The following is a 455,581-nucleotide window of genomic DNA, read 5'->3' on the forward strand; positions in this document are numbered from 1 at the left end:
CAACAGGGTGAGGATCTTCTTGGCACTGACCGTGATACGGCACGTGGTCATACAAGCGGCTCCAGGACGTCGGCGAACGACGCCGACAGACAACGTCAATGTGTCCCGAACCTACCCCTCGCATGGTTAATAAATGCTGATTTGCCGTGCCATTATGATTTGCGCCACAATCGCCATGCTCAGAGCGCGGCCGTACTAAACCGATGCGGCGCTTAAAGCTTTGGTTACGGCAATCTGGGCTTATTGCTAATGATTTGTTGATTCCAAGAACGAGTTTTGAACCGTGACGAATTCCTCAAGCGTGCCGCCTGCAGACGACATCGACCTGGGAAGTCTTGGGTCCGCGCTATGGCGCGCGAAGGGGCGGATTATTGCGCTGTCGCTGCTGGCCGGGGCGATCACGTTCATCGCCCTGTCGATGATGCGTCCGCTCTACACGTCCGAAGCGCGCATCCTCGTTCAGAATGAGGAAACGGCGTTCACGCGCCCGACGAACGAACAGTCGGCGGCGAACTATCGCGTAACCCTCGATGAACAGGCGGTCCAAAGCCAAGTCCAGGTTCTGAATTCGCGCGATCTTATTCTGCAGGTCGTGAGAGATCTCGATCTCACACAGAACGCCGCCTTTCTCCGTGACGCAGGGGGCTCGCCGATCGGCCGGCTGCTCAGAGCCATAGGCCTCGGCGGCTCGACGCAGGAATCGCTGGAAGAACGGGCCGCGAATGCCGTGGCGGAACATCTGGATGTGTTTCAGCTATCGAACTCGTCCGTGATCGCGATCGAGTACAGCTCCGGCGATCCGCAGCTCGCCGCGCAGATCGCCAACAAATTGGCGGATGTCTACATCGGCTGGCAGCGCGATGCGAAAATCGAGCAGACCAAGGATGCGACCGCCTGGCTCGACGCGCAGATCAAGGCCCTGCGCAAGGCGACGGCCGAATCCGAGGCCGCGGTGGAGACGTTCAAGGCTTCGGAGGGGCTGTACGCCGGAAGCAACAACATTACCCTGAACGCTCAGCAGCTCTCCGAGCTCAATAGCCAGTTGATCCTGGCGGAAGCGCAAGAATCGGAGGCTCAGGCCCGCGCCAAGCTGATCAAGCAGATGCTGGCGACCAGCGGCGACATCGACGCGACCCCCGAAGTGCTGAACTCGCAGTTGGTGATCAATCTGATCGAGCAACGGGTTTTGGTGCAGCGCCAACTCGCGGAACTGTCGGCAACGTTGCTGCCGTCCCACCCGCGCATTCAACAGCTGAGATCGGAACTGGCCGATGTGCGCGCGCAGATCCGCTCGGAAGCAAAGAAAGTGGTCCAAAGCCTGGAGAATCTGGCGCAGATCGCTGCGGCCCGTGAGGCCTCCTTGCGGGCAAGCCTCGACGCCGCGAAGAGCCGGACCTCGGGTCAATCCGAGGCGGAGGTCAAGCTTCGCGCCCTCGAGCGTGAGGCGAAGGCGAACCGGGACCTGCTGGAATCGTATCTCGCACGCTATCGCGACGCGTCGGCGCGTCACGACGTCGGCGCCGTGCCCGCGCAAGCGGCGATCGTCTCGCGTGCCCACGCCTCTGTCTTGCCGTCCTTCCCGCGGCGCGGACCGATCACGCTTTTGGTCATAGCCGCGACCGCGCTGCTGTCCATCGGGACGGTGCTTGCGAAGACGATCATCGTCAGTGGCGCGCCCCAACGGCGGGAAAGACCGTCGGACTTCTATGGGGAAGAGGAAGAGGAACTCGTCCCCAGCGAACCCGAGTATATGTCACGCGCCGAAATGCTGGCCCTCAGCAGAATGAATGCGCCGCGGCAAAAGCCGGCTCAGCCGCAGCCCGCGCGACCTAAGCCCTCGCAAGGAAAACCTGCGGCCACCGGTGCCAAGCCGATCATCGAGAATCGGCGGTTGTCCGAAACACGCGGGAAACCCAAAGCAAAGCATCGGCCCTCCCAGCCGCCGCACGGCTCCTCAAAACCAGAGACAACGAGCGGCCCGCAAACGGCCGCAAAGCCTGCCGAGGCGGTCGCGCCCAAACAGCCTGAGCCTGCAAGCGAGGTTGCACCGGCGTCGGCGAAGGCAGACGTCGAGACTAAAGCGGCCACACCCGAGAAAACCGCAGAGACGCCGAAGCCGGACGTGACCCAGAAAAAACGTCAGAGATCCGTATGGCGCGCTACGAAGCCCGCCAAGCGGCCGTCATGGCTCGCGGTCAGCGAACCTCGAAGCGCTACGCTCGACACCCCGGAGGAAGCCCCGCCAGAAGCAACAAAGCCCGACACGCTGTCTGCCGATGCGCAGGTGCAGCCCCCAGAGACAGCGCCTGCTGAAAAGACCGAATTGCAGACGGCATCCGCCGACGAAACGCCGGAACGCGCAGAGGCGCCGACGGAAGGAGGCACGAGCGCGGGCGTTCTCGCAGCCCTAGCGGCGCCCGCCGCAGCCATTGCCGCCAAAGCTGCGATGTCCGAATCGGAGAAGAGATCGAGCCCCGACAAGGGACCCGCAGGCGACAAACCGGCTGGCGAAGGAGCGGAAAACAATGCTGCTTCGAAGCCCGAGCAACCGGCTTCGCCGTCGACGGATTTCGTTCAACGGATGCGTCGAGACGCGATCAAGCGGAGCGAAGCGGAAGAGGCGACCACATCCGCCAAACGCCGGGCCGCTGGATTGTTCGGCCGCTTGCGCGGGAAACCGACCAAAGAAAAGACGACAGGGGCCGCTGAAGAGTCAGCGCTTACCGCGAAAGCGGCGCAAGACGCCAGTGCACCACAATATGAAAACGAGAGTGAGATGGCAGCCCTCAGTCCCAACGACCTGCGCCATTACCTGACGCAACGGATCGCGGCATCCGATGAGAATGAAGAACTGGAGACGCAGGCTGTCGTCGAGCCGGATGTCGAGGCCCTGGGGCCCGTCATGGGATCGCTCCACGAAGTCGTGGGCACGGTACTGAAGAGTTCGACCGGCGGTCTTCCCCGTGCGTTGCTTGTCGCCGGAACATCTGTGCGTTCGCCGTCACCACAGGCGGCCATCGGTATCGCGCGGGATCTCGCGAGCCGTAATGAGCAGGTCGCGCTCGTGGATCTTGCGAAGGGTGCGGCCGTTGTTTCCGGGCGCCTGAATATGCCGCGGGTACCCGGCTTTTCCGATCTTGCGGTAGGCGCAGTGGATTTTGCCGATGTCGTGAATCTCGACGACGGATCGACGCTGCAGGTCATTCCCGCGGGCAATCCGACCCTCAATGACGGATACGACGCCCCGGACAAGTTCATGCGCGTTTTCGAGGCGCTGACGCAGACCTATGACTGCGTGGTCTTGCATGCCGACATGGCGGCGATCGACAGCCTGATGCCGGCGCTCAAGTTCGAACTTCCCGTCGCTGTCGCGGTCCTGCCGCCACGGGCGACGCCGGAAGAGGAACGCGACCCGCTCGCGATCATTCAGCGTCTGGGATGTCCGATCGTCGTTCACGGCACGCCCATGAAGCACAGGCAGCGACGCTTCTCACTGTTCGGCCGTAAGGTCGCGGTCTAGCGAACGCATGCCGCGCAGCGCAGAACGCCATTATCTTTTCGAGATCTGGAGAGTGACCCGGGTGGCCAGCGCGTCTTAGGTGTGGCTGCCCTTGATCGTTTTGCGCACCGTTTGAGCCAAGGCCCAGAGCCGCGGATTGGACTTGATCTTGCGCTTCAGGGCGCTCTTGACCGTAAAGGGCAAGGTCACGGCAAGTCCCTGAGGCTTCAGCGCGAGATAGCTGTCGAACAGAGAATAGATCTCGTTGCTCCATTCCGATTTGTGCCGCGCCGCCCCCACACCCAGGTCGAAATAGGCGAGGCCGTCATTGCATGCCTCTTCGATTTCGTGACGCAGAAGCTGTGCACCCGGCGACTGGCGCTGGAAGGGGCTGTCCGCCAACGAGGACAAGAGAACGTTCACTCGGTTGTGGACGACCGTGCCTGAGAAGGTGGCGAGGATCTCGTCGTTCAACGCGACATAACCGAGCCGCAAGCGGCTTGGACTGTCTTCGGGGAGCATGACCAGGGCCGCGTAAAAGGCGCGCGCCTCTTGTGTGAAGATGTCCGTCACCCCCATGGCGGCAAACTGGATCGCCTTTTGGGCAAAGAACGTCTCGAGCACGTCGCGCTTTTCCTGCTTGCTCTCGGCCCAGCCATACTTGAGGGTGCCGGCTTCCCAGAGCCGCCGTTCCTTACGTAGAAGGCCCTGTCGGGCTCGCTTCTTGAACCGCTCGCGATAGAGCGTCTCGAAGTCACCGAGCCGAATCGCGAAGCCGCTGTTGGGCGCAGGCTGGTGCGAGAGCAGAGCAAATGGATTGGCGATGCCGTCCCAAGAAAAAGGCTGTGCCTCAAACGCCGCAACCGACGCCCCCGACCACCGGCCGACTTCATTGAGGATGCGGGATATGTCCGTCTTCGTCAGCGCTGCCGCGAACGCGGGACGAAACACACCGAACAGGTAGTTGGCGTGCTCCTGACTAAGCCAACTCAGTACCGTCAGCCCGCCGACCTTCTTGGCCTCGAACGGCAGTAGAAATTGGACTTGTCCGTCGGCATCATATCCCACCGCAATAACGGGGGCCCGGCCTTGCGCGGCGAGCATATGCACCGACCAGGCACGCGCCCAGTCGAAGGTCTGCGCGCTGGTGCAAGTCACCGCGGTCTCGATTTCGCGCCACTCCGAAGCGACGGTTTGAAGATCGGAGGTGATCTTCATGGAGACCGGCCCTGCGGACGTGCTGAAAGAGATCTCGCCGCCCCCAGCCGCGTCCATGCCCGAAATGTCTGCGCTGGACCGAGTCAAAGTCATCGAACCCATCGATTGAATCCCATCGTGCCAGTCTAGTAGATAGCGGAGAACAAGCCTTGCCCCCCGGCAATTCTTTCTCAAGGAACCAGCGTCAGACTGGCCGAGACGATGCGCGGACAATGGCAGGGCGAGGTTAACGGTTGATGCTCGGAAAAGGTGGAAAAAACCATGGCCAAGGGTAAAGCCGCCGTCATGCGGGCCGCGCTCACCGGCCTCCATCGTACGGGAGCCGGCCGTTTGCTTGCGCCTTTCACCCAAGGCCAAGGCCTCATCTTCATGCTCCATCGGGTCAAACCCGAAACAGGTGTCCCACGGGAGTTCGCGCCCAATCGCATTCTGGAAGTCAGCCCGGAGTTTCTGGGCGACGTACTAGACCAGGTTCTGGAAGCGGGGCTCGACATCGTCACGCTCGATGAGGCGGCCGAACGTCTCACGCATGGGGAAGGAGGCCGCTTTGCCTGCTTCACGTTCGACGACGGGTACCGGGACAACAAGGAATATGCCTTGCCGCTATTCCAGGCCCGCAACGTGCCGTTTACGCTCTACATTCCAACAGCCTATCCAAGCGGCCATGGCGAACTGTGGTGGGTCGCGCTGGAAGAAGCCATCGACAGGGCGCCCGACGAGGTCTCGATCGACCGCGACGGCGACACTTGGCGGCTTCCCACCGGGACGGACGCGGACAAGATCCGCACGTATGAAAAGATCTACTGGTGGCTGCGCGCACTGCCGGAAGAGACCATGCGCGCCAAGATTCGCGAGCTTGCCGAACGGCACGGCGTCGACCTCTCGAAACAATGCCGCGATCTCATCATGACGTGGGACGAGTTACGCGACATGGCGTCGGATCCTCTGGTCACGATGGGCGCTCATACCAAGGATCATTTGGCACTCGCGAAGCTCCCGGAGAAAGAAGCGCTGGCGCAGATCGTGGAAAGCGCCGACCGCATTGAAGCCGAGCTCGGGGAGCGGCCGGTGCATTTCGCCTATCCCTACGGCGATCCGGGCAGCGCGGGCCCACGGGATTTCGCGCTCACCGAAGGCGCCGGCTTCCGCACGGCGGTGACCACGCGCAAAGGCATGCTCTTCCCCGCCCACAAGGATCATCTGACGGCGCTGCCGCGGGTGTCGCTGAACGGCGAATTCCAGGACCTGTCCTACACGGCCCTGTATCTGACCGGCGCACCCTTCGCCATCTGGAACGGGTTTCAGCAGGTGGACGCCGCTTAGCGGAGGCGGTTCTCGACGCCCTTAGTCGGGACGGGCCATCCACCGGATGAGCAGCGCCGCGGGGGCGACCCATAGAAGCCCCGCAACCAGGAAATAGAGGAACTGGAAGACGCTGTTCGCCTCGGCAATGCGCCCGGATCCGATTGCCGCCGCAACCGCGATATAGACGAGCAGAAAGACCAACAGCACGACCGTGCCGACGAGCTTGCGCACGTGCCCGCTCATGACGTCGCACCCCGCAGCGCCGGTGCGGCCCGGCCATTGAGTTCCTGCCGAGAGCCCGCTATCACCGCGTCCATGAGTATTTCCGGCACGCAGCCCAGCACGCAGTCCATGGCAGCAGCATTCGAGACCGAAGAAATGCCGCCGCGGCATGTCCGGGCGCTGCGCTTGTGGCTGTCGTTCGTTGCGCTGCTCATCGTCGCCATGATCCTCGTTGGGGGCGCCACGCGCCTCACCGATTCCGGCCTGTCCATCACCGAATGGCAGCCGATCGTCGGCGCCATACCGCCTTTATCCGACGCCGATTGGCAAGAGGCATTCGACGCCTACAAACAGATCCCCGAATATTCCCAGGTCAATCAGGGCATGGACCTGCAAGGGTTCAAGTCGATCTACTGGTGGGAGTGGGCGCATCGCTTTCTGGGCCGCTTTATCGGGCTCGTCTTCTTCGTGCCGTTCGTCGCCTTCTGGCTCGCGGGCTATATCCCGCGGCCCTTGCTGCCGCGTCTGCTCGGTCTCTTCGTCCTCGGAGGACTGCAGGGCGCCCTCGGCTGGTACATGGTCAAGAGCGGGCTCGTGGACCGGATCGACGTGAGCCAATACCGGCTGGCGGCTCATTTCGGCGTCGCCGTCCTGATTTTCGGCTACACGCTGTGGCTCATCCTCGGGCTCGGACGGACTGAGCGACAAGGAGCCGTCGCGAGAACGCCGGCGATCGTTGCAGGCATTATCCTGCTCCTGGTGTTTCTGCAGCTTCTGGCCGGCGCTCTCGTCGCCGGCATCGACGGCGGCATGGGCTTCAACACCTGGCCGCTGATGAACGGAGCCGTCATTCCGGCGGGGCTCGGCGCCGCGGAGCCGTGGTACCTCAATCTCTTCGAGAACCCGCTGACGGTGCAATTCGACCATCGCATCCTGGGGTACGCAGTGGTTCTTACAGCCGTGCTCCAAGCCCTGTGGCTGGCGCGTAAACCCGATGCCGCCGGCCTGCGGGCGAGCGCAACGGCGCTCGCACTTCTGTCGCTGCTGCAGGTCGTGCTCGGAATCTGGACCTTGCTCAGCTTCGTGCCGATTGAACTCGGCCTTGCCCACCAGGCAGGCGCGATCGCGGTCTTTGCGGCCGCGCTCTACCATTTCTGGCGGTGTGTGGCGGGCGAGGCGGCGGCACGCCGTCAGACGGCCGCGAGCGCCTGATCCAGATCGGCAATGATGTCGTCGACGTCCTCGAGCCCGATCGACAACCGCACCACATCGGCACCCGCACCGGCACGCTCGCGTGCTTCGTCCCCGAGCTGACGATGGGTCGTCGAGGCCGGATGGATGATGAGACTGCGCGTATCGCCGATATTGGCGAGATGGCTAAACATCTCCACCTTGCCGACGAGGGCGATGCCGGCCTCATAGCCGCCCTTGAGCCCGAACGTGAACACGGCGCCGGCGCCTTTCGGCGCGTAGCGCTGGGCAAGAGCATGGAAGTTGTTGCCGGGAAGGCCGGCGTAGTTCACCCAGGCCACCTTGTCGTGACCAGCTAGCCATTCCGCCACCTGCTTGGCGTTGTCGCAGTGCCGCTGCATCCGCAAGGGCAATGTCTCGATCCCGTTGAGAATGAGGAAGGCGTTCATGGGCGAGATCGCAGGGCCAAGATCGCGTAGCCCGAGCACCCGGCAAGCGATCGCGAATGCAAAGTTCCCGAACGTCTCGCCGAGCGTCATGCCGTGATAGCTGGCGCACGGCGCCGAGAGCGACGGATAGCGGTCGCTCGCCATCCAGTCGAACGTGCCGCAGTCGACGATGACGCCGCCGACGGAATTGCCGTGGCCGCCGAGAAACTTGGTGAGCGAGTGCACGACGATGTCGGCGCCGTACTCTTTCGGCTGCGTGAGGTAGGGCGTTGCAAGCGTATTGTCGACGATGAACGGAATGCCGGCCTCTTTGGCCACGGCCGAAACCGCTTCGAGATCGGTGACGATACCGCCCGGATTTGCGATCGACTCCACGAAGATCGCCCGGGTCTTAGGGGTGATGGCCGCGCGGAAAGACTCCGCGTCCGTGGTGTCGGCCCATTTGACGTGCCAACCGAACTTCTTGAAGGCCTCGCCGAATTGATTCATCGAGCCGCCATAGAGTTGACGCGCGGCCACGAACTCGGCGCCCGGCTCCATGAGCGTGTGGAAGACGATGGCTTGCGCGGCGTGACCGGACGCGACAGCGAGGGCGGCCGTGCCCGCCTCGAGGGCCGCCACGCGCTCTTCGAGAACCGCCTGGGTGGGGTTCATGATCCGGGAGTAGATATTGCCGAAGGTCTCGAGATTGAACAGCGCGGCGGCATGATCCGCATCGTCGAAGACATAGGAGGTCGTCTGATAGATGGGCGTCACGCGTGCGCCCGTCGAAGCGTCCGGGTGTGCACCGGCGTGAATGGCGAGTGTGTTGAATCCAGGGGTACGCTCTTCGGACATTGTTTCCTCCCACGATCTGCCGATCTAACCGTCGAACTTTTGCGAGCCTGGCGACCTTAGGGGATCAAGCCACGCGCGTCTTGTGTTTTACAGCGACGAACGCATTCGCGTGTCGCGCTAGTTGTCATCGCGCAAAGCTCTCTGCTGTCCGCCTTTCGCCGACAGGACAGGCCGCTTGCTCGACAACGTGCGGGAGTTAACCCCGGCCCAACCGATCTCGCCGGACAGCCGGCCGTATTCGATCTTCGGGCAGCGATCCATGACCACCTTGAGACCGGCATCCTCGGCAAGTCGCGCGGCCGCGTCGTTGCGCACGCCGATTTGCATCCAGACCACTTTGGCGCCGATGCGAATGGCGTCTTCGGTGATGCCAAGCGCCGCTTCGGAGTTGCGGAAGATGTCGACCACGTCCACGGGCCTGTCGATATCTCCGAGCGATGCGCTGACGGTTCGGTCCACGACTGACTGTCCGCCGAGACCCGGATTCACCGGGATCACCTCGTAACCCTTGGACAAAAGATACTTCATCACGAAGTAGCTCGGCCGCGTCGTTTTCGCACTCGCGCCGACCACGGCGAATGTCCGGTGGTTCAGGAGAATGTCGCGAATGTAGGTGTCCGGATAGCTGTCGTGGTTCATTACTATTGCGCGTGTATATTGCCTATACACCCGTATGGAGTGTATACAGTCTCTTGGGGGATGAGAGCATGAAACTCTATTCCATTACCAAGAACACAGTACGCGCCTACGTCATCGCTTATTTCGCGCGTGGGCGCCGCATGCCCACGCCGGGCATGAACGCGAGACGGGCCTACGGCTATTCGGATAGAGCGTGGGCAGAAGTCGCAAACGACATAAACAAATACGGCTGGATGGACCAGCTCGGCGTCTTGTTGGATGCCCATGAGATGGCGCCGCTAAAGACGGTCGAAGAGATCGCGGATCTCATTTGGTCGAAACGCTCTGCCAAGACGAAGAGTGGCGGCACGCGAACCCGAAAAGCAGTTCGATCGACGCAAACGGCAAAGCGAACGTCACGCGCCGCCAAATCGCGGCGCAAGCGGCCCACCCATCGCAAAACGATCACGCGCAATGCAGCGGCCCGCAAGAAAACCGTGCGGACGCGCCGTAAGCAGAGCTGACGAGGGAGAACGCGGCAACGAGGGGCACGACGATCGAGTTCGCCGGTCTGCCAATAGGGGGGTGGGACAATGGCAAGAGGACTGTTTGGCGCCATTCTGAGCGCCGCAATCGGTTTCATGGGCATTGGAGGCGCCGCCGCTCAAAGCACGGGGACAGAACCGCTGCACCTGTCGGATGCACCGGATGACGTGGGACAGTCACTGAGTACCGGAGCGCTCGCGTCCTGGTTTGGGGGAGACTGCGCAGGAACGATCCTGCTCCGGCGATCCAAGGACGCGATCGGTAGCATCATCTCGCCGACGTGTTTCGAGGATGCCCAGGGCGCGCAGTTCGCATGGGCAGACGACGCGATATCGAACTCCGAGGTTTGGTCCGCGCAAGGAATCGTCGCGGCGCGGCTGATGCATCGCGGTCAGACGCAGCGATACAGCCCTTACGTCCAGAACCTCGCGTTCGCGCCTTACGCTTACTTCGACCGGGTCGCGAGCGGGGGCAGTGTGGTCGACGGCATCGACAATCTCGCTTACGGGGCCGTGTTTGAACTCTCCGTTGCGAACGTCTTGGGGGCGACGCACTACTTCGACATCGATGCCGAAGTGGTTTCCAGCTTCGACGGCGCCGCGAAGAACTGGTCCGTGGGCGCCGAATGGCAACCCATCGGCTATCTGCGCCATGGCCGGACGTTCCTCCGCTATTTCGGTCAGCCAATGGCCTTGGGGCGCAATTTCCTATGGACGATCACCCCGAAGGTTTACGGGGAGTACGTCTCGGAAATGTCGGATGCCGCCGAGCAGCCGATCTTCGCGGACCGGGACGAGGCCTTGCGGATAGGCCCGACTGTCACTGTCAATCTCTACGGCCTCAAGGAGTTCGAGGACGTTCCGTGGTGGGCCCAACGGTTCAGCCTGGAAGTCACCTATGGCTGGCTCTACGACACACTTTCCGAACTGGACTACGAGCTGTTGGACTCGTCGGTCACGATGGCTCTCGACGAAAAAGGGCATCTCGGTCTCACGCTGAGCTACCGCAAGGGCCAACTTATCGAGACAGGACAGGACGTGGACTTGGCGAAGCTAGGACTGTCGCTCAGCTACTAGTAGCGGCTAGCGGGGCCAGTTCGGCGTACGCTTCTCGAGGAACGCGCCGATGCCTTCTTCGGCTTCGGCATCGAGCATGTTCTCGACCATCACCGAGGCGGTGTAGCGGTAGGCTTCGTCGAGCGGCATCTCGGCCTGGCGGTAGAACGCTTCCTTGCCCGTCTTCAGCGTACGGCCGGGCTTGCTTGCGATCGTGCGGCCGAAGGCGACGGCCTCGTTCACAACCCGGTCCGCGGCGACCACACGGTTCAAGAGCCCGAGCCGCATGGCATCCTCAGCGCCGACCATCTCGCCCAGAAGCAGCATCTCCATGGCCGCCTTGCGCGAAAGATTGCGGCTCAGCGCCACCATGGGTGTCGAGCAGAACAGGCCGATATTCACGCCGGGCGTTGCGAAGCGGGCATCGATGGCGGCGACGGCAAGGTCGCAGGTCGCTACGAGCTGGCAGCCGGCCGCGGTCGCAATCCCGGTCACCGCGGCGATGACGGGCTTCGGCAGGCGCACGATGGCCAGCAGCATCTCAGCGCAAGTCCGCATGGTCTCTTCGTAGAAGGCCCGGCCCTTGTCAGGGTCGTTGCGGTGGGCGGTGAGCTCTTTGAGGTCGTGGCCGGACGAGAAGGCGGGTCCAGCGCCCGTCAGCACGACAGCGCGGACGCTATCGGTCTCTGCTGCCTCGGCGAGGCCCCCGCGCACAGCCGTCATGAGATCCATCGACAGGCAATTACGGGCCTTAGGCCGATTGAGCGTCAGCACCCGAACCGCGTCCTGGTCTTCGCTCAATAGGATGTTCTCGTCGTCGCTCATCGGGACCCCGGATCGCTCTTTGGATTTGTCGCCAACTCGCTTACACCAACTGGCCGAAAACACACGTAAATTCAGTCGTCTTCGTCACGGTAGTTAAATACCACACAACTACTATATTGATTTTGCGTAGATAATTTAATCCGCTTGACCGCTCTGAATCCACCCGTTAGAAGCGCCAATCTTTCGGTTGAGACGCAAGAGTGACGCGAACCATGAAAACCTTTTCCGCCACGCCCACGGACATTGAAAAGTCCTGGGTCCTGATCGACGCCAGCGGCCTTGTGGTGGGCCGACTCGCGGCGCTTATCGCGACGCGGCTGCGCGGCAAGCATAAGCCCGGCTACACGCCTCATATGGACGATGGCGACAACATCATCGTCATCAACGCCGGCGACGTGATCTTCTCGGGCAACAAGCGCGCCGACAAGACCTATTACTGGCACACCGGCTACCCGGGCGGCATCAAGAGCCGCACCGCCGAGAAGGTCCTGGACGGAAAGCATCCGGAGCGCGTGCTGCACAAGGCCGTCGAGCGCATGCTCCCGCGCGGCCCGCTGGCCCGCCAGCAGCTCAAGAACCTCAAAGTCTATGCGGGCCCCGAGCATCCCCACGAGGCGCAGAACCCCGTGCCGCTGGATGTCGCCGCCCTGAACACGAAGAACGCAAGGAGCGTCTAGGAGCCATGAGCGAAACCAACACGCTAGAAGATCTGGCTCAGCTGCAGACCGAAGGCGACGCCCCGGCTGCCGAGCGCGTCTATGAGCGCAAGGTCGATTCCCTCGGCCGCGCCTACGCCACCGGCAAGCGCAAAGACGCCGTCGCTCGTGTCTGGGTGAAGCAGGGCCCCGGCAACATCACCGTGAACGGCAAGGACCACACGGCCTATTTTGCCCGCCCGGTGCTTCAGATGATCCTGAAGCAGCCTCTGGTGACGGCTGCCCGCGACGGACAGATCGACGTGGTCTGCACGGTTTCCGGCGGCGGTCTCTCGGGCCAGGCCGGTGCGGTGCGTCACGGCATTTCCAAGGCGCTCACCCATTTCGAGCCGGAGCTGCGTTCCGTTCTCAAGAGGGCCGGCTTCCTGACCCGGGATGCCCGTACGGTCGAGCGTAAGAAGTACGGTAAGGCCAAGGCCCGCCGCAGCTTCCAGTTCTCCAAGCGCTAGTAACTCTCACGCTTGTTCTGAATTGTTGCGGGAGAGGGGCGCTGCCTCTCTCCCGTTTTTCGTTTTGAGCCGTCGAATCCCGCCCGAGGCGGGTCAACATTTCCGGGGTCGGACATGACCAGCACACAGACGATCCGGGCCGCCGTGCTCGGCGCTTCCGGGTATACCGGCGCCGATCTGATCCGGCTCGCGGCCAGACATCCCAGTATCGAAATCACAGCCTTGATCGCGAAGGCCCATGCGGGCCAGCCGCTCGCCAAGGTCTATCCGCACTTCGCGAGCCTCGACCTGCCGGCACTCGTGACGGCGGACGAAGTCGACTGGGATAACGTGGACGTGGCCTTTTGCGGGCTGCCCCACGGTACGGCCCATAACGAGATCGCCAAGCTCCCCGACAGCGTCAAAGTCGTCGACATGTCCGCCGATTTCCGTCTGCGGGATCTCGGCACCTACGCCGAGTGGTACGGTGCCGAGCATGGCGCCCCCGAGTTGGCGGAGGGCGCGGTCTACGGGCTGACCGAACACTATCGCGACGCCATCGCAGAGGCCCGTCTCGTCGCCTGTCCGGGCTGCTATCCCACGGCGGTACTCCTGGCGCTTCTGCCTTTGTCCAAGTCCGGTCTCATCGCGGCCGACGGCATCATCATCGATGCCAAGTCGGGCGTCTCCGGCGCGGGCCGCTCATTGAAACAGAACATTCTGTTCTCCGAGGCGGGAGAGGGGCTGTCGCCTTACGGCGTCGGCACGCATCGCCATGTCCCGGAGATCGAGCAGGAACTCGGCGCCGCAGCCGGTAAGTCCGTGACCGTGAACTTCACGCCCCATCTCGTCCCCATGACGCGAGGCGAGCTGTGCACCTGCTACGTCCAGCTTGCAGACGGCACCTCCGCGGACGATGTCCGGGAGGGCTTGGCGAAGGCCTATGCGGAAAGCCCATTCGTGCGCGTGGTCGAGGAGGGCGTCATTCCGGCGACACAACACGTGCGCGGTTCGAACTACTGCCACATCGGCGTCTTCGCCGACCGCATTCCGGGGCGGGCGATCGTGATTTCGACGATCGACAATCTGGTGAAGGGATCGGCCGGCCAGGCGCTTCAGAACTTCAATCTGATGTACGGCCTGGACGAAACGACCGCGCTGGAACAGTTGCCTCTGTTCCCGTAGACGCGACAACGACGGGCACGGCTAGTCCTGGGACTTCACGTAGCTGCCGGGCGCATCCTCGATCGGCGGGAACGGCCCGCTCGAGGGGTCGCGCGCCGGCACCTTTTCGCCCGAGAGGTCCTGAAGCCAAACCGCCCAGTCCGGCCACCAGGAGCCGGGGATCTCGGTAGCGCTCTCGACCCACTGCTCGAACGTCTCGCGCGGTGCGCCCGTCCAATATTGGTACTTCTTCTTGGCCGGAGGATTCACGACTCCGGCGATATGGCCGGACCCCGCCATCACATGGCGGACGTCGCCGCCATAGAGCCTGCTGCCCCGATAGACCGACGAAGCGGGCGCGATGTGGTCCTCCCGCGTGAAAAGCTCGTAGATCGGGATCTTGATCTTGGAGAGATCGAGCTTCACGCCGCCGAGCTCCATCTCTCCCTTGCCGAGGCGGTTCTCGTGGTAGAACTCGCGCAGATAGAACACGTGGTTCGCCGCCGGCATCCGCGTGGAATCGGCGTTCCAGAACAACAGATCGAAGGGGAAGGGCTTCTTGCCCAGAAGGTAGTTGTTCACGACATAGGGCCAGATCAGGTCCTTCGGCCGCAGCATGTTGAACACCGCCGCCATGCGCGACCCATCGAGATAGCCGCGCTCGGCCATCATCTCTTCCATCGACTTCAACTGCGCGTCGTCGATGAACATCAGGAGGTCGCCGGCCTCGGTGAAATCGACCTGCGCCGTGAGGAAGGTCGCTGCTGCGATCCTGTCGTCTCCCTTCGCCGCGCAATAAGCCAGTGCCGAAGCGAGCAGGGTGCCCCCGACGCAATAGCCCATGAGGTTCACATGATGAACCCCCAGCTGCCGGTTCACGATCTCGACGGCCTTGAGAATGCCGTCGCGCATATAGTCTTCGAACGTCTTCTGCGCGAGCGTCGAGTCGGGGTTCACCCAGGAGATCATGAAGACCGTGAAGCCCTGATCCACCGCATACTTGACCAGTGACTTCTCCGGCTTGAGATCGAGAATGTAGTACTTGTTGATCCACGGTGGCGCGATGATCAGCGGCGTCTTCGAGACTTCTTCCGTGGTCGGCTCATATTGAATCAGCTGGATCAGCTCATTCTGGAAAATGACCTTGCCCGGCGTGATTGCCAAATCCCGTCCGACCTCGAAGGCCGACAGGTCGGTCTGGCTGACGCGCAGAAGGTCTTTGGACTGACCGATGTCCTCGGCCAGGAGCGCCATGCCCTGAACGAGATTCTCCGCATTGGTCGCCAGCGTCGTTCGGACCACCTCGGGATTGGTGAAAGGGTTGTTGGAGGGCGACATCGCCGACAGGACTTGTCCCAGATAGAACATGGCTTTGCGCCGGGTCTTGTCATCGACGCCTTCCGTGTTCTTGGTGACGTCCTCGGCCCAACGCGACGTGATCAGGTAAGCCTGTTTCCAAAAATCGAAGTACTGATTCTCCGACCAGCCCGGGTCGTTGAAACGGTTGTCGCCGGGGTCGGGCTCGGCCACCGGCTCCACCTCCTCACCCAGAAACTTGCGGACGGAGCGTCCCCAAAGATTTGCGTAGCTGTTGAAGAGTTCGCTCTGGGCGGCGGCCAACTTGCTGGGATTCGAAACCATGGCTTGCGCCACCGAGCCGAAGGTCTTGGCGGCTTCGCCGACCTCGGAGGCCACGCTGTAGGGGCTTTTGCCGCTCGACGCATTACGCTCGGCCAGGGAGGAGGCGACCTTCGCACCCTGATCGAACAGGCGCACCATGTTCCGCGCGAACTCGTCGAAGTTCATCGTGTCCTGCGCTTCGCCTTCGATCTTGTCGCCGCCCGTGGGACCCCCTGCACCTGCTTTTCCATCCCGGCCGTCGTCACGCATTGGAATGCCTCGATCTCTCTCCCCAGGACCACATTTCCGCCGCCTTGTCGGAGCGTGGTTGCGCCAGCTTCCGCCGAACTCGTCATTGTGCTATGCAATATAGCGATTTGGCGGCTGGGTTCGCCAGGGGAAACTCCACTAGAGCAAAAACGTAGTGTTTTTTTTACAGTCAGCTTACCGGCTGGCGGCAGTCCTGTCCGTCATCCTTTTGTCTGGATGTGCGAGCAGCCTGCCGGATCAGGGCCCTCTGCAGCGTTTCAGCGACGCGATCCGCGGCTATGACGACACGCTGACGAAGTCGGAGCGTGAAGCGGCGATCTCGGATCTCAAGCAGGAGAAGGACCGGCAAGACGCTCAGGTCAAACAGGTGAAGAGCACCCCGAAAACGAACTAAAATCAAAGCAAACCGACCGAAGGTCTTAAGTCCGAGATGCTTGCCGGGCGGGGCCTTTTCGTGGTTCAACTTCAGACTCCCAATTTCAGAAAGATCGGGTGGGGATAACCGTCCGTGCAGAACGAATTTCATAGGATCAAGCGGCTGCCGCCGTATGTCTTTGAGCAGGTGAACAAGCTCAAGGCGGAAGCGCGCGCCCGCGGCGACGACATCATCGACTTCGGGATGGGCAATCCCGACATGCCGACACCGCCGCATATCATCGACAAGCTGGTGGAAACGGTCCGCGACCCCAAGGCCACCCGCTATTCGGCGTCGAAGGGCATCCAGGGCCTGCGCAAGGCGCAAGCCGCTTACTACGACCGTCGCTTCGGCGTGAAGCTCAACCCCGATACCCAGGTCGTCGCGACGCTCGGTTCGAAAGAAGGCTTCGCCAACATGGCCCAGGCGATCACCGCCCCGGGCGATGTGATCCTGGTCCCGAACCCCACCTATCCGATCCATGAGTTCGGCTTCATCATGTCCGGCGGCGTGATCCGGCATCTGCCGGCCAGCACCGATTCCCAGTTCATGGTCTCGCTCGACAAGGCCATGCGCCACAGCGTGCCGAAGCCGTCGGTTCTGGTGCTCAATTATCCGGCCAACCCGACCGCGGTCGTCGCGAACCGCGACTTCTATGCGGAGGTCGTCGCCTACGCCAAGAAGCACGACCTGATCGTGCTATCCGATCTCGCCTATGCGGAAATCTATTTCGAGGGCGAGCCGCCGGGTTCGTTCCTCGAGATCCCCGGCGCCATGGATATCGCGGTCGAGTTCACATCCGTATCCAAGACCTATTCCATGCCGGGCTGGCGCATCGGCTTTGCCGTCGGCAACGAACGTCTCATCCAGGCTCTGACCCGGGTGAAGTCTTATCTCGACTATGGCGCCTTCACCCCGATCCAGGTGGCGGCAGCGGCTGCGCTGAACGGCCCGCAAGATTGCGTCGACGAGATCCGGGGCGTGTACAAGCGCCGGCGCGATACGCTCGTCGATGCCATCACCCGCGCGGGCTGGCCCATTCCGTCTCCGCCGGCGACGATGTTCGCGTGGGCGCCGATTCCGGACATGTTCGCTCATATCGGTTCGCTCGAATTCTCGAAGCTCCTCCTTGAGAGAGCCTCCGTCGCCGTGGCGCCGGGCGTTGGCTTCGGCGAGTACGGCGAGGGCTATGTGCGCATCGCGCTCGTGGAGAACGAGCAGCGCATCCGCCAGGCTGCGCGGAATATCCGCAAGTTCCTCACCGAGTCGGCCAACGAGCTGCACAACGTCATTCCTCTGGCCTCCAAGGCCCAGCGGACGCTATAGCTCCTTCCATGGCAGACCCCTTGAAGCTTGGACTGGCCGGAATCGGCACTGTCGGCACTGGCCTCGTGCAGTTGATCGCCGCGCGCGCGGACACGCTTGCCGCCAGGACCGGCCGGCCCATCGAGATCGTCGCCGTCTCGGCGCGGAACAGGCGCAAGAAGCGCGGCGCCGATGTGTCGAAGATGCGCTTCGTCTCCGATCCGGTGGCGCTGGCCAACGACCCCGAGATCGACGTCTTTGTCGAGCTCATCGGCGGTGAAGAGGGCGCAGCGAAAGAGGCCGTCGAGGCCGCGCTGCAGGCAGGCAAGCATGTGGTCACCGCGAACAAGGCGCTTCTGGCACACCATGGACCGGCGCTCGCCGCGCTAGCGGAGAAGAACGGTGTCGCCCTGAACTTCGAGGGTGCCGTGGCCGGCGGCATACCGGTGGTCAAGGCCATGCGCGAGGGCCTCCAGGGCAACGACATCACCCGCGTGTTCGGCATCCTCAACGGCACCTGCAACTACATCCTGACCAAGATGGAACGGGAAGGCCGTGACTTCGCCGATGTCCTCAAAGAGGCGCAGGAACAGGGTTACGCGGAAGCGGATCCCACCTTTGATGTCGGCGGTTTCGACACCGCGCATAAACTCTCACTGCTCACGAGCCTCGCCTTCGGCACGAGACCCGGTTCGACGGCCGTCTATGTCGAGGGCATCGAAACGATCACGCCGACCGACATCGAGGCGGCAACCGATCTCGGCTATCGCATCAAGTTGCTGGGCGTCGCGCTCAGGACCGACAGCGGCATCGAACAACGCGTGCATCCGACCATGGTGCCCAAGGATACGGCCATCGCGAATGTGGACGGCGTCTCCAACTGCGTGGCCATCGATGGCGACTTCATCGGCGACGTGATGCTGATCGGCCCCGGCGCGGGCGGGGGCCCGACGGCGTCCGCGGTGATGAGCGACATCATCGATATCGCCCGCGGCATCGTTCTGCGGCCCTTCGGCGTCAAGGCCACGAACCTCAAGGCCTACAAGAAGGCGGCCATGCGCACGCATGAGGGCGGCTATTACATTCGCCTCTCGGTCTACGACCGGACCGGGGCCTTCGCCGCCATCGCCCAGCGCATGGCGATGCAGAACATTTCGCTCGAGAGTATCGTCCAGCGCCGTCCGAGCGACGAGCGTCCCGGCCAAGGCAAGACGCCCCGCAAAAAGGGGGCGCCGCAGGCTAGTATCGTCATGGTGACCCATGAGACCACGGAGGCCGCCGTGCGAAAGGCGCTCGCAGCCATCCAAAAGGATGGACATGTCGACTCCAAGCCACAAATGATCCGTATCGAAAAGCTTTGACGGCCACCGCGCCGGCGGAAGATCGCGCGCGTTGAAACGAGGGAGGTTTTGACGTGTCACAGGCAGTTGAGAAGGCAGAACTCGACCGCGCCCTGGCGCTGGATATCGTTCGGGTGACCGAAGCGACCGCGGTGGCGGCGGCTCAATGGCTCGGGCGCGGGGACGAAGCCTCCGCGGACGAGGCGGCAGCGGCGGCGATGCATCGCGAGATCGCCCGCTTGCCCTTCGATGGCATCGTCGTCGTCGGCGAGGGCGAAGAGGGCGATTGCCCCTTCTTCTACATGGGCGAGAGGATCGGCCAGGGCTCACCCTCAGGCACGACCGTGGATGTGGCCGTCGATCCTATCGAGGGCTCGACATTGTGCGCCAAGGCGCTCCCGAATGCCATGTCGGTGCTGGCCGTGGCCGAGCGCGGCAGTCTGCTCAAGGTGCCGCCCATCTACATGGAGAAGGTCGCCATCGGGCCTGGTTACCCCGAGGGGACCATCAGCGTTGCCGCGACCCCCTCGGAGAACCTCGGCGCGCTAGCCGAAGCAAAAGGCGTCGGCGTACAGGATCTGACCGTGTGCGTGCTCGACAGGCCGCGCCACGGTGACCTCATCGAAGAGATCCGCTCGGCCGGCGCCGCACTGCGCCTAATTGGCGACGGCGACATCGCGGGCGTGATCCACGTCACCGATCCCGTGCAGACCGGTATCGACATGTATCTCGGCATTGGCGGCGCGGCGGAAGGCGTGCTGGCGGCCGCAGCTCTGACCTGCCTCGGGGGCCAGATGGAAGGGCGCCTCGTGGCGCTCAACAAGGAGCATCGCGCCTGGGCCAAGCTGGCCGGCATCACGAACCTGTCCAAGACCTATGCGCTGAAGGATATGGTCATGGGCGATCTCAGCTTCGCCGCGACGGGCATCACCGATGGATCGATGATGGCGGGCGTCCACCATGCGCGGAACGCGATCATCACGGAGAGCGTGGTCATGCGCGCCTCCACGCGCACCAGGCGCTGGATCAAGACCGAACACGCCGACCCGAACAAATTCGCCTGATCCGGGGGGCGGGTGCGAATCGGCTACTCTCCAGACCCAAAGCAAATCCAAGCTCATATCTTGCAGAGCCGACCGTGACCGCAGCCTTGAAACGCCAGGACGATAACACCGCGAACCCGCCCACACCGGCCATGCTGGGCGTGGAACGGTCGGCGCGGAGCCAGCGCTGGGTGGAACGTCTCGAACCGGCCCGCGCGCATACCGCGACGGCCATTGCCCAGGCGCACGGTCTGCCCGACCTGCTCGGGCGGGTGCTCGCGGCGCGCGGCGCCGACGTCCAAACCACCGAACGTTTTCTCGATCCGTCCCTCAAGACACTGATGCCGGACCCCGCCAGCCTCCAGGACATGACGAAGGCTGCGGAGCGCATGGCCGACGCGATCACCCGTGGCGAAACCATCGGCATCTTCGGCGACTACGATGTGGACGGGGCCTCCTGTGTGGCGCTGATCGAGCGTTTCTTAAGGGCGCACGGACAGAGCTGCCTGACCTACATCCCGGATCGCCTCACCGAAGGCTATGGCCCGTCGCCCGAGGCTCTTCGCGGGCTGGTCGAGGAGGGTGCTCGGCTGATCCTCACCGTGGACTGCGGCACCGCCGGGGACGCGGCCATCGTTGCCGCCAACGAGGCTGGCGCCGAGGTGATCGTGCTGGACCATCACCAGGCCGGCGAGGCTCTGCCGGACGCCTTCGCCGTCGTGAACCCGAACCGTCAGGACGACCTATCCGGCCAGGGGCATCTGGCGGCCGCGGGTGTCGTGTTCCTGTTTCTGGTCGCAACGATGGGCGCTCTGCGTCGCCTGGGTGCCTACGACACACGCCCGGCACCGGACCTGCTCGGACTGCTGGACCTGGTTGCGCTGGCCACGGTCTGCGATGTGGTGCCCTTCAAGGACGCCAACCGCGCCTTCATCGCCAAGGGGCTCCAGGTTCTGCGGCTCCGGCACAATACAGGCCTGCGGGCGCTGGCCGACGAGGCCCGGCTCACCGAAGCGCCTTCCACCTACAGCCTTGGCTTTGTCCTCGGTCCACGGATCAATGCCGGGGGACGCGTGGGCGCGTCGGGCCTAGGCGCGCGCCTTCTCGCAACGGAAGACGAAAGCGAAGCCGGCACGATCGCGGCACGGCTCGAGAGCCTGAACGCCCAGCGCAAGGCGATCGAGCAGGGCATGCTCGAAGGAGCCGTCTCCATGGCGCAGCAGGCCCTGGACGAAGGCCCGGACGCACCGCTCCTGTTTCTCGGCGATGCCGATTGGCACAAAGGGCTCGTCGGTCTCGTGGCAGGCCGCCTCACGGAACGCTTCATGCGTCCGTCTTTCGTGATGACCCTCGACGGCAACGGCATCGCCACCGGCTCCGCCCGCTCGATCCCCTCGGTCGATCTAGGTGCAGTCGTGCGCGACGCAGTGGAGGAGGGGCTCTTCCTCAAAGGCGGCGGGCACGCGATGGCTGCTGGCTTTACCCTAGATTGGGCCAAGCGAGAGAAGGCGACCGCGTTCCTCGCCGCGCGTCTCTCGGAGTCTGTCGCGCAGTCATCGGCGACCCGCACCCTCGGCCTCGACGGCGCCCTCTCGGCCAGCGCCGTCACCCCGGAACTCATCGATCTTCTCGAGCGCGCCGGTCCCTACGGTCCGGGTCATCCCCGGCCGCGCTTCGTGTTTCCCGCGCATCGGATGACGTGGCTGCGCGGCTTGAACGGCGGTCATGTCCGCTGCACGCTGCAAGCTGCGGATGGAGGGCGTATCGATGCGGTCGCATTCCGGGTCGAAGGCTCGCCGCTGGGCGACATCCTCATGGGCGCTGAAGGCCAACAACTCCACGTAGCGGGCCACCTGCGCCGGTCGGTCTGGCAGGGGCGGGAACGCATCGAGTTGATGATCGAAGATGCCGCAGAAAAGCAAGATTCTGCCCGCTAGGGGCTTGCCCAGAGTGGGTGCGGCGTCTTAAACAGCGGACTTGCGAGACGCCGCGAAGCTATCTATATCAGCGGGCTCGTGACCGGCCTGCTCCCTTCGTCTATCGGTTAGGACGCCAGGTTTTCAACCTGGAAAGAGGGGTTCGACTCCCCTAGGGAGTGCCACACCCGCACACCCCGCGCGGGCCGGTCTTCAGCCTCTCTCCGCTACCATTTGCCCGTATTCGGCATGGACGCCCAGGGCTCCTGCTCGGGCAGGCGCTTGCCCTTCTGCAAGAGCTCGATCGAGATGTTGTCGGGCGAGCGGATGAAGGCCATCCAGCCGTCGCGCGGCGGACGGTTGATCGTCACGCCCGCCTTCATGAGCCGGTCGCAGGTCTCGTAGATGTTGTCGACCTCGTAGGCGAGGTGACCGAAATTGCGTCCCTCGCCGTAGGCTTCCGGATCCCAGTTATAGGTGAGCTCGAGTTCGGTTTCTTCGTCGCCCGGCGCGGCGAGATAGATGAGCGTGAAGCGGCCTTGCTCGCTTTCCATGCGCCGGGTCTCTTTGAGCCCCAGCTTGTTGCAGTAGAAGTCGAGCGACTTGTCGACATCCGCGACGCGAACCATGGTGTGAAGATACTTCATCGGTAACGTCCTCCCGAGGGTTCCAACGGTGGTTGGACTGACTTTGGGCCCGACCCTAAAGCGCCGAACGGCATGATGGCAAGATGACGAATCTTCCTTCAAACACGGGCTGAATGAAATTTTTATTTCAAATGTTGCCGCACGCCCACAGCTCTCGCTCCAATGTGACGGAACGCCAAATTTACTCGACGCCAGAGAAGTTTGAGTGCGCTTCATCGAGATTTGGCGTCTTGAGCACCTGCGAACCTCACGATGTGCGAAGGCCGACGGTTTCTCTTGCCGATCAGATGCTTGCGAACGCACCCGTCTCGTGATGACACGTTCGCACCCGCACTGTGGAGAAGCTCGCATCGGAAGCAAAAATAATCTGGTCGTTGAAACAGCCGATGCTATCCTCTGAGACACGCACTATTTGATTCGTATATCGCGGCATCGAGTCGATACTTAGTACAGCGGGGGAATGCGGCATGGCGGCGAAAGCATCGCCACTTCAGGAGGAACTTATCCATCGTACCGAAGAGGCCGCCATCGACGACGCCACCGTCGATGTCTTCGAGGTCTCCGGTTCCATCAAATGGTTCGATGCGTCGAAGGGCTACGGCTTCATCGTCCCCGACGACGACCTTCCCGATGTTCTGCTGCATGTCACCTGCCTGCGCCGCGACGGTCATCAGACCGCTTATGAGGGCGCGCGGGTCGTCTGCGAAGTCCTCCGCCGTCCAAAAGGCTTGCAAGCTTCCCGCATCCTCGAGATGGATGATACGACCGCCGTCCACCCGTCCCAATTGCCGCAGCGCACGCACGTCGTGGTTGTTCCCGAAAGCGACTGGGAACGGGTTATGGTCAAGTGGTTCAATCGTATCCGCGGCTTCGGCTTCCTGACCCGGGGGCCCTCGACGCTGGACATTTTCGTGCACATGGAGACCCTGCGGCGGTGCGGCTTTACAGAACTTCGTCCGGGACAGTCACTCCTCGTTCGCTTCGGGAGGGGTCCCAAGGGTCTGATGGCGGCCGAGATCAAACCGGACGGCGCCAACGGTCTGGCCTCCCACTGATCCCCAATCCAGTTCAGCTTCGCGCGTTATCGGCGTGGCTCGCCGCCGTGCTCGTCCTTGCGGCTTTGCCTCCGGCAACCGCCGAAGAAGACACCGCGCCGCTGGTGCTGAAGACGGACAGCGGCGATCACACCTATAGCGTCGAGGTCGCCGACAGCCCTGGCGAGAAGGCGCGCGGGCTCATGTTCCGCCGCTCGCTCCCGCAGGACCACGGCATGATCTTCCTCTACGATCCGCCGCAGGCCGCGAGCATGTGGATGCAGAACACGTACATCCCGCTCGACATGATCTTCATCACCGAGCAGGGAACGGTCCTGCGGATCGAGGCCAATACCGAACCCTTCTCGAAGACTGTCATCGACTCGGGTGGCATCGCGGAAGCTGTCCTGGAACTCAACGCCGGGGAGGCGGCCCGGATCGGCCTCAAGCCAGGCGACCAGGTGGTCTTCCCGGGGCTCGGCTCCGAACCGGCCCGGGAGCTGGAAAAGTCCGGCACCTGGTGAGAGGGTCTTAACGTCGCGGGGCTAGCCTCCCGCATCGGTTCTCAGTATGAATGAGCCTTCTGAACGTTCGTTGTATTCAGAGGTCTTGTTGTTCTAAAGGCTCTTGCCTGCGCCGGATTTGGCTGTCATGTCCGTGCCGCGTGGTCATATCGGGGCATAGCGCAGTCTGGTAGCGCACTGCTTTGGGAGCAGGGGGTCGCAAGTTCGAATCTTGCTGCCCCGACCACTTGCTGGTCTGATGAATTGGATCTGAGTCCGCTCGAGGGGAACACTTGATGACGGCCCGAATTTACAAACCCGCTCAGAACGTCATGCAGCAGGGCACGGCTGCGACTAAGGACTGGGTCTTGGAATATCTGCCGGACCAGCCGCGGCTCATCGAGCCCCTGATGGGCTGGACGAGTTCGTCGGACACCAAGCGCCAGATCAGACTGAGCTTCGCCACCAAGGACGAAGCGATCGCCTACGCCAAGGAAAACGGCATCGCCTACCGGCTGGAAGAGCCGCCGGCCACGAAGATCCGGCCGAAATCCTATGCCGAGAACTTCAAGTACGGCCGCCCGGACAGCTGGACCCACTGAATCGCAGGCGAGTCGCGCTATACTCCGCGCCTGTGTGGTCCCGTAGCTCAACCGGATAGAGCACCTGCCTTCTAAGCAGGGGGTTGCAGGTTCGAGTCCTGCCGGGATCGCCAGCCCTTTAAAGCCACCCTTCAAAATTGCTTGCGGCTACTTCTCAACGGAGTCGCGGAAGCGGTACCAGCGCTCGATGAAGGGCACGGCAAGCTGCGCCACGTCGCGCATGGGGAAGGCGGGGAAGGTGAGATCGTCGAACGCCGTCGCGCCGTCCGGATCGTCCGTCATCTGCAATGCGATCTTGTGCCCGAAATAGGTCGCCCGCGAAACGCCGGTGCCGCAATACCCGGCCGCGAAATGAATGCCCTCCCGGCTGCGGCCGAGATGGGGGAGCTCGTCGTAGGTATAGCCGATCGTGCCGTCCCACACATGGGACACGCCCACGTGGCCGAGGTCCGGGAACACGCTGAGCAAATCCTCCGCCAGGTGACGATAGGCCTTGAGGCCGCCGAAGCGCGCGGCGCGTCCGCCCCAGACCAGCCGGTCCTGATCGGGCGCCGCCCGGAAATAGTAGAACACCCGGTTGGTGTTGCCGTAGACGCGGCCTCCCGGCAGGAGTTGCTCGATCATTCCCGGCTGAAGCTGCTCCGTCGCGATCAGACCGGACCGAATACTGACGATACGCCGACGCAAGTGCCCGAACAGGGTGTCTGTGTAGCCGTTGGTGGCCACGAGGACCTGCCGGCAATCGATCAGCCCGACTTCCGTCGACACGCGGTAGCCCGCGCTCTCGCGGTTGATGGCCTTGGCCCCCGCTAGGCCCACAACGGCCCCACCGCGCTCCGCTACGCGCGCCATGAGCCCTGCGTGATACAGCCCTGGATGCAACGATGCGTCCTGAGGCAACACCGATCCGCCGTGGAAGAGGTCGGTGCGTATTTCAGCATGCTGCTCAGACCGCGGCACCATGAAACTCTCGACGCCCGCGACCCGCTTCAGGTCCTCCATGTCGCGTGCCATCGCTTCGTAGTGAGCGGGCCGCATGGCGCCACGGAACCGCCCGCAACGACGGAAGTGGCAATCGATGTTCTCACGCGCGATCAGGTCCTCGATATAGTCGAGCATGCGCGTCCCCTCGCGGAGCAGTGCGACCGCTTTGGCCTCACCCCGGAGCGAAACGAGCGTTTTCACGCGGAATTTTTGATTGCCGCTTCCGATCTGCCCGCCATTGCGCGTGCTCGCCCCGAAGCCCGGCACGCCCTTGTCGAGGACAACGACGCTGCGGCCCTTGTCGAGCAGGGTCAGCGCCGCCGACAGGCCCGTGAAGCCTGAACCGATGATCACCACGTCGGCCTTCATGGGCAGGGTGGGGCGCTCGGTCTTCTGACGCGGCGCGGCGGCCCACCAATAGGGCTCATGGATAGGCGGCGTCCCGGTATCGAGACGCCCGGCCGCAAGGTCGGCAAGAGTGAGAGTGTTCGCTGTTGTTTCCGTCATTGTTCCGCGGGCAACCCTGTTGGACATGCGGGGCCGATCCCTACGCCCCAATCTTTACCCATATGAATATATTTTGCATGCAATGCAAGTGCGCGACGGACTATGCCCGCGCGACCTGTCTAACTTGCGCCCTCCCGCGACAACGAGGCCGTCGTTCGGTCGAAGCGGCCGGCTCGGATCGGCTGCCGGCTATTCGTCGTAGACGATGACGGCGATGAACTTCACATAGTCGGCCAACATACGTTCGGGCCCGTGCACGACGTTTCCCGCAAACGTCAGCGTGTCGCCTGGCTCCAGAAGATAGATCTTGTCGCCGAAGCGGTATTCCAGTTTGCCCTCCAGCATGAAGATGAACTCCGTGCCCGGATGCGAGAAACGCGGCCATGCCTCGCTCTGCTTGTTCATCTCCACGAGAAACGGTTCGAAGGTCTTTCGCGGCCCCCGGTTGTAGGACAGGAGCGCGTAACGATAGCCGTACTGGGTTCCGACCCTGACGACTTCCATCTGTTCGTCGGTCTTGAGCAGCTGCGCCTCGCCGGTCTTCTGATCCACTTCTTGGAACAGATTGGCCATGCCGATGCCGAGCGCCGAGCAAATCCGTTCGAGAGAATCGAGGCTGGCCGACGCCATGCCGTTCTCGATACGGCTCAACATTGCGCTGGAGATGCCGCAACCCTGGCCCAACGATGCAAGTGTGATGTTCGCCGCCACGCGCTGCTGCCGGATGACCTCCCCGATGCGTGTCTCCAACGGCGCGGTCGCTGTATCAGTTCGCCCGGCAGAAGCGTCACGAGTTATCGCGCGCGTCTTCCTGGCGGATTTTTTGACAGGTGATTTCTTTATGGACGAGCCAGTGGCCGTACTCGCCGATTTGGCTTTGGTCGTTTTCTTTGCGGCTGCCTTGCGCCGTGTCGTTGCGGCCATGTCTTCCGATCCGAAGAGGTCACCCATGCGATACGCTTATAGGTGGCAGACTAGCACGCTTTCGCCCTGACACATCGATTACGGCGCACGCAGTCTGACCGATTTCCGTCGATTTGCATATGATGCAAAAGTACTACATTTGCTGCAATGCAAGTATTTTGCATGTCGTGCAATTTATGGCACTCTTTGCGCATCGGCCCCGGTAGAGGGTCATGTTCCTGGGGAGGAATGCAAAGATGTCATCAATCGACTGTGCGGAGGCGGCAGATGCCAAATCCGATGAAACTGGCGGACTCCAACGCGCCATCGACTGGAAAGGCGCTTTTTGGATTGCAAGCGGGGTCCCCGCACTTGTTCTCATTTCGATCGGGGGAATTGGCGCGACAGCGGGAAAGCTCGCCTTTCTCGTTTGGACCATCTCCGTCCTGATCGGCTTTTCACAATCCTACAGCTACGCCGAGATTGCCGGCTTGTTTAAGAACAAATCGGGAGGCGCTGCGGTCTATGGAGCCGCCGCTTGGCTGCGTTACAGCAAGCTGATCGCGCCGCTTTCGGTTTGGTGTAACTGGTACGCCTGGACGCCGGTGTTGTCGCTCGGCTGTGCCGTGGCCGCCGGCTACATTCTGAATGCGATCGCGCCGATTCCCGTCTTTACCGCGGAATCGCCACAGGTCGCCGCGTGGTTGGCCGATGCTGTGAATGCTGCAGCCATTACCGGTCAGTCGGCGGATCAAGCCACCGCGACGGCCATTGCCGCGCTCACGGAGGCGGGGACGCCGGCATTGCGCACGATGACGCTCGCGAGCTTCTCGTTCTTAGGGCTGGCGCAGATCGAAATCGGGCCAACGTTCTTTATCGGCGCGATTCTGATGCTCGCAGCTTTTGCGATCCAGCACCGCGGTATTCTCGGGACAGCCCGCGTGCAAATGTGGATCGGGCTCCTGGTCGTGATCCCCATGCTCATCGTGGGCATCGTGCCGTTCCTGAACGGGGGCGTCGATTACGCCAACTACACGCCGCTGACACCGCCAAACGGAGAGTGGAATATCGGCGGCTGGACGCTGTTTCTGGGTGCGCTGTTCATCGCCGGCTGGTCGACCTACGCCTTCGAGACGGCGGTCTGCTACACGCGCGAGTTCAAGAACCCCGCCACCGATACGAAGAAGGCCATCGTCTACGCGGGTCTCCTTTGCGTGGTGATTTACACGCTCGTCGCGGCAACCTTCCAAGGTTATCTCGGCGTCGAAGGCATGACGGAACCGGGCATCGTTGAGGGCACCGGCGTCGCGGCGGCCATGGGCAATATGGTCGGTTCGGGTTCCAAGTTCGTCACGCATCTTCTCGAGATGATGATGATCCTGGCACTCATGCTCGCCATCATGATGGCCATGGCCGGATCGTCGCGGACCCTCTATCAGGGCGGCGTCGACGGCTGGTTGCCGAAGTATCTGTCCCACACCAATGAACACGGCGCACCGACCCGTGCGATGTGGACGGATCTCATCTTCAATCTGGGGCTTCTGACATTCGCGGCCTCCGATGCAACGGCCTACTACCTCATCCTGTCGATCTCCAATGTCGGCTACATGCTCTTCATCTTCCTGAACCTGCAGGCGACCTGGATTCACCGCATCGACAGCCCCAATGCCCCGCGGCCTTACCGGGCACCGAATTGGCTCATCGCCGTCAATGCCGGTCTGGGCTTCTTCAATCTCTTCCTGATGGGTGTGGGGGCGAAGGTGTGGGGTAATCCGAACGCTCTTTGGTACGGCCTGCTGTTCGGGGCGCTCATCATCCCCGTGTTCCTGTACCGGCACTACGTCCAGGACAAGGGACGATTCCCCGACCACATGCTGATCGATCTCGATCTCAAGAGTCAGGATCTCGGTGAGAGGAAGGCTGGGTTCTTGCCCTACCTCGCTCTCCTTGCCGGAGCGCTCATCGTTCTCTTCGGCAACTACTACTTCCAGCTCCCTCCCTCCTAGGAGCTGCTGCCCGCTCGCGCCGGCAGTCGGCGTGAGCGGGCCTTTTTCTTTCGAGGGACATTGCTGAAACGAGATCATCCAGAAGGGTCATGACAATGACGAACAAGATTCTTTGTGCGGTCGATGGATCGGAGCATTCCATGCGCGCCGTCACCAAAGCCGCCGAACTGTCACGCGCGGGCGATACGCAGATCATTCTGATCCTGGTCGATCAGGTGTTCTTCGAACCGCGGATGGCACCAGTCCATGCGCTTGGGGAAGCGAAGGCCGAGAGCATTCTCAAGGCTGCCGACGAGGCGGCGCGCAAGGCAGGGGCCGCCAACGTATCGACGGTCGTGGTCGCAAGCCGCGACGTTGGACGTGCGATTCTGAACTACGCCGAAGAGCATCACATCGATCACATCGTCGTCGGGACCGGCGAGAAGAGTGCAGGGACGCGCCTGGTCCTGGGGTCCGTATCCCACGATCTCATCGCCCGGGCTCACTGCACCGTAACCATCGCGCGTTAGCGCCTGCGCAACGCGGGCTCGACGTCACTGCCAAGAAGAAAGCAGAAATCAGATGAGCAAGAGCAAACGCCTCAACGTGTCCTCCGGCGGCGCGTACGAATCCGTTTTCGGCTATAGCCGCGCCGTGCGGCTGATAGACGATATTCACGTCTCGGGGACCTGTGCCCCCGCCGACCACGAACATAGCGACGCCTATACTCAGGCGAAGGCTGTCCTCGATGTCATCGAGAAGGTTCTCAAGGAGGCTGGTGCATCGACGCAGGATGTTGTCCGTACCGTGGTGTATCTTCGCGATATCGACGATGCCGAGGGAGTCGCCAAAGCTCACCTCGAGCGATTCGACAAGGTGCGCCCGGCGAGCACCCTTATCCAGGTGACGTCGATGCTGCGCCCCTGGCAACGGGTCGAGATCGAAGCGTACGCCAAGGTCTCCTGAGAATTCCTAGCCAAACGTGGGGCTTGGCTTCTCACCGCCTGTTCATTTGCCTGCGGATTCTCACTGCCGTAGTGTTTGCGGCAATCTGCTAGCAGTGGCGGTATGGGAGTCTTGCTTGATGTTCACGAGGAAACCAAGAAAACGCGCGGCCGGGCTTATGTTCTGGCGACAGAATGTCATGAGCGGCAACGAGCGCACCGGGAGGGCGAGGGCGCCCCGGCCGGTCCTGAATGTTTTTACTGGTCTCGTGATGCTGCTGGCGTGCGCCGAAACGGCGTCCGCTGAGACGCCCGTCCTTGCCTGGGAAGCCAAAGGCCTCGCGCAGCCCGAGTCCGTCCTGCACGATCCTGTCACGGATGTGTTGTTCGTGACCAATATCAACGGTCCCGTCATGGCCAAGGACGGCAACGGCTTCATCTCCCGTATCAAGCCGGACGGCACGATCCTCGAACGGGACTGGGCCAAGGGCTTCAACTCGCCCACCGGCATGGGTCTGCATGACCGGACCCTGTACGTGGCCGACGTGGACACGCTGGTGGCGGTCGGTGCCGCTTCGGGAAGCATCAAGAAGAAATACAAGGCCGACGGCGCCATCTTCCTCAACGACGTGGTCGTCGCCGACGACGGGACCGTCTATGTCTCAGACACGCCGATGAACACGATCTGGCGGCTCAAGGACGGGGTGTTCGAGCCCTGGCTGACCGACGACTCGCTTAACGGTCCCAACGGCCTCCTGCTGGAAGACGGCAAGCTGATCAACGCCTCGCTGGGACGGCTCAAGAGCGTGGGCCAGAAGCAGGAAATCGCCGGCCTCTTCGCAATCGACATCGAAGACAAGTCCATCACGCCGCTCGGCAAGCCCATCGGAAACCTCGACGGCATCGACGAACTCAAGGCCGGAACCTACCTCGTCAGCGACTGGGCCGATGGCGCACTCTACAAGGTCGATGTGAAAGGCAAGACGGCCAAGGCCGATCAGCTGCTCGACCTCAACCAGGGCAGCGCCGATCTCATCTTTTTGGCGGATAAGCAGCTCATTCTCATTCCGATGATGTTGGACAACACTTTGGCTGCCTATAAGCTCGGCGGCGCAAAGCCCAACTAGGCCTCACGGACCCAAGAGCCAGACGACACCAATCGGAACGCAACACCGACCAGATGAGCCGGAGCAGGGGAGCGTGAGCCAATCCCGCCCGGTTATCCAAGCAACAACGAGAACAACCGCTTGATCCTCGCCCTCGCGCAGTTGCCGATGCCCTTCACGTTCGCGGTCTTCATTGCCGCGGCGATCGGCGTCTGGCTGGCAGGCACGCGCCTGGCCATCTATGCCGACGCCATTGCCGCCCGCAAACGGATCGGCCAGGCCTTCATGGGCCTCATCTTCGTCGCGGCCGCCACGTCGCTCCCCGAACTAGTGACGACGCTGTACGGCGCCTATGCCGGCGAGGCTCAACTCGTTCTCGGCAACATGTTCGGCGGTATCACCATGCAGACGGCGATCCTCGCGGTGGTGGATCTGCTGTTCGTCACCTATGCCCTGACGTCGTACCCGAGCGGCCCCACATCGGCCCTCGAGGCGACGCTCCTCATCGCGCTTCTGGCGATGCTCCTTGGACTGCACTCGGTCGGAGAACTGGCGCTGCCGTTCGGCGTCGGCCTGGGGACCGTTCTCCTGGGGCTCGCCTATGTGGGGATCGTGATGATGCTGCGCCACTATGACGGCGTACAATCCTGGATCCCCGTCGAGAGCATCGACGCCGCACTGCCGCACATCGCCCAAGAACAGAACGGCACCGATAGCTTCGAAGGGAAGGGCACCGGCGGGCTGATCGTTGGCTTCGCGCTGATGGGCGCGGCGATCCTCATGTGCGGTCTCGCACTGATCGCCACGTCCGCCGCTATCGCTGAGCAGACCGGGCTCGGGTCGAGCTTCATCGGCATGACGCTGCTCGCGACGGCGACGTCGCTCCCGGAGGTAAGCACCACGATCTCGGCGGTGCGGATCGGCGCCTACAGCATGGCGATCTCGAACATCTTCGGCAGCAATCTGCTGATGGTGGCCATGGTCCTGCCAGCCGACCTCGTCTATCACGCGCGCCGATTCTCGGTGCCATCGACAAGGGAACGGCGTTCGCGATCATTTCGGGTATTCTCGTCACGTCGATCTACCTTGCGGGCCTGATCATCCGATCACGCCGCACCTTCTTGCGGATGGGGATCGACTCGGCCCTGGTGCTGTTGATCTACGCGATCACTTTGGCCGTGTTCTATCACTTCAGCTAGACGATGCTCCGCACGACGCCGCCGTCGACCCTGAGGGAGGCGCCGGTCACCGCGGAGGCCCCTTCGCCGCAGAGAAACACCACGAGATTGGCGACCTCTTCGGACTCAGCGAAACGCCCGATCAGCGACGAGGGACGCATGGTTTTCACGAAGTCGCGTTCGAACGCCTCCTTGTCGACCTGCTGATCCTCGGCCAGCTTCTCGACGAACTCCACCACACCCTCGGAGCGCGTCGGGCCGGGAAGCACGGCATTCGACGTGACGCCGGTGCCTGCGACGCTTTCGGCAATGCCGCGCGAGAGCGCAAGCTGCGCCGTTTTGGAGAGGCCGTAATGCACCATCTCCGCGGGGATCTGAATGCCGGACTCGCTGGAGATGAAGATGATCCGGCCCCATCGCCGCTCGACCATGCCAAGCACGAGCGCGCGGCTGAGGCGGACGCCGCTCATGACATTGACGTCGAAGATTTCCTGCCAGGCCTCGTCGGAGATTTCCGCGAAGGGAACCGGCTCGAAAATGCCGACATTGTTGACGAGGATGTCGACATCGCCGGCCTCGCTTAGGAGCTTGGCAGCACCGGCCGCCGACCCGAGATCGGCGGCGATGCCGATTGCCGACCCGCCGGTCTCTTTCGTGATGGCCTCGGCGGCCTCGCTCACGCGGTCCTTGTTGCGTCCATTGACGATCACCGTGGCGCCTTCCTGCGCAAGGCCCTTGGCGATGGCATAGCCGATGCCCGCGGTCGACCCCGTCACGAGCGCGCGCTTGCCCTCGAGTTTCAAATCCATGATTGCCTCGAACGTGTGTGTCTGTTGCGCCGTCAGGCGGAGGCGAGCCGGGCAAAGCCTGCGTCGAGATCCGCCTTGAGATCTTCGATGTCCTCAAGACCCACATGGAGACGCAGAGCCGGGCCTGCCACCTGCCACTTGGTCGCAGTCCGGTAGGTGGTGGGGTCGAAGGGGAGGATAAGGCTTTCATAGCCGCCCCAGGAATAACCCATGCCGAAGAGCTCGAGTTCGTCGAGCATCGCAGCCAGGGCTTTGTGCGAGGCCGGATGGAGCACGATGGCGAAGAGACCGGACGACCCGATGAAATCCCGTTTCCACAGCGCGTGACCGGGGTGGTCGGGCCGGGCAGGGTGGATCACCTGCGCGACCTCGGGGCGTTGCGCGAGCCAATCGGCCAGCGCGAGAGCAGACTCCTGATGCCGCTGGAGACGCACCTGCATGGTCCGCAACCCGCGCAAGCCCAGATACACATCCTCAGGCCCCGGGCACAGGCCCAGTATGTCGTGCGTCTTGGCTACAGGTGCCGTCGCGGACTCGCTCGTCGTGATCACGCCGAGCATCGCATCGGCGTGGCCGACGATGTACTTCGTGGCGGCGTGTACGACCACGTCGACACCGTGATCGAAGGGCCGGAAGAAGAGAGGCGTCGCCCAGGTGTTGTCCAGGATCACCTCGGCGCCGGCATCATGAGCCGCCGCGGCAATGGCCGGGATGTCCTGCACTTCGAAGGTCTGCGATCCGGGCGACTCGGCGAACACAAGCTTCGTTCGCTCGGTCAGGAGGTCCGTGATGCCGCCGCCAATCACCGGATCGTAGTAGGTCGTGGTGACGCCAAGGCGCTTCAGAACCGTATCGCAGAACCGGCGCGTCGGCCGGTAGACGCTGTCGGACACCAGAATATGGTCGCCGCTCGACACGAAACTCTGAATCGCCGTCGCGATCGCCGACAGCCCCGACGGCGTCAATAGCGTCGCGTGCCCGCCTTCCAGTTCGGCAAGGGCCTCTTGCAGCGCTCGCACGGTGGGCGTGCCCAGCCGGCCGTAGCTGTATTCCTGGTCGTCGGCGAGAAGCGTGTCGAGCGTGGGATACAGAACCGTCGAACCGCGATAGATCGGCGTGTTGACGAATCCGTGGAACCGAGCCGGATCGCGACCCGCATGCGACAACCGCGTTGCATGCTTGCCGGGCTTTTTCGTCTTGCTCATGAAGACCTCTTAGCGCGACGAGGCGAGCCGAACGCCACTTAGCCCGTCTCGATCGGCAGGCGGTCGTCCGCGCCCCATTCGGCCCAGGAGCCGTCATAGACCGACGTCCGCAGATACCCGGCTTCACCGAGCGCCAAGGCCAGGACGCACGCCGTGATTCCCGACCCGCACGTCGTCACCACAGGCTTGTGGTGGTCGAGACCCGCGGAGGCAAAGACCTCCTGCAGTTCGGGCACGGACTTGAAGGTACCGTCGTCGTTCAGCACTTGCTTGTACGGCACGTTGATCGCACCCGGCATGTGGCCGGCCCGCAGACCAAGGCGAGGCTCCGGAGCGGTGCCGGCGAAGCGTTCCGCCGAACGGGCGTCCACGATGTCGGACGACTTGTCGTCGACGGCCTTCTTCACGTCGTCGACGTCGCGCACAAGGTCGAGATTGCGGCGGGCAGTAAAGTGGCGGGGTGTCCGCGGCGTCGGCTCGCCCATCATGAGCGGCCGGCCCTCGGCCTTCCACTTCATGAGGCCGCCATTCAGCACACTGACGTCCTGAGCGCCCATGACCCGGAACATCCACCACGCGCGCGGCGCACTGAATGTGCCCTGGCGGTCGTAAACGACGACGCGCTGACCGTCGCCAATGCCCATCTTGCGCATCCGCGATGAGAACTTCTCGGGCGGCGGCAGCATGTGCCCCGTCTTCGCCTTGTCGTCCGCAATCTCGTCGATGTCGAAAAACACCGCGCCGGGAATGTGCTCGGCGAGGTAGTCCTCGCGCGCGTTCTTGGCCTCCCCGGGCAGATACCAGGTCGCGTCGATGACGACGATATCCGGCGCCTCCAATTCCCGCTCAAGCTCGTCGGTTTCAATCAGCCATGTCTTCGGCGTCATAAAGTTCCGGTCTCCAATTCTCGTCTAAACAAATACGCTCGGTGCCGACGGTCCCGGCTCGGCGAGCCAGGAGGGCACCGGAAGTCCCTTTTCCCGCAGGAAGTCCGGATTGAACAGCCTGCTTTGATACCTTGTGCCGTAATCGCAGAGCACCGTGACGATGGTGTGGCCCGGACCAAGCTCCTTGGCAAGACGAATAGCGCCGGCGACGTTGATGCCGCTGGAGCCGCCGAGGCAGAGGCCTTCTTCGCTCAGAAGACCGAACACCACATCGAGCGCTTCCGCGTCGGGAATCTGGAACGCCTTGTCGATCTTTGCGCCTTCGAGATTGGCCGTGATGCGCCCCTGACCGATCCCTTCGGTGATGGAGCTCCCTTCGGACTTCAACTCCCCGTGCTTGTAGTAATTGTACAGGGCGGCGCCCATCGGATCGGCGATCCCTATCGTGATCTCGGGATTATGCGTCTTCAGGCCCATGGAAACGCCGGCGAGGGTGCCACCGGTGCCGACCGCGCAGATGAACCCGTCGACCTTGCCGTCCGTGTCGCGCCAAATCTCTTCGGCCGTCGTTTCGATATGTCCCTGGCGATTAGCCACGTTGTCGAACTGGTTGGCCCAGATCGCCCCATTGGGCTCGGTCTTGGCGAGCGCCTCGGCGAGGCGGCCGGAGTACTTTACGTAGTTGTTGTCGTTCCGGTACGGGACCGCGGGGACTTCGATGAGCTGGGCGCCCGCCAGCCGCAGCATGTCCTTTTTCTCGTCCGACTGGGTCTCAGGGATAACGATGACCGTCTTTGAGCCCGAGGCATTGCCGACGAGGGTCAGCCCGATACCCGTATTACCGGCCGTCCCTTCGACCACCGTTCCGCCGGGCTTGAGCCGGCCGGCATCCAAGGCGTCGCGAACGATGAAGAGCGCCGCACGGTCCTTGACCGACTGCCCCGGGTTCATGAACTCGGCCTTGCCGAGAATGGTGCAGCCCGTCTCTTCGGACGCGCGTTTGAGCTTGATGAGCGGCGTGTTGCCGATCGCCTCGAGAATGCCGTTGCGGTAGGTCACGGAAGAGCCTTTGGGGGAATTCAGTCTATTCCGCAACCTAATGAGCGCCGGAGCGTGCCGCAAGTCGCGGAAATCCCATGAATCCGGACCCGCCTGGCATCCCGTTCCATGCGATCGCCGCAAGCGAGCATGGACGGACCGCGCGCGGCCCCGCGGCCGGTGGCGGGCCCGCTCGAATACGGCCACTTTGGGGCCTAGCAGCCGGGGAGGGCCTGTGTATATAAAGCCGCGAATGGGACTCGCGCGCGTTCATCCGCCGCAAGTTTTCCTTAAGCGGGCGTGGTGGAATTGGTAGACACGCCAGATTTAGGTTCTGGTGGCTTTGGCCGTGGGGGTTCAAGTCCCTCCGCCCGCACCAACCAACGCGTTGACTCAACAACTTCGTTGGACAGCATGACACAAAAGAGGGCGCTGCCTTGGCGCCGCAGGAATGGTGGATTGACGGTATGAACGTCACGGAGACGAATGCAGAGGGCCTGCGCCGCGAGCTGAAAGTCGTGGTCGGAGCCGACGAACTCGAGGAGAAACTCTCCTCGCGCCTTGAGGAACTGAAGTCCAAGGCGCGTATCAAGGGCTTCCGCCCGGGCCACGTGCCGAAAGAGCATTTGCGCAAGGTCTATGGCCGCTCGGTCATGGCGGAGGTCGTGCAGCAGGCCGTCCAGGAGACGAGCCAGAAGGCGATTTCGGAGCGGGAAGAGCGCCCGGCGTTCCAGCCGCAGGTCAAGCTCCCCGAGGACGAGGCGGAGATCAATCAGATCTTCGACGGTAAGGGCGACCTGGCCTACACGATGACGTTCGAGGTCCTGCCGACGGTCGAGATCATGGATCTCGGCACCATCGAGCTTGAGCGGCCCACCGCGCCGGTGTCCGACAAGGAGATCGACGAGGCCATCGACCGCATCATTGCGACCAACCCGACGTTCACGCCGAAAGACGGCCCGTCGGAGAAGGGCGATCGCGTCACGATCGACTTCGTCGGCAAGCTCGACGGCGAGGCGTTCGAAGGCGGCACCGCGACGGACGCACCGATCACGCTTGGCGCGGGCGGCTTCATCCCCGGCTTCGAAGAAGGCCTGGAAGGCGTTTCGAAGGGCGAAGAGAAGGTCATCGACGCGACTTTCCCAGACGCCTATGGCGAGCCCAAGCTTGCGGGAAAGACCGTGCAGTTCGAAGTGACGGTCAAGGAAGTGGCCGCGCCGCAGGCGCCGACCCTCGACGATGAGTTCGCCAAGAGCCTAGGAGCGGAGTCCGTCGCTCAAATGCGCGAGACCGTGAAGGGCCGCTTGGAATTCGACCGCAACATGGCCTCCCGCCTCAAGGTGAAGCGGGCGCTGCTGGACGCGCTCAACGAGGGGCACAGCTTCGAGCTGCCGCCGACCCTCGTCGAGAACGAGTTCAAGGCCATCTGGGATCAGGTGCTCCACGATCAGGAGCATTCGAAGAAGACTTTCGAGGACGAGGGCACCACCGAGGAGAAGGCCAAGGAAGAGTATCAGACATTGCCGGCGCGGCGCGTCCGGCTCGGTCTCCTGCTATCGGAGATCGGATCGCGCAACGAGATCACGGTCTCGGACGACGAGGTCAACAAGGCCCTCATCGAACGCATCCGTCAGTTCCCCGGCCAGGAGCGGCAGGTCTACGACTTCTACCGCAACACGCCGGAGGCTCTCGCCGAGCTGCGGGCCCCGATTTTCGAAGACAAGGTCGTGGACTACATCCTTGAGCTGGCGAAGGTGAGCGACAAGGACGTGAGCCTCGAGGAGCTCTACAAAGACCTGGACGACGGCCAAGGCCATGATCACGACCACGAGCATGATCACGACCATGACCATGATCACGACCACTAACGCTCGGGGTAGCTGACACCGGCCTTAACGAAGAGGTGTCCGGCCTCTTCCGTTTCGGCCTCCGAGCACATATTTATGGAACTCTCTAGAAGGACGAATCGGGGACCGGCACCAGGTTCGTCCGATAGCCCCCGACAAACAGGACATTCATGCAAAATCCGGTCGATACATATATGAGCACGCTCGTTCCCATGGTGGTCGAGCAGACCAATCGCGGCGAGCGCGCGTACGACATCTACTCGCGCCTGCTCAAAGAACGGATCATCTTCGTCACGGGCGTGATCGAGGACCACATGGCCTCGCTCATCACCGCGCAGCTTCTCTTCTTGGAGGCCGAGAACCCCAAGAAGGAGATCTCGATGTACATCAACTCGCCGGGCGGGGTGGTGACGTCGGGAATGGCGATCTACGACACGATGCAGTTCATCCGCCCGCCGGTTTCGACGCTGTGCATCGGCCAGGCCGCCTCCATGGGATCGCTGCTGCTCTGTGCCGGCGAGAAAGGCATGCGCTATGCCGTGCCGAACGCACGGGTCATGCTGCATCAGCCCTCCGGTGGCTTCCAAGGTCAGGCGAGCGACATCGAGCGCCATGCCGAGGACATCATCAAGCTCAAGCGCCGCTTGAACGAGATCTACGTCCAGCACACCGGGCAGGACTACGCCACTGTCGAACAGACACTCGATCGCGATTTCTTCTTCACGGCCGAAGAGGCCAAGAAGTTCGGGCTGATCGACGAGGTGGTCAGCAAGCGTCAAGGCGACGCACCATCTGACGAAGAACCGGCACCGGCATCCTAGTTTCGGCCCGGATCGGGACCGAAGCCTTCTGTGGCCAAGGGGCCGGTTTCCGGCCCTAGGCCTTGGCTGTGCGGTATACTTCGTGGCACCATGGCGATTCTAGACACGCGAACAGCGTGTCTAGACCGGATGCCAGAGCGACGATGTGCGGGATTAATCAATCCTTGATCAGTGCCACCTCAACATGGTCAGATTGTGTAGCTTCGACCTCTTCTTTCGAGGAGGCGCCGGCACTTTGCAGGGCAGACAACGGCTATTTCGGTGCGTTCGGAGCGCCGCACGCACGCAACAGCAACGAAGAACAATTGGATATTAAGGAATGAGCAAGGTGAGCGGAACGGATTCCAAAAATACCCTCTACTGCTCTTTCTGCGGTAAGAGCCAGCACGAGGTCCGCAAGCTAATCGCGGGGCCGACCGTGTTCATCTGCGATGAATGCGTCGAGCTTTGCATGGACATTATTCGCGAGGAGAACAAGAGCTCCCTCGTGAAGTCTCGCGATGGCGTTCCGACGCCCCAGGAAATCTGTCAGGTCCTCGACGATTACGTCATCGGTCAGGATTACGCGAAGCGCGTGCTTTCCGTTGCGGTCCACAACCACTACAAGCGGTTGAACCACTCCGGAAAGAACTCCGACGTTGAACTGGCAAAGTCGAACATCCTTCTGATCGGCCCGACCGGCTGCGGCAAGACGCTGCTGGCGCAGACGCTTGCCCGCATTCTCGACGTGCCGTTCACCATGGCGGACGCGACCACGCTCACCGAAGCGGGTTATGTCGGCGAGGACGTCGAGAACATCATTTTGAAGCTGCTCCAGGCGGCCGACTACAACGTCGAACGGGCCCAGCGCGGCATCGTCTATATCGACGAGGTCGACAAGATCAGCCGGAAGTCCGACAACCCGTCGATCACACGCGACGTGTCGGGCGAGGGCGTGCAGCAGGCCCTTCTGAAGATCATGGAAGGCACGGTTGCATCCGTACCGCCGCAGGGCGGCCGGAAACATCCGCAGCAGGAATTCCTGCAAGTCGACACGACGAACATCCTGTTCGTGTGCGGCGGCGCGTTCGCGGGTCTCGAAAAGATCATTTCCGCGCGCGGCCGGTCCACGTCGATCGGCTTCGGCGCGAAAGTCGAGATGGTCGACGAGCGGCGCACGGGCGACATCCTGCGTAAGATCGAGCCGGAGGATCTGCTGCGGTTCGGCCTCATTCCGGAATTCATCGGCCGTGTGCCTGTGATCGCGACGCTCGACGATCTCGACGAGAATGCCTTGATCCGGATCCTGACGGAGCCGAAGAATGCGCTCGTGCGCCAATATCAGCGCCTGTTCGAGATGGAAGACGTGCAGCTTTCGTTCGCCGACGAGGCCTTGCTGGCAATCGCCAAGAAGGCCATCGAGCGGAAGACAGGCGCGCGCGGACTCCGGTCGATCATGGAAGGCATTCTTCTCGACACCATGTTTGAGCTGCCCAGCATGCGCGGGGTGGAGGAAGTCGTGATCAGCGCCGAGGTGGTTGACGGGAAGGCCCGGCCGCTGCGGATCTATTCCGAGCGGCAGGACGAGGTCGGAACCAGCGCCTGATCTTTTTCCACATGATTGTCGGCTTGAAGGGCTCTGCGAATCCCACTCTGATTGTGGCAGGCCGCATGCGGTCTTGGTGCCCGTGCGGGCCCTTGACGGCGCGCCCGTCGAAAGCCACTTTCCGGGGTGGGCGAGCCAAAGTGACGCACTGCCCCCTGGCGTAGGCCAGGAGCATATAATCTGGACGGCGAATTGAACGGAATTGGGGGGCTGAGACCGGTTTCGCGAAGCGACTTTTGGCCAGAAACGAAGCTGGCCGGCCATAAAAGGAAGGCGACGGAAAGAATATGACTGAAACAACCCCGTCCGTAAGCATGGAAGGCGGCCCGGAACTTTACCCGGTGCTCCCACTTCGCGACATTGTGGTCTTTCCCTACATGATCGTGCCGCTCTTCGTCGGCCGCGAGAAATCCATCGCCGCGCTCGAAGAAGTGATGCGGACCGACAAGCAGATTCTGCTGGTCGCCCAAAAGAACGCTTCCGATGACGAGCCGACGGCGGAAGGCATCTACGAGATGGGCACGCTTGCCTCCGTGCTGCAGCTCCTGAAGCTGCCCGACGGCACCGTGAAGGTGCTGGTCGAAGGCTCGCGCCGCGCCATCATCAAGAACTACACCGACAACGAGAACTATTTCGAAGCCGAGATCGAACCCGTCGAGGAGCAGACCGGCGAAGACAACGAGATCGAAGCGCTCGCGCGCTCGGTCGTGTCTCAGTTCGAAAGCTATGTGAAGCTCAACAAAAAGATCTCGCCCGAAGTGCTCGGCACGACGAGTCACATCGAGGACTACTCGAAGCTCTCCGACACGATCGCTTCGCATCTCGCCATCAAGATCGGCGAGAAGCAGCAGATCCTCGAGATCACCTCCGTCTCCGAGCGGCTGGAGCGTGTGTTCACGCTGATGGAAAGCGAGATTTCCGTCCTCCAGGTCGAGCGCAAGATCAGGAGCCGCGTGAAGCGTCAGATGGAGAAGACGCAACGCGAGTACTACCTGAACGAGCAGATGAAGGCGATCCAGAAGGAACTCGGCGACAGCGAAGAGGGACGGGACGATCTGGCCGAGCTCGAGCAGAAGATCGAGAAGACCAAGCTGACCCGCGAAGCCCGCGAAAAGGCCATGGGCGAGCTCAAGAAGCTGCGCCAGATGAGCCCGATGTCCGCCGAGGCCACAGTTGTCCGCAACTACCTGGATTGGCTGCTGTCGATCCCGTGGGGCTCGAAGGGCAAGGTCAAGCGCGACCTGGACGATGCGCAGAAGGTGCTGGACCACGACCACTACGGTCTTGAGAAGGTCAAGGACCGCATTGTCGAGTATCTCGCCGTTCAGAACCGGACCAACATGCTCAAAGGCCCGATCCTGTGCCTCGTCGGCCCGCCCGGCGTCGGCAAGACCTCGCTCGGCAAGTCGATCGCCAAGTCGACGGGCCGTGAGTTCGTGCGCATGAGCCTTGGCGGCGTGCGGGACGAGGCGGAGATCCGCGGCCACCGCCGGACCTATATCGGTTCGATGCCCGGCAAGGTCATCCAGTCCATGCGGAAGGCAAAGAAGGTCAATCCGCTGTTCCTCTTGGACGAGATCGACAAGATGGGCGCCGATTTCCGCGGCGACCCGGCCTCGGCCTTGCTCGAAGTGCTGGACCCCGAGCAGAACAACACGTTCAACGATCACTATTTGGAAGTGGACTACGATCTGTCGAACGTCATGTTCGTCACGACCGCGAACACGCTGAACATCCCGCCGGCCCTGATGGACCGGATGGAGATCATCCGCATCGCCGGTTACACCGAGGACGAGAAGGTCGAGATCGCTCGGCGCCACCTCATCCCCGTGCAGATCAAGAACCACGGCCTCGAGACGGAGGAGTTCGCGCTCGACGACGACGCCTTGCAGGAACTCATTCGCCGCTACACGCGCGAAGCGGGTGTCCGGAGCCTGGAACGCGAGCTTGCCAAGCTGTCCCGTAAGGCGGTGAAGGAACTCCTGACCACGGACCACACCAAGGTGACGGTCACGATGGACAACCTCGCCGACTACCTCGGCGTGCCGAAATACCGCTACGGCGAGGCCGAGTTGGAAGACCAGGTCGGTGTCGTGACGGGGCTCGCCTGGACCGAGGTCGGCGGCGAGATTCTCACAGTCGAGGCGGTCATGATGCCGGGCAAGGGCAAGATGACGGTCACCGGCAATTTGCGCGATGTCATGAAAGAATCGATTCAGGCCGCGAACGCCTATGTGCGCTCCAGGGCCGTCGATTTCGGAATTGAGCCGCCGCTGTTCGAACGCCGGGATATCCACGTGCACGTTCCGGAGGGTGCAACCCCCAAGGACGGGCCGTCCGCGGGCGTGCCAATGGCCACCGCGATCATCTCGCTGATGACCGGGATTCCGGTGCGGCGCGACGTGGCGATGACCGGCGAAATCACCCTGCGTGGCCGGGTTTTGCCCATTGGCGGCCTCAAGGAGAAGATGCTCGCGGCCTTACGCGCCGGCATCAAGACGGTGATTATCCCTGAGGAAAACGTCAAGGATCTCGCAGAGATACCGGATAAGCTTAAGAATCAACTTGAGATTATGCCGGTCTCGCGGGTCGACGAGGTCTTGAAGATCGCCTTCACCCGGACACCTCAACCCATCGTCTGGGAAGAGGAAGGCGAGGGTGCCTCACAGGTCGTTCCCAACAAGGACGACACCGGCACCGGCGTCACCGCTCACTGACCGCCAAACAGCGCTTCAACCGCAGCGCCGTTAAAACGCCCCATTCGTCTGGTCGCGCGTTATGCACCGATTCGGCTAAGAATGTTGATTTTCTGCGCTTTTTGCGCGACTCATACACGACTTGTTTGTGAATCGATGCGTACCCCTAGAGGGCCCAAGGGTTCATAACAAGCGCCCCACAACGGGGCCGAGCGAAAGGATAACATCGTGAACAAAGCAGAGCTTGTCGCCCAAGTGGCGAAGGAATCCGATTTGTCGAAGGATGCTGCCGAGAAGGCCGTCGACGCGACGTTCAAGAATATCGAGAAGGCTTTGAGCGGTGGCGACACGGTGCGCATTGTCGGCTTTGGTAATTTCCAGGTCGCGCAGCGCAAGGCCTCGGTTGGCCGCAACCCACGCACAGGCGCCGAAGTTCAGATCCCGGCCTCCCGTGTTCCGAAGTTCCGTGCCGGTAAGGCTCTGAAGGAAGCGGTCAACGGCTAAGCGGCCGACTGACTCTTCAGCGACTTCTAGGCGAAGCCTCGCGCAAGCGGGGCTTCGTCTTTTCTGTTTTCGGTTCCGCTGCCCATCCGGATGGGGCACGCGGACCGAACCCGCTCTTGGCAGGGGAACTCTTGCCAGGAGAGTTCTTGGCAGGACGGACGACTTGGTCTAACGCTTCGGACCGGACGTTCCCGGCCTGGCGGGCGGTTAGCTCAGTTGGTAGAGCGCCACGTTTACACCGTGGATGTCGGCAGTTCGAGCCTGTCACCGCCCACCATTCATGCACGCGATCCGGGTGCGTTGTGACCGGAGGCAACGGCGACAAGAAGCCCTGTCTCCGAACTTTTATCCGGCGGGGATAAACGAGCGGCATCTCGCCGCAATTCGTCCTCCGCTCTTTACCCAGCTTGCCTTGACACCCAAAATCCAAGGCCGTACATGCTGGGGATCGCCTCCGGCCGTGGTTACGGCCCGGTAGGGGGTTGTAGCTCAGTTGGTTAGAGCGCCGGCCTGTCACGCCGGAGGCCGCGGGTTCGAGTCCCGTCACTCCCGCCACTTTGGCCCGTCGACGCGCAGTAGACGTTGGAAGAAGGCTTAGAACGAGCCATGGGCCAGTTGCTTCTCGACTATCTTCCTCTCGTCATCTTCATCGCGATCGCCTTCGTCATCTGCACCGTTCTGCTGTTGATCCCGAACGTCATCGCGGTGCGCAATCCGGACCCCGAGAAAGTCTCGGCCTATGAGTGCGGGTTCGACGCCTTCGACGATTCGCGCATGAAGTTCGACGTGCGGTTCTATCTCGTGTCGCTGCTCTTCATCATCTTCGACCTCGAAGTGGCATTCCTGTTTCCGTGGGCCGTCGCGTTCGATGGACTGCCGGCCTTGGGCTTCTGGGCCATGATCGTTTTCCTCGGCGTGCTCACCGTCGGGTTCATCTATGAGTGGCGGAAAGGCGCGCTCGAATGGAATTGATGCCGAAAGTCACCTTCGAGACCGAGGGGAAGGGCGGCGGCCTCATCACTGCCGGCGCGACATCGTTCGGCACGTTCTCCGACGAGCTCGCCGACAAGGGCTTTCTTCTCACGACGGCCGACGATCTCATCAACTGGTCCCGCACCGGTTCGCTGATGTGGATGACCTTCGGGCTCGCCTGCTGCGCCGTCGAGATGATGCAGGCGTCCATGCCGCGCTACGATCTGGAGCGCTTCGGCTTCGCCCCGCGCGGCAGCCCGCGCCAGTCCGACGTCATGATCGTCGCCGGTACGCTGTGCAACAAGATGGCGCCCGCTCTGCGTAAGGTCTACGACCAGATGCCCGAGCCGCGCTACGTCATTTCCATGGGCTCCTGCGCCAATGGCGGGGGCTACTACCACTATTCCTATTCCGTTGTTCGCGGCTGTGATCGCATCGTGCCCGTGGACATCTATGTACCCGGTTGCCCGCCGACGGCCGAAGCCTTGGTTTACGGCGTGCTCCTCCTTCAGAAGAAAATACGGCGGACAGGGACCATTACCCGCTAAACCGCCCAGGTCCTCGGGGGCTTGATGGACGACGAACTGAACAAACTGGGCAGCGACCTCTCGGGGAAGCTAGGGCCGGCGCTCGTCGGCTTTACGGTGGCTCACGGCGAGCTGACGCTGGAAGTTGCGCGCGACAGCATTTGCGATGTCGTCACGCTGCTGCGCGACGACCAGGACTACCGCTTCGGCTCTCTGATCGACGTGTGCGGGGTCGACTATCCCGAGCGCGAAGAGCGTTTCGACATCGTCTACCACCTGCTCAGTCCTTGGAAGAATTTGCGCATCCGCGTGAAGGTCAGGACCGATGCCGAGACGCCGGTCCCGAGCATCGTCGGCATCTTCCCGGCCGCCAACTGGTTCGAGCGCGAGGCCTTCGATCTCTATGGCGTCGTCTTTGACGGGCATCCGGACTTGCGCCGCATCCTGACGGACTACGGCTTCGAGGGCCATCCGCTGCGGAAGGACTTCCCGCTCACCGGATTCGTCGAACTGCGTTACGACGACGAGCAGAAGCGCGTGGTCTACGAGCCCGTGCAACTCATGCAGGACTATCGCGACTTCGACTATCTCAGCCCTTGGGAGGCCATGGAGACGGCCATCCCGGGCGACGAAAAAGCCAGCGTAGTCGAGGAAGGGGAGGACAAGTCGTGAAAGACACGCTCACTCCCGGCCTCAAGCACAGCTTCTCCTACACGGTGCCCCCGACAAAAACGGTCCCGCATCTTTACAAGGAGTCGCCCGAGCTCCAGGCCATGCCCGAAGTGTTCGCCACGGCCTTCATGATCGGGCTGATGGAATGGACTTGCGTGCAGCTTCTCGCCCCGCATTTGGACGAAGGCGAGGGCAGCGTCGGTGTCCATGTGGACGTGTCGCATACAGCCGCGACGCCGCCGGGCCTGACCGTGACCGTCGAGGCCGAGTGCATAGAAGTCAAAGGTCCGCGCGCCAAGTTCCGCGTGGCCGCGCATGATAGCGTCGACGAGATCGGCGCCGGCATCCATGACCGCTTCATCGTCGCCTGGAACCGGTTCGAACGCGGCGTTGCGCCCAAGCGCGACAAGGTTCCAGATCAGCCCCTTGAGGAGGCGCCTGCGTAATGGCCGACACCGACGTCGACAGTCACAAGGAAATCGTTCCCGATTTCGATCATAAGCCCGTCGGCGGCAACCCGGACGCGGGGATTCCGCAGGACGGCGATCGGACCTTCACGATCAATTTCGGCCCGCAGCATCCGGCCGCGCATGGCGTCCTGCGTCTCGTTCTCGAGCTGGACGGCGAGGTGGTCGAGCGCGTGGACCCGCATATCGGTCTGCTCCACCGCGGCACCGAGAAGCTGATCGAGCACAAGACCTATCTCCAGGCGCTGCCGTATTTCGACCGGCTCGACTACGTCGCGCCCATGAACCAGGAGCACGCCTTCTCGCTCGCCGTCGAGAAGCTGCTCGGCCTGACCGTGCCCAAGCGCAGTCAACTCATCCGCGTTTTGTATTCGGAGATCGGGCGGCTCCTGTCGCACCTGCTCAACATCACCACGCAGGCGCTCGACGTGGGCGCGCTCACCCCGCCGCTATGGGGCTTCGAGGAACGCGAAAAGCTGATGGTCTTCTACGAGCGGGCCAGCGGCAGCCGCATGCATGCGGCCTATGTGCGCCCCGGCGGCGTGCACCAGGATCTTCCGCCGGAACTTGTGGACGACATTTACGCGTTCTGCGATCCGTTCCTCAAAGTCTGTGACGACATCGAGGGGCTGCTTACCGACAACCGCATCTTCAAGCAGCGCAATGTCGACATCGGTGCCATCAGCCAGGAAGACGCCTGGGCCTGGGGCATGAGCGGTGTGATGATCCGTAGCACCGGCGCGGCCTGGGACCTGCGCAAGAGCCAGCCCTACGAGTGCTACGAGGAACTCGAATTCGACGTGCCGATCGGAAAGAACGGCGACTGCTACGACCGCTATCTCATCCGCATGGAAGAGATGCGTCAGTCCATCCATCTGATGAAACAGTGCTGCGAGCTTCTGACGGAGACGCCGGGCCCGGTGACGGTCGACAATCACAAGATGGTCCCGCCCAAGCGCGCGCAGATGAAGGGTTCGATGGAAGCCCTGATCCATCACTTCAAGCTCTACACCGAGGGCTATCACGTGCCGCCCGGCGAGGCCTATGCAGCCGTCGAGGCGCCGAAGGGCGAGTTCGGGGTCTATCTCGTCTCCGACGGCACCAACAAACCGTATCGCTGCAAGATCAGAGCGCCCAGTTTCGTGCATTTGTCGGCGCTCGAGTTCCTGACGCGCGGACATATGCTGGCCGATGTCTCGGCCGTTCTGGGTTCGATCGATGTTGTCTTTGGAGAGTGCGACCGATGACACATTGTGCAGTTGCGAAATGCGCCTAGATCGGCAAGACTCTGGGGGCTGGGGGAGTCAACTCGACGCGGGATGTCTGCTGGTTCGGCACGACGACCGCATCCAAACAAGTAAGCTGAGATGAGCGTCCGACGCCTTGCTGTTGAACAGCCCGAAGGCTTTGTCTTCACGCCCGAAAATCTCGAATGGGCACAGGCTGTTATCAAGAAATATCCGGAGGGGCGTCAGGCTTCAGCGGTGATTTCGCTTCTCTGCCGCGCCCAGGAGCAGAACGGCGGCTGGGTGTCCGAGCCGGCCCTGCGCTACATCGCCGAGATGCTGGATATGGCCTATATCCGCGTCTACGAAGTCGTCACCTTCTACACCATGTTCAACTTGGCGCCGGTGGGCCGCTACTACCTGCAGGTCTGCGGTACGACGCCGTGCATGCTGAACGGCGCGCAGGACCTCACGGAAGCCTGCCGCAAGCATATCGGCCCCAAGGACACGGTCAGCGATGACGGCATGTTCTCGTGGACCGAGGTGGAGTGCCTCGGCGCCTGCGTGAACGCGCCGATGGTGCAGATCAACAAGTACTATTACGAGGACCTCACGCCGGAATCGCTGGGTGACATCATCGAGCGGCTCCGCAAGGGCGAGGACGTGCCGCCCGGACCTCAGGACGGACGCCAAGGCTGCGCACCCAAGAGCGGCCCCAATACGCTCATCGATGCCGGGATCTACGGCTCCGACGATTCCGGTCCGGAACCGGGCTATGCGGGAACGTCCGATCCCAAATCGAAGATGCCGGGGCCGTACTAATGCTTCAGGACAAAGACCGCATCTTCAAGAACCTCTACGGGCTGCATAGCTGGCAGTTGCCGGCGGCCCGTGCGCGCGGCGCCTGGGACGGCACCAAGGACATGATCGCCCGCGGCCACGATGCCGTGATCGAAGAGGTCAAGGCGTCGGGCTTGCGCGGACGCGGCGGTGCGGGTTTCCCCACCGGGCTGAAATGGTCCTTCATGCCGAAGGACGATCCGCGCCCGAGCTATCTCGCCGTCAACGCGGACGAGTCCGAACCAGGCACCTGCAAGGACCGCGAGATCATGCGGCACGATCCGCACCTTCTCATCGAAGGTGCCATGATCGCGTCCTTCGCCATGCGGGCGCATGTGGCGTACATCTACATCCGCGGCGAGTTCATCGCCGAACGCGAGATCCTCGAAGCCGCCATTGCCGAGGCTTACGATGCCAAGCTCGTGGGCAAGAACAACGTCAATGGCTGGGACTTCGACATCTACGTCCATCACGGGGCAGGGGCCTATATCTGCGGCGAGGAAACCGCGCTCCTCGAAAGCCTCGAAGGCAAGAAGGGCCAGCCGCGCCTCAAGCCGCCGTTCCCGGCTAATTGCGGCCTCTACGGCGCGCCCACGACCGTCAACAATGTCGAGACCATCGCCTCGGTCCCGGACATCATGCGGCGCGGCGCGACCTGGTTCGCGGCGCTCGGCAAGCCCAACAATACCGGCACGAAGCTCTATTGCATCTCCGGTCACGTGAACGAGCCGTGCACCGTCGAAGAGGAGATGGGCATCTCGTTGCGTGAGCTCATCGAGAAATATGCAGGCGGCGTGCGCGGCGGCTGGGACAATCTCCTGGCCATCATTCCGGGAGGATCGTCCGTACCCTGCCTAACAGCGGAAGAATCCAGCGACGTCACCATGGACTTCGATGCGCTGAAGGCGCTGGGTTCCGGCCTCGGCACCGCGGGCATCATCGTCATGGACAAGTCCACGGACATCATCCGCGCGATCGCCCGGCTTTCGTATTTCTACAAGCACGAATCCTGCGGGCAATGCACGCCGTGCCGCGAGGGCACGGGGTGGATGTGGCGCGTGCTGGAGCGCATGGCCGAGGGCAATGCGCAGAAGCACGAGATCGACATGCTCTTCGAAGTCACGAAGCAGGTCGAGGGTCACACGATCTGCGCGCTCGGCGATGCCGCTGCCTGGCCGATCCAGGGTCTGATCAAGAATTTCCGCCACGTCATCGAAGAACGCATCGATGCACGGGCTACCGAACCGTTGTCACCGTCCGTACCGGAAGCGGCGGAGTAGGAACGTCATGCCGAAACTCATCATCGACGGTATCGAGCACGACGTCCCGGACGGCATCACGCTGATCCAGGCCTGCGGGCTCGTCGGCGTCGAGATCCCGCGCTTCTGTTTCCACGAGCGCCTGTCGATCGCCGGCAATTGCCGCATGTGTCTTGTGGAAGTCGTCGGCATGCCGAAGCCCGTCGCCTCCTGCGCCATGTCGGTCAACGATCTGCGCCCCGGCCGCGACGGCACGCCGCCGACGATCAACACGAAGTCGGAAGTCACGCGCCGTGCCCAGGAAGGCACGATGGAGTTTCTGCTGGTCAACCATCCGCTGGACTGCCCGATCTGCGATCAGGGCGGGGAGTGCGACCTGCAGGATCAGGCCATGGCCTACGGCTTCAACGAAGGCCGCTTCAAGGACAACAAGCGCGCCGTAGACAACAAATATCTCGGGCCGCTCATCAGCTCCATGACCCGCTGCATTCACTGCACGCGCTGCGTCCGCTTCATGACCGAAGTTGCCGGCGTTCCCGAACTCGGCCTGATCGGCCGTGGCGAGGACGCGGAGATCACCACCTATCTCGAGCATGGTCTCCATTCGAACCTGTCCGCGAACGTCGTGGACCTGTGTCCCGTCGGCGCGCTGACCTCGAAGCCCTATGCGTTTCAGGCGCGGCCGTGGGAACTTTCCAAGACACCCTCCATCGACGTGATGGACGCGGTAGGGTCTTCAATCCGCGTCGACGCGCGCGGCAAGGAGGTCTTGCGCATCCTGCCGCGGATCAACGACGCGGTGAACGAGGAGTGGATATCCGACAAGGCGCGCCATGTTTGGGACGGGCTGCGCACGCAGCGTCTGGACCGGCCCTATCTGCGCAAGGACGGCAAGCTCGCGCCCTGCACCTGGGACGAAGCGTTCGCGGCAATTGCCGAACGCATCCAATCCTCGAGCGGCGCGAAGTTCGGCGCGATTGCCGGCGATCTCGCCGCGGCCGAGGAGATGTTCGCGCTCAAGACATTGGCCGAGCAGATCGGCTCGCCGAATATCGACTGCCGTCAGGCCGGAGCGAAATTCGATCCGACTCTCGGACGCGCCACCTACCTCTTCAATGCGGGGATCGAAGGCATTGAGGATGCGGATGCCGTTCTTCTCGTCGGCTGCGATCCGCGCGTCGAGGCGCCGGTGTTGAACGCGCGCATCCGCAAGCGCTGGAAGCAGATGGAGGGCAAGTTGCCCGTCGGCCTGATCGGCACGGATGTCGACCTGACCTATCCTTATCAGCGCATCGGGGCCGGCCCAGACACGTTGATGGATATCGCGGGCGGCAAGCACGAGTTCGCGCAAGTCCTCAAGGACGCCGAAAAGCCCATGGTGATCCTGGGGCAGGCGGCCTTCGCACGGCCCGACGGCTACGAGATCCTCGCCGTTGGCGCGAAGATCGTGACCGAGTCGGGCGCGATCGCCGAGGGCTGGAACGGCTTCAATGTTCTGCATACGGCGGCCGCGCGGGTTGCGGGCCTCGATCTCGGCTTCGTACCCGGAGAGAAGGGGCTCGGCACCGGCGGCATGATCACCGCAGCCGGCAAGGGCGATCTCGACGTCTGTATCTGCTGGCGCCGACGAATCGACATGTCGGCGCTTGGAGAGACCTTCGTCATCTATCAGGGCAGCCACGGCGACAAGGGCGCCCACCGCGCCGACGTGATCCTGCCGGGCGCGGCCTACACGGAAAAAGAGGGCACCTACGCCAACACCGAAGGGCGCGTGCAGATGACGGCCCGCGCGATCTTCCCGCCGGGGGATGCCCGCGAGGACTGGACCATTGTCAAAGCCTTGTCCGCCGCACTCGGCAAGCCGCTCCCGTTCGAAACGCTGCAGGAACTGCGCAGCAAGATGTACGCGGTCGCGCCCCAGTTGGCCCAGCTCGACATCCTCGAAAAGGCCGACTCCGGTCCCATCGTCAAATTTGCCAGCCACACAGCCAAGCCGGGCAGCGAGCCGTTTGGGCTCTCGATGGACGACTACTACTTGTCCAACCCCATTGCGCGGGCCTCCGCCCTCATGGCGAGCCTGAGCGCGATGCGCGCGGACGCCGAGAAAGCGACGGGCACCGATGGCTGAGTTCTGGACCAGCTATGGGTGGCCCACCACCCTGATCGTCCTGCACAGCGTCGCCATGATGGTCGTGCTGCTGGTGTTCATCGCCTTCGTGCTGCTGGCTGACCGGAAGATCTGGGCCGCGGTGCAGATGCGGCGCGGACCCAACGTGGTGGGACCGTTCGGCCTGTGGCAATCCTTCGCCGATTTGCTGAAGTTCGCCTTCAAGGAATTCATCGTTCCGGCCGGCTCGAACAAGGGGCTGTTCATCGTCGCGCCCATTATCACGGCGGGGCTGGCGATTTCCGCCTGGGCCGTGATCCCGGTCGCCAAAGGCTGGGCCGTGGCCGACATCAATGTCGGCATCCTCTACGTCTTTGCCATTTCGAGCCTGGAAGTGTACGGCGTCATCATCGCCGGCTGGGCCTCCAACTCGAAATACGCGTTTCTGTCGGCGCTCCGGTCCGCCGCGCAGATGGTCTCTTATGAAGTCTCCATCGGCTTCGTGATCGTCACCGTGCTTCTGTGCGCGGGCTCGCTGAACCTGACGGACATCGTCCTTGCGCAGGACAGGGGCCTCGGCCTGTTCGGCTGGTACTGGCTGCCGCTGTTCCCGATGTTCGTGATCTTCTTCATCTCGCTTCTGGCCGAGACGAACCGTCCGCCCTTCGACCTGCTCGAGGCGGAATCCGAACTCGTGGCGGGCTACATGGTCGAGTACTCCTCGACGCCGTATATGCTGTTCATGCTCGGCGAGTACGTCGCCATCATCCTGCTGTGCAGCCTCGGCACGATCCTCTTCCTCGGTGGATGGCTACCGCCGGTGTCCATCCCACCGTTCACCTGGATCCCAGGCGTTATCTGGTTCGTCCTGAAGGTCTGCGCCCTGTTCTTCCTGGTCTCCATGGTGAAGGCCTTCGTTCCGCGCTATCGCTACGACCAGCTGATGCGGCTTGGCTGGAAGGTCTTCCTTCCGATCTCGCTCGCGGCCGTCGTCATCGTTGCGGTGGTCTTGCGGGTCTGGCAGCACGGTATCTAAAGGAGAAGACGCGTGACACGGTTCGCACAAGCTGCCAAATCGCTCCTGCTCCTGGAGTTCGTGTCGGCCTTTTGGCTCGCGATGAAGTACTTCGTCGCGCCGAAGGCGACGCTGAACTACCCTTACGAGAAGGGCCCGCTGAGCCCGCGCTTCCGCGGTCAGCATGCCTTGCGCCGCTATCCCAACGGGGAGGAGCGCTGCATCGCCTGCAAGCTCTGCGAGGCGATCTGCCCGGCACAGGCGATCACCATCGAAGCTGGCCCGCGCCGCAACGACGGCACGCGGCGCACCACGCGCTACGATATCGACATGGTGAAATGCATCTACTGCGGCTTCTGCCAGGAAGCCTGCCCGGTGGAGGCGATCGTCGAAGGTCCGAATTTCGAATTCGCGACGGAAACGCGTGAAGAGTTGTACTACGACAAGGCGCGCCTGCTCTCCAACGGGGACCGTTGGGAGCGGGAGATCGCCAAAAATATCGAACTCGACTCGGCCTATCGGTAGGCGGGTTTCGGGAACAGGCTGGCTGCAAGGCCGGACATTGGGGTTACGTTTTGGGGGCTGAGTTTTTGAATAGGCACGTCGAACGCGCAGGACCGTTTTCGGGCTGTCGCTCCGGTTTGGGAGTGACCGTCCGATGCTGAGCGCGCTGTTCTTCTATCTCTTCGCGTTCGTTCTTATCGCCTCGGCCCTCATGGTCGTGTCGGCGAAGAATCCCGTGCACGCCGTGCTGTTCCTGATCCTCGCTTTCTTCAACGCGGCCGGACTGTTCATCCTGCTCGGGGCAGAGTTCCTCGCGATGATCCTCGTGGTCGTCTATGTGGGCGCCGTCATGGTGCTGTTCCTGTTCGTGGTGATGATGCTCGACGTCAGCTTCGCGGAGCTGCGCTCGGGCGCTGTGAAGGTTCTGCCCATTGGACTCCTCGTCGGCTTCATCTTCCTGTTCGAGCTGCTCTTCGTCGTCGGCGCCTGGGTCGCGGCGCCGAAGCTCGTGAGCGATGCGCCCATGCCGCCGCCTTCCGAGGTGAGCAACACGCGCGCTTTGGGCGAACTGCTCTACACCGACTACGTCTATCTGTTCCAAGCCGCCGGTCTGATCCTGCTCGTCGCCATGATCGGCGCGATCGTCCTGACGCTGCACCACCGCCGCGACGTCAAGCGCCAGAACATCAGCGACCAGGTCGCGCGCAACCCGGAGACGGCAATCGAGGTCGTCAAAGTCGAATCGGGGAGGGGCCTGCAATGACCGTCGGTCTGTCGCATTACCTGACCCTGGCCGCGTTGCTCTTCACGATCGGCGTGTTCGGCATCTTTTTGAACCGCAAGAACGTCATCGTCATTCTGATGTCGATCGAACTCATTCTGCTCGCGGTCAACATCAACCTCGTGTCGTTCTCCTCGTTCCATGGCGATCTCGTCGGCCAGGTCTTCACCCTGATCGTCCTGACCGTCGCGGCGGCGGAAGCGGCCATCGGCCTCGCCATTGTCGTCGTGTATTTCCGCAATCGCGGCACGATCGACGTGGCCGACATCGATCATCTGAAAGGCTGAGGGCGGCACACGATGTATCACGCAATCCTCTTCCTTCCCCTGATCGGCGCGCTGTTCGCCGGGCTGTTCGGCCGCCTTGTCGGGTACCGCGCGTGCGAAATCGTGACCATCTCGCTGATGTTCGTGGCGGCGTTCCTGTCGTGGATCGCCTTCTACCAGGTGGCCATTCAGGGCGAGGACGTGCGTATCTCGCTCATCGGGTTCATGCACTCCGGCGCTTTCGAGACCTACTGGTCGATCCGGATCGACACGCTCACGGCCGTGATGCTTGTCGTCGTGAATACGGTGTCGTCGGTCGTGCACCTCTATTCCGTCGGCTACATGGACGAGGACCCGCACAAGGAGCGCTTCTTCGCCTATCTGTCCTTATTCACCTTCGCGATGCTCGCGCTCGTGACCTCGGACGATCTCGTCCAGCTCTTTTTCGGCTGGGAAGGCGTCGGCCTCGCGTCCTATCTCCTGATCGGATTCTGGTACAAGAAGCCCTCCGCCAATGCCGCCGCCATCAAGGCCTTCGTCGTCAACCGCGTCGGCGATTTCGGCTTCCTGCTCGGCATCTTCACGATCTTCTATGTGTTCGGCGCGGTCCAATACGACACGATCTTCGCGGCGGCGCCCGACCAGGTCGGCAAGACCATAACGTTCTTGTCGTGGGAGGTGCCGGCCCTCGAGTTGATGTGCTTCCTGCTCTTCATGGGCGCCATGGGCAAGTCGGCCCAATTCCTGCTCCACACCTGGTTGCCGGACGCCATGGAGGGCCCGACACCGGTCTCCGCACTCATCCATGCCGCTACGATGGTCACGGCGGGCGTGTTCATGGTGGCGCGCATGTCGCCGCTGTTCGATCTCGCCCCGTATGCGCTCGCCTTCGTGGCGTTCATCGGCGCGACGAGTGCCTTCTTCGCCGCCACCGCCGCCGTGGTGCAGACCGACATCAAACGCGTGATCGCGTACTCCACCTGCTCGCAGCTCGGCTATATGTTCGCCGCCGAAGGGGTAGGGGCGTATGGCGCGGGCATCTTCCACCTGTTCACCCATGCCTGCTTCAAGGCGCTGCTGTTCCTGTGCGCCGGCGCCGTCATTCATACGCTGGCCGACAATCAGGACATGCGCCGCATGGGCGGCTTGCGGAAGATCATCCCCTTTACCTGGGTGATGATGCTGATCGGGTCGCTGGCGCTGACCGCATTCCCGCTAACGTCGGGCTTCGTCTCGAAGGACTTCATCATCGAGACGACCTGGTTCGATCACACGGCCGTCGGCCAATACACCTATTGGATGGTCCTCATCGCCGCCTTCCTGACCTCGCTCTACACCTGGCGGCTAATGTTCATGACCTTCGAGGGTAATTTCCGCGGGCCGAAGGACGTCAAGGCGCACGCGCACGAACCGCCCTGGACCATGGGTGTACCGCTGATGGTGCTGGCGGCCGGTGCCCTGTTCGCCGGGCTTGGCTTCCGCCACCTCTTCATCGGCGCAGACCAGGCAAGCTTCTGGCGCGAGAGCATCGTCCTGCCCCATGGCGGCCATCACGACGTGCCGTTCTGGCTGGTCCTGTCGCCGACCATCGCCATGACGCTCGGCTTCCTGATCGCTTGGTACTGCTACATGTGGCGGCCACTTGTTCCGTTCGGCCTGCTCAAGCGCTTCCCGGCGACCAACCAGTTCTTCTTCCATGCCTGGTACTTCGACGCGCTCTATGACCGCATCTTCGTGCGTCCTGCCAAATGGCTCGGCAATTTCCTTTGGAAGGTGGGCGACGGCAAGATCATCGACGGGATCGGCCCGAACGGCGTTGCCGCCCGCGTGCTGGACATCACAAGAGGCGTCGTGAAGCTTCAGACCGGCTACATCTACCACTACGCATTCATCATGCTGATCGGCGTCGCGCTTCTGATCACTTATTTCATCGTGACGGGAGGCGCGCTGAAGCCATGAGTTATGGGTGGCCCATTCTCTCCACGGTGACGTTCCTGCCGCTGGTCGGCGCGCTGCTGATCTTTGCGCTGCGGGGTAACGACGAGAGCACCGCCCGCAACGCGCGCTATATCGCGTTGTGGACGACGCTGATCACCTTCGCCATCTCGCTGCTACTGTGGATCGACTTCGATCCGACGACGGCCAAGTTCCAGTTCGTGGAGGAGCGCGCCTGGCTGGGACCGATCCGGTTCCATATGGGCGTCGACGGCATCTCGATGCTGTTCGTGATTCTCACGACGTTCCTGATGCCGCTCACGGTTCTGTCGACCTACGGCGCCATCAAGACGCGGGTGCGCGAATTCATGATCGCGTTCCTGATCCTCGAAACGCTGATGCTCGGCGTGTTCTGTTCCCTCGATCTGGTGATGTTCTATCTGTTCTTCGAGGGCGGCCTCATTCCGATGTTCCTCATCATCGGTATCTGGGGTGGATCGAACCGCGTCTATGCCAGCTTCAAGTTCTTCCTCTACACGCTGGCGGGCTCGCTTCTGATGCTCATCGCGATCCTCGCCATGTATTGGGAGGCGGGGACCACGAACATTCCGGAGCTCCTCGCGCACGACTTCCCGCCGGAAATGCAAACCTGGCTATGGCTGGCGTTCTTCGCATCCTTCGCGGTGAAGCTGCCCATGTGGCCGGTGCATACCTGGCTGCCGGACGCGCACGTGCAGGCGCCGACCGCGGGCTCCGTCGTGCTGGCAGGCATCCTCTTGAGCCTCGGCGGATACGGCTTCTTACGGTTCTCCATTCCCATGTTCCCGCTCGCCTCGGTCGACTTTGCGCCGCTCATCTACGCGCTGTCCGTGATCGCGGTGATCTACACCTCGCTCGTTGCGTACGCGCAGGAAGATATGAAGAAGCTGATCGCCTATTCGTCCATTGCTCATATGGGCTTCGTGACGATCGGCATCTTCACGCTGACCATGCAGGGCCTTCAGGGCGGCATCTTCCTGATGCTCTCCCACGGCATTGTTTCGGCTGGCATGTTCCTCTGCGTCGGCGTCTCTTACGACCGCATGCATACCCATGAGATTTCCGTATTCGGCGGTCTCGTGAACCGGATGCCGCTCTATGCCGCCGTGTTCATGATATTCACCATGGCCAATGTGGGCTTGCCGGGCACGTCCGGCTTTGTCGGCGAGTTCCTGAGCCTCCTGGGCGTCTACCAGGTGAACACCTGGGTCGCCGCGCTCGCGGCGACGGGCGTCATTCTATCGGCCGTCTATTCTCTTTGGCTCTATCGCCGTGTCATTTTCGGCGAGATCACCAATCCGGCGTTGAAGTTGATCCAGGATCTCTCGTGGCGGGAAATCGCCGTCATGGCGCCGCTGATCCTGCTCACGATTTACTTCGGGTTTCATCCCAACCCGGTTCTCGACGTCACGGCGACGTCTGTCGAGGCCCTGATGGCCGACTTCAAAGCGAACCTGGCCGCTGCCGAGCAGGCGCGGCTGGCGCTGGTGCCGTGAGTGAGGGCCCTATGACCGAACAGCTCAATCTTCTGCCGCTTCTTCCAGAACTCACCTTGGCCATCGGCGCCATGGCGCTGCTCATGGTGGGCGTGGGTGGCCGTGACGGCGAGCGCAGTGAACTCGTGTTGTGGCTCTCGGTAGCCGTGCTGATCCTTGCCGGCGTGTTCGTCGCCATGGGCGAGGGCACGGTGACCGTGTTCGGCAACAGCTTCATCGTCGATCCCTTCGCGCGCATGCTGAAGCTGCTCGCCCTGACCGGCGCGGGCGTCGCGCTGATCATGTCGCGGGACTTCTGGCGTGACGAAGGCGGCCTGAAATTCGAGTACCCGGTGCTGTTGCTGCTCGCGACCACCGGCATGCTGATGATGATCTCGGCCAACGATCTCATCGCGCTCTATGTCGGCCTCGAACTGCAGAGCCTCGCGCTCTACGTGGTCGCCGCCTTCAAGCGGGATTCGACGCGCTCATCCGAAGCCGGCATGAAGTATTTCGTCCTCGGCGCGCTGTCGTCGGGCATGCTGCTCTATGGCGCCTCGCTGATCTACGGTTTCACCGGATCCACTGTCTTTTCCGAAATCGCGAACGCGGCTCAGCCGTCCGGCGACAATCTCGGCCTGATCTTCGGCCTTGTGTTCCTGCTGACCGGGTTCGCCTTCAAGATCTCGGCGGTGCCGTTCCATATGTGGACACCGGACGTCTATGAGGGCGCACCGACTCCGGTGACTGCCTTCTTCGCCGCCGCCCCGAAGATCGCTGCCATGGCACTCTTCATCCGGGTCGTGGTTTCGGCCTTTCCGGCAATTACCGACCAGTGGCAGCAGATCGTCGTCTTCCTGTCGCTCGCCTCCATGGGACTCGGCGCCTTCGCCGCGATCGGCCAGCGCAACATCAAGCGCCTGATGGCTTACAGCTCCATCGGCCATATGGGTTTCGCGCTGGTGGGACTTGCGGCCGGCACGGAGCAGGGCGTCCAGGGCGTGATCATCTATCTCGCGATCTATCTCGTGATGACGCTCGGCACCTTTGCCGTCATCCTGTCGCTCCGCCGCGACGGCGAAATGGTCGAGGAAATCGATCAGCTCGCGGGGCTCTCCCGGACAAGCCCGCTCATGGCCCTTGCGCTGGCGGTGCTGCTTTTCTCGCTGGCCGGCATCCCGCCGCTCGCCGGCTTCTTCGCAAAGTTCTACGTGTTCCTCGCGGCCGTCGAGGCGGGGCTCTACGCGCTTGCGATCATCGGTGTCCTGCTCAGTGTCGTAGGCGCCTTCTACTATTTGCGCATCGTGAAGCTCATGTATTTCGACGAACCCGTGAAAGGCTTCGAGCCGATGCCGCGCCCCTTGGCCATCGTGCTGGGAGCGGCCGGGCTTTTGATCGCGCTCTTCTTCGTTTATCCGTCTCCGCTTGTCGCGGCGGCCGGAACTGCTGCAAAATCGCTCTTTTGAACTCAGCAGTCGTCTGACGAAACGGGGCGCATCCGTCCCGCCGCTTTTATTGAACCGCTAGCCGGATCCGCCTATCTGCATGAACCAATTCGCGCGCACCACACCGAAGCTTCCCGCGGGCTATCGCCTCGTCCAGCTGGACACGGTCGATTCGACCAACGACGAAGCCAAGCGCCGCGCGGATATGGGTGAGCCGGGGCCCTTGTGGATCTGGTCGGCACGCCAATCCATGGGGCGGGGACGGGCAGGGCGGCAATGGACTTCGCAAGTCGGCAATCTCTTCGCCAGTCTCCTGGTCCGCCTCAACTGCCCGCTCCAGACCGCGAGCCAGCTCGCCCTCGTGGCCGGCATCATTACCTACGAGACGATCTCGAAATTGATCGCCTATGAAGGCCGTTCGAAGCTGCTCCTCAAATGGCCCAACGATGTGCTGCTGGACGAAGAGAAGATCGCCGGCATGCTGCTCGAGAATCTCGGCGCGCCGGGCGACAGGCGCTCGGCGGTCGTGATCGGCACCGGCATCAATTTGGCGAGCCATCCCGAGGGGCTGCCGCAGCCTGCCGTGAGCTTGGATGCCTACGGCCTGAGCGTCCCACCGGCAAAGGCACTCGAAGTGCTCGCAGCCACGACCCATGAATGGCTGAAACGCTGGGACGAAGGCGCAACCTTCCCGTCCGTTCGCCGCGCCTGGCTCGACCGTGCGGGCCCCACGGGACGAAAGCTTGTCGTGCAGATCGGCAGCGAACGTATCGAAGGCACCTACGAGGGCCTCGATTTGGAGGGGGCGCTACGCCTCAAGACCGACAGCGGCAAGCGCACCATCGCGGCCGGCGATGTCTTCTTCGCGTCCTGACGCCATGGCTGCAAAGGAATCCAAAAACAAGAACCGGTTCGTCTTCGTCCCCATCGGCGGTGTGGGCGAGATCGGCATGAACCTGTACCTCTACGGGTACGGTCAGAAGAACGCCTATACCTGGCTCATCGTCGATATGGGCGTGACCTTCGGCGGCGAGTACGAGCCGGGCATCGACGTCATCTTGCCCGACATTCGTTTCCTGGAAGAAGAACGCCACAACATCGCGGGGCTGGTGCTGACCCATGCCCATGAAGATCATTACGGCGCCATCCCCGATCTTTGGCCCTTGATTGGGCGGGTTCCGATCTATGCCACGCCATTCACGGCGGCAATGCTGCGCGGAAAGCTGAGCGAGGCGCGCATGGACGACGACGACCTGCCGCTCGAAATCGTGCCGCTGGGCGCACGGCGCAAGATCGGTCCGTTCGATGTCGAACTCATCTCGATGTCCCATTCGATTCCCGAGCCTACGGCGCTGGCCATCCGCACGCCGCTCGGAACGGCGCTCCACACGGGCGACTGGAAGCTCGACGAGACGCCGCTGACGAGCCCGCCGACGGATGAGAACCGCCTGCGCGAGATCGGCCGCGACGGTGTCGATGCGCTGATCTGCGATTCGACAAACGCCATTCGTGAAGGCGTCTCGCCTTCGGAAGCCGAGGTCGCGGAGAACCTGATCACGCTGATCAAGAAAGCCCCGGCTTGCGTCGCCGTCACGACTTTCGCCTCCAATGTCGCCCGGCTGGGCTCGGTGGCAAAGGCGGCCCAAGCCGCGGGGCGCGAACTCGTCGTCGTCGGACGCGCCATGTACCGGGTGATCGAAGCGGCCCAGGCGACCGGCTATCTCGATCCGGAACTGAGCTTTCATCAGGAAACGGCCTTCCGGCAATTCCCAGGCGACAAGGTCGTGGCGCTGTGCACGGGAAGCCAGGGCGAGCCACGCGCGGCGTTGTCGCGTATCGCGGCGGGAGAGCATCCGCATGTCTCTCTCAGGAAAGGCGACTGGGTGATCTTCTCGTCGCGCACAATCCCGGGGAACGAGAAATCCGTCGGGCGGATACAGAATGCGCTGTCCGACAACGCCGTCGAGATCCTCACCGACCAGGACGCGCTTGTGCACGTGTCCGGCCATCCGCGTCGCGGGGAATTGGAGCAGCTTTATTCCTGGGTGAAGCCGGCCATCGCGGTGCCGATGCACGGTGAGGGACGCCATCTGGAAGCGCACGCCGAACTGGCAGAGGACCTCGGCGTCCCGGAAGTCGTCCGGGCTCGCAACGGCACGCTGGTGCAGCTTCTGCCGAAGCCGGCGGGCATCGTCGATGACGTGCCCGTGGGCCGGCTCTATCGCGACGGCTACATACTGACGTCATCCGACGAGGGCCAGGTCCGGGATCGCCGCAAGCTCAGCTTTGCCGGCATCGCCGCCGTGTCCCTTGTCTTGACCACGAAAGGCGAACTGGTCGCCGACCCCGAAGTGACGCTGACGGGGCTGCCCGAGGAAGACAATGACGGCGTTCCGCTCGAGGAGATTGCCCGCGACGCCGCCATTGGAACGGTCGAGAGCATCCCGCGCCCGCGCCGCAAGGACCCGCAGCTTGTCTCCGAAGCGGTACGCCGCGCCGTTCGGGCGGCACTCGGGCAGGCCTGGGGCAAGAAGCCCATCTGTACCGTGTTGACGACCGTGCTCTAACCGCCGCAGAAAGAGGCCTTGAACGCCGCAATTGCCGTTTAGACTGAGGTCGAGATCCCTATGCGAACCTGGAGCAGAGATACATGATTGGCCGTTTGAACCATGTGGCGATCGTCGTGCCGGACCTGGCGGCCGCGACCGCCGTCTATCGCGACACGCTCGGTGCGACAGTCTCTCCGGAGGAAGATCAGCCGGAGCACGGTGTACGGACGGTTTTCATCGAGTTGCCGAACACGAAGGTCGAACTCCTGGGCGTCCTTGGCGACAACTCACCGATCGCGGCCTTTCTTGAGCGCAACCCGAGCGGCGGCATCCATCACATCTGCTACGAGGTGCCGGATATCATGGAAGCGCGCGATCAGCTCACCAAGGAGGGCGCGCGTGTGCTTGGCGACGGCGAACCGAAGATCGGCGCCCACGGCAAGCCGGTTCTGTTCCTTCACCCCAAGGATTTCTGCGGCACCTTGGTCGAACTCGAAGAGGCTTAGGCCATGAGTCTCGCCTTCGGCGTCGCCATCTACTTCGTGATCTGGTGGGTTGTGCTCTTCGCCATCTTGCCCTGGGGCGTGCGCACGTCCGAGGAAGCGGGCGAAGCCAGCAATCCGGGTTTCGCCGACAGTGCGCCCCACAAGCCTAGATTGCTGCCGAAGATCGTCGCCACGACCATCGTGTCCGGCATCGTCTTCGCCTTCATCTACGCCATCATGGTGCATCACATCATCAGCTCGACGACATTCCGTTCTTCCCACGGTACGAGCGGGTTCAGGAAGCGCCTCGAGCAAATTGAGATGTGAATGGAAGGCTGGCGCGCGGGTGGGCCTAAAAAAAAGCAAGGTCCCTAAGGACCCTGCTTTCTTAGTATTTACTCCTTTTCTTCACTACCGGGACAGCTCTCGAGGAGCGGGGCGGTGAAGCGGCTGCGCTTATCCATCGGGTGGATGCGCGCCAGGAGTCTTTCCTCCCAAGACTTGGACCCAAATAGTCTTTGCCACTAAGTGGTCGTTGACATTGTCCAATCTCTAAACGCTTCACGTCACAACCTACGGGGGCTGAGCGCTCTTGCGTTGTGGGCGGACCCTAGCTTGGCCGCGCCAAATTGTCACCATGATTGTGACCGGTCGACGCAGATTTATTCGAAAAATCGATCACTTCATTTGCGAACCAAAAGAAAGTCGGCCTTCTGACTGCTCAAACCGGAAAAAACTGCCTTAAAGAGCGGCACACGCCCTAACTGACCAAAACCATAGCGCGCTTTCAGCCACAATTTCGACCGCAAGCACCGGGCGCGCGCGTGTACCAACGTCGAGGAGGAGTCGACTGGGGGAATCATCGCGGCAAACCGGCAAAGGTTGCGCGGCTCGATTGCCACCATGGGCGAACTTGTCTATTAGCCGCATCTAGGGTGCGTCATGGTGCCATCGCCGCCGCTTGCAGCCCCGAGATCAAACGCGGCCGGCCCTCCATGGCCTCGGCCACATCAACGCCTTCAGAGCTTCACGATGCGCCTCAGCCGTTTCTTTATGCCCATCCTGCGTGACGACCCCAAAGAGGCGGAAATCGTCTCCCACCGGCTCATGCTCCGCGCAGGCATGATCCGCCAGTCGAGCGCTGGCATCTACACTTGGCTCCCTCTGGGTTACCGGGTTCTGAGCAAGATCGAGCAGATCGTGCGTGAGGAGCAGGACCGGGCAGGGGCGCTCGAACTCCTGATGCCGACGATCCAATCCGCCGATCTGTGGCGCGAGAGCGGACGCTACGACGACTACGGCAAGGAGATGTTGCGCATCCAGGACCGGCATGAGCGCGACATGCTCTACGGTCCGACCAACGAGGAGCTGATCACGGCGATCTTCCGCGACGGCGTGAAGTCCTACAAGGATCTGCCGCGCATCCTCTACCACATCCAATGGAAGTTCCGGGACGAGATCAGACCGCGGTTCGGCGTCATGCGCGGCCGCGAATTCCTGATGAAGGACTCCTACTCCTTCGACCTCACCCAGGACGACGCCCGCAAGTCCTACAACAGAATGTTCGTCTCTTACCTGCGCACCTTCGCCCGCATGGGGCTGAAGTCGATCCCCATGGCGGCCGAAACCGGCCCGATCGGCGGCGACCTCTCACACGAGTTCATCATCTTGGCTGAAACAGGCGAAAGCGAAGTCTATTGCCACAAAGACTATCTCGCGATGGAGCCGCCTGGCGCCGACCTCGACTACGACGGCGACCTCGCGCCGCTCGTCCAAGACTGGACCGGCCGATACGCGGCCACCTCTGAGATGCACGATGCCGCGCAGTTCGAATCCGACGTCCCCGAGGCGGACCGCGTCACCGCGCGCGGTATCGAAGTCGGCCACATCTTCTTCTTCGGGACGAAATACTCCGAAGCGATGGGCGCCAAGGTACAAGGCCCCGACGGGGACTTGATCACCGTCGAGATGGGCTCTTACGGCATCGGCGTATCCCGCCTTGTCGGAGCGATCATCGAAGCCTCTCACGACGAGGCAGGCATCATCTGGCCGCAATCAGTGGCGCCGTTCGACCTCGGTCTCATCAACCTGAAGGTTGGCGATGCGGACACGGATGCCGCGTGCGAGGGCTTCTACGCACGGCTGCAAAATGCGGGCTTCGACGTGCTATACGACGACCGCGACGATCGCGCCGGCGCGAAATTCGCCGCCATGGACTTGATCGGTCTCCCTTGGCAGTTGATCGTTGGGCCGAAAAGCCTGAAAGCCGGCGAGGTCGAACTCAAGGAACGTGCGACCGGCGCTCGCCATAGTCTCACCTTCGACTCGGCGTTGACTATGCTGACCGATGCAATGACAGGCCGCACGAGGGAAGGCGCATGAGCGCGAGTGACACCGTAGCCGGACAAGTCGAAAGCCCGGCGGCACCGACCACGCGCCCCTTTGCGCCCTTCGAATGGCTGGTGGCGCTGCGGTACCTGCGCGCGCGCCGCAAGGAAGGCTTCATCTCCGTCATCGCCGGCTTTTCCTTCATCGGCATCATGCTCGGCGTGGCGACACTGATCATCGTCATGGCGGTCATGAACGGCTTTCGACAGGAGCTGTTCGACAAGATGCTGGGGCTGAACGGCCATGTGGTCGTGCATAGCGTCGGGCAGTTCAAGGACTATGACGAGGTCTCCAAGCGCATTGCGAACGTGCCCGATGTGAAGCACGCGCTCCCGCTTGTCGAAGGCCAGGTGCTCGCATCGACGCCGCTCGGCTCTACCGGAGCCCTGGTGCGCGGCCTGCGCGAAGACGATCTCAAGAGCCTCAAGGCGATTTCGAGCAAGGTTCATTTCGGCACGCTCGACGGCTTCGACGACAATCCCGGCATCGCCATCGGCAGCCGCATGGCGAACACGCTCAACGTCAAGGTCGGAGACAGCGTCTCGATCCTGACACCGCGCGGTGCGTCAACCCCGCTCGGCACGGCGCCGCGCATCAAACGCTATCCCGTCGTAGCGATCTTCGAGATCGGTATGTCCGAATACGATGCGAGCATCATGTTCATGCCGCTGAACGAGGCGCAGATCTATTTCAATCAGCCTGACTCGGTGACGGTTCTCGAAGTGGTCCTGAAATCACCGGACGAAGTTGCCGAACTCGCGCCCGCTATCCTCCAGGCCGGCGGACCGTCCATCTATGTCACCGACTGGCGCCAGCGCAACGCGACCTTCTTTTCGGCCCTTCAGGTCGAACGCAACGTGATGTTCTTGATCCTGACACTGATCGTTCTGGTGGCGGCACTCAATATCATTTCAGGCCTGAAGATGCTCGTGAAGGACAAGGCGCGCGACATCGCGATCCTTCGAACCATGGGAGCCACGCGCGGCTCCGTGATGCGCATCTTTCTGATCGCGGGCGCCACGATCGGCGTCGCCGGGACGCTGGCCGGGCTTGCCCTCGGCGTGCTCGTCTGCCTGAACATCGACCACATCCGCTGGTTCGTCTCCTGGCTTACGGACACCGAACTCTTCCCGGCCGAGCTCTACTACCTCTCCGAGCTGCCGGCGGAGATGGATTCGGGTGAGACGACCTCGGTCGTGATCATGGCGCTGACGCTCTCCGTTCTGGCCTCGGTCTATCCGGCCTGGCGCGCCTCCCGGCTCGATCCGGTTGAAGCGCTGCGCTACGAGTAGGGGGAACCGTGGACGCGATCGAAAGAACGCCGGCATTGCAACTCGTCGATCTCGAGCGGGGCTTCACGCAAGGTGACCGCCGCATCGATGTCCTGAAGCTGGCCAACGCGAGCTTCTATCCGGGTGAGACCGTGGCGCTGCTCGGCCCTTCGGGCGCCGGCAAATCGACCCTGCTGCATATTGCGGGCCTCTCGGAGAAGCCGGACGCAGGCAGCGTGATCATCAACGGCCGCGACTGCGTCACATCGGGAGACAACGAGCGGACGCGCATCCGCCGGATGGAAGTGGGATTCGTCTACCAGTTCCACCACCTGTTGCCTGAGTTCTCGGCGCTGGAGAACGTGATGCTGCCACAGCTCGTGCTCGGCCGCTCCAAGAACGATGCCGAAGCCCGGGCCAAAGCGCTTTTGGACCCGCTCGGTCTCAAGGACCGCTGGACACACCGGCCGGCAGAACTCTCCGGCGGCGAGCAGCAACGCGTCGCCATCGCGCGCGCCGTGGCAAACCAGCCCAAGGTACTTCTTGCCGACGAGCCGACGGGGAACCTCGATCCAACCACCGCCGACAAGGTCTTCGACCAGATGATGCACCTCGTCCGGGACGAGGGGGTCGCGGCCGTGATTGCGACCCACAATCTCGATCTGGCCGCGCGCATGGATCGGGTCCTGCGCCTGACCGACGGCTTGCTTGTGGAGGAAAAGGTCGCCGTCGTGGAAGCGGTCGGCTAGGCACCTTGCCATACGGGCTCAAGGGTCCACAATTCCGTCGAGCAGCCCGGTGAGTCTCTGACCGCCCCCAAGACGGAACATCATGAGCGAAAACAAACCCTTCGTGCACCTTCGCGTGCATTCCGCCTATTCCTTGCTGGAAGGCGCGCTCAAGATTCCGAAGCTCGTCGAGCTGGCCAAGGCCGACGCGGCGCCCGCCCTGGCGCTGACCGACTCCAACAATCTATTCGGCGCGCTCGAATTCTCCGAGGCCGTGTCCGGCGCCGGCATCCAGCCCATTGTCGGCTGCACGCTGAACCTGACCTTTGAGAAGGCCGGCAAGAAGGGAGCGGCCCCGGAGCCGTTGAACCAGACGCCGGATGGCCGCATAGCGCTCCTTGCCAAGGACGAGGCCGGCTACGGCAATCTGATGGAGCTGACGAGCCGCGCTTATTTCACGGCGGCGGAGACGGGGGAGGCCTTCGTCACCATCGATGAACTGGCGGAACATTCGCAAGGCTTGATCGCACTCAGCGGTGGGCCCGAGGGCCTCATCGACACGGCCTTCGCGGACGGGAACGCGGAGCTTGCTCGTGCCCGCGTCGAGGCGCTTCATTCCATCTTCGGAGACCGCTTCTATATTGAACTCCAACGCCATGGTCTCGCAAAGGAAAGGGCCGTCGAGCCCCACCTGGTGCAGCTGGCCTATGAGCGGTCGATCCCGCTCGTGGCGACCAATGAGCCGTTCTTCGCCACCACGGACGATTTCGAGGCCCATGACGCCCTGATCTGCATCGCGCAAGGCAGCTACGTCGCCGTTGACGAGCGCCGGCGCCTCAGCCCCGAGCACTATTTCAAGTCCGCGGCCGAGATGCGGGCTCTATTTGCCGACCTGCCCGAGGCCATCGAGAACACGGCCGAGATCGCCCAGCGTTGCGCCTACCGGCCGCAAAAGCGCAGTCCGATCCTGCCGGCGTTTCTCTCCGGTGGCGAGGCAAGCGCCGCCCTTGCGGAGACCGAGGCCGAAGAACTGAAACGGCAAGCAGAAGAAGGACTTACCGCGCGTATTGCACAACACGGAACAGCCCCGGGGTCGGACGAGGCGGCCTATCGCGAGCGGCTCGCCTTCGAGCTCGAAATCATCACCCGCATGAACTATCAGGGCTACTTCCTGATCGTTTCGGACTTCATCAAATGGACCAAGGGGCAGGGCATCCCCGTGGGGCCGGGGCGCGGCTCCGGCGCGGGCTCGCTCGTCGCCTATGCGCTCACGATCACCGATCTGGACCCCATCCGTTTCGGGCTCCTGTTCGAACGCTTCCTCAACCCGGAACGCGTGTCCATGCCGGACTTCGATATCGACTTCTGCCAGGACCGCCGCGACGAGGTGATCGCCTATGTGCGCGACCGGTACGGGGCCGACCGGGTCGCGCAGATCATCACCTTCGGTAAGCTCCAGGCCAGGGCCGTGCTGCGCGACGTGGGGCGCGTGCTGCAGATGCCCTATGGGCAGGTGGACCGGCTCTGCAAGCTCGTCCCCATGAACCCGGCCAACCCTGTCACGCTGCCTCAGGCCATTGCCGGCGAACCGCGCCTGCAAGAGGAGCGCGACAAGGAGCCGATCGTCGCCAAGCTGCTCGACATCGGGCAACGGCTCGAAGGCCTCTACCGGCACGCCTCGACCCATGCGGCGGGCGTGGTGATCGCGGACCGGCCCCTGACCGAGCTGGTGCCGCTCTATCGGGACGCGCGCGCGCAGCTCCCGGCAACCCAGTTCAACATGAAATGGGCAGAAGCAGCCGGGCTGGTGAAGTTTGACTTTCTGGGGCTCAAGACGCTCACGGTCCTCGACATGGCGCGAAAGCTGATTGCCCGCGACGGCCCCGATATCGATCCGTCGAAGATCCCGCTCGACGACACCAAGACGTACGAGATGATCCAGCGGGCCGAGACGGTCGGCGTGTTCCAGCTGGAAAGCCAGGGCATGCGCGATGCCTTGCGCAAGCTGAAGCCCGACCGGTTCGAAGACATCATCGCCATGGTCGCCCTGTACCGGCCGGGCCCGATGGACAACATCGAGACTTTCGTGAACCGGAAGCACGGCAAGGAGAAGATCGAGAGCCTTCATCCCATGATCGAGCCAATCCTGGCGGAGACCTACGGCGTCATCATCTACCAGGAGCAGGTGATGCAGATCGCTCAGGTCCTGTCGGGCTACTCGCTGGGCGAAGCCGACCTGCTGCGCCGGGCCATGGGCAAGAAGATCAAGGCCGAGATGGATAAGCAGCGGAAGCGCTTCGTCGACGGTGCCGTGGCAAACGGCGTCGAGAAGGGCCGGGCGGAATACATCTTCGAACTGGTGGCAAAGTTCGCCGGCTACGGCTTCAACAAGTCCCACGCAGCGGCCTATGCGCTGATCGCCTACCAGACGGCCTATCTCAAGGCGAACTACCCACCCGAATTCGTGGCGGCGTCCATGACGCTGGACATGGGCAACGCGGACAAGCTCAACAGCTTCGCGCAGGAGGCGCGGCGGCTCGGCATCAAGCTCGAACAGCCGTCTGTAAACTACTCGGAAGTCGGCTTCATCCCGAATGGGAAGGCAATTCGCTATTCCCTTGCAGCACTTAAGAATGTCGGTCAACCAGCCGTCGAGTCCATCGTGGCGGAGCGGAACGCCAACGGGCTGTTCGCCGACATCTCCGACTTCGCACGCCGCTTGAACCCGCGCCACGTAAACAAGCGTGCCTTGGAGACTCTCGCGACCGCCGGACCCTCGACGAGCTCGGCATCGACCGGGCCACGGCGCTCGAGAACGTGGACCGGATGGTCCTCGCCGGGAACAGCGCGCAAGAAGCTCGCGCCGGCGGCCAGAACGACCTGTTCTTCTCCGGGCGGCAATCAGGCGCCGCCACCCATCGAACTGCGCAAGGCGGAGCCCTGGCTGCCGACGGACAGGCTTGCCAAAGAGTTCGAGGCTGTGGGCTTCTTCCTGACCGGGCACCCGCTCGACGAATACAGCGAGGTCCTCAAGTCTCTGGGCGTCGAGACCTGGACCGAATTCGCGGCCAAGGCCCAGACTAAGCGGGTGGTCGGTAGGCTCGCCGGCACGGTCCTGTCTTCGCGCGAGCGCAAAGGCAAGACCGGCAACCCCTATGCGTTTGTTGCCTTTTCCGACGCCACCGGCCAGTTCGAGGCGGTGATCTTCTCCGAAGCGCTGATTGCGGGCCGGGACCTTCTGGAAGCCGGATCGGTGGTGCTCCTCGACGTGGAAGCGGAAGCGGATGGCGAAACCGTGCGGGTCCGCGTTCAAGGGCTCTCATCCCTGGACAACACCGCCGAAGAGCGCTCTTCGGGCATGAAAGTCACCATGGACGATCCACAGGCCCTATCGCTGCTCGCCGCGCAGATCGACGCTGAAGGCGGGCAGGGACGGTTTCTCCTCCGTCTCCTCATCGACGGCAAGGAGGTCGAGTTCGACCTGCCGCAAGGCATCGATTCCACACCCCGCCAGCGCAGTGCGCTGAAGCTTCTGGACGGGGTCCTGGACGTCAGCGCGATCTAGGGCCTGCCGAAGTCCTCTGAGCCCTTGTTTTGGTGGCGCTTCCAGACTTGCCAAGCACGGGCGTGCCCCCTATAAGGCGCACCATCTCACACGCGGGGACAAAGCGTCACAAAGGGCCTCTATAACCTTTGCGCTCGCTCCGGTGACCGGTCTTTTGGCCGGTCTCTCACGCCCCGCGGCGGAAAAACCGGAAAAAGGAGTCTGCAGTCCCATGGCACTGCCCGATCTATCTATGCGCCAGCTCTTGGAAGCTGGTGTTCACTTCGGCCACCAGACGCATCGCTGGAACCCGAAAATGGCGCCGTTCATCTTCGGCTCCCGTAACAACATCCACATCATCGACCTGACCCAGACGGTGCCGCTGCTGCACCAGGCTCTGGTCGCTGTCTCCGACGTGGTGGCCAAGGGCGGACGCGTGCTCTTCGTGGGCACCAAGCGTCAGGCCACGGAAGCAATTGCCGAGGGCGCGCGCTCGTCGGCACAGTACTTCATCAATCACCGCTGGCTCGGCGGTACGCTGACGAACTGGCGCACCATCTCGCACTCCATCAAGCGCCTGAAGGCACTAGAGGAGTTGCTCGACGGCGAGCATCGCGGCCTCACCAAGAAAGAGCTGCTGCAACTGACCCGCGAAAGGGACAAGCTGGAGATCTCGCTCGGCGGCATCAAGGACATGGGTGCTCCGCCGGACCTCATCTTCGTGATCGACACCAACAAGGAGTCCATCGCGATCGCCGAGGCCCGCAAGCTGAATATCCCAGTCGTCGCAATCGTCGATTCCAACTGCGACCCGGACGGCATCAACTATCCCATTCCCGGCAACGACGACGCCGGCCGCGCGATCACGCTTTACTGCGACCTGATTGCCCGTGCCGCCATTGACGGCATCGAGCGCGGCCAGGGATCGGTTGGCGTCGATCTGGGCGAGGCCGAGGAGCCCATGGCCGAACCGGCCATCGAAGAGGCCCCGGCAACGGAAGCAGCCCCGGCCGAAGCCGGCAAAGCTGAGTCCACGGCAAGCGCGTAATTGAAAAGCCGAGCCCTGTCGGCCCGGAACAAGTGAAGAGGAACTGATGGCGACGATTACTGCGGCCATGGTCAAGGAGCTCCGCGAGAAGACCGGCGCGGGCATGATGGATTGTAAGTCGGCCCTGAACGAGAACGACGGCGACATGGAAGCCGCCGTCGATTGGCTTCGTGCCAAAGGCCTCGCCAAGGCGGCGAAGAAGGCCGGCCGTGTCGCCGCAGAAGCCCTGATCGGCATCGCGGAGACAGATACGGAAGCGGCCCTCGTTGAAGTCAATTCCGAGACCGACTTCGTGGCCCGGAACCCGACCTTCCAGGAAATGGTCACCGCCATCTCCAACTCGGCTGTGAAAGCAAAGGGCGACATCGAGAAGCTCGGCGCGGAAGCCTACAATGGCGGCAGCTCGGTCGCCGAAACGCTGAAAGAAATGGTCGGCTCGATCGGCGAGAACATGACCCTGCGCCGGACGGCCTATTTGGACGCCGGCAAGGGCGTGGTTGCGAGCTACATGCATAACCAGGCCGCGCCGGGTCTCGGCAAGATCGGCGTAATCGTCGCTCTGGAGTCGACCGGCGATGCGGAGACCGTGAGGGGCTTCGGCAAGCAGGTCGCCATGCACATCGCGGCGACGAACCCGCAAGCCATCGACACGGACAGCCTGGACCAGGATCTGGTCGAGCGCGAGCGTACCGTCCTCACCGAGCAGGCAAAAGAATCCGGCAAGCCGGACAACGTCATCGAGAAGATGGTCGAGGGCCGCTTGCGGAAGTTCTACGAGGAAGTGGTCCTGCTCAAGCAGCCCTTCGTGCACGATCCGGACAACACGGTTGCCAAGGCCATGGAGGCCGTCGGCAAGGATGCGGGCGCACCCGTCAAGATCGTCGGATTCTACCGGTTTGCCCTGGGCGAAGGCATCGAGAAGGATGAAGGCGACTTCGCCGCGGAGGTTGCCGCCGCTGCCTCGGGCGCATAGGGTTCAGGCGGTGCTCGGTATCGAGTCGCGCCTATCCAGCCTGGGTGGGCCGGGGTCATTTTCACCCGGCCAGTTTTCGGGTTAATCCCGCCATATTGCCGCCGGAGCCATGCGTTGATGGACACACCGTCTGCCGCGAAGTCGCGCTACAGGCGCGTACTCGTCAAACTCTCCGGGGAAGCTCTCGCCGGCGATAAGGGCTTCGGAATCGACCTCGATGTCATCGATCCGATCGCGAAGGACATCGCCGCCGCAGCGGCGATCGGCGTCGAGATCTGCGTCGTCGTCGGCGGCGGCAATATCTTCCGCGGCATGATGGCAGCCGAGGGCGGCATCGACCGCGCCCGCGCCGATTACATGGGCATGTTGGCGACAGTCATGAACGCGCTCGCGCTTCAGACGGCCATCGAACGGGCAGGGCAGACGGCCCGCGTCCTTTCCGCGATCCCGATGCCGACAGTCTGCGAGCCGTATATCCGGGACAAAGCGCTCGACCACCTTGCCAAGGGACGCGTCCTGGTGTTCGCCGGCGGGACCGGCAATCCATTCTTCACGACCGATACGGCCGCCGCTTTGCGGGCCGCCGAGATGGAATGCGAGGCGCTGTACAAGCACGCAGGTCGACGGAGTCTATTCCGCCGACCCAAAGAAGGTGCCGGATGCAAAGCGTTATGACCGGCTGAGCTATGCTGATGTCCTCAAGCAGGATCTGAGGATCATGGACGGGGCCGCAATCGCCCTTGCCCGCGACAACCGGATTCCGATAATTGTGTTCTCGATCAAGAACCAAGGCAGCTTGGCTCTTGAACTCCAAGGGCAAGGGGCCTCGACGACCATCGACGGCGGTTAAGCCGTCCCACACATTCGGAAACGCCAACACAACGCGCCAAAGCCGGCTCGGAACGCCGGAACGATGGCTGCTAGGGAAGACAAGATGTCCGACTTTGACTTGGATGAAATCGAACGGAGAATGCGCGGCGCGCTGAGCTCTCTAAAACACGAGTTCAGCGGGCTGCGCACCGGCCGCGCCAGCGCCAGCCTGTTGGATCCGGTGATGGTGTCCGCCTATGGAAACCCGATGCCGCTGAACCAGGTGGCGACCGTCAACGTTCCTGAAGCACGGATGATCACCGTGCAGGTCTGGGACAAGGGACAGGTACCAGCGGTTGAAAAAGCCATCCGCGAATCCGATTTGGGATTGAACCCGGTTGTCGAAGGCCAGCTCTTGCGCCTGCCGATCCCCGAGCTCAACGAGGAGCGGCGGCAGGAACTGGCGAAGGTCGCTCACAAATATGCGGAGCAAGGACGGATTGCCGTGCGCAACGTGCGCCGGGACGGCATGGAGCATTTGAAGAAGGCCGAGAAGGACGGCGACATGGGCAAGGACGAACACCATGCGCTGGCCAACAAGGTTCAGGATTTGACCGACAAGGTCATCAAGGAGATCGACGAGTCGCTCGCCACGAAGGAAGCGGAGATCATGCAGGTCTGACCAGGACCCGCATGCGGACGCTCGGTGGCCGGTTTCGGAGAAGCACGCAGTGACGCTCGTAGTGGACAACAAATGGGACAGTGAGACCCAGCCGGGTCCGCGCCATGTCGCCATCATCATGGACGGCAATGGCCGCTGGGCCTCGGAACGGCGCCTGCCGCGCGTTGAAGGTCACCGCCGCGGCGTCGAGGCCGTGCGCCGGGTTGTCGAGGCGTCGCGCGATCTCGGCATCACGCATCTCACCCTGTTCAGCTTCTCCTCGGAGAATTGGTCGCGACCCGCCGAGGAGATCAAAGACCTCTTCGGACTGTTGCGGCGCTTCATTCGGCGTGACCTCGCCGACCTCCACAAGAACGGCGTGCGCATTCGCATCATCGGATCCCGCACCAACCTCGACGACGATATTCAGCGCATGCTGGACGACGCGGTGGAGCTGACCAAAGAGAACACGGCACTAAATCTCACGATCGCGTTCAACTACGGCTCGCGCAACGAGATCACACGGGCGGCAACGCGCATCGCCGAAGACGTCAAGGCGGGAGCGCTCGCGCCGGACGATGTGACGGAGGAGCTTTTCGGGTCCTATCTCGACACGGACGGTCTGCCCGATCCGGACCTGCTCATTCGCACCTCCGGAGAATTGCGCCTTTCGAACTTCCTGCTGTGGCAGCTGGCGTATGCCGAGTTCGTATTCGTCGACACCTATTGGCCCGACTTCAACAAGACCCATTTCGAAGAAGCGATTGCCGAGTTCCAGCGGCGGAACCGCCGCTTTGGCGGCCGCACCGTGAGATCGACGGCGTGACGTCACCGTCGCCTTCCGAAGACAACTCCTCGCAGTCTCAGCGCAAACCGTTGCCGGAACTGTGGCGCCGGATCGGTTCCGCCGTGTTCCTGGCAGCACTGACGCTCGCCGCGCTCGTCCTCAGCCCCTGGACCTTCCTCGTCCTCGTCATCGCCTCGGCCATGGTCCTGACCTGGGAGTGGGGCTCGGCAACGCGGGCGACAGGCGGCGACGCCACCTCGATCATCCATATCGCTTGCGCAACCGCCGTCGTCATTTTTGTTGCGGTCCATAAGTACGAGTACGCAGCGATCATCTTTGCCGCCGCGATGGTGACGCTCCTCGTTTCCGGCTACCAGAAGAAGACGCCGAAGGAAGCGAAACTCGACGCGGGCGGCCTGGCCTATGTCGTGCTGCCCGCCGCCGCGCTTATTTGGCTGCGCAGCGACCCGAACCACGGGCTGACAGCCATCCTGTTTGTTCTCGTTGTCAGCTGGACCACGGACACGGCGTCGTATGTCGGTGGCCGGACATTCGGCGGCCCGAAATTCGCCCCGACGATCTCGCCGAAGAAAACCTGGAGCGGCTTCGTCATCGGCACCGCGACACCCATGCTGGTGGGCGTGCTCTTCGCGTACTATCTCGGCAACAGCTCGCCGGTGGCTCTGGCGCTGGTGGCATTAGTGCTTGCCTTCGCCTGCCAGATGGGTGACTTGCTTGAGAGCGCCGTGAAACGGAGCCTGGGCATCAAGGATATGAGCCAGCTTATTCCGGGCCATGGCGGCTTCTTCGACCGGATCGACAGCCTACTGATGGCGGCGGTCGTGGCCGCGTTGATCGCCCTGCGGAACCCTGAATTTCCGGCCGCCGGGCTCTTGATATGGTGAGGCGCGTACCCTGTTTCCCGTAAGAGAAAACGCCGACTCCGAGCCCCGTTCGAGCGCCAAGCAACCGAAGAGGATCAGCGTGCTCGGCGCCACCGGATCGATCGGCGAAAGCACGCTCGATCTCGTCGGGCGCAATCCCGACGACTACGAAGTCATCGCGCTGACCGGCAACAAGAACATCGCACGGCTCGCCGAACTTGCCGTGCAGCATGGCGCGAAGCTGGCCGTGACGGCGGATGCGGGAAGCTACAAGGACCTCCTGCTAGCGCTGGCGGGTACGGGCATCGAAGTGGCGGCCGGCCCGAAGGCTCTCTTGGATGCCGCGTCCCGTCCCGCGGATTGGATCATGGCCGCCATCGTCGGCGTCGCGGGACTCAGACCCACCTTGCGCGCCGTGAAGCAGGGAACGGCCGTCGCGCTCGCCAACAAGGAATGTCTCGTCTCCGGCGGGGAGATCTTCATGCGCGAGGTCGCCCGGCACGGCGCAACCCTGCTGCCCGTGGACTCCGAACACTCGGCTGCCCGCCAGGCCATGACCGGCACCGAACCCGACAAGATCGAGTCCGTCTGCCTCACGGCATCGGGCGGTCCCTTCCGGACCTGGAGTGTCGAGCAAATGGCGGAGGCCGGCCCCGAACAGGCCCTGAAACATCCGAACTGGTCGATGGGCGCGAAAGTCACGATCGATTCCGCGTCCCTCATGAACAAGGGGCTGGAGCTCATCGAGGCGCATCATCTCTTCGCGCTGCCGCCCGAGAAGCTGTGCGTGCTGGTGCATCCCCAATCCATCGTGCACTGCCTTGTGCAAATGACCGATGGGGCGGTGCTGGCTCAACTGAGCTGCCCGGATATGCGCACGCCGATTGCCTACAGCCTGGCCTGGCCGGAGCGCATGCATGTGCCCAATGAGCGCATCGATCTCGCCACGCTCGGCTCCCTGACCTTCGAAGCGCCGGACCCCGAACGATTCCCGGCCCTGCGTCTGGCCAAAGAGGTTCTGGACACCGGCGGCGGCGCCGGCGCCGTTCTGAACGCGGCCAACGAAGTCGCCGTTGCGGCGTTCCTCGAGAAGCGGCTAGGGTTCCTCGGAATCGCGGGGCTGGTGGAGACCACGCTGGTCGACTGTGCCGACCTGATCGCTCTCACCGCGGAAACCGCCGAGGATGTCTACGAGATCGACGAAGAAGCGCGCCGCCGGGCGAGGGATCGGCTGCCCCGTTGGCCGGGGGCAGACGCGGCGAACTAGAAACACAGCGCACCGGGCCGGTACCGGCATGCCGGGATGTGCCAAAATAGGCCTGCGCCGACAAACTGACTAAGAAGGGCCCAATTCTCTAGGTAACCGGACTTATGGACATATTCACTTCGCTCGCCGGTTTCGGCGGCAACTTTCTCAGCTATCTCATCCCGTTCCTGTTCGTTCTGACCGTCGTGGTCTTCGTCCACGAGATGGGGCACTTCCTCGTGGCTCGCTGGTGCGGCGTGGGAATCAAGGCGTTTTCCATTGGCTTCGGCCCCGAGATTTTCGGGTTCAACGACAAATACGGCACCCGCTGGCGCGTTGCCTGGATCCCGCTTGGCGGCTACGTGAAATTCATCGACGACGAGAATGCCGCAAGCGCCGGACAGAAGTCCCTCGAGTCGCTACCTGAAGCCGACCGCGAGAAGACTTTCCAGGGAAAGACCCTCGGTCAGCGCGCCGCCATCGTCGCCGCAGGCCCGATCGCGAACTTCATCTTCGCGATTCTGATTTTCACGACCATTTTCAGCATTTTCGGCGAACGCATCACCGCCCCGAAAGTGGACGCGATCAACCCGGACAGCGCCGCGGAGCGGGCCGGTTTCCAGCCCGGCGACCTCATCACGAGCATCGACGGGACGAAAATCACGAACTTTTCCGATATGCAGCGGATCGTCGCCACCAGCCCCGACCGGGAGCTCCATTTCGAGGTCGACCGGGACGGCAAAACCGTGGACCTGACGGCAGTTCCGGAGCGGAAGGAAATCACCGACCGCTTTGGAAACACGTTCAAAATTGGGCTGTTGGGAATTCAACGCAGTGCCTCGCCGGACGACTGGACGCTGAAGCGCCATGATCCCGCCACGGCCTTCGTGATGGGCGTCAAGGAATGCTACTTTGTCGTGTCCCGCTCCCTCGGGTACCTCTATGACGTGATCAAGGGCCGTGAAGATGCCGATCAACTCGGCGGTCCGCTGAGAATTGCTCAAGTATCCGGGCAGGTTGCGACCGCAGGCTTTCTTGCGCTCCTCAACCTCGCTGCCATCATCTCGGTCAGTATTGGGCTCATCAATCTGTTCCCAATACCTATGCTCGATGGTGGCCATCTGCTGTTTTACGGAATCGAAGCCGTGAGGGGTAAACCGTTAAGCGAAACCACACAGGAAATCGGTTTTCGCATTGGCCTTGCGTTCGTCCTCATGCTAATGATCTTTGCGACCTGGAACGATCTGATTCATTTGAAGTTTCTGTGATGGTGGGATTGACGGGCAGGGGACGAAAATAACCGCTCAAATTCACCTGAAAAGAGACAGAACGTATCTAAAATCGGCCACAAACAGATGGCCAGCTTGGTCCATAGGCCCATAGCCTATGGGGGGTTTGGGTTAACGGGGGATTACACCAGAAATGGTGCGGTGGACGTTGGAAAGAGGGCTCGCAGCAGTCCTCCTGGTGTTGTGTAGCGTCCCGCTCTCGCTGGGTATCAGCGCGGGCTTTGGCGATCTCACTGCCCTTGCCCAAAATGCCACCATCAGCTCCGTCGTCGTCCAAGGTAATCAGCGCGTCGAAGCCGAAACGATCCGCTCCTACCTCACGTTTTCCGCTGGCGACCCCTACGACCCCGGCGAGATCAATCAATCCCTGAAGACCCTTTTCGCGACCGGCCTTTTCAAGGATGTCCGCATTCGGCGCCAATACTCCACGGTCGTCGTGGTCGTGGTAGAGAATCCCGTCGTTGCGCGCGTGCGGTTCGAAGGCAACAAGGACGTCGAAAGCGACACGCTGAGCTCCGAAGTTCAGGTCAAGCCGCGGTCCGTCTATACCCAAGCCCGCGTTCAGGCCGACGAGCAGCGAATCCGCGATGTACTTGCCCGCCAGGGCCATTACGACGCGCAAGTCAGCGCCCAGGTCATTCCGCTCGGCGGCAACCGTGTGGAAGTCGTCTATCAGATCGGCGAGGGCGTTAAGACCAAGGTCAAAGCGATCAAGTTTGTGGGCAACGAGGCGTTCAGCGCCTCCCAGCTGCGCTTCGTGGTTTCGACGAAACGGACAAGCTGGCTGAGCTTTCTGAAGAACGACAACATCTACGATCCGGACCGGCTCGCTCTGGACCGCGAATTGCTGCGCCAGTTCTATTTGAAGAACGGTACGCGGATGTACGCATCCTCTCCTCGACGCCGATATGTTGCCGGGCGAGGGCGGCGGCGGTTGCTGAACCGGAACGAGGGCGGCTTCGTAATCACGTTCGAGATCTACGAAGGACCGCGCTACGACTTCGGATATATCGATATCGAGAGTGCCTTGCCGTCGTTGGATGTGAACGCGCTCAGTGGCGCTCTCCTGACGAGGCCCAGCAAACGCTACAACGTCGAAAAGGTCGAGAAGACCGTCGAAGCCCTGACCGTCAAGGTGTCAGAACAAGGCTACGCCTTCGGTCAGGTCCGGCCCCGTTTCGATCGCGATCCGACAACTCAAACGATCAACATCACCTACGTGATCGACGAAGGTCCGCGGGTCTACATCGAGCGGATCAACATCGTCGGCAATTACCGAACCGAAGATCAGGTCATTCGCCGGCAGTTTCGTCTGGCAGAAGGCGACGCCTATAACCGTCTGCTGATCGAGGCTGCCCGAAAGCGCTTGCGCTCGCTCGGCTTCTTCAAAACGGTCGACATTCAGACATCACCTGGCAGTGCACCGGATCGCGTCGTCATCGATGTCGTCGTCGTCGAACAGCCGACGGGCGAATTCTCGTTCGGTGTCGGTTACTCCACGACGGAAGGCGTCATCGGCGACGTGAGCGTCACCGAGAGAAACCTGATGGGCCGCGGTCAGTATGTCCGTTTGGGTCTGTCGGGCAGCCTTGAACGTTTCCAGGTGGACTTCAGCTTCACCGAGCCGGCCTTCCTCGGCCGGAACATCGCCGCCGGTTTCGACCTCTTTCACAAAGAAGTCGACCTGACCAACGTCGCCTCGTTCAAGCAGCGCGATACGGGTGGAAACTTGCGTATCGGTTTCCCGGTCGCGAACAACACCCAGCTTGGCCTGCGCTACCGGCTGCAGCGCGAAGAAATCTACGACGCCACGCGGGACGCCTCGCTTGCGATCAAGCAGGCTGCTGACGAAGGCGCCGTCCTCGTCTCGAGCCTTGGCTATACGCTGGCCTACGACACTCGGAACCTGCCGCAGTCGCCGACCAGCGGTATCTTCGCCTCGATCTCGCAAGACTTCGCGGGCGTCGGCGGCGATGTGCAGTACAACCGCTTCATCCTCGACACCCGGGGCTACTACCCAATCACCAACAAGATCACGCTCGTGGGACGCGTCCAGGGCGGTGTCATCGAACCCTGGGGCGGCGAGGATTTGCGTCTGACCGACCTGTTCTTCAAGGGCGGCGAGACGATCCGCGGCTTCGACCGCGCCGGTTATGGCCCGCGTGACGCCTGTCGCGACCCGACAACCGGAAAGCGCGTCCCGGACTGCAGCCAGGACTCCCTGGGCGGCAAGTATTTCTGGGCCACGACGGCCGAAGTACGCTTCCCGCTGCCTCTTATTCCGGAGAACCTCGGCATGCAGGGCGCAGTGTTCGTCGATGCGGGCTCTCTCTGGGGTCCGGGTGAGGCGGCCATCCAGGCGGTCGATATCGACGAAGGCAGCTACATCGAGGACACCGCGGACATCCGCCTCTCGACCGGTGTCAGCCTGATCTGGCAGTCTCCGCTCGGTCCGCTCCGCGCCGATCTTGCCGAGGCCCTGTTGAAGGCCGACTTCGACAGGACCGAGCTGTTCCGCTTCGGCGCCTCAACCGCTTTCTAAAGGTTGCTGCCGTGGGACGACGCGGCGTCCCATCGTCGCGAGCGCTTGAGCGCGGCTCGTAAGGAGGCCCAATGGAACATCCGGGATTTTTCAAACGCGCCGGTCCGTTCACTTTGGGTCTCGTTGCTGAGACTGTCGGGGCAGAACTCGCACCTGACGCTAACCCCAACCTTGAGATCGTCGACGTCCTGCCGCTCGAGATGCGGGTGAGGGGCACTTGTCCTTCGTAGACAATCCCAAATATCTACCCGCGCTGGAGACGACGAAGGCGTCCGCATGCATTGTCGCGCCGAAATTCGTCCGCAAGGTGCCTTCCGGCACCGCTGCTCTCAGGATGCGCGAACCCTATCGTGCTTCGCCAAAGCAATCGCCTTGTTCTATCCGGAATCGGTTCGTCCGAAGACGGCCGGACCGGGCAGGGAGGGGGATTCGGCCCCCGGCGTCCATCCGTCCGCGGTCCTAGAGCCCGACGTGATCGTCGAGCCAGGCGCCGTCATAGGGCCCGAAGCTCATATCGGACGGGGTACCACGATTGCCGCCGGCGCCGTCATCGGCTACCGGGTCCATATCGGCCGGAACAGTTATATCGGGCCCAACGCCGTCGTGACCCATGCCCTTATCGGAAACAACGTCGTCATCCATTCCAGCGTCGCGATCGGCCAGGACGGATTCGGCTTTGCGATGGGGCAGGAGGGCCATATGAAGGTGCCTCAGATCGGGCGCGTCGTGATTCAGGACGATGTGGAGATCGGGGCCAATTCGACCGTCGATCGCGGGGCCCTTCGGGATACGATTATCGGAGAAGGCACTAAAATTGATAATCTCGTCCAAATCGGGCACAACGTCATCGTCGGCCGGCATTGCATTATTGTGTCGCAAACGGGTATTTCGGGCAGTTCCGAACTCGGCGATTTCGTGGCTCTGGGCGGGCAGGTCGGCGTAGTTGGCCACCTGAAGATCGGTGCTGGAGCGCAGATCGCTGGGAGCAGCAACGTACGGGGCGACGTCCCGGCCGGAGCACGCTGGGGCGGCACACCGGCCAAACCTGTCCGGCTGTGGTTCCGGGAGCTGACACTTTTGCGGCAGCTTGCCGAACGTAAGGATGTAAAGATTGACCAAGAAGAAGGCGGGGACGGCGAGTAGCCAGCCCGCATCGAAGGAGCCGGTCCGAATGAACGAGAGCGGAGAAATTCAGAGGCCTGATCGGGTAGAAGCCGCCGATATCATGAAGCTTCTGCCCCATCGGTACCCCTTCCTGCTTGTCGACCGCATTGTCGACATGGATGGGGATCGCTCTGCGACCGGCATCAAGAACGTGACGGCCAACGAGCCCTATTTCCAAGGGCACTTTCCCGGCAACCCGGTTATGCCCGGCGTTCTTCTGATTGAAGGCATGGCCCAGACGGCCGGCGCTCTGTGCATGCGATTCCTCGACGAGTTCGAGGAGCCGCCGCTCGTGTATTTCATGGCCATCGACAAGGCGCGTTTTCGCCGCCCGGTGATCCCCGGGGACACCGTCCACTACCACGTGGAGAAGATGCGCAGCCGCGGCAAAGTCTGGCGCTTCAAGGCGCGTGCCCTGGTCGACGGCAACCTCGTGGCCGAGGCGGAAGTCAGTGCAGTGATCGTCGATACGATCGAGGCAGAGTAAACGTTCCATGTCCAATATTCATGCGACCGCGCAGGTCGATCCGGGTGCCAAGCTCGGGTCGAATGTCGAGATCGGGCCGTTTTGCGTGGTCGGCCCCAATGTCGAGATCGGCGACGATGTCGTCATTCGCGCCAACGCCGTGATCGAAGGGCGGACCACCATCGGGGCAGGGTGCAAGATCTTTCCGTTCGTTTCGGTCGGGCTTGAACCGCAGGACATCAAATACAAGGACGATCCGAGCACGGTTACGATCGGCGAGAACACGGTTCTGCGCGAACATGTGACCGTACACAGAGGAACGTCCACGGGGCATATGGCGACCCGTGTCGGTTCGAACTGCTTTCTGATGATCGCGGCGCACGTGGCGCATGACTGCCAGATTGGAGACAATGTCACCCTCGTGAACAACGTGGCGCTCGGAGGCCATGTCTCCGTCGGCGACGGTGCAATCATCGGCGGGCTTTCGGCCGTTCACCAGTTCGTCCGTATCGGCGCCTATTCATTCGTCGGCGGCATGTCGGGCGTGGCCGCGGATTTGATCCCCTACGGCATGGCCCTGGGCAACCGGGCCAACCTCAACGGCCTGAACATCGTCGGCCTCAAACGCCGCGGTTTCCCGCGCGAACAGATCCATGAGGTGCGCAAGGCCTATCGCATGCTATTCTCGAGCGAAGGCACCATGAAAGAGCAGCTCGAAGACGTCGAAGCGATGTTTTCCACGAACGAACTCGCGCGTCAGATCATCGACTTCATCAAGAGCGATACGGATCGCCAATTCTGCATTCCCAGCAATGTCGCATCGCCGAGCCGCTGACAGTCAGCCGTCGGAAGCCCTCAAGACCACAAAGGTCACGGGGCCGCTCGGCATCATAGCCGGGCGCGGATCCTTGCCGGTGATGATCGCCAACGCGGCCAGGGCCGACAATGTACCGGTCCATATCGTCGGGATCCAAGGCGAGGCTGACTCCGAGATCGAACGCTTTCCACACACCTGGATCAAATGGGGCGAGGTGGGGAAGGTGTTCTCCGCCTTGGACAAAAGCGGCTGCAAGGATCTCGTCATCATCGGTGGCGTGACCCGCCCGCATATCAAGAACGTCCGGATCGATTTCGGCGCCGTCAAAGCATTGCCGTTTCTCCTCAGCCTACGCAAAGGCGGCGACGACCGTATTCTGTCGCGGATCGTGCGCTTCTTCGAACAGAATGGCTATCGGGTGCATGGTGCGGGCGACGTCCTGCCCGAGCTTCTGGTTCCCGAAGGAACGTTGACCCGGCTCTCACCCTCAGCGGACGACAAGGCGGACATGGCGCTCGCCTTCAAGGTCGTCCGTGCACTGGGCCAGTTCGACATCGGCCAGGCCGCCGTCATCGCAAGCGGCTACGTCCTGGCCTTAGAAGCCGCCGAAGGCACCGATGCGATGTTGGAGCGTTGCGCGGAAATCAAACGGCGCGGCCGCAGCCATGGGACCGGCCCGGGTGTGCTGGTGAAGGCGCCGAAACCGGGTCAGGAAGAGCGCGTCGACATGCCCACCATCGGCCCGGAGACCATGCTGAAGGCGGCGGAGGCGGGGCTTTCCGGTGTAGCCGTCGCGGCGCAGCGCGTGCTCATCGCCGACTACAATCGTACGCTCGAGATCGCCAACGAACGGAAGCTCTTTATCTACGGAGCCCCTCAGGAAGAGACGGACGCCTAGTCCCTAACGATCGCCCATGGGAACGAAGGGACGCTCCGTGGCGCCGGTGTAGAGCTGGCGGGGACGGCCGATGCGCTGAGACGGATCCTCGACCATTTCCTTCCACTGCGCGATCCAGCCGACCGTCCGCGCAAGGGCGAACAGCACCGTGAACATCTCCGTCGGGAAACCGAGCGCCTTCAAAGTGATGCCCGAATAGAAGTCGATATTCGGGTAGAGCTTCTTCTCGATGAAGTACTCGTCCGACAGCGCGATCTTCTCGAGCTCCATGGCTACCTTGAGGATCGGGTCGTCCTTCAGCCCCACGGCGCCGAGAACCTCGTGGCAGGTCTTCTGCATGATCTTGGCGCGCGGATCGTAGTTCTTGTAGACGCGGTGCCCGAAGCCCATCAGGCGGAACGGGTCGTCCTTGTCCTTCGCACGCTTGACGTATTCGGGGATCCGGTCGACCGACCCGATCTCCTCCAGCATCATGAGCGCCGCTTCGTTCGCGCCGCCATGCGCCGGGCCCCACAGACAGGCGATACCGGCCGAGATGCACGCAAACGGATTGGCGCCCGACGAGCCGGCCAGCCGGACGGTCGAGGTGGAAGCGTTCTGCTCGTGATCGGCGTGCAGGATGAAGATCCGTCGCATGGCCCGGGTCAGGACCGGATCGATCGGATAATCCTCGCATGGCACTGCGAAGCACATCCGCATGAAGTTGGCCGAATAATCCAGATCGTTCTTGGGATAGATGAAGGGCTGGCCGATGGAATATTTGTAGGCCATGGCGGCGATGGTCGGCATCTTGGCGATCATGCGGATGCTGGCCATCTCGCGCTGCCACGGATCGCGAATGTTGAGGGAGTCGTGATAGAAGGCCGACAGCGCGCCGACGATGCCCACCATGATCGCCATGGGATGCGCATCGCGGCGGAAGCCGGAGAAGAAGCGGTTCATCTGCTCGTGCAGCATCGTGTGGCGCGTGATGCGCACCGTGAACGCGTCGTACTGTTCCTTGGTCGGAAGCTCGCCGTAGAGCAGCAGATAGGCCGTCTCCAGGAAGGTCGTATTCTCCGCAAGCTGATCGATCGGATAGCCCCGATACAGCAGGACGCCCTTGTCGCCGTCGATATACGTGATCTTTGATTCGCAACTCGCCGTGGAGGTGAAGCCGGGATCGTAGGTGAAGCACCCCGTGCGGCCGTAGAGCGACGTGATGTCGATGACATCCGGTCCCATCGTGCCGGAGCGGACCGGCATCACATGCTCGCCACCGCGGAGCGTGACGGTCGCTTCGTCCACGTCGTTCGAGCCAAGCTCTTCTGCGATACTCATCTCAAAACCTCCTGGACATAAGCGGGGTGGCGGGCAAAACGCTCAACCGGATAAAGAGAATAACGACGCCCCCAAAATTCACCGCTTCGTTTTGCGTTGCCGCATTTTCGCGTTGATTTTACTGCAGCGCAACACGAGTTGCTGCATAAATATTACGCACTTTGGACGGCTTGCGTTTGGTCTGCAATTCGCGCCAAAGCCTCGTCGCGCCCGAGAACCTCAAGCACATCGAAGATGCCGGGCGAGGTCGACCGGCCGGTCAGGGCCGCGCGAAGCGGCTGCGCAACCTTACCAAGCTTCCGGTCGGTCCGCTCGGCAAAGGCGCGGACACTGGCCTCGATTCCCGCCGCGGACCAGGGCTCGACAGCCTCGAGATCCGGCAGCAGCTCGGCCAAGGTCTCGCGGCCGCCGCCATCGAGGAGCTTGGCCGCCTTGTCGTCGGGCACGAGAGGACGCTTGGCGAAGAGATAGTCCGCGCTGTCCAAGAGCTCGATCAGGGTCTTGGCCCGTTCCTTCAAGCCCGGCATCGCGCGCTCGAGCTTGCCCCAACCGTCGTCGCCGATGCGTGTAAGCAGCTCGTCCCCGTCCGCAAGATGCGGCACGAGGGTCTTCAAATGACTCACGATCTCCGCATCCGGCATGTCCCTCAGGTAGTACCCGTTGAGGCTTTCGAGCTTGGTGAAGTCGAATCGCGCCGGCGACCGCCCAATGGCCTCGAGATTGAACCACGAGATCATCTCGTCGGTGGAGATGACCTCCGCGTCGCCATGGCTCCAGCCGAGCCGCACCAGGTAGTTCCGCAAGGCGACGGGCAGGTAGCCCATCTCGCGATAGGCCTCGACACCGAGCGCGCCGTGTCGCTTCGACAGCTTCGCCCCGTCCGGCCCGTGAATGAGCGGCACATGGGCATAGATCGGTGTCTCCCAGCCGAGCGCCTCGAAGAGCTGCGTCTGGCGTGCCGCATTGGTGAGGTGATCGTCTCCCCGGACAACGTGGGTAATGCCCATGTCGTGGTCGTCGACCACCACCGACAGCATATAGGTCGGGGTGCCGTCGCTGCGCAGGAGCACGAAGTCGTCCAGATCCTTGTTGGCGAAGGTCACGCGGCCCTGAACTCGGTCCTCGATGACGGTCTCGCCGTCGCGCGGCGCCTTGAACCGGATCGCCGGTGCGACACCTTCCGGTGCCAGGGCCGGGTCCTTGTCGCGCCACGTCCCGTCGTAGCCCGGTGATCCGCCCTCGGCGCGCGCCTTCTCGCGCATGGCCTGCAGCTCCTCAGGCGTCGCATAGCAGCGATAGGCCTTGCCCTCGGCCAGGAGTTGCTCGGCGGCCTCACGGTGACGCTCCGCGCGCGAAGACTGGTAGACGGGCTCGCCGTCCCAATCGAGCTCCAGCCAGCGCAGCCCGTCCAGAATGGCCTCAATGGCGGCGTCCGTGGATCGGGCCCGATCCGTGTCCTCGATCCGAAGCAGCATCTTGCCGCCATGCGCTTTGGCGAAGAGCCAATTGAACAGGGCGGTACGCGCGCCGCCAATATGCAGGTAACCCGTCGGAGACGGCGCAAATCGCGTGATAACGGTCTCGGTCATCGGTGAGGTCTTGACCCGGAAAAAGTGGTTGAGATGAAGAAGGAAAGCGTCCGCGCGAGGGTGTAGCATAAGGGAAGCACGCGGGTAAGGGCAGGCTGGGGGGCCATGCCGGAGACCAGTTACAGCGAGGGTGGAGACGGCGACGCATGGCCGCCGGGCGCACAGCGGCGCCCGCAAGGACTGCTCGCACGCCTTGCGCGAGCCCTCGCTGACGCACTGGAGGCCGAGACCGATCGCTGGATCCTATGGCTGCCCGTCATCTTCGCAGGCGGGATAGCTCTCTACTTTGCCTTACCCACGGAGCCGCAAGCACGCTTGGCAATCGCATTCATTCTCGGCGCGCTGGGCATCTTCCTGTTCGTCCGAGGCTCGCACACTGGGCTTGCCTTGGCCGTCGCGCTTCTGGCGCTCTCTCTGGGTTTCGGAACCGCCAAACTACGAACGGAGCTGGTCCGCGCGCCGGTTCTCCAGGACGAACTGCGGCACGTGTCCGTCGAAGGATACGTGGAGGCGTTCGAAAGGCGCAGCGATGCCCGCGATAGGCTGACGTTGCGCGTGCTCTCGATCGGCTCGCTGATCCCTGCGGAGACTCCGAAACGCGTTCGCGTGAGCATCTCCGGCAAGAACACGACAGTCTTCCCGGGCGAGGCGGTTTCCTTGCGCGCGACGCTGAACCCGCCACCGGAACCGGTCGCCCCCGGCGACTTCGATTTTGGACGGCGGGCGTGGTTCCAGCAAGCTCGGCGGCATCGCTATGCCACGGGCCGGGTCAGCCAACTCGACGGTGCCCCGCCACCGCCGACGGGCGTGCGCCTCTGGGCCCGGATAGACCGGCTTCGAAACGCCGTCGGCGCGCGTGTGCGGGCCGCGCTGCCCGGCGAGGACGGCGCGATCGCCGTGGCCCTGATCACCGGGGAGCGGGGCGGCATCCCGAGGCGCGTGACCGAAGCCATGCGGGACGCAGGCCTCGCGCATGTCCTCGCCATCTCCGGCCTTCACATGGTGATCATGGCCGGCAGCGTCTTCTGGCTCGTGCGGGCGTTGCTCGCTAGCGTGCCGGCGCTTGCCCTGCGGTACCCCATCAAGAAATGGGCGGCAGCCGCCGCGCTCCTGGCCGCCACGTTCTACCTGGTTCTGTCCGGAGCGGCCGTCCCAACTGTCCGCGCATATTTGATGATGGGCGTCGTCATGATCGCGATCATGCTCGACCGCCCCGCGATCACCATGCGCAATGTCGCTATCGCTGCGCTTGCCATTCTCGCATTCGCGCCCGAATCCCTGTTCGACCCGAGCTTCCAGATGTCCTTCGCGGCTGTCATCGGTCTGGTGGCGGTATACGAGGCTCTATCGGCCCGTGACCGCGTGTCCGCGGCCGAGACCAGCGCCCTGTGGCGCCGCCTGCGCTGGACCGGCGCGCTCGTGCTGGGGGCGGGCCTGACGACCCTGATCGCGGGCACGGCCGTGGCACCCTTCGCGGTCTATCACTTTCACCGCATGACCCATTTCGGCATCGCGGCGAACATGCTCGTCGCGCCGCTTATCAGCCTACTGATCATGCCGATGGCACTCCTGTCCTTGATCGCCATGCCGTTTGGCCTCGAGCCTGGCCGCCTAAAGGTCATGGGATATGGAATCGAACTCATGGTGGGGGCGGCGGCGTGGGTGGCCTCCTGGCCCGGCGCCGTCACGGTCCTGCCGGATCTGTCGGGCTGGTCGCTCGCGCTCATCGCGTTGGGCGGTCTGTGGCTATGTCTATGGCGGACGCGGCTGCGGGCGCTCGGCCTCGTCATCGCCGCACTGGGACTCGCATTGGCACCGCCCGGCAACCGTCCCGATGTGCTGATCGAGCGCGACGGGAAGACGGCCGCCATCCGCGGCGCGGACGGGTTGATCTTCCCGTCGGCAACCGCGGCAAGCTACAGCGTCGAGAAATGGCTCCTGGCCGATGGCGACGACACCGACCCGAAGGGCCTGCCGCGAACCACGCCGTTTCGCTGCGATCCGCTCGGCTGTGTGGGCACGGTCAAAGGAAAGACGGTTGCGCTAATACGCGAAACAGGTGCCATCGCCGAGGACTGCCGCAAGGCCGATATCGTGGTGGCGCCGTTCAAGCTCGGTAGGGCCTGCAAAGCCCCACGCATCATTGTCGACAGGGCGGCGCTGTCGACCCAAGGCGCGCACGCGCTCTACATCGAAGGATTGTCCATTCGGACGGAGACCGTTGCTGAGCACCGCGGAAGACGCCCCTGGTCAGGGCACGCGGTAGCTCCTGCCACCGATCAGCGCGAAGCCTCGGAACCGCAGACCGATCCCGAAGGGCAGGGAACTCAGTAGCGGCGAATAAGGCCCACGAGCCGCCCTTGAACCCGCACACGGTCCGGCCCGAAGATGCGGGTCTCATAAGCGGGATTGGCCGCTTCCAGCGCGATGGAATCGCCCCGCCGGCGCAGACGCTTCAGCGTTGCTTCCTCTTCGTCCACGAGAGCGACGACGATGTCGCCATTGTTGGCATCGTCGCACTTGCGGATCAGGATCGTATCGCCCTCCAGAATGCCGGCATCGATCATCGAGTCGCCCTTCACCTCGAGCGCGTAATGCTCGCCCTTGGCCAGAAGCTCCGGCGGCACTTCGATCGTATCCAGCTTGGTCTGAATGGCCTCGGCCGGCACACCGGCCGCGATGCGGCCCATGATCGGCAGCACGACGGTCTGTCCGTCGGAGGCTGCCCCCGCCACCGGAGTCGACGCGCGCCCGAGACTGCCTTCTCACGCTTGGCGAAAAGCCGCGTCCGCGCACGGCAACGCTCTGCGGCACCGATTCGGGAAGCTTGATGATTTCCATGGCGCGTGCCGGTGGGGTAGGCGGCGCACGAAGCCGCGCTCTTCCAGCGCCGTGATGAGTCGATGAATGCCCGATTTGGACCGAAGATCCAAAGCTTCCTTCATCTCATCGAACGAAGGCGGAACGCCTGACTCTTTCAACCGCTCATGAATGAACATGAGAAGCTCTTTTTGCTTCGCTGTGAGCATCTGGCCCCCTATTTGAGCGGCTCGAACCGAGCACCAACCAAAACTAGCTTCGGCCACTCTTGGATATGGCCTCGCCCGTATCGTACAAATCGTGAACAGTATAGATGTTCTATTTGTGTTCCGCAAGCGGTACCCGGCAGGTGTTGGCCCGAACGGCGCTTTTGGACGCCTTTTGTTCGTTTGATTCGGGTTGCCGGGCGGTTAACTAGTCCGGGAAGGGCAGGACGGAGACCTTTCCGCCCTCAGGGACTGGCGGGGAGGAGGGCGGCTGCACGATGAGGCAGTCCGCACGCACCAGTGCTCCCATCAGGGACGAATCTTGCGAGGGCAAGGGGCGAACGGTGCGGGTGCCGTCGCCGGTAAAGGCGGAAACGGCCCGATGATAGGCCTGCCGGGGACCGCCCTTGGCAAGCGGAGCGGCCAGAACGGCCTCTTGCAGGAGATCCTTACGGCTTTCGCCGAGAAGCGCACGCAGCATCGGCCGCAGGAAAACCAAGCCGCAGACCAGTGCCGAGACAGGGTTCCCCGGAAGACCGAGCACCCGTGCGGAGCCGAGCCGTCCTGCGAACACCGGTTTTCCCGGACGCATGGCCACTTTGGCAAAGTCGAGCTCGAGGCCAGCATCGGCGAGGGCACCGGAAACCAGATCGCGGTCACCGACAGAGGCTCCGCCGATCGTGACGAGGACATCGGCGTCGGCGCCCCTCGCGATCGCGTCGGCAAGCGCCTGCGCCTCGTCGGGTGCAATCCCCAGATCCACAGGCTCACCGCCCAACGCATCGACAAGGGCAGCGATGCCGTAGCTGACGGACGCCACGATCTCGTCGGGACCGGGCGTGCTCCCCGGCGGCACGATCTCGTCGCCGGTCGAAAGGATCGCCACACGCGGCTTCTTGCGGACCGGCAGCTCCGCATGATTCATCGACGCGGCCAGCATGATCGCGCGCGCGCCGAGCCGCGTTCCCTCGGTCAACAGCACGTCGCCGTCCATGAAATCCTGACCGCGCGGGCGGATGTGCCGCCCGGCCTCGGCCTCCTTGATCAGGACGCTGTTTCCCAGCGTCTCGGTGTCTTCCTGGATCACCACCGTATCGGCCCCGTCGGGCACCGGCGCGCCCGTAAAGATCCGAACGGCTTGGCCAGGCTCGAGGATGCCGTCGAAGCGCGCACCGGCTGCGGACGTGCCAACGAGGGCGAGCGTCGCGGGGAGGGCGCGCACGTCGGCGGCGCGAACCGCATAGCCGTCCATGGCCGAGGAATCGAAAGGGGGTTGGGTGAGCGTCGCGCTCAAATCCTCGGCCAGCACGCGGCCTGCGCCTTGCGCCACCGGAACGCGCTCGACACCAAGCGGCGTCATGCCCCGGAGGGCCGCTTCAAGCGCATCCTCGACGGAAGAAAGGGCCATCGCTTACCGCGCGCGAAACGTGCCCGACCGGCCGCCCGTCTTCTCGATAAGGCGGATGCCCGTGAAGCCCATGGCCCGATCCACGGCCTTGCACATGTCGTAGAGCGTGAGGCAGGCGACCGTGACCGCCGTCAACGCCTCCATCTCGACGCCGGTTTTGCCGTCGACCTTCGCCGTCGCCTCGACGCGCAGACAGGCGTTGTCGCGGTCCGGCTCGAAATCGACCGTGACTTTCGACAGCGCCAGCGGGTGGCACAGAGGAATGAGTTCGGAGGTCTTCTTGGCGCCCATAATGCCGGCGATCCGCGCGGTCGCCAGCACGTCGCCCTTGGGCGCCGTCCCGTCCAGAATCATGTCGAGCGTCGCCGGCGCCATGGTCACGAAGCCTTCGGCAGTGGCGCTGCGTGAGGTAACGGCCTTCTCCGAGACATCGACCATATGGGCCTCGCCGCGCGCATTGAGATGCGACAGCGGGCTCTTCATGGGGCTGCTCATTGCGCGGCCTCGGCGCTGGCTTCCTCGCCCGTCAGGAGCGCGCGGGTTGCGGCGGCCACGTCCACCTTCCGCATCAAGCTCTCGCCCACCAGGAACGCCCGCACTTCGGCGCGGGCGAGCCGCGCCAGGTCCTCATGATGGAAGATGCCGCTCTCCGAGACGACGATGCGGTCTCCGGTCACGCGTGGGGCGAGACGTTCGGTGGTCTCGAGCGTCGTGTCGAAGGTTTTGAGATCACGGTTGTTGATGCCGATCAGCTCGGTCTTGAGCTTCAACGCGCGTTCGAGCTCCGCCTCGTCGTGCACTTCCGCGAGCACATCCATGCCGAGATCCTGCGCCGCGTCCTCGAGGTCGCGAGCCAAGGCGTCGTCCAGCGCCGCCATGATGATCAGGATGCAGTCCGCCCCGAGAACGCGCGCTTCGAGCACTTGGTACGGATCGACCATGAAGTCCTTGCGCAGAGCGGGCAGCGAGCACGCCGCGCGGGCCATGGTCAGATATTCCGGGTTGCCCTGGAACGAGGGACCGTCCGTCAGCACGGACAGACACGCCGCGCCGCCGGCCTCGTAGGCGACCGAAAGGGTCGGTGGGTCGAAATAGGCCCGGATCAGGCCCTTGGACGGGCTGGCTTTCTTGATTTCCGCGATGAGGCCGAAGTCCCCGGCCGCGATCTTCGCCTTCAGGGCGCCAGCGAAGCCCCGGGGCTTATCGGCCGGATCGAGCTGCGCTCTCAGGTCGGCTTCGGAGTGCGTTTTCTTAGCATCCGCAACCTCTTCGCGCTTGTAGGTCAGAATTTTGTCGAGGACGGTCGCCATGGGATATTCCTATCCGTCCACCTTAGCATTGGTGCGTTCCACAAGCCCCTCCAAAACCTTGAAGGCCTTGCCGCTGTCGATGGACTCCGCCGCCAGCGCGACCCCGTCGCGCAGCGTGTTGGCTTTCCCGGCGACCAGCAGCGCCGCGGCGGCATTCATGAGGACGATGTCTCGGATTCGGCCCCTGGTTGCCTGGAGCACGGACCGGATATGCGCCGCGTTCTCTTCCGCATCGCCCCCGATCAAATCCTCGGGCTTGGCGTCCGGCAGGCCGGCATTGCGCGGCGAAATCCGGAATGTGGAGACTTGGCCCTGGTCGAGGAGGGCCACCTCGGTGATGTTTGTGGTGGTCACCTCGTCGAGACCGTCCAGCCCGTGCACCACCCAGGCGCGCTCGACGCCGAGGCGCCCGAGAACGCGGGCGATCGGCTCCACATATTTGGCATCGAACACGCCCACGACCTGATATTTGGTCGCCGCCGGATTGGCCAAAGGTCCGAGCAGATTGAAGATCGTCCGCACACCGAGCTCGCGGCGCACCTTGGCCACATGGCGCATGGCAGCGTGATGGGCCGGGGCGTACATGAACCCCAATCCGCACTCGGCGATGCAAGCCTCGATGGTCTCGGGTGGGCAGTCCACGTTGACGCCGAGCGCTGCGAGCACGTCGGCCGAACCCGAGCGCGAGGAAATCGACTTGTTGCCGTGTTTGGCCACGGGCACGCCGGCGCCGGCCACGACGAACGCGGCGCAGGTCGAGATGTTGTGCGTTCCCTTGGCATCGCCGCCCGTGCCGCAGGTGTCGATCGCGTCTGCGGGCGCTTTGACCGGCAAGACCTTGTCGCGAAGCACGCCGGCAGCGCCTGCGATTTCAGCGACGGTTTCGCCGCGTACATGCAGGCCCATCAACAGCGCCCCGATCTGAGCGTCTGTGCCTTGGCCCGACATGATGGCCTCGAACGTCATCGCGGACGCCTTCTGCGACAGCGTCTCGCCGTGGGCGATGATCTTGAGCGCCTCCCGTACGACTTCGGACTCCGCTTGCGGGGCGGGCGGGGGATTAGAGGACACCGGCCGTATCTTTCTCCGGGAGACCGCGGCTGTTCCGCTCCACACGGGCGAGGTCCAGAAAATTAGCGAGCAGTTGATGCCCGTACTCGGACGCTATGCTCTCGGGATGGAACTGAACGCCATGCACGGGGTAGCTTTTGTGCTGCATCCCCATGATGATGCCGTCCGGCGTTTCGGCCGTCACTTCCAGCTCGTCCGGCAGCGTGTCCCGGTCGACGACGAGCGAATGATAGCGGGTGGCGGAGAAGTCCTGCGGCAGCCCGGCGAAGATGCCTTTACCCGTGTGGTGCACCTTCGAGAGTTTCCCGTGCATCAGATAGGGCGCACGGACGACCTTGCCGCCATAGACCTGACCGATGGCCTGGTGGCCGAGGCACACGCCGAGGATCGGCACGTCGGGCCCGGCACGGCTGATCAGCTCGAGGCAAATGCCGGCGCGGTCCGGGTCGCACGGGCCGGGCGACAGCACGATCGCCTCCGGGCCCTCCGCGAGGACCTCGTCGACGGTCACCTTGTCATTCCGGTAGACCTTGGTTTCCGCACCCAATTCCCCAAGGAAATGAACGAGGTTGTAGGTAAAGCTGTCGTAGTTATCGATCAGTGTCAGCATGGGTCCAGTTATGCCTTGCGCCAATGTGCCGTCAAGACCGGCAAGCTGTTAGGACGCGGCATCTCCCCGGATGTCGCGAGGGGCGAGGAACAGGGACAGGCTGCCGCTTCCCGCGTCGACGCTCGACCATAAACCGGCCGTGAAGTTGATCACCGCCAGCCCCGCCGTGGGATATTTCTCGGCCAAGCGGTCCCGCAGTTCCTTCGGCCCAGCCCCGATCAGCCCGAGAGCCAGGGCCTGAATTTCGGGGTTGTGTCCGATCAGCAAGACGCTTCGCGCGCCGGGCTGAAGGTCGCGCAGCATGCCGAGCATTTGGTCCGGACTCGCATGATACAGCGCATCGTCGTAGACCACCTCGGGCTCGATCTTGAGTTCAGGCAGCACGAGCGCGAGCGTGTCGACCGTGCGCTGCGCCGACGAACAGAGGACCAGCTCCGGATCGATCCCGCGTTCGGACATTGCCCGCCCCATGGCCGGCGCATCCCCCATGCCGCGCGTATTCAGCGGCCGTTCCCGGTCGGGGAGCGCCGGGTTCTTCCAGCTCGATTTCGCATGGCGCAGGAGGGTGAGGGTGAGCATGGGCGAAACCTCCTGGGCTTCCTATTGGCCGCGCTTGACCCGGGCGGCGAATCGGACGGCCTCGTCCGCGGCCTTGAACAGGGCCCCGGCCTTGTTGAGGCATTCGGTCTGCTCGTTCTCCGGAACGGAGTCTGCCACGATACCAGCGCCGGCCTGCACATACATGACACCGTCTTTCACGACGGACGTCCGCAACACGATGCAGCTATCCATTTCACCGTCGGCGGAGAAATAGCCGACGCAGCCCGCGTAGATGCCCCGCGCGGTCTCCTCCAGTTCATCGATGATCTCCATGGCCCGGACCTTCGGTGCGCCGGACACGGTGCCGGCGGGAAAGCCCGCCATCAGCGCATCGACGGAGTCGTATTTCGGCGACAGCTTCCCAGCGACGTTCGAGACGATGTGCATGACCTGGCTGTAGTACTCCAGGAAGAAGCTGTCGGTCACCTCGACGCTGCCGACTTCTGCGACGCGACCGACGTCGTTGCGCCCGAGGTCAAGCAGCATGAGGTGTTCCGCGCACTCCTTGGCATCGGCGAGCAGGTCTTTCGCGAATGCCTGATCCTCCTCCGGCGTGCTGCCCCGCGGCCGTGTGCCGGCGATGGGGCGAATGGTGACGTCTCCCTTCCGCACACGAACCAAAATCTCGGGGCTCGATCCGACCACGGCGAAACCGCCGAAGTTCAGGTAATACAGATACGGTGACGGATTGACCCGCCGCAGCGCGCGATACAGCGAAAAAGGCGGCAGCTCGAACGGCGCCTCAAAGCGTTGGCTGAGGACGACCTGGAAGATATCGCCCGCGGAGATGTACTCCTTCGCCCGCGCGACCTTCGCCATATAGGCATCCGGCGGCGTCATGGCGCGCGGCGCAGGATGAGGCATGTCGTCGGCAAGCTCGGGCTTGTGGGGCAGAGGCTGATCCAGCCGCTCCAAAATGACGTTCAAGCGCTCTCCGGCACGCGCATAGGCGGCCTTCGCGCTGACGCCCGGCGCCGGCCGGACCGGCGTGACGACGCACAGCTCGTCCTTCACGCTGTCGAAGATTGCAATCAACGTGGGGCGCACGAGGATGCTGTCAGGCAGGCCGAGGTCGTCCGCCGGGCCATCGGGCAGGTTCTCGATTAGCCGCACCGTGTTGTAGCCCATGAAGCCGAAGATGCCGGCCGCCATGGGCGGCAGCGCGTCGGGCAGGGCGATCTTGGACTCGGTCAGGAGAGAGCGAAGGCTCTCGAGCGCCGGCTGTTGAACGGGTGCGAACGCGTCCGGGTCCGATTGCGGACTCCGATTGACTTCGGCCTTGTTGCCTTGCGCCCGCCAGATCAGATCCGGCTCGCAGCCGATGATCGAATAGCGGCCGCGATTGGATCCGCCCTCGACAGATTCGAAGAGGAAGCTGTTCGGACGCTCATCGGCGATCTTGAGCATGGCCGAGACGGGCGTTTCCAGATCGGCGACAAGCCGCGTCCACACCACTTGCGGGACACCGTCTTCGTAGAGACGCGCGAATGCCGTGAAGTCCGGCTCCATTGGAGCCGAACCGAGATCGGGCAGGGCGGGCTCACCGAAGCTGGCGCCGAACTCATGGCGCCTCGCCGGTACCCGTCAACCGCGCCAGAGCCTGGCGGTTGATCTTCACGCCGTAGGTCTGCTCGAGCTCGCTGAAATATTCCGCGATGATGTCCTCGCTATAGAGCAGCCCGATCCGCGCGCCCAACTGCTTGAGTGCGCGGGGGTCGACCTCGGGCGGCTCGACGATATCTTCCACCTGGAACACGATGCGGCCTTCGTCGCGCCCGATGCAGCCGAGCCGTAGCCACCCTTCGGCAGCGTGAAGGCCTGCTGCACCGCAGGGGGAAGCACATTGACCGTGATGTCGTCGCGCTTCAGCGCCGACGTCGGCAGCACTTCCTGACCGAGATCCGAGGCGACACCTTCGAGGGTCTTCGAACCGCTATTCAGCTCACTGATCAGCTTGTCCGTGTAGGTCTTGACCTGATTTCGCGTGGCCTCCCCACGCCAGCCCTTTTCGACCTCGCTGCGGACCTCGTCGAAGGGCTGCAGCGTCTCGGGCGTAATCCCCAAGACCTCGTACCACACCACGCCTTCGTCACGAGCATCGATCGGATCGTTTTCGATTCCGGCATCGGTCGCGAAGACTCCGTTCAAGAGCTCCTTCTGCGCCGGCGCTTCGAGCTGCGTGCCGTCAGTTGGACCCGTCCGATCGACCTGGTCTACGACCACATAGTCGAGCTTGAGCTTGCCCGCCGTCTCTTCGAGTGTCGCGCCGGAGGCAAGTTCGTCCTCGACCTTGTCATGCATGTCGAAGATCGCCCCGGAGGCGCGCTCCTTGACGAGGTCGTTCTCGATGTTGGCCTTGGCCTCTTCGAAAGTCGGAATCTTGCCCGGGGTGATTTCGGTCACCCGGAGCAGCACCACACCGCCGAGCTTACCGGTGACAGGCTTGCTGACTTCATCCTTCTCGAGCTTGAAGGCTTCCTCCGCGACGACGGAATCGGCGAGGTCCTTTTTCGCCACGGTTCCGAGGTCGATGTCGGATTCGCTGAGGCCCAATTCCTTCGCGGCCTCGACGAAATCGGTTCCGGCCTCGATCTTGGCGGCGACCTTCTCAGCCTCTTCCGCACTCGGCAGGAGCAATCTGCTGCACATGCCGTGTCTCGGCCTGACCGAGCGTGTCCTTCTTGGACTCGTACGTGCCTTGATGTCCGCCTCGGTGATGTTCAGCTCGTCCCTCACGGTATCCGGCGTCACCGCGATGAGACCGACCTTCCGGTATTCCGGCTGGGTGAAGGTCTGCTTGTGATTGTCGTAGTACGCTTTCAAGTCCTCTTCGGTCGGGTCGCCGGGGGCTTCGGCCGCGGACTTCGGGACGAGCACATATTTCAGAATGCGGCGCTCTTCATTGAAGCGGTTCAAGGCATCGATGACGGCCTTGGGGCTGCTCGCGACTTCACCGACCGTCACCAGCAACTGACGCCGCAGCGTCTGCTCGCGCAGCGTCTGCAGATAGGCGCCTTCGCTCATACCGATATTGCGCAAGGCGGACTGAAAGGCGAGGGGGCTGAAATTGCCCGCTCCATCCTGGAAGGATGGATCCTTCATGATCTGCTCGAGCAGTGCCTCGTCGCTGATGCTGAGACCGAGATGGCTCGCATGCGTGTCGACAGCGGCGCCGCCCACCAGCCGTTCCAGCACGCGCTGATCGAGACCCGCCGCGCGCGCCTCTTGCAGACTGAGGGCACGGCCCGCGTCTTGGCTCATAGTGCGCAAGACGTCCTGCTGGGCGCGCTGATAGTCCTGGGGTGAGATCTCGGTATCGCCGACCTCGATCAAGGTCTGCTGGCCGTAGCCAGTGAAGATATCTGCGATACCCCAAATGGCGAAGCTCACCACCAACAGGGCGACGAGAATCAAACCAAACGTTCGTGCTGCGCCTTTGCGCAATGTAGCGAGTGCCACGCCTCGAAAACCTTCTTATACATGAATTGCCAAATGCGCATCCGCGTCCGATGGTATGGCCGCTTGGCGCGGCGCGCATCATAGGTAGACAGCGCGGGTGCGGCAACACGCACGAGCAAAGGAAAATCGCGCTATTTCGATAAGGCAACTGCGCGAGTTGGGGGGAAGAGTGACTGCAATCAGGCCGCTTGTCGCCGGCAATTGGAAGATGAACGGGCTGAGCGGTTCGTTGTCCGAGCTTTCGGCGCTCCGGAAACGTCTCGACGCCGCGCCCGTTCCGCAGGCCGACGCCATGATGTGCCCGCCGGCGACCCTTCTCGCCCGAGCCCGGGATGTGCTGGAGGGCTCCTCTATCCTGCTCGGGGCGCAAGACTGCCATCCGCTGCCCTCCGGCGCCCACACAGGCGATATTTCCGCAGAAATGCTGGCCGATGCGGGGGCCACGGCCGTGATCGTGGGCCACTCCGAACGCCGGATCGATCACGGCGAAACGGACGCGTTGGTGCACGCCAAGGCCCTTGCCGCATACCGGGCCGGGCTGACCGCGATCATTTGCATCGGTGAGACCGAAGCCCAATACCGGGACGGGAAGACCCTCGACATCCTGCGCAGCCAGCTCGAAGGCTCGGTGCCGGAGGGCGCGCGCGCCGCGAATACCGTCGTGGCCTATGAGCCCGTCTGGGCGATCGGCACCGGGCTCACGCCCACGCCGCCCGAGGTGGCCCAGGTCCATGGCCTCATTCGCTCCGTTCTGGGTCAACTGCTGGGCGATTCGGAAGCGGGCGCCATGCGGATCTTGTATGGCGGCTCCGTGAAACCCGCCAACGCCGCCGAGCTGTTGTTCGTGCCGGATGTGAACGGCGCCCTGGTTGGCGGGGCCAGCCTGAAGGCTGACGATTTTTACGAGATTCTCGCCGTTTACGCGGAAATTCAGGGCTGATCAGTCCCCGGAAAAGCTTGGGTCGGCGCTTGCAAATCCGCTAGGGTTCTGCATTCTGCCAAGGTGAAGACGGCAGGGGGCCAAGATTTGCTTGGGAAGCCGATGACGAAGCTGCATCCAATGGCAGTCATACTGTTCGTTGCCGGCTTCGTTGCGCCCTACGGCACCGCGCACGCCGAGATGCTGGAACCCGAAGAGTGCGAGGCACTCAAAACCCAGCAGAAATCGCTCCTAACCCCGACGGTCCAGTCCGCCCTGACAAAGGGACCTGATTGGGTCAAGGACAACCTTCACGACCAGGAAAAGATCGAGCAGGTCCGCGAATACCTGTTGGTCGAGGAAAAGCTCGCTTTCCGCTGCCGCACGGACGGCGTCCGGATTCCGAAACCGATGCCGCCGCCGCTGCCCGACCGCAAACCCGCCGTTCCGACCTTCGTCGTGGCCGGTGTCGACGCCACATCGCTCATGCCGCTGCGCAACCCCTCGAGAGAGGCGGCCGACGCCATCGCGTCTGTCCTTAGCGAAGAAGGCGAGGGGGAAGGCGACATCGACAACGGCTTGGATGAAGCCTCCAAGGACGAGGACCCCGGCAATAGCGGCCTCGCCAGCGCCGCGGGCGGGGTGAACGCCGCCGGGGAGGCCCTGGCAAAAGACGAGGCCGCCATACGGCAGGGGCTAGCCAAGCCCTAGCGGATTCGGATAAGACAGCGCCTTCGAATAACAAGGCGACACTATGAGCACCGTACTTCTTCTGATCCATGTGATGATCGCGATGGCCCTCGTGGGCGTCATCCTGCTGCAACGCTCCGAGGGCGGCGCGCTGGGTATTGGCGGCGGCGGTGGCGGCGGTGGCGCCGGATTCATGACCGGCCGCGGTGCCGGCGATGCTCTCACGCGGGCCACGGCCATTTTGGCGGCCTGCTTTTTCGCCACCAGCCTGACCCTGTCGATTCTGGCGAGCCACAATACGGCCTCCGGTCCGTCGATCGTGCCGACCAGTGGCGGCGAAGGCGGGCTGACCCCGCTTGCGATCCCCGGTCAGAGCGAACCGGCTACGCCCGCGGCACCGGCTGCGCCGTCCGGACCGCAAGTTCCGCAGTCGAACTGATTGCGTCCCAAGTTTCTCACAGGAAATTCTGCGCCATGACGTCACTCACGCCAGGTTTAGGCTGCGCATGAGCGAAGACTCGGTGTAGGGTCGAGGCCCATGGCGCGGTACGTCTTCATTACCGGCGGCGTGGTTTCCTCACTCGGCAAGGGGCTCGCTTCGGCAGCGCTAGGAGCGCTTTTACAGGCGCGCGGCTATCGCGTGCGCCTTTGTAAGCTCGACCCCTATTTGAACGTCGATCCAGGGACCATGAGCCCCTATCAGCACGGCGAAGTCTTCGTCACCGATGACGGTGCGGAGACGGACCTGGATCTCGGCCATTACGAGCGCTTCACCGGCAGGCCCGCGCGGCAGGCCGACAACATCACCACGGGCCGGATCTACCAGGAGATCATCGCCAAGGAGCGCCGGGGCGATTACCTGGGCGCCACCGTCCAGGTCATTCCGCACGTCACCGACGCCATCAAGAACTTCATCGTCACCGGCAACGAAGACGTAGATTTCGTCCTCTGCGAGATCGGCGGCACGGTGGGCGACATCGAGGGCCTGCCGTTCTTCGAAGCCATTCGGCAGCTCGGCAACGAGTTGCGCGCGGAACGAGCGCCTTTCGTCCACCTGACGCTGCTGCCATACATTCCGAGCGCCGGAGAACTCAAGACCAAGCCCACGCAGCACTCGGTGAAGGAACTGCGCTCGATCGGTATTCAGCCGGACATCCTCTTGTGCCGCGCCGACCGACCCTTACCGCCGGAAGAGCGGCGCAAAATTGCGCTGTTCTGTAACGTCCGCCCCGAAGCCGTGGTCCAGGCCCTGGACGTGTCGAGCATCTACGACGTGCCGCTGGCCTATCACTACGAAGGTTTGGACAGCGAACTCCTGGCTGCCTTCGGCATCGCCGATGCACCGGCGCCGAACCTGTCCCTGTGGACTGATATCTCCTCGACCATCGCCGAGCCCGATGGCGAGGTGACGATCGCAATCGTCGGCAAATATACCGGGCTGAAGGACGCGTATAAGTCCCTCAGCGAGGCGCTGACCCATGGCGGCATCGCCAACAAGGTCAAAGTCAATCTCGAATGGATCGAGTCGGAGATCTTCGAGAGTCAGGACACCGCTGCCTATCTGGAGAACGTCAACGGCATTCTCGTGCCGGGCGGATTCGGCGAACGCGGCGCCGAAGGCAAGATCCTGGCGGCACGCTACGCGCGGCAGCGGAAGTTTCCGTATTTCGGAATCTGTTTCGGCATGCAGATGGCCGTGCTTGAAGTCGCGCGCGATCTGGCGGGGATCGAGGCCGCAAGCTCGACCGAGTTCGGCCCGACCGACGAAGCGCTGATCGGCCTTATGACGGAGTGGATGAAGGGCGACGAGTTGGAGCGCCGCGAACAAAATGGCGATCTCGGCGGCACGATGCGGCTCGGCGCCTTCGACGCCACGCTCGCGCCCGACAGCAAGGTCGCCAGCATTTACGGAACGACGGAGATCTCCGAACGCCACCGGCACCGCTACGAAGTGAATATGCGCTATCGCGAGCAACTCGAGAACGCAGGCTTACGTTTCTCGGGCCTGTCGCCTGACGGCCTCTTGCCCGAGATCGTGGAGATCCCCGACCATCCCTGGTTCGTCGGCGTTCAGTTCCACCCCGAACTGAAATCGCGGCCGTTCGATCCTCATCCGCTCTTCAAGTCGTTCATTGCGGCGGCCGTCGAGCAGAGCCGATTGGTGTAACCACGGAGGATCGCGTGGCGGAAAAGCGTCTGAAAGGATCCTGCGCCTGCGGCCAGGTTCAGGTGGAGACAAGAGGCGAGCCGTACCGGGTCGGCGTGTGTCACTGCATGACATGCCGCAAGGCCCATGGCGCGCCGTTCAACTTCTACGCCGTGTTTCCACCCGAGGCGGTTACCGTGTCGGGAGAGGTGATCGCCTTCGCGAGCACCGAGAAGGTCCGGCGCTTTTCCTGCCGCAACTGCGGCGCGCCCATCTACTCGACCTATTTCCGCGAGGACGAGTTCTACGTGCACCCCGGCTCGTTCGACGAGATCGGGGCTTTCACGCCCACATACGAACTTTGGACGAAGCGCCGCGAGCCCTGGCTACCGGCCTTTCCGACCTGTGTGAGCCAGTTCCCCGAGAGCCGGCAGAAGTGGACGCGGCGCGAGCCGGAATAGGCAGGCGCCGCGTAGTATCCGCTCTATTTCGTTGGCGCAGATGCACCCGGAGCGACGTCGGAATCGCCTTCGCCCCTGATCGGAATCTCATCGTCGCCCGACAGTACGCCGCCCGGCCTAAACAGGAGCCCGGCCAGTCCCGCGCCGAACAGCGGCGCGACGATGAACAACCACACTTGGGCCAGAGCCAGCGGATTCGATGCCGCGCCAACCAGCGCCGGACCGAACGAACGGGCCGGGTTCACCGAGGTTCCGGTGATGTTGATGCCGAGCAGATGGAGCGCAACCAGCGTGAACCCGATCGCCAGCCCAGCGAGCCCTACGGGAGCGCCTTTTTGGGTCACGCCGAGAATGCAGACGAGAAACAGGAACGTTCCGACGACTTCGTAGACAAATGCCGAGGCGAGGCTGTACTCGCCGAGATAGCCCGGACCCCAGCCATTCTGGCCGAGACTGCCCGTCCAGCCGGAGGCCTTGCCCGAAAGGATGACATAGAGCACGGCGGCACCCACGATGGCGCCCAGCACCTGAGCGATCACATAGGTGATGAAATCCGACACGGTCATCCGCCCCGCCACGAGAACGCCGAGGCTGACGGCCGGGTTGATATGACAGCCGGACACTTGGCCGATGCCGTACGCCATGGCCACGATGGCAAGGCCGAACGCCATGGCGATGCCTAGGATATCGACGGACGTCGCGCCTTCGCCCATGCCGGCGATCACGGCCGTACCGCAGCCGAAAAGAACCAGTGCAAACGTCCCGATGAATTCGGCGATCGCCTTATTCATACCCATTCCTCCTCGATGAGATGTCCGGGAAACCCGGCGGCGAAAGCACTGCATGTTCGCCGCACGGCTGCCTAGTCAGATCACGCCACCGGTCGAGTTCCCCACAGTTGACGCATGCCCGCGCACGGCCCATGAAGAGCCCCATGAATGAAGCAATGAAGCCCGCGCCGGCGGCCACGGTCTCCGCCGGATCCGTCACCTTCGGCAACGCGTTGCCGCTCGCCATCATGGCCGGTCCCTGTGCGCTCGAGAGCCGCGAACATGCGCTCGAAACCGCCGCAGCCCTGAAGGAAATCGCAGGCCGGGTCGGGATCGGGCTCGTCTACAAGTCCTCTTTCGACAAGGCCAACCGGACGAGCCTGTCCAGCGCCCGGGGGCTTGGCCTGGAAGAGGCGCTTCCCATCTTCGCCGAAATCCGCGAGGCGACGGGGCTACCCGTGGTCACTGACGTCCATGAGCCGGACCAATGCGCCGCCGCGGCCGAAGCCGTGGATGTGCTTCAGATCCCCGCGTTCCTCTGCCGCCAAACGGACCTTCTGATCGCCGCCGCCAAGACCGGCAAGGTCGTCAACGTCAAGAAGGGGCAGTTCCTGGCACCGTGGGATATGCGCCATGTGGTGACGAAGGTCGTCGGCGCCGGCAACCCGAACGTCCTCGTGACCGAGCGCGGCGTATCGTTCGGCTACAACACGCTCGTCTCCGACATGCGGGCGCTGCCGATCCTGGCGGAGACCGGTGCGCCGGTCATTTTCGATGCGACCCATTCGGTGCAGCAGCCGGGCGGGCAGGGCGGCACCAGCGGCGGCGAGCGGCGCTTCGTCCCTGTTTTGGCGCGTGCGGCGGTGGCCGTCGGCGTTGCCGGTGTTTTCATAGAGACCCATCAGGACCCCGACGCAGCGCCGTCGGACGGTCCCAACATGGTGCCCCTGCGCGACCTCGAACGTTTGCTGAAAGACCTCTTGGCCTTCGATCGCCTGGCCAAGGCGCAAGGCTAAGGAGCACGCGCGGCTAGGCAGCGAACGCGACCTGCCAATCGCCTAGAGCGGCGCGATGAGGTGTTCAGTTTCCGGGTCCCAGCGCCAAAGTCTCGCATTGGTGAGATGCGTGCCGCCCCACCAACGGTCAATCGGGTGACGCTCGGCCCAGTCGGCCCGGCCTTCGACCACGTCCTTACCGAGAGTGGTGAGGGCAGGCTGGCTCTTCACATAGGCTTCCATGCGCGCCTTGTCCTCGACCTGGAACGACGCACCGTCCAGCCCTGCAATCAACGGCGCGGGACCAAGCGCGAGCCCGTCGAGCACGCGCCAGAAGCTCCAGTCGCCCATGAACTCGGCGTCTTCCATCTTCTGCACGGCGCCGAATAGGGCGACCGCGGTGAGGCCGGACCCGGCGTTCAAACAGGCAAGGACCAGCCGCTCCGTCCGCGTCACGCCATCGGGACCAGGAAGCTCTTCCAGCATGCGGACGACAGCGCCCCGGAGAAACGGCAAGGCCGAGATATCCTCTCTCAGGAGATGCGCCCAGGCTTCCGGCGTGGGCTGGCGGAAAGCCGCCCAGGCCCTGACCGCCAGATCGAGCTGCGCATCCGTTACGGGCCGCGCCAGCGCGGCCTCGTCGACAATCGCTTCCGGCTCTTGGCGCGCGATGTACTCATCGGTTTGCACCATCAGGAGCGTTTCGGGCTCGCGCGGATGATCGGCGAACCAATCGAGCACCTGCAGAAGTTGGAGCTGATCGTAAAGATCGTGCTCGAACCATAGGATAACCCTATCGAAATTCGCGCTTATGCTCAGGCCCCGATAGCGCGCCTCAAAGTCGTTTTCGAGAACGCCCGGGTCCGCGGCGCCGGCTTCCGCCAAGAACGCGACCCGCGCCGCGCCCAACTCTTCCCGCGTTTCCGTGAGCGGCACCGGGCCTTCGTGCAGCACGTCGCGCCACGGAAGAACCTCCGTACCTTGCAAAGTCCGCCGCAAGAGTTCGCCCGCGGAATCGCCGTTGGTGATGATGAGATCGACCATGTTTTCAGAACCTTTGCCGCGACTAGCCGCGACCGCGATAGGGTGCGACGCCCTGGTCGGGAATCCAAATCCCTTCGGGCGGGCTCCCGCATTGCCAAAAAACGTCGATGGGGATGCCGCCGCGCGGGAACCAGTAGCCGCCGATCCGCAGCCAAGACGGCTCGAGCAGATCGGCAATGGCCTTGCCGATCGTAAGCGTCGTGTCTTCGTGGAAGGCCGCCGTGTTCCGGAAGCTGCCGAGATAGAGCTTGAACGATTTGGATTCGACCAGCCAGGCACCGGGCGTATAGTCCAGGACGAAATGGGCAAAATCCGGCTGACCGGTGACGGGACACAGGCACGTAAATTCCGGTGCGGTGAACCGCGCCACATAGGCCGTGTCCGGATGGGGGTTCGGAACCCGCTCCAGAATGGCATCGTCGGGTGAGGCTGGCAGCGGCGCGGTCTTGCCGAGCTGCCGCAGGCCTTGGTTCTTGACGGATGCCTTCTTCGCCGCCTCGGCCATCTTGTTGGCCGGGCTCTTTGCCGTTCTTTTCGAGGGGCGCTTGGCCATCCGCTACTCGGCCGCAAGCCGCATGGGCGGCCCGTGATAGACACAGCCCTCGTGGCAGGAGTCGCGCGCCACGACGACCTCCACGAGACCCGGCAGCCGGTTATGAAGCCGGTCCCAGAGCCACATGGCGATCCGCTCCAAGGTCGGGGCCGACAAGCCCTCGATGTCGTTCAGCATGCGGTGGTCGAGCGCATCCTTCGCGTCCTGGACCGCTGCTTCCAGCTCACCGAAATGGATGATGATGCCCGTGTCCTCGTCGGGCTGGCCGTCCACGGTGATGCGCGCACGGAACGAATGCCCATGCACCCGCGCATTCGGATGCCCGGGTGGGGCCGACGGCAGGAAATGCGCCGCCTCGAAGAAAAATTCCTTGTAAATTCGCATTCGCGCTGTTTAGGGGATTTTTGCGTGGCCGACCAGAGGCTGTACGCCACAGCGTCAACGCGCGCCGCCCTAAGGCAATCCCAGGATTTTATGGGTTTGCAGGCTCAAACGCCACTGCGGGTGTCGCAGACAGTAGTCCAGCGCCGCTTCCAAATTCGTCGTCCCGCCCGACCGGTCGTCGAGCGGTTGCAGCAGGAAGTGCGTGAAGGAGAGGCCGAGCACGTCCTCAGGCTCCATATCCGGCTGCGGATAGACGAGCTTCAACTCATCGCCGGAGCGCTGTCGGATCGGAGCCCCTGCCTTCGGACTGACGCAGATCCAATCGATCTCGTCGAGGACGGGAAGGGTGCCGTTCGTCTCGATGGCGGTCTCGAAACCGGCTTGGTGGAAGGCGTCGATCAAGGCCTCGTCGACCTGCAGCATCGGCTCACCGCCCGTGAGAACCACAAATTCGGCGGCGCCCGAGTTGCCCTTCCAGGCTGCCCGGCACGCTTGGACAACGTCTTCCGCCGTTTCGAACCGTCCGCCGCCGGGCCCGTCGGTTCCGACGAATTCCGTATCGCAGAAACGACAAATGGCGTCCGCGCGGTCTTTCTCCCGCCCCGACCACAGGTTACAGCCCGCAAAACGGCAGAAAACGGCCGGACGGCCGGCCTGCGCCCCTTCGCCCTGCAGCGTGTAGTAGATTTCCTTGACCGCATACATGAGCGGGTAAGTGGGCGCAAAACGCCCTTGAGACAAGCCCCATGTCCAACTCGCCATTGAAAATCGCCCAGGCACTATCCTTGCGCTGCTTGCCAAAGGCTTGGTGAGCGCAAATGCCTGGGCGATGCTGCGTCCTAGAGGCGCTAGAAGCCTACTCGGCCTGCCTCTCTTCGACGGGCGGCGTGTACTTGCCCGGGATGACCTTCTCGGGCGGGTTGGTGCCCGGAGGATTGATCGACCGGATGAAGGCGATGATCTGCCAGAGGTGGTCGGACGTCTTGATGACGTGTCCCATTTCCGGCATCGGCGCTTTCACGGTTCCGTACTGGTAGCGCGTGAATCCTTGCTTCTGCAGCTCCGCGGATCCGAGCGCGATCAGACGGAACAGCACGTCGTCGGTGTTGCCCCAAAACCAAACGCCTTGGCTAAGGGCAGGGCAGAAACCGCCGCCACCGCCACCGCCGTGGCACTCGTTGCAGCCCGGCAGGCGGAACTGCTTAACGAGATAATCCGGATTGTCCTTGTGCTCTTCCTTCAGCTCTTGCCAGTCGTAGGGGTTATGCAGTTCGCCCGGCGGCGTCTTGGCGATCAGCTCGAAGGGGGGCGTCTTGTCGCCCTTCTTGCAGCACTTGTCCTCTGCTTCCTCGGCCGCAAGTTCCGACTCGGCGGCTTCCTGAGCTTCGGCTTCCTCCGTGGCAACCGGATCCGTTGGAGGTTGTTCTGCCGGTTCTGATGCGGCTTCGCCGTCGGCATCGCCAGTGTCGGCCTGGGCAACGCGCATGGACGTGTCGGTCACGGTTGCACTGGAATCGGTTCCCGCTGCGCTCGGAGGCACGTCGTCACCGGCGCCATTGGACGGAGCCTGGGCTTCGGAGCGTTCGACCTGCTCAGCCACGGCCGCAAAGGCCATGTTGTCCTTGAACGGCTCGCTGGTCACGAGAGCCGCCCCCACAATAAACGCACCCGCCAAGAACAGGCCAAGCGCGCTCACCCATTTCGGGCGTTTGGGCTGGTTCATATTTTTCCTCTAATTACCTAGAAATTCTCACGCACCAGGACGGTGCGCAGTCCCCAACCTATAGCATAGGATTCCCATAGACGAGGGGACCAGCCAGCTTCCCGCCGCAGGTTCGCCGGGCGGAGTCAGGCGGCGACGAACCCGCCTGGAACGTCTTTCAGGCGGGCGATATCGCGTTGCGGCGGCAGACCGAACAGGCGGCGGTACTCGCGGCTGAACTGCGATGGGCTGGCATAGCCGACGTTATGGCTTGCAGCCGCGGCATCGCACAGGCCTTGGAGCATCAGCCGCCGCGCCTCCTGAAGCCGCATCTGCTTCTGGTATTGCAGCGGGCTCATGGCGGTCACCGCCTTGAAGTGGCTGTGGAGCGCCGACGCGCTCATCCGCGCTACGTCGGCCAGATCCTCGACCCGGAACGGCTCGCGGTAGTTGCGCTTGATGTAGTCAATGGCGCGGCCGACCTGCTGCAGGCGGCTGTCGCCCAGCGCGATCTCGCGAAGCTTCGCCGCCTGATCGCCTTGCAGCAAACGGAACAGCAACTCGCGTTCGAACAGCGGCGCCAAGACGGGAATGTCTTGAGGCGTATCGAGTAGGCGCATCAGACGGATCACTGCGTCCGTCAACTCGGGTGTGACCTTGCTGAGGCCAAGCGCCGGGGCCGGCTCGCCGCTGTCCGGCTCCGGACGCGTATCGAGCAGCAGCATCCCGAGAGTCGCCACGTCCAGATCGAACTTGACGCATAGATAGGGCTTTGCTTCGGACGCCTCAGTGACCTGGCCGACCACGGGGACGCCGACCGAAATCACGAGGTACTTGTCCTGGTCGTAGACATAGACGGCGTCGCCCAGAATGGCGTGCTTGCTTCCCTGGGCAATGATGCAGACCGCAGGCTCGTAGACCGCATGCAAGGGTAGCGTCGGGCGCGAGCTCCGGATCACGGACAGCCGGGGCACGGCGGTCGCGTGGACACCGTCCGTCTTGGCGGATCGGTCAATCAGGCTGGCGAGTTCGGACTGGTTCGTGCTCATGAATATCGTCTGGGAAGACCTTTATGACAGTGAAAATCTACGCCCATTGATGCGCCGGGAGTAGGGCGCGCGCAACAATGCCGCAGCCAGAAGAGCCGAAACTTGGAGGATTAGGCAATACTGCGAGAGCTTTGGTCTACCGCAGATCGGGGTCCGGACACCACGTTTTGCCTCAGTCGAGGCGGGGCTCTCCCGCCGCAAGAGGAAAGGAACCTGAGACCATGTCGAACATCGAAGGAAAGGTCGTCGCCATCACCGGTGCAAGCAGCGGGATCGGCGAATCCGCGGCCAGACATTTGGCCAAGAAGGGCGCCCGCGTCGTGCTCGGCGCACGCCGCACCGACAAGCTCGAGAAGATCGTCGAAGAGATCCGCGCCGAGGGCGGCACGGCGGAATACCGCCCCCTCGACGTGACCAGCCGTGAGAGCGTCGACGAGTTCGTGCAATTCGCCGACAAGACGTTCGGCAAGGTGGATGTCGTCGTCAATAACGCCGGGCTGATGCCCCTGTCGCCCCTCGAGGCGCTCAAAGTCGACGAATGGGACCGGATGGTCGATGTCAATATCAAGGGCGTGCTCTACGGCATCGCCGCGGGACTGCCGATCATGAAGCGCCAGGCCACGGACAATTCATCAACGTCTCGTCCGTCGCCGGACACAAGGTGTTCCCGTCGGGCGCTGTCTATTGCGGGACGAAGTTCGCCGTGAACGCCATTTCCGAAGGGTTGCGCGCGGAGAACGCAGATATCCGCGTCACCGTGATCTCACCCGGGGCGACGAATCCGAGTTGGCGGACACCATCACCCATGGCGAGACGAAGACGATGGTGGATCAGCTCCGTGCGCTTGCGATCCCGGCTCAAGCCATCGCCGATGCCATCGGCTTCGCCATTGAGCAGCCTCACAACATCGACGTGAATGAGATCGTCGTTCGCCCCACGGCGCAGCCGCTCTAACCGGACTCCCAGGAGCCCTAACCGGCCTGCGCCATCTCGCGCCATTCACGGTAGCCCTTGGCGCGCAGATCGCAGGCGGGCAGGTCCCGCAGCCATAGCCCCAATCGTGCTTGGTCGCGTGGTCGCCCCTGTAGCAAGTATGGGTTTCCTCCCGGATGAGGTCGATAAAGGCGGCGCCCCCGAGCTTGTCCGCAAGCGCCCAGCTCTGTGCCTTGGTGAGACACATCAGCGGTGTCTCGATGGAGAAGGGGACCTCCGTGCCCAAACGGATGGCCGTCTGAAGGGCCTGCAATGTCTCGTCCCGGCAGTCCGGATAGCCAGAATAGTCGGTCTCGCACATGCCGCCGACCAGCACGTTCAGGCCCCGGCGATGCCCGAGCGCCGCCGCATAGACGAAGAACACCAGGTTGCGCCCCGGAACGAAGGTGGAGGGGAGGCCGGACTCGGTCATGACGATTTCGGCCTCGGACGTCAGCGCCGTATCGCCGATCGCCCCGAAGCTGGAGATATCGATCATATGATCGGGACCGAGGCGTGCGGCCCAGTCCGGAAAGCGCTCGGCAATGGCCGAGCGGATGCGCTGCCGGCACTCGAGTTCGACGCCGTGCCGCTGGCCGTAGTTGAAGCCGACGGTATCCACGCGGGCGTAGCGGTCCAGAGCGTAGCCAGGCAGGTCGTGGAATCCTGGCCGCCGGAGAACAAGACCAAGGCACCGGCCGGTTCTGCTGCGGGGGATGATGCCATGGACTGTTGTCTCCAAATTGGGCCCAAGACGCGGGGACGCGCCTCCTGGACATATACGCCTTCCCGTTCTCGTCCGCCTAGGCTATGACGGCCTCAAAACATCACAGAGTTTCTTGGGGGGACACCCACATGGCAGCCATCGCCACCATTGTCGGCAGAGAAATCCTTGATAGCCGCGGCAACCCGACCGTTGAAGTCGATGTCGTCCTCGAGGACGGCCATCACGGCCGGGCCGCCGTTCCGTCGGGCGCATCGACCGGCGCTCACGAAGCCCACGAGCTGCGCGACGGCGGGCCCCGGTATGGCGGCAAGGGCGTGAGAAAGGCGGTCGAGGCGGTCAACGGCGAAATCCGGAAGGCGCTGGACGGTTTCGACGCCGACGACCAGCGCGGCCTCGACCAATTGTTGTGCGACCTCGACGGAACCGAGAACAAGAAGCGGCTCGGCGCCAACGCCATTCTCGGCGTTTCCCTGGCTGCGGCGAAGGCCGCCGCAGCTGCCAGCGAGAAGCCGCTCTACGCCTATCTCGGAGGGGACGACGCAAACCTGCTGCCCGTGCCGATGATGAACATCGTCAATGGCGGCATGCACGCGGACAATCCCATCGACTTTCAGGAATTCATGATCGTTCCCGTCGGCGCGCCCAGCATCGCCGAGGCCGTCCGCATGGGCGCCGAGGTGTTCCACACGCTGAAGAAGGGCCTTCACGACGCGGGCTTCGGCACGGCCGTGGGCGACGAGGGCGGCTTCGCGCCCAATATCGAATCCACGCGCGCCGCGCTCGACTTCGTCATGAAGGCAATCGAGACCGCCGGCTACCATCCGGGCACGGACATGTATCTCGCCCTCGACGTGGCGGCGACCGAGTTCTTCAAGGACGGGCAATACGTGCTGGCGGGCGAGAACCGTACGCTCTCCTCCGAGGAGATGGCGGCCTATCTCGCCGACCTTGCCTCCAACTATCCGATCTTCTCCATCGAGGACGGCATGTCGGAAGACGATTGGGACGGCTGGCGCACGCTGACCGAAGCAATTGGCGACCGCGTCCAGCTCGTGGGCGACGATCTTTTCGTCACGAACGTTACGCGGCTAAAAGAGGGCATCGACAAGCACATCGCCAACGCCATCCTCATCAAGGTCAACCAGATCGGCACGCTGTCGGAGACACTGGATGCGGTGAATATGGCACACGCTGCTAACTACAATGCCGTCATGTCGCACCGGTCAGGCGAAACCGAGGACGCCACGATCGCCGATCTCGCCGTCGCGACCAATTGCGGACAGATCAAGACGGGCTCGCTCGCGCGGTCCGACCGGGTCGCCAAGTACAACCAGCTCATCCGTATCGAGGAGGAGCTTGGCCCCAAGGCGCGCTACGCCGGGACGACGATCCTGAAGGCCTAAAATCCGCAGGCCGGTAACCGTGCCTTAACGACCACGCAACGATGTTTGTGATTCGCTGCGTGGGGAGGAACGATGCGGTTCAGGGCGTTCATATTCCCGCTTCTGGCTTTGGGAGCGGGCGGCTATTTCGGCTACCATCTGCAAAATGGCGATCACGGGCTGGCGGCGAAGACCGACCTGCAGCGTCGTGCCGCCGTGCTGGAAGGGGAGCTCGAAGGGCTGCGCGAGGTCCGGCAGCGGATCGAACGGGACGTAGCGCTTCTGGAGCCCGACAGCCTCGATCCGGACATGCTGGACGAGCGAGCCCGCGCCATTCTCAACCTGGCGCACCCGAGCGACCTCGTCATGATGAACAGGCGACCGCCCGATCCCACGGGACCGCTGATCAAGCGCTGAATTCCGGTGCCACACCGGGCTTTATGCGGCAGTCCGTGTCTTTGGGCTGACTTTGGAGTCGTGCTAGCTTCGATGGCAAGCACGGTGTGAGTCGCAAGGAGGCCCGGATTGACCAGCCCAAGCCTGACGCCTGGAGCGGCCAATTTCTGGATGGACCAGAAGCCCTCCGAGAGCCCCAATGAGCCAACGCTTCCGGCCGGCTCCAATCTCACGCCCGACGAGTACCTCACTGCCTACCGCAAGATGCTTCTCGTCCGCCGCTTCGAGGAGAAGGCCGGACAGCTCTACGGCATGGGCTATATCGGCGGCTTCTGCCATCTCTATATCGGCCAGGAAGCCGTGGTCACCGGCATGATGATGGCCAAGCGCGACGGCGACCAGGTCATCACCTCTTATCGCGACCACGGCCACATGCTGGCCACGGGCATGGACCCTAAGGGCGTCATGGCCGAGCTCACGGGACGGCAGAGCGGCTACTCCAAAGGCAAGGGCGGCTCGATGCACATGTTCTCCGTGGAGAAGGGCTTCTACGGCGGCCACGGCATCGTCGGCACGCCGGCGCCGCTCGGTTCGGGCATCGCCTTCGCCAACAAGTACCGCCGCAACGACAATGTGTGCCTGACCTTCTTCGGCGAGGGCGCGGCCAACCAGGGCCAGGTCTACGAGAGCTTCAACATGGCCTCGCTGTGGAAGCTCCCGGTGCTCTACATCATCGAGAACAATCACTACGCCATGGGCACGTCCGTCGAACGCGCCTCGGCCCAAGCCCAAGACCTCCATCATCGCGGGCTCGCCTTCGGCATTCCGGGACGCGAAGTCGACGGCATGGACGTGGCGGCGGTGAAGGAGGCCGGCGAGAAGGCGCTAGCCCATATCCGCGCCGGCAACGGCCCTATGATCCTGGAAATGCTGACCTATCGCTATCGCGGTCACTCGATGTCGGATCCGGCGAAATACCGGACACGCGAGGAGGTCCAGGACATGCGTCAGCACCACGATCCGATCGAGCTCGTCCACAAACGCCTCACCGACCTCGGCCGTCCCGAAGACGAGATGAAAGCGATCGACAAGGAGATCCGGGCCATCGTCAACGAGGCCGCGCAGTTCGCACAGGACGAGCCGGAGCCGGACGCTAGCGAGCTTTGGACCGACGTCGTGGCGACGAAAGGCTAGGGCGATGCCTACCGACATTCTCATGCCCGCACTGTCGCCTACGATGGAGGAGGGCACGCTCGCCAAATGGCACGTCAAGGAGGGCGACGCCGTCCAGACCGGCAATGTGATCGCCGAAATCGAGACCGACAAGGCGACGATGGAGGTGGAAGCCATCGAGGACGGCGTCATCCAGTCGATCCTCGTGTCGGAAGGCACCGAGCATGTGCCGGTCAATCAACCCATCGCCGTGCTGCAATTGGAGGACGACGAAGCCCCGGCGGAAGGCGGGCCTGCTGCCGTCGCGCCGCCACCCGCTTCCGAGCCGGCACAGCCTGAACCCGCGGCACCTGAAGCACAGGAGCCGCCACCGGACTTTGGCGAAACCGAGCCTGCGGTGGAGATCGCTCCCGCAGGCCCGCAAGCGGCGCCGCCCGAGCCTGCGCCTGAACCCGATATCCCGCCCGGCACCGAGACTGTCGACATGACCGTGCGCGAAGCCTTGCGCGACGCCATGGCTGAGGAGATGCGCCGCGACCCCGACGTGTTCGTCATGGGCGAGGAGGTGGCCGAGTATCAGGGCGCCTACAAAGTCACCCAGGGCTGCCTGGAGGAATTCGGAGACCGCCGCGTCATCGATACGCCGATCACGGAGTATGGCTTTGCTGGCATCGGTGTGGGCGCGGCCTTCGCGGGGCTCCGGCCGATCGTCGAGTTCATGACCTGGAACTTCGCCCTGCAGGCCATCGACCACATCATCAACTCCGCCGCCAAGACGCTCTACATGTCGGGCGGACAGATGCACTGTCCGATCGTGTTTCGCGGCCCCAACGGGGCGGCTGCCCGCGTCGCGGCCCAGCACAGCCAGGACTTTTCCGCTATCTACGCCCAAGTCCCCGGACTGAAAGTCATCGCACCATACAGCGCTTCCGATGCGAAGGGGCTGTTGAAAGCGGCGATCCGCGAGAACAGCCCCGTGGTGTTCCTGGAGAACGAAATTCTCTACGGCCAGACCTTCCCGGTTCCCAAACTCGACGACTTCGTTCTGCCGATCGGCAAGGCGCGCATTGCACGGCCAGGGCGCGACGTGACGCTCGTCTCCTATTCGCGCGGCCTCGCCTACACGATCGAAGCGGCCGAACGGTTGGCGGAGGAGGGGATCGAGGCGGAGGTCATCGACCTGCGCACCTTGCGGCCGCTCGATATCGACACAGTGCTGGCGTCGGTGCGGAAGACCAACCGCATCGTGACCATCGAGGAAGGCTGGCCCATCTGTTCCGTGGGCACCGAGATTTGCGCGCAAGTAACAGCAGGCGCTTTCGACTACCTCGACGCGCCGCCGCTGAAGATCACGGGCGCCGACGTTCCCATGCCGTACGCCGCCAATCTCGAGAAGCTCGCGCTGCCCTCAGTGGACCTTGTCGTCAGTGCGGCCAAATCTGTTTGCTACCGTGAGGATGCCGCATGACGGACTTTTGGCTGACCGACGAGGAAATGGACAAGGAAATCGAGGCCAACCGGGCGGTGTGCCAGCGGCTCGACGACTATGACCGGGACGAGGACGGCTGGGAGGAAATCTGGGAGGGCCTCTTCGCGATCCTGGTCGAGCATATGGACGAAGTCCGCGAAGTGTTCGACCTCGATCCGCGCAGGTCGGAACTCTTTTCCGAGTTCCCGGATCTTCTCTGGGCGGCCTGCGACCCGCAGCAGCCCATCATCTACTCGCCCGTGTTCCGCGAATTCGGCATGCCTGTGTTCGACGGCGGGCCGGCCATGACCACGCTGCGCTACGATCCGTGGACAGGCAAGGCGCTTCCACCGTCCGTGCGCGATGCCTTCTTCGAAGAGGCCGAGAAGATCCTGGGCCATGAGGTCGGCGTGCTTGATGAGGAACTCGATACGCTGCCCGAGGCTTATCAGCGTGAGACTTGGTGGATCGAGAAGGGACTTTGACCATGAACGTCCCCGTGGGTCACAATGGTCCGCACGAGAGCTCTGCTGAGCATGTGATGGACCGGATCGCGGAGCAAATTCTGGGAAGCACGCAAGACGGAACCGCCGGCGCAGGACGCCTGTTCGCCTCTCCGCTGGCACGGCGCATCGCTCGCGATCGCGGCATCGACCTTGCCGCGCTGACGGGCTCCGGCCCCCATGGCCGCATCGTCCTGTCCGACGTGGAACGCGCCTTGGCGGAGCCGCAGCCGCCGAAGGCCACTCCAGCCGAAGGCGCACCCCCAGCTGAGCCTGAAGCACCCATCCACGGCGAACTGATGCGGGCGCCGTCGACACCGCCCGCATCGGTCCCCGGCATGGCGCAACCCATGCCGGACAAGCAGATTCTCGCGCTCTATGAGCCCGGACGCTACGAAGTCGTGCCCCACGACACGATGCGCCGCTTCATTGCGGACCGTCTGACACTTGCCAAGCAGACGATCCCGCATTTCTATCTCAACATCGAATGCGAACTCGATGCGTTGCTGGCCGCCCGCGAGCGGTTGAACGGCATGGCGCCGCATGAGGGGCCCCGCGCCTTCAAGCTCTCGGTGAACGACTTCATCATCAAGGCCATGGCCATGGCGCTGCAGACCGTGCCGGCCGCGAACGCGACCTGGACGGAGCAGGGCATATTGCGCCATCGCCCGTCCGACATCGCCGTGGCGGTGGCGCTCGAAGGCGGCGGGCTCTACACGCCGGTGATCCGCGATGCCGAACTCAAGAGCCTGTCGGAGATCTCCAACGAAATGCGCGATCTCGCCTCCCGCGCCCGCTCCAAACGTCTCGCCCCACACGAATATCAGGGCGGCGCGACATCGATCTCCAATCTTGGCATGTTCGGCATCGACAACTTCGATGCGGTCATCAACCCGCCGCACAGTTCGATCCTTGCCGTGGGGCGCGCGGAGAAGAAGCCTATCGTCAAGGACGACGCCATCAAGATCGCCACCATGATGGGCGTGACGCTGTCGTGCGATCATCGGGTCATTGACGGTGCGCTTGGCGCGGAGCTCCTTGCCGCCTTCAAGGCCTATCTCGAAGACCCCGTGACGATGCTGGTCTAGCGGGGAGGCCGTCCGACTCTTCCATGGCGCTCGAACCCACATTCCGCCCGGCGACACTCGCAGACGCCGCCGCGCTGGCCGTGCTCGTCGATATCGCAGCCAATGGCCTGGCGAACCAAATTTGGCTCGATCAGGCCGGTCCCGGTCAATCGGCGCTCGAAGTGGGGCGCCAATCCGTGCGACGGCCCGAGGACGTGGATTCCTATCGCAATGCGACAATCGCCATGATGGGCCCGGAGATCGCCGCATGCGTGATCGGCGGACTGCCGGAAAGCCTCTACGACGCGTCCCGACTGGACGAGAAGCCTGACATGTTTCGCCCGGTCGCCCGGCTCGCGGTGCAAGCGCCGGGGACTTGGTTCATCGACGTCATTGCCAGTTTCGCCGAGTTCCGGGGCTACGGTCTCGGGTCGAAGCTTCTTGCACTTGCGGCCTCGAAGGCAGAGGAGGCCGGTCCTGCAGGCAACAGTCTCGTCGTCGGCAGTTGGAACACAGGCGCCGAACGTCTGTATAGACGCTGCGGATTTCTACCGGTGGCACGGGAGCCGGCAATCCTGCCGGAGTCGTACCCGCAATCTGGAGACTGGATCTTGATGCAAAGGCCGCTGCCGTGACGACGACGCCGACATTCCGCCCGGCGACGCTCGCGGATGCCGCGGCGTTGGCCGTGCTCGTGGACATCGCGGGCGAGGGCGCGCCGAACCGGCTCTGGCTCGATATAGCCGGCCCTGGCCATTCCGCACTCGAGGTGGGGCGCGAACGCGCGCGCCGGGAGGAGGGCGGCTTCTCCTATCGCCACACCACGATTGCCGAGATCGACGATGAGATCGTTGCATGTCTCATCGGCTACCGGCTGGACGACCCGTACGACCTCTCCGGCGTCGACGAACTGCCCGCCATGTTTCAACCGCTCCTTCGTCTCGAAGCCCAAGCCCCCGGCACATGGTATGTGCACGTATTGGCGACGTTTACGGAGCACCACAGACAGGGTCTCGGCATGAAGCTTCTCGATGTCGCGAACGAGCGGGCGCGTGAAACCGACGCGCCGGCCGCGAGCATTATCGTGGGCAGCTGGAACGAGGGGGCAGGGCGGCTCTACCGGCGAGCTGGATACGAGCAGATCGCAAGTGAACGTGCCGTGCTTCCGCCTGACCTGCCGCAATCGGGAGACTGGATCTTGATGACACGGCCAGTGACGACGGGGGCGCTCTCATGACCTCCGGCACGGAATTCGATCTCGTCGTCATCGGCGGCGGACCCGGCGGCTACGTAGCGGCGATCCGCGCCGCCCAGCTCGGCATGCGCACGGCCGTCATCGAGCGGGAGCACCTCGGCGGCATTTGCCTGAACTGGGGATGCATCCCCACGAAGGCGCTGCTGCGGACCTCGGAGCTCTACCGGCAGATCAAGGAGGCCGAGGCGTTCGGCCTGCGTGTCGACGGGCTCGGCTTCGATTTCGGCCGGCTCATCCAGCGCAGCCGCAACGTGGCCGACAAGCTCTCCCGCGGCGTCGCTTTTCTGATGAAGAAGAACAAGATCGCCGTGTTCGATGCAACTGGACGCCTCGAAGGTCCCGGACGCGTCGCCCTGACAACGAAGGACGGCACCATCCTGCCGTCGGTCACGGCGAAACACATCGTCATCGCGACCGGCGCGCGGGCCCGCAGCCTTCCCGGTCTTGAGCCCGACGGGCTCCGCATCTGGACCTACAAGGAAGCGATGGTACCGCCGCGTCTGCCGCAATCGCTTCTCGTCATCGGCTCGGGCGCGATCGGCATCGAGTTCGCGAGCTTCTATCGGGCGCTCGGCGTCGAGGTGACGGTCGTCGAAGTCCAGGATCGAATTCTGCCGGTGGAGGACGAGGAGATCTCGAAGCTCGCCCATATGGCTTTCACCAAACAGGGCATCGCGATCCATACCGGCACGGCCGTTGAGAACCTGCACCCTACTGACGCGGGCGGTGTCTCAGCCCGGCTGCGCAGCGCCGACGGCAACACCACCGACGTCGCCGCCGAGCGCGTCATTCTCGCGGTCGGCATCACCGGCAACGTCGAAGGCCTCGGCCTCGAGCAGTCTGGCGTGACGGTCGACCGGGGGCACATCGTCATCGACGAATGGTGCCGCACGGGTGCGCCAGGGATCTATGCCATTGGAGACGTGGTCGGACCGCCATGGCTCGCCCACAAAGCCATGCACGAAGGCGTCCTCTGCGTGGAGAAGATCGCGGGCATCGAAGGCGTCCATCCGCTCGACCCGCGCAACGTGCCGGGCTGCACCTATTGCACGCCGCAGATCGCGAGCCTCGGCCTGACCGAAGCCGCTGCGCGCGAGGCGGGTTACGAGCTCAAGGTCGGGCGCTATCCGTACTCCGCCAACGGCAAGGCCATTGCGCTCGGCGAGACCGACGGTCTCATCAAGACGATTTTCGACGCCAAGACCGGCGCTCTACTCGGCGCGCACATGATCGGCGCCGAAGTCACGGAACTGATTCAAGGATTTGCCATCGGCAAGACGCTCGAAACGACCGAGGCCGAACTCATGACCACGATCTTTCCTCATCCGACATTATCGGAGATGATGCATGAGTCGGTTCTGGACGCGTTCGGGCGTGCCTTGCACATTTGAACGCGCCATTCTCGATCGCGCCGACGAGACGCACGGCACGGTGGCGCACCAGCTTTAGCCAGACCAACGGTAGGAGACCTGAAATGTCGCTCATTATCTTCCTTGTGGTCGGCCTGATCGCCGGCGTACTCGGCTCATACCTGATGGGGCGGAAGAACGATCTTCTCACCAATCTCCTGATCGGCGTCGTCGGTGCTGTCGTAGGCGGCCTGCTGGGCGGCTTCGTCGGCATCACCGCCTCGAACCTCCTCGGCCAGGTCATCATCGCAACCGCAGGCGCGGTTCTGTGTATTTGGCTTTGGCAGCGGATGCGCTAGGTTCGGCGCGGACGAACAACACATAGGGAGGCGAGCATGGAAGCTCACGGTTTGTTTTCGATGCCGGGTGTCGGCTTTATCGGCCTGATCATCATCGGCATCTTGGCCGGTTACATCGCCGAGAAGATCACCGCCAGCGACCACGGCCTGTTCACCAACTTCCTGGTCGGCATCGCCGGCTCGTTTCTCGGCGGCACGCTCGCGCGCATCATCGGCGTCGAGTTCTACGGCTGGGTGGGCAACCTGATCGTGGCCTCGATCGGTGCCGTCATCGTCATTTGGCTTTGGCGCAAGATCAACCCATAGCCCACGCAATCAAGATCACGCATGGTTACACTGCTGAATACGGTTCAAGAGACAAAAGGCCGGCCGCGCCATCCCGAGAAGGCGCGGCTTCCCGATACGCCCGTCATGCGCAAACCGGAATGGATCCGCGTGAAGGCCCCGGGCAATCACGCTCTCGACGGCACGCGCGAGACGCTGCAGCGCCACGGTCTCCACACGGTCTGCGAAGAGGCTGCTTGCCCTAATATCGGGGACTGCTGGTCGAAACGGCACGCCACCGTGATGATCATGGGCGACGTGTGCACACGCGCCTGCGCCTTCTGTAACGTCGCCACGGGCAAGCCGGCGCATCTGGATCCGGACGAACCCATGCGTACGGCGGACGCGATCGCCGAACTCGGCCTCACCCATGTGGTCGTGACCTCCGTCGACCGGGATGATCTTGCCGACGGGGGCGCGGCCCATTTCGCGCTCACGATCACCGCGATCCGAAAGGCAGCACCGGAAACCACGATTGAGGTCCTGACGCCCGACTTCATGCGCAAGACGGGCGCGCTTGAGATCGTGCTGGAGGCACGCCCCGACGTCTTCAACCACAATATCGAAACGGTGCCCTCGCTCTACCGGCGCATTCGTCCGGGTGCGGACTTTTCGCATTCCGCGGGGTTGCTGAAAGAGGCGAAGCGCATCGATCCAGCAGTGTTTACGAAATCAGGCATCATGGTGGGCCTCGGCGAAACCGACGATGAGGTCGAGAGCGTGATGGACGATCTGCGCGCAGCCGACGTGGACTTCCTCACCATCGGCCAGTACTTGCAGCCAACGCGCAAGCACGCCGCCATCGACCGCTTCGTCACACCCGAGCGTTTCGCGGACTACAAGCGCCACGCCGAAGCAAAAGGCTTTCTCCTTGTCGCCTCGACGCCGCTGACGCGCTCGTCCTATCACGCCGCGGAAGATTTCGAGCAGCTGAAGGCGGCTCGGCTTGCGAGCCTCGCTGGCTAGCTTAAAAAACCAAGCATGCAGACTTTCGAAACCCGTCACCGCGTCGCCCATGGGGCCGACGAAATGTATGCGCTGGTCGCGAACGTCGAGGACTATCCGAAGTTCCTGCCGCTCTGCGAAGCGCTCAGCATCGTGCGCCGCGAGACCGTCGACGACAAAGAGGTTCTGACCGCCAGTATGGAAGTCGGATACAAACTCATCCGCGAGCGGTTCACCAGCCGCGTGACGCTCGATCCGGCGGCACGGTCGATCCTGGTCGAGTATGTCGACGGGCCGTTCGAGCATCTTGAAAATCGTTGGATGTTCGAACCGCAAGGCGCAGGCGTCTCGGAGATAGACTTCTTCATCGCCTATAGGTTCCGTTCGCGCATGTTCGAGCGGCTGGTCGGCAGCCTGTTCGACAAGGCGGTTCGCAAATACACGGACGCGTTCGAGGCGCGTGCGGACGAGGTCTACGGCGTGAAGGGCCCGGCACTCACCAGCTAGACGTGGCGCTAGGCGAGGGCGCGCAACATGAGGAGTGCGCACTCAACGCTTAAGCGGCGAATCTCGTCTCGGCCAAGATCGCCGAACTCAACACGCTGATGCTGTGTCGGTACGTCCCGGCGTTCGGCCGCGAAATGTACCAGCCCGACCGGCTTGTCTTCAGTCCCGCCGCCGGGCCCGGCAATGCCCGTAATGGCGACAGCAATTGTCGCATTGCTGTGGGCAAGAGCGCCGCCCGCCATGGCGCGCGCGACCTCCTCGCTCACGGCGCCATGTTTCTCGATCAGCCAGAAGGGCACGTCCAGCATTTCGGACTTGGCGGCGTTCGTATAGGTGACGAACCCGCGGTCGAACACGTCGGAGGATCCCGGAACGGACGTGAGGGAGGCAGAGACCATCCCGCCGGTACACGATTCCGCCGTAGCGATCAGATCGCCGCCAGCACGTGCGGCCTCCAGCACCTCGGCCGCCAGCGCCGTCAACGTTTCATCTGAAGGGACGTCACTCATGGAAGCATCACCGTCGCTGTGGCCATGGCGGCGATGCCTTCCTCGCGGCCGATAAAACCGAGCTGTTCGTTCGTGGTGGCCTTCACGCTGACTTGGTTGAGGCCAAGACCGAGAATGTCCGCAATCGCCCCGCGCATGGCATCGCGATGGGGCCCGATCTTCGGCGTCTCACAGATCAGGGTGACGTCGGCATGCACGATCTTGCCGCCGAGCGCCGCGACCCGCTCGCCGGCGTCTTTCAAGAACATGTCGGAACTTGCACCGCGCCACCGCGCATCCGTGGGCGGGAAATGCGCGCCGATATCCCCATCGGCGATCGTGCCGAGCAGGGCGTCGGTCAGCGCATGCAGCCCCACATCGGCGTCGCTGTGACCAAGCAACTTCCGCGTATGGGGAATGACCACGCCGCAGAGCGTGACGGCATCGCCGGGCCCCAGCCTGTGTACGTCGTATCCCGACCCGACACGCATGGTGCCGGCGGGTGCGCTTTGCCGCATCAGTCGATCGGCGATCATCAAGTCCTCCGCCGTAGTCAGCTTACGATTGTGCTCCGAACCTTCGACGATCGCCACGTTGATCCCGAACCACTCGGCCACGGAGGTATCGTCCGTGAACTCCAGTGTCGAATCCCGGGCGGCCGCGCGGTGCGCCGTCAGGATCGCCTCGAAGTTGAACCCCTGCGGTGTCTGCGCGCGCAAGAGACCCTCACGCGGCACGGTGCCGGCGACGTGACCGGCGTCGGCCCGTTTCAGCGTGTCGGTTACGGCCAGACAGGGCAGGGCGCCGGGCGAGGCCTCTAGCGCATCGATCACCCGCGAGACCAAGGCTTCGTCGGCCAAAGGCCGCGCAGCGTCGTGGATCAGAACCTTCGTTGGCGCCTTGTCCGCGAGAGCCTCCAGCCCAAGACGTACACTGTCTTGTCGGCGGGAACCGCCCATCACGGCCGGCAGGATGTCCGACGAAAAGGGGGCGCTGGCCTCGCCATACAACGCCACATCGTCTGGATGAATGACGACCAGAATATCGTGCACGCCCGGGTGGGCCGCGAACACCGCTAGGGTGCGGGACAGCATCGGCGCGCCGCCAATCTCGCAATATTGCTTCGGCTGCGACGCGTCAGTGGAGGCCCGCGCGCCCCTCCCGGCGGCGACGATCAACGCTGCAACAGTCACCAAACACCTCCCCAAGCACTGCAACAAGAGTGCCCATTTCGGAGCCTAAATCGCTGATTCCCAACGTTGTTGCACTGCGGCATATCGATTATTGCCCCAAACGAAAAACACCCGTATGTTGCCCAATAATAGTTCATGACTCATCGGTGCTTATATTTTATGCACGCTCAATTGGGCCACCGGACGCGGCGGCGAGGATATAGGCTTTGACGCTCTCTACCAAAACGCCAGGGACGGTCCATGACATTAAGGGCCCTGCGTGCGAAGCACTTGTGGAGGCCCTTCCGCATCCGCTTTTGGTGATCGGCAAGGGACTTGCCATCGACTATGTGAACACGGCGGCTGAAGACTTCTTTCAGATGAGCGCCAGTGTCCTCTCCCGCCACAGCCTGCCGGACGTGGTCGCCTTTGGGTGTCCTCTGATCGCGCTCGTGGAGCAGGTTCAGCGCAACGGAACGACGGTCAACGAATACGGAGTCGAACTGAGCTCGTTCCGTTTCGAATCCACGAAGCTCGTCGACCTCTACGGCGGCCCGGTGGCGGTCGGCGACGGCGCGGTGATGGTGATGATCCAGCAGCGCAGCATGGCGCAAATGATCGAACGCCAGTTGACCCATCGCGGGGCCGCGCGATCCGTCTCCGGTCTTGCCGCTGTTCTGGCGCACGAAATCAAGAACCCGCTCTCGGGCATTCGCGGGGCAGCGCAGCTTCTCGAGGGTGAGTGCGATGAGTCCGACCGTACACTGACACAGTTGATCTGCTCGGAATCGGACCGAATTTGCAAACTCGTGGACCGGATGGAGATCTTCGGCGACGAGCGTCCGCTGCAGCGCGAACCGGTGAACATTCACGACGTCCTCGACCATGTGAAGCAGGTGGCCTCGACGGGCTTCGCCAGCCACATCAAGATCGTCGAGAATTACGATCCGTCTCTTCCGCCGGTGCCCGGCAGCCGCGACAAGCTCGTGCAGGTGTTCCTGAACCTCGTCAAGAACGCCGCCGAGGCGATCGGCGACTCCCGCAAGGATGGTCAGATCACGTTGTCGACCGCGTTCCGCCCGGGCGTGAGGCTTTCGGTGCCGGGAAGTCAGGCCCGTGTGAGCCTCCCGCTGGAAATCGCCGTCGAGGACAATGGCAGCGGCGTTCCCGCCGACCTCATTCAACACCTGTTCGATCCGTTTGTCTCCACGAAGCCTTCCGGGACGGGCCTCGGCCTTGCCCTGGTCGCGAAGATCATCGGGGACCACGGCGGCATCATCGAGTGCGATTCACGGCCGCGCTACACAGTGTTCCGTGCACTGATGCCGATGGCGAGCCGCGATGGGACAACGCGGACCGCCGAAACAGCGGAACAAGACGAAGCACATATCTAAGAGACAGACCGAAGTATGGGAAAAGGCAATATCCTGATCGCCGACGACGACGCGGCAATCCGAACGGTCCTGAACCAGGCACTTGCCCGCGCAGGCTATGCGCCGCGCGCGACCGGCAACGCCGCGACACTGTGGCGTTGGGTCAGCCAAGGCGATGGGGATCTCATCATCACAGACGTGGTGATGCCGGACGAAAGCGCGTTCGATTTAATTCCGCGCATCAAGAAGCTGCGGCCGGATCTGCCGATCGTCGTCATGAGCGCCCAGAACACCTTCATGACGGCCGTCACCGCGGCAGAACGGGGGGCTTACGAATATCTGCCCAAGCCGTTCGATCTGAATGAACTCATCTCGGTCGTGAGCCGCGCGCTGGCGGAACCGCGCAAGAAGGTGCAGCCGCTCTCCGCCGAGTCCTCGGACGGCATGCCGCTGATCGGACGCTGCCCCGCGATGCAGGACATCTACCGTGTCCTGGCGCGACTGACCCAAACCGATCTCACCGTCATGATCACCGGTGAGTCCGGCACCGGCAAGGAACTCGTCTCGCGCGCGCTGCACGAATACGGCAAACGGCGAAACGGTCCGTTCGTGGCCATCAACATGGCGGCCATCCCGCGGGAACTCATCGAGTCCGAGTTGTTCGGACACGAGAAGGGGGCCTTCACCGGGGCGCAGACCCGCCATGTGGGCCGTTTCGAGCAGGCCGAAGGCGGCACGCTCTTCCTGGACGAGATCGGCGACATGCCGATGGAGGCGCAAACGCGTCTCCTGCGCGTGTTGCAGGAAGGTGAGTACACGACCGTGGGCGGACGAACGCCCATCCGAACCAATGTCCGGATCATCGCCGCGACAAACCGCGACCTGCAGCAGCAGATCGATCAAGGTCTGTTCCGCGAGGATCTCTACTACCGGCTCAACGTTGTGCCGCTGCGCCTGCCGCCCTTGCGCGAACGGCTTGAGGACATTCCCGACCTCGTGCGCCACTTCCTCGCGATCGCCGAGAAAGAGGGGCTCCCGCCCAAGAGCTTCGAAGCCGGTGCGATCGAGAGGCTCAAGCGGCATAACTGGCCGGGCAATGTGCGTGAGCTCGAGAACCTGGTCCGCCGACTGTCGGCCATCTACACCCAGGACATCGTGACCGTCGACATGGTGGAAAGCGAGTTCGCACCGACCGCGCGCGCGGCCTCGTTCAGCGATACACCCGAGGCCGCGGCGGATTTGTCCGAAGCGGTGGAGCGCTACCTCAGCGACTACTTCATGAGTTTCGGCCAGGAACTGCCGCCGGCCGGGCTCTACACGAGGATCCTGCGGAAGGTGGAATCGCCCCTGATCACGGCGCCTTTGGCCGCGACCCGCGGCAATCAGATTCGCGCCGCCGATCTGTTGGGCGTGAACCGCAACACGCTGCGCAAGAAGATCCGCGACCTCGGGATCAAAGTCATCCGGACTCCCGCCGCCTAGCCCTGGTCAGGGCTACTCCCGCATCCCATATGACCGCGGTGCATGTCCTTCGGGGCGCGTACAGTCATGCACCGTCCGCCTGTCGCCAAAGCGCCACATTGTGATCTTATTGCATCATGCCTGTGGTCAAAATGCCGCACGGATGACAATCGGCCCGAACCGAACCAGGGACTTGGGAGGGAGAGCAGCACACCTTGCGCGACCCCGAGCCAGATACGAAAATAACTAAGGCAGGCAGCAAGTTATCCGCTCCACCAAAAGTCGCGCGTGAGCGCGATCCTGAGGGGCAAACCACGGTTCCGGCCAAGCGCCGACGCCTTCAATTCACACTCGGCCTGATCATCATGGTGCTGTCCCTCTGTGCGGGACTGGCCACCTACCTTGTTCTGACGGGCCTCACGCCGATCGTCCCGACGCAGCAGGTGGTCGTCACCACCTTGCTCATCAACGCGGTGCTCGTGGTCGCATGCTGGGGCTGATTGCCTGGCAGGTGACGGGCCTGTGGCTCGCCAGGCGGCGTCACGAAGCTGGCGCCCAGCTTCACGTTCGGATCGTCAGCCTATTCAGCGTCATTGCCGTCGTGCCCGCGATCGCTCTTGCGATTTTCGCCAGCGTGTCGCTCGACCGCGGCCTCGATCACTGGTTCTCGAGCCGCACGAAATCGATCATCCAGAATTCGATCGACGTGGCCACGGCCTATCTTCAGGAGCACGGCCAGGTTATCCGCGCCGACACGGTCGGCATGGCCAAGGACATCGACGAGGCCGTGGAACTCGTCCGGGCACGGCCGCAAGGCTTCGGGAGCTTCCTGCGCGCCCAGGCAGGCATTCGTGCCATCCCGGCGGCCTATCTGATCGACAGCAAAGGCAAGATGCTGGCGACGGCTGCCTCCATGCCGAACATCCCGTATCGCGCGCCGCCGCCCGAAGCGATGGACCTTGCCAAGAAGGGGCAGGTCATCGTCATCGCGCCCGGCAAGACCAGCCTGGTCGGCGCGATCAAGAGCCTCGACAATTTCGACGACACCTATCTCTACGTCATCCGCCCGGTAAACGCGCGCGTGCTCCAGCAGCTACGCGCGACGCGCGCCAACGTCGCCGAGTACCAATTGCTCGAGCAACGCCGCGCCGGCGTGCAGGTGGCCTTCGGCCTCATGTACGTCACCATCGCGCTGACGCTGCTGTTGTCCGCGATCTGGATCGGCATGTGGTTCGCCAACCGCCTGGTAGCTCCCATCGGCCAGCTGATGGGCGCCGCCGAGGAGATCAGCCACGGCAATCTCGGGGTGAAGGTGCGCGTGAACCCGGCCGACGGCGATCTCGCCGTGCTCGGCTCTACGTTCAACACCATGGCCTCCGAGCTGAAGACCCAGCGCGATGAACTGGTGGGCGCCAACGCGACACTCGACGAACACAACCGCTTCATGTCCGCCGTGCTCTCCGGCGTGACCGCAGGTGTCGTCGCGTCGATGCAGACGGCACCGTGAACCTCGTGAACCCGTCGGCGGAGGAACTCCTTGGCCTGAAAGGGGACGACCTTATCGGGACGCAGCTCGCCGACGCCGTCCCCGAGTTCGGGCCGCAGCTCAAGCGCGCCCGCAAGCCGGCGCGGCGGCCGGGAACGGATCAAATCACGCTGCGCCGTCGTGGGTCGGAGCGCAATTTCGCAGTCCGCGTGACGAGCGAGGGCGACGGGCAGGGCTACGTCGTCACCTTCGACGACATAACGGAGCTGGTCATTGCGCAGCGCTCCACGGCTTGGGCCGACGTCGCGCGCCGCATCGCGCATGAGATCAAGAACCCGCTCACGCCGATTCAGCTATCCGCCGAACGTATTCGCCGCAAATACGGGAAGGTCATTACCGAGGACCGAGAAATCTTCGAACAGTGCACCGACACGATCGTGCGCCAGGTGTCGGACATCGGCCGGATGGTGGACGAGTTCTCCGCCTTTGCCCGAATGCCGAAGCCCGTGATGGAATTGCATGACGTGCGTGAGATCGTGCGTGAGGCCGTCTTCTTGTTCCAGGTGAGCCGCCCGGACATCGATTTCACGCTCGACCTTCCCGACAAGCCGGTCAAGACCATGTCCGACCAGCGCTTACTCACTCAGGCCGTGACCAACCTGGTGAAGAACGCGAGCGAAGGCATCGATACGGCGATCGAAAACGATCCCGACCGCGCGGGAACCGGCGAGATCACCGCGAAAGTCGCCGCCAAGGGCGACCGCGTTCACATCACGATCATCGACAACGGTTGCGGCCTGCCCAAAGAGGACCGTGACCGTCTGATCGAGCCTTACATGACGACCCGTGTCAAAGGCACGGGACTTGGATTGGCCATCGTGCAGCGCATCACCGAGCAGCACGGAGGCAAATTGCGGCTGCCGATGCTCCGAAGCGCGGCGGCAAAGTGGAGGGGGCATCGGTGCTGATCGATCTGCCGATCGTGACGCGCGAGGATATGGACAAGGACGTTGCCGTCGAGTCTGCATCCGAGCCCGAGACGAGTCGAAAGTCTGCCGAAGAAGAGGAAGTAACTCATGGCGTCTGACATCCTGATCGTCGACGACGAGGCCGATATCAGGGAGCTCATATCCGGCATCCTGGAAGACGAGGGTCACGGCACACGGCTCGCGAAGGACAGCGACGAAACGCTGCAGGCCATCGAGGAGCGGCGGCCTTCGCTCGTCATTCTCGACATCTGGCTCCAAGGGTCGCGGCTCGACGGCCTCGATCTTCTGGAGGAGATCAAGAAGGCCCATCCGGATCTGCCCGTCATCATCATAAGCGGCCACGGCAATATCGAGACGGCCGTGTCGGCCATCCAGCGGGGCGCCTACGACTATATCGAAAAGCCCTTCAAGGCCGACCGGCTGGTGCTCATCACCGCGCGTGCGCTCGAGACCTCGAAGCTCAAGCGCGAGAACAGGGAATTGCGGGAGCGCAGCTCCTATTCTTCCGACATGATCGGCAAGTCCGCCGCCATCGGCCAGCTGCAGCAGGCCATCGAAAAGGTCGCGCCTACGAATAGCCGCGTGCTGATCAGCGGACCCTCCGGGTGCGGCAAGGAACTCGCCGCGCGGGTGATGCACGCCAAGTCGCACCGCGCCGACGGGCCGTTCGTCGTCCTCAACGCGGCCGCGATGGTCCCGGAGCGAATGGAACTCGAACTCTTCGGAACGGAGGAGGGGACGGGCTCGGGTCCCCGGAAAGTCGGTGCGCTCGAAGAGGCCCATGGCGGCACGCTCTATATCGACGAAGTCGCCGACATGCCGCTTGAGACCCAAGCCAAGATCTTGCGGGTGCTGGTCGAACAGCGCTTCCAGCGCCTCGGGGGCGGCACCAAGGTTCATGTGGACGTGCGCGTGGTCTCCTCGACCAGCCACGACCTCCAGAAGGAAATTTCGGCAGGGCGCCTGCGCGAAGACCTCTACCACCGCCTCAACGTGGTACCGATCCGCATCCCGGGGCTCTCCGAGCGCCGCGAGGACGTGCCGGACCTCGTGCGCTACTTCGTGCAGACCATTTCCGTGGCCTCGGGCCTGCCGCCGCGCCGGATCGGCGAGGACGCCATGGCCGTTCTTCAGTCGCACGAATGGCCGGGCAACGTCCGTCAGCTGCGCAACAACGTGGAGCGTCTCATGATCCTCGTGGGCGGGGATGCGGACACCATCGTCACGGCCGACATGCTTCCCGACGAAATCGTCTCGCCGGTGCCACTGACGCCCAACGGGGCAGGCGGCGAGCACCTCATGTCGCTGCCGCTGCGCGATGCACGTGAGATCTTCGAGCGGGAATACCTCCTTGCCCAGGTCAACCGGTTCGGCGGGAACATCTCCCGGACGGCCGAATTCGTGGGCATGGAACGCTCCGCACTGCACCGGAAACTTCGCGCATTAGGTGTCAATTCGAATGAAAGAAACGCCGCAATGCGTTAGCATAGCTCAGTGACTCGCTTTACGGGGGAGGCACACATACGGAATTCGTCCTAAGTCGAATATCTTACGGACGCACATTGTGGTTGCGTCTTAACAGGACCACGAGCCGGTTCGTCTCAAGCCGGCGTCATTTTTGAGACCAAGCGTGAACCAAAGGGACAACAAGCCCATGCCGACAGAGCGCACGCAAAGCTTGCAAGACACTTTTCTCAATCACGTTCGCAAAGCCAAGATCCCGCTCACGATTTTTCTGGTGAACGGCGTCAAGCTTCAGGGTGTCGTGACATGGTTCGACAATTTTTGCGTTCTGCTGCGCCGGGACGGACACTCGCAGCTTGTCTACAAGCACGCGATTTCGACCATCATGCCTGGCCAGCCTATTCAGCTTGCCGACATCACCGATGCGGAAGGTACCGCAGAGTAATTGCGTCCAACTGACCCCAAACAGCTCGCAAGCAAGAAGGGACAACGAGAACGCAACGGGGACCGCGCGGATCACCGCGTACGTGCGGTTGTCTTCGCGCCGATCCTCGACGCGAGGGCAGGCCGGTCCCGGCGGGAAAGGTCTCTAGGCGCAGGCGCCGACGCCCCAGACCGGACCCCGCAAGCCCGGCTTGAAGAAGCCGTCGGTCTCGCGGCGGCCATCGATCTCGACATTCGCGCCAGCGGCGTCGTTCCCGTACCGCAGCCGAAGCCCGCGACCCTGTTCGGATCCGGCAAGTCGAAGAACTCGCTGGCGTGGTCCGCATGGAAGAAGCCGAGCTTGTCATCGTCGACCATCCACTGACGCCCGTCCAGCAGCGCAATCTGGAAACGGCCTGGCAGGCAAAGGTCCTCGACCGGACCGGGCTGATCCTGGAGATATTCGGCGAACGCGCCAGAACGCGGGAAGGGCGCCTGCAAGTCGAGTTGGCCCATCTCGTCTATCAGAAGAGCCGGCTGGTCCGCTCCTGGACCCATCTGGAACGGCAACGGGGCGGCTTCGGCTTTCTCGGCGGTCCCGGCGAAACCCAGATCGAAACCGACCGGCGCCTGCTTTCCGAGCGCATCACCAAGATCCAAAACGAGCTGGAGCATGTGCGCCAAACGCGGACGCTGCACCGGAAGTCGCGCCAGCGCGTCCCGTATCCGGCGGTGGCGCTCGTGGGCTACACCAATGCCGGCAAGTCCACGCTGTTCAACACGCTGACCGGCGCCGAGGTCCTGGCCCAGGACATCCTGTTCGCCACGCTCGATCCCACCATTCGCGCGCTCCAGCTGCCGAACGGATCGAAATCCGTCCTGTCCGACACGGTGGGCTTCATCTCGGACCTGCCGACCACGCTCGTGGCCGCGTTCCGCGCGACGCTCGAGGAGGTGCAGGAGGCGGACCTCATCCTCCATGTTCGAGACATTTCAGACGGCGCGACGGCGAGCCAGCGCGCCGACGTGAACGCGGTTCTCGCCGATCTCGGGATCAACGCCGACGAGGAGCCGGACCGCGTGCTCGAAGTCTGGAACAAGGCCGATCTACTCGATCCTGACGCCCTGGAACACGCCCGGAACGAGGCGGCGCGGCACGGTGCCATCCTGGTCTCCGCCGTGAGCGGGCAGGGCCTCGACGCCTTGCTCGCGGAAATCGAAACCCGCCTGAACCGCCGCCGGCAGACTCTGGAGATTGTGGTACAGCCGCAAGAAGGCGCTCTCTCGAACTGGATCTATGAGAACTGCGAAGTGATCAGCCGCGCCGATCTTGGAGAGGGCGCCGTGTCCTTGCGCATTCGCGTCGCGCCGGAGAAGCGCGACAAGCTCGCGCGCGTCGCTGGCGCATCGCGCTTACAGACCGCGGACGAGTAGGGGGCTCCCTACTCCGAATCTGCGCTGGAAGCGTCTTGGTCTTGGTCGCCAGCTTTCTCCGCACGCTTGGCCGCGTTCCAAAGCGCCTCCATCTCGTCGAGATCTGCGTCCTTCGGCGTGCGGCCCTCGGCGGCCAGCGCGGTCTCGATGTGCTGAAACCGGCGAATGAACTTGTTGCAGGTGCCCCGTAAGGCCGATTCCGGATCGACGTGCAGGTGTCTGGCCACGTTGGCCAACACAAAGGCGACATCACCGAATTCGTCCGCGATACGCTCCTGAGGCTCGCCGTGGGCGATGGCTTCCTTGAGCTCAGACAACTCTTCCTCGACCTTCTCGATAATCAGTCCGACGTCGGACCAATCGAACCCGACATCCGCCGCGCGCTTCTGGAGCTTGGCGGCACGCGTCAGCCCCGGCATGCCCACAGGCACATCGTTGAGGATGCTTGTCGGATCGGTGGCTTCGCCCCGCGCGGCCTTTTCCTCGGCCTTGATCTGTTCCCACAGACCCGAGCCGAGAAACTCATCGCGGCGGGTAGGGTCCTCGAACACGTGCGGATGCCGCCGGATCATCTTCCTGGTGATGGCATCGGCGACGTCATCGAACGCGAATGCTCCCGTCTCGTTGGCGAGTTGCGCGTGGTAGACGACCTGCAACAGCAGATCCCCGAGTTCGTCCTTCAGCCCATCAAGGTCGCCACGCTCGATGGCATCGGCCACCTCATACGCTTCTTCGATCGTGTAGGGGGCGATGGTCGCAAAGCTCTGCTTCACGTCCCACGGACAACCCGTCTCAGGATCGCGCAGCCGCGCCATGACGGCCAGCAGATCGGCCAGCGTATAGGTTTTGTCGTCCGGCTTGATGCGCGATCCGGTCATGAATTCCATCCCATAGCGCTCAACCTTATAGGTTCAATTTTAGACGCTAGATCATGGCCTTAGGGGAGCATCCTGAACTCGCCACAACCCATACCCGGAATTCGCATAAGGTATATTATGGAAAATATCGGATATGGGGCTTAGTGGGCTGACGGCGCTTCCACAGCGCCGCCGTCTGCCCCTGCAGCGATCTATCGCCGCTCGTACTGATCCCGGATAAAGCGGTCGAGCAAGCGTACGCCGAAGCCCGATCCCCAGCTTCGATTGACCTCGGTCGGCTCCGACGCCATGGCGGTGCCGGCGATGTCCAGATGCGCCCACGGCGTATCCGGCTTGATGAAGCGCTGCAGGAATTGCGCGGCCGAGATCGAGCCGCCCCAGCGACCGCCCGTGTTCTTGATGTCCGCAACCTTGGAGTCGATGAGCTTGTCGTATTTCGGGCCGAGCGGCAGCCGCCACAGCGTCTCGCCGGTCTCCTTGCCCGCGGCGGTCAGTTGCTCGGACAGTTCGTCGTTGTTCGAGAAGAGACCCGCATGCAGCTTGCCGAGCGCCACCATTACGGCGCCGTGAGCGTCGGCGAGGTTGATGACGGCCTTCGGCTTGAATTTCTCCTGGGCGTACCAGAGGCAGTCGGCCAGGACCATGCGCCCTTCCGCGTCGGTGTTGAGCACTTCGATCGTGGTGCCCGACATGGACTCGACCACATCGCCGGGGCGCGTCGCCGTCCCGCTCGGCATGTTCTCCACCAAGCCGATCACGCCGACCACGTTGACCTTCGCCTTGCGTTCGGCAAGCGCGAGCATGAGCCCGGCGACGCAGCCCGCGCCGCCCATGTCGCCTTTCATATCCTCCATGCCGGCGGCGGGCTTCAGAGAGATGCCGCCCGTATCGAAGGTCACGCCCTTACCGACAATTGCGATCGGGTCGCCGCCCTTCTGGCCGCCGCCTTTCCACTGCATCACCGCGACATGGCTGGTGTTCTCACTGCCCTGCCCAACGGCCAGAAGCGCACCCATGCCGAGCCGCTTCATCTGAGCCTCGCTCAGGACGGTGACTTGCACGCCGGCCTTGGTCAGCGTCTTGGCACGGGCCGCGAACTCGGCAGGGTTCAGTACGTTGGCCGGCTCGTTGACGAGATCGCGCGCGAAATTGACGCCATCGAGGATGGCACGCTCCGGCGTGTAGGCCCGTCCGGCCGCCCGCGGGTCGGCGCAATGGATAACGAGACGCTTGAGCGATTTGTCGTCGTCGTTCTTCGTGGGCTTCTTGGATTTGTATTTGTCGAACGTGTAGTTGCGAAGCTGCGCCCCAAGCGCGAAGCTCGCGACGTCCTCAGGCGTGATGTCGTCTTTCGCCGTCTCGAGATAGACATGCGCCGTATCCCCTTCCCGGCCTGTCAGCTTGCCGCGAACCGCGCCGCCGAAATTGAGCCAGTCGTCGTTCGCATAGTCCTTGAGCTTGCCGAGACCCACGAGAACGATCCGCGCGAACTTGACGCCTTGCGGTGCGAGCACATCAACGCTCGTTCCCTGCTTGCCCTTGAAGCCGGCGATCTTCGCGGCCTGTCGCAGCAGACCCTTGGTCTTCTTGTCGAGATCCTGCGCGGCCGGCGTGAGCTTGGGGCCCTCCTCGGCGAAGACAACAGCGATACCGTCGGCGGCGGCGCCGGTCGGGCTGGCAAAGGACAACGTCGTCGGTTTGGTCAAGGCAAACTCCATCGGTGTGGGTCACGCCGCCTTAAGGAGAGGCGGCGGTCGGCAGGAAACAGCCTTCGCGGGCGCCCGCGCGCCCGTGGTGCAACAATGCAACAGCGGCAGGAAATCGTTCGACCTTCGTAAGTGTTGCGTGGGGCGAAAGCAACCCATAGGGAATGGCCGAAATTCCGCCACGTTAAACTGGTCAAATTCCCGATAGAAACCAGCCGCTTGACGTGAATTTGGGGGCATCTTCGCGGGGCTCGGTTTTGGGACGTTTAGGGGACACCGAAAATTCAGGCTCATGACGCTCTTTAGCCGATACATGTTTCGGCAGGTGACGAGTGCGTTTCTCCTCATTCTGCTGACGCTGACGGCCATCATCTGGCTGGCTACAGCGTTGAAACAGCTCGACCTTATTACCTCGCAAGGTCAGGGCCTGATTATCTTTTTTCAGATGACCGCGCTCAGCCTGCCGAGCCTCATCACGCTGATTGCCCCCAACGCCGTCCTCATGGCGGCGCTCTACACCCTCGATCGGATGAACGGCGACAGCGAGATCATCGTCATGACGGCCGCCGGCGCCACCGTCTGGCGCATCTGCCGGCCCCTTATCGCCCTGGCGCTGATCGTGAGCATGCTGATCCTGCTGGTGAACGTGTTCGTCAATCCCGCCTGCATGCGGGCGCTCCGCGACCTCATCACGCAGGTTCGCGCCGATCTGATCTCCCAAGTCCTTCAACCAGGGCGGTTTTCCAGCCCCGAGCGGGGTTTGACCTTCCATATTCGGGGCCGCTCCCAGGACGGCGAACTGCAGGGGCTCCTGTTCCACGACGAGCGAGATTCGAAGCAGGTTATGAGCTATCTCGCCGACAGAGGGCGAATTCTCAGCAATGACGAAGGTAGCTTTTTGATAATGTTCGATGGATACGTTCATCGATACAACGCCAAGGACAAAGATAAATCTGTTCAGATAATCGCGTTCGATCAGAATATGGTCGACTTGTCCAAGTTTACAGAAGGCGGAGACAAGCGAAATAAGCTTGAGCCCAAACAAATGCCAATCATGAGCCTCATAGATCCGCCTACGGAAGACGGGCTCTCAGATAAAGATTATGGGCTTCTGCGCTACGAATTACATGAACGACTGGCAACGCCGCTCTATCCTCTTGCCTTTATCTTTCTCGCCATTGCGCTGATGGGCCAGGCGCGGACGACGCGCGAGAGTAGATGGGGGCAGATTCTCACGGTTTTTGGGCTTGCAGTCGCCATCAGGGTCGCCGGCATAACGGTCGGAAATCTGGTCACGCTGAATGCGTGGGCGGTGATCCTCGTATATGCTATTCCAATCGGGGCGATTCTGATTGCGGCGTGGACGGCGCACGTTAGAATGTCGCCAGAACTGCGGTCCAAGCTGAACTTCGAGCTCAAGTTTCAGCCCAAAAACATAAAGTTGTGGACCGCACGAGGGGTACAGACGGGGTGAAGGCGCAGATGCCAGGCATCAGTGCACGTGGAACGCTCGCGCGCTATTTCTCTGCGCGTTTCCTCGCCGCTATGGTGGCGATGTTCCTAGTCTGCTGCGTGCTGATCTTCTTCGTGGACTTCATCGAGATTCTACGGCGCGCGGGAAAATACTCGAACGAAGCGTCTGGTTTTCTTTTGGTGTGGATCACGCTGTTGCGTCTGCCGTCGTTCTCCGAACTCACCCTACCCTTCGCAGTTCTCATCGGGACGATCGTGATCTTCCTGATGCTCAGCCGCACTTCCGAACTTGTCGTCTTGCGGGCCGCCGGCGTTTCGGTTTGGCAGTTCACCCTTCCTGCCATCCTCGTCGCCTTCCTGCTCGGGATCGGATTCGTGACCGTCTACAACCCGGTCGCGGCGTCCGCACGCGGCGAAGCCGAACGGCTTTATGCGGCGGCGTTCGGAAAAGGCGACTCCTTCCTGCAATCGGCGGGAAGTACCGGCGCGTGGTTGCGTGAAGATGGCGCGGACGGCCCCTCCGTCGTCCATGCTTTGCGCGTCCTCAACCAAGGACTCGAACTGCGCGGCGTCTCGGTGTTCCAGTACAGTCCCAGCCACGAACTGACCGAGCGCATCGAAGCCAAACGCGCCGTCTTGAAGAACGGCCGTTGGGAACTGGAGGAGGCTTGGGTCAGCGCCCCGGGCCGTGAACCGGTTCTGTACGAAAACTATCTGCTGAGTACCTATCTGACCCCGACGCAGGTGCGCGACACGCTCGGCACCGTCTACTCGATATCGTTCTGGGATCTTCCGAACTTCATCGAGATTGCCGAGCGTGCCGGATTGCCTGCCACTCAGTACCGCGTGCAGTACCAGCTGCTCTTGTCGAGACCGTTCTTGCTCGTGACCATGGTGCTCATCGCGGCGACATGCTCGCTGCAGAGCTTCCGGTTCGGCAACGTGCAAATCAACGCCGTGTTCGGATTGGCCGCCGGATTCGGGTTCTTCGTTTTCGCCGAGATCTCGCGAAACTTCGCCATGTCGGGCCTCACCTCCGCGGTCGCGGCGGCGTGGATTCCGGTCATCGTCGCAATGTCACTCGCACTCACTGTGCTCTTGTACAAAGAGGACGGATGACGATGCGTGTGAACCCCACAGTCCTCCGAACGATGCGCCGGGCCCTGCCCGGCCTTGACGCGTCTTATGGGCGTCGATTGGCGTTGCCGGTCGTGGCGCTTGCGGTAACGCTCGGCGCCCTGCTTGCCACGCACGAGCGCGCTCATGCGCAGGCGCAAACAGGCCTCGAGCAGATCGTCAAAGCGCCCGACGTGAAGTCGTCGGACCCGATGCTGCTGCAGGCGGACGAGTTGATCTACGAGAACAACAACTCCCGGGTCACAGCACGCGGCAATGTCGAGGTCTATTACGGCGACTACACTCTGCTCGCCGATCGCATCGTCTATGACCGCAGCGCCAACACGCTTGCTGCCGAAGGCAATGTCCGGATGAAGGATCCCGACGGCGCTGTCATCACCGCGAACGAACTGACCCTGACCGACGACTTCCGCGACGGTTTTGTCGACGCCTTGAGATTCGTGACGCAGGACGACACGCGCATCACCGCGCAGTCGGCTTCGCGCGAGGCCGGCAACGTCACGGTGTTCCAGAAGGGCATGTTCACGCCTTGTAAGATCTGCCGCGAGAACCCCGACAAGGCACCGACCTGGCGCATCCGTGCCGGCAAGATCACGCACAAGCGCGATCAGGCGAAGATCACGTTCAACAACGCGACCTTCGACCTCTTCGGTGTGCCGGTTCTCTGGGCGCCCTATTTCGAGACCGCCGACCCCACGGTCAAACGCAAGTCCGGCTTCCTGATCCCGTCCTACAGCCACTCGAACGAGCTCGGCAACACGATCCAGGTGCCCTACTACTTCGCCCTGTCCGACTACTACGATTTCACCTTTGCCCCGATGTGGACGGAGAATGCCGGCACGTTGCTGCTCGGCGACTGGCGTCAGCGTACGGCGAACGGCGGCTTCAACATCGAGCTCGCAGGCGTCTTCGACAACGTCAACGACTACAGCAGTCCCGCCTATGGCGACGACTTCCGCGGCAGCATCAAGACCAAGGGCGTGTTCGCGCTCGACCCCTACTACTCCGTGGGTTGGGACGTCTTGCTCGAAACCGACGAAACGTTCCGGCGCTACTACAACCTCGACTCGCGCTTGCGCACCGATCGCGTCTCGCAGATCTATCTCGAGGGCCTGCGCGGGCGGAACTATTTCTCGACGCGCTTCTACAACACGCAGAGCCTGCTGTTTACCGACGAAGAGTTCTCCGAGGCCGTTGTCTACCCGATCATCGACTACGACTACATCGTCGACACGCCGATTCTCGGCGGCGAACTGAGCTTCAACAGCAACACGATGGTGTTCTCGAGCGCCGACGGCACGGACTCGAACCGCTTCATCATGGAGGCGAATTGGCGCCGGCAAATCACCGACGGCATCGGCCAGGTCTTTACGCCGTTCGGCCGGTTGCGCGGCGACGTCTATAGTCTCGACAATCCCGGTGTTCTCGAATTGGGCGGCACCGAGGATCTCACCATCGACGATCCGTACAGCGTGCTTTCCGACAACCGGGACAACGGCACGATCTGGCGCGGCAATGCGGTCGCCGGTCTTGAGTATCGCTATCCGTTCGTCACCTCGACTGGAATGGTCACGCACACGATCGAGCCCATTGGACAGATCATTGCTCGACCCGATGCCGTCGGGGACCAGCAGGAGATCCCCAATGAGGACGCTCTAAGCTTGGTGTTCGACGATACGATCCTGTTCGATATCGACAAGTTCTCCGGCTACGACCGGATCGAAACGGGCACGCGGATCAACGCCGGCTTCGGCTATACCGCCCAACTCGCGAGCGGCGGTTACGCTCGTGCCGTCTTCGGTCAGAGCTACCAGGTCGCTGGCGACAACGAGTTCGACAACGCGTTCTACCAGAACAGTGGTCTGTCAACGAGCAACTCGGATTACGTTACGGGTGTCTATGTCCAGACTGTGAGCGGCTTCGCCTTCACCGGCCAGGCACGTTTCGATCAGGATAACTTCGACATGGTCCGGACCGATCTGGGCTCCAGCCTCAACTACGGCCCGGTTCAGGCGCGGGTGAACTACGCGAAGGTCCCGGGCACGATCGAGACGAGCGACATCACGCCGAATCTCACCAACGTCGTGAACGCGGACGACAGCGAGGAAATTCTGCTTGCCGGCGCACTGGCCATCACCGACGAGTGGTGGCTGCTCGGTAACCTGCGCTACGATATTGCGGGCAGCCAGACGATCACGGACGGTCTCGGTCTTCGGTACCAGGACGATTGCTTCAAGATCGATGTGACCTACCAGCGTTCGTTCATCCGCGATCAGGACATCGAGCCGGATGAGCGCTTCGTCTTCACGTTCGCCCTGAAGCACCTCGGCGAGTACACGGCCTCGGCCGATGCCGGTGCACTCGGTACCAGCGATAGCGGAGGGCTCTAGCAGCGATGAGCCTTGCACCGTCAAACCTGAAGCGAGTTTTCGCCGCCACCGCGGGCGTGCTGCTGTTGCTGCTCGCCGCTTTCGGCGCCCAGGCGCAGGACGTAAAGATCAAGCTGTTGGTCAACGACGATCCAATCTCCGACTACGACATCGCACAGCGTGAGAGATTTCTGCAGCTGACCGCCAAGGCGCAGCCTGGTCCGGAACTCACTAAGAAGACCACGGAAATGCTGATCACGGAGCACCTCCAGCTCCAGGAAGGCCGGAAGCTCGGCATTACGCCCAGCGACGCGGAGGTGACGCGGGTTCTGGATGGCATGGCCTCCCAGAACAATCTCGATGCCGCCGGTCTGACGACGGCTCTGGCACGTTCGGGCGTCAACATCCGTACCTTGAAAAACCGTATCAGTGCCCAGATGGTCTGGCAGCGCGTCGTCCAGCAAAAATTCCGCCGTGAAGTGAACGTGAACGATGCTCAGATCGACGAAGCGCTGGCGGAGACCGGTAGCGGGTCGTCTTCGGGGGGTCTCAAGCAGCTGCGCCTCCCCCTCTCCAATGGCGCCAACCAAAAGACCGTCGCGGCCAGAGTGGCGGAAGCCGAGAACCTACGGGCCCAGTTTCGGGGGTGCGGCAGCGTTCAGACCCTCGCCAAAGGCGTACAGGGCGCCACCATCCGTAACCTCAAGGTCCAGGACGCCACGACGCTCGGATCTCCCGCGCGCATCCTGGTCCGCAACGCCAAGGTAGGACAGATGACGCCGCCCACGGTGAGCCGTGCCGGTGTCGAGCTCTATGCCGTCTGCGGCGGGGCGTCCGCCGCGGCCACAGGCGACCTCAACATCCGTGACGAAACCGAGCGGAAAATCATGAACGAGGAGCTCAAGGAGAAGGCGGAGCAATACCTGGTAGAACTCCGCGAAAAGGCGTTCATCGAGTACCGCTAACCGCGCGCTGCAGCGATGTTCCTAAGCGCCCAGGCATGCTAGGCCATTGCGCATGTCAGTCCCGGTCCCTAAGCCCCTCGCCCTGACCATCGGCGACCCAGCCGGCATCGGTCCGGACGTTACCTTGCTTGCCTTCGAGGCACGGCACCGCGAACAGCTGCCTCCGTTTGTCTATCTCGCGACAAAGCCATACCTGGAAGCGCGTGCCAAGCAGCTCGGCCTGACCGTTCGGGTTGAGACCGTTGCGCGCCCCATGGAGGCGGTCGACGTATTCGCCGACGCCTTGCCGATCCTTCCGATTCCCGTACCGGTTCCGGTGCAGCCGGGTACGCCCGAGCCCGGCTCCCAGGCGGCCGTGACCGCCTCCATAGAAGCGGCCGTCGAAATGGTTCAGTCCGGCGAAGCGCGGGCCGTCGTGACCAATCCGATTTCCAAATCGAATCTGTACCAGGCCGGCTTCACCTTTCCGGGGCATACGGAATATTTGGCTGCGCTCGCCTCGGCGGACGGCCAGGCCCCGCATCCCGTCATGATGCTCGCGTCCGACATTCTGAAAGTCGTCCCCGTAACCATCCACATCCCGTTGAAGGACGTGCCCGCCGCCCTGACGCGCGACCTGCTGATGAAAACCATCGCGATCACCGACCGGGACATGCGCCGGCGCTTCGGGCTCGCGCGGCCACGGATCGCCGTGAGCGGCCTCAACCCGCATGCCGGAGAGGACGGCAGTCTCGGCCGCGAGGAGACCGACATCATCGCGAGCACGATCCTCGCGGCGCAAGACGCGGGTCTCGATGTCCATGGCCCCTACCCGGCGGACACGCTGTTTCATGAAGCGGCCCGAGAGCGTTACGACGTGGCGATCTGCATGTATCACGATCAGGCCCTGGTGCCGTTCAAGACGCTCGCCTTCGAAGACGGCGTCAATGTCACGCTCGGCCTGCCCTTCGTGCGTACCTCACCGGACCATGGCACCGCCTTCGACATCGCCGGCACCGGCAAAGCCAACCCGAGAAGCCTCATCGGAGCCCTGCGGCTGGCGGACGCCATGACCGCCGAGGGCACAGGTTCTCGCGCATGACCGCGCCGGACGGTCTGCCGCCCTTGCGGGAGGTGATACGAGCGGCGGGCCTCTCGGCAAAGAAGAGCCTCGGTCAGAACTTTCTGCTGGATCTCAACCTCACCCGGCGCATCGCGCGCTCCGCAGGGCCGTTGGAAGGTGTCACCGTCGTCGAGGTGGGGCCGGGTCCCGGCGGCCTGACCCGTGCTCTTCTTATGGAGGGCGCGGCCAAGGTTATCGTCATCGAACGCGACGAGCGCTGTCTGGCGCCGCTCCAGGACATCGCCGCGGCCTATCCGAACCGGCTGGAGATCATGAGCGCCGATGCCCGCGAGGTCGACTACGGCGCCTTACCGATCCACGGCCCTGCGCGCCTCGTCGCCAACCTTCCTTATAGTGTCGGCACGCCCCTTCTGATCGGTTGGCTCAAGAGCAGTCCGTGGCCGCCATGGTTCGACAGCCTCGTGCTCATGTTTCAGCGGGAGGTCGCCGAGCGCATCGTGGCCGCCTCCGGCGGCAAGGACTACGGACGCCTCGCGGTTCTGTGCCAGTGGCGCACGGACCCGCGCATCCTCTTCTCGCTACCGCCGGACGCCTTCACGCCGAAGCCGAAAGTCGCCTCGGCCGTGGTCAAGCTCGTACCGAAGGAGCATCCAGAGCCGCCTTGCGATGTGAGGGTGCTGGAGCGCGTAACCGCCGCCGCCTTCGGACAGCGGCGCAAAATGCTCCGGGCCAGCCTCAAACAAGTCACGCCCGATCCGGAGACGCTGCTGACGGCGCTTGGTCTCGATCCCAAAGCCAGGGCCGAAACGCTCGACATCGCCGACTTTTGCCGTATCGCGAACGCGCTCACTCAGCAGGGATAGCGGCGGGTCGGAGTCGGCCGGCGACTAGAGTTCGGTCAGCAGCCCCTGCACGAACCCGTCCAAGCCGGGCGCGTGCGCTTCAAACGTTCGGCCGCCAGCACCGCATGCACCGCCGCGACGGACTGGTCCACGTCGAAATTGACGAGCACGTAGTCGTAGGCGGTCCAATGCTGGATTTCGTTGCTGGCCCCCGCCATGCGGCGCGCAACAACATCATCGGAATCCTGTGCCCGTGCCTTTAGGCGTTTCTCGAGCGCGCCGGCCGTCGGCGGCAGGACGAAGACCGAGACGACATCGTCATTGGCTTGCTCGCGAAGCGAGTCCGCACCTTGCCAATCTACGTCGAACAGCACGTCACGGCCGTCCGCCAGGGTCTTCGTCCACGGCGCCCGCGTCGTGCCGTAGAAATTGTCGAACACGAGAGCCCATTCCAGGAAGGCCTTCTCGTCACGCATCTTCGTGAAGGTCTGCTTGTCGATGAAGTGGTAGTCCCTGCCGTCGACTTCTCCGGGGCGCCGTGCGCGCGTCGTATGCGAGATCGAAGCGGCAATGCCGGGATCTTCGTCGAGAACCCGCCGCGCGATCGTCGTCTTACCCGCGCCGGACGGCGACGACAGCACCAGCATGAGGCCGCGACGTTTGATCGTCTCCATGGGAGCGCTCATCTGTTCGCCTCACTCGATGTTCTGAACCTGCTCGCGCAGCTGATCGATGACGGATTTGAGCTCGAGCCCAATCCTGCTGATCTCGATATCGGCTGCTTTGGAACAGGTGGTGTTGGCTTCACGGTTGAACTCCTGTGCCAGGAATTCGAGCTTACGCCCCGCAGGCTGGCCGCTCGCAATCAGCTCGCGTGCGGCGGCGACATGAGCGATCAGCCGGTCGAGCTCTTCTTGTATGTCGGCCTTCGCGGCCAAGAGGAGCCCTTCCTGATGCAACCGCTCGGGATCGAGCGACGCGCCGGCTTCATCCAGCCGGGCAATCTGATCACGCAGCCGCGTCGCGATCAGCTCCGGCTGCTTCGCCATGATGGCCTTGGCCTGGGCAACAAGCGTTTCGATGGCCGCGAGCTGCGCCTCGATGACCTCGGTGAGCCGCTCACCCTCGGCGACACGCGCGGCAACAAGTTGATCGAGAGCCTCGGACAGCCCGGCGAGCAGCGCGGCGGCGAAGGCTTCCCGCTGCTCGTCGCTTTCCTCCGGCTCCGCGACTTCGACGACCCCGCGCATACCGAGAAGCGTATCGAGCTTCGCAGGTTCAAGAAGAGTTTGCTTTCGCGCCTGTTCCGCCACGGCGTAGGCCTCGGCCAGCGCCGTCTCGTTCAACCGGATTTCCAATTGCCCGGCGTCGCGCTTCACCGACAGCGACATGGTGCAATTGCCCCGCGCCAGTTGCTCCTGGCAGCGCGCCCGCACCTGGGGCTCGAGCCGCTCCAACCCTGGGGGAAGGCGCAAGCGCAAGTCCAAGGACCGGCCGTTCACGCTGCGGACCTCCCAGAACCAGTTCGTGTCGCCGTGAGTCCCGTCGGCGCGGGCAAAGCCAGTCATGCTTTTCAATGTCATTGGTCTTGCCCACCCCTCCCCGACGCGGCGCGGCCCGCCCTAGCGAACCGACATAGCCGGGACTTATACCCGAGTCGGGACCGAATCGGCCACGAAGCATGCTCCGGCGTTACCGCGTTCTCACTCGTTTGCGTATGCATGGATGTCGCGTCAGACCGATCGCCGCCGAACGGCTATCGGATCGGGTTGCGATACGGCCACCCGACAGGTCCCCCGGGCGGGGTCAGGCCGTCTTCGCCTTCCGGCAAGAGCATCCCACGCTCGGCCGCCAATTTGGCGGCCTCCTCCTCGGCCTTCTGCCGCGCGCGGATCTCGCGCTCGATCTTCCGCCACTTCACGACGTTCCGATTATGCTCCGCGAGCGTCGTGGAAAAGATGTGGCCGCCGGTACCGTCGGCCACGAAGTAGACCTCATCGGTCTTCGCGGGCTTCAGAACCGCCTCGATCGCGGCCCGGCCGGGATTGCCGATTGGCGTCGGTGGCAGGCCATCGATTTGATAGGTGTTGTACGGATTTTCCTGTTTCAGCTCATCCTTCGTAATAGGATGATCGCGCATGCCGGACCCACCGAAAATGCCGTAAATGATGGTGGGATCGGACTGCAGACGCATGCCCTTGCGTAGCCTATTGTTAAAGACGGCCGCGATGCGCGGACGCTCCTCCGCAATGCCCGTCTCCTTCTCGACGATGGAGGCCAGGATCACGGCCTCTTCAGGCGTCTTGACCATGATGTCCGGGTCGCGCTCTTCCCAAACTTGAGCCAGAAACTTGCTCTGCGCGGCTTGCATGCGCTGGAGAATGTCCTCCTTCGAATCCTTCGTCCCGAAGCTATAGGTATCGGGCAGCAAGGACCCCTCCGGCGGGATGGCGCTCACGCCGCCGTCGAGTTCTTCGTTTGCGGAAATCCGCTCGACGATCTGCTGGCTGGTCCAGCCCTCCGGAAACGTGATTCTGTACTGAACGGATTTTCCATCGACCAGCGTGTTGAGCACTTCGCGCATGGTCGCCTGCTTATCGAACTGGTACTCGCCGGCCTTCAGCGTGCCCTCACCCTTGAGCCGCATGAAATAGAAGATGGCCGCCATGAAGATGCGGCGATCCGTGATGACCCCTTCCTCGGTGAGCCGGTTCGCAATGGACGTCGTGCTGGCCCCCTTCGGCACCGCGAAGATCGTCGAGACTTGGAGTGGGCCGGGGCGGTCGAATTCAACACGCAGGAAGTAGAAGAACGACGCCACCAAGACAGCCACGATGAGAACGAAATTGAGAAGCCCGTCGAACAAGCGCAGAACCGGATGCGAGTTGTCGTCGTCTTCGTCCTGAGGCGGCAGTTCCGGCGGCCGCTGCGGCACCAGCGCCTCGGCAGGGCTATTCGCCGCCACGTTCGCGGCGGGACGGGGCGCGACCGGAGGCTTGGGATGAGGCTGGTGGGGTGGAGTTGCCGCTTGAGGCTGACCGGGCTGTTGACCGGGCGGCTGATACGGAATCTTGCGGCCTGTGGCCGGATCCTCGACGTATTTCCGTCCGGTTTTCCGGTCGACGAAAATACGGCGCCGCGTTCCTTGCGGAGGTGGAGGGGTGTTCCGCGACGAAGTCATGCTAGATGAGCGCGAACCTTAAGGACAACGGCACCACATTCCGGGGTAATATGGCGAAAGGGTGTTTCGCCTGGCAAGCAAAAGGACCGACCGTCTAGGCGGCGTAGCGGCGCATCACCAACGAGGCGTTGGTGCCGCCAAAGCCAAACGAATTCGACAGGACGGTATCGATCGTACGCTGCCGCGCCTTGTGCGGCACCAGGTCGATTGCCGTCGAGACCGACGGGTTGTCCAGATTGAGCGTTGGTGGCGCAAGGTTGTCCCGGATAGCCAGAACCGAGAAGATCGCCTCGACGGCACCCGCTGCCCCGAGCAAATGGCCGGTGGCCGACTTCGTCGACGACATGGAAACCTTGCCGGCGGCATTTCCGAACATACGCTCTACGGCACCGAGCTCGATCTCGTCGCCCATGGGCGTCGAGGTTCCGTGGGCGTTGATATAGTCGATATCGGCCACATCGATTCCCGCACGTTTCACCGCAGCGGTCATGCAGCGATAGGCGCCATCGCCGTCCTCCGCCGGAGCCGTGATGTGGAAGGCGTCACCCGAAAGACCGTAGCCGATGATCTCGGCGTAGATCGTTGCCCCGCGCGCCTTGGCGTGCTCGAGTTCCTCGACCACGACCACACCGGCCCCCTCGCCCATGACGAAGCCGTCGCGATCCCGGTCATAGGGACGAGAGGCCTTCTGGGGCGCGTCGTTGAAATTCGTGGACAGGGCGCGGCAGGCGGCAAACCCGGCAAGGGACAGGCGGCACACCGGCGATTCCGATCCGCCGGCGACCATGACGTCCGCATCGCCGAAGGCGACGAGCCGGGAGGCATCGCCGATTGCGTGCGCACCCGTGGAGCAGGCCGTCACCACCGAATGATTGGGACCTTTCAGTCCGTGTTCGATGGAGACATAACCCGACGCCAGATTGATCAGGCGTCCCGGAATGAAGAACGGGCTGACTCGGCGCGGCCCCTTCTCATTGAACAGCAGCGAGGTCTTCTCGATGCCCTGAAGGCCGCCGATGCCCGACCCGATCAGAACGCCCGTGCGAGTCTGATCTTCGTAGGACGTGGGCTTCCAGCCGGCGTCCTGAAGAGCCTGCGTCGCAGCGCCCATCGCGTAGATGATGAAATCATCGACCTTGCGCTGTTCCTTCGGCTCCATCCAATCGTTCGGATTGAACGAGCCGTCGCTGCCGTCGCCCCTGGGCACCTGACAGGCAACCTGGCACGACAGATCGGACACGTCGAAATCTTCGATGTGTTTGGCGGCATTTTCACCCGCCGTCAGACGCTTCCACGCAGACTCATAGCCGGAGCCGAGGGGTGAAACGAGACCGAGACCTGTAATGACGACACGTCGCATCGCGGCTTTGCCAGATCCTTAAACAGAAAGTTCGAGGATCGGGCCCTTTCGGGCCGGATCGCTCATGGTCTGAAGTTCGAGATCAACCGCCTGGGCTGATCGGGCAGCCTGCTTTAGGCCGAGTTCTTCTCGAGGAACTTGATGGCGTCGCCGACCGTCAAGATCGTCTCGGCGGCATCGTCCGGAATCTCACAGCCGAACTCTTCCTCGAAAGCCATCACCAGTTCGACCGTGTCGAGGCTGTCCGCCCCGAGATCGTCGATGAAGCTTGCGTTGTCAGTCACCTTGTCGGCCTCAACACCGAGATGCTCGACAACAATCTTTTTTACGCGCTCAGAGATATCGCTCATGTCCTCCTCACCGTCCCTTCAACTCTCATAGATCCCTATTGGCCTCGCGTACCTCAGAGCATTCAGCCCCCGGCCCAAGACACCCTCTAATGGCTAGTCAGGAGGGTTGATCGCGGCGGGATTGCCCTTTGTCAAGCCCCCGCAAACGGCCGATTGCGTAGCATACTCTAATTGACTTTGCCAGAAGCCCCTAACTCGCAGTCCCGTTTACAAAAATTCCAAATCACGTCCGTGCCGGACGCCGCCGCCATGGCCCTCAGACCATGATCATCCCGCCGTTCACATGCATCGTCTCGCCAGTGACGTAAGATGCTTCTTCGCTTGAGAAAAACACGACCGCGGCCGCAACGTCCTCCGGCTTGCCGAAGACCTGCGCCGGAATGGCGGCGGCAATAGCCTCGGTTTGCTTCTCGGTCAAGGCCTCCGTCATGGGCGTGGAGATAAAGCCCGGCGCAATGCAGTTGGCGGTGATACCCCGCGCGGCGACCTCACGGGCCAGCGACTTGGTCATGCCCACGAGACCGGCCTTGGAGGCAGCGTAGTTGCCCTGCCCCGGATTGCCGAGCACGCCCGAGATCGACGCGATATTGACGATACGCCCGCCGCGGCGGCGCATCATGCCGCGCAGCACGCCGCGCGTGAGCGTGAAGACGGAGGTGAGGTTGACCGACAACACGTCGTCCCACTCCTCGTCCTTCATCCGCATGAAGAGATTGTCCTTGGTGATGCCCGCGTTGTTCACGAGGATATCGACCTGACCGAGAGCTTTCTCCGCATCGTCCGCGAGCGCGGCGACGGCCGTGCGGTCGCGCAGATCGCAGGGAAGCACGAAGACCCGGTCGCCGAGTTCGCCGGCGAGCTTCTCCAGCTTCGCAGCGTTGGTGCCCGAAATCGCCACGGTCGCGCCCTGATCGTGCAGAGCCTTGGCGATAGCGCCGCCAATTCCGCCTGTCGCGCCCGTCACCAAAGCACCCTTCCCACTGAGGTCGAACATAATCGAATCTCTCCCTAAAGCTTTGCGCCCGCCTAGCCGTTCAATGCGGCGGCGGCGCTCTCCAATTCTTCCGGCGTTCCGACGCTGCTGGCATCGACGCCGTCGAGGCGCCGCGCCATACCCGTCAGCACACGGCCCGCGCCGACCTCGTACATCTTGTCGACGCCGTTGTTCGCGAGGAACTGCATCGTCTCCCGCCAGCGCACCATGCCCGTCACCTGCTCGACGAGACGGGTCCGAATGGCTTCCGGATCGGTAATGGGCTCGGCAAGCACGTTCGCCACAACCGGCACGCATGGCTCCGAAATGGTCACATCCGCCAGCGCCGCGGCCATGGCCTCGGCGGCGGGTTGCATCAGCGCGCAATGGAACGGTGCACTCACGGGCAGCAGGACGGCGCGGCGCGCGCCGAACTTAGGTGCGAGCGCAACCGCTCGTTCGATGGCCGTCTTCTTGCCCGAAATCACGACCTGGCCCGGCGCATTGTCGTTGGCCGCCTGGCAGCACTCGCCCTCGCTCGCCGCTTCCGCCAGCTCTTGCGCCTGCGGCAAATCGGCCCCGAGCAGCGCGGCCATGGCGCCCTCGCCCACCGGAACCGCTTCCTGCATCGCCTTCCCGCGGATCTTCAGCAGCCGCGCCGTGTCGGCGAGGCTCAGCGCGCCGGACGCGGCCAGCGCCGAATACTCACCCAAGGAGTGCCCAGCCACATAGGCGACCTTGTCCGGCAAAGAGAATCCCGTCTTTTCCAGAGCCCGCATCGCCGCGAGCGAGACCGCCATCAGCGCCGGCTGGGCGTTTTCCGTGAGGGTCAGATCGCCTTCCGGCCCTTCCCACATCAGCGTGGAGAGCTTCTGGTCCAGGGCCTCGTCTACCTCGTCGAAAACAGCTTTGGCCGCCGGAAAAGCTTGGGCCAATCCAGCGCCCATGCCGACAGCTTGGCTCCCCTGGCCGGGAAAAACGAAGGCAATACTCATTATCTTGAAAGAACGGCGCGTTGTTTATCGGAAGGTCGCCAAAGACACTGTTTCAATCTGGCCTGTCAAGCGGGCATAAGTACCGTCCGGCCGGCCTCCCCATTTGCCTTGCAAAGCGTCCGCAAACCACTATAAAGCCCAGCTTCCAGTAGCCGCTCCGGTCGGAGGCTGAACGGAGGACCGTTTTTTGGCTCATGAATAATGGGCCTGACGGCAGGAGAAATCCGCCTCCCGTGTCTCCGCTCTTCTGGGCTTGCGCTCTTTAGAGCTACTTCTTGGGCCTTTCCTTCATAGCGCCCACGACGAGGCTTCGCGCCGGAGCAACGAAGAAGAAGGAAAGGCACACCATGCCTCTCTATGAACACGTGTTCCTGGCGCGCCAGGACGTATCGACACAGCAGGTCGAAGGCCTGCAGGAGACCTTCCGCTCTCTGATCGAGGAGAATGGCGGAAAGATCGCCAAGACCGAGTATTGGGGTCTCAAGTCCCTCGCCTACCGGGTGAAAAAGAACCGGAAGGCGCACTACACGCTGATGAACATCGACGCCCCCCACGAGGCCGTGGCCGAAATGGAACGTCAGATGGGTCTGTCCACGGACGTTATCCGCTTCCTGACCGTTCGTGTGGACGAGCACGAGGACGGTCCCTCCGCGATGATGCGCCGTTCCGACCGTGACGAGCGCGATGGCCGCCGTGGCCCGCGCCGTGATCGCGATCACGACCGTGGCGATCGTCCCGCCCCGCGACGTCCCACTCCGATCGGAGCGCCGCCCCCAAAGCCGCTAGCGAGGATGCTTCCTAATGAGCGCGACAACGATCCAAGCGCGCCGCCCGTTCTATCGCCGGCGCAAGACCTGCCCCTTCTCGGGCGACAAGGCCCCGAAGATTGACTACAAGGACGTGAAGCTGCTGCAGCGTTACGTCTCCGAGCGCGGCAAGATGGTGCCGAGCCGGATCACGGCCGTGTCCGCCAAGAAGCAACGCGAATTGCGCGCGCGATCAAGCGGGCGCGCTTCCTCGGCCTGCTGCCTTATCTGATCCAGTAAGGCTTCAGACTAAGAAGTAGCAAAAGCTTGGGCCTCCGGGCCCGGCGACACATCGAATCGAAAGTTGGGGTGGGCGCACGTTCCACCCCTAACCGCCCCAGAAGGCAAGCGGGACAGCGAGATCAATGCCGGCACATCTTCTCATAGGCGCAGGCGCAGGCCTGGTTTCAGCGGCGCTGTTCGCGTCCGCCGTCGTTTCGGCGGCGCTGGCCGGTCTCATTCTCTATCTTTGTCCGTTGCCGCTTTGCCTCGCGGGTCTCGCCTGGGGCAGGCAGTCCGTCACGCTCGCCGGATTTGTGGGAGCGATCCTCACCCTACTCGTACTCGGCGCTTCGCCAGGCATCGTCTACGCGGTCACCGTGGCGATTCCGGCCACGATCCTGGTCCAGCTCAGCCTGCAGCATCGGACCGTTCCCGACCCCGCCGGCAACGCCAAGCAGATCATCGCTTGGTATCCAGCCGGCCGGCTCGTCGCCGCCGCCGCTATCATGGCCGGCGTGATCGCCTCGTTGATGGTCCTGCTTCTCGGCCCCGACATGACCCGTTACCAGGCGGCCATCGATCAAATGATTCCGGTGATCCACGAAACGCTGGGCGCGGACAACGAAGTCTGGACGCCCGAGGCCACCGAGAATTTACGGACTCTTCTGACGCGTGCCCTGCCCGCGGTCATGGCGATCGTGTGGATCACCATCGCGCTGTTCAACATGTGGCTGGGCGGTGCGATCGCAAAAGGCTCGGGCCACGCTTTGCGTCCTTGGCCGAACTTTCACGCCCTCGAAATTCCCAATGCGATGGTCATTGCCTTCGCCGTGGCCCTGGCCCTGTCCTTCGTTCCCGGAATCCTCGGTTTGATCGGCACCGGGTTCGCAGGTGCGTTCTTGATTGCCTACCTGCTTCAGGGCCTCGCGGTCATCCACTTCTACACGCTCGGCATGCCGTTCCGCACGGTCCTGCTGGTGGTCCTCTATCTCGCCGTTTTGCTTCTCGGCTGGGTGGCGATCCTCGTCGCCATTCTCGGACTTGGCGAACCGGTGTTCGGCCTGCGGGGACGCGCTTCGGCCGCCCCGACCAAAACTGACGACGACAATACCCACGACTAACACTGACGACTGAAAGACAAAGACTAGGAGTACTGAACCATGGAAATCATCCTGCTGGAGCGCATCGGCCGCCTCGGACAAATCGGCGATGTGGTCAACGTAAAGGACGGCTACGCCCGCAACTTTCTTCTGCCGCAAGGCAAAGCTCTCCGCGCAACCGAAGCCAATCGCGCTCATTTCGAAAACGAGCGCGCGCAGCTCGAAGCGCGTGACCTGGAGCGCAAGACCGAAGCCGAAGCCGTGTCCGGGAAACTGGCCGGCGAGCGCTTCGTGGTTATCCGTCAGGCCGGCGACACCGGGCAGCTCTACGGCTCCGTGTCGACCCGCGACATCGCCACGGCCGTCACCGAAGGCGGCTTCTCGATCGAGCGCCGCCAAGTGCTGCTCGACAAGCCCATCAAGACCCTTGGTCTCCACGAGGTCCGCGTCGCCCTGCATGGCGAGGTCGTTCCGACCGTGATCGTCAACGTCGCCCGCACCGAGGACGAGGCCGAGCGCCAGGCACGCGGTGAAGATGTGACCCAGGAGCTGACCGACGAGGAAGAAGAGGCAGCCGAAGCGCTTGCCGCCGGCGAAGCGCTCTTCGAAGAAGGCGTGGAGCCCGAAGACGCCGACGAGGCCGCCGAAGAATTCTCCGAGGAGGAGACGAAAGAGGACGGCGCAGAGTCCGCATAGCGCGACAATACGCGACACGAACCATTAGGTATTCGAGGAGGCAGGTTGTTGTTTCGCCTGCCTCCTCTGCCTAGGATATGCGAGGCTCAACTTCGGTAACAACGGGCCCCGAACACATGATCTGTCGCGTGATCTGACATGTTTCGCCCGCTCAAACTCATTCTTGGGCGGACCATCAAGACCGGCCACCTGCAGTTGGTAGACGCCGAGGGCCGAATTCATGTGTTCGGCGATGGCACCGGCAGCCCCGTCATCGCCCGCATTCAAGACAAACGTACCGAGAGGCAGATCTTCTTCAATGCGTCCCTCGCGGTGGGCGAAGCCTACATGGACCGGCGCCTCGTTCTCGAACAGGGCACGCTCTACGATCTTCTCGAACTCGTACTGATCAACGCGTCGTGGCAACGGCGCCCCGGCTGGGTTCTGGCGCTCGACAGCATTCGTGGCGCGGCCCTGCGATTGCAGCACTACAACCTCACCAAACGCTCCCGGCGGAACGTCGCCCACCACTACGATATCGACGGTTCGCTCTACGATCTGTTCCTCGACCCGGACCGTCAGTACTCCTGCGCCTATTTCGAGGAGGACGGCCAGTCGCTCGAGGATGCGCAGGAAGCCAAAAAGCGCCACATCGCAGCGAAGCTCAACCTGTCGGATGGAATGCGGGTGCTCGATATCGGTGCGGGCTGGGGTGGACTGGCGCTGCATCTCGCCAAGACCGCCCATGTGGACGTGACCGGAATCACGCTGAGCGAGGAGCAACTCAAAGTCGCCCGCGACCGCGCGGCCGCCGAGGGACTATCGAAGGCTGTCCGGTTCGAGCTGTGCGACTATCGCGATCTCGAGGGCCAGTTCGATCGCATCGTATCGGTTGGCATGTTCGAACATGTCGGGACCGCTCATTACAGGCAGTTCTTCCGGCAGCTGGAACGGTTGCTGACCGACCGGGGCGTGGCTCTCGTGCATTCGATCGGTCAATTCGATGCTCCTACCGCAACCAATCCGTTCATTGCGAAGTACATCTTCCCGGGCGGCTACATTCCGGCCTTGAGCGAGGTTATGCCTGCGATCGAGCGCGAAGGCCTGCTCACCACGGATGTGGAGATCCTGCGCTTGCACTATGCGACGACGCTGCGCCACTGGCGGCAACGCTTCCGTAGCGCCTGGCATACGGCGGCGGAGAAATTCGGCGAGCGATTCTGCCGGATGTGGGAGATGTATCTGGCTTGCTCGGAAGCGGGCTTCCGCTACCAGAAGCTCATGGTCTTTCAGATCCAGCTGGCCAAGTCAGTGGACGCTCTGCCCCTGACTCGCGACTACATGACGGACCGCGAGCGGGATCTGCGGGCCCGCGCAGACCAGGCGCGCGCCGCGCGCTCGTAAGACGCGGCCCGAGCGCCAAATTAGCCTGTGAGTTTGGGCACGATCTCCCCGTTGTTCACAGGACTGACATCTGGTCGGCCCCTGGCAATTGTCTACTGTTGGGTATGACCGCACTGATTCGCCAGACGCCCCAGGGGCCGCATCACGAGCCCCACCCCGAGGCCCCGGACTATCGGGAAGCCCCCAATAATCTGGAGGCCGAACAGGACCTGCTCGGCGCCATCCTCGTGAACAACGAGGCGCTGGACCGGGTCTCGAGCTTCCTGAAGCCCGATCACTTCTTCGATCCGCTTCATGGGCGCATCTTCGAAAGCGCGGCCAAGCTGATCATGGGCGGCAAGCGCGCGACGCCCATCACGCTCAAGACCTTCTTCCAGGCGGACCCGCCCGTCGGCGATCTCACCGTTCCCCAATATCTGGGGCGCCTCGCCGCCAACGCCACGACGATCATCAACGCCGAGGATTATGGCCGCACGGTCTACGATCTGGCCGTCCGCCGGAACCTGATCGACATCGGCGAGGGCATGGTCAACACGGCCTATGACTCACCGATCGACGCGGAGCCCTCGAAGCAAATCGAAGAAGCCGAACAGCGCCTCTACGAGCTGGCTGAAACGGGCAAATACGGCGCCGGCTTCGAACCGTTTTCGTCTGCCCTCACCGACGCGATCGACATGGCCGCGAACGCCTACCAGCGCGACGGCGGCCTGTCGGGACTTGCCACCGGGTTCGCCGACCTCGACCAGCGCATGGGCGGCCTTCAGGCTTCCGACCTCGTGATCCTCGCGGGACGTCCCTCCATGGGCAAGACGGCGCTCGCGACCAACATCGCCTATCACGTGGCCAAGGCCTACGCCGCCGATCCCAATTCAGGCGAAGCGACGGACGGCGCTGTGGTGGGTTTCTTCTCCCTGGAAATGTCGGCGGAGCAGCTGGCGACCCGTATCATTTCCGAGCAGTCCCAGATCTCCTCGGAGAAGATCCGCCGCGGCCGCATCGACTCCAACGATTTCGACCGCATCGTCGAGGCCTCGCAGGAACTCCAGAATCTCCCGCTCTTCATCGACCAGACGGGCGGTATCTCCGTGGCCCAGCTTGCCGCTCGCGCACGGCGCCTGAAAAGGCAGCGAGGGCTTGGGTTTGTTATCGTAGACTACCTTCAGCTCTTAACAGGGTCCTCCCGCCGCGCCCAGGAGGGCCGCGTCCAGGAGGTCTCCGAGATCACCACCGGGTTGAAAGCCCTGGCCAAAGAGCTCCACGTGCCTATTCTCGCGCTCTCACAGCTCTCCCGTCAGGTCGAGCAGAGGGATGACAAGCGGCCGCAGCTGGCGGATTTGCGTGAATCGGGGTCCATCGAACAGGATGCCGATGTGGTAATGTTCGTGTTCCGCGAGGAATACTACCTAGAGCGCAGCCAGCCGCGCGAGAACACCGAAGAGCACAGACAGTGGCAACAGGACATGGAAGCCGTCATGGGCAAGGCCGAGGTCATCGTGGGCAAACAGCGCCACGGACCGACGGGATCGGTGACGCTGCAGTTCTCTCCGGAGTTCACCCGCTTCTCCAATCTCGCGGCCTCGGAGCGTCTGCCGGACCGGATGGAGTGAGCGGCGCGGCAGCGCGGCCACAGAGCCCCGGCAACGACACGCACGAGACCGCGATCCTGACGATCGATCTTGGCGCGCTTGCCGAAAACTACCGCGACTTATGCGAACGCACGCGCCCGGCGGAATGCGCGGCTGTCGTGAAAGCGGACGCATACGGTCTGGGCATGGCGCAAGCCGCTGCCGTGCTCTGGCGCACCGGCTGCCGGACCTATTTCGTAGCCACCATCAGCGAAGCGATCGACCTGCGCACCCTATTACCCGAGGCGATGATCTACGTGCTGAACGGCCTCCTGGCCGGGACGGCCGCCAGCTTCCACGCCCACAATCTTCGTCCCGTCCTCAACAGTGCCAGAGAGGTCCGCGAGTGGGCCGGCTATTGCACCCATGTCCGCGAGGCCCTGCCCTGCGCCGTCCACCTCGACACCGGCATGAACCGGCTCGGCCTGTCGGGCACCGACATCGACGAGGTCACCGGCATCGCCGAGCTTTGGCAGACAGTGGCCTTGTCCCTCGTCATGAGCCATCTCGCCTGCGCCGATGACTGCACCCACGCCAAGAACGCGCAGCAGCGCACGCGTTTCGACGTGCTGCGCGCGATGTTCCCGGAAGCGCCGACGAGCCTTGCAAATTCCGCCGGCATTCTGCTTGGACGCGACTATCACTACGATCTGGTGCGGCCCGGCATTGCGCTCTATGGCGGCCACCCTCAACGGCAGGGCGAGAGCCCGTTCCGCTCGGTCGTGCACTTGATGGGCCGGATTCTACAAATTCGCGATGCCGAAATAGGCGAGACCGTCGGCTATGGCGCGACTCGGACCCTCGACCGGCCCACCCGTATCGCCGTGGTGTCGGCCGGCTACGCGGACGGTTTGTTCCGGGCCCTCTCCGCCGGCGACGGCGAAAAGGGGCTGACCGGCTATCTCGGGCCCTACCCGGTGCCGATCCTGGGACGCGTCTCCATGGACCTCATCAGCGTGGACGTGACGGACGTTCCTGAGGCTTTTTGCCAACGCGGCGCCTGGGTCGAGCTTCTCGGTCCCAATGTCAGCGCGCACGCCATGGCGGCTCAAGCGGGGACGATCGACTACGAAGTGCTGACGAGCCTCGGCAACCGGGCCTCGCGCCGCTACATCGGCAGCTAAGCAGGGGCGCGTAACGTACTAGGGACCATGGCAAAACCCTCCAAAGCTTACGTCTGCCAATCCTGCGGCGCCGTCGCCGCGCGCTGGTCGGGCAAATGCGCCGCCTGCGGTGAGTGGAACTCCCTCATCGAGGAGGCCGCGACTCCCTCGCAGAGCCCCGCCCTCGTGGCCATCAAGGGCGGCAAAGGCCGGCAGGCGCAGTTCGAGACATTGGACGCGAAGGCCGAGGATGCGCCGCGCCTCAGGACCGGGATCGCGGAGCTGGACCGCGTCCTGGGCGGGGGTCTGGTGCCAGGCGCAGCCGTCCTCGTGGGCGGCGATCCAGGCATCGGCAAGTCCACGCTTCTCCTGCAAGCGGCGGCCGAGCTCGCACAGCAGGGGGCGCCCGTCATCTACCTGTCGGGCGAGGAAGCCACTGCCCAAGTGCGGATGCGGGCGGGACGTCTCGGAGTCGCGGGCGCTCCCGTCGCGCTCGGGACCGAGACCAACGTCGCCAACATCATCGCCACCCTCAGCAGTGGTCCGCCCCCTGCTCTTGTCATCATCGACTCTGTCCAGACGCTTTGGTCGGAAGGCATCGAATCCGCGCCGGGAACGATCTCGCAGCTGAGGGGCTGTTCCGCCGCGCTCATCAGCTACGCGAAGGCCAGCGGCACGACCCTGGTCCTCGTGGGCCATGTAACCAAGGACGGCCAGATCGCCGGTCCCAAGGTGATCGAGCACATGGTCGATACGGTGCTCTATTTCGAGGGCTCAAGCGGCCACCAGTTCCGGATCCTGCGGTCGGTGAAGAACCGCTTCGGGCCCACCGACGAGATCGGTGTGTTCGAGATGCGCCTGGAGGGCCTGCGCGAGGTCGAGAATCCTTCGGCGCTGTTCCTCAACGATGCCGACCGGGGCTCACCGGGAACCGCGGTGTTCGCCGGCATGGAAGGCACTCGGCCCATCCTCGTGGAGATCCAGGGCCTCGTGGCACAAAGCGTGCTGGGAACGCCACGCCGCGCCGTGGTCGGTTGGGACCAGAACCGCCTCTCGATGCTGTTGGCCGTGCTCGAGGCGCGCTGTGGCGTGCGGCTTGGCGGCCACGACGTCTATCTCAACGTGGCCGGTGGCCTGCGGCTGAACGAACCAGCCGCCGACCTTGCCGCGGCCGCGCGCTGCTCCTCGTCTTTCACGGGGCGCGCGGCCCCCGAAGACACGGTCTATTTCGGCGAAGTGAGCCTAACCGGCGCCGTCCGCGCGGTCGGCCACACGGAGCAGCGTCTCAAGGAATCGGCTAAGCTTGGCTTCGTCCAGGCCGTTGCGCCCGCGGGCAAGGGGCCTGCCGAACACGACACGGCAGGCATCGTGCTCAACCCCGTGTCCCAGCTCGAAGACTCGTGACCTGGTTCGCCCTGCCCGAGGGTTAACCCAGTCGTGGATTGCGACGAAGTGTGACCCCCAAGCCATTGCACAACGGGGCCCATTCGTGCTTCATCCGCGAGAATCGTGATAGGTTAGTAACTCTTCCGAGGGAGCGTCGTGGCATGCCGATTTCCTGGCTCGATATCATTTTGATCGTCATCATGCTCATCTCGGGCTTCCTCGCCATGGTGCGCGGTTTCACCCGCGAGGTGCTGTCGATCTTCTCCTGGGCCATGGCGGCCGTTGCCGCGCTGTACTTCACGCCGCGCTACTACGAAGTCCTTTCGCCCTACATCGACAATCCGAGCATCGCGCAGATCGCCTTCGCCGCGGCGGTGTTCATCGTCACGCTGATCGTCGTGAGCCTCATCACCTTCCGCATCTCCGACAAGGTGCTCGACAGCCGGGTTGGAGCGCTCGACCGCTCGCTCGGATTCGTCTTCGGCCTGGCCCGTGGCTTTCTCCTGGTGGCCATCGTCTTCATTCTTTTCACCGCGCTTGCCCGAGACCAGCCAGAGTGGGTCACCAGCGCGCGCTCTTATCCTGTCTTGCAGCGTACCCAGGTCGCCATCGAGTCGCTGCTGCCGACCAATCCTGAGGAGTTCATCCCCAAGAAGGAAGAGGAAGGCAGCGACGCGGCAACGGATGGTGCGCCTGCCCAGCAGCAAGACGCGCCGCTCTAGTTAGGTGCTTGCGTCAAAGTATCCAGTTGCGTGGCATTGAAGCCCCGGATGGGGCGACTATTTATGGATGACGAAAGGTCCTCGCCCGTGACAGACCACCACGACGAAACGACGCAACTTCAATGGCTTGAAGAAGACCGGCTCCACGAAGAATGTGGCGTCTTCGGCATCTTCAACCATCCCGACGCCGCGGCCCTGACGGCGCTCGGCCTGCACGCGCTTCAGCACCGAGGCCAGGAAGCCGCGGGGATCGTCAGTTTCGACGGCGAGCACTTCCACACCGAACGCCGGATGGGCCTCGTCGGCGACCACTTCACATCCCGCCCCGTCATCGATCGCTTGAAGGGCGACATGGCGGTGGGCCATGTGCGCTACTCCACCACGGGCGATGCGGTCATGCGCAACGTCCAGCCCCTGTTCGTCGATCTGGAGTCCGGCGGCTTCACCCTCTGCCACAACGGCAACCTGACGAACGCGCTCACCTTGCGCGAGAACCTGATCAGCAAGGGCGCCATCTGTCAGTCGACCACCGACACGGAAGTCATCCTTCACCTCGTCGCCCGGAGCGAGAAGCGCAACTTCGTCGAGCGTTTCGTCGAGGCACTGCTGCAGGTGGAAGGCGCCTACGCCTTCGTCGGCATGACCAACAAGAAGCTGATCGGCGCGCGCGATCCGTATGGCATCCGCCCTCTCGTCCTCGGCCGTCTCGGGGATGCCTGGGTGCTGGCCTCCGAGTCCTGCGCGCTGGACATCATCGGCGCAGAATTCGTCCGCGAGGTCGAGAACGGCGAAGTGATCATCGCGACCAAGGACGGTCTCGAGAGCCATCGCTTCGTGCCGAAGAATCCGGCCCGGCTGTGCATCTTCGAATACATCTATTTCGCCCGTCCCGATTCCATCATCGACGGCCGCTCCGTGTACGACGTCCGCAAAGCCATGGGCCGGCAGCTCGCCCTGGAGGCACCCGCCGACGTGGACATGGTCGTTCCCATTCCCGACAGCGGCGTGCCGGCGGCCATCGGCTACGCGCAAGAGTCCGGGCTCCCGTTCGAATACGGCATCATCCGTAACCACTACGTCGGCCGCACCTTCATCGAGCCCGAGCAGCAAATCCGGCAGCTCGGCGTCAAACTGAAACACAGCGCCAACGAGCTGCAGGTTCGAGGCAAACGCATCGTCCTGATCGACGACAGCGTGGTGCGCGGCACCACATCCCTCAAGATCGTGCAGATGATGCGCGAGGCCGGGGCCAAGGAAGTGCATATGCGCATTTCCAGCCCGCCTATCACCCACCCCGACTTCTACGGCATCGACACGCCGAACCAGGACAAGCTTCTGGCCGCCAACCGCACACTCGAAGAGATGCGCGAATTCATGGGAGCGGACTCCCTGGCCTTTATTTCCGTCGACGGCATCTACCGCGCCATGGGCTTTGACGGCCGCGACGACGACAATCCTCAGTTCACGGACCACTGCTTCACCGGCGAATATCCGACGCGGCTGCGCGATCGCGAAGGCCCGCCGCAGCAGAAGCAGCTTTCGTTCCTTGCCGAGGTCGGTTGACCGACCCTGTTCTCAAAGACCGCATCGCCCTGATCACCGGTGCCTCTCGGGGCATTGGGCGCGCCACGGCCAAGCTTTTGGCGGCTGACGGCGCTCATGTGCTGCTGCTCGGCCGCAATCAGAAGAGGCTCGAGGCGGTCGACGACGAGATCACCGCAGCGGGTGGCAAGGCCACGCTCATTCCGCTCGACATTGCGAACGGTGCCGCGATCGACCCGCTCGGCCCCTCGCTCTATGAGCGCTTCGGCCGTCTGGACATCTTTGTCGGCAACGCCGCTATTCTCGGGGGCCTGCGTCCACTCAATCACATTCCGTCGGAACCTTGGGAGAAGGTGCTCGCGGTCAATCTCACCGCGAATTGGCGGCTGATCCGCACGCTCGATCCGCTGCTTCGCCTCTCCGATGCCGGCCGCGTCGTCTTCGTGACCTCGTCGCGCGTGGCGGCGCAGGGTCGGCCCTACTGGGCGCCCTATTCGGTCTCCAAGGCCGGATTGGAGACCCTGGCGAAAACCTACGCCAACGAGGCGGCCGACAGCACGGTCAAGGTCAACATCGTGGATCCCCGTGCGACTGCAACATCCATGCGGGCCGAAGCCTATCCGGGAGAAGACCAGAGCACGATCAACAGCCCCGAGCAGGCGGCCGAGGCGATCGTCAAACTCTGCCTGCCGTCCGTCACCGAAACCGGACAGATCGTTCCTGTAGCCTGACAAAACGCAGCCCGATCAAGATCTAGCCGGTGGTAATGACCATCCCGTCATAGGCCGGCTCGATGCCGTCGGGGAGCTGCTCCTTGAGCGTCTCGTAATCCAGATCGACATGCATATGGGTGAAGATCGCCCGCTTCGGCTGCATACGCCCGACCCAACCAACCGCCTGATCCACGCTCAGATGGCTGGGATGGCCGGTGTAGCGCAGCGCATCGAGGATCCAGATATCGAGCCCTTCGAGCGTCCTCAACGACTCCTCGGGGAAGTCGCTCACGTCCGGCGAATAGGCGAGCCCGTCGAAGCGATAGCCGAGCGAGTCCGTCGAGCCGTGCTGCTGGAGAAACGGAACCGCCTCGATGGGACCGCCTGGTCCGTCGATGACGATGGGTTCGCCGGGGGTGACCTCGTGCCCGTTTAGCACCGGCGGATATTCGCTGCCGGGAGGCGTGTCGAAGCAATAGTCGAAACGCTGACGCAACACGTCACCCGCCTCTTTCAGGTAGTACACATCCACACGGCGGCGGCCATTATAGGCGACCATGCGCAGGTCATCGATGCCGTGCACATGGTCGGCATGGTCGTGGGTGTAGAGGACGCCGTCCAGGAGACCCACATCGGCATCGTTCAACTGCTCGCGTAGATCGGGCGGCGTGTCCACGAGCACGCGGGTCACGCCGTTCTCCCCTTCCCGCTCCACAAGCAGCGCGCAGCGGCGGCGGCGGTTCTTCGGGTTCGACGGGTCGCAGGCCCCCCATTGATTGCCGATCCGGGGCACGCCGCCGGAGGTCCCGCAGCCGAGAATTGTGGCCTTCAAGCTCATGCGGCGTCTGAGTGCTCTTTGAGAGCAGAACGCGGCACGTTGCTGAAGAGCCTGAAGAAATTATCGGTTGTCAGCGTCGCCAGTGCGTCGAGCCCAAGCCCGCGCACTTCCGCAAGCCGCGCCGCCGTCTTGGCCACATAGGCCGGCTCGTTGGTCTTGCCGCGGAACGGCTCCGGCGCCAAATAAGGCGCGTCCGTCTCCACCAGCAGCCGGTCCGCCGGCACCGACACCGCGATGTCCCGCAGTTCCTGCGCCTTCTTGAAGGTCACGACACCGGAAAACGAGATATAGCCGCCGAGCGCTAGGCCCCGCTGCGCCAACTGCGGCCCGCTCGTGAAGCAATGCAGGATGAAGGGAAACGCGCCCTTGGCGGTCTCCTCTTCCAGGATGGCCGCCATGTCCTCGTCGGCCTCGCGCGAATGGATGACCAGCGGCAAGCCGGTCTCCCGCGCGGCAGCGATGTGGGCGCGGAAGCCCTTCGCCTGGAGCGCCGGAGGCGCGTAGTCGTAATGGTAGTCGAGCCCCGCCTCGCCGATCGCGACCACTTTCGGATGACGTGCGATCTCGATCAGCTGCTCCGCCGTGGTGTCCGGCTCCTCGGCAGCGTTGTTCGGATGCGTGCCGATGGAACAGAAGATGTTGTCGTGCGCCTCGACCAGCTCCTTCAGCTCATCGAACTTCGACACATAGGTGGAGATCGTCACCATCAGCCCTACGCCCGCGTCCTGGGCGCGCGCGAGCACCCCCGGCAGGTCCGATTTGAGCTGGGGGAAATCGAGGTGGCAGTGGCTATCGATCAGCATCACGGAAAGATGAAATGTCGTTAAGGTTCAATATGCTAGCTTCGCCGAAGCGAACCTGAGTCGTGCCTTTGTGCAGCACTTTCGCAGACGAAACAAGCCGACGAAACAAAAGGACGACCTCGGTCGCCACGCACGGGCGACCGCGACCCAAGACAATGCCCGAACGCCTCGACAGAACAGACTTCTCCGCGCGCCGGATCACCCTCGCGCTCACGGCCGCACTGGCGGCAGCTACCCTGCTTATGCTGCCCATGGGCGCCGCGCAGGCAGCCTGCAGCAAGCGCGTCTACGTCTACAGTGCCGACTGGTGCGGCACCTGCCGCCGCCTGCGGTCCTATCTCGATCTTAACCGCATTCGCTACACGCTGTTGGATGCGGACAACCCACGCGTTAAGGCAGACATGCAGCGGCGCTTCGGCAACCTCGCCGTGCCCCGCACCCTGATCGGCCGGTCCGTTGTCAGCGGCCTCGACACAGCCAAGATCCAGAAGCTTTGCCGCTAGGAGAACTTCTCATGGAAAGCGCGACCGAGAACGGAACCGAATTCATGGATCCGCGTTTGCCCTGTATGACAATCGCACTCGCCTTTGCCGGTACTCTGGTCTTCGCGGTCCTCGTCTCGGCCTTCTTCGACAGCGTCAGCAACTAACCGGCTCGCCGGTTCGACTGCCGGGCACCGACTCGATCCAAGCAGGGTCGAGTTGCCCCGTGGCATTGTGGCTGCGGCGATCCTCGCCGACCGTCAAACGATCCCAGTGTGATCAATGAACCCTATCGATCTGTCGGCAGTGGCATCGCTGGTGGGATCGAAGGACAGAATCTGCCTGTAGTAAGCGTCCAACGCGCTCACCAAAGGTTCGAAGGTTTTGTCGTCCCCCACGTTCACGTTGATGGCGGGACGGTCGGCGATTGCCACATCGACGCTGCCGCGATGGACCTTGATCCGGCATTTCACCAACCACGTCTTCTTTGGAAACGCATCGGGCTCGCGCGACATGGTGAGGCCAACGTAGCCATCGTACTGCCCCTCCTCGTCGCGCGGCAACTCGGTCCGCACATCACGCACCAGCTGATACTGCTCGGCAGAGTTGGGGTCCCGGTCGTCCATGTAGGCCGCCACGTAGGGATGGTATCTCCCGGAGTGCGGGTTCGTGAACTTCTCAGGTGCGTTGATCCGGTATTTGAAGGCGTTCGCGAGCTCCAGCAGGATTCCTGTCGCACGCCGATCGCAGGCATCGATACGGTCCATCAATTGTGCGAACTGGCTGCATAGCTCGTCGAAATCCGGCATCTATCGCTGACTCCATTCCTCTCATCACCCGAACTCTGTGCGATTCGAGTATACAGATCAGAATACTACTAGTGCGCGATATTGTGTCCCAGCGATGTCTGGAGCGAATTCGAATCTGGATTAATGAGAAACGTCCGGAGGGCCTCGGCCCGCCGTCAGCCCGCTAGCGAAGCTAGTCGCCTTCCGGCTCCACATAGCGCGGGAAGACGGCTTGCGGCGGCGGTAGCTCGGTTCCAGGCTTGAGGCGCCCCGCCTCGCCGAGACGATCGAACGCCCGCGCCTCCACCGGCACATTCAACAGGTCCAGCAGCTTGGCACCGCTCTCGGGCATCACCGCCTGTGCGAGAATGGCTGCCTGGCGCACCACCTCAGCCGTCACGTAGAGGATCGTACCCATGCGCTCCGGGTCGGTCTTTTTGTGGGCCCAGGGCTCTTCGCCCGCGAAGTAGCGGTTTGCATCCGCAATCAGGGCCCAGATGACTTCGAGCGCCTTGTGAATGGCGAAGGCGTCGATCTCCGCTTCCACGCGTGGCAGAAGCCCATCGGCTTCGGCGAGGATCGCCTTGTCGTTGTCCGTGAGTGCGCCGGGCTCGGGAACGATCCCCCCACAGTTCTTGGCGATCATCGATAGCGAGCGCTGCGCCAGATTGCCGAGGTCGTTGGCAAGGTCGGCGTTGATACGCTGCACGATGCCGTCGTGGCTGTAGTTGCCGTCCTGGCCGAACGGCACTTCGCGCAAGAGGAAGTAGCGGATCTGGTCGACACCGTATTCGCCGACGAGCGCGTTCGGATCGATCACGTTGCCGACCGACTTCGACATCTTCTCCCCGCGATTGTAGAGGAAGCCGTGACCGAACACTTGTTTCGGGAGCGCGACGCCCGCCGACATCAGAAAGGCCGGCCAGTAGACCGCGTGAAAGCGGATGATGTCCTTGCCGATGATATGGACGTCCGCCGGCCAGTATTTCTTGAAGGACTCGGAGTCTTCGTCCGGGAAGCCGACGCCGGTGATGTAGTTCGTCAGCGCGTCCACCCACACATACATGACGTGCTTGGGGTCGTCCGGAACCGGCACGCCCCAATCGAACGTCGTGCGCGAGACGGACAGATCGCGCAAACCTCCGCGCACGAAACTTTTCACTTCGTTGGCGCGCGTTTCGGGGCCGATGAAATTCGGGTTTTCATTGTAGTAAGCGAGCAGCCTGTCCTGAAATTGCGACAGACGGAAGAAGTAGCTCTCCTCCTCGACCCACTCGACGGGCGTTCCTTGCGGCGAGAGCTTGGCGCCGTCCGGGCCCTCGCTCAGTTCACTCTCGTCGTAATAGGCCTCGTCGCGTACCGAGTACCAGCCGGCATATTTGTCGAGATAGATATCGCCGGCGGCGGCCATGCGCCGCCACAGCTCCTGCGTCGAGCGCTTATGGCGCTTCTCGCGCGTGGTGATGAAGTCGTCGTTCGAGCAGTTGAGCACTTCAACCATCTCACGGAATTTTGGCGTGTTGCGGTCCGCGAGCTCGGAGACCTCGATGCCCTGCTTGCGGGCCGTCTGCAGCATCTTGATGCCGTGCTCGTCGGTGCCCGTGAGGAAAAACACGTCCTTGCCCTGCAGCCGCCGGAAGCGCGCGATCGCATCGGTCGCCACCGCCTCGTAGGCGTGTCCGATATGCGGCGCATCGTTCGGATACGAGATCGCGGTCGTGATGTAATAGGTTTGTTTGTCGGCCATTTTGTCTCCCATAGCGGAGACATAGCCTTGCCTCCCCTCCCTGCCAAGCATGCTCATTCAACAGGTCAGGATGTTTGGCCGGATGCAAGCTCCTGAAGGCCGAACCAGCTGTTGAGGACGAGCAGGCCCCGGTCGAGATTCAATGCGAACGTCTCGGCGCGCGCGGCCGAAATCGCCTCCCAGGTCTCGGCCCAGGCCGGCAAGGTCTCCGCGGTCAGCAAGCGTTGCGCGAGCTTCTCCTCCGCTCCCCTGAGCCCCGTCCCGGTGGCGCCGTAGTGCACCAGCCGTTCGATCAGCCCAAGTAGCAGCGCGAGGTAGAGTTCGAGCTGCTCCGTCTCGTTGACGCTCGCCAGCTTCTCGGCCTGGCGCTGCACCCGCGCACCGTCCAGATCCGGCAGTGCCTCGAACGTGGCGACGATATCGTTGTAGAGCCCGATGCCCTCGCCGGTGACGAGTTCGAGCGCGCGCCGCACACTCCCCTGCGACAAGGCCATGGCCATGCGAAGCGTTTCCTCGTCGGCCTCGAGTCCGTCCCGCTCGAGCGCAGCCCGGACTGCCCCGGCGAGCGCCGGATCGTCCAGCGGAGACAGGCGTAAGGCGCGGGTCCGGGAGCGGATCGTCACCGGCAGCCGCCCTTCCGCGTTCGAAACCAGCAGGAACAGCGTGTTCGACGGCGGCTCTTCGAGCGCCTTCAACAGAGCGTTCGCGGCGTTCTGGTTGAGTTGGTCGGCCCGGTCCACGATCACGACGCGCCACGAGCCATCGCCGGCGGTGCTGCCGAGAAAACTGCGCAGCCGCCGCACTTCGTCGACGCTGATCACTTGCGAATAGCGCTTCGTCTTCTCCATCCACGTACGGCGGATGAGCAGCAGGTTGGGATGCGCCAAGCCGGACACTTTGCGAAAGATCGGGTGATCGGGTGCGACGTCCGCCGGCTCGCCGGGAATAAGATCGCCGGCCTCTGCGTGGGCGAGGATGGTGCGGGCCAAGCGATAGGCGAGCGTCGCCTTGCCAATGCCCTCGGGGCCTACCAGCAGCCAGGCGTGATGCAGGCGCCCGCTGCGAAGCGCCTCTTCGAACTCCTGCGCCGCCTCGTCGTGACCGAAGACGCGATCCACCTCGCGCGGGCTCGAGAACGGCTCCAGCCGATCGGGCTCGACGGGACCGGCGCTGGCCTTATTCGGTGCGGCACTCATGATGGACTGCTCAGGACGCCCCGATTACGGATTGAGGCGCTGCAGGACCGTCTCCCAGACATCCTCGGCGACCATGGCTTCGGGCTGACTTGCGTCCACCACGACGCAGCGGCCCGGCTCTTCCTCCGCAATGTCCAAGAATCCACGCCGAATGCGCTCATGGCTCATGAGCTCCTGGCTTTCGAAACGGTCGAGTTCCTGACCTTCGGCGCGCGCCGCGACGCGCGCAAGCCCCTCCTCGGCCGGAATGTCTAGAACAAACGTGATGTCGGGCATCACGGCACCGACAGTGAGTTGCTCCAAGGCATTGATGAGCCCCCGCGGCACGCCGCCCGTCGACCCTTGGTAGGCCCGCGTCGAGTCGACGAACCGGTCGCAGATGACCCACTGGCCCTGTTGCAGCGCGCCCTGGATCGCATTCTCGATGTGATCGGCACGTGCGACCGCAAACATGACGGACTCCGCCAGCGGGCCGAATTGCGCCACTTGTCCGGACAGCAACACCTCACGGATGTCCTCCGCCGCCGGCGACCCGCCGGGTTCGCGCGTCACGAATACGGGCCGGCCGGAGCGCGACAGCCGCTCGGCAAGAATGTTGACCTGGGTCGACTTGCCGGAGCCCTCGCCGCCTTCGAAAGTAATGAAGCGTCCGATCTCGATGGCTTGCTGCATGGTGGAAGGGGCTCGCGTACCCGGCGCTAGAGCAACCAGCCGAACGCAAGCACAAGCAGGGAATCGATGCCCCGCATGGCGAAGCCGCTGCTGTTGATGTCTTCGCCGGCATAGAGCGGGATCTCGTTGATCGCAGCCAGGTCGGCCGACTTCACTTTCAAGGTCGCGATCTGGTCGCCCTTCTTGATCGGTGCCTTGATGGGTCCCTCGTAGATGATCTCACCCGAGACGGCACCCGTGGCGCTGGCCGGAAGGAGGAGATCGATCGCGCCGTCGCCGACCAGTGGCACGTAGTGCTTCTCACCGCCCCATACCAATGCATCGCTGACCTGCTGCCCGTCTTCGAACAGCCGGAAGGGACGGAAGCTCTTGAAGCCCCACTCCAGCACCCGGCGGGACTCCTTCTCGCGATCGCCTTTGTTCTCGAGCCCCGTAAGAACGAGCACCAGCCGCTGGTCGCCGCGCTTGGCGCTCGACACGAGGCCATACCCGGCCTCCTGCGTGTAGCCGGTCTTCAGACCGTCGACACCAATATCGGCCCAAACGAGCGGGTTCCGGTTGCGGAAGGTGAACTTGTCCCGATAGCGGAACTCCTTCTGCGCGAAGTAGTGATAGTACTCGGGAAAGGTTTCGATGATGTGCTTGGAGAGCAGCGCCAGATCGCGCGCCGTCATCAGATGGCCTTCGGCAGGAAGCCCGGTCGGGTTCGCAAAGTTGGAGCCGGTCAGTCCTATTTGCTTCGCGTAGTCGTTCATCATCTTGACGAAGCCGCCCTCGGTCCCGCCGATCCCTTCGGCAAGGATGAGCGCCCCGTCGTTCGCCGACTGAACGGTGACGCCCTGGATCAGGTCGCTGACGGTGATCGGGCTACCGAGAGGCGCGAACATGGCGGCGGTTCCAGACGGCGCGCCGCCGGTTCGCCAAGCGTGCTCGCTCACGGTGAAGGTGTCGTCGAGCGTTATGCGCCCTGACTTGAGCTCGCGAAAGACCACGGCCAGCGTCATGAGCTTGCTCATACTCGCGGGCGGAATTTGCTTATCGGCGTCCTTCTCGTAGAGGACGAGATCGGCGCCTGAATCCATCAGAATCCCGCTTTGGGCCTTGGTGGTGAATTCGTTGGTCTTCTTCGCCGCCGCAGAGGCAACGCCCGCGGCCAACGCCACGCCAAGCGCGCAGAATGCGCAGGCAACGGCAACTTTCGTCAATCTACGCAGAGAGCGCACGCGATCACATCGTTCTTGAGGAATGGTGGTCTAACCGCCGCCAAAGACGGCCGCCTAGGCGCGGCCACTATCGAATGGTTAATGCTAAAAATCAACCGGGGACGGACCAACGCTCAGTTTTGCAAGATGATTTTGGCGCCCCGGTACCCTGCATCGGCAACGTCCAACAGTGCCGCCGCCGCGGTTATCCCATCCACAAACGGCCCGACGCGGACGCGGTAATAGGTCTCGCCCTGTTCGGCGATCGGCGCGACTTCGACCGGTCCGACACCTGCGAGTGCGGTCCGCGCCCGTTGCGCGTTCGCGTGGTTCTTGAAGAATCCAGCCTGAATCATGGGGCCCTGAAGGTCTTCGGATGAAGACGGGCCAATGGCGCCGGTCACCGCCACGTCACCTACTCCGCCGCCACGAATAACCGTCGGCTCCGGAGTCGCCTCGGCCACGGCAACAATGGCCGAGCGGTCGGGCCGATCAGGCAACGGCGGCACCGGCGGAGGCCCAGGCGGCCCCACCGCGATCACAACTTCCGCCATGCCGTCGGGGTCGGTCGTCCCGGCATATTGCGAGTAGCCCCGTGTCGACAGATAGTCGCGCTCGAACGCATCGTCGCCGTCTAGACTCGCCTTGCGGAGATAGCGCACCCGCACATTGGCCGTGCCGGACCTTTTGAATCCGAGCACTTCGGCTGTGTGCCGGGAAAGATCGATCAGCCGCCCATCGCGAAACGGACCTCTGTCGTTCACGCGCACCACCGCGCTCAGGCCGTTGTCGATATTGGTGACCTTCACGTAGATGGGCAGCGGCAAGGTAGGATGAGCGGCCGACAACCGCTCCATATCGAAGATTTCGCCATTGGATGTTTTGCGGCCGTGAAACAGGTCGCCGTACCAGGACGCGACGCCCCTCTGATCGTAGCTGGGGTCTGCCGCCGGAACGTAGCGCACGCCTTCGATCTCGTAGGGGTCGCCGATCTTGAAATGACCGCCCCCTTTGGGTGCGGACTCGCCGATCTGGACGTACCGCTTCCCGAGGCCGGCGGATTCCATGCCCTCGGGCACCCCGTCAGGCCAAAGCCAGAGGACCGATACCGAAAGAAGAAGGAGAACAAACCACGCCCGTGCGTCAAAGACGCGTCGAGTCAGAGACTTAACGCGGCCGGAGCTGGGCTCAGGTCCGTCCGATGTCACCCCGTCCAATGATCCGCCCCCCAAAAGGGCTCAAGGAAGCCGCGCCGGAAGAGCTACGAACGCAGAACAAAGTGAACTCCTCCGGCGCACGTTCAATGTGAGCCCAACTCGGTTATCAAAGAATAAATGCGGCCCCTATTTGCAGACGCTCCGGTGGAAAGACTCTCCGGCGCATAAAATATGCCCCAGAATCAGGCCATTATAGCGCGGTCAAGCTGACAGCATCAGATTGTTAACCATAGCAAGACAATCCCGTGCCCCAACGGCCACAGAGTCTTTGAAATCACTCGGGAAACACCCTGCAAGCCTTGTCGCGCAAAGGTTAACTGGCTAACGTCCGGGGTGATGGGCGGGTGCTGCTGTCAGCATAGACTGACACCTCACCAAAGTAACAACCGAACGGACGTACGAATGGGTTCGTGGGCGAAGTTGGCGACAACCGCTGCGGCGGCGGTGTGTCTGGTCCTGGGTGTTCCCGGGATCGTGTCCGCCGCTGGGGTCTCCGAACCGCAGCGCGAGGCTATGCTTCAGCGCATGATCGCCAATCCGAGCGATCTCGATCTCGCATTCGAATACGCACAAGCCTCGTCCGATGCCGGCGACTATGAAGGCGCGATTTCCGCCCTCGAGCGCATGCTCATCTACGCGCCCAACACGCCCCGCCTCCAGTTCGAGCTCGGCGTGCTCTACTACAAGCTCGGCGCCTATGAGGTCGCCCGCAGCTACTTCGAACAGGTGCTCCTCAATCCGAGCGTGCCGAACGAAATTGCCGACCAGGTTCGGCTCTATATCCAGCAGCTCGCCCTCGCCGCGGACCCGCCGCCCTTCTCCGCGTCGATTTTCAGCGCCATCCGCTGGGAGAGCAACGCCAACTTTGGCCCGGGCACCAACACGGTGACCTTGAACGGCATCGACTTCACCCTGGGCGACCAGTCCGTCGGCCGCCCCGGCTGGAGCTGGTTGAACATCGGGACGCTGCATTACTCCTACGATCTGAAGAACCAGGGCGACCGGATCGAGTTCGACTTCCTGGCCTACTCGACGGTCTATTTCGACGACGAACTCTCGGACATCGATCTCGACTTCTTCGAGGTCACCCTCGGCCCGAGCTTCAACATGAAGCGCATCGGCTGGGACCAGACCCGGTTGTTTCTCTACGCGATCGGCGACCTGTCCTATCTCGGCTACGACTCGTATTTCTACGCACCGGGCGCAGGTATCCGGCTCTTGAGCTTTGCGGCGACGCAGAGCGTGCTCGATGCCCGCCTCGAAACGCGCTACCGCGACTTCCAGGACAACAGTGAACTGCCCACCAATTCGCTGCGCACCGGCTTTCAGACCCGGCTCGGGGTGAACTACACCTACTACCTCACGCCCGGTCTCGTTCTGACAACCCAGGTTTACGCGCAACGGGAGGCGGCCGACGCCGACTTCTACGCCAATACGGAAGTCGCGTTCTCGGCCGGGTTCGCCTACACCTTCGAGAACCCGCTGTGGCGTGCCGACTACCCCCTGACTTGGCAACTGGGCGCGGGCGCATCCGGCGCGACTACGACGATCCCGATCCGACGATCGATCCCAACGAGTCCGAGCGGGACGATACGTGGTGGGCGCGGACGGCGGTGGTGGTCCCTGTCGCGGAGACCTGGGCGCTCGTGCCGCAAGTCGAGTATCGCGACCAGCAGTCCAACTACGACCTGCGGACATTCGACGACCTGACGACGATGCTTGGCATCCAGAAGAGGTTCTAGCGTGGGTGCCGTACGCGCAGTCGTAGCGTTCATGGCACTCGGCGCGGCGATTCTCGGTGCGCCAACGCACGCCGCCGCGAACAAGGTGGGCGTGGCGGCCGCCGTCAATCCGGACGCCTTTTCCGGCGGCAAGGAAATCCGCATCGGCAAATCGATCTTCTACAATGAGAGGATCAGCACCGACGCCAACGGCGTGGTTCAGGTTCTGCTCGTGGACGGCTCTACCTTCACCGTCGGCAAGAACTCCAACGTCGTCATCGACAAGTTCGTCTACGACCCCAACAAGAAGACCGGCGAGATCGTCACGTCCTTCTCGAAGGGCTCGATGCGCTTCATCGGCGGCAAGATCTCGAAGAATCCCGGCGGCGTGACCGTCAACACGCCGGACGGCAGCCTGGCCATCCGCGGCGGCATGGCCCAGGGCGCGATTACCTCGCGCGGCACCATCTTCTCCTTCCTTTTCGGCAACGAGATGGTCTTCAAGAGCAAGAGCGGGAAGGTCTACACGGTTTACCAGCCCGGCTACACGCTCGACCTGAGCAGCGGGGTGCCGACGATCCGGCCGACAACCGCGGAAGACATTCAGACGATCCTGGCCAGCCTATCCAACGGCAACACGAATACGGCCGGCGTGACCACGGACAACCAGCCCCCGCCGCAGAACTTCGTGATCCTGCCGCAAGACTTCCAGCAGATGATCATCGACGCCACCGGTACGCGGATCAGCGACGAAATCCTGCAGCAAATACTCGCGTTGCAGGAGACGACTATCGAGCAGCTCGAGGAGACGAGCATCGACTTCACGATCGGCGGCTATGGCAGCGGCATCGCGCACGACGACTACGGCAATTACACCACCGTCGGGAGCAAGTACTCGACCGACTTCGATTACAATGAGGACTCCGACGTCATCACGTTGACGCTGCACAACGTCGAAGGGTCTCCGCAACCATCCGGACCAAATCTCGGCATCTTCAAGTTCAGCCCGGTCTCCAACAACAACTGGACCCTGTCCAGCCTCCGGCTCATCGACCACAGCGGAAACCCATTTTACGTGACCGACCCGACCGGTGGGGCAGAACGGCGGACGCAAGTGATGTGCCCGGGTTGCAACTTCATCGAATGGGGCGAGTTCCACGCGGACTATAAGTACAGCTCTTACCCGAACGACCCGTACGCCATGCAGGAAGACATCAACAATGGCTGGTGGGTTGGCGGCGCGGTCACCGCGTTCAAGGACCTGCCGACGACCGGCACGGCGACCTACTCCGGAACGGCCCGGGGCACGATCCTCGACTACAATCTGGACGGCGCGCAGGTCGAAGGCCGCGGCGATCTCGACATGAGCTGGAGCTTCGCCAAACGCTCGGGCCAGCTCTCGATCTCCGACTTCAAAGCCATTTCGTCGCCCTTGCAGAATTACACCCCGCCGACGCTGAACGTCTCCGGCACGATGTCCACACCGGGAAGCGTGAATCGCTTCTCCGGCGACATCAGCGGCATGGCCGGACAGATTCCCGTTTCGGGCGGCGCCTTCGGCTCCTTCGTGACCGACGGACGGCGCCCGGCTGCCGGAGTCATTGGCAACTGGGGCGCAAAGACATGAACAACTACTACCGTGCAACGGGCATTTTTGGTGCTGCTGCAAAGCATTAGAGCGCTTCAGCTAAAGTGGTGCCGCAGGTAGTACCGGCCCGTCCAACTGGCGCGATTGGACAATGAAACCCGGCAAAACTGTGCTATATCAATAATCGGAATTTCTCTTCTTTACGGCTTTTAGAAGAGGCTTGAGGGATGGTCAGAAACGGTCACTTGACGCTGCCACGCAGCGCCGTGGCGATCGCGCTGCTTTGTAGCGCGGGCGTTGGCCTTGCCCTGTCCGCCCCCGCCTATGCCGCCAAGGTCGGCGTCGCAGCGGCCGTTAATCCGGACGCCTTTTCGTCGCTCTCCGGCGTGCCCAACAAGCAGCTGAATATCGGCAAGTCGATCTTCTACAACGAGCGCATCGAGACCACGGCGCAAGGGCTCGTGCAGGTGCTGCTGGTGGACGGCTCGACCTTCACGGTCGGCCCCAACTCCAACCTCGTCATCGACAAGTTCGTCTACGACCCGAACAAGAAGACGGGCGAGTTGGTCGCGACCTTCTCCAAGGGCTCCATGCGCTTCATCGGCGGCAAGCTGTCGAAGAACGCGGGCGGCGTGAAGGTGAACACGCCGTCGGGCGCGCTCGCCATTCGCGGCGGCATGTTCCAGGGCAACACGCAGAAGAAGATCTATTCCTTCCTCTACGGCCACTCTATGTCGATGCAAGGCCGGAACGGGCGAACGCAAACGGTCTATCAGCCCGGCTACACGCTCGATCTTTCGCGCGGCGGCAGCGGCACCGTCCGCCCCACCACGGCCGAGGATACGGCTGTCTTTGCGAGAGCACTGACCAGTCGCGGCGGTTCGACTGCATCGAACAGCGAAAACGGCGGTCAAAGCAATGGTGGTCAAGGCGGATCCGACGGCGGATCCGAAGGCGGCGGGCAGCAGCAGGCCGGAACGAACCAGCTATCTCAGTCAGTCAGCATTCAGGACATGGTTTCCAGTGCGACTTCAGAGGCTATCAACAACGAAATCGAAAAACAGATCGAAGAACAGAAGACGCAAGATACTCCGCCGCCGACCAACACGCCGGCGAAGACACCAACGCCAACCACCACAACTACTCCGCCTGCCCCGCCGCCTGAGATCGACGCACGCATCATCCAGACGGCGCCGAACGGCATCGCTACCGGCGATTTCAACACAACCTTCCAGGTCATCGACAGACGTCTTGTCGCCGACCTTCCGTCCGTCGATCCGGAGGGCTGCGAGGGGCAGAATTGCGAAGTCGACGTTCAGTCTGACTTCAGCTCGGACTTCGCAGAACTAGACGTCAACAATCTCGGCGGCCGGCCGTCGCTGCAGTTCGATTTCCCGGAGACACTTCAGTGCGTCAACGGCTTCTGTCCCGTCACGGATGCGAAGGTGATCGTCGACGGCGAGACGGTGGAATATTTCGGCGGGGCGGTCATCAAGCCAGGTTTCTTTGCATATCAGGTGGCCCGAGGCGAGAACGCCAACGAAGAGCTGGGGCCGCTCAACGCTCTCGACGAATCCCTTCTCATCTTCGGCGGCAAGAAGCACAATTTCCAAGCTCCCAGCGGCAAGATTTATGTTTTTGCGCTCACGAGCGATGTGATCCAGCAGAGCGCGGCTCCGTTCGCATCCGCCATGTCGACCGATTACTCGACGCCCGACGATGTGATCGGCGTCGTCACACCGCTACTGGCCAAGGAGCAGAATACCGGCGCCCCTGACGATCAGAGCCGGCCGGTTTGGCTACAATCGACCTTTGCCCTCGGTACCGGCGAGTCCAGCCGTCAGTCCTTCGTCAATATCGCGCTGGGCGAATGGTCTCCGGAAGGTGGCATTCAAGGATCTCGCAGGGGTGGCTCGGACCTCGACGGCGAGGATTATAGTTTCACGGGCGACATCGCGAGTCTCGAAGGCCCCGATGGCGGTCACTTCCTCGGTGCCGACGATGCGCTACCGAATGCCGTCCTGACCCTCGGCGGCCCCGGCACCGAAAACGCCGGCCGCGACACGCCGCTCAATGGCGACACAAGCCCAATTGAGCAGTCGGGGGCCACTTATCACGTCGCCGCTGGGACCGAAGCCATCGAGGGGAGCGAAACGTCGTCCGGCACCTTCACTGGCTTTGCGGCCGGCTTCTCGCAACGGGCCGGCAACAACGAGTTGCGCTCGCTCGTCAACAATTCGGCGGACGAAGTCGTTTTGGAGTTGGATTCGCCCACCAACACGCTCACAGCGTCGGTCAATGTGGGAGATGGTCGGCTGCTTCAGAATCCCAGATACAGCTACCAATTCGGAGGTGAAGGCAATTCGGCCCTTATCAGCGACAATGTCTTTGGAGCAATTGAAACACCGGGCGAGTCGGAAATCGGCGAGACAACGTTGGAGCTTGTCCCGACCATCATAACCAAGACTTTCCTCAAGGGCACGCCGTGGGAGACCACGAAGACTTACGAAATCGACGTGCCTACTCTGGTCGACCATGACTACACGCCGGATGTGGAGGGCTATATCGTCAGCGCGGATGCCTTGGGCGCAAACGAGGTGCTGTTCGCTGGACAAACGGTGACGAACCCCGCGGACCCTGAAGGTCCACTCGTCCAGAGGCGCGCCTTCTGCCAGGACTGCGACTTCATCAAATGGGGCGCTTGGGGCACGCGCTCGCGCTATACCGATCACTCGGGCAAGCAGGTCACCGAGGATACCCATCTTGGCTGGTGGATTGCGGGCGATGTTGTCCCAGAAGAGAATATTGATAGGCTCCAGGAACTCCAAGCAACGGCACTTTACGAAGGTGACGCGATCGGCACCGTCGCCAAGTTCAAGAACGGGACTTGGAACCAGTCTGTCGCCAGGGGGGACATGACCCTCGACTGGAAGTTCGCCAAACGTAGCGGCGATTTCTCAATCAAGAACTTCGACAACCGGAACTTCGGCGGTAAGCTCGTAAATTTGCCGGGAACGTCGGGATTCAGCGGCATCGTCGGCAAACTCAACACTAACAATGCAGGTAGGTCGATCGTCGGCTCCGCGAGTGGCTCCTTTGTCGGGTTCCGAGGGTTGGACAAGACCCCAAAGGGCGTAATCGGGAACTTCGACGTGCACCAGGCCAACGACAAGTGGCGCGCCAACGGTATCTTCGGCGGCACGCAGCGTATCAATCGCTGAGTCTACCCTTCTGAACGCCCTCCCACGCGCCCTTCCCGACTGCTGACAGCCACCTCCGCACCCCCCAAAAAGCGTCGTTTGAGCGTTTTCTTCGCCACATTTCGGCGCCCTATTCCGCTGCGTCTCGGAAGTTTTGGCGGTTTGGCGAAAAGCTTGCCCTGCCTTTTTCTGTCCCCACATGACCGGCTTGCCAACGCCTTGCGCGGCCCACGGCATTCGACACCAACGGGACGGGACAGGTCTTCATGCTCGCTTCGATTAGCCTCACACCGAGGGCGACCGCGATTGTCGCAAGCTCGGTTCTCTCGGTCCTGCCCCTATCCGGTATGGACGCCACCGCAGAAGCCGCCGATCGCGTCGGCGTCGCTTCCGCCGTCACACCGAAAGCCACCAGCACGCCGCCAGGCGCGGGCACGCGGACCCTCAAGATCGGGAAGTCGGTCTTCTACAACGAACGGATCACCACGTCGGACTCCGGCGTCGTGCAGGTGCTTCTGGTCGACGGTTCCACCTTCACCGTCGGCCCCCGCTCGAGCCTCCTCATCGACAAGTTCGTCTACAACCCGCACAAGGCACGGGCGAGATGACCGCCACGCTCTCGAAGGGCGCCCTGCGCTTTGTCGGCGGGAAGCTCTCGAAGCAGGAGCCCGCCGTGAAGGTCAAGCGCCCGCCGGCGAGCTGACCGTGCGCGGCGGCATCTTCCAGGGCATCGTGAACAGCTCCAACCAGGCGGTCTTCGCCTTCGTCTTCGGCGACTATCTGGCGCTGAACCGCAAAGGACGCCGCTACACCATCAAGCAGAGCGGCAACTTGTTCGCCATCGGTAATTCGGGCCCGCCCATCATCCGGCGCACCACCCAGACGGATACCAATCTCATCCTGGCCGCGATCTCCGGCGGCACCGCCGCCAAGGTCTACAAGACGAAGGGGAACCCTTGGCCGTTCTACTACGGCATCCAGCCGACCGGCCGTTTTCCGGATAAGCCGTTCGTCCGCGACCAGTTCTACGACGCCCGCCCGATCAAGCTGCACCGCGTTCCGGAGCCGAAGGTGCGCGTGCCTGACGTCCACCGGCCGCACACGCCCCCCACCCCTCCCGTACGCGTGCCCAAACCGCCTAGCGTGACGCAGACGCCGCTCTATACCTCTCCCGGGTACACCTGCGCGAACTGCTAAGCAGCGCTCCCCGAGCCACGAATCTCCCTCTCTTGGCCGATGACGGCGTGTCATGGTCGCGTGTCATTTCCGGGTGTCATGCGGACCCTTTAAGGTCTCCCCGCCCGTCCCCATTTTCAGGGGACGGGTTTGACCCTTCCTGCCAAGCCGGCCTTCCCGGGAGTTCCGATGTTGTTTCATCACGCCTCACCTAAGTTCTTGTCACGCACCACGACCCCTCGCCTTGCGCATGTCCTTTTGCTCGCAGGGCTGGGACTTGCCGTCGCGGCCGCAATCGTCTTCTTCGCGCCGCGCGTCGCCAGCGCCGAACCCACCGACATCACCGTTCGCGTGCTGAGCAAGGACGCCAAGTTCGTTGGCTCCAGCATGGGCGGCGCGCGCGTGATCGTGCGGGACGCCGACACCGGAAAGATCCTGGCCGAGGGCGTGACCGAAGGCGGCACGGGCGACACCGGCCGCATCATGCATGAGGACGGCGGACGCCGCGCGACGCTCTCAAGCGAGGGCGCAGCCAAGTTCGACGCCACCATCGATATCGAGGTGCCTCGCCTGGTCGAGGTCGAGGTGTTCGGTCCCCTCGCCCAGCGCCAAAGCGCGAACCGCGTGACCGTCACCCAATGGGTGGTGCCTGGAAAAGACATCACCGGCGGCGATGGCTGGCGCGTCGAGCTGCCGGGCTACGTGGTTGACGTGCTCGACCCGCCCACGCATGTGAAGCTTGCCGGAACGACCGACAAGGTCGATCTGCGCGCCAATGTCAGCCTGATGTGTGGCTGCCCCATCACGCCGGGCGGCTTGTGGGACGCGGACGAACTCGAAGTCAAAGCGCTCGTCACCCATAACGGCGAGAAGCTCGCGCCGATCGACCTTGCCTTTGGCGGCGAGGCGAGCCAATTCGCCGGCAGCGTGCCGGTGACGGCGCCGGGCCTCTACGACGTGACCGTCTATGCGCACAATCCGCGCACGGGCAATACCGGGCTCGACCGCACGACCTTTATCGTCGCCAAATAGGATCGCTCCATCGCTCTCCGCAAAGTGCGATGAGCAGACGCGCGCGGCCTTGCCCGAAACGTGCGGCCCCTATCCGAAGCCCCGCATTGTCCCGCCGCTCTTGTTGTGCGCTGCCGCAAACCCCAAATAAAGGCTCCCCACCCGAGCCGTCGCCAGCGGCTTGACCTGTCGCCGTCCCCCGGCTTTGCTCTGGATAATAGCTTTCGCGGTCGAAATTGAAGGCCGACGATATGCGAGGCGGCGGCATACGAATGCGGCCGGAACTGAAAACGACCGAAGTTCGAAACGAGACTGTGAATGCGTGATCCCAAGTCCGACCCAACCGCGCGGATGTTCGCCGAGGCCTGCGCGATGCTCAAACAGGCCGAGCAACTCCAGCGGCAGTTTTTCGGGCCGTCGAGTGGCACCAGCAGCGCCTGCTGGGAACCGCCGGTCGATATTTTCGAGACCGAGCGCGAGGTGACCGTAATCACGGCGCTGCCGGGGGTCCGCCCCGAGGCCGTCCGGGCCGAGATCGAAGGCACGACGTTGATCGTCACGGGCGTCCGGGCCATTCCGGCCGCGGGGCGCGGCGCCAATATCGTCCGGCTCGAGATTCCCTACGGGCGATTCGAGAGGCGCATCGCCATTTCCAGCCGTTTGAGGCTCATCGGCAAAGAACTCGAAAATGGATGTCTGAAACTGATCTTTACGAAGGCAGGCTAACCCACTCACTGAAGTGCACATCATGAATGAGCAAGACCAAAACCTGACCACCGAGAGTCTGCAGAAGACCGAGGAGACCACCGAGTCCCAGACCACCACGGGACAGGAAGAGTCGGCCTTTCCCGAGCTGCCGAACGATGCGGTCATTCTGCTGCCGACGCGCAACGCGGTGCTGTTTCCGGGCGTGGTCGCCCCCCTGATGGTTGGGCGTCCCCAGACCGTCGCCGGCGCGCAAGCGGCTGCACAAGCGGGCAAGCCCGTCGGCGTGCTGCTGCAGAGCGACCCGAGCGCCGACGCGCCGGGCCCCGACCAGTTGAACCGTGTCGGCACCATTGCCGAGATCATGCGCTATGTGACGTCGCCCGACGGCGCCCATCACCTCGTCGTGCGCGGCATGAACCGCTTCAAGGTTCTGGAGATCCTCGACGGATACCCGTTCCTTGCGGCGCGGATCGAGGAAATCGGCGGATTGGAAGTGTTCTCAACCGAGCTTGCGGCCCGGGTCCATCAGCTGCGCGAACGTGCGCGTGAGGCCCTGTCGCTCCTACCCAATGCGCCGGACGAACTCGGCGGTGCCCTGGAGCAGATCGAGTCGCCCTCCATGCTGGCCGACTTCATTGCCAACGTCATGGATATCAGCCCGCCGGAGAAGCAGGGCATCCTCGAGACATTCGACGTGTCCGACCGCATCGACAAGGTGCTGCGCGAACTCGTGCAGCAGATCGAGGTATTGCGCCTGTCGAAGCAAATCGGCGAGCAGACGCAGGAGTCCCTGTCCGGGCGCCAGCGCGAACACATCCTGCGCGAGCAGCTTCGCCAGATCCAAAAGGAGCTTGGCGAAGGCGAGGACGGCGAGGCCGAGATCGCCGAGCTGCGCGAGGCCATCGACAAGGCCGAAATGTCCGAGGAAGCGGAGACGCAGGCCAAGAAAGAACTTCGCCGCCTGGAGCGCATGCCCGAGGCGTCAGCCGAGCACGGCATGATCCGGACGTATCTCGATTGGCTGATCGAGTTGCCTTGGTCGAAGCTCTCCGAGGAGACGATCGACATTGCCGAGGCGCGCCGGATCCTCGATGAGGATCACTACGGTCTGCCGAAGGTGAAACAGCGGATCCTGGAATATCTTGCGGTCCGCAAGCTCAACCCCGATGGCAACAGCCCGATCCTGTGCTTCGTCGGCCCGCCCGGCGTCGGCAAGACCTCGCTCGGCCAGTCGATCGCCCGCGCCATGGGCCGTCAGTTCGGGCGAATCAGCCTCGGCGGCGTGCATGACGAAGCGGAAATCCGCGGTCACCGGCGCACCTATGTCGGCGCCCTGCCCGGCAATATCGTGCAGGCGCTGCGCAAGGCCGAGACGCGCAATCCCGTCTTCATGCTCGATGAGATGGACAAGCTCAGCGCCAGCTTCCACGGCGACCCGTCCGCGGCGCTGCTCGAGGTCCTGGATCCGGCGCAGAACAGCACGTTCCGCGACAACTATCTGGGTGTCCCGTTCGACCTGTCGAAGGTGATGTTCATCGGCACCGCGAACGTGCTCGACCAGATTCCGGCGCCGCTCCGCGACCGCATGGAGGTCATCGAGATCCCCGGCTACACCGAGGACGAGAAAGTCGAGATCGCCAAGCGCTACCTGGTCAAGCGCCAGCTGGAGGCGAGCGGTCTCAGCCCGGAGCAGTGCGAGATCACCGAAGAGGCGCTGCGCACGATCATCGACGGTTACACCCGCGAAGCGGGTGTCCGCAATCTCGAGCGCGAGGTCGGCGCCGTCTGCCGCCACGTGGCCATGCAGATCGCCGAAGGCGGCCAGTCGCGCATGCGCATCGACGTGGACGACCTTCACGGCATCCTGGGCGCCCGCAAGGTCGACAACGAGGTCGCCATGCGGACATCCGTGCCCGGCGTCGCCACAGGGCTCGCCTGGACGCCGACGGGTGGCGATATCCTCTTCATCGAGTGCACCAAAGTGCCAGGCAAGGGCCGGCTCATCCTGACCGGCCAGCTCGGAGACGTCATGAAGGAAAGCGCGCAAGCCGCTCTATCTCTTCTGAAAGTCCGAGCGGGACATCTTGGCATCGAGCAGAGTGTTTTCGATACGTCGGACATCCATCTGCACGTCCCGGCAGGCGCCATTCCCAAGGACGGGCCGAGCGCGGGCGTGGCCATGTTCATCGCCCTCACCTCGCTCTTTACGGGGCGCACCGTACGCAGCGACATCGCCATGACCGGCGAAATCTCGCTGCGCGGCCTCGTGCTGCCGATCGGCGGGGTGAAGAACAAGGTGCTGGCCGCGGTGCGCGCCGGGATAAAGACCGTGATGCTGCCCGAACGCAATCGCCGGGACTTCGAGGATATTCCGGAAGCCGCGCGCGAGGCGGTCAAGTTCGTCTGGATGTCGACGGTGGACGATGCCCTGGCCGCGGCCCTGAGCCCGCCGGAGGTACCCGCCGACAGCCCCAACGACCTTTCCGACGATCAGCGCCGGCTGGCCAGCGGCTAGCCGCCACGAGCCTGGGTTGAGGTCACAACTGCTTCCTTTAGGGGCAGGTTGGCCGTATGATCCCCCCAACTCCTGGGGGGTCCCATGCGGTTCCTATTTGGCTTCATATTGGGCGTTGCGCTGACGGTCGTGGCCGCGTTCGTCATGGATCAGCGCGAACAGCAGGTCGAAAAGCGCGTCGTCAACTGGGACGTCGTGAACGAGAAAGTCGGCGCGGCCACGAAGGACGCGCAGGAGGTCTGGTCCGACTTCACCAGCGAGATGACCGGCCCGTAAAACGATTCCGCCTCAACGCGCTATGCGCGAAAGCTCCACCGAACTTCGAAAGCCGCAGGCAGCGCCGCACTCTTGATTTGCGGTGGCTTGGGCGGTTTGTCCTCCCGCCGGCTCTTGGGATGCGAGCTCGATTTCTCGGCCTGGGTCGTCGCCACCATGTTCATGCCGATCAGGAAGGCCGCGCCGCTGCCGACGACAGTCAAGATAGCGACCGTCCGCAAGGCCCTGCGCAACTCGCGACGCCCCGGAGATTCCAGCCGCACGGTCCGGTTCACATAGGCCAGAAACGAGCTGAACAGCGCCGCCAACGCCCCGCCGCTGAACACCAGCATGGCCATCGTCACCTTGCGGTCAACGGTCGCCTGCGGCTCCATGGCCACGATGGTCAGCAGGACCAGCGCGGCGATGCCGTTCAGACCGATGAGGAAGGACAGCGCCCGGCCGGCCAGGCGGTTCCGCTCCCGCTCGATAAAGCTGGGATCGAGGTCCGGTCCAGACTGGGGGCTATTCACGGTCATCTCGACAGCTCCTGGCCTCGCTAGCGCAGCACCATCTTCGGAAAATACAACGAAACCGTCCAGTTGGGAGCGTCGACAATTTCGCTGATCCGCAGATCGGCACAGACGCTGCACAGCATATATGCATCGACCGCCGCCATATTTGTGCTGGCGCAAAGCCAATCGATCATGCCCGAGACGGCATCCCGCGCCGCCTGCATCAGATCCGGCCCCACGCCCGTCGTGGCTCGGTACCCGGCCTCATCCAGATGGCGGGAAACCAGCCCGTTCGTCTCGAAACGCGGAAAAGCGAGCCTCGCCTGCTTGATGAGGCCGATCTCGACCGCGACCACCATGGGGCTCTCGATGGCCGTGCCGCAGACTTCACCGTCACCTTGGGCCGCATGGGTGTCGCCGAGCGACAGCAAGCCACCCGCGACCTCGACCGGCAGGTAGAGCGTCGTGCCGACGGCGTTGTCGCGGATGTCGAGATTGCCGCCCACCCGGCTCGGCGGGATCACCGAGTGCACGCCGGGCGCGGCGGGGGCGAGCCCCACGGTGCCGCAGAATGGCCTCAAGGGGACGGCGGCGCTGGCCCCGAACAAGGCCGGCGCCAACGTCCGCGCATCGTATTTCCAGATATGGAGCGCAGGTTCGGTGAATTGGTCGGCCAGCAGCCCGAAGCCCGGAATATTCGCGGTCCAACCCCAACCGGACGGCTGGAAATCCTTGAAGGTCACGGCCACCGCGTCGCCCGGCTCCGCGCCCTCGATATAGATGGGCCCGGTCACGGGATTCACGCGGGAGGCGTCGCGCGCAAGGAACTCCTCGAGCGTGGTGTCGGGCCCCACCTGCCCGGCCGAGGCATCGATGGTCTCGATCTCGACCGTCTCGCCCGGCGTCACGGTCAAGATCGGGTCGATAGCGTTGTCCCAGCCGAAATGATGGTGGTGCTTATGGATCGTGTGATTGCAGAGCACGCGCGCCTCCTCGTCGGACCGTCATAGCAAATTTGCAGGTCTAGGAGGCTGCGTTGATACGGCACCCGGCCAAGCGCAGGGCGAGCGGAGTGGACGGCGGGGAAAACGGACTAGGCTAGCGTCCGATCCAAAGCGCATCCGCCGGCTTAGACAGGCGGGGTGTCCAGGATGGCTAATGTAATAGCCACGGCGGCAACCACGACGACGAACACGATAAAGGGCAACGCGTAAAAGAACGCGCGGCGATGGCCAACGTCCAACCAGTGTTCGAAGCGCCTCGCCCACTCGAACGGATAATCCTCGCCGGTGACGTGGTGGCGGGATTTGGTTCCTGCTGTGGTGTTCGCTTGCGCTTCTGCACTACGTTTCATCTGCATGCTCCTTGGAGACGAGAAAACGTCTTGCCTTATCGGCGGTTCACGCGCGCTGCTGTTGCTCTGTAGCAAGCTGAAGCCCGAACAGTTTCAGCCGCGATGCGCCTCTAGGCAGACCTCAGGCGTGCGATATCTGCACTACACGTGCGCATCGCCACGAACACGCGCTAGTTTTGCGCCTCTTCAGAAGCGCGGCGCGTTGGTGCGCGCCCTAGTTTATATGGGCCGCCGCCGGCGTGTGTGCCACCGCCGTGGATGGCGTGTGGGCATCCTCAGCCAAGACAATCAACAGTGTGAAGAGCATGGAATATGTCAGTGCCAGTGCCCAAACGCGCCCGGCTGCTATGGCTTTGTTCTTCATGACCTAAGTCTCCCCAAAGCAATAACTGAACCTGCCATAGAAAAATGGCGTTCTCGTGCCGACATGCCGGGGGTCGATTGGTGGCGCGAATTGTGGGGTGATTTCCAGGTCCGCCCCTGAAGCATTGAGCTTCCCCGGGGCGCTGGCGGAGACGGGGGGATTCGAACCCCCGATACAGCTTTACACTGTATAACGGTTTAGCAAACCGCCGCCTTCAGCCTCTCGGCCACGTCTCCGCTGGACGCAAAGGCTTACTGGTCTCGTTCGGGCCGGTCAACACGCGTGCGTGCGATTTCCAGCCACACGCGGCGTTCCACGCCATGCCCCGGCGGGACCCCGGCCCCATATTGCTCTCGGGCACAATATGCTAGGCTGGAGCTTCGAAATCCTGGGAGGACTAGCGCATGAGCGGCGGCATCCGATTCGGATGGCCTAGGCGTGCGGCGGCGTGCCTCGGCATAGCCCTTGCCGCCTCCTTCCTTGCCATGCCCAGCACGGTGCAGGCCGGGAGCGCCGAGTATTGCGTGACCTGCAAGAACCCCAACGCCTCGTACCGCTGCCGCCTCCAAGGCAGCGGCGTTACCCAAAGCGATGCGTTCAAGCTGTATTGCGTGGTGCGGACCACCAAGGAGGGCAATCACGCCTCCTGCGCGGCAAAGAAGGACCCCAACTGTGCCGGCGTGGTGAAGGCCTACAACTACGATGGCCCCACCCTGCCCCCGAAGGTCACCAACGACCCGCGCGTCCGTCAGTTGAACGAGCGCGTGGAACGGGACAACCGGGCGTCGAGGGCAAGCGCGGCGAGCAACCCAAATCCCTGTTCGAGATGGGCGGGCGGGCCTATGACGCCTCGAAGCGAGGGCTACAGGGTGCCGGTGCTGCAATCGGCCTTGGCGCCGGTGCGAAGAACCAACAGGCCGCGCCACCGCCGCCTCCGCCACCCCCAGTTCAGGAGGCGCCGAAGCCGCAGAAGAACTTCGCGCGCCGCAGCTGGGACTGCATGACCTCGCTGTTCCGGGAATGCGGAAACGAGTAAGGCGGCACGCCGGTTTTATCCGGCATCCCGCCTTCAGCGTGCGCCATGGCGCACTTCAGCCTCGTCCAATCCAGCCCTAGTGGGTCTGAAGCCACTCGCGCGCTTGGCGCTGCGCCTCGGAAATCTGATCCGTGGTCATCTCGCGGGCCAGCTCCAGCCGGTAGTCGCGCGCGGAGTCGTTGCCCCGCGCCGCCGACAGGTTGAACCACTTATGCGCGGTGACGAGATCCACATCCACGTCACGCCCCGTCGCATACAGCATTCCAAGTTCGAACAGCGCATCCGCTCCGCCGGCCTGAACCGCAGGTTCAAACTGACTGCCCAAGATCGTTCCAAGTTCCAATCGTGCCATGACGTCCCCCGTTTTGGCTCTTTGTCCCCGCCGCGTATCTGACTTTCCCCACGAAAGACGTTCGATGCGCGGTGTTGCGTTCAACGAGGACGATCATCGGCGACGTCTTTGAAGAACGTCTGAATCGATGTGCTTAATGCAAGCTCACCAAATCTGAATCGCTTGGTAAGTTTGCTTTACGAGGGCACGGGAATCGGCGGGGTAAAGATTAAGAACGCGCATTTGAAAGGGTCCTCTAACCATTTCCGGTGGCGTCTCGCTAACCACGCGCAACTTTCCGGCACGCGAATGAGATTAAGTGTCGTCGCGTATTTCCCGAACAAGTGCGGTCAGGATGACTAACGTCGAGACCCGGCGGATGGCTGCACGAACGCAATCCTCCACTCCCAGGCTTGCGGTTCGGATGCGCTGCCGAGAGGCTCCCACGGCACGTGCACGGCCTTCGGCTTGCCGACGACCGTTCCGTCAATCTGCCGAATGGCCGGCGCAGCCAGGGACCAGAGGCCCGCCCTGCGAGCCGGACGCACACGACGACAGCCGGGGCGGTCAAATCCTGCGGCCGCACGGGAGGCAAGTGGTATGGCCGGCGGAGCGAGACGATGCGTGCCTCGGGAAGGAACCGGCGCAGATTGCCGCCGTCGTTGCGATCCATGACGATGAGGGTTCCGCCCCCGAAGCCGCGTGCCTCCAGTTCTTTGGCGAGGCCCTCGTACGGCACCGCGAGCCGGCAGTGATTGCAGTCCGGGCTCATGGCCCTGGCCAAGTACACCGCGCGGATCGGCACGACCATTAGTGTGACCGCCAACAGCACGGCACCGATCGCCACCGGCCGGCGCGCGGGCGCGTCTTGCGCAGCCACCCGCAACAACCACAACGGCGTGAAGAAAAAGAACGGATGCATATAGCGCTCGAGATAGTTCGAGGCGCCCGTCAACACCGCACCGAGAAAGAGAAAGACAAACCCGGCGAGGGTCATGTGCAGCAACAAGAGCGGCCAATCGGGCCCCGCCTGTGCGCGATCCCGTGGCAGTACGCCCTGCTTGATCCTCGACCACCCCTCGCGCAGCAGGGCCGGAAACATCACCAGCAGAATGAGATCGAGGGGGAAGAGAAAGCCGAGTGGCGCCCAGCTCGCGAATGCAAGACCCGTCATCGTCGCCGTCAGACGGTTCGAGGCCATGGGTGCTACGGTGCTGTCGAAAACCCGGACGAGGTCGTGGTCGTTGGCAATTAGCCAGTAGCCGAAGGGCGCGACGATGGCGGCAGCGATGCCCACACTCGCCAGCATGCGCCTGTCGAGGAGACGGGCCCGCAACGCCGGCTGAATCAGCGCGCAATTGCAAAGAATGATCAGGTAGGCGGCGAAGCCGTACTTGGTAAGCAGACCGATACCCGCCACGACCCCGAAGAGCACATAGTCTCCAAGCCGTCCGCTCTCGACCAATCTCATAAAGGCCCAGAACGATGCGGCGATCGCGCAGGTCATGACAAGGCTGTGTGTCACGCCTTCGTGGAGGTTCCACCCGATCTGATAGAGCAGCAGCGGTGATAGGCTCGCGATCACGACCCAGCGCCGATCGTCGAACAGCCGCTGAGCGACCAGGTAGAGAAAGACGAATGTTGCGATGAGCAGGCCGTATTTGATGAGCAAGAAGCCCATCAGCCCCGGGCCGGTGACTTGCTGCACCGTCCACAAGATCCACTCGTAAACAGGCGGCTGACGCTCCTGATAGCCGAGCGAAAGGGTCTGGCCGAGCACGTTGGCGGAAGCGTCGTCCAGCGACAGACTATGGGAGAAGGCAAGCCGGAGAGCGGTGTGCACCAGTCCGTAAAGCGCGCCGAACAAGACAACCGCGCAAAGGCACCATGGTGGACAGATTCTCTCTTCTGGGCGCGCGATGCAGACCTGCACCGGCATCACTGACGACGCCATAGCTCTCACTTTTCTTCGCGCCCACGAAGATTTGAGTGAACGGGGCTACGGTTGAAATGTGTCGGCTTGGTGTCATCCGCGCCGCCTGCGGCAGGATGTCATGGACCCGCTTTGGGACCCGCTTGGGCCCCGTTATGGGATCAGGACCGACGAGCCCGTGGTCTGACGGCCTTCCATGGCGCGATGCGCGTCGGCGGCATCTTTCAGCGCAAAGCTCTGGTTCACCGAAACCCTGACCGCGCCTTTGGCTAGGACGTCAAAAAGGTCGTTCGCCGTGGAAACGAGTTCCTTACGCGTGGCGATAAAGTCCCAAAGCGAAGGCCGCGTGGCGACGAGCGAGCCCTTTTGCGCCAGAAGATTGATGCGGAACTCGGGCACAGGCCCAGATGACTGGCCGAAGCTCACCCACAGGCCACGCCGCTTGAGGCAATCGAGCGAGCCGGGAAACGTCTCCTTGCCGACGGAGTCGTAGACCACATCGACCCCCTCGCCGCCCGTGTACTCCTTCACCTGGGCGACGAAGTCCTCTTCCCGATAGTTGATCACGTGCGTGCAGCCATGGGAGCGCGCGATCAGCGCCTTGCCGGCCGAGCCCACCGTGCCGATCACGGTCGCGCCCAACGACGACGCCCATTGGCAGGCGATCGTACCCACGCCGCCCGCCGGCGCGTGGAACAGTAGCGTCGTCTTGGGACCGACCTTGAAGATCTGCCGCAACAGATACTGCGCGGTCATGCCTTTCAGCATCACGGCCGCGGCAACCTCGTCGCTCACGCTGTCGGGAATGCGCACCACGCGATCGGCGGCAATCAGGCGCTCTTCCGCATAGCTGCCCGTATGGCCGGCATAGGCCACCCGGCGTCCGACTTTCAGCGTGCGGACGCCTTCGCCCAGCGCGGTGACGATGCCCGCGCCTTCCGTGCCCGGAACGAACGGCAGCGCATCCTGCGGATAGAGGCCCGAGCGCATATAGGCATCGATGAAGTTGAGGCCGATTGCCGTCTGCTTGATGCGGATCTCGCCCGGTCCTGGCTCCCCGATATCGGCCTCTTCCCTTTTGAGGACGTCGGGGCCGCCATACTCATGCACGCGGATGACGTGGGTCTTATCTTTGGTCTTGGCTCGGGTCATGTCTCGGACGATCCGCCGCTCGCGCGATCCGGCTATCGCGACTCGATACCGAGCTTCGCCTTGATCAGGGCGTTGACCGCTTGCGGGCTGGCCTTGCCGCCCGTCGCCTTCATCACCTGGCCGACGAACCAGCCTGCCATTGCCGGCTTCTCCTTGGCCTGCTCGACCTTGTCCGGATTGGCCGCAAAGACCTCGTCGACTGCCTTCTCGATGGCGCCGGTGTCGGTCACCTGTTTCATGCCGCGCTTCTCGACGATCTCGGCCGGGTCGCCGCCTTCTGACCAGACGATGTCGAACACGTCCTTGGCGATCTTGCCGGAGATGGTCCCGGCCTTGATGAGATCGACAATGCCGCCGAGCTGCGCCGACGAGACCGGGCTGTCGTTGATGGTCAGGCCTTCCTTGTTGAGACGGCCGAACAGCTCGTTGATGACCCAGTTCGCCGCCTGCTTGGCGTCGCGCCCCTTCGCCACATCCTCGAAATAGTCGACGCTCTCACGCTCGGCCACGAGCACGTCGGCGTCGTACGGCGTGAGACCGTAATCGGCGATGAACCGCGCCCGCTTCTCGTCCGGGAGCTCCGGGAGGCTGCTAGCGATCTCGTCGACGAAGTCCTGCGTCAGCTCGAGCGGCAGCAGGTCGGGATCGGGGAAGTAGCGATAGTCGTGCGCCTCTTCCTTGGAACGCATGGACCGCGTCTCGCCCGTCTTGGCATCGAACAGGCGCGTTTCCTGATCGATGGTCCCGCCGTCCTCGATGATCTCGATCTGGCGGCGCGCCTCGTACTCGATGGCTTGGCCGATGAAGCGGATCGAGTTCATGTTCTTGATCTCGCAACGCGTCCCAAGCTCATCGCCCGGACGGCGGACGGAGACGTTTACGTCGGCACGCAACGAGCCCTGATCCATATTGCCGTCACACGTGCCGAGATAGCGCAGGATCGTCCGCAGCTTGGACACATAGGTTTTCGCCTGCTCCGAAGAGCGAATGTCCGGCTTAGACACGATCTCCATCAACGCGACGCCCGACCGGTTGAGGTCGACATAGGAGTTCTGCGGATGCTGGTCGTGCAGGCTCTTGCCGGCATCCTGTTCCAGATGCAGGCGCTCGATGCCAACGATCACGCGTTCGCCGCTCAGAAGGTCGACGATGACCTCGCCCTCGCCCACGATCGGGTTCTTGTACTGGCTGATCTGATAGCCCTGGGGCAGGTCCGGATAGAAATAATTCTTCCGGTCGAACACCGAGTACAGATTGATCTCGGCCTTAAGCCCAAGCCCGGTCTTGACGGCCTGCGCCACGCAGGCCTCGTTGATGACCGGCAGCATGCCGGGCATGGCCGCGTCCACGAGGCTGACATGGGAATTCGGCTCGCCGCCGAACTCGGTCGACGCGCCCGAGAACAGCTTCGCGTTCGAAGTGACCTGGGCATGGACCTCCATGCCGATGATGACTTCCCAATCGCCGGTCTCGCCCGCGATCAAATTCGATTTTTCCGACTTGGCGTCCATGATGCTGACCTTGGAGGAACCGTTATTCCTTGGATTCCTTGCGGAGATTTTCTTCCTCGTATTGGATGAACCAGCCGATCATTTGGCGCCACAACGCCTCGACGAGTTCCGGCGGCAGATCGTTCTTTTCGGCCCGCGCCCGCACCTTGTCGATGACCTGCTGGATGCGCCAAGGCACCGTGGCATCGGCAGGCGACTTCTTCAGTTGCCAGGCCCGGTCCACATAGGCGAAGCGCTCGCAGATCAGATCAACCATCTCCTCGTCGATGCGATCGATCTCGACCCGGACATCGTCCATGCTCTCGCAATTCTGTGCCGCGCGTGTGGCCATGATCTCGCTCCCTTATCCGGATGTCTCGGGGACGACGGCATCGACCGCAATCTCCACCAGCCAGTCCGGAGACACGAACCCCGAAACCGCAAGCGTGGTATTGGCCGGACGGATGTCGCCGAAGACCTCGCCGTGCACCTTGCTCACCGCTTCGAAGTGGGCAATGTCAACAAGATAGACCGTCGTGCGGACAACGTCTTTGAGGCTGGCGTTCGCGTCTTGCAGCGCCTTGTCGATGGTCTCGAAGATCGCGCGCGTCTGCGCCTCCGGATCCCCGATGGCCACGGGCTTGCCGCCCGACGCCGCGGTCGTGCCCGCAACCGAAACCCAGTTCCCGACGCGCACGGCCCGCGAATAGCCGACGGTCTTCTCGTACGGGCTCCCCGATGAAATCAGACGCCGGCTCATGGTTTGCTCCACCAGTCCTGCGGCTTGGCCATGGGCCCCGCCGCGTCCTCAATGACCTGTCCCACGCGGAACAGCGTCTCTTCGTCGAGGCCCGGCCGATGACTGAAGGCCGAGCGGCGTTCCTTCCGACGACAAGCCGGCCGGCACGGAGATGCCCGGCAGGCCCGCCATGTTCACCGTCACCGTGAAGATGTCGTTCAGATACATCTCCAGCGGATCGCCCGACTTCTCGCCAGCCGCAAAGGCAGGCGCGGGCGTGGTCGGCGTGAGGATCGCGTCGACGCCTTGGAAAGCCTGGTCGAAGTCCCGCTTGATCAGGGTGCGGACCTTCTGCGCCTTGAGGTAATAGGCGTCGTAATAGCCGGCGGAGAGCACATAGGTCCCGATGAGCACGCGCCGCTTCACCTCCGCGCCGAAGCCGGACTCGCGCGTGTTCTCGTACATCGAGATCACATCCGTGCCGGGCTCGCGCAGACCGTAGCGAACGCCGTCATAGCGGGCGAGGTTCGACGACGCCTCAGCGGGCGCGACGATGTAATAGGACGGCAGCGCGTATTTCGTATGCGGCAGGCTGATGTCCTTGACGTTGGCGCCCGCCTCCGTCAGCCAGGCAATGCCCTGCTGCCACAGCGCCTCGATCTCGGGCGCCATACCCTCGACGCGGTACTCTTTGGGAATACCGATGGTCAGCCCCTTCACGCCCTGATCGATCGCGGCCTCGAAGTCCGGCACCGCAAGATCCGCGCTGGTCGCGTCCTTGGGATCGTGGCCCGCCATGGCGCCGAGCAGAATGGCCGAGTCCCGCACGGTGCGCGCGATCGGCCCGGCCTGGTCCAGGGACGAGGCAAAGGCGACGATGCCCCAGCGGGAGCAACGCCCGTAGGTCGGCTTCACCCCGACCGTGCCCGTGAAGGCCGCAGGCTGCCGAATCGACCCGCCCGTGTCGGTGGCTGTCGCGCCAAGGCAGAGGCGCGCCGCAACGGCCGCGGACGATCCGCCGGACGATCCGCCCGGCACGAGCGGTGCATCGGAGCCCTCGCGCCGCCAGGGATTGATCACCTCGCCGTAGAAGCTCGTCTCGTTGGACGAACCCATCGCGAACTCGTCATTGTTGAGCTTGCCGAGCATGACCGCACCTGCGTCCCAGAGATTGCCGGTGACGGTCGACTCGTAGGTCGGCGTGAAACGGTCGAGGATATGGGAGCACGCGGTGGTGCGGACGTCCTTCGTGCAGAAGAGATCCTTGATGCCGAGCGGAATACCCTCCAGCGCGCCCGCCTCCCCTTTGGCGATCCGCGCGTCGCTGGCCTTGGCCATGTCGAGCGCACGCTCCGGCGTCTCGAGCACATAGGCGTTGAGCGACCGGTTGGCCGCCTTGATGGCCGCCGAGTGGGCTTCCGTCAGCTCCACGGCCGAAAAAGACTTGTTGGCAAGCCCCTTGCGGGCGTCGGCTATCGTCAGGTCTGTGAGATCCGTCACGGTTGGCTACTCAACGATTTTCGGGACGACGAAGTAGTGGTCATCCTCTTGGGGCGCGTTCTTGACGATGTCCTCGGCCTTGAAGCCGTCGGTCACCTTGTCTTCGCGCATCTTCATGGTCATGGCCTCGACCCGGGTCATCGGCTCCACGTTGGCCGTGTCGAGCTCGTCCAACTGCGCCACCCAGTCGAGAATGCCCGAAAGCTCCGATTCCAGACGCCCAGCCTCGTCTTCGGTGATGGCGATGCGGGCAAGACGGGCGATGCGAAAGACGGTGGCGCGATCGACAGACATGGATTTGACGCTGGCTCGAATTCAGGCCCTCAGGATATCAGTCCCAAAGGCTCGCTGGCTGGGAGAACCGGTGAAACCGGGGTATCCCCTGTAGCACCGCCCCGCCGGGGCGGCAACTGGGCGAAACCCCGCCCCTGTTCGTGCTCAAGCGTCGAAAGGAACGCCGACTTCGGGCACCATGACCTCGAGGCCGCCCATGGCCGCCACGAACTTATCAGCCGTCTGGTCGATCACGGGAAAAGTGCCGTAATGACAAGGGATAACGGTGTCGAAGTCAAAGTAGCGCTTGCACGCCAGCGCCGCTCCCTTGGCGCCCATCGTATAACGGTCGCCGATGGGGACGATGCCGATCTGGGGCTCATGCAGCTCGTTGATCAAGGCCATATCGGCGAACACATCCGTGTCGCCCATGTGATAGAGCGTCTTGCCGCTTTTCGCGGCGATGACGATCCCGCAAGGGTTGCCGAGATAGACCGGGCGCCCATCGACCATGTTGGAGGAGGAGTGGAGCGCCTGGACGAAGGTCAGGTCGAACCCGTCTTGGGGAACCATGCCGCCGGTATTGCCTGGATCGGTCTTCTCGACCCCGTGGCCGGCGAGATAGGTGGCGAGCTCGTGCACGGCGATCAGCTTGGTGCCGGTTTCCTTGCAGATCCGGACCGTGTCGCCGACGTGGTCTTCGTGGCCGTGGGTCAGCGCCACATGGGTGATCCCGTCGATCACGGCGATCTCGGCGATGCCCGCCTTCTCGAAGGTGGGATTGCCGGTAAGAAAGGGATCGATCAGGATGCGGCTTGCGCCGAACTCAACGCGAAAACAAGAATGACCAAACCACGTTATCTTCATCGTCTCACCCCTCACATGACGCAGTGACTATGGCTCCGCCCTTTCCTATCGAAGAGTTGCCGTCGAAGCTACAGCCTGGCGCGCGTCTTCTTGGCTTTGATGTGGGAACCAAAACGATCGGCCTTGCACTGTCGGACGTCACCCGGGCCATCGCGACCCCCTACGAGACGGTGCGCCGCACGAAATTCACCGCCGATGCCAAGGCGATCGCCGCCATTGCGGCCAAGGAGGGCGTGGGCGGGCTCGTGATCGGGCTCCCGCTCAATCTGGACGGTTCCGAAGGGCCGCGCGCCCAGTCGACCCGCGCTTTTGCCCGGAACCTTGGCCAGCATCTAGATCTCCCCATGGCCTTTTGGACGAGCGCCTGTCGACGGCGGCGGTCGAGCGGCATCTGATCGAGGCCGACGCTCCCGCAACGCCGGGCCGAAGTCATCGACCGGATGGCGGCCGCTTACATCCTGCAGGGCGCGCTCGACCGCATGAAGGCGCTTCGCTAACGGCCTCCAGGCTCAGCTCAATCGTTGATTTGGAAGAGCTCGTAGTTCTCGGGATTGTCGGGGCAAAGACCTGTGCCGCAAAGGGCGATGGTCGAAAAGATATTGGCGAAGGTCAGGATGAAAAACAGAAGGATCGCGATCAGGGGCAGCCCCTTCAAGCGCCCGGAAGCCGACTGCACCTGCGAGAATTGCCGGTCGCCGAGCAGCATGATTCCGCTGCCGAGGACGATGGCGACCGCGAAGAGGAACGCCCAGGTGTAAAGGTGCATGCCCCAGACCGGAGGACCGTAGAAGCCAGTTCCCGGCACGATGTGCAGCAGGATCTGCCGCATGGAGATCGCGGCGCTCGCGATCCCGCCGATGATGGCAATGCCGTAGTGGCTCGGCTTCGGGCCGAACACGACGTTGAGCGCGATGCCGCAGCCGGCGGCGATCAGACCCGCCCGCTGCAAGATGCAGAGCGGGCACGGAAGCTCGCCGAACCAGACCTGATCGATGAACGCCATCGTCAAGACGGTGCCGATGGCAAGTAACCCCAACGCGTTCAGCAGCTTCGACAGCTCGGCGGACACGTTCCGGCTCCTCAGAGTTGGATGCTCAAGACTTCACCGACATGAACGCGGAATAGGATCAGCATTGTGGCAAGCCCGATGAGCCAGAAGCCCACGGACACACCGCGCTGACGCAGCCACGCCGCACCAATCGCGCACGCAAACAGAACAAAGGGCAAGCTCATCATGGGGGTCGCGCTCCCAATTGTTCCTGTAGATCGGCCAATGTCGGCAGCAGCGCCGCGCCGGAGGGACTAAGCCCCGCTTGGGCATGGCGAAGATTGGTGCTGCCTCTGGCCAACCAACGATTCGTCTAGTCCCTGACTATTTGGGATTGGCCGCGCCTTGACAAGCCCCGAGGCCCGCGGGGCGCCTGCGCTGACGAAGGCATGACGGCGCGGTTTTCCCCGGTTCGCGTCCTCGCGTCCGCCATGCGCTTGAAGCTTTGGAAATCGGGGCCTATACAGTGCCCTTTAATGAGCAACGTGGCTGAAGCCCCTACACCATCCTTCCCGCATCGCCACCTTCTCGGCATCGAAGGTCTGAAGCGGGACGAGATCCTGTCGTTGCTCGACCTCTCCGAGGACGCGGCAGCTCAGAGCCGCAGGGTCGACAAGAAGAGCAACGACCTGCGCGGCCGGACGCTCATCAATCTTTTCTTCGAAGCCTCCACCCGCACGCAGAGTTCTTTCGAACTGGCGGGCAAGCGCCTCGGCGCGGACGTCATGAACATGTCGATCCCGACCTCGTCCATCAAGAAGGGCGAGACGCTGATCGACACCGCCGTCACGCTGAACGCCATGCGCCCCGACTTGCTCGTAGTGCGCCATCACGCGGCCGGCGCGGTCGAGCTCCTGTCGCAGAAGGTCGATTGCTCCGTCATCACGGCGGGCGACGGCAGTCACGAGCATCCCACCCAGGCCCTGCTCGATGCCCTGACCATACGCCGCCACAAGAAGCGCTTCGAGGGTCTGACCGTGGCGATCTGCGGCGACATCGCCCATTCGCGCGTGGCGCGCTCCAACATCCTGTCGCTCAACACGCTCGGTGCCCGCGTCCGCGTGGTGGCGCCCTCTACCCTGCTCGGCGAAGCGGTGGACCGGCTCGGGGTCGAAGCGTTCACCTCCATGCATGAAGGCCTCAAGGACGCAGACGTCGTAATGATGCTCCGCCTTCAGCGCGAACGCATGGCCTCCAGCCTGATCCCGAGTCAGCGGGAATATTTCCACTTCTACGGGCTCGACGCCGACAAGCTTGCGAGCGCCCGGGACGACGCCATCGTGATGCATCCGGGGCCGATGAACCGCGGCGTCGAGATCGACGCTTCAATCGCGGACAGCCCGCGCAGCGTGATCCGCGAACAGGTCGAGATGGGCGTCGCCGTGCGCATGGCCGTGCTGCAAGCCCTCGCGCGCCATCTTCCGAACGAATGATCGACATGGACCACGAAGCCGAACCCGAAACCGCCCACCGCCCACACCGCAAGCCGCTTGCGCTGGTGAATGCGCGGCTCGTCGATCCGGCGTCGGGACTGGACGCCTTTGGCGGGCTCCTGATCGCCAACGGCACCATCGCCGATCTCGGCATGCACATCACCGAAGGCTCCATCGAGGGCGCCGAGTCACTCGATTGCGGCGGGCGCACCGTCGCGCCAGGTCTCATCGACATGATGGTCTTCTGCGGCGAGCCGGGGCATGAGCATCGCGAGACCCTGGCGACCGCGAGCCGCGCGGCGGCGGCCGGCGGCGTCACCACGATCTGCTGCATGCCGAACACCGACCCGGTCATCGACGACGTGGCGCTTGTGGACTTCGTGCTCCGGCGCGCGCGCGATACGGCCCTCGTCAATGTCCATCCCATGGCCGCGATGACTCGCGATCTGAAGGGCGAGGACATGGCCGAGCTTGGCTTGCTGCGCGATGCCGGCGCGGTCGCCTTCACCAACGGCAAGACGAGCGTCGCCAACGCCAAGCTGATGCGGAACGTCCTGTCCTACGCCAAGGACTACGGCGCACTGATCGTTCACCATCTGGAGGACGCCAATCTCGCCCAGGACGGCGTCATGAACGAAGGCGAGGTCGCGACGCGTCTGGGCTTGCGCGGCATCCCGACGGAAGCCGAGACCATGATGCTCGACCGCGACATCCGCCTCGTCGAGCTGACCGGGGGCCGTTACCACGCGGCGCAGATATCCTGCCGCGCTTCGCTCGAGGTGATCCGGTCCGCGAAAGCACGCGGGCTGCCCGTCACGTGTGGCGTCAGCATCAATCATCTGACCCTGAACGAAAACGATATCGGCCCCTACCGGACCTTCTTCAAAATGACGCCACCGCTCCGGTCGGAGGAAGACCGGCAGGCCATGGTCGAAGGCGTCGCCAGCGGCGACATCGACGTCATCGTCTCCGCGCACGACCCCCGCGGCGCCGAAGGCAAGCGCCGCCCCTTCGCTGAAGCCAATGACGGGGCCGTGGGCCTCGAGACCATGCTGGGCGCGGGCCTGCGTCTCTTCCATAACGGCGAGATCACGCTGCACCGGCTCCTCAACGCACTCTCGGCGCGGCCTGCGGAACTCTTGGGGCTCGCGGGCGGACGGTTGGTGAAGGGCGCACCGGCGGATCTCGCCTTGATCGATCTGGAGATACCCTGGACGGTCGCCCGCGAAGACCTCCGCTCAAAATCGAAGAATACGCCGTTCGACGAAGCCCGGTTCGAGGGACGCGCCTTGGTGACGTTCGTTGCCGGGCGCCCGGTCTATCACTACGGTTGACCCGCGCGACGCGCGACACGGCTGAGGGGGGAAAGCATGCCGACTGAGGACTGGTCTGCCGCCATGCCGGTTGCGCTCGGCGTCTACCTTCTGTGCTCCGCACTTGGCTACCTCCTCGGCTCCATTCCGTTCGGACTTATACTGACGAAATTGGCGGGGCTCGGCGATGTCCGCAACATCGGGTCCGGCAATATCGGCGCGACCAACGTGCTGCGCACCGGTAACAAAGGTCTCGCCGCGCTCACCCTGTTGCTCGACCTGCTGAAGGGAACCGCCGCCGTTGTCATCGCCGGCTCATTCGCCGGGCCCTATGGCGGCATCGTCGCGGGGCTAGGTGCCTTTCTCGGCCATCTCTTCCCGGTCTGGCTCAGGTTCAGCGGCGGCAAAGGCGTCGCCACCTATATCGGTGTCGCGCTCGGCCTGTTCTGGCCGGCCGCCCTCGTATTCTGCCTCGTCTGGCTGCTTGTGGCGGCGATCACGCGCTATTCCTCGCTGTCCGCGCTCACCGCCAGCGCCGCCACCGTGATCTTCCTCACGGTGATCGGACAACCGCCCTTGGCCATCCTGTTTGGCTTGATGACCGCACTCCTCTACCTTCGTCACAAGGAGAATATCTGCCGGCTGCGACGGGGCGAGGAATCACGCATTGGCGGGAGCAAGCAACAAGTCTGAACCGGAGCGGCGGCTGAGCGACGCTCAGCGGCTTTCCTGGCTGCGGTTACTGCGCAGTGAGAATGTCGGTCCGGCGACGTTCCGCGCCCTCGTCAATCAGTTCGGCGGCGCGCAAGCCGCGATCGATGCGCTTCCCGATCTTTCCCGGCGCGGCGGGCGCACCCATGCGATCCGCCTGTGCAGCATCGACGATGCCGAGGCCGAACTTGCACGCGGAAAACGCCTTGGCGCGCATCTCGTCGCCCATGGAGAACGCGGCTACCCGCCGGCACTGGCCCATACGGACGGCTCTCCACCGCTCATCTATGTCAAGGGGCGGTTGGAACTCGCGGACATGCCGATCGTCTCCATCGTGGGCGCGCGGAACGGATCGGCTGCAGGGCAGAAATTCACGAGACAAATCGCCAATGCACTCGGACTTGAAGGCTATGTCATCGCGTCGGGATTGGCGCGCGGGATCGATACCGCCGCGCACAATGCCAGCCTCGACGCCGGCACCATCGCGGTCGTGGCGGGCGGCATCGACGTGGTCTACCCGCCGGAGAACGCCGACCTCCAATCGGCAATCGGCGAACGCGGACTGCTCATCAGCGAGAGGTCGCCGGGCCATACGCCGCGCGCAAAGGATTTTCCGCGCCGGAACCGACTGATATCGGGCATCGCGCTCGGCGTGGTGGTGATCGAGGCGGCACAGCGCTCCGGATCGCTCATCACGGCCCGCATGGCTGGAGAGCAAGGACGCGAAGTCTTCGCCGTGCCGGGTAGCCCACTCGACCCGCGCGCCGCCGGCACGAACAACCTCCTGAAACAAGGCGCCACGCTGGTTACCGCGCCGGAGGACATCACCGAGGCGCTCGCGCCGATCCTCGGGCGCCCTGTCGGCAAGACACCGCGCGAACTGTCCTCCAACGAGGAGCAGGAAGTGCCCCGCCCGCTGCCCGACATCGGTCAGACCGAGCGCGACCGCGTGATCGAGGCCCTCGGGCCAAGTCCGATCGATATTGACGAGATCATTCGCTGCACGGGCATCGAGACGCGGAAGGTCCACATCATCTTGTTGGAACTCGATCTCGCGGGACGCCTGCAGCGCCACCCGCGCCAGCTCGTATCGTTGATCGATGCGTCTTAGGCTTCAGTCCTGCCCAGTCCTATCAAGTCGTGCTTGCCGGAGCGCCGCCTCGATCCGATAGGCGAGTTGCCCCATGTTGTTTTGACGCGCGAGCAGTTCCATGTCCTCGAGCAGGGTCGTTATGTAATCGGCCACGTCCTGGCGCGTCACAGGACCCCCGGAGAGACCTCGCGCCAATTTCGAGCGCGATTTGGCATTGCCGTTCCGTCCCGAGTCACCGCTTCTTGTCACCGCAACCACATCCATTTTTGTGAGAATTCGGCGGGCGCAGCCGTGTCAAAGCCGAGGCCCTTTTGATCGTCTTCCGGTTGCGGACTAGTATTATATACACTCGATAATTGTCAATCGATCTCGCGGCCAATTTGACACCGGCTGATCGAGTCACCATTTTCGCCCACGAGTCCGGGGGCCAATTCCGAAATTTCTCCCTTGGCCGCGCGCCACTCGCACGGCTAGGAACATCTCAATGAACATCGTCATCGTCGAATCGCCGGCCAAGGCAAAAACCATCAACAAGTATCTCGGCTCAGATTACCGGGTGCTGGCCTCCTATGGTCACGTCCGTGATCTGCCGTCGAAGAACGGATCGGTGGTGCCCGACAACGACTTCGAGATGCATTGGGATGTCGATCCGAAATCGGCCAAGCGGCTGAACGAGATCGCGCAAGCGGTCAAGGGCGCCGACAAGCTCATTCTGGCGACCGACCCTGACCGCGAAGGCGAAGCCATCTCCTGGCACGTGCTTCAGGTGCTGGAGCGCAAGAAGCTTCTCGGCACGATCCCCGTGGAGCGCGTGGTCTTCAATGCCGTCACCAAGGATGCGATCCGAGACGCGATGAAAAACCCGCGGGCGATCGACGAGCCGCTCGTCAACGCCTATCTCGCCCGCCGCGCCCTCGACTATCTCGTGGGCTTTACGCTCTCCCCCGTCCTGTGGCGCAAGCTGCCCGGCGCGCGGTCGGCCGGCCGTGTCCAGTCCGTTGCGCTGCGGCTCGTCTGCGAGCGCGAACTGGAGATCGAGAAATTCGTCGCCCAGGAGTACTGGTCGATCACGGCCGCGCTGGCGACCGGCAAGAACGAGACCGTCACGGCACGCCTTTTCTCCGTGGAAGGCGACAAGCTCGGCAAGTTCGACGTGCCCGACGAAGCGACAGCAATGGCCTTGAAGGCGGCGCTGGACGGCGGACGCTATAGCGTCGGATCGATCGAGAGCAAATCCCAGAAGCGCAATCCTGCGGCCCCGTTCACCACGTCCACCCTGCAGCAGGAAGCTTCGCGCAAGCTCGGCTTCAGCCCGCGCCAGACCATGCAAGTGGCGCAGCGGCTCTACGAGGGCGTCGCCCTCGGCGGCGTCACCGAAGGCCTCATCACCTATATGAGAACCGACGGCGTGCAGATCGTGCCCGAAGCGATCTCGCAGGTCCGCTCGTTGGTGAGCGGCCTTTACGGCTCGCGCTACGTGCCGGCAAGCCCGCGCCAATACCAGACCAAGGCGAAGAACGCGCAGGAAGCGCACGAAGCCATTCGGCCGACCGACTTCAGCAAGGCGCCCGACAAAGTCAGCCGGTATCTCGAGCCGGATGCGCTGAAGCTCTATAAGCTCATCTGGCAGCGCACGCTCGCAAGCCAAGCTGCCAGCGCGGAAATCGAGCGCACCACGGCCGACATCGACGTGGCCGGAACGGACGGGAAAGCCTACGGCGTCCGCGCCACCGGGTCCGTGATCCGCTTCGACGGTTTTCTGAAGATTTACGAGGAAGGCGTTGACGACGCGGTCGGCGAAGACGGCTCCCTGCCCGCGCTGACCCAGGGCGAGAGCCTCGACCCGCGCACCATTGAAGCAAAACAGCATTTCACCGAGCCGCCGCCCCGCTACTCGGAAGCAACCCTCATCAAGAAGATGGAGGAGCTCGGAATCGGGCGCCCCTCGACCTACGCCGCGACGTTGAATGTGCTACGCGAGCGGGACTACGTCCGCATCGACAAGAAGCGGCTTTACCCCGAAGACAAGGGGCGGCTCGTAACGGCCTTCCTGGAAAGCTTTTTCAAGCGCTACGTGGAGTACGACTTCACCGCCGATCTGGAGGAGAAGCTCGATCTCATTTCCGCCGGCGACCTTCAGTGGAAGGACGTCCTGCGCGACTTCTGGCGCGACTTCATCGGTGCGGTCGACGAGATCGGCGATCTTCGGATTGCCCAGGTCCTCGATGCCCTGAACGATCTGCTGGGGCCCCACATCTTCCCGGACACGGGCGACGGCAAGCCGCGCGCCTGCCCTTCCTGTGGCGACGGACAGCTCAGTCTGAAGGTCGGCAAGTTCGGCGCCTTCGTCGGCTGCTCGAACTATCCCGATTGCCGCTATACACGCCAGCTCGCCGAGACCGGCGAGAAGGCGGCCTTCGCCGACGGCAAGGTGCTCGGTCTCGATCCCGAAACGGAGTTGGAAGTCAGCATCCGCACGGGCCGGTTCGGCCCCTATATCCAGCTCGGCGAGGCGGGAGACGGCGAGAAGCCCAAGCGCGCCTCGATCCCGAAGGGCACGGACCCGGATGCTATCGATCTGGAACGGGCCCTCTCCCTTCTGTCGCTTCCCCGTGAGGTCGGCATTCATCCCGAGTCCGGCAAGCCGATCACGGCCGGGTACGGACGCTTCGGACCCTATGTTCAGTGCGACGGCAAATATGCGAGCCTGTCCACGCCCGAGGAAGTTTTCGAGGTCGGCGCGAACCGCGCCATCACGCTCCTGGCCGAAAAGGCCGCGAAAGGCGCACAACGCGGCGCCAGCGTCATCAAGGAACTGGGCGAACATCCCGAAGGCGGCGGCAAGGTTCAGGTGCTGAACGGGCGCTACGGGCCCTACGTGAAGCATGAGAAGATCAACGCGACGATCCCGCGGGACCGTGCGCCCGAGGACGTCACGCTCGAGGAAGCCGTCGAACTGATCGCGGCGCGCGCGGCCAAGGGACCCGCGAAGAAGAAAGCGGCGAAGAAGCTCCCGCCAAGAAAAAGGCAGCCAAAAAGACGGCTGCGAAAAAGGCACCGGCGAAAAAAGCTGCGGCCAAGAAGAGCGCCGCGAAGAAACCGGCGCGAAAGAGCGCCCCGTCCAATGAGGCCGCCGACGAGGCGGCCAGCTAAGCGGCAAACGTGGCCCCACCCAAGAAGACGACCCCTGCCAAGAAGACCGCATCTGCCGCAAAGGCCAAGGCGAAACGGCCTGCGAAAACGAAGCCTGCACCTAAGACAAAGGCAGCCGCCAAGGCCGGCCTGCCCTCCAAGAAGGAGGTCATCGAATTCCTGGCGGGCACGACGTCCAAGGCCGGCAAGCGGGAGATCGCGCGCGCCTTCAACATCAAAGGCTCGGACCGGATCGCCCTGAAAGCGCTCTTACGCGACATGGCCGATGAAGGCCTGATTGCCGGCTCCCGCCGGAAGCTGTCGCGCCCTGGAGTGCTGCCATCGGTGACGGTGCTGGAGATCGTTGCGCGAGACGAGGATGGCGAGTTCATCGCCCGCCCCGCCACCTGGGACGACGAGAGCGGGCCGATGCCGAAGATCCTCATGGTCGAAGGAAGTGGCAATCTCGTGCAGGTGCCCGGTGTCGGCGATCGCGTTCTTGCGCGGCTCACGCCGCAAAAGCCGGACGCGGACTACCCCTATCACGCCCGTACCATCAAGAAGCTGCCGCGTACCACGTCGCGCAGCCTGCTCGGCATTTTCCGGTCTCTGTCGGACGGCCGCGGTGTCATCGATCCCATCGACAAAAAGCAATTGAAGGAATGGACGGTGCCGAAGGGTGCCACGGACGAGGCCGGAGACGGGGAACTGGTCCGCTTCGAGATAGCGCGCTCGGCGCGCTACGGCGTTCCCACCGCACGCATCGTTGCAAGGCTCGGAAATCCCGAAGCGCAACAAGCCATCAGCCTCATCGCCCTTCATGCGCACGGCATACCGGACGAGTTCCCCCCGGCCGCGATCGCCGAAGCCGATGCCGCGAAGGAAGTCGACCTGGGCTCACGCGTCGACCTGCGCGACGTCCCCCTCCTAACCATCGACCCCGTCGATGCCCGCGACCATGACGATGCTGTCTTCGCGGAAGCGGATACGGGCCCCGACAACGAAGGCGGCTGGATCGTCATCGTCGCCATCGCGGACGTGGCGCATTACATCACGCCCGGCAGCGCGCTCGACAAGGAGGCGCGGAAGCGGGGCAACTCCGTGTACTTCCCCGACCGCGTCGTACCCATGCTGCCGGAGCGCATTTCGAACGAGCTTTGCTCATTGAAGGAAGGCGTCCCGCGCCCCTGCCTCGCGGTCCGCATGGTCTTCGACAAGAACGGCCACAAGAAGAGCCACCGCTTCCTCCGCGGGCTCATGCGATCCGCCGCGAGCCTGTCCTACGAACAGGCCCAAGCGGCCATCGACGGCCGCACCGACGATGCGACGGACCCGTTGCTGGAGACGGTGCTGCGGCCTCTGTGGGGCGCCTATGCGAGCCTCAGCAAGGCCCGCGATGCCCGCGGACCGCTCGAACTCGACTTGCCCGAACGGAAGATCCTGCTGGACGACAAGGGGCGCGTGCGCGGGATCGCGACACCGCCACGGCTCGATGCGCACCGTCTGATCGAAGAGTTCATGATCCAGGCGAATGTCGCCGCCGCCGAGGCGCTCGAAACCAAACGCTCGCCGCTCGTCTACCGCATTCACGACGCGCCTTCGAAGGAGAAGCTCGTGACGCTCGGCGAGTTTCTGGCGACAATCGAGATGAAGCTGCCGAAAGCGGGAATGCTCAAACCGGCGCAGTTCAACCGCATCCTCGCCGACACGCGCAAATCGCCCAACGCCGAACTCGTGGCGGAGGTGGTCCTGCGGAGCCAAAGCCAGGCGGAATACAGCCCCCGCAATCTCGGGCATTTCGGCCTGAACCTGCGCCGCTATGCGCACTTCACCTCGCCGATCCGGCGCTACGCCGACCTGATCGTGCACCGCGCCCTGATCCGGGCTTTCGGCCTCGGCGAAGGCGGTCTGACGGACAGGGAGATCGACGAACTCGAGGAGATCTCGGGCGCCATTTCCGATACGGAACGCCGCGCGATGGCGGCCGAGCGGGACACGGTGGACCGGCTGATCGCGGCCTACCTCGCGGACCGCATCGGGGCCACGTTCACCGCCAAGGTCTCGGGACTCGTACGGTCTGGACTGTTCGTGCGGCTGACCGAGACGGGAGCCGACGGGTTCGTTCCCGCCTCTGCCATCGGACATGAATACTTCTATCACGACGAGGTGCGGCAAGCGCTCGTGGGCGAAGACACCGGCCTCGCCTACCAGCTCGGAGACCCGGTCGAGGTCCGCCTGGTCGAGGCTATCCCAACGGCCGGGGCGCTACGATTTGACATGTTGAGCGAAGGACGCAAGATCGCTAGCTCAAAGGGTCGGCCACGGTCCCGCATCGCGGATAGAAGCAAGATGCACCAGCGCGGGAAGCCGCGCGGCGGACGGTCGAGGAAGCGGCGGTAATCAAGCGCCGACAATCAAGGGCCCAGGCCCAACGAAAGTGAGAGGAAGCAGGAATGTCACAGGACGCAGGCCGGTCGACGGGCGAACGCCCCCTCCAGCAGTCACTTCTGCGGGGCGCGCTGATGAAATGCCCGGCCTGTGGCGTCGGCTCGCTCTTCACACGCTATCTGAAGGTCGCCGATAACTGCTCCCATTGCGGCGAAGCTCTGCACCACCACCGGGCCGACGACGCGCCGGCCTATTTCACGATCGTCATTGTCGGCCATGTGATCGTCAGCCTCGTGCTGACGGTCGAAATGGCCTACCACCCGCCCCTTTGGCTTCACGCCGCCATTTGGCTGCCGATGACCATCCTGGTCGCGCTGGCGGTCCTTGCCCCCATGAAGGGCTTGCTGGTCTCGCTGCAGTGGGCGCTCCTGATGCACGGCTTCGATCCCGACCACAAAGAAGAGATCGGAGACCGGCTGGCGCCGCCGACCGCCTGAGCCCCGGCTCAGCTTGACTTCCGCACGCGAAACAGTAGGTTGCGCGCAACTTGACGCGGGCCCGATTGGGCCAGCGCACCCTATCCCGACAGATTCTATCCGAGGACGACAATGGCGAAGCCCGTCACCCAGAAGATCAAGCTCTTGAGCACCGCCGGCACCGGTTACTTCTATGTCACCAAGAAGAACCCGCGCAATCAGACCGAAAAGATGGTCTTCAAGAAGTACGACCCGGTCGTGCGCAAGCACGTCGAGTTCAAGGAATCCAAGATCAAGTAGCGCCCCGGGCCTGCCAAGTGTAAGGCGCGCCGATCTAGACGGCGCACTGGTCGCTACTGCGACCCACCACTAAATCCTTCAAGATGCTGGGGATGTTGGTCCGTCGTCGAGACGGTCCACCAAAGTGGTGGCCGGTCGAAACGCGGCGTTAACGAGGAGGCCACTCTACCGCACTCCGACCGGCCAAACCCCACGGACGCAGGAGATGCGGCGGACCTGAGCATTCCGCAGGGTTGTTCTGTTCACTGGTGGAAGGACGAAGCGATAGGCCACGCAGGCGGTTCCGCCTTGTGTCCCAATTCCGCTCGACGCCTTCCACACGGCGCATTTGGAACTAACTCAAAGCATAAAATCATCGGCAACGGGAACCAAATCAATCGTTGCCAATTGATTAATACGATAAAATCTCTGTTAGTGTAAAGCCTTAAGCTCAGACCCTCAGCCGAGGTGTCAAGACCGGCAAAGGGCCGGAAGCGCCTCTCCGGCACCCCGGACGGCCATTGCTCTCAAAGCCAAACTGATTCGGTCCGGGACGCCCCAGCCGGCCTCGAGGCACCAGGCCTCACGCAGCGTCGCCGACCACCCGGTTGCGCCCATCGCGTTTGGCGCAGTAGAGCGCTTGATCCGCGCGCTTGAGAATGAGTTCGGGCGTGTCTTCCTCGTATTCGAGCGCCGCCACCCCCATGCTTGCGGTCACGTTGACCGCTTTGTTCTGCGCGCCCGCGATAAAGGGTGCCGCGGCAATGCACTGCCGCAGGCGTTCGCCGACCAGATAGGCGCTTTCGAGTCCCGTGTCGGGCATGACGACAACGAACTCCTCACCGCCCAGCCGGCACGCAAGGTCGATACCCCGGATATTGCGCCGTAGCCGCAACGCCAGTTCCCGCAGGACATCGTCGCCCGCGTCATGCCCATGCGTATCGTTGATGACCTTGAAATGATCCACATCGATCAGCAGCACTGAAAGAGGCCGCCCCCGTTCAGCCGATTCCTCGAAGAGCGTCTCCAAGTGGCTGCTCAGATAGCGGCGATTATGGAGGGCCGTGAGGGGATCCAGCACCGCCATCTCGACAGTCTGCTCCAGCCGCGACCGCAAATAGTCCGTATACCGCTTCCGCTTTACCTGCGTGCGTACCCGCGCAAGGAGCTCGCTCGGGTTGACGGGACGCATGACATAGTCGTTGACACCCATGTCGAGACCGCGATGCAGACGCGCCTCCTCCCCGGGCTCAACAATCATCATGATCGGCAGATGCCGCGTGCGATCGAGCGAGCGAAGCTGGGAACATAGCCGCAGCCCATCGGCGTTCTGCAGGTTCAAACTGACGATGAGAAGGTCGAAGTCCCCACTCGGCGCGACGAGCAAGGCATGTGCCGGATCCACCATGTGGACGACGTCGTTGTCGGACTGCAGCGCCTCGACGATCCGCGTTGCGGCGCCTTCCCGGTCTTCGACCATGAGAACACGGCCATCGCACCCGGTGATGGCAACGTCCTCGCCCAGCATGGCCGGATAGCCCATCTGCTGCTCCGTCGATGCCCGCATGAGCATCTCATCGGTCAACAGCTTCAGACGCGCGAGATTCCTGACGCGGGTGATCAAAGCCAGATCATCGACCGGTTTGGTCAGAAAGTCGTCGGCGCCGGATTCGAGCGCTTTCAGCAAGTCGCTCGGATGATCGAGCGCCGTCACCATCACGATGGGAATATGCTGGGTCCGAAAATCGGACTTGAGCCTCTGGCAGACCTCGAAACCGTCCATGCCGGGCATCATGACATCGAGCAGGATGACGTCCGGCAGGTCCTGCCTGCAGATCTCAAGCGCATCGGCGCCACTCGACGCCGTCTGCACCGTGAAATATTCGGCCACGAGCCGCGCTTCGAGCAGCTTCAGATTGGCCAACATGTCGTCGACGATGAGGACCCGCGCGGTCATGAACTCTAACGCGCCTCTCCGATGAACTGCTTGACCGTGTCCAGGAACATCATCACGGAGATCGGCTTGGAGATGTAGGCCTCGCAGCCCCCTTCCCTGATCCGCTCCTCATCGCCCTTCATGGCGAAGGCCGTCACGGCAACGACGGGAATGGACCTCAGCTGGTCGTCTTCCTTCAGCCACTTCGTGACCTCGAGACCGGACACCTCGGGAAGCTGAATATCCATGAGGATGAGATCGGGATGGTGCTCGCGCGCGAGCTCCAGAGCCTCCACACCGTTGCGGGTCTGAAGCGTCTGATAGCCGTGTGCATCGAGGAGGTCATGGAAGAGCTTCATGTTGAGCTCGTTGTCCTCGACAATCAGAACTGTCTTCGTCATCGGCATCGGTCCCGGCGATTCTGTTCCGTCATGGTCGGCGACATAGCCACGATGCGCAGATAGGCTTCGCGCCGCGGGCGGCGCAGCGGGCGGCCGCATCAAAGACGCCATGGGCGCCTGCAGAAAACCACGGTTCGGCGCAGCTGCTTCCACGTATGTCGATCGTGTCCTCCAAAACATGGTTCCATCGCCCCTTTTGCTTCAGGGCAATATCCCATCGAACCCGTAACTAAACTCTGAAGCGGAACTGGAAATCGTGACGGTTCTTGATCATTTTCCGCCATTTACCGAGCATTAGGCCACGGCTTTTTCAGACCCCAACCGAACGCAATGTTCCGTACACGGACTATTTACACTTCTTTTCCTTTAAGTACTCGAGCGAGCTCAGCTTTCCCTCGACCGTGTATTCGCCATAGTCGATGAGCAGGTCGCGGCTGACGCCGTTCTCGTAGAGCCGAAAGTCGATCTGGTAGCTCGGGGTCAAGTCGCCAGCCGCCAGATCGAAATAGCCGATCGAGATGGGCCAGGAGGGCAATTCGTCGAGCTTCTCGTCCTGAGCGACCTTTTCGAGCCGGTCCGCGTCGCCGCCGGGTTTCACCATGCTTCCGATGAACGCGGTCGTATCGAAGACCCTCTGGCCCTTCTCCGTGCCGTCATAGACCTTCGCTTGGAAGACGCTCTGGCCGCTGGCCGCCCGCTCGATCAACGCGATGCTGTGCTGGGTCGGGAACAGAACGGGGCCGGAAAGGTTGAACTCTTCCGACTCAGGCTGCGTGAGCCTGACGGTGATGGCCCCGTCGGACCGGCCGCGGCTGGCCCGCCCGATGGTTGCTTCATCGAGCCGGTGGTTCAACCGCTGCGAGGAGTGAAACCGGAACGACTTCCCGTCGCCGGCCTCCCCGGTCGACGACCAGACATCGGCGAGGATCGTTTCGCCTTGCGTGTCGGTGATCTGGCTGACCAACCGCGTGTTGAGAGAGTAGCCGCGGCATGCAGACCCCGTGAATTCGAACACCATGCGGCCGTCATAGGCCGTGACACCGGAGCCGGAGCGCGCCTCGCCGAGCGACATTTCGTAGACCGCCCGATGGGGCGCCAAGTGGCTGGCCCCAATCGCCCAGCCTGATGGGACACCCCCATCGCGGCGCAAAAAACCAGGAAAGACAGCCAATAACTCTTGGCGCGGTTCATCTATTCGGCCTTCTGATGCTTGCCCGGAGGTCTGCAGCCGTTCTGGCCTGTCCGAGCCGTAATTCTTGTCACTATCGTTCCGGTCCGGCAAGGGCCCCGCCAGCGCTCTCGCCGGACTCCCGAAAACGAATTTCCCGGGCAAGCCTTGCAGGCTAAGGCTTTTTGCTCAACTGTGAGCGTAACGTCGGGTATGGGAGGAATCATGGCAGGAACGATCGAAGCACGGCTCCAACCTTGGACATCGCGCTGCCCGAGGCAAAGCCGCCGGTCGCCAGCTATGTGCCCTTCATCCACATGAACGGGCAGCTTCTGGTTTCCGGCCAACTCCCCATGCAGGACGGCGCGATTTCCGTCAAAGGCCAGCTCGGCGGCAACGTCTCATTGGAGGACGGGCAGGCTGCGGCGCGCCTCTGCGCGCTGAATATCATGGCCCAGGCCAAGCTGGCCCTGGGCGATCTCGACCGCATCACGCAACTCCTGCGCCTGAACGGTTTTGTCTGCGCCGCGCCCGAGTTCGGCGACCATCCCAAGGTCATCAACGGCGCATCGGATCTGTTCGTGGAGGTGTTCGGCGACAAGGGACGCCACACGCGCATTGCCGTCGGCTGCGCGAGCCTGCCACTGAACGCAGCCGTGGAGATCGATGCGGTATTTGCCATAGACTGATCGCGTCGAAGAGAGGACGCAAATGGGCGAGCTCTACTGGCTGAAGCGGCCGATCGCCCATCGCGGGCTGCACGACACCGCGCGGGGGATCGTCGAGAACAGCGCTTCGGCGGTGAAGGCGGCGATGCGGAAGGGCATTGCGGTCGAAGTCGATCTGCAGCGCGCGGCCGGCGACATGCCGGTCGTATTTCACGACGTGATGCTCGATCGCCTGACGAACGAAAGCGGTCCTGTCGCCGCGCGCGATGTCGAGGCCTTGCGCGCCATCCCCCTCAAAGACGGCGGCGGCGACCGAATCCTATCCTTGCCCGAACTCCTCGAACTCGTGGGCGACACCGTCCCGCTGGTGTTGGAGGTGAAGAACCACGGACAGGGAGACGGCGCCTTCGAGGCCAACATCGCCAAGCTGCTCGCCGGCTATCGGGGTCCCGTAGCGGTGATGTCCTTCGATCCCCACGCGGTCGCGGCCTTCCGGCGTCACGCGCCCGCCCTGCCCCGCGGCCTTGTCTCCTGCCGGTTCAACGACGAATTCTCCAAGACGCATCTTTCGACGCTGCAACGTTTCGCCATGCGGCATCTCCTCACATCCACCTTCGCACGCCCCCATTTTGTCGCGTACGATGTCAACGCGCTGCCGGCTGTCGCGCCGCTGCTCGCCAAATTCGCCGCCGGCCTGCCGTTGCTGGCATGGACCGTTCGCACCGAGGCGGAACTGGCGCACGCCCTGCGATATGCCGATGCGCCGATCTTCGAAGAGATCGCGCCCTAACGGCCGGCATTGGAAGGCCGGGGCGCGGGTCACAGAGCACGGCCGGATTGCCGGACATCATGGGCGGCATGGACACACCAGCGGAACGGAACGACCGAAACGCGCCGGACCACGGCGCGGGAGCGCCCCACGCGCACGGGAAAAACGCCCCGGAAGCGGTTGTGCGCATCGCAAGCCGCATTGCGGACGTGCGGGCGGACCAATGGGACGCATGCGCGATTGGCGACAGCGGTCTAGCAGAGCCCCCCAACCCCTTCGTCACCCATGCGTTTCTGAAAGCGCTCGAGGAGAGCGGGTCGGCCACGAGAGAGACCGGCTGGCTGCCCCAGCATCTGCTCTACGAGGACGACCAGGGCAGTCTGCTCGGTTGCATGCCCTGCTACCTGAAGGGCAATAGCCAGGGCGAGTACGTGTTCGACCACGGCTGGGCCGAAGCCTATATGCGCGCGGGCGGCGACTACTATCCGAAGCTCCAGGCGGCGGTGCCGTTCTCCCCGGTCCCAGGCCCGCGGCTGCTCGTCCGGAACTCTGATAGCCGACTGGAACGGCAGGCCTTGCTGCTGGAGGCGGGACGGACGCTGACGAACAGGCTCGGCGTGTCTTCGCTGCACATCACCTTCATGACGCGTGACGAGTGGCGGCTCGCGGGCGAACTCGGCTACCTGCAGCGGACCGACCAGCAGTTCCACTGGCACAATGACGGCTATAGAAGCTTCGACGACTTCTTGAGTGCGCTAGCCTCGCGCAAGCGCAAAGCCATCAAACGCGAACGCCGCGCGGCGCTCAGCGACGATATCGAGATCGAGTGGCTCACCGGGTCCGATCTCACTGAAGCCCACTGGGACGCGTTCTTCGCGTTCTACATGGATACCGGCGCGCGCAAATGGGGACGCCCCTATCTGACCCGCACAGCGTTCAGCCTCCTAACCGAGACCATGGCCGACCGGCTGCTGCTCGTCATGGCCAAGCGCGGCACGGATTATATCGCGGGCGCTCTCAACGTGATCGGCGCGGACACGCTCTATGGCCGCTATTGGGGCGCGCTCGAGAGCCACGACTTCCTGCATTTCGAAGTCTGTTACTACCAGGCCATCGACTACGCGATCGCCCACGGCCTCGCCCGCGTCGAGGCGGGCGCTCAAGGGGGCCACAAGCTGGCACGCGGCTATGTCCCCACCGAGACCTACAGCGCGCACTACATCGCCGATCCCCGGCTTAGAGCCCCCGTCGCCGACTACCTTCAGCGCGAGAGACTGGCCGTGGCGGAAGAGAACGCCCTACTTGCAGCGGAGTCGCCGTATCGAAACGATACGGCGAAGCGCACCTAATCCAGTACGAACGAGATCTTGCCGTTGATGCGGTACTTGCTGATCTTGCCGTTCTCGACCGTCGCCTCGAAATTCTTGATGTAGATCGAGCGCACGTTGCGCACGCTTTTCTCGGCCGTCTTCAGGGCGGTCTGCGCGGCGTCTTCCCAGCTCTTGTTGGATTCGGCCAGGACTTCGATCACTTTGAGCATTGTCATTGGACCCTCCCGAGGTATGCACTTTCAAGAAATTTATTGTATAACAATATGTTAGCGGAGCGGGCGCACGCTGCCCGACTCCAATAGAGTCAATGAACGGGGAGCGACAAAGTTCCATCCGCCGGCAAACCCATTCATGTGCCGGTTGACCTAGGGCGCCTAAGGAATCGAAATGATTCAGCAAATCACCCGCGGCTAAGACACGACGAGAGGAGACACGATCGGATGGCAGACAACGATGCGGCGGCGTACGACCCGGAGAACATCTTCGCCAAGATGCTGAAGGGAGAGATCCCCTGCCACAAGCTCTACGAGGACGATGACACCCTCGCCTTCCTCGACATCATGCCGCGTACGGAAGGCCACGCCCTCGTCATCACCAAGGAGCCTGCGGCGGACCTGTTCGGGATCTCACCGCAAGGCCTCGGCAAGCTCATGACCGTCGTGCAAACGCTCGCGCCGAAGATCAAGCAGGCTGTCGGCGCCGACGGCGTTCTCATCCAGCAGTTCAACGGCGCGGCGGCAGGCCAGACCGTGTTCCACCTCCACGTCCACATCATCCCCCGCAAGGACGGCTTCCCCATGCGGGCAGAGGCTCAAAGATGGCCAAGCCCGAAGAGCTCAAAGCCACCGCCGAGAAGATCCGGGCCGTGCTGAACGGCTAGCGGAAACAATCATGGCCGGGGCTCGTATGAGCGCCCGGCCATGAAGCACTGATCTCTAAATTAAGACGCGAAGCGCCTAGTCCTCGCCGAGCGGGACTTTCGGAACGGAGCCGGAGCCGCTTTCCTTCGCGCCACCACGGGGCTTGCGGCTGCGCTTGGCTTTCGGCTTCGAGGCCTTGGCTTTCGCCTTGACCTTGGCCTCGGCGTCCTTCTCGTCGGAGTCGCGCGGTTTGATCGGGGTGTCCGCCGAGATGTAGTCGAAGTCGAGGCCCTTCTTGCCGTCTTCTTCCTTCACGACCACGCGCACCGTGCCGCCATCCTTCAGCGCACCGAAGAGGATCTCCTCCGCCAGCGGCTTCTTGATGTTCTCCTGTATGACACGGGAGAGCGGACGCGCGCCGAACTTCTCGTCGTAGCCGCGGTCCGCCAGCCAAGCATTGGCTTCCGGGGTCAGCTCGATCGTGATGTTCCGGTCTCCAAGCTGGGCTTCGAGCTGGAACACGAACTTCTCGACGACCTGCGCGATGACCGACGCCGGCAGCGCGCCGAACGGGATGATCGCATCGAGCCGGTTGCGGAACTCCGGTGAGAACAGGCGGTTGATCGCCTCCTCGTCGTCGCCCTCGCGCTTGGTGCGGTTGAACCCGATCGCCGCCTTGGCCATGTCGGCCGCGCCGGCATTCGTCGTCATGATCAGGATGACGTTCTGGAAGTCCACGTGCTTGCCGTTGTGATCGGTCAGCTTGCCGTGATCCATCACCTGCAGAAGGATGTTGAACAGGTCCGGGTGGGCCTTCTCGACCTCGTCGAGCAGCAGCACGCAGTGCGGATGCTGGTCCACGCCATCGGTCAGGAGACCGCCCTGGTCGAAGCCCACATAGCCGGGAGGCGCACCGATCAGGCGCGACACCGTGTGGCGCTCCATGTACTCGCTCATGTCGAAGCGCAGCAGCTCGACGCCGAGCAGCGTGGCGAGCTGGCGTGCGACTTCGGTCTTTCCGACGCCGGTGGGGCCGGAGAACATGTAGCAGCCGATGGGCTTGCCCGGCTCGCGCAGACCCGCGCGGCTCAGCTTGATGGCCGCACCCAAGGCCTCGATGGCCTTGTCCTGCCCGAACACGACGCGCTTCAGATCCTCATCGATCCCGCGCAGCACCTCCGCGTCGGTCTTGGAGATGGTCTTCGGCGGAATGCGGGCCATGGTGGCGATGGTGTTCTCCACTTCCTTGACGCCGATGGTCTTCCGCCGCTGACGCTCGGGCACGAGCATCTGCGAGGCGCCCGTCTCGTCGATCACGTCGATCGCCTTGTCGGGCAGCTTGCGGTCGTGAATGTATTTCGCCGACAGCTCCACCGCGGACTTGATCGCCTGGTTCGTGTAGCGAATGCGATGGAAGTCCTCGAAATAGGGCTTGAGGCCCTTCAGAATTTCGATCGTGTCGGGCACGGACGGCTCCTTCACGTCGATCTTCTGGAAGCGGCGCACCAGCGCCCGGTCCTTCTCGAAATGCTGACGGTATTCCTTGTAGGTGGTCGAACCGATGCACCGGAGCGAGCCCGATTGCAGCGCCGGCTTCAACAGGTTCGAAGCGTCCATGGCGCCGCCCGAGGTCGCGCCCGCGCCGATCACCGTGTGGATCTCGTCGATGAACATGATGGCGCCGGGGAAATTCTCGATCTCCCGCATCACCGCCTTGAGCCGCTCCTCGAAGTCGCCGCGATACCGCGTGCCTGCCAGCAACGCGCCCATATCAAGCTGGAAGATGGTGGCGTCGGACAGCACTTCCGGCACGTCGGCCATGACGATGCGCCGCGCGAGACCTTCGGCGATGGCGGTCTTGCCCACGCCCGGGTCGCCCACGAACAGCGGGTTGTTCTTCTGGCGGCGGCACAGCACCTGAATGGTGCGCTGAACCTCGGCGTCGCGCCCGATAAGCGGGTCGATCCGCCCGGTGCGGGCCTTCTGGTTCAGGTTGATGCAGTAGACCTCGAGCGCATCGGCGCCGCGCTTCTTTGTCGTCGCCGCCTTCCACGGTCGCCGCATCGTCGTCGATGCCGCGCACGGGCCGCGCGCAGACATGCCGCCGCGCTTAGCGATGCCGTGACTGATGTAGTTGACCGCATCGAAACGCGTCATGTGCTGCTCTTGCAGGAAGAACGCGGCATGGCTTTCCCGCTCGGCGAAGATCGCGACCAGCACATTGGCGCCGGTCACCTCCTCCCTGCCGCTCGACTGCACATGGGCGACGGCGCGATGGATCACGCGCTGGAAGCCAGCGGTCGGCTGCGCGTCGCCGTGGTTGTCGAGCACGAGGCCGGACAGCTCGTTGTCGACATAGCCGGTGAGCTTTTCCCGCAGCAGATCGAGATCGACGTCGCAGGCACGCATGACGGCGGCCGCGTCGCGGTCGTCCAAAAGCGACAGGAGCAGATGCTCCAGCGTCGCATACTCATGGCTGCGCTCGTTCGCATATTGAAGCGCGCGCCGGAGTGCCTGCTCTAGACTGGTCGAAAAAGAAGCCACGGAATTCCTACTCTTTCTCCATCGTGCATTGAAGCGGATGCTCGTGCTGACGGGCAAAGCTGGTGACCTGAGCTACCTTAGTCTCGGCAACCTCGTAAGTGTAGACCCCACAGATGCCGACGCCCTTTTGGTGGACGTGCAGCATGATGCGGGTCGCCTCCTCCGGCGCCTTGTTGAAAAACCGCTCAAGGATGTACACGACGAAATCCATCGGCGTGTAATCGTCATTGAGCAACAACACCTTGTAGAGGCTCGGCCGTTTTGTCTTGGGCCGAGCCTTCGTAACAATCTGGGTGCCGGAGTCGTCGTCCCGGCGCGGATCGTCATTGCGCGCCATCGTTAGCCTTCACTCGTCGTCCCTTAATGTGGGACCGCGCCGCGCCAGTTCCAAGGCGGAGCGCCCTGCTGGGTCCGAAAACCGTCTCGAACACAGTCTAGCGTGATCGGACCGACGGCAGCAATTCGGTGCGAGGTGAAAATGCTAATGTGACGCGGTTTGCTGACAGAAATGGGGATACGCCGCCGCAAGAGGCGGCAACTTGCCAAAAAAAAGGCCCGGGGCAGCGCCCCGAGCCTTCCTTGGGAGGAAGATTAAGTGCTGTCGCGCTACGCGGCCTTCTTGGCCATGGCGGCTTCCATCGGCTTATACGCATCTTTGGCCAGACCGGCATACATCTCGCCAATCTTGGTCATCTCGGCCATGTAGCCGTCGTAAGCCTTCTTGGCGAACTGCGACTGAATTTCGACGGCCTGCTCGATAGACTTGCAGCCGGCGAGCTGCTCGAAAGCCTTGGTCGAATCTTCGAACGCTTTCTTCGAATAGTCGGTGAACTCGGCGGCAATGGCCTGAAAGCCTTTGTTCATCTCGCCGAACGAGCGCACATAGGCGTCAAAACCGTCTTTGCCAACTTTCTGAAATTCTTCAAAACCTTTGATCATCGGGCCCTCTACACAGGTTGGGATCGGAAAAATGCTGCGAACGCGAACATAAATATATGCATTGCACAAAAAACGTCAACCTGGATTTTGCAGTGCACAACATTATGGCGCTTGAGCTCCAGAACTGCCCTTAACGCTTTGGCAATCGACCACTTCTAGCCTGTCCGCTTGTCGGCGTTGCAACGCGGAATGACGGACCGCAACCGCCTCGAAGGGATGCGCAGAAGCGCTCGAGGGCGGCGTGACAAACGGGGAAAGGCGTAAGCCAAAGTGTTCGAACAACTACAATTTGAGTCCAAACGGCGCGGATCCCGGATTCGCCCGTCTGGGAATGGCAGGCCTTCGGCCTCCCTGCGTCGCATGACGCAGATCAGCCTGGTGCTCTTGCTCGCATTCGGTGTGACGCTGACACATGTCGGCGAGGCCTTTGCCGACAAGCGGGTAAAGGCCGCCATCATCGTCGATGCGAACACGAACAACGTGCTCTATTCCCAGTCCGCCGACGTCCTGCGCTCGCCGGCCTCGCTCACCAAAATCATGACGCTCTACGTGCTGTTCGCCTATATGCGGGCGGGCCGCTTCAGCCCCGACACCCAGTTGAAGGTCTCCAAGCACGCCGCCAGCCAGTCCCCGACCAAGCTTTATCTGAAGCCCGGTTCCACCATCGCCGTTAAGGACGCCATCAAGGCCCTGGTGACCAAATCGGCCAACGACGCGGCTGCAGTCGTGGCGGAGAATGTGGGCGGCTCGGAGGAGAATTTCGCGCGCATCATGACCCAGACGGCGCGCAATCTCGGCATGAAGAAGACGACCTACCGCAACGCGTCGGGCCTTCCGAACAATGAGCAGCTGACCACGGCGCGGGACCAGGCGATCCTGGCCATGCACATCATGCAGGACTACCCGGAGTATTACACCGTCTTCGAGACCAAGTACTTCGACTACAAGGGCCGGAAATACCGGAACCACAATCGCCTGCTCTTCACCTACAAGGGCACGACGGGCATCAAGACCGGCTATACGCGGGCCAGCGGCTTCAACCTTACGGCTGCCGTCCACCGCGGCGACAAGCACTTGGTCGGCGTCGTGCTTGGCGGCAACACCAGCTCACTGCGTAATGCCGCCATGACCTCGCTGCTCGACAAGCATTGGTCGAAAGCCTCGTCGAAGAAGCCGGGTGCCACGAACTTCATTGCATCGCTGCTCGGGGCGCCTAATCCGCCGCGCCCGTCGCGCAAGCCGATCTTCTCTGTGGCGAGCGCCGCCGTCCCTGTCGCAAGCCACACACCTCCTGCCCAGCCTGCGGTAGCCCAGCCTGCCGTCGCTCAGCCGGCTGTGGCCCAGGCTCCTGCCGTGCAGCCCGCCGTCGCGCAACCGGCACAGCAGCGCCCCATCGTGCAGGCAAGCCTTGCGCCGAGCCTCGCACCGAACCGTCTCTCCGCGCCGAGTCCTGCTTCCGCGAACCGTATGGGCAACTACCACGTCCAAGTCGGGTCCTATACCTCGCCCGCCGATGCCCAGAACCGGCTCGGCATGGTACGCCAGCGTGCGCCGAAACTACTCGATGGGCACCTGCCCTTCACGGCGACATTCGAGAAAGACAACAAGGAGTGGTACCGGGCCCGGTTCGCCGGCTTCACGAAATCCGACGCGCGCAGTACCTGCGAGGCTCTGAAGCGCTTGCGGCTCGATTGCATCGCCCTCGCCGCCGAGTAGCGGCACGCGGGCATAGCGCTACCGGCCGATCAGCACATCCTTTGCTTCGTTGATGCGGGCGGCCAGGTAGGTGGACCCGCCCTGATCGGGGTGCAGCTTCATCATCAAGCGGCGATGTGCCTGCCGAATGTCCTCGTCCGAGGCGTCGGGCGCGACCTCGAGCACGGCGCGCGCTTCCTCGACACTCATCCGGCCCTTGGAGAACCCGCCCGTCCCGGCACCGGCGCTCGCTTCTTCGGCCCGCTGCTGCCAATCCGGCACCCGCCAGTCGAGATAGGCCTCCATCAGAGCCGCTTCCTTCAGTCCGTCCGCCTCGAAGGTGGCATAGAGTTCGACGGCTTCGGCGTCGCTCAAGGACGAGAGCGCGCGCCCTGCAAACCTGCCCTTCAGACATCTGCCGTCCATGTAGCCGGTGTCGTGATCGAGCTCCATTTCCAGCCGCTCGGTCTGCACGTGGGACGCTTGTCCCTTGGACTTCTCGCCCGAGCCGCCGAACCCACCAACGCCGCTTCCGGCGACCAGGCTCAAGGCGAACGCCGCAAGCGGGATCGCGAGCGGCAAGGCCCCGCGCAAAGCCAGGAAGCCTGCCACGGCGAACAGTGCCACAGCACCGATTTTGCGCATACCGCCCGCGAGCTGTGTCGGGTTCGCCCTGACGATCATGCGGCCGAGAAGCAAGAGGGCGACGAGCAGCGCGCAACCGAGAAAGAAATAGACCATGCGTGCCAGCTTACCGCAGCTGTTCGAGCAGCACCGTCGCGGCGCCACTCTTGGCGTTCTCGAGCGCCTTGCGGCCCCCCGAGGCATAGACCGCCACCGCCGTCAGCAGGGCGCGTAACTGGGCCGCCGAGCCGGCATCGAACCGGCAATAGGCGCCGCGCGACAGGCGCGCCGATTTCCTTGACGCCCGTTCGGCGCGCGTATCGTGTCCCTCCTGGAACACGAACACGGGCACGCGCACGAGACCGAGCTCGCCCGCGAGCTGACACAGCTCGTCAATGCTCTCCTCCATGCAGTCGCCCACATAGACCAGCGCATTGACGGTCTGACGTCCGGTCTCTTTCTTCGCATGCGACAGAACCTTGCGGATCTGCGTGTGGCCGCCCTCGCAATGAACTTGGCGCATCAGCCGCGCGAGCGCATCCGGGTCGCGCACCCATTTGCTGGACCGGCACTCGCCGAAGCCCCGGAAGTACATCAGCTGCACATCCAGCCCGCCGACCTGCTTGACCGCGTCGAACATCTCACTTTGAAGGCCGAGGGCGAGGTCCCAGGTGGGTTGGCGGCTCATGGTGGCATCCATGGCAAAGATCAGTCGTCCCGACCCCGAGGTGGCCGGCTGCAGGCTCTGGACCTTGTTCAAAAAGGCATCGACTTCCGCCGTCGTCGAGGGCGCTCGCGCGACATCGCCCGACGCGGTCTTGGACGGGGCCGTCGGCGAAGAGGTTTTGGACGCCGGGGTCTTCGGTTCGCTCATCCGCCCGCTCCGCGATGCCGTTCAAACTCTGAGAAAATGCACACGCTTATAGATGGTCATTTTTGGCCACATTCTCAATCCCGAACCGGCGCCTAGCTGTCGTCGCCGCCCGCCGCGAGCAGGCTCGCATTGCCGCCCGCCGCCGTCAGGTTCGTGGTCCGCACTCGCTCCACCGCGAAGAGCTCCAGATAGTGCGGCCCACCGGCCTTGGGGCCTGTTCCGGAGAGGCCCTCGCCGCCAAAGGGCTGCACGCCCACCACGGCGCCGATCTGGTTCCGGTTGACGTAGAAATTGCCGACGCGCACCCGCGCGGCGACGAAATCCGCCGTCGCCTTGATACGGCTATGAAGGCCGAGCGTGAGCCCGTAACCCGTCGCGTTGATCGCCTCGCAGACCTCGCCTAGACGCTTCCCGTCATACCGGACCACGTGGAGGATCGGCCCGAACATCTCGCGCTCCAGGACGCCGATCTCCGGGATCTCGAAAATCGCGGGCGCAACGAACGTGCCATGGCTAAGTGCGGGGTCCACCTCCGGATCGAACAGGACGCGTGCCTCGGCACGCATTCTTTCCTTGTGCGCCTCGAGCACGGCCTTGGCCTCGGCATCGATCACCGGGCCGATGTCGCTCGCATAGTCGAGAGGATCGCCGAGGGTCGGCTCCTGTGCAGCCCCGACGAGCATGTCGATGACCGGGTCCGCGATGTCGGACTGGAGAAACAGGACGCGCAACGCCGAGCACCGTTGTCCGGCGCTGTCGAATGCCGAACGCAAAACATCGTCGACCACCTGTTCGGGCAGCGCGGAGGAATCGACGATCATGGCGTTGATGCCGCCGGTCTCAGCGATGAGTTTCGGGATGGGGCCCGACCGTGCGGCCAAGGCCTTGGCGATGGCCTTACCCGTATCGGTCCCGCCCGTGAACACCACGCCGTCCACGCGCTCGTCCGCAACCAGCGCAGCCCCGATGGTCTCGCCAGGTCCCGGCAGGAAATGCAGGACATCGCCCGGCACCCCAGCCTCGTGCAGGAGGCGTATAGCAGCCGCGGCGACGAGCGGCGTCTGCTCCGCAGGCTTGGCCACGACCGCATTCCCTGCGGCGAGCGCACCGGCGACCTGCCCGGTGAAGATCGCGAGCGGGAAATTCCACGGCGAGATCGCGGCGAAGACGCCGCGCCCGTGCCGCGACATCTCGTTGCTTTCACCGGTGGGACCCGCCAGCGTCACCGGCGCCTCGAATTTCGCGCGCGCCTCCGCCGCGTAGTAGCGCAGGAAGTCCACTGCCTCGCGCAGGTCGCCCTGGGCGTTGGAAAGCGTCTTACCAGCCTCGCGCACCAGGAGCGCCATTAGCCGTGGCCGTGCCGCCTCGAACAGGTCCGCCGCCCGTTCGAGGATCACCGCGCGGGCTACGCCGCGTCGTCCATCCCAGCCTTCCGCGGCCGCTTTGGCGGCGTCGAGCACGGCATTGATCGCCTTGTCGTCCGCCAAGGCACATGTGCCGACGACAACCCGGTTGTCGTGGGGCGAGACGATCTCCGTCGTCTTGCCCGCATCGATCTCACGTCCCGCGACAATCGGCGCCGCGGTTGTGGGAGCCCGCAGAGCCTCCGTCATGGCAGTCAACAGTGGCGCGCGGGTCGCATCGTCCCACAGCGGCAGTCCGAGACTATTCCTCCGCGCGGCCCCATAGAGATCGGGCGGAATGGGAATGGCCGGGTTGGCTTTTTCCGGCAGCCTCGCCGCCTTCTCGACGGGATCGGCGACGATCGCCGGGATCGGCGCTTCGTCGTCCGCAAGGCGATGCACGAACGACGTATTGGCCCCGTTCTCGAGCAGCCGCCGCACCAGATAGGCGAGCAAGTCTCGGTGGCCGCCGACGGGTGCGTAGATGCGGCAGGGCTTCTTCAGCCCCTCGACCACCTCGCGATGGACCGGCGCCCCCATGCCGTAGAGACGCTGAAACTCGTACGGTGCATCGCCCGCCAAGTCGGCCACCGCGGCGATGGTGTGGGCGTTATGGGTCGCGAATTGCGGATAGTAGCAATCGGGGCGGGCAAGAAGCGCCCGGACCGCGGCCAGATAGGCCACGTCCGTGTTCACCTTGCGCGTGAACACGGGGTAGCCCGCGAGTCCGGCTTCCTGGGCCCATTTGATCTCGCTGTCCCAATAGGCACCTTTCACAAGGCGGACCGGTATGCGGCGGCCGGTCTTCTCCGCAATGCGCGCCAGCCAGGCGATCAGCGGCAGGGCACGCTTCGAATAGGCCTGGACCGCCAGCCCCAGACCGTTCCAGTTCGAAAGCCCAGGGTCCGCGAACAGCGGCTCCAGGATCGAGAGCGATAGATCGAGCCGCTCCGCCTCTTCCGCATCGACCGTAAGAGGCAGCCAAGCCTCGCGCATTTGCAGGGCAAGCGCGCGAACCTTCGGAACGAGTTCCCGGTGCAGCCGCGCCTCTTGCGACGGCACGTAGCGCGGATGCAACGCCGACAGTTTGACCGACAGCCCGGACCGCGCGTGCAGGATCTCTTCAGTGCGTGCGGCAGGTGCACCAGCCCGCGTGGCAATGGCCGATGCGGCTTCCGTGTAGCGCCGGCCATAGCGCTCCGAGTCTTCGGCGGTCCGCGCGCCCTCGCCGAGCATGTCGAAGGAGAACCGGTAGCCATCCCGCATGTCGGGCGCGGCATTGTCCAAGGCGCCTTGGATCGTCTCCCCCAGCACGAACTGCTTGCCGAGAATGCGCATGGCCCGGCGCACCGCCTCGCGGATGACCGGTTCGCCGCTGCGGGCTACGAGCCGCTGGACCCGCGCGCCAAGGTCGGCGCTCTTGTCCCCGCCCCAATCGAGCAGGTGCCCGGTCAGCATCAAGCCCCAAGTCGAGGCGTTCACGAGAACCGACTCCGAGTGACCCAGATGCCTCGCCCAATCGCCCGAGCCGATCGTGCCGGCGATCAGCCGGTCGGCGGTCGCCCCGTCAGGGATGCGCAACAGCGCTTCGGCCAGGCAAAGGAGCAACACGCCCTCCTCGCTGGAGAGCCCGTATTCGGCCAGGAAGGAGTCGATGCCGCCCTGCGCATGCCGCCCTTCGCGCGCGGCCTCCACCAGCCTCGTGGCGATGCGCGCGATTCTGTGCCTGTCTTCGCTCGAAAACCGCGCGGCGTCGATCAGCGCCGTGACCAGCGCATCCTCATCGGCAAGTAAAGCCGCGTTCAGTTCCGCCCGGCCAAGGCCGTCGCCCGTGTCCGGTACGCTTGAACCCAATGCGGCAGTTGGCGCATTCATACGTCCAATTTAGGGGTTTCGAGCCGTTACGGCGAGGCGTTATGGTCGCGCCCCTTCCCGGCAGCGGCGCTTTCTCGAAACGCCCCCGATAATGAAAGACCCAATGACCACCGAGATCGAGATCGTCAGAACCGTCGCGGACCTGCGGGCCAAAGTCGCCGCCTGGCGCGCAAACGGCGAGACGGTGGCCATGGTGCCCACCATGGGCGCGATCCACGAAGGCCACATGTCCCTCGTCCGGCAGGCCAAGGGTCTGGCCGATCGCGTGGTGTCGTCGATCTTCGTCAATCCGCTGCAGTTCGGCCCCAGCGAAGACTTCGAGGCCTATCCGCGTGGCGAGGCGCGAGACGCGGAACTTCTGGCATCGGCCGGCGCGGAACTTCTCTACGCGCCCAACGCGCGCGAGATGTACCCGGACGGTTTTTCCACGACCGTTCATGTAGCGGACCTCACAGAAGACCTATGCCGGCGCGAGCGGCCCGATCATTTCGACGGGGTCGCCACGGTTGTCGCCAAGCTCCTGCTGCAATGCGGTCCGGATATCGCGATCTTCGGCGAGAAGGACTATCAGCAGCTTCTCATCATCAAGCGTTTGGTGCGGGACCTGAACATTCCGGTGGAGATCGTGGGCGGCGCCATCGTGCGCGAAAGCGACGGGCTCGCCCTCTCCTCCCGCAACGCCTATCTCTCGGATGCCGAACGCGAGACGGCACCTCTACTGCGGGCCGCGATCCACCAGGCCGCGCAGCAGATGGCGGCGGGGGACGCCAGCGAAGCCGCGCTAAAGAACGCGCGCGCCGCCCTCGAAGCGGCAGGCTTCCGGGTCGACTACCTCGAAGCGCGCGATCCGCAGACACTGGCGCCCCTGTCGGGCGCCGCCTCGTCGGCACGGATCCTCGTCGCGGCCTTTCTGGGCCAGACGCGCCTCATCGACAACATGTCCGTCCCGCCGCAAGCCTAGCGGCTCTAGTCGATGAGCCGCAGGGCGCGGAGCTCCTCGCGCATGCCCGGCGGCATATCGGCAATCGAGTCCTCCCCCGCGGAGAGATCCGGCGGCGCCTCGCCGGCCTCCAAATAGCGCCACCCCTGGAACGGTCGGCGCGGGTTGGGCCGCGTCTCGACGATCTCCGGATCGAGGACGATCCCGCAGCAGGGCGATCCGTCTTCCCGCACGGTCTCCTTCAAGTCGACGATGCGCTGACGCGCCGAAACGAACCCCTTGATGACCCAATAGAGCGAACCGCCGTCCAAGACCTCGTCTTTCCGGCGCGGCATCTGCTTGGTCTTGTGGCAGAGTTCGGTGACCTGTCCCGCTCGCGCCAGATCGTGCAAGCGTCTCGCCTGCCAAATCCGCAGATCCTGGAGCCGGTCTATTCCGACGCAGAGCTTCACGAGGTGAACCGTCATGGGACCCAGGCCGCCTAGTGCGACATGAAGAGGGGAATGGTCGCCTCTTCCAGCATGGTCAACGTCACGCCGCCGAGAATGAACTCACGCCAGCGCGAATGATGAAACGCGCCCATGACGATCATGTCGGCGGACAGGTCCTTCGCCCGGGAGAGCAACAGCCGGCCCACATCGCCGCCCTCGTTCATCGGCACCGTCACCGGCTCGGCATTGATGCCATGGCGGGCGAGATGCGCGACCATGCCGTCCACAGGAAGGCCGTCGTCGCGGGGCTTGGCCTCGTTGAGGCCAGCCAGAAGCACGACCCGTTTCGCTTCTTTCAGAAACGTGCGGGCATCGCCGAACGCGCGTGCTGCCTCGGCGCTGCCGTCCCAAGCTACAACGACCGTCTCGACACCAACGGTCTTCCCGGGAGCCGCCGGAACAATGAGAACGGGGCGCCCGGAGGCGAACAGGCAGCGCTCGACCAATGCGTATTGACCGACCAGCGGATCTCCGTCCCTCGGCTGACCGAGGATCGCCAAATCGGTAAGCCGCGCGGCGGCGGCGAAGTCATGAGGAAACTCGTCGCTGGTCCCATGCATGAGCCGGACGTCGTAAGAGACACCCGCCGCATCCGCCGCGGTGCGGAACCGCGCCAGCGCCTCCTCGCCCTGGGCCCTAACGCCGTCGAGCACACCGCTCATATCGGCAAATGCGACGTCCGCGCCGTAGAGGGGCATCAAGGCCTGGGGCGCAAGGGCAACCGCCACAAGGTGAGCCCCATGCGCCTTTGCGAGGCCGATCGCCATCAGATCGCGCGCTTTGGACGCGCTCGTCCCGTCGACGTAGACAATGACATCCTTGAAGCTCATCCGGCCCTCCCCGTGACGGCCGATGATAGCGCTTCGGCGCGCGCGGCCAAGCATACGCTCTATTTTGTCCGCGTTGCGCAGACCTCACGGCCATCGATAGCCGAAGCGCCGGAACCGAATTCACGCCAGCGTGAAGCAAGTCACAACGCTTTGAAGAGGTGTGACGCATCGGTTCCGGGAATTGAGGCTACCGTCCAACGATGGCGTTCGGCGCCAGAAATTGGGAACACCCACACACTAGGAGAGTATCCATGAAGATGAACCAGAAGTCCGGGACCAAGATTGCCCTTACGGCTGCTGCGCTAATCGTATCCGGCACGCTTGCCACGTCCGCCCTGGCCGCTGGCGGCGAGACCGGAAAGTGCTTCGGCGTGAATGCCTGTAAGGGCCAGAGCGCCTGTAAGACCGCTTCGAACGCCTGCAAGGGCCACAATGCCTGCAAGGGCAAAGGTTTCGTCGTCACGACGGACACCGAGTGCGCCGAACAGGGCGGCGAGTTCAAGAGCTAGCCCCGCCACGGCCGGAGCCGGCCGCGTTTGCGGCCGCTTCGCCACTTCCTATATGACTCTCGGTGCTAAGCACCGTTGGAGATGGCATTGTCCGACCACAAACCACCCTATCTCGGCTTCGGCCTTGGGCTCCGGCCCGAGCACTATGACGAGATTCTGTCCGGCGACCCCAATGTCGACTGGTTCGAGGTCATCTCCGAGAATTACATGATCCCTGGCGGCAAGCCGTTGCGGGTCCTGGACGAAATTGCCGAACGCTATCCGATCGTGATGCATGGCGTGTCCTTGTCGATCGCTTCCACCGCACCGCTCGACATGGAATATCTGACGGAACTCAAGACGCTCGCCGACCGCGTCGAGCCGAAATGGATTTCCGATCATCTGTGCTGGACCGGCGTACATGGGGTCAACCTGCACGACCTTCTACCGATTCCGTATACGCAAGAAGCCCTCGATCATGTGGTCGACCGCGTCAGTCGTGTGCAGGACTTCTTGGGGCGCCGCCTCACCCTGGAGAACGTTTCGAGCTACGTGACGTTCGCGGAGTCCGAGATGAGCGAATGGGACTTCGTGAGCGAGGTCGCCCGCCGGGCCGATTGCTGGCTGCTCTTCGACGTCAACAACGTCTATGTCAGCGCCTGCAATCACGGCTTCTCGACGCGCGACTTCCTGCAAGGGATTCCGCGCGATCGCATCGTGCAGTTCCACTTGGCAGGCCACAGCCACGAAGGCGACCACATCGTCGATACGCACGACCATCCCGTCTGCGACGAAGTTTGGGACTTCTATCGCGAGACGGTCTCTCATTTCGGCCCGGTGTCGACCATGATCGAGCGGGACGACAACATTCCTCCGTTGGCGGAGGTCATTGCCGAGCTCGACATCGCACGCAAGATTGCTCAGGAGGTCGCCGAGGCCAAGAAGGTGATCGCCGCAGAATGACGACAGTGCTGACGGGATTGTCATGACCAGTCTCAAAGACCTGCAGGCGCGATTCCAGGCCGGCATCGTGGGCGGCGACAACACAGCCCTGAACGATATCAACGACAGCGCGACAGAGGATCGAGGCACACTCTTCGGCGTCTATCGCAATGCCTACGGACTGCGGCTCGCCGAGATCCTCGGAAAAGACTACGAACTGACGCACACCTATCTCGGCGACGATGCGTTCTCCCGACTTGCTCGGGCCTATATCGCCGCACACCCTTCGGACAAGCGCAATGCGCGCTGGTTCGGCCGCTACCTGCCAACGTTCGCGCGGACGACGGCGCCATTTTCAAAGCACAAGGAAGTCGCAGAACTCGCCGCGCTCGAAAAGGCTCTTGCCGACGCCTTCGACGGTCCCGATGCCGCGCCGGTCTCCATTGAGGAACTCGCCGCGATCCCGCCCGAAGACTGGGCGGAGCTGGTCTTCACGCCCCACCCGACAGCGCAACGGCTTCGATTCAAGACGAACGCCGCCGATATTTGGACGGCGCTCGACGGCGACACGACACCTCCCCCGCCGGTGCACCTCGCCGAGCCTCAGAACATTCTCGTCTGGCGGCAGGACCTCACGGCCCGTTTCCGCCCGCTGAGTGCCGAAGAAGCCATGATGTGGGCTGAGGCCACCAGAGGCGTGCGGTTTGGCGTTCTGTGCGAGATGGTCGCGACCTTCGGCGGTTCCGACGAGGCCGAACTGCGCGCGGCGACTTACCTCAAGACCTGGCTCGACACGGGAGCACTCGCCTGCGTCAGCCCTGACTGTCCTCAGTCGGACCTGGTGCTGGGAAGAGCGCATTAGTGCGGCCCGTCAGCCAATAGGCCACAAGCCCCACCCATTCGCGGGTCGCCGTGTCGACCCGCCGCAAGCCTTCAGAGACCTTGTCGAAGGGCTTGGTGAAGTCCTCGGGTCCGCGCGTCCTGTAATCGACCGGCCACGGCTCCACGTCGAAGCCAGCCTGGCGGAACGCCCCGATAGACCGTGGCATATGATACGCCGACGTAATCAGCAGCCAGCGCGTTCCCTGGCTGAAGGCGCCACCTCGGTCCAGCTCCTTCTTCAGGAAGACCGCGTTCTCATAGGTGTCGCGCGCATTTGCTTCCAACACGAGGCGTCCTCTTTCAACGCCTAGACTGGTGAGGATGTCTGCCGCTCCTTGCGCTTCGCTGTCGGATTTATAGAGAATACCCGCGTCCCCGCCGGAGAAGGCGACTCTGGCATCGGGAAACCGCAGCGCCAGGATCGCCCCTTCCAGCAGCCGCTCTCCCGCCTCGTTCAAGGTCGGCGCTTTGCGGGCGCTGCCGACAAGGCGGTTCTCCGCACCCCCCAATATGATGAACCCTGCCGGTGCAGGCTGTTGATCGAGATCGGTCCTTGGGAAACGATCCTCGAGCGGGAGGATCAGCGCGTTCCCGAGGGGCGACAGTCCGACCACCAGAAGCAGAATGGCCCCGATCGAGACGAAGCGCCGGCCCCACCGCGCCCAGCCCGTCCAGATCAGGATCGCGCCGTAGCCGATCAAGAGCGCAATGAACGTGGATGGCTGCAGGACGAACCAAACCGCCTTGGCCAAATAGAAGAACATGAAGCCCCCTCGCGCCTAAGCTAACCACAAAGCGGCTAGGCCAAGGAAGGCGAAGAATCCCACAACATCCGTGACGGTTGTGACAAATACGCCGGAAGCAATGGCAGGATCGAGGTCGAGCGCATCGAGCCCGAGGGGGATGAGGATGCCGGCGAGCGCGGCGGCGAAGAGATTGACGACCATCGCCACGCCGATGACGAGCCCAAGGCCGTCGCTTCCGAACCAGAAATAGGCGATTGCCGCCATGATGACGGCGAAGAGCAAGCCGTTGAGCAGACCCACGGCGCATTCGCGCAAGATGACGCGCATGGCGTTGGCGGGTCCCAAATCCTGGGTCGCGAGCGCGCGAACCGCGACGGTCATGGTCTGTGTACCCGCATTGCCGCCCATGGACGCGACGATGGGCATGAGCACGGCGAGCGCTACCATTTGCTCGATCGTCGCTTCGAAGAAGCTGATGACAATGGAGGCCGCAATGGCGGTGATCAAATTGGCCACGAGCCAGGCAAAGCGTAGCCGCGTCGTCTCCCAGACCGTGTCGACCACGGATTCGCCGCCGACACCACCCATGGCCAAAATGTCTTCCGATGCCTCTTCCTGCACGACTTCGACGATGTCGTCGGCGGTGATGACACCTACGAGACGACCGTCCTCGTCGACCACCGGCGCCGAGTTCAGATTGTAGCGTTCGAACTGGCGCGCCACCTCTTCCTGATCCACTGAGACCGGGATCGGGTGCATTTCCTCGTCGACGATGGCTTCCATCTCGGTCGGACGCTTGGACCGCAGTATCTTGTTGAGCGCGACACAACCGATCAGATGATAGGCCGGGTCGACCACGAAGATCTCGTAGAAGCGCTCAGGCAAGTCCCCCGCCTCGCGCATGTAGTCGATGGTCTGACCGACGGACCAGAAGGGCGGCACGGCGATCAGATCGGTCTGCATCATCCGGCCGGCGGAGTCTTCCGGATATTCGAGGCTTCGCTGCAGAGCGATGCGCTCGAAATAGGGAAGCTTGGAGAGGATGTCCTCCCGATCTTCCCGGTCGAGATCTTCGAGCAGGTAGACGGCTTCGTCGGACTCCAGCTCCTGCAGTACCTCGGCCACCCGCTCCGGCGGCATCTCCTCGAGGACTTGGTCACGCACGGCCTCGTCGAGTTCGGGCAGAGCCGCGGCCTTGAAGTCCTCGCCGAGCGCTTCAATGAGCCGGGCACGGTCGTCCTGACGCAAGATTTCGAGCAGATCGGCAAGGTCGGCTTCGTGCAGATCGAGCGTCAGCTCGCGCGCACGGGAAATGTCTCCGTCTTCCAGAGCGTCGGCGACCGCATGGAGGAACTCGGGACGGACGTCCCCTTCCTCGTCGCGTAAAGGAAAATCGCTCAACGCGTCCTGCATAAACCGCCCAATCTCAGGAGTTTTTAGACATCGACCCGGCGAAGAACCGGCTGAAACGGGCCCCGCAGCCCGCGACGCCGATTCGACCGCTACCAGCCCGCCTGTGATATCAGCCCAGCCGCCTGCTGCCTACGGAAGAGGGCAATATCGGCAATCTAGGGGGCACGTTGCGCGTGCGAGACTCGGAAAATCGAGACTTCGACGCGATAAACCCCGAAATGCGTGCGCGCCCTGCCCTCAGTCGTTCCCGGGTCCGAGGACCGTCGCAGGCGCGGTGATCTCGAACGTCGCACCCCCTTCCTCAGCCACAACCATCTCGATGCAATTGCCGGGGCCGTCCGTGATCATCCAAGCATGAGTCTCGAACGTTGGCACGACGACCGTCTCGCCCTGATTGATCCCGGTGTGGTCAACGGGCGTGCCATCGGTATCGATCCACACAAGGCCGCGATAGCCGTCTGCCTTGTTGACGAAGGTGATCTCCGCCGAGACCTCCGAGCGCTCCGATTTGATCGTGCCGAACCTGTCGCACGACACCGCATCCACCTTGGGGCTCACGGGGCCACGCGGCGCCCGCGATGCCAAATCGTCTATCGCGGCGGCGATCGCGGATCCGGCCGTCTGGGCACTTGGATCTCCTGCCGCAGCCTCGTCTTGAGCGTCCGGCCACGCCCCGCCGCTGCAGGCGGCCGTGAACTTCCGAAGCGCGTTGGCGGCACCTGTCAGATGCAGCTCCTGCTTTTCCCCACCCGCGATGCCATAGGTGAGGAGGTCATCGTTTGCCATGGCTTCCCACAGAGGCGCCGTGGCACTCAGTAGGGCCCGAAGTCCGGACACGCCGACTTCGGCGTCCTTGCCATAGACCTTGGCGGGCACTTCTTCAGTGAGATCACCGACCGAAAGGGACAGAACCACGTCCTGGTTTTCGTCGAGGTCGACCGTGTCGTACCAGAAGATCGCACGCGGCGTCGCGCCGTCTGCTCCGCCGCACATCGCCTCGAACGCAACCGCATCCGTTTCGGGGATGCCGTAAGTCAGGATCACGGTGTCCGCGTCCTCGGGGACATCGCTGTCGTATCTGTCGACCCTCCACGCCATCCGCTCTTCCGCACCGGCGTTCGGACACGCGAAGGCGCCCAAGATCAGGGCGAACCCGACAGCGTGACATGGGCGGAGGAATAGCATTCGAGAATTCTCCAACGACAAGACCGCGCCGACCCTATCTCAAACGCCATTGTCCGGCATCCGCTAAACCCGCATCCGGCCACAGGACAGGAAACTGCCAAGACGAGAGGTCGTGACCTAGGGGAACGGCGCCTCGACCTGCCGACCCCGCCGCTTGCGCCCACGGAGCGACGCCGACGAGCCGGCAATCAATGCAAAGCCGCTGAAAAACAGAACGACGAAGATACAGCCGTCACGCGCGGCAACGATCGGATTGAATGCTTGATGGGTAACGGCTTGACCGTTGATCTCCTGGCCCTCCCCGCCCGACAGCATCTCGTTCGGGAACATCGACGTCACGACCAGCAACGCCAGCAAGCCGTTCTTGACGACGACCTCGATAACGATGGCCAGCGCGTCGCGCTCAACCATGCCGCAGGCGAAAGCGCAGAGCCGCGTCAGAAGCAGCGCGCCGACACCGAAGACGGCGACAATGGCCGGCCCCAACCAACCGTAGGGGCCGAACTGCAGCCGACCCGCACCGAGCGAGCCGATGATAATCAAGGTCAGCATTGCGAGGCTCGCCCGCACCATGACCTTCGTGAACAGGATCTGTTGCTTGGAATGGGTCATGCGCCGGATGACCATGCCAACGAGCAGCGGCACGATCAGAAACAGACCGATGTCCAGCATGATCTGCAGCTTGTCGATGCTGAACTCGCCGGGCACTTGAACGTTCACGAGCGCCGCCAGAACGATCGGCGTCGCAAAGAGGCAGATGAGCGTCGTGATGGCCGTCAACGAGACCGAGAGCGCGACGTTGCCGTTGCCGATGAAGGTGAGCAGGTTCGAGAGCGAACCGCCGGGCATCGCCGCGATCAGCGCGATCCCCGTGGCAATACCGATGGCGCCCGCCATCGACAAGCCGCCGAAGCCTCCGGGAACAGGCTGATGGCGAACATGGTCAGCCCCGCCCAGATGGGGACGAGGATGAGCTGCGCGATCAGTCCCACGGCAAGGCCGCGCCAAGCAGCAAGTGTGTTCGCGAAGTCGCGGACCGTCAGCGTCGCCCCCATGCCGAGCATGGAAAAGGTGACCATCGTCGCCGAAAGGATGCGCTCGTATTGTCCGAAATTTGCGAAGAAGGAAAGCGGTTGGTCGATCATCGGGAGCGGAGCCTAGGCTAGTCCGGACAGAACCGGCAAGAACGGCAGGAGGGGTCGGGAGGCAGCGGAACGTTTGATTTGATTCGGAAGGAAGCCGCAAGTGGCTCCCAGACGCTGGACGCTGCCGGCGCCTCGCCCCCGATTTCCCCAAAATTCACATGGGCAATTCACCCGCAAATAGGGCCGCATCACGGCGGGAACGCCGTGGACTGAACGACCCTGGTTTTTGTCGCGCGGAATACGTGTATTTGAGGTTTTTCCACGCGCGATTTCGCGGTACCCTTAGGGATCGGCTGGGGAGTCGTAACGGGGGTTCCATGCTGCCTGTACGCCAGTCCAGTGTACGCCCTGCGGTCACGTCGTTTCTGATCGCTCTCACCCTGGTCGCTTTCCTGCGCCAGCAGGCAAGCGCCGAGGAAGCTGCTGCTGCCTGCGACGAATTCGGGCTCGCGTTCCTATCATCGCCGATCTCGCCCTGGAAAGGTGCGCCTCTGCGCGTCATCGTCGCGGCCGAGAAGCCGCTCGCCGGCGAGCTCGCGCTCATCGGTCCTTCTGGAAAGACCGTCGCTCAATCGTCCGACATGCAGGTCGGGCCGCCCTATTTCTGGACCGCCGAAGTCGCCTCCCCCGAGGCCGGCGCTTGGCAGGCCAAGCTCACACGGCAAGAGGCAGCCGCGAACTGCCGCGATGTCACGCACGACATCGCGGTCGCAGCCAACGGCGCGCGGGCAAGCGGCGGCAAGAACGTCTGGCCGATACGTGACGCATGGGATCGCTCGACGGAGAACCTCTATTCGGCCTGGCTCCAGAAGCTCTTCGACGCTCCGGTCGACGAAGAGTTGTCGTGGAAGGCCATGGGCGAAGTTCTGCACGACGACCAGCGCAACATGCTGTTCAACCATCTTGGCCTGAACGAGGACCAGACGCGAGCGAGGATCCGGCCCGACTGTGCCGACCTCCCCTATTTCCTACGCGCCTATTTCGCCTTCAAGATGGGGCTCCCCTTCGGCTATGCGCAATGCACGCGTGGCGACGGCGGACGGCCGCCGCGGTGCACGAAATGGTGGAACATCGCCAACGAACAGCCGTCGACCGTTGTCGTCACCCAAGAGAGCCGCAAGGCAAGATCGAACGGTCTCTTCGGAGGCGGGTCGGCGTCCCCATCGCAGGTGCGCTACACGGTGCCGCAACGGCCCAAGGGACTCGTGCCGGGCTTCCAGCACTACCTCGTGAGGTCGATCGCGGACGGCGTGCATTCGGGCAACGGCCGGACAGCCGCCGACGACGACAATACGGATTTCTATCCCGTGCCACTGACCCGCGACGCCTTACGTCCCGGCACGATCTACGCCGATCCTTACGGGCATATCCTCATGCTGGTGAAGCGCGTGCCGCAGACCGATGACAGCGCCGGCGTCTTCCTCGCCGTCGACGGACAGCCGGACGGGACGGTCGCACGCAAACGTTTCTGGCGCGGCAATTTCCTTTTTGCGCAAGACCCCGCGCTCGGTGGCCCCGGCTTCAAACGCATCCGCCCCATCGAGCGGAGAAGCAACGGCTCGTTGCGGCGATTGACCAATGCCGAGATCAAGGAGAACCCGGACTACGGCGACTTCTCGCTGCAGCAGTCGACCATCGACGTCGAAACTTTCTATGACCGCATGGACGACGTGATGTCACCCGCGCCACTCGACCCCGTGAAGGCCATGACCGCGGCTGTCACGGCTCTCGAGGAACAGGTGAATGCACGCGTCAATTCGGTCGAGAATGGGCGCGAGTTCCTCGCCGGCAACCGCGGGACCGTGGCGATGCCGAACGGCCCTTCGATCTTCGAAACGTCCGGCCCCTGGGAAAACTTCGCGACCCCGTCCCGCGACTTGCGGCTCTTGATTGCCATGGATGTCGTGCGGAAGTATCCGGAGCGCGTCGCCAGGCGCCCGGAGCGGTACGCCATGCCGCCGGGCAAGACGCCCGAAGAGGTGAAGGCAGAGCTCGAGGAAACGCTTCTGACGGAACTCAGCAAGCGCAAGTTCTCCTACAAGCGCAGCGACGGGTCGTCGTGGACCCTTTCGCTCGACGATCTCCTTGTCCGCATCAACGACCTCGAGATGGCCTACAACATCAACGACTGCGCAGAGATGCGCTGGGGCGCGCTCGAAGGCAGCGAGGAAGCAAAGACCTGCAAGCGCCGTGCACCCGCTTCACAGCGCCGCATCATGGCGACCGACTATCGGCCCTGGTTCGACGACGCCGGCGCCCGCCGCGCGGCTGAGGCGCAGCTAGGGTACTTGGCCCCTTCCCCGGAAAGTGCGTCCGTGCCTACCGCATGGTGTAAAGACACCAACGGGGAAACGATGATCTTTGGCGCGTTGGAGGCTGCACGTGGCACGCGACACCATCCTGTTCGACATCAACGAGACGGTTCTCGACCTTGCGCCCCTCAGGCCGAAATTTGAACGCGCGCTCGGAGACGCTACCGTCGCCTCCACATGGTTTGCCATGCTGTTGCACGCCTCCACCGTCTGCGCGCTCACGGGCATGAAGACAGGTTTCGCGGAACTGGCCGGGCTGACGTTGGACAGGCTTGCTTCGCTACATGGCCGTACGCTCTTGAGCGAAGACCGCGGCGACATCCTCGGCAGCTTCGCCAGCCTTGCCCCGCATGACGACGTTAGGCCCGCCTTGGAAGGCTTGCGCGACCACGGCTACCGCACGGTCGCGTTCTCGAACTCCTCGCTCGATCTCGTGACCAAGCAGATTTCCAATTCCGGCCTCGGCGCGAACTTCGAACTCGTCCTCTCTGTCGAAGAGACGGGTAGCTTCAAGCCGGATGCCAGGGTCTACGAATTCGCCGCCGCGCGTCTCGATCGCCCCATCGGCGACCTACGCCTGATCGCCGCTCATGACTGGGACACCCACGGCGCCCTGAGCGCCGGCATGCAGGCGGCCTATCTCGACCGTACCGGCGCCCCCTACAACCCGCTCTACAGGCGGCCTGAAATTTCGGCCGCGACCATGGTCAACTTGGCCGATCGGATCATCGCGGCGGATGCAGCGAGCATCTAGCGTAAAAAGCGTCCGATGCCCGCTCGAAACCCTCGAGCGGACATCGAACTATCTGCTGAGTACTAGGGAATCCTCTACCAGAACTTCACCTTCACGCCACCATAGGCGACCGTCGGGGGCCCGGGTGTGATCGTGCGCGCGTTGGAGAAGAACTCGTCGCCCAGCTGGGGATCCGCCCCTGCTGCCGAGTTGCCCGCCTCCAGATTGAAGAACGTGCCGAACACGCCGTACTCCTCGTCGAACACATTGTTCACGAGGCCGAAGATCTGGATGCGCGGTGTGATGTCGTAGCTGGTGTGGAGATTCACGGTCCAGTACCCGCCCAGAGGCTCGTTCAGGTTCGAGTCGTCCTGGAAGAAGTACTGATTGCTGACCGCGAGCAGATCGCGCCGATTTCCACTTCGGTGTGATCCAGTAGTCGGCGCCGGCCTTGAACCGGTGCTGCGGGATGCCCGGAATACGATCTCCAGGACGGACGTTGATACAGCGGATTTCTTCTTCCTCGCCTTCTTCGCCGTCCTCGTCGTCGCCGCCACCGCCGCGCTCGACGCATTCACCCGCACGCGGATTGTCCGGCGCTGCGAGTTCCAGCGGGCTGTCATAGGTCGCGTCGATGAAGGCATAGTTCGCATAGGTGAGCAGGCGTTCGTTGGTATAGGCGATGCTCGCCTCGATGCCTTGGCGCAGCGTATCGCCGCCGTTCTCGAACACGCCGCGTCCCGCGATCGGCGAGTACACTGTGATGATGTCATCCGTGTTGAGGGTCCTGAACAGGCCCGCGCTCCATTGCAGAGCCTCACGGCCTCTCTTGTGCTCGCCACGGATACCGAACTCCCACGTGTGCGACACCACCTGGTCCAGAGGCGGATCGGCGACAAGGAAGCTCTCGATCAGGCACGGGTTATTCGGATCCGAGCAAGCGAGCTCAGACGCCACCGGAGCACGGTTCGCTTCCGAGTAACCGCCGTAGAGCGACAGATCGTCATTGAGCTGGTAAGTGGCGCCGATTGCCGGGTTGAAGCGGCTAAACTCGCTGGTTCCGTCCAGCTCGGGCGCATTGCCGCTCAGATCCTTGATCTCGATCTGGGCGTAGTTCCAGCGGCCACCGGCGGTGACCGCCAGTCTCTCCGTGACGTTGAACGTGTCGGAGAAATAGAGCCCGACATATTCGTTCTCCGTGCCGAGTTCCTTGAACTCGACTTCGGTCGGGGCGGATAGAACGAGCCCGTTCCCCTCGACGACGAAGCGCGGTTTGAAGAAGCCCAGCTCGCTCGATGCGCCGTAGGTAACGTCACCCTTGTCATAGCTTGCGCCAATCAGGAACTGATTCTGACGGTCGAACAGGTCGTCGGTGTTCACCAACTGGAGCGAGCCACCCCAGCCGTCTGCGGTCTGACCGGTCCGGTCGATCGAGCCGATGGGCATGCGCAGATCGTCGAACACGATGGGATTGCCCGTCTGGTCGAGCGCCAGCTCGTCCTCGATACACAGGAACCGCTCGATGGCCTCGTCACCTTCGCATTCCGCAGCCTCCGAGATGTTGCCGTCATCGTGGCTCTGCTTGAAGTAGCGGTAATACGCGACGCCGGTCAGGGCTGTCGTCTCGTTGATCTTCGCCGTCGCGTTCAAGGACGGCATCAACATCTCGTTCTTGGTCGTTTGCGGCGACGTGAACGTGCGCTGGCGATCGAGATTGAGAAGCTGTATCGGCACGGAAGCGGTAACGCCGACGAAGTTGTCCGCGCCCGTCAGACTTGCGTGCACGTCGAAGACGTCGTTGCGGTAGCCGAGGTCGAGATACATGCGGCGGATCTCGGACTCGGAGAAATCGCGATAGCCGTTGTCGGTGATGCGCTCACCGCCGAAATAGACGCCCCAGTTTCCGCTCTTCAAACCGGCCTGGACGTCACCCTCCATGCGGCCGAACGAACCCGCGGAGAAGATCGCCTCACCGCCCTGATAGGTGAAGCCGTTCTTCATGTTGACGACGATGGCGCCACCCAGAGCGTTCAGGCCGTAGACCGGATTGCCGCTAACCACGGCGACATCCCCGATGGCGATTTCCGGCAGGAAGTCCCAGTTCACGTTGTCGCCGAAGGATTCGTTGATGCGAACGCCGTTCTGGTACACCGCCAGGCCCTGGGGCACGCCGTTCACGGGCGAGACCTCAAAGCCCCGATATTGGATGTTGGTCTGGAACTCGTTGCCCTGGAGGTCGCCGATGATAACACCGGGGACGCGCTGCTGCAGGATCTCCTGGAAGGTGTCGACATATCCCTCACGGGCGAAGTCGCTGCCCGTCAGGATCGTGACACCACCGGGCACTTTCGCGAGCGGCAGGTCGGCGCCGGGTACCGGCGACATGGGAACGCCGGTGTTCGACGTCATCACGCTGCCATCCGTCTCGGCCCCGATCGGCGCGATCCGATCCGTGAAGGTTTGCTCCGCGACGGGGGCGGGAGGCGCGCGGCGGGGCGCTGCGGCAGGCGCGGCAGGCGGCGGTGTTCGCCGCGCCACAGGCCGAGGCGTCGATTTCGGTACGGACTCCGGCTCCTCGACCGGCTTCGGCTTCGGCTGCACCACTTCGATCGCAGGCACCTCTTCGCCAACCTCGCCGTCGACCCCTGCGGCAGTTCCCTCAACCGCTTCGGCGTCGTCCGCGGTCTCGGCGCTCGCCGGGGCCGACTCTGGCGTTCCCGACGACGTGTCGCCGTTCGACGACGCGGCAGCTTCCGGGGACGAACCACTGTCTCCTCCGTCCGTCTGGGCGAATGCCGTACCCGATCCCCACATGACCGCGACAACCGCGAGCCCCTTCAGCAACGTACGAAGTGTCATGACGTCCCCCACCGTTCTAACTTCATTGAAAATGGCGTGCCGATGCGCACGAAATGACATTGGCGCTCGGAAGCGTACGCAAAAGCGCGCGCGAGCGGCCGCGAAAGAATGTCAGAGCTTGAAAGGAAAGGATGCTTTGGTGGAGGCCGGCGCCGAATGGCGTCTTGGGCCGCCGCACTCCGGATCGACGGAACGCTTGGAAGAAGAGAGGCAGTGGGATGAGCGCTGAGAAGCGGCTCTAGCGATATCTTGGCGTCGGACCCAATACGCCTGCCCAGCGCTTTGGCCCGTACATGGAGGCCCGTGAGTCCGGCCACGGTCCATCGAATTCCGGCCCGGTCCTGTGGAGGCGGAACGGGAGGAGCCCCGGCGTTATGCGGATGCCAACGATGCGCGAGCGTCCGTCCAGGACGCATCTCCCGGTCGGAGCACCGCGCGACGGTGCCGAGGGCGCAAAGTTCTTCGGTCTCGTTGTCGTTGTCGGAGGCTGGCTGGTGCTCGATAGCACCCCGAGCGCGTCTTCAAGGGAACTCTCTTCGGGGGCGGCCAGCTCGGCCACGGCAAAGACGGCGGCGTCGGAAGCCCCTGGCCCGTCCGTACTGTCCGCACTTGCGCCGCCCGGTCCCAGAAGGAACAAGGTCAACGCAAACGCGCTTATGATGACGCGAAAAGTCACGTCAGCGCCCCCCAACAAAGTCAACGGCCCGTTATTCGGACTCGATTAACCAATCCCTTGATTGATCATAGGCTTCTCCGCGACAAAATATCTACCCAATGGCCAGCCCATGTGCGGCAAGTCTGGCGTGAAGATTTGGCATAGAGAATTGCCAAGTTGCCCGTGCCCCCTGAGCCCGGTCCAGATACCGCCCGATGGCGCGGGCCGGCGGCTCCTTTAGGGCAGAAACCCCTCTCCGGAGACTTTCTAGGAAGACAGCACGTCCTCCAGTGCGGCCCCGCGCCCGACCCCCGGCCGCGGCTCGTCCAGCAGGGCACGGATGCGCGGAAGGGCATCCGGATGCTCGGCGCGCAACCACTCCAGCATCTGCTCGCGAATCTCGCAGCGGAGGTCCCAGGCGGTCGGCGAGTTCCGCGCGCTCATCAAGGCCCGCACCGTGATGGTCGAGACGCCGGAGTCGACGACCTGCAGGTTCGCAACCTTCCCGTCCCATAACTTGTTCGCATAGAGCAGCTCTTCGAGCTTCGTGCGCATCTCCGCAATCGGGGCGCGGTAGTCGAGATGCCAAAGCACGACGCCGAGGATGGCCGCGCTCTCCCGCGTCCAGTTCTCGAAAGGCTTCTCGATGAAATGGGACAGCGGCACGATCAGCCGGCGCTGATCCCAGATGCGGATCACCACATAAGTCGTGGTGATTTCCTCGACCCACCCCCACTCTCCTTCGACGATGAGTACATCGTCGATACGGATCGGCTGGGTAAGCGCGATCTGCATCCCGGCAATCAGATTGGTGAGGATCGGCCGGGCGGCAAAGCCAAGCACGAGGCCCGCGGCGCCCGCGGACGCGAACAGACTGACGCCGAACGAACGCACAGCAGGAAAGATCATGAGGCTCGTACCGAGCGTCAGCAGGAACACGCCGACGAGCGAAGTTCGCCGCAGGATATTGATCTGCGTATGGATGCGACGGGCCGTGAGATTGTCCTCGACGCCGATGTCGTGGCGACGGGCGACACGCCGGGCCGTGGCATTGATGGCTATCGCCGCGCTCCAGCCGAGCAGCACAACAACCCCGACCTTCAAGAGCTGCCGTGTGACCTCCGCGAACTCGGCGTTGAACTCCGCGACCGGCAGCGCCAGGACAAGCGCCAAGAGCACCATCGCAAGGCGCGTCGGGCCACCGATCCGCTTGAGGATCGAACTCGCGATGCTGTCGCGCTTGATCAGACGGCAGAGCACCAACATCGCCACGGCATGCAGCGCTACGGCAATCGCGACAGCGCCTGCGAGCAGGAGCAAGATCGAAAGTTCCCCGTTTCCGGTAATGGAGCGCAGCCGCGCATAGGTGTCGATGGCAATGTCATCGTTCATTCGGCGTGCTCCTTACGTTTGCGTGTTCCTTTCAAGTGTCCTCATCTGCTTGCGTCTTTTCGCCAACGCCGCGAACAGCCTAACGCATCCAGGGGGCTCTACAGAACCGCCCCTGCGTTGATCCGCCGCGCCGGGTGAAGGCGCGGGAAACGGCCCCGGGGCACGACGCAAACATCATCTGTCTTCCGGACGCATGAGGCGCCAGCCCTATACCCGAACGTGAGCCGTCACCGATTGATCTTCGACATGCACGACATGCATGTCGAACCTTTAGAACAATGCACTCCATGCGTACCTGCGAGTACGGCTATGCTGGGCCGGCCGTGCGACCAGCGCGGCTGGGGGAAGAGTTCCGCGTCAGACGGAGCGCACCCTTGGGGGTATGTCAGACTGAGGGGATTATCATGGAACTCCGTGACAGCGGCGCCGCTACACCTGTGCGCGCCCCAGGCTATCTTTCCGTTTCCAAATCAAGGCTCCTGGCGCTTTCCGCGTCCGCGGCGTTCATGCTCCTTCCAGGCGAGATGGTGCGAGCCCAAGAAGGTGCCGCCGGCGCAGCCGAAGGAAATGCGGAGATATCCAACACGGCTGGCACCAACGGCGAAGCGGGCGCTGCCGGCCCGGATCCGGAGGGCACGCCGGACGGCGCTACGGACGAGCCCCCCATCGAGACTTCGGTTCCGCCGGTGGTGATCGAGCAGCAATCAGATCCCGAGCCGGCTGCCCCGGTAGTGACCGCGGAGCCCGACCCGGACCCCACTCCCTACTCCCGCCCCGAGCCGCGCAGGCGAGCCGGCACCGCACAGCCGGCGCCATCGACCACCGTACCACCTTCATCGACCGCAGATGGCGGCTTCGCCTCGCAGGAAGCGATCGAGGAGGCGATCTTCGACCTTCCGGTCGACGGCGACACACTCAATCGCGGCTCGTCCGGCGTCGACGGCTACTTCGCCGCCGGCACGTCCTCGGCGACCAAGACCAATACGCTGATCATGAATATCCCCGGAACCGTCTCCATCATCCCGGAGGAACTCGCCGAGGACCAGGGCGCCAACACGCTCGGCCAGGCCCTGCTCTACGTTCCAGGCATTGCCGTCCAACAGGGCGAGGGACACCGGGACCAGCTCACGTTCCGCGGCCAGGAGACGACGGCCGACTTCTTCGTCGACGGGGTGCGTGACGACATCGAGACCTTCCGTGATCTGTACAACGTCCAGACTATCGAAGTGCTCAAGGGTCCGAACGCAATGATCTTCGGACGTGGCGGCGGCGGCGGCGTCATCAACCGCGTGACCAAGCGCGCGGACGGCATCCCCATCTACGAAGCCACCCTTCAACTGGGAAGCTGGGGCCGCGCGCGCGGAACGGCGGATGTCGGTCAGGCGATCTCGCCCAACGCCGCAATCCGCCTGAACGCCATGTACGAAGACTCCGAGACCTTCCGCGACTTCTCCTGGCTGGAGCGCTACGGCATCAACCCGACCTTGGGCTTCAAGCTCGGCGAGCGCACGACCCTGCATTTCAGTTACGAATACAAGACGCACGATCAGAATGTCGATCGTGGCGGCCCCTCGATCGCAGGCGTGCCGTTCGAGTACCCCATTGAGACCTATTTCGGTCAGCCGAATGCGAGCTTCACGAACTTCGACGGTCACGTGGCGACGGCAACGCTGGAGCACGAGACCAAGGGCGGCGTGCAGATGCGTAACCACACCTTCTTCGCCGACTACGACAAGCTCTACCAGAACATCTTCGCATCTTCGCCGGTCAACGGACCGGGACCGGGCCTCGTCGAACTCAACGGCTATCAGAACTCCGAAGCCCGACAGAACTTCGTGAATCAGACCGACTTCTCCTACTCGTTCGCCCATGGAGAACACTTCCGGCACACATTGGTGGGCGGTTTTGAGTTCGGCATCCAAAGCAATGACGCATTCCGCAATCTGCCGGTCTTCGGTTCTCCGGGCTCAGACATCTTCACGGTCAACGTGCCGGCAGCGAACCCGACGATCTTCAAGAGGACGCGCTACGACATCCCGAACCGGCGCCGCTTCACCGATCTCGACACCACGAGTGCCTTCATCCAAGACCAGTTCGAGATCACACGCTATTTCGAGTTGATCGGCGGCATTCGCTTCGACCGTTTCGATGTGAGCTTCGAGGATGGGCTCAACGACTTCCGGACGTCGCGGGTCGACGACGAGTGGTCGCCGCGCGTGGGTGGCGTTCTCAAGCCTTGGGAGAACTTCCATCTATACGCGAGCTATGCGCGGTCGTTCCTGCCCGCCAACGGCGACAACTTCGGCGCACTCAGCGTCACGGCTTCCGAACTCGAGCCCGAAACGTTTGAAAACTACGAGACGGGCTTCAAGTGGACGATCCAGCCGCGCCTGCTGCTGCAGGGTGCAATATACCAGCTCGATCGCGACAATCAGGCCGTTACTGTCGGCCCCGACACGTTTGCGCGCGGTCTCACGCGTACGCGCGGCCAGGAGATCGAGATCAGCGGCTACGTGACGGACAAGTGGCAAGTCTTCGGCGGCTACGCGCATACGGAATCGGAGATACTCTACGCGGGTGACGACGTGGCGTTGGTCGGAAACTCCGTCGAGTCCGTGCCGGTCGACACCTTCTCCCTATGGAACAAATATCAGCTCACGGAGAAATGGGGCTTTGGCCTTGGCGTCATCCATCAGGCCGGTTGGTTCGCCGAAGCGGACAATGCGGTCAAGGTGCCCGGCTACACCCGCGTCGACAGCGCCGTCTACTACGACCTAAACGAGCACTGGTCCGCGCAGGTCAATATCGAGAACATGTTCAATACGGAGTACTGGATCTCCTCGCACAACAACAACAACATCTCGTACGGCGCACCAACCCAAGCCTTCGCGACCATGAAGGCACGATGGTAGGCGGACGGTTCCGGCGCGGCAAAACTGATCGCGAACGCCAAGCGGTTGAATGCCGGCTCCGGTGCGGCCCTCGTGTCAGTCCCGCACGAAGGTGCCAAGTCCCGTCCGGTCGTAGTAGTCGAGGACGACCTTGGACGCCTTGCCGTCCTTGCCGACGGTGAAGATGGCGCCCGCGAGGCCGTTGGCATTCTCACCCACGGTCTTGAAGCTAAAGGTGTCGCCGTCGAAGTGGGACAGCGCAAACGTTGTCGGCGCGGCCACCGGCCCCATCGTCATTGAGAGGCCTCGGTCCGCCACAGAGACGTCCAGCGGACCGTAGTACCCGTTGGCGTACTGGCCGGCATAGGTGGCGAGCTTACGCGCGGGAGCCGGATTGGCCGGCACTTTGGTGTAGTCCACCTCCGGCGCTTCGGCCGCCGCCATCTGTTCGAAGACCATCCCGAGAAAGCCGACCCAGTCGACGGTCTGGCGCCCGTTCGTCGCGACGTCGAGGAACGATTCACCGATCGCCTCGGCAACGCCGATCGGCTGACCGTTGGTCAGAGTCACCACGCCGACATCCTCGCCAGGCAAGAAGATGATGTTGGTTGCGGTACCGAGTTCGAATGCGCCCGAATGGCCTGACGCGGACGCGGCCGTGGTCGTCGTAGCCGACGTTCCAGCCGAAGCCATAGAAGCCGGTCCGGCTGGCGACGGAGCGCGGAGACCCGGGAATGACCTCTGGCGCGCGGGGCGCGCCAAGCGCGTCGGCATCGATGATCTCCTTGCCATCCAGCGTGCCATTGGCAAGTTGCAGACGCAGGAAACGCAGCACGTCGTTGAGCGAGGCGCTAGCGCCGCCGGCAGGCGCCTCGGCGTCCGCGTTGCGATCGTACAGAGCGTCCCAGGACCCGTCCGGTAGGCGCTTGTGGATATGCGCCCGGTCCTCGTGCGCAAGATAGTCCGCGTGGCGATAGCTGGCGGTCTCCATGCCCGCCGGCACGAAAAGCGCCTCCTCGGCAAGCTCTTCCCAGCTCTTACCCGCCGCGGCCGCGGCGGCGATGCCGCCCGACGTATACCCGAAATTGGAGTAGTGATAGCTCGCGCGGAACGCATCGAGCGGCTGCTGGTCGAGATGCGACAAGATGTAGGTCCGGTCGAATCCGAGATCCTCGAGGAGATCGCCTGCCCCCGTACGAAGACCGCTCCGATGCGACAGGAGATCGGCGATCGTAGCGTGCTCGGCGACGTAAGCGTCGCTCAGGGCGAAAGCGGGGTTGTGCTCCTTTGCCGGATCGTCCCATTTGACGACGCCATCTCCGACCAGCTTGGCGACGACCGTCGACGCAATTGGCTTCGACACCGAAGCCAGCAGGAATACCGTGTCGGGATCGATCTTGCCCGGCTTGCCCACTTCCCGAACACCGAATCCTTTGGCGTAGATCACCTTGTCCTTGTAGACGACACCGACCGCGATGCCGGGGACCCCTGTTCTGTTCACGGCGCTCTCGACGATGCCGTCGAGCGCGGCCGTGGCCTTGTCGATGTCGGCTTGGTCGAGAAGCGGCGGCACCGGCGAGATCGGCGCCTTCAGCAGCGGTTTCTCCGCCTCTTCCGCCGCGGCTGGCCCGGCAGCCAGGATGCAAGCCAGGCAGACGCCGCTCAATGCGGCGAAGAGCACGCGGCGAACACCATGAAGTGCGGAAGTGCGGCTCGAGACGGTGGGAAATGGCATGCGGTGTACTCCGGTGCTTGGGCGCCGGACACTATATCAGCGCGGTTTGCGTTGACAGCTTCGGTGGGTGGCGCCGTCGTGGGCGCGCGCGCGACTGCAGCGCCCGCCGCTTCGGACGCAAGGCGCTGCCAAACACCAAAAAATCAATGAGAGTGAGAGTGGTGCGGTCGAGAAGACTCGAACTTCCACGGGAGTTACCCCACAGCGACCTCAACGCTGCGCGTCTACCAATTCCGCCACGACCGCAAGATACCTCGAAAGCTGCCCGGATACGGCTAAGCGCCATCCAAAGCGAAGCATTTCGTTTCGGTGCGCTGCCTTAGCAAACCTGCCCCGTTGGTGCAAGATGCGCCGCGCCGGACTTTGATTTAAGGATTGTGGGCCCATGCCTCTGCTCTCGAAACCCCCGCCGGGACGTCCGAGCCCGTGGCGCGCCCCACCCCGCCCTTGGAGTGGATCGTGGCGCCCGCCCCCGTCCCCTACGAGGAGGCTCTCGCCTTCATGGACGCGCGCGTCGCGGCGATCGCAGACGGGCGCGAGGCCGAATGTGTCTGGCTCCTCGAGCACCCGCCCCTTTATACGGCCGGCACCAGCGCCGATCCGGCCGAGCTGGTCGACCCGGACCGCTTCCCGATCTACGAAGCCGGACGCGGCGGGCGCTACACCTATCACGGGCCGGGCCAACGCGTGGCCTATGTCATGCTCGATCTCAAAGCGCGTGGCCGCGACGTGCGCCGTTTGGTGACGGGCCTGGAGGACTGGCTGATCGCGACCCTTTCGGCACTCGGCGTCGCCGGTGAGCGGAGCGACAGTGGCGTCGGCGTCTTTGTCGGAGAGGCGAAGATCGCCTCCATCGGCGTCCGCATCCGCCGCTGGGTGTCGTTTCACGGGGTCAGCCTGAACGTCTCCCCGAACCTGGAACACTTCTCAGGCATTGTGCCCTGCGGCCTGCACGGCACGCCCGTGACGAGCCTCGAGGCGCTCGGGGCCGAAACCGACATGGCCCGCGTCGATACGGCCTTGCGGACGAGCTTCGAGAAGGTGTTCGGCCTGCCGGCAGCCTAGTGTGTAGGGAGAACCTGGAAGCCTGAGGGCGGCGCGCCGCCTTCGTCGGTGACGACGACCTTGCTGCGCGGGCATCCGGTGGGCCCTCCGCGCAGCGACGAAGCATCTCATCCACCTGCAGCGCGTGGCCGGAAAATACCGCCTCGACGCTGCCGTCGCGCCGGTTGCGCACCCAGCCCTCAAGATCGAGCCGATTCGCCATCTGCTCGGTCCAGGCGCGGTAATAGACGCCCTGGACGCGGCCTTCGATCCGCACGGTGACTGTCTTGCGGTCCGGCGCCACTACGCCTTCCGCTTCTATTCGAACTCGAGGATGACAGCGTCCACGTTGAGGCTGTCGCCGGGCTCGGCGTGAATCTTCGATACGATGCCGTCCACCTCGGACTTCAGCACGTTCTCCATCTTCATCGCCTCGACCACGCAGAGCGTCTCGCCCGCGGACACTTCCTGCCCTTCCTCGACGGCCAACGAGACGACCAGGCCCGGCATCGGGCACAAGAGGAATTTGGACATGTCCGGCTTTTCCTTCACCGGCATCACCGCGAGATAGTTTGCCTCGCGCTCGGTGAAGACGCGGACGGGCACTTCCACGCCCTGATAGGTCAGGTGCACGCCATTCAGGATCGACCGGACCTGCACGGCGACCGGTTCGCCGTCGACCGTGCCTTCGAAGACAGGCTCGCCGAACCACCAATTCGAATTCAGTTCGATGGTGCGCTCGGACTCGCCCGGTGCCCTCTCCGCCGAGCGTCGCACGCATCGGGAAATCGCGGCCCTCGACCCGAACGCGGACCAGGTCGCCGTCGCCCAGCTCGACCAGACGGTCACCGGAAAAGCAGACAGGCTCCCCGTGCATCTGCTGGGTGATCCGGCGGCGGTTGTGGAAAGGTGATCGATGCTTGCCGAGACGGCCGCCAGCACATCGCGAACCCGTCCCTCAGGCACCGGCGGCGCGAACCCGTCCGGAAACTCCTCGGCGATGAATTTCGTCGAGATGTCGCCCGAACGCCAACGCTCGTTCCGCATGAGCACGGCGAGGAAGGGAATGTTGTGGCGGAAGCCGTCGATCGCGAAGGCATCCAGCGCCTGCCCCATCGCATCGATCGCCTCGATGCGCGTCGGCGCGTAGGTGACGAGTTTGGCGATCATGGGATCGTAGTAGACCGAGATCTCGCCGCCCTCTTCCACACCCGTGTCCAGCCGCGTGGTGATACCGTTCTCGGTGCCGAGAAACGGCGGCCGGAAGTGGACCAGGCGCCCCGTAGACGGCAGGAAGTTCCGTACGGGATCTTCCGCATAGATACGGGACTCGATCGCCGACCCGGTGAGGGTCACATCCTTCTGCTTGAGGCCAAGCTTCTCGCCGCTGGCGACCTTCAGCATCTGCTCGACGAGGTCGAGCCCCGTCACGAACTCCGTCACGGGATGCTCCACCTGGAGCCGCGTGTTCATCTCCAGGAAGTAGAAGTTCTTGTCCTTGTCGACGATGAACTCGACGGTGCCCGCGGAGTCGTAGTCCACGGCCTTAGCGAGCGCGACCGCCTCGGCGCCCATGGCCGCGCGCGTCTTCTCGTCGAGAAAGGGACTGGGCGCCTCTTCGAGGACCTTCTGATTGCGGCGCTGAATGGAGCATTCGCGCTCGCCGAGATGAATGACATTGCCGTGCTTGTCGCCGAGTACCTGAATTTCGATGTGGCGGGGCTCTTCGATGAACTTCTCGATGAAGACGCGATCATCGCCGAAGCTCGACTTCGCCTCCGACTGGGACGAGGCGAAGCCTTCCGCCACCTCGTCACTGCTGTAGGCGATACGCATGCCCTTGCCACCGCCGCCCGCAGACGCCTTGATCATAACGGGATAGCCGATGTCGTCGGCGATCTTGACGGCCTCCTCCGGCGTCTCGATCACGCCGAGATAGCCAGGGACGGTCGAGACCTTGGCAGCGGCGGCGAGCTTCTTGGACTCGATCTTGTCGCCCATGGCCTCGATGGCCTTGGGGTTCGGGCCGACGAAGATGATCCCAGCCTTCTTGAGCGCTTTGGCGAAGGCGGCATTCTCCGACAGGAAGCCGTAACCCGGGTGGATCGCGTCGGCGCCCGTTTCCTTGGCCGCCTCGATGATCTTGTCCATGACAAGATAGGATTGCGCCGCGGCCGCGGGCCCGATCGCTACGGCCTCATCAGCCATATAGACATGCAGCGCATCGCGGTCGGCCTCCGAATAGACGGCAACGGTCTCAATCCCGAGCCGCTTCGCCGTGCGGATGACGCGGCAGGCAATTTCTCCACGATTGGCGATGAGTAGCTTTTTGATCATCGGTCCCCGTCCAAATTTTTGTTCAGGCTTTCTAGAGGGAAGCGCGGGGCGAGTAAACCAGCCAGAAAGCCGATTTTGCAGCTTGGGGCTCGTTCATCCAGCGGCGGTTCCAAAGCCAAAATCCAGCATAACGCGCCTCTCCCGACTGAGGGTCTGTCGGCAATAGATTCAGTTTGTTCAGTCTTGACTGAACGAACTGAACGGCTTAGCTATCAACCATGACAAACAGTGCTGACAAGACGGTCGCGACTTCGTCGAACAGATGGGCTTGATCCTCCAGGCGGAGGGGATGCCGCGCATCGCCGGCCACATTATGGGCCTCATGATTATGCAAGAAGGGCCCTTCAGCCTGAGCCAATTGGCCGAGCGCCTCAAGGTAAGCCGAGCAAGCGTCAGCACGAACACGCGGCTGCTGGAGGACTTGGAAGTTATCGATCGCTTCGTCAAACCTGGCGATCGGCAAGTTTATTTTAGGTTGAGCCCGCAGCCCTATGCACGCATGTTGCGCGGCATAGTCCGTCGGAAACGCCGCGCGCGAGACGTGGTGGAGAGCACGCAGGACGCACTGCCGGAGGGAATGACCGATGCGCACGCGCGCCTTCAAGAGCTCAATGACTTCTTCGAGGTGCTGATCGACACCTTTGGGGAGCTTATCGATACGTGGGACGCGGACCACAGCGGGCTAGTGAAGCAAACGAGGAACGGCGACAGGCCGCCCGCATAGCCGAAAGCGGCGGACGGCACGCAAAACACGCACAACGAGTGGAACGGTCACCCTTGAAAAAGTCATATGTCATCGCTGCGGTTCTCGCCTGCGCCCTCACCGCCTGGGTGTTCGGCGGCTATTATCTGCGCATCTCCGGCAAGGAGATCGCGGAGACGGCCGAGAAGTCCGAGGGACTTCCCGCAATGAAGGTCTCGGTCCGCACCCAAGAGGCGGAGCCCGTATCGCAGGTCGTCGTCGCCCAAGGGCAGACGGAGCCGAACCGGACGGTCACAATCCGGGCCGAGACCATGGGACAGGTGTCCGAGATTCTCGCCGAAGAAGGCAGCACCGTGGAAACGGGAGACGTCATCGTTCGCCTCGAGGAGAATGACCGCGAGGCGCGGATCGCCCGGGCGAAGCGCATGTGCGCGAGCAGGAAAGCGCCTTCCGGGCGGCCGAAGCGCTCGGCAAGAAGGGCTATCAGTCCCAGCGGCAAGCTGACCAAGTCTACTCGTCGCTGCAAACGGCGAAGCACGAACTCCAAGAGGCGCTCATCGAGCTCGAGCGCATTGAGATCAAGGCGCCGTTCGAGGGGGCGGTTCTATCGCGCCCCGTCGAGCTCGGCACGTATGTCGATACCAACGGCGAAGTGGCGACCATCGTGGACAACGACCCTCTCGTCGTCAGTGTCCAGATTCCTCAGCAGAAGGTCGCCGATCTCAAGAGGGGTCAGATCGCGTCCGTGCACTTCGCAACCGGTCAGGAGCGTGACGGCAAGATCCGCTATATCGCCGCGCGGGCCGACGAAGGGACCCGCACCTTCCGGGTGGAAATCGAACTGCCCAACGCGGATGGCTCAATACCGTCCGGCATCAGCGCCGAAGCAACGATCCCCACGGGATCCGTGCTGGCGCAGTTTCTTTCGCCTGCCGACCTGTCTCTGAACGAGGCCGGAGCCCTCGGTGTCAAGACGGTCAACGACAAGGACCAGGTCGAGTTCCACGAGGCACAGATCGTCATGTCCGATGCCAACGGCGCCTGGGTCACCGGCCTTCCCAAGACGGCTCGCATCATCACGCTGGGCCACGGCTACGTGCAGATCGGCGAGAACGTCCAGGTCGCTGAAGAAGAGGGAAGCAGCGGCGTCGCCGACACGCCGGAGGCATCCCCGCAGGTGGCGACTGGAAACGTCGCGAAGCCGACGGCAGCACAATGAACGCGATCATAGACGCCGCTTTCGAGCGAACGCGCACGGTAGTGCTCGCGTTCGTCATGATCGTCGTCATGGGCGCGGTCGCCTACACGACGATCCCCAAAGAAGCCGATCCGGACATTCAAATCCCCATCATCTACGTCTCGATGACCTATGAGGGAATCTCGCCTGAGGATTCCGAACGGCTGCTCGTGCGCCCGATGGAGAAGGAACTCCAGGCCATCGAGGGCATCAAGGAGATGCGCTCGATGGCGGGCGAAGGCTACGGCTCCGTCACGCTCGAATTCTATGCCGGCTTCGATTCGAACAAGGCCCTCGCCGACGTGCGCGAGAAGGTCGACATCGCGCGGGCGGAGTTACCCATCGAGACCGACGAACCCCGCGTGAACGAAGTCAACATCGCCCTCTTTCCCGTGATCACGGTCGGGCTGTCGGGGAATGTGCCGGAGCGCACGCTCGTACGCATCGCCCGCGATCTCCGGGACAAGATCGAAGGATTGAGCGGCGTCCTCGACGTCGATATCGGCGGCGACCGGGAGGAGCTGCTCGAGGTCGTTGTCGATCCGATGATGCTCGAGACATACAACATCTCCTTCGCCGACATTTCGAACACCGTCGCACGCAACAACAGGCTCGTGGCCGCAGGCGCGCTAGAGTCCGTCGCCGGGCGCACGCTCCTCAAGGTCCCCGGCGTCCTCGAAGACGTCCGGGATATTCTGGACCTGCCGGTGAAGGTCTCTGGCGATACAGTCGTCAAGTTCAGCGACGTTGCCTCCGTGCGGCGCACCTTCAAGGACCCGCAAGGCTTTGCGCGGGTCGGCGGCAATCCGGCCCTGGCGCTGGAAGTCAAGAAGCGCGTCGGCGCCAATATCGTCGAGACCATCGAAGACGTCCGCCGCATTGTCTCGGAGGAGCAGGCCAACTGGCCGCCCGGTGTCGAAGTCAGCTACATGCAGGATAAGTCGAAGCAGATTCGCGACATCCTGGCAGACCTTCAGAACAACGTGCTGGCCGCGATCGCGCTCGTGATGATCGTGATCGTCGCGGCGATCGGCATACGGCCGGCCATCCTTGTCGGCCTCGCAATTCCAGGCTCGTTCCTTGCCGGCATCCTCGCCATCTCCTGGATCGGACTCACGTTGAACATCGTCGTGTTGTTCAGCCTGATCCTGGTGGTCGGCATGCTCGTGGACGGCGCCATCGTCACGACGGAACTGGCCGACCGCAAGATGCTCGAGGGACAGACTCCCAAGCAGGCTTACGCGGAAGCGGCAAAGCGCATGGCTTGGCCGATCACCGCCTCCACCGCCACGACACTGGCCGTGTTCCTTCCGTTGCTTTTCTGGCCAGGCATCGTCGGCGAATTCATGAAATTCCTGCCGATCACCGTCCTCGTCACGCTCGCCGCCTCGCTGGCCATGGCGCTCGTGTTCATTCCCGTTCTGGGCGGCCTCATCGGCTCGGCCGACAAGAGCAACACCCACCTGCTCGAAGCGATCCGCGCAGCCGAAGACGGCGATCTCAACAAGATCGGCGGGATGGCCGGGGGCTACCTGCGAATGCTGCGGGGACTGCTGGCGCATCCGGCCAAGGTTCTCGGCGTGGCGGTGGTGCTCCTCATCGGGACCTATGCCGCGTTCGGCGTGTTTGGACGCGGCGTCGAGTTCTTCCCCGATGTCGATCAAGACATTGGCCAAGTCCAGGTCCGCGCGCGCGGCGACCTGTCGGTCACGGAAATGGACGCCATCGTGCGCAAGGTCGAGGCTCGCCTGCTGACGATGCCCTATTTCGACGCCGTGTATGCCCGAACCATCGGCTCGGGCGCGGGACCCTCGCAAAACGAAATGGCCGAAGACGTCATCGGCGTCGTCCAGTTCGAAATGATGAACTGGCGCACGCGCCCGCCCGCGTCCCAGGTTCTCCAGGAGGTCCGCAACCGGACGGCCGATATTCCGGGCGTCATCCTCGAAGTGCGTAAACAGGAGGCCGGCCCCTCGGCCGGCAAGCCCCTCGAACTTCTGGTCACCTCGCGCGACCCGAAGAAGATGACCGGGGTCGTCGAGCAGGTACTCGAACAGATCGATAAGATCGGCGGCTTCGTGGATATCGAGGACAGCCGTCCCCTCCCCGGCATCGAGTGGCGCGTCAAAGTCGACCGCGAACGGGCGGCCCGTCAGGGCGCCGACGTCACGCTTGTCGGGCAAGTCGTGAGCATGGTCACGAACGGGCTGTACGTGGCCGAGTACCGGCCGGACGATGCGGACGAGGAAGTGGAGATCCGACTGCGCGTGCCCTTCGACAAGCGCAACCTCGAACAGCTGAACCGCCTGCGTCTGACGACGGAGAAGGGTCAGGTCCCGATCGGCAATTTCGTTCGCTTCGTGCCCGCACAGAAGACAGGCTTCCTCAAGCGCACCGAGGCTCGGCGAATTCTTGAGATCAAGGCTGACGTTGCCGACGGACTCCTCGTCGACGAGCAAGTGCGCAAGCTCAAGGCCGCGGTCGCCGAGATGGACCTCGATCCCTCCGTGAGCATCCGATTCAAAGGACAGGACGAGGACCAGCAAGAGGCGGCCAACTTCCTCATGGCGGCCTTCTTCATCGCCATCTTCATGATGGTCGCGATCCTGGTGACCCAGTTCAACAGCTTCTATCAGACGACGCTGGTGCTGAGTGCTATCGTGTTCTCGACGGCCGGCGTGATGATTGGACTGCTCGCGACCAATCAGCCGTTCGGCATCGTGATGTGCGGCATCGGCATCATCGCGCTCGCCGGCATTGTCGTGAACAACAACATCGTGCTTATCGATACGTATAACGACTTGCGGTCACACGGCATGCCGGCGCAGGAGGCCATCCTGCGCACCGCGGCCCAACGTGTTCGCCCGGTTCTGTTGACCTCGATCACGACCGTCTTGGGCCTCGTGCCTATGGTCTTCGCGATCAGCATCGACATTATCGGCCAGGACGTCTCCATCGGCGCACCGTCCACACAGTGGTGGACGCAGCTCTCGAGCGCCATCGCCGGCGGCTTGACCTTTGCGACGATCCTGACGCTCCTGCTGACGCCCTGCCTGCTCATGTTGGGGGACAACGTCACGGAGTGGTGGCGCCGCCGCGCCGCCAGGCGCGCGGAACGCCTTGGCGGTACAAGCCACAGCAGGCCGCCGAGTAACGGCGCGCCTACGCTGCGCAATCAGACCTTACTTGGATTTGTCGACAGTAAATGCAGCTGTGCCGCCGCTTGACGCGGCGGTATGCGCCCTAACCGAAGGCGGTCGGCTCGGCCTCTTTCGGCATGGCCTCGGCCCGGGACGGGCTCGTGTTCAGGATCGCCGCCAGTTCGTCCAGCGAGACCAGGATGTCGTTGAGCGCCTCGACCACCTCCTCGGACGGGGCGGCGGCCGTCTCATCGGTAAATGAGTAGTCTTCGAGGATCACCAACGCTCGCTCCAGGTGACCGATGATGCCCTCGTTCTTCTTGATCTGACCCTGGATGGCCACCTCGTGCCAATCGAGGACCCGCGCCACCAGATCGCCCTCGCCTTCTTCTTTCCGCTTGGCCCGCGCGCGCAGCCGGGAGAGCCGTTCGCCGGCGCGCTGCTGGTGGGCAACGCTCGCCTTGCGGGCGGCGATGTCGTCCTTGATCGCTTTTTCGATCAAGTCGCCGATATCCAGCGTGGCCAGGTCCTGTTCGGCATGAATGATGAGGCCGAGCTTCTCGGCGATGATTTCGATGGCCCCGCCGTCCCGATTGTCGGGCTGCGTGAGTTCGACCTCGCCCGTCTTGTCGTAATGGGCCCGGCGGTCTTCGTCCGATAGCACCGAATAGGCCACCACGAGCTGGTTGAAGGCTTCAACCGTGCCACCCGTGTCTGGGTGCGCTGTCTTGGCTTTCTTTCGGTAGGCTTTGTGGATGTCCTTGCGCGGCGCGGTCCGCATGATACCCAAGATTTTGTACAGATCGATCACCGTAAATCCCCCGGCGCCCCAGGAAAACTCCCAGGAAAAACCCCAGTTCGCTCCGGCCCCCCCGAAGCGAACGCATCTCTCAAACGCAGCACTGAAACCTTAACGTCTCATGACGATGGTTTGTGTCTTGCTCATGGCATCCGACCTATTGGGGCCCCTAACATGGCGCGAAAAGTGCCCTTTTCCAAAGCCAGACCACAGTCATAACGGCGTTGGACCCGGCTGGTTCCAGCTTGGCAGCGCTTGAGCAAAAGTTGGTAAGGCACTATGCCAATGGTCACTTATCCTCGCTGGCCAAGAACGCATAACATGGATGCCTAACATCCGGTGCCCGCGACCGGGTTCCACGAATTCAAACTAGGGAAGAAACGCACATGCTACGAGTATTTATCCTTGCCGCCCTCGCCCTATGCGCCGGTCTGATGGGCCTGAGCACGGCGTCCCATGCCGCCGAGATGCAGGGACAGGCCAAGATGATTCTGGACCCGGCGGTTCATGGCCTCAAGCGGCTGGAACCGCTCCAGCTCGGCGTCGATGGCGACTCCAGCAAGATGTCCCCGACCGAATACACGCTGAAGTCCGGTCAAGGCTATCGCTGGAAGATCAAGGCCTCCGACCTGACCGAGTACGCGCTGGTCATGCCGGAATTCGTGCGGAACATCTGGGTCCGGAAGATCGAAGTCGGCGAGCCGGAAGTCGAGATCAAGGCCGTCACCTTCGACGAGCTCGAATTCGAAGACGGCGGTGAGGTGGAAGTGTTCTTCGTCGCGGTCCGCCCCGGCACCTACAAATTCGGCCCGCGCGGCCTGATGGAACGTGGGATGGTCGGCACGATCACCGTCGAGGGTCCCGACAGCCTCAACATCGCGCCGATGAGACGCGGTAAGGCTGCCGACGACGATGACGACGACGAGAAGTAGCCGCTGCTAGTCGCGCCGCTCGATCGGACATGACAATGCCCGCCCCGACTCGGGGCGGGCATTTTTGTTGTTCCCGCTGTTTCTAGTCCGTCAGTCCACGATCAGTCGAACGAGTGACCCCAGCGTTGGGTCGCACGGGTCTTAGTGACCTCGCCGGAATTGATCAAAGCCGCCACGCAATGCCGCGACAGGCTCTGCCCGGCCTTGTCCATGCAACGACGCAAACCTGGATCGTCGATCGCATGTGCGGAACAGAAACGCTTGTAGTCATTGCGGCAGGCGCCCTGGACGGTGCCCGAATAGGCCAAGGCGGACGAGGCGAACGCGGCAAGCGTTGCGCCAAACACGAGTGTGGGGAGAAGTCTCCCAGACATAGGTAATACTCCTTTTTGCTCGGTGCCCCTCTGAGCATCGTCGCCAGAGTCGCATAGGCCGCATGAACCGCCGATGAATGATGTCCGCTGGGACGTCGTGGGCAGTCCCTCGGGCAGCGACGATCCAACACAAGCGGTTTTTTGCGGACAAAAGCGCCGAACTCATGCCACGGTTGGCAACCATCGTTGAGTCCAAATCACGCGCCCTCTACTGACCGGGACCCAAGGTGTATCTTCTCCTTGCCGTCATTGTCCTTCTGCTTCTCTTTGCGGCGTCTTATGGCGGCCCCGGTACATGGGTCGCGCTCGCATCGTCGACCTGTCTGTCCTGCTCGTTGCCGGCGTCGCCTTCATCGCAAACGCCGGAAGCGCCGGGCCCTATTTCAACGCACTTGCCGCACAATCGCCGACGCTGTTCCAGGCCGGCGTGCAAGATCTTGCTTTCGCCGCGGAAAGCACCGCGGCGGCGTTCGCGGAGGGACGCCGGCGCGCTGCCACCGAGGAGACAGCCGTTCAATCCACGGCACCGACACCGCCTGCACCCGACACAAGAGATCAGGATACCGGCGACTGGCTTGATCTCAGTTGGCTGACCCCGACAGATTGGCTCTTCGCGGCGGCGGACTGGCTCGATCCTGCGGGCTGGTTCGAGGCCCAAGATCCGAGCGCACCCGAAGTCGACCTCCGCGTAGGCAACGAGGCCCCGGTGACGACGGAGCCTCAAGCCCAAGCCCCGCAGGCACCGATGCCGACGGTCCGTTCGATGATGCATCCGCGCGACGAGGCCGCGCAGCGTCCTGCCGCCGGCGCGCCTTCCTACCGGATTGTCACCGCGCCTTCGGAAGAAGCCGCGCCCATCACCGGATCACTTCCCGACAATCCCAGCACGCCGGTCACTTGGCTCGCGGGCGCAGCCGTTCCCGCAGGCATGAGCAATGTCCTGCTCACGGGGACGAATGTCTCGAACCAACCGCTTGAGGATATTCAGGCGACGTTGAAGCCCGATTCCGGAGCAACGCCCACCGGCCTCGACAATGTCACGCTGAGCCTACGTGTCGAGGGTCCGGATGGAACAGCCGTGCCCGGCGCGTCCGTACCGCCCGGCGCGCGGTTTCACCTGGAAGCCGCGGGCCTATCCAACGATGCCGCAAATGAGCTTGGCGCCGCCATCGTATCCTTCGCGTACTCGCAAGGCGGACGGCGCCGCACCTCGATCATGTATCTGAAGCAGACCGCCCTTGGTGGCGCTCTTGATGGCGGCACGGAACCGCAATAGGCGTGCGCTACTCGGCGCTCGCAGGCTCGCCGACCTCTTTGGCCTTCCGTACAAGCTCGTTCAGCGACATCTGACAGTAAGGGCGCAAGCCTGACTCGCCGCTGCGCTCGAGAATCTTGAAGCTGTCGTTCTTGTCGGCAACCGCCTGCCGCTTCAGGTGCGCTGTGTTGAGGTCATGGTCCCGGCCGAGATAGTACTTCTCGATCGCCACCAGCGCGGTGCCGGCCGTGTCGACATCGTCTTTCGTCAATTGCGCGTGCCGCGCGCATTGCTCGACGATCTCGTACTCGGCGTAATAGTTCTTGAGCGCTACCGACAGACTGATCGCCGCGCTGGCCGGAGCCGCCGCCACGATCGCACCGGCCAAAAGCATCCCCCACACGCCGAAATGGCGAGCCACAAGCCGCATCTTCGAATCCCCTGAAGCTGACTTCCAAGCGGAAGGCCACTTCGTAGCCGAACTTCTGCGTCGCAACAATGGCAGGGAGGCAACACTCGCGCCCGGAATTGCCAAAGCCCCCCATTACGGCTGGCTCCGAGTAACGCCCGGCGACGATCGATGCTAAATCTCGCACCACTCTCGCTCGAAGCCGGGGGCCGCCTTCTTCAAGAACGCGAAGTCAGGACCACGAAGACTTAAGTCCATGATCACGACCAGCCTGATCGTCTCGTGCCTGATTTTCCTGCTCATTGCGATCCGGCAATGGCTGCCGCCGCCGGTGCGCATCTGGCACATCATGGTCGCGGGCGCAGGTCTACTGCTTCTGCTGGGAGAGATTTCTCCGGCCAACGCCTGGGCAGCGATCGATTGGAACGTCATCGCATACCTGTTCGGCGTCTTCGCAATCGGGTCCGCCCTCTATGACGCCGGCGTCTCACACCTGATCGGCCGGCGCATCGCCGCCATGACATCGCAAAACGCGGCGCTCGCCGTGGTGATCGTGGCCACGACGATCTGCTCGGCGGTGCTGACCAACGACGCATCGGCCATCATCGGTACGCCGATCATTCTGATGCTCGCTCGGGCGTTGCGCCTGCCCGCGGGACCCCTCCTCATCGCCCTGTGCGCCACCGTCACGGTCGGCAGCATGTTCAGTCCCGTCGGCAACCCACAGAACATTCTGATCGCAACCCGCGGCGGTCTCGCAAATCCGGTGGCCACATTCCTGTTGTGGCTGACCGTGCCGGCGGCGCTGTCGCTGGTCGTCGTCTATCTATGGTCGCGTTTCCTGATCTCACGCGGCAACGACGGTACCAACATCGATCTCCACGAACTGCAGGAGCCGTCGGCCAACGGCAACGCCTGGCCGGCTTACCTCGGTGTTGGGCTCCTGGCCGTGCTGATCGTGGGCGACAGCGTGATGCAAGGCTTGGGGCACACCCAGAGGATCCCGTTCGGGATCGCGAGCCTGATCGCCTGCGCGCCCGTCTTTCTCTTCAGCCCCAATCGCGCAGCGGTCGTCAAGGAACTCGACTGGGCCACCCTCGCCTTCTTCGTGGCCATGTTCATCGTGACTGGCTCCCTGCTGCAATCCGGGTCGCTGCAGGCCATGCTCGGGGCGCGGCAAGCGGACCTCGGCGAATTGCCCGTGATCGCGCTCGTCAGTTTCTGGGCCAGCCAGATCTTCTCGAACGTGCCGGTGGTGGAGATATATCTCCATCTCGTGCACGACTGGGAAATCCCAGAACTGATGATGCTGGCCGGCATTTCCACCCTCGCCGGGAACCTCTTCATCATCAGCGCGGCGAGCAACGTGATTGTCGTTCAGCAGGCGGAGCGTTTCGGCAAGACGCCGTTCACTTTCTGGCGGTTCACCCTGGGTGTGCTGCCCATCACCGTCGCCTCCGTCGCCATCACCTATGCCTGGATCGCGTTCGTCGCGTCGATGGGCTGAGAGAACCTTTCTACTAGGACGTGCCGGACACGACCACGACGGCACGGCACGGCTGTTTGCCCTTTTGGCTGTAGCTGTGCGGGAAACCAGGATTGAAATAGGTCGAGTCGCCCTCATGAAGATCGACCGTCTCATTCTCGAATGACAGCTGAAGCGTGCCCCGAACCACATAGATGAACTCGCTGCCGGTGTGCCGGTGCAGCGAGGTGGGCTCAGCCCCCGGCTCGAACGTGGCGAGATAGGCATCCATTCGCCGGTCGGTCACGGAGAAGTCGAGCGATTCGAACCAATAGGTCGGAGCCGCCCCGTCCGTTCGGTTCGGAAGCCGCAGCCGGTCGGCGCGCCGGACCACGGTGGCCTTGGGGCGCTTTGCCTCGTCTTCGAAGAAATGGTCCAGCCCCACCCCGAAAACGGTAGCGATCCGCATGAGCGTCGGCAGCGTCGGAACCAATTGGCCGGTCTCGATCTTCGACAACAGCCCTGCCGACATGCCCGTGTGATCGCCAAGGCGAACCAGGCTCAGTTCCTTCGACTTGCGCAGCCGTCGGATCTTCGGACCGATCTCGTATCTCTCGAGACCGATCGTTTCAGCGGCCGTTTCCATCGCCTCGTCTCCATTTTCACCAGCGATCAAATCTCAGTTCCACGTTTTTATCCTGATGCAAAATATTTTGCACATCACGAAATATTGTGTGGCGTGGAGGCGGCCTCTGGCTTTCAATCGGTGCAGTGAAATGATGCAAGGATTTGTGGAAGCACAATGAACGAGTGGATCCCGAAAAGATCGATCGGCGCGATCCCGCTAAACGGCCTGCGGACCTTCGACGTCGTGGTGCGGCACATGTCGCTGAAGAAGGCCGCCGGGGAACTGAACGTCACGCCCTCGGCCGTCAGTCATCGTCTACGCGTGCTTGAACGCGTTCTGGGCTGCAGGCTGATTCACCGCCAGGGAGCGGAACTGCGGCTCACAGAGAACGGCCGCAGGCTCGCACCGGCGCTTGCGCATGGATTTGAGATCATCGTCGAGGCGGTCGGCAATCTGCAGCCGGAGTAACCAGCCCCGCGGTGGAGGCGGAAGGAAGGACTGGCCATGTACGGATCACTGATGGGCAACATCGTCCGGGCTCTGATCGCCGCGACCCTCACCGCCGCCGCCGTTGGCTGCGGCACGCTGGCGGCCGCAGCCGAAATCGAGGCCGTGCTGTCCATGGGACCAATCGAAACGGCGCCCTCGGAGCGCGCCAACTGGTTCCGCGAGACGGCAGCAAGCGAACGCCGCGAACCCGAACCGCCCTCGAAGCTCGCGATTATCGCGTGCCGCGTGGAGGCGCAGTCTCGGAAGGCCGGCGCCTCCGCACCGCAGAGCAAGCCACATGTCACCGAGCCTGACTGGCTCCTGCCCATGGAATGCATGCGGACCGTGGAAACCGTGGCCGACGCGGCGGCCATGACGAAGCTCTGGCTGCGGCCGATACAGCCGAACCTCGCCGAACATGGCACGTGTGCGGAAGTCGCCATGAACTATGCGCCGGAATGGGAGGCCTCGCACCGGAACTGGCTGATCGTCAAGATCGGCTGCCCAACCGCGATCGTCGATGCGGACGGACGCACCATCGGCTGGCACATGCCCGAATGCCAAGCACCCTGCCCGGCACCACCTATCCATTACGCTGCCGCTTCGACCCGAGCGAGATTTAGGGAGCGCGACGCTCCCCTACAGCGGGATGTTGTCGTGCTTCTTCCAGGGTTTTCGATGTGCTTGTTGCGCAGCATCTGCAGGCCTCGGCAGATACGCATGCGCGTACCCTGGGGCATGATCACCTCGTCGATATAGCCCCGCTCGGCGGCGACGAACGGATTGGCGAAGCGCGCCTGATACTGGTCGATGCGCTTCTGGATCTTCTCCGGATCGCCGAGCTCTGAGCGGTAGAGGATCTCCGCCGCGCCCTTGGCGCCCATCACCGCGATCTCGGCCGACGGCCAAGCATAGTTCAGATCGCCCCGGATGTGCTTGGAGCTCATCACGTCGTAGGCGCCGCCATAGGCCTTGCGCGTGATGACGGTGATCTTCGGCACGGTGGCCTCGGTGAAGGCGAAGAGCAGCTTCGCGCCGTGCTTGATGAGGCCGCCATATTCCTGGTCCGTGCCCGGCAGGAAGCCCGGCACGTCGACGAACGTGATGATCGGGATCGAGAAGCAATCACAAAACCGGACAAAGCGCGCCGCCTTGCGCGAGGCGTCGCTATCGAGCACGCCAGCCAGCACCATGGGCTGGTTGGCGACGATGCCCACCGTGCGCCCTTCCATGCGGGCGAAGCCGATGACGATGTTCCGGGCGAAGGTCTCCTGGACCTCGAAGAAATCGCCCTCGTCCACGACTTTGTGGATCAGCTCCTTGATGTCATAGGGCTTGTTCGGATTGTCCGGGATGAGCGTGTTGAGCGAGGTATCCTCGCGGTCCCACGGATCGCGGGTCGGCAGTTCCGGCACGCCGGACAGGTTCGACGTGGGCAGGAAGTCCATCAGGCGGCGCATCTGCAGCAGCGCTTCGATGTCGTTGTCATAGGCGCCGTCGGCGATCGAGGACTTGGTGGTGTGGACGGACGCGCCGCCCAGCTGCTCGGCGGTGACCTCTTCCTTGGTCACGGTCTTCACCACGTCGGGGCCCGTGACGAACATGTAGGACGTGTCGCGCACCATGAAGATGAAGTCGGTCATGGCCGGCGAATAGACATCGCCGCCCGCGCACGGCCCCATGATGACGCTGATCTGCGGGATGACGCCGGAGGCGCACGTTGCGCAGGAACACCTCGCCGTAGCCGCCGAGTGCCGCCACGCCTTCCTGAATGCGCGCGCCGCCCGCGCGAACAGGCCGATGACCGGCGCACGGTTGCGCAGGGCCATGTCCTGAACCTTGATCATCTTGTTGGCGTGGGCTTCGGACAGCGAGCCGCCGAACACGGTGAAGTCCTTGGCGATCACGTAGACCACGCGGCCGTTGATCGTGCCCCACCCGGTCACCACGCCGTCGCCCGGCACCTTCGTATCCGCCATGCCGAAATCGGCGCAACGGTGCTCCACATACATGTCGAACTCTTCGAAGGAGTTGTCGTCGAGAAGGAGCTGAAGCCGCTCCCGCGCGGTCAGCTTGCCGCGCTTGTGCTGGGCGTCGATGCGCTTCTCGCCGCCGCCCATACGGGCCTTGGCACGGCGGATTTCCAGCTCTTCGATGACTTCTTTCATTGCGAAAACTCCCCCAGCGGCGGCTCCGGAACACAGCCGCAAGTCAGCATGACACTTTTGCCAAGGTCCATAGCATGGCGGGAAAGCCAGGCAAATGGGGAAGGCTTGGCCTGCTTATCGAAAGTTCAACCGATCGGGGAAGGCCCTGACTCTCTTTCGAAAGACCGGCCTCCAACCGATTCAAAGGAATCAGGAAAGTGCCAGCAGGTTGGCGGCCGCCTCGAAGTCGGCTTTGTGGTTCTTGCGGCGCTGTCTGGCCTCCGCATCCTCGCCCCACTGGCTGATCTGCCAGTCCTCATCCACGTGCGCGGCGTCCCAGGCGGCCTCCGGCGAGAGCTCTCCCCGGGCCACCGCAAGCGGCAGAAGCGCGGAGCCCGTCAGCGTGGTCATCACATGCAGCGCGGCAAGTTTGAGGGCGTCCAGCGGCTCGATCTCGGCGCGTAGCGCCGCGAGCGAGGCCTCCGGCTGGGGCACGTGCATGACACCCTCCGCGAGGCTCAAGGGCGCCCCCCAAGCTCCGGCCGCCCAAGAGAGCACCGGGTCCCATGCCTCCGCCTGAAGGGCGAGAAGCCCCTCGGGCCCGCTCGCCCGATAGCACAGGAGGTCCGAGCCGGCGTGAGCCACAATATCGTCGACCACCGCCGCCTCCTGCCCGACCACGCCGTCGATGGCCGAGTTGACGAGCTTGGTCAGCGGCATCGTATGCGGATCGATCCGCTCCCCTTGCGCGCGCCATTCGTCCGCAACGGCCTCGGCCAAGGCGGCATTGGGCACGGCGAGCGGGGCCTTGCCCGGCGTGCGCACGGGGCGCCCGTCAAGGAGGATGGCGGGCTGCCCGTCCTCGTCCGCAACCGTCACGTCCTTGTAGAAGCGCTTCGGAAGACTCGGCTTTTCGAAACCGGCGGCAACGGTCTTGCCCTTGTTGTCTTGCTGATCGCTCACGGTCTCATCCAATCGTTCGACTACGCGCCGCGCCTAGCCGCACGAGACGCCACAAACATCGTCATCCTCGTCCATGTCGCCTCCCTTGGGCGAGAACCCGAAGGCAGCAAACGCCGCCTCCATATGGGGCGAGAGCGGCGCCGTGACATCAACGACGCCCTCGCCGCTCGGATGCGGGAAGCTGATCCGCCGCGCATGCAGATGCAAGCGCCGCTCGATGCTTCGGGGAGTTCGATCTCGCTCGGATATTTTGTATCGCCCAGAATAGGGTGGCCGAGGATCGCCATATGGGCACGCAGCTGGTGCTGACGCCCCGTAACCGGTTTCAGCGACATGAGCGCCACCTGCCGCGCGGCACGGTCGATCACCGAATAGTGCGTCACGGCGGACTGAGCCTTGTCCTGCTCGCCGGGACGGGCTTTCCGCACCCGCTCGCCGTCCGGTGTCGTGGCCTTCACAAGCGCCGCGTCGATCTTCCCTTGGGGCGGCTTCGGCACGCCATGCACCAGCGCCCAATAGATCTTCCGCACCGAGCGCGTCTGAAAGGCCTTGCCGAGCTTGGCGGCGACGGACCGCTTCTTGGCGATCACCAAAACCCCGGACGTATCGCGATCGAGCCGGTGCACCAGGCGCGGCCGGGTCTGCGGACTGTCGCCCATCCCTTCCAGCAGCCGGTCGATGTGCTGGGCAGTCTTCGTGCCGCCCTGGACCGCCAGACCCGACGGCTTGTTCAGGATCAGGAGGTCGTCGTCCTCGTAGAGCGTGATGGACTTGAGGAAAGCCCGGTCCGCCTTGGAAAGCGGCTTGGCAGCTCCCGGAGGCGGCGGGGCATCCGGCAGCGGCGGCACGCGGACGCTCTGGCCCGCCTCGAGGCGCGTGTTCGCCTTGACCCGGCCGCCGTCGACCCGCACCTGCCCGGTGCGCAACAGCTTCTCCAGCGCCCGTGGGGCACTTGCGCGTAGTGGGCCTTGAACCAGCGGTCCAGGCGCATCCCGTCTTCCTCATCCGTGACGCTGCGTGTCTCGACAGGAGCCATGGTCAAAGCGCACGCACAAGCGCCAGCCCGGCGAAGAGCGCGGCGACGGAAATGAAAACGGAAGCAGCGAAGTAGAGCCCTGCGTTCAGATAGTCGTGACGGACGACCAAATTGGCAAAATCCGCCGAGAAGGACGAGAAGGTCGTGAAGCCGCCCAGCACACCCAGCGCGAGAAACGCGCGGAGATCCTGATGCACCGTCCAGCGGAGAGCCATGAGTTCGATCAGGACACCCATAAAGAAGCACCCGAGCACGTTGGCCATGAGCGTGCCCCAGGGAAAACTGAAGCCCACCAGCCGCACCATGCCGAGGCCGAGTAGATAGCGTGCTGAAGCCCCGATAGCGCCGCCCGCGGCCACGCTCAAGAGTGTGCTCACCTAAGCCTCCCCGGCCCGCTTCGCGCGGATCTGCGCCCAACGCTCCAGCCGCGCCCTGACCTCGGCCTCGAAGCCCCGGTCTGTCGGCGCGTAGAAGTGCTGACGCTCCATCTGCTCCGGAAAATAGTCCTGCCCGGAAAAGCCTTCCGCCTCGTTATGGTCGTAAGCATAGTCCCGGCCATAGCCCTCCTGCTCCATGAGCTTGGTCGGGGCGTTGAGAATGTGCTTGGGCGGCAACAGCGACCCGCTCTCCTGGGCCACACGCGCCGAGGCCTTGAAGGCCATGTAGGCGGCGTTCGATTTCGGCGCCGTGGCGAGATAGACGGTCGCCTGAGCCAGTGCGAGTTCCCCCTCGGGCGACCCCAGAAAATCGTATGCGTCCTTGGCCGCGTTCGCCTGCAGCAGCGCCGCGGGGTCCGCCATGCCGATATCCTCCACCGCCATGCGCACCAGACGCCGTGCGATATAGAGCGGGTCCTCCCCGCCGGCGAACATGCGCGCGAGCCAATAGAGAGCTGCATCGGGGTCGGAGCCCCGCACCGATTTATGCAGCGCGCTGATGAGGTTGTAGTGGCCGTCTTGACCTTTGTCGTAGATGCGCGCGCCGCTGAACCAGCCGGCCGAGCCCCTGCCGGTACAACCGTCTTGACCCCGGCGGAACCGCCAGGAACACATCCTCGACCAGGTTGATCAGCCCGCGCCCGTCGCCATCGGCCATGGAGATCAAGGTCGCCCTGGCGTCGTCGTCGAGCGGCAGCTCCCGCCCCTCATGGGCCTCGGCCCGCTCGATCAAGGACTCGAGTGCCTCATCGTCGAGCCGCTTGAAGGTCAGCACGCTGGCCCGGGACAGAAGCGCCGAATTCAACTCGAAGGACGGGTTCTCCGTGGTCGCCCCGACCAGCACGATCGTCCCGTCTTCCATGTGGGGCAGGAACGCATCCTGCTGCGATCGGTTGAAGCGATGGATCTCGTCGATGAACAGCAGTGTGCCCCGCCCTGCCTCGCGCTTGGCCTTGGCCGCGTCGAAGACTTTGCGCAAATCCGCGACGCCCGATTGGATCGCCGAAAGCTGCTCGAAATGAAGGTCGGTCACCTCGGCCAGAAGGCGTGCGACGGTGGTCTTGCCGGTGCCGGGCGGGCCCCAGAAGATCACCGAGGTCAGACGGCCTGCCCCCACCATGCGGCCGAGAAGCCCCTCGCCCAGGAGATGATCCTGACCGATGACCTCGTCCAGGGTCTGTGGGCGTAAGCGATCGGCAAGCGGGCGCGGCGCGGTGTCGGCCAGGCCCGCCGCCTCGAACAGGTTTGCCGCCCCCTTTGCCGTGCCCCTGGCCATGCTTCAGCCTCTCACCGTGAGGTCGAACACTTTACCACCACGCTCGATGGCGAGCCGCCAGCGGTCCGTCCGGATCTGCAGGAGCACGCTCAACTGCTTCACGGACTCGATTTCCTGCTGGTTCACGCCGACGATCATATCGCCGGGCCGCAAGCCAAGCGCCCGGCATTGGACCGGCTCTCGACTTTCGTCACGACGACGCCTTTGTCGCCCACATCGTCGAGCCCCAGCTCGGAACTCACCGCCGGCGACAGATTTGCCACGCTGCTGCCCGCAAACGGGTTCGCGCCTGTCACCTCGCGTTCGTCACGCGGCGGGTCCTCGATGGGCGCCACGGTCGCGATGGTCGTGCGGAACCGCTTGCCCTCACGATACAGACCGAGCTCGACGGTGTTGCCGACGCCCTTGGTGACGAAGCGGTATTGGAGTGCTTCCGGATCCTGAATGTCCCGCCCGTCAAAGCTCACGATCACGTCGCCGACCTGCAGCCCGGCGGTCTTGGCGGGCCCCTTCTCGTGCACGCGCGTGACCATGGCGCCGGCCGGGCGATCCAGCCCGAGCGATTCCGCAAGGTCCGAGGTAAGCGCCTGCAACGACGCGCCGAGCCAGGGCCGTTGCACTTTGCCGCCTTTGAGCGCGGATTGAACGACCACCTGCACCATGTTGGAAGGAATCGCGAATCCGATCCCGTGCGAGCCGCCGCTCTTCGAGAAGATGGCCGTATTGATGCCGACCAGCCGCCCGTCCATGTCGACCAGCGCGCCGCCCGAATTGCCCGGGTTGATGGCGGCATCCGTCTGGATGAAGAACTGGTAGTCGGAAATACCTACCTTGGTGCGCGCCAGCGCCGACACGATGCCGCTCGTCACCGTCTGGCCCACGCCAAAGGGATCGCCGATGGCGAGCACAAGATCGCCCACCTCGAGACCGTCGGAATTAGCGAACTCGACCGCCGGGAACGTAGCCCCGTCGCCGTCCAAGCGCAGCACGGCCAAATCCGTCTGGTCGTCCTTGAGCAGGATCTTCGCCGGGAACTCACGGCCATCGTTCAGAGCCACGGTAATCTCGGACTCCTCTCCGCCGCGGATGACGTGATAATTCGTCACCACGACCCCGTCTTTGCCGACAAGAACGCCGGACCCCAGCGAATTCTGGATGCGCTCCCGCGGAGCGCCGAACTGCTGGCCGAAGAAGCGACGGAAGAACGGGTCGTTGAAAAGCGGCGAAACCGATTGCTTGACCCTGTGGCGGACATAGACGTTCACGACCGCGGGCGCCGCCCGCTTCACCACGGGCGCAAAGGACTGCTGGACCGCAGCCGCGCTCTTGGGAACGACCTTGGTCACCACCTCGTCCTGCGCGGATGCCGTGCCAAGCGGCACCAAGCAAAGCATCACCGTGACAAGGGCAATATTGCCAATTCTTCGCAGCAAAAAGTCCAAACCTGTCATCTTTCGCTCTGATAATGAATCTGGAGAAGATGGAACGCGCACCTTGGAGAGTGCAAGACAGATCAACCGTCTTCCAAACAAAACAGGCGTTCTTACGGCGATAGGGAGCTAAATTCTCCCCTCGAATGGGGCGAGATTAATGCCCCCGCCGCGCCTGTGCGGCTTAGTTACCGCCGCCCCTTTTTGAACTAAGATGCCGGACTGGTGAAGGCCTTCACCGGCATAAACAAACGATTGGAGAGAAACGCATGGGTATTGTCAGAACAGGTCTCGCCGCTCTGGCGGCCACGGTTGCCCTGAGCGCCGCAGCGCACGCCGCAGAGGTCCAGAAAAGCGGCCAAGCGTCGGGGACGCCAGAGGACGTTTGGGCCGTCGTGGGCGATTTTTGCGCCATCAAGGATTGGCACCCAGCCGTTGTGGAATGCGACGAGATGGAAGAAGGCGGCGATACTTATCGCATTTTGACTCTCGGCGATGGCGGCAAGATCAAGGAGAAGCTCACCGAGAAGGGCGACACGAGCTATAGCTACGAGATCATCGAAAGTCCCCTGCCCGTGCAGAATTACGCCGCTACGCTCTCGGTGACTGAGGACGATGGGGACGATATAGCCGAGGTCGAATGGACCGCCGAGTTCGATCCCGCGGACGGCGTCGAGGAAGCCAAGGCCGTCGAGGTCATCACCGGCATCTTCAACGACGGCGTGGCAGGCATCGGCAAGAAGGCCGAAGCTGCTGCCAAGCAGTAGCAGTCTCCGGGAGAGACATCTCGCGCCTGACGCAACGTGACAGGACAAACAGAAAAGGCGCATCGCCAAGCGGTGCGCCTTTCTCTTTTCCGGCTCAAGCCGAAGATCGTGTGCGTGAAGCCTCGATGGGCTCCTTAGGCGGCGACGGACTCGCCTTCTTCGTCCTGGTCCTGCGTGGGACCGGAGTCCTGGCCACGGGCATCCTCGTCGCGATCCACCAGCTCGATCACGGCCATCGGCGCGGAATCGCCGAACCGGAACCCGGCCTTGAGAACGCGGGTGTAACCGCCCGGACGCTCCGCATAGCGGGGCCCGAGCGTCTCGAACAGCTTCGCCACCATGTCCTCGTCGCGAATGCGCGCGAAGGCCTGACGGCGGGCGTGAAGATCGCCGCGCTTAGCAAGCGTGATGAGCTGGTCGGCCACGCGGCGCAACTCCTTGGCCTTGGGCAAGGTCGTCACGATCTGCTCATGCTTGATGAGCGCGGATGCCATGTTCGCAAACAACGCACTGCGATGCGTCGATGTCCGGTTCAGCTTCCGGCCTGCCTTGCGGTGTCGCATTGACTTATCCTCTCTCGAAGCACGTCTGGCCGCCCACGCGAGCGGCCCGCCGGCTAGTAATGATCCTCGAAGCGCTTCGCTAGCTCTTCGATATTCTCAGGCGGCCAGTCCGGCACGTCCATGCCGAGATGCAGGCCCATGGAGGCCAGGACCTCCTTGATCTCGTTCAGCGACTTGCGGCCGAAATTCGGGGTCCGCAGCATCTCTGCTTCCGTCTTCTGGATGAGGTCGCCGATGTAAACGATGTTGTCGTTCTTCAGGCAGTTGGCCGAACGCACCGACAGTTCCAGCTCGTCGACCTTCTTGAGAAGCGCGGCGTTGAAGACCAGTTCCGGCTGCTGCTGGAAGGTCTGCTCCTTCTTCGGCTCCTCGAAGTTCACAAAGACCGATAGCTGATCCTGAATGATGCGGGCGGCGAGAGCGACCGTATCCTCGGGGCGGACCGAACCGTCCGTCTCGATGTTCATGGTGAGCTTGTCGTAGTCGAGGATCTGGCCCTCGCGGGTGTTCTCGACGCGGTAGGAGACCTTGCGCACCGGGCTGAACAGCGAATCCACCGGAATGAAGCCGATCGGCGCATCGTCCGGACGGTTCCGCTCGGCCGGCACGTAGCCCTTGCCGGACGCGGAGGTGAACTCCATGTGGATGGCGGCGCCTTCGTCGAGCGTGCAGATGACGTGATCCGGATTGAGGATCTCGACATCGGACCCACCCTGAATGTCGCCAGCCGTCGCAATGCCCGGGCCTTCCTTCTGAAGCACCATGCGCTTCACGCCTTCGGAATGCTGGTTGACGGCGATTTCCTTGATGTTGAGGACGATGTTGGTCACGTCCTCACGCACGCCCGGAATGGACGAGAACTCGTGCAGCACGCCGTCGATATGGACGGACGTGATGGCCGCACCCTGAAGCGAAGACAGGAGCACGCGACGCAGCGCGTTGCCGAGCGTCAGGCCGAAACCGCGCTCGAGCGGCTCTGCGACAACAGTCGCGTACCGGGCCGGATCGCGGCCGGGGGTGACGTTGAGCTTGGTGGGCTTGATGAGATCTTGCCAGTTCTTTTGCAGCACCGGTGTCGCCCTTTCTTGATCGTTGATTGGAGCCTGGGGCTCCGGAATACGAATGTCTTCGTCCAGCATCGTGCGTACGTTTGCCTTTTCGTCTTAGACGCGGCGGCGCTTGCGCGGCCGGCAACCGTTGTGCGGAATCGGCGTCACATCGCGAATGGAGATGATGTTGAAGCCCGACGCCTGAAGAGCGCGCAGAGCGGACTCGCGGCCCGACCCCGGACCGCGAACCTCGATCTCGAGATTCTTCATGCCGTGCTCGGTTGCCTTCTTACCGGCGTCCTCCGCAGCGACCTGTGCCGCATAAGGGGTCGACTTGCGCGATCCCTTGAAGCCCATGGCGCCAGCCGAAGACCAGGAAATCGCGTTCCCTTGGGCGTCGGTGATGGTGATCATGGTATTATTAAAGCTTGCATGCACGTGAGCCACGCCGGACGTGATGTTCTTCCGTTCCCGGCGCCGTACTCGTGCTTTTTCCTTGGCCATGCTCTATTCCCGCGAATTCCACTGAGCCACGGCGAAAGCATCGCAAAGGAGCTTGGCCGCGCGTTCGTAACGTCTCTACTTCTTCTTACCTGCGATCGGCTTCGCCGGCCCTTTGCGCGTGCGCGCGTTGGTATGCGTACGCTGACCGCGAACCGGCAGACCGCGCCGATGCCGCAAGCCGCGGTAGCAGCCCAAGTCCATGAGGCGCTTGATATTCATCGACACTTCGCGCCGAAGATCGCCCTCGACCACGTAGTCGCGGTCGATGGTCTCACGAATCTGAATTACCTCGGATTCCGTGAGTTCGTTCACCCGCCGCTCGGACGGAATGGAAACCTTCTCACAGATCTGCTTGGCATAAGCATCGCCAATCCCATGGATATAGGTCAGCGCGATCTCGACCCGCTTGTTGGTCGGAATGTTCACGCCTGCAATTCGGGCCACGTCGTCGCCTCCTCACACAGCACGCGCTAACGTGCTGAAGTTAAACCAAATTAGCCTATTGAAACACAACAAGACCGACCGCGGACAGGCATCGCCCCCGGGTCCGGTCAGTCCATCAAGCCATGGAACGCGTCTATGTAGCGATTCCGCTTGACAAGGTCAACTGGCCGTAAGCCCGGAAAAACCTAGTTTTGAGCCTATTCTCCGTCCAGCGCCTGATCTATCTCCTTCTGAACCGCCGCAATATCGGCCATACCATCGACGGTTCTGACCTTACCTTGTGCCGTGTAATAGCCGACCAGCGGCTCTGTCTGGGCGTGATATGCCTTCAGCCGCTCCCGAACGACTTCTTCCGTATCGTCCTTGCGGCGCTTGAACTCCGTTCCGCCGCAGCGGTCGCAGACGCCCTCTTCCTTGGGCTTCTTGAAAAGCGTGTGGTACCCCTCGCCGCAGCTGGCGCAGGTGTACCGGCCCGTGATCCGGCCGACGAGCGCGTCGTCGTCCACGTCGATCACCACGACCCGGTCGACCTCGTCCCCGCGGGACTTTAGAAGCGCGTCCAGGGCCTCGGCCTGGCCGATGGTGCGCGGAAAGCCGTCGAGGATGAACCCGGTGCCGCCTTCCTCTTGATCCATCCGCTCGGAAATCAGACCGATGACGAGCTCGTCGGGCACCAATTCGCCCCGCTCCATGATGTCGCCGGCCTGCTGACCGAGTTTGGTCCCGGCCGCAACCGCGGCACGCAGCATGTCGCCCGTTGAAAGCTGTACCAGGCCGCGCATGTCCTCGAGCCGCTTCGCCTGCGTTCCCTTGCCTGCACCCGGCGCGCCCAGCATCACCAAGTTCATCGACGCCGTCCCCTCAGCTTGGCCTTCTTGATCAGCCCCTCATATTGGTGGGCCAGAAGGTGGCTCTGGATTTGAGCCACGGTATCCATCGTCACACTCACAACGATGAGAAGCGAGGTGCCGCCGAAGTAGAACGGGACGCCCCATTCGGCGATGAGAATTTCAGGAAGGACGCAGACGGCGGCCAGATAAATTGCACCGACGACCGTGATCCGGGTCAGCACGTAGTCGATATATTCGGCCGTGCGCTCGCCAGGCCGGATCCCCGGCAGGAAACCGCCGTACTTCTTCAGATTGTCCGCCGTCTCCTTGGGGTTGAACACAACCGCCGTGTAGAAGAAGGCGAAGAAGATGATCAGCGAGACGTAAATCAGGATGTAGAGCGGCTGCCCGCGGCCCAGCATGGCAGTCACCGAGGTCAACCACTCGGGGCCCTGCCCGGCCGAGAAATTCGCAACCGTGATCGGCAGCAGCAGCAGCGAGGAGGCAAAGATCGGCGGGATCACGCCGGCGGTGTTCAGCTTCAGGGGAAGATGCGAGGCATCGCCCTGAAACATCTTGTTGCCGACTTGCCGCTTTGGATACTGCACCAACAATCGCCGTTGGGCGCGCTCCATGAAGACGATGAAGGCGATGACTGCGGTCGCGACCACGAACAGAGCGAGGATCAGCCCCGTGGACAAGGCGCCTTGCTTCCCGAGTTCCAGCGTTCCGATCAGAGCTGCCGGCAGCCCCGCGACAATACCCGCATAGATAATCAGCGAGATACCGTTGCCGACACCGCGGGCGGTGATCTGCTCGCCGAGCCACATCAGGAAGACCGTACCGCCAACCAGGGTGATGACGGTCGTGATACGGAAGAACCAGCCCGGGTCGGTGACGATATTGCCGGCGCCTTCGAGGCCGACGGCAATGCCGTAACCCTGAAGAGCGGCCAGGAGCACCGTACCGTAGCGCGTGTACTGGTTGATCTGGCGGCGGCCCTGCTCGCCTTCTTTCTTGAGCTGCTCAAGAGTCGGCGAAACGGTCGTCAGAAGCTGAATGATAATCGATGCCGAAATGTACGGCATGATATTGAGCGCGAAGATCGCCATACGCCCGACAGCGCCGCCGGAGAACATGTTGAACATGCCCAAAATGCCGGACTGCTGCTGCTTGAAGACGTCTGCAAGCGCCTGAGGATTGATGCCGGGGATCGGAATGTAGGTTCCGAGCCGGTAGATCACGAGCGCGACCAGCGTGAACATGATGCGCTTCTTGAGTTCGTCGGCCTTCGCAAAGGCGGCGAAGTTCAAGTTCGACGCGAGCTGTTCTGCGGCAGATGCCATTAGCGCTCTTCCCTTCTCCGGGCCGGCTGGGCGGTCCTACGAACCGGCCGCCCTGCCTCGTCCCGGCCCGCCCTACTCGGACGTGTCGTTCTTCGCTGCGGATTTCTTGGCTGCCGCCTTCTTGGGAGCGGCTTTCTTCGTAGCCGCCTTCTTGGCGGTCTTCTTCGGCGCGTCCTGGCCTGCGGACTTGGCCTGACGCTGCGGCATCGCCGTGATCGTCACGGTTCCGCCGGCAGCCTCGACGGCCTTAACCGCGCCGCTCGATGCGCCGGTGATCTCAAAGGACACCTTCGACTTGAGCTCGCCGCGGCCGAGCAGACGCACACCATCGCGTGCGCGGCGGACGACACCGGCTTCGACCAGCGCCTGAACCGTGACCGGCTTGGAGGCATCGAGCTTCTTGTCGTCGATCGCCGTCTGGATACGGCCGACATTCACCTCGTTGAAGTCCTTGGCGAAGTTGTTGTTGAAGCCACGCTTCGGCAGGCGCATGTGGATCGGCATCTGGCCGCCCTCAAAGCCCTTGATGGCCACGCCCGAGCGCGATTTCTGGCCCTTCTGGCCATGACCGGAGGTCTTGCCCAGGCCGGAGCCGATACCGCGTCCTACACGCTTCTTCGACGTTGTCGCGCCGGGAAGGTCGCGAAGATCGTTCAGTCGCATCTTATCTACCCTTAAGCTCCGGCCTCGTCCTCGACGATACGCACCAGATGGCTCACCTTGGCCACCATGCCGCGCACTTCGGGGCTGTCGACCAGCGTCCGCCGCTTGTGCATCTTGTTCAGGCCGAGCCCGATAAGGGTCGCGCGCTGCACGCCGGGCCGCCGGATCGGGCTTCCGATCTGCTCCACGACGATTGTCTTCTTATTCTCGGCCATCTTCGTTCAACCTTGTCTGTGGGCCCTTAGGCTTGCGCCTCGGCAGCATCACCCGCCTGATCGCGGCGGCGCGATACGATTTCGCTCACCTTCTTCCCGCGCCGCGCGGCCACGCCACGGGGGCTGTCCTCATGGCGCAGCGCATCGAACGTGGCGCGCACCATGTTGTACGGGTTCGAACTTCCGAGCGACTTCGCAACCACATCCTGGATGCCAAGCGTCTCGAACACGGCACGCATCGGGCCACCGGCGATGATGCCGGTACCGGGAGGCGCCGCGCGCAGAATCACCTTGCCCGCGCCATGCTGGCCGCGCACGTCGTGGTGCAGCGTCCGGCCCTCGCGCAAGGGCACCTTGACCAGGTTGCGCTTCGCAGATTCCGTCGCCTTGCGGATTGCCTCCGGCACTTCGCGCGCCTTGCCGTGGCCGAAACCGACCCGGCCCTTCTGATCGCCGACAACGACCAGCGCGGCAAAACCGAAACGACGTCCGCCCTTCACCACCTTGGCGACGCGGTTGATGTGAACCAGCTTGTCGACGAATTCGCTGTCGCGATCGTCGCGATCGCGGTCTCTACCTTGCGGGCCTCGTGCCACGGTCGATCCTTTCCGAATACCCTAAAAGTTCAGACCCGCCTCGCGGGCCGCGTCTGCGAGCGCCTTGATACGCCCGTGATAGATGTAGGAGCCGCGGTCAAAGACCACGTCCTTGACACCGGCCTTCACTGCACGCTCGGCAACGAGTTTGCCGACAGCTTCCGCCGCCGCCGTATCGCTCCCCTTGGGCAGCGAGCCCTTGATGTCCTTATCGAGGCTCGACGCGAATGCGAGCGTCTTGCCCTCGCGATCGTCGATCACCTGCGCGTAGATATGCTTCGAGGAACGGAACACCGACAGACGCGCACGTCCATTGGCCGCCCGCTTCAGCGAATGCCGCACCCGGCGCGCACGCCGCACAGTGCTGTTGTTCAACGTACCCATCATCAATCCCGCTACTTCTTCTTGCCTTCTTTACGGAAAATGTACTCGCCGGCATACTTCACGCCCTTGCCCTTGTAGGGCTCCGGCGGACGGTAACGGCGGATCTCCGCTGCCACTTGGCCGACCAGCTGCTTGTCGATGCCGCTCACCACAATCTCGGTCGGCTTCGGACAACTGATTTCGATCCCCTTCGGGATCTCGAAATCAACGTCATGGCTGAAGCCGAGCTGCAGTTGAAGGGACTGCCCCTTCATCGCCGCGCGGTAGCCGACGCCGTTGATCTCGAGCGTCTTCGAGAAGCCTTCCGTCACACCCGTGACCAGGTTGGCCACAATCGTGCGCGACATGCCCCACATCGCACGCGAGTCCTTGTCGTCCTCGCGCATGCCGATCTCGATCCCGTCATCGCCCATCTTAGCGATGACATGGTCGACCAGCACGTGGCTGAGTTCGCCCTTGGGTCCTTTGACCTTGATTTCCTGACCGTCCACGGAGGCCGTGACGCCGCCGGGGATTGGGACTGGTCTTTTGCCGATGCGCGACATTGATCAAACCTTCGCTTCAAATGGGTCCGCTAAAATACGCTGCAGAGAATCTCGCCGCCGACATTCTCGTTCCGCGCCTGCGAATCCGACATGACGCCCTTCGGCGTCGAAAGAATTGACACACCCAGACCGTTTGCAACGGTCGGGAGATTCTTCACCGAGGAATACACACGCCGGCCTGGTGTCGACACCCGTTTGATGTCCTTGATCACCGGCTCGCCGTCGAAGTACTTGAGTTCGATCTCGAACTCAGACTTCCCGCCGTCGTAGTCGACGCGCGCGTAGCCACGGATATAGCCCTCGTCAGCCAGCACCTCGAGCACGCGCTCGCGCAGCTTGGAGGTTGGCGTTGAGACCTTCGTCTTGCGCCGCATCTGCGCATTGCGGATGCGGGTCAGCATATCGCCAAGAGGATCGTTGATGCTCATCGAAGTCCTTACCAGCTCGACTTAACCATGCCGGGGATCAGCCCGTTGCTTGCAAGATCGCGCAATGCAATGCGCGACATGCGAAGCTTGCGGTAGTACCGCGCGGCCGCCGTGAGATCGCAACGGTTGTGAATACGTGTCGGCGAGGCATTGCGCGGAATCTCCGCCAGCTTCAGCCGCGCCGCGAAGCGCTCCTCAGCCGGGAAAGACTCGTCCTTGGCGATAGCCTTCAGCCGCGCCCGACGCGCCTCGTATTTCTTAGCAAGGCGGCGGCGCTTCTTGTCCCGCTCGATCATGCTCGTCTTAGCCATTCAGCCTCCTGTCGCAGCCAGCCCGTGCTTAGCTACGGAACGGAAAGTTCAAACCCTTCAAAAGCGCGCGTGCCTCGTCGTCGTTGTCCGCCGTCGTGCACACGATGATGTCCATGCCAAGCACGTCTTCCACCTTGTCGTAGTCGATCTCGGGGAAAACGATGTGCTCTTTCAGGCCCATCGAATAGTTGCCGCGCCCATCGAAACTCTTCGGATTGAGTCCACGGAAATCGCGAACGCGCGGCAGCGCGACATTCACGAGCCGGTCGAGGAACTCGAACATCCGGTTCTTACGCAGTGTCACTTTCACGCCGACGGGCATGCCCTCACGCAGCTTGAAGCCGGCGATAGACTTGCGCGCCTTCGTGATCACAGGCCGCTGGCCCGCGATTAGCCCGAGGTCGTTGGCCGCGGACTTGACCTTCTTCGAGTCGTTCACGGCCTCGCCAACGCCGATGTTCAACACCACCTTCTCGAGGCGGGGAATCTGCATGACGTTCTTGTAAGCGAACTCTTTCCCGAGCTCGGCCTTGATAACGTCGTGGTACTGCTGCTTAAGCCGCGGTGTATATGCCTGCTCAGCCATCGATGACCTCGCCCGAACGCTTTGCGAAACGCACCTTGCGTCCGTCCTTCAAGAATTTGTAGCCGACGCGCGTGGGTTGCCCATCCTTGGGATCCTCAAGCGCGAGATTCGAAATATGGATCGGGGCTTCCTTGGTGATGATGCCCCCCTCCTGGGATGCGCTCTGACGCTGGTGCTTGCGCATTTGCGCCACGCCCTGCACCACGGCCCGGTTCTCGGACGGCAGAACTTTCAGGACTTCGCCCTTCTTGCCCTTGTCCTTGCCCGTGAGCACCACAACGTGGTCGCCCTTTTTGATCTTCAAGCCTGCCATGATCACAGAACCTCCGGCGCGAGCGACACGATCTTCATGTGCTTCTTAGCCCGCAACTCGCGCGTGACGGGGCCGAAGATACGCGTACCCACCGGCTCACCTTGCGCATTGACCAAAACCGCCGCATTGCGGTCGAACCGGATCAGCGAACCGTCCTGACGGCGCACGCCCGTGGCGGTACGCACGATCACGGCCTTCATGACCTGGCCCTTCTTCACACGGCCGCGCGGAATCGCTTCCTTGACGCTGACCACGATGGTGTCTCCGATCGACGCGTATTTCCGCTTCGAACCGCCGAGCACCTTGATGCATTGCACGCGCTTTGCACCAGAATTGTCGGCGACATCGAGATTGGTCTGCATCTGAATCATGGCATTCGCCTTATTCAGGCCCTCATCGAGGCCCTTCGTTATTCGCCTTAGCTGGCTGCCTGCTCACGCGGCAAAACCACCCAACATTTCTGCTTCGATAGCGGCGCGCATTCCTCGATCCACACCTTCTCGCCGACCTTGAACTCATTGTTCTCGTCGTGCGCGTGGTAGTTCTTGGAGCGGCGAACCACTTTGTGGAACAGGGGATGCGTGAAGCGGCGCTCGACCTTGACCACAACGGTCTTGTCGTTCTTGTCGCTCACCACGGTCCCAATCAAAACGCGTTTCGGCATCGTATCTACCTTTAAGCCTTCGCAGCGGCGCTCTTCTGGCGCGCGATCGTCTGTACGCGCGCGATATCGCGCCGCACCTGCCGAACCCGCGCCGTATTCTCAAGCTGCCCGGAAGCCGCCTGGAAGCGCAGGTTGAACTGCTCTTTCTTCAACTTGACCAACTCGTCATTGAGCTGATCCACCGTCATATCGTTCACTTGGCTCGCCTTCATCGCTTAGCCCTCGATACGTGCCACGACACGCGTCTTGATCGGCAGCTTCGCCGCCGCCAGCCGCAGCGCCTCGCGTGCCACAGGCTCACCGACGCCGTCGATCTCGAACATGATGCGACCCGGCTTGACCTTGGCCGCCCAGAACTCCGGCGTACCCTTACCCTTACCCATGCGGACTTCGGTCGGCTTCTTCGAAACCGGGACGTCCGGAAAGATGCGGATCCAAACACGGCCAGCACGCTTCATCTGACGCGTCATGGCACGGCGGGCAGCTTCGATCTGCCGCGCGGTGACCCGCGCCGGCTCTTGCGCCTTCAACCCGAAGGTCCCGAAGGTCAACGCAGATCCGCCCTTCGCCGCACCTTTGATGCGACCCTTGTGCATCTTGCGGAACTTTGTGCGTTTCGGTTGCAGCATAATTCTTAAGTCCTGCCCTTAGCCTTACGCCCGTGCGGAGTCGCGCCGACCACCGGACGTCCGCCCTCTTGTGCCTCAAGGGCCTTGGTCTCCTGGGCCATGGGGTCGTGCTCCATGATCTCGCCCTTGAAAATCCAAACCTTGATGCCGATGATTCCATAGGCCGTACGCCCGAGCGCCGTCCCGTAGTCGATATTGGCGCGCAGCGTGTGCAGCGGCACACGGCCCTCGCGGTACCATTCCATGCGCGCGATTTCCGCGCCGCCAAGCCGGCCCGAGCAATTGATGCGGATGCCGAGCGCGCCCATGCGGACCGCCGACTGCACCGCCCGCTTCATGGCCCGGCGGAACGCCACGCGGCGTTCGAGCTGCTGGGCAATACCCTCAGCCACCAGCGTCGCGTCGACCTCCGGCTTCCGCACCTCGACGATGTTCAGGTGCACTTCGGAGTCCGTCATCGTCGCCAGCTCTTTGCGGAGCGTCTCGATGTCCGCGCCCTTCTTACCGATCAGGATGCCCGGACGAGCGGTATAGACCGTGACGCGGCACTTCTTGTGCGGGCGCTCCACGACGACCTTCGAAATGCCGGCCTGCTTGCGCGTCTTGAGAATGTGCTCGCGCATCTTGAGATCTTCGTGCAGCAGGTCTGCGTACTCGCCGCGAGAAGCGAACCAGCGCGAATCCCAAGTGCGGTTGACACCGAGCCTAAGCCCGATCGGGTTGACTTTCTGTCCCATCAAGCAGGCTCCTCAACTTGACGCACGACCACGGTCATCTGCGAAAACGGCTTCAAAATCCGAGCCGCCCGGCCGCGTGCACGCGCCTGAATGCGCTTCATCACAATGTTCTTGCCCACATAGGCTTCCGACACGACCAAGGCATCGACATCCAGATCGTGATTGTTCTCTGCGTTCGCGATCGCCGACTCCAAGGTCTTCTTGACGTCCTTGGCGATACGCTTGCGCGAGAAGGCGAGATCGGCCAGAGCGCGATCGACCTTCTTGCCCCGAATGAGCTGAGCCACGAGGTTCAGCTTCTGCGGGCTCACGCGGATAAGCCGGGTGACGGCCTTCGCCTCGTTGTCCTTGAGCGTGCGCTCTCTCTGCGGCTTGCCCATGACTACTTGCCTCTCTTCACTTTCCTGTCGGCGGCGTGGCCGTGATAGGTCCGCGTCGGCGAAAACTCACCGAACTTGTGACCCACCATGTCTTCCGTCACCAGAACGGGCACATGCTTCTGCCCGTTATGAACACCAAACGTCAGCCCCACGAACTGAGGAAGAATGGTGGACCGGCGCGACCACATCTTGATCACGGCGTTGGAGCCGCTCTCACGCGCCTTCTCAGCCTTCTTCAAGAGAAAGCCGTCGACGAACGGGCCTTTCCAAATCGAACGTGCCACGTCTTATCCCTTCTTCTTCTTCAGATGGCGGCTGCGCAGAATGTACTTGTCGCTCGCCTTGTTGGTGCGCGTACGCTTGCCCTTGGTGGACTTACCCCAAGGGGTGACCGGGTGCCGGCCACCGGACGTCCGTCCTTCACCACCGCCATGCGGATGATCGATCGGGTTCATCGCCACACCGCGAACCACGGGCTTGCGGCCTTTCCAGCGGCTGCGGCCAGCCTTGGACAACGACACATTCGCGTTGTCCGGGTTGGAGACCGCACCGACCGTCGCCATGCAGGTGGCCGGAACCATGCGCGTCTCGCCAGAATTCAGACGCAAGATCGCGTAGCCGGAGTCACGGCCGACGAGCTGCACATAGGCACCCGCCGCGCGTGCGATCTGGCCGCCCTTGCCCTGCTTCATCTCCACATTGTGGACGATGGTGCCAATCGGCATGTTCGCCAGCGGCATCGCATTGCCAGGCTTCACGTCGACCTTTTCGTCGGCGATCACCTTGTCGCCCGGCGCCAGACGCTGCGGCGCCAGAATGTAGGCCAGCTCGCCGTCGTCGTACTTGATCAGTGCGATGAACGCCGTGCGGTTCGGATCGTATTCCAGCCGCTCGACGGTCGCCGCGACGCCGTGTTTGGTCCGCTTGAAATCGACCATGCGGTACGAACGCTTATGACCGCCACCACGATGCCAGATCGAGACGCGTCCCGTGTTGTTACGGCCACCCGACTTGTTCAAGCCCTCCGTGAGCGGCTTGACCGGCTTGCCCTTCCACAGATGGCTGCGGTCCACGAGCACCAGCTGACGCTGGCTCGGCGTGGTCGGTTTGAATGTCTTCAACGCCATCGCGCTAGATCCCTGTCGTCACGTCGATCTTGTCGCCTTCGGCGAGCTTGACGACGGCCTTCTTCGTATCCTTCTGGGTACCCTTGATGCCCCGGAAGAACTTGGTCTTACCCTTGCGAGTCAGTGTGTTCACGGCCACCACCTTGACGCCGAACAGCTTCTCCACCGCGTTCTTGATCTGCGGCTTCGTCGCGTTGAGGCGAACCTTGAACACCACCTGATTGGATTCGGACGCCTCACTCGATTTCTCGGTGATCACCGGTGCCAAAATCACGTCATATGCTTGCAGCGCACTCATTTGAACCGAGCCTCCAGCGCCTCAAGCGCAGCCTTGGTCAGCACGAGCTTCTCGTGCCGCAAAATGTCGTACACGTTGATGCCCTGGATCGGCAGCACATCCACATGCGGGATGTTGCGCGCCGCGAGCGCGAAGTTCGTCTGTACCTCGGCACCGTCCACAATCAGCACGGACCCAAAGCCCAGCTTCTCGAATTGCGTCTTCAGCGCCTTCGTCTTGGCATCCTTCATGTCGCAGGAATCCAGGACGATCAGCTCTTCGGCCTTCGCCTTGGACGACAGCGCATGCTTCAGGGCCAGCGCGCGAACCTTCTTCGGCAAATCGAAACCGAAATTGCGCGGCTTCGGACCGAAAGCCTTACCGCCGCCACGGAAGATACCGGGCTTGGCGCTGCCGTGACGCGCACGGCCCGTGCCCTTCTGCCGGTACATTTTCGCGGTCGTCGCCGTGATCTCCGAACGGTCCTTCGTCGCGACCGTACCGGCGCGGCGCTTGGCCAGCTGGTAGCGCACCATCCGGTGCAGCAAGTCGGCGCGCGGCTCGAGCCCGAAGACTTCTTCGGACAGTTCCACGGTTCCCGCCTTCTTGGCGTCGAGCGTTGTTACATCCGCTTTCATTACGCGTTCTCTCCGCCCTCTGCCGGCTGTGCCGCTTCTGCCTCAGCAGCAGGCTCTTTGACCGGCGCTAGTTCCTCGGCGCCCTTTCGGAACGCACCGGGGACCGGTGCACCCTCGGGCAGCGCCCGCTTGACCGCATCGCGCAGGAGAACCCATCCGCCCTTGGCACCGGGAACGGCGCCGCGGATCATGATGAGACCGCGCTCGGCATCCGTCTTCACCACGCGCAGATTCTGCGTCGTGACGCTCACGTCACCCATGTGACCAGCCATCTTCTTGCCCTTGAACACCTTGCCGGGATCCTGGCACTGGCCGGTGGAGCCATGGCTTCTGTGGTTGATCGACACGCCGTGGCTGGCCCGGAGACCGCCGAACCCGTGCCGCTTCATGCCACCGGCAAAACCCTTACCGATAGACGTTCCCGAGGCATCGACGAACTGCCCTTCGACGAAGTGGTCGGCGGTGATCTCCGCGCCCACATCGATCAAATTCTCCGGGCTCACCCGAAACTCAGCGACTTTACGCTTCGGCTCGACATTCGCCACGGCGAAACCGCCGCGTTGAGCCCGCGTCAAACGCTTAACTTTGGCACGGCCGGCACCAAGCTGAACGGCGGTGTAGCCGTTCTTTTCCGCGGTCCGCTGACCGACGACCTGGCAGTTTTCCAGGCGCAGCACCGTCACCGGGATGTGTTCCCCGGCATCGGTGAAGATCCTGGTCATACCGACCTTTTGCGCGATAACACCTGATCGCATCGAACTAATTCCTTGCCTCGTCCCGCAACCGGTTACAGCTTGATCTCAACATCCACGCCGGCGGCGAGATCGAGTTTCATCAAAGCGTCGACCGTCTGCGGCGTCGGATCGACAATGTCGAGCAGCCGCTTGTGCGTCCGCATCTCGAACTGCTCACGGCTCTTCTTGTCGATATGCGGCGAGCGGTTCACGGTGAACTTCTCGATACGGGTCGGCAGCGGGATTGGCCCGCGGACATCCGCACCGGTACGTTTCGCCGTGTTGACGATTTCCTTGGTCGACGCATCGAGAATGCGATGGTCGAAGGCTTTCAGCCTAATTCTTATGTTCTGGCTCTGCATCTCGACGGCCTTAAGTTAGAGAAACGCGCCGCCCCAAAACGGAGCGGCGCACTTCCCAAATACCCTTACTCGATGATCGACGACACGACGCCGGCGCCGACGGTGCGGCCACCTTCACGGATAGCGAAGCGAAGCTTCTCTTCCATTGCGATCGGCACGATCAGCTCAACGGTCATGGCAACATTGTCGCCCGGCATCACCATCTCGGTGCCTTCCGGCAGCTCGACCACACCCGTCACGTCGGTGGTGCGGAAGTAGAACTGCGGACGGTAGTTGCCGAAGAACGGCGTGTGGCGGCCGCCCCTCTTCTTTCGTGAGGTGTATGCCTCGGCCTTGAACTTCGTGTGCGGCGTCACGGAGCCGGGCTTGGCCAGAACCTGACCACGCTCGACACCTTCACGGTCGATACCACGAAGCAGGCAGCCCACATTGTCGCCCGCCTGGCCCTGATCGAGCAGCTTACGGAACATCTCAACGCCGGTAACGGTCGTCTTCGTCGTCGGCTTAATACCGACGATCTCGACTTCCTCGCCAACCTTGACCACACCGCGCTCGACACGCCCGGTGACCACGGTGCCGCGGCCCGAGATCGAGAACACGTCTTCGATCGGCATCAGGAACGCGCCGTCGACAGGACGATCCGGCTGCGGGATGTACTCGTCGACAGCCTTCATGAGCTCGAGAATGGCTTTCTGACCGATCTCGGGATTGGAGTCCTCGATCGCGGCAAGAGCCGAGCCCTTGATGATCGGGATATCGTCGCCCGGGAACTCGTACTTGGACAGAAGCTCGCGAACTTCGAGCTCGACGAGGTCCAGAAGCTCCTCGTCATCGACCTGGTCGACCTTGTTCAGGAACACCACCAGCGCCGGCACACCGACCTGACGAGCCAGCAAAATATGCTCGCGGGTCTGCGGCATCGGGCCGTCGGCGGCCGACACCACAAGGATGGCGCCGTCCATCTGCGCCGCACCCGTGATCATGTTCTTCACGTAGTCGGCGTGACCCGGGCAGTCCACGTGCGCGTAGTGCCGGTTCTCGGTCTCGTACTCCACGTGTGCCGTGGAGATCGTGATGCCGCGAGCCTTTTCTTCAGGCGCCTTATCGATTTCATCGTAGGCGGTGAACGTGGCGCCGCCGGTCTCAGCCAATGTCTTGGTGATCGCAGCGGTCAGGGTCGTTTTACCGTGATCGACGTGACCAATCGTACCGATGTTACAATGCGGCTTTGACCGGTCGAATTTCTCTTTAGCCATTGTGGCTCTCCATTCCTCTCACCAGAAAGCTAAAACTCAACGCCCAATCGCTTAGGCGAACTTTGCTTGCACTTCTTCAGCCACCGCCTGCGGAACCTGCGCATAGCTGTCGAACTGCATCGTGAACTGCGCCCGTCCCTGACTCATGGAACGTAGCGTGTTCACATAACCAAACATGTTGGCTAGCGGGACCATGGCATTGATCACCGTCGCGTTGCCCCGGGGCTCTTGGCCTCGGACCTGACCGCGGCGGCTGGTAAGATCGCCAATGATACCGCCCACATATTCCTCCGGCGTCACCACTTCAACCTTCATCATCGGCTCAAGCAGTTTCGGCGCAGCCTTTTGAGCTGCTTCGCGGAAGGCCGCGCGGGACGCGATCTCAAACGCCATGACAGACGAGTCGACGTCATGCGACGCGCCGTCAACCAGCGTGCACTTTACGTCAAGGATCGGGAAGCCGGCGAGCACACCCGCATCGATGACGCTCCGCACGCCCTTCTCGACACCGGGAATGAACTCCTTCGGCACGTTACCACCGACAACCTTGTTCTCGAAAACGAAGCCCTCGCCCGCCTCGGTCGGCTCGATCTCCATCTTCACGCGAGCGAACTGACCCGAACCGCCAGTCTGCTTCTTGTGGGTGTAGTCGACATTGGCCGGCTTCGTGATCGTCTCGCGGTAGGCCACCTGGGGTGCGCCCACATTGGCCTCGACCTTAAACTCGCGCTTCATGCGATCGACAATGATGTCGAGGTGAAGCTCGCCCATGCCCTTAATGATCGTCTGTCCGGATTCGTGGTCGACCGTAACGCGGAAGGACGGATCCTCCTGGGCCAGCCGGTTGAGCGCCACGCCGAGTTTCTCCTGATCGCTCTTGGTCTTGGGCTCGACAGCAACCTCGATGACGGGATCCGGGAACTCCATCCGCTCCAGGATCACCGGCTTGGTCGGATCACATAGCGTGTCGCCCGTGGTGACATCCTTGAGGCCCGCAATGGCAACGATGTCGCCGGCATAGGCTTCCTTGATGTCTTCGCGGTGATTGGAGTGCATCAGCAGCATACGGCCGATACGCTCTTTCTTGTCCTTCACCGTGTTGAGCAGGCTCATGCCGGTCTCGACTTTGCCCGAATAGATGCGGCAGAAGGTCAGCGAACCGACGAACGGGTCGTTCATGATCTTGAAGGCAAGCATCGACAGCGGCGCATCGTCAGAAGCCGGGCGATCGACCTCTTCCTCCGTCTTCACGTCGATGGCCTTGATGGCCGGCACGTCGAGCGGGGACGGAAGATAATCGACCACCGCGTCAAGAAGCGGCTGCACACCCTTGTTCTTAAAGGCGGAACCGCACAGGATAGGCACGAAGTCGAGATTGCAGGCGCCCTTCCGGATCAGCTCTTTCAGCTTCTCCTCGGAGATCTCCTTGCCTTCGAGATAGGCCTCCATGGCCTCCTCGTCGACTTCGACCGCCTGCTCAATGAGCGCCTCGCGATACTCCTGGGCCTTGTCCTGAAGGTCGGCCGGAATGTCCTCGTCGTGGAACGTGGCGCCCAGCGACTCGTCGTCCCAGATCACCGCCTTCAGGCGTACGAGGTCAACGATGCCCGCAAAGTCCGACTCAGCACCGATCGGCAGCTGCAGCACGATCGGGTTGGCGCCAAGGCGCTCCTTGATCGTCTCGAGCGACATAAAGAAATCGGCGCCGATCTTGTCCATCTTGTTGACGAAGATCATGCGCGGCACGTGGTACTTGTCGGCCTGACGCCACACCGTCTCGGTCTGCGGCTCCACGCCCTGGTTGGCGTCAAGCAGCGCGACGGCGCCGTCGAGAACACGCAAGGACCGCTCGACCTCGATCGTGAAGTCCACGTGGCCGGGCGTGTCGATGATGTTGATGCGCTTGTCGTTCCAGAACGCCGTCGTCGCGGCCGACGTAATGGTGATACCGCGCTCCTGCTCCTGCTCCATCCAGTCCATGGTGGCCGCGCCATCATGGACCTCGCCGATCTTGTGGCTCTTACCGGTGTAGTAGAGCACGCGCTCGGTCGTGGTGGTCTTGCCGGCATCGATATGCGCCATGATACCGATGTTGCGGTAGTCCTTGAGGGGCGTCTGACGGGACATCGTTCGAGTTCCTTGAGCCGGTTACCAGCGATAGTGCGAGAAGGCGCGGTTGGCCTCGGCCATCCGGTGCGTGTCCTCGCGCTTCTTCACGGCCGAGCCGCGGTTGTTGACGGCATCGAGAAGCTCACCCGACAGCCGCTCGACCATCGTGTTCTCGTTGCGCCCACGGGCCGCGGAGATAATCCAGCGAATGGCCAGCGCTTGGCGGCGGTCGATACGGACTTCGACCGGCACCTGGTAGGTCGCACCGCCCACACGGCGGGAGCGCACCTCAATGGCCGGCATGACGTTCTGCAGCGCCTGATGAAACAATTCGATCGGGTTCTGCTTCACCTTGTCTTCCATCTGGTCGAGCGCGCCATAGACGATCCGCTCGGCGGCAGACTTCTTGCCGTCCAGCATGATGGAATTCATGAACTTGGTGAGCACCTGATCCCCAAACTTGGGATCGGGAATGATCTCCCGCTTATCAGCTTTGTGCCGCCTGGACATATCGCTTCAATCCGTTCCTTAAAGACCAAAAAAGCGCCCCACTACTTGGGCCGCTTGGCTCCGTATTTCGAGCGCCGCTGACGGCGGGCGCTGACGCCTTGCGTGTCGAGCACGCCGCGAATGATGTGGTAGCGCACACCGGGAAGATCCTTCACGCGGCCGCCGCGGATCATGACCACGGAGTGCTCCTGAAGATTGTGACCCTCACCCGGGATGTAGCTCGTCACTTCCTGCTGGTTGGTCAGGCGCACGCGCGCGACCTTCCGGAGGGCCGAGTTCGGCTTCTTCGGCGTGGTGGTGTACACGCGGGTGCAAACCCCCCGCTTCTGCGGGCAGGCCTGCATGGCCGGTACTTTGTTGCGCTTTACCGGGGCCTTACGCGGCTTCCGGATCAATTGCTGAATCGTTGGCATAGCAGCCCTAGCGTCCAATCGTTTGCGACGGCGAAACCGCCTCATTCACCTATGGGCGCGAACGCCCAAAACCACATGGGCGACACCGCCCGAAAACCTGGGCGGATGGCCCAAAACACAAGAGCTGAAGCTGCGAGTCGTCCCTCGCGTCCTTCAGCGCTCAAAACAGAGGATCTTGAGGGGAAACCCCCAAGATCATGACCCCGATATGATCCCGGTTAGTCCGGCAGCGTCTAACCCGCGCCCCAAAGGGCATCCTCTCGGTGGGCTACCGCCTGCCGCTAAATGTGGCCGCGTTGTATCAGGCCGCTTCTCGAAACGTCAAGGGCTCAAGCGCCTGAAATCGGGGGCCAAGCTCCGTTTTTCACGGTTTTGCCGCTTGGCCCCCTATATCTCTGCAATGCCTTAGGCCGACGGGCCCTCAGTGGTGTCTTCCGGCACCGCTTCCTCGGCCACTGCATCCTCCGGAACGACCTCGCCGACCGGTTCTAGAGCGTCCTGGCCCGAGCGCTGGCGCTCTTCCAGAATCAGTTCATCGCGATGCGTGGCAATCCGATTGAGCCGGGAGAGCATGCCGCCCGTACCGGCCGGGATGAGCCGGCCCACGATGACATTCTCCTTGAGTCCCTCGAGGGTATCCTTCTTTCCGTTGACCGCCGCATCGGTAAGCACGCGCGTGGTCTCCTGGAAGGAGGCCGCCGAAATGAACGACCGGGTCTGAAGGCTCGCCTTCGTGATGCCGAGCAGAACGTGCTGGCCTTCGGCCTTCTTGCCGCCCGCCTCTTCCGCCGCCAGGTTGGCGTCTTCGAAGTCGATGCGGTCCACCTGCTCGCCCTTCAGGAACTCGGTATCGCCCGGATCGTCGACCTCGATCTTCTTGAGCATCTGGCTGACGATCACCTCGATATGCTTGTCGTTGATCGTCACGCCCTGGAGCCGGTAGACCTCCTGAATCTCGTTCACGAGATAGTTGGCCAACTCCTCGACACCCTTAATGGCCAGGATGTCATGCGGCGCGGGGTGTCCGTCGAGCAGGTACTCGCCCTTCTCGATCCGATCGCCCTCCTGCACCGTCAGATGCCGGCCCTTCGGGATCAAGAACTCCACCGCCTCGGCGCCTTCCTCGTCGGGAAGGATGCTGATCCGCCGCTTGTTCTTGTAGTCGCGGCCGAGCTGCACGATGCCCGAGACTTCGGCAATGATGGCATGATCCTTCGGACGCCGTGCCTCGAACAGGCTCGCGACGCGTGGCAGACCACCCGTGATATCGCGGGTCTTGGCGCTCTCCATCGGGATACGGGCCAGCACGTCACCGGCCTTCACCTCGCTGCCGGGCTCCACGGACAAGACCGCGTCCACCGGAAGCAGATAGCGGGCTTCACCACCACGCGAAAGCTTCCCGATTTCGCCCTTCTTGTCTTTGATAGCCATTGCCGGACGAAGATCGGCGCCACGGGGCGACGCACGCCAGTCGATGATCACGCTGTTGGTGATACCTGTCGACTCATCGCGCTGCTCCGACACGGAGACGCCCTCGACCAGGTCCTCGAATTCAACCGTGCCTTCGATCTCGGTGAGAACCGGACGCGTATAGGGATCCCACTCGGCGAGACGATCGCCGCGCTTGACCTTGTCGCCGTCGTCGACACGCAGATGCGTACCGTAAGGCAGACGATGGGTCGCGAGCTCGTTGCCCTCGTCGTCCACGATCACGATGGTCGTGTTCCGGCTCATGACCATGTGGCGCCCTTGGGAGTCTTCAACGACGTTGCGCTGCTTGATCTTCACCGTGCCCTCAAAGGCCGATTCCAACGAAGACTGGTCCGCGACCTTGGAACTCGCCACGCCGCCCAAGTGGAAGGTCCGCATGGTGAGCTGCGTTCCGGGCTCACCGATCGACTGTGCCGCGATAACACCCACGGCCTCGCCCATGTTGACGGGCGTGCCGCGGGCCAAATCGCGCCCATAGCAGCTTGCGCAGATACCGTTCCGGGTTTCGCAGGTCAGGGCCGAGCGCACGCGAATCTCCTGGACCCGCGCATTTTCGATGGCCTCGACGTGCTCTTCCTCGATCAGCTGACCTTGCGCGACGATGACATCGCCGGTCGCCGGATCCTTGACGGGATCGGCTGCCGTACGGCCCAGCACGCGCTGGCCGAGCGACACGGTGACCTCGCCCGCATCAAGAACAGCGCGAACCGTAATGCCGCCCTCGGTACCGCAATCCTCTTCGGTGACGATGCTGTCCTGCGCCACGTCCACGAGACGACGCGTCAGGTAACCGGAGTTTGCCGTCTTCAAGGCGGTATCGGCCAGACCCTTACGGGCACCGTGAGTGGAGTTGAAGTACTCCATCACCGACAGGCCTTCCTTGAAGTTCGAAATGATCGGCGTCTCGATGATCTCGCCCGACGGCTTGGTCATCAGACCGCGCATACCGGCAAGCTGCTTCATCTGCGCCGGCGACCCACGGGCACCGGAATGCGACATCATGTAGATCGAGTTGATCGGCTTCTCGCGGCCGGTCTCCTCGTCAATCTGCACCGAAGAAATGCGCTTCATCATTTCCTTCGCGACGAGCTCGGTACATTCGGTCCAAGTGTCGACCACCTTGTTGTACTTCTCGCCACGGGTGATCAGACCGTCATTGTACTGCTGCTCGTACTCGCGCACGAGCTCGGTCGTCTTGTGGATGATGTCGTCCTTGGTCTCCGGGATCACCATGTCGTCCTTGCCGAACGAGATGCCGGCGCGGCACGCATAGCGGAACCCGAGGCCCATGATCTTGTCGCAGAAGATGACCGTCTCCTTCTGACCGCAGTGGCGGTAGACCACGTCGATCATCTTGGAGATCGCTTTCTTCGTCAGGAGCTGGTTGACCTGGTCGAAGCTGACCTCCGCACGGCGCGGCAACAGCTCGCCAAGGAGCATGCGGCCCGGCGTCGTGTCATAGATATACGCGACCCAGTTGCCGTCCTCGTCCTTGGTGATGTAGCGGCCCTTGACCTTGGCGTGCAGCGTCACGGCGCCGGACTCGAGCGCGTGATGAATCTCGGCGACGTCGCCGAAGATCATCCCCTCGCCCGGCTCGTTGTCCATGACCAGCGACAGGTAGTAGAGGCCGAGCACGATATCCTGGGACGGCACGATGATCGGCGAACCGTTGGCCGGGTGCAGGATATTGTTGGTCGACATCATCAGCACACGCGCTTCAAGCTGCGCCTCGAGCGACAACGGCACGTGCACGGCCATTTGGTCGCCGTCGAAGTCGGCGTTGAACGCCGCGCAGACGAGCGGATGCAGCTGAATGGCCTTGCCTTCGATGAGCTTGGGCTCGAAAGCCTGAATGCCCAAACGGTGCAGCGTCGGCGCACGGTTCAGCATGACCGGATGCTCGCGAATAACCTCGTCGAGGATATCCCAAACCTCGGGCTTCTCCTTCTCGACGAGCTTCTTGGCTTGCTTGACGGTCGAGGCATGGCCCTTGGCGTCCAGCCGCGAGTAGATGAACGGCTTGAACAGCTCGAGCGCCATCTTCTTCGGCAGACCGCACTGATGCAGCATCAGGTCGGGACCGACCACGATGACCGAACGGCCCGAATAGTCGACGCGCTTGCCGAGCAGGTTCTGACGGAACCGGCCCTGCTTGCCCTTCAGCATATCGGCGAGCGACTTCAGCGGACGCTTGTTGGCGCCGGTGATGACGCGGCCGCGGCGGCCATTGTCGAACAGCGCGTCGACGGCCTCCTGCAGCATGCGCTTTTCGTTCCGGATGATGATGTCCGGCGCGCGCAGCTCCATGAGTCGCTTCAGGCGGTTGTTACGGTTGATGACGCGGCGGTACAGATCGTTGAGGTCCGACGTCGCGAAGCGGCCGCCATCGAGCGGCACCAGCGGGCGCAGTTCCGGCGGAATGACCGGCACGACAGTCAGGATCATCCATTCGGGACGGTTGCCCGACTGGATGAAGGCCTCGACCACCTTCAGGCGCTTGGCCAGCTTCTTCGGCTTCAGCTCGGTGGTCGCCTCGGCGATTTCCACGCGCAGGTCCGCCGCGATCTTCTCGAGGTCGAGACCCTTGAGGAGTTCGCGGATCGCCTCGGCACCGATGCCCGCCGTGAACGAGTCCTCGCCGAAATCGTCCTGCGCCTGCATGTACTCTTCTTCGGACAGAAGCTGCAGCGGCTTGAGCGAGGTGAGCCCCGGCTCCAGCACGATGTAGTTCTCGAAATAGAGGACGCGCTCGAGATCCTTCAGCGTCATATCCAGGAGAAGGCCGATCCGGGACGGAAGCGACTTCAGGAACCAGATATGGGCGACCGGCGCGGCGAGCTCGATGTGGCCCATGCGCTCGCGGCGCACCTTGGCCAGCGTAACCTCGACGCCGCACTTCTCGCAGATGACGCCCTTGTACTTCATGCGCTTGTACTTGCCGCACAAGCACTCGTAGTCCTTCACCGGGCCGAAGATGCGCGCGCAGAACAGGCCGTCGCGCTCAGGCTTGAACGTCCGGTAGTTGATGGTCTCAGGCTTTTTGATCTCCCCGAACGACCACGACAGGATCTTTTCCGGGCTCGCAATACCGATCTGAATCTGATCGAAATTCTGCTGCGGAGTCTGCGGGTTGAACAGGTTCGCGAGATCTTGGTTCATTCTGCTTGTCTCCAAATGGGCGGGGCCGCCGCCCTTCGGTTGTCTTCAACTGGTGTGTAACGAAGCGTCCGGGCTTAACGCTTACTCCGCCGCCGGCTTCGGCAGCTGCATCGCATGCGGCTGCACTTCATCCGGCTTCGGCTGCACCAATTCGACATTCAGTCCCAATGCACGCATTTCCTTGACGAGCACGTTGAACGACTCGGGGATACCGGCCTCGAACGTGTCGTCGCCGCGGACGATCGCCTCGTAGACCTTGGTACGGCCCGCCACGTCGTCCGACTTCACGGTCAACATTTCCTGGAGCGTGTACGCGGCGCCGTAAGCCTCGAGCGCCCACACCTCCATTTCACCGAAGCGCTGACCGCCGAACTGCGCCTTACCGCCCAGCGGCTGCTGGGTGACCAGGCTGTATGGGCCGATCGAACGGGCGTGGATCTTGTCGTCCACCAGGTGATGCAGCTTCAGCATATAGATGTAGCCCACCGTCACCTTACGCTCGAACGGCTCGCCGGAACGGCCGTCATACAACGTGACCTGACCGGACGGGTCGTAACCGGCCACTTCGAGCAGGTCCGAAACATCCGCCTCGTGCGCCCCGTCGAACACGGGTGTCGCGACCGGAACGCCGCGGGTGAGATCCTGACCCACTTCGATCAGCCTATCGTCGGCCAAGGCCGCGACAGCTTTGTCCGAGCCGTAGATCGTCTTGAGCAGATCCTTAACCGGCTTCGTCTTGTTGCTCTCGTGATACTCCTCGAGCGCCTCACCGATCTTCTTGCCAAGACCGCGGCACGCCCAGCCGAGATGAGTTTCCAGAATCTGACCGACATTCATGCGGCTCGGCACGCCGAGCGGGTTCAGCACGATGTCGACCGCCTGGCCGTCCTCGAGATAAGGCATGTCCTCGACCGGCACGATCTGAGAGATCACGCCCTTGTTGCCGTGACGGCCAGCCATCTTGTCGCCCGGCTGGATCTTCCGCTTCACGGCCACGAAAACCTTGACCATCTTCATAACGCCAGGCGGCAGCTCGTCACCGCGCTGCAGCTTGTCGACCTTGTCCACGAAGCGCTGCTCGAGCCGCTTCTTGGCGTCGTCGTACTGCCGGCCGATGGCTTCGACCTCGCTCATGGCCTTCTCGTTCTTGAGCGCAATCTCCCACCACTGGCTGCGGGGCATCTCGTCGAGCATGGCCTCGCTGATCTTGGCGTCCTTCTTGACCGACTTCGGACCCTTCGCAGCGACCTTGTGCAGCAGCACGTCACGCAGACGGGCGAAGACGTTACGGTCCAGGATCGCCATTTCGTCGTCGCGGTCCTTGGCGAGACGCTCGATCTCCTCGCGCTCGATCGCCATGGCGCGCTCGTCTTTCTCGATGCCGTGGCGGTTGAACACCCGGACCTCGACGACCGTGCCGGCGACGCCCGGCGGCAGCTTCAGCGACGTATCCCGAACGTCGGACGCCTTCTCACCGAAGATGGCGCGCAGAAGCTTTTCTTCCGGCGTCATGGGGCTCTCGCCCTTCGGCGTGATCTTGCCCACGAGGATGTCGCCCGGCTGAACCTCGGCGCCGATATAGACGATACCCGCCTCGTCGAGGTTCTTCAGAGCCTCTTCGGAGACGTTCGGAATATCGCGCGTGATTTCCTCCGGTCCGAGCTTGGTGTCGCGTGCCATGACCTCGAACTCCTCGATATGGATCGAGGTGAAGACGTCATCGCGCACAACGCGCTCGGAGATGAGGATGGAGTCCTCGAAGTTGTAGCCCATCCACGGCATGAAGGCGACGAGCACGTTCTTGCCGAGCGCCAGCTCGCCAAGGTCGGTCGACGGGCCGTCGGCGATGATCTCACCGGCCTGGATGGCATCGCCCACACGCACCAGCGGCCGCTGGTTGATGCAGGTGTTCTGGTTCGAGCGCTGGAACTTGCGCAGATTATAGATGTCGACGCCCGACTTCGACGGGTCGGTCTCTTCCGTTGCGCGGATGACGATACGGGTGGCGTCCACCTGATCGACCACACCGGTCCGGCGCGCGCTGATCGCGGCGCCAGAATCCCGCGCCACCACGGACTCCATGCCCGTTCCCACAAGCGGAGCTTCCGCCATGAGCAACGGCACGGCCTGACGCTGCATGTTCGAACCCATCAGCGCGCGGTTGGCGTCGTCGTTCTCGAGGAACGGAATGAGCGCCGCGGCGACGGACACGAGCTGCTTGGGCGACACGTCGATGAGATCGACCCGCTCCTGCGGATACAGCTCCACGTCGCCCGCGTGACGGCAAACGACGAGATCTTCGACGAAGCTGCCGTCGTCCTTCAGCGCCGCGTTAGCCTGGGCGATGATGTAGCGCGCCTCTTCCATGGCGGAGAGATAGACCACCTCATCGGTCACCTTGCTCTTCACCACGCGCCGGTACGGGCTCTCGATGAAGCCGTACTTGTTCACCCGCGCGAAGGTAGCAAGCGAATTGATGAGACCGATATTCGGACCTTCGGGCGTCTCAATCGGGCAGATGCGGCCGTAATGAGTCGGGTGCACGTCGCGCACCTCGAAGCCCGCGCGCTCGCGCGTCAGACCACCCGGGCCAAGCGCCGACAGGCGCCGCTTGTGGGTGATCTCCGACAGCGGGTTGGTTTGGTCCATGAACTGCGACAGCTGCGAGGACCCGAAGAATTCGCGCACGGCGGCAGCAGCCGGCTTCGCGTTGATGAGGTCCTGCGGCATCACGGTATCGATGTCGACAGAGCTCATGCGCTCCTTGATGGCGCGCTCCATGCGCAGCAGGCCGACACGATACTGGTTCTCCATCAGCTCACCCACCGAGCGCACGCGCCGGTTGCCGAGATGATCGATGTCGTCGATTTCGCCCTTGCCGTCCCGCAAGCCGACCAGGGTCTTGATGACCGCGAGGATGTCCTCCTTGCGCAGCGTGCGTTTGGTGTCCGGCGCATCGAGGTCGAGGCGCATGTTCATCTTCACGCGGCCGACGGACGACAGGTCGTAGCGCTCGGCGTCGAAGAAGATGCCGTTGAAGAGGGTCTGCGCGGCTTCCGGCGTCGGCGGCTCGCCCGGACGCATCACCCGATAGATGTCGAGCAGTGCCTCGTCCGTGTTTGAATTCTTGTCGACCGCCAGCGTGTTGCGGATGAACGCGCCCACGTTGACATGGTCGATGTCGAGAACCTGGATTTCCTTGAGCTTCAGCTCCTTGAGGGTCTCCAGCAGCTTCTCGTCGATCTCCTCACCGGCCTCGCCGTAGATCTCGCCCGACTCCAGGTTGAGGATGTCTTCGGCCAGATAGCGGCCATAAAGATCCTCGTCCTTGACGAGCAGCTCTTTCAGGCCTTCTTCGGAGAGCTTCCGGGCCAGGCGTGCCGTGATCTTCCGGCCCGCCTCGATCGCCACCTTGCCGGTTTTGGCGTCGATAAGGTCCGTCGTCGGCTTGATGCCGCGCATACGATCGGCATTGAACGGCATCTTCCAGCCGTCCTTGGCCGCCTTCAGCGTGATCCGGTCGTAGAAGGTCGAGAGGATTTCCTCGTCGTCGAGCCCGAGCGCGTAAAGCAGCGTCGTCACCGGCAGCTTCCGGCGGCGGTCGATACGGACATAGACGATGTCCTTGGCGTCGAACTCGAAGTCGAGCCAGGACCCGCGATAGGGAATGATACGCGCCGCGAACAGCAGCTTGCCCGAGGAGTGCGTCTTGCCGCGGTCGTGGTCGAAGAACACACCCGGCGAACGGTGCATCTGCGAGACGATCACACGCTCGGTGCCGTTGATGACGAACGTGCCGTTCGAGGTCATCAGCGGCATGTCGCCCATATAGACGTCCTGCTCTTTGATGTCCTTGACGGAGCGCGCGCCGGTCTCCTCGTTCACATCGAACACGATGAGACGCAAGGTGACCTTCAGCGGCGCGGCGAAAGTCATGTCGCGCTGCTGGCACTCATCCACGTCGTATTTGGGCGCTTCGAACGCATAACGCACGAACTCTAGCTGAGCACGTTCGCCGAAGTCCTTGATTCGGAAACACAGAACGAAATACGGACTGCAGCCCCTCGTCCTCGCGGCCGCTTCCGGCTCGTCCACCATGAGGAATTGATCGTAGGACTGTTTCTGAACCTCGATGAGGTTTGGCATCTCGGCCACTTCGGTGATGTGGCCAAAAAATTTCCGATATCGCTTGTGACCGTTCGTTTGCGCCATGTGGTCCTCTCAAAGCTCGCCGCGACCGCTCTCCTAAACTCCCGCCTTGGCGGAAACTCAGGGGAACCGTCACGTCTTCGAATATGGATGGGTTAGGGGCCCGGGCCGACCCCTTCATATGGGGACGGTCCGGGCCTCCTTCAACCCAAGTCTTTAACTCAAGCCTACTTGACTCGACGGACGCGCCGGCGTCCTCAAGCTGCTTCTTGATCTTCTCGGCCTCGTCCTTGGCAACGCCTTCCTTGACCGGCTTCGGCGCACCCTCGACCAGGTCCTTGGCCTCTTTCAGGCCGAGGCTGGTGATCGCACGCACTTCCTTGATGACGTTGATTTTCTTGTCGCCAGCCCCGGTCAGAATGACGTCGAACTCGTCCTTCTCCTCGGCAGCGGCCGCATCGCCACCCGCGCCGCCGGCGACAGCCGCCACGGCAACCGGAGCGGCAGCGGACACGCCCCACTTCTCCTCAAGGATCTTGGCCAGTTCGGCCGCCTCGAGCACCGTCAGGCCCGAAAGATCGTCTGCAATTTTCTGAAGATCTGCCATTGTCTTATCCTCGTACGTTCAACTCTTGTGTTTCGATGTATGTCGTCAAAGGCCTACGCTGCGTCCTTCGAGCCATATGCACTGAAGACCCGCGCAAGCTGAGAGGCCGGTGCGCTGACCGTCCGGGCAATCTTGCCCGCCGGCGCCTGAAGCAGACCAACCAGCTTTCCACGCAGTTCGTCGAGCGAAGGCAGTTCGGCAAGCGAACCCACCCCCTTGGCATCGAGAACCGTGGGGCCCATCGCACCGCCGAGGATCACGAACTTGTCGTTCCCTTTGGCGAATTTGACGGCCACCTTCGGCGCCGTGACGGGATCGTCGGAATAAGCGAGGCACGTCGGCCCCGTCATGAGATCCGAAATTCCCTGGGCGTCGGTTCCATCCAGCGCGAGCTTCACGAGCCTGTTCTTCGCCACCTTGACCGAGCCGCCAGCTTCTCTCATGTCGCTGCGCAGCTTGGTCATATCGGACACCGAAAGACCCGCGTAGTGAGCCACGACGACCACGCCGGTATTGGCGAAGACATCGCTAAGCGCCGATACAACTTCGCGCTTTTCAGCTCTTTCCATGCTCACTCCGTTCTTTCAAACCCGCGAAGGCGTTGAGCCGGTGCGGGCTTAGGCCACACTGAGCCGCGAAACTTTCGGGGGAGGCATCGACGCCATCCCGCGAGCTTTCGCGGCACTCTGTTGCCTGTCCCGCTCGTCCGCGCAAAAACGCACGTGAGCCACATACGAGGTTCAACCGATCTTCCGGATGCGGCGGCGCCCTTGCGGGCAAAGTCCGCATCCCTCGAACCGTTTGTCTCCCGTCTCATGCAGGCCCTAAAGGCTTAAGCGGTTTCCCACACCTGCAATCTCGGACAGGTTTGGGCCGCACGGCGAACCGGACGGCCCTTCGGGACCAAAAGCCCCGAAACTCTTTCGACTAAGCGCCGCCGACGCTGGCGGGCTCGATCTTGATGCCGGGACCCATCGTCGAGGTCACGGCAATCTTCTTCAAAAACGTGCCTTTTGCGCCCGAGGGCTTGGCCTTGATCACCGCCTCGGCGAAAGCGCGAATATTGTCGATCAGCGCCTCCTTCGGTGAAGCTCGCCTTGCCGACGCGGCGTGAATGACGCCGGCCTTCTCGACGCGGAACTCCACGGCGCCGCCCTTGGCAGCCTTGACGGCTTCGGCAACATCGGTGGTCACGGTGCCGACCTTCGGGTTCGGCATCAGGCCGCGGGGCCCGAGCACCTTACCGAGACGGCCAACCAGCGGCATCATGTCGGGCGTCGCAATGCAGCGATCGAAGTCGATCGTGCCCTTCTGAACCTGCTCCACCAGATCCTCGGCGCCAACAACCTCGGCGCCCGCCTTCTTGGCTTCCTCGGCCTTGTCGCCCTTAGCGAATACGCCGACGCGAAGCGTGCGCCCCGAACCGTGCGGCAACTGGCAAACGCCGCGCACCATCTGGTCCGCATGGCGCGGATCGACACCGAGATTCATCGCGATTTCGATCGTCTCGTCGAACTTGGCCTTCGCAGCGCCCTTAAGCACCTTCACGGCCTCTTCGACACCGTAGAACTTGTCGTTGTCGACCGTCTCGGTCGCTGCACGAAACCTCTTCCCGGGCTTGCTCATCGTCTCTACTCCTGGACCTCAAGACCCATCGAACGGGCGGAGCCGGCGATGATCTTCATCGCTTGTTCGACGGAATTGGCATTCAAATCCTGCATCTTCGCCTCGGCGATTTCGCGCAGCTGATCCTGCGTGACCTTGCCGGCGACCGTGCGTCCCGGCTCCTTGGAGCCGCTCTTGGCCTTCGCCGCCTTCTTCAGGAGGTACGAGGCCGGCGGCGTCTTCGTCTCGAACGAGAACGACCGATCCGCGTAGACCGTAATCACGGTCGGGATCGGAGAGCCCGGCTCCACCTTCTGCGTCGCCGCATTGAAGGCTTTGCAGAACTCCTGAATGTTCACGCCACGCTGACCGAGCGCCGGACCGATCGGCGGCGAAGGATTCGCCTGCCCTGCCGGCACCTGCAGCTTGATGTAACCGTCAATCTTCTTCGCCATCCCAGTACGTCCTGCGTTTCATGTCTCGCGCGCTTGAAAATCAGCGCGCTCGTTAGAGTTTTTCCACCTGCGCGTATTCGAGCTCGACGGGCGTCGCCCGGCCGAAAATCGAAACTGCCACTTTGAGCCGCGCCCGCTCTTCGTCGACTTCTTCCACCAGACCGTTGAAGGATGCGAACGGGCCGTCGGCCACGCGCACCTGCTCCCCGATCTCGAAGGTCACGGACGGCTTCGGCCGCTCGACACCTTCCTGAACCTGCTGGAGGATGCGGCCTGCCTCCTCCTCGGTGATCGGAATGGGCTTGTTGTCCGTGCCCAGAAAGCCGGTCACCTTCGGCGTGTCCTTGATCAGATGGTAGGTCTCGTCGCTGAGCTCCATCTTCACCAGCACATAGCCCGGAAAGAACTTGCGCTCCGACGCCACCTTCCGGCCGCGCCGCATCTCCACGACTTCTTCCATGGGGACAAGCACTTCCTCGAACTGCTCGCCGAGTCCGGCGGACTCGGCCCGCTCCTTGATGGATTCGGCGACCTTCCGCTCGAAGTTCGAGTAGGCGTGGACGATATACCAGCGCATAGCCATAGGACTAAAGCTTCGACCTCCTAGAAAAATCTGATGCCGAGAATCAGCTGGACGACCGTGCCGAGCACCCAGTCCACACCGAGGAAGAAGAGCGCGGCGATGATCGACATGACGACGACCATGATCGTCGTGATGATCGTCTCACGCCGCGTCGGCCAGGTGACTTTCGACACCTCGGTGCGCACTTGCTGCAGAAACTCAAACGGATTCGTTCTCGCCATCTCGTTCTTACTCTCGGGAACCGCTTGTCCCGGCTTTCCTTAAACTCCGGACCGTGCGCCCCTGGCCGTCACCGCCAACCCGTGCCTCCGCGTCGTGGCAGGAGTGGAGGGACTCGAACCCCCAACCCCCGGTTTTGGAGACCGGTGCTCTAGCCAGTTGAGCTACACTCCTATCGTCCTCGTCGTCCTCAAACCAAATTCAATAATCAAACCAGCAGGCTAGAGGCCCAAGCTCTGGAGCGGGTGAAGGGAATCGAACCCTCATCGTCAGCTTGGAAGGCTGCTGCTCTACCATTGAGCTACACCCGCGACCGTCTTCCTCTGGCTCCACTGAGAGGTGGTGGAGGGGGTTGGATTCGAACCAACGTAGGCATAGCCAACGGGTTTACAGCCCGTCCCCTTTAGCCACTCGGGCACCCCTCCATAAGTCAAGAGCGTCAGATGGAATGACTGGTGATTTTAACCAAGCAAAAACACCCCGCCGTCGGCCGGCAGGGTCCGCAATAGCCGCTGTTTATGGGTAGCCAGGCGGTCCCTGTCAACTGTAAATCAGGGTCGAGCGCCTGGAATCCTTAGGATTTATGCTAGGCCTCTACCCGGCCGCCAATTTTCGCAATGAAAAGCACTTTCTCTATGACACAGCAAAAAGCAAGGCATTCCAAATTCGTAGGCCGCGGCGGCGGACACCGCTCCCGAAAACCGGCAAAGATACCGATTCCGACCGGGTGCAACTCTTCGGTATCCATGCGGTGGAGGCCGCCCTCGCCAATGATCGGCGCCCCGTCTACGCCATCCAGGCGACGGAGAACGCCGCCCACAAGCTTGCGCCCCTGATCGCCAAACGCGGCCTGGACCCGGAACGCGTACTGCCAAAGGCACTCGACCGGCAGCTCGGCGCCGATACGGTCCACCAAGGCGTGCTGCTGGAGGCGGGCCGCTCGATTCGCCGCTGGACGACCACCTGTCCGGAACGATTCTGGTGCTGGATCAGGTCACCGATCCCCACAATGGGGGCCGCGCTGCGGTCGGCGGCTGCCTTCGGTGCAAAGGGCCTTGTCATGACCCAACGGCACAGCCCTCCCCTCGGCGGCGTGTTGGCGAAGTCCGCAAGCGGCGCGCTGGACCTTGTCCCCATCGTGCAGGTTCGGAATCTGGCGGAAGGCTTGGCCGAGCTCGGCGAGCGTGGCGTGACCCGGTTGGGGCTGGCCGAAGAGGCCGAGCAGGCACTCGAGGACGTGCCCCTAAGCAACCCGCTCGCGCTTGTACTCGGGGCAGAAGGCCGGGGCTTGCGGCAGCTGACGCGGGAGCGCTGCGATGTGCTCTGCCGCATTTCGACGGCCAGCGCGCTGGCAAGCCTCAACGTATCGAACGCGGCGGCCATCGCCCTTCACTGGGCGCGGGTCAAAACCGCCTGAACGAAAACGAACGGGCGGGGGACGGCGCTCCCGCACCCTCCCCCTCACGTCCGGGAATCAACCAGTACGCACTGGAAGCTCAGATAGGCTAGTCGCAGAACCTGCGGCCGAACGAGTCGTACCAGCAGTTCCGCCGCCAATAGCAATTGCCGGGGCCGAGGTTGCAACCGCCCGCATAGGCGGGCTGCTTGTAATAGGCGTAGTAGTTCGGGTTCCGATAATAGTAGGCGCGCGGTGCCGGCACGCCACACGGCGCGACGCAAGGCGCTGCCGGGGCGACCACGGCGGGCCGCGCGACACAAGGCGAAACACAGGGGGCCGCGGCAGCAACGCGCGGCCGGCGCCAACGCCGGCGCAGCGGAATGGGCTGAGGCGTCGGCACGAGCACTTGGGCGCTACACCCATAGGCGGCGCCACACCCGGCCTCTGCCTCAGGCGCGGACATCAGGCTGAAGCCAGCCGCCACGATCACGGCGGCAACAACAGTCATCAGGATCTTCATCTTGGAACTCCACTCGGGGACTTACAGAGCAGCCGCCCTGGCCTCCCAGAGGCGGCGCGACTGACAAAACCGAGACTAGCGGAGCCAAGTATCGCTAAAGTTAATGCGATGAATTTAACGCAAGAAAAAGCATTGAGACAGGCTTAACAGCTGCTCCAAAACGGAACAACATTGCACAGTGAAAGAAGTTCTTCTCGAAATACGGCGAAAGTCTTGAGAGCCACGCGTGGCGGGCTCTACTTCATCGCGCGATCGACCCAGGCGTTCCCCGAACCACCACCATCGGAATAGTGGAAATAGGGCTCGCAGCGGGGGAAATCCTCGCCGGCCGTCGTGTACGGGCGGTAGAACCACCAATAGTTCCGGTCGAGGCAATGGGCTTCCGTGACCCGCTTCATATGGCCGAAGCCGATCAGCCCGCGGCTCGTCACGATCTCGGCCTGCTCGCCGCGCGCGCCGGGCCGTTCAGGCAACCGCAAGGGCGAGCACGAGGCCTGCGCCAAACGCAAACGCGAACCCCAATCTAAAGCCGGCCATGGTTGTCATCCCTTTTCGCGCCCCTTTGCGGCACCCCCGTTAAGCGTTCGGACTCTAAACGAAGCGAAAGGCGCGGGCAATCAAGGGAGTGCGCCGATTGCGCAACAGTCACGCAAGAAATGTCTGGGCATGTTATACCCGTTGAACCGTACACGGCCCCCCGCGCCGCGCGTGACCTCCACGCGACCACATCGTAAGTCAGAAGCTTTCGAAGGAGTATTCCCACATGGCGACTCAGAAATCCGAGACCGACGAGCTTGCCGCTCAGATTGAGGCCATCAAGGCCGAGATGCAGAACATCAGCACCACCATGGGGCGCATCGCCGAAAAGGGCATGCACCGCGCGCAAGACAAGGCGTTCGAGACAAAGGAAAGTGCCGAGGAAGCCATCAAGCAGAACCCGCTGCAGGCGATCGCGATCGCGGTGGGACTCGGTCTGCTCATCGGCATCCTGACCCGCCGCTAGACGACTAGACTAGGAGACGTTCCATGTTGCGGCTCGCGCTTTCACTGGTCTCCTCGCTGCAGGCCGGCGCCCGGATCAAGCAATCGGTCGAACAGTCCCTGCGACGGGCCGTGATCGTCGTGGCCGCAATCGTGGTCCTTCTCTTTGCCGTCGGCTTCGGCCTGGCCACGGGCTATCAGGCCCTGCTCGTGTACGACTTCACCCCGCTCGCGGCGGCCGGTCTGATTGCCGGGATCCTCGCGGCGATCGGCGTCGTGCTGTTGCTGATCGGGCTCCATAAGCCGCAACCCAAGCAGCCGAACCTCGTGAATGCGCCGGCCGAGGGCCTCGCCATGGTCGACCAGAGCATCAACAAGGCCATGAACCAGGTCGGACCGCTGACCCTGCTGGTCGGAGCCTTCGCCGCCGGCCTGCTCATGAGCCGCCGCCGCTAACGGCCGACGCGCGCTGTCCCATTCCGGAACGCCCCTTAAGCCTCTCTTAACCATGCCCATTGCACCTTCTGGATAAGCAAAACGGTATCCAGCAAGGGGCGAGGCACAATCATGCAGCTGAGGAGCTTGGGTCTGGCGCTGCTGGCTTCGGCCTGCATGGCAGACGCGGCAACTGCGCAAGCGGTCGTAGAGAAATACGGCCCTCTGCAGAACGCCGTGGACGTTCCGCGCCCCTATGCCATTCCCCTGCCCCCGAACGCCAACCCGCGTCCCCAATGGGAAGTAGGCACGCGCTATTGGTGGAGCGAGGGCTCGACCAGCTTCGACATCGACTCCTCGCGCTTGGACCCGACGCTCTACGGCAGCCCCACCTCCACGCTCACCTATGACGGTGTGACAGGCAATTCGCTCGAGTTCTTCATGTCCGTCCGCAACGAGACGGACACGTTCTTCAAGGGCTTTATCGGCGGCGGCTGGCTCGGCGGCGGCAGTCTCGACGACGAGGACTTCTTCGCCGGCCAGGTGAAGTTCTCCGACACCTATAGCGAAATCGACGGCGAGGGTTCGTTCTACCTCACCCTGGATGTCGGTCAGGATTTCGATGTCGGCTATAGCGGCAACCTCGTCATCAGCCCCTTTGTCGGCTTCAACTACTGGCAAGAGTCGATCGACGCCTACGGTGCGCGCTGCAATCGAGACGACGTTGGCGGCGCCTTCTGCGGCCCGGCAGGCTCAACCGCCGTCCCATTCGGCACGAAGGTCATCAACAACAAGTCGATGTGGTCGTCCTTGAGGCTCGGCACCGAGGTCACCGCGCGCCTGTTCGACCGCGTGACCTTCCGCGGTGACGCCGCAATTCTGCCCGCGGCCTACCTCCTCAACGATGACAGCCACTATCTGCGCTCGGATCTGGGACCCACGCCCAATATCGACGACAGCGGCACGGGCTGGGGCTACCAACTCGAGGGCGAACTGAAAATCGACGTGGACGACAACTGGACCCTCGGGGCGGGCGTGCGCTACTGGTATGCGGAGACGGGCGGGATCAGCGAATTCATCGAGAGCCGCACCGAGGTCGACCTCCAGGATTTCACGTCCGAGCGCTTCGGCGTTTTCGGCAACGTCTCGTATCGGTTCAGCACCTTCTAGAGTGCGACCCGGTGACAACCACGCCGCCGCCCGCGCTTCAGACTTGAAGATGCGCTAGGTTAGGCGCTAGAAGCGCAAACCATCGTAGAGAATGCCGGCTTAGCTCAGTTGGTAGAGCGGCTGATTTGTAATCAGTAGGTCGCGGGTTCGACTCCTGCAGCCGGCACCATAACTTATTGTTATATATATATATTCTTCGTCGACCTTTTCCCCGCCGCCACGTCTAGCTACCCAAACGATCGCCTATGAGGCATCGGAGCGACGCAAATGTCTCCACTAGCCATTGAATTCAGGCAACTTTCCAACAATTGACCGCAATATTCCGCGTCCATCTCTAGCTACCAAATAGCTACCACATCGGCGAGTGCGATAGACTGAACAAAAGTCCTTATTGAAAGTTGGTGCGGCTCCGTGTCGGGGACGGCCCGAGGAGGATCCGCTAGCCCCTACGGAGCGGGCCAGCATACCGGGCCAAGTGACGGCGCACCTCGTTGGCGGGTAAGTCGCAGTGTCGGTAACCAGCAACAACACTCAACCCGGCACGCAACTGTTCGAATCCAACGTCAGTGTGGTCGGCGAGTTGGTCGAACAGCCATGGTGCCCGATGCAGTTCAAGCTGATCGGCGATCGCGAGTTCGCGTAACGAGACCTCACCAGCGAGAAGCGCCCATCGTCGTGTCGCTGCTAGTGCAAAAGCGAACGCATCCGGGACGGAGAGATGAGCATTGTTTCGTCGAACCGTCGTGGCGCAAGTCACCTCATTAGGCGTAAGGACCTCGACTCGCAGTCCCAACTGAACCAGTTGGTCGCCGAATTCGCCTGCCAATTCCCGCGTATAGAGTAAATCGGGCACGACAAACTCGAACGGCAACTGGAACATGTCCTCCAGCAGTAGCGCTCGCTTTAGCGCGGTCAGAACCAATGTGTCGGAAACGAGGATGGGCACCGATCACGCCACCACCTGATCCAGCTGGTCTAATCGAGTATCCAATTCGCGGACGGAGATGCCAAGTAGCTCGGCCGTGCGTGACTCTCCGATTACGCCTTCCGCTAGGGCTCGATAACATAGCCGCTCAAAGCGCTTAGGCTCTTCTAGTTCTGGCTTCATTGTCGCTGGCTCTTTGAAGGGCGCCGTCCTCCATCCCCGCTCAGAGAAGGTCTTGAAGAGGCGGGAAAACGCCGCTTGGTTGATGATGCCCAGATCTTTACAGCGATACGCGATAGCCTGGATGCTCGTTCCAAAACGCCTTTTCAAGACCACTAGCTCGCCAATGCTGATCGAAGATCGATGAACTCCGACTTCGGCGCGCATAACGTCGGCTGGCATTAAAAAAGCGCTAGCAAAGCGGTGGGCTGCCTTTTCCTCATCAACACCTTCGCACGGAGCCAGGACCATGTGGCCAAGCTCGTGGGCGAGATTAAAACGTTTCCGCTCCGACCATGTGCTCCGCTTAACAACGATTACTCGTGCAGCCGTCCGGCCCTTCCGCCTCACTTTGGCAGCAAGTCCGTCTACGTCAACCAGATCGAGAGACAGAACCTTGATACCACGCTCCTCTAGCAACTCGGCAAGCTGTGGGATGGGATCATTGCCCAGTCCCCAATCATCACGCACGGAGCGTGCTGCGTCCTCGGCATCGCGGACATCCTCAACGGGGTGAGGCGCGCTGCGCGGTTGTTCCCACTCGATGCTGCGCAGCTGGAGGAGGTCCTCAACGGCCAGGTAGCGCTCGAGCATGTGGATAGCTCTCCCCCGTAGGACACCCTTTTCTCGCGAGGACGCGTCTAATTTCTTCCTGAACTCCACGCCCTCTAAAGCGATATCGTCATCGCTGAGTAGATATTCCTCGGATACGTCGAGAGCCTTTGCCAGCGCGATAAGAACGCGCGAGCTCGGCATATCCTCGTTTCTCTCATATTTTCCAATGGCCTGGGCCGAAACGATGCCGTCCATGGCATCGGCGAGGGCGCGCAACGACAGGCCCAACGCGGATCGGGCAACCTTGAGCTTGTTACCGATCATGCCGACCTCCTTCCGAATCTGGTTTCCAAGATCGAATATATAGGGGGAAACTTGTAAACCAATACCCTTGAATTCCCCTAGAAACGTCACGATGTAAAAAGTCGCGTAGTGGAAAAAATCGGGTTTTTGTAAACCGGAGCTGCGCACCGCAAAGTGGTCACAACCGTTCGAGGCGAACGGACTGACGCCGGATCAGAAGGGGACGGCAATGGCGTTGAGCAACACAGAACTTCGGAACTACGACAGCGATGTCCTGCGCCTACCTGCGGAGAAGCGGAAGGAATATCACGAGCAGGTCGATCGTCTGATTGAAGAATTGCGTAAGAGCGTCCGCGATAAGACCGAGATCAAGATCACTAAGGTCACGAAAGCAGGGTCGTTCGCGAAATACACGATCTTGCGCAAGACGAACGTCGATCCGATTGACGTGGATGTGGTGTTCTACATCTCCGGCCGCGATGCGAGCCAAGAAACGCTCGCGAGCCTAAACGACACGATCTACGACCTGCTGATCAGGCTCTATCCGAACAAGTCGATTGAGGACTTCGAGATCCAGCGCAAGGCCGCAAAGGTTACTTTCGTTGGCACTGGACTCAGCGTCGACATCGTCCCGGTCATCGAAGATGAGGGTCGCCCTGGTTATGGGTGGCAGTTCGACATTCATGACGGCTCCAAGATCCAGACATGTGCGCCGTGTCAGATCAAGTTCGTCCGGGATCGCAAGGACCAAGACAGCGATTTCCGCACGCTAGTGCGGATGGCGAAGAAGTGGCGCAACCATGCCGAGGTCAGGCCACTGAAGTCCTTCGCCATCGAGTTGATCATGGCGCACCTGTTGGCAACCCAGGGCAACACGGGCACCGTCGAGCAGCGTTTCAGGAACTTCCTCCTCTACATCGCCCAGTCCGGTCTCAAAGAGCCGATTAGCTTCCCCGAAAACACGGCGCCGTTCGGCACGTTCTCAGACCCGGTGGTAATCCTTGATCCGATCTGCAGCCTCAACAACGTCACTAGCCGGGTCTCCGAAGACGAGCGCAAGGAGATTGTGGCGGCGGCCGAGGCCGCCTGGGAGACTGCCAACTTCGCATCAGCTGAAGACGACAATGAGGTCTGGAAGGAGATTTTCGGCCCTCGCTTCAAGACAGAGGACTGAGATGAGCCAGAGTAGCACCGCGACATCGACCTACACGGTTGTCGATATCGGAAATGTCGTTCGGCGGGTGAAAGCCGATCTCGTCATGATTGCAGACAGCACTGGCGCCTGGACCGCGGCCAAAGCGGAGGACTACGCCCATGATATCGAGGTTCTGGCCAAAGCTGGTTACCTTGCTTGGGTCGATGTCACGCTATTTAGCGACGGTACCGAGGTGAAAGCCGTTCGTTTTGACGTCAACACCGAAGCGGGTTCCTTGTCGACGAGCCGGCCGGGCGGAGTGCTGTGGCCGCGTGTGAGCGGCGCCCGGCTTCGCATGGTGCTTAGGTACACGGATACCTACACCAGCGCCGCACGCGAGGCCATGCAGGGCAAGCTGAAGATCAGCTGGGTGACATCGAACGATGACACGAGCCACTCGTCCCTGACTTCTTCGGGTGCTCGCGACTATGTCAGCAACGCCTACGGCATGCAGAGAAAGGATTGGGCTGCGTGAACCACCCCAGCATCTTTGACAGCGAAACGCCTCTTCCGAGCGATGCACTCGCCGCGCGGGAAAGTACATTGCTTGGCTTTGACGCACGCTATGATCGCGTCCATGATCAATTACGGCTGTTGCTGAATGTCGGCGAACTGGCAGAGTGGAACCAGGAGCACCATGGCGGTAAGCTCGCGATCTGCGATCTCGTCGCCGACCAGTATCCACTCGTCATTTTTTACGGCGACGTCGGAACTGGCAAGACAGCAATGGCTGAATGCATAGCCAACAAGCTGGTCATCGAGTCGCGAGCCGAAGATTCCATCCTCTTCAAACTCTCAAACTGTGTGCGCGGCGGCGGCATGGTCGGCGAGATGGGCACTCTCATCGCAGAGGCCTTCCGCAAAGTCGTTGAGGCGGCCGGGAAGAGCAGGCGCTCCATCTTGATCATCGACGAAGGCGACAGCTTGGGGCGTCGCGCGCACAAGACCACAGCCATCACGAGGACAAGGTGGCAGTGAACACTTTGATTCAGGGAGTGGATGATCTTCGGCAATATGGCGGGCGGGTCGTCGTGATCTTGTGCACCAACAGGCTGTCAGTACTTGACGCTGCGCTTCGGCGGCGGGCTGCCATATTAGAGGAATTCAAGCGGCCATCAGACGACGAGCGCAGGCAGCTGTTCGAAATGGATCTTGTTGGCTTAGACCTGCCGCCCACTCAAATCTCCGACCTGGTCGACGCTACCGGCGCCAGAGGAGAGCAACCGCCTTGGACCTATTCAGACATCCGCACACGCCTCTACCCCGCAGCACTCGCTAAAGCCTATCCGTTGGGTCCGCTGTGTTTCGAGCATCTGAAGTCAGTGGCAACGACGCTGCACGCGTCTCCCGTTATGGAGGACAAGTGATGGCGCGATCACCTCTCCAGGGCCGCCGCATTCACGTTAGCGGTAGCATTGTCGATGACGTGTCTATGGCCCCGACCATCGAGGTCGAAGCTGCAAGAGAACTCGTCACCGGCCTAGTAAGGGAATTGATCAAGCGCGGCGCGAATTTTGTTGTTCCCGTCGATTCAGAACCACGTCGAACGGATGATGATCTGCCGATTTGTTTCGACTGGCTGATTTGGCAGGCTATCAAGGAGAACCTTTCGTTGCGTCCGGAGGGCGTTCCGGGGCCATTTGTCGTGGCCGTTCTGCACCACAAAACGGAGGATCAGATTCCACCGGAATTCGTCGAGCTATGGGACGAGATGCGGAGCTCACCCCATGTAAAGATCGAGAACGCCGCGCATTGGAACATGGCCAGCAAGCGGATGGAGGCGCAGGCGGGATTTGGCGATATTCTTGTTGCTCTCGGCGGATCGGAGGGGGTTCTGTTTCTTGCCAATCTGTACCATGACGCGGGTAAGCCCGTCGTTCCGTTGAACCTTGAACTTTGTTCCGAACTCACCGGTGCACCGCGGCTCTATAATTTCGGGCTGTCCAGTGGTCAAAGCCGACGGCTGTTTCAGATCGCGGACGACGGCGATTCCCACGATTGGATCAACAAGATCCGGTTCCCATCGCGACAGTCGGTTCCCGAGCGGATCTCAGTGCTCGTCGATTTGCTGGAGTGTCTCGACAAGCCCAAGGCTTTTGCTGTGCGCCTCCTGAACCCGTCCATTGACGATTTCGAGGACGTCCAAAACTTTTTCGACACGGTGGTAAAGCCAGTTGTCGAAGACGAACTTGGTTACAGGCTCATCGTGGTCGACGGTCATCAGCCTTACGACTATCCAAGAATCGACGAGGAAATTTTCGCGAAGCTTCATCGCAGTAGCATCGTTCTGGCCGATATCACCGGCGCTCGCCCTAACTGCTTTCTTGAGCTGGGCTACGCTTTGGGGCGCGGGTTGTCGACCATGGTGATGGTCAAGGAGGGCGCGAGTCTGCCATTCGACATCACTACCTTCGCGGGACTCCACTGGAAGACCACGGGAAGCGTAGAGGACAGGCGTCGGGCATTTCGGGAGCACTGGGAGGCTATTCGCAATCGACCGCCTCTTGTCCCACCGGAGCCCTTGATCGAATGAGTAATGAGAACGAAGTCTTTGTCTCGATCGACGTTGAGGCCGCAGGCCCGATACCGGGCGAGTATAGCCTCCTTACGATTGGGGCGTGCTCCGCTTTCGAGCCGGAAAAGACGTTCGCGTGCGAGCTGAAGCCGATCAACTCAAACTTTGAGCCAAAGGCTCTGGAGGTGACTGGCTTGTCTCTGAGCATGCTAGCGGAGACGGGGCTTGAGCCTCACGTAGCCATGGCTCGTTTTTCTGAATGGCTGACTGTAATCTCGGGCCCGCATGGCAAGCCCGTCTTCGTGGGCTTCAATGCGCCATTCGATTGGTCATTTGTGAACTACTACTTTCATCGATTTGCTGGAGTTAACCCGTTCGGCTTCACCGCGCTCGACATAAAGGCGCTCTACATGGGCGCGACGGGCTGTAGGTGGAACGAGACGCGTTCAAGCAAGATTGCGGATAGGCTGAAGCCCACCTTGTCAGGCACGCATGACGCACTCCGCGATGCGCTCTACCAAGCGGAAATCTTTCGGCTGATTTTGTCCAGGCTAATCCAGTGAGCCTAAGTTTAGAATTTTAGCGTCTTTTCGTCTCCTCAAACGCTGCAATCGCCATCTCCGCTCGTCCCCCCCAGAAATTCAAGGTCGGCGCCACGTTTCTTTTGGCACGTGTGGCCAAACGCCCGAGACAGGCCACCACAGAGGCACTCGGCCACGACGTCCCGAACATGCGACAGCCGCTGTTATCGTGACAAGCCAGTCCGTCAGAACGCCGCGTTTTTTCGTATGGCGACTGATGCCTCCCGAAAGCGGTGGAGGAAGAATACCAGTCGCGGCTTGTTCAGGGATTCTCCCTTGGCGCGAAGGAAGGCCCCAGGCTTTACGACTCGCTGATAGCCGAAGCCGCTCTCCAGCATCTCGGCATAGGACCTGTGGGCCCGCCGGCTCCGATGGGCGAGATAGTTCCGAACGGCATAAAACTGGTCGATGCTGGTTCGAATTGTCTTGGTCAGATGGTCAAAGGGATTATTGGCTCGCACGAGGACTCTCTTGGCCTGTCCTACGATCTGACCTGTGTCGCGAAAGTCGAGATAGCCATCTCCCACCAGGAGTCCGAAGCAGATGTCGCGGCTCAGGTTCTTGGGAAGTTGGAGGCCAACCCTTCCAGCATAGGCGCTCGTATCGCGATTTAGCGCATCCACGAAGTCCTCGTCCACGACTTCTTCCCAATAACCCGCGAGGGTGAGAGCTATGCCCTCAGCCAGAGCATTCCACTCATTGGCATTGGCTCCGATCTGGCCATTGACGATCTTTGCCGCTACTTGGTCGAGAACGTCAAGGTTCCGCTCAAAGTCCCTATGGTTCTGTCGGATGCTGGCCTTTCTCATGTTTTCCACCTCCAGGTACAACAGCATTCGCTATGATGCACCGCCATGAGTGAAGGACGAACGCTGGCGCGTGCTCTTCGTCAGGTCCTGCGCGAGCGATACTCTGTTCACGTACCAAGGCACAGTTCCTCCCCGTGGGTGGCGGGGCACGACTAGAAGACCCCTCCCACCAGTAATCGACTTTGCCTTATTACCAGGTATCCGGTCGGGCTATTCTGCAATTGAAATGTCGGAGGGGGCCGACAACGGCGACGCGCTTGAGCGCGTCACTCACTATGAAATGTTCGGGTCGTTGCCCCAGGTGTGGGGCAGCCTAGCGCTCCTAGCATTTAAATCCATGCTTGCCTCTTTTGTTTGAGGTTGACGGCACTTCCCAACCGCCCCGCCCTAACCGGCCGGATGGACTGACCGCTTTCGATGCAGTTTCGCGATCCGAAATGGCAGCTTGAGGCTCTCATGATTGTCGGCAACCCAGCGCATCTGATCGGCGCTCAGTTTGTCGGACGATGATTTCACCTCCACCATCATGAAAGCCTCGTCGCGCCATAGCAACAAGTCAGGCCAACCGACATAGCGGCCCCAATAGTCGCCAACCAGATACCAAAGGATCGCAATGATCGTCTCGGTCGGCAGCACTTCGATTAACCGGCGTGCACGATCAACGTCAGCCGCTCGATGCGCCCAGAGATATTGACGAAATCGCTCGCTCGGGTCCCGCCAATCATTGAACAGATCCAACGCGACATTCCGATCGGGCACATCGCCGGGCGACAATAGCGCGAGATGCTCCCCGATTTCGTTCACACGTCTGCGCCCATAGCTGGGCCCACCGAAGTCTTCAGGCAGATTGATCATGAAGACTTCAACGCCCCGGGCTGTGTCCAACTCTCCCCGCGAGCCAAAACTGACAATACGGTTCTTCGGGTCGCCGGGGTCCTCGATCAGGGGCCACATCAATACGCCAAAGAGGGCATGCAACGGGACGCTCTCAAGCGGCATGACTGACCAGCCCAAGGCCCGGTAATGATGCGCGGCGTAGGTCTCAGGCGCTACAACCTCGTTTTCCCACATTACCACCGCGCCCTTCCGGGGCGACGACACATATGCTGGGTGAAGTGCCTCTATCTCGACCCTTAGGCGCTCAAGAACTTCGCTCTGCGACGGCTCACGCATATCGTATTGTGGAGTGGCCGCATGGAGCGCCTTCATTTCCTCCAGGACTTCCTTTGCGATCTGCCGTTGCGCGGATTGGATTTCCTCCGGCGACACATCCGGGTTCGCATCCTGCCAATCCGCTGTCCGCTGGGTTTCAGCAAAGAATAGCTCTCGCCAATAGAAGCGCTTGATCTTTGACGTGCGGCCTGGGATTGCCGCAGTTGGCGCAGGGTCGAGCGGTAACCCACGGCAGGAGTTGCAGACGTTCGCTTGGAACCCGAGCGTTACGGGGACACGCTCCTGAGTGTCGAGATCGACCCCTTCCTCTAGTTGGTGAGTGAGGAAGCGACGCCCAAAAGCCTCATCGCAGGCACACATCATCACACCCTGGCAACTGGCGCACCGATACTTGCGGAGAAGCTCGTATTCATTGAGGCAGGTGACGCTCTCGTGCGCACAGCAAGAATGGTCCATCGTCAGCTTATCGATTTATCTTTTAGGCTGCATTCTTCAATCCGCTCCTGAGGATTCTCCAGACTAACAACCGCTCCTGGCGCCGCCCGGAGAGCATAGAATATCCAAGCTCTTCTCGCCCACACTCGCTGTAAGTCTGATATCTCCTCCTTCGTGCTTGCGCTTACGTCAGTGGCACAACAGATGGCGTGGCAAGCGTAGCCGGGGGCAGATCTCAAGCGCTTCATAGCTACCATATAGCTACCACTTTTTGGCGAAATTCCCGTAAGACCCCGCATTTTCCTGTATCGTAGAGCCTTGATTTAGGTAATAAAATCAACGTTCCGGTAATATCCGGTAACATTGACTCAGCATTTTGTAATCAGTAGGTCGCGGGTTCGACTCCTGCAGCCGGCACCACTACCCACCAACATCACCCGCGTTCGTGCTTTTGCGGCGAGAGCCGACCACTCACCCTCGCGATCCAACCCCGTGAGCCGCAAGCGCAGGCTCACCCCTACTTCGCGTCCACGAAGCGAACCGCTTTCTCGTAGATCAAGAGCGCCACGCAGCCGCCATGGCTCCCCGGCGAATGGCGCGTGCCGGGCGGATGGATGACGAAGCTGCCGGCCGGATACGTCCCGGCCTCGTCGTATTCGTCGCCCTCCAACACGAGCATATGCTCATAGCCGACATGCTCGTGTTCGGCGACGCGAGATCCCGGTTCATAGCGCAGCAACACCGCAGCGGCACCGCCATCGGGCTCCTTGTAGAACCAGTGGGCCGTGACGCCGGGGTGAAAGGCGTCCCAATCGCTGTCACGCAGGCCGCGCACGTAGTCCAAAAGATTGGGAAGGGTCAACGAAGCGGGAAGAGCGGGCATGGGTCAGTCTCCTCGTTGATCCTGCGCATGTTGAGTCGCCGGGAGGGGATCGCGAGCAATGGGGCCCTTCTCATCGAACCAGTGGTCTTCGATCCAGCCGAGGACAAGCAAGAGCCACGTCGTCAAAACGAATGGCGCCGATAGAACTTGCACACCGAAATCGGCGATCGCCGGCATGAGCATGGTGGCGATCAGCGCACCCAGAATGGACAGCCTCAGCCTGCCACCACAAACGACGAACACCGCGACCGCCGTGAGCACACCGTTGAAGCCATAGAGTCCGAGGTCAGCGCTCGCCGGATCGACATGGCGGTAATAGTAGGCCACCACGGTGCCGATAATCGCACCGGCGATGGCCAGAACGCCGTGGCGCCAGTTGCTCAGCAGAACCCCGGTGGCAAACAGCACACCCGACAAGACAGCCGGCGAGAACAGAGCCTGTCCCAGGCTCAACAACACGGCCGTGAGCGGCTGGAAGGCCGCGCCTTCAGACGTCGACAGTGACAACAACTGAACGGCGTCCATATGCGGCTCTAGCGCATAGAGCGCCCAGAACACGATCAGAAACGGCAGAGCCAGCGTCGGGAGCGGCAGGAGGGCAACGCATATTTTCACCAGCACAATGGTGATCGCGACGCAGACGACGAGCACGGCCCACATACCAACATTGGTCCAGCCGGTCTCGAAGAAGGCCGGGATCGCGAGCGCGATCAGGCACGGGTTCAAACCCGGAAGACCGCTCGACAGGACGACGCCCCTATCGCCAAGCAGCATGCGTCCGGCCGGGGCCATGATTCCGGCCACGAGAAGATAGGCGGCGCTAATCGGTGAGGCGACGAGAACGGCCGCCAGGAAGAACAACCCCGTCAGCTCGTTGCTCTGGAAGCACATCTGCGAGGCGCCCCGCAGAACGAGGCGCCAGTACGGAACCTCACCCGGAACGGCGGGCGGGAAGATGTAATCGACAGGCGCTTTCATCGCCGCACTCCGTCCCTCCATAACGTCATCCGGGCCGCAAGTCTGAAACCTGCGTCCCGCGGCCGGCGGCCTCGATCGCGCGCCCTATTAGCGCGCGGCGAGGATGGGCTCGAGCGACTTCAGCACCTGATCGGACGTCGCCGTCCAGCCGACAATGCCACCCTGCGCGACCAGCGCCTTCAGAGTCATCTCCTTGAATTCGGGAAAGAAGCTGTCGGTGCCGTCCTCCACCAAGACGCAGTCGTAGCCGCGGTCGTTCGCACAGCGCATGGTCGTCTGCACACAGACCTCGGTGGTCACACCGGTTATGATCAGATGGGTGATCTTCCGCATCTTCAAGTAGTCGTCGAATTCGGTGTTGTAGAACGTGTCCTTGCCCGGCTTGGAGATGACGAGTTCCCACTCCTGGGGGTAGCACTCGGGAATGAAGTCCGCGCCCGGTTCGCCGTCGATCAAAATCCGCCCCATGGGGCCTACGTCACCGATTTTCAGCTTGGGATTGCCGCGATTGCGCTTTGCCGTCGGAAGATCCGAAAAATCCGGCTTATGGCATTCCTTGGTGTGGATGATTGGCAGCTCGGCCTTGCGGAAGGCTTCCTGGAGCTTCGCGATTACCGGGATGCACGGCTGGAGTTTCGAGAGATCGTCTCCAAGAGACTCGGCAAATCCGCCCGCCTGGCAGAAATCCCGCTGCATATCGATGCAGACGAGGGCAACGTGATCGATGCCAAACTCGTAGTGGAACGGCTTGGCGTCGGGAATTGTGGGCATGTCTCGTTCTCCTACTCCGTATGCGTCGGGTGATCCGAAAACAATCGCCGCAGCCTCGCCCGGGTGATCTCGGAATGCTTGTTCAATAAGCGCCGCAACTTAAGAGTAGATTGAAAACTTCGTATGAATTGGGGGGGTCTACGGTCTAATTCCGCTCTTCTTCTAAAATGGCACGATGAGCTGCTGCGTCACGGCCAAGGCGGCGTCGAGCCCGGGCTCCGCAGCAGGGTCCGGGATGTAACTCAGAGCGGTCTCTGTATAGATGCTGCCCGCGACATGCGCCTGATAGTAGGCCTGAAGAGCGAGCTCCGTATCTTGTTGGAAATTGTTCGGGTTGAGCCACCCGAGCGCCATGCCGATGCCGAACGAATCCTTCGGCCGACTCGGAACGAGGGCCCGGCCGGTGAGTCCCGCTCCGAAATAGTAATTGAAGAGTTGCGTTTCAGAGTCGTTCCACCCGAATTGCACATAGCCGCTGACGCCAGCATCGTTCGTCGGCTTGGGATCGCGATACCATAGGAGCTGTGACGCAATAAAATAGGCGCCCTCCGCGCCATCCTCAGTGATCAGACCGTCGTCGGTCGATAGTTTTCCTGTCTGCCGCCAACCACCGACGGAGAGGAATCCGGGTTTCTGCTCGGGTCCGAGCGCCCAATTCGTGCCCGCCTCCGCGATATGGAAATAGTAGCCGTTGAACTCGGGGCCCGTCAGGCCAGTGGCAACGCCACGCGTCTTGTTGCCGTCGTACGCGCCGTAGGAGACGTAGAACGCCTCGCTGGGAACCCACGTGGTCGTGACGCCATAGACCGTATCGTAGAAGGAGCCGAGAGACTGGTACAGCGTCGGCAGCACAAAGATCGGCGCATAAAGAAGGCTGCTGACCGCGCTGATGTTGCGGCTTTGGTAAGCACTCGGAGCGGGGCGCACGACGTCCTGAAAGTCGATCGACGGGTTCGACTTGCCGATGCGCACGATGAGATGCTCGTCGAACAACTCCTGCCGCCACCACGCTTCAAGCAACTCCGACCGATTGAAGGGTTCGTCGTTTACGATGCCGATATATCCCAGCACGGAACCCGCATCTGTATTGGTCGCTTGGCTGTTCAGCTGGAGAAAGTCGACACCGATCGAACTGCCCTTCAGCCCGGCGAAGCGTTCGAGATCGACGAACAAGTCGACAACGAGTGAACTGTTGCCAGTGAAACCCGGATCGACACCGCCCGTTACAAGGTCGTTGACCCCTCCGATCCAGACGCCGCCGAGGCGGATACCATGCTTGTCGACGCCGAGTTGCTCTCCAAGCCAGCCCGTACCCGTCACCGCATTTGTCGCCGCCGGATTGGCGCTGATGCCGATCTCATCGACCTGAGAGGAAGCGGCAACGTGCTGATCTTCCGCCTGCGCCGGCAGAGAGGTGGAAACGCAGCCGAGGAACGAACACACCACCGCTGAAGCGATTGTGCCTTTTGGCTTCGGCCTAGCCATCGTCCCCCGCCCAACTGACCTGCGAGCAACAGTATGACGCCCTAGGCGAGCGTCGCTAAGCAAAATGACGCTCCCATCCACGATCTTGGTCGGGTTGCGACTATCAGCGCACGCACGGCCGCGCCATCGCACCGCCCTCTCGCCGATTCGGTCCACCGCATGCTCAATACAATCCAGCCTGGAACCTCTCCCTCGACCTGCCGTCGTGTCTGTACCGCGCCGCAACACGACTTGCGGCTCGAAAAGGAGTATAATTGCGCATCTCGACGCGGTTCGCCTGCGGGCACGCGGTCTGGCTAGTCATCGGGGGGTGATCCGCTCCCGCTCGGACCAATTTTTTGGGAGGAGCGACGATGGCCGACACACAACACATCAGGAACCCGGTTGAGTGGGCTTGGGATCACGTAGCGATGCCGCCGCATCAATGGCCTCGCTCGGCCGTGTGCTGCTGGGTAGCGCTGAAGCTCGGAACGCCCCTCTACCGACGGTGCGCCAAATTGACTTCGCCGACCTCCGGGAGGCACTGGCAAAAGGCATTGACGACTTCGGAGCGTATCGGAGTGACGTCATCTTCCTCGTCCTCGTGTATCCGGTAATCGGTCTCCTGCTCGCGTGGTTGACCGTCGGCAACAACGCGCTTCCGATGGTATTTCCGCTCGCGTCCGGGTTCGCACTCATCGGGCCCTTGGCGGGGTTGGGCCTGTATGAGATGAGCCGCCGACGGGAGCGTGGTGACGCCGTAAACTGGACGGATGCCTTTGGCGTGGTTCAGTCGCCTGCGTTCGGCGCGGCGGTGTTGCTGGGGCTGGCACTCCTTGGGATATTCGCGCTCTGGCTCGCTGCGGCGTATGCCATATTCTACTTCACACTTGGACCCGAGCAGCCGGCTTCCATCGCCGCGTTTGCGAGCGATGTGTTCACCACAAGCGCAGGCTGGTGGATGATCGCGGCTGGCATGGGCGTTGGCTTCCTGTTCGCGCTGCTGGTGCTCACGATCAGCGTCGTGTCTTTCCCGATGCTGCTGGACCGTGATGTGGGCCTCTACAGGGCGGTAGTTACATCTGTCCGCACCGTCGCCAAGAATCCCGTCGCCATGATGACTTGGGGACTAATCGTAGCGTGCAGCTTGGCTATCGGAGCGCTGCCCGCATTCATTGGTCTTATCATCGTGATGCCCATCCTCGGGCACGCCACGTGGCATCTCTACCGCAAGGTGGTGGTGTGACGGGGCCGCGGCCGATGGGCCCAGAGCAAGGTACGGAGGACTGCGATATGAACAAATCCGCATACGGGGGAGTTACGGCACTGCATGCAATGTCCGGCTCCGCGATGCCAACAGGTAGCGGGATGACTTTGGTGAAGCACGTTCTCGACATCAAGGGACGCGAGGTTCATGTCATTCATCCTAGCGCCCGCGTGTTCGATGCCCTGCGGATGCTCGCAGACAACGACATCGGGTCGCTGGTGGTCATGGAGGGAGAGAAGCTAGTCGGCATCATCACCGAGCGACACTACGCGCGCCAGATTGCGCTGTTGGGACGGACCTCGTCGGACACTTCGGTTGCCGACATCATGTCGACGCGCGTTGCCTGTGTCCGGCCCGACAATACCGTCGAAGAGTGTATGGCGATCATGACCAAAAGAGGCGTTCGGCATTTGCCCGTGCTGGAGGGAGGACGCGTTGTCGGAATCGTATCGATTGGCGACATGGTCAACTCCGTCATCAGCGACCAGCAATTCGTAATTGAGCAATTGGAGCACTTCATCCACGGCGAACGCTAGACGCATGGCTTGTCTCGATCCAATGTACCGTCGTAGCCAGTAACCGACGCTTTGCGCTCCACAAGCCACGCTCAATCATGACACCGCGGAAACTTTCCCTCGACCCGCCGCAAGACGACTTCGCTCTCATCACGGAAGCGCTCGTGGACGAGACGGTGCGCCAGAGCCGGATCGCGCCGCGCGGGCGCATGATCGCGCCGCTGCATCGCTCTCTGACCGATCCGGTCCACCGCATGCTCAATGCGATCCAGCCCGGAAGCTACGTGCGCCCTCATCGCCATATCGACCCGCCCAAGCCTGAGGCCTGGATCGTTCTGCGCGGACGCCTGCTCATTGTGACGTTCCATGACGACGGCACCGTCGACCGCCATCTGGTGCTCGCGGCTCAATCCGACCGGTTCGGCGTGGACCTCGTGCCGGGGCTCTATCACACCGTCGCGGCGCTCGCGTCCGACACCGTGATCTACGAAGTCAAGTCGGGCCCCTACGAGGCCATGACCGACAAGGCATTCGCCCCCTGGGCGCCCGAGGAAGGCACGGCCGAGGCAGAGGCGTATCTCAGCAAACTTCTGGCTTCCTGCGGCCAGAAATCATCCATCGCTGCAGGCTAGAAAGCCACTGTGTCCAGTACCGAGTGCGTCTAGTTGGACGGCGCCGCGGGCTTGGACGGCTCCGTGGTTTTGGCCGGTGCTGCGTGCTTGGGCGCTTTCTCACGCGGGCCATCGTCCCAACCCAGCATCTGCTTGACCGATTGCATCAGCGGCGGCACGCCTGCGTTGATTTCGCCGGCGTCAACGCCTTCGAGCCGTCGCGCCGCATACGCGAACACGAGGACGATGACGGCGAGCACCAGGACTTCTTTCAGGACACGCATCGAACGAATCTTAGTCACCCTCTCCGGTCACATCTGCCGAGGCCCAAGCGAGCCAGCGGTCCAGCGCCTCCACGGCCGCTCTTGCATGAGCGCTCATGAGTAGCACCCCCGTCTCGTTCGGCGCGAACCATTTCATCGCCTGGCCCTCCCCGAGGATCAGCTCGGCGCCGTCATATGGTTCAAGGAAAATGTGTTGCGCGTAAGCCCGCCCCGCGTTGCTGAACCGTTGGCTGAGCCAGTGGCAGGGTGCCTTGAGCGCATAGGACAGTTCCTCGTACGCCTCCCGGACCGCCGCCTCTTCCAGCGTCTCGCCGGGTTCCACGCCGCCGCCAAAAAACGACCAATAGCCCGGGAACGTCGGCGCATCGTCGGTGCGGTGCTGCAGCAGAATCCGGTCTTGGTCGTCGTACAGAATGACGGCGGAGAGGTCGATCACGGCCATGGGCGTATACAGGGCCTCGCAGCCCCAGGCGTCAACGCGCGCGGGCACGATTGCTGTGGACTCCAGGCGCCCCGAATGATGCGCCCCACAAACGATTCGGGGCGGCCCCGCAGGAGCCGCCCCGATAGTCGTTGGAACCGTGAACTGGAGGCCGGAACGCTACTCTTCGATCACGTTCACATTCTTGGCCTTGATGCCGTCCTTGAACTCGGAGGCGATGATGCGAAGGGTGGCTTCGCCGGTGCCCGCCTGCTCTACCTTCAGCCCCGTTTCGTCGCCGTCGTCGTTGTCGGCGGTCCGGGACTGATCGACGGTGACGGTCAACGTCCCTTCGTCGATCTGCTTGAGGGCTGCGCCGTAACCGCCATTGTTCTTGGATGTCAGCTTGGCCAGAAGCGCCGACAGATCGCCGTCTTCGCTCTCGACCATCTTCAACGCATCGTCGGTGTTGTCTTTCGCATCCACGTTCCAGACGCCGAGCTTGAGGTTGCCCTCGCCTTCCTCGCCGAAGTCGAGGCCCTCGTCATGGTTGCCCTTGACGGAGGTGTCGACGATCAAGGCCCACAGATCGCCAGGGCCCGCCTCGTCGATGTCGAAACCGTCGTCGTAGTCGATGCTGATCTCATACTCCTTGACCGAGCCGGACTCGTACAGCTCGACCTCGTGCTCGAAGCACGAATCGTCGGGCGAACCGGTCACCTTGGCGGGAACATCGGCTTCCTTGAATTCGCCGTCCTCGAACTCGCCTTCGGCTTCCTTGGGCAGGAAGCTCTCCAAGAGCTTCCCGTCGCAATAGTTGCCGTTGTCGTCGAACCTGGAATCGACCGCCGTGGCGAAGACGCCGCCCTCTTGGCCCTCGTCGAGCTCGATACCGTCGGCACCGGCATGGGTGAACTCAGAGTCCTTGGCATAGAAGAAGATGTCGCCCGGCCCTCTCTCGTCCACACGCAGGCCGTCGGCATCGAAGTGACCGTTGCCCACATCATCGATCTTCACGTCGTTCAAGCGCACGAGGATGGACGCGGGCGAGCCGTTGCCCTTGCCGCCGCGCCCCGCACCGCAGTTCTCCACGACGTCGCAGTCGGAAATGAGCACGCCGTAGTCGGCGAAGCCCGAGATCTCCACGTCGTCGAGAATGAAGGAGACGGTACCGGTCTGATCGTCACGCACGTCGACGAAAATGCCCTTTCCCGTTCCGCCCTGATTCTCGATGCTGAATTTTCCGGGCCCGGCCAGGTTCAGCTCGGTCACGGTGAGGTCGGCTCCCTGACTGATGTTCAATAGATTCGTGTCCACTGACGTCTTCACGGTTTGGCCTTTGCCGAGGATCGCAAGCGGCGCCGTGCCCGCATAGTCGAGCGTCGACTTGATCTCGATGTCGCGGTCGGTGGCGATCAGAACCTGCGTCAGGCCGTCCGATTTGGACGCGGCTTCGAGCGCGGCGCGCAGCGTGCCCTCGCCGCTGTCTTCGGCGCTCGTGACGAGAATGGGACCGTCCGCAACCGCGGAAAGGGTGGACATGGCCGTCATGGCGGCGGCAAGAGCAAGGGTCGAAAAACCGTTCAGGGCGTGTTTCACCGAAGTTTCCTCAAGGCCATAGGGATTGTGTGCAGCCGCATAGGTAGCTCGGTATTGCGATGGTTTTGCAACAGTGCAAGCGGCAACGGGCGCAAGAGGCTTAAAGACGCGCGCCTGTCTTCAAACTGCCGTGTTGCATGGCAGAATGCGTTTCTCATCCCCCGGCGGGGCCCCTATGATGACGGCGCCGCGGGCGGGCACCCGCCAGCGGTCACGGGGTTCCCGGCTAGGGACGAGTTCGAAAATTGAGGTCGATAGGGTGACGCTTCACATGACACGGTTTGGGTTGCTTTTGCTTGGGGTCCTGTTTCTTAGCGGCGCGGCATTCGCGCAAACGACAACGCAGCCGGCCCAATCGCTGAAGCCCACACCGTCAGCCTGCAGTGGTGGCAGCCAGTCCATGCGCGTCTGCACCAACGGTCTCAGGTCGTGCAACGATGTCTGCGCGGCACAGGCCCTGTCGGCAAACTCGCAGATCGTCGGTTGCGAAACGTCCTGCTGCACCCGCTACAATGTCTGCGTCAAAACACGAAACTGCGGCTTCCGCGTGATCGACTGCCAATAACGCTCCTGCACTCAGGACCCGCCTGCTTCCGCCGAGACTTCGTCAAGCTGCGCTTTCAACATCTCGGGATCCAAATATTGGATCACCGATCGCTCCGCGCCGTCCGCGTCATAGCGAAGCTTGAGCAGCAATCCGCCATACGATTCGAAGAACTCGTCGACCGAGATCCCGTCCGCGCTTCCGGTCGACTCGGGGGGAAACAGGAAGGTCAGCCGGAAGGGCTCTCCCGGCGGCACGGTGGCAACCGGACCCCGCGCCGACGGCTCCTTGCCCTCGGCCTCCACAACCACGTCGAGCAGGAGATCGGGCCGCTGCACGTCCGAACTGAGAGCGCCCTCCAAGTCGGTCAGGGCTTCATCTGAATTGTTCACCCCGGCGATGGAGATGCCGTTGATCAGGAAGGCCTCGGGCGTGCCCGAGAGGGTGAAGACGGAGCGCTCCGGCAACGGTAGGTCGGGATGATGGAAGGCCCAGGAAATCTTTGAGAACGTTTCGTCTCCGGGCTCCGCGGCAAGCACGGGGTCGGAGGTCGAGCGCAACAGGAACCGCCTCCGATCAGAAGGCCGCCAAGGACGAGCAACAAGGGCACCGGCGCTATCATCATCTGACTGAGATCCAGCCCCCTCTTTTGTGCCACTCCGCGCCTGAGCCACCGCTCCCGCCTGCACACGGGCAACGGCGCCCGCCCCGGCTTGCGCCGATGCCATGCCGCGCGCCGCTTGCCGGCGTAGCCAGACGGATCCGGCACCGGCCTTGCGCCGAACTTCGCGAGCAAGTCCGCTGGCCCGTACGTTGGCGCTTTGGCCCCAGGATGACAGCACATCGCCCGTCCGGGCGGCAACGCCTGACCCCAGACCAGCTAGAGCTGCCGCAGCGGCCGTACGGCCCTCGACGTCCCGCGCCTGCGCTTCAGCCGGCGCGGTTCCATCAGGCACTTCGGCGGGCTTAGCCTCCGGCACCCAGGGATCGTTCGCGGGCTGGCCGAAAAGCTTGGTCCCCTCCGGATGCGGTCCATAGGTCTCGAACAGATGGACCGAGGCCGTGTGAGCCGCGTCCGGAGCCTCCTCGTTCTGGAATTCGGCCGCCCCCTCGCCCCCGCCGGCTTGGCCCGGAAGCGGCGGGAGCCCCGGCCAGCGCGGCGCCGGCGCGCGGACACGCGCGAAATGCTGCACCTCGCGCCCCACCCGCGCCAGATGAATGAAGAGCTTCGAGGGGATGGACGCCGCGCGCGATGCCGTCCACGCGCTTGCGCGGGAGAGGCTGCGCCCGCTTGTCGCGCCGAGCTTGGCCGCCTTCGCGGCCGCCGCCGACGCACCGGAGGCAAGACCGTTACGGGTGGCGGCGGCCAGTGCCGCCGCACTATCGCCGCCGGAGGACAATCCGCCGCCGATCGCGCTCCCGCCACTGCCAATGGCCTGACCGGTCTTGCGAGACAGTTTCCCGGCCTCGGCGGCCACAACCAGCGAACCTGCGGCGAGAGCCTGGCTTCCCGCCCGGACCGACGCCTTCGCTTTCGAACCGCTCCACGCGGCGCCCGCCGCAACGCCTGCGCCTGCCCCCCGCGCTGCCAAACCGACCTTCTGGCCGGTCGACTGCCCCGCTTGCGCCAGACCCCGGCCGGCGGCAGCGAAAGTGTGGGCCAGCACACGGGCCACGGCAGACAGACCGGAACCAATGTGACGGAAGGCCGACCCCGCCGCGTGCGCGAGCCCTTGCCACACAACCACCGCACCACGGGCGATGGACCGGGAGAAGAAGCGCACGGCGCCCGTAATTTTCGTGGCCCCGAGAACGATCCAGGAGCGGAAGAACACGTAGAGATCGACCAGCGCATCGCGGATCGCTTGAAGTGCGCGCTGCCGCACCAGACGCCGATGACGGCGGACGCGGTCCTTCTTGGCGTTGGCGGCGCGAAGATCCTGTTGCCGCTGAAGCCAGCGCTCGTGACGGTCCCGGTCCCGCTTGACGGCGTCGCTCTGGGCCCGGAGCCAGCGCTGATGGTCGGTCAGATCTTCTTTCGCGCTTGATAGAAGGGCGCCGGATCGCGCGGCCGTATCCTTGGCCGCGGCAACGGACGCCGCCAGGGCCGCGGACTCTTGGTCGTCCACGTCCTCGTCCAAGGTTGACCAGGCACGTCGTTTTTTCATCGGACTGCCCACGCGATGACCCTCAACGCACTCCGGGCCGGACTCCCGCCCGCTGACGGGCATCCAACCACCATCGGTCTTGCGCCTTGGCGCAAGCCACGATCGGCAACGGAGTCGAAACTCGCGGGCGCTCGGCAGCCACGAAACGTGTCACGAGCCGAAGCGCCATTCCCCACGCCGGAAAATCGGTGCTCTACAAGGCTCACCCAACCCAAGCCGCGTAGAACCAAACCTTATCAATTTCCGCCAAGACACCTTAACGGTCATCGAGACGACGGCCAATAGACCTTCGCCAACGCGTTCTGCGGTAAGGCGTTCTGTAGCAAGACAGTCCGCGGGGGATCGCTCTTGGCGCGGGGAGACGTAGGCGGACCCTAGAACTCGTTCAGGCCGCCGAGAACCCGATCGAAATCACGGGCCTTCTGATAGTCGATCTCAGCCCTTGCGGCCCTTTTGGTCGCCCGTTCCTGGCGGCAGGCCTCATAGGCCGCCTCACCCGGCTCCGCGTTCGTGCGCCGGCATTGCGCATCGTCCTCGGCGCTGGCAGCGTCCTCTTTGGCCAAGCGGCCAGCCTCGATGTCGCTGCGCGAAGCGCAGCCAGGAACCGCAATCGCGAGGGACACGAGGGCCAGCGGGACTAGAAAAGGTCTCAACATCATGGGGTGGATTGGCCCCCAAACATGGCACGGTCAAGGTCAAAGCTGCGTGATTGTAACCATGCTGCCTTGAGAGCGCCCGTTTGAGCCCTTAGCTGCGATAGAGGAGTATGCGTCCTCAGACGAACAAATCGGAGAAATCGTGATCCCGTTCCACCAACGCCGCACCGCAAGCACCGTTCTATCCCTCCTCGCCGCTCTCTTGATTATCGCGGCATCGGGCACCGCCCACGCGGACACGGCACATGATGCCGAGAAGACGTTCCACGACGGCGTGAAACTGGCTTCCGCCGACGAGACGACCGAGGCGTCGGAGACTGCGGGCTCGGAGAACGGCAGCGAGAACGGTTCGGACGAAGACACAAAGGAATCCAAGAGCGCCGAGAAGCCGTTGCGTTTGCCCGCGGACGTCACGACGCAGCACGTTCTGAAACAGAACGGAAAAGAAATTCCCTACACGGCCGTGGCCGGCACGATCAAACCGCATGACGGCAGCGGTAAGCCCGAGGCGGAGATCTTCTACACCGCGTACACGACGAACCCTGCGGATACCGACCGGCCGATCACCTTCGTCTTCAACGGCGGCCCCGGCGCCGCATCGACCTATCTGCATCTGGGCGCCATGGGACCGAAAGTGGTGGCCACCACCGAGGATGGCGCGCTGACCGGCCCGCCCGCCAAGCTCATTCCGAACGAGGCAAGCTGGCTGGACTTCACCGACCTCGTCTTCGTCGATCCGGTTGGGACCGGTTTCAGCGGCCCCGCCGGCAGCAAGAAAGGTAAGGACTTCTGGGGCGTCGACCAGGACGCAGAATCGCTCGCCGACTTCATTCGCCTCTATCTGACTGAAACGGGCCGCATGGGCTCGCCGGTCTTCCTCGCAGGCGAAAGCTATGGCGGCTTCCGCGTGGCCGTCCTCGCCCGGAAACTGCAGGAGAAAGGGAGCGTCTCCCCGAGCGGTCTCGTGTTGATCTCTCCGGCGCTGGAGTTCTCGATGCTCCGGGGCGAGGACTTCGACCCACTTCCCTGGGCGCTGCAGCTCCCCTCTTTTGCCGCAGTGAAACTGGAGAGCGACGGAACCACCTCGCGCGAAGGGCTGGCGGCCGCGCTGAAGGACGTCGAACGCTACGCCCTGACCGACTACCTCGTCGCGCTCGCCTCAGGCGTCCAGCAAGGTGGCGAAGCCGCCAGCGCAAAGGTAGCCGAACTGACCGGACTGCCGTTGGAGAAGGTCGAGCGATACTTCGCCCGCATTCCGCAAGCGGTCTTCGTCAAGGAGTTCGACCGGGACGACGGTCAGGTCCTGAGCATGTATGACGGGAGCGTCGGCGGTCCCGATCCCCACCCGTCGAGCGCCTGGCCGCGCGGTCCCGACCCGGTCCTCGACGCCACGGTGCCGCTGTGGTCGTCGGCCTTCGTCCGTTATGCCGCCGAGGATCTGGGCTACAAGACCGACGAGGAATTCACGCTGCTCAACCGGAAGATCAGCAATCGCTGGGACTACGGCACGAGCCCGACCAAGCAAGGCTATGCCGGTGCCATGGACGATATCCAGGACGCCCGGGCCGCCAACCGGAACCTCGAAGTCCTGATCGCCAGCGGCTACACCGATTTGATCACGCCCTATTCCGTGCCCGCTTATCTCGTGGGGCAATTGCCGCCGTTGAAGGGCGCAAAGCCCATCGAGCTCAAAAACTATGCCGGGGGCCACATGCTCTATTTGCGCGCGCCGTCACGGCTGCACTTGAAGCAAGACGCGCAAGCCATGTACGCCCGCGCGACCGGCGAAAAAGGATCCTAGACGTTTGTCGGGAGAACCGGCTTTTCACGCGCCCCGAAGCGAGGCCAATGCCTCCTGGACAAGCCGACGAGCGCGCTTAACGCGAGCAACCCGATGACCGCAATGGCGAGGCTGTCGGATCCGAACGCCACCAATTGCTGCCCGGCCGCAACCACCAGCAGCGTGTAGGGCAACAGCGCGGCGAAGCTCGCGAGGCAGAAGCGCCAAGTGCTCAGCGGGGTGATGCCGGCCACGTAGCTGAGCGCGTCCATGTTGAACCCCGGCAACAGCCGGCACAGGAATACCGCCAGCATCAATTGCGATTGCGGCGTGTTCTCGTCGAGCAGCCATCGGCCGATGCGCGTCTGCGCAACCCGATCGAGCCAGCCGCGTCGCACCACGAAGTCACGGCCGACGCGCCTGCCAATCATGAAACCAACGAGCGCCCCAAGCTGCGCCCCGATCAACACATAGAGCGTCCCGAGGAAGACACCTTGCGTCGCGCCCGCCGCCAGCAGCAGCGGCGAGGTCGGCACGACGCCGATAAGGCTTGCGAGAAAACGCAGGAGCACGATGGCGATGGGGCCGAAGACACCGAGCGAAGGCAAACTCCGCTCTAGATCGAAATTCTCGAGCGCGACGGCACAGGCCGGCGTGGCCGATAACAGCAGAGCCAGCGTGCACACGCCGATGAAGGCCGCTGGAATCGCTCGATGAAACTTCGTCGTCATGATCCGTCCTTACGGCAATCGCATAACCGCGGGACGACAGTCTAAAGCAATGAGCCCGCAATCGGCGCGCTATTGTCGTTTTGAGTTCCGCCGTATCCAGAGCTTGTCAAATTGCGCCAATGTGCGGTTAGAACGGTTGTGCCCCTTGCGGACGCCCTTTTTTTGTGGTCCACGGGCTCTCCACTGGATCGGCGACTTTGAGGATTGGTGATGTCTCTTGGAGGTCTCACGGACTCTGTACGTACAACTCTAGCCCTTGCGATGGCCGGCGCGGCTGTAGCGGCGTTTGGTTTCGCAGGCTTGGCAAGCGCACAGAATGCTCCGACGACAGACAACGGCGCGGAAGACCAAGCGGCGCAGGCGCTCGTTTGGCACGAGTTCCATTATCCCGAACGTGGCTTTGTCATATCGTTCCCGGGCGTCACGGAGCGGCCCAAGGCCGAGAGCACGCCGGTGCCTGGGCAGAATCCCCTGCTGCAGCACGAGTACAAGGTCGAAGCCGGAAAGGACACGGTCTACTCAGTCGTCGTGTTCGAGTATCCGGAGGGGCGTGCGCCGAACCCGCCGAAGCAGGACTATTTTGAGAAAGTCGTGACGGCTTACGCCAAGGGCAGCGATACGAATCTGCGCCGCAAGACCCCTCTGAAGATCGACGAGCGTCCGGGCTACGAAGCGAAGGCCGAAGACAGCAAGGGCAAGCTCAACCACTTGATCACGATGGTCGCCAACGGCGACCGGGTCTACATGCTGATTTCGGCCGGCCCCAACAAGCACGCCACCAGCGAGGACGCGCTGCGCTTTCGCGATAGCTTCCGGCTGCTCGGCGGACCGCCGCCGCCCGAGCAGGACAAAAAAGAAGGCTAAGCCCAGCTCCGTGGCCTACGGCCGCTCAGGCTAGACAGGTTTCGCCCGAAGATTGTCGAAGAAGCGCCGGCGCCGGGCCGACGGCGCGGGCGCGAATAGCCCTACCAGGATAGCGACGAGGAAACCGACCGGTACGGCAAAGACGCCGGCCAGGGACCCGTGCACACCCAGCCAGTTCGCAATCGGCCGCACCGACTCTCTCCACTCCGCCAACACAGCCGCCTGTTTCACGGTATCGCTTGTGAGATAGTACTCGTGGCGCAGGGCCTCGAAGGCCGCCGCCTGCGCCGCGGTCGCGTCCGACAATAGGCTCGACGACTCGTAGAACAGGATGGGGATCGTGTGCGGCGCGATCATGTAATAGAGGCACACCAAGAGCCCCGCGATCATGCCGGCCAGGGCCGCATCGCTCCCAAGCCGCTTCCACCAGATCCCCAACACCAGCACGGGCAGGAAAGCGCTCGCCGCCAGAGACAACGCCGTCGCGGCGCCGACCAGCGTCTCTTGCGGCCACCGCAACGCCACGGCCCCGGCCGCCGCGGCGACCGCGACCACCGACAGGCGCGCGATCAAAAGCTGCCGGCCGGCGGAGGCGTTGGGCGCCAGGCTTTTGAAGTAGACGTCGTGGGCGATCATGTTGGCGATCGACAAGGTGAGCGCCGCCCCGTGGACAGGAGCGCCGCCACGGACACGACGGCAAGGACGGCTTCACTCAGCATGGACAGCCCGTCGCCGACGGCCAGGGCGGCAGGCTCGTGTAGAGCTGCCAGCGCGGGGATCGCGGCGCAGATGAGGAAAAGGAACACGGGCGCCCCGACGAAGGACAGACGGGCATCGCCCATGTCCGGCGCCGTGAAACTCCGCATAAGCAGATAGGGCAGAGACGCGAACCCCGTCACGAGACAGAAGAACAGTGCGATCGAATTGACCGGGCTCGACTGCGCGAAGGGCTGCCAGGAAAGTGCCGGGATCACCTCATCGACCAGAAGCGTGTCCGTGGCCGCAAGCGACCCCGTCTGCCAAAGCACGGTCACGATCGCGACAAGCCCCGCCAGCAGCATCACCATGTAATAGGCAAGCTGCGACAGGCTGAGCGACCGCATGCCGCCGAGCAGCGTCGCCACGAAGATCAGGGCTATCCCCCCTCCAATGCCGATCCAGGCGGGCAGCGCAAGAGCCGCCTGCCCCAGCAATCCGAAGCCGAGCATCACGGCCCCCAGCGCCGGGAACGAGCACAGCAAGGCGGCGAAAACGCCGAGCGGCCGCATCGTCTCGGCATTGAACCGTTCCGCCAGGAGTCCGGCAGCGTGTAGCCGCCATAGCCGCGCAAATACGGCGCGATCAAGAGGCCTGCCAGGACGAGGCCGAGACCCGCGCCCACAAGGAGCAGTGTTGCGCCCTGCCACCCGAAATCGATTCCACCGGCCCCGCCCACGAAGACGACAATCGCCACCGCAGACCCGGCAATGGCGATACCGTTCAGGAAGGCCGGCATGAGACGGCCTGCCGCAAAGAAATCGGCGATCGGACGGGTCAGGCGAACCAGCCCGGCCCGCGCGAACAGCAGTGCCGCCATCAGAAGAGAAAGCTGGGTACTTAGCGTTTGGGGCCTCCCTACGACCGCTACGGCCGTGCCTTGTCCGGCGGCGCCGCGCCGCATTGCGCAGCAACTCGCCAAGCTGCTTGAACTCCGCCTTCCGGGGCGAACTCTTGCGCCAGGCAAGTCCGATCTCCCGTTTGGGCTCCGGCTCGGTGAAACGCAAGAGCCGAATATCGTCGTTCGGATGAACCTCGATCGCCGTCGCCATTTCAGGCAACAAGGTCAGGCCATAGCCGTTCGCCACCATCTGCACGATCGTGGTGAGGCTGGAGGCGCCAAAACTCTGGCGCATGTCGGGCGCCATGAGATGGCAATACGACAAGGCTTGGTCCCGGAGGCAGTGCCCCTCCTCCAGCAGCAGCAGGCGGTCCTGCGCCAGCATGTCCTGGGTAGCCGATACGATGCCCGAATTGTCCGGTGTGGCCTTGGTCGCGAGAATGAAGGCGTCGTCGAACAAGTAATGGGTCTCCACGGCAGGATCGTCGATCGGCAGCGCCACGAGAATAACGTCGAGGTCGCCGCTTACAAGCTCGCGGACCAATGTTTCGGTGACAGTCTCGCGCAGCCGCAGCGACAGATCCGGAAAATGCGCCTGCAGGGCCGGCAACGCGGCAGGCAGCAGGTACGGGGCGATCGACGGGATCGCGCCAAGGTTCAGCACGCCGGTGAGAAGGCCCTCCTGTCCCTTGGCGTAATCCACCAGGTCCCGAACCGACGCGAGGATGGTCCGGGCCCTCCCCGCGATCTCTTCGCCCTTGTCGGTTAGTCCGACGCCGGACTTCCGTCGCTCCACCAGCTTCAGCTTCAACTCCTCCTCGAGGTCCTTGATCTGCATGCTGAGCGCGGGCTGGCTGACGGCGCAGTCTCGCGCCGCCTGCCCGAAGTGGCGCGTACGGGCCAGCGCCTCCAGGTAGCGCAACTGTCGGAAAGACACCATGGGCTATAACTATTGGTTATGGGGTCGGCGGGATCGGCGGAGTTTTTCTTATCATGGCATCGGCGCGCGCGCCATTTGGGATGCGCCAGGCATGCAATGGAACAGCAGGGTTTCTTCCGGTAGAGTTCAAATATTGGGCTGCCAGGCTGACGGCCCAGATCAGCGGCTTCAGATGTTCTTAATCCGGGTTCAAGCCCGTGTTCATGAACGAGTCATAGATTCCTTGCGGATTCTCCCCATTTATCTAGGGAGAGACCGTTTCGAGGCGCCATGAAGAAGTGCCGTATTTGGAAACCCAATGAGGAAGTAGGCCCGTGACCAAGATTCTAAGTCCCGAGGAACTCGAGGAGGAGCTGCGCGCCATCGGTGCCGCGCAGTACCACGACAAACACCCGTTTCATAAGCTCTTGCACGGCGGCAAGCTCAACAAGGGCCAGGTCCAAGCCTGGGCGCTGAACCGCTACTGCTACCAGTCGGCGGTGCCGCGCAAGGATGCGGCGCTGATGAGCCGGTGCCACGACCGCGAATTGCGGCGCGAGTGGATCCATCGCATCACGGACCACGACGGCGAAGGCCCCGAAGAAGGCGGCATCGAGCGGTGGCTCGTGCTCACCGACGGCCTTGGGCTCGACCGCGACTATGTGATTTCCCGGAAGGGCGCCCTGCCCGAGACGGTTTTCGCCGTCGAGGCCTATGTGAACTTCGTGCGCGAAAAGACCCTCGTCGAAGCCGTCGCTTCGTCCCTGACGGAACTCTTCGCGCCGAGCATTCACAAGGAGCGTATCTCGGGCATGCTCGAGAACTACGACTTCATCAGCGACGACGTGATGGCGTACTTCAGCGCCGCCTCACCCAGGCGCCCGCGCGATGCCAATTTCGCTCTCGAGTACTGCAAGCAGAACGCCCGGACTCCAGAGGCACAGCAAGGCGTGCTCGACGCGCTCCGCTTCAAGACGCACGTCTTGTGGGCGCAGCTCGATGCACTTTACCTCGCCTATGTCGATCCGGGCATGATCCCGCCCGGCGCCTTCGTGCCGGATGCGGCCTGATGGCAGATGTGAAACAGCCCGGCCGGCTTGTCGTCGACCGGGCGACCAAACCGGTGATGCCCCGCTATCTGAAACTACGCCACGATGCGGGGCGAGACCGTTGGGTGCTGCTCGCGCCCGAACGGATCATGACGCCGGATGCAATCGCCGTGGAGGTGCTGAAGCTGTGCGACGGAGAGCGCACCGTGGAGGACATCGCCGCGAAATTGGCCGAGGAGTACTCCGCGCCCGCCGACGTAATTACCGCGGACGTGACCGAGTTGCTCCAAGACATGGCCGACAAAGGATACATCAAGGGATAGTGCGATGACGGACGATCTCAAGATTGACAGACACATCGACGCCGTTGCCGTCGACGACGAACCGACGGCTGGTGTCGTTGGCAGCGAGGAAGAGTCGAACATGCTGTGCGCCGTCGCGCCGGTGGGTCTGCTCGCGGAGCTCACTCATCGCTGCCCGCTGCAATGCCCCTATTGTTCGAATCCGGTGGAGCTGGAAAGCGTCAAGAACGAGCTGACCACGGAAGAGTGGTGCTCGGTCATGCGCCAGGCCGGCGAGATGGGCATCTTGCAGGTACACCTGTCCGGCGGCGAGCCCACGGCACGCAAAGACCTTGAGGATATCGTCAAGGCCGCGGCGGACGCAGGGCTCTACACCAACCTCATCACCGCCGCCGTCAACGTGAAGCGCGAGCGCTTGGAGAAGCTCCAGGAGCTGGGGCTCGATCACGTTCAGGTCTCGGTCCAGGACGTCGACCCGGCCGGCGCGGATCGCATCGGCGCCTTCAAGAATGCGCTCGAGAAGAAGCTGGAGGTCTGCCACTGGGTCACCGAACTCGGCATGCCGCTGACCATCAACGCCCCCATCCACCGCCACAACATCCACAACGTGCCGCGTTATATTGATTTGGCCGTGGAACTCGGCGCGCAGCGCATCGAGATCGCCCATGCGCAGTATTACGGCTGGGCGTTTCTCAACCGCGCCGCATTGATCCCCACCTATGAAGAGACGATCGCCTCGATCGAATATGTGGAGGCGGCACGCGAGCGCCTGAAGGGCGTGCTGACCATCGACATGGTGGTGCCCGACTACTACGCCAAGCGTCCCAAGCCCTGCATGGGCGGCTGGGGCAAGGGCTTCATGAACATCACGCCCGCGGGCAAGGTTCTGCCCTGCCACGCGGCGGAGAGCATCCCGGAGCTCAATTTCGACAACGTGCGCGACAAGAAGCTGCTGGACATCTGGATGGACTCCGAAGCCTTCAACGCCTTCCGGGGAACCGATTGGATGAAGGAGCCCTGCCGGTCTTGCGCGTTCAAGGAAGTGGACTTCGGCGGCTGCCGCTGCCAGGCCATGGCCATCAGCAAGGATCCGCGCAACACGGACCCCGCATGCTCACTCTCCCCGTATCACAGCGAGATGGTGAAGCTGGCCAAGTCCGAGGCCGCGAAACCTGCGACGGCGTTCGTCTACCGCAATACGCGCAACGCCGCGCAAATCGGCAAGGCGCACGGCGAAGAACTCGTCCCCGCGGAATAGACAGCACAAGACGCCCTGTGCCGAAGGCGCCCCCTCGCGGGGCGCCTTTCTTTTTGGGAATTCGTTGAGCCATCGTGTCCGAAGGGCGCAGACCTCAGGCCGAGAACCTCAAGCCGCGAGCCGTGCGTCCGCTGCCGCGGCGGTGTCGGGTACGCCCGACAGGAGCCGGTAGGCATAGGCCGTGGCGAGCCCCACGATCGGTACCGCCACGAGAAGGCCGACCCCGAGCGCCAACACGCCAAGCGCAATGATGAGCGCCGTGAGGACGGCAAAGCCGAACAACGGCCAGCGATTACCCTTGGTCATCTCCATGCTTGTCTTTAGTGCGTCGAGCGGTCCTAAGCCGCGATCGACGACAACGAAGGTGGAGAACATGAACAGCACCATGGCGATCAGGCCCGGCACGATCAGGAGCACGAGTCCGAAGCCAATGGCCAGCGACGTCAAAAGAGAGGTGGCGAAGAACTTCAAATAGGACGTCGGATGCCACAGAGCCGAATACTCGACGCTATCGGGATTGTCGTGGGCGGCCAGGAAGAACGCCACCGCACCCATCAAGATCAAGGCGCTGATCGCGAGGTTCACGAGGTTCGACACGATGGTCGGCTCCTCGAGGGTACCACCTGTCAGGCTGTTGACCCCGCTGCTGATGCCAACGTTCAGGAAGTTCGCCACCAGCAGGATGGCGACGGCGCCAGCGAAGAACCAGGGGCGCTTCTTGAACGCCTCCCAGCCAAACTGGATTGCAGCTGTGGGTGAAAACCGCATGAGCACCACTTAGCCTCGTTGCGTGACGGCACCCCCAAGACAGACTGGATACGACGCACTGCGGATGTCATCAGTGGATCACCGCCGGACAAACTGTGCCCGTCGACCCCGGTCGTCTACTCAGATGTCGAGCCGCGCGTCCGGCGGCGCAACCTGCGCTGCATAGCCGGACAGGAGCCGGTAGGCATAGGCGAAGGCGATGCCGACGATCGGCGCGGCGACGAGAAGCCCGACACCGAGCGCCAGCGCGCCCACGAGAATAATCAGCAAGCACAGCAGAATGAACCAGAAGAGCGGCCAGCGATTGCCTCTGGTCATTTCCATGCTCGCCTTCAACGCGTCGATCGGGCCCAAGCCGCGATCGATCACCAGGAACGTCGAAAACATGAAAAGGACCATGGCGATCAAGCCAGGCACGATCAGGAGCACCAACCCGATACCGACGGCCAGCGAGGCCAGAACAGAGGTGGCGAAGAACTTCCAGTAGGGACTTGGATGCCACAGGGTCGCGAAGTCGACCCCGTGCGGGTTGTCGTGGGAGGCGAGGAAAAAGGCCGTCATGCCCATGCTGATCAGCACGCCCAGCAGGTAGCTCACGAGGTTTCCGAGGACGGTCGGCTCCTCGTAGGAACCGCCCGTGATGGTATCGACCGCACCGCTGACAATACCGACGGCGATGTTCGCCACCGCCAGGATCACCATCGCGCCAATGAAGAACCAGGGACGCTTCTTGAACGTCTCCCAGCCAAACCGAATTGCGTCACCGGGTGAGAACTGCATAGGGGTAACCTATCACTTCCGCGCCACATTTTGGGAATGGATCGCCGTTCTCCAACAGAATCCACAGATTCCTTGAGAGGACGCACTTGCCCGGCGGATTGCCACTTAATCCCGTCGTTGTTTCCAACTTGCCATCCCATTGTTGCCATTTGTACCATGCCGGAAAAGAACACGGCCCCCTGAAGAAGCCGCCGGCAAGGGGTGAACTGTGATCTGAGGAAACGCACGCCCGGCGCCCAAGGTCCGATCATGCGCATCGACACGCTTCCGGTAGGTCTCGTCCGTGCGGCCGCGATTGCCGCGGTCATGGTTCTCGGATTGACGGCCGGCGCCGCATCAGCCGCCGACAACGACAAGCCCGCCCAGCGGAACGACGGCGGCGTCGCGATCAAGCTACCGCAGTCACCGCCCATGATGCCGGTCGATATCGGCTATCTGCGCGAGGAGGTTGCCGGACCGCGGCCAGCCTCGCGCCTGGACGTCGAGCCGGATAACGCAGGCATTGCCGGCGCCGAAATGGGCATCAAGGAGAACAATGCCGGCGGCCGCTTCATGGGACATCTCTACGGGCTTGACGTCGAGACGGCGTCATCGCCCGAAGAAGCGGTCGATGCCCTGAAGAAGCTCTACGAGTCGGGTCACAACTACATTGTGGTCGACGCCTCGGCCCCGACATTGCTCAAGCTGTCCGATTGGGCGGCCGACAAGGACATTCTCCTCTTCAACATCCGCGCCGAGGACGTCTCGCTGCGTCAGGAAGATTGCCGTGCGAACGTCATGCATGTCGTGCCGGACCGCTACATGCTCGCCGATGCCCTCGCCCAATATCTCGTCAAGATGGGGTGGACGGATTGGCTTGTCGTTCATGGATCGACGGACGCAGACAAGGCTTACCGTGACGCGGTCCTGCGCGCAGCCGAGCGCTTTGGCGGCAACATCGTCGATGACCGTGAGTATGTCGACGTGTCGGGAGGACGGCGCGACGGCGTCGGGCCCATCCCGCCGGCGAAGCCCCACAAGGAAGCCAATGCCAGCCACCAGATGGTCAAAGCGACCGACTACGACGTGATCGTGGTTGCAGACGAAGACCAAATCTTTGGGCCCCTGATGCCCTATCGCGGCGGAGGTCAGCCGCGGGTCGTGGCCGGCACGACAGGCCTGACGGCCACCACCTGGAGCCGCGGGCACGAGAAATGGGGCGCCACCCAAGCGAACAACAATTTCGAGAAGGCCAACGACCGGCTCATGCTGCCGATCGACCACATGGCCTATGTGGCCACGCGAACCATCGGAGAGGCGGTGACCCGCAAGCCCAAGAACGACTTCGACACGGTCTCGGCCTTCATCCATGGCCCCGACCTGCAGCTGGCGCCCTTCAAAGGCATCAAGCAGCAATTCCGGCCTTGGGACGGGCAATTCCGCCAGCCGATCCTGATCGCGACCGAGCAGGTGCCGGTGTCCGTATCACCGCAAAAGGGCTTTCCCCACGCGAGCCACCCGGAAATAGAGGTCGACACGCTCGGCATCGATGAGCCGGAGAGCAAGTGCAAGATGTAGGCTTATTGGCCTGCCGGCGCGGCGCCCCCGGCTGTCAGAAGCTGCCCTTCCCGGTCTAGAACCGGCACGTGGTAATCTTCCAGGATTGCAATGATCTCGTCCGCGTTATCAGCCAGAACCTTGTTCACCTGATGCTTGAACTGAGGTTCGTTCGGACGAATGCCGAGCGTGATCGGGTAGAAGGTCGCCGGCCCCGCGCGTTCCTTGACCAACGGCACAACGTTCAGTGGGACATCCGCAAGTGCGGCGTAGTATCCGCCGATGGGGCCCATAGAGACCGCGTCGAGCTCGCCCGAGATAATCTCCGCGATCATGTCCTGCGCGATGGTGGACTGGCTCTCTCCGGAGCGTGCATCGAATGGTTTCGCATTCGCGATCAGCCCGTTCATGGCGAGGATGCTTGCCGGCGGCGTGCGCGCAACGAGCCCGACGCGCTTCGACTTGAGCCGCGGATCCGACAACGAGATCACACCGTTCAGGGCGGTATCGTCGGCGCGCGTGATCAGAACGTAGGAGGCATAATAGTAGGGGTTCGTATCTTCGATGAGCCCGGTGCCCTGCGCATAGCCCATCACCATCGCGCAGGCGTTCTCTCCGATCGTGTTCGGCACGTAACCGGTGTCCTCCGGGAACCACGTATAGACGAGCTCCCGGTCCAGACGCTCGGCGATGAGTTCCGCGAGCTTGTTTTCGAAGCCTTCCTCCTTGTCGTTCGAGAACGGCATGTTGTCGGGGTCGGCGCAGACGCGGAGAACCCCTCCTCCATGGCGCGCGCCTGGCCGGCAACGCACAAGAACGCGACAGCCAGCGCAACGGCCGCCCAAATCGGGCCACTCAATCGGGCAACCGCGTACCTCGTTCGTGATCGAGCTTCGCTCAAGGCCGTTCCTCTGCCGCGCGTCCTGCGCTGTCTCTTCTAGCCGGGGCCGAATGGCCTGGCCACGCGCCCGTCGAAGTAAGATAGGGTGTTCGAGACCGTCTTAAACGATGACTGCTGTCTCGTAGCAAGGGCGACCTCCGGGAAACCGTACCCCCTCACCGACGGACTATGGGTCGAGCCCCGCGCAACGGCGAATGTTGTCCACCCGTTCCAACCCCGTCGGGTAGTAGGCTCCGGTGGGCTTGTCGCCGAATTCGGCCATCGCAAACGACCCCGCGTCGATACCGTCCTCTTCGTGCCGTTCACGGAGCAGCCGGGCGGCACAGCAGTCGGCCTCCAGCTCCATGCGCTTCAGCTCCGGGGCAATGTAGTAGAAGGCCTGCGGTCCGACGTGACCCAGCCCCTTCTTGGCGTTGGCCACATGGCCGAGCGTGTGGTGGCAGCACTCGTGCGCCAACAGAAAACGGCTGTAACTCGGCTGATCCCGCAGCGTCCTGGCATTGACCACGATAACGGGACGCCCGAGGCGATCCGTCATGGAGGAGGCTTGCTCCTCGACGCCGCGCAGCTTGTAGGTCCGGATATCGCAATACGGATTATCGACCTCCGGCAGGAAGCGCCCTGCCCGGGCCGGCGACGATGGCTGGGAAACGAACCATACGGCCAGTACGGCCGGAAGCCCGGCCGCGAGGACGACCGGCAGCCGCGAGAAAACCTGTATTCTTCTTCTATCGAGCCCGGCGCCCCACAAACCGGGCAGCCGGCGGACCGGCCATCTGATCTGGCGCATTTGGCGGATATTAGCGGAAACTGGCGGGCGGCACGATAAATACTGCGTTATTCGGGAACTGTGACGTTCGTCACACCCCGTACAAGGCCACGTTGATCCCGGTCGTGCCCCCACCATATACGGAAGACCCCCAACCGCCGATCGGCGAGCTTTCGCGCCGGAGGACCCGACGATGATGACCGAACTGATGAAACAGCTGACCCTCTCCGTTTTTGGCCTCGTTCTCGGCGTGGCCGTTCTCGCCGCCAACAGCAATCCTGCCATGGCCGACCGCGGCAAGGCCTACTGGATCGACGGCGCGCCGCGCTATACCAACGAAGCGACCGTAATCAAGCGGAAGTCCAAGACCGCGCAGGCAGCCAACGCCAAAAGCAAGTTTCAGAACAATCTCGATTTCGAGACCGAAGCCGTCTGGCGCAACCTGCGCCCGAACAGGTTCTCCGACTAAAGACAGCCGAAACGCCCCAAATCGGGGCGTTTCGTTTTTTGGACCGCCCTTCCCCCTCCCGGCGCGCCAATTGACAGGCCCGTATCAGCCGATAGGGTCTGGCCGCTGCGGGCCCCTCGCCCGGCCGAAAAAGACGGAATTACGAGCGGGATGGGTCCACGCCTTCTTTATAGCCTCATCATTGGGGCGGCCATTCTGGCTTCCTTGGTGCTACGCGTGTGGGACCCCACGCCGGTCGCGCGGCTGAGGTCTCTCGTCTTCGATTCCTATCAGCGTCTGGCACCCCTCAAGTTCGACCCGGAGCTACCCGTCCGCATCGTCGACATCGACGAGGAGTCGCTGCAACGGATCGGCCAATGGCCCTGGCCACGGACGATCCTTAGCGATCTCTTGGTGAAACTGCGCGATGCCGGCGCCGCCACGGTCGGTTTCGATATGGTGTTTCCGGAACCAGACCGGATGTCGCCGGCCAATGCCGTGAAGTTCTGGCCTCAATCGGACCAGCTGACCCAGCTCAAGACCGAGCTCGACGCGCTTCCCTCCAATGACGAGATCTTCGCCGAGACCATCGGCACGGCTCCGGTCGTGATGGGCTTCATCGCCTCGCCCATGAATCAGCACGCATTGCCGGAAGCCAAGGCGGGCATGTCCTTCGGCGGCGACGACCCGCGCCTGTTCGCACCCCACTACCCCAGCGCGACGTCGAGCCTCAAGGAACTGCAGACCCCAGCGGTCGGCGCAGGCGCGCTCAACTGGGTCCCCGAATATGACCAGATCATCCGGCGCATGCCCATTCTGGTGACCCTCGATGAAACGCTGTACCCATCGTTTTCCGCCGACCTCCTACGCGTCGCCCAAGGCGCATCGACCTATGTCGTCAAATCCTCCGGTGCCAGCGGCGAGAAGGCGTTCGGCGAGCAGACCGGCATCGTCAAAGTCCGGGTCGGCGATTTCGAAGTTCCGACCGATGCGAACGGCCAAATGTGGCTTCATTTTTCGCCGCAGACCCGCGACCGCTATCTGCCAGCCTGGAAAATCCTGGACGGCGAGATCGGCGAAGACGAGATTGCGGCCGCATTCTTCTGATCGGCACCAGTGCCGCAGGCCTGTTGGACCTGCGCGCAACGCCGCTCGAAGCCTCCGTGCCGGGCGTCGAATTGCATGCTCAGGCCGTGGAACAGATCATTCGCGGCAGCTATCTGATGCGGCCTGATTTCGCGACGCCCGCGGAACTCCTTTACATCCTCGTCCTCGGCCTCCTGATCGCCGTCCTGATCTACCGTGCAGGCGCGCTGGGCAGCGCCGTGCTCGGGGGGCTCGCCGTGGCCTTCGTCGTTTGGCTGTCATGGCATGCGTTCAACAGCTGGGGCTGGCTGGTCGATCCGGTCTACCCGACGATCGCCTTGACGGCGATCTATCTCACCGGCTCGTCGTTCGTCTTCTTGCGGACCGAGCGCGAACGCAACCGCGTGCGCAACGCGTTCTCGCACTACATGCGCCCGCACTCGTGGAACGGCTGGCGGACGATCCCGAGCGGCTCAAGCTCGGCGGCGAGAACCGCGACATGACACTTCTCTTTAGCGACGTGCGCGGCTTCACGACGATCTCGGAAGGGCTGGATGCGGAAGAACTCACCCGCTTTCTCAACGACCTCTTCACGCCGCTCAGCAACATCATCCTCGACGAGGAAGGTACGATCGACAAATTCATGGGCGACGCCTTGATGGCGTTTTGGAACGCGCCTCTCGACGACCCCAACCATCCGGAGCATGCCTGTGCCGCCGCGCTTCGCATGGTCGACGAGATGGCCGTTCTCAACGAGCGCTGGGAGAAGGCCGCCGAAGAGGCGGGCCGCCCCTACAAGCCGGTGAAGCTCGGCATCGGCCTGAACACGGGCGTGTGCTGCGTCGGCAATCTCGGGTCGGAAACGCGGTTCGACTATTCGGTGATCGGCGACAACGTGAACGTTGCCTCCCGCCTGGAAGGCCAGTCCAAGACCTACGACCTCGTGATCATTGTCGGCGAGGAAACGGCGGCCCGCGCGCCGGACTTCGCCTTCCTCGAACTCGATCTCTTGAAGGTCAAAGGAAAGACCGAAGCTACCCGCATCTTCGGCCTTCTGGGCGACGACACCGTCCGGCAGAGCGAGGCTTTCGGCGCCCTCACCGCCAAGCACCAGGACTTTCTGTCGAAATATCGGGCGATGGACTGGGACGGCGCCGAGGTGCTACTGGCCGAGTGTGAAGCCTTGGGCGGCGGCAAGCTGAAAGGCCTCTACGCACTCTATCGCGACCGCATCAACGCCTTCCGTGTCACGCCGCCGCCGGAGAATTGGGACGGCACCACGCAAGCCATGTCCAAGTAACTGATCGAAGCAACCCATCCACCAACGCAATACGCCAAAAGCTTACAGTCGAACGTACCTATGCCTGAGATTGCCATTCTTTGCCTTGCCGCGATCGCCATCTTGATGGTCAAGCACACCGTGGCCGACTTCTTCCTTCAAACGCCATTCCAGTACTGCAACAAGGGAACGTACGGCCACCCGGGCGGCTTCGTGCATGCAGGGATCCACGTCGCGCTGACGCCGCTCGCCTATCTCGCGCTGGCGCCCGCCTCCTTGTTGCTGGCGCTCTGGATCGCGCTGGGAGAGTTCGTCGTTCACTACCATGTGGATTGGGCCAAGGAGCAGTTCGGCCGCCGCATGAAGGCGACGCCGCAGACAGCGAATTATTGGCATGCGCTCGGCCTCGACCAACTTGCGCATGGTCTGACCTATGTCGGCATCGTCGCCGTGCTCGTTTGGGCGATGAACTGACCAACGACAGAACGAGTGCCCTGGGCAGGGACCGGCCTGAATTGTATGCTCGACGCCATGGATGGTTTCTCCATCGGTGAACACATGCTGCGGGAGGCAAGCCGTGAACGTCTTGATCGTCTATGGAACCACCGAGGGGCAAACCCGCAAGATTGCCGAGCGCGTGGCAAAGGATGTGTCCGGCCGCGGACATGCCGTCGAAGTGCACGACGCCGGAGAGTCGGATGCCAACGTAGACCTCAACGCGTTTCAAGCGGTTGTCGTCGCGGGGTCGGTGCACCAGGAACAGCACCAGAAGGCCATCAAGAACTTCGCGACCGCCCATAGCAAACAGCTGAATTCTCGTCCGTCGGCCTTCGTATCGGTCAGCTTTTCAGCGGCGTTGGAGGACACCCGGCCAGAAGCGCAACGCTACGTGGATCAATTTGTCGAACTGACGGGATGGCAGCCGCGCATGACACTCCTGTTAGGGGGTGCTGTCCGTTTCACCGAATACGATTATTTCCAAGAGCAAGTCGTGAAGTTCATCGTCATGAAGCGGGGTCTCGCAGCCGACGACGGGGGCGATCGAGAGTTCACGGACTGGAATGCTTTGGACGGTTTCGTCGGCGCATTTCTTAAGAGCGCCGCCGACTAACGGTCGCTGGGGAAGTTGTAGAACTCGTCGTTCAAGTATTTGAGCAGGTCCTGCGTCTCGGTCGCGGAGAACTCCGCGCTCGCCATATGGCTGCAACTGGCTAGCTGCTCCTTCAATTCATCCAGAGACTGAACGGCCCGATTGGGGCGTGAGAGAACGCTGGTGTCGTGGCAGTCCGTGCAATGGGCGTCGTACAGGCGCTGTCCGTTGGCGCTGTCGCCCGGTAGCGACGCGGCGTGCGCCGTTGTCACGAGCAGCAAAGATGCCAACACGCTCAGATGGCTGTTCATGGCTCACCTCCATGGATCCTCACGCACGTGCCTTGCCGGCTTTTAACTGCGCAGGCGAAATACCGTAGCGTCGCTACAAAGGCCTACCAGCCACGCCAATATCGGCGTGCATCCCGCCTGAGAAACCGCTTGGGCACTCGGTAGACGGCGTAGCCTTGCGGATCGTCGTCATCGTCCCTGTATTCGGGCCGTTCGTAGCGGTACCGGGGATAGTCGCCGCGATATCGGGGGTAATCGTAGCCATAGGGCGGATCGACGTAGACGCGGACACGCCCCGCCGACGCCGTGGCCGGCACAAGCGTCGTCAGGACGAGAGCGACGCCTGCAATGAGAAATGGTGATATTTTCATCGCATTGCTCCGTTCGCAAAGAAAGGGAGTCTCTCACTGCCGTCACGGAGTGTCAAAGTGGCCGGCCTAGGGGCCCGTTTTCCTGGCGCTGGCGATCGCTCACAAAGCACGCCCTTGACTTCCGGGCGCATTGCAGGCTTCACGGTAGGGCAATCAACTCCGCCGCTGGTTGGCTCAACCTTTCGGGAGAGTTCCGTCGTGACGACACCTGGACTCAGATCACTGGTACGTTCGATCGCTGATAATCCTCGGCCAAGTATTCAGGACGGCCTGCTCCTCGCAAGCGTGGTGCTCGTGGGGGCGCTGCTCGCGCTGCAATACAATCTCTTCTGGTTCAGCGCCGAGCTCTCCGAGCCGCAGCGCAAAGTCTCGCTTGCCGAGGCGATGGCGCTCACGGTCCTGCTGGCTCTGTGTGTCTGTGCTTTCGCCATCCGGCGCCTGCGTGAGGTCCGGTATGAAGCCGCGCGCCGCGCCGTGACGCGATCTCAGATGCGCCAACTGCGCACGATGGCGTCGCATGATCCCTTGACGGGGCTGGCAAATCGCCGCGAGTTGGATTCGGCCCTGGCGGGGGCCATCGCCTCCTCGGCCAACGGCCAGGAGCACGCGTTCTTCCTGATCGACCTGAACGGCTTCAAAAGCATCAACGATCTTTTTGGCCACGCCATGGGAGACCGCGTCCTGCAAGCCGTCGCCGGACGATTTCAGTCCGCGGCCCGGCCAAGCGATCTGTTGGCGCGGCTCGGCGGCGACGAGTTCGCGCTCCTATCCTACGATGTCGACCGGGACACCGCCCACGCCATCGGTCAACGCATTATGGCCACCCTGGACAGCGAGATTCGCGTCGGCGGACGATCCCACGAACCCGGCGCCTCGATCGGCGTGGCGCTCATTCCCCAAAACGGGTCCACACCGGACGAGATCATTCATCACGCCGATGTCGCCATGTACCGGGCGAAAAGCGAAGGCAAGACGGCGCTCGTGTTCTTCGAGCCGCCGGCCGCGATCAACTGACGGCCATCTACTCCAGTGGGGACCGGGCAGATACGCGCCACCATCTATTGTGACGACGCGCGCCACGCTCAAATCTAATGCAGCGCGGAGATCTCGCGGTTGGCGAATTCGAGCCGGTCGGACAGAAGCCGGATGATGAGCTTGTGGAGGGCGGCGGCAGCCGACGGATCTTCCTCCTGCATCTTGTCGAAGGACTCGCGGGTGAGGATATAGACGACGCTGGCGCTCTCCGCGACCACGTTCGCCCCGCGCGGCACGTCGCGGTAGAAACCCATTTCACCGACGACCGTATGGCCCAGCATACGCCGCAGACGGATAGACTTACCGTATTCGCCCGCAATCGTGATCGCCACACAGCCTGAAGCCTGGAACACGACGGAGTCGGACGGCTCCCCCTGCCGGAACAACACGACGCCGCTGTCCAGCTCACGCCGGGTCATGTAAGGCTCGACCCGTTCGAAGGTGATATCGCCACCAAGCTCGTTCTGAAGCCATGACTCGAACGTGTGCGACGAAGCCTCGCCGACCTCGTGATACAGCAACACCATGTCCTCGCACCATTCGACCGCATCGTTGCGGGTCGGGAACGCCTGGTGCGGCCGGTCCGTACCGAAGAAGCCGGCGCCCAGGAACGCGGCATGCATGGAATCGCTCAGACCACTGAAGACGAGCGTGACGTCACGCTCCTCGCAATAGTTGCGCAGCTTGACGAGGCTCAAGACGGCCGAAGTGTCGAGCCCCTGCACGGCGCTGAAGTCGAGAACGATATAGCCAACCGGTTTTTCCTTCTGTTCCTCGATCTCGCGCCGAATACGCTCGAAGAGCCCGTTCGAGGATCCGAAGAAGATGAAGCCGGACAGCCAGAACACATGAACGCGCTTGCCCTCCTCCTGGAGAAGGCGCGTCTGCTCCGGCGAGCGGTCCACACTGCTCGACAGTTCGTAGCGCGTTAGGTGACGGCGGATCACGCCGATCCGGCTATACGACAGCGCGAAGAGCAGGCAGGCGCCGATGACGCCAAGCACCACGCCCACCAGATAGCCGAAATACAGAATGACCAGCGCGATCGCGATGGCGAGCGCAAGGTCCGTGCGGGACCGCTGCGCCGGCGAATGCACGAGCGCTTCCATCAAGATCATCGTGCCGAGATAAGCCAGCATCCCGCCCAGGATCGCCTTGGGCACGAAGCTGCCGACATCGGCCCCGGCGAACAGCACCAAGCCGCACACGACCGCAACGGACACGCCACTGATCCGCGTGACGGCGCCGGCCTGTTGCAGCAGCAGACTGTTATTGAGCGACAGATTGCCGGCCACGCCGCCAAGCACCGACGCCAGCACGTTGGCGAGACCGTTGGTGCGGAACTCCTTGTCGAGATCGGCGGATTTCTGCCTGGCGACTTCGAGGCTCGAAACATCGAGCAGCATGGAGATCGCGGTCACGCCGCAGACAGCGCCGATTTCCGCACTGCTCAGCGCCATGACACCCCAATCGATGTCATGGGTCGAAAGCGCGCCGATGGGCCACCAGAGCTGTAAGGCGCCGACGGCCGCCAGATACCAGTCCGCCTGGGTGTCCGGGTCGGTCACGAACCACATAAGAATGGCGTTCAGCACGACAAGGAAAACGAGAAAGGCGATGGGCAGCGTCAGATAATCGTCCATCCAGCGCTTGAGCAGGACGATGAAGAAGGCGAAGGCGAGCCCCACGGCGATCTGCGGCGCATAGCGCATATCCGCCATGACCGCCCAGCTCGACGGCGACAGGGTGAGGTTGCTGCCGGTGATGACTTCAACGCCGCCGGTGATGAGCAGAAGCCCCGAGGCGGCAAGGAAGCCGCCGATCACGGGGAACGGTACGAAGCGCAGCCATTGACCGAGCTTGAACCCGCCAAGTCCGAACAAGACGCGCCGGTGAGAAACGTGCTGACCGTGATGGCGACCATCACGTTGATGATCATCGTTTCGGTGTCCGCGCCCTTCGCGGCGAGCCCCGCGGCCACCGTGGTGGCCAACACGCTCATAACGGCCACGGCTGGCGTATCGGGACCCGCATCGGCGGGAACGAGCGTCGTGGTCAGCGATACGACGACGCCGGTCACCATGGTGCCCATGATGAGCGCGGCCAGTCCGAGCGGGAATCCGGCGGCGATAGAACCTTGGAAAAGGGCGCTGAACGAGATACAATAGGCGATGTTGACGATCGCCGAGATCGTCCCCGCCATGGCGTCGCGCCCAAGCGTTGCGACGTCAATATTCTGCGGGCGCTTAGGCGCCAAATTTTCCAGCAAAGACAAAAGCGTATCGGAAATTCACGGGGTTGAATTGTGACCGATCATGGCCGGGCAATACGACAATGCAAGCAAAAACGCTTCGGCCCGCACTTTCTTCTCCGCAAAGCGATGAGCAGGCGCATCTCATGGTGATCGGCACAGACGATCAGGCCGACGGCGGAAGCGTGTCGTTACCGATCCGGCGCGCTTGGCCGGTCGCTTTGCCCGTGCCGGCATATTGCGGATTCCAATGAGCGGCATCGAGCCCCGTTTCCACTCCCCACTTGCCCACACGGCTTGGATGAAGCACGGCCTTGGACAACAGCCCATCGAAGGCAAAGCGGGGCACCACCACGAAACCGAGCTGGCTGAGGTGTCCGCGCATGCGTTTGCCGTCGTTGAGCGTGAAGCCCCAATGCTGCAAATGACAGCTCAAGGTCACGAAGCCCACATTCGCCGCATCGCGCTCCCGCGCGAACAAGCCTTCGGTGAAGAACGCCCGTCCAATCGCAAGCCCAAATAGGCCGCCAGCGAGACGGCCGCTGCGGTCCCAGGCTTCGACAGAGTGCGCATAGCCTGCGCGATGCAGCGCCGTGAAGACCTCGACGAGCCCCTCCTCGACCGCGCAGCCGCGAAGCACGGCCGCGAAATCCGTGTCGAAGGTGACGCCATAGGCCTGCGTCTGGAGCAAACGCCAGACGCGCTGTGAAATACGGACATTTTCGGGAAACGACACGGCGCGCTCGGCCGGAGCCCACCACTTCATGTCTTGGGGATAGAGCCCTTTCGCGTATGCCGCGACCATGGTGGGCACGTCGAGCGACGAACAGCGCCCGGCCAGCCCTTCCGGCTGACGCAGCGCCTTCTCCGGATCGGGCAGGCGCGGACCGAAGCCCACGAATTGTTTGGCAAGCAGGGCCAACGCCGCCGGCTTGCTGTAGAGCCCGGACGTGACAAGGCTTTCTGAGACCTGCTTGAGGACACTCTGTCTCGCGGACACGGGCAACTCCAACGCAATACTCGACGACGCGCGCGGCGGCGCTCACAGGCCACCACACCTCGCGTCAAGCTTGCCCGCAAAGGATTCCCAAGGCGTTAACATCCGTCGGTGCCTTGGATTCCAAGCCCGACGGGAGGGAAAAACGCCGCTACGCTTTCCCGCTGCGGACCCGGTCCACGGCTTCGCGCCAGCCGGCATAGCGCGCTTCGCGTTCGCTGTCGGCCATCTGCGGCTCATACCGTTTGGACGGCTCCCAGGTTCGCGCGAGCTCCGCATCGTCCCCATACACGCCCGCCGCCTGGCCCGCGAAATAGGCGGCGCCGAGGGCGGTCGTTTCCGCGATGGGCGCCACCTCGACCGCTTCACCGAGAATATCGGCGAGCCGCTGCATCGCCCAGCCATTGGTGGTCATTCCGCCGTCGACGCGCAGGACGCCCGTCTCACCGATCCCTGTCCCGGCCATATCCTCCCGCATGGCGCCCAGAAGGTCGCGCGTCTGAAAGGCGACGGACTCGAGCCCGGCGGCGACGATGTCGGCCTTATTGGAGGCGCGCGACAGGCCGACGATGGCCCCGCGTGCGCCTGCGTCCCAATCCGGCGCGCCGAGCCCCTGAAACGCGGGAACCAGATAGACGCCGCTGTTGGGGTTGGCCTTCTTGGCTATCTCCTCGCTATCGGCAGCTTCCGCGATGAGACCGAGACTGTCGCGCAGCCATTGAATGGTGGCGCCCGCCATGAAGATCGACCCCTCCAAGGCGAACGTGCGCGCGCTATCCAACTGCCACAACACGGTGGACAACATGCGGTTGACCGAGTTGAGGTCGCTGTCCCCGGTGTTGGCGACGACGAAGCACCCGGTTCCGTAGGTCGCCTTGATCATGCTGGGCCGGACGCATGCCTGGCCTTTGGCAGCGGCTTGCTGATCGCCCGCAACGCCGCGAATCGGCAGCGCCGTACCGAAGGCGTCTGCGCGCGCCTCACCAAAGTCGCCGCGGTTGTCGCGCACCTCGGGCAAAATGCCGGCGGGGATTCCGAGGCGGTCGAGAAGCTTGGGATCCCATTGGCCTTTGCGGATATCGAACAGCATCGTACGGGCCGCGTTCGTCGCGTCGGTCACGTGCAAGGCCCCGCCCGTCAGCTTGAAGAGCAGGAAGCTGTCGATCGTGCCGAAGCAGACTTCGTTGCGGGCGGCCTTGTCGCGCAGTCCCGGAACGTTCGCGAGAAGCCAGGCCAGCTTGGTGGCCGAGAAGTACGGGTCGATCAGCAGACCCGTGACCTCCGTGACGTGAGCGCCCCACCCTTCCCGCTCGAGCTCTTCACAAAGCGGCGCGGTGCGCCGGTCCTGCCAAACGATGGCATTGTGCAGCGGCTCGCCGGTCGCGCGATCCCACACCACGGTCGTCTCGCGTTGGTTGGTGATACCGAGCGCGGCGATGTTCGATGCGCCGACCTCGCCGATCACCGAGCGGCAGACCTCTCGCACCGCCTGCCAAATCTCGTTCGGGTCATGTTCGACCCAGCCCGGTTCCGGAAAGATTTGGTTCAACGGGCGCACCGCCGATGCTCCCGGACGCCCCGCCTCGTCGAAGGCGATCGCGCGCGTGCTCGTGGTTCCCTGATCGATGGCCAGTACGTGCCCCATGAGGCTCCCCACCTATGTGTTGGTTCCTTGCGTTTCCTGAACGATCCAAGCGCAGTACTCGGCGCTTCCGCCTTCCGTCGGCAACACAAGCAATGCCGGCAGGTCGTAAGGATGCAGCCGCTTGACCTCGGCTATCACCTGCTCCGTCAGCCCCTTGCGGGTCTTGATGATCATGGCGACCTCTTCGGCCGTCTCCCGCGCGCCTCCCATTCGTAGATCGAGACCATGCCGGGGAAGACGTTCACACATGCCGCAAGGCGCGCGTCGACCAACGCGCCGCCGACGCTTTTGGCTTCGTCGATGCTGGGAAAGGTCGCGTAGACCAGAACCGGAAGATCGGTATCGTCCATGTTGGCTCCCTAGCCGCCCTTCTGAAGAGGCGTTTCGTCACTGTCCCACGTCACGCAAGACGGCGATACTTGTTAAGCCTCCGTCGTAAGTGGCACTTGCACGACATTAACACCACAGCTTTAGTGTGGCCTCCCTGAATGGGCGGTTGAAAGCGCAGCAGATCTGTCATGGCCGATTTCGAGAAGATCGCCTTCGTAGCCAGCGAGACGCGCGATGCGGAAGACGCATACGCCGCGCTCGTGAAGCGCTATGGCAACGTGCCACCCAAGGAGGCGGATGCGATCGTCGCGCTCGGCGGCGATGGTCTGATGCTTCAGACCATGCACGACCACCTCCACAGCAGCATCCCGATCTACGGTATGAACCGGGGCTCGGTGGGCTTTCTGCTCAACGACTACAAGGAGAACCGGCTCAAGGAGCGTTTGGCCGCGGCGGAGATCACCGTCATCCATCCGTTGCGGATGGTCGTCCGCGACCGGAATGGGGACACCCACGAGGCCCTTGCGATCAATGAAGTGTCGCTGTTCCGGCAGATCCACCAAGCGGCCAAGCTCAAAATCGGCGTCGATGAGACCACGCGGCTGGGCGAGCTGATTTGCGACGGCGTACTCGTGTCCACGCCAGCCGGCAGCACGGCCTACAATCTGTCGGCTCACGGCCCCATTCTGCCGATCACGGCGCCGCTATTGGCCTTAACGCCGATCAGCCCGTTCCGGCCCCGGCGGTGGCGCGGCGCGCTCCTGCCCAACGATGCGCGTGTCCTGATCGAGGTTCTCGAACCCGAGAAGCGCCCGGTCAGCGCGGTGGCCGATCACACCGAATTCAGGAACGTGGTAGCGGTGGAAATCGCCGAAGCGAGCGCGGTCGACATCTTCATGATGTTCGATCCCGGCCATACTCTCGCCGAGCGCATCCTCGCCGAACAATTCGATTACTGAGAGCCGCCGAGCTCGAAGACCTCGTCGATCACCGCGTAGTCCTGATAGCCCAGCCGGGCGATCGGCCGAAGCTTCGTGACGTCGACCCGTCCGTCGACCAGCGCGGCGTCGTCGATGTGGATGCCCACGACCTGGCCCAACACGATCGCGTGGTTGCCGGGACCTCCATCCGCGCCCGGAAGGTCGATCGTCCGCCAGTATTTGCATTCGAAGGCAACCGGCGATTCCGCCACCCGGGGCGGCGCGACGATGGTGGACGGCGCAGGGCTGAGGCCCGCCAACACCATCTCGTCCACGTGGGGTTCCACATGCTTCGACGTACGGTTCATGGCCTCGCGCAGATCGTAGGTCGCCAGCGAGCAGACGAACTCGCCCGTCTCCTCCGCATTCCGCAGACTGTCCTTACGGCCCCCCGACGAAAACATCACGAAATGCGGATTGGTCGAGACAGCATTGAAGAAGCTGTAGGGCGCGAGATTCACCACCCCCTCCGCGTCCAGCGTGGAGATCCACCCAATCGGCCGCGGGCTGACCAGCGCCATGAAGGGGTCGCGGGTAAGACCGTGGGAATTGGAGACTGCGTCGTAGAACATGGTGCCTACCGTAAGGCCCGTCCAAGCCAATTCAACATCGATCAGGCAGCCACACCGATACGATCTCGTCCAGCGCCGGACGCGGCCTCTCGTCGGGCTTGCCTTCTGCCGTGCCGATATAGACGAAGCCCGCGACCTTCTCGTTCTCCTCCAGGCCAAGCGCCTGGCGTACGCCGGCGCTATAGGCGCACCATTCGGTCACCCAGTTGACCCCGAAGCCGAGCGCGCTGGCGGCCACGACCAGATTCTGACAGGCGGCACCGGCCGAGAGGACTTGCTCCCACTCCGGCACCGGCGACGGAGACGTGACGCGGGACACCACGGCAATCACCAGCGGAGCGCGCAGGAACCGCTTCGCCTCCATCTCCAGGCGAACGGCGCTCGAGGCCGGCTCTTCTGCACGGCAGATCTCGGCCAACGCGCCTCCGAAGGCCTCCCTGGCATCGCCTTGAAAGAGGATAAAACGCCAGGGCGCCAGCTTCTTGTGGTCCGGTACCCGGGCCGCAGCGGTCAGGATCTGGTCAAGCTGGGCCGAATCCGGACCAGGTTCACCGAGGGCATTAGCCGATACGGAGCGGCGGGTCAGCAGATGTTCGATCGTAGGTTTCGACATAATATGCACTGTATTGGCTAAGGGCCCGGTGCATATCGCGAAACGGCTGCGCTCACAATGGGGCTAATTGGACGACCGTATAGGGACGGTCTTCCAAAAATCGGCCTCATTCCGCGTCAATTTACAGGAGTGGGGCGCCGACAAAGCCTATAGTGGGCCGGCGTAGGGAAGCGAAATCTGAAAGAGAATTGGTATGCGGGGACAGGTCCTAGCGGCGCGAAGGCTTTTGCTTTTGCCCGTTCTTGTCTTCGGCGCCGTGCCAGCGGCGGCCGAGGAGCCTGCCGCGCCCGCTTCCCAAGCGCGCCCGTGATCGTCGTCGACGGCTCCCAGGGCATGACTGAGAAGGTCGGCGACAACGCAAAAATCGACGGCGTCACCGGCGTGTTGTCCAAGGCAATCGCCACCCAAGGCGAGAAGAGAGCCCTCGGGCTTGTCGCCTTCGGCCATCGCGAGGCTTCGAGCTGCACCGATATCGAAGCCCTCGCCAAGCCCGGCGAGTTGAAGGCCGCGACGGCCGACCCGCTGCTCGGCAAGATCACGCCGAAAGGCCAAGCGCCGGTCGCCGCTTCCATGGAGGAAGCCGCCAAGCTTGGACTTGAAGGACAACCGCTCAATATCGTTCTGATCGCCGGCGGTGCGGATACCTGCAAAGCAGACCCGTGCGCCATGGCACAGACGCTCAAGCAGCAGCAAAAGGATCTGCGGATACACGTGGTGGGCTTGAGCACACAGCCGCAAGACCTCCAACCGCTCGCCTGCATGGCCAATGCAACCGGCGGAAAATTCGTCGCCGCGACAAACGAGCAAGGATTCGAAGTCGCCCTCGGCGCCGTATTCGCCGCGATCGATGCCCCCGTCGCCGCACCGCCGCCCGCTCCCGTTGCGGCCGCACCCGCGGCGGCAATGCCGCCGAGGACATCGGCCGCACCTGCCAAATCACCCGGAAGCAGCGCCGGCAAGGCCACCCAGCCGAAGTCCAGCGACGTCAACACCGTCAACACGGCCGAGAGTATCATTGAGGTGCTGCCGCCTGCTCCCGTCCCGACACCGCCGGCCCAACCCGTGCCGGTCACGTTCCACGCGCTGGCGACGGAGGCCGGCCCGCGGCTGCGGTCGGGGCTCATCTGGAGAATCTTCCACGCCGAGGCCGAGGCCGAAGGCGGCTTCGAGCTCATCAGCACGCACCGCGAGGCCGCCCCGTCCATGACTTTGCTGCCGGGCGAGTATCTCGTGAACGCCGCCTACGGGCTTTCCAATCTGACCAAGAAGATCCGGGTCGAGGGCGGAGAGGAGAAGAACGAAGCCTTCATTCTCAATACGGGCGGTCTGACGTTGAAGGCCGTGCTGGCCACCGGCGAAGACTGTCCGGATGGCGACGTCGATTTCGACATTCAATCGGACGAGATAGATCAGTTCGGGAAGCGCGAAACGATCCTCGCCGACGCCTCACCGAACAAGGTCGTGCGCCTCAATGCCGGCGCCTATCACATCAATAGCCTGTACGGCGATGCGAACGCCAATGTCGGCGTCGACGTGACCGTCGAACCGGGACGCATCACGCAGGCGACCATCAAGCACACGGGCGCGAAGATCACCTTCCGCCTGGTTCAGAGCCGTGGCGGCGAAGCCCTGGCCGACACGGAGTGGCAAATCCTTACCTCCGCCGGCGACACCGTGAAGACAAACGTCGGCGCCCTGCCGACCCATATCCTCGCCGCCGGCACGTACGCGGTGATCGCAAAGCACGGCGAGAAATCCTACTCGCGCAAGTTCACCATCGAGCCGGGCAACGACAAACAGATCGAGGTGGCGATCGAGGACGGGCCCACGTCGGCGAAGGAGCTTCAGGTTCTGCTCGAGCCACCCGAAGCGCCGCGCCCCGGAACGAGTGGCTATGCCGGGCCGCCGCCGGCGGGCGCGTTTGGCGTCGACGGGTTTTCAAATCCCGCCGACCCCAATGGCCCGCTTCTCAATCCGGGTGCTCTGCTGCGGCCTTCGCGCTAGGACAGCCAAGACAGACGTCTTGGACTAGGCTGCTTTCGCCGCGCCCGACGGTTTCGCGTCCGGCGGAACCGACTCGGCCGCGATCATCGCAACCGCATCCTCCAGGCTCATCACTTCCTGTTTCTGCGAACCGAGACGGCGCACGGAGACCGTGCCCTCCTCCGCCTCGCGCTTGCCGGCAACCAGGATGACCGGCACCTTGGCCACGGAGTGCTCGCGGACCTTGTAGTTGATCTTCTCGTTGCGAAGATCGGCGTCCGCGCGCAGACCCGCCGCCTTGAGCCGCTCCAGCACCGTTTGCGCATAGTCGTTCGCATCGGACACGATCGTCGCCACGACGGCCTGCACCGGCGAGAGCCAAAGCGGCAGATGTCCCGCATGGTGCTCGACGAGAATGCCGGTGAAGCGCTCGAGCGATCCGAACATGGCGCGATGGATCATGACGGGGACCTTCTTCTCCCCGTCGGCGCCGATGTAATAGGCCCCAAGCCGCTCCGGCATGTTCAGATCGACTTGGACCGTTCCGCACTGCCAGTCGCGCCCGATGGCGTCGCGCAGCACGTATTCGAGCTTGGGTCCGTAGAAGGCTCCCTCGCCCGGGTTCAGCTCGTACGACAGGCCAGCGGCCTCCACCGCGCGCTTCAGCGCGGCCTCGGCCTTGTCCCAGACCTCATCCGCGCCGACGCGCTTCTCGGGACGGTCAGAAAACTTGATCCGCACGTCCTCGAAGCCGAAATCGCGATAGATCGACAGCACCTGCTCGTTGAGCTTCACGCACTCTTCTGTGATCTGATCTTCGGTGCAGAAGATATGCGCATCGTCCTGCGTGAAGTGCCGGACCCGCAACAGACCGTGCAACGCGCCCGAAGGCTCGTAGCGGTGAACCTTGCCGAACTCGGCGATGCGCAACGGAAGGTCGCGATAGCTCTTGAGGCCGTTCTTGAATATCTGCACATGGCCGGGACAGTTCATGGGCTTGCAGCAGAACACGCGATCGTCGGGCGTTTCGGCGATGTACATGTTCTCCTGGAACTTCTCCCAATGGCCCGACTGCTCCCAGAGCGTGCGTTCCATCATGTCGGGCGAGTTCACCTCGACATAGCCCCAGTCCTGCTGCCGCCGGCGCATATAGCCGATCAGAGCCTGGAACAGCGACCAGCCCTTGGCGTGCCAGAACACCGCGCCCGGCGCCTCTTCCTGGAAGTGGAACAGGTCCATCTCGCGGCCCAAGCGGCGATGGTCGCGCTTCTCGGCCTCCTCCAACTGGTGGAGATAGGCCTTGAGGTCGTCCTCGTTCGCCCAGGCGGTGCCGTAGATGCGCTGAAGCATCGGGTTGTTCGAGTCGCCGCGCCAGTAAGCGCCCGCGATCTTGAGCAGCTTGAAGCCTTTCCCGATGCGGCCGGTCGTATCCATGTGCGGGCCGCGGCACAGGTCGAACCAGTCGCCCTGATGATAGATCTTGACGTCCTCGCCCTCGGGAATCGCGTCGACGAGCTCGACCTTGAAGTGCTCGCCCTTCTCGGCGAACACTTTCCTGGCCTTCTCACGGCTCCAAACCTCGACCGTGAACGGGTGATTGGAGGCGACGATCTGGGCCATCTTCTTCTCGATGACCGGCAGATCTTCCGGCGTGAAGGAATCCTCGCGGGCGAAGTCGTAATAGAAGCCGTTCTCGATCACCGGCCCGATCGTGACTTGCGTGTCCGGATAGAGTGCCTGGACGGCTTCTGCCATGACATGCGCCGCGTCGTGACGGATCAGCGTCAGCGCCTCAGGATCGGTGCGCTTGACGATACGGATGTCGCCATCGTTCTCGATCGGCTCGCCGAGGTCGCGGACGGCACCGTCGACCACGACCGCGACCGCGCTTTTCTCGAGTGATTTCGAGATCGAGGCGGCAACGTCGCGCCCCGTGACTCCGGATTCGAAGTCGCGTGCGGAACCATCGGGAAACTTTAGGGAAATCATATTTTCTCTCCTCTCAATCCTGCGTACGAGCGCAGGTAAGATGGAATGGTTGGGTAGGCGGCGGGTTCTAACGGGAATCGCGGCCCAAGTCACCCGTATAGTCATCTGTATTTGGGTGCTCAGGCTTCAAATGCCAGCGGCCGTAGCGCCACGGGGCGAAAGGATGGCGTTCGGCGCGGATATCCGGCACCGGATCGTGCCCGTGGCTTCCCCAGGGATTACAGCGGCAAAGCCGCGCCAACGTCAGCCACCCCCCTATCCACGCGCCGTTCAGATCGATGGCTTCGCGCGCGTAGTCCGAGCACGTGGGAAGGTGGCGGCAATGAGCGCCGACCAGCGCGGAGAAGGTGTAGCGATAGGCCATGATCGGGGCGAGCATCACCGCCTTCGCGATCTGCCGCCCCCAGACCCGCGGGGCCGATGTCGAAGGCGGGCTCATGGGATCGGCGTGCCGTCCTTGCGCGTGAACGCGAAACCGCCGCTTCCGTCACGCTGGGCTTTCATGTCGATGTCGCTGTAATACGCCGTCTCTTCGGGCGCCCGCGTCCCGACTTCGAGATAGGCGACCGGCGCATCGCTCCTATTCACCAAATGATGCCCATCCTGCAGGCCCGCAGGGAAGCCCGCCGCCATGCCCGCCTCCAGAGCAAACTCCCCCTCGTCGGTGATGAGCGTGGCCGTGCCTTCGAGGATGTAGATGAACTCGTCCTCGTTCTCATGCCAGTGGCGCTGGGACGACCAGGCGCCTGGAGCAAGCGTAACCAGGTTGACGCCGAACTGGTTCAGCCCAAGGGCGTTGCCAAGGGCCCGTTTCACCCGCCCGGCGAGCGGCTCGTCGAACGGAGCCGGGTAGATGCTGCCCGTTCGCGCCGCAACGGCCATCGCCTCGATCCTGGTGGGCGTCGTGTCGCTCATGTCCAAGCCTCAAACGGACGGCTGTTCGGCCGCGGCCCGCATAGCCTCGATCTGCGCGATCGCATCTTCGACCGCGTCGAAGACGAGAAGCGTCGACGGCTGACGGGCCTTGTAGCCGCGGACGGACTCCAGCAGCGCCAAGTCCTCCCACTTCCCGGTTGGCGGCTCGCCGCCTTGCTTCAGCATCGCGCGCATGGCGGCGCCGACCGCACTCAACTCCGCGGCAGTGGACCCGACAATCTCGCGGCCCATCACGGAAGCGGCCGTTTGACCGAGGAGACACGCCCGAACGGTCTGCCCGTAATCGGTGACGACATCGCCATCCATGACAAGGTCCACCTCGACGGTGCTGCCGCAAAGTTTCGAGTGTGCCCTCGCCGTCGCCTGCGGCGCAGTCAGGCGCTCGGTCCGGGGTATTGCCGCAGCCAGGGCAAGCAGTCGATCGCTGTAGATGTCCTCAGGCCGCGTCATGAAAGTCCTCTTCGAGAGTGCCGTTTGTGTAGTTCTGCTTCCCGCCTCGGGTTGCAGGCCGGTGATACGCACTATATATGCTCGGAGGAAATTATCTTCTACGCGCCCGTTGCCGCGCTGCCGCGCCTTGCGTCATTCGCCTTGCGGGATCTTTCTCTTTGAAAGAAAATCAAGCGCTTAGACAACCGGAAGGATCTGCCACGTCATGGCTACAAAGTCCGACAGCCGCGCCGACACACGTCAAGGGCGGAAGCTCTACGCAGGCATCGAGATTGGCAAGGGACCGCAGATCACCCGTCCCTCTCGCGAGGAGGCCGAACGAGCCGTGCGGACCTTGATCGCCTATGCCGGTGACGATCCGGAGCGCGAGGGCCTACGCGATACGCCGAAGCGCGTTGTCGGGGCCTATGACGAGTTCTTCGCCGGTTACAAGGACGACCCGATCGAGGTCCTGTCGCGGACGTTCGACGACGTCGGCGGCTATGACGACATCGTCATGCTGCGCGATATCGAGCTGAACTCCCATTGCGAGCATCATATGGTCCCGTTCATCGGCAAGGCGCACATCGCCTATTTCCCGACCGACCGGGTTGTGGGCCTGTCCAAGCTTGCGCGCGTGGTCGAAGTTTTCGGCCGCCGCCTGCAGACGCAGGAGACCATGACGGCGCAGATCGCGGAGACGATCGATCGCGTCCTGAAGCCGAAGGGCGTCGCGGTGATGATCGAAGCCGTTCATCAGTGCATGTCGATGCGCGGCGTGCGGAAGCCGGGCGTCGCCACCATCACGACGCAGTTCACCGGCGTCTTCAAGGAAGACCCGACACAACAAGCCCGTTTCATGCAGTTGGCCATCGATCGCGGACGGTAGTCGAAGCGCGCGCCGGCCGCAGCAGAAAGACTTTGCGGTGATCGACGCTCAGAAATTCCCAACGATCAAGGATAAGTCCGAGCTCGAGGAAGGCGACACGTTTGCGCCAGCCTTCGACGCCGACGGTCTCGTGCCGGCCATTGTGACGGCGGCCGAGACCGGCGAAGTCTTGATGTTCGCCTATATGAACAACGAGGCCGTGGCCCGCACCATCGAGACCGGCGAAGCTCATTTCTGGTCCCGCTCGCGCAAGGCGCTGTGGCGCAAGGGTGAAACAAGCGGGAACACGCTCCGTATCGTCGAGATCCGCGTGGATTGCGATCAGGACGTGCTCTGGCTCAAGGCCGAGATGACCGGTGCCGGCGCGTGCTGCCACACAGGCCGTGTCTCATGCTTCTATCGCCGCGTCCCGTTCGGCAAAGAGGCCGGTCAGAAACTCGTCATGGTGCACACCGACCGTCACTTCGACCCGGCCGAGGTGTACGGCGCTGCCTCGCCCAAAACCAAACCTTAAATACCCTGCGGTATCCTCCAAGTTGACTCGCGCCGCGACTTGCGGATCGAGACGCGTTGGCGCACGTCTTGCGGTAACGTCGTTGCAGCGTTGCGACGTGTCGATACGGGACCCATATCTCCCGCAAGTGCGCAACGCCTACTGTAGGCTGTTAAATAGCGCGCCCTATCAACATCTTAGCTTACTTTCGTACCCGCGCGCTGCCCATTAAGCTACCAGCCAGCTACCACGAAAACTCAATCAAAAACCGAACGGAACCACCAAATTCGTCTTTCCACCGTAGGCGTTGAATCCGTTCTCTGATCGGATTCCATCGGAAAACGTTTCGCTATTCAAGAGCCAACCGTTACAGAATCGGAACGTTACGCTGCCCTCGACCTAGCCTCTGAAGAGCGCGGATGAACCCAGCACGGCGCCAGTCCCCACATCAACCACTTCGCCGCCATCAAACTCCGAAATCCCCTTGCTCACGGACGCGCCCTCATCACGCTGGCTCCGCCAGTACGACCACATCCGTCCGCACCATTCCCTCGGCATGCGCCCTCCAATACCCGAAACGCTATTAGAGAAACCGTCGCAAGGTGGTACAGCCAATGGGGGCTAGACACAGCGATTCAGGAGCGGGCTTGGTTCTCACCCATTTGGTACACACCCTCGGCGGAGATTTTGGCGTTGGCGCGTGAGCAGGGCGTCGCGCCGCCCCAGCCAAAATATGCATCGCCGTCCCAGCAGTAGAAGCTACGAACGTCCGCTGTTGGCACTTAAGAGACATCGATCCTCGGGCTGAGTATGTCGGCTTTAAGGGGTAAAGCGGACCTTTCAGATCCGCTCGATAATGTCGCCTAATGACCCAAAGCGGACGTTGCGCGGCAGTTGGAATAGCCCAGGCGAGCGGCCTTTGACGGCGTTGTCCTGCACGCTGCAAGGAACTCAAGAGCGAGCCTCGCCCTTCGCTGACGTTGCCCGCCTGGAGCGCAGTGACGAACGAGGGGACTTCTAGGTATGGGAGTGCTGGGTGATGCCGCTTGCGATCAGGCTGGCGTGGGAGCCCCTTGGAAACTCCGTCAACCGGTTTCACTCCCGAGCGCAAGCTGTTCGCGATCAAACGGCCGGCAACAAGCACCGCCGAGAGCGGGCAAACTAAAAATACGGGCTTCAGAAAAACAATCAGCAGCGGCCAAGGACGCCAAACGAGCCCCAATTTTCTCGGACAGCAACAGTCTCACCTTTGGATTTCATGGTCGCAACCGTGCCGCGAGTATTCTTGTGTCCGTAAAATTGTGTGCCACATTTTATGACAGCCACGCAATTTGAGCCAATATCATTTTGACAGGTTTCAAATTTATTCCAAAGACCAAAGGTGTGTGAGCCACGAGCAAAATAGTAATTATATTCGGCGACTGCCGCTGTGCTCATGCCAAATATTCCTAGTGCAATTGTAAGTATGCCAACGAGCCTCATATTCCCATCTCCCAACCGTTCCATTATTTCATCTAATGCCGCTGGGATAAACTAGGGGTGTTCGCATTTCAATATCTGGTTGCAAGTTGCGACAGGATTTCGCTGATTTTAATCAGAAAGGTCACGTGATGCTTCTTCTCGTCCGGCATCTCTGCATCAACGTTTTCAGCATGGCCGCAGCGTTGATATTTCTTGCGCCGGCACACGCCACCACCAGCAACTACAAATGTACAATTGAAGAAGGGACTGTTTTTGGTCCGCAGCTTGCCTTCTCCTATAATGCAAAATCAAACGTCATCCTGCTCCGGGATTATGTGGGTGGTCCTTACAGCCATGATCTCACTTTGGGCAATGTGCGGCAGACAGGCGACATGTTGCATTTTGGTCTGGAGTTTTGGACGGACGGATTTGTCGCAACGCGCGAGAGCTACAGTCTGAAATTTGAAGATATGCTCCTGGAGGCGAGCCGGGATTCTTACGACATTGATGGCGGCCATACGAACCAGGGTCCGACAGCTATTGGAATTTGCGTTGCGGCCGATGCTCCTGCCAAAAAGGCTGAGGCACCGTCACCAGATGGCAATGCAAGCGCCAACGAATGGTCAACAACGATCGGCAAGAATGCCCGTGGACTCGCGTATGTAAATATGCGGACAGAGTTGCATGAGTTTGCGCTTGAGTTTCACTGTGATGAAAATGACTGGGAAGACAATCGGCTTGGTGTGAAATTTTTTGCAATCTCGCTCCCGAGATTACATGCGCGGGCCGATACGACCGCCAGACTTTCGCTGTTTTTCACGCTGCCGGGCGGTGCAGTTTACCGTGAGCGTCTGGACGCTCATTATTCTGGCGGCGGCCAAGGAGATCAAGCTTGGCTTGGCTCGATAAATGCCGGCAAATCCGAACTGGATGCTTTGGCGGCGGCTCATAGTATAAATATCCTGAATCAGGATGGTGAAGTCGCTTATTCCTTTGCGGCAAAGGGGACGCCTATTGGGGTGGCTGCAATCCGCAAGCATTGCAAGCTTGGAGCAGAGTGAGTGGACGCCAAAGATGCCCAAGATTAGACGATGCGCGCAGTGTCAAGAACCGAAGCTAATGCCAATCTCGCGCAAGATGCAGATTTACAATTCCATCATCCATTACAAGTGCGCAAATTGTGCTGCTGAGGTCGATATTACGCCTGCGGCCAGCATTGGAGTTGCCACCATGGTCGGCATGCTGGCATTTGGGTTTTGGGGTTGGATTTTATTCAAGGACAGCGGAGCGCTCGATATTATGAATCTTTCATTATATGGCGCGGCGGGCATCGCCTTTATTTTGTTCACACTTGAACCGTTCATCAAACACGTCCGAAACCCATTGCTGAAGGAAGGCGAGCAAGTGCAAATATCTGTTGCCCTTGCCGATGCTCACATCGCCAAAGAGCCAATTCTTTGGATAGAGAATCTCAGCTATTTCTCAGGCCTCCTTGCACCACTCATCATCGTGCTTTGCGTGTTGGGCGGTGCGGCGCTGATAGGCTATGTTAATTTCACCTATTTCTGAGCAGTTCCAACTAACGCCGTTCTTCGGCACCTCCCATTTGGCTTTCTTGACTCTTACGCGATGGACCGCTTGTTCGAGAGAGCGGAGCCCCAACTTGGCTTTGCGGACTCCTAAGTTTGTTCTCCTAGGAAGCCGACGTAATCGTTGATTCCTTGCGCGCGCCTTCTCACGCGGAGCGCGCCGAGCCGGATGAGCAAGCTGATTTGCGGCATGCCATTGTCCGCTTTTGGCACGAAGCGGACATCTGCGAGATGCGACGCCCACGTCTGCTATCGGGGCTAAAGCAGCCCATTCCCCGCAACGGTTCAACTCATGCATATTTGTTAGTACGGGCCCTAAATGAACTGGCGCTGGCTCACACGGCTGGAGGAGCCGTGTGACTGGAACTCCCTTATCCGGGCCAGCGCTCTGTCTGCACGAGGGTCGACGAGACCGTGGCAGACAATCCTTTGAGTTACAGTTTACAGGCAGCCACAACGCCCTTCGAGATGGCTCCTCATAGCTTCAGTTCGTAGCTACCAAATAGCTACCAATTCGTCGGAAAATCCTCGCATCCCGTAAGCGATCGTCGCTCAGCCCTGGGTTTTAGAGAGTGCAAGTTCTCCTTCAGGAGCTATTTGTTCCGCTCAAGATCTGCAGTGTCTTCAGCTCCACAAACTGGGGCCGCACAATGCCGCGAACTTCTGGCGTCACGTAAAGTACTTAGCATCGCTGATACCCACCGAGCGGAAGGCCGTTGCAACCTCCTTTCCGTCAAAAATTGGACCTCAACCTCCCTCAAAAACCGCAGACAATCCTCGTTCGAATGATGCTTCCGAGCCATCAATCCCTGCTTCACTGCCAACCCGAACCTGGCACAGCTTAAGAGGACCACTACACCGGCATTTCGCTGAAGCTAAGTCGCTGAAATTGTATTGATAAAACCCCCTGGACTTTGCGGTAACGCCGAACCAACCTATCTCCCGTAAGAGGCTTTAAGAATGGCAAAACCAACTGTCGGCTTAGCGCTAGGGGGCGGCTCCGCCCGCGGATGGGCGCATATCGGCGTTCTGAACACTTTGATCGCTGCCGGCCTAGAGCCGGATGTCGTCGCCGGCACCTCGATCGGGGCCGTCGCGGGCGCGTGCTTCGTGACCGGCAATCTCAAGCATCTCGAGGACTTCGCGCGGCGGCTCACACCCCGGAAAATCTTCGGCTTTCTGGATTTCAATCTCGCCGGATCGGGACTGATTACCGGCCAACGCCTCTCCGGCGAGCTGCAAGATCATCTGAAGGGCCTGAGGATCGAAGATCTGGACCCGCGCTTCGTGGCCATCGCCACCGAGCTCGGGACGGGGCACGAAGTCTGGCTCAACAAGGGCGACCTCGTCACGGCGCTGAACGCGTCGTTCGCGCTGCCCGGCATCTTCAAGCCGGTCCAGATCAACGGCCAGTGGATGATCGACGGCGCGCTGGTCAACCCGGTTCCCGTGTCCGTTTGCAGAGCCCTCGGCGCCCGCATCGTGATCGCGGTCAACGTGACCAGCGATCCGTTCGGCAAGGCCGGCGTGATCCACGACCATGCCTCGTTCAGCGAACCGGCCGATATGGAAGTACCGGCGCTCCAGCCCAACGCCGACGCCGCCCAAGACGGCGGCGCGCTCCGCCTGCTGCATCGTCAGTTGTTTGGCCGCGGCAAGGGTGCGCCCGGCATTTCGAGCGTGATGATGGATGCGATCAACATCACGCAGGATCGCATCGCGCGATCGCGCCTCGCCGGCGACCCGCCCGATATCACCATCAATCCCAAGACGGGACGCATCGCGCTGTTCGACTTTCACCGCGCAAACGAGGCGATAGCGCTGGGAGCAAAGGCCGCGGAGTCTCAGCTGGACGAGATACGGCACACGCTGAAGGCGGTCGCTGCCTAGAAGGCGCGGTCAGGATCAGTCGGAAGCCGATCAGCCCGTCGCGATGTACTCGCGCATGGCGGCGGCCTCCATCTCGGCCTCGGCGATTCGCATCCGCACCACGTCACCGATAGACACGAGACCGACCAAGCGGCCGCGCTCGATGACGGGCATATGGCGGAAGCGGTGGGCGGTCATTTCACCCATGAGTTGATCCGTGGTGTCCGCCTCGCGGCAGCTCACGACAGACTTCGTCATGCAGACCTCGACGGGCTCGTCCATCACGGATGTGCCTGCACGGGCCAGTTCCTGAACGATGTCCCGTTCGGACACGATGCCGATCACATTGCCAACGTCGTCGGCAATCACAATGCAACCGATCTTACGCTCTCCGAGCATCCGGGCGATATCCAACAACTTGGTGCTAGGAGGCGCGGTCAGCACGTCCCTGCCCTTGAGCTTCAAGATCGCTGCGACATTCATGGGGGTGATCCTCCGGCACGGCTCCACAAATTCCAACTGCGGCAGCATTGTGTCGGCAACTCGTGACGCGCGCAAGCAGTCTGGAAAACACTCGAAGATTTCCGCTGCTTACCGCAGTTGCGAAGCATCCGGCGCGGGCCGCACGGCGTCAAAATACCCGAAGATCAGCAAGCCGCAGACGAACCCGCCAACGTGCGCTTCCCACGCGATCTCGCTTTCGGGTCCGGTCCCGAACGACGCGCCGGTCAGGCCGAAGTAAGCGTTCAGAACCAGCCAGAAAACAATGAACCCCATGACGCGGCCGTCCCGGACTGTCTCGCTCAGGGAGGCGAGCGGCACATGCGCGAAATCGGGTATCTGCCCCCGCGGGGTGCCGCGCGCAAAAAAGATGAAGCGTAAGGCCGCCGCCATCTGTCCCGAAATGGCAGCCGAGGCACCCACCATGGGAGACACTTCGCCCCAATGTAGGACAAGGTGGGTCAGCGCGCCGGCGATCCCGCAGAGGATCGAGAACTGAAAAAACCCGGCCGTCGAAACGCGGCGCGCAACGGCCGTGCCGAAGGCCAGCATCCACAAGACGTTGACGGTGAGATGCAGCCAGCCGCCATGGACCACCATGTAGGTGACGAACGAGGTCACGGCGGAAATGTAGCCGCCCGGCAGCTCGGGGGCGGCGCCCGTGTAACGGGCTGGAATCATTGCCAAACTCAGCAAGACAGTGAGGCCCGTCTGGAGAGGCAGCACGCTCAGGACGAGCTGCATCGCGATCATCGCGCCAGCGGAAAGCGTCACCGCGCGCGGCACGTTCAGGATCGGTTCTCTAGCCGGCATCCGAAGCTCCATGAAAAAGCGGTCTCGGCGGCAACCTTAACGGCACCCCTTTCGGCGCCGAGCCCACCCCGCACAGCCGCTGGCACACTCTCTGCTTTCTTAGACCCAATCGCACCGGCTCCTCTGCGGCACCGACGCCCGGACGCAGCCGTGCCTGACAACGAGCGTTTCAAATTGGATGTGTTGAGTACCCGATGCAGCAGGAAACCACCACGAAGCTTTACGCGTATTGGAACACGATCCGCAACGGCCGGATCGCGCCGCAACGCTTTGAGGTAGACCCATCGCAGATTTCCGGTCTGCTGCGGGAGACCTTCATTGCCGAATGCTGTGAGCCTTCTTCATTCCGTTTTCGCTTGGCCGGAACCGAGGTTTGCCAGCACTTCGGCCGCGAACTGCGCGGTGCAGACTTCCTCAGTCTGTGGTCCCTCGAGGACCGGCGGACGATCTCTGCCACGCTCGACACGGTCGTCAGCGAAGGCGCGGTCGGTCACGGGACCTTTTTCGGAGTCACCGGGAACAACCGCGAGGCGGCGTTCGAGTTCGCCCTGTTGCCCCTGATCCATACCGGATCATCGATCAACCGCATTCTGGGAACCATTACGGCCGTGGACCGTCCATTCTGGTTGGGCGCGGATCCCGTCGTTGCTCTGGAACTGCGGGACATCGGCCTTCATTGGCCTGATGGCGGCGCCGGCTTGCTCCCCGCCGGGAATGCCGAAGCGGCCCTCGAGGCACGGCGAAAGTTCCGGGTCGTGCAAGGCGGCCTGTCCGGCTGACAGCCGAAAGAGGCGCAATGCGGATAATTGTCGCGCCGCGCGACTCCGTGTCGATACGCTTAGCCATTGCTTAATGCCTTGCGCGCTATACGTGCTTCGGGTTGTATCAAACAGTGCCTGCTAGAAGGCATGATTAACAGAGCGTGGCATGAGCACTCCCAAACTCCCGGAGCTAGGGCTCGAGACGATGTCCGAGCGGTCGAAGCGCCAGACCGACAGACCGAAAATTCTGGAGGAACGTCGCCGCTTCAAGCGCATGGACGTGTCTCTCAACGGGCGCTTCATGGTGGAAAACACCGACGAGTATCCGTGCGAGGTGTTCAACATGTCTCCCGGCGGCATGGCGGTGAAGGCGCCTTTCTTGCCGCGTGTCGGGGAGCGGGTCATCTCCTATATCGAGCAACTGGGCGGCCTGGACGGCACGGTAACCAGGACGTTCGACGGCGGCTTCGCCGTGGAATTCAAGATCAGCGCCCGCAAGCGCGAACGCATTGCCAACGTTCTCACCTGGTACAGCAGCGGTGAGCACAACCTCGAGGACCGCGTGCACGAGCGCTACGCACCGCGCATCGTGGAGCAGAAGCTGATTCTGCCGTCCGGCTCCGTGCATGCATGCCGCGTTATCGATGTCTCGTTGAGCGGCGCATCCGTCGCGACGGATCTGCGGCCGGATATCGACTCCTTGGTCGTTCTTGCACGGCACCGCGGCAGAGTGGTCCGTCATCACGACGAAGGCTTCGCGATCGAGTTTGTCGAAGTACAGGATCCGGACAGCATGGCCCGGACATTCGGCTAACCCAGCCCAAGAATAGCCTTTCCCAATTCTTTCGGCTCTGCCGGGCCCGCTTCGCGCGGCTTGGGTAGAAAAGCACAGTCTATTCAATGACTAAACGGCTCAACGCCAGCGTTCCTAAAAGCCTGGGTAACCAAGCTCATTCAGGTTTAAGTAGGCGCCGCTAAAATTTTCCTACCAACAACCGTTCAAAACTCAGGCTTTCCTTATCCGGATCGCAAATTGTTCCTGCGATAGTTCTCCCTAACAACAGGGGGACGTAATGAAAAACTTTGTTTTGGGGACAGCTTTTCTGATGTTTATTTCGTCGCTTCCAGCAGAGGCGACCAATAAACACACTATCTCACTGAAGACGTCATCCGACTCTTATCAGATGACCTTCATGCAATCCTTCGGCGAAACCTTGCCGCCCGTTGGCTATGTGAACTTCTGCCGCGCCCGCTCGGCCGAGTGCCGCCCGTCGCGCCGTTTCACCGATCGCATTCAGCTGACGCAGGAGCGAGCCGCAGCGCTCCGCAAGGTGAATGTCGCCGTCAACAAGGCGATCGCACCCGTCACGGACATGGATCTTTACGGCGAGGTCGAAAGATGGACCTACCCGGTCAAGCAGGGCGACTGCGAGGACTATGTGCTGCTGAAGCGCCGCATCCTCATCCAGCGCGGCTGGCCGGCCACCGCCCTCCTCATCACGGTCGTTCGTGACGAGAACAATGAAGGTCATGCGGTCCTGACCGCACGGACCGACCGTGGCGACTTCGTGCTCGACAACAAGGTGAACCAGGTGAAGGCCTGGGCCGATACGCCCTACACCTTCGTGAAGCAGCAATCGGCCCGCAATCCGCTTGTCTGGATCTCGCTCCTGCCGCCGGACCTCGAGCCGCAACCTGCAACGTCGGCGTCGAACCGCCGCTAACAACCGCGTTTTGCCTCCCCAGTCCCCCTCAACGGGAGGCAACCCAAGGGCCCGGTGACAATCCCCCACCGATCCCCACCAGCCGGGCCCTTACTCGAGCCGGTCCTCCTTCCCCGGAGGCCGGCTCCTTCTTTTTCCGAATGCCTAAACGTTCAAGAGGATGTAGACCAGCAGACAGCCGATCAAAAGGCTCCAGAAGCCCGCGAGCCCCGACGCGAGCCAGAACCACCCTTGCGGACGCTTTTCGAAGTAGACCCCCCGCCAGGCGTTGCGCATGAGGATTTCAGGGCCCGTAAGGACCCGCAGGAGGATGCTGCCGATTGATGCCGCAAAGGACCGGTGCTCTACAAAGAAACGCATCGGCTGTCCCGAGACGAGTTGAACGAAACTCGATAGGACCCCCGCGGTCACGAAACCGACCGCGATCACGAACGCAAAAACCAGCCCTTCGCTCATTGCCACTCCCCTGGTGGCGCCAATCCCATGGCGCATCTCGACGAGACGCACCATAGCGAGCGAGGCATTTGATGTGACTTTTATTCTTAATGAGTGGTTAACGCGTGACCCACAGCCGACCAGGCCCTGTCACTGCAGGTCGTAATCCAGGATCGCCATCTGGAACTGGTAGGCCGTGTCGTCCGGGTCCTCGTCGTCACGAAACAGAATTCCGATGAACTCGTCGCCGATGTAGACCTCGGCGGAGTCGTCCTTTTGAGGACGCTGCCGGACCTCGATATCCGCCATGCGGAAGGTCTTCTTCAAATAGCTCTCGAGCTTCAGAATTTCGTCACGTGTCACTGCACCTGCCCCCTTCAGAACCTTAGATTTCGTCGTTGCCGAGGTGAACATCCTCGCCCGGGACGAACTGATCCATGGTCAGCGCCGGTTCTGGGCATGTGTTTTCACCGATATCCCTGGCCGGAACGCCCGCCACCGTGCGGCGCGCCGGAATGTCCTTAAGCACCACGCTGCCGGCCGCAATCCGCGCGCAGTTGCCGACCTTGATATTCCCGAGAATTTTCGCGCCGGCGCCGATCATCACGCCACGGCCGATCTTGGGATGGCGATCGCCGTGCTCGTTACCGGAACCGCCGAGCGTCACACCATGCAGGAGCGAGCAATTGTCGCCCACCACGGCCGTCTCGCCGATCACGATGCCGGTCGCATGGTCGATCATGATGCCGCGGCCGATGCGCGCCGCAGGGTGGATGTCCACCTGCAGGAAGCGGGAAACGAGGCTCTGCAGGTAGAGCGCGAAGTCCTTGCGCCCCGCGTTCCACAGCCGGTGGCCGATGCGGTGCGTCTGCAAGGCGTGGTAGCCCTTGAAATAAATGAGCGGCTCGATCAGCCGGTCGCAGGCCGGATCGCGTTGAATCCAGGCCATCGCGTCCGCCCGGAACTCCTCGCCGAGCGAGGGGTCCTGATCGAGAATTTCATGAAATGTCGTGTGGATCAGACCGGGATCGAGCACGGCGTGCTGCAGACGCCGCGCCAAACGATGCACGACCGCATCCTCGAAACGCGAATGGCTCAAAATCGAGGCGTAAAGAAACCCGGCCAGAGCAGGCTCGGCCGCGCTGACCTCTTCGGCCTCGCGCCGGACTTGGCTCCAAACCGGATCCCAACTTTCGACTTTTGGCTGTGCCGCCACTGCTGGCTTGTTCATGGCTCACCTCTTCGGAGCTCGGCTCAGTTGAGCCCCCCTAGCAGGTACATGTGGTTACGTCTAGCGCGGCCGCCGCTTTTGGCAAACCGGACGTTCACGGGCGGGACGCCAAAAACGCCAGCACGCCCTCTTTGAACTGCTTGTCGCCTACGGCCTTCATATGGTCGCGCCCGGATATGTCCAGGAACTGGGCATTCGGAATCAGTTCCGCAAGCGCCGCTCCCGATCCGCCGATCACATCTTTACTACCGACCGCCACCAGAGCTGGCACGGTGAGCTCGCCGAGTTTTTCCCGAGGGACCTTCTCGCGCGGGCCGCGCATACAGGCCGCCAGGGCCTTGAGGTCGCTTTTCGTCTGCTCGGCGAAGACGCGAAAACTGCGCGCGGTGTCGTTGGTGACGTCTTCCAGCCGTGGGGCTTCGAGCGCCGCCGCCAACGGCCCCGCGCCCACCATCCCGCGGACCATATGGATGCCGAGCCCGCCGAACACGATGCTTCGCACCCGGTCCGGGTGGGCAAAGGCCAGAAACGCCGCAATCCGCGCGCCCATGGAATAGCCAAGCACATCCACGCGATCTATACCGAGGTGATCGAGGAGACGGATGGCATCCTCGGCCATTTCGGGGGCGCCGTAGCGCTCCGGATCGTACAGCTTGTCGCTCTGGCCGTGCCCTCGGTTGTCGAGCGCGATGACCCGGCGGCCATCCTGCGTCAACGTGCGCACCCATTGCGGATCGACCCAGTTGGTCCCCACGTTGGACGCAAAACCGTGGATCAGTAGGATCGGATCGCCGCTCCCCTCATCCAGATAGGCGATCCGCACGCCGTCGGAATCGAAACTCTGCATTCTTTGACCTACCGCATTCCGTCAAGGGTCACTATGCTGGAGCCACCGTCCTTCAACTACAGGCGAACGGAATATCATGGCTCAATCGCTCGTGCCCCATTACGTGAATGACATAGGCGTCAACCGGATCAAGATCGGCGTCAAGGAGTTCCAGTGCATGGGCGCGTCGCCGCCGCAGGATCATCCCCACGTCTATCTCGATATGGGCAGCGAAAACGAAGTCATCTGCCCGTATTGCTCGACGCTCTATGTCTACGACGTTGCGCTGGCGCCGACGGAAAGCGAGCCCGATGGATGCGTCTACGTGGCCACGGCGCCCGCGGGGGCACCGGCGGCCTAAGACAAAATCTCTATGACGACGAACCGGCCGGTCCTGATTGCGGGCGGCGGCATCGGCGGGCTGACGGCCGCGATTGCGCTGGACCGTAAGGCGATCGATGCCCAGATCCTCGAGCGCTCGACGTTCTCGGAAGAAAGCGGCGCTGGGATTCAGCTCGGCCCGAACGCCACGCGGATCCTCCGGCGACTGGGCGTGCTCGACGCGCTCGAATCGCAGACGTCCGGCCCGAAGCCGTCTGGCTTTTCGACGGCCGGAACGGGAAGAAGCTCGCCACGGTCCCGCTCGGCGCGTTCGCGGAGACGCGCTACGGCGCACCTTACATCACCGCTCACCGGGCCGATCTGCACGAAGCGCTGCGAAACGTTGCTGGCGACTGCGCGCACGTCTCGCTCTCTCCTGACTTCAAGGTTGCCGATGTCCGCGACGAGAATGGGGCAGTCACCGGTCCCAACGGCGAGGGCACGTCTCGGTTCAACCCTTGTCGGGGCGGATGGGCTCTGGTCCACGGTCCGCGGCTGGGTTGCGCCGGGCTTGGCCCCGTCCTTCACGGGCGCGACGGCCTTTCGCAGCCTCATACCGCGCGATGCGCTGCCCGAGCCGTTCTCCGCACCCATCGTCGGCCTCTGGCTCGGCCCCCGCACCCACTTGGTGCATTACCCCGTTCGAGGCGGCGACGCGGTCAATGTCGTGGCGGTGACGGAGCAAGGCGAGCGCGAAGAGGGTTGGAACAGGTCGGCCGAGAAGGAAACCGTGCTCGGCAACTTCGCGCGCTGGAACGATGCGCCCCTCAGTCTGCTGGATGCCGCGCCGAGCTGGCGGGCGTGGTCGCTGTTCGGCCTGCCGGCCCTGCCCCAGTGGTCGCGCGGCTCAGCGGTGCTCCTTGGCGACGCCGCCCATCCGGTCCTCCCGTATTTGGCGCAAGGCGCCGGGCTGGCCATCGAGGACGCCGCCGAGCTCGCAAGTATTCTCGGCCAAACGCCGTCGCAGCCGTCACACGCGTTTCAGGCCTATGAGACAGTCCGCCGCCCACGCGCGACCCGCGTCCAGCAGGCTTCACGGCGTCTCGGCCGGGCGTACCACGTGGGCGACGGCATTCTCGGCGAGGTGTTCCGCAACACACGCAACACGATACTCGGTCTACGCAGCGAAACGGCGACGTTGCGCGGCTTCGACTGGCTCTATGGCCATGGAGGGTGATCCGATAACGCAGAAGCAGGTTGGAGTTGCCACCGGAATGGCGATCGCCGTGGCCATCACGGTCATAACGCTCGCGCTGCCGTTTGTCTGGCCGGGATTTCCAACGGGGCCGGACGACCTGGCCGGTACGATGCGGTTGTGGGCCTACGTCACAACGGGTGTTTCGTTCTGGCTGTTGGTCTCGGTGGCCCGTCTTGCCAAACACCGCTTCTTCACGCCGGCAGACATCGACGCCGCAGCGAGATCGAGCGAGACGTCGACAGCGCGGGTGCTGCAGTCGCTGCTGCAAAACACGCTGGAACAGTCGGTCCTCGCCATCGCCGTCTATAGTGCTTGGTTCGCCTTGGCGCCTCCCGAGGCACGACTGCTGCCGCTTCTTTGCGTGGCGCTCTTCGGACTGGGGCGTCTCCTCTTCTTCCTGGGATACGAGCGCGGGGCCGTGGCCCGCTCATTGGGCTTCGCACTGACCTTTTATCCGACCGTGGGGCTCTTTATCCTGCTGCTTGGATTCTCAGCAGCGCGCCTAATCGGCGCGGCGCAGGCAATCCCGCTCCAGACGACTTTCGGCCTTGATCCGTCTATGTTTGGATGACATCAAACGCAGATTACCGTGCCGCCGTCACGAGTCGCCGCCCTCTCCACAAACCCCGGTAGCCTCACGCATGCTTCTTGCCCTTGCCACGCTCACGCCGTTCCTCGGCGCGGTTGTTCCGCTGCTGGCGGACCGTCTGGGGCGCGACATTTGTGCAATTGCAACCGGCGCGGTCACCCTGACGGCGCTTGCGCTCGTGATGTCGCACGCGCCCGCCGTCTACAGCGGCGAGGTCGTCACCTGGAGCGTGCCGTGGCTGCCCGCGATCGGGCTGTCTTTTTCGTTTTTCGCGGACGGTCTCGGGCTGTTCTTCGCGGGGCTGATTCTCGGCATCGGGCTGCTGATCATTCTCTATGCCCGGTACTATCTGAGCTCCAAGGATTCCTTGAGCCTGCTCTATTTCTATCTGCTGATGTTTCAAGGCGCGATGGTCGGCATCGTCCTCAGCGACAACATCCTTCTGCTGATTGTCTTCTGGGAACTGACCAGCCTCACCTCGTTCCTGCTCATCGGCTACTGGCGGCATCTGCCCGAGTCGCGCCAAGGGGCCCGCATGGCGCTGATCGTCACCGGCACCGGCGGCCTCGCGCTGATCGCAGGCATGCTGATCCTGGGGCATATCGCCGGCAGCTACGAGATCACGGAGATCCTTCAGCGCGGCGACACCATCCGGTCGTCACCGATGTTCCTGCCCGCGATGCTCCTGGTCCTGCTCGGTGCCTTCACGAAGTCCGCGCAGTTCCCGTTCCACTTCTGGCTGCCGCACGCCATGGCCGCGCCGACGCCCGTCTCCGCCTATCTGCACTCCGCGACCATGGTGAAGGCGGGCCTGTTCTTGATGGCCCGGCTGTGGCCCGTATTCTCGCCGGCCGATGCATGGTTTCTCATCGTCGCGCCCATCGGTCTCGTCACGATGCTGATCGCGGCCTGGATTGCCCTGTTCCGAAACGATCTCAAGGCGCTGCTGGCCTATTCGACCGTGAGCCATCTCGGCCTCAACGACGATGCTGCTGGGCTTTGGCACACCGCTGGCCGCGGTCGCCGCCATGTTCCACATCCTCAATCACGCCACGTTCAAGGCGGGGCTCTTCATGTGCGCCGGGATCGTGGACCACGAAACAGGCACAAGGGACATCCGGCGGCTCGGCGGGTTGATGACGCTCATGCCGATCACCGCGACGCTGGCGTTGATCGGCGCGGCGTCCATGGCCGGCATCCCCTTCTTCAACGGGTTCCTCTCCAAGGAGATGATGCTCGAGGAAGCCTCGCACACCTCTTATGGCGGGCATGCTTGGGTGATCCCGTTACTTGTGACGCTGGCCTCCCTGTTCTCGGCCGCCTATTCGTATCGCTTCGCCATCAGCACGTTTCTCGGGCCGGTGCGCGACGACTATCCGAAGAAACCTCACGATCCGCCCATAGGCATGTGGCTGCCCGTCGCCCTCCTCGCCGTCCTCGTCATCGCGATCGGAATTTTCCCGGCGCAGACGGCGGGCGCCATCGTCGAACGCACCGCGTCGGCCGTCGTCGGCGGGGCGCTGCCCGAATATCACCTCGCGCTGTGGCACGGCTTCACGCCCGCACTCCTGATGAGCGCGATCGCACTCATAGGCGGCGCATTCCTGTTCCGGTCCTACAATGCCGCAGATCAGCTGCGCCTCGTCTTCGCCGGGATGGACGCGAAGAGCATGTTCGACGCCGGCGTCTCGGGCCTTGTCCGCGGCGCGCGCGGCTTCATCAACGCCACCCATAACGGTTCGTTCTCGCGCTATGCCGGCATCATCTTGGTGACGATCCTCGTGGTCGGCGCGGCGGCCTTCTTCCATGCGCCTCATGGAGCGGGGACACGGGCCGTCATTCCGGGGTCGTTCCCGGCGACCGCCGCCTGGCTGGTCCTCGCCACGTTGTGCATTTCGTTGCTGTTCTGGCACCAGAACCGCCTGCTGTCCCTGGTCCTGACCAGCGGTGTCGGCTTGATCGCCGCGCTGTTCTTCCTCGAGTTCTCCGCGCCCGATCTGTCCCTGACGCAGATCTCCGTCGACATCGTCACGACGATCCTGCTGTTGCTCGCGCTCAATCTCGTGCCGCAGACCTCGCCGCAGGAAACAAGCACCGGCGGACGGTTCGCACGCGCGACGGTTGCCGCGGCCGTGGGTCTCGGCATCGCCGCCCTCGCCTACGCGATTATGACGCGCGATTTTCAGACGATCTCGGATTACTACCTGGCCGAGGCCAAGCCCGGCGGTGGCGGCACCAATGTGGTGAACGTCATCCTCGTGGACTTCCGCGGCTTTGATACCTACGGCGAGATCATCGTGCTCGGGATCGCGGCGATCACCATCTACGCGCTGCTCGACAATGCTTTGCGCGGCGCTGCCGCCCGCACGCTGGCGTCGATCCGCAGCGACCGCGAGCAGAGCGTCAACGCCCACCCGATGATGCTGGTGGTCGCGACGCGCGTCCTGTTCCCGCTCGTGCTCGTGGTGGCGGCCTTCGTGTTCCTGCGCGGTCACAACATGCCGGGCGGCGGCTTCATCGCCGGCCTGATCGTGGCCATCGCGCTCATCATGCAATACATCGCCAGCGGTTACGGCTGGGCCGCATCCCGCATGCGCCTGGACAGTCAGGTGCTCATCGGCACGGGCGTGCTGATCGCCGGGCTGACCGGCGTCGTGTCGCTGATCTTCGGCTGGCCATTCCTGACCAGCACGTACACGTACGTGCACCTTCCGATCATCGGCGAGTTCGAACTGGCCTCGGCCATGTCGTTCGACCTCGGCGTGTTTCTGGCCGTGGTCGGCGTGGTCATGCTCTCGCTCGCCCAGATCTCGCGCGTCGAGGCACGCGCCGAGCCCGAAGTCATTCCCGAAGGCCCGATGGACGTTCCCTTGAAGGACGGCCAAGTCGTCAGCTCGAACAAGAAGGAGAGCTGACATGGAACTCATCGTCTCCAGCGCAATCGGCTTGATGACGGCGGCGGCTGTCTATCTGATCTTGCAGCAACGGACCTTTCCGATCGTGGTCGGGCTGACCTTGCTGTCCTACGCGATCAACATCTTCCTGTTCTCGTCGGGACGGCTGGTCATCGACAAGCCACCGATCATCGCAGGCGCCGACTCCTACACCGATCCCTTGCCGCAGGCCCTCGTGCTCACGGCGATTGTCATTTCATTCGGCATGACGGCGCTCATCGTCGTGCTCGCGCTGCGCGGTTTCCTCGAGACCGCGACGGACACGGCGGACCTACCGGAGGACGATTTCCCTGACGAGACGGAGACCGGCAAATGACGGCTCCGCATATCGCAACAAGCTGGATCATCGCGCCGGCGATCCTGCCCGCCATCACCGCGGCCATCATGATCCTGGTGCGGCGGCGCGACATCGAAATGCAGCGCGTGCTCTCGGTCGCCTCCACCGTGGCCCTGCTCGGCATCGCGCTTTTTCTCTACCACGCCGTCAGCGACGGCGAGACGGACGCTTACCGCCTCGGCGCCTGGCCGGCGCCCTATGGCATCGTGCTCGTCATCGATCGCCTCTCCACGACCATGCTCGTGCTCACGGCGGGACTTGCGCTGGCCGTGCTGCTCTACGCCATCGCCGGATGGGACAGGCGCGGGCGTCATTTCCACGCGCTGTTTCATTTCCAGCTGCTCGGCTTGAACGGCGCCTTCCTCACGGGCGACCTGTTCAACCTCTTCGTCTTCTTCGAGGTCATGCTGATCGCCTCGTACGGCCTCATGCTGCATGGCGGCGGCGCCAAGCGCCTGCGCGCGGGCTTCCAATACGTGGCGATCAATCTCATCGCATCGTCGCTGTTCCTGGTCGCAGTCGGGTTGATCTACGGCGTGACCGGCACGCTCAATTTCGCGGATCTCGCCGTCAAGGCGCGGGCAGTTGCGGAAAACGACCAGGCGCTTCTGCAGACCGGAGCGCTTCTGCTGCTGCTCGTCTTCGCCATCAAGGCCGCGTTCGTGCCGCTGCACTGGTGGTTGCCGGCAACCTATGCCGCCGCCTCCGCGCCTATCGCCGCTCTCTTCGCGATCATGACCAAGGTGGGCGCCTACGCCATCATCCGCGTGTTCGGCACTGTGTTCGGCGATGGCGCCGGCGCCGAAACGCTGGGCGCTGTCGCCGCACCCTGGGTCGTCCCCGCTGCTCTCGTGACCCTCACTGTCGGCACGGCCGGGCTGCTTGGCGCACGTCGACTGCTCGACCTCGCCGCCTTCAACACGATCGCCTCGATGGGTACGCTCTTGATCGCCATCGGCCAGTTCAGTGTCGATGGGCTGACGGCGGCGCTTTACTACCTGGTCCACAGCACCATCGCGGGCGCCGCCCTGTTCCTGATCGTCGACCTGATCGCCGCGCGCCGTCCGACCAAGCTCGACGCCTTGGTTCCCTGCAACCCGATCAGTCAAGCGCCGGTCCTCGGCGCGCTGTTCTTCCTCGTGGCGATCGCGGTCGTGGGACTGCCGCCGCTGTCCGGCTTCATCGGCAAGCTCATGGTTCTCGACGCGACTTATGAGGCGCCGCGCGCCTGGCTGATTTGGACCACGATCCTCGTGGCCTCGTTGATGATGACCATCGCCTTCGCCCGCGCCGGCAGCACGATCTTCTGGAAGACCGACGGTCAGACGACCGGGCCCGGCTGGGAAACCGTGTCCAAGACGCCTATGGTCGTGGTGGCGTTTCTCGTGGGCGCGAGCCTGATGCTGGCGGTATTCGCGGGCCCCGCCGTGAAGGCCCTGCGTGCGACCGCGGGCCAGGCGCTCGACACGCAGAACTACGTCGACGCTGTCCTCGGACCACGCGAGAACACCGAACCGGAGCGGCCGATTACCGAGCCGGCCGATGAGGCCACGGCCGTACCCGTGCCGGCTGACACGCAGGTGGAGGCGCACTGACGATGTTCGGAAAGCTCGTTCCCCATCCATTGCTGACAGTGCTCATCGTGATCGTCTGGATTCTGCTCAACGGGGTGTCGTGGGGCGCCGCCGTGCTGGGACTGATCCTCGGCATCGTGGTTCCGCGTGCGACGAGCGCCTTCTGGCCCGACCGGCCCGTGGTCAAGAGCCCGCTGACGATCCTCACCTATGCGCTCATCGTCCTGTGGGACATCTTCGTCGCGAACTTCCAGGTCGCATATCTGATCCTATTCCGCCGGGGAGATGATCTGCACTCGCACTTCGTGACCATCCCGCTCGATCTCAAATCGCCTGAAGCTATATCCGCCCTCGCCGGCACCATCACGATGACGCCCGGCACTGTGAGCGCAACGCTCAGCGCCGACGGACGTGCGCTGCTTGTCCACTGCCTTGAAACGGATGACCCCGAGAAGACCGTGGCCGAGATCAAGGCCCGCTACGAGACCAGACTGGAAAGGATCTTCGAGAGATGATCGAAACCGCCTGTGCCATCGCCTTCGTCGCCATCAGCGCGGCCATGCTGCTCTGCCTTTACCGCGTCCTCGTGGGGCCGGACATGCCCACGCGCATTCTCGCGCTCGACACGCTGACGATCAACGCGATCGGCCTTGTCGTGCTCGCCGGGATCTATTGGGGCACGGAACTCTATTTCGAGGTCGCCTTGCTGTTCGCGATGGTCGGCTTCCTGACGACGGTCGCGTACTGCAAGTACATCTTGCGCGGCAATGTGATGGAGTAGATCGATGACCGACTTCGGCGACATCGCGGTTTCAGCCCTGATCTGTCTGGGAGCCTTCTTTCTCTTTGTCGGCTCGCTTGGCCTCGCCAAACTGCCGGACCTGATGCGGCGGCTGCACGGCCCGACCAAGGCGACGACGCTCGGCATCGGCTCGACGCTGATCGCCTCCATGCTCTACTTCATCTTGAAGGGAAATGCGCTGTCCATCCAGGAACTGCTGATCACGACATTCCTGTTTCTGACGGCACCGGTCACGGCGCTCATGGTGGCAAAAGCCCATCTCTTGCTCGACAAGAGCGAGGCGGCGAATCTGCCGCCGACCGGGCGCAAGGTTGGCTGGTCGGTGTTCGACGCGCCGCCGGCCCCGGAGTCGGAGGACGCCCCGTCCAAAGGCGACCAATGACGGTCAACTAAATACCAAGCGCGCCCGGCGGAGAGGCTGCCCGGGCGCCATCAAATTCGAGAAGGACGCAAAGCATGTTCATCGCCATGAACCGGTTCAAAGTACTCAAAGGCGCGGAAAACGATTTCGAGCAGGTCTGGCTGTCGCGTGAGACCCATCTCGAGGATGTCCCCGGCTTCGTCGAATTCCATCTCCTGAAAGGCCCCGAGCGGGAAGATCACGTGCTCTATGCCTCGCACAGCATCTGGCGTTCCCAAGCCGATTTCGAGGAGTGGACGCGTTCGGAAGCCTTCCGCAAGGCGCATGCGCGCGCCGGCGAGGGCAAGCCCCTGTATCAGGGCCACCCGGAGTTCGAAGGCTTCACGACCTTGCAGAAAGTGCGCGCGAAGGATGCCGCGGCCTAGCCGAAACTGACCAGGCCGCCGGCAGTCCAAGCGTTAGTTGACGCGTCTCACCTGCACCAGATTGTCGGAGAAGGTGGGCGCGTGGCCTAAGCTCGCGAACTCATCCGAACTGATGCAGTTCACCGAACCGTCAGACCGGTTGAGGCTCCGCCAATAGCCGAGCGTCGCGACGATGACGCCCTTGGTCGTCTCGGTGACGCGCGCCAAACCTTCGAAGTCGCCCCGCTCGTTGTAGACCCTGACGGGATCGCCATCGCGGATCGAGCGGGCCTTCGCGTCCGCTTTGTTCATCAGAATGAACTGCTCGCCTTGGCCTTGGATCTTGTGCGGCTCGTTGGCGTAGCACGAGTTCAGGAAGCCGTGGCTCTTCGGCGAGATGATGTTGAGCGGATATTGGTCCGCGAGCTTCCGGTTCGTGGCCGGGGATTCACGCGGCGGCAGATAGCCCGGAAGCGCATCCACATCCTCACCGGACTGCTTGTCCTCGTACATCATGCGGAACGGCGGCGCGACGAAGTTGGTGGCGCCGTGCAGGGAAAAACTCCACCTTGCCCGAGGCGTCGGGAAATTCCCCTCCGCATGCGGCAGCCGGTCGTCGGGCGTGCCGACCGCGAGGTGGAAATAGCCGTGCTTGCGGAAGTACTCCATATCGATGCCGGCCATCTGCGGCGCATCCCATTGGATGTAATGCTCCGCGAGCTCCATATCGCTCATGGTGAAGCGTGGATCGTCATCAAAGCCGAAGGCGGCGGACAGACGGCGGAAGATTTCCGCGTTCGATTTGGCCTCGCCGCGCGGCTCGATCGCCTTCTCGTTCAAGGTCAAATAGAAGTGTCCCCACGAGAACATCATGTCGTCGTGCTCGCCGGCCATGGTCGCGGGCAGGATGATGTCCGCATACGCGGCCGTGTCCGTGACGAAATGTTCGGCCGCCACGAAGAACAGGTCCTCGCGCGACAACCCGTCGACAATGCGATTGGTTTCAGGCGCTTGGCTGACAGGATTCGTGTTGTACACGAATAGACCCTTGATCGGTGGGTCGAGCTGCATGTCGCCGGTGAGCGCGCGGCCCAGCTGGAGATTGTTCACCACGCGCGTGTGCGGGCGGATGTAGTCGGGCCGCGAAACCTTGGCCCAGTCGATGGGAAACTCCCAGAGTGGCATCTGCAGAAGGCCGCCGCCCACATGCCGCCACGAACCCGCAAGCGCCGGAATTGCGCACACGGCCCGGATGGTCTGACCGCCACCCGCGTGCCGCTCCAACGCCACGCCCATGCGGATCACGGACGGCTGCACGCTCGCGAATTCGCGGGCGAACTGGGCCACGTCCTCGGCCGAAACGCCGGTGACCTCCTCCACATAGTCCGGCGTGAAGTCGAGCGCCCGCTGCGCCAGCTCGGGATAGCCGACGGTGTGTTCGTGCACCCATTCGTCGTCCACGTAATTCCCGCGGATCATGGCGGCGATGATGCCCATCGCGAGCGCGCCGTCCGTGCCGGGCTTGGGCGCGATATGCCAGTCGGCGGCCTTTGCCGTGCGTGACCGGTAGCTGTCGATCACCACAACCTTCGCGCCCTTCTTCTGCGCTTCCAGCACGAACGGCCAGTGATGCAGGTTCGTGGAAATGGAGTTGCACGCCCAGATCACGATGTACTTCGAATGGACGAAGCTCTCCGGATCGACGCCGCCGGTGGGCCCGACGGTCAAGAGCCAAGCGGTCGAGGAGCCGGACGCGCAGAACGTCTTTTCGTTCACGGTCGTCCCGAGGCGGTTGAAGAAAGCATCGCCGCAGGTCAGCCCCTGCACCAGCCCTTCGTTCCCGAGATAGCTGTACGGCAGGATGGCCTGCGATCCGTATTCATCGATAATGTCCGTCCACCGGGCGTGGATCTCGGCAATCGCCTCCTCCCACGATATCTCGATGAACTTGCGGCTGCCCTTGGGGCCGGCGCGGCGCAGAGGGTGCAGCACACGGTCCGGATTGTAGTGGTGCTCGTGGAAGTCCTTGAGCTTCACACACAACCCGCCGCGGGTCATGGGATGTTCCTTGTTCCCCCGGACGTCGACGAGCCTGCCGCCCTCGACCTCGTAGTACATGGCGCATGTATCCGGGCAGTCATGAGGACACCCACCAAAAAACCTCTCGCGTTTCGGCTGTTCGTTCACAAACTTCCTCCCTCTGTCGCGCTCTCGATGGCAGCTGTTGAAGGAAGCGTACGATGCGCAATCAGGGTTGTCGATTGTGCAGCGCGACAGGCAAACGCGTTATAGGACTCGCCCGCGCGAATAAGATCGCGCCAATCGGAAACAGCCGATCCAGGGACGCCCCCAACTGTTGCAAGCCTCGTTGGCCGGCCACGGTCGCCGCACGCCGCCGAACGCGCCTGCGGCCATATGAGGGATCCACCCCATACACCGATCGGGCGGACGTCCGTACGTTCCTTCCCAGTTCTGGCGGCCAAGCCAGCACACACAGCCTGAACCCACGAAGGAACACATCATGACCAAGATCGCTCAGACCACGACCACGTTTGCTTTTCTCTCGAAGTTCGCCTTCCTGATCCTCGCCGGCTTCATGTTCGCCGAGATCGCGGCGCCCGTACCGGCGGCGGCTGAGAGCGCTCAACAGTGCTACTCCCGCGGTAAGTCGGCCGGCCTGAAAGACGGCTACATGGACGGCTTCAACGACGCCTACAAGGCCTCGTTCAACGACACGATCATGGGCACCATGGATCTGTCGGCGCAAGAGTGCGCCAAGTACTACAAGAAGGGCTACAACGTCGGCTACAAGGCCGGCTGGAAAAACGGCCAGAAGGAAGGCAAGTCCGCCGGCGCGGAAGATGCCCAGGATTGGAAAGACGACCTGCGCGACCGGATGCGTGAGTGCATGCGCACCGGCAACAACTGCCCGTAACCGCGAAAGCCGACCCGGCCCTTGGTTCGGCTCTCTAGGACCGCAAAGGTCTTAGGGAGCCGATCCGCGTCTGTTCTCAAGCGCTAAGAGCCTCTCCGCCCAGGACCGCGCGAGTGGACCTACGGGGTCGGCGGCGGTCGATCCCCTCCCTCTCGCGCTGCCGATGTGGCACCGCCGAGATCAGGTCATAAAATAGCTGTGGTTTGGGCGTTAGCTTGGGGCCTTCCACGTTTCGTGCTTGGAAATCCGCCGCTTCCCGCCGTCAGCCACGCTGGACCAAAGGCCAGGGGCCGATATCATGGGCCAATACACAGTCGCTCAGTTGAATAAATTCCGCGACACGAGCCACTGTTCGACCTGTGTCCATTATAGCGGCTGTGCGCTATGGCTCTCGCTACTGCTTATGAATGAGGAAGTGAGCCATCCGGGGCTGGATCTGATCGTGCCGGACATTGCGGAGCCCTGCCCCATGTTCTTCCCTTGGACGACGGACGGCCAAAGACGACAGTCCGTGCATCGCCGGCCATACGTCCAGGCGAGCTACCCCGAGCACTGAACCGGGAACCCTCGATAACCTGCGGAATCGTACAACCGAGCTGCTGGTGCGGACGGCGGGGATCGAACCCGCACGGCCTTTCGGCCTCAGGATTTTAAGTCCTGTGTGTCTACCAATTCCACCACGTCCGCGGAGCGAGCGGGACGCGCGCCGCACGTCCCTCGCCGGAGCCGGACCGCCCTACGGGCGGCCTAGCCTTGGAGAATAGCCCTACTAACCGTTGCGATACGGTTTGTCTAAGGGCACCCGCCCGGCGGACGTGAAGGCGCCCCTTAAGAGGGCGCCTTCTTGGTGCGTTTCTTGGTCCCGGACGCTTCCTTGGCGGGCTCTTCATCGGAAGGCTTGTCTTCAGAAGACTTGTCCTCCGCAGGCTTCTCCTCCGAAGAGTCGCCCTTCGGGGCCTCTTCTTTGGACGTGTCCGCCTCGGACGGCGCTTCTACCGGCTCGGCCTTCGACTCTTCCTTGGCCTCGGCTTCGGCCTTCTCCTCGGGTTCCGGCTTGGCCTCGGGTTCCGGTTTAGCCTCGGGCTCAGCTTTGGCCACCGGCACCGGTTTGGCTTCGGCTTCGGGCGCCTTCTCCTCCGGCTTTTCCTCGACCGGTTCCGGTAACGGCTTCGTTCCGGATTCCAAGCTCGCGCGCATCAGCAGGAAGAGCACAACGGCGTTCAGAAGATGCCAGATGAAGTGCGTACCGGTGTTGCGCCCCTCGATGACGATGCTGCTGCAATAGGCCATGTCGAGCGACCGCAGCAGGATCGACGCTGCGAAGACGAGCGTCGCGGCCAGAACATAGGGCGCAGCCTTGTGGCGCCGCTCCGCCAGCAGCATGCTGACGATGACGAGTACGCCAAGCGCCGGGAGATAGCCGACACTGCCGTTCATGCAGACCTTCGCCCCGTCCGGCGCGCCGGTCACAAATCCGACCCCACCGTCCCAGCAGTGAACCTGGGTCGCCGCGCCGCAGTCCGGCGAAGAGCACGACCAGGAAGACCGTCCATCCGGGCGGCACATTCAAGAACCGGTTCAAGGCGAAGCCGAGATAGACCAGCATGAACACGGCAATGGGGATCACGTCCGCAAGTTCGGTGCCGCGATCCGCATAGACATGGAAGGCGACGCTGCCGAAGCAGATCGCGAACACGAGCGCTACGAACAGATAGTGATCGGCGCTGCGTTGCTCCGGCGGCCGCCACAAGACGAGCTGCCAGAAGATCAGAGCGGCTAGAAAGAAGCCGACATTGGAAATGGCGTTGATGGGCTCGGCCCACAGGGCCTCGCTCGTTCCCCGTTCGCAGTAGATATAGACGCGCTCGCCTAACGTCATGGTCCCTTGTCCTTTCGTCCCGTCACTCCAGGAAAGAGGTTCCCCCTAGCGGCATGCAGCGCACCGCCGACGGCGCTCGTCTGAAACCAGACGCGCTCCGTTGTTTTGTATTTTCAGCAGCACCCTCAGGCTCATGATAACCGCGAAAGAGCCGCGCTGTCAGCGTTGTCATGAAATTGATGCGGACGAAACGGTACGTAGCCTGAGCGAAACTCCGCGGACCATGCCCTAGCCTTTTGCTTTTGGGAGGGAAATCCGGAAGCTGAGCTTCTCGCGCTGCTGGTCGGTCGCCGGCAAAGATGACCGCAAGGGCAGGTCCTCCGCCTGCTGACTCATCGATATCTAAGTCACTTGCCGCCAAACCGACACGCCACGACGTCGCTTGGCCCAAACGGTTGCTTGCCCTATGACTGGCCGTATGACCGATCGGCGATCGTCTTCTCTTTTGAGGCTCCGCGCATGCTGACACGGCTTCTCACAGTCTGGCACCGCATCTGGATGAGCCTTTGGGCTCTCCCTCTGCTGATGGTGCTCGTTGCGCGCGCGCCCTGCTCGCGGTCCATCTGCCGCTGAGTCAAGGCGACAACTCGGTCTGGTTCCTCTATAGCGGCAGCGCCGAGGAGGCCCCGCCCTTCCTGACCAGTCTCGTCACCGCGATGATCACCATGGCCACGCTGGTCATCTCGATCACGATGGTCGTGCTGACACTGGCAGCCCAGCAACTGGGCCCGCGTCTCATCCGCAGCTTCATGGCGGACCGCCGCACCCAAGTGACGCTCGGTCTCTTCTTCGCGACGGTCGTCTATCTCCTGCTGGTTCTCCGCGGGGCCTACGGCAATGTCGAGCAAGTGCCCAATCTCGCCGTCAGTATCGGGACGCTTCTTGTTCTGCTTTGCCTCGTGGCGCTGCTGGTGTTCGTGCATCACCTCGCCCGATCCATCATCGCCGACAACACGATCGAACGGGTGGGTGAGACTCTCGACGACGACATCGAGCGCCTGCTCCCCGAGCAGGACGCCAAAAGTGCAAGCGAGCCTGACACGCGTCCCTCCGAGACCGGCACGCCCTTAAGCCTGACGGCCAACGGTTACGTGCAGGCCCTCGATTATGAGGGACTGGTCGATTGCGCGAAGGATGCGGATGCGGTCATCGAGATCTCGTTCAAGCCGGGGCGGCACGTGGTCGAGGGGTCGACCTATGCCTGGATCAGCCCCACCAGTGCTGCGAACGACGACATTCGGGACCAGATCGAAGACTGCGTCGTGGTCGGCGGCGAGCGCACTTCGGTTCAGGACGTCGAAGCCCCCATACGCCAACTCGTGGAAGTGGCTTTGCGCGCGCTCTCGCCCAGCATCAACGACCCCTTCACGGCCATGGCCGTCATCGACCGGCTGACCACGTCACTCGCCAAGATCATGCGGCGGGGATCGGCGCAATGCGTCTGGACGGACGAGGATGGCGCCGTCCGGCTCATCGCACCGCATTCGACCTTTGCCGACATCGTCCAGGAAGCGTTCCGGCAAATCCGTCAGCACGGTTCGGAGCAACCGGCAATTCTGATCCGATTGGTGGAGAGCCTCGGACAATTGCTGGCGCTAGCAAACAAGGATCAGCGCGCGGCCCTCAAGGAGCAGGTCGAAATCGTGCTCGAGACCGGACGCCGCGACATTGCACAGAAGCAGGACCTGGAAGCCCTGGAGCGACGCGCCGCAGAAGCCTTGGGCCGTGCGGACGAAAAGAAGCCCAAGAAGGGCTAGCTCTTCGCCTTTGGCAGCGAGACCCGGATGTTGAGCTCTTTGAGCTGCTCGGGAGACACTTCCGACGGCGCGCCCATCAGCAAGTCTTCCGCCTGCTGATTCATCGGAAACATCACCACCTCGCGCAAATTCTCCTCGCCACAAAGCAGCATCACCATACGGTCGATGCCCGGCGCGATACCGCCATGGGGCGGTGCCCCGTATTGCAGCGCGCGCAGCATGCCGCCGAACCGGGCCTCGAGCTCTTCCTTCGGGTAGCCGGCGATGGCGAAGGCCTTCTCCATGATCTCCGGCTTGTGGTTCCGGATCGCGCCCGAGGACAGCTCCACGCCGTTGCAGACGAGGTCGTACTGGTAGGCGAGAACCTCCTCCGGCTCCATCGTGTCGAGCGCTTCGAGTCCGCCTTGCGGCATGGAGAACGGGTTGTGCGAGAAGTCGATCTTCTTCTCGTCCTCGTTCCACTCGAACATGGGGAAGTCGACGATCCAGCAGAAATCGAAACGGCCCGAGGCGGTGAGCTTCAGCTCCTCGCCGATCTTGGTACGCGCCCGCGCGGCGAAGTCGACAAAGTCCTTCGGCAGACCCGCCACGAAGAACACGGCATCGCCGTCGGCGAGACCCAGCTGGGTCCGGATCGCCTCGGTGCGCTCAGGTCCGATGTTCTTGGCGACGGGACCAGCCCCCTCGCCCTCGCGGAAAAAGATGTAGCCGAGGCCCGGCTGCCCCTCGCCTTGCGCCCACGAGTTCATCCGGTCGCAAACGGCGCGGCTGCCGCCGGTCTTCCCTGGTATCGCCCAGACACGCGCATTTTCGTCCTTGTCCAGCATGCCGGCGAAGACCTTGAAGCCGGAGCCGCGGAAGTGCTCGGACACGTCTTCCATCTCGATCGGGTTACGCAGGTCCGGCTTGTCCGTGCCGTATTTGTGCATCGCCTCTTTGTAGGGAATGCACGGAAACTTCTCGGTGACAGGCTGGCCGTTGCCGAAGTCCACGAACAGGCCTCGAATGATCGGCTCGACCGTGTCGAAGATGTCCTCTTGGGTGACGAAGCTCATCTCCAGGTCGAGCTGATAGAACTCGCCCGGCGAGCGGTCCGCGCGCGCATCCTCGTCGCGGAAGCACGGCGCGATCTGGAAGTAGCGGTCGAAGCCCGCCATCATGATGAGCTGCTTGAACTGCTGCGGCGCCTGCGGCAGCGCGTAGAACTTGCCCGGATGCACACGGGACGGCACGAGATAATCACGTGCTCCTTCCGGCGAGGAGGCCGTCAGGATCGGCGTCTGGAACTCAAAGAAGCCGGCGTCGCGCATGCGCTCGCGGATAGAGGAGATGATCTCGGCGCGCTTCATAACGTTGGCGTGCAGCGTCTCGCGGCGCAGGTCGAGGAAGCGGTAACGGAGCCGCGTCTCTTCGGGATAGTCCGGCTCGCCAAACACCGGCAGCGGCAGTTCGGCCGACTCGGACAAGATATCGAGATCGGCAACGCGAACCTCAACCTCGCCGGTGGGCAGGTTCGGATTGACCGTGTCCTCGGAACGCGCGACGACGGTGCCATCCACGCGCACCACCCATTCCGGCTTCAAAGTCTCGACCGTCGCAAAGACCGGCGAATCGGGGTCGGCGACGATCTGCGTGATGCCGTAGTGATCCCGTAAATCGATGAACAGCAGCCCGCCATGGTCGCGGATGCGATGCACCCAGCCCGAAAGGCGAACGGTATTCCCGACATCGGCGCTACGAAGCGCGCCGCAAGTATGAGTGCGAAAAGCGTGCATGGCTCTATAATCTGTGGCGGAGGGACGGTTTTATCGCTGACGCCTGCTGTTCGAAGGCGAGCGGAACACCGCACGGGAAGGCTCCCCTTGTCAAGGCGGAGGCGCAGGTTTCAGTATCGCGTCGGAGACCCGGCCTCACCGCCCCGCCAAACCCGTTTTTGGGCCCCCGGTATTCAGGGCACTTGGCCATGCGCCTATCCTTAGGCTATATCCGCGATCCATGAATCTCATCACAACCACAGAAGACCTTGAGGCCGCCTGCGCCGACCTCGCCAAAGCCCCGTTCGTTACGGTCGACACCGAATTCATGCGCGAACAGACCTTCTGGCCGCGCCTGTGTCTCATCCAGATCGCGGGCGGCGACACCGAAGTCCTTATCGACAATCTGGCGCCCGGTATCGATCTGAAGCCGTTTTTCGACCTGATGGTCGACGAAAACGTCCTGAAGGTTTTTCATTCCGCACGCCAAGACATTGAAATCGTTCACCATATGGCGGGCGTCGTACCCCACCCGATCTTCGACACGCAAGTGGCGGCGATGGTCTGCGGCTTTGGCGAAGCGGTCAGCTACGCCATGCTGGTGAAGCGCCTGCTGGGCCGCAATCTCGACAAGAGTTCCCGCTTCACCGATTGGAGCCGCCGTCCGCTCTCGGAACGGCAACTCACCTACGCCTTGGGCGACGTGACCCATTTGCGCGACCTCTATCCCAAGCTCCAGGCCCAGCTCGACAAGTCCGAGCGGGCGAGCTGGCTCATTGAGGAAATGGCCGTCCTGACCGACCCCGCCACCTACGAGCTCCATCCGGAGCACGCTTGGCGGCGGCTCAAGATGCGCATCAAGACGCAGAAGGCCCTCGCCGTTCTCATGGAGCTGGCGGCCTGGCGCGAACGCGAGGCGCAAAGCCAGGACGTGCCACGCTCACGCGTTCTCAAGGACGAGGCGCTCTACGATATTGCCGGCCAGGCGCCGCGCACGGTCGAGGACCTCGGGGGTCTGCGATCGCTGCACAACGGCTTCGCCCGGTCCTCTCGCGGTCGCGGCGTGCTGGAGGCCGTGGAGCGCGGTCTTGCGCGCGATCCGGCCACAGTGCCCCCGCTTCAGCGCGGCGAGCCGATGCCGCCCGAAGCCCAAGCGGTGATGGACCTGCTGCGCGTGCTGCTGAAGGCCACGGCGGGCCGGCACGGCGTCGCGCCCAAGCTGATCGCCACGACGGATGAACTCGAGCAGATCGCCCGGTCGAACGATGCGGACACCGCCGCCTTGCGGGGCTGGCGGCTCAAGCTTTTCGGTGAGGACGCGCTGGCGCTTAAGCGGGGCGAACTGGCCCTCACCATCCGCAAAGGCGCGGTGGCGCTGCTAGCGCCGGAAGAACCAGAAGACGGCTCCTAGCAGGAGCGCCACGATCAGTCCCGTGGTGAACGGCACGTAGAAATAGAAGCTGCCGAGATCCACGACGATGTCGCCGGGCAAGCGGCCGAGGCCGTACTGCACGCTCGCCATGGTGAGCAGGATCACCAGCAGCACATAGAACACGACGGTGCCGGGAGAGCGCATCGGCTAACCCCGCCGCCACTGCTCGATCCGCAAGCGCACGGTCGTCCGCACGGGGCAGCGCGTCGATGACCTCCACAAAGCCGCGCAGTTCCGAGCGGAGTCCGTGGATCTGATCGATGAGGTTCAGTAGGACCGGGACATCCTCCTCGTCGAACCCCATCTCGTCCTCGAGATTGCAGATCAGCGCGACCCGGGCGATATCCGCCTCCGAGTAGCGGGGAGCCCCATCCTCCTCGGGCTTGACCAGGCCCTGCGATACGAACACACGCAACCGCGTCACCGTGAGACGCGACACCCGTGCGACAACGTCCTCCTCGGTCAGCATCACGCTTGCTCCTTCATTGTCCGCCGCGGGTCGTAGGCGTGGGTCTTCTTCCACTCCTCGATGAAGGCCTTGAGCTCATCGTCGACCTTCTCGGGCATCACCACGTTGAGCTTCACCAGCTGATCGCCCTTGCCTTTGACGCCCCGCCCCTTCAGCCGGAGCGTCTGTCCGGCATTGGCGCCGGCGGGCACCGTCATGGCGACCTTGCCGCCGATGGTCGGAATCTCGACTTTGCCCCCCAGGACCGCCTCGTCGAGACTGATCGGCAGCTCGACCACGATGTCGTTGCCCTCGCGCTTGAAGACGGGGTGCGGCCTCACGCCGACCTCGACCAGCGCGTCACCCGGCGGTCCTTCGCCGAGACCCGGATGCCCTTTGCCCTTGAGCCGCAGGACCTGGCCAGCGTTGACGCCCGGCGGAATGGTGACGTCGAGCGTACTGCCGTCGGGGAGCGTGATGCGCGTCTTGGTGCCGTTGACCGCATCGAGAAATGGAATATCGAGGTGGTACTGCGCGTCCTGTCCCGGCATAGAAAAACGCGCGCCTCCACGCTGACTGCGGCCGCCCATACCGGCGCCGCCCATTCCCCCGCCAAACATGTCGCCGAACAGATCGCTGAAATCGCCCATGTCTTCGTAGCCGGCCGAGGAGTGGTAGCGCGCTCCTCCCGGCCCGCCCGCATATTCGCGGTAGTAGCGCGCCTCGGGCCGCTCCTGTCCGCTCGCGTCGATCTCGCCGCGGTCGTACTTCCCGCGCTGCTCCTCGTCTTTCAGGATCGAATAGGCGTGCGAGATCTCCTTGAACTTCTCCTCCGCGACCTTGTCGCCGGGATTGAGGTCCGGGTGCAGCTTCTTGGCGAGCTTGCGGTACGCTTGGTGATTTCATCAGCGCTCGCGGTCTTGGCGACGCCTAGTGCGGAATAAAGATCGTCTGCCATCGTTATCTCAGGTCTGAATTTTGGTCTGAGCCGGTCTTAGGGCTTGGGTGGTGTCGAAATGATAGGGTCGAAGAGAACGGGAAAGCCCAGAGCCGGGCATTTTTCCCTTTGCTCATGGTGATTTGGGGTCTGCACCTGCGTTCAGCAACCTTGAGGATAGCGGCCATGGGACCCGGTCAGCTCGCGACGAGTTGGAACGGCTCGCCAATCCGAATCTCGGGCTCGCAATCCAACAGATTGGCGAGGGTCTTGAAGCGGCGGCTGACACGTTCGCCTTCGAGATCCGCATAGGGTTCCGGCAAGGTCCAAATCAGCCGGTCGCCCTCGTAGGTGAGCGGGGTATGCGGCAGCACGCCGGGCATAGCCGCGGAGACCATATGGGCGACGCGGAACGCCGCGCCCAGAATTTTTGCGCGCCTCAGGGATTCTTTGTCGACCAACTCGACCAGCCCCTGGCTCAACTCGTCGCTCACCACGCCTTCGTTGCGGTAGTAGGAGGTCAGAGCCAGGAACGCGCGGCCGGGGTGATCGACGCCAATGAGATCCCCATTCGTGATCAGATTGAGGCTCTGGGCGCCGCGATAATCGGGATGGGCGCGCCAGCCGATATCGGAGAGGAGGCACGCGGCATGACGCAGACGCGTCTGCTCGGGCGTCTCCACCGGCCCCGGAACGCGGAATAGGCCGTCCGTCCAACTCAGCAATTCGTTGGCATTCTCAACCGAACGGGCGCGCTGCACCGCAAGCACATGGCAAGCCTCGATCAGCGGATCCTTGGCGCGCTCCTCGGCGCTCAGCAGGCTGTACAGCAGCCCCTCGCGGATGCCGAACACCGACGTCACGATGGACCGCGGCTTCATCTGCTTGATGAGGCGTTCGAGCACCAGCGCACCGTAGGGCAACGTCTCGCGCCGGGCGCTGGAGACGTCGCGTAGTCCTGGCATGTCGTCGTCCAGCCGGCCGTATAGGCTGCTGACGAATTTCAGCGCGTCCTGCCCGTCCATCCGGTAGTTGTGCATGACGCGCAACGGATAGTCCGTCTGGGCCATATGCAGGCGCGCCACGGCGCGCCAAGTCCCGCCGATCGCGTAGAAGTCGCGGCCCCGCCCCTTCTCGAGCCACGTCACCTTCGAAAACTCCGAATCGATGACCTCACGCGCCTTCTTCAGGTTTCCGCCCGACACGTCGATCAGACGAAGGCCCCCAAGCGGCAGCGTGAGAGCGTCGGACAACCGGCCGCCCCGCACATCCACCAACTCCAGGCTGCCGCCGCCGAGATCGCCCACGAATCCATCGGCCGCATAGATACCCGAGACGACGCCGAGCGCGGCGAGCTCGGCTTCCATGGTACCGGACAGCACCGTGATTGGATGCCCGAGCACCTCCTGGGCCTTGGCGATAAAGTCGGGACCGTTTTTCGCATCCCGTGCCGCCGCGGTGGCGATCACCTCGGTCCGGTGCACGTGAAGCTGCGCGATGAGCGCGCGAAACCGCCGTAGGGCCCGAAGAGCGCGCGCGACGCCAGCGGGCTCGAGGCTGCCGGTGCTCGCGACCGTCCGGCCCAGCCCGCACAGCACCTTCTCATTGAAGAGCGGTGCGGGCGCATGCGTGGCGCTGTCATAGACGATCAGCCGCACCGAGTTGGAGCCGATGTCGACTACCGCAACCGGCGCGCGTTTCTTCCTCCCGGCCATGGCGAGAGACTAGAGGGTCTCGTCGACCCGCGTAAAGCGCGGAGGCATGTTTTCCGGTAGAGAAGTGCCCCGTCCCGACAGGCTGGGGTTGGTCATGAAGTAGTTCTGGGCGCTGAAGGGCTCTTCCCCTTCCCGCGGATTGATGCGGACCGAGTTCCCGTCCGGCAGAACGCGCCAGCTCTGAAGATTGTCCTTCAGATTCGCCACCATGATTTGATCCAGAATCTGCTCGTGCACCGTGGGGTTCTTGATGGGCGTCATGGCCTCGACGCGGCGGTTGAGGTTGCGGGGCATCATATCGGCGGAGCTGATATAGACGGCCGCCTTCCGGTGCGGCAGCCCATGTCCTGCCCCGAAGCAATAGATGCGGGAGTGCTCCAGGAAGCGCCCGACAATGCTCTTCACGTGGATGTTCTCCGACAGGCCCGGTACGCCCGGCCGAAGGCAGCAAATGCCCCGGCAGACGAGATCGACTTCGACGCCCGCCTGGCTCGCCTCGTAGAGCGCATCGATGATTTCGGGATCGACCAGCGAGTTCAGCTTCATCCAGATGGCGGCGGGCCGGCCGGCCTTGGCGTGATACATCTCCTCGCGTACGTGATCGAGGATGCGCGCCCGGATTCCGCCGGGCGAGACCGCCATGGACTCGAGCTCCGCCGGTTCGGCATAGCCCGTCACATAGTTGAAGATGCGGGACAGATCGTTGCCGATCGACCGGTCGGCGGTGAAATAGGACAGGTCCGTGTAGATCTTTGCCGTGACCTGATGATAGTTGCCGGTCCCCACATGGCAGTACGTGGCCAGTTCGCCGCGCTCGCGCCGGACGATCAGGCTGAGCTTGGCGTGCGTCTTGAGCTCGATGAAGCCGTAGACCACTTGCACGCCGGCGCTTTCGAGGTCGCGCGCCCATTTGATGTTGGCTTCTTCGTCGAAGCGTGCCTTGAGCTCGACCACCGCCGTCACGGACTTGCCGGCCTCGGCGGCCTCCTTCAGCGCTTCGATGATGGGCGAGGTCTTGCTGGTCCGGTAGAGCGTCCATTTGATTGCCACGACGTCAGGATCGGCCGCAGCCTGCTTCAGGAACTGCAGGACCACATCGAAGGACTCGTAAGGGTGATGCACCACGATGTCCTTCTTGGCGATGGCTGCAAAGCAATCGCCGTGGTGCTCGCGGATGCGCTCGGGGAAACGGCTGACATAGGGCGCGAATTTGAGGTCCGGACGATCGGCCACGATGAGCTGGTCGGTGTCCGTCAGCCCGATCAGGCCCTTCTGCACGAAACTCTCTTGTTCCGTGACCTTCAGCTCCTGCATGACGAAGCGCTGCAGCCGCGACGGCATGGTCGCTTCCATCTCGAGCCGGATGACCGAGCCGCGCTTCCGGCGCTTGAGCGCCGATTCGAACACGCGCACGAGATCTTCGGCCTCTTCCTGGACCTCGATGTCACTGTCGCGCACGACGCGGAACGCCCCTTGGCTCCGCACCCGGTAGCCGGGGAACAGCCGTGAGACGAAAATGCCGACAACGGTCTCCAGCCGCACGAAGCGAACCCCCGTCACATCGTCCTTGCCGTCCGGCAGCCGGATAAAGCGGTCGAGCTGGGAGGGGATCGGCAGCAGCGCGTGCATGGTGCGGAACGATCCTTCGCGCACCAGTTCCAGCCCCAGCGTGAATCCGAAATTCGGAATAAACGGGAACGGATGAGCCGGATCGACGGCGATCGGGGTCAGCACCGGGAAAATTAGATTGAGGAAATGATCCTCGAGCCAGCTGCGCTCCGGATCTGTCAGTTGGTCGGCGGTGAGAACGTGAATGCCCGCTTCGCCGAGAAGAGCCTCCAGCGCGACCCAGGTCTCCTGCTGCAGGGCGGTCAGATCGGCGACGGAGCGATTAATCCGGTCGAGCTGCTGGGCCGGCGTCAGACCGTCCTGACTCGGCGTCTCGATCCCGGCCACCATCTGCGCCCGCAGGCCCGCGACGCGGACCATGTAGAACTCGTCGAGATTGTTTGCCGAAATAGACAGGAAGCGAAGGCGCTCCAACAAAGGATGGCGCTCGTTCTCGGCCTCTTCCATCACGCGCTTGTTGAAGTTCAGCCAGGACAATTCGCGATTGAAGTAGCGGCTCGGGCCATAGGCGGCGATTCGGGCAACCGCGCCTTCCGGCTCTATCGCTTCCGGAACATTCATCTATATCCTCTTGGAAAAAAGGGCATTGTGCGCCCGCCAGCTCCTTCAGGGTAGAGCCGTCATGTTAGGCCGACAACTGTATCACCGGCGTAACGGTAAACGTCAAATTCAGTGCCTTACTCAATCGTCGCAGCACGCTCCAGCGCCTCGGCGACCAGTTGCCGGCTGATCTTCCGGCCTGAGCGCAGGGCCGCCTGATCGACGGCCTCCACTGCCGCGGCAGCGGCTTCCAGCGACCGGTCGATCCTGACAGCCAGGAACTCAAGCACCTTGGGCTCGATGGTGAGTTGGCGGTCCGAGAAGTGTTTCAGCATGACCGTCCGCAGCAGCACCTCGTCCCGGCGCGCAATCTCCGTCACCGGGACCGCACTGAGCCGCGAAAGCAGGTCCGGTAGAGCGAATGGCCAGCGATTGGGGCTGATCCGCGCGGTCAGAAGCACCGAGAAGCGTTTCTCCGCGGCGAGATTCAAAAGGTGGAACAGCGTCCGCTCGTCGAACCCGGCCCGGTCGGCGTCCTCCACCGCGATGGCTGACCCTGGGGGCCGCGCATCAAGCGAGCGCACGTCCAGGGTCGTCGGGTCGAGCGCCTCGGCGCCGGACCGCTCCTGCCAGACGCGGACGAGATGGGTCTTGCCGCTCGCGGGCGGTCCCACGAGCACCTGCACCGGCCCCGGCCAATCGGGCCAGGCATCCACCATCCGGACGGCCGCGAGATTGCAGTCGCTGACAAGGAAATCCTCCGCGCCCAGAGCCGCCCGGTGCGGCAGATCAAATGCAAGCTGCCCCGGACTCACGGCGTCCGGACCTCGGGCCGGGATGCACCGTTGCCGCCCTTCGCGCGTGCCGCCTGAACGCCCTGCGGCCGCGCGTGCCCTTGCGGCCGGTGGATTGGCTCGGGCTGCTCAGGCTCGTAGCTCATCATGTGCCGCAGCCATCCGAAGAAATAGACAAGGGCCGACAGGACCGTGAGCCCGCCCGTGACCCAGATGAGCACGCTCACGAGCCAGCTCACGCCGAGGCCGAGCCCTAATTGGGCCAGGACAAACCCTGCCAGGGCGATCTGCGTGAATGTGTTGATCTTGCTGACGATGAGCGGCTTGACCTCGACGGGGCGCCACATCATCCATGCCAGCAGGACCGCGCCGACGATGAGAATGTCGCGGCTGACCACGATGATCACCAGCCAGACCGGCAGGTGCCCCGAAATCCCCAGCGCCACATAGATCGCGACGAGCAGCGCTTTGTCGGCGATCGGATCGAGATAGGCGCCGAGCTCCGTGCGCCAGCCATAGCGCTTGGCGAGATAGCCGTCGGCCGCGTCCGAAAGTCCCGCCAGCAGGAACACCACAAACGCCGCGTAGAAGTCTTGGTCGATGATCAGCCAGATCAGAAGCGGGACGGACAAGATCCGCGCAAATGTCAGCGTATTGGGGATATTCACCGGCGCTTCTCCCAAGCGTCTTTATGTTCTGGGGTGCTTCGTGCCCGGAGATTATCAGACTGCAGCGGCTCCGCAGCCGAATTTCCGCAAGCCCCAAAAAGCCGCAGGACCAGGCCCCTCATGGTCCAATCGCGCGCATCACGAGCGTCCCGTCTCGCTCATAGAGGCCGATCCCATTCTGGGCGAGTACGGCCTGCAACTGGTCGGCAGAGCCCTCATAGTCGAACACCACCTCGGCGGTGCGGGCGGACCTGGACACGATCTCGAAGTCCCGAAGATCCTCCACACGCTGAAGCCCAAAATGAATCTGCTGCCAATCCCTTACGCTGAAGAACTCAATGACCGCGCCAACCCGGCCGAGCGCTTCGTCTGGGATTGTTGACGCCTCCTCGGGATAAAGCGCACCGCGCCGCAAGGGCACCTCCACCGCCGCCTCGAAGGCGGGATCGAGCCGCTGCTTCCAGCGCCGTTCGAGGATGCCGAGTCCCAATCGGGCCACGCGCTCCTCCGTCCCCTCCAGGTCATGCGGATCGACGGCTGTCGTCGCCACGGCATCGACATCGCCCGCGGCGTCATCGCCCACGAGGTGGAGACGAAAGAACCCCTCCGCGATCTCCCCGACGGCCACGACGAGACCGCCATAGCCATAGGTACTGCGCAAGGTCGCATAGGCCCCCTCGTCGCCCGCGAGAACGGCCTTGACGGTCCCAGCCTCGAGATCGTCGCGGAGCGCGGCCAACTCAGCCGGCGCGACTCCGTTGTCGAGATCCAAACGCTCCCACGCCTGCCGCCAGTCCGTACTCGCATCCGTCGCAACGACGTCATCCTCGAGCATCACCGGCAGGATCGAAATTGGCGACGCCTGGCTCTCGACAAACGGTATGGAGCGGCTGGTCAAAAGCTGGCGAACGGCGTCCGGATAGAAGCGCACGTCGACGACCCCGATATACCGTCTCGCCGAGGTCTTCTCGCTGTGGATCGCGACGCCCGCGACGAGCCCTTCGATCTCACGATGGGAGAATGACGGCAGGCGTTCCTGCCAGCTGAGCGGCGCCAGCCTCTTGAGCAGAACTTGCATCGCCAGGGTCTCGGCCTTCGCCATGCCCCTCTCCCGCGCAACCACGGCATCCTTGGCCGTGACGTCGACCCGGACGTTGGCGACATTGAAGAGACTGGCGGCGCCGGCGGGACCCAAGCCCAGCAAAGCGATGCCCAGCAGCGCCACGGCCCCCAGCAGGACAACGCGACTCAATTTGGCAGAAGACGGCGCGAAGCCCCTGAAAGCATTGGCTGACTGATTCGCCATCAACCGCTCCGCGATTCGCGCCGGAATCGCACGTTCCGCCGCCATTGGGGGAGGATAGACGCACGGGTTACCGCCGCTCCGGCTCTCTCCTGTGGGCACCCTTGCCTCTATCCCTCTTGCCTGCCAAGAGTGTTATGACAGAACTCTGGAACGTGCACCCCGCTTGGCTGCGGACCCGAATTCCCAACTGCCACCTGAACACGACGCGCCCCACCAAGCCTGAAGAGTCCATGCCCGAAGACAAGCCGCTGACCTATCGTGAGGCCGGTGTCGATATCGATGCCGGAAACGCTCTCGTGGACGCGATCGGTCCCCTCGCCGCCAAGACGAAGAGACCAGGCGTCCTCGGCAATCTCGGCGGCTTCGGCGGGCTGTTCGATCTGGCCGCCTGCGGCTTCACGACCCGGTTCTCGTGGCCGCCACCGACGGCGTCGGGACCAAGCTGAAACTCGCCATCGACACGGGCCTGCACGGAGGCATTGGCATCGACCTCGTGGCCATGTGCGTCAACGACCTCGTCGTGCAAGGCGCCGAGCCGCTCTTCTTCCTCGACTATTTCGCGACCGGACGGCTGGAGGTGGGCGTCGCCGCCGAGGTGGTCGCCAGCATCGCCGACGGATGCAGTCAGGCCGGCTGCGCGCTCATCGGCGGAGAAACTGCCGAGATGCCCGGCATGTACGGCGATGGCGACTACGACCTCGCAGGCTTCGCGGTGGGCGCGGTTGAGCGGGACGCGATCCTGCCCCGGCCCGACGTCGCCGCGGGCGATGTCCTGATCGGCCTGCCCTCGTCGGGCGTGCACGCCAACGGTTTCTCGCTCGTGCGCCGCGTGGTCTCTGCGTGCGGCCTTGGCTGGAACGATCCGGCGCCCTTCGCGCCCGAGGCCAAGCTCGGAACCAGCCTCCTCGCACCGACCCGCATCTACGTCCGCCAAGTGCTTGATACGATTCGGGCAAACCCCGGGGCCGTAAAGGCTCTCTGCCACATCACCGGCGGCGGCCTGATCGATAATCTGCCGCGCATCCTGCCCGGGACCGTCGCGGCCACGATCGACACGAACACCATCGACATGCCGGCCGTGTTCTCCTGGCTCCAGGCGGAGGCTCGGCTCGATGCCCACGAAATGTTCCGGACGTTCAACTGCGGTGTCGGCATGGTCGTCGCCGTGGCGCCGGACGATGCCGAACGCGTCGCTGCGAGCCTCGGGCCGGAGGCGCGCACAATCGGGGGGCTGGCCGAGCGGGGTGACGGACCGGCGGTCGTGCTCGGCGCCGGGGCAGCCGGGGTCATGAGCGCGAAGACGCGCGTCGGAGTTCTGATCTCGGGCCGCGGCAGCAATCTGCAGGCACTCATCGATGCCGCCAAGGATCCCGACTATCCGGCAGAGCTTGTGCTCGTGATCTCGAACGTGCCCGACGTACAGGGCCTCGATCGCGCCGATGAGGCCGGTATCCCGACCTGCACCATCAAGCACAAAGATTTCCCCTCGCGCGAAGCCTTCGAAGCCGCCCTCAACGATGCGCTGGACGGCGCCGGCGTGGAGCTTCTCTGCAACGCCGGCTTCATGCGCCTCCTGACGGAAAGCTTCGTGTCGCGCTGGCTGAACCGCCACCTCAACATTCACCCCTCGCTCCTGCCCGCCTTCAAGGGCCTCGACACTCATGCACGCGTCCTGGATGCGGGTGCGCGCATCAGCGGCTGCACGGTTCATTTCGTGCGCGCGGCGATGGACGACGGTCCGATCGTGGCCCAAGCGGCCGTCCCGGTGTTGCCGGACGATACTGAAGACGATCTCGCCGCAAGGGTGCTGGCGGCCGAGCATCGTCTCTACCCCCACGCTCTGCGGCTCGTGGCGTCCGGTCAGGTCACGGTGGACGGCGAACGTGCCGCCGGCATGCCCTGGGGGTCTGGGGAGCCCGCCCTTTTTTCGCCCCCGCTGAAGGGCAGTTTTTGAGCGGACGTCAAAAAACCAGGAAAAATAGTATGGGTGCTCCAGCAAACTTGACGCATCGCAAGTCTGTGCGGCGCAAGGGCCCGTAGACAATGCAGACGAGCGGATGCTAGGAACAACATCTATTCAGTCGATCTCCGCAACAACGACCGCGCGCGCAAGATTCTTGCAGACCGGAGGTTGCCCGAGACCTAGTGCTGATCTTGCGGTTTGGCCCCAAGCCCTGTCCGGCACACTTGGCCCAACGGGGTTCTCTGGCCCAACAATAAGAGGGATGGCGTAAATGGCGGACATGACGGTCGCCTACTCTCCGTCGCACGGCCTCGGAGAAGAAGACAGCATTTGGTTCAAGCTATCGGCGCTGTTGAACCAAGAGGATCCTATGCAGGTCCTCATTGCCCTGTGCGAAAAATACAAGGGCGTCCTGCCGGTCAATCTGAAGAACCAGCGCATTGTCCTGCTGAGCGAACCCGAGCACGCCGAGCGCGTCCTTGTGACGAACGCCGACAATTACACCAAGTATTTCGACGGGCTCCGGCCCGTTTTCGGCCGCAGCATGATCACCATCGACGGTGCGCTGTGGCAGAAGATCCGCGTGCCGCAGCAGGCGGCGTTCCACCCGAAGATGTTCGAGGAATACTTCCCCTATTTGATGTCGGCGATCGACTCCAAGATGGACCGCTGGCAGCAACTCGCGGAATCCGGCGAGACCGTCGAGATGGTGGAAGAGACTTGGACGATGGCCGCCGACATGGTGTGCCGTGCGCTGTTCGACCGCGAGATGCCCTTCAACCCGCACTTCGTCTTCAAGCAGGTCAAGACGTATACGGACGTTGTGAACCACAAGAACGTGCGCCTGAAGAACGTGCGCGGCGAGCTTGAAGAGATCACGGACGAGGATCCCGCCAAGGCCATGGAGATTTGGCATTCGGTTCCCGATACGGTGATCAATGCGAACATCATCGATCATCGCGAAAAGACCTTGCTGACGGCGATGCAGGAAGCCGAGGCCGATCCGGACTTCCCGGAGTTCGACCACCGCCAGGTCATCGACGAGATGAAGCAGTATCTGTGGGCCGGAACCGAAACCACGGCCCTGACGCTTGCCTGGTCGCTCTACCTTCTGTCCCAGCATCCCGAAGCGATGGAGCGCGTCCGTGAGGAAGCGCATCGGGTCTGCGGCGACGCCGATCCCGATTGGAACCAGGTGCAGCAGCTCAGCTACACCCGCATGGTGATCCAGGAGACCATGCGCCTGTACCCGCCGATCTGGGGTCTGATCCGCATCGCCGCCGGCGACGACGAGATCGCCGGGCACAAGATCAATGCCGGCGACAAGGTCTCCGTCCTGACCTATATCGCCCACCACAGCCCCAAATACTGGGAAGAGCCGGAGAAGTTCGATCCGGAACGGTTCGCGCCCGAGCGCTCGAAGAAGCGGCGCAAGTACTCTTACCTGCCGTTCGCGGCGGGGAAACGCGCCTGCATCGGCGGGGCGCTGTCGCAGATCGAGAACACGCTCGCGCTGGTTCAGCTCCTGCGACGCTTCACACCCGAGTATGTGGGGCCGACGCCGGCGAAGATCCGCGCCACCGTCACGCTCTGCCCGCAAGGCGGCCTGCCCTTCAAAATCCGCAAGCTGAGCTAGGCGCAAGTATCTCTAGAAGTTGGCAAGCCATGCGGGTCTGCACCAACTTTCGGGATGCTAGAAGCTAAGCCTCGTCGGTCGACAGTTCTCCATCGCCGGTTCCGGCTACGGGTCCACCGTTGAGCACCAGCGCGCTTGTGGGCCACCGCGCCCCGAGCAGGCGGGACTTCGCGACACGGGCCGTGCAGACCTTGTCGCTCTGGTTGCCGCCGAGAACGTGGAAGGCCTTCGAGTCCTCCGCCTCGTAGAACCCGACGTGACCCTTCCAGCCGTTTCTGCTGCCCCTCCAGAAAACGAGAATGGCGCCGGGCTCGGGCTCGACCTTTTTGCCGAACTTGAGCCATTGACGCGCGCCCAACGGATTGTTCGGCAGGGGCTCCTTCGGCAGCGTCGCAGCGACACAGTGGCCGACGAACAGCCCGCACCACGCCACGTCGTCTCCGGGATAGTGGATATCGAGATCGTCAGCCCAGTCCATAATGACTGGGTTGTCCGGGTTTCCTGCGAATTCCTTCGTATTTCTGAGCCGCTCCGCTTCCTCGAACCACACGAGGGACGAGTCGTTCGACTCTTTTCCGGCAAGGGAAATGAGGTGCCGCTCGGTGCGCGGGTCGACGAGCCCCGTTAGGGGGAGACCATGCTCCTCTTGAAACGCCTCGACGGCATTAGCCGTCCGTCGCCCCCAGATTCCGTCAATGGGTCCTGGTTCGAATCCAAGCTTCTTCAAAGAGCGCTGAATGTTCCGCACGTTCATGACTCATACTCCCCTAAAGATCGCATATATGTCATATGCTCCCTCTATGGTTGTATTCTGTCAAGACACCAAAAAAGGCCTCTGGAGCGGACAACTCCAGAGGCCTGCTAAGAAATAAGGTTAACTGATCGTTACGCCGATGCCGGCGCAGGGGCAGACGTGCCCCTAACCGACGATCTCGCTCTTCTTGAAGACAAGATCGATTTCGCGCTTGGCGCTCTCGGGGCTGTCGGAACCGTGCACGGAGTTGCGCTGCAGGTTGACGGCGAAGTCCTTGCGGATCGTGCCGGGATCGGCGTCGACCGGGTTGGTCGCGCCCATCACGAGGCGATTGCGCTTGATCGCGTCTTCGCCCTCAAGCACCTGAACCACGATCGGACCGGAAATCATGAACTCCACCAGCTCGTCAAAGAAGTCGCGCTTCTTATGCATCTCGTAGAATTCTTCGGCCTGCTTCTTCTTCCACCAGACCCGCTTCTGGGCAACCACCCGCAGGCCAGCACCTTCGAGGCGCGCCACGATCAGCCCTGTAATATTGCGCTCGGTCGCGTCGGGCTTGATGATCGAGAGCGTACGTTCGATGGTCATTATTCCAGTCCTTCTAGTCTTTGATTCTTCAGTATTTTCAAATCTCGGCCGGGCTTATAGCCATCGGTCATGACAGCCACAAGGCGCGGGCGCATTATCAATTAGTGTGTGATATGAAAGCCTCAGATGCGTTGCCCAGGTAACGCAGCGAGGGAGATGCGATGCTCTATGCCACGATCAAGGTTCTCCTGACGAGCGTCCTTGTGGTCGCAGTCTCCGAGGCGGCCAAACGCAGCGCACTCTTCGGTGCACTGATCGCTTCGGTCCCCCTCACCTCGGTCCTGGCCATGATCTGGCTCTATGCCGACACCGGGGATACGGAGAAGATAGCCCGCCTTTCCACTGGGGTTTTCTGGCTGGTTTTGCCCTCGCTGGTCCTTTTTGTCAGCCTTCCCATGTTCCTACGGGCCGGCCTGGGCTTCCCTGCGAGCCTGGCCATAGCGACCGCCCTGACGGTCGGCGCTTATTTCGCCATGCTCTATGTCCTGGGTCTCGCCGGCATCGAGATCTAGGCGGGCCAAGCCCTATCAGGCTTTCTGCTGCCACCGGCCGCCTTCGTCCTGCTGCCAATAGCTCACGGACAGGCCCTGGTCTTTGGCCGCCGCCCAGGCCTCGCGCGCCCTGGCAACGGCATCCGGATCGTGGCCATCGAAGATATGGACCACGCGCGCATAACCGCCCAGGTCATCGAGGCTCGCTCCATCGACTAGGAAGCGGACATTGGCTTCATTCGGATTGGAGTCCTCGTCCGTGAGGTAGACGGGTTGCGCCGCCGGGGCGCCATCCGCATCGGCGCCGTGCGGCAGAAAGCTGTCCTCGCGATAGGTCCATAGCAGCGTATTGAGTGCCTCGACCCGCTCAAGGCTCGCGGCCTGAACGGCCGCGCGCCAGCCCCGTTCCAAGGACCGCTCCAGCAGCGCCGGCAGCACCTGCTCCAGCGTGCGGCTTTCCAGGTGATAGAAATATACCTCGGTATCGCCACTCATCGCGCGTTCGCCTCGAGGCCTTGCCGTTACGACTTGGCCTTCACATACGGATTGTTGCCCTTCCGCAGGTTGAAACGGATCGGCACGCCGGGCAAATCGAATGTCTCGCGCAGGCCGTTCACGAGATACCGGACATAGGAGTCCGGCAGCGCCTTGGGCTGGGAACAGAAGGCCACGAAGGTCGGCGGCCGCGCGTTGGCCTGGGTCATGTAGCGGATCTTGAGCCGGCGCCCTGCTACGGCCGGCGGGGTGTGCGCATCGATCATGGCCGCAAGCCAACCGTTGAGCGCGGCCGTGGGCAGGCGCTTGTTCCACACCTCATCGGCCGCGAGCACCGCGTCCATGAGCCGGTCGACGCCCTTGCCGCTCTGCGCCGAGAGCGTCACCAAGGACACGCCTTTGACCTGGGGCAGCAGGCGCTGACACATCTCGCGGAGCTCGGCGAGGCGCGCCTGCTTGTCCTCCACAAGGTCCCATTTGTTGACGGCGATGACGAGCGCGCGGCCCTCGCGGACAATCAAGTCCGCAATTTGCAGATCCTGTTTCTCGAAAGGCTGTTCGGCATCGAGCAGCAGCACAACGACCTCGGCGAACTTGATCGCCCGCAGCGTATCGCCGACCGACAGCACCTCCGCGCGCGCCTCGATGCGCGCCTTGCGCCGAAGTCCCGCCGTGTCGAACACGCGCAGCCGCCGCGAATCCCACTCGATCTCCGAGGCGATGGCATCGCGCGTGATCCCTGCTTCGGGACCCGTGATCATCCTGTCCTCGCCGAGAAGCGCATTGACCAGGGTGGACTTGCCCACATTGGGCCTTCCGGCGATGGCGATCCGCAAGGGGTAAACGCCCTCTTCGTCCGGCTCGCCCTCCTCGAGGCTACCGTCCTCGCCCGCTTCGGCTTGCGCGTTACGGTAGCCTTGCGCGATTGCCTCCGTCACGTCGCCGATGCCGAGGCCATGCTCGGCGGACATGGCCAGCGGCTCGCCGAGCCCCAACGAGAAGGCCTCGTAGAACCCGGGCTCCGCAGCACGTCCTTCCGACTTGTTGGCCGCAAGCACGACGGCCTTGCCGTGCTTGCGCACGAGGTCGCCGAAAATCTCGTCCGCCGCCGTGACGCCCGTCCGCGCATCGATCACGAAGAGCACGAGGTCCGCCTGCTCGATGGCCGCTTCGGTCTGAAGCCGCATCCGCGCGGTCAGCCCCGCGTAGCCCGACTCGAGGCCCGCGGTATCGATAAGCGTCATCGGAAGGCCTTCGATCGCCACATCGGCTTCGCGGCGGTCGCGCGTCAGGCCCGGCTGATCGTCGACCAGCGCGAGCCTCTTGCCCACGAGGCGGTTGAAGATCGTGGACTTGCCGACATTCGGCCGTCCGACAATGGCGACAGTGAAAGGCATGGCTGAGCGATCGCGGGATCCGTTGTTTCAGATGAAGGAGCACAAAGGATGCAGCACGCGCAAGCAACGCCGACCAAAATGACGGTGCGGATTGCGCCCCACCACAGACGCTAGTTGGTCGTTGCCTCGCTCGGCTTGGCGTCGTCGGACTTGGCGTCGTCCGTATCGGCGTCGCCAGCCTTGGTCTCGTCCGCCTTCGTGTCCGGTGCGGTTGCCGTCTGACTGACGATGAGGGCGAGCAGCACGTTGGCGCGGTCGCGCATGTTCCGGGGGGTTCCGGCGTCCACCAGCAAGGCGCTGAACTGAGCCTCGGCGGCCTTCAGATCGCCGTTCTGATAGGCCGAGAGGCCCAACAGCTCTTTTGCTGAATAGCGCCAAGAACTCTTGCCGGCCGCCAGACCGTCGAGGCGCTTCTGCATCTCGGCATAGTCCGCCTGATCGAGCCGGAGCGTCGCGGCCTGCAACGTGGCCAGCCCCTTTAAAATGGCGTCGACCCGGCGGTCCGTGGCCAGGGCTTCATAGGACTCGACCGCCTTGTCCGTATCGCCGGCCTTGGCTTGGCTCGATGCGAGTTGGAACCGCGACAGAACGGCGTAACCCGACGGGCCATCCTTGACCAACTCGTCGAATGCCTCGGTCGCCTTCTCCTGCTCATTGGCATTCTTCAAAGCCAGAGCCGCGGTGAAGGCATCGCCCGCCGTCTCGGCTTCGCTCTCCTCGACGTACTTCCAAATATTGTAAGCCGCCACACCGATGATGAGCGCCAACGCAAGGCCAATGACATAGAGGCCGAACTTGTCCCAAAGCGCCTTGTACCGCTCCTGCCGAACCGCGTCGTCGACCTCGCGAATGAAACTGTTGTCAGTCATAGGGTTAAGAGCTCTTCCGGCTTTCTTCGTCGGCGCTGGCGCGCGGTTGTGCGGGACTGCTGCGGAACCGGATGGCTCATCCGGCCTAACCCACGCCGTATAGTGAAGCCCGCTTGCTGGCGCAAGACTGAATGCCGCAGGCCAGCGCGGCCGCACCCGGCGATCGCGGCCGGACCGGAAAGCCTAACTGACTGACATTTTGAACTTTTTGAGGGCTTCGGGAACCTCTTCCAGCGTGGAATAGGTGTGCTCCTCGGCTGGGAAGGCCCGCCCTCGCACGTCCCGCGCATAGGCTTTCACCGCGCCTTCCACGGCTGTCCGGAGTTCGGCGTATTCTTTCACGAACTTCGGCACCCTTGGGGAGAGCCCAAGCATATCCTCGAGGACAAGCACCTGCCCGTCGCACTCAGGCGACGCGCCAATGCCGATCGTCGGGATCGGAATCTCTTGCGTGATGCGCGCGGCCAGGCCTTCGGCCACGGCCTCGATCACCACTGCAAACGCACCCGCCTCTGCCACGGCCTGTGCGTCCTGTTCGAACCGGGCCCATTCGGCCTGCCGCCGGCCACGGGCCGCAAATCCACCAAGCTGATTGACCGCCTGCGGCGTCATGCCGATATGGGCCATCACCGGAATACCGCGCGCCGTCAGAAAGGCGATGGTCTCGGCCATCTGCACGCCGCCTTCGAGCTTCACCGCACCGCAGCCCGTCTCCTTCATGATGCGGGACGCGTTCCGGAAGGCCACGGCGGGGCTCTCTTCGTAGGAGCCGAAAGGCATGTCGACGACGACCAGCGCGCGCTCCGACCCGCGCACGACGGCTTGGGCATGAGCGATCATTAGGTCGAGCGGCACCGGCACGGTGGTATCCAGCCCGTGCATGACCATGCCGAGTGAGTCTCCGACCATGAGAACGTCCACATGCGGATCGACCAGCGCAGCCGACTGCGCATGGTACGACGTCAGCACGACGATAGGCTCGCCGCCTTTGCGCGCGGCTATCTCCGGCGCGGTGATACGCTTGATGGTGCTCTGATGCGACACGAGTCTTATCCTCGCGAGTTCCAGTGATTACAGCGTCTTATGCCAGACATATAAGGATTTGTGCAGCGCAATGACAGTCCTTGGTGAAAAGGCCGCCTTTGACCCAAAGCCCTACATGGAGCCCTACATGGGCACCACCACCTTGCCGATCAGCAGCGGGTGCAGCCAAAGCAGGAAGACAACGTAGAACACGATGCCGAGCACGACGGCGATGATGTCGTTGCGTGGACTCCCCGGCCCCGGCGTTTCGATCAGCTCGGTCGGCTGGCGATGCTTCAGCGCGATCCGGTCGTAGACGGCATAGGCCAGAAACGATCCGAACAGGATGATGCCGGCCAGATCCCCATTGGCAAGCAGATGCGCCAGCGCCCAGGTCTTGATCGCCGTCAGCATGGGATGCTTCACGACCGCTTTGATGCGTCCCGGAAAATAGGCGGCCACTAGAAATATGAAGGCCGGCAGCATCAGCAGCATCGCCAGATGACGCATCCAGACCGGCGGCGTCCAAATCGGAATGATGGGCGCGGTGGCGAACCCGTAGACGAGCAGGATGAAACCCAGGATCGAGGCCACCGAGAAGAAGGCCTTGTAGCCGTTCTCGCCGAACTTCTCGATCAACCCTTCACGCGAGCGCGTGAGCGTGGGCAGCAAATGAATACCTAGAAAAACAATGATGCCGACGATGAGCAGCAGCATGACCAACCTCCCTCAATCTCGCGGGGACACTATCACGCAGGTCCGGGCGAGGCGACGAACGGATTACCGCAGTTCGTAGCACCGAGCTGGCTCGAATCAGCAGCGTACTTGGCCACTATCGCCCAACGAGTGGCGCTATGACTTCGATCCGGTCCGTAAACACACCACCGGAATAGCCCTCGGGCAGCCGGGCAAGGTCCTTCCCGCTATCGATGCCTGTAGACCAACCACCATGGTAATCCCCCTGGACGAACACACGGGAGCCGGCGCCTTCCATGCGATTGAGAAAGAGGTTGGGCCACCCCCACACCCATGGCGCCACATTGAGCGGGACCGCGACCAATGTGTGCCGGCAGGCGTCCGGGACATAGCCCGTCCAGCCATATGCCATGTAGCGCAAGAGACAGGCTTTCGCAGAAGCCTTGGACAAGGCCCTGACGTCTGGCACCTTCTCGCGCAAGGGCGCGAGCGCTTCCTCTCTGCCATAGACCATCAGGCGATCGCGTTGGGCTGACGGCAACTGCGCGAGCCGGTCACCAAGCATGGCTCCCTCCTGCGCATCCGCACTCTTCACATTGATGAGGAAGTCGCGGTCGGGAAAACGGGTCAGAACCTCATCGAGGCTCGGCATCTTCCCTATGCCTTTTCCGCGAAGAGGAAATGTCTTTCCCCCGTCGGCAGTATAGCCGTAGCCTATATCCAGGCTCTTCAGTTGCTGCATGCTGTGCCTACGGGTGACACCCTGCCCGTCCGTACGGCAATCGAGCGTCCAGTCGTGGAACACGGCAAACTTCCCGTCGGTGGTCGGGTGGATGTCCAACTCGATCGCGTCGGCACCGACATCAAAGGCGGCCTCCATCGATGCAATCGTGTTCTCAAGATATGCATGGTTGGTCGGCAGCATGTGGGCTGCCGTGCACGTATCCGCTTTGAGGTCCGTGCGGTCGAAGTTCTGGGCAAGCCCGCGATGGGCGAGCAATGTCGGTTTCCCCGGCGGTCGCTCAGCAAAGATCGTCGCGTTGTTCACATAAATGAACAGCGCGGTCGCGACGAGCGCCAGAAGACTGTAGGCGAGAAATTTCCGCATAGCCCCAAACAGAATCAGAACAGTCCCTGTCTATGGCCTTGCCGGGACACAGACAAGCTATGCGGCACAAGCTTGCGGGGACAGGACCTACCCGGATCTGCAGACGGGCAGCGGGCGCGGCGGCGGGCTGGGGTGCGCTTTTCTATACTTGGCGATGATCGGCTCGAGTTTTTCCTTCGGCCAGAACATCGGCGAACCGATCTCGCGCAGGCATGTGGCGTTCCAATAGAGCCCGGCGCTCGACAGGCTCTTGTGCGCCTTCGCCGCTTCCCGCACGGCTTCGATGTCGCGCGACTCCGGATAGATATAAACCGTGGTCGGACGCTCCTTGATCATGTCCACGATCAGCGCGGAGTCCTCGGGCGTCCAGCTCGTGCAGCCATTGCTGCGGCCAGAGCTGTAGTTCAAGAGACTGCCGTAGGGAACGTATCCCTTCGCGTTCGCAAAGGGGCTGTCGGGATTCTTGCGCAGGCACATGCGCCGCAGCAGCACGGCGGAGTGACCGCCGATGGCCCGCTCCCGCGCATTCGCCGTGTCCCCCTCGCCTTCGAATTGCACGAAGGCACGCAAGAGAGGCACGGATTTGCCGCGCGTGCGGTAATAGCCCTTGAACGAGGTCCGCGTCTCAGCGGTCACATAGCCTCCGCCTGTCGTCAGCTTGGAACCCTCGGCATTGCTGAAGTTCTTCGCGCAGCGCCGCCCGTTCGCGAAGTTCGCGCCCGGCAAACGTCGGCCGTTGCCGTAGCCCGACGAAATCGCGCGGAAGGACAGGTCGTGTTCGCAGATGATGTAGAACCGCCGCGCCACCCCGCCGCTGCGCGCGACGCTCGGGCGTGTCGCATCCATCGCGAAGTAGCAGGGGTTCTTGGCCGACCCCTCCATGACCTTCTCCATGTACAAGGCGCGGGCCCGTTGCAGAACGACCTCGAAATCTGGCCGTCGCCATCCCCCACATGGGCTTGAAGCCAGGGCGGGATTTCCTCGTAATGTTCGTCGGCAAGCGCGCGGGGGATGAGAGGCCAAGCCGCCATGGCGGCGGCGCCCAAAATGACCAGCAGACTGACAACTCTCTGACTGAGAGGAATCAATCGCACGAGATTCAGTCTCCCCGTGTTTCGCACCCTTCCGATGTTGCGCGAAAAAATGCCGTCATTAGGGCATTTCGCGGGCGCGAATCGGGTGCGCAGAACGACCGGCAGCAATCATAACCGATTACTCCTCCGTGCAAGCCCCATCCCGTGTAGAGACTATCGATCGCAGCCGCGTTGCGATGGGTCAGGTTCCAAACGCATAGGTGTGCAGAGCGCCGCCGAGCACGCCCCATTCCAGGCACTGACGCATGTCAGCGTATTTCTTCCGGACCTCGTCGAAGAACGCGGGAGAGCGCGCGGCGCCGAGCACCTCCCTATTTTCGTCCATGCGCGCAAGGAAGCGGCCGTACCACGCGATGTAGTCCTGATCGAGATTGACAATGCCCGTGCAGGTCCATCCCTGCCGCTCGGGCGCCTGACGCATCTCCGCCATCGAATGCACGGTTGGGGGCAGACAGTCCGCCTCGGCAAGCGCGGATGCGTCGTACGCGATGTAGTCGAACACCGCGATCCGCGCCCGCTGATTGGCGACCTTGCGAAAGGCGGCAAAACAGGCTTCCAAATCCTCGCAAGCGTAGAGCGAATTGAACGCGTAGATCACGTCCACCGTCGGCAGACCCAATTCACCGAGCTTGGTGACGTCGCCGGGGATGAACTGCCGCTCCGGGTAGCGGCTGTTGGCATAGCCCACGGACTGCGCATCGAGATCGACCCCGACGACAGAGGCGCCTGTCTTCCGTCCGATGGCATCGGCCGTTGCGCCGAGCCCGCTGCCGGCATCGAGCACCGTCTCGCTCGGCGCGGGGCTAACATGGGACAAGACGAGATCGATGGCGTCTTCCTCGCCGGGATGGGCGAAGTCGCCCCCGCGAATGCGCGCCAGGAAGGACTTGTTGTCGAAGCTATTCATGCCGGTCATCGGGGCAACTGTACTCTCGCATATCGAGTCAGGGGGTGCCCCAACGCTGCGCCAATTGTCACTGGTTCGGCGGGCGAGAGATGGTAGCATTTCGCCCCATGCCGGACCTGATCAAATTCGTGGCCAAGCAATACGCGATCGGCATCGTGGCGGTCGCCCTGTTCGCAGTGACGTTGCTCGTCACCGACGCGTGGGGGCTCGGGACGCTCGTGCAATCGGACGTGACGCCCCTCACCACGGCTGTCATCTTCATCGTGTTCGGAGTCATATTGCTGTCGCCGCTCGTGGTCGGCACAGCCATCTTCCTGTCGAGAACAATTCCGGACGAGCACCGCTGAGTCTCGTTTACGCGCTGGGCCTAGCGCGCGAGCCGACGACCGTCTTGCACAACGGCAAATCCGACAGGGTGCGTGCGCGGCCCGGCTTGTGCTTCTTCGCGTATTGCAGAAGCGCAGGCTCGAGCTTCTCCCGCGGCCAGAAATTCGGCTCGCCGATCTCCTTCAGGCAGGAGGCGTTCCAATAAGCGCCCACGCGTGACGGCGACTGGCCCGCGCGCACCGCACGCCCAACGGCGACGATGTCTTTCGCTTCCGGATAGATATAGACCGTCGTCGGACTATCCGCGATCGCCAGGAACTGATCGTCGGCGTCCCGGGGCCAGCTCGTGCAGCCGCTCGAACGACCGGCGCTGTAGTTTATGAGCTTGCCGAAGGGCACGTAGCCGCTCTTATCCGCATATTTGCTCGACGGCATTTTCAGCCGGCACTGCCACCGCACGATTGCCGCCGAATGGCCGCCAATGGCGCGCGACCGCGCGTTGGCCGTATCGCCCTCGCCCGTGTATTGCACGAACGACCGGACAAGCGGCTGATAGCCACCGGCCTCGCTGTAATATCCCTTGAAGGAGGTGCGCGTCTCGGCCGTCAGGTATCCGCCGCCGGTGGTCAGATGCGAGTTCGCCGCATTCGAGAAATTCTTCGCGCACCTTGCGTTGTTGGAGACATTGGCAAGACCTTCGAAATTACGCCCTGCGCCATGACCCGAGGTAACCGCGCGGAAGGTCTGCTTGTTCTCGCAGATGGCATAGAACCGTTTGGCGCCCTCGCCGGGCCGCGTCGCGTCGAAGGCGAAGTAGCAGGAATTCTTGACCTTCCCGGCGCGCACCTTTGCCTGATGGAAGTCGCGCGCGCGCTTCAACACGGTGGCGGAGATCTGCCCCTCGCCATCGCCGATATGGGGATTGAGCCAGGCGGGCACGCCGGGAATAACCGGCTGGGCGGGCTCCGGCGGCGGCGCAGGCGCAAGTGCGGGCCGCATGGCAGGCGCCAGCAGCGCGGGAGGCGCAGCCTGATAGGCAGGCGCGGCTTGATAGGTGGGTGCAACCGGCGCGTTCGGCACGGGCATTACCGGCGACGGGGCGGTTGCGGCAGGCGCATATTGACCGGCCGGCATTGCCTGGGTCGCCGGTGCGGCAACGGGAGCCGGCGCAGCCTGCGGCGGCGGGGCCTGAACGTCCGGCACATAACGGGACCCGGCACGACCGTGTCTCGGGACGATCGTGACCGCCTGTGGCGAGCCTTGCGGCGCGCGGCGAGCAAGGAAGCTGCTGTGCGGCGGCAGGCCGCTCAGGAGGCTGGCGGCGAGCAGAAGCGCGCCCAGGCCAAAGGCCGGAACGCCGAAACCGCTTCTCACCCGATTTGCCCCTCGCACGAGACAGGCTCCCTCAAGTCGCACAGTCCGAACCGCCTGGGATGGCCCGGCCCGGCCAAAAACCGAACGCGGACACACGCAAGGCGAGTTCTTCCGCGCATTATACCTCACTTTGCGACGTTAGAGCGGCGAGGGTTAATCTGCCGTGAACCGGGGCGTTTGACGGATTCGCGGGGCCACGGGCCAAAACGAGACGTTTCAGAAGCTCAGCGGTGCGGACAGCCTGGCCAGCAACAGGGCCTGCGCTTGCCGTCGTTGAGGTTGGACCGGCCCCATTCGATGCGGCGAACCCGCGTTTCGGCCTTCTTGGCCGACTCGATCCAGCAGATCCATTCGTTGCGCGCGAGCGGCGTGATGTCTTCCCACGTTTCCAAGGCCTCTGCGTCGGCGAGCAGCGCCTTGCGGAAGTCCGCCGGCAGGTCGTGAACCACGCCGCCTGATATGAGTTTAGCCGCCATTCCCTCACCCTCTCCTCTACTCGCTTCCGCACGCTCGCCAGGCCCGTCCAGTTTGCCCCATCGAGCCGGGACAACAAGGTACGCCGACCTACTCAAGCGGCGCCAATCGCCCTAACATGGCGCCGTTGATGCCCGGCAAGCACACCAAGAACGATGCAGAGGACGAAACGATGACCTCACGAATGACGACCGGACAAGGAAAACTCTACGACAGCATTGTCGACACGATCGGCAACACGCCGTGCATCCGCGTGAAACGCCTGGCGCCGGATAATGTGCGGCTCTATGTGAAAGCCGAGTTCTTCAACCCGGCGGCGTCCGTGAAAGACCGCCTGGCCATCAGCATCATCGAGGAGGCCGAGAAGCGCGGCGACCTCAAGCCGGGCCAGACCGTGGTAGAGGCCACGAGCGGCAATACGGGCATCGGCCTCGCCATGGTCTGCGCCGCCAAGGGCTATCCGCTGGTGGTCACCATGGCCGAGAGCTTCTCCATCGAGCGGCGGAAGCTCATGCGCTTCCTGGGCGCCAAGGTGGTCCTGACCCCGAAAGAGCTCAAAGGCTTCGGCATGTATCAAAAGGCCGTGGAGCTCGCGAAGGAACACGGCTGGTTCCTCGCCCATCAGTTCGAGACGCCCGACAACGCACTCATCCACGCGAATACCACGGCGCGGGAGATCCTCGCCGACTTCGACGGCGAGCGCCTGGACTATTTCGTCAGCGGCTACGGCACCGGCGGCACGGTGGCCGGCGTCGGCCGCGTACTGCGCAAGGAACGCCCCGACACGAAGATCATTCTGAGCGAGCCCGCGAACGCGGGGCTGGTGGGCAGCGGCATTGCCCAGGAACGGTCAGAGGATGGCGCGCCGAGCGTGAGCCATTCCGCCTTCGAGCCCCACCCGGTGCAAGGGTGGACGCCCGACTTCATTCCCCTCGTGCTGCAGGAAGCTATCGACGAGCACTATTACGACGAACTTGTTCCCGTTGCAGGCCCCACCGCCATCGAGTGGTCGCGGAAACTCGCAGCGCAAGAAGGCATCCTCACGGGCATCTCAGGCGGCGCCACCTTCGCCGTTGCCCGGCAGATCGCCGAGCAGGCGGAGGACGGCGCCGTCATCCTCGCCATGCTGCCCGATACCGGCGAGCGCTATCTCTCGACGCCGCTGTTCGAGAACATCGAAGAGGTGATGACCGAGGACGAACGCGCGCTGATGAAATCCACCCCCGGCTATCAGATGGCTTAGGCCTGAGGGGACGGCGTACAGTCAAGACGGCGCGACCGTATGGGGCGTAATCGTGTAGCCGAACGGGTCGCGAAACGCGAAGTAGCGGCCAAACGGCCCGTCTTTCGGCGGGAACACGATTTCCGTCCCGTTCTCGACGAGATGGTCATGCAGCGCGTCGGCGTCGTCGCAGCCGAACCAGATGGCGATGCCCTCACCCAGCCCGCCCTGTCCCTTGAGTTCGCCCATGGGTATGCGCACGGCGAACGGCACCGGAGTTGTGTCGAACACCACGGCCCCGGGAGGGCTCTGGGGCGCGGCCTTCAGGCCGACGATTTCGGTGTAGAAGGCCCGTGCGGCAGCGAGGTCTTCGGTTTGAATGCCGATAAAATCGGGTCCGATCAAATGGGGCATGACGGGGTTTCCCTCTCTTGGACGAGCGCATAATATAAGTGCCCTGATATTTATATAAGGGCACTTATATGTCAAGCGAGCAGACCCACCCGGCGCTGAACGATCCCTATGCAACGATCGGCTTTGCCTTGAAGCTGGCGCAGCAGGCACTACGCACACGTATGGACGCCGGACTGCGGGAGATTGGGCTGACCACGCCCCAATATGCGGTCCTCACCTTCCTGAAGGAGGAGCCAGGTGCTTCGAACGCCGCTCTCGCGCGCCGCGCGTTCGTGACGCCGCAAACGATGCAGGCGATCTTGGTCGCACTCGAGCGTGCAGGCTTCATCGCGCGGACGCCCCATCCCGTACATGGACGCGTTCAAACGACCGAACTGACGCGGAAGGGGTGCGATGCCCTGGACGCCGCCACGGGGATCGTGGCCGATGCGGAAAGGCGCCTTCGGAAAGCTTGTGCTCCTCTCGATCCCGATGCCATCGCGCCGGTGTTGCTGCGGCTCGCAGAAGCGCTCCGCTGAGCGAGGAAGGGGCGCGGGCTCATCACGATGTCCACACCGGTGTTTCGGATGGATGAGGGGGCAAAACCGGTTGATGCCGCGCGCCTCGTTGCTGATGCGGGGGCCCGGCTGCTAAACATCCGGCCATGTGTGAGCCCATCCTGATCCTCGTCGATGCCGATGCCTGTCCTGTAAAAGACGAGGTTTTTCGGGTCGCCGCAAGATACGCGGTCAAGACCATCGTCGTTTCCAACGCCTATATGATGCTGCCGAAGGACGCGAATATCGAGCGCGTGGTCGTCGATCAGGGCCTCGACGTTGCCGACGATTGGATCGCGGAGCGGGCCCGCCCCGGCGTGATCGTGGTGACGAACGACGTGCCCCTCGCCCATCGCGCCGTTACGGCGAAGGCCGAGGCCATCGCTCCGAACGGCAAAGCCTTCACCGACGCTTCCATGGGCATGGCGCTGGCCGTGCGCGATCTGATGACCGATTTGCGCTCGGCGGGCGAGATCACGGGCGGCCCGCGCCCGTTCTCGAAGGCTGACCGCTCGGCCTTCCTGCAGGCGCTCGATGCGGCCATCGTGCGTCTGAAGCGAAACGGTCACCCCACGGAGCAGGCAGGGGCGTAGTACTACCGCCGAGGGCGGTCACTCCCACTCGATGGTGCCGGGCGGCTTTGACGTGATGTCGTAGACACGCGGTTGATGCCGCGCACCTCGTTGATGATGCGCGTGGCAGTGCGCCCCAGAAAATCGTGGGAGAAGTCGAAATAGTCCGCCGTCATCCCGTCCGTGGAGGTGACGGCGCGGAGCGCGCAGACGAAATCGTAGGTGCGCGCATCGCCCATGACGCCCACGGTGCGCACGGGCAGCAGCACGGCGAAGGCCTGCCAGATCGTGTCGTAGAGGCCGGCGTTGCGGATCTCTTCCAGATAGATGGCGTCGGCGGCGCGCAGAATCTCCAGCTTCTCTTCCGTGATGTCGCCTGGAATGCGGATGGCGAGCCCCGGCCCCGGGAACGGATGACGGCCGACGAAGGTCTCGGGCAGGCCGAGTTCGCGGCCGAGCTCCCGCACCTCGTCCTTGAACAGCATGCGCAAGGGCTCGACGAGCTTGAGCTTCATGGTTTCGGGGAGCCCGCCCACGTTGTGGTGGGACTTGATGGTGACGGAAGGCCCGCCCGTCGCCGAGACGCTCTCGATCACGTCCGGGTAGAGCGTGCCTTGCGCGAGGAACTGTGCGTCCTCGAGCCTCTCGGATTCTTCCTCGAACACCTCGATGAACAGCCGCCCGATGATCTTGCGCTTGGCTTCCGGGTCGGAGATGCCATCCAGCGCGCGCAAGAACCGCTCGGACGCATCCACATGCACCAGCGGAATGTTGTAATGCCCGCGGAACAGGTCGACGACCTCCGTGGCCTCGTTCTTCCTGAGCAGGCCATGGTCCACGAAGATGCAGGTGAGCTGATCGCCGATGGCCTCATGGATGAGGAGCGCGGCGACGGACGAGTCCACGCCGCCCGAAAGCCCGCACACGACCCTTCCCGAACCGACTTGGCTGCGGATGCGCTGCACCTCCGCCTCGCGGAACTGCGCCATGCTCCAGTCGCCATGGCAACCGCCGATCTTGCGCACGAAGGTCTCGATGATCGCGGCACCCTTGGGCGTGTGCACAACCTCCGGGTGGAACTGCACGCCGTAGAGCTTGCGCTCGTCGTCGGCGATGGCCGCGAAAGGCGCGCCGGTGGAGACGCCTACCGCGCGGAAGCCTTGCGGTAGAGCGGTGACCCGGTCGCCATGGCTCATCCAGACTTGCGCCCGTTCGCCCTCTTCGAAGACGCCGTCGAACAGCGCCGTGTCGGCCACGACCTCGAGCTCGGCGCGGCCGAATTCCCGCTCATGCCCTGCTTCCACCTGCCCGCCGAGCGCCGCCACCATGGCCTGCTCGCCGTAGCAGATGCCGAGCACGGGCACGCCGGCTGTGAAGATCGCATCCGGCGCGCGGGGCGTGCCGGTCTCATGCACGGACGCCGGGCCGCCCGACAGGATGATGGCCTTCGGCTTCGCGGCGGCCAGCACCGCCTCGGCCCGGTCGAAGGGAACGATTTCCGAATAGACGCCCGCCTCGCGCACGCGCCGGGCGATCAGCTGCGTCACCTGGCTGCCAAAATCGACGATCAGCACCCAATCCTCGGTGCCTTCGATGGGGTCTTGGTGTGCGGTCTCTTGATCCATATGCGCCATTTTCGGTTTCGCCATTTCGGCCTCTCTGGCGGCCGTTATAGCAGGAGTCTCAGCAAGGCCAGGGGCTTCGCGCCGGGTTCTTGAGAGTTTTCCGCTCGGAAATGCGCGACATTGCCCCTATCAAGGAAATAGGACGCCAAGCCGGGGGAGAAGAGCCGCATGGACGAGACGGAGCAGCGCGAGATCGAGGAGCGGCTCAAGGAGCAAATCGCGTCCTATCACGAAGCGGCCCTGCTCTTCACCGCGGTCACGGCGGGCCTGCCCGATCTTCTGAAGGCCGAGCCGCGCGACCCTGAAGCGCTCGCTAACGACCTGGGGCTTGCCGCCGGCCCCCTGCGGCGCCTCCTGCGCGGCCTCGTGGCGATGCGGCTGTGCGAGGAGCTGGACGACGGCCGTTTCGCGCTGCGCCCGCCGCCGAATGCCTCACCTACGGCAATCCCTCGAACCTCAGCGAGAAGGCCTTCGTCGTCGTGGGGCAATACTGGATGCCTGGATGTCCATGATGTATTCGCTGCGCACGGGCGAGCCCTCGCTGCCCTTCGCCCTCAACAGACGGCGGCAGACTGGCGCGGCGCCAAATCCGACGAGGCCGGTTCCTGTTCCGCTATGTGGCCAAGGAGGAGCTGGCCAATCCGGGCAGCATGCACGAGGCCCTAGGCGACGTCGCGGAGGGCGCGGTGATCGCGAGCATCGGAGGCGGCTACGGCGCCTGGCTGGCGGACGTGCTGGAGCGCGACCCGTCTCTCAAGGGCATCGTCTTCGATGCCCGCCGGTGCTGGACGATGCGATGCGGCTGTTCGACGTCCTGGAGTTCGCGGACCGAATCGAGTTCCTCCCCGGCGATGCCCGCGAGGAGGTTCCCGCTGTCGCCGACATCTATGTCCTGAAGAGCGTGCTGCAGCAGCACGACGACAAGGACGCCGCCGCGATCCTCGAGAACTGCCGCCGGGCGATGACGCCTGGCGCACGCCTCGTCGTCCACGAGCGGCTGATGCCCGAAGACCCCAGCGCCGACCCCGAGGCGATCATGATTGACCTGCACATGATGGCGATCACGGGCGGCAAAACGCGCACCCTGGCGGAGATGGAATCATTGATCTCAAGCGCCGGTCTGAGCGTCGCCGGACACCGCAAGACCAGCGGCGGCATGACCGCGATCGACGTCCGCACCCCCTGAATCAAAAACGCAAGCCTAGGCGCCAACCGATTCAAAGGAATCGGAAAATCAGAATGCGCCTCAAGCCTGCCGTTCCAGCGTAGCCACGAAGAAACCGTCCGTGCCGTGGCTGCGCGGCGTCATGAGCAGCGTCTCGTCGGACCCGTCCGCGGAGGCCGGCGCGTCCGCCTCGATCGCCTCCTCCCAGACCTCTCGCCAAGGCTTCAGGGCGAACTCCGGATGGCGCTCCAGGAAGCTGTCCACCTGCTCGCGGTTCTCGCCTGGCAGCACTGAACACGTAATGTAGGTGAGCCGGCCGCCGGGCTTCACGAGATCCCGCGCCCGCGCCAGCACCGCGACCTGGTCGGCCATGCGCCCCGAGAGCATGTCCGGCGTCAGGCGCCATTTAGCGTCCGGGCGCCGCCGCCAGGTTCCCGAGCCCGTGCAGGGCGCGTCGATGACGACCCTGTCCATCCGGCCCTCGGGGCGCGAGCCCCGCGTCGACCCCGCCCTCCAGCACCTGCACGTTGCGGGCGCCGCCCGCCGCAAGCGGTCGAAGATCGGACGAAGTCGCATGCGGTTCGCGTCATAGGCATAGAGCTGGCCGGTGTTCGCCATCGCCGCCGCCAGCGCCAAGGTCTTGCCGCCGGCACCGGCGCACAGGTCGATGACCTGCTCACGCGGCCCGGCGCCGGTCATGGCGGCCGCGATCTGTGCGCCTCGTCCTGGACCTCGAGACCACCCCTTTCCATGGGCCGCGTCCGCCTCCACATGGGGCGTCCGCGCCGATCCTTGCCGAGGCGCGATGCGCAATCCGTGGCGCCCATAGGCGGTCGGCTGAGGCGTGAAACGCGCCAATGCTTTCAAGACCTTGTCACGGTTTGCTTTGAGCGTGTTCACCCGCAGATCGACCGGCGCACGCACCGAAAGCGCCGCGCCCTCGGCCACCGCGTCCTCCCCGAAGACGGCCGCAAAAGAGTCCTCCAGCCACTCGGGATAATCCCCGCGCACCCAGGCCGGAACGTCCGGCGATAGCACGCGCGTGAGCCCTGCCCGCTCCACCTCGGTCAATGGCTCGGGCGCGAAACGGCTGCCGTCGAAGAGCCTATCCACGCTGTCGGCGCTCATGCCCCAAGCGCTCACGAGAGCCCGCAAGACGAGCGCCCGAGGGCCGTCATCTTCCATGGCCGCGCCGAGAGAGGCGCGCTGCCGCAGGCAATCGAACACGAGGCTGCCGATCGCCGCCCGGTCGCCGGATCCGGCGAAGCGATGGGCGCTCCCCCAATCCTTCAGCGCCTCGGAGGCCGGCCGCTTGCGCGCGCCCAAGTCGGTCAGCACTTCGATGGCCGCGCTTGCTCTTCCCGCCGGTGTCATCAGTTCGTCTGGAACACGAGGATTCGGCCGGCGACAAGAATCCACATCAGCGCCAGTGAAATGGCGCCGAGCAGGAACATGGGCGTCCGATGCGCGAGCTTGTTGCTCGTCACATGGATGGCGGTGTGGCCGATCCGGGAAAGGGTGAACATCCACATGAGCACATAGACCGTCGTGTCGAGGGTCTTGGTCATGAAGCCGAGAAGCACGACGACGTAGAACAGCGTGGGCATCTCCATCGCATTGTGGAAGGCATTGCTGACCTGCTGCACGTAAGGGGGCCAATCCGCCTGGCGCGAGGCCGCTACTTCGGGGTGCACGTCGCCCTTCCGGATGGCCCGGAGCCGCAAGATGATCATCCAGAACAGCAGGGCAAAGGTCAGCGCGACCTGCAGAAACATGGGCAGTAGTATGGCTGCGAGCGACATGAGGTTTCCTTTTGGGATTCGTTGCGCGCAGCGATCTGCGCAGTTCGCGCGCCTTGCGTTGTTATACTCCGCCGGCGCTGCAGTTGTAGATACGCTCTTTGTCGGACGTATCGGCGCCCTCTCCTAGCCCTCAAGCCTGCCAGAATGTCCTGGAAACATGGAGGGATGTTCAATTGACGAGAGCGTACCGCCCCTTCTAAACGTACACAAAACAGCAAAGTTCAAAGCGTTCCTAAGGAGGATTTCCATGCGCATGCGCGCTTTTCCCATGTTTTCCGTCGGAGCGGCCCTCGCGGCCGGGCTTCTCGCCGTTGCGCTTCTCGCGCACCCCGCCGCCGCCAAGGACGACAAGTCCTCGGACCCCTGCTTCGACGGCAAGCTGAGCATCAAGGAAGTGCTCGAAGCCTGCCAGGCCTTTATCGACGGGGGCAGCGACGACAAGACACTCCTCATTCGCGCCCATAGCGTGCGCGCCATGGGCCTCTCGGCAACCGGCAATCTCGATGAGGCGATGGTCGACATCAACGCCGCCGTCGAGATCGATCCGAAGCGCGCCAACAGCTACTTCATGCGCGCGGCTGCCTACGACGCCATGAAGGATTACGACAACGCGATCACCGATCTGGACCAGGCCATCGAGCTGAAGGACGACGACGGGGACTATTATCTGCTGCGCGGCCTCGTCTACACCCACAAGAACGATCTCGACACGGCGCTCACCGATCTGAACAAAAAGGTCGAGTTGGACCCGAAAGCCGTCAACGGCTATTCCAGCCGCGGCGAGATCTACCGCAAACGCAAGGAATACGATGAGTCGATCGCCGATTACACGAAGGTGATCGAACTCGATCCCGAGACCGCGAAAGGCTACGTCGATCGCGGCTGGGTCTATGTTCTGAACGATGATCTCGACAATGCGGGCCCCGACTTCGACACGGCCCTGAAGATTCAGGGGAACAACGCGCTGGCCCTGGTCGGCCGGGGCGTTGTGAAGAGCCGGACCGGCGAACCCACGGACGGCAGTGCCGACCTCAGGATGGCCGAGAGGCTCGAGCCCGGCGTGTTCGATCAGGTCCGCGCAATGGGCGTCAAATAGCAGCGACGCTGCACGCAGGCATCGAGATGAGCGGGCGGCCGCAGAAGCCGCCGCTCAAATCGCGCTTCTAGTTCTCCCGCGGGTAGTTGGGCGACTCCCGCGTGATGGTCACGTCATGGACGTGGCTCTCGCGGAAGCTTGCGGTCGAAATGCGGATGAACTTCGTGCGGTCCTGGAAATCATCGATGGTGCGGGACCCTGTATAGCCCATGGAGGCCCGCAAGCCGCCGATGAGTTGGTGCAGCACGCTGCCCGCGGGTCCCTTGTAGGGCACCTGCCCCTCGATGCCCTCGGGCACCAGCTTTAGGGTGTCCTTGATTTCCTGCTGGAAGTAGCGATCCGCCGAGCCGCGCGCCATGGCGCTGATCGAGCCCATGCCGCGATAGGACTTGTACGACCGTCCCTGGTAGAGGAAGACCTCGCCCGGGCTTTCGTCCGTACCCGCGAGAAGCGACCCGAGCATCACGCAGTCCGCGCCCGCGGCTAGCGCCTTGGCCATGTCGCCCGAATAGCGGATGCCGCCGTCGGAGATCACCGGGACGCCCGCTTTCTTGGCCTCCTCGACCGATTCAAGCAGCGCGCTGAACTGCGGCACGCCCACGCCGGCGACGATGCGGGTGGTGCAGATCGAGCCCGGTCCGATGCCGACTTTGATCGCGTCCGCCGCCGCGTCGATGAGCGCCTTGGTGCCTTCGGCCGTTGCGACGTTGCCGGCGACGACCTGCACGACGTTGGAGATGCGCTTGATGCGGCCCACCTGATCCAAGACCAGCCGCGAATGACCATGGGCCGTGTCCACGACGATAAGATCGACTCCGGCATCGATGAGCTGCTCGGCGCGCTCGAACCCGCTGTCGCCCACGCTCGTGGCGGCGGCCACGCGCAGGCGCCCTTGGTCGTCCTTGCAGGCGTTCGGATGGGCGCGCGCCTTTTCGATGTCCTTCACCGTGATGAGGCCGATGCAGCGATAGTCGTCGTCGACCACGAGCAGTTTTTCGATGCGGTGTTGATGGAGAAGCCGCTTGGCCTCTTCCATATCCACATTGTCCTTCACCGTGACCAGGTCCTTGGTCATCAGCTCGGACACGGGCTGCTCCTCGTTGGTCGCGAAGCGCACATCCCGGTTGGTCACGATGCCCACGAGACGGCCTGAGTCGGGTTCGACCACGGGAATCCCTGAGATGCTGTTGCGGGCCATCAGGCCCAACGCCTCGGCGAGGCGCGCGCCTGGATTGGTCGTGACCGGATTGACGACCATGCCGGATTCGAACTTCTTCACCTGCGCCACCTCGGCGGCCTGCAGGTCCGCATCCATGTTGCGGTGAATAACGCCGATGCCGCCGGCCTGGGCCATGGCGATTGCAAGACGGGCCTCTGTGACCGTGTCCATCGCGGAGGACAGGATCGGAATATTCACGGAGATGGATTTCGTGACTTTCGAGGCGACCTCCACCTCGTTCGGCAGAACTTCCGATGGCCCGGGGCGGATCAGAACGTCGTCGAAGGTGAGCGCCATGGCGCTGTCGGGAAAGCGGGAATTTTCGTGTGAAGACTGCCCGTCGGGCATAGGCCAACCTCTCTTGGATATGAAACGCCCGCGTGGCGGCGGAGCCGAACGCGGGGCCGGTTGACGCGGTTCCATAGCAGCTTGACCCGCCGTTGGAAAGCCATGGCGGGGCGTTACCCTCAGACTTCAGAGGGTCTTGAGAGCCTTGCGTAACAAAGGCACTGCAATCTCCGAAAACGCCTGGACTTTCGGCTGCGGCAAACGGTCCTCCCGGTGCACGAGGCTGACGGGAAGCGGCTCCGGTTCGAAGTCCTCGAGGACCCGGCACAGCGACCCGTCTTTCAGGGGCGCCTGCGCCTGGTAGGAGAGAACCCGAACGATGCCGAGACCGGACACCGCAGCGTCGATCCCCGTCTCTGCCGTGTTGACGATCAAGCGGGGCTCGACCGGAACGTTCTGGGCCTTCCGCTTCTCCGGACCGCCGCTCCCCGGAAATCCCCAGCGATCGGGCTGTGAGAACGAGGTGAAGGTGATGCAGGAATAGTCGAGCAGATCTCTCGGCTCCGCTGGCACGCCGGCCGCCTCGAGATAGGCGGGACTGGCGCAGCAGATCAGCCGGACCGTGCCTAGTGTGGTGGCGCGCATCGCCGAATCCGGGAGATGGCCGATGCGGATCCCGACATCGAGTCCCTCCTCAACGAGGTTCACCACCCGGTTCACCAGGAGCATGCGCGCGGTCATTTGCGGATAGGCGTCCAGATAGGCGCTCACCACCGGGCGTACATGCAACCGCCCGAACAGGCTGGGCGCCGTCAGCGCCAGCAGGCCGCGGGGTTCCGCCTTCTCGCCGGCCAAATGGCGTTCAGCCATGTCGAGGTCGCCGAGAACCCGGCGGCATGTCTCCAAATAGGTCTGCCCCGGCTCCGTCAGAGCCAGTCGCCGCGTCGTCCGGGTGACAAGACGCGTGTTGAGGGCGTCTTCCAGCGCCTTGAGATGGCGGCTCACCGTAGTCAGCGGCATGCCGAGCCGCTCCCCGGCCGCCGAAAGCGAGCCCGCATCGGCAATCGCCACGAACACCCGTATCGCTCCCAGCCGGTCCATTTATTATCCCGTATTATGGAAGGATATATCCACGATTTCATCCATACCGCACAAAAGCGGAATAAGCCATATGGATGGGGACACACCGCAGCCACACCGCCGGAAGGGAACGCTCAATGACCGCTCGCACTCTGTACGACATGGAACTCTCTGGGAATTGCTACAAAGTCCGACTCTTTTGCGCCCTGCTTGGGCTGGATGTTGCGCTTGAGCCCGTCGACCTCATGGCGGGAGCCCACAAGCAAAGTCCGTTCATCGACCTGAACCCGTTCGGCCAGGTTCCCGTGCTGCAAGACGGCGACGTCGTTTTGCGCGACTCGCAAGCCATCCTGGTCTACCTCGCCCGCAAATATGGCGGCGAGAACTGGCTGCCCACGGACCCCGTCGGTATGGCGAGTGTCGTGAACTGGCTGATGGTGGCGGAGAACGAAATCGCCCGCGGCCCTGGAGACGCGCGCCTCCATGACAAGTTCGGCTTCCCCGTCGATGCGGACGGAGCGCGGGCGAACGCAGCCAGTATTCTCGGCCTGCTGGAGACGCACCTCGAAGAGAACGAATGGCTGGCGCTGGACCGGCCCACCATCGCGGATATTGCCTGCATGCCCTACGTGGCCCTCGGCCATGAAGGCGGCGTGCCGCTGGACTCCTATCCCGCGATCCAGGCTTGGGTCGGCCGCATCAAGGCCCTCCCCGGCTTCGTCGCCATGCCGGCGCTGTAGGCCCCCCATGCGCACCTGGATGGACATAACCTTCACGCCCTCGGTCAAGGCGGCGCAGACCCGCCGCGGCTCGCGTGAGGGCTATGCCCGGATGGAAGCCAAAGGCACGACCCGGACGTTCGTCGATGACGGTCTTGCCGACTTCATTGCGAACGCCCGCTCGTTCTACCTGGCGACCGCCAGCAGCGATGGCCAGCCCTACATCCAGCATCGCGGGGGCCCGCCCGGCTTCCTGCATGTACTCGACGAGAACACGCTGGCCTTCGCCGACTTCTCGGGCAACCGGCAATACATCTCTACCGGCAATCTGGACGAGAACCCGAAGGCGATGATCTTCATCATGGATTACCGCACGCGCCGCCGCGTGAAGATCTGGGGCACGGCAAAGGTGGTGGAGAACGACGACGCGCTCATCGACCGGCTGATGCCCGACAATTACGTGGCGCGTCCCGAGGCGGCCCTCGTCTTCACCGTGAACTCCTGGGACACGAACTGCCCCCAGCACATTCCGCTCATGGTCTTCGCCGAGGACGTCGAGCCGCTTGCCGAGCGTGTCACCGCGCTGGAAGCGGAGAACGCACGCCTTCGGAGACAACTCACCGACAACAACACCGCATCAGGAGACGCCACGTGACCGCCCATCGCAGCTACCCCAAGACGCCCGGATTTCGCCTCGGTGTCTATGTGTTCAAGGACGCCGAGATCGTCGATTTCGCCGCGCCGCATGGCGTGTTTTCGGTGGCCCGCCGTCTCGACCCGGAGCTCGACGCGTTTCTCGTTTCGGACGCCATGCGGCCCGTACAGGCCCAGGCGGGCCTGACGGTGATCCCGAACTACAGCTTCAACGATACGCCGGACATGAACGCACTTCTGATCCCCGGCGGGTTCGGCACGCGCCAGGAGATGCACAACCAGCGGCTCCATGCCTTCATCCGGTCGCTCCCGGAAAAGACTCTGATTACAAGCGTCTGCACAGGCTCGTGGATCTACGGTGCCATGGGTCTGCTGGACGGCCTACCCGCCACCAACCGCAAGGAGCCGGATCGGCTCGAGGCCTCGGGCGCCGGCAAAGTTCCGATCGACCGCCTCGCGGAAATAGCCCCAAAGGCCCAGATCTCGCGCGCGCGCGTCGTCGATGCGGGGCGGATCGTGACCGCGGGCGGCATCGCGTCCGGCATGGAAATGGGTTTCCACCTGCTGCGCCGCGCCGGCTACCCGGAAGACTTCATCTCCGAAGTCGCACGCATCATGGAATATGCTGCCGCCTACGAGGTCTATCGCAACGACATAGAATATGCCGGCTAGACGCCCCCTGCCCCTTGATCGGGGCTGAAGAATGCAGAGATTGTGAGTCGCACCCCTTGCGACGGGCGTGCTCGTTACGGTGGAGCGGCTCACAATGACGACGGCAATGGAGGCGGACTGGGTCCTCAGGACCATGGCCGCAATGGCCGCGGCCGATCAAAGGCTCGACGCCCGCGAGGTCGACCTCATCCAACGCGTCTATCAAGAGCTGACCGGACGGCCTGTGGATGTGGGCGGCGTCGTGTCGGCGGTCCAAGTCTATGCCCGGCGAGATGTGGCCCAGGACTTGTCGCAGGTCGCCGGCAGCTTCTCGCCCGAAGCAAAGACGGCCATCATGCAAGGGGCCTATCGGACCCTCGCCGTCAACAATCATGTTTCGCAAGCCGAGCGCGACACGCTCGACAGGGTCGCCGGAGCGCTTCGCTCCCGGCCTCCGAATTGGAGGCGATCCTGGCGGAGGTCGAAACACCTCCCTCACAGACCTAGCTGTCGTGGCTCTCCGAGCCGGGCCTGAGCAACCAACCGAACAACAGAACCGCCGCGGCGGCGCCCACGAACTGCGCCAGCAGAAAAGCCGGCACATGGGCCGGAGCGATCCCTGAGAACGTGTCGCTGATGGCGCGGGCGATCGTCACCGCCGGATTGGCGAACGACGTCGAGGACGTGAACCAGTACGCGCTCGTAATATAGAGACCGACCGCAGCCGGGATCGCGGCGACATTGAAGCGGACGCAGCCGAGGATCGTGGCCACGAGCCCGAACGTGGCGATGAACTCGCCGAGCCACTGCCCGAACCCGGTCCTTGTGTGCTGACTGATCTGGATCGCGTCGAGGCCGAACATCAAATGGGCCGCAATCGCGCCCAAGCATCCGCCCACGATCTGCACGGCCATATACGGCAGCACTTCGCCGCGCGGGAGCGATCCGCGCAGGAGCATCGCGAAGCTGACCGCCGGGTTGAAATGCGCCCCCGAGACGTCGATGAAGATCGTGATGATGACGAACAGGACCGCGCCTGTGGCGATCGTGTTGCAGAGAAGCGCCAGCGCCACGTTCCCGCCGGCAAGGGTCTCCGCCATGATGCCGGACCCGACGACCGCCATCACAAGAAAAAACGTGCCCAGCGCCTCGGCACAGAGCCGCCGCGTGAAATCGAACGTCATAGTCCCCCCGTCTGCCGCGCTAGCAGCAGCTGACTGATCCGTTCCCCGCTTTGTCCGCGTCCTCGAATGGCGACGGCGTTCCGCAGCCCGGGAAAATACCGAAATGTTTGGAGAAGTCACCGACGAAATTGAAATACGGCGCGAAGCGCGTATCTGCCAGCATCCGCCAGACATTGCCGCACACCGGAAAGATCCGGTCCTTCTCGATCAGGTGATGGTCGTCGAGGACAAACGTCTCTGGCTGTTCGAAAACGCCGCCGCGGTAAATGACCGCCTGGCCGTAGTCCTCGCAAGCCGGCTCGAGATCGTCCAGCTTGAAGAGGCGGTAGGTCGCCGAGAAGAAACGCGCGTTCCCGAGCTTCTCGCGCATGTCCGGATTGTCGATTTCGATCGGGCGGCTGCTGACAAGGCGCGGGTCGAGAAAACCCGCCTGCTTGGCCATCGGTAGGAAGTCGTTCCAGTAGAGCGCCCCGCCGAGACACTCGCCATAGAGGAGCGGATCGGCGCGCAGCTCGTCCGGCAACCGCCGGTCGCAATAGACATCGGCGAAGTAGAGTTCACCGCCCTGTTTCAGAAGATCGTAGGCGCCGCGGAGCACCGCCGGCTTGTCCATGCACAGGTTGATGACGCAGTTGGATACGATGACATCGAAGGAGCCGGGTTCGAGATCGAGCGCGTCCAGCTTCTCCAGATAGCCTTCCAGAAACCGCACATTGGACTTGGCATAGCCGAACTTCTTGGCGTGCCAATCCCGATGGGCGTCGGCCGTCGCCAGCTGTTCGGCGGTCATGTCCACGCCGGTCACGGAGCCGGCCTCGCCAACCAGTTGCGACAGGATGTAGACGTCCCGCCCCGTGCCGGAGCCGAGATCCAGCACGTTACAGTTCTGAAGCGCCGTGGGGATGCACAGCCCGCAGCCGTAATAGCGGGCGGCAACCTCGTCATGAACGTTGGCGATCAGTTCGGTGAGATACCGGGGTGTCTCGGCAGCGTCGCAGCAGGCGCTCGTCTGCAGATCCCCCGAGCCTTTCAGGACCTTGCCGTAGTACTCCTTGACCACCTCGATGTTCATCGCACCGCTCCGGAATTCCCCGCTAGCCCCAATGCCGCCGGTTCGTGGCGCCACACTATCAAAAGTCGGTGGCGCGCTGCAGCACACAGGACAGCACAGTCGCGTGAACTGGCGCTAAGAGACATCCTCACGGCCCGGCCCGCGATAGCCCGTGGCCAGCACATAGACTTCCGCTGAGTCCTGCCGGCTGGCCTTGGGCTTCACATGGGCGACCTTGCCGAAGTTCTGGCGCAGCCGGGTCAGCAGGTCACCGCTCGCGCCACCCTGCAGCACCTTGGCGAGATAAGCCCCACCCGGCTTCAGTATATCCTCGGCGATGTCGAGCGCGGCCTCAGCCAGCGCGATCACGCGCAAATGGTCCGTCTGGCGGTGGCCCGTGGACGAGGCGGCCATGTCCGACATCACCACGTCGACGCGCGCGCCGCCCAGCGCGTCGCGGATCGCGTCCCCGGCACCTGCATCAGTGACGTCCAGTTGCATGAAGTCGGCCCCCGGCACCGGCTCGATCTCGTTGATATCCGCGGCAATGACCCTGCCGTTGCCAGAGTCCGCCTTGACGCGCGCGACCGCCACCTGGCTCCACCCGCCCGGCGCCGCGCCGAGATCGACCACAACCCCGCCCGGCTTAAGCAGATGCTGCTTGTCGTCGATCTCCAGGAGCTTGAAGGCCGCCCGGCTGCGATAGCCCTGGCGCTTTGCCTCTTCGACATACGGGTCGTTCAGCTGCCGCTGCAGCCAGCGCGTCGAGGCGAGCTTCCGCCCTTTCGCGGTCTTGACGCGCACCGTCAGCCCGCGCCGGCCCGTTCCATCCCTCGGTCCGCTCTTTCCGCCTCTCGCCATACCGCCTGCTTCTATCGCCGCTTGTCCGTTACGACCAGCCTGCCTGCCCTATCGCCGCACGCTCTTGACCGAATAGGCAGGGGAGCGCATGTCCTGCCCACCACTCTTGTAACACCCGCCCCATGCCCCGCTACTTCATTACCCTGATCGTCGCGGTCGCTCTGTTCATGGAAACCATGGACTCGACCATCATCGCCACGTCGCTACCGGCGATCGCGGCCGATCTCGGCGAAGATCCGATTGCGCTGAAGCTGGCGCTCACATCCTATCTGCTGTCGCTTGCGGTCTTTATACCAGTCAGTGGCTGGATGGCAGACCGGTTTGGCGCCCGGACGGTTTTTCGCGCGGCCATTGTCGTCTTCACGGTGGGATCGGCGGCGTGCGGCTTCGCCACCTCGCTGCTGGACTTCATCCTCTTTCGCGTCCTGCAAGGAATGGGCGGCGCGATGATGGTGCCGGTCGGAAGGCTCGTGATCCTGCGCTCGGTCCCGAAATCGGAACTGATCTCGGCCCTCGCCTGGCTCACCGTGCCCGCGCTCATGGGGCCGGTGATCGGCCCGCCCTTAGGCGGGTTCATCACCACCGTGTTCTCCTGGCGCTGGATTTTCTGGATCAATATCCCGGTCGGTCTGCTCGGTATCTACCTCGCCACACGCTTCATCGAGAACTTTCGCGAGGACAAAGTCCCGCCGCTCGACGTCAAAGGGTTCTTCCTGTCCGGCATTGGGCTCTCGGGGCTTGCCTTCGGCTTCACCATTATCGGTCAGCCGCTGTTTCCGCCCTGGTTCGTAGTCGCCCTGCTCACGACGGGCGCCATTTCTTGCGTCCTCTACGTGCGCCACGCCTTGAACATTCCGGCGCCGCTGCTCGACTTGCGCCTGCTCAAGATCCCCACCTTCTTCGCCAACATCGCGGGCGGGTTCCTGTTTCGGATCGGCGTCGGCGCCACGCCCTTCCTGTTGCCGCTGTATTTTCAGCTCGGCTTCGGCATGACCCCCTTGCAGTCGGGGTTACTCACGTTCGCCATCGCCGTCGGCGCCGTCGCCATGAAGACCACGGCAGCACCCATCCTGCGCCGGTTCGGGTACAGGCCAATTCTTGTGTGGAACGCCCTCGTCGCGGCGTTCTTCATCATGGCGTATGCCCTCTTCACGGTCGCCACGCCGCATGCGGTGATCCTCGCCACACTGCTTGTGGGAGGTTTTTTCCGTTCCCTGGAATTCACCGCGATCAACACGATTGCTTACGCGGATATCGACGAGCACGAGATGAGCAAGGCGACGAGTTTCGCCAGCGTGTCGCAGCAACTCTCCATGTCGGCCGGCGTCGCCGTCGGCGCGCTCGTGCTCGAATTCCAACGCGCGGGCCGGGAGAGCCACGAGGTTCTAGCCAGCGATTTCACGTTGGCTTTCCTGATCGTCGGCGCGATCTGCGCAAGCTCCGCGCTCGTCTTCACGCGCCTGCCGAAAGACGCGGGCGCAAGCCTCTCGCGCAAGGCTCACCAGCTCGGTGAACCGGACAAGCAGCCCGAACTCGTCCCTGAAGATTAGGCGTTTCGCGTTTGGACGTTGCTGTTGGCGGACTTGCCGCTTGCAGACTTGCCACGCCCTCGCCCCTTCCGACGGCGCCGGCGCGGCGTCTTGCGGTCATGTCCATCCTCGGCCATCAGCGTCGTGAGGATGCCTTCGCGCAATCCCCGGTCAGCCACGCGCAACCGCTGGCAAGGCCAAGTGCGAAGCAAGGCTTCGAGGATCGCGCAGCCCGCCAAGACGAGATCGGCCCGTTCGTGACCGATGCAAGGCTGAGCGATACGCTCGGCGTAGCTCATGCCGATCAGATCGCCCGAGACCCGCCGCACATCGGTGGCCTTGAGCCAGCAGCCGTCCACGCGCGACCGGTCGTAGCGAGGCAGGCCGAGGTGTATGCCGGAAATCGTCGTCACCGTGCCTGACGTGCCGAGAAAATGCGCCCTGTCGTGGGCGACCCGCTCGCCAAACCGGTACTGGGACTCGAAACCCGCGAGCGCGCCCGCCACGTCTTCGACCATGGCTTCGTAGCTGTCGGCCGTGACTTCGTGGCCTCCATGGCGCTCGGCCAGGTTCACGACGCCGAGCGGCAAGGAGGTCCAGGCCGCGATCGCGTCTTGGATGGCCGCGCGGCTCTGCACGGACTGCTTCCAGTCCTTCCCGAGCTTGCGAAGGTCGAGCCAGATCAGTTCCGAACTGCCGCCACCGATGTCGAACACGAGCGCCCAGTCGCATCCGCTGTCCAGTAGGGAAGCGCATCCCGAAACGGCGAGCTTGGCTTCCGTTTCGCGCCCGACAATCTCCAAGGCGAGCCCCGTCTCGTTCTCGACACGGTCGATGAAGGAGGCCCCGTTGGTGGCGATCCGGCAGGCTTCGGTCGCGATCAGCCGCGAGCGCGTGACGCCACGGCGGCGCATCTTGTCCGCGCAGATGCGCAAGGCCGCGATAGTGCGCTTTTGCGCGCTCTCCGCAAGTTCGCCCGTGGCCTGCACGCCCTCGCCCAAACGGATGATTCGCGAGAACGCATCGACCACCACGAACCCCCGGCGCGACGGCTTCGCGACCAGCAGACGGCAATTGTTGGTTCCGAGATCAAGGGCGCCGTAAACGGCTTGGCCGAGACGTGCGGATCCGCGCGCGTTGCGCACGCCGCCGCCCACATCGCTGGCTGCCCCGGCAGGGCTTGCCACTGAAACGCCCGCAGGCGCGGACATCCCTGGCGCCGCGGCACTCACAGCGCCGCTCTCGCCGGCATCGTTCCGCATGGCAGTGGCGCAAGGCAGCGCGCCGGCGTCACGCGAAACATCGGGATTTCGCGCCAAATCCTCGCGGCGCGGATTCCCGGCAGCCGTGCGGGCAATTCCGCTCGGCCCAGTCACAATTTCAACCTCTCGAGCCTGCCAGAGGGCGCTTCCTCGCCCGTTCCCAGCGGCCACAGCATTGGTCCTATGAGACCAATCTACCAATCTGTTCAGGCAGGTAAAGCCCGAGAGCGAGCGGGGGCCGGACGGGCGGGGCCGGCGCGCCGCTCAGCGGACCTGTCAGCGGGCTGGCGTCGGCTCCGGAGGTCCGGCAGCGACGGTCTTCGAATCGGCTTCGGACTGCCAGCGGCCGGGATGAATGGGCGGGTCCCAGCGCTCCGGCAACTGAGCGAGATACTCTTTGCGGGGGATGTCCTTGAAGCCCGCGCGTTCCGTCGCAGGCGTGAGCCACTTGTTGTCCATGAGGACGAAGCCCCACTTCGCCAGATGCCACGCCAGCACCGCAAAGCCGATCTTCGAGGCATTCGACTCCCGGAAGAACTGCGACTCGATCACGAAGACGCGGCCCACGGCCACGCCGTAGCCGCCGCCCGCTAGCTCGCCATCGCTGTTCCAAACCTCGAAGGAATGCACATGGCCTTCGTCGAACAGTTTGGCATAGGCCGCCATGATGCGCGGCGTGATCCAGGTGAGGCTGAGCCAGCCCCGGCGCGGTTCGGCGCAGGCTGCAATCACGCCCTCGAAATCCGTGTCGAAAGTGATCCGGTAGCGGTTCTTCCGCATCATGCCACGCAGCCGGCTGGAAATGTGAAAGTCGTGCGGCCGCACCACGGCACGCTCCCGCGGGTACATCCATTTGGGCGGGGGAAGGTGTCCGGCCGGAGAGAGCCCGCGCAGATAGGCATCCCTCAGGACACCCGGCGACAGGTCGGTCGCTATGCCAATGATCTCCTGATCGGCAGGGAGCGTCGTGGGGTCCGGCAGGGGCCGGCTTGGCTGAAGGACATGGGAAAGCATGACCCGGGCGGTCGTTACGAAATTGGCGATCCGCTTCGGCCGCAGCGCCCACGCGGTGCCGATCACCCAGCGGTAGAGTGCGGTCGTGTGCTTCTGCCGGAACAGCGCGGCGCGGCGCGACGCCACCGATGGCTCCTCAGAACGCGTTGATTGTCCGTTCAAGTTCAAATCCTTTTGGGTCCGTCTGCAGCCCTTTCGCCCGAGACGGCCTCGGCAGGGCGTCGCGCCCGCACGTGTCCGTCTGCGGATCAGGTTTAACCGGAGATGCTAGCCTGCCTGCCGCCTGGCCTGACGCCGGCGGTCCCAAAGCTTTTCGCTCAGCGCGGTATGGACGCGCTGCGCCGGCGGAATCTCTTCGAGCTCGCGGGCGAAAGCGGCATATTCCACGCGCGCTTCTTCCGGCCCGCCACCGTGAACCAGCGTGTTGCGAAACTCGAGGAGCCGGCGCCAGCCGCGAGAGTCGCCGCCCCGCTCGGGCGCAGGCACACCCGCCACGAGCAAATGCCGCATAACCGTCTGCGCGGCCCCCTCCTCGCCTTGGCCGTCCTTGACCAGGAGGTCGATCACGGCCGCCGATCTGGCAAGCAGCGCATTACTTGGAGGGGCTTTTCGGCGCCGGTCACGCTGACGTTCAGCCAGAGCGGGCGCAGGAGTAGGAGTAGGAGTAGGAGTAGACGTCGCCGCCGCAGGCGCGGACGCCGCGACCACCGTTTCGAGGTCCACGAGCGGCTTGAGATCGTCGGCCGGCACGCCGTCCGCGGCCAGTTCCACCATCACGGCCTGCAGGCATTTCAGCCCCAGCACGGCCTTGTCCGTTGCGCTGTCGGCATAGACCTGCCGCAGGGCCCGGAGCGCCGCGGAGATGCGATTCGCCGATGGTGAAACCTCGTTCATGCGCGGCAGGATAGAGTGAGTTTCTGGACAATGTGTTACTGGGGCCCTGCTGGGCCCTCCAGCGCCCCGGCGCGGACAGGCGGCAAAACCTGCTCGATGAGGACTTTGCCGCACAGACGGACTTGCCAAGCGCCCTCCCCAGCGACTAGAAGAAACGCCCAATTCCGTGCTTCGGATCGCGACCTGGCCCCTAGACGGGCCAGCACCGCCAGGCTTGGTGGGAGATCGTCTAATGGTAGGACAGCGGACTCTGACTCCGTCAATCTAGGTTCGAATCCTAGTCTCCCAGCCAAATCTTCAGTCTTCAGCAGCTTTCCAGCCGTTCATTCCCGGATCGAGGCACACCCGCCACGGGCACCCCTGCGCGCATTCGCGCGTTTGTCCTCGCCGCGATCTCCGATATCAAGCACCTGTGTTGCCGGGCCCTGGCCTCTGCCGGGAATTCCGCCGACCGCCAATCTTCCTGACCATCGTCTAGCTGCCGCATGTCCCGTCCGAATGGCCGAAGCGACGGCCTTATCTCGGGGTGAGCATGAACGCACTTTACGCCTATCGCGACCAATGGGTCGGAAACGTCCGCGGCGACATTCTCGCCGGGCTCGTCGTGGCGTTGGCGTTGATCCCCGAGGCCATCGCGTTCTCGATCATCGCCGGAGTCGACCCGAAAGTCGGTCTTTATGCGTCCTTCGCCATCGCGGTGATTGTCGCAATCACCGGCGGCCGGCCGGCCATGATCTCCGCCGCCACGGCGGCGACGGCTGTCGTCATGGTGACTTTGGTGAAGGAGCACGGCCTCCAGTATTTGCTGGCCGCGACCGTATTGGCGGGCGTCATTCAGATCTGCGCCGGCTTTGCGAAGCTCGGCTATCTCATGCGCTTCGTCTCACGGTCGGTGATCACCGGGTTCGTCAATGCGCTGGCGATACTGATCTTCCTGGCGCAGCTTCCCGAACTGACAAACGTGACCTGGGTGACCTATGTCATGGTCGCCGCCGGGCTCGCCATCATCTATCTGTTTCCCATGCTGACCAAGGCGATCCCCTCGCCGCTCATCACCATCATTGTCCTCTCCGCCGTCTCCATGGCGCTGGATCTCGACGTGCGCACGGTCTCCGATATGGGGGATCTACCCGACACGCTGCCCGTGTTTCTGATCCCCGACATCCCGCTCACTCTCGAGACGCTGCAGATCATCCTGCCCTATTCGCTTGCCATAGCCGCCGTCGGCCTGCTCGAGAGCCTGATGACCCAAACCATCATCGATGATCTGACCGACACGCCCAGCGACCGCAATCAGGAATGTATCGGCCAGGGAATCGCCAACACCTGCACCGGCTTCATCGGCGGCATGGCGGGCTGCGCCATGATCGGACAGTCGATGATCAACGTGAAGTCCGGCGGCCGGGGCCGGCTTTCGACGTTTACGGCGGGCGCGATGCTCCTGTTCATGATCGTGGTGCTCGGCGATATCGTGGGCCAGATTCCGATGCCGGCCCTCGTGGCCATCATGATCATGGTCTCGATCGGCACCTTCTCCTGGTCGTCGATCAAGAATTTGCGCGATCATCCCCGCTCCTCCTCGATCGTGATGCTCGCGACCGTGGTGGCAACCGTCTACACGCACAATCTCGCCATTGGGGTGCTGACGGGCGTCTTGCTGTCCGGCATTTTCTTCGCAGGCAAGATCGCCCAGCTCTTCCGCGTCACATCCGAGATTTCGCCCGACGGGCGAGAGCGGACCTACGTCATCGAAGGACAACTCTTCTTCGCCTCGGCGGAGGACTTCATGGCCGCATTCGACTTCAAGGAGGCGCTGGAGCGTGTCACCATCGACGTCAGCCGCGCTCATATCTGGGACGTCTCGTCGGTCGCGGCCCTAGACATGGCGGTGTTGAAGTTTCGCCGCGAAGGTGCCGAGGTGAAAATAGTCGGTATGAACAAAGCTTCCGAGACGATCGTCGACAGCCTGGCGGTGCACGACAAGCCAGGCGCGATGGACAGGCTGATGGAGCACTAGGGGGAATCCATGTCCGCAATCCTGATGGCGCTGGTCGACGGATCGGCCTATTCCGAAAGCCTGTGCCGCTATGCCGCCTGGATCGCCTCCCGCACGGGCGCGCAGGTGCAGCTTTACCATGTGCTCGACCCGCGTCATGCCCTCGGCAAGCGCGATCTCTCCGGCTCCATCGCGCTTGGTGCCCGTACGGACCTCCTGGAAAAACTCAGCACGTTGGACGAGCAGCACGGCAAGCTCGCCCAGGCGCAAGGGCGCGCGATCCTCGACGACGCCAAAGCGCTGATCGAGGCGCAAGGAGTCTCCGACGTCGTCACACGCCTGCGCTATGACGACATCGTCGCAACCGTCACCGCCAAAGAAGGCGAGGCCGATATGATTTTGATCGGCAAGCGCGGCGAAGCGGCCGGCCTCGACAATCCCCATCTGGGTTCGAACTTCGAGCGGATCGTACGCGCCAGCTACAAGCCGGTATTCGTCGCAAACCGCGCCTTCCAAGCGATACGCCGTGTGCTGATAGCCTATGACGGCGGCGCGTCATCGATGAAGGCCGTGGAGTATGTCGCCCGCGACCCGCTCTTTACAGGGCTTGACGTCGTCGTCGCGACGGTCGGCGATGAGAACGGCGAAGCGCGACACACCGACCTCGACGAGGCCGGCGCGACGCTGACCGCCTGGGGCCACAAGGCGGAGACGCGCGTGCTGAAGGGCCAACCCAGCACGGCGCTGGGCGACTTCGTCGAACATGAAAGCATTGATCTTCTGGTGATGGGCGCCTACGGCCATTCGCGCATCCGGACATTGGTGATCGGCTCGACCACCACCGAGATGATCCGCTCCTGCAAAGTGCCGGTCGTGCTCATGCGCTGAGCGGGACCTTGGCTTCGGCATCTACAGCAACGGCACGGTGTAGTTCACGATTGTCCGGAACTGGGTGAGATCATCGCTCGGCAAGGCGTCGTCGAAGACGTCCAATCGATATATTCGACCTCGACGCGCAGGCCCTGCAGCGCCCCGCGCGGCGGCTCGTAAACAAAGCGCAGATCGAGTTCCTGCTGGTTGGAGAAGTCTCCATTCGTCACAGGATCTTCGATCCCCCAGCCCTTACCGAAGGCTGCCTTGAACTTGACGCCGTCCAAGCCGAGCCGCGCGAAATCGTAGGATAAGGACAGGAGAAAGGCGTCGACACCGGCCTGCTCGAAATTCGTCACCAGCATCCCGGCGTAGGAGGCGCTGTAACCGAACGGCTTCTGAATACTGGCTTCGTCACCGGTCTTGGACACCGCCCCTTCGAGCACGAGGCCCCGGTAGCTCGCGACGAAACGCGCCGAGGCCTGATACGTCTCATACGGCGCACCGGCGATCATCGATGCGCCCACCGTGCGCTGATCCAGAATATTCGCGCCCACGCGCAATTGCGGGCCGCGCCCGCCATTGCCCTCGCCGAACGGCAGAAGATAGTCGATCTCGCCATAGGCCGTGTTGAGCGTGTCGGCGATCCAATAATTGGTGCCGCCGATGTTGAAGCCGTTCTTGTGGTAGCTCGCACCGGTGATGAGAACCCCCTCGTCTTGCGGGACGCCGAGCCCTTCGCTGAACGGGATGAAGTTCGCCTGGTTCCGCGGCTTGTATCGGGTGAGATAGGAGGCGATGTAGTCGACGGTCTGGTCGGGCCCCTGGTCGTCCGGCACCAGAACGATGCCCTCGAAGGTGATCGGGATCATCCGCGAGTCGTAAGGGTTTACGTAGGGCGTGCGGACGATCTGACGTCCGACGGTCACTTGCTGACCGGCAAACCGTAAGCGGCCATTGAGCTGGCCCAGTGTCGTGATCTGATTGCCGTCCCATGACAGATTGAGCGACTCCCGGCAGCCGCGTTCGCGTAGAGCGGCTGCGTTGTGTAAAGGACACTCCGCAGCTGGAAAAAGTCGGCGAGATAACCGGACTCGAGGGAGATCGAACCGCCCGTCGTGAAGGCTTTCGGTGTGCTGTACCCGAAATCATGTTCGTCGAACCAATACGTACGGTTGTCGAGGCGCATAGAACTGTCGCGGATAAAGGCCGGCAAGTTGGGCCAACGCGTCTGCCGCGCCGCCTCGAGACGCAAGTCGCGCGGGTCCACCATAGGCGCGGGCCCCCGCAGATCATCCCGCGGGTGCAGCGGCACCGTGAAGCCTTCGCGAATCGGGCTCAGGGCCTCGCCGGCATTCGACGGGATAGGATAGTCGAGGGCTTCCTGCGCCAGGGCGAAAGACGGCGCGGCGCAAACGAGAACAGTTGCTGCGAAGAAGGCAAGATATCGGATTGCCCGCCCCGGCCCATGCCGCCTCACTGGATTGCCCTCTTTGATTCCCCGTCGTCCCGCCACCAGTCTATCGCACCACGCCCGATTCCGGCCCTGATATCACCATCCGGCAAGACCATGCTGGGAGGATGGACTTGCTGCCCGCCTGCCGTTAAGCCCCTGGCCTTGCTAGGATCGCATCCACCAGAGTCACCAACCGCCCCAAAAGACAGCCTGATGTTGACACAGACCCGCCGCCGCGCGCTCGGCATTCTCCTGGGCACACTTGCCGGCTCCCGCTTGCTGGCGCTTCCCTTGCCGGCCAGAGCACAGGACGAAAAGCCGGAAGACCAAGAGCCTGACGACGAGACCGCGTCCGAACCGGACTGCGTCGACACCAAGACCTTCGGCGGCTGGACGGGGCAGGCCAGCGATATCAGCGCCGGTGCAATTCAGAACAATATCGCCGCGGTCGATCCCAAGACCTGCACTGTTCTGCTGAGCGCCGAGGTCAATTCGGAGTTCGCCGGACGCATTTTTCTCGAAGGCAGCGCCGAGGGGACAGCGTTGCCGGAAACTCTGCTCCTGGACCCGGACAGCCGGTTCAAGGCCACGGCGCCCGGCAGCGACGTGGTCGTGGATACGCCGCTCTGCGGCAACTGCACCGACATCTACGACAACACGGTCGGCATCGTTCTGCCGCTCGCAACGGCGCCCTTGCTCCGTGACGCAGACCGGATGGACATCACACTGCACCTTGCGCGCCACGACGCGGACTGCCGCTTCACGCTCGACTGCAAGATTTTGCGGCAGGCTCTCGACTGGGCGACCGCACGGCGCGACGCGCTGGCGACCGAACGCGACAACAAGCAATGCGCCTCGGCGGAAGGCTGTTTCATCACCACGGCCTGCTGCGAGGTTCTGGGTCTGGCCGACGACTGTTTCGAGCTCCGAACCCTCCGCCGCTATCGCGACGATGTCCTTGCCGCCCGCGCCGGGGGCTCCGCGGAGATCACACGTTATTACGACCTCGCGCCGCGTCTTCTCAAACGGCTTCGCGTAAACGCGGATGATCCCGAGAAGGCCCTGCTCCGCCTCTATGCCCGCTACGTCCTGCCGGCCGCGCTTGCGGCCAGGTTCGGCCTCGACCGGCTGGCCTACGCGCTCTACCGGCGGATGCTGGTGGCGCTGTCTCGCCCGCATCGCGGGTCGCCCGGAAAGGCGTAACGAGGCGTACCCGAGCGCCGATCCACTAAATTTCAATACCCCTACAATTGTCGGGAACTGAACTTCCCGTTCGCGCATTGGGTCTCAAGGAGCGCCGCCACTCGGCAAGGCCGAGGCGGCGTCCTCACGGGCTGTCAGCGGGCCCCAGCGCGGCACCAAAAGAGGTCTTGGCTGCCGCGCATTGGGGCCGACGGTCTGGGGAACGGGGGCGTGAGGCGCGTACGGACCGGCTTTCAAACTCGGGACGCTGCCGCCAAAAGAGGGAACTTCTTCGATGCCTGAATTCAGCCTGCCATTGCCGACGGGTCCGTCTCGCAACCCCGTCACGCATCCCGTCCATCGGGCGACGGCGTTGCTCCAGGAAGCGCTGCACGAGTCCCGGCGCGCCACCTTCACCCAGGAGTTCGGCGAGGTCCGCGGCATCCACCGCCTGTCTGCACCACCCGCGGCCGAAGTGTTCGTCGACGCCGATATGGCCGTCGACTTCGTCTCCCCGCCGGCCAATCTCGACTTCGTCGAGGCCTATCTCGGCCGTCAGGCCGGCGAGACACAGGAGGACGTCCCGGAAAGCCCTCACGCAGGCGAACGCGATGATGGCAAAGCGGCCTCCACTCCGCATCGTCGCGGCACGCGGGCCCGATCGACCCAAGCGGCCGACCCTCAACTTCGGGGGCTGATCCGGGACTTCAAGGAACGGCAGCGCAGAGCCGGTCTGATTGTCGCGGGCTCGGTCGCCTCGGCGGTGACGCTGACTGTCCTGACGATCGCGCTTGTATTTGCACTCGCGGCGTAACACCGGACGCCGCCGCGCCTGCCTCCAGCAGGCGCGGCGGCAGTGCGGTGCGGCGCGTGCTAGACGACGTCCCGGCGTCTGAGCTCGACTAGAACCCGCTCGGCCAAGACTTCCGGCGTCAATTCGCTCGTATTCAGATCGAGTTCCGGCGACTCCGGCCGTTCGTAGCTCGAGTCGATGCCGGTGAAGTTCTTGATCAGGCCGGCGCGCGCCTTGCGGTACAGGCCCTTCGGATCCCGGGCTTCGCAGACCTCGAGTGGCGTATCGACATAGATCTCGATGAACTCGCCTTCACCGACCATGTCGCGCGCCATGCGCCGCTCCGAGCGGAACGGTGAGATGAACGACACCATCACGATAAGACCGGCATCGACGAACAGCCGAGCCGCTTCCGCAACGCGCCGGATGTTCTCAACCCGATCCGCATCCGTGAAGCCGAGGTCCTTGTTGAGCCCGTGGCGAATGTTGTCGCCGTCGAGCATGTAGGTGTGGCGGCCGAGCGAATGCAGCCTCTTCTCGAGCGCGTTGGCGATCGTCGACTTGCCGGACCCGGACAGACCGGTGAACCACAGCACGCAAGGCTTTTGTCCCTTGAGACCCGCACGGGATGATTTGTCGACGGACAGTTCCTGCCACTTCACGTTCGTGGCGCGGCGAAGACCGAACTCGACCATACCGGCCGCGACCGTCGCGTTCGTGAAGCGATCGATCAGGATGAAACTGCCGGTCTCGGGATTGTCGCCATAGGGATCGAAGACGAGAGGCTTGGTCATGCTGAGATTGCACAGCCCCACCTCGTTCATCTCCAAGGTCTTGCCCGCGACATGATCCAGATTGTCGACATTGAGCTTGTACTTGAGCGACGACACGGTGGCCGTGGCGCTTTGGGTGCCACACCGGATCGTGTAGTTGCGCCCCGGCAGCATGGCCTCTTCGTCGAACCAGATGATCCTCGCGGCAAGCTGATCCGCGACGGACGGTTCGGAGTCGGGTGTCGTGATCACATCGCCACGGCTTGCGTCGACCTCCTCCGCGAAGGTCAGCGTCACTGCATCCCCTTCCTGCGCGGCATCCAGATCACCATCGGCCGTCACGATCCGCGCGACATGCACGCGCTTGCCGGACGGATGGATGACAACCTCGTCGCCCGGCGCGATGCGGCCACCGGCTACGGTGCCCGAGACCCCGCGGAAATCCAGATGCGGCCGGTTCACCCACTGCACCGGGAACCGGAACGGATCCTTGTCTCGGCTGCGGCTGACCTCGACCGTCTCCAAATGTCCGAGCAGCGTCGGGCCGTGATACCAGTGCATATGAGCGCTGGGGGCCGTGACGTTGTCGCCCTTCAAGGCCGAGACCGGGATGGCCTCGATGGACTCGAAACCCAGAGGCTCGGCGAAAGCCGTGAAGTCGTCCACGATCGCCTGGAACTGCTCCTGGTCGAAATCGATCAGGTCCATCTTGTTGACGGCCAGCGCGACCTTCTTGATGCCCAGCAGAGACAGGATGCAGGCGTGGCGACGCGTCTGGGTCAGCACGCCTTGGCGCGCATCGATCAGGAGCACGCCGAAGTCGCAGTTCGACGCGCCGGTCGCCATGTTCCGTGTGTACTGCACATGGCCCGGCGTATCGGCAACAATGAACTTCCGCTGGGGCGTCGAGAAATAGCGATATGCCACGTCGATCGTGATGCCCTGCTCGCGCTCGGCCTGGAGACCGTCGACAAGGAGAGACAAATCGATCTCCGCACCCATGGTCGAATTGGGCCGCTTCGACTCCCTGTGCACGGCCTTCAGCTGATCTTCGAAGACGAGCTGGGAGTCGTACAGAAGTCGGCCGATCAGCGTGCTCTTGCCGTCATCCACGCTCCCGCATGTCAGGAACCGCAAGAGGCCGCGATCTTCCTCGGCGACGAGACGCGCAGCGAGCCGGTCGCTGGCACCGTCGTTCGTGCCGCCAACCACACTGAGACGTGCCATTAGAAGTAGCCCTCCTGCTTTTTCTTCTCCATCGAGCCGACCTGGTCGTGATCGATGACGCGTCCCTGCCGTTCCGAATGGCGGGAAGCGATCAGTTCTTCAATGATCTCGGGCAATGTCGTCGCTTCGGATTCGATGGCGCCGGTGAGCGGATAGCAGCCCAGCGTGCGGAAGCGCACTTTGCGCATCTGCGGCGTCTCGCCCTCCTCGAGCGGCAGCCGGTCGTCGTCCACCATGATCAGCGTACCGTCGCGCTCGACCACGGGACGTTCCTTCGCGAAATACAGCGGCACTACGGGAATGTCTTCCAGGTAGATGTACGTCCACACGTCGAGTTCGGTCCAGTTGGACAAGGGGAACACGCGCATGCTCTCGCCGGGATTCACCTTGGTGTTGGCGAGGTGCCAAAGCTCGGGCCGCTGACGTTTCGGATCCCAGTTGTGCGACGCGTTCCGGAACGAGTAGACGCGTTCCTTCGCGCGCGACTTCTCTTCGTCGCGGCGCGCACCGCCGAAAGCCGCATCGAAGCCGTACTTGGCGAAGGCCTGCTTCAAGGCTTCGGTCTTCATGATGTCCGTGTGCAGAGCACTTCCGTGGGTGATCGGCGAGATGGCGTTGCGAACGCCCTCCTCGTTGATGTGGACCGTGAGGTCCACCCCGAGGCGCTTCGCTTCCGCATCCCGGAACGTGATCATCTCCCGGAACTTCCAGGTCGTATCGACGTGGAGCAACGGAAAGGGCGGCTTGCCGGGATAGAAGGCCTTCATCGCCAGGTGCAGCAGCACCGCCGAGTCCTTGCCAATGGAATACAGCATCACCGGGTTGCGAAACTCCGCGGCAACCTCGCGCATGATGTAGATGCTTTCCGCCTCGAGCTGGCGGAGATAGGACGAAAGAACCTGCTTCATAAATCCGTACTCATACGTGTCGTCTCAGGCTCCTTGTCCGAGCCAATGTCTCGTTCCGTGCCCGCACCGTTCTGTGCCTTGGCAAATGCTTCCGCTTTCCGTTTTGCGATGAGGTAGCGGTACGCGCTGACGGGCAGCAGCGCCAGATAGACCAGGGAGCCCACAAACAGGGTCTGGGCTGGATAGGTCAAGAGCAAGGCAATAAAAAGAGCCGCCAGAACAAAAAGGGGCGGCACATATTCGCGGTGGATCCGCTGCCCCACCATCTTGATCGAGAACGTCGGCACGTTCGACACCATCAGCAGCGCCACGCCAATCGTGTAGAGCAGCACCAGGGGCGTGAGGCTGGGCCAATGAAGCCCCAGATCCTGAGCGTAGATCGGCAGCAGGACGATGATGGCGCCGGCCGGCGCGGGCACCCCCACAAAGAACGATTTCTTCCAGATGGGCTGATCGGTCTGGCTGAGCGAGACGTTGAAACGGGCCAGCCGCAAGGCCGAACAGACCGCAAAGATCAGGACCGCGACCCAGCCTAGACTGCGCAGATCCTCCAAGGACCAGGCGAAGAGGATGATCGCCGGCGCCACGCCGAAATTGACGAAAGTGGCCAGGCTGTCCAGTTCCGCGCCGAAGCGCGTCGAGGCTTTCAGGAGGCGCGCCACATGTCCGTCGATCCCGTCCAGAAAGGCCGCGAAGACCAGCGCCGCCACCGCCATGTCCCAGCGATGCTCGATCCCCATACGGATCGCGGTCAGCCCCGCGCAGAGCCCGACGAGCGTGAAGATATTTGGGATGAGAACACGGATAGGGACCTCGCCGCGCACCAGCAGCCGCTGCCGCAGCTTTCGGTCGTCCCGATCCGGATCGAAAGGAGGAAACATCGGCGCTTAAGCCCTTCCCTTGGCCTCGCCCGGCAAGACGGCAAGTACCGTCTCGGCGGCGATGGCCGTCTGACCCACCTCGCCCAAGACGTCGCTGTCCTGCGGCAGATACAGATCCACACGGCTTCCGAAACGGATCAAGCCGATCCGCTGTCCCGCCTCCAGACTATCACCATCGCCCACAAAGGGGACGATACGCCGCGCCACCAGCCCGGCAATGAGGACGACGCCGATCTTGGTTCCGGACTTGGTTTCGATCACGAAGGCCTGGCGCTCGTTCTCCTCGCTCGCCTTGTCGAGCTCGGCATTGAAAAAGGCGCCGTGCACATACGTGCTGTGGATGATCTTGCCGCCGACCGGCGCGCGGATGATGTGTACGTCGAACACGGACAGAAAGACGGAGACGCGCGTCAGCTCTGCCGTCCCCAGCGCGAGCTCCCGCGGCGCCATGACGTCTTCGACCACGGCCGACACTTTGCCGTCCGCCGAGCTCACCACGAGCCCCGGCCGGTCCGGCGTCACCCGTTCCGGGTCGCGGAAGAAATAGACGCAGAACACGGTCAGTAGCGCGCAGAGCCAGCCGAGCGCTGGCGCGAATAGAAATAGGACCAGCGTCGCGATCGCACCGATGGCCACGAACTTGTAGCCATCCGGGTGGATGGGCACGAAGGCGTTCGCAATTGTATCAAGCAGGCTGTGCCGGTCGTCCATAAACTCTCCCGTTACCGTGGCTAGCTCGACGCCAGCAACTCGTCCTCTTCAAGCCGATCGCCGTCAATAGGCTCATCCGGCGAACCCGTGTCCAGCCGTCCATCGCGCTGCTCCTCGCCGTCGTCGGCTCGCGCGCATGCGCCAAAATCTCGCGGGCCTCGTCCGCCTCGCGCTGCCGGGCCCACAGGCTCGCGTAAAGACCGTCCTTCGCCAGAAGCTCGGCATGCCGCCCCTGCTCCACGATCCGCCCCTGGTCGAGCACAATGATGTTGTCAGCGTGGACTACTGTCGAGAGCCGGTGCGCGATGACGAGGCTCGTGCGATCGCGCGCCACCTGCTCGAGCGCATCCTGGATCTCTTTCTCAGTGTGGCTGTCGAGCGCAGACGTCGCCTCGTCCAGCATCAGAATGGGCGGTGCCTTCAAAATCGTCCGGGCGATAGCCACGCGCTGCTTCTCGCCGCCGGACAGTTTCAGGCCGCGCTCGCCGACAAGCGCGGCATAGCCTTGCGGCAGCGCCAGGATGAATCCATCGATCTGCGCCAGCCGGGCCGCCTCGTGAACCTCGGCCTCGGTCGCATCAGGGCGCCCGTAGCGGATGTTGTATTCGATCGTGTCGTTGAACAGCACCGTATCCTGCGGAACCATGCCGATCGCCGCGCGCAGCGAGCGTTGGGTCACGTCCTGGATGTTCTGTCCGTCGATCGTGACCTCGCCCTGGTTCACCTCGTAGAAGCGGAACAGAATGCGCGAGATGGTCGACTTGCCCGCGCCGGAGGGCCCCACGATGGCGACCATCTTTCCCGGAGGCACCTCGAAGGAAATGTCTTTGAGAATGGGACGGCCCGGCTCGTAGGCGAAGGAGACGTTCTTGAAAGCGATCGCGCCGTTGTCGACGCGCAGCGGCTTCGCGTCCGGACGGTCGACGATCTCGGCGGGCTCCTTCAGAAGCGCGAACATGGTCTCCATGTCCACCAGCCCCTGCTTGATCTCGCGATAGACCATGCCCATGAAATTCAGCGGCATGAAGAGCTGGATGAGAATGGCGTTGATCATCACGAAGTCGCCTACGGTCAGGATGCCCTGGGAGACGTCGCGCGCGGCGAGCAGCATGCACACGACCATGCCGGTACTGAAGATGATGGCCTGTCCGGAGTTCAAAAACCCGAGCGTGGTGAAGGTGCGGACCGCCGCCTTCTCGTAGCGCGCCATGGACGCATCGAAGCGCCGGGCCTCGAGATCCTCGTTGCCGAAATATTTGACGGTCTCGAAATTGAGCAGGCTATCGACGGCCTTGGAGTTGGCCTCCGTGTCGCTCTCGTTCATGTCCCGGCGAATGGCGAGACGCTTCTCGGTGGCGAAGAAGGTGAACCACACATAGGCCACGACCATTACGAACAGCACGGCGACATACACCCAGCCGAAATACCAGGCGACAAGCCCCGCGATCATGACGAGTTCCACCGCCGTCGGGATCATGTTCAGGATCGCCATCCGCAGAATTGTGTCGACGCCGTTCACACCGCGCTCGATCACGCGGTTCAGCCCGCCCGTGCGCCGTTCCAGGTGGAACTTGAGGGACAGGCTGTGAAGATGGCGGAAGGTCCGGTTCGCGAGCTGGCGAACCGCATTCTGGGTCACGACCGTGAAGATCACGTCGCGGAGCTGGGCAAACAGCACCATGAGGATGCGCCCAACGCCATAGGCCACGATCAGCATGGCCGGGACGATCGCGAGACCCAGGAAGCCCGTGCCCGCCGCGACACCCGAGCTCTGCTCGGCGCCGGTCAGGTAGTCGACCGCGTTCTTGTAGGCGATCGGGACCGCCAGCGTGACCAGCTTGGCCAGCACAAGCGCGATGAACGCCAGTACCACGCGCGTATGCAGATCGCGCCGCCCCTTCTGCCAGACATAGGGCAGCAGCTCGCCTAAGACGGACGTCTGGCTGGCCTTGCCCGAAAGCAGGGCGTCGCTGGTCGATTGCGGCAGTCGGTCTCTCATAAAACGGCTTTACTTTCAACGGGCTGTCGCGCCGCGCTCTCGCTTGTACCGGTCGGATGCTCAAGGCGCGAGGCCGCGGCCCCTAAACTGGGCGGGATCGGTCGCGCATCGGAAAAGGGGCAGCCTTCACGGCCGCCCCCTCCATGCCTATCGATATAGCCCGCGTGCGGCCCAGCGCCAAGCCCGCTCACCCAAGCCCGCTGCGATACCCGTTACTCAGGACGGGGCGGCGGTGCAGCCAAGTCCTCCGGATTCGGCGGGGTGAGCTTCAGCCGGAACATCGCGGTCGCGGCCGGCATTTGGGTCTTCTCGTCGAACTGCTGGACGCGCACCAAATGCACGTTGTCATCCAACTGGATCTGATCCTCGGTGCTCCACGTGCTCTCGCCTTCTGGCACCTTGACCAGCGCGAACGGCCGGCGTCCACGAAGATGTGCAGATCGAGGCCCGGAATGGCCTTGCCTGACATCTCACGTCCGGACCATCCTCTCCGCGCTTGTAGTCGACGACATCCACCTTGATCGGCGCCTTGTGAGAGGCCGACGACGCGGACCCGACCACGTCGGCGTCCGGCGCGGCGTCCTCCGCGAGGGCCCCGGTGCCCTGGAAGAGACACACCGTGGCGGCCATCGCGGCCACACCTGCGAGTATTCTGAACGCATTCATTTTACATGTTTCCTCGTTCGCTCAACCGTTTCGGTCAGTTGTTGCGGCGGCACTGTCGCGGTTCCCGCGCCACAAGCCGCCTTGCCGGGCTGAACCCTATCCAATCGTTCACGCCACTGCCACACCGATTGGCAAGAAGCATATGCCTCTCGGATTCTTGACGATTCACCCGAGCCGATGCCAGATGCCGGCAAACAACCGGCCACCCTAGAGGGGCATCCCGCAGGAGCTTTCATGACCCAACATCGCGGAAAAGTTGAGACCATCTGCGTTTATTGCGGGTCCGGCGCGGGACAGAATCCGGCCTTTAGCGAAGCCGCCCGCGCGCTCGGAGAAGCGCTTGCGGAAGCCGGGACCAACCTCGTCTATGGCGGCGGAGACTTGGGGCTCATGGGCATTGTGGCCCGCTCCGTCATCGACAGTGGCGGCCACGTGACCGGCATCATGCCCGAATTCCTTCACGACCGCGAACGCATGCTCGTCGACGTGCACGAGTTGCACATCGTCGACACCATGCACGAGCGCAAACATCTCATGTATGAGAAGTCCGACGCGTTCGTCGCCCTGCCCGGCGGCATCGGCACGCTCGAGGAGTTCGTCGAGCAGCTGACCTGGTCGCAGCTCGGACAGCACAAGAAGCCGATCGTGCTGGTGAATATTCACGGCTTCTGGGATCCGTTGCTGGACCTCTTCGACCGGATGATGGAGCACAACTTCATCCGCTCCGGCTTCGAGCTCAAGATGAGCGTGGCCGACAGCGCGGAGGATGTCCTGCCCGTCATCCACCGCTTGCTCGCGGAGATGGAAGAAGAGCCCGAGCCCGGTTATCGCGTGGTCGAAAAGCTCTAGGCAAAGAGTTCTAGGAAGGTGCCGGCGCGCCGTCGCGGATCAGTTTGTAGTTGATCGAGTCGAGCAGTGCCTCGAAGGACGCATCGACGATATTGGGCGAGACACCGACCGTGAACCAGCGGCGCCCCTCGCCGTCGCGGCTCTCGACCAGAACACGCGTGACCGCGTCCGTGCCACCCGTCAGGATACGGACCTTGTAGTCTACGAGCTTCAGATCGTCGATGTAGCTCTGATACGGCCCGAGATCCTTGCGGAGAGCATTGTCGAGGGCATTGATAGGACCGTTGCCCTCGCCCACCGACATCACCGAGTTGCCGTCGACGCGCGCCTTCACCGTCGCTTCCGAGATCGTCACCAACTCGCCGAGGGCGTTGTGGCGGCGCTCGACCATGACGCGGAACGAGTCGATATCGAAGAACTGGGGCACGGTCTCCAGCATGCGCCGCGCCAGGAGTTCGAACGAGGCCTCCGCCGCTTCATAGGCGTATCCGACCGCTTCGCGTTCCTTCACCAGTTCCACAAGCCGGCCGACCCGCGGATCGTCCTTGGACACGGTCAGGCCGATGCTCTCAAGCTGCGCCAGAATGTTAGACCGGCCGCCCTGGTTGGACACCAGCAGCTTGCGCACATTGCCGACGCTCTCCGGCGGCACATGCTCATAGGTGCGCGGATCCTTCTTCACCGCCGAGACGTGAATGCCGCCTTTGTGCGCGAACGCCGCCTCGCCCACATACGGCGCGTGCCGGTCGGGAGCCTGATTCAGCATCTCATCGAGAACGCGCGAGGCGTGAGTCAGGGTGCTGAGCTTCTCGGGTGAGATGTTCGTTTCGAAACGGTCCGCATACCCGCTCTTGAGCAGCAGCGTGGGAATGATCGACGTCAGGTTGGCGTTGCCGCAGCGCTCGCCGACACCGTTCAGCGTGCCCTGGATCTGCCGCGCGCCGGCGCGCACCGCCGCCAGCGAATTGGCAACGCCGTTGTCGGTGTCGTTGTGCACATGGATGCCGACATGATCGCCCGGGATGTTCGCGACGACGTCCGCCACGATCGCCTCGACCTCTTCCGGCAAGGTGCCGCCATTGGTGTCGCAGAGCACGACCCAACGCGCGCCCGCGTCATAAGCAGTCTTGGCGCATTCAAGTGCGTAAGGCGCATTGGCTTTGTAGCCGTCGAAGAAATGCTCGCAGTCCAGCAGCGCTTCGCGTCCCGACGCGACGACCGCCTCGACGGACTCCTTGATGCCCGCGAGATTCTCCTCGAGCGTGATCCCGAGCGCGACATCCACATGGAAGTCCCACGTCTTGCCCACAAGGCAGATCGCATCCGCCTCGGCGGCAAGAAGCGCCTGGAAGCCGGGATCGTTGGAGATCGACCGGCCCGGCCGCTTCGTCATGCCGAAGGCGGTGACCTTGGTGCCGACTTCGCGGTCCTTGGAGAAGAGTTCCGTATCGATAGGGTTCGCGCCCGGATAGCCGGCCTCGACATAGTCGAGACCGAGCCGGTCGAGCTGCTCGGCGATCAGCAACTTGTCCTCGAGCGAAAAGTCGACGCCATGTGTCTGGGCGCCGTCCCGCAAGGTCGTGTCGTACAGGGAGAGGGTTTCGCGTGCCATGGCCTAAACCACACCGAACACGAAGCGCAGGGCAAGCAGCACCGCCAACACCAGCACCGCCAGTTTGATCGCGAGATAGACACCCTTCGAGCCCTTGAACGGGGTGTCTTTGAGGAAGTTGCTCATTGCACGGTCTCCGGCCCTGGCAGGGTCTTCTTCATCGTCGTGTTGGACAGCCACTCATCGCCACACCGGACGCTGTTGCGCTGCTGGGCGGCATAGCCGCGCTTGTTGAAGAAATCGAGGCGCTGTCGCTGGCGTCCACGCTCAGATCCTTGGCACCGCGGCCCGCCGCGATCTTCTCCAGCGCGTCGGCCAGCAACGTGCCAACGCCGCGTTCCACCGCCGCGGGATGCACATAAAGGAACCCGACCTTGCTGTCCGTCTCGAGCGAGGCAAAGCCTACCGGCGATCCGCCCATGGTCGCGACGATCGTCGTGTGGTCGGCCAAGGTCTTGGCGAAGGCCTCCTCGTTGTTCGCGGCGGCGATCCAGGCTTCCTGCTGCTCGACCTCGTACTCGTCCTGGGTCAGCTCCATGATGCTCGCGCGAAAGATCTCTGCGAGCAACGGCGCCTCGCCGGGCAACATGGGCCGCAGCGCGAGTTGCGGATTGGCTTCGGCACTCATCGCGCCACCTCCCAGGTCGTTTTCAGCTCGCCCGTCTCCGGGTCCTTCGCGTCCATCAAGACGATGCCCATGGCCTGAAGCTCGTCGCGAATGCGGTCGGCTTCGGCGAAGTCTTTTGCTTTGCGGGCTTCGAGCCGGCCTGCGACTAGCGCATCGACCTTTGCTTTCCGATCAGCGGCACCTACGGCTGTCGCCTCGGAGCCACCATGCGCTTCGCCAGCAGCTACAGCATGCCGTGCAACATTGGCACGCGTCCCGGAGAAGCCGAGGAAACCGAGTGCGGCCCGAAGCGCCGCAAACTCTTTGGCGCCATGAAGCTTGTGCAACTCGGCGATGACCTTCGGCGTGTTCAAATCGTCCGACAGCGCATCGACAACCGCCTGCGGGATTTCGGACGCCGGCTCGTGGGCCTCGACGTCCCCATACCAATCCCACAGCGTCTTGTGGGACTCGTCGAGACTGACAAACGTCCAGTCGAGCGGCTGGCGATAATGGGTGCGGAACATGTTGAACCGGAGCGCCTCGCCCGGCCAGGCATAGCCCTGCCATCCGGTCAGCAGCTCGTGCACCGTGACGAAGTTGCCGAGGCTCTTCGACATCTTCTCGCCTTCCACCTGCAGGAAGCCGTTATGCATCCACACCTGCGCCATGATGTCGGTGCCGTGGGCGCAGCGCGACTGGGCGATCTCGTTCTCGTGGTGCGGAAAGGCGAGATCAATCCCGCCGCCATGGATATCGAATACCTCGCCGAGATGCGCGGCGGACATGGCCGAGCACTCGATGTGCCAACCTGGTCGTCCGGGCGTCTCGATGCCCCCCGGCGACGGCCAGGACGGTTCGCCAGGCTTCGACGGCTTCCACAACACGAAATCCATGGGGTCCTTCTTGAAGGGCGCGACCTCGACCCGCGCGCCCGCGATCATCTCGTCCAAGGACCGGCCGGAGAGCTTCCCGTAATCCGGCATCGAAGAGACGCTGAAGAGCACGTGGCCCTCGGCAACATAGGCGCTGCCCTTGGCGATCAGGCGGTCGATCATGGTGCGCATCTGCTCGATATGCTCGGTCGCGCGCGCTCGACCGTGGGGGTCGAGCGCCCCGAGCGCGCGCATGTCCGCGTGGAACTGCGCCTCGGTCTGCTCGGTGACCTTGCGGATCGCTTCGTTCAGCGGCAGGTCAGGGTAGTCGCGGGCCGCGCGCGCGTTGATCTTGTCGTCCACGTCCGTGATGTTGCGGACATAGGTCACATGATCGGGCCCGTAGAGGTGCCGCAGCAAGCGGAACAGCACATCGAACACGATGACGGGGCGCGCATTGCCGATATGCGCGTAGTCGTAGACGGTCGGCCCGCAGACATAGAGGCGCACATTGCCCGGATCGAGAGGCGTGAAGTCCTCTTTGCGGCGGGTGAGCGTATTGTAAATCGTAAGCGACACTGACTAGGCCCTTCGGCTTGAGGCCCGCCGGATGTTCGTCGGAGATGGATGGATAAGTAAAAAGAGGACGACCCGTGCGAGCTATTTTGCTAGCGCGGAATAATGCAGCCAGAAATGCTAAGGTTCGATTGCGGGTACATCATCTTGGTCCCGCTTATGGCGGCAAACCGCCAAATCGTCAAGCAAACCATCTTATTCATGCCGCATTGACCGAAGATTCTTTGCGCGCATAATGTGCAATTGAGGTTTCCCCAAGGATTGGATTGACCGTCGTGAGGGTCCATCGCGGTTTTCGGCGTGTTTTCGCGCCAAGCGCGGCGCATCCGGCGCCCTTTGCAGCGCGGGCTATTGCCGGCCTGGGCGCGCTGGCGCTCGGCTGCCTGACGCTCGCTGGCCACGGCTTCGCCCAGTCCGAGCAGGATATCCGCTGCATGCAGCTGCAGCAGGAACTGGATGCGGCCAGCGGCGGCGGCGGCAACAATCCCGAACTGATCTCGCTCAATCAGGAAATCAACCAAGCAACGCAGGCGCACCGGGCCGTGAAGTCGGAAATGGACCGGGCCGGCTGCTACGAACGCATGCTCATCTTTGGGCGGGCCCTGAAGCGGACGCCGCGCTGTCTCAGCCTCAATGCTCGCGTCGAGGATGCGCGGCGCCATGTCGAACGTCTGCAGGCGCAGCGCGCCTCCCTAGGGGGCGGCGGCAACCGGCGCCGGCAGCAGGAGCTCCAGCGCGCCATGCAGCAGAACGGCTGTAGCGGCGCCCCCCAGTCGGGCGGCGGAATCTTCGACTTCTTCGGCGGCCCCCGCCAGGAATACCAGACGCCGATCTATCGCAGCATCAATCCCAACGGCCGCTATCGGACCGTGTGCGTGCGCCTCTGCGACGGCTTCTATTTCCCGATCCACTACTCCACCTACGGCAGCCAGGCCGGCCAAGACGCGCAGAAGTGCCAGGCCAGCTGCGCCGCGCCGGCCGAGCTCTACGTCTACCGGAATCCCGGCCAGGAAATCGAACAGGCGATCTCTCTGAGCGGCTCGCCCTACATGGATCTGCCGGTGGCCCTGCGCTACCGCAAGGAGTTCGTGAAGGGCTGCTCGTGCAAGAAAGCCGAGTACAACCCCATGGAGATCGAGGCGGCGAACAAGAGGGCGCAAGGGATGCCGGCCGACGGCGCGACCCAGGCTTCCGCCGCGCCAGCAGCACCGCAGGCACCGGCCACGCCTGAAGCGCAGCCCGAACCGAGCGGACCGCCGCCGCAGCTCAATCTGGATATTGGACAGACCTCCCCGTCCGAACTGCAGATCACGCCGCCGCCACAGGCGGCCCAAAACGGCGCACCGACCTTGCAGGTCCCCGTGCCCCCGGGATTCCAGCCACCGCCGCCCGCGGCCCAAGCGCCGGCGCAACCCGCGCCCCAAGCTTCGTCCGAAGCCCCGCCCCAGGGTCAGTCCTCGTTCGTCAAGAATCCGCACCGACCCCCAACTAGCGAGCGTGCCTATGCGGCCTCGCCGCGAAGGCGCTTAAGCGCCCGCTCCCGGCCGATCAGCGGCAGCAACTGCTTCAGTTCCGGCCCATGGGGCTGTCCGGTCAGCGCCAGCCGCAGCGGCTGGAACAGCGCCTTTCCCTTGGCGCCCGTCTCCGCCTTCACGGCAGCGGTCCACGCCCCCCAGGTCTCCTCGGCCCACGGCTCGGGCGGCAGCAAGTCCGCCGCCACAGCGCAGAAGTCCGGGTCCTTCACGACCGGCTCGACCGGGCCCGTGACCACGGCCCACCAGCCCTTGGCGTCGTCCAGCACGTCGAGATTGCCCCGCACAGCGTCCCAGAACGCCTCCCCGCCGGTCACGCCCTGTTCCTCGAGACGCGCGGCAACGGCGGAGAACGGCAAGGCATGCAGCAGCTTGGCGTTCAGCAGGCGCAGCTCGTGCACATCGAAGCGGGCAGGCGCCCGCGACAGCTTGCCGAAGTCGAAGGCCTCGGCCAGTTCGTCCAAGCTATCGTGGGGCGCGATCGGGTCGCTGGTGCCGATCGTCGCCGCATAGCTGACCACGGCGAGCGGTTCGAGCCCCTCCTCGCGCATGCCCTGGATGGACAGGGACTTGTCGCGCTTCGACAAGGCCTGCCCCTCGGCGCCCACAAGAAGGTTGTGATGCCCGAAATCGGGCGCGACCGCGCCCAGCGCCTCGAACAGCTGGATCTGCGGCGCCGTGTTGGCCACGTGGTCCTCGCCGCGAATGACGTGGGTGATACCAAGATCGACATCGTCGACCACGCTCGGCAGCGTGTAGAGAAACGTGCCGTCGCCGCGGATCAGGACGGGATCGGACAGGGAGCCCGCATCCACATGCTGCCGGCCCCGCACGAGATCCTCCCAGACCACGTCGCGCGGCTCCAGCTTGAAGCGCCAATGGGGCTTGCGTCCCTCGGCCTCGAACGCCGCCCTCTCGTCATCGGTCAGTTCGAGCGCCGCCCGGTCGTAGACGGGGGGCTTCCCGCGCGCGAGCTGGCGCTTGCGCTTGAGCTCCAGCTCTTCGGGTGTCTCGTAGGCAGGATAGAGGCGGCCCAGCGCTTTCAGCTTCTCGACAGCCGCATCGTACCGCGCGAGCCGGTCCGACTGCCTGACCTTGTCGGACCACTCGAGGCCCAGCCAGGCGATATCCTCTTCGATGCCGCGCGCGAAGGCTTCCGTCGAACGCTCCTTGTCCGTGTCGTCGAGGCGCAGAATGAACGAGCCGCCGGCCTTCCGGGCGAAAAGCGCATTGATGATCGCGGTGCGGATATTGCCGGCGTGCAGCCGCCCCGTGGGGCTCGGCGCGAAGCGGACGGTGACACTCATCTAGGTCGTCTCGCGGAATTTGTTGGTGATCGGATAGCGCCGGTCGCGGCCGAAATTGCGCTCGGTGATCTTGACCCCAGGCGCGGCCTGGCGGCGCTTGTATTCGGCGAGATAGAGCATGCGCTCGACCTTTTTCACGGTGTCGATATCGTGGCCGCGCGCGACGATTTCAGGCACGGAAAGCTCCTGCTCCACGAGGCAATTGAGAATGTCGTCCAGCACCGGATAAGGCGGCAGGGAATCTACGTCCCGCTGATCGGGTTTCAGTTCCGCCGACGGGTCCTTGGTCAGGACGTTCTCCGGAATGATCACGCCGTCGGGCCCGAGGCATCCCTTCGGCCGGTTCTGATTGCGGTAACGCGACAGCGCATAGACCTGCCCCTTGTACAGGTCCTTGATGGGATTGAACCCGCCGTTCATATCGCCATACAAGGTCGCGTAACCAACGGAAACCTCTGACTTATTTCCGGTCGTCAGCACGAGCGGCCCGAGCTTGTTCGACACCGCCATCAGGAGCGTGCCGCGCGTGCGCGACTGCAGGTTCTCCGCCGTGAAGCCGTCCGGCGTGCCGCCGAGCAACTCCGCGAGGCAAACGCCCAGGCCCTCGACGCCGTCATGGATCGGCACAATGTCGTAGCGGACACCCAGCGCCTTCGCGATCTGCTCCGCGTCGGTCAGGCTCTCGCTGCTAGTGTATTCGTACGGCAGCATGATGCAGTGAACGCGATCCGCGCCCAGCGCATCGACGGCCATGACCGCGCACAGCGCCGAGTCGATGCCGCCCGAGAGGCCTAGGACCACGCCGGGAAAGCCATTCTTGTTGATGTAGTCGCGCAGGCCCGTGACGCAGGCGAGATAGTTGGCCGCCTCGCCGGTCTCGATGCCTGCGATCTCGCCTTGCGCGCAGCGCCAGCCGTCCGCGTCGCGGTGCCAATCGGTGACGACCGCCGCATCTTCCCAAGCCGGCACTTGCACCGCGCAGGTCCCGTCCGCGTTGAGCACGAAGGAGGCGCCGTCGAACACGAGCTCGTCCTGTCCCCCGAATTGGTTGAGATAGACGAGCGGTCGCTTCGCTTCGGCCACGCGCGCCTCCGCCATGCCGTAACGGATCGCCTGCTTGCCCATCCAATAGGGCGACCCATTGGGAGCGATCAGGAGATCGGCCCCGGCCTCGGCCAGGGACGCGCAAATGCCCGCCTCCCAGATGTCCTCGCAGATGGGGACACCCAGCTTCAGCCCCCTGAACGCAATCGGCTCCGGAATCGGCCCCGGCGCAAACACCCGTTTCTCGTCGAACACGCCGTAATTCGGCAGGACATGCTTGTAACGCACCGCGGCAACGCGGCCTACGTCCAGCAGTGCCACCGCGTTGTAAACGTCGTCGTCTTCCGCCCATGGCAAACCCATGAGCATGGCCGGACCGCCATCCTTGGTGCGTGCCGCCAAGTCCTCGCATGCGGCGCGCGCCGCGCGCTGCAAGGCCGGCTTCAATACAAGATCCTCGAGCGGATAGCCGGTCAGGAAGAGCTCGGAGAAGACCACAAGGTCCGCGCCGGACGCGGCAAAACCCTCCCGCAAGCGCAACGCGATCTCGAGATTACCTTCGAGATCGCCGACGACCGGGTTGGCCTGCGCGAGCGCGAGCTTGAATGAGTCCTTGGTTTCACTACCCATGGAGTCAACTCAAATGGATGAATTGCGGTGACCGAAGCCGGGCTGCCCCCGAAACGGGGCGTGCGCAAAGCCCGCCCCCAGCATTCTGCTACTCGCCAGCCGCGACGGAGACTTGAGGCACGGGCCGGCCTTCCCGCTCGCGGCGCAGACGCGCCGCCACAATGAAGGCCAACTCGATCGACTGATCGGCATTGAGCCGGGGATCGCAGTGGGTGTGATACCGGTCCGACAGATCGGTTTCGGTGACCGCCTTCGCGCCGCCGACACATTCGGTGACGTTGTTGCCGGTCATCTCCACGTGGATCCCGCCCGCATGGGTTCCCTCGGCGCGATGCACGTCGAAGAAGGCTTCCACCTCCTTGACGATCAGATCGAAAGGCCGCGTCTTGTATCCGCTGCCGGCCTTGATCGTGTTGCCGTGCATCGGATCGCAGGTCCACACAACCGACTTCCCTTCGCGTTCCACCGCTCGGATCAGCGCCGGGAGATGGTCGCCCACCTTGTCCGCGCCAAAACGGCAGATCAGCGTCAAGCGTCCGGGCTCGTTCTGCGGGCTGAGCAGATCGATCAGCCGCAGCAGTTCGTCCGAATCGACGCTCGGTCCGCATTTCACGCCGATCGGATTCTTGACCCCGCGCAGGAATTCCAGATGCGCATGGTCAAGCTGGCGCGTCCGGTCGCCGGCCCACAGGAAGTGGCCCGACGTGGCGTACCAATCGCCCGATGTGGAATCGATCCGGGTCAGCGCCTGCTCGTAACCGAGCAGCAGCGCTTCGTGGCTCGTGTACAGGCTCGTGGACCGCAGCTGCGGCGTGTTCTCGGGCGTCAGCCCGATCGCGCGCATGAAGCGCAGCGTTTCGGCGATGTGATCGGAGAGCTCCCGATAGCGGTGGCACGCCGGGCTGTCCTCGACAAAACCGAGATTCCACTGATGCACGTGCTCGAGATTCGCGTAGCCGCCTTGCGAGAACGCGCGAAGCAGATTGAGCGTCGCCGCGGCCTGACGATAGGCCATGTGCATGCGCTGCGGATCAGGATTGCGATCCAGCTCCGAAAAATCGATGCCGTTGATGATGTCGCCGCGATAGCTCGGCAGCGAGACCCCATCCGAGGTCTCGGTGGACGACGAACGCGGGTTGGCGAACTGGCCGGCGATGCGGCCGACCTTCACCACGGGCGACCCGCCCGCATAGGTGAGCACCACCGCCATCTGCAGAAAAACGCGGAAGAAGTCGCGAATCGTATCCGGACCGTGCTCCGCGAAGCTCTCCGCGCAGTCGCCGCCTTGCAGCAGGAAGGCCTCGCCTTGCGCGACGCGGGCGAGCTTGGCCTTCAACTCCCGCGCCTCGCCTGCAAAAACCAGCGGCGGGAACGTGGCGAGCTGCTGCTCGACTTCGGACAGGGCTGCGGGATCCGGGTAGTCCGGAACCTGCTCAATCGGCTTTGAACGCCAGCTATCGGGGCTCCAACGCGGTGCCATTCTCATTCTCCAGTTAAGTCCCCGCTATATAAGCACTTGAAATGACTGTGGCTAGCAGGGGATCGCGATCACTTCTCTATCGCGTCTATCGCGGGGCCTGCCAAATAACCGATAATGACGCGGGAAGGAACCAAAAGCCGTGCCTTTGCTGGAGCATAGCCATAAGCCGCGCGATATCGCCAAGCGGCTCGCCCAGGGACCCAAGGTCAGCTATTTGCGCGATTGGGTCTATGGGGGGATCGACGGCACGGTGACCACCTTCGCCATCATGGCGGGCGTGGTCGGCGCCGACCTCTCCGCGACGATCGTCATCATCCTGGGCCTCGCCAACCTCTTCGCCGACGGCTTTTCGATGGCCGCCAGCAACTACACCGGCACCAAAGCGGAGAGTGACGAGTACGAACAGCTTCGCCGTACGGAAGAGCGCCATATCGAGCTCGCGCCCGAGGGCGAGAGGGAAGAAATCCGGCAGATCTTCCGGGCGAAGGGCTTCGAAGGCCAAGAGCTCGAAACCGTCGTCGCGGTCCTCACGAAGCATCGGAAGAGCTGGATCGAGACCATGATGCGCGAGGAGTATGGCCTGGCTGCCGCCGTGCACTCGCCGACGCGCGCCGCGTTCTTCACGTTCGTCGCCTTCGTGCTGTGCGGCAGCATTCCGCTCCTGCCCTATCTCTTCCGGCTCGATCATCCGGAATGGCCGTCTGCCATCATGACCGGGGCAACATTCTTCGCCATCGGCTCGATCCGGAGCCGCTGGTCGCCGAAGCCGTGGTGGCTCGCGGGACTTGAGACCTTCGTCATCGGCATGGCGGCCGCGACCGTTGCCTATGTCATCGGGGCCGCGCTGAAAGGACTTGCCTGAGCGCCTTTCACTTTCGCCATTCCGGGGGATCGTGCAAAAATCGCCGAAAGAGCGAATCGAACGTCGCTTACACGCTGACACACCGGGCCGATCCTTATGGCGACCAAAGAACCGACATTCAGCATCGGCATCGAGGAGGAATATCTCCTCGTCGACAAGGAGACCCGCGACCTCGCCCCCGAACCGCCGGCCGAGTTGCTCGCCAAGGCCGAAGAAGCCTCGGGCGGCCAGGTCAGCCCCGAATTCCTACGGTCTCAGATCGAGGTCGGCACCCATGTCTGCCGATCGGTCCAGGAGGCACGTGACCAGCTCGTCGAACTTCGTTCGACCGTGGGCGCAACCGCCGCTGAGTTCGGGCTGGCCCCTATCGCCGCTTCGACGCACCCCTTCGCGCATTGGGATAGTCAGCATCACACCAATAAGGAACGCTACAACCTGCTCGCCCAGGACCTTCAATACGTGGTCCGCCGGCTGGTGATCTGCGGCATGCACGTGCATGTGGGCATCGACGACGACGATCTTCGGATCGATCTCCTCAGCCAAGCCCCCTATTTCCTGCCGCACCTCCTGGCGCTGTCGACCTCGTCGCCTTTCTGGCAGGGCGAGGCGACGGGCCTCAAATCCTACCGGCTGTCCGTGTTCGACGAATTGCCGCGCACGGGCATCCCGCACACGTTCTCCAGCTATAGCGAGTACGAGCGCACCATCGAGCTCATGGTCAGCGCCGGCCTGATCGAGGACGCCACCAAGATCTGGTGGGACCTGCGCCCGTCGGCACGCTTCCCGACTCTCGAGATGCGCGTCACCGACGTCTGTCCGTTGGTCGAGGACGCCATCGCCATCGCCGCCCTGTTCCAGTGCATCCTTCGCCTGCTGTATCGGCTGCGACGGCAGAACCAACGCTGGCGCCACTACCCGCCGTTTCTCATCCGCGAGAACCGCTGGCGCGCCCAGCGCTATGGCATCGAGGAAGGCATGGTCGACCTTCGGCCGCGGCGCATGGTGCCCTTCTCGCATCTGATCGAGGAACTGTTCGAACTCGTTGCCGAGGATGCAGCCTATTTCGGCTGCACGCGCGAAGTCGCCCATGCCCGTACGATCCTGCAGCGCGGCACCAGCGCGGATCGCCAGCTCAAATGCTACGAGATGGCCAGCGCCGGTGCGTCCCAGCACGAAGCCCTGATTGCCGTTGTCGACGAACTCGTGGCGGAGACCGCCGCCCTCCCCGGCGCCAGCACCAAAGCTGTCCTGGAAGGCGAGAACGCCTAAGACCGGATTCCTTCACGGCCGCATTCGCTAGAGCGTCGCCTGCATCCCGCCACCGGCGTTGAGCGCCGGTTCAGATCGTCCGTGTACTGTGTATATAGAGTGCGGAGACACACAACTACACGTTATCCGAGCAAAGGTATAACGTACTGGAATGTATGGGGAAATTGTCACACGCGGACTGTCTAAGACCCAACTAATCGATTTTACAAATTGTTAGT

At 63.0% G+C, this 455,581-nt stretch carries 433 protein-coding genes, 14 tRNA genes and 27 pseudogenes; 233 read left to right on the forward strand and 241 right to left on the reverse strand.

Going from position 1 to position 455,581, the window contains the following annotated elements:
* Positions 1-283: 283 nt before the first annotated feature.
* The gene (locus AUC70_RS09510) at positions 284-3,520 is read left to right on the forward strand and encodes a Wzz/FepE/Etk N-terminal domain-containing protein (RefSeq protein ID WP_083241458.1); all 3,237 of its coding nucleotides are present in this window, start codon (positions 284-286) and stop codon (positions 3,518-3,520) included.
* A gap of 75 nt (positions 3,521-3,595) precedes the next feature.
* Here AUC70_RS09510 and AUC70_RS09515 read toward each other — a convergent pair whose 3' ends face one another.
* Positions 3,596-4,717, reverse strand: a complete 1,122-nt coding sequence (locus AUC70_RS09515; protein WP_069444666.1) for a GNAT family N-acetyltransferase — start codon at positions 4,715-4,717, stop codon at positions 3,596-3,598.
* 261 nt (positions 4,718-4,978) lie between these two features.
* Between AUC70_RS09515 and AUC70_RS09520 the strand changes: the two genes are divergently transcribed.
* Complete coding sequence (locus AUC70_RS09520) at positions 4,979-6,040, forward strand: polysaccharide deacetylase family protein (RefSeq protein WP_069444667.1); 1,062 nt, start codon at positions 4,979-4,981, stop codon at positions 6,038-6,040.
* A 21-nt stretch (positions 6,041-6,061) separates the two neighbouring features.
* Here AUC70_RS09520 and AUC70_RS09525 read toward each other — a convergent pair whose 3' ends face one another.
* The gene (locus AUC70_RS09525; protein WP_069444668.1) at positions 6,062-6,265 is read right to left on the reverse strand and encodes a DUF2842 domain-containing protein; all 204 of its coding nucleotides are present in this window, start codon (positions 6,263-6,265) and stop codon (positions 6,062-6,064) included.
* Between the two features lie 108 nt (positions 6,266-6,373).
* Between AUC70_RS09525 and AUC70_RS09530 the strand changes: the two genes are divergently transcribed.
* The gene (locus tag AUC70_RS09530) at positions 6,374-7,456 is read left to right on the forward strand and encodes a COX15/CtaA family protein (RefSeq protein ID WP_069445079.1); all 1,083 of its coding nucleotides are present in this window, start codon (positions 6,374-6,376) and stop codon (positions 7,454-7,456) included.
* Here the strand turns inward: AUC70_RS09530 and AUC70_RS09535 are convergent.
* Positions 7,435-8,721 (reverse strand): O-acetylhomoserine aminocarboxypropyltransferase, encoded by a 1,287-nt coding sequence (locus tag AUC70_RS09535; protein ID WP_069444669.1) that lies wholly within the window; start codon positions 8,719-8,721, stop codon positions 7,435-7,437. The genes AUC70_RS09530 and AUC70_RS09535 overlap by 22 nt on opposite strands.
* A gap of 117 nt (positions 8,722-8,838) precedes the next feature.
* Entirely contained in the window at positions 8,839-9,360 is a 522-nt protein-coding gene (locus tag AUC70_RS09540) for a CoA-binding protein (RefSeq protein ID WP_069444670.1), read from the reverse strand.
* A 68-nt stretch (positions 9,361-9,428) separates the two neighbouring features.
* On the opposite strand from AUC70_RS09540, the gene AUC70_RS09545 reads away from it, so the two are divergent.
* Both AUC70_RS09545 and AUC70_RS09550 read left to right on the forward strand, forming a co-directional pair.
* Positions 9,429-9,863, forward strand: a complete 435-nt coding sequence (locus AUC70_RS09545) for a hypothetical protein (RefSeq protein ID WP_069444671.1) — start codon at positions 9,429-9,431, stop codon at positions 9,861-9,863.
* A 69-nt stretch (positions 9,864-9,932) separates the two neighbouring features.
* A complete protein-coding gene (locus AUC70_RS09550; protein ID WP_069444672.1) occupies positions 9,933-10,961 on the forward strand; it encodes a hypothetical protein in 1,029 nt (342 codons plus the stop codon).
* A 6-nt stretch (positions 10,962-10,967) separates the two neighbouring features.
* On the opposite strand, the gene AUC70_RS09555 is transcribed toward AUC70_RS09550, so the two are convergent.
* Entirely contained in the window at positions 10,968-11,765 is a 798-nt protein-coding gene (locus AUC70_RS09555) for an enoyl-CoA hydratase (RefSeq protein WP_069444673.1), read from the reverse strand.
* A gap of 212 nt (positions 11,766-11,977) precedes the next feature.
* Here AUC70_RS09555 and rplM point away from each other — a divergent pair, with 212 nt between their 5' ends.
* The 3 genes from rplM (at position 11,978) to argC (ending at position 14,094) form a co-directional block, all read left to right on the forward strand.
* Complete coding sequence (rplM, locus tag AUC70_RS09560; protein ID WP_069444674.1) at positions 11,978-12,442, forward strand: 50S ribosomal protein L13; 465 nt, start codon at positions 11,978-11,980, stop codon at positions 12,440-12,442.
* Positions 12,443-12,447: 5 nt separating this feature from the next.
* Positions 12,448-12,930 carry a 30S ribosomal protein S9 gene (gene rpsI / locus AUC70_RS09565; RefSeq protein ID WP_069444675.1) on the forward strand — a complete coding sequence of 161 codons (483 nt, stop codon included), beginning with the start codon at positions 12,448-12,450 and terminating at the stop codon, positions 12,928-12,930.
* A 114-nt stretch (positions 12,931-13,044) separates the two neighbouring features.
* The gene (gene argC / locus AUC70_RS09570) at positions 13,045-14,094 is read left to right on the forward strand and encodes an N-acetyl-gamma-glutamyl-phosphate reductase (protein ID WP_069444676.1); all 1,050 of its coding nucleotides are present in this window, start codon (positions 13,045-13,047) and stop codon (positions 14,092-14,094) included.
* Between the two features lie 21 nt (positions 14,095-14,115).
* Here the strand turns inward: argC and AUC70_RS09575 are convergent, their stop codons facing one another.
* On the reverse strand, positions 14,116-15,963 hold the full coding sequence (locus AUC70_RS09575) for a PHA/PHB synthase family protein (RefSeq protein WP_342022014.1): 1,848 nt from the start codon (positions 15,961-15,963) through the stop codon (positions 14,116-14,118).
* Positions 15,964-16,117: 154 nt separating this feature from the next.
* Here AUC70_RS09575 and AUC70_RS09580 point away from each other — a divergent pair, with 154 nt between their 5' ends.
* From AUC70_RS09580 to AUC70_RS09605, 6 genes are all read left to right on the forward strand, one after another.
* Positions 16,118-16,357: a hypothetical protein gene (locus AUC70_RS09580; protein ID WP_069444677.1), complete on the forward strand. Its 240-nt coding sequence runs from the start codon at positions 16,118-16,120 to the stop codon at positions 16,355-16,357.
* Between the two features lie 114 nt (positions 16,358-16,471).
* A complete protein-coding gene (locus AUC70_RS09585; protein ID WP_069444678.1) occupies positions 16,472-17,704 on the forward strand; it encodes an LL-diaminopimelate aminotransferase in 1,233 nt (410 codons plus the stop codon).
* Between the two features lie 8 nt (positions 17,705-17,712).
* Positions 17,713-19,044 carry a homoserine dehydrogenase gene (locus AUC70_RS09590; RefSeq protein ID WP_069444679.1) on the forward strand — a complete coding sequence of 444 codons (1,332 nt, stop codon included), beginning with the start codon at positions 17,713-17,715 and terminating at the stop codon, positions 19,042-19,044.
* 53 nt (positions 19,045-19,097) lie between these two features.
* Positions 19,098-20,087: a class II fructose-bisphosphatase gene (gene glpX / locus AUC70_RS09595; RefSeq protein ID WP_069444680.1), complete on the forward strand. Its 990-nt coding sequence runs from the start codon at positions 19,098-19,100 to the stop codon at positions 20,085-20,087.
* Positions 20,088-20,161: 74 nt separating this feature from the next.
* A complete protein-coding gene (gene recJ / locus AUC70_RS09600) occupies positions 20,162-22,003 on the forward strand; it encodes a single-stranded-DNA-specific exonuclease RecJ (RefSeq protein WP_342022015.1) in 1,842 nt (613 codons plus the stop codon).
* A gap of 89 nt (positions 22,004-22,092) precedes the next feature.
* A tRNA-Glu gene (locus tag AUC70_RS09605) sits at positions 22,093-22,167 on the forward strand.
* A 42-nt stretch (positions 22,168-22,209) separates the two neighbouring features.
* Here AUC70_RS09605 and AUC70_RS09610 read toward each other — a convergent pair.
* Positions 22,210-22,629 carry a VOC family protein gene (locus AUC70_RS09610; RefSeq protein ID WP_069444681.1) on the reverse strand — a complete coding sequence of 140 codons (420 nt, stop codon included), beginning with the start codon at positions 22,627-22,629 and terminating at the stop codon, positions 22,210-22,212.
* Positions 22,630-23,096: 467 nt separating this feature from the next.
* Here AUC70_RS09610 and AUC70_RS09615 point away from each other — a divergent pair, with 467 nt between their 5' ends.
* The 5 genes from AUC70_RS09615 to AUC70_RS09635 all read left to right on the forward strand — a co-directional run bounded on the left by AUC70_RS09615 (position 23,097) and on the right by AUC70_RS09635 (position 24,881).
* Positions 23,097-23,684: a cold-shock protein gene (locus AUC70_RS09615; protein WP_069444682.1), complete on the forward strand. Its 588-nt coding sequence runs from the start codon at positions 23,097-23,099 to the stop codon at positions 23,682-23,684.
* A 47-nt stretch (positions 23,685-23,731) separates the two neighbouring features.
* Complete coding sequence (locus AUC70_RS09620; protein ID WP_244505581.1) at positions 23,732-24,187, forward strand: DUF192 domain-containing protein; 456 nt, start codon at positions 23,732-23,734, stop codon at positions 24,185-24,187.
* Positions 24,188-24,337: 150 nt separating this feature from the next.
* Positions 24,338-24,413, forward strand: a tRNA-Pro gene (locus tag AUC70_RS09625).
* Between the two features lie 49 nt (positions 24,414-24,462).
* Complete coding sequence (locus tag AUC70_RS09630) at positions 24,463-24,768, forward strand: ETC complex I subunit (RefSeq protein ID WP_069444683.1); 306 nt, start codon at positions 24,463-24,465, stop codon at positions 24,766-24,768.
* A 36-nt stretch (positions 24,769-24,804) separates the two neighbouring features.
* A tRNA-Arg gene (locus AUC70_RS09635) sits at positions 24,805-24,881 on the forward strand.
* Positions 24,882-24,915: 34 nt separating this feature from the next.
* Here the strand turns inward: AUC70_RS09635 and AUC70_RS09640 are convergent.
* Positions 24,916-26,259, reverse strand: coding sequence for an NAD(P)/FAD-dependent oxidoreductase (locus AUC70_RS09640; protein WP_069444684.1), 1,344 nt, complete (start codon positions 26,257-26,259; stop codon positions 24,916-24,918).
* 189 nt (positions 26,260-26,448) lie between these two features.
* Positions 26,449-27,009, reverse strand: coding sequence for a helix-turn-helix domain-containing protein (locus tag AUC70_RS09645; protein ID WP_069444685.1), 561 nt, complete (start codon positions 27,007-27,009; stop codon positions 26,449-26,451).
* A 410-nt stretch (positions 27,010-27,419) separates the two neighbouring features.
* On the opposite strand from AUC70_RS09645, the gene AUC70_RS09650 reads away from it, so the two are divergent.
* From AUC70_RS09650 to AUC70_RS09670, 5 genes are all read left to right on the forward strand, one after another.
* The gene (locus AUC70_RS09650; protein WP_069445083.1) at positions 27,420-29,168 is read left to right on the forward strand and encodes a trimethylamine N-oxide permease; all 1,749 of its coding nucleotides are present in this window, start codon (positions 27,420-27,422) and stop codon (positions 29,166-29,168) included.
* A 95-nt stretch (positions 29,169-29,263) separates the two neighbouring features.
* Positions 29,264-29,677 (forward strand): universal stress protein, encoded by a 414-nt coding sequence (locus tag AUC70_RS09655; protein ID WP_069444686.1) that lies wholly within the window; start codon positions 29,264-29,266, stop codon positions 29,675-29,677.
* Positions 29,678-29,729: 52 nt separating this feature from the next.
* Positions 29,730-30,113 carry a Rid family hydrolase gene (locus tag AUC70_RS09660; RefSeq protein ID WP_069444687.1) on the forward strand — a complete coding sequence of 128 codons (384 nt, stop codon included), beginning with the start codon at positions 29,730-29,732 and terminating at the stop codon, positions 30,111-30,113.
* Positions 30,114-30,291: 178 nt separating this feature from the next.
* Complete coding sequence (locus AUC70_RS09665) at positions 30,292-31,218, forward strand: SMP-30/gluconolactonase/LRE family protein (RefSeq protein ID WP_141702066.1); 927 nt, start codon at positions 30,292-30,294, stop codon at positions 31,216-31,218.
* A gap of 120 nt (positions 31,219-31,338) precedes the next feature.
* Positions 31,339-32,295, forward strand: a complete 957-nt coding sequence (locus AUC70_RS09670) for a sodium:calcium antiporter (RefSeq protein ID WP_083241460.1) — start codon at positions 31,339-31,341, stop codon at positions 32,293-32,295.
* A gap of 97 nt (positions 32,296-32,392) precedes the next feature.
* On the opposite strand, the gene AUC70_RS09675 is transcribed toward AUC70_RS09670, so the two are convergent.
* Genes AUC70_RS09675 through AUC70_RS09690 form a run of 4 tightly spaced genes read right to left on the reverse strand, consistent with a single transcriptional unit; the run spans position 32,393 to position 36,335 of the window.
* Positions 32,393-33,184: an SDR family NAD(P)-dependent oxidoreductase gene (locus AUC70_RS09675; protein ID WP_069444689.1), complete on the reverse strand. Its 792-nt coding sequence runs from the start codon at positions 33,182-33,184 to the stop codon at positions 32,393-32,395.
* A 32-nt stretch (positions 33,185-33,216) separates the two neighbouring features.
* Positions 33,217-34,389 carry a cystathionine beta-lyase gene (gene metC, locus AUC70_RS09680; protein WP_069444690.1) on the reverse strand — a complete coding sequence of 391 codons (1,173 nt, stop codon included), beginning with the start codon at positions 34,387-34,389 and terminating at the stop codon, positions 33,217-33,219.
* Between the two features lie 38 nt (positions 34,390-34,427).
* Complete coding sequence (sseA, locus tag AUC70_RS09685) at positions 34,428-35,276, reverse strand: 3-mercaptopyruvate sulfurtransferase (RefSeq protein WP_069444691.1); 849 nt, start codon at positions 35,274-35,276, stop codon at positions 34,428-34,430.
* A 24-nt stretch (positions 35,277-35,300) separates the two neighbouring features.
* Positions 35,301-36,335: a cysteine synthase A gene (locus tag AUC70_RS09690; RefSeq protein ID WP_069444692.1), complete on the reverse strand. Its 1,035-nt coding sequence runs from the start codon at positions 36,333-36,335 to the stop codon at positions 35,301-35,303.
* Positions 36,336-36,608: 273 nt separating this feature from the next.
* On the opposite strand from AUC70_RS09690, the gene AUC70_RS09695 reads away from it, so the two are divergent.
* The 44 genes and pseudogenes from AUC70_RS09695 (at position 36,609) to AUC70_RS09910 (ending at position 83,847) form a co-directional block, all read left to right on the forward strand.
* Positions 36,609-36,693: transfer RNA gene (locus tag AUC70_RS09695), tRNA-Leu, on the forward strand.
* A 58-nt stretch (positions 36,694-36,751) separates the two neighbouring features.
* Positions 36,752-38,182: a trigger factor gene (tig, locus tag AUC70_RS09700; protein WP_342022016.1), complete on the forward strand. Its 1,431-nt coding sequence runs from the start codon at positions 36,752-36,754 to the stop codon at positions 38,180-38,182.
* A gap of 149 nt (positions 38,183-38,331) precedes the next feature.
* Positions 38,332-38,982: an ATP-dependent Clp endopeptidase proteolytic subunit ClpP gene (gene clpP / locus AUC70_RS09705; protein ID WP_069444694.1), complete on the forward strand. Its 651-nt coding sequence runs from the start codon at positions 38,332-38,334 to the stop codon at positions 38,980-38,982.
* 319 nt (positions 38,983-39,301) lie between these two features.
* Positions 39,302-40,567: an ATP-dependent Clp protease ATP-binding subunit ClpX gene (clpX, locus tag AUC70_RS09710; protein WP_069444695.1), complete on the forward strand. Its 1,266-nt coding sequence runs from the start codon at positions 39,302-39,304 to the stop codon at positions 40,565-40,567.
* Between the two features lie 287 nt (positions 40,568-40,854).
* Entirely contained in the window at positions 40,855-43,284 is a 2,430-nt protein-coding gene (lon, locus tag AUC70_RS09715; RefSeq protein ID WP_069444696.1) for an endopeptidase La, read from the forward strand.
* Positions 43,285-43,491: 207 nt separating this feature from the next.
* Positions 43,492-43,767, forward strand: a complete 276-nt coding sequence (locus AUC70_RS09720; protein WP_045367083.1) for an HU family DNA-binding protein — start codon at positions 43,492-43,494, stop codon at positions 43,765-43,767.
* A gap of 201 nt (positions 43,768-43,968) precedes the next feature.
* Positions 43,969-44,044 (forward strand) — tRNA-Val (locus AUC70_RS09725).
* A 200-nt stretch (positions 44,045-44,244) separates the two neighbouring features.
* Positions 44,245-44,322 (forward strand) — tRNA-Asp (locus AUC70_RS09730).
* Between the two features lie 51 nt (positions 44,323-44,373).
* Positions 44,374-44,739: an NADH-quinone oxidoreductase subunit A gene (locus tag AUC70_RS09735; RefSeq protein WP_069444697.1), complete on the forward strand. Its 366-nt coding sequence runs from the start codon at positions 44,374-44,376 to the stop codon at positions 44,737-44,739.
* The gene (locus AUC70_RS09740) at positions 44,730-45,287 is read left to right on the forward strand and encodes a NuoB/complex I 20 kDa subunit family protein (protein ID WP_425283172.1); all 558 of its coding nucleotides are present in this window, start codon (positions 44,730-44,732) and stop codon (positions 45,285-45,287) included. The genes AUC70_RS09735 and AUC70_RS09740 overlap by 10 nt, the downstream gene beginning before the upstream one ends.
* Before the next feature lie 24 nt (positions 45,288-45,311).
* The gene (locus AUC70_RS09745) at positions 45,312-45,938 is read left to right on the forward strand and encodes an NADH-quinone oxidoreductase subunit C (protein ID WP_069444698.1); all 627 of its coding nucleotides are present in this window, start codon (positions 45,312-45,314) and stop codon (positions 45,936-45,938) included.
* A complete protein-coding gene (locus AUC70_RS09750) occupies positions 45,935-46,384 on the forward strand; it encodes a thioesterase family protein (protein WP_069444699.1) in 450 nt (149 codons plus the stop codon). The genes AUC70_RS09745 and AUC70_RS09750 overlap by 4 nt, the downstream gene beginning before the upstream one ends.
* Positions 46,384-47,652, forward strand: coding sequence for an NADH-quinone oxidoreductase subunit D (locus AUC70_RS09755; protein WP_083241461.1), 1,269 nt, complete (start codon positions 46,384-46,386; stop codon positions 47,650-47,652). The genes AUC70_RS09750 and AUC70_RS09755 overlap by 1 nt, the downstream gene beginning before the upstream one ends.
* Before the next feature lie 120 nt (positions 47,653-47,772).
* Positions 47,773-48,453, forward strand: coding sequence for an NADH-quinone oxidoreductase subunit NuoE (gene nuoE / locus AUC70_RS09760; RefSeq protein ID WP_069444700.1), 681 nt, complete (start codon positions 47,773-47,775; stop codon positions 48,451-48,453).
* Positions 48,453-49,751 carry an NADH-quinone oxidoreductase subunit NuoF gene (gene nuoF / locus AUC70_RS09765; protein WP_069444701.1) on the forward strand — a complete coding sequence of 433 codons (1,299 nt, stop codon included), beginning with the start codon at positions 48,453-48,455 and terminating at the stop codon, positions 49,749-49,751. Before nuoE ends, nuoF begins: the two co-directional genes overlap by 1 nt.
* 7 nt (positions 49,752-49,758) lie before the next feature.
* On the forward strand, positions 49,759-51,858 hold the full coding sequence (nuoG, locus tag AUC70_RS09770; protein WP_069444702.1) for an NADH-quinone oxidoreductase subunit NuoG: 2,100 nt from the start codon (positions 49,759-49,761) through the stop codon (positions 51,856-51,858).
* The gene (gene nuoH / locus AUC70_RS09775; protein ID WP_069444703.1) at positions 51,851-52,873 is read left to right on the forward strand and encodes an NADH-quinone oxidoreductase subunit NuoH; all 1,023 of its coding nucleotides are present in this window, start codon (positions 51,851-51,853) and stop codon (positions 52,871-52,873) included. The genes nuoG and nuoH overlap by 8 nt, the downstream gene beginning before the upstream one ends.
* Positions 52,874-52,885: 12 nt before the next feature.
* Positions 52,886-53,377 (forward strand): NADH-quinone oxidoreductase subunit NuoI, encoded by a 492-nt coding sequence (gene nuoI / locus AUC70_RS09780; RefSeq protein ID WP_045367106.1) that lies wholly within the window; start codon positions 52,886-52,888, stop codon positions 53,375-53,377.
* A 133-nt stretch (positions 53,378-53,510) separates the two neighbouring features.
* Positions 53,511-54,119: an NADH-quinone oxidoreductase subunit J gene (locus AUC70_RS09785; RefSeq protein WP_069444704.1), complete on the forward strand. Its 609-nt coding sequence runs from the start codon at positions 53,511-53,513 to the stop codon at positions 54,117-54,119.
* The gene (gene nuoK, locus AUC70_RS09790; protein ID WP_069444705.1) at positions 54,116-54,424 is read left to right on the forward strand and encodes an NADH-quinone oxidoreductase subunit NuoK; all 309 of its coding nucleotides are present in this window, start codon (positions 54,116-54,118) and stop codon (positions 54,422-54,424) included. Before AUC70_RS09785 ends, nuoK begins: the two co-directional genes overlap by 4 nt.
* 12 nt (positions 54,425-54,436) lie before the next feature.
* A complete protein-coding gene (gene nuoL / locus AUC70_RS09795) occupies positions 54,437-56,362 on the forward strand; it encodes an NADH-quinone oxidoreductase subunit L (RefSeq protein WP_069444706.1) in 1,926 nt (641 codons plus the stop codon).
* The gene (locus AUC70_RS09800) at positions 56,359-57,873 is read left to right on the forward strand and encodes an NADH-quinone oxidoreductase subunit M (protein ID WP_069444707.1); all 1,515 of its coding nucleotides are present in this window, start codon (positions 56,359-56,361) and stop codon (positions 57,871-57,873) included. Before nuoL ends, AUC70_RS09800 begins: the two co-directional genes overlap by 4 nt.
* A gap of 11 nt (positions 57,874-57,884) precedes the next feature.
* Positions 57,885-59,318 carry an NADH-quinone oxidoreductase subunit NuoN gene (gene nuoN / locus AUC70_RS09805; RefSeq protein ID WP_069444708.1) on the forward strand — a complete coding sequence of 478 codons (1,434 nt, stop codon included), beginning with the start codon at positions 57,885-57,887 and terminating at the stop codon, positions 59,316-59,318.
* Positions 59,319-59,397: 79 nt separating this feature from the next.
* Positions 59,398-60,171: a biotin--[acetyl-CoA-carboxylase] ligase gene (locus AUC70_RS09810; RefSeq protein ID WP_069444709.1), complete on the forward strand. Its 774-nt coding sequence runs from the start codon at positions 59,398-59,400 to the stop codon at positions 60,169-60,171.
* A 4-nt stretch (positions 60,172-60,175) separates the two neighbouring features.
* The gene (locus tag AUC70_RS09815) at positions 60,176-61,864 is read left to right on the forward strand and encodes a ribonuclease J (RefSeq protein WP_069444710.1); all 1,689 of its coding nucleotides are present in this window, start codon (positions 60,176-60,178) and stop codon (positions 61,862-61,864) included.
* A gap of 83 nt (positions 61,865-61,947) precedes the next feature.
* On the forward strand, positions 61,948-62,352 hold the full coding sequence (gene mce / locus AUC70_RS09820) for a methylmalonyl-CoA epimerase (RefSeq protein WP_069444711.1): 405 nt from the start codon (positions 61,948-61,950) through the stop codon (positions 62,350-62,352).
* A gap of 3 nt (positions 62,353-62,355) precedes the next feature.
* Positions 62,356-62,658, forward strand: a complete 303-nt coding sequence (locus AUC70_RS09825) for a DUF1467 family protein (protein ID WP_069444712.1) — start codon at positions 62,356-62,358, stop codon at positions 62,656-62,658.
* Between the two features lie 705 nt (positions 62,659-63,363).
* A complete protein-coding gene (gene proS / locus AUC70_RS09830) occupies positions 63,364-64,713 on the forward strand; it encodes a proline--tRNA ligase (protein ID WP_069444713.1) in 1,350 nt (449 codons plus the stop codon).
* Positions 64,710-66,011: a lipoprotein-releasing ABC transporter permease subunit gene (locus AUC70_RS09835; RefSeq protein WP_069444714.1), complete on the forward strand. Its 1,302-nt coding sequence runs from the start codon at positions 64,710-64,712 to the stop codon at positions 66,009-66,011. Before proS ends, AUC70_RS09835 begins: the two co-directional genes overlap by 4 nt.
* Positions 66,012-66,028: 17 nt before the next feature.
* A complete protein-coding gene (locus tag AUC70_RS09840; protein ID WP_069445085.1) occupies positions 66,029-66,739 on the forward strand; it encodes an ABC transporter ATP-binding protein in 711 nt (236 codons plus the stop codon).
* Between the two features lie 82 nt (positions 66,740-66,821).
* Positions 66,822-70,283, forward strand: coding sequence for a DNA polymerase III subunit alpha (dnaE, locus tag AUC70_RS09845; RefSeq protein WP_069444715.1), 3,462 nt, complete (start codon positions 66,822-66,824; stop codon positions 70,281-70,283).
* A 211-nt stretch (positions 70,284-70,494) separates the two neighbouring features.
* Positions 70,495-71,310 carry a 30S ribosomal protein S2 gene (gene rpsB / locus AUC70_RS09850; protein WP_069444716.1) on the forward strand — a complete coding sequence of 272 codons (816 nt, stop codon included), beginning with the start codon at positions 70,495-70,497 and terminating at the stop codon, positions 71,308-71,310.
* A gap of 46 nt (positions 71,311-71,356) precedes the next feature.
* Positions 71,357-72,283, forward strand: a complete 927-nt coding sequence (tsf, locus tag AUC70_RS09855) for a translation elongation factor Ts (RefSeq protein ID WP_069444717.1) — start codon at positions 71,357-71,359, stop codon at positions 72,281-72,283.
* A 117-nt stretch (positions 72,284-72,400) separates the two neighbouring features.
* Positions 72,401-73,133 (forward strand): annotated as a pseudogene (pyrH, locus tag AUC70_RS09860) (UMP kinase).
* A gap of 84 nt (positions 73,134-73,217) precedes the next feature.
* Positions 73,218-73,775 carry a ribosome recycling factor gene (gene frr, locus AUC70_RS09865; RefSeq protein ID WP_069444718.1) on the forward strand — a complete coding sequence of 186 codons (558 nt, stop codon included), beginning with the start codon at positions 73,218-73,220 and terminating at the stop codon, positions 73,773-73,775.
* Positions 73,776-73,824: 49 nt separating this feature from the next.
* Positions 73,825-74,580 (forward strand): isoprenyl transferase, encoded by a 756-nt coding sequence (locus AUC70_RS09870; RefSeq protein WP_069444719.1) that lies wholly within the window; start codon positions 73,825-73,827, stop codon positions 74,578-74,580.
* On the forward strand, positions 74,577-75,446 hold the full coding sequence (locus AUC70_RS09875) for a phosphatidate cytidylyltransferase (RefSeq protein ID WP_158007425.1): 870 nt from the start codon (positions 74,577-74,579) through the stop codon (positions 75,444-75,446). Before AUC70_RS09870 ends, AUC70_RS09875 begins: the two co-directional genes overlap by 4 nt.
* Before the next feature lie 79 nt (positions 75,447-75,525).
* Positions 75,526-76,692 carry a 1-deoxy-D-xylulose-5-phosphate reductoisomerase gene (dxr, locus tag AUC70_RS09880; protein ID WP_342022018.1) on the forward strand — a complete coding sequence of 389 codons (1,167 nt, stop codon included), beginning with the start codon at positions 75,526-75,528 and terminating at the stop codon, positions 76,690-76,692.
* A gap of 104 nt (positions 76,693-76,796) precedes the next feature.
* On the forward strand, positions 76,797-77,939 hold the full coding sequence (gene rseP, locus AUC70_RS09885) for an RIP metalloprotease RseP (RefSeq protein ID WP_069444721.1): 1,143 nt from the start codon (positions 76,797-76,799) through the stop codon (positions 77,937-77,939).
* Positions 77,940-78,093: 154 nt separating this feature from the next.
* Positions 78,094-80,502 carry an outer membrane protein assembly factor BamA gene (gene bamA, locus AUC70_RS09890; RefSeq protein WP_069444722.1) on the forward strand — a complete coding sequence of 803 codons (2,409 nt, stop codon included), beginning with the start codon at positions 78,094-78,096 and terminating at the stop codon, positions 80,500-80,502.
* A gap of 71 nt (positions 80,503-80,573) precedes the next feature.
* Positions 80,574-81,645 (forward strand): annotated as a pseudogene (lpxD, locus tag AUC70_RS09895) (UDP-3-O-(3-hydroxymyristoyl)glucosamine N-acyltransferase).
* Between the two features lie 28 nt (positions 81,646-81,673).
* Positions 81,674-82,153 (forward strand): 3-hydroxyacyl-ACP dehydratase FabZ, encoded by a 480-nt coding sequence (fabZ, locus tag AUC70_RS09900; RefSeq protein ID WP_045369927.1) that lies wholly within the window; start codon positions 81,674-81,676, stop codon positions 82,151-82,153.
* Positions 82,154-82,160: 7 nt separating this feature from the next.
* Positions 82,161-82,967 carry an acyl-ACP--UDP-N-acetylglucosamine O-acyltransferase gene (gene lpxA / locus AUC70_RS09905; RefSeq protein WP_069444723.1) on the forward strand — a complete coding sequence of 269 codons (807 nt, stop codon included), beginning with the start codon at positions 82,161-82,163 and terminating at the stop codon, positions 82,965-82,967.
* Positions 82,945-83,847, forward strand: coding sequence for an LpxI family protein (locus AUC70_RS09910; RefSeq protein WP_069444724.1), 903 nt, complete (start codon positions 82,945-82,947; stop codon positions 83,845-83,847). The genes lpxA and AUC70_RS09910 overlap by 23 nt, the downstream gene beginning before the upstream one ends.
* Positions 83,848-83,850: 3 nt before the next feature.
* Here AUC70_RS09910 and gltA read toward each other — a convergent pair whose 3' ends face one another.
* Both gltA and gltX (AUC70_RS09920) read right to left on the reverse strand, forming a co-directional pair.
* Positions 83,851-85,167 (reverse strand): citrate synthase, encoded by a 1,317-nt coding sequence (gene gltA / locus AUC70_RS09915; RefSeq protein WP_069444725.1) that lies wholly within the window; start codon positions 85,165-85,167, stop codon positions 83,851-83,853.
* A 152-nt stretch (positions 85,168-85,319) separates the two neighbouring features.
* The gene (gene gltX, locus AUC70_RS09920; protein ID WP_425283594.1) at positions 85,320-86,825 is read right to left on the reverse strand and encodes a glutamate--tRNA ligase; all 1,506 of its coding nucleotides are present in this window, start codon (positions 86,823-86,825) and stop codon (positions 85,320-85,322) included.
* 36 nt (positions 86,826-86,861) lie between these two features.
* Here gltX (AUC70_RS09920) and AUC70_RS09925 point away from each other — a divergent pair, with 36 nt between their 5' ends.
* Positions 86,862-89,090, forward strand: a complete 2,229-nt coding sequence (locus tag AUC70_RS09925; RefSeq protein ID WP_083241463.1) for a ComEC/Rec2 family competence protein — start codon at positions 86,862-86,864, stop codon at positions 89,088-89,090.
* Here AUC70_RS09925 and lexA read toward each other — a convergent pair.
* From lexA to AUC70_RS09970, 9 genes and pseudogenes are all read right to left on the reverse strand, one after another.
* A pseudogene (lexA, locus tag AUC70_RS09930) lies at positions 89,084-89,785 on the reverse strand (transcriptional repressor LexA). The gene AUC70_RS09925 and the pseudogene lexA sit on opposite strands and share 7 nt — an antisense overlap.
* Positions 89,786-89,990: 205 nt before the next feature.
* Entirely contained in the window at positions 89,991-91,190 is a 1,200-nt protein-coding gene (locus AUC70_RS09935) for a molybdopterin molybdotransferase MoeA (protein WP_069444726.1), read from the reverse strand.
* Between the two features lie 3 nt (positions 91,191-91,193).
* Positions 91,194-91,673 carry a cyclic pyranopterin monophosphate synthase MoaC gene (moaC, locus tag AUC70_RS09940; protein ID WP_069444727.1) on the reverse strand — a complete coding sequence of 160 codons (480 nt, stop codon included), beginning with the start codon at positions 91,671-91,673 and terminating at the stop codon, positions 91,194-91,196.
* A gap of 8 nt (positions 91,674-91,681) precedes the next feature.
* The gene (gene trpC / locus AUC70_RS09945) at positions 91,682-92,500 is read right to left on the reverse strand and encodes an indole-3-glycerol phosphate synthase TrpC (RefSeq protein ID WP_069444728.1); all 819 of its coding nucleotides are present in this window, start codon (positions 92,498-92,500) and stop codon (positions 91,682-91,684) included.
* 9 nt (positions 92,501-92,509) lie between these two features.
* A complete protein-coding gene (gene trpD / locus AUC70_RS09950) occupies positions 92,510-93,508 on the reverse strand; it encodes an anthranilate phosphoribosyltransferase (RefSeq protein ID WP_141702105.1) in 999 nt (332 codons plus the stop codon).
* 52 nt (positions 93,509-93,560) lie between these two features.
* Entirely contained in the window at positions 93,561-94,181 is a 621-nt protein-coding gene (locus AUC70_RS09955) for an anthranilate synthase component II (protein WP_069444730.1), read from the reverse strand.
* Positions 94,182-94,229: 48 nt separating this feature from the next.
* Entirely contained in the window at positions 94,230-94,760 is a 531-nt protein-coding gene (locus AUC70_RS09960) for a SixA phosphatase family protein (protein ID WP_069444731.1), read from the reverse strand.
* Between the two features lie 21 nt (positions 94,761-94,781).
* Positions 94,782-96,290, reverse strand: coding sequence for an anthranilate synthase component I (trpE, locus tag AUC70_RS09965; RefSeq protein ID WP_069444732.1), 1,509 nt, complete (start codon positions 96,288-96,290; stop codon positions 94,782-94,784).
* Positions 96,291-96,395: 105 nt separating this feature from the next.
* Positions 96,396-98,240, reverse strand: coding sequence for a SurA N-terminal domain-containing protein (locus AUC70_RS09970; protein ID WP_083241464.1), 1,845 nt, complete (start codon positions 98,238-98,240; stop codon positions 96,396-96,398).
* A 169-nt stretch (positions 98,241-98,409) separates the two neighbouring features.
* Between AUC70_RS09970 and tpiA the strand changes: the two genes are divergently transcribed.
* The 5 genes from tpiA (at position 98,410) to AUC70_RS09995 (ending at position 102,456) form a co-directional block, all read left to right on the forward strand.
* Positions 98,410-99,180: a triose-phosphate isomerase gene (gene tpiA / locus AUC70_RS09975; RefSeq protein WP_083241465.1), complete on the forward strand. Its 771-nt coding sequence runs from the start codon at positions 98,410-98,412 to the stop codon at positions 99,178-99,180.
* Between the two features lie 120 nt (positions 99,181-99,300).
* A complete protein-coding gene (locus AUC70_RS09980; protein ID WP_141702067.1) occupies positions 99,301-99,870 on the forward strand; it encodes a hypothetical protein in 570 nt (189 codons plus the stop codon).
* 43 nt (positions 99,871-99,913) lie between these two features.
* Complete coding sequence (gene secG, locus AUC70_RS09985; protein ID WP_069444735.1) at positions 99,914-100,288, forward strand: preprotein translocase subunit SecG; 375 nt, start codon at positions 99,914-99,916, stop codon at positions 100,286-100,288.
* 99 nt (positions 100,289-100,387) lie between these two features.
* Positions 100,388-102,016, forward strand: a complete 1,629-nt coding sequence (locus AUC70_RS09990) for a CTP synthase (RefSeq protein ID WP_069444736.1) — start codon at positions 100,388-100,390, stop codon at positions 102,014-102,016.
* A gap of 14 nt (positions 102,017-102,030) precedes the next feature.
* The gene (locus AUC70_RS09995) at positions 102,031-102,456 is read left to right on the forward strand and encodes a GFA family protein (protein ID WP_244505582.1); all 426 of its coding nucleotides are present in this window, start codon (positions 102,031-102,033) and stop codon (positions 102,454-102,456) included.
* Between the two features lie 23 nt (positions 102,457-102,479).
* On the opposite strand, the gene AUC70_RS10000 is transcribed toward AUC70_RS09995, so the two are convergent.
* Positions 102,480-103,247, reverse strand: a complete 768-nt coding sequence (locus AUC70_RS10000) for an MIP family channel protein (RefSeq protein WP_083241516.1) — start codon at positions 103,245-103,247, stop codon at positions 102,480-102,482.
* A gap of 143 nt (positions 103,248-103,390) precedes the next feature.
* Here AUC70_RS10000 and kdsA point away from each other — a divergent pair, with 143 nt between their 5' ends.
* Positions 103,391-104,242: a 3-deoxy-8-phosphooctulonate synthase gene (gene kdsA, locus AUC70_RS10005; protein WP_069445091.1), complete on the forward strand. Its 852-nt coding sequence runs from the start codon at positions 103,391-103,393 to the stop codon at positions 104,240-104,242.
* A gap of 42 nt (positions 104,243-104,284) precedes the next feature.
* Here kdsA and AUC70_RS10010 read toward each other — a convergent pair whose 3' ends face one another.
* The 6 genes from AUC70_RS10010 to AUC70_RS10035 form a co-directional block, all read right to left on the reverse strand.
* Positions 104,285-105,265 (reverse strand): DUF1835 domain-containing protein, encoded by a 981-nt coding sequence (locus AUC70_RS10010; RefSeq protein ID WP_069444737.1) that lies wholly within the window; start codon positions 105,263-105,265, stop codon positions 104,285-104,287.
* 22 nt (positions 105,266-105,287) lie between these two features.
* On the reverse strand, positions 105,288-105,770 hold the full coding sequence (queF, locus tag AUC70_RS10015; protein ID WP_069445092.1) for a preQ(1) synthase: 483 nt from the start codon (positions 105,768-105,770) through the stop codon (positions 105,288-105,290).
* Between the two features lie 51 nt (positions 105,771-105,821).
* On the reverse strand, positions 105,822-106,202 hold the full coding sequence (locus AUC70_RS10020) for a 6-pyruvoyl trahydropterin synthase family protein (RefSeq protein ID WP_069444738.1): 381 nt from the start codon (positions 106,200-106,202) through the stop codon (positions 105,822-105,824).
* A gap of 69 nt (positions 106,203-106,271) precedes the next feature.
* Complete coding sequence (gene queE / locus AUC70_RS10025; RefSeq protein ID WP_069444739.1) at positions 106,272-106,964, reverse strand: 7-carboxy-7-deazaguanine synthase; 693 nt, start codon at positions 106,962-106,964, stop codon at positions 106,272-106,274.
* 94 nt (positions 106,965-107,058) lie between these two features.
* Positions 107,059-107,925, reverse strand: coding sequence for a hypothetical protein (locus AUC70_RS10030; protein ID WP_069444740.1), 867 nt, complete (start codon positions 107,923-107,925; stop codon positions 107,059-107,061).
* A 125-nt stretch (positions 107,926-108,050) separates the two neighbouring features.
* Positions 108,051-108,953, reverse strand: coding sequence for an AraC family transcriptional regulator (locus AUC70_RS10035; protein WP_069444741.1), 903 nt, complete (start codon positions 108,951-108,953; stop codon positions 108,051-108,053).
* Positions 108,954-109,174: 221 nt separating this feature from the next.
* On the opposite strand from AUC70_RS10035, the pseudogene AUC70_RS10040 reads away from it, so the two are divergent.
* Positions 109,175-109,869 (forward strand): annotated as a pseudogene (locus AUC70_RS10040) (SDR family oxidoreductase).
* A gap of 55 nt (positions 109,870-109,924) precedes the next feature.
* On the opposite strand, the pseudogene queC reads toward AUC70_RS10040, so the two are convergent.
* Positions 109,925-110,651: pseudogene (queC, locus tag AUC70_RS16325) on the reverse strand (7-cyano-7-deazaguanine synthase QueC).
* A 129-nt stretch (positions 110,652-110,780) separates the two neighbouring features.
* Here queC and eno point away from each other — a divergent pair.
* From eno to AUC70_RS10110, 13 genes are all read left to right on the forward strand, one after another.
* A complete protein-coding gene (eno, locus tag AUC70_RS10050; protein ID WP_069444743.1) occupies positions 110,781-112,055 on the forward strand; it encodes a phosphopyruvate hydratase in 1,275 nt (424 codons plus the stop codon).
* A 72-nt stretch (positions 112,056-112,127) separates the two neighbouring features.
* Entirely contained in the window at positions 112,128-112,451 is a 324-nt protein-coding gene (locus AUC70_RS10055; protein ID WP_069444744.1) for an FtsB family cell division protein, read from the forward strand.
* 123 nt (positions 112,452-112,574) lie between these two features.
* Complete coding sequence (gene pdhA, locus AUC70_RS10060; RefSeq protein ID WP_425283600.1) at positions 112,575-113,624, forward strand: pyruvate dehydrogenase (acetyl-transferring) E1 component subunit alpha; 1,050 nt, start codon at positions 112,575-112,577, stop codon at positions 113,622-113,624.
* 4 nt (positions 113,625-113,628) lie between these two features.
* Complete coding sequence (locus tag AUC70_RS10065) at positions 113,629-115,071, forward strand: pyruvate dehydrogenase complex E1 component subunit beta (protein WP_069444746.1); 1,443 nt, start codon at positions 113,629-113,631, stop codon at positions 115,069-115,071.
* Positions 115,068-115,556 carry a DUF6980 family protein gene (locus tag AUC70_RS10070; RefSeq protein ID WP_069444747.1) on the forward strand — a complete coding sequence of 163 codons (489 nt, stop codon included), beginning with the start codon at positions 115,068-115,070 and terminating at the stop codon, positions 115,554-115,556. Before AUC70_RS10065 ends, AUC70_RS10070 begins: the two co-directional genes overlap by 4 nt.
* Positions 115,557-115,558: 2 nt before the next feature.
* On the forward strand, positions 115,559-116,662 hold the full coding sequence (locus AUC70_RS10075) for a dihydrolipoamide acetyltransferase family protein (protein ID WP_069444748.1): 1,104 nt from the start codon (positions 115,559-115,561) through the stop codon (positions 116,660-116,662).
* 23 nt (positions 116,663-116,685) lie between these two features.
* Entirely contained in the window at positions 116,686-117,276 is a 591-nt protein-coding gene (locus AUC70_RS10080) for a GNAT family N-acetyltransferase (protein ID WP_069444749.1), read from the forward strand.
* Positions 117,273-117,878 carry a GNAT family N-acetyltransferase gene (locus AUC70_RS10085; RefSeq protein WP_069444750.1) on the forward strand — a complete coding sequence of 202 codons (606 nt, stop codon included), beginning with the start codon at positions 117,273-117,275 and terminating at the stop codon, positions 117,876-117,878. The genes AUC70_RS10080 and AUC70_RS10085 overlap by 4 nt, the downstream gene beginning before the upstream one ends.
* The gene (gene lpdA, locus AUC70_RS10090; RefSeq protein ID WP_069444751.1) at positions 117,875-119,287 is read left to right on the forward strand and encodes a dihydrolipoyl dehydrogenase; all 1,413 of its coding nucleotides are present in this window, start codon (positions 117,875-117,877) and stop codon (positions 119,285-119,287) included. Before AUC70_RS10085 ends, lpdA begins: the two co-directional genes overlap by 4 nt.
* Before the next feature lie 83 nt (positions 119,288-119,370).
* Positions 119,371-119,604 carry a GlsB/YeaQ/YmgE family stress response membrane protein gene (locus AUC70_RS10095; protein WP_069444752.1) on the forward strand — a complete coding sequence of 78 codons (234 nt, stop codon included), beginning with the start codon at positions 119,371-119,373 and terminating at the stop codon, positions 119,602-119,604.
* Positions 119,605-119,640: 36 nt separating this feature from the next.
* Entirely contained in the window at positions 119,641-119,910 is a 270-nt protein-coding gene (locus AUC70_RS10100; protein ID WP_069444753.1) for a GlsB/YeaQ/YmgE family stress response membrane protein, read from the forward strand.
* Between the two features lie 21 nt (positions 119,911-119,931).
* On the forward strand, positions 119,932-120,894 hold the full coding sequence (gene lipA, locus AUC70_RS10105) for a lipoyl synthase (protein WP_069444754.1): 963 nt from the start codon (positions 119,932-119,934) through the stop codon (positions 120,892-120,894).
* A 15-nt stretch (positions 120,895-120,909) separates the two neighbouring features.
* Positions 120,910-121,380, forward strand: coding sequence for a type II toxin-antitoxin system RatA family toxin (locus AUC70_RS10110; protein WP_069444755.1), 471 nt, complete (start codon positions 120,910-120,912; stop codon positions 121,378-121,380).
* An 8-nt stretch (positions 121,381-121,388) separates the two neighbouring features.
* Here AUC70_RS10110 and AUC70_RS10115 read toward each other — a convergent pair whose 3' ends face one another.
* The gene (locus tag AUC70_RS10115; RefSeq protein WP_069444756.1) at positions 121,389-121,889 is read right to left on the reverse strand and encodes a CinA family protein; all 501 of its coding nucleotides are present in this window, start codon (positions 121,887-121,889) and stop codon (positions 121,389-121,391) included.
* The gene (locus tag AUC70_RS10120; protein WP_206599363.1) at positions 121,886-123,061 is read right to left on the reverse strand and encodes a bifunctional 2-C-methyl-D-erythritol 4-phosphate cytidylyltransferase/2-C-methyl-D-erythritol 2,4-cyclodiphosphate synthase; all 1,176 of its coding nucleotides are present in this window, start codon (positions 123,059-123,061) and stop codon (positions 121,886-121,888) included. Before AUC70_RS10120 ends, AUC70_RS10115 begins: the two co-directional genes overlap by 4 nt.
* Positions 123,062-123,333: 272 nt before the next feature.
* On the opposite strand from AUC70_RS10120, the gene AUC70_RS10125 reads away from it, so the two are divergent.
* From AUC70_RS10125 to hflX, 9 genes and pseudogenes are all read left to right on the forward strand, one after another.
* Positions 123,334-124,434 carry an ATP-binding protein gene (locus AUC70_RS10125; protein WP_206599364.1) on the forward strand — a complete coding sequence of 367 codons (1,101 nt, stop codon included), beginning with the start codon at positions 123,334-123,336 and terminating at the stop codon, positions 124,432-124,434.
* Positions 124,435-124,449: 15 nt separating this feature from the next.
* Complete coding sequence (ntrC, locus tag AUC70_RS10130) at positions 124,450-125,895, forward strand: nitrogen regulation protein NR(I) (RefSeq protein ID WP_069444759.1); 1,446 nt, start codon at positions 124,450-124,452, stop codon at positions 125,893-125,895.
* A gap of 194 nt (positions 125,896-126,089) precedes the next feature.
* Entirely contained in the window at positions 126,090-126,374 is a 285-nt protein-coding gene (locus AUC70_RS16785; protein ID WP_141702068.1) for a hypothetical protein, read from the forward strand.
* A complete protein-coding gene (locus AUC70_RS10135; protein ID WP_069444760.1) occupies positions 126,362-127,381 on the forward strand; it encodes a HAMP domain-containing protein in 1,020 nt (339 codons plus the stop codon). The genes AUC70_RS16785 and AUC70_RS10135 overlap by 13 nt, the downstream gene beginning before the upstream one ends.
* Positions 127,378-128,328 carry a sensor histidine kinase gene (locus AUC70_RS10140; protein ID WP_069444761.1) on the forward strand — a complete coding sequence of 317 codons (951 nt, stop codon included), beginning with the start codon at positions 127,378-127,380 and terminating at the stop codon, positions 128,326-128,328. Before AUC70_RS10135 ends, AUC70_RS10140 begins: the two co-directional genes overlap by 4 nt.
* Positions 128,322-128,447: a hypothetical protein gene (locus AUC70_RS18390; RefSeq protein ID WP_280138241.1), complete on the forward strand. Its 126-nt coding sequence runs from the start codon at positions 128,322-128,324 to the stop codon at positions 128,445-128,447. Before AUC70_RS10140 ends, AUC70_RS18390 begins: the two co-directional genes overlap by 7 nt.
* On the forward strand, positions 128,437-129,834 hold the full coding sequence (gene ntrX / locus AUC70_RS10145; protein ID WP_069444762.1) for a nitrogen assimilation response regulator NtrX: 1,398 nt from the start codon (positions 128,437-128,439) through the stop codon (positions 129,832-129,834). Before AUC70_RS18390 ends, ntrX begins: the two co-directional genes overlap by 11 nt.
* Before the next feature lie 169 nt (positions 129,835-130,003).
* Complete coding sequence (gene hfq, locus AUC70_RS10150) at positions 130,004-130,258, forward strand: RNA chaperone Hfq (protein WP_045367265.1); 255 nt, start codon at positions 130,004-130,006, stop codon at positions 130,256-130,258.
* A 102-nt stretch (positions 130,259-130,360) separates the two neighbouring features.
* Positions 130,361-131,670, forward strand: a pseudogene (hflX, locus tag AUC70_RS10155) (GTPase HflX).
* 8 nt (positions 131,671-131,678) lie between these two features.
* On the opposite strand, the gene mazG reads toward hflX, so the two are convergent.
* Together mazG and AUC70_RS10165 are read right to left on the reverse strand one after the other, a co-directional pair.
* On the reverse strand, positions 131,679-132,548 hold the full coding sequence (gene mazG / locus AUC70_RS10160) for a nucleoside triphosphate pyrophosphohydrolase (protein WP_069445093.1): 870 nt from the start codon (positions 132,546-132,548) through the stop codon (positions 131,679-131,681).
* A 191-nt stretch (positions 132,549-132,739) separates the two neighbouring features.
* The gene (locus tag AUC70_RS10165) at positions 132,740-134,266 is read right to left on the reverse strand and encodes a leucyl aminopeptidase (protein ID WP_083241469.1); all 1,527 of its coding nucleotides are present in this window, start codon (positions 134,264-134,266) and stop codon (positions 132,740-132,742) included.
* A gap of 280 nt (positions 134,267-134,546) precedes the next feature.
* On the opposite strand from AUC70_RS10165, the gene lptF reads away from it, so the two are divergent.
* From lptF to rsmA, 6 genes are read left to right on the forward strand one after another with little or no spacing between them, the layout of a single operon-like run.
* Positions 134,547-135,728, forward strand: a complete 1,182-nt coding sequence (gene lptF / locus AUC70_RS10170) for an LPS export ABC transporter permease LptF (protein ID WP_069444763.1) — start codon at positions 134,547-134,549, stop codon at positions 135,726-135,728.
* Positions 135,729-135,736: 8 nt separating this feature from the next.
* Positions 135,737-136,846, forward strand: coding sequence for an LPS export ABC transporter permease LptG (lptG, locus tag AUC70_RS10175; protein ID WP_083241517.1), 1,110 nt, complete (start codon positions 135,737-135,739; stop codon positions 136,844-136,846).
* On the forward strand, positions 136,843-139,254 hold the full coding sequence (locus AUC70_RS10180) for an LPS-assembly protein LptD (RefSeq protein ID WP_083241470.1): 2,412 nt from the start codon (positions 136,843-136,845) through the stop codon (positions 139,252-139,254). The genes lptG and AUC70_RS10180 overlap by 4 nt, the downstream gene beginning before the upstream one ends.
* 5 nt (positions 139,255-139,259) lie before the next feature.
* Complete coding sequence (locus AUC70_RS10185) at positions 139,260-140,198, forward strand: SurA N-terminal domain-containing protein (RefSeq protein ID WP_069444765.1); 939 nt, start codon at positions 139,260-139,262, stop codon at positions 140,196-140,198.
* A gap of 52 nt (positions 140,199-140,250) precedes the next feature.
* Positions 140,251-141,279 carry a 4-hydroxythreonine-4-phosphate dehydrogenase PdxA gene (pdxA, locus tag AUC70_RS10190; RefSeq protein WP_069444766.1) on the forward strand — a complete coding sequence of 343 codons (1,029 nt, stop codon included), beginning with the start codon at positions 140,251-140,253 and terminating at the stop codon, positions 141,277-141,279.
* The gene (gene rsmA, locus AUC70_RS10195; RefSeq protein ID WP_069444767.1) at positions 141,276-142,124 is read left to right on the forward strand and encodes a 16S rRNA (adenine(1518)-N(6)/adenine(1519)-N(6))-dimethyltransferase RsmA; all 849 of its coding nucleotides are present in this window, start codon (positions 141,276-141,278) and stop codon (positions 142,122-142,124) included. Before pdxA ends, rsmA begins: the two co-directional genes overlap by 4 nt.
* A 35-nt stretch (positions 142,125-142,159) precedes the next feature.
* Here the strand turns inward: rsmA and gmk are convergent, their stop codons facing one another.
* The 7 genes from gmk to fabD form a co-directional block, all read right to left on the reverse strand.
* Positions 142,160-142,789, reverse strand: coding sequence for a guanylate kinase (gene gmk, locus AUC70_RS10200; RefSeq protein WP_069444768.1), 630 nt, complete (start codon positions 142,787-142,789; stop codon positions 142,160-142,162).
* Positions 142,790-142,798: 9 nt separating this feature from the next.
* Entirely contained in the window at positions 142,799-143,686 is an 888-nt protein-coding gene (locus tag AUC70_RS10205; protein WP_069444769.1) for a YicC/YloC family endoribonuclease, read from the reverse strand.
* 173 nt (positions 143,687-143,859) lie between these two features.
* A complete protein-coding gene (mltG, locus tag AUC70_RS10210) occupies positions 143,860-145,284 on the reverse strand; it encodes an endolytic transglycosylase MltG (RefSeq protein WP_083241471.1) in 1,425 nt (474 codons plus the stop codon).
* 94 nt (positions 145,285-145,378) lie between these two features.
* Entirely contained in the window at positions 145,379-146,644 is a 1,266-nt protein-coding gene (fabF, locus tag AUC70_RS10215) for a beta-ketoacyl-ACP synthase II (RefSeq protein WP_069444771.1), read from the reverse strand.
* 113 nt (positions 146,645-146,757) lie between these two features.
* A complete protein-coding gene (locus AUC70_RS10220; protein WP_045367288.1) occupies positions 146,758-146,994 on the reverse strand; it encodes an acyl carrier protein in 237 nt (78 codons plus the stop codon).
* Between the two features lie 256 nt (positions 146,995-147,250).
* On the reverse strand, positions 147,251-147,988 hold the full coding sequence (gene fabG / locus AUC70_RS10225; RefSeq protein WP_069444772.1) for a 3-oxoacyl-[acyl-carrier-protein] reductase: 738 nt from the start codon (positions 147,986-147,988) through the stop codon (positions 147,251-147,253).
* Positions 147,989-148,020: 32 nt separating this feature from the next.
* Complete coding sequence (gene fabD, locus AUC70_RS10230; RefSeq protein ID WP_069444773.1) at positions 148,021-148,962, reverse strand: ACP S-malonyltransferase; 942 nt, start codon at positions 148,960-148,962, stop codon at positions 148,021-148,023.
* Positions 148,963-149,309: 347 nt separating this feature from the next.
* On the opposite strand from fabD, the gene rpsF reads away from it, so the two are divergent.
* From rpsF to AUC70_RS10285, 11 genes and pseudogenes are all read left to right on the forward strand, one after another.
* Positions 149,310-149,852, forward strand: coding sequence for a 30S ribosomal protein S6 (rpsF, locus tag AUC70_RS10235; protein ID WP_069444774.1), 543 nt, complete (start codon positions 149,310-149,312; stop codon positions 149,850-149,852).
* A pseudogene (gene rpsR / locus AUC70_RS10240) lies at positions 149,764-150,008 on the forward strand (30S ribosomal protein S18). Before rpsF ends, rpsR begins: the two are co-directional and overlap by 89 nt.
* Before the next feature lie 125 nt (positions 150,009-150,133).
* Complete coding sequence (locus AUC70_RS10245; RefSeq protein ID WP_069444775.1) at positions 150,134-151,111, forward strand: DUF2232 domain-containing protein; 978 nt, start codon at positions 150,134-150,136, stop codon at positions 151,109-151,111.
* Between the two features lie 39 nt (positions 151,112-151,150).
* Positions 151,151-151,786, forward strand: coding sequence for a 50S ribosomal protein L9 (rplI, locus tag AUC70_RS10250; protein ID WP_069444776.1), 636 nt, complete (start codon positions 151,151-151,153; stop codon positions 151,784-151,786).
* A gap of 138 nt (positions 151,787-151,924) precedes the next feature.
* Positions 151,925-153,169: a cyclopropane fatty acid synthase gene (locus tag AUC70_RS10255; protein WP_069444777.1), complete on the forward strand. Its 1,245-nt coding sequence runs from the start codon at positions 151,925-151,927 to the stop codon at positions 153,167-153,169.
* Between the two features lie 104 nt (positions 153,170-153,273).
* Positions 153,274-154,776, forward strand: a complete 1,503-nt coding sequence (locus AUC70_RS10260) for a replicative DNA helicase (protein ID WP_069444778.1) — start codon at positions 153,274-153,276, stop codon at positions 154,774-154,776.
* Entirely contained in the window at positions 154,773-155,918 is a 1,146-nt protein-coding gene (alr, locus tag AUC70_RS10265; RefSeq protein WP_206599365.1) for an alanine racemase, read from the forward strand. The genes AUC70_RS10260 and alr overlap by 4 nt, the downstream gene beginning before the upstream one ends.
* Positions 155,919-155,945: 27 nt before the next feature.
* A complete protein-coding gene (gene radA / locus AUC70_RS10270; RefSeq protein WP_069444779.1) occupies positions 155,946-157,301 on the forward strand; it encodes a DNA repair protein RadA in 1,356 nt (451 codons plus the stop codon).
* A gap of 143 nt (positions 157,302-157,444) precedes the next feature.
* Positions 157,445-158,005, forward strand: a complete 561-nt coding sequence (locus tag AUC70_RS10275; RefSeq protein ID WP_069444780.1) for a CvpA family protein — start codon at positions 157,445-157,447, stop codon at positions 158,003-158,005.
* Positions 158,006-158,068: 63 nt separating this feature from the next.
* A complete protein-coding gene (gene purF, locus AUC70_RS10280) occupies positions 158,069-159,568 on the forward strand; it encodes an amidophosphoribosyltransferase (RefSeq protein ID WP_141702069.1) in 1,500 nt (499 codons plus the stop codon).
* Entirely contained in the window at positions 159,565-160,278 is a 714-nt protein-coding gene (locus AUC70_RS10285) for an SDR family NAD(P)-dependent oxidoreductase (protein ID WP_069444782.1), read from the forward strand. Before purF ends, AUC70_RS10285 begins: the two co-directional genes overlap by 4 nt.
* Before the next feature lie 22 nt (positions 160,279-160,300).
* Here the strand turns inward: AUC70_RS10285 and AUC70_RS10290 are convergent, their stop codons facing one another.
* Positions 160,301-161,098, reverse strand: a complete 798-nt coding sequence (locus tag AUC70_RS10290) for an MBL fold metallo-hydrolase (RefSeq protein ID WP_069444783.1) — start codon at positions 161,096-161,098, stop codon at positions 160,301-160,303.
* Positions 161,095-161,901 carry a TatD family hydrolase gene (locus AUC70_RS10295; protein ID WP_069444784.1) on the reverse strand — a complete coding sequence of 269 codons (807 nt, stop codon included), beginning with the start codon at positions 161,899-161,901 and terminating at the stop codon, positions 161,095-161,097. Before AUC70_RS10295 ends, AUC70_RS10290 begins: the two co-directional genes overlap by 4 nt.
* Positions 161,902-162,056: 155 nt before the next feature.
* Here AUC70_RS10295 and AUC70_RS10300 point away from each other — a divergent pair, with 155 nt between their 5' ends.
* Positions 162,057-162,404, forward strand: coding sequence for a glutaredoxin family protein (locus AUC70_RS10300; protein ID WP_069444785.1), 348 nt, complete (start codon positions 162,057-162,059; stop codon positions 162,402-162,404).
* 11 nt (positions 162,405-162,415) lie between these two features.
* Positions 162,416-162,550, forward strand: a complete 135-nt coding sequence (locus AUC70_RS18395) for a hypothetical protein (protein ID WP_280138242.1) — start codon at positions 162,416-162,418, stop codon at positions 162,548-162,550.
* Positions 162,551-162,643: 93 nt separating this feature from the next.
* Here AUC70_RS18395 and AUC70_RS10305 read toward each other — a convergent pair whose 3' ends face one another.
* The 6 genes from AUC70_RS10305 to AUC70_RS18400 form a co-directional block, all read right to left on the reverse strand.
* A complete protein-coding gene (locus tag AUC70_RS10305; protein ID WP_069444786.1) occupies positions 162,644-163,192 on the reverse strand; it encodes a hypothetical protein in 549 nt (182 codons plus the stop codon).
* 172 nt (positions 163,193-163,364) lie between these two features.
* A complete protein-coding gene (gene metG, locus AUC70_RS10310; protein ID WP_280138243.1) occupies positions 163,365-164,930 on the reverse strand; it encodes a methionine--tRNA ligase in 1,566 nt (521 codons plus the stop codon).
* Between the two features lie 53 nt (positions 164,931-164,983).
* The gene (locus AUC70_RS10315) at positions 164,984-166,114 is read right to left on the reverse strand and encodes a DNA polymerase III subunit delta' (RefSeq protein ID WP_069444787.1); all 1,131 of its coding nucleotides are present in this window, start codon (positions 166,112-166,114) and stop codon (positions 164,984-164,986) included.
* Positions 166,115-166,138: 24 nt separating this feature from the next.
* The gene (gene tmk / locus AUC70_RS10320) at positions 166,139-166,786 is read right to left on the reverse strand and encodes a dTMP kinase (protein ID WP_069444788.1); all 648 of its coding nucleotides are present in this window, start codon (positions 166,784-166,786) and stop codon (positions 166,139-166,141) included.
* A 26-nt stretch (positions 166,787-166,812) separates the two neighbouring features.
* Complete coding sequence (locus AUC70_RS10325) at positions 166,813-167,991, reverse strand: D-alanyl-D-alanine carboxypeptidase family protein (protein ID WP_069444789.1); 1,179 nt, start codon at positions 167,989-167,991, stop codon at positions 166,813-166,815.
* Positions 167,992-168,122: 131 nt separating this feature from the next.
* Positions 168,123-169,055, reverse strand: coding sequence for a septal ring lytic transglycosylase RlpA family protein (locus AUC70_RS18400; RefSeq protein WP_069444790.1), 933 nt, complete (start codon positions 169,053-169,055; stop codon positions 168,123-168,125).
* Positions 169,056-169,730: 675 nt separating this feature from the next.
* Between AUC70_RS18400 and AUC70_RS18855 the strand changes: the two are divergent.
* The 10 genes and pseudogenes from AUC70_RS18855 to AUC70_RS10375 form a co-directional block, all read left to right on the forward strand.
* Positions 169,731-169,931, forward strand: a pseudogene (locus AUC70_RS18855) (tetratricopeptide repeat protein); the annotation flags it as partial.
* 868 nt (positions 169,932-170,799) lie between these two features.
* The gene (locus AUC70_RS18860; RefSeq protein ID WP_425283595.1) at positions 170,800-170,973 is read left to right on the forward strand and encodes a hypothetical protein; all 174 of its coding nucleotides are present in this window, start codon (positions 170,800-170,802) and stop codon (positions 170,971-170,973) included.
* Positions 170,949-172,553 carry a FecR family protein gene (locus AUC70_RS10340; RefSeq protein ID WP_141702071.1) on the forward strand — a complete coding sequence of 535 codons (1,605 nt, stop codon included), beginning with the start codon at positions 170,949-170,951 and terminating at the stop codon, positions 172,551-172,553. Before AUC70_RS18860 ends, AUC70_RS10340 begins: the two co-directional genes overlap by 25 nt.
* Before the next feature lie 206 nt (positions 172,554-172,759).
* Positions 172,760-175,735 (forward strand): FecR family protein, encoded by a 2,976-nt coding sequence (locus tag AUC70_RS10345; protein ID WP_158007426.1) that lies wholly within the window; start codon positions 172,760-172,762, stop codon positions 175,733-175,735.
* A gap of 245 nt (positions 175,736-175,980) precedes the next feature.
* Complete coding sequence (locus AUC70_RS10350) at positions 175,981-176,322, forward strand: FecR family protein (RefSeq protein ID WP_141702072.1); 342 nt, start codon at positions 175,981-175,983, stop codon at positions 176,320-176,322.
* Between the two features lie 97 nt (positions 176,323-176,419).
* Positions 176,420-176,911 (forward strand): hypothetical protein, encoded by a 492-nt coding sequence (locus tag AUC70_RS10355; RefSeq protein WP_069444795.1) that lies wholly within the window; start codon positions 176,420-176,422, stop codon positions 176,909-176,911.
* Positions 176,912-177,040: 129 nt separating this feature from the next.
* Positions 177,041-177,922 carry a hypothetical protein gene (locus AUC70_RS10360; protein WP_206599366.1) on the forward strand — a complete coding sequence of 294 codons (882 nt, stop codon included), beginning with the start codon at positions 177,041-177,043 and terminating at the stop codon, positions 177,920-177,922.
* A 297-nt stretch (positions 177,923-178,219) separates the two neighbouring features.
* Positions 178,220-178,627 (forward strand): Hsp20/alpha crystallin family protein, encoded by a 408-nt coding sequence (locus tag AUC70_RS10365; protein WP_069444797.1) that lies wholly within the window; start codon positions 178,220-178,222, stop codon positions 178,625-178,627.
* A 22-nt stretch (positions 178,628-178,649) separates the two neighbouring features.
* Complete coding sequence (gene lon / locus AUC70_RS10370) at positions 178,650-181,124, forward strand: endopeptidase La (protein ID WP_069445098.1); 2,475 nt, start codon at positions 178,650-178,652, stop codon at positions 181,122-181,124.
* Positions 181,125-181,208: 84 nt separating this feature from the next.
* Positions 181,209-181,400, forward strand: a complete 192-nt coding sequence (locus AUC70_RS10375) for a hypothetical protein (RefSeq protein ID WP_069444798.1) — start codon at positions 181,209-181,211, stop codon at positions 181,398-181,400.
* A 20-nt stretch (positions 181,401-181,420) separates the two neighbouring features.
* Here AUC70_RS10375 and AUC70_RS10380 read toward each other — a convergent pair whose 3' ends face one another.
* The 14 genes and pseudogenes from AUC70_RS10380 to AUC70_RS10445 form a co-directional block, all read right to left on the reverse strand.
* Positions 181,421-181,918 (reverse strand): hypothetical protein, encoded by a 498-nt coding sequence (locus AUC70_RS10380; RefSeq protein WP_069444799.1) that lies wholly within the window; start codon positions 181,916-181,918, stop codon positions 181,421-181,423.
* Positions 181,919-181,938: 20 nt separating this feature from the next.
* The gene (locus tag AUC70_RS10385; protein WP_069444800.1) at positions 181,939-182,877 is read right to left on the reverse strand and encodes an acetamidase/formamidase family protein; all 939 of its coding nucleotides are present in this window, start codon (positions 182,875-182,877) and stop codon (positions 181,939-181,941) included.
* A gap of 146 nt (positions 182,878-183,023) precedes the next feature.
* On the reverse strand, positions 183,024-183,248 hold the full coding sequence (locus tag AUC70_RS10390; RefSeq protein WP_141702073.1) for a hypothetical protein: 225 nt from the start codon (positions 183,246-183,248) through the stop codon (positions 183,024-183,026).
* A gap of 507 nt (positions 183,249-183,755) precedes the next feature.
* Positions 183,756-183,848, reverse strand: a tRNA-Ser gene (locus tag AUC70_RS10395).
* Between the two features lie 712 nt (positions 183,849-184,560).
* Positions 184,561-184,695 (reverse strand): hypothetical protein, encoded by a 135-nt coding sequence (locus AUC70_RS18405; protein ID WP_280138244.1) that lies wholly within the window; start codon positions 184,693-184,695, stop codon positions 184,561-184,563.
* Positions 184,696-184,724: 29 nt separating this feature from the next.
* The gene (locus tag AUC70_RS10405; protein ID WP_069445099.1) at positions 184,725-185,000 is read right to left on the reverse strand and encodes an SEL1-like repeat protein; all 276 of its coding nucleotides are present in this window, start codon (positions 184,998-185,000) and stop codon (positions 184,725-184,727) included.
* Positions 185,001-185,259: 259 nt separating this feature from the next.
* Positions 185,260-186,846, reverse strand: a complete 1,587-nt coding sequence (locus AUC70_RS10410) for a glycosyltransferase family 39 protein (protein WP_069444803.1) — start codon at positions 186,844-186,846, stop codon at positions 185,260-185,262.
* A gap of 219 nt (positions 186,847-187,065) precedes the next feature.
* Positions 187,066-188,064, reverse strand: a complete 999-nt coding sequence (locus AUC70_RS10415) for a quinone oxidoreductase family protein (RefSeq protein ID WP_069444804.1) — start codon at positions 188,062-188,064, stop codon at positions 187,066-187,068.
* Between the two features lie 32 nt (positions 188,065-188,096).
* Positions 188,097-189,575, reverse strand: coding sequence for an Asp-tRNA(Asn)/Glu-tRNA(Gln) amidotransferase subunit GatB (gene gatB, locus AUC70_RS10420; protein WP_069444805.1), 1,479 nt, complete (start codon positions 189,573-189,575; stop codon positions 188,097-188,099).
* A 22-nt stretch (positions 189,576-189,597) separates the two neighbouring features.
* On the reverse strand, positions 189,598-189,906 hold the full coding sequence (locus AUC70_RS10425) for a chorismate mutase (RefSeq protein WP_069444806.1): 309 nt from the start codon (positions 189,904-189,906) through the stop codon (positions 189,598-189,600).
* 12 nt (positions 189,907-189,918) lie between these two features.
* Positions 189,919-190,314, reverse strand: a complete 396-nt coding sequence (locus AUC70_RS10430) for a RidA family protein (RefSeq protein WP_069444807.1) — start codon at positions 190,312-190,314, stop codon at positions 189,919-189,921.
* Positions 190,311-191,793: pseudogene (gene gatA / locus AUC70_RS10435) on the reverse strand (Asp-tRNA(Asn)/Glu-tRNA(Gln) amidotransferase subunit GatA). The gene AUC70_RS10430 and the pseudogene gatA overlap by 4 nt, the downstream one beginning before the upstream one ends.
* Before the next feature lie 6 nt (positions 191,794-191,799).
* Positions 191,800-192,087, reverse strand: a complete 288-nt coding sequence (gatC, locus tag AUC70_RS10440; protein ID WP_069444808.1) for an Asp-tRNA(Asn)/Glu-tRNA(Gln) amidotransferase subunit GatC — start codon at positions 192,085-192,087, stop codon at positions 191,800-191,802.
* 144 nt (positions 192,088-192,231) lie between these two features.
* Positions 192,232-192,933 (reverse strand): metal-dependent hydrolase, encoded by a 702-nt coding sequence (locus tag AUC70_RS10445; RefSeq protein WP_069444809.1) that lies wholly within the window; start codon positions 192,931-192,933, stop codon positions 192,232-192,234.
* 29 nt (positions 192,934-192,962) lie between these two features.
* Between AUC70_RS10445 and ruvX the strand changes: the two are divergent.
* Positions 192,963-193,430, forward strand: a pseudogene (ruvX, locus tag AUC70_RS10450) (Holliday junction resolvase RuvX).
* Positions 193,431-193,447: 17 nt separating this feature from the next.
* On the opposite strand, the gene AUC70_RS10455 reads toward ruvX, so the two are convergent.
* Together AUC70_RS10455 and AUC70_RS17175 are read right to left on the reverse strand one after the other, a co-directional pair.
* Entirely contained in the window at positions 193,448-194,002 is a 555-nt protein-coding gene (locus AUC70_RS10455) for a disulfide bond formation protein B (protein ID WP_069444810.1), read from the reverse strand.
* 11 nt (positions 194,003-194,013) lie between these two features.
* Entirely contained in the window at positions 194,014-194,169 is a 156-nt protein-coding gene (locus AUC70_RS17175) for a DUF5993 family protein (RefSeq protein WP_158007427.1), read from the reverse strand.
* Positions 194,170-194,466: 297 nt separating this feature from the next.
* On the opposite strand from AUC70_RS17175, the gene AUC70_RS10460 reads away from it, so the two are divergent.
* Genes AUC70_RS10460 through dprA form a run of 4 tightly spaced genes read left to right on the forward strand, consistent with a single transcriptional unit; the run spans position 194,467 to position 198,549 of the window.
* Positions 194,467-195,414, forward strand: coding sequence for an aspartate carbamoyltransferase catalytic subunit (locus tag AUC70_RS10460; protein ID WP_425283596.1), 948 nt, complete (start codon positions 194,467-194,469; stop codon positions 195,412-195,414).
* A gap of 5 nt (positions 195,415-195,419) precedes the next feature.
* A complete protein-coding gene (locus AUC70_RS10465; protein WP_069445100.1) occupies positions 195,420-196,748 on the forward strand; it encodes a dihydroorotase in 1,329 nt (442 codons plus the stop codon).
* Positions 196,749-196,784: 36 nt separating this feature from the next.
* Positions 196,785-197,420, forward strand: a complete 636-nt coding sequence (gene plsY, locus AUC70_RS10470) for a glycerol-3-phosphate 1-O-acyltransferase PlsY (protein WP_069444812.1) — start codon at positions 196,785-196,787, stop codon at positions 197,418-197,420.
* Positions 197,395-198,549 (forward strand): DNA-processing protein DprA, encoded by a 1,155-nt coding sequence (gene dprA / locus AUC70_RS10475; RefSeq protein WP_069444813.1) that lies wholly within the window; start codon positions 197,395-197,397, stop codon positions 198,547-198,549. The genes plsY and dprA overlap by 26 nt, the downstream gene beginning before the upstream one ends.
* Positions 198,550-198,552: 3 nt before the next feature.
* On the opposite strand, the gene AUC70_RS17180 is transcribed toward dprA, so the two are convergent.
* Complete coding sequence (locus tag AUC70_RS17180) at positions 198,553-198,699, reverse strand: hypothetical protein (protein WP_158007428.1); 147 nt, start codon at positions 198,697-198,699, stop codon at positions 198,553-198,555.
* Between the two features lie 316 nt (positions 198,700-199,015).
* Between AUC70_RS17180 and topA the strand changes: the two are divergent.
* From topA to rpmG, 4 genes and pseudogenes are all read left to right on the forward strand, one after another.
* Positions 199,016-201,756 (forward strand): annotated as a pseudogene (gene topA, locus AUC70_RS16790) (type I DNA topoisomerase); the annotation flags it as partial.
* 57 nt (positions 201,757-201,813) lie between these two features.
* Positions 201,814-204,063: a ribonuclease R gene (gene rnr, locus AUC70_RS16800; protein WP_069445101.1), complete on the forward strand. Its 2,250-nt coding sequence runs from the start codon at positions 201,814-201,816 to the stop codon at positions 204,061-204,063.
* Between the two features lie 53 nt (positions 204,064-204,116).
* A complete protein-coding gene (locus AUC70_RS10490) occupies positions 204,117-204,548 on the forward strand; it encodes a DUF983 domain-containing protein (RefSeq protein ID WP_069444814.1) in 432 nt (143 codons plus the stop codon).
* Positions 204,549-204,659: 111 nt separating this feature from the next.
* A complete protein-coding gene (gene rpmG, locus AUC70_RS10495) occupies positions 204,660-204,827 on the forward strand; it encodes a 50S ribosomal protein L33 (RefSeq protein ID WP_069444815.1) in 168 nt (55 codons plus the stop codon).
* 562 nt (positions 204,828-205,389) lie between these two features.
* On the opposite strand, the gene AUC70_RS10500 is transcribed toward rpmG, so the two are convergent.
* The 3 genes from AUC70_RS10500 to AUC70_RS10510 all read right to left on the reverse strand — a co-directional run bounded on the left by AUC70_RS10500 (position 205,390) and on the right by AUC70_RS10510 (position 208,242).
* Positions 205,390-206,763, reverse strand: a complete 1,374-nt coding sequence (locus tag AUC70_RS10500) for a PleD family two-component system response regulator (RefSeq protein ID WP_069444816.1) — start codon at positions 206,761-206,763, stop codon at positions 205,390-205,392.
* 5 nt (positions 206,764-206,768) lie between these two features.
* The gene (locus AUC70_RS10505; RefSeq protein ID WP_045369982.1) at positions 206,769-207,143 is read right to left on the reverse strand and encodes a response regulator; all 375 of its coding nucleotides are present in this window, start codon (positions 207,141-207,143) and stop codon (positions 206,769-206,771) included.
* A 346-nt stretch (positions 207,144-207,489) separates the two neighbouring features.
* Positions 207,490-208,242, reverse strand: a complete 753-nt coding sequence (locus AUC70_RS10510; protein ID WP_141702074.1) for a cell envelope integrity EipB family protein — start codon at positions 208,240-208,242, stop codon at positions 207,490-207,492.
* Between the two features lie 326 nt (positions 208,243-208,568).
* Here AUC70_RS10510 and AUC70_RS10515 point away from each other — a divergent pair, with 326 nt between their 5' ends.
* The 3 genes from AUC70_RS10515 to AUC70_RS10525 all read left to right on the forward strand — a co-directional run bounded on the left by AUC70_RS10515 (position 208,569) and on the right by AUC70_RS10525 (position 211,097).
* Entirely contained in the window at positions 208,569-209,000 is a 432-nt protein-coding gene (locus AUC70_RS10515) for a RidA family protein (RefSeq protein WP_069444818.1), read from the forward strand.
* A gap of 22 nt (positions 209,001-209,022) precedes the next feature.
* Positions 209,023-209,769: a glycerophosphodiester phosphodiesterase family protein gene (locus tag AUC70_RS10520; RefSeq protein ID WP_069444819.1), complete on the forward strand. Its 747-nt coding sequence runs from the start codon at positions 209,023-209,025 to the stop codon at positions 209,767-209,769.
* Between the two features lie 68 nt (positions 209,770-209,837).
* Positions 209,838-211,097, forward strand: a complete 1,260-nt coding sequence (locus tag AUC70_RS10525) for a GNAT family N-acetyltransferase (protein WP_083241522.1) — start codon at positions 209,838-209,840, stop codon at positions 211,095-211,097.
* Here the strand turns inward: AUC70_RS10525 and AUC70_RS10530 are convergent.
* On the reverse strand, positions 211,094-211,294 hold the full coding sequence (locus AUC70_RS10530; protein WP_069444820.1) for a dodecin family protein: 201 nt from the start codon (positions 211,292-211,294) through the stop codon (positions 211,094-211,096). The genes AUC70_RS10525 and AUC70_RS10530 overlap by 4 nt on opposite strands.
* Before the next feature lie 225 nt (positions 211,295-211,519).
* On the opposite strand from AUC70_RS10530, the pseudogene AUC70_RS10535 reads away from it, so the two are divergent.
* A pseudogene (locus AUC70_RS10535) lies at positions 211,520-211,959 on the forward strand (HIT family protein).
* A gap of 76 nt (positions 211,960-212,035) precedes the next feature.
* Here AUC70_RS10535 and clpA read toward each other — a convergent pair.
* The 3 genes from clpA to AUC70_RS10550 all read right to left on the reverse strand — a co-directional run bounded on the left by clpA (position 212,036) and on the right by AUC70_RS10550 (position 215,422).
* Positions 212,036-214,483, reverse strand: a complete 2,448-nt coding sequence (clpA, locus tag AUC70_RS10540; protein ID WP_069444821.1) for an ATP-dependent Clp protease ATP-binding subunit ClpA — start codon at positions 214,481-214,483, stop codon at positions 212,036-212,038.
* Between the two features lie 7 nt (positions 214,484-214,490).
* Positions 214,491-214,820 carry an ATP-dependent Clp protease adapter ClpS gene (gene clpS, locus AUC70_RS10545; protein ID WP_069444822.1) on the reverse strand — a complete coding sequence of 110 codons (330 nt, stop codon included), beginning with the start codon at positions 214,818-214,820 and terminating at the stop codon, positions 214,491-214,493.
* 269 nt (positions 214,821-215,089) lie between these two features.
* Positions 215,090-215,422 (reverse strand): phasin family protein, encoded by a 333-nt coding sequence (locus AUC70_RS10550; RefSeq protein WP_069444823.1) that lies wholly within the window; start codon positions 215,420-215,422, stop codon positions 215,090-215,092.
* A gap of 360 nt (positions 215,423-215,782) precedes the next feature.
* Here AUC70_RS10550 and AUC70_RS10555 point away from each other — a divergent pair, with 360 nt between their 5' ends.
* Positions 215,783-217,138, forward strand: coding sequence for a D-alanyl-D-alanine carboxypeptidase (locus AUC70_RS10555; RefSeq protein ID WP_069444824.1), 1,356 nt, complete (start codon positions 215,783-215,785; stop codon positions 217,136-217,138).
* An 18-nt stretch (positions 217,139-217,156) separates the two neighbouring features.
* Here the strand turns inward: AUC70_RS10555 and AUC70_RS10560 are convergent, their stop codons facing one another.
* The 3 genes from AUC70_RS10560 to putA form a co-directional block, all read right to left on the reverse strand.
* Positions 217,157-217,858, reverse strand: coding sequence for a DnaJ domain-containing protein (locus AUC70_RS10560; RefSeq protein ID WP_069444825.1), 702 nt, complete (start codon positions 217,856-217,858; stop codon positions 217,157-217,159).
* A gap of 10 nt (positions 217,859-217,868) precedes the next feature.
* Positions 217,869-218,615, reverse strand: a complete 747-nt coding sequence (locus AUC70_RS10565) for a P-loop NTPase family protein (RefSeq protein ID WP_069444826.1) — start codon at positions 218,613-218,615, stop codon at positions 217,869-217,871.
* A gap of 92 nt (positions 218,616-218,707) precedes the next feature.
* Positions 218,708-221,893, reverse strand: coding sequence for a bifunctional proline dehydrogenase/L-glutamate gamma-semialdehyde dehydrogenase PutA (putA, locus tag AUC70_RS10570; RefSeq protein ID WP_069444827.1), 3,186 nt, complete (start codon positions 221,891-221,893; stop codon positions 218,708-218,710).
* Positions 221,894-221,996: 103 nt separating this feature from the next.
* Between putA and panC the strand changes: the two genes are divergently transcribed.
* On the forward strand, positions 221,997-222,854 hold the full coding sequence (panC, locus tag AUC70_RS10575; RefSeq protein ID WP_069444828.1) for a pantoate--beta-alanine ligase: 858 nt from the start codon (positions 221,997-221,999) through the stop codon (positions 222,852-222,854).
* Positions 222,855-222,859: 5 nt separating this feature from the next.
* Here the strand turns inward: panC and AUC70_RS10580 are convergent, their stop codons facing one another.
* Both AUC70_RS10580 and AUC70_RS10585 read right to left on the reverse strand, forming a co-directional pair.
* A complete protein-coding gene (locus tag AUC70_RS10580) occupies positions 222,860-223,300 on the reverse strand; it encodes a DUF1489 family protein (protein ID WP_069444829.1) in 441 nt (146 codons plus the stop codon).
* Between the two features lie 14 nt (positions 223,301-223,314).
* Complete coding sequence (locus tag AUC70_RS10585) at positions 223,315-224,154, reverse strand: universal stress protein (RefSeq protein ID WP_069445103.1); 840 nt, start codon at positions 224,152-224,154, stop codon at positions 223,315-223,317.
* A 251-nt stretch (positions 224,155-224,405) separates the two neighbouring features.
* On the opposite strand from AUC70_RS10585, the gene bufA2 reads away from it, so the two are divergent.
* From bufA2 to AUC70_RS10600, 3 genes are all read left to right on the forward strand, one after another.
* Positions 224,406-224,663 (forward strand): BufA2 family periplasmic bufferin-type metallophore, encoded by a 258-nt coding sequence (gene bufA2 / locus AUC70_RS10590; RefSeq protein WP_069444830.1) that lies wholly within the window; start codon positions 224,406-224,408, stop codon positions 224,661-224,663.
* 87 nt (positions 224,664-224,750) lie between these two features.
* Complete coding sequence (gene bufB / locus AUC70_RS10595; protein WP_244505584.1) at positions 224,751-225,605, forward strand: MNIO family bufferin maturase; 855 nt, start codon at positions 224,751-224,753, stop codon at positions 225,603-225,605.
* 22 nt (positions 225,606-225,627) lie between these two features.
* Positions 225,628-226,446, forward strand: a complete 819-nt coding sequence (locus tag AUC70_RS10600) for an HvfC/BufC N-terminal domain-containing protein (RefSeq protein WP_069444832.1) — start codon at positions 225,628-225,630, stop codon at positions 226,444-226,446.
* Here AUC70_RS10600 and AUC70_RS10605 read toward each other — a convergent pair.
* From AUC70_RS10605 to AUC70_RS18410, 5 genes are all read right to left on the reverse strand, one after another.
* Positions 226,397-227,230, reverse strand: a complete 834-nt coding sequence (locus tag AUC70_RS10605; protein ID WP_069444833.1) for a YdcF family protein — start codon at positions 227,228-227,230, stop codon at positions 226,397-226,399. The two genes, AUC70_RS10600 and AUC70_RS10605, sit on opposite strands and share 50 nt — an antisense overlap.
* 15 nt (positions 227,231-227,245) lie before the next feature.
* The gene (gene mgtE / locus AUC70_RS10610; RefSeq protein WP_244505585.1) at positions 227,246-228,613 is read right to left on the reverse strand and encodes a magnesium transporter; all 1,368 of its coding nucleotides are present in this window, start codon (positions 228,611-228,613) and stop codon (positions 227,246-227,248) included.
* Between the two features lie 249 nt (positions 228,614-228,862).
* On the reverse strand, positions 228,863-229,810 hold the full coding sequence (locus AUC70_RS10615) for a VHL beta domain-containing protein (RefSeq protein WP_069444835.1): 948 nt from the start codon (positions 229,808-229,810) through the stop codon (positions 228,863-228,865).
* Positions 229,811-229,927: 117 nt separating this feature from the next.
* On the reverse strand, positions 229,928-230,707 hold the full coding sequence (locus AUC70_RS10620; RefSeq protein ID WP_069444836.1) for a bile acid:sodium symporter family protein: 780 nt from the start codon (positions 230,705-230,707) through the stop codon (positions 229,928-229,930).
* Positions 230,668-230,955 (reverse strand): hypothetical protein, encoded by a 288-nt coding sequence (locus AUC70_RS18410; protein ID WP_069444837.1) that lies wholly within the window; start codon positions 230,953-230,955, stop codon positions 230,668-230,670. The genes AUC70_RS10620 and AUC70_RS18410 overlap by 40 nt, the downstream gene beginning before the upstream one ends.
* A gap of 317 nt (positions 230,956-231,272) precedes the next feature.
* On the opposite strand from AUC70_RS18410, the gene AUC70_RS10630 reads away from it, so the two are divergent.
* Entirely contained in the window at positions 231,273-233,411 is a 2,139-nt protein-coding gene (locus AUC70_RS10630; RefSeq protein WP_069444838.1) for a hypothetical protein, read from the forward strand.
* Positions 233,338-234,021 (forward strand): haloacid dehalogenase type II, encoded by a 684-nt coding sequence (locus tag AUC70_RS10635; protein ID WP_069444839.1) that lies wholly within the window; start codon positions 233,338-233,340, stop codon positions 234,019-234,021. Before AUC70_RS10630 ends, AUC70_RS10635 begins: the two co-directional genes overlap by 74 nt.
* Before the next feature lie 48 nt (positions 234,022-234,069).
* Here AUC70_RS10635 and AUC70_RS10640 read toward each other — a convergent pair whose 3' ends face one another.
* Both AUC70_RS10640 and AUC70_RS10645 read right to left on the reverse strand, forming a co-directional pair.
* The gene (locus AUC70_RS10640) at positions 234,070-236,859 is read right to left on the reverse strand and encodes a TonB-dependent receptor domain-containing protein (RefSeq protein WP_158007429.1); all 2,790 of its coding nucleotides are present in this window, start codon (positions 236,857-236,859) and stop codon (positions 234,070-234,072) included.
* 922 nt (positions 236,860-237,781) lie between these two features.
* Positions 237,782-238,906, reverse strand: a complete 1,125-nt coding sequence (locus AUC70_RS10645) for a mechanosensitive ion channel family protein (protein ID WP_069444840.1) — start codon at positions 238,904-238,906, stop codon at positions 237,782-237,784.
* Between the two features lie 404 nt (positions 238,907-239,310).
* Between AUC70_RS10645 and AUC70_RS10650 the strand changes: the two genes are divergently transcribed.
* Positions 239,311-241,818 (forward strand): TonB-dependent receptor, encoded by a 2,508-nt coding sequence (locus AUC70_RS10650; RefSeq protein WP_158007430.1) that lies wholly within the window; start codon positions 239,311-239,313, stop codon positions 241,816-241,818.
* Between the two features lie 75 nt (positions 241,819-241,893).
* Here the strand turns inward: AUC70_RS10650 and AUC70_RS17570 are convergent, their stop codons facing one another.
* From AUC70_RS17570 to AUC70_RS10660, 3 genes are all read right to left on the reverse strand, one after another.
* Positions 241,894-242,370 (reverse strand): DUF3471 domain-containing protein, encoded by a 477-nt coding sequence (locus AUC70_RS17570; protein WP_206599367.1) that lies wholly within the window; start codon positions 242,368-242,370, stop codon positions 241,894-241,896.
* Positions 242,318-243,532 carry a serine hydrolase domain-containing protein gene (locus AUC70_RS10655; RefSeq protein ID WP_206599368.1) on the reverse strand — a complete coding sequence of 405 codons (1,215 nt, stop codon included), beginning with the start codon at positions 243,530-243,532 and terminating at the stop codon, positions 242,318-242,320. Before AUC70_RS10655 ends, AUC70_RS17570 begins: the two co-directional genes overlap by 53 nt.
* A gap of 159 nt (positions 243,533-243,691) precedes the next feature.
* A tRNA-Leu gene (locus tag AUC70_RS10660) sits at positions 243,692-243,778 on the reverse strand.
* A gap of 180 nt (positions 243,779-243,958) precedes the next feature.
* Here AUC70_RS10660 and lipB point away from each other — a divergent pair.
* Complete coding sequence (gene lipB / locus AUC70_RS10665; RefSeq protein WP_244505586.1) at positions 243,959-244,597, forward strand: lipoyl(octanoyl) transferase LipB; 639 nt, start codon at positions 243,959-243,961, stop codon at positions 244,595-244,597.
* A gap of 70 nt (positions 244,598-244,667) precedes the next feature.
* Here the strand turns inward: lipB and AUC70_RS18865 are convergent.
* A pseudogene (locus AUC70_RS18865) lies at positions 244,668-244,799 on the reverse strand (acylphosphatase); the annotation flags it as partial.
* A gap of 95 nt (positions 244,800-244,894) precedes the next feature.
* On the reverse strand, positions 244,895-246,913 hold the full coding sequence (locus AUC70_RS10670) for an acetyl-CoA carboxylase biotin carboxylase subunit (protein WP_069444841.1): 2,019 nt from the start codon (positions 246,911-246,913) through the stop codon (positions 244,895-244,897).
* 289 nt (positions 246,914-247,202) lie between these two features.
* On the opposite strand from AUC70_RS10670, the gene AUC70_RS10675 reads away from it, so the two are divergent.
* The 3 genes from AUC70_RS10675 (at position 247,203) to AUC70_RS10685 (ending at position 252,080) form a co-directional block, all read left to right on the forward strand.
* Positions 247,203-247,637, forward strand: a complete 435-nt coding sequence (locus AUC70_RS10675; RefSeq protein WP_206599370.1) for a GbsR/MarR family transcriptional regulator — start codon at positions 247,203-247,205, stop codon at positions 247,635-247,637.
* Positions 247,638-248,043: 406 nt separating this feature from the next.
* On the forward strand, positions 248,044-248,835 hold the full coding sequence (locus AUC70_RS10680; RefSeq protein ID WP_069444843.1) for an efflux RND transporter periplasmic adaptor subunit: 792 nt from the start codon (positions 248,044-248,046) through the stop codon (positions 248,833-248,835).
* On the forward strand, positions 248,832-252,080 hold the full coding sequence (locus AUC70_RS10685) for an efflux RND transporter permease subunit (protein WP_069444844.1): 3,249 nt from the start codon (positions 248,832-248,834) through the stop codon (positions 252,078-252,080). The genes AUC70_RS10680 and AUC70_RS10685 overlap by 4 nt, the downstream gene beginning before the upstream one ends.
* A 16-nt stretch (positions 252,081-252,096) precedes the next feature.
* Here the strand turns inward: AUC70_RS10685 and AUC70_RS10690 are convergent, their stop codons facing one another.
* Positions 252,097-252,804 carry a J domain-containing protein gene (locus AUC70_RS10690; RefSeq protein WP_069444845.1) on the reverse strand — a complete coding sequence of 236 codons (708 nt, stop codon included), beginning with the start codon at positions 252,802-252,804 and terminating at the stop codon, positions 252,097-252,099.
* A gap of 374 nt (positions 252,805-253,178) precedes the next feature.
* On the opposite strand from AUC70_RS10690, the gene AUC70_RS10695 reads away from it, so the two are divergent.
* The gene (locus AUC70_RS10695; protein WP_141702076.1) at positions 253,179-253,724 is read left to right on the forward strand and encodes a cupredoxin domain-containing protein; all 546 of its coding nucleotides are present in this window, start codon (positions 253,179-253,181) and stop codon (positions 253,722-253,724) included.
* A gap of 101 nt (positions 253,725-253,825) precedes the next feature.
* Here AUC70_RS10695 and AUC70_RS10700 read toward each other — a convergent pair whose 3' ends face one another.
* A complete protein-coding gene (locus AUC70_RS10700) occupies positions 253,826-254,098 on the reverse strand; it encodes a hypothetical protein (RefSeq protein ID WP_069444847.1) in 273 nt (90 codons plus the stop codon).
* 295 nt (positions 254,099-254,393) lie between these two features.
* Between AUC70_RS10700 and AUC70_RS10705 the strand changes: the two genes are divergently transcribed.
* Positions 254,394-255,374, forward strand: a complete 981-nt coding sequence (locus AUC70_RS10705) for a hypothetical protein (protein ID WP_069444848.1) — start codon at positions 254,394-254,396, stop codon at positions 255,372-255,374.
* A 7-nt stretch (positions 255,375-255,381) separates the two neighbouring features.
* Here the strand turns inward: AUC70_RS10705 and AUC70_RS10710 are convergent, their stop codons facing one another.
* A complete protein-coding gene (locus AUC70_RS10710; RefSeq protein WP_069444849.1) occupies positions 255,382-255,783 on the reverse strand; it encodes a hypothetical protein in 402 nt (133 codons plus the stop codon).
* A gap of 235 nt (positions 255,784-256,018) precedes the next feature.
* Here AUC70_RS10710 and AUC70_RS10715 point away from each other — a divergent pair, with 235 nt between their 5' ends.
* Entirely contained in the window at positions 256,019-257,269 is a 1,251-nt protein-coding gene (locus AUC70_RS10715) for an ArsB/NhaD family transporter (RefSeq protein ID WP_206599371.1), read from the forward strand.
* A 13-nt stretch (positions 257,270-257,282) separates the two neighbouring features.
* Here AUC70_RS10715 and AUC70_RS10720 read toward each other — a convergent pair whose 3' ends face one another.
* Positions 257,283-257,873 (reverse strand): helix-turn-helix domain-containing protein, encoded by a 591-nt coding sequence (locus AUC70_RS10720; RefSeq protein WP_069444850.1) that lies wholly within the window; start codon positions 257,871-257,873, stop codon positions 257,283-257,285.
* Positions 257,874-258,029: 156 nt separating this feature from the next.
* Here AUC70_RS10720 and AUC70_RS10725 point away from each other — a divergent pair, with 156 nt between their 5' ends.
* Positions 258,030-258,323: a LysR family transcriptional regulator gene (locus AUC70_RS10725; protein WP_069444851.1), complete on the forward strand. Its 294-nt coding sequence runs from the start codon at positions 258,030-258,032 to the stop codon at positions 258,321-258,323.
* Between the two features lie 611 nt (positions 258,324-258,934).
* Here AUC70_RS10725 and AUC70_RS10730 read toward each other — a convergent pair.
* The 7 genes and pseudogenes from AUC70_RS10730 to AUC70_RS10755 form a co-directional block, all read right to left on the reverse strand.
* Positions 258,935-260,512 (reverse strand): acyl-CoA carboxylase subunit beta, encoded by a 1,578-nt coding sequence (locus tag AUC70_RS10730; protein WP_083241479.1) that lies wholly within the window; start codon positions 260,510-260,512, stop codon positions 258,935-258,937.
* Positions 260,513-260,701: 189 nt separating this feature from the next.
* Entirely contained in the window at positions 260,702-261,454 is a 753-nt protein-coding gene (locus AUC70_RS10735; protein ID WP_244505588.1) for an ATP12 family chaperone protein, read from the reverse strand.
* 33 nt (positions 261,455-261,487) lie between these two features.
* Positions 261,488-262,490 (reverse strand): annotated as a pseudogene (locus tag AUC70_RS10740) (RluA family pseudouridine synthase).
* Positions 262,491-262,492: 2 nt separating this feature from the next.
* Positions 262,493-262,867, reverse strand: a complete 375-nt coding sequence (gene crcB / locus AUC70_RS10745) for a fluoride efflux transporter CrcB (RefSeq protein WP_069444853.1) — start codon at positions 262,865-262,867, stop codon at positions 262,493-262,495.
* Positions 262,868-264,203 (reverse strand): annotated as a pseudogene (locus AUC70_RS10750) (replication-associated recombination protein A).
* Between the two features lie 3 nt (positions 264,204-264,206).
* A complete protein-coding gene (locus AUC70_RS18065) occupies positions 264,207-264,356 on the reverse strand; it encodes a hypothetical protein (protein ID WP_244505589.1) in 150 nt (49 codons plus the stop codon).
* Positions 264,338-265,654, reverse strand: coding sequence for a Do family serine endopeptidase (locus tag AUC70_RS10755; RefSeq protein WP_244505590.1), 1,317 nt, complete (start codon positions 265,652-265,654; stop codon positions 264,338-264,340). Before AUC70_RS10755 ends, AUC70_RS18065 begins: the two co-directional genes overlap by 19 nt.
* A gap of 248 nt (positions 265,655-265,902) precedes the next feature.
* Between AUC70_RS10755 and AUC70_RS10760 the strand changes: the two genes are divergently transcribed.
* On the forward strand, positions 265,903-266,400 hold the full coding sequence (locus AUC70_RS10760) for an SRPBCC family protein (protein WP_069444854.1): 498 nt from the start codon (positions 265,903-265,905) through the stop codon (positions 266,398-266,400).
* 134 nt (positions 266,401-266,534) lie between these two features.
* Here AUC70_RS10760 and rplQ read toward each other — a convergent pair whose 3' ends face one another.
* The 42 genes and pseudogenes from rplQ to AUC70_RS10965 all read right to left on the reverse strand — a co-directional run bounded on the left by rplQ (position 266,535) and on the right by AUC70_RS10965 (position 297,709).
* Complete coding sequence (gene rplQ / locus AUC70_RS10765) at positions 266,535-266,963, reverse strand: 50S ribosomal protein L17 (protein WP_069444855.1); 429 nt, start codon at positions 266,961-266,963, stop codon at positions 266,535-266,537.
* Between the two features lie 53 nt (positions 266,964-267,016).
* Positions 267,017-268,033, reverse strand: coding sequence for a DNA-directed RNA polymerase subunit alpha (locus AUC70_RS10770; protein WP_069444856.1), 1,017 nt, complete (start codon positions 268,031-268,033; stop codon positions 267,017-267,019).
* A gap of 93 nt (positions 268,034-268,126) precedes the next feature.
* On the reverse strand, positions 268,127-268,516 hold the full coding sequence (gene rpsK, locus AUC70_RS10775; protein WP_069438091.1) for a 30S ribosomal protein S11: 390 nt from the start codon (positions 268,514-268,516) through the stop codon (positions 268,127-268,129).
* 75 nt (positions 268,517-268,591) lie between these two features.
* On the reverse strand, positions 268,592-268,960 hold the full coding sequence (rpsM, locus tag AUC70_RS10780) for a 30S ribosomal protein S13 (protein ID WP_069444857.1): 369 nt from the start codon (positions 268,958-268,960) through the stop codon (positions 268,592-268,594).
* Positions 268,961-269,157: 197 nt separating this feature from the next.
* A complete protein-coding gene (locus AUC70_RS10785; protein WP_069444858.1) occupies positions 269,158-269,808 on the reverse strand; it encodes an adenylate kinase in 651 nt (216 codons plus the stop codon).
* Positions 269,805-271,136 (reverse strand): preprotein translocase subunit SecY, encoded by a 1,332-nt coding sequence (secY, locus tag AUC70_RS10790; protein ID WP_069444859.1) that lies wholly within the window; start codon positions 271,134-271,136, stop codon positions 269,805-269,807. The genes AUC70_RS10785 and secY overlap by 4 nt, the downstream gene beginning before the upstream one ends.
* A 72-nt stretch (positions 271,137-271,208) precedes the next feature.
* The gene (gene rplO / locus AUC70_RS10795; RefSeq protein WP_069444860.1) at positions 271,209-271,799 is read right to left on the reverse strand and encodes a 50S ribosomal protein L15; all 591 of its coding nucleotides are present in this window, start codon (positions 271,797-271,799) and stop codon (positions 271,209-271,211) included.
* A gap of 11 nt (positions 271,800-271,810) precedes the next feature.
* Entirely contained in the window at positions 271,811-272,014 is a 204-nt protein-coding gene (gene rpmD, locus AUC70_RS10800) for a 50S ribosomal protein L30 (protein ID WP_045367527.1), read from the reverse strand.
* 26 nt (positions 272,015-272,040) lie between these two features.
* Positions 272,041-272,610, reverse strand: coding sequence for a 30S ribosomal protein S5 (gene rpsE, locus AUC70_RS10805; protein WP_069444861.1), 570 nt, complete (start codon positions 272,608-272,610; stop codon positions 272,041-272,043).
* A gap of 21 nt (positions 272,611-272,631) precedes the next feature.
* Complete coding sequence (gene rplR / locus AUC70_RS10810; RefSeq protein ID WP_083241524.1) at positions 272,632-272,994, reverse strand: 50S ribosomal protein L18; 363 nt, start codon at positions 272,992-272,994, stop codon at positions 272,632-272,634.
* 11 nt (positions 272,995-273,005) lie between these two features.
* Positions 273,006-273,539, reverse strand: a complete 534-nt coding sequence (gene rplF / locus AUC70_RS10815; RefSeq protein ID WP_069444863.1) for a 50S ribosomal protein L6 — start codon at positions 273,537-273,539, stop codon at positions 273,006-273,008.
* Positions 273,540-273,568: 29 nt separating this feature from the next.
* The gene (rpsH, locus tag AUC70_RS10820) at positions 273,569-273,967 is read right to left on the reverse strand and encodes a 30S ribosomal protein S8 (RefSeq protein ID WP_045367535.1); all 399 of its coding nucleotides are present in this window, start codon (positions 273,965-273,967) and stop codon (positions 273,569-273,571) included.
* A gap of 8 nt (positions 273,968-273,975) precedes the next feature.
* Positions 273,976-274,278 (reverse strand): 30S ribosomal protein S14, encoded by a 303-nt coding sequence (gene rpsN / locus AUC70_RS10825; protein WP_069444864.1) that lies wholly within the window; start codon positions 274,276-274,278, stop codon positions 273,976-273,978.
* A gap of 28 nt (positions 274,279-274,306) precedes the next feature.
* Positions 274,307-274,864 (reverse strand): 50S ribosomal protein L5, encoded by a 558-nt coding sequence (gene rplE, locus AUC70_RS10830; RefSeq protein ID WP_069444865.1) that lies wholly within the window; start codon positions 274,862-274,864, stop codon positions 274,307-274,309.
* Positions 274,857-275,177: a 50S ribosomal protein L24 gene (gene rplX, locus AUC70_RS10835; protein ID WP_069444866.1), complete on the reverse strand. Its 321-nt coding sequence runs from the start codon at positions 275,175-275,177 to the stop codon at positions 274,857-274,859. Before rplX ends, rplE begins: the two co-directional genes overlap by 8 nt.
* A 2-nt stretch (positions 275,178-275,179) precedes the next feature.
* Positions 275,180-275,548 carry a 50S ribosomal protein L14 gene (rplN, locus tag AUC70_RS10840; protein WP_045367542.1) on the reverse strand — a complete coding sequence of 123 codons (369 nt, stop codon included), beginning with the start codon at positions 275,546-275,548 and terminating at the stop codon, positions 275,180-275,182.
* A gap of 47 nt (positions 275,549-275,595) precedes the next feature.
* Positions 275,596-275,841 carry a 30S ribosomal protein S17 gene (rpsQ, locus tag AUC70_RS10845; RefSeq protein WP_069444867.1) on the reverse strand — a complete coding sequence of 82 codons (246 nt, stop codon included), beginning with the start codon at positions 275,839-275,841 and terminating at the stop codon, positions 275,596-275,598.
* 11 nt (positions 275,842-275,852) lie between these two features.
* The gene (gene rpmC, locus AUC70_RS10850) at positions 275,853-276,053 is read right to left on the reverse strand and encodes a 50S ribosomal protein L29 (protein WP_069444868.1); all 201 of its coding nucleotides are present in this window, start codon (positions 276,051-276,053) and stop codon (positions 275,853-275,855) included.
* Positions 276,054-276,056: 3 nt separating this feature from the next.
* Complete coding sequence (gene rplP, locus AUC70_RS10855) at positions 276,057-276,470, reverse strand: 50S ribosomal protein L16 (protein WP_069444869.1); 414 nt, start codon at positions 276,468-276,470, stop codon at positions 276,057-276,059.
* Between the two features lie 5 nt (positions 276,471-276,475).
* Positions 276,476-277,207 (reverse strand): 30S ribosomal protein S3, encoded by a 732-nt coding sequence (gene rpsC, locus AUC70_RS10860; RefSeq protein WP_069444870.1) that lies wholly within the window; start codon positions 277,205-277,207, stop codon positions 276,476-276,478.
* Positions 277,207-277,587 (reverse strand): 50S ribosomal protein L22, encoded by a 381-nt coding sequence (rplV, locus tag AUC70_RS10865; RefSeq protein ID WP_069444871.1) that lies wholly within the window; start codon positions 277,585-277,587, stop codon positions 277,207-277,209. The genes rpsC and rplV overlap by 1 nt, the downstream gene beginning before the upstream one ends.
* Positions 277,588-277,589: 2 nt before the next feature.
* Positions 277,590-277,871: a 30S ribosomal protein S19 gene (rpsS, locus tag AUC70_RS10870; protein WP_069444872.1), complete on the reverse strand. Its 282-nt coding sequence runs from the start codon at positions 277,869-277,871 to the stop codon at positions 277,590-277,592.
* A gap of 3 nt (positions 277,872-277,874) precedes the next feature.
* The gene (gene rplB, locus AUC70_RS10875) at positions 277,875-278,714 is read right to left on the reverse strand and encodes a 50S ribosomal protein L2 (protein ID WP_069444873.1); all 840 of its coding nucleotides are present in this window, start codon (positions 278,712-278,714) and stop codon (positions 277,875-277,877) included.
* 4 nt (positions 278,715-278,718) lie between these two features.
* Positions 278,719-279,012 carry a 50S ribosomal protein L23 gene (locus tag AUC70_RS10880; RefSeq protein ID WP_069444874.1) on the reverse strand — a complete coding sequence of 98 codons (294 nt, stop codon included), beginning with the start codon at positions 279,010-279,012 and terminating at the stop codon, positions 278,719-278,721.
* Complete coding sequence (gene rplD, locus AUC70_RS10885; RefSeq protein ID WP_069444875.1) at positions 279,009-279,629, reverse strand: 50S ribosomal protein L4; 621 nt, start codon at positions 279,627-279,629, stop codon at positions 279,009-279,011. Before rplD ends, AUC70_RS10880 begins: the two co-directional genes overlap by 4 nt.
* Positions 279,629-280,384 carry a 50S ribosomal protein L3 gene (gene rplC, locus AUC70_RS10890; protein WP_069444876.1) on the reverse strand — a complete coding sequence of 252 codons (756 nt, stop codon included), beginning with the start codon at positions 280,382-280,384 and terminating at the stop codon, positions 279,629-279,631. The genes rplD and rplC overlap by 1 nt, the downstream gene beginning before the upstream one ends.
* 32 nt (positions 280,385-280,416) lie before the next feature.
* Entirely contained in the window at positions 280,417-280,725 is a 309-nt protein-coding gene (gene rpsJ, locus AUC70_RS10895; RefSeq protein ID WP_045367562.1) for a 30S ribosomal protein S10, read from the reverse strand.
* 65 nt (positions 280,726-280,790) lie between these two features.
* Positions 280,791-281,981 (reverse strand): elongation factor Tu, encoded by a 1,191-nt coding sequence (gene tuf, locus AUC70_RS10900; protein WP_069444877.1) that lies wholly within the window; start codon positions 281,979-281,981, stop codon positions 280,791-280,793.
* Between the two features lie 51 nt (positions 281,982-282,032).
* Entirely contained in the window at positions 282,033-284,108 is a 2,076-nt protein-coding gene (gene fusA, locus AUC70_RS10905) for an elongation factor G (RefSeq protein WP_069444878.1), read from the reverse strand.
* Between the two features lie 21 nt (positions 284,109-284,129).
* The gene (rpsG, locus tag AUC70_RS10910; RefSeq protein ID WP_069444879.1) at positions 284,130-284,600 is read right to left on the reverse strand and encodes a 30S ribosomal protein S7; all 471 of its coding nucleotides are present in this window, start codon (positions 284,598-284,600) and stop codon (positions 284,130-284,132) included.
* 41 nt (positions 284,601-284,641) lie between these two features.
* On the reverse strand, positions 284,642-285,013 hold the full coding sequence (gene rpsL / locus AUC70_RS10915; RefSeq protein WP_045367566.1) for a 30S ribosomal protein S12: 372 nt from the start codon (positions 285,011-285,013) through the stop codon (positions 284,642-284,644).
* A 405-nt stretch (positions 285,014-285,418) separates the two neighbouring features.
* Positions 285,419-289,666 carry a DNA-directed RNA polymerase subunit beta' gene (gene rpoC, locus AUC70_RS10920; RefSeq protein WP_083241481.1) on the reverse strand — a complete coding sequence of 1,416 codons (4,248 nt, stop codon included), beginning with the start codon at positions 289,664-289,666 and terminating at the stop codon, positions 285,419-285,421.
* An 81-nt stretch (positions 289,667-289,747) separates the two neighbouring features.
* Positions 289,748-293,878, reverse strand: coding sequence for a DNA-directed RNA polymerase subunit beta (gene rpoB / locus AUC70_RS10925; protein ID WP_244505591.1), 4,131 nt, complete (start codon positions 293,876-293,878; stop codon positions 289,748-289,750).
* Positions 293,879-294,050: 172 nt separating this feature from the next.
* Positions 294,051-294,422, reverse strand: a pseudogene (rplL, locus tag AUC70_RS16350) (50S ribosomal protein L7/L12); the annotation flags it as partial.
* A 53-nt stretch (positions 294,423-294,475) separates the two neighbouring features.
* Positions 294,476-294,991, reverse strand: a complete 516-nt coding sequence (rplJ, locus tag AUC70_RS10930) for a 50S ribosomal protein L10 (RefSeq protein ID WP_069444880.1) — start codon at positions 294,989-294,991, stop codon at positions 294,476-294,478.
* Positions 294,992-295,349: 358 nt separating this feature from the next.
* Positions 295,350-296,048 (reverse strand): 50S ribosomal protein L1, encoded by a 699-nt coding sequence (rplA, locus tag AUC70_RS10935; protein ID WP_069444881.1) that lies wholly within the window; start codon positions 296,046-296,048, stop codon positions 295,350-295,352.
* Positions 296,049-296,053: 5 nt separating this feature from the next.
* Complete coding sequence (rplK, locus tag AUC70_RS10940) at positions 296,054-296,482, reverse strand: 50S ribosomal protein L11 (protein ID WP_069444882.1); 429 nt, start codon at positions 296,480-296,482, stop codon at positions 296,054-296,056.
* A 52-nt stretch (positions 296,483-296,534) separates the two neighbouring features.
* Positions 296,535-297,065 (reverse strand): transcription termination/antitermination protein NusG, encoded by a 531-nt coding sequence (gene nusG, locus AUC70_RS10945; RefSeq protein WP_069444883.1) that lies wholly within the window; start codon positions 297,063-297,065, stop codon positions 296,535-296,537.
* A gap of 20 nt (positions 297,066-297,085) precedes the next feature.
* Entirely contained in the window at positions 297,086-297,286 is a 201-nt protein-coding gene (secE, locus tag AUC70_RS10950; RefSeq protein WP_069444884.1) for a preprotein translocase subunit SecE, read from the reverse strand.
* A gap of 95 nt (positions 297,287-297,381) precedes the next feature.
* Positions 297,382-297,458, reverse strand: a tRNA-Trp gene (locus AUC70_RS10955).
* Positions 297,459-297,521: 63 nt separating this feature from the next.
* Positions 297,522-297,595 (reverse strand) — tRNA-Gly (locus AUC70_RS10960).
* A 29-nt stretch (positions 297,596-297,624) separates the two neighbouring features.
* A tRNA-Tyr gene (locus tag AUC70_RS10965) sits at positions 297,625-297,709 on the reverse strand.
* A 302-nt stretch (positions 297,710-298,011) separates the two neighbouring features.
* Between AUC70_RS10965 and AUC70_RS10970 the strand changes: the two genes are divergently transcribed.
* On the forward strand, positions 298,012-298,701 hold the full coding sequence (locus AUC70_RS10970; RefSeq protein ID WP_244505592.1) for a TrmH family RNA methyltransferase: 690 nt from the start codon (positions 298,012-298,014) through the stop codon (positions 298,699-298,701).
* Positions 298,702-298,789: 88 nt separating this feature from the next.
* Here the strand turns inward: AUC70_RS10970 and AUC70_RS10975 are convergent, their stop codons facing one another.
* Both AUC70_RS10975 and AUC70_RS10980 read right to left on the reverse strand, forming a co-directional pair.
* Positions 298,790-299,191, reverse strand: a complete 402-nt coding sequence (locus AUC70_RS10975) for a hypothetical protein (protein WP_141702077.1) — start codon at positions 299,189-299,191, stop codon at positions 298,790-298,792.
* Between the two features lie 248 nt (positions 299,192-299,439).
* Positions 299,440-299,712: a hypothetical protein gene (locus AUC70_RS10980; RefSeq protein ID WP_141702078.1), complete on the reverse strand. Its 273-nt coding sequence runs from the start codon at positions 299,710-299,712 to the stop codon at positions 299,440-299,442.
* 254 nt (positions 299,713-299,966) lie between these two features.
* Between AUC70_RS10980 and AUC70_RS10985 the strand changes: the two genes are divergently transcribed.
* From AUC70_RS10985 to AUC70_RS11000, 4 genes are all read left to right on the forward strand, one after another.
* Entirely contained in the window at positions 299,967-300,206 is a 240-nt protein-coding gene (locus AUC70_RS10985; RefSeq protein ID WP_069444887.1) for a glycine zipper domain-containing protein, read from the forward strand.
* Between the two features lie 23 nt (positions 300,207-300,229).
* Complete coding sequence (locus AUC70_RS10990; protein ID WP_069444888.1) at positions 300,230-300,640, forward strand: phage holin family protein; 411 nt, start codon at positions 300,230-300,232, stop codon at positions 300,638-300,640.
* Between the two features lie 111 nt (positions 300,641-300,751).
* The gene (locus AUC70_RS10995; protein ID WP_141702079.1) at positions 300,752-301,789 is read left to right on the forward strand and encodes an autotransporter outer membrane beta-barrel domain-containing protein; all 1,038 of its coding nucleotides are present in this window, start codon (positions 300,752-300,754) and stop codon (positions 301,787-301,789) included.
* Positions 301,790-301,882: 93 nt separating this feature from the next.
* Positions 301,883-301,958 (forward strand) — tRNA-Thr (locus AUC70_RS11000).
* A 270-nt stretch (positions 301,959-302,228) separates the two neighbouring features.
* On the opposite strand, the gene AUC70_RS18985 is transcribed toward AUC70_RS11000, so the two are convergent.
* Both AUC70_RS18985 and AUC70_RS11010 read right to left on the reverse strand, forming a co-directional pair.
* Positions 302,229-302,669, reverse strand: a complete 441-nt coding sequence (locus AUC70_RS18985; RefSeq protein ID WP_483127775.1) for a PIN domain-containing protein — start codon at positions 302,667-302,669, stop codon at positions 302,229-302,231.
* A 69-nt stretch (positions 302,670-302,738) separates the two neighbouring features.
* Positions 302,739-303,959, reverse strand: a complete 1,221-nt coding sequence (locus AUC70_RS11010; RefSeq protein WP_244505593.1) for a helix-turn-helix domain-containing protein — start codon at positions 303,957-303,959, stop codon at positions 302,739-302,741.
* Positions 303,960-304,020: 61 nt separating this feature from the next.
* On the opposite strand from AUC70_RS11010, the gene AUC70_RS11015 reads away from it, so the two are divergent.
* The 5 genes and pseudogenes from AUC70_RS11015 (at position 304,021) to AUC70_RS11035 (ending at position 308,064) form a co-directional block, all read left to right on the forward strand.
* The gene (locus AUC70_RS11015; protein ID WP_069444891.1) at positions 304,021-304,965 is read left to right on the forward strand and encodes a CBASS oligonucleotide cyclase; all 945 of its coding nucleotides are present in this window, start codon (positions 304,021-304,023) and stop codon (positions 304,963-304,965) included.
* Between the two features lies 1 nt (position 304,966).
* The gene (locus AUC70_RS11020; protein ID WP_069444892.1) at positions 304,967-305,461 is read left to right on the forward strand and encodes an HORMA-1 domain-containing protein; all 495 of its coding nucleotides are present in this window, start codon (positions 304,967-304,969) and stop codon (positions 305,459-305,461) included.
* Between the two features lie 251 nt (positions 305,462-305,712).
* A pseudogene (locus tag AUC70_RS11025) lies at positions 305,713-306,353 on the forward strand (AAA family ATPase).
* Positions 306,353-307,519 carry a hypothetical protein gene (locus AUC70_RS11030; protein WP_069444893.1) on the forward strand — a complete coding sequence of 389 codons (1,167 nt, stop codon included), beginning with the start codon at positions 306,353-306,355 and terminating at the stop codon, positions 307,517-307,519. Before AUC70_RS11025 ends, AUC70_RS11030 begins: the two are co-directional and overlap by 1 nt.
* Positions 307,516-308,064: a 3'-5' exonuclease gene (locus tag AUC70_RS11035; RefSeq protein WP_069444894.1), complete on the forward strand. Its 549-nt coding sequence runs from the start codon at positions 307,516-307,518 to the stop codon at positions 308,062-308,064. Before AUC70_RS11030 ends, AUC70_RS11035 begins: the two co-directional genes overlap by 4 nt.
* Positions 308,065-308,267: 203 nt before the next feature.
* Here the strand turns inward: AUC70_RS11035 and AUC70_RS11040 are convergent, their stop codons facing one another.
* The 6 genes from AUC70_RS11040 to AUC70_RS11060 all read right to left on the reverse strand — a co-directional run bounded on the left by AUC70_RS11040 (position 308,268) and on the right by AUC70_RS11060 (position 314,616).
* Entirely contained in the window at positions 308,268-308,918 is a 651-nt protein-coding gene (locus tag AUC70_RS11040; protein ID WP_069444895.1) for a hypothetical protein, read from the reverse strand.
* 360 nt (positions 308,919-309,278) lie between these two features.
* Positions 309,279-310,520: a VRR-NUC domain-containing protein gene (locus AUC70_RS11045; RefSeq protein ID WP_069444896.1), complete on the reverse strand. Its 1,242-nt coding sequence runs from the start codon at positions 310,518-310,520 to the stop codon at positions 309,279-309,281.
* Positions 310,521-311,016: 496 nt separating this feature from the next.
* Positions 311,017-311,382 carry a cupin domain-containing protein gene (locus tag AUC70_RS17580; RefSeq protein ID WP_206599372.1) on the reverse strand — a complete coding sequence of 122 codons (366 nt, stop codon included), beginning with the start codon at positions 311,380-311,382 and terminating at the stop codon, positions 311,017-311,019.
* Positions 311,383-311,385: 3 nt separating this feature from the next.
* A complete protein-coding gene (locus AUC70_RS11050) occupies positions 311,386-312,360 on the reverse strand; it encodes an urea transporter (protein WP_206599373.1) in 975 nt (324 codons plus the stop codon).
* Between the two features lie 87 nt (positions 312,361-312,447).
* The gene (locus AUC70_RS11055) at positions 312,448-313,131 is read right to left on the reverse strand and encodes a cysteine hydrolase family protein (RefSeq protein ID WP_069444897.1); all 684 of its coding nucleotides are present in this window, start codon (positions 313,129-313,131) and stop codon (positions 312,448-312,450) included.
* Between the two features lie 162 nt (positions 313,132-313,293).
* Positions 313,294-314,616 carry a carbohydrate porin gene (locus AUC70_RS11060; protein ID WP_083241482.1) on the reverse strand — a complete coding sequence of 441 codons (1,323 nt, stop codon included), beginning with the start codon at positions 314,614-314,616 and terminating at the stop codon, positions 313,294-313,296.
* A 424-nt stretch (positions 314,617-315,040) separates the two neighbouring features.
* On the opposite strand from AUC70_RS11060, the gene AUC70_RS11065 reads away from it, so the two are divergent.
* The 3 genes from AUC70_RS11065 (at position 315,041) to AUC70_RS11075 (ending at position 317,009) form a co-directional block, all read left to right on the forward strand.
* Positions 315,041-315,841, forward strand: a complete 801-nt coding sequence (locus AUC70_RS11065; protein ID WP_069444898.1) for a DUF2189 domain-containing protein — start codon at positions 315,041-315,043, stop codon at positions 315,839-315,841.
* A 47-nt stretch (positions 315,842-315,888) separates the two neighbouring features.
* The gene (locus AUC70_RS11070) at positions 315,889-316,398 is read left to right on the forward strand and encodes a CBS domain-containing protein (RefSeq protein WP_244505595.1); all 510 of its coding nucleotides are present in this window, start codon (positions 315,889-315,891) and stop codon (positions 316,396-316,398) included.
* A gap of 77 nt (positions 316,399-316,475) precedes the next feature.
* A complete protein-coding gene (locus AUC70_RS11075; protein WP_069444900.1) occupies positions 316,476-317,009 on the forward strand; it encodes a WbuC family cupin fold metalloprotein in 534 nt (177 codons plus the stop codon).
* A gap of 29 nt (positions 317,010-317,038) precedes the next feature.
* On the opposite strand, the gene AUC70_RS11080 is transcribed toward AUC70_RS11075, so the two are convergent.
* The 5 genes from AUC70_RS11080 to AUC70_RS11100 form a co-directional block, all read right to left on the reverse strand.
* On the reverse strand, positions 317,039-317,290 hold the full coding sequence (locus AUC70_RS11080; RefSeq protein WP_206599374.1) for a hypothetical protein: 252 nt from the start codon (positions 317,288-317,290) through the stop codon (positions 317,039-317,041).
* Positions 317,283-317,762: an NUDIX hydrolase gene (locus tag AUC70_RS11085; RefSeq protein ID WP_069444902.1), complete on the reverse strand. Its 480-nt coding sequence runs from the start codon at positions 317,760-317,762 to the stop codon at positions 317,283-317,285. Before AUC70_RS11085 ends, AUC70_RS11080 begins: the two co-directional genes overlap by 8 nt.
* 111 nt (positions 317,763-317,873) lie before the next feature.
* Positions 317,874-319,292: a hypothetical protein gene (locus AUC70_RS11090; protein WP_069444903.1), complete on the reverse strand. Its 1,419-nt coding sequence runs from the start codon at positions 319,290-319,292 to the stop codon at positions 317,874-317,876.
* 576 nt (positions 319,293-319,868) lie between these two features.
* On the reverse strand, positions 319,869-322,004 hold the full coding sequence (locus AUC70_RS11095) for a hypothetical protein (RefSeq protein ID WP_141702081.1): 2,136 nt from the start codon (positions 322,002-322,004) through the stop codon (positions 319,869-319,871).
* A 374-nt stretch (positions 322,005-322,378) separates the two neighbouring features.
* Positions 322,379-322,663 carry a hypothetical protein gene (locus AUC70_RS11100; protein ID WP_069444905.1) on the reverse strand — a complete coding sequence of 95 codons (285 nt, stop codon included), beginning with the start codon at positions 322,661-322,663 and terminating at the stop codon, positions 322,379-322,381.
* A 139-nt stretch (positions 322,664-322,802) separates the two neighbouring features.
* On the opposite strand from AUC70_RS11100, the gene AUC70_RS11105 reads away from it, so the two are divergent.
* Positions 322,803-324,461: a S10 family peptidase gene (locus tag AUC70_RS11105; protein ID WP_069444906.1), complete on the forward strand. Its 1,659-nt coding sequence runs from the start codon at positions 322,803-322,805 to the stop codon at positions 324,459-324,461.
* Here AUC70_RS11105 and AUC70_RS11110 read toward each other — a convergent pair.
* Positions 324,458-325,126, reverse strand: coding sequence for a TVP38/TMEM64 family protein (locus tag AUC70_RS11110; protein WP_158007431.1), 669 nt, complete (start codon positions 325,124-325,126; stop codon positions 324,458-324,460). The genes AUC70_RS11105 and AUC70_RS11110 overlap by 4 nt on opposite strands.
* A 345-nt stretch (positions 325,127-325,471) precedes the next feature.
* Here AUC70_RS11110 and AUC70_RS11115 point away from each other — a divergent pair, with 345 nt between their 5' ends.
* Positions 325,472-326,035: a hypothetical protein gene (locus AUC70_RS11115; protein WP_141702082.1), complete on the forward strand. Its 564-nt coding sequence runs from the start codon at positions 325,472-325,474 to the stop codon at positions 326,033-326,035.
* A 30-nt stretch (positions 326,036-326,065) separates the two neighbouring features.
* Here AUC70_RS11115 and AUC70_RS11120 read toward each other — a convergent pair whose 3' ends face one another.
* The 3 genes and pseudogenes from AUC70_RS11120 to AUC70_RS18880 all read right to left on the reverse strand — a co-directional run.
* Complete coding sequence (locus AUC70_RS11120; protein ID WP_141702083.1) at positions 326,066-326,686, reverse strand: sodium:solute symporter family transporter; 621 nt, start codon at positions 326,684-326,686, stop codon at positions 326,066-326,068.
* Positions 326,668-327,695: pseudogene (locus AUC70_RS18875) on the reverse strand (sodium:solute symporter family transporter). The gene AUC70_RS11120 and the pseudogene AUC70_RS18875 overlap by 19 nt, the downstream one beginning before the upstream one ends.
* A 4-nt stretch (positions 327,696-327,699) precedes the next feature.
* A pseudogene (locus AUC70_RS18880) lies at positions 327,700-328,572 on the reverse strand (hydrogen peroxide-inducible genes activator); the annotation flags it as partial.
* A gap of 314 nt (positions 328,573-328,886) precedes the next feature.
* On the opposite strand from AUC70_RS18880, the gene pqqC reads away from it, so the two are divergent.
* The 3 genes from pqqC to pqqE are packed head-to-tail and all read left to right on the forward strand — an operon-like array spanning position 328,887 to position 331,160.
* Positions 328,887-329,621, forward strand: a complete 735-nt coding sequence (gene pqqC / locus AUC70_RS11130; protein ID WP_069444911.1) for a pyrroloquinoline-quinone synthase PqqC — start codon at positions 328,887-328,889, stop codon at positions 329,619-329,621.
* The gene (gene pqqD, locus AUC70_RS11135; RefSeq protein ID WP_069444912.1) at positions 329,621-329,923 is read left to right on the forward strand and encodes a pyrroloquinoline quinone biosynthesis peptide chaperone PqqD; all 303 of its coding nucleotides are present in this window, start codon (positions 329,621-329,623) and stop codon (positions 329,921-329,923) included. Before pqqC ends, pqqD begins: the two co-directional genes overlap by 1 nt.
* A gap of 4 nt (positions 329,924-329,927) precedes the next feature.
* A complete protein-coding gene (gene pqqE / locus AUC70_RS11140) occupies positions 329,928-331,160 on the forward strand; it encodes a pyrroloquinoline quinone biosynthesis protein PqqE (protein WP_083241486.1) in 1,233 nt (410 codons plus the stop codon).
* A 108-nt stretch (positions 331,161-331,268) separates the two neighbouring features.
* Here the strand turns inward: pqqE and AUC70_RS11145 are convergent, their stop codons facing one another.
* Both AUC70_RS11145 and AUC70_RS11150 read right to left on the reverse strand, forming a co-directional pair.
* Positions 331,269-331,928, reverse strand: coding sequence for a DUF7847 domain-containing protein (locus AUC70_RS11145; RefSeq protein WP_141702084.1), 660 nt, complete (start codon positions 331,926-331,928; stop codon positions 331,269-331,271).
* A 120-nt stretch (positions 331,929-332,048) separates the two neighbouring features.
* Positions 332,049-332,708, reverse strand: a complete 660-nt coding sequence (locus AUC70_RS11150; protein WP_069444914.1) for a DUF7847 domain-containing protein — start codon at positions 332,706-332,708, stop codon at positions 332,049-332,051.
* A 249-nt stretch (positions 332,709-332,957) separates the two neighbouring features.
* Here AUC70_RS11150 and AUC70_RS11155 point away from each other — a divergent pair, with 249 nt between their 5' ends.
* Entirely contained in the window at positions 332,958-334,265 is a 1,308-nt protein-coding gene (locus tag AUC70_RS11155) for an ABC transporter substrate-binding protein (protein ID WP_083241487.1), read from the forward strand.
* Between the two features lie 2 nt (positions 334,266-334,267).
* On the opposite strand, the gene AUC70_RS11160 is transcribed toward AUC70_RS11155, so the two are convergent.
* Together AUC70_RS11160 and AUC70_RS11165 are read right to left on the reverse strand one after the other, a co-directional pair.
* Positions 334,268-335,056, reverse strand: a complete 789-nt coding sequence (locus AUC70_RS11160) for a quinoprotein dehydrogenase-associated putative ABC transporter substrate-binding protein (protein WP_280138246.1) — start codon at positions 335,054-335,056, stop codon at positions 334,268-334,270.
* 255 nt (positions 335,057-335,311) lie between these two features.
* Positions 335,312-335,935, reverse strand: a complete 624-nt coding sequence (locus AUC70_RS11165) for a M78 family metallopeptidase domain-containing protein (protein WP_069444916.1) — start codon at positions 335,933-335,935, stop codon at positions 335,312-335,314.
* Positions 335,936-336,107: 172 nt separating this feature from the next.
* Between AUC70_RS11165 and AUC70_RS11170 the strand changes: the two genes are divergently transcribed.
* The 6 genes from AUC70_RS11170 to AUC70_RS11185 all read left to right on the forward strand — a co-directional run bounded on the left by AUC70_RS11170 (position 336,108) and on the right by AUC70_RS11185 (position 339,838).
* Positions 336,108-336,383, forward strand: a complete 276-nt coding sequence (locus AUC70_RS11170; RefSeq protein ID WP_069444917.1) for a hypothetical protein — start codon at positions 336,108-336,110, stop codon at positions 336,381-336,383.
* Between the two features lie 150 nt (positions 336,384-336,533).
* Complete coding sequence (locus tag AUC70_RS16355; protein ID WP_083241488.1) at positions 336,534-337,469, forward strand: CHASE2 domain-containing protein; 936 nt, start codon at positions 336,534-336,536, stop codon at positions 337,467-337,469.
* Between the two features lie 23 nt (positions 337,470-337,492).
* On the forward strand, positions 337,493-337,951 hold the full coding sequence (locus tag AUC70_RS18425) for a CHASE2 domain-containing protein (protein ID WP_158007433.1): 459 nt from the start codon (positions 337,493-337,495) through the stop codon (positions 337,949-337,951).
* On the forward strand, positions 337,891-338,748 hold the full coding sequence (locus AUC70_RS16365; RefSeq protein WP_158007434.1) for an adenylate/guanylate cyclase domain-containing protein: 858 nt from the start codon (positions 337,891-337,893) through the stop codon (positions 338,746-338,748). Before AUC70_RS18425 ends, AUC70_RS16365 begins: the two co-directional genes overlap by 61 nt.
* A 60-nt stretch (positions 338,749-338,808) precedes the next feature.
* Positions 338,809-339,201, forward strand: coding sequence for a DUF3307 domain-containing protein (locus AUC70_RS11180; RefSeq protein WP_069444918.1), 393 nt, complete (start codon positions 338,809-338,811; stop codon positions 339,199-339,201).
* Between the two features lie 103 nt (positions 339,202-339,304).
* Complete coding sequence (locus tag AUC70_RS11185) at positions 339,305-339,838, forward strand: flavodoxin domain-containing protein (RefSeq protein WP_083241490.1); 534 nt, start codon at positions 339,305-339,307, stop codon at positions 339,836-339,838.
* On the opposite strand, the gene AUC70_RS11190 is transcribed toward AUC70_RS11185, so the two are convergent.
* Both AUC70_RS11190 and AUC70_RS11195 read right to left on the reverse strand, forming a co-directional pair.
* Positions 339,835-340,128 (reverse strand): hypothetical protein, encoded by a 294-nt coding sequence (locus AUC70_RS11190; RefSeq protein WP_069444920.1) that lies wholly within the window; start codon positions 340,126-340,128, stop codon positions 339,835-339,837. The two genes, AUC70_RS11185 and AUC70_RS11190, sit on opposite strands and share 4 nt — an antisense overlap.
* 83 nt (positions 340,129-340,211) lie before the next feature.
* Entirely contained in the window at positions 340,212-340,478 is a 267-nt protein-coding gene (locus AUC70_RS11195; RefSeq protein ID WP_069444921.1) for a hypothetical protein, read from the reverse strand.
* Positions 340,479-340,676: 198 nt separating this feature from the next.
* Here AUC70_RS11195 and AUC70_RS11200 point away from each other — a divergent pair, with 198 nt between their 5' ends.
* Positions 340,677-341,492: a GGDEF domain-containing protein gene (locus AUC70_RS11200; RefSeq protein WP_141702085.1), complete on the forward strand. Its 816-nt coding sequence runs from the start codon at positions 340,677-340,679 to the stop codon at positions 341,490-341,492.
* Positions 341,493-341,566: 74 nt separating this feature from the next.
* Here the strand turns inward: AUC70_RS11200 and AUC70_RS11205 are convergent, their stop codons facing one another.
* The 5 genes and pseudogenes from AUC70_RS11205 to cutA all read right to left on the reverse strand — a co-directional run bounded on the left by AUC70_RS11205 (position 341,567) and on the right by cutA (position 346,756).
* Complete coding sequence (locus tag AUC70_RS11205) at positions 341,567-343,396, reverse strand: SulP family inorganic anion transporter (RefSeq protein WP_158007435.1); 1,830 nt, start codon at positions 343,394-343,396, stop codon at positions 341,567-341,569.
* A complete protein-coding gene (locus AUC70_RS17185; RefSeq protein WP_158007436.1) occupies positions 343,336-343,716 on the reverse strand; it encodes a hypothetical protein in 381 nt (126 codons plus the stop codon). The genes AUC70_RS11205 and AUC70_RS17185 overlap by 61 nt, the downstream gene beginning before the upstream one ends.
* Positions 343,717-343,930: 214 nt before the next feature.
* The gene (locus tag AUC70_RS11215; protein ID WP_141702086.1) at positions 343,931-344,764 is read right to left on the reverse strand and encodes a leucyl/phenylalanyl-tRNA--protein transferase; all 834 of its coding nucleotides are present in this window, start codon (positions 344,762-344,764) and stop codon (positions 343,931-343,933) included.
* Positions 344,765-344,912: 148 nt separating this feature from the next.
* Positions 344,913-346,406: a glycerol kinase GlpK gene (glpK, locus tag AUC70_RS11220; RefSeq protein ID WP_069445111.1), complete on the reverse strand. Its 1,494-nt coding sequence runs from the start codon at positions 346,404-346,406 to the stop codon at positions 344,913-344,915.
* A gap of 12 nt (positions 346,407-346,418) precedes the next feature.
* Positions 346,419-346,756: pseudogene (cutA, locus tag AUC70_RS18885) on the reverse strand (divalent-cation tolerance protein CutA).
* Positions 346,757-346,924: 168 nt separating this feature from the next.
* Here cutA and AUC70_RS11230 point away from each other — a divergent pair.
* Positions 346,925-347,695: an NAD kinase gene (locus AUC70_RS11230; protein ID WP_069444926.1), complete on the forward strand. Its 771-nt coding sequence runs from the start codon at positions 346,925-346,927 to the stop codon at positions 347,693-347,695.
* Here AUC70_RS11230 and AUC70_RS11235 read toward each other — a convergent pair.
* Positions 347,689-348,288 carry a flavin reductase family protein gene (locus AUC70_RS11235; protein WP_069444927.1) on the reverse strand — a complete coding sequence of 200 codons (600 nt, stop codon included), beginning with the start codon at positions 348,286-348,288 and terminating at the stop codon, positions 347,689-347,691. The two genes, AUC70_RS11230 and AUC70_RS11235, sit on opposite strands and share 7 nt — an antisense overlap.
* A 31-nt stretch (positions 348,289-348,319) precedes the next feature.
* Positions 348,320-348,901 (reverse strand): nitroreductase family protein, encoded by a 582-nt coding sequence (locus tag AUC70_RS11240; protein WP_069444928.1) that lies wholly within the window; start codon positions 348,899-348,901, stop codon positions 348,320-348,322.
* Positions 348,902-349,234: 333 nt separating this feature from the next.
* On the opposite strand from AUC70_RS11240, the gene AUC70_RS11245 reads away from it, so the two are divergent.
* Positions 349,235-350,905, forward strand: a complete 1,671-nt coding sequence (locus tag AUC70_RS11245; protein ID WP_206599375.1) for a vWA domain-containing protein — start codon at positions 349,235-349,237, stop codon at positions 350,903-350,905.
* 24 nt (positions 350,906-350,929) lie between these two features.
* Here the strand turns inward: AUC70_RS11245 and thrS are convergent, their stop codons facing one another.
* The 4 genes from thrS to AUC70_RS11265 form a co-directional block, all read right to left on the reverse strand.
* Complete coding sequence (gene thrS / locus AUC70_RS11250) at positions 350,930-352,873, reverse strand: threonine--tRNA ligase (RefSeq protein ID WP_069444930.1); 1,944 nt, start codon at positions 352,871-352,873, stop codon at positions 350,930-350,932.
* A 67-nt stretch (positions 352,874-352,940) separates the two neighbouring features.
* Positions 352,941-353,312 carry a membrane protein insertion efficiency factor YidD gene (gene yidD / locus AUC70_RS11255; RefSeq protein WP_069444931.1) on the reverse strand — a complete coding sequence of 124 codons (372 nt, stop codon included), beginning with the start codon at positions 353,310-353,312 and terminating at the stop codon, positions 352,941-352,943.
* Complete coding sequence (locus tag AUC70_RS11260) at positions 353,309-353,788, reverse strand: cupin domain-containing protein (protein WP_069445112.1); 480 nt, start codon at positions 353,786-353,788, stop codon at positions 353,309-353,311. The genes yidD and AUC70_RS11260 overlap by 4 nt, the downstream gene beginning before the upstream one ends.
* 9 nt (positions 353,789-353,797) lie before the next feature.
* The gene (locus tag AUC70_RS11265) at positions 353,798-354,259 is read right to left on the reverse strand and encodes an iron-sulfur cluster assembly scaffold protein (protein WP_069444932.1); all 462 of its coding nucleotides are present in this window, start codon (positions 354,257-354,259) and stop codon (positions 353,798-353,800) included.
* A 205-nt stretch (positions 354,260-354,464) separates the two neighbouring features.
* Here AUC70_RS11265 and folE point away from each other — a divergent pair, with 205 nt between their 5' ends.
* Entirely contained in the window at positions 354,465-355,127 is a 663-nt protein-coding gene (gene folE, locus AUC70_RS11270; RefSeq protein ID WP_083241492.1) for a GTP cyclohydrolase I FolE, read from the forward strand.
* Between the two features lie 37 nt (positions 355,128-355,164).
* Positions 355,165-355,641, forward strand: coding sequence for a phosphoribosyl-AMP cyclohydrolase (gene hisI / locus AUC70_RS11275; RefSeq protein WP_244505596.1), 477 nt, complete (start codon positions 355,165-355,167; stop codon positions 355,639-355,641).
* Positions 355,642-356,808: 1,167 nt separating this feature from the next.
* Here hisI and AUC70_RS16810 read toward each other — a convergent pair.
* The gene (locus tag AUC70_RS16810) at positions 356,809-357,057 is read right to left on the reverse strand and encodes a hypothetical protein (RefSeq protein WP_141702087.1); all 249 of its coding nucleotides are present in this window, start codon (positions 357,055-357,057) and stop codon (positions 356,809-356,811) included.
* A gap of 170 nt (positions 357,058-357,227) precedes the next feature.
* On the opposite strand from AUC70_RS16810, the gene AUC70_RS11280 reads away from it, so the two are divergent.
* From AUC70_RS11280 to AUC70_RS11290, 3 genes are all read left to right on the forward strand, one after another.
* On the forward strand, positions 357,228-358,142 hold the full coding sequence (locus AUC70_RS11280; RefSeq protein WP_141702088.1) for a hypothetical protein: 915 nt from the start codon (positions 357,228-357,230) through the stop codon (positions 358,140-358,142).
* Positions 358,143-358,200: 58 nt separating this feature from the next.
* Entirely contained in the window at positions 358,201-358,650 is a 450-nt protein-coding gene (locus AUC70_RS11285; protein WP_141702089.1) for a hypothetical protein, read from the forward strand.
* Positions 358,651-359,630: 980 nt separating this feature from the next.
* Positions 359,631-360,560, forward strand: coding sequence for a patatin-like phospholipase family protein (locus AUC70_RS11290; protein ID WP_069444935.1), 930 nt, complete (start codon positions 359,631-359,633; stop codon positions 360,558-360,560).
* Positions 360,561-360,590: 30 nt separating this feature from the next.
* Here AUC70_RS11290 and AUC70_RS11295 read toward each other — a convergent pair whose 3' ends face one another.
* A complete protein-coding gene (locus AUC70_RS11295; RefSeq protein WP_069444936.1) occupies positions 360,591-361,022 on the reverse strand; it encodes a CBS domain-containing protein in 432 nt (143 codons plus the stop codon).
* Positions 361,023-361,130: 108 nt separating this feature from the next.
* Positions 361,131-361,853 (reverse strand): rhomboid family intramembrane serine protease, encoded by a 723-nt coding sequence (locus AUC70_RS11300; RefSeq protein ID WP_244505597.1) that lies wholly within the window; start codon positions 361,851-361,853, stop codon positions 361,131-361,133.
* Between the two features lie 194 nt (positions 361,854-362,047).
* Between AUC70_RS11300 and AUC70_RS11305 the strand changes: the two genes are divergently transcribed.
* From AUC70_RS11305 to AUC70_RS11315, 3 genes are all read left to right on the forward strand, one after another.
* Positions 362,048-362,632: a PAS domain-containing protein gene (locus tag AUC70_RS11305; protein ID WP_069444938.1), complete on the forward strand. Its 585-nt coding sequence runs from the start codon at positions 362,048-362,050 to the stop codon at positions 362,630-362,632.
* Positions 362,633-362,780: 148 nt separating this feature from the next.
* The gene (locus AUC70_RS11310; RefSeq protein WP_206599376.1) at positions 362,781-363,428 is read left to right on the forward strand and encodes a PilZ domain-containing protein; all 648 of its coding nucleotides are present in this window, start codon (positions 362,781-362,783) and stop codon (positions 363,426-363,428) included.
* A gap of 370 nt (positions 363,429-363,798) precedes the next feature.
* Positions 363,799-364,338, forward strand: coding sequence for a transglutaminase-like cysteine peptidase (locus tag AUC70_RS11315; protein ID WP_244505598.1), 540 nt, complete (start codon positions 363,799-363,801; stop codon positions 364,336-364,338).
* 144 nt (positions 364,339-364,482) lie between these two features.
* Here the strand turns inward: AUC70_RS11315 and AUC70_RS11320 are convergent, their stop codons facing one another.
* The 4 genes from AUC70_RS11320 to AUC70_RS11335 all read right to left on the reverse strand — a co-directional run bounded on the left by AUC70_RS11320 (position 364,483) and on the right by AUC70_RS11335 (position 366,851).
* The gene (locus AUC70_RS11320; RefSeq protein WP_069445115.1) at positions 364,483-364,794 is read right to left on the reverse strand and encodes a DUF6949 family protein; all 312 of its coding nucleotides are present in this window, start codon (positions 364,792-364,794) and stop codon (positions 364,483-364,485) included.
* A 129-nt stretch (positions 364,795-364,923) separates the two neighbouring features.
* Positions 364,924-365,136 carry a DUF3126 family protein gene (locus AUC70_RS11325; protein ID WP_045367706.1) on the reverse strand — a complete coding sequence of 71 codons (213 nt, stop codon included), beginning with the start codon at positions 365,134-365,136 and terminating at the stop codon, positions 364,924-364,926.
* 22 nt (positions 365,137-365,158) lie between these two features.
* Entirely contained in the window at positions 365,159-366,004 is an 846-nt protein-coding gene (cysE, locus tag AUC70_RS11330) for a serine O-acetyltransferase (protein WP_069444941.1), read from the reverse strand.
* 94 nt (positions 366,005-366,098) lie between these two features.
* The gene (locus AUC70_RS11335; protein ID WP_069444942.1) at positions 366,099-366,851 is read right to left on the reverse strand and encodes an alpha/beta fold hydrolase; all 753 of its coding nucleotides are present in this window, start codon (positions 366,849-366,851) and stop codon (positions 366,099-366,101) included.
* Positions 366,852-366,927: 76 nt separating this feature from the next.
* Between AUC70_RS11335 and AUC70_RS11340 the strand changes: the two genes are divergently transcribed.
* The 11 genes and pseudogenes from AUC70_RS11340 (at position 366,928) to hmuQ (ending at position 375,451) form a co-directional block, all read left to right on the forward strand.
* Complete coding sequence (locus AUC70_RS11340) at positions 366,928-367,191, forward strand: zinc-finger domain-containing protein (RefSeq protein WP_069444943.1); 264 nt, start codon at positions 366,928-366,930, stop codon at positions 367,189-367,191.
* A gap of 12 nt (positions 367,192-367,203) precedes the next feature.
* A complete protein-coding gene (locus AUC70_RS11345; protein WP_083241495.1) occupies positions 367,204-368,388 on the forward strand; it encodes an FAD-dependent monooxygenase in 1,185 nt (394 codons plus the stop codon).
* 37 nt (positions 368,389-368,425) lie between these two features.
* Entirely contained in the window at positions 368,426-368,980 is a 555-nt protein-coding gene (locus AUC70_RS11350; protein WP_158007437.1) for an MAPEG family protein, read from the forward strand.
* A gap of 199 nt (positions 368,981-369,179) precedes the next feature.
* Positions 369,180-369,914 (forward strand): annotated as a pseudogene (locus AUC70_RS18625) (proton-conducting transporter transmembrane domain-containing protein); the annotation flags it as partial.
* A gap of 112 nt (positions 369,915-370,026) precedes the next feature.
* Entirely contained in the window at positions 370,027-371,913 is a 1,887-nt protein-coding gene (gene mbhE, locus AUC70_RS11355; RefSeq protein ID WP_342022144.1) for a hydrogen gas-evolving membrane-bound hydrogenase subunit E, read from the forward strand.
* Between the two features lies 1 nt (position 371,914).
* Entirely contained in the window at positions 371,915-372,268 is a 354-nt protein-coding gene (locus tag AUC70_RS11360) for a Na+/H+ antiporter subunit C (protein WP_069444944.1), read from the forward strand.
* Complete coding sequence (locus tag AUC70_RS11365) at positions 372,265-373,884, forward strand: monovalent cation/H+ antiporter subunit D (RefSeq protein ID WP_069444945.1); 1,620 nt, start codon at positions 372,265-372,267, stop codon at positions 373,882-373,884. Before AUC70_RS11360 ends, AUC70_RS11365 begins: the two co-directional genes overlap by 4 nt.
* A gap of 2 nt (positions 373,885-373,886) precedes the next feature.
* A complete protein-coding gene (locus tag AUC70_RS11370) occupies positions 373,887-374,378 on the forward strand; it encodes a Na+/H+ antiporter subunit E (RefSeq protein WP_069444946.1) in 492 nt (163 codons plus the stop codon).
* Positions 374,375-374,644: a K+/H+ antiporter subunit F gene (locus AUC70_RS11375; RefSeq protein WP_045367721.1), complete on the forward strand. Its 270-nt coding sequence runs from the start codon at positions 374,375-374,377 to the stop codon at positions 374,642-374,644. Before AUC70_RS11370 ends, AUC70_RS11375 begins: the two co-directional genes overlap by 4 nt.
* 4 nt (positions 374,645-374,648) lie before the next feature.
* Positions 374,649-375,047 (forward strand): Na+/H+ antiporter subunit G, encoded by a 399-nt coding sequence (locus AUC70_RS11380; protein WP_069444947.1) that lies wholly within the window; start codon positions 374,649-374,651, stop codon positions 375,045-375,047.
* 74 nt (positions 375,048-375,121) lie between these two features.
* Positions 375,122-375,451 carry a heme-degrading protein HmuQ gene (hmuQ, locus tag AUC70_RS11385; RefSeq protein WP_069444948.1) on the forward strand — a complete coding sequence of 110 codons (330 nt, stop codon included), beginning with the start codon at positions 375,122-375,124 and terminating at the stop codon, positions 375,449-375,451.
* A 33-nt stretch (positions 375,452-375,484) separates the two neighbouring features.
* Here hmuQ and AUC70_RS11390 read toward each other — a convergent pair whose 3' ends face one another.
* The gene (locus AUC70_RS11390) at positions 375,485-377,617 is read right to left on the reverse strand and encodes a molybdopterin-containing oxidoreductase family protein (RefSeq protein WP_069444949.1); all 2,133 of its coding nucleotides are present in this window, start codon (positions 377,615-377,617) and stop codon (positions 375,485-375,487) included.
* A gap of 334 nt (positions 377,618-377,951) precedes the next feature.
* Here AUC70_RS11390 and AUC70_RS11395 point away from each other — a divergent pair, with 334 nt between their 5' ends.
* A complete protein-coding gene (locus AUC70_RS11395; RefSeq protein ID WP_069444950.1) occupies positions 377,952-378,365 on the forward strand; it encodes a hypothetical protein in 414 nt (137 codons plus the stop codon).
* Positions 378,366-378,663: 298 nt separating this feature from the next.
* The gene (locus tag AUC70_RS11400) at positions 378,664-378,921 is read left to right on the forward strand and encodes a hypothetical protein (RefSeq protein ID WP_141702090.1); all 258 of its coding nucleotides are present in this window, start codon (positions 378,664-378,666) and stop codon (positions 378,919-378,921) included.
* A gap of 44 nt (positions 378,922-378,965) precedes the next feature.
* On the opposite strand, the gene AUC70_RS11405 is transcribed toward AUC70_RS11400, so the two are convergent.
* A tRNA-Leu gene (locus AUC70_RS11405) sits at positions 378,966-379,052 on the reverse strand.
* A 141-nt stretch (positions 379,053-379,193) separates the two neighbouring features.
* Positions 379,194-379,835, reverse strand: a complete 642-nt coding sequence (locus AUC70_RS11410; protein ID WP_069444952.1) for a hypothetical protein — start codon at positions 379,833-379,835, stop codon at positions 379,194-379,196.
* A 915-nt stretch (positions 379,836-380,750) separates the two neighbouring features.
* Here AUC70_RS11410 and AUC70_RS11415 point away from each other — a divergent pair.
* A complete protein-coding gene (locus tag AUC70_RS11415) occupies positions 380,751-382,001 on the forward strand; it encodes a DUF2254 domain-containing protein (protein ID WP_069444953.1) in 1,251 nt (416 codons plus the stop codon).
* Here the strand turns inward: AUC70_RS11415 and aspS are convergent.
* On the reverse strand, positions 381,998-383,776 hold the full coding sequence (gene aspS / locus AUC70_RS11420; protein WP_069444954.1) for an aspartate--tRNA ligase: 1,779 nt from the start codon (positions 383,774-383,776) through the stop codon (positions 381,998-382,000). The two genes, AUC70_RS11415 and aspS, sit on opposite strands and share 4 nt — an antisense overlap.
* Before the next feature lie 220 nt (positions 383,777-383,996).
* Between aspS and rnd the strand changes: the two genes are divergently transcribed.
* Positions 383,997-385,166 carry a ribonuclease D gene (gene rnd / locus AUC70_RS11425; protein WP_069444955.1) on the forward strand — a complete coding sequence of 390 codons (1,170 nt, stop codon included), beginning with the start codon at positions 383,997-383,999 and terminating at the stop codon, positions 385,164-385,166.
* On the opposite strand, the gene AUC70_RS11430 is transcribed toward rnd, so the two are convergent.
* The 9 genes and pseudogenes from AUC70_RS11430 to AUC70_RS11460 form a co-directional block, all read right to left on the reverse strand.
* Complete coding sequence (locus tag AUC70_RS11430; RefSeq protein WP_069444956.1) at positions 385,134-385,331, reverse strand: DUF2905 domain-containing protein; 198 nt, start codon at positions 385,329-385,331, stop codon at positions 385,134-385,136. The two genes, rnd and AUC70_RS11430, sit on opposite strands and share 33 nt — an antisense overlap.
* Before the next feature lie 163 nt (positions 385,332-385,494).
* Positions 385,495-385,656 (reverse strand): annotated as a pseudogene (locus tag AUC70_RS18890) (MerR family transcriptional regulator); the annotation flags it as partial.
* The gene (locus AUC70_RS11435) at positions 385,656-386,285 is read right to left on the reverse strand and encodes a J domain-containing protein (RefSeq protein ID WP_425283598.1); all 630 of its coding nucleotides are present in this window, start codon (positions 386,283-386,285) and stop codon (positions 385,656-385,658) included. The gene AUC70_RS11435 and the pseudogene AUC70_RS18890, both read right to left, overlap by 1 nt.
* A 171-nt stretch (positions 386,286-386,456) precedes the next feature.
* Positions 386,457-386,504, reverse strand: a pseudogene (locus AUC70_RS18895) (hypothetical protein); the annotation flags it as partial.
* A 265-nt stretch (positions 386,505-386,769) separates the two neighbouring features.
* Positions 386,770-388,287, reverse strand: a complete 1,518-nt coding sequence (gene ppx / locus AUC70_RS11440) for an exopolyphosphatase (RefSeq protein WP_069444957.1) — start codon at positions 388,285-388,287, stop codon at positions 386,770-386,772.
* Between the two features lie 9 nt (positions 388,288-388,296).
* Entirely contained in the window at positions 388,297-390,477 is a 2,181-nt protein-coding gene (locus tag AUC70_RS11445; protein WP_069444958.1) for an RNA degradosome polyphosphate kinase, read from the reverse strand.
* 116 nt (positions 390,478-390,593) lie between these two features.
* Positions 390,594-391,271, reverse strand: coding sequence for a P-loop NTPase family protein (locus tag AUC70_RS11450; RefSeq protein WP_206599377.1), 678 nt, complete (start codon positions 391,269-391,271; stop codon positions 390,594-390,596).
* Positions 391,268-391,918, reverse strand: coding sequence for a CDP-alcohol phosphatidyltransferase family protein (locus AUC70_RS11455; protein ID WP_069444960.1), 651 nt, complete (start codon positions 391,916-391,918; stop codon positions 391,268-391,270). Before AUC70_RS11455 ends, AUC70_RS11450 begins: the two co-directional genes overlap by 4 nt.
* A gap of 118 nt (positions 391,919-392,036) precedes the next feature.
* Positions 392,037-393,224 carry a hypothetical protein gene (locus AUC70_RS11460; RefSeq protein ID WP_141702091.1) on the reverse strand — a complete coding sequence of 396 codons (1,188 nt, stop codon included), beginning with the start codon at positions 393,222-393,224 and terminating at the stop codon, positions 392,037-392,039.
* Between the two features lie 230 nt (positions 393,225-393,454).
* Here AUC70_RS11460 and purM point away from each other — a divergent pair.
* The 3 genes and pseudogenes from purM to AUC70_RS11475 form a co-directional block, all read left to right on the forward strand.
* Positions 393,455-394,494 (forward strand): annotated as a pseudogene (purM, locus tag AUC70_RS16375) (phosphoribosylformylglycinamidine cyclo-ligase); the annotation flags it as partial.
* An 18-nt stretch (positions 394,495-394,512) separates the two neighbouring features.
* Positions 394,513-395,178, forward strand: coding sequence for a phosphoribosylglycinamide formyltransferase (purN, locus tag AUC70_RS18080; RefSeq protein WP_083241529.1), 666 nt, complete (start codon positions 394,513-394,515; stop codon positions 395,176-395,178).
* A gap of 280 nt (positions 395,179-395,458) precedes the next feature.
* On the forward strand, positions 395,459-396,823 hold the full coding sequence (locus AUC70_RS11475) for a cytochrome P450 (RefSeq protein WP_244505599.1): 1,365 nt from the start codon (positions 395,459-395,461) through the stop codon (positions 396,821-396,823).
* A gap of 64 nt (positions 396,824-396,887) precedes the next feature.
* On the opposite strand, the gene AUC70_RS11480 is transcribed toward AUC70_RS11475, so the two are convergent.
* Together AUC70_RS11480 and ndk are read right to left on the reverse strand one after the other, a co-directional pair.
* Positions 396,888-397,577: an NlpC/P60 family protein gene (locus AUC70_RS11480; protein WP_069444964.1), complete on the reverse strand. Its 690-nt coding sequence runs from the start codon at positions 397,575-397,577 to the stop codon at positions 396,888-396,890.
* A gap of 165 nt (positions 397,578-397,742) precedes the next feature.
* Positions 397,743-398,165: a nucleoside-diphosphate kinase gene (gene ndk / locus AUC70_RS11485; protein WP_069444965.1), complete on the reverse strand. Its 423-nt coding sequence runs from the start codon at positions 398,163-398,165 to the stop codon at positions 397,743-397,745.
* A gap of 161 nt (positions 398,166-398,326) precedes the next feature.
* Here ndk and AUC70_RS11490 point away from each other — a divergent pair, with 161 nt between their 5' ends.
* Positions 398,327-398,677, forward strand: coding sequence for a DUF3147 family protein (locus tag AUC70_RS11490; RefSeq protein WP_069444966.1), 351 nt, complete (start codon positions 398,327-398,329; stop codon positions 398,675-398,677).
* Between the two features lie 15 nt (positions 398,678-398,692).
* On the opposite strand, the gene AUC70_RS11495 is transcribed toward AUC70_RS11490, so the two are convergent.
* The 8 genes from AUC70_RS11495 to AUC70_RS11530 all read right to left on the reverse strand — a co-directional run bounded on the left by AUC70_RS11495 (position 398,693) and on the right by AUC70_RS11530 (position 406,254).
* Complete coding sequence (locus AUC70_RS11495) at positions 398,693-399,151, reverse strand: DNA polymerase III subunit chi (RefSeq protein ID WP_069444967.1); 459 nt, start codon at positions 399,149-399,151, stop codon at positions 398,693-398,695.
* Positions 399,152-399,177: 26 nt separating this feature from the next.
* Complete coding sequence (der, locus tag AUC70_RS11500; protein ID WP_069444968.1) at positions 399,178-400,548, reverse strand: ribosome biogenesis GTPase Der; 1,371 nt, start codon at positions 400,546-400,548, stop codon at positions 399,178-399,180.
* Between the two features lie 110 nt (positions 400,549-400,658).
* The gene (locus AUC70_RS11505; RefSeq protein ID WP_069444969.1) at positions 400,659-401,417 is read right to left on the reverse strand and encodes a tetratricopeptide repeat protein; all 759 of its coding nucleotides are present in this window, start codon (positions 401,415-401,417) and stop codon (positions 400,659-400,661) included.
* A 183-nt stretch (positions 401,418-401,600) separates the two neighbouring features.
* Positions 401,601-402,461, reverse strand: coding sequence for a 3-methyl-2-oxobutanoate hydroxymethyltransferase (gene panB, locus AUC70_RS11510; RefSeq protein WP_069444970.1), 861 nt, complete (start codon positions 402,459-402,461; stop codon positions 401,601-401,603).
* Positions 402,462-402,584: 123 nt separating this feature from the next.
* Positions 402,585-403,157 carry an NnrU family protein gene (locus AUC70_RS11515; protein ID WP_069444971.1) on the reverse strand — a complete coding sequence of 191 codons (573 nt, stop codon included), beginning with the start codon at positions 403,155-403,157 and terminating at the stop codon, positions 402,585-402,587.
* Between the two features lie 115 nt (positions 403,158-403,272).
* A complete protein-coding gene (locus AUC70_RS11520) occupies positions 403,273-404,244 on the reverse strand; it encodes a glycerophosphodiester phosphodiesterase family protein (protein ID WP_069444972.1) in 972 nt (323 codons plus the stop codon).
* A gap of 87 nt (positions 404,245-404,331) precedes the next feature.
* On the reverse strand, positions 404,332-405,126 hold the full coding sequence (locus tag AUC70_RS11525; protein ID WP_342022166.1) for a hypothetical protein: 795 nt from the start codon (positions 405,124-405,126) through the stop codon (positions 404,332-404,334).
* Positions 405,127-405,519: 393 nt separating this feature from the next.
* The gene (locus AUC70_RS11530) at positions 405,520-406,254 is read right to left on the reverse strand and encodes a class I SAM-dependent methyltransferase (protein ID WP_069444973.1); all 735 of its coding nucleotides are present in this window, start codon (positions 406,252-406,254) and stop codon (positions 405,520-405,522) included.
* Positions 406,255-406,334: 80 nt separating this feature from the next.
* Between AUC70_RS11530 and AUC70_RS11535 the strand changes: the two genes are divergently transcribed.
* Positions 406,335-406,592 (forward strand): hypothetical protein, encoded by a 258-nt coding sequence (locus AUC70_RS11535; protein ID WP_141702092.1) that lies wholly within the window; start codon positions 406,335-406,337, stop codon positions 406,590-406,592.
* Between the two features lie 7 nt (positions 406,593-406,599).
* On the opposite strand, the gene AUC70_RS11540 is transcribed toward AUC70_RS11535, so the two are convergent.
* On the reverse strand, positions 406,600-407,946 hold the full coding sequence (locus AUC70_RS11540) for a hypothetical protein (protein WP_069444975.1): 1,347 nt from the start codon (positions 407,944-407,946) through the stop codon (positions 406,600-406,602).
* 224 nt (positions 407,947-408,170) lie between these two features.
* Complete coding sequence (locus tag AUC70_RS11545; protein WP_069444976.1) at positions 408,171-408,422, reverse strand: YdeI/OmpD-associated family protein; 252 nt, start codon at positions 408,420-408,422, stop codon at positions 408,171-408,173.
* Positions 408,423-408,550: 128 nt separating this feature from the next.
* Between AUC70_RS11545 and cysK the strand changes: the two genes are divergently transcribed.
* On the forward strand, positions 408,551-409,663 hold the full coding sequence (gene cysK, locus AUC70_RS11550; protein WP_244505600.1) for a cysteine synthase A: 1,113 nt from the start codon (positions 408,551-408,553) through the stop codon (positions 409,661-409,663).
* A gap of 21 nt (positions 409,664-409,684) precedes the next feature.
* Here cysK and AUC70_RS11555 read toward each other — a convergent pair whose 3' ends face one another.
* Positions 409,685-410,056, reverse strand: a complete 372-nt coding sequence (locus tag AUC70_RS11555; RefSeq protein WP_069444977.1) for a VOC family protein — start codon at positions 410,054-410,056, stop codon at positions 409,685-409,687.
* A 68-nt stretch (positions 410,057-410,124) separates the two neighbouring features.
* On the opposite strand from AUC70_RS11555, the gene AUC70_RS11560 reads away from it, so the two are divergent.
* Together AUC70_RS11560 and AUC70_RS11565 are read left to right on the forward strand one after the other, a co-directional pair.
* On the forward strand, positions 410,125-410,574 hold the full coding sequence (locus AUC70_RS11560; RefSeq protein WP_069444978.1) for a MarR family winged helix-turn-helix transcriptional regulator: 450 nt from the start codon (positions 410,125-410,127) through the stop codon (positions 410,572-410,574).
* A gap of 125 nt (positions 410,575-410,699) precedes the next feature.
* Positions 410,700-411,185: a YaiI/YqxD family protein gene (locus tag AUC70_RS11565; RefSeq protein ID WP_069444979.1), complete on the forward strand. Its 486-nt coding sequence runs from the start codon at positions 410,700-410,702 to the stop codon at positions 411,183-411,185.
* Between the two features lie 18 nt (positions 411,186-411,203).
* Here AUC70_RS11565 and guaA read toward each other — a convergent pair.
* A pseudogene (gene guaA / locus AUC70_RS11570) lies at positions 411,204-412,798 on the reverse strand (glutamine-hydrolyzing GMP synthase).
* A 159-nt stretch (positions 412,799-412,957) separates the two neighbouring features.
* Between guaA and AUC70_RS16820 the strand changes: the two are divergent.
* On the forward strand, positions 412,958-413,455 hold the full coding sequence (locus AUC70_RS16820) for a methyltransferase family protein (RefSeq protein ID WP_069444980.1): 498 nt from the start codon (positions 412,958-412,960) through the stop codon (positions 413,453-413,455).
* A 52-nt stretch (positions 413,456-413,507) separates the two neighbouring features.
* A complete protein-coding gene (locus AUC70_RS17190; RefSeq protein WP_280138253.1) occupies positions 413,508-413,975 on the forward strand; it encodes a methyltransferase in 468 nt (155 codons plus the stop codon).
* A gap of 60 nt (positions 413,976-414,035) precedes the next feature.
* Here AUC70_RS17190 and AUC70_RS11585 read toward each other — a convergent pair whose 3' ends face one another.
* Positions 414,036-415,328 carry an RsmB/NOP family class I SAM-dependent RNA methyltransferase gene (locus AUC70_RS11585; RefSeq protein ID WP_069444982.1) on the reverse strand — a complete coding sequence of 431 codons (1,293 nt, stop codon included), beginning with the start codon at positions 415,326-415,328 and terminating at the stop codon, positions 414,036-414,038.
* Positions 415,328-415,756, reverse strand: coding sequence for an MAPEG family protein (locus AUC70_RS11590; RefSeq protein ID WP_069444983.1), 429 nt, complete (start codon positions 415,754-415,756; stop codon positions 415,328-415,330). Before AUC70_RS11590 ends, AUC70_RS11585 begins: the two co-directional genes overlap by 1 nt.
* A 247-nt stretch (positions 415,757-416,003) precedes the next feature.
* On the opposite strand from AUC70_RS11590, the gene AUC70_RS11595 reads away from it, so the two are divergent.
* Positions 416,004-416,852 (forward strand): tetratricopeptide repeat protein, encoded by an 849-nt coding sequence (locus AUC70_RS11595; protein WP_069444984.1) that lies wholly within the window; start codon positions 416,004-416,006, stop codon positions 416,850-416,852.
* A 67-nt stretch (positions 416,853-416,919) separates the two neighbouring features.
* On the opposite strand, the gene guaB is transcribed toward AUC70_RS11595, so the two are convergent.
* Both guaB and AUC70_RS11605 read right to left on the reverse strand, forming a co-directional pair.
* Positions 416,920-418,419, reverse strand: coding sequence for an IMP dehydrogenase (gene guaB, locus AUC70_RS11600; RefSeq protein WP_244505601.1), 1,500 nt, complete (start codon positions 418,417-418,419; stop codon positions 416,920-416,922).
* 126 nt (positions 418,420-418,545) lie between these two features.
* Positions 418,546-419,460, reverse strand: coding sequence for a LysR substrate-binding domain-containing protein (locus tag AUC70_RS11605; RefSeq protein WP_069444986.1), 915 nt, complete (start codon positions 419,458-419,460; stop codon positions 418,546-418,548).
* Positions 419,461-419,576: 116 nt separating this feature from the next.
* Between AUC70_RS11605 and AUC70_RS11610 the strand changes: the two genes are divergently transcribed.
* From AUC70_RS11610 to AUC70_RS11625, 4 genes are all read left to right on the forward strand, one after another.
* Positions 419,577-420,179 carry a glutathione S-transferase family protein gene (locus AUC70_RS11610; protein ID WP_069445119.1) on the forward strand — a complete coding sequence of 201 codons (603 nt, stop codon included), beginning with the start codon at positions 419,577-419,579 and terminating at the stop codon, positions 420,177-420,179.
* Between the two features lie 7 nt (positions 420,180-420,186).
* The gene (locus AUC70_RS11615) at positions 420,187-420,813 is read left to right on the forward strand and encodes a pyridoxamine 5'-phosphate oxidase family protein (protein WP_069444987.1); all 627 of its coding nucleotides are present in this window, start codon (positions 420,187-420,189) and stop codon (positions 420,811-420,813) included.
* Entirely contained in the window at positions 420,810-421,484 is a 675-nt protein-coding gene (locus AUC70_RS11620; RefSeq protein ID WP_069444988.1) for a DJ-1/PfpI family protein, read from the forward strand. Before AUC70_RS11615 ends, AUC70_RS11620 begins: the two co-directional genes overlap by 4 nt.
* Positions 421,485-421,578: 94 nt before the next feature.
* Complete coding sequence (locus AUC70_RS11625) at positions 421,579-421,998, forward strand: tellurite resistance TerB family protein (RefSeq protein ID WP_141702093.1); 420 nt, start codon at positions 421,579-421,581, stop codon at positions 421,996-421,998.
* On the opposite strand, the gene AUC70_RS11630 is transcribed toward AUC70_RS11625, so the two are convergent.
* From AUC70_RS11630 to AUC70_RS11640, 3 genes are all read right to left on the reverse strand, one after another.
* Positions 421,967-422,647, reverse strand: a complete 681-nt coding sequence (locus AUC70_RS11630) for an MIP/aquaporin family protein (RefSeq protein ID WP_069444990.1) — start codon at positions 422,645-422,647, stop codon at positions 421,967-421,969. The two genes, AUC70_RS11625 and AUC70_RS11630, sit on opposite strands and share 32 nt — an antisense overlap.
* Before the next feature lie 19 nt (positions 422,648-422,666).
* Positions 422,667-423,719 carry a methyltransferase domain-containing protein gene (locus tag AUC70_RS11635; RefSeq protein ID WP_069444991.1) on the reverse strand — a complete coding sequence of 351 codons (1,053 nt, stop codon included), beginning with the start codon at positions 423,717-423,719 and terminating at the stop codon, positions 422,667-422,669.
* Between the two features lie 114 nt (positions 423,720-423,833).
* On the reverse strand, positions 423,834-424,559 hold the full coding sequence (locus AUC70_RS11640; RefSeq protein ID WP_069444992.1) for an RlmE family RNA methyltransferase: 726 nt from the start codon (positions 424,557-424,559) through the stop codon (positions 423,834-423,836).
* A 122-nt stretch (positions 424,560-424,681) separates the two neighbouring features.
* On the opposite strand from AUC70_RS11640, the gene AUC70_RS11645 reads away from it, so the two are divergent.
* A complete protein-coding gene (locus tag AUC70_RS11645; RefSeq protein ID WP_069444993.1) occupies positions 424,682-426,109 on the forward strand; it encodes a DHA2 family efflux MFS transporter permease subunit in 1,428 nt (475 codons plus the stop codon).
* Here AUC70_RS11645 and AUC70_RS11650 read toward each other — a convergent pair.
* The 3 genes from AUC70_RS11650 to AUC70_RS11660 form a co-directional block, all read right to left on the reverse strand.
* On the reverse strand, positions 426,106-427,464 hold the full coding sequence (locus AUC70_RS11650; RefSeq protein ID WP_244505602.1) for a Ppx/GppA phosphatase family protein: 1,359 nt from the start codon (positions 427,462-427,464) through the stop codon (positions 426,106-426,108). The two genes, AUC70_RS11645 and AUC70_RS11650, sit on opposite strands and share 4 nt — an antisense overlap.
* Before the next feature lie 162 nt (positions 427,465-427,626).
* Complete coding sequence (locus AUC70_RS11655; protein ID WP_069444995.1) at positions 427,627-428,490, reverse strand: leucyl/phenylalanyl-tRNA--protein transferase; 864 nt, start codon at positions 428,488-428,490, stop codon at positions 427,627-427,629.
* A 141-nt stretch (positions 428,491-428,631) separates the two neighbouring features.
* A complete protein-coding gene (locus AUC70_RS11660) occupies positions 428,632-429,258 on the reverse strand; it encodes a hypothetical protein (RefSeq protein WP_069444996.1) in 627 nt (208 codons plus the stop codon).
* Positions 429,259-429,476: 218 nt separating this feature from the next.
* Between AUC70_RS11660 and AUC70_RS11665 the strand changes: the two genes are divergently transcribed.
* The 3 genes from AUC70_RS11665 to AUC70_RS11675 all read left to right on the forward strand — a co-directional run bounded on the left by AUC70_RS11665 (position 429,477) and on the right by AUC70_RS11675 (position 432,142).
* Positions 429,477-429,550: transfer RNA gene (locus tag AUC70_RS11665), tRNA-Gln, on the forward strand.
* A 240-nt stretch (positions 429,551-429,790) separates the two neighbouring features.
* Positions 429,791-431,275, forward strand: coding sequence for a SulP family inorganic anion transporter (locus AUC70_RS11670; RefSeq protein ID WP_069444997.1), 1,485 nt, complete (start codon positions 429,791-429,793; stop codon positions 431,273-431,275).
* Positions 431,276-431,284: 9 nt separating this feature from the next.
* Complete coding sequence (locus tag AUC70_RS11675; protein WP_069444998.1) at positions 431,285-432,142, forward strand: universal stress protein; 858 nt, start codon at positions 431,285-431,287, stop codon at positions 432,140-432,142.
* 44 nt (positions 432,143-432,186) lie between these two features.
* On the opposite strand, the gene AUC70_RS11680 is transcribed toward AUC70_RS11675, so the two are convergent.
* Positions 432,187-433,053 carry an OprD family outer membrane porin gene (locus tag AUC70_RS11680; protein WP_069444999.1) on the reverse strand — a complete coding sequence of 289 codons (867 nt, stop codon included), beginning with the start codon at positions 433,051-433,053 and terminating at the stop codon, positions 432,187-432,189.
* Entirely contained in the window at positions 433,050-433,604 is a 555-nt protein-coding gene (locus AUC70_RS11685) for a hypothetical protein (RefSeq protein WP_069445000.1), read from the reverse strand. The genes AUC70_RS11680 and AUC70_RS11685 overlap by 4 nt, the downstream gene beginning before the upstream one ends.
* 189 nt (positions 433,605-433,793) lie before the next feature.
* On the opposite strand from AUC70_RS11685, the gene AUC70_RS11690 reads away from it, so the two are divergent.
* Both AUC70_RS11690 and AUC70_RS11695 read left to right on the forward strand, forming a co-directional pair.
* On the forward strand, positions 433,794-434,783 hold the full coding sequence (locus tag AUC70_RS11690; protein WP_069445001.1) for a CFI-box-CTERM domain-containing protein: 990 nt from the start codon (positions 433,794-433,796) through the stop codon (positions 434,781-434,783).
* Between the two features lie 274 nt (positions 434,784-435,057).
* Positions 435,058-435,576 (forward strand): hypothetical protein, encoded by a 519-nt coding sequence (locus AUC70_RS11695; RefSeq protein WP_141702094.1) that lies wholly within the window; start codon positions 435,058-435,060, stop codon positions 435,574-435,576.
* Positions 435,577-435,635: 59 nt separating this feature from the next.
* Here the strand turns inward: AUC70_RS11695 and cysN are convergent, their stop codons facing one another.
* The 6 genes from cysN to AUC70_RS11725 form a co-directional block, all read right to left on the reverse strand.
* Positions 435,636-437,555 (reverse strand): sulfate adenylyltransferase subunit CysN, encoded by a 1,920-nt coding sequence (gene cysN, locus AUC70_RS11700; RefSeq protein ID WP_083241502.1) that lies wholly within the window; start codon positions 437,553-437,555, stop codon positions 435,636-435,638.
* Positions 437,555-438,463: a sulfate adenylyltransferase subunit CysD gene (gene cysD, locus AUC70_RS11705; protein ID WP_069445003.1), complete on the reverse strand. Its 909-nt coding sequence runs from the start codon at positions 438,461-438,463 to the stop codon at positions 437,555-437,557. Before cysD ends, cysN begins: the two co-directional genes overlap by 1 nt.
* Positions 438,460-439,344, reverse strand: coding sequence for a CDP-diacylglycerol--serine O-phosphatidyltransferase (gene pssA / locus AUC70_RS11710; RefSeq protein WP_069445004.1), 885 nt, complete (start codon positions 439,342-439,344; stop codon positions 438,460-438,462). Before pssA ends, cysD begins: the two co-directional genes overlap by 4 nt.
* 6 nt (positions 439,345-439,350) lie before the next feature.
* A complete protein-coding gene (locus AUC70_RS11715) occupies positions 439,351-440,055 on the reverse strand; it encodes a phosphatidylserine decarboxylase (RefSeq protein ID WP_069445005.1) in 705 nt (234 codons plus the stop codon).
* Complete coding sequence (locus AUC70_RS11720) at positions 440,030-442,054, reverse strand: ABCB family ABC transporter ATP-binding protein/permease (protein WP_069445006.1); 2,025 nt, start codon at positions 442,052-442,054, stop codon at positions 440,030-440,032. Before AUC70_RS11720 ends, AUC70_RS11715 begins: the two co-directional genes overlap by 26 nt.
* A gap of 212 nt (positions 442,055-442,266) precedes the next feature.
* A complete protein-coding gene (locus AUC70_RS11725; protein WP_069445007.1) occupies positions 442,267-442,452 on the reverse strand; it encodes a hypothetical protein in 186 nt (61 codons plus the stop codon).
* 502 nt (positions 442,453-442,954) lie between these two features.
* On the opposite strand from AUC70_RS11725, the gene AUC70_RS11730 reads away from it, so the two are divergent.
* On the forward strand, positions 442,955-443,569 hold the full coding sequence (locus tag AUC70_RS11730; RefSeq protein ID WP_069445008.1) for an LOG family protein: 615 nt from the start codon (positions 442,955-442,957) through the stop codon (positions 443,567-443,569).
* A 10-nt stretch (positions 443,570-443,579) separates the two neighbouring features.
* On the opposite strand, the gene cimA is transcribed toward AUC70_RS11730, so the two are convergent.
* From cimA to AUC70_RS18085, 5 genes and pseudogenes are all read right to left on the reverse strand, one after another.
* Entirely contained in the window at positions 443,580-445,181 is a 1,602-nt protein-coding gene (gene cimA, locus AUC70_RS11735; protein ID WP_069445009.1) for a citramalate synthase, read from the reverse strand.
* Positions 445,182-445,184: 3 nt separating this feature from the next.
* Complete coding sequence (locus AUC70_RS18430) at positions 445,185-445,307, reverse strand: hypothetical protein (RefSeq protein WP_280138247.1); 123 nt, start codon at positions 445,305-445,307, stop codon at positions 445,185-445,187.
* Positions 445,304-445,809: pseudogene (locus tag AUC70_RS11740) on the reverse strand (GNAT family N-acetyltransferase). Before AUC70_RS11740 ends, AUC70_RS18430 begins: the two are co-directional and overlap by 4 nt.
* Positions 445,806-447,242 carry a cysteine--tRNA ligase gene (gene cysS, locus AUC70_RS11745; protein WP_069445010.1) on the reverse strand — a complete coding sequence of 479 codons (1,437 nt, stop codon included), beginning with the start codon at positions 447,240-447,242 and terminating at the stop codon, positions 445,806-445,808. The pseudogene AUC70_RS11740 and the gene cysS overlap by 4 nt, the downstream one beginning before the upstream one ends.
* An 89-nt stretch (positions 447,243-447,331) precedes the next feature.
* Entirely contained in the window at positions 447,332-447,901 is a 570-nt protein-coding gene (locus tag AUC70_RS18085) for a hypothetical protein (protein ID WP_069445011.1), read from the reverse strand.
* 78 nt (positions 447,902-447,979) lie between these two features.
* Between AUC70_RS18085 and AUC70_RS18900 the strand changes: the two are divergent.
* Positions 447,980-448,372, forward strand: a pseudogene (locus AUC70_RS18900) (DUF2865 domain-containing protein); the annotation flags it as partial.
* A 368-nt stretch (positions 448,373-448,740) separates the two neighbouring features.
* Here AUC70_RS18900 and gltX (AUC70_RS11760) read toward each other — a convergent pair.
* The 3 genes from gltX (AUC70_RS11760) to AUC70_RS11770 form a co-directional block, all read right to left on the reverse strand.
* Entirely contained in the window at positions 448,741-450,078 is a 1,338-nt protein-coding gene (gene gltX, locus AUC70_RS11760) for a glutamate--tRNA ligase (RefSeq protein WP_069445013.1), read from the reverse strand.
* Positions 450,079-451,752, reverse strand: a complete 1,674-nt coding sequence (locus AUC70_RS11765) for an NAD+ synthase (RefSeq protein ID WP_069445014.1) — start codon at positions 451,750-451,752, stop codon at positions 450,079-450,081.
* A gap of 88 nt (positions 451,753-451,840) precedes the next feature.
* Positions 451,841-453,232 carry a class II 3-deoxy-7-phosphoheptulonate synthase gene (locus AUC70_RS11770; protein ID WP_069445121.1) on the reverse strand — a complete coding sequence of 464 codons (1,392 nt, stop codon included), beginning with the start codon at positions 453,230-453,232 and terminating at the stop codon, positions 451,841-451,843.
* Positions 453,233-453,371: 139 nt separating this feature from the next.
* Between AUC70_RS11770 and AUC70_RS11775 the strand changes: the two genes are divergently transcribed.
* Both AUC70_RS11775 and AUC70_RS11780 read left to right on the forward strand, forming a co-directional pair.
* Positions 453,372-454,094 carry a VIT1/CCC1 transporter family protein gene (locus AUC70_RS11775; protein ID WP_069445015.1) on the forward strand — a complete coding sequence of 241 codons (723 nt, stop codon included), beginning with the start codon at positions 453,372-453,374 and terminating at the stop codon, positions 454,092-454,094.
* A gap of 96 nt (positions 454,095-454,190) precedes the next feature.
* The gene (locus tag AUC70_RS11780) at positions 454,191-455,363 is read left to right on the forward strand and encodes a carboxylate-amine ligase (protein ID WP_069445016.1); all 1,173 of its coding nucleotides are present in this window, start codon (positions 454,191-454,193) and stop codon (positions 455,361-455,363) included.
* The last annotated feature ends 218 nt before the right edge of the window (positions 455,364-455,581 follow it).

It is taken from the genome of Methyloceanibacter stevinii (genome assembly GCF_001723355.1).
Classification (GTDB): Bacteria; Pseudomonadota; Alphaproteobacteria; order Rhizobiales; family Methyloligellaceae; genus Methyloceanibacter; species Methyloceanibacter stevinii.

Excerpts from the sequence above, each read along its gene's own strand:
- queE (WP_069444739.1), bottom strand. The coding sequence starts at position 106,964 with ATGGCGAGTTGGACATGGGGCTTGTCTCAAGGGCGTTTTGCGCCCACT.
- nuoG (WP_069444702.1), top strand. The coding sequence starts at position 49,759 with ATGCCGAAACTCATCATCGACGGTATCGAGCACGACGTCCCGGACGGC.
- dnaE (WP_069444715.1), top strand. The coding sequence starts at position 66,822 with ATGAGCGAAAACAAACCCTTCGTGCACCTTCGCGTGCATTCCGCCTAT.
- AUC70_RS10180 (WP_083241470.1), top strand. The coding sequence starts at position 136,843 with ATGACGATGCGTGTGAACCCCACAGTCCTCCGAACGATGCGCCGGGCC.
- fabF (WP_069444771.1), bottom strand. The coding sequence starts at position 146,644 with ATGCGACGTGTCGTCATTACAGGTCTCGGTCTCGTTTCACCCCTCGGC.
- rpsC (WP_069444870.1), bottom strand. The coding sequence starts at position 277,207 with ATGGGACAGAAAGTCAACCCGATCGGGCTTAGGCTCGGTGTCAACCGC.
- AUC70_RS10985 (WP_069444887.1), top strand. The coding sequence starts at position 299,967 with ATGGCGACTCAGAAATCCGAGACCGACGAGCTTGCCGCTCAGATTGAG.
- AUC70_RS11015 (WP_069444891.1), top strand. The coding sequence starts at position 304,021 with ATGGCGTTGAGCAACACAGAACTTCGGAACTACGACAGCGATGTCCTG.
- AUC70_RS09525 (WP_069444668.1), bottom strand. The coding sequence starts at position 6,265 with ATGAGCGGGCACGTGCGCAAGCTCGTCGGCACGGTCGTGCTGTTGGTC.
- AUC70_RS09590 (WP_069444679.1), top strand. The coding sequence starts at position 17,713 with ATGGCAGACCCCTTGAAGCTTGGACTGGCCGGAATCGGCACTGTCGGC.
- AUC70_RS10600 (WP_069444832.1), top strand. The coding sequence starts at position 225,628 with ATGACCAGTCTCAAAGACCTGCAGGCGCGATTCCAGGCCGGCATCGTG.
- AUC70_RS11525 (WP_342022166.1), bottom strand. The coding sequence starts at position 405,126 with ATGGAGGGGTCGGCCAAGAACCCCTGCTACTTCGCGATGGATGCGACA.
- AUC70_RS10245 (WP_069444775.1), top strand. The coding sequence starts at position 150,134 with ATGCCGGCACATCTTCTCATAGGCGCAGGCGCAGGCCTGGTTTCAGCG.
- ntrC (WP_069444759.1), top strand. The coding sequence starts at position 124,450 with ATGGGAAAAGGCAATATCCTGATCGCCGACGACGACGCGGCAATCCGA.
- AUC70_RS10305 (WP_069444786.1), bottom strand. The coding sequence starts at position 163,192 with ATGCCGGATTTCGACGAGCTATGCAGCCAGTTCGCACAATTGATGGAC.
- AUC70_RS11780 (WP_069445016.1), top strand. The coding sequence starts at position 454,191 with ATGGCGACCAAAGAACCGACATTCAGCATCGGCATCGAGGAGGAATAT.
- AUC70_RS11335 (WP_069444942.1), bottom strand. The coding sequence starts at position 366,851 with ATGCAGAGTTTCGATTCCGACGGCGTGCGGATCGCCTATCTGGATGAG.
- AUC70_RS09755 (WP_083241461.1), top strand. The coding sequence starts at position 46,384 with ATGGCCGACACCGACGTCGACAGTCACAAGGAAATCGTTCCCGATTTC.
- AUC70_RS11190 (WP_069444920.1), bottom strand. The coding sequence starts at position 340,128 with ATGAACAGCCATCTGAGCGTGTTGGCATCTTTGCTGCTCGTGACAACG.
- fabZ (WP_045369927.1), top strand. The coding sequence starts at position 81,674 with ATGAACGAGAGCGGAGAAATTCAGAGGCCTGATCGGGTAGAAGCCGCC.
- AUC70_RS10685 (WP_069444844.1), top strand. The coding sequence starts at position 248,832 with ATGAACGCGATCATAGACGCCGCTTTCGAGCGAACGCGCACGGTAGTG.
- rpoC (WP_083241481.1), bottom strand. The coding sequence starts at position 289,666 with ATGAACCAAGATCTCGCGAACCTGTTCAACCCGCAGACTCCGCAGCAG.
- rpsF (WP_069444774.1), top strand. The coding sequence starts at position 149,310 with ATGCCTCTCTATGAACACGTGTTCCTGGCGCGCCAGGACGTATCGACA.
- AUC70_RS10065 (WP_069444746.1), top strand. The coding sequence starts at position 113,629 with ATGCCTACCGACATTCTCATGCCCGCACTGTCGCCTACGATGGAGGAG.
- AUC70_RS10260 (WP_069444778.1), top strand. The coding sequence starts at position 153,274 with ATGACCGCACTGATTCGCCAGACGCCCCAGGGGCCGCATCACGAGCCC.
- AUC70_RS11555 (WP_069444977.1), bottom strand. The coding sequence starts at position 410,056 with ATGCCCCATTTGATCGGACCCGATTTTATCGGCATTCAAACCGAAGAC.
- ntrX (WP_069444762.1), top strand. The coding sequence starts at position 128,437 with ATGGCGTCTGACATCCTGATCGTCGACGACGAGGCCGATATCAGGGAG.
- AUC70_RS10315 (WP_069444787.1), bottom strand. The coding sequence starts at position 166,114 with ATGAGTGCCGCACCGAATAAGGCCAGCGCCGGTCCCGTCGAGCCCGAT.
- AUC70_RS11695 (WP_141702094.1), top strand. The coding sequence starts at position 435,058 with ATGCCTGAATTCAGCCTGCCATTGCCGACGGGTCCGTCTCGCAACCCC.
- clpP (WP_069444694.1), top strand. The coding sequence starts at position 38,332 with ATGCAAAATCCGGTCGATACATATATGAGCACGCTCGTTCCCATGGTG.
- rplJ (WP_069444880.1), bottom strand. The coding sequence starts at position 294,991 with ATGGAAAGAGCTGAAAAGCGCGAAGTTGTATCGGCGCTTAGCGATGTC.
- rnd (WP_069444955.1), top strand. The coding sequence starts at position 383,997 with ATGAATCTCATCACAACCACAGAAGACCTTGAGGCCGCCTGCGCCGAC.
- AUC70_RS10405 (WP_069445099.1), bottom strand. The coding sequence starts at position 185,000 with ATGGCACGATTGGAACTTGGAACGATCTTGGGCAGTCAGTTTGAACCT.
- AUC70_RS11670 (WP_069444997.1), top strand. The coding sequence starts at position 429,791 with ATGAACGCACTTTACGCCTATCGCGACCAATGGGTCGGAAACGTCCGC.
- AUC70_RS11060 (WP_083241482.1), bottom strand. The coding sequence starts at position 314,616 with ATGGCTAGGCCGAAGCCAAAAGGCACAATCGCTTCAGCGGTGGTGTGT.
- mazG (WP_069445093.1), bottom strand. The coding sequence starts at position 132,548 with ATGACCGGATCGCGCATCAAGCCGGACGACAAAACCTATACGCTGGCC.
- rplN (WP_045367542.1), bottom strand. The coding sequence starts at position 275,548 with ATGATTCAGATGCAGACCAATCTCGATGTCGCCGACAATTCTGGTGCA.
- pssA (WP_069445004.1), bottom strand. The coding sequence starts at position 439,344 with ATGTTTCCTCCTTTCGATCCGGATCGGGACGACCGAAAGCTGCGGCAG.
- folE (WP_083241492.1), top strand. The coding sequence starts at position 354,465 with ATGGCTACAAAGTCCGACAGCCGCGCCGACACACGTCAAGGGCGGAAG.
- AUC70_RS10670 (WP_069444841.1), bottom strand. The coding sequence starts at position 246,913 with ATGATCAAAAAGCTACTCATCGCCAATCGTGGAGAAATTGCCTGCCGC.
- metC (WP_069444690.1), bottom strand. The coding sequence starts at position 34,389 with ATGAGCAAGACGAAAAAGCCCGGCAAGCATGCAACGCGGTTGTCGCAT.
- pqqD (WP_069444912.1), top strand. The coding sequence starts at position 329,621 with ATGGCAGATGTGAAACAGCCCGGCCGGCTTGTCGTCGACCGGGCGACC.
- AUC70_RS10730 (WP_083241479.1), bottom strand. The coding sequence starts at position 260,512 with ATGAAAGAAGTCATCGAAGAGCTGGAAATCCGCCGTGCCAAGGCCCGT.
- AUC70_RS09540 (WP_069444670.1), bottom strand. The coding sequence starts at position 9,360 with ATGAACCACGACAGCTATCCGGACACCTACATTCGCGACATTCTCCTG.
- kdsA (WP_069445091.1), top strand. The coding sequence starts at position 103,391 with ATGAATGAAGCAATGAAGCCCGCGCCGGCGGCCACGGTCTCCGCCGGA.
- AUC70_RS11305 (WP_069444938.1), top strand. The coding sequence starts at position 362,048 with ATGCAGCAGGAAACCACCACGAAGCTTTACGCGTATTGGAACACGATC.
- AUC70_RS11590 (WP_069444983.1), bottom strand. The coding sequence starts at position 415,756 with ATGTCGCTCGCAGCCATACTACTGCCCATGTTTCTGCAGGTCGCGCTG.
- AUC70_RS10255 (WP_069444777.1), top strand. The coding sequence starts at position 151,925 with ATGTTTCGCCCGCTCAAACTCATTCTTGGGCGGACCATCAAGACCGGC.
- AUC70_RS11170 (WP_069444917.1), top strand. The coding sequence starts at position 336,108 with ATGATGACCGAACTGATGAAACAGCTGACCCTCTCCGTTTTTGGCCTC.
- AUC70_RS11285 (WP_141702089.1), top strand. The coding sequence starts at position 358,201 with ATGCCAATCTCGCGCAAGATGCAGATTTACAATTCCATCATCCATTAC.
- nuoE (WP_069444700.1), top strand. The coding sequence starts at position 47,773 with ATGAGCGTCCGACGCCTTGCTGTTGAACAGCCCGAAGGCTTTGTCTTC.
- AUC70_RS11035 (WP_069444894.1), top strand. The coding sequence starts at position 307,516 with ATGAGTAATGAGAACGAAGTCTTTGTCTCGATCGACGTTGAGGCCGCA.
- AUC70_RS10500 (WP_069444816.1), bottom strand. The coding sequence starts at position 206,763 with ATGACCGCGCGGGTCCTCATCGTCGACGACATGTTGGCCAATCTGAAG.
- AUC70_RS09935 (WP_069444726.1), bottom strand. The coding sequence starts at position 91,190 with ATGGCCCTTTCTTCCGTCGAGGATGCGCTTGAAGCGGCCCTCCGGGGC.
- AUC70_RS16355 (WP_083241488.1), top strand. The coding sequence starts at position 336,534 with ATGGGTCCACGCCTTCTTTATAGCCTCATCATTGGGGCGGCCATTCTG.
- AUC70_RS09550 (WP_069444672.1), top strand. The coding sequence starts at position 9,933 with ATGGCAAGAGGACTGTTTGGCGCCATTCTGAGCGCCGCAATCGGTTTC.
- AUC70_RS09960 (WP_069444731.1), bottom strand. The coding sequence starts at position 94,760 with ATGCTCACCCTCACCCTCCTGCGCCATGCGAAATCGAGCTGGAAGAAC.
- AUC70_RS10185 (WP_069444765.1), top strand. The coding sequence starts at position 139,260 with ATGAGCCTTGCACCGTCAAACCTGAAGCGAGTTTTCGCCGCCACCGCG.
- AUC70_RS10055 (WP_069444744.1), top strand. The coding sequence starts at position 112,128 with ATGCGGTTCAGGGCGTTCATATTCCCGCTTCTGGCTTTGGGAGCGGGC.
- AUC70_RS11675 (WP_069444998.1), top strand. The coding sequence starts at position 431,285 with ATGTCCGCAATCCTGATGGCGCTGGTCGACGGATCGGCCTATTCCGAA.
- AUC70_RS18395 (WP_280138242.1), top strand. The coding sequence starts at position 162,416 with ATGGAAAGCGCGACCGAGAACGGAACCGAATTCATGGATCCGCGTTTG.
- putA (WP_069444827.1), bottom strand. The coding sequence starts at position 221,893 with ATGAATGCGCCAACTGCCGCATTGGGTTCAAGCGTACCGGACACGGGC.
- AUC70_RS10695 (WP_141702076.1), top strand. The coding sequence starts at position 253,179 with ATGCTACGAGTATTTATCCTTGCCGCCCTCGCCCTATGCGCCGGTCTG.
- AUC70_RS09735 (WP_069444697.1), top strand. The coding sequence starts at position 44,374 with ATGGGCCAGTTGCTTCTCGACTATCTTCCTCTCGTCATCTTCATCGCG.
- AUC70_RS11585 (WP_069444982.1), bottom strand. The coding sequence starts at position 415,328 with ATGACACCGGCGGGAAGAGCAAGCGCGGCCATCGAAGTGCTGACCGAC.
- AUC70_RS11380 (WP_069444947.1), top strand. The coding sequence starts at position 374,649 with ATGACCGACTTCGGCGACATCGCGGTTTCAGCCCTGATCTGTCTGGGA.
- rplX (WP_069444866.1), bottom strand. The coding sequence starts at position 275,177 with ATGGCAGGCTTGAAGATCAAAAAGGGCGACCACGTTGTGGTGCTCACG.
- AUC70_RS10615 (WP_069444835.1), bottom strand. The coding sequence starts at position 229,810 with ATGCTATTCCTCCGCCCATGTCACGCTGTCGGGTTCGCCCTGATCTTG.
- AUC70_RS09835 (WP_069444714.1), top strand. The coding sequence starts at position 64,710 with ATGAGCGCGAGTGACACCGTAGCCGGACAAGTCGAAAGCCCGGCGGCA.
- mbhE (WP_342022144.1), top strand. The coding sequence starts at position 370,027 with ATGTTCCACATCCTCAATCACGCCACGTTCAAGGCGGGGCTCTTCATG.
- AUC70_RS10710 (WP_069444849.1), bottom strand. The coding sequence starts at position 255,783 with ATGCGGCTTGTGGCTCGCCATTTCGGCGTGTGGGGGATGCTTTTGGCC.
- AUC70_RS09745 (WP_069444698.1), top strand. The coding sequence starts at position 45,312 with ATGGACGACGAACTGAACAAACTGGGCAGCGACCTCTCGGGGAAGCTA.
- AUC70_RS10080 (WP_069444749.1), top strand. The coding sequence starts at position 116,686 with ATGGCGCTCGAACCCACATTCCGCCCGGCGACACTCGCAGACGCCGCC.
- pqqE (WP_083241486.1), top strand. The coding sequence starts at position 329,928 with ATGACGGACGATCTCAAGATTGACAGACACATCGACGCCGTTGCCGTC.
- fusA (WP_069444878.1), bottom strand. The coding sequence starts at position 284,108 with ATGTCCCGTCAGACGCCCCTCAAGGACTACCGCAACATCGGTATCATG.
- AUC70_RS11765 (WP_069445014.1), bottom strand. The coding sequence starts at position 451,752 with ATGGGTAGTGAAACCAAGGACTCATTCAAGCTCGCGCTCGCGCAGGCC.
- lpdA (WP_069444751.1), top strand. The coding sequence starts at position 117,875 with ATGACCTCCGGCACGGAATTCGATCTCGTCGTCATCGGCGGCGGACCC.
- AUC70_RS10550 (WP_069444823.1), bottom strand. The coding sequence starts at position 215,422 with ATGATCAAAGGTTTTGAAGAATTTCAGAAAGTTGGCAAAGACGGTTTT.
- AUC70_RS11365 (WP_069444945.1), top strand. The coding sequence starts at position 372,265 with ATGACGGCTCCGCATATCGCAACAAGCTGGATCATCGCGCCGGCGATC.
- AUC70_RS09520 (WP_069444667.1), top strand. The coding sequence starts at position 4,979 with ATGGCCAAGGGTAAAGCCGCCGTCATGCGGGCCGCGCTCACCGGCCTC.
- AUC70_RS18410 (WP_069444837.1), bottom strand. The coding sequence starts at position 230,955 with ATGATCGACCAACCGCTTTCCTTCTTCGCAAATTTCGGACAATACGAG.
- AUC70_RS11490 (WP_069444966.1), top strand. The coding sequence starts at position 398,327 with ATGCTCTATGCCACGATCAAGGTTCTCCTGACGAGCGTCCTTGTGGTC.
- fabG (WP_069444772.1), bottom strand. The coding sequence starts at position 147,988 with ATGTTCGACCTCAGTGGGAAGGGTGCTTTGGTGACGGGCGCGACAGGC.
- rpsK (WP_069438091.1), bottom strand. The coding sequence starts at position 268,516 with ATGGCCAAGGAAAAAGCACGAGTACGGCGCCGGGAACGGAAGAACATC.
- cysE (WP_069444941.1), bottom strand. The coding sequence starts at position 366,004 with ATGAACAAGCCAGCAGTGGCGGCACAGCCAAAAGTCGAAAGTTGGGAT.
- lpxA (WP_069444723.1), top strand. The coding sequence starts at position 82,161 with ATGTCCAATATTCATGCGACCGCGCAGGTCGATCCGGGTGCCAAGCTC.
- AUC70_RS11150 (WP_069444914.1), bottom strand. The coding sequence starts at position 332,708 with ATGCAGTTCTCACCCGGTGACGCAATTCGGTTTGGCTGGGAGACGTTC.
- rplE (WP_069444865.1), bottom strand. The coding sequence starts at position 274,864 with ATGGCTGAGCAGGCATATACACCGCGGCTTAAGCAGCAGTACCACGAC.
- AUC70_RS11245 (WP_206599375.1), top strand. The coding sequence starts at position 349,235 with ATGACTGAGAAGGTCGGCGACAACGCAAAAATCGACGGCGTCACCGGC.
- AUC70_RS11715 (WP_069445005.1), bottom strand. The coding sequence starts at position 440,055 with ATGGACGACCGGCACAGCCTGCTTGATACAATTGCGAACGCCTTCGTG.
- AUC70_RS09515 (WP_069444666.1), bottom strand. The coding sequence starts at position 4,717 with ATGAAGATCACCTCCGATCTTCAAACCGTCGCTTCGGAGTGGCGCGAA.
- AUC70_RS10640 (WP_158007429.1), bottom strand. The coding sequence starts at position 236,859 with ATGACACTTCGTACGTTGCTGAAGGGGCTCGCGGTTGTCGCGGTCATG.
- AUC70_RS10095 (WP_069444752.1), top strand. The coding sequence starts at position 119,371 with ATGTCGCTCATTATCTTCCTTGTGGTCGGCCTGATCGCCGGCGTACTC.
- AUC70_RS11475 (WP_244505599.1), top strand. The coding sequence starts at position 395,459 with ATGGCGGACATGACGGTCGCCTACTCTCCGTCGCACGGCCTCGGAGAA.
- rseP (WP_069444721.1), top strand. The coding sequence starts at position 76,797 with ATGGACATATTCACTTCGCTCGCCGGTTTCGGCGGCAACTTTCTCAGC.
- secG (WP_069444735.1), top strand. The coding sequence starts at position 99,914 with ATGAGCACCGTACTTCTTCTGATCCATGTGATGATCGCGATGGCCCTC.
- rplP (WP_069444869.1), bottom strand. The coding sequence starts at position 276,470 with ATGCTGCAACCGAAACGCACAAAGTTCCGCAAGATGCACAAGGGTCGC.
- AUC70_RS11445 (WP_069444958.1), bottom strand. The coding sequence starts at position 390,477 with ATGAATGTTCCGGAAGCGATAGAGCCGGAAGGCGCGGTTGCCCGAATC.
- AUC70_RS10390 (WP_141702073.1), bottom strand. The coding sequence starts at position 183,248 with ATGAAACGTAGTGCAGAAGCGCAAGCGAACACCACAGCAGGAACCAAA.
- AUC70_RS17580 (WP_206599372.1), bottom strand. The coding sequence starts at position 311,382 with ATGCCCGCTCTTCCCGCTTCGTTGACCCTTCCCAATCTTTTGGACTAC.
- AUC70_RS11030 (WP_069444893.1), top strand. The coding sequence starts at position 306,353 with ATGGCGCGATCACCTCTCCAGGGCCGCCGCATTCACGTTAGCGGTAGC.
- AUC70_RS11660 (WP_069444996.1), bottom strand. The coding sequence starts at position 429,258 with ATGAACGAGGTTTCACCATCGGCGAATCGCATCTCCGCGGCGCTCCGG.
- aspS (WP_069444954.1), bottom strand. The coding sequence starts at position 383,776 with ATGCACGCTTTTCGCACTCATACTTGCGGCGCGCTTCGTAGCGCCGAT.
- AUC70_RS11625 (WP_141702093.1), top strand. The coding sequence starts at position 421,579 with ATGACGACGGCAATGGAGGCGGACTGGGTCCTCAGGACCATGGCCGCA.
- AUC70_RS18085 (WP_069445011.1), bottom strand. The coding sequence starts at position 447,901 with ATGGCGCCGCGCATCCTCGACGCGAGCATTGAGGCTGAGACAGCGCGG.
- AUC70_RS11435 (WP_425283598.1), bottom strand. The coding sequence starts at position 386,285 with ATGGGCGATTTCAGCGATCTGTTCGGCGACATGTTTGGCGGGGGAATG.
- AUC70_RS10725 (WP_069444851.1), top strand. The coding sequence starts at position 258,030 with ATGAACGAGTGGATCCCGAAAAGATCGATCGGCGCGATCCCGCTAAAC.
- metG (WP_280138243.1), bottom strand. The coding sequence starts at position 164,930 with ATGGGAGACAAAATGGCCGACAAACAAACCTATTACATCACGACCGCG.
- AUC70_RS11290 (WP_069444935.1), top strand. The coding sequence starts at position 359,631 with ATGGCAAAACCAACTGTCGGCTTAGCGCTAGGGGGCGGCTCCGCCCGC.
- AUC70_RS10580 (WP_069444829.1), bottom strand. The coding sequence starts at position 223,300 with ATGACGGTTCACCTCGTGAAGCTCTGCGTCGGAATAGACCGGCTCCAG.
- AUC70_RS10100 (WP_069444753.1), top strand. The coding sequence starts at position 119,641 with ATGGAAGCTCACGGTTTGTTTTCGATGCCGGGTGTCGGCTTTATCGGC.
- AUC70_RS09675 (WP_069444689.1), bottom strand. The coding sequence starts at position 33,184 with ATGGATTTGAAACTCGAGGGCAAGCGCGCGCTCGTGACGGGGTCGACC.
- rplQ (WP_069444855.1), bottom strand. The coding sequence starts at position 266,963 with ATGCGACACCGCAAGGCAGGCCGGAAGCTGAACCGGACATCGACGCAT.
- AUC70_RS11400 (WP_141702090.1), top strand. The coding sequence starts at position 378,664 with ATGGGCCAATACACAGTCGCTCAGTTGAATAAATTCCGCGACACGAGC.
- AUC70_RS10605 (WP_069444833.1), bottom strand. The coding sequence starts at position 227,230 with ATGTTCTTCTATTTGGCCAAGGCGGTTTGGTTCGTCCTGCAGCCATCC.
- moaC (WP_069444727.1), bottom strand. The coding sequence starts at position 91,673 with ATGAAGAGCCCGCTGTCGCATCTCAATGCGCGCGGCGAGGCCCATATG.
- gltA (WP_069444725.1), bottom strand. The coding sequence starts at position 85,167 with ATGAGTATCGCAGAAGAGCTTGGCTCGAACGACGTGGACGAAGCGACC.
- guaB (WP_244505601.1), bottom strand. The coding sequence starts at position 418,419 with ATGCCCGACGGGCAGTCTTCACACGAAAATTCCCGCTTTCCCGACAGC.
- mce (WP_069444711.1), top strand. The coding sequence starts at position 61,948 with ATGATTGGCCGTTTGAACCATGTGGCGATCGTCGTGCCGGACCTGGCG.
- AUC70_RS09535 (WP_069444669.1), bottom strand. The coding sequence starts at position 8,721 with ATGTCCGAAGAGCGTACCCCTGGATTCAACACACTCGCCATTCACGCC.
- AUC70_RS09815 (WP_069444710.1), top strand. The coding sequence starts at position 60,176 with ATGGCTGCAAAGGAATCCAAAAACAAGAACCGGTTCGTCTTCGTCCCC.
- AUC70_RS18405 (WP_280138244.1), bottom strand. The coding sequence starts at position 184,695 with ATGGCGCACGCTGAAGGCGGGATGCCGGATAAAACCGGCGTGCCGCCT.
- AUC70_RS10380 (WP_069444799.1), bottom strand. The coding sequence starts at position 181,918 with ATGACCGTGAATAGCCCCCAGTCTGGACCGGACCTCGATCCCAGCTTT.
- AUC70_RS09810 (WP_069444709.1), top strand. The coding sequence starts at position 59,398 with ATGAACCAATTCGCGCGCACCACACCGAAGCTTCCCGCGGGCTATCGC.
- queF (WP_069445092.1), bottom strand. The coding sequence starts at position 105,770 with ATGGCCGAGGCGGCGAAGAAGGCATCCGTCAAGAACCAAGGCCTGCGG.
- AUC70_RS11730 (WP_069445008.1), top strand. The coding sequence starts at position 442,955 with ATGACCCAACATCGCGGAAAAGTTGAGACCATCTGCGTTTATTGCGGG.
- rpsB (WP_069444716.1), top strand. The coding sequence starts at position 70,495 with ATGGCACTGCCCGATCTATCTATGCGCCAGCTCTTGGAAGCTGGTGTT.
- AUC70_RS11260 (WP_069445112.1), bottom strand. The coding sequence starts at position 353,788 with ATGAGCGACACGACGCCCACCAGGATCGAGGCGATGGCCGTTGCGGCG.
- AUC70_RS11315 (WP_244505598.1), top strand. The coding sequence starts at position 363,799 with ATGACCTTCATGCAATCCTTCGGCGAAACCTTGCCGCCCGTTGGCTAT.
- hfq (WP_045367265.1), top strand. The coding sequence starts at position 130,004 with ATGCCGACAGAGCGCACGCAAAGCTTGCAAGACACTTTTCTCAATCAC.
- rpmG (WP_069444815.1), top strand. The coding sequence starts at position 204,660 with ATGGCGAAGCCCGTCACCCAGAAGATCAAGCTCTTGAGCACCGCCGGC.
- cysK (WP_244505600.1), top strand. The coding sequence starts at position 408,551 with ATGCCCGGCAAGCACACCAAGAACGATGCAGAGGACGAAACGATGACC.
- AUC70_RS09630 (WP_069444683.1), top strand. The coding sequence starts at position 24,463 with ATGACGGCCCGAATTTACAAACCCGCTCAGAACGTCATGCAGCAGGGC.
- AUC70_RS11300 (WP_244505597.1), bottom strand. The coding sequence starts at position 361,853 with ATGCCGGCTAGAGAACCGATCCTGAACGTGCCGCGCGCGGTGACGCTT.
- AUC70_RS10220 (WP_045367288.1), bottom strand. The coding sequence starts at position 146,994 with ATGAGCGATATCTCTGAGCGCGTAAAAAAGATTGTTGTCGAGCATCTC.
- AUC70_RS10645 (WP_069444840.1), bottom strand. The coding sequence starts at position 238,906 with ATGAACGATGACATTGCCATCGACACCTATGCGCGGCTGCGCTCCATT.
- bamA (WP_069444722.1), top strand. The coding sequence starts at position 78,094 with ATGGTGCGGTGGACGTTGGAAAGAGGGCTCGCAGCAGTCCTCCTGGTG.
- argC (WP_069444676.1), top strand. The coding sequence starts at position 13,045 with ATGACCAGCACACAGACGATCCGGGCCGCCGTGCTCGGCGCTTCCGGG.
- AUC70_RS10275 (WP_069444780.1), top strand. The coding sequence starts at position 157,445 with ATGCCGATTTCCTGGCTCGATATCATTTTGATCGTCATCATGCTCATC.
- AUC70_RS11145 (WP_141702084.1), bottom strand. The coding sequence starts at position 331,928 with ATGCGGTTTTCACCCACAGCTGCAATCCAGTTTGGCTGGGAGGCGTTC.
- tsf (WP_069444717.1), top strand. The coding sequence starts at position 71,357 with ATGGCGACGATTACTGCGGCCATGGTCAAGGAGCTCCGCGAGAAGACC.
- AUC70_RS11565 (WP_069444979.1), top strand. The coding sequence starts at position 410,700 with ATGTGTGAGCCCATCCTGATCCTCGTCGATGCCGATGCCTGTCCTGTA.
- AUC70_RS10165 (WP_083241469.1), bottom strand. The coding sequence starts at position 134,266 with ATGGAGTTTGCCTTGACCAAACCGACGACGTTGTCCTTTGCCAGCCCG.
- AUC70_RS10975 (WP_141702077.1), bottom strand. The coding sequence starts at position 299,191 with ATGACTGTTGTTGCCGCCGTGATCGTGGCGGCTGGCTTCAGCCTGATG.
- AUC70_RS11345 (WP_083241495.1), top strand. The coding sequence starts at position 367,204 with ATGACGACGAACCGGCCGGTCCTGATTGCGGGCGGCGGCATCGGCGGG.
- AUC70_RS10425 (WP_069444806.1), bottom strand. The coding sequence starts at position 189,906 with ATGGCCACACGCGCGGCACAGAATTGCGAGAGCATGGACGATGTCCGG.
- AUC70_RS16820 (WP_069444980.1), top strand. The coding sequence starts at position 412,958 with ATGGACGAGACGGAGCAGCGCGAGATCGAGGAGCGGCTCAAGGAGCAA.
- AUC70_RS11630 (WP_069444990.1), bottom strand. The coding sequence starts at position 422,647 with ATGACGTTCGATTTCACGCGGCGGCTCTGTGCCGAGGCGCTGGGCACG.
- AUC70_RS10555 (WP_069444824.1), top strand. The coding sequence starts at position 215,783 with ATGACGCAGATCAGCCTGGTGCTCTTGCTCGCATTCGGTGTGACGCTG.
- AUC70_RS09660 (WP_069444687.1), top strand. The coding sequence starts at position 29,730 with ATGAGCAAGAGCAAACGCCTCAACGTGTCCTCCGGCGGCGCGTACGAA.
- AUC70_RS10465 (WP_069445100.1), top strand. The coding sequence starts at position 195,420 with ATGGACCACGAAGCCGAACCCGAAACCGCCCACCGCCCACACCGCAAG.
- rplV (WP_069444871.1), bottom strand. The coding sequence starts at position 277,587 with ATGGGCAAGCCGCAGAGAGAGCGCACGCTCAAGGACAACGAGGCGAAG.
- lon (WP_069445098.1), top strand. The coding sequence starts at position 178,650 with ATGAATGAGCAAGACCAAAACCTGACCACCGAGAGTCTGCAGAAGACC.
- trpC (WP_069444728.1), bottom strand. The coding sequence starts at position 92,500 with ATGGCGACCGTCCTCGACAAAATTCTGACCTACAAGCGCGAAGAGGTT.
- nuoN (WP_069444708.1), top strand. The coding sequence starts at position 57,885 with ATGACCGAACAGCTCAATCTTCTGCCGCTTCTTCCAGAACTCACCTTG.
- AUC70_RS11230 (WP_069444926.1), top strand. The coding sequence starts at position 346,925 with ATGGCCGATTTCGAGAAGATCGCCTTCGTAGCCAGCGAGACGCGCGAT.
- AUC70_RS10505 (WP_045369982.1), bottom strand. The coding sequence starts at position 207,143 with ATGACGAAGACAGTTCTGATTGTCGAGGACAACGAGCTCAACATGAAG.
- ndk (WP_069444965.1), bottom strand. The coding sequence starts at position 398,165 with ATGACCATCGAACGTACGCTCTCGATCATCAAGCCCGACGCGACCGAG.
- AUC70_RS11020 (WP_069444892.1), top strand. The coding sequence starts at position 304,967 with ATGAGCCAGAGTAGCACCGCGACATCGACCTACACGGTTGTCGATATC.
- AUC70_RS11610 (WP_069445119.1), top strand. The coding sequence starts at position 419,577 with ATGACCGCTCGCACTCTGTACGACATGGAACTCTCTGGGAATTGCTAC.
- AUC70_RS10785 (WP_069444858.1), bottom strand. The coding sequence starts at position 269,808 with ATGAACTTGGTGATGCTGGGCGCGCCGGGTGCAGGCAAGGGAACGCAG.
- AUC70_RS11350 (WP_158007437.1), top strand. The coding sequence starts at position 368,426 with ATGGCGATCGCCGTGGCCATCACGGTCATAACGCTCGCGCTGCCGTTT.
- AUC70_RS10880 (WP_069444874.1), bottom strand. The coding sequence starts at position 279,012 with ATGAGTGCGCTGCAAGCATATGACGTGATTTTGGCACCGGTGATCACC.
- lptG (WP_083241517.1), top strand. The coding sequence starts at position 135,737 with ATGCCAGGCATCAGTGCACGTGGAACGCTCGCGCGCTATTTCTCTGCG.
- AUC70_RS09650 (WP_069445083.1), top strand. The coding sequence starts at position 27,420 with ATGTCATCAATCGACTGTGCGGAGGCGGCAGATGCCAAATCCGATGAA.
- cysD (WP_069445003.1), bottom strand. The coding sequence starts at position 438,463 with ATGAAGCAGGTTCTTTCGTCCTATCTCCGCCAGCTCGAGGCGGAAAGC.
- AUC70_RS10715 (WP_206599371.1), top strand. The coding sequence starts at position 256,019 with ATGATCACGACCAGCCTGATCGTCTCGTGCCTGATTTTCCTGCTCATT.
- nuoK (WP_069444705.1), top strand. The coding sequence starts at position 54,116 with ATGACCGTCGGTCTGTCGCATTACCTGACCCTGGCCGCGTTGCTCTTC.
- AUC70_RS11320 (WP_069445115.1), bottom strand. The coding sequence starts at position 364,794 with ATGAGCGAAGGGCTGGTTTTTGCGTTCGTGATCGCGGTCGGTTTCGTG.
- fabD (WP_069444773.1), bottom strand. The coding sequence starts at position 148,962 with ATGAGTATTGCCTTCGTTTTTCCCGGCCAGGGGAGCCAAGCTGTCGGC.
- rsmA (WP_069444767.1), top strand. The coding sequence starts at position 141,276 with ATGACCGCGCCGGACGGTCTGCCGCCCTTGCGGGAGGTGATACGAGCG.
- AUC70_RS11310 (WP_206599376.1), top strand. The coding sequence starts at position 362,781 with ATGAGCACTCCCAAACTCCCGGAGCTAGGGCTCGAGACGATGTCCGAG.
- AUC70_RS11235 (WP_069444927.1), bottom strand. The coding sequence starts at position 348,288 with ATGTTCTACGACGCAGTCTCCAATTCCCACGGTCTTACCCGCGACCCC.
- nuoF (WP_069444701.1), top strand. The coding sequence starts at position 48,453 with ATGCTTCAGGACAAAGACCGCATCTTCAAGAACCTCTACGGGCTGCAT.
- AUC70_RS10300 (WP_069444785.1), top strand. The coding sequence starts at position 162,057 with ATGCCCGAACGCCTCGACAGAACAGACTTCTCCGCGCGCCGGATCACC.
- trpE (WP_069444732.1), bottom strand. The coding sequence starts at position 96,290 with ATGGAGCCGGACTTCACGGCATTCGCGCGTCTCTACGAAGACGGTGTC.
- AUC70_RS11240 (WP_069444928.1), bottom strand. The coding sequence starts at position 348,901 with ATGTCGAAACCTACGATCGAACATCTGCTGACCCGCCGCTCCGTATCG.
- rpsG (WP_069444879.1), bottom strand. The coding sequence starts at position 284,600 with ATGTCCAGGCGGCACAAAGCTGATAAGCGGGAGATCATTCCCGATCCC.
- AUC70_RS10630 (WP_069444838.1), top strand. The coding sequence starts at position 231,273 with ATGCTGCCTGTACGCCAGTCCAGTGTACGCCCTGCGGTCACGTCGTTT.
- AUC70_RS10365 (WP_069444797.1), top strand. The coding sequence starts at position 178,220 with ATGCGTGATCCCAAGTCCGACCCAACCGCGCGGATGTTCGCCGAGGCC.
- AUC70_RS11720 (WP_069445006.1), bottom strand. The coding sequence starts at position 442,054 with ATGAGAGACCGACTGCCGCAATCGACCAGCGACGCCCTGCTTTCGGGC.
- AUC70_RS11340 (WP_069444943.1), top strand. The coding sequence starts at position 366,928 with ATGGCTCAATCGCTCGTGCCCCATTACGTGAATGACATAGGCGTCAAC.
- AUC70_RS10490 (WP_069444814.1), top strand. The coding sequence starts at position 204,117 with ATGTCACAGGACGCAGGCCGGTCGACGGGCGAACGCCCCCTCCAGCAG.
- AUC70_RS10000 (WP_083241516.1), bottom strand. The coding sequence starts at position 103,247 with ATGAATAAGGCGATCGCCGAATTCATCGGGACGTTTGCACTGGTTCTT.
- rplR (WP_083241524.1), bottom strand. The coding sequence starts at position 272,994 with ATGGGTACGTTGAACAACAGCACTGTGCGGCGTGCGCGCCGGGTGCGG.
- AUC70_RS11360 (WP_069444944.1), top strand. The coding sequence starts at position 371,915 with ATGGAACTCATCGTCTCCAGCGCAATCGGCTTGATGACGGCGGCGGCT.
- frr (WP_069444718.1), top strand. The coding sequence starts at position 73,218 with ATGTCCGACTTTGACTTGGATGAAATCGAACGGAGAATGCGCGGCGCG.
- rpsQ (WP_069444867.1), bottom strand. The coding sequence starts at position 275,841 with ATGCCGAAACGCGTTTTGATTGGGACCGTGGTGAGCGACAAGAACGAC.
- eno (WP_069444743.1), top strand. The coding sequence starts at position 110,781 with ATGGCAGCCATCGCCACCATTGTCGGCAGAGAAATCCTTGATAGCCGC.
- lipA (WP_069444754.1), top strand. The coding sequence starts at position 119,932 with ATGGTTACACTGCTGAATACGGTTCAAGAGACAAAAGGCCGGCCGCGC.
- AUC70_RS10035 (WP_069444741.1), bottom strand. The coding sequence starts at position 108,953 with ATGAGCACGAACCAGTCCGAACTCGCCAGCCTGATTGACCGATCCGCC.
- panC (WP_069444828.1), top strand. The coding sequence starts at position 221,997 with ATGACCACCGAGATCGAGATCGTCAGAACCGTCGCGGACCTGCGGGCC.
- gatC (WP_069444808.1), bottom strand. The coding sequence starts at position 192,087 with ATGTCTGTCGATCGCGCCACCGTCTTTCGCATCGCCCGTCTTGCCCGC.
- AUC70_RS10115 (WP_069444756.1), bottom strand. The coding sequence starts at position 121,889 with ATGAGTGACGTCCCTTCAGATGAAACGTTGACGGCGCTGGCGGCCGAG.
- AUC70_RS11515 (WP_069444971.1), bottom strand. The coding sequence starts at position 403,157 with ATGCTGCTGCTCATCGTCGGCATCATTGTTTTTCTAGGTATTCATTTG.
- AUC70_RS10110 (WP_069444755.1), top strand. The coding sequence starts at position 120,910 with ATGCAGACTTTCGAAACCCGTCACCGCGTCGCCCATGGGGCCGACGAA.
- rplM (WP_069444674.1), top strand. The coding sequence starts at position 11,978 with ATGAAAACCTTTTCCGCCACGCCCACGGACATTGAAAAGTCCTGGGTC.
- nusG (WP_069444883.1), bottom strand. The coding sequence starts at position 297,065 with ATGGCTATGCGCTGGTATATCGTCCACGCCTACTCGAACTTCGAGCGG.
- AUC70_RS10205 (WP_069444769.1), bottom strand. The coding sequence starts at position 143,686 with ATGACATTGAAAAGCATGACTGGCTTTGCCCGCGCCGACGGGACTCAC.
- AUC70_RS18985 (WP_483127775.1), bottom strand. The coding sequence starts at position 302,669 with ATGTTCCAGTTGCCGTTCGAGTTTGTCGTGCCCGATTTACTCTATACG.
- gmk (WP_069444768.1), bottom strand. The coding sequence starts at position 142,789 with ATGAGCGCTCCCATGGAGACGATCAAACGTCGCGGCCTCATGCTGGTG.
- rpsJ (WP_045367562.1), bottom strand. The coding sequence starts at position 280,725 with ATGCAGAGCCAGAACATAAGAATTAGGCTGAAAGCCTTCGACCATCGC.
- AUC70_RS11495 (WP_069444967.1), bottom strand. The coding sequence starts at position 399,151 with ATGAGTGGCGATACCGAGGTATATTTCTATCACCTGGAAAGCCGCACG.
- rpoB (WP_244505591.1), bottom strand. The coding sequence starts at position 293,878 with ATGGCGCAAACGAACGGTCACAAGCGATATCGGAAATTTTTTGGCCAC.
- AUC70_RS10525 (WP_083241522.1), top strand. The coding sequence starts at position 209,838 with ATGGACACACCAGCGGAACGGAACGACCGAAACGCGCCGGACCACGGC.
- tuf (WP_069444877.1), bottom strand. The coding sequence starts at position 281,981 with ATGGCTAAAGAGAAATTCGACCGGTCAAAGCCGCATTGTAACATCGGT.
- AUC70_RS10995 (WP_141702079.1), top strand. The coding sequence starts at position 300,752 with ATGCAGCTGAGGAGCTTGGGTCTGGCGCTGCTGGCTTCGGCCTGCATG.
- AUC70_RS10075 (WP_069444748.1), top strand. The coding sequence starts at position 115,559 with ATGAACGTCCCCGTGGGTCACAATGGTCCGCACGAGAGCTCTGCTGAG.
- AUC70_RS11645 (WP_069444993.1), top strand. The coding sequence starts at position 424,682 with ATGCCCCGCTACTTCATTACCCTGATCGTCGCGGTCGCTCTGTTCATG.
- AUC70_RS11520 (WP_069444972.1), bottom strand. The coding sequence starts at position 404,244 with ATGCGGAAATTTCTCGCCTACAGTCTTCTGGCGCTCGTCGCGACCGCG.
- rplC (WP_069444876.1), bottom strand. The coding sequence starts at position 280,384 with ATGCGATCAGGTGTTATCGCGCAAAAGGTCGGTATGACCAGGATCTTC.
- AUC70_RS10030 (WP_069444740.1), bottom strand. The coding sequence starts at position 107,925 with ATGAACCAGCCCAAACGCCCGAAATGGGTGAGCGCGCTTGGCCTGTTC.
- AUC70_RS11635 (WP_069444991.1), bottom strand. The coding sequence starts at position 423,719 with ATGAACATCGAGGTGGTCAAGGAGTACTACGGCAAGGTCCTGAAAGGC.
- AUC70_RS09785 (WP_069444704.1), top strand. The coding sequence starts at position 53,511 with ATGCTGAGCGCGCTGTTCTTCTATCTCTTCGCGTTCGTTCTTATCGCC.
- AUC70_RS09925 (WP_083241463.1), top strand. The coding sequence starts at position 86,862 with ATGCCGGAGACCAGTTACAGCGAGGGTGGAGACGGCGACGCATGGCCG.
- AUC70_RS17185 (WP_158007436.1), bottom strand. The coding sequence starts at position 343,716 with ATGGCGGGGACGATCTCGGCGATCGTCAACATCGCCTATTGTATCTCG.
- tmk (WP_069444788.1), bottom strand. The coding sequence starts at position 166,786 with ATGCAGCAAGCCATCGAGATCGGACGCTTCATTACTTTCGAAGGCGGC.
- rplO (WP_069444860.1), bottom strand. The coding sequence starts at position 271,799 with ATGCGACTGAACGATCTTCGCGACCTTCCCGGCGCGACAACGTCGAAG.
- AUC70_RS11180 (WP_069444918.1), top strand. The coding sequence starts at position 338,809 with ATGCCTGAGATTGCCATTCTTTGCCTTGCCGCGATCGCCATCTTGATG.
- rplK (WP_069444882.1), bottom strand. The coding sequence starts at position 296,482 with ATGGCGAAGAAGATTGACGGTTACATCAAGCTGCAGGTGCCGGCAGGG.
- AUC70_RS11615 (WP_069444987.1), top strand. The coding sequence starts at position 420,187 with ATGCGCACCTGGATGGACATAACCTTCACGCCCTCGGTCAAGGCGGCG.
- AUC70_RS10375 (WP_069444798.1), top strand. The coding sequence starts at position 181,209 with ATGCGGTTCCTATTTGGCTTCATATTGGGCGTTGCGCTGACGGTCGTG.
- thrS (WP_069444930.1), bottom strand. The coding sequence starts at position 352,873 with ATGATTTCCCTAAAGTTTCCCGATGGTTCCGCACGCGACTTCGAATCC.
- AUC70_RS11265 (WP_069444932.1), bottom strand. The coding sequence starts at position 354,259 with ATGACGCGGCCTGAGGACATCTACAGCGATCGACTGCTTGCCCTGGCT.
- AUC70_RS10755 (WP_244505590.1), bottom strand. The coding sequence starts at position 265,654 with ATGACAGGTTTGGACTTTTTGCTGCGAAGAATTGGCAATATTGCCCTT.
- plsY (WP_069444812.1), top strand. The coding sequence starts at position 196,785 with ATGCCGACTGAGGACTGGTCTGCCGCCATGCCGGTTGCGCTCGGCGTC.
- AUC70_RS10585 (WP_069445103.1), bottom strand. The coding sequence starts at position 224,154 with ATGAGCTTCAAGGATGTCATTGTCTACGTCGACGGGACGAGCGCGTCC.
- AUC70_RS11640 (WP_069444992.1), bottom strand. The coding sequence starts at position 424,559 with ATGGCGAGAGGCGGAAAGAGCGGACCGAGGGATGGAACGGGCCGGCGC.
- rpsI (WP_069444675.1), top strand. The coding sequence starts at position 12,448 with ATGAGCGAAACCAACACGCTAGAAGATCTGGCTCAGCTGCAGACCGAA.
- AUC70_RS10560 (WP_069444825.1), bottom strand. The coding sequence starts at position 217,858 with ATGGTCTATTTCTTTCTCGGTTGCGCGCTGCTCGTCGCCCTCTTGCTT.
- ppx (WP_069444957.1), bottom strand. The coding sequence starts at position 388,287 with ATGGCCGGGAGGAAGAAACGCGCGCCGGTTGCGGTAGTCGACATCGGC.
- mltG (WP_083241471.1), bottom strand. The coding sequence starts at position 145,284 with ATGACTTCGTCGCGGAACACCCCTCCACCTCCGCAAGGAACGCGGCGC.
- radA (WP_069444779.1), top strand. The coding sequence starts at position 155,946 with ATGGCAAAACCCTCCAAAGCTTACGTCTGCCAATCCTGCGGCGCCGTC.
- rpsH (WP_045367535.1), bottom strand. The coding sequence starts at position 273,967 with ATGAGCATCAACGATCCTCTTGGCGATATGCTGACCCGCATCCGCAAT.
- pdxA (WP_069444766.1), top strand. The coding sequence starts at position 140,251 with ATGTCAGTCCCGGTCCCTAAGCCCCTCGCCCTGACCATCGGCGACCCA.
- AUC70_RS10295 (WP_069444784.1), bottom strand. The coding sequence starts at position 161,901 with ATGCTGATCGATAGCCACTGCCACCTCGATTTCCCCCAGCTCAAATCG.
- rpsL (WP_045367566.1), bottom strand. The coding sequence starts at position 285,013 with ATGCCAACGATTCAGCAATTGATCCGGAAGCCGCGTAAGGCCCCGGTA.
- hmuQ (WP_069444948.1), top strand. The coding sequence starts at position 375,122 with ATGTTCATCGCCATGAACCGGTTCAAAGTACTCAAAGGCGCGGAAAAC.
- AUC70_RS11050 (WP_206599373.1), bottom strand. The coding sequence starts at position 312,360 with ATGAAAGCGCCTGTCGATTACATCTTCCCGCCCGCCGTTCCGGGTGAG.
- nuoL (WP_069444706.1), top strand. The coding sequence starts at position 54,437 with ATGTATCACGCAATCCTCTTCCTTCCCCTGATCGGCGCGCTGTTCGCC.
- AUC70_RS09980 (WP_141702067.1), top strand. The coding sequence starts at position 99,301 with ATGGCAGTCATACTGTTCGTTGCCGGCTTCGTTGCGCCCTACGGCACC.
- secE (WP_069444884.1), bottom strand. The coding sequence starts at position 297,286 with ATGGCGAGAACGAATCCGTTTGAGTTTCTGCAGCAAGTGCGCACCGAG.
- secY (WP_069444859.1), bottom strand. The coding sequence starts at position 271,136 with ATGGCATCTGCCGCAGAACAGCTCGCGTCGAACTTGAACTTCGCCGCC.
- cimA (WP_069445009.1), bottom strand. The coding sequence starts at position 445,181 with ATGGCACGCGAAACCCTCTCCCTGTACGACACGACCTTGCGGGACGGC.
- AUC70_RS10290 (WP_069444783.1), bottom strand. The coding sequence starts at position 161,098 with ATGAGCTTGAAGGCCACAATTCTCGGCTGCGGGACCTCCGGCGGCGTG.
- proS (WP_069444713.1), top strand. The coding sequence starts at position 63,364 with ATGCGCCTCAGCCGTTTCTTTATGCCCATCCTGCGTGACGACCCCAAA.
- AUC70_RS11100 (WP_069444905.1), bottom strand. The coding sequence starts at position 322,663 with ATGATGTTGAGACCTTTTCTAGTCCCGCTGGCCCTCGTGTCCCTCGCG.
- AUC70_RS11075 (WP_069444900.1), top strand. The coding sequence starts at position 316,476 with ATGACACCGCGGAAACTTTCCCTCGACCCGCCGCAAGACGACTTCGCT.
- AUC70_RS11045 (WP_069444896.1), bottom strand. The coding sequence starts at position 310,520 with ATGGACCATTCTTGCTGTGCGCACGAGAGCGTCACCTGCCTCAATGAA.
- AUC70_RS10520 (WP_069444819.1), top strand. The coding sequence starts at position 209,023 with ATGGGCGAGCTCTACTGGCTGAAGCGGCCGATCGCCCATCGCGGGCTG.
- AUC70_RS10990 (WP_069444888.1), top strand. The coding sequence starts at position 300,230 with ATGTTGCGGCTCGCGCTTTCACTGGTCTCCTCGCTGCAGGCCGGCGCC.
- AUC70_RS09575 (WP_342022014.1), bottom strand. The coding sequence starts at position 15,963 with ATGCGTGACGACGGCCGGGATGGAAAAGCAGGTGCAGGGGGTCCCACG.
- AUC70_RS11430 (WP_069444956.1), bottom strand. The coding sequence starts at position 385,331 with ATGCGCTCTCCCGGCACCGTCGTGTTCTATGTGCTGCTGGTGATCCTG.
- rplA (WP_069444881.1), bottom strand. The coding sequence starts at position 296,048 with ATGAGCAAGCCCGGGAAGAGGTTTCGTGCAGCGACCGAGACGGTCGAC.
- AUC70_RS09740 (WP_425283172.1), top strand. The coding sequence starts at position 44,730 with ATGGAATTGATGCCGAAAGTCACCTTCGAGACCGAGGGGAAGGGCGGC.
- AUC70_RS10415 (WP_069444804.1), bottom strand. The coding sequence starts at position 188,064 with ATGACCCGAGCCAAGACCAAAGATAAGACCCACGTCATCCGCGTGCAT.
- clpS (WP_069444822.1), bottom strand. The coding sequence starts at position 214,820 with ATGGCGCGCAATGACGATCCGCGCCGGGACGACGACTCCGGCACCCAG.
- AUC70_RS11545 (WP_069444976.1), bottom strand. The coding sequence starts at position 408,422 with ATGGCGGCTAAACTCATATCAGGCGGCGTGGTTCACGACCTGCCGGCG.
- purN (WP_083241529.1), top strand. The coding sequence starts at position 394,513 with ATGAGCGCGAAGACGCGCGTCGGAGTTCTGATCTCGGGCCGCGGCAGC.
- rplI (WP_069444776.1), top strand. The coding sequence starts at position 151,151 with ATGGAAATCATCCTGCTGGAGCGCATCGGCCGCCTCGGACAAATCGGC.
- AUC70_RS10135 (WP_069444760.1), top strand. The coding sequence starts at position 126,362 with ATGCTGGGGCTGATTGCCTGGCAGGTGACGGGCCTGTGGCTCGCCAGG.
- AUC70_RS10700 (WP_069444847.1), bottom strand. The coding sequence starts at position 254,098 with ATGTCTGGGAGACTTCTCCCCACACTCGTGTTTGGCGCAACGCTTGCC.
- AUC70_RS10675 (WP_206599370.1), top strand. The coding sequence starts at position 247,203 with ATGCCGCGCATCGCCGGCCACATTATGGGCCTCATGATTATGCAAGAA.
- AUC70_RS10445 (WP_069444809.1), bottom strand. The coding sequence starts at position 192,933 with ATGAAGATAACGTGGTTTGGTCATTCTTGTTTTCGCGTTGAGTTCGGC.
- rplD (WP_069444875.1), bottom strand. The coding sequence starts at position 279,629 with ATGAAAGCGGATGTAACAACGCTCGACGCCAAGAAGGCGGGAACCGTG.
- AUC70_RS11295 (WP_069444936.1), bottom strand. The coding sequence starts at position 361,022 with ATGAATGTCGCAGCGATCTTGAAGCTCAAGGGCAGGGACGTGCTGACC.
- gatB (WP_069444805.1), bottom strand. The coding sequence starts at position 189,575 with ATGGACGCCAAGTCGGAAAAATCGAATTTGATCGCGGGCGAGACCGGC.
- AUC70_RS10070 (WP_069444747.1), top strand. The coding sequence starts at position 115,068 with ATGACGGACTTTTGGCTGACCGACGAGGAAATGGACAAGGAAATCGAG.
- sseA (WP_069444691.1), bottom strand. The coding sequence starts at position 35,276 with ATGACGCCGAAGACATGGCTGATTGAAACCGACGAGCTTGAGCGGGAA.
- AUC70_RS11095 (WP_141702081.1), bottom strand. The coding sequence starts at position 322,004 with ATGAAAAAACGACGTGCCTGGTCAACCTTGGACGAGGACGTGGACGAC.
- nuoH (WP_069444703.1), top strand. The coding sequence starts at position 51,851 with ATGGCTGAGTTCTGGACCAGCTATGGGTGGCCCACCACCCTGATCGTC.
- yidD (WP_069444931.1), bottom strand. The coding sequence starts at position 353,312 with ATGAGCCCGCCTTCGACATCGGCCCCGCGGGTCTGGGGGCGGCAGATC.
- AUC70_RS11480 (WP_069444964.1), bottom strand. The coding sequence starts at position 397,577 with ATGAACGTGCGGAACATTCAGCGCTCTTTGAAGAAGCTTGGATTCGAA.
- rpmC (WP_069444868.1), bottom strand. The coding sequence starts at position 276,053 with ATGAAGGCGAGCCAAGTGAACGATATGACGGTGGATCAGCTCAATGAC.
- AUC70_RS16810 (WP_141702087.1), bottom strand. The coding sequence starts at position 357,057 with ATGAGCACAGCGGCAGTCGCCGAATATAATTACTATTTTGCTCGTGGC.
- AUC70_RS09610 (WP_069444681.1), bottom strand. The coding sequence starts at position 22,629 with ATGAAGTATCTTCACACCATGGTTCGCGTCGCGGATGTCGACAAGTCG.
- AUC70_RS09800 (WP_069444707.1), top strand. The coding sequence starts at position 56,359 with ATGAGTTATGGGTGGCCCATTCTCTCCACGGTGACGTTCCTGCCGCTG.
- AUC70_RS09825 (WP_069444712.1), top strand. The coding sequence starts at position 62,356 with ATGAGTCTCGCCTTCGGCGTCGCCATCTACTTCGTGATCTGGTGGGTT.
- rpsN (WP_069444864.1), bottom strand. The coding sequence starts at position 274,278 with ATGGCTAAGACGAGCATGATCGAGCGGGACAAGAAGCGCCGCCGCCTT.
- AUC70_RS09910 (WP_069444724.1), top strand. The coding sequence starts at position 82,945 with ATGTCGCATCGCCGAGCCGCTGACAGTCAGCCGTCGGAAGCCCTCAAG.
- AUC70_RS11605 (WP_069444986.1), bottom strand. The coding sequence starts at position 419,460 with ATGGACCGGCTGGGAGCGATACGGGTGTTCGTGGCGATTGCCGATGCG.
- AUC70_RS10705 (WP_069444848.1), top strand. The coding sequence starts at position 254,394 with ATGGGTCGCGCTCGCATCGTCGACCTGTCTGTCCTGCTCGTTGCCGGC.
- AUC70_RS10530 (WP_069444820.1), bottom strand. The coding sequence starts at position 211,294 with ATGACAATGCTCAAAGTGATCGAAGTCCTGGCCGAATCCAACAAGAGC.
- AUC70_RS09530 (WP_069445079.1), top strand. The coding sequence starts at position 6,374 with ATGGCAGCAGCATTCGAGACCGAAGAAATGCCGCCGCGGCATGTCCGG.
- AUC70_RS11690 (WP_069445001.1), top strand. The coding sequence starts at position 433,794 with ATGTTGACACAGACCCGCCGCCGCGCGCTCGGCATTCTCCTGGGCACA.
- purF (WP_141702069.1), top strand. The coding sequence starts at position 158,069 with ATGGATGACGAAAGGTCCTCGCCCGTGACAGACCACCACGACGAAACG.
- AUC70_RS10720 (WP_069444850.1), bottom strand. The coding sequence starts at position 257,873 with ATGGAAACGGCCGCTGAAACGATCGGTCTCGAGAGATACGAGATCGGT.
- rplB (WP_069444873.1), bottom strand. The coding sequence starts at position 278,714 with ATGGCGTTGAAGACATTCAAACCGACCACGCCGAGCCAGCGTCAGCTG.
- AUC70_RS11040 (WP_069444895.1), bottom strand. The coding sequence starts at position 308,918 with ATGCTGTTGTACCTGGAGGTGGAAAACATGAGAAAGGCCAGCATCCGA.
- AUC70_RS09665 (WP_141702066.1), top strand. The coding sequence starts at position 30,292 with ATGAGCGGCAACGAGCGCACCGGGAGGGCGAGGGCGCCCCGGCCGGTC.
- rpmD (WP_045367527.1), bottom strand. The coding sequence starts at position 272,014 with ATGGCCGAGAATAAGAAGACAATCGTCGTGGAGCAGATCGGAAGCCCG.
- clpX (WP_069444695.1), top strand. The coding sequence starts at position 39,302 with ATGAGCAAGGTGAGCGGAACGGATTCCAAAAATACCCTCTACTGCTCT.
- AUC70_RS09545 (WP_069444671.1), top strand. The coding sequence starts at position 9,429 with ATGAAACTCTATTCCATTACCAAGAACACAGTACGCGCCTACGTCATC.
- glpK (WP_069445111.1), bottom strand. The coding sequence starts at position 346,406 with ATGGGGCACGTACTGGCCATCGATCAGGGAACCACGAGCACGCGCGCG.
- AUC70_RS11370 (WP_069444946.1), top strand. The coding sequence starts at position 373,887 with ATGTTCGGAAAGCTCGTTCCCCATCCATTGCTGACAGTGCTCATCGTG.
- AUC70_RS11065 (WP_069444898.1), top strand. The coding sequence starts at position 315,041 with ATGGCCTCGCTCGGCCGTGTGCTGCTGGGTAGCGCTGAAGCTCGGAAC.
- AUC70_RS11505 (WP_069444969.1), bottom strand. The coding sequence starts at position 401,417 with ATGACTGACAACAGTTTCATTCGCGAGGTCGACGACGCGGTTCGGCAG.
- AUC70_RS11165 (WP_069444916.1), bottom strand. The coding sequence starts at position 335,935 with ATGCGCCAGATCAGATGGCCGGTCCGCCGGCTGCCCGGTTTGTGGGGC.
- AUC70_RS11770 (WP_069445121.1), bottom strand. The coding sequence starts at position 453,232 with ATGGCACCGCGTTGGAGCCCCGATAGCTGGCGTTCAAAGCCGATTGAG.
- AUC70_RS09655 (WP_069444686.1), top strand. The coding sequence starts at position 29,264 with ATGACGAACAAGATTCTTTGTGCGGTCGATGGATCGGAGCATTCCATG.
- AUC70_RS11155 (WP_083241487.1), top strand. The coding sequence starts at position 332,958 with ATGCGCATCGACACGCTTCCGGTAGGTCTCGTCCGTGCGGCCGCGATT.
- AUC70_RS09955 (WP_069444730.1), bottom strand. The coding sequence starts at position 94,181 with ATGCTGACACTGATCGATAACTACGACAGCTTTACCTACAACCTCGTT.
- AUC70_RS10010 (WP_069444737.1), bottom strand. The coding sequence starts at position 105,265 with ATGGTCGATCTCATCATCACCAACGGCGATTCCGCGGGCGAACTCTTG.
- AUC70_RS10760 (WP_069444854.1), top strand. The coding sequence starts at position 265,903 with ATGGGTATTGTCAGAACAGGTCTCGCCGCTCTGGCGGCCACGGTTGCC.
- AUC70_RS10020 (WP_069444738.1), bottom strand. The coding sequence starts at position 106,202 with ATGCGAATTTACAAGGAATTTTTCTTCGAGGCGGCGCATTTCCTGCCG.
- AUC70_RS10620 (WP_069444836.1), bottom strand. The coding sequence starts at position 230,707 with ATGGCGGGCGCCATCGGTATTGCCACGGGGATCGCGCTGATCGCGGCG.
- AUC70_RS10350 (WP_141702072.1), top strand. The coding sequence starts at position 175,981 with ATGCTCGCTTCGATTAGCCTCACACCGAGGGCGACCGCGATTGTCGCA.
- cysN (WP_083241502.1), bottom strand. The coding sequence starts at position 437,555 with ATGGCACGTCTCAGTGTGGTTGGCGGCACGAACGACGGTGCCAGCGAC.
- AUC70_RS11530 (WP_069444973.1), bottom strand. The coding sequence starts at position 406,254 with ATGACCGGCATGAATAGCTTCGACAACAAGTCCTTCCTGGCGCGCATT.
- der (WP_069444968.1), bottom strand. The coding sequence starts at position 400,548 with ATGCCTTTCACTGTCGCCATTGTCGGACGGCCGAATGTCGGCAAGTCC.
- AUC70_RS11535 (WP_141702092.1), top strand. The coding sequence starts at position 406,335 with ATGGTAGCATTTCGCCCCATGCCGGACCTGATCAAATTCGTGGCCAAG.
- AUC70_RS11070 (WP_244505595.1), top strand. The coding sequence starts at position 315,889 with ATGAACAAATCCGCATACGGGGGAGTTACGGCACTGCATGCAATGTCC.
- AUC70_RS11195 (WP_069444921.1), bottom strand. The coding sequence starts at position 340,478 with ATGAAAATATCACCATTTCTCATTGCAGGCGTCGCTCTCGTCCTGACG.
- rplF (WP_069444863.1), bottom strand. The coding sequence starts at position 273,539 with ATGTCGCGCATCGGCAAAAGACCAGTCCCAATCCCCGGCGGCGTCACG.
- AUC70_RS10650 (WP_158007430.1), top strand. The coding sequence starts at position 239,311 with ATGGAACTCCGTGACAGCGGCGCCGCTACACCTGTGCGCGCCCCAGGC.
- AUC70_RS11395 (WP_069444950.1), top strand. The coding sequence starts at position 377,952 with ATGACCAAGATCGCTCAGACCACGACCACGTTTGCTTTTCTCTCGAAG.
- AUC70_RS11375 (WP_045367721.1), top strand. The coding sequence starts at position 374,375 with ATGATCGAAACCGCCTGTGCCATCGCCTTCGTCGCCATCAGCGCGGCC.
- AUC70_RS17175 (WP_158007427.1), bottom strand. The coding sequence starts at position 194,169 with ATGATGAGCTTGCCCTTTGTTCTGTTTGCGTGCGCGATTGGTGCGGCG.
- AUC70_RS11460 (WP_141702091.1), bottom strand. The coding sequence starts at position 393,224 with ATGGCGAATCAGTCAGCCAATGCTTTCAGGGGCTTCGCGCCGTCTTCT.
- AUC70_RS09615 (WP_069444682.1), top strand. The coding sequence starts at position 23,097 with ATGGCGGCGAAAGCATCGCCACTTCAGGAGGAACTTATCCATCGTACC.
- AUC70_RS11560 (WP_069444978.1), top strand. The coding sequence starts at position 410,125 with ATGTCAAGCGAGCAGACCCACCCGGCGCTGAACGATCCCTATGCAACG.
- AUC70_RS09640 (WP_069444684.1), bottom strand. The coding sequence starts at position 26,259 with ATGACGGAAACAACAGCGAACACTCTCACTCTTGCCGACCTTGCGGCC.
- gltX (WP_069445013.1), bottom strand. The coding sequence starts at position 450,078 with ATGAGTGTCACCGTCCGCTTCGCGCCGAGCCCCACGGGGCGGCTGCAC.
- AUC70_RS18430 (WP_280138247.1), bottom strand. The coding sequence starts at position 445,307 with ATGAGCAACTTCCTCAAAGACACCCCGTTCAAGGGCTCGAAGGGTGTC.
- AUC70_RS09990 (WP_069444736.1), top strand. The coding sequence starts at position 100,388 with ATGGCGCGGTACGTCTTCATTACCGGCGGCGTGGTTTCCTCACTCGGC.
- lon (WP_069444696.1), top strand. The coding sequence starts at position 40,855 with ATGACTGAAACAACCCCGTCCGTAAGCATGGAAGGCGGCCCGGAACTT.
- AUC70_RS10430 (WP_069444807.1), bottom strand. The coding sequence starts at position 190,314 with ATGAGCCGGCGTCTGATTTCATCGGGGAGCCCGTACGAGAAGACCGTC.
- bufA2 (WP_069444830.1), top strand. The coding sequence starts at position 224,406 with ATGAAGATGAACCAGAAGTCCGGGACCAAGATTGCCCTTACGGCTGCT.
- AUC70_RS09555 (WP_069444673.1), bottom strand. The coding sequence starts at position 11,765 with ATGAGCGACGACGAGAACATCCTATTGAGCGAAGACCAGGACGCGGTT.
- gltX (WP_425283594.1), bottom strand. The coding sequence starts at position 86,825 with ATGCTACACCCTCGCGCGGACGCTTTCCTTCTTCATCTCAACCACTTT.
- AUC70_RS10565 (WP_069444826.1), bottom strand. The coding sequence starts at position 218,615 with ATGAGCGAACCGAAGACCCCGGCGTCCAAAACCTCTTCGCCGACGGCC.
- lptF (WP_069444763.1), top strand. The coding sequence starts at position 134,547 with ATGACGCTCTTTAGCCGATACATGTTTCGGCAGGTGACGAGTGCGTTT.
- AUC70_RS18400 (WP_069444790.1), bottom strand. The coding sequence starts at position 169,055 with ATGGAATCCGCCGGCCTCGGGAAGCGGTACGTCCAGATCGGCGAGTCC.
- AUC70_RS11055 (WP_069444897.1), bottom strand. The coding sequence starts at position 313,131 with ATGCCCACAATTCCCGACGCCAAGCCGTTCCACTACGAGTTTGGCATC.
- AUC70_RS10655 (WP_206599368.1), bottom strand. The coding sequence starts at position 243,532 with ATGCCATTTCCCACCGTCTCGAGCCGCACTTCCGCACTTCATGGTGTT.
- AUC70_RS11595 (WP_069444984.1), top strand. The coding sequence starts at position 416,004 with ATGCGCATGCGCGCTTTTCCCATGTTTTCCGTCGGAGCGGCCCTCGCG.